At 70.8% G+C, this 461,373-nt stretch carries 380 protein-coding genes, 2 tRNA genes, 3 rRNA genes, 1 other RNA gene, 6 pseudogenes and 2 riboswitches (2 of these 394 cut by a window edge); of the genes and pseudogenes, 233 read left to right on the top strand and 159 right to left on the bottom strand.

What is annotated here, in order from left to right:
- Together OG595_RS16895 and OG595_RS16890 are read left to right on the top strand one after the other, a co-directional pair.
- Window positions 1-34, top strand: the 3' end of a protein-coding gene (locus tag OG595_RS16895) for a sensor histidine kinase (RefSeq protein WP_329272932.1). It extends 1,274 nt beyond the left edge of the window; the window shows 34 of its 1,308 coding nt (coding positions 1,275-1,308); its start codon lies off the left edge, out of view; the stop codon is at window positions 32-34.
- On the top strand, window positions 31-666 hold the full coding sequence (locus OG595_RS16890; protein WP_329282950.1) for a response regulator transcription factor: 636 nt from the start codon (window positions 31-33) through the stop codon (window positions 664-666). The genes OG595_RS16895 and OG595_RS16890 overlap by 4 nt, the downstream gene beginning before the upstream one ends.
- 102 nt (window positions 667-768) lie before the next feature.
- On the opposite strand, the gene OG595_RS16885 is transcribed toward OG595_RS16890, so the two are convergent.
- On the bottom strand, window positions 769-1,248 hold the full coding sequence (locus tag OG595_RS16885; protein ID WP_329272930.1) for a GNAT family N-acetyltransferase: 480 nt from the start codon (window positions 1,246-1,248) through the stop codon (window positions 769-771).
- Window positions 1,249-1,316: 68 nt separating this feature from the next.
- Between OG595_RS16885 and OG595_RS16880 the strand changes: the two genes are divergently transcribed.
- Window positions 1,317-2,120, top strand: a complete 804-nt coding sequence (locus OG595_RS16880) for an exodeoxyribonuclease III (RefSeq protein ID WP_329272929.1) — start codon at window positions 1,317-1,319, stop codon at window positions 2,118-2,120.
- Window positions 2,121-2,185: 65 nt separating this feature from the next.
- On the opposite strand, the gene OG595_RS16875 is transcribed toward OG595_RS16880, so the two are convergent.
- Complete coding sequence (locus tag OG595_RS16875) at window positions 2,186-2,824, bottom strand: MerR family transcriptional regulator (RefSeq protein WP_329282949.1); 639 nt, start codon at window positions 2,822-2,824, stop codon at window positions 2,186-2,188.
- Window positions 2,825-2,999: 175 nt separating this feature from the next.
- Between OG595_RS16875 and OG595_RS16870 the strand changes: the two genes are divergently transcribed.
- The 4 genes from OG595_RS16870 (at window position 3,000) to OG595_RS16855 (ending at window position 6,780) form a co-directional block, all read left to right on the top strand.
- Window positions 3,000-4,610 carry a flavin-containing monooxygenase gene (locus OG595_RS16870; protein WP_329272927.1) on the top strand — a complete coding sequence of 537 codons (1,611 nt, stop codon included), beginning with the start codon at window positions 3,000-3,002 and terminating at the stop codon, window positions 4,608-4,610.
- Window positions 4,607-5,602 carry an alpha/beta fold hydrolase gene (locus tag OG595_RS16865; protein ID WP_329272926.1) on the top strand — a complete coding sequence of 332 codons (996 nt, stop codon included), beginning with the start codon at window positions 4,607-4,609 and terminating at the stop codon, window positions 5,600-5,602. The genes OG595_RS16870 and OG595_RS16865 overlap by 4 nt, the downstream gene beginning before the upstream one ends.
- Window positions 5,599-6,492: an SDR family oxidoreductase gene (locus tag OG595_RS16860; protein ID WP_329272923.1), complete on the top strand. Its 894-nt coding sequence runs from the start codon at window positions 5,599-5,601 to the stop codon at window positions 6,490-6,492. Before OG595_RS16865 ends, OG595_RS16860 begins: the two co-directional genes overlap by 4 nt.
- A 78-nt stretch (window positions 6,493-6,570) precedes the next feature.
- Window positions 6,571-6,780: a hypothetical protein gene (locus OG595_RS16855; protein ID WP_329272921.1), complete on the top strand. Its 210-nt coding sequence runs from the start codon at window positions 6,571-6,573 to the stop codon at window positions 6,778-6,780.
- Between the two features lie 184 nt (window positions 6,781-6,964).
- Here the strand turns inward: OG595_RS16855 and OG595_RS16850 are convergent, their stop codons facing one another.
- A complete protein-coding gene (locus tag OG595_RS16850; RefSeq protein ID WP_329272918.1) occupies window positions 6,965-10,285 on the bottom strand; it encodes a S41 family peptidase in 3,321 nt (1,106 codons plus the stop codon).
- 198 nt (window positions 10,286-10,483) lie between these two features.
- On the opposite strand from OG595_RS16850, the gene OG595_RS16845 reads away from it, so the two are divergent.
- The 4 genes from OG595_RS16845 to OG595_RS16830 all read left to right on the top strand — a co-directional run bounded on the left by OG595_RS16845 (window position 10,484) and on the right by OG595_RS16830 (window position 15,031).
- Entirely contained in the window at window positions 10,484-11,089 is a 606-nt protein-coding gene (locus tag OG595_RS16845; protein WP_329272915.1) for a TetR/AcrR family transcriptional regulator, read from the top strand.
- A 153-nt stretch (window positions 11,090-11,242) separates the two neighbouring features.
- Window positions 11,243-13,522 carry an MMPL family transporter gene (locus OG595_RS16840; RefSeq protein WP_329282947.1) on the top strand — a complete coding sequence of 760 codons (2,280 nt, stop codon included), beginning with the start codon at window positions 11,243-11,245 and terminating at the stop codon, window positions 13,520-13,522.
- A 181-nt stretch (window positions 13,523-13,703) separates the two neighbouring features.
- Entirely contained in the window at window positions 13,704-14,189 is a 486-nt protein-coding gene (locus tag OG595_RS16835; RefSeq protein ID WP_329272913.1) for a YbaK/EbsC family protein, read from the top strand.
- Entirely contained in the window at window positions 14,186-15,031 is an 846-nt protein-coding gene (locus OG595_RS16830; RefSeq protein ID WP_329272910.1) for a DMT family transporter, read from the top strand. Before OG595_RS16835 ends, OG595_RS16830 begins: the two co-directional genes overlap by 4 nt.
- Before the next feature lie 23 nt (window positions 15,032-15,054).
- Here the strand turns inward: OG595_RS16830 and OG595_RS16825 are convergent, their stop codons facing one another.
- The 9 genes from OG595_RS16825 to OG595_RS16785 form a co-directional block, all read right to left on the bottom strand.
- Window positions 15,055-15,459: a RidA family protein gene (locus tag OG595_RS16825; protein ID WP_329272908.1), complete on the bottom strand. Its 405-nt coding sequence runs from the start codon at window positions 15,457-15,459 to the stop codon at window positions 15,055-15,057.
- 58 nt (window positions 15,460-15,517) lie between these two features.
- Window positions 15,518-15,967: a GNAT family N-acetyltransferase gene (locus tag OG595_RS16820; RefSeq protein ID WP_329282945.1), complete on the bottom strand. Its 450-nt coding sequence runs from the start codon at window positions 15,965-15,967 to the stop codon at window positions 15,518-15,520.
- A 77-nt stretch (window positions 15,968-16,044) separates the two neighbouring features.
- Window positions 16,045-17,514, bottom strand: a complete 1,470-nt coding sequence (locus OG595_RS16815; protein WP_329272906.1) for a metallophosphoesterase family protein — start codon at window positions 17,512-17,514, stop codon at window positions 16,045-16,047.
- Between the two features lie 192 nt (window positions 17,515-17,706).
- A complete protein-coding gene (locus tag OG595_RS16810; RefSeq protein ID WP_329272903.1) occupies window positions 17,707-18,933 on the bottom strand; it encodes a serine hydrolase domain-containing protein in 1,227 nt (408 codons plus the stop codon).
- A gap of 64 nt (window positions 18,934-18,997) precedes the next feature.
- Window positions 18,998-19,402 carry an organic hydroperoxide resistance protein gene (locus OG595_RS16805; protein WP_329282943.1) on the bottom strand — a complete coding sequence of 135 codons (405 nt, stop codon included), beginning with the start codon at window positions 19,400-19,402 and terminating at the stop codon, window positions 18,998-19,000.
- Window positions 19,403-19,618: 216 nt separating this feature from the next.
- Complete coding sequence (locus OG595_RS16800) at window positions 19,619-20,122, bottom strand: MarR family winged helix-turn-helix transcriptional regulator (RefSeq protein ID WP_443073055.1); 504 nt, start codon at window positions 20,120-20,122, stop codon at window positions 19,619-19,621.
- Between the two features lie 10 nt (window positions 20,123-20,132).
- Window positions 20,133-20,912 (bottom strand): energy-coupling factor ABC transporter ATP-binding protein, encoded by a 780-nt coding sequence (locus tag OG595_RS16795; RefSeq protein WP_329272899.1) that lies wholly within the window; start codon window positions 20,910-20,912, stop codon window positions 20,133-20,135.
- The gene (gene cbiQ / locus OG595_RS16790) at window positions 20,900-21,661 is read right to left on the bottom strand and encodes a cobalt ECF transporter T component CbiQ (protein ID WP_329272896.1); all 762 of its coding nucleotides are present in this window, start codon (window positions 21,659-21,661) and stop codon (window positions 20,900-20,902) included. Before cbiQ ends, OG595_RS16795 begins: the two co-directional genes overlap by 13 nt.
- 1 nt (window position 21,662) lies before the next feature.
- Window positions 21,663-22,733: an energy-coupling factor ABC transporter permease gene (locus OG595_RS16785; RefSeq protein WP_329272893.1), complete on the bottom strand. Its 1,071-nt coding sequence runs from the start codon at window positions 22,731-22,733 to the stop codon at window positions 21,663-21,665.
- Window positions 22,734-22,882: 149 nt separating this feature from the next.
- On the opposite strand from OG595_RS16785, the gene OG595_RS16780 reads away from it, so the two are divergent.
- Window positions 22,883-23,245, top strand: a complete 363-nt coding sequence (locus tag OG595_RS16780) for an SsgA family sporulation/cell division regulator (RefSeq protein ID WP_329272889.1) — start codon at window positions 22,883-22,885, stop codon at window positions 23,243-23,245.
- A gap of 252 nt (window positions 23,246-23,497) precedes the next feature.
- Here OG595_RS16780 and OG595_RS16775 read toward each other — a convergent pair whose 3' ends face one another.
- From OG595_RS16775 to OG595_RS16760, 4 genes are all read right to left on the bottom strand, one after another.
- Window positions 23,498-25,195 carry a penicillin-binding transpeptidase domain-containing protein gene (locus OG595_RS16775; protein WP_329272887.1) on the bottom strand — a complete coding sequence of 566 codons (1,698 nt, stop codon included), beginning with the start codon at window positions 25,193-25,195 and terminating at the stop codon, window positions 23,498-23,500.
- Window positions 25,196-25,294: 99 nt separating this feature from the next.
- On the bottom strand, window positions 25,295-26,926 hold the full coding sequence (locus OG595_RS16770) for a penicillin-binding transpeptidase domain-containing protein (protein WP_329272883.1): 1,632 nt from the start codon (window positions 26,924-26,926) through the stop codon (window positions 25,295-25,297).
- Between the two features lie 100 nt (window positions 26,927-27,026).
- Window positions 27,027-28,769, bottom strand: a complete 1,743-nt coding sequence (locus OG595_RS16765; protein ID WP_329272881.1) for a dolichyl-phosphate-mannose--protein mannosyltransferase — start codon at window positions 28,767-28,769, stop codon at window positions 27,027-27,029.
- A gap of 55 nt (window positions 28,770-28,824) precedes the next feature.
- A complete protein-coding gene (locus tag OG595_RS16760) occupies window positions 28,825-30,126 on the bottom strand; it encodes an RNA-guided endonuclease InsQ/TnpB family protein (protein WP_329272878.1) in 1,302 nt (433 codons plus the stop codon).
- 283 nt (window positions 30,127-30,409) lie between these two features.
- On the opposite strand from OG595_RS16760, the gene rsmI reads away from it, so the two are divergent.
- The 5 genes from rsmI (at window position 30,410) to OG595_RS16735 (ending at window position 34,558) form a co-directional block, all read left to right on the top strand.
- Window positions 30,410-31,303 (top strand): 16S rRNA (cytidine(1402)-2'-O)-methyltransferase, encoded by an 894-nt coding sequence (gene rsmI, locus OG595_RS16755; protein WP_329272877.1) that lies wholly within the window; start codon window positions 30,410-30,412, stop codon window positions 31,301-31,303.
- Between the two features lie 176 nt (window positions 31,304-31,479).
- Window positions 31,480-31,878, top strand: a complete 399-nt coding sequence (locus OG595_RS16750) for a hypothetical protein (protein WP_329272875.1) — start codon at window positions 31,480-31,482, stop codon at window positions 31,876-31,878.
- A gap of 67 nt (window positions 31,879-31,945) precedes the next feature.
- Window positions 31,946-32,824, top strand: a complete 879-nt coding sequence (locus tag OG595_RS16745) for a TatD family hydrolase (RefSeq protein WP_329272873.1) — start codon at window positions 31,946-31,948, stop codon at window positions 32,822-32,824.
- A 108-nt stretch (window positions 32,825-32,932) separates the two neighbouring features.
- Complete coding sequence (locus OG595_RS16740; protein ID WP_329272872.1) at window positions 32,933-34,300, top strand: ubiquitin-like domain-containing protein; 1,368 nt, start codon at window positions 32,933-32,935, stop codon at window positions 34,298-34,300.
- 36 nt (window positions 34,301-34,336) lie between these two features.
- Window positions 34,337-34,558, top strand: a complete 222-nt coding sequence (locus OG595_RS16735; protein ID WP_329272869.1) for a DUF397 domain-containing protein — start codon at window positions 34,337-34,339, stop codon at window positions 34,556-34,558.
- A 55-nt stretch (window positions 34,559-34,613) separates the two neighbouring features.
- Here the strand turns inward: OG595_RS16735 and OG595_RS16730 are convergent, their stop codons facing one another.
- The 3 genes from OG595_RS16730 to OG595_RS16720 all read right to left on the bottom strand — a co-directional run bounded on the left by OG595_RS16730 (window position 34,614) and on the right by OG595_RS16720 (window position 36,228).
- On the bottom strand, window positions 34,614-34,871 hold the full coding sequence (locus OG595_RS16730; RefSeq protein WP_329272867.1) for a hypothetical protein: 258 nt from the start codon (window positions 34,869-34,871) through the stop codon (window positions 34,614-34,616).
- Between the two features lie 225 nt (window positions 34,872-35,096).
- Entirely contained in the window at window positions 35,097-35,507 is a 411-nt protein-coding gene (locus tag OG595_RS16725) for a VOC family protein (protein WP_329272865.1), read from the bottom strand.
- A gap of 175 nt (window positions 35,508-35,682) precedes the next feature.
- On the bottom strand, window positions 35,683-36,228 hold the full coding sequence (locus OG595_RS16720; protein ID WP_329272862.1) for an RBBP9/YdeN family alpha/beta hydrolase: 546 nt from the start codon (window positions 36,226-36,228) through the stop codon (window positions 35,683-35,685).
- Between the two features lie 122 nt (window positions 36,229-36,350).
- Here OG595_RS16720 and OG595_RS16715 point away from each other — a divergent pair, with 122 nt between their 5' ends.
- From OG595_RS16715 to OG595_RS16700, 4 genes are all read left to right on the top strand, one after another.
- Complete coding sequence (locus OG595_RS16715) at window positions 36,351-36,827, top strand: Lrp/AsnC family transcriptional regulator (RefSeq protein WP_329272859.1); 477 nt, start codon at window positions 36,351-36,353, stop codon at window positions 36,825-36,827.
- Window positions 36,824-37,768, top strand: coding sequence for a 16S rRNA (adenine(1518)-N(6)/adenine(1519)-N(6))-dimethyltransferase RsmA (gene rsmA, locus OG595_RS16710; RefSeq protein ID WP_329272857.1), 945 nt, complete (start codon window positions 36,824-36,826; stop codon window positions 37,766-37,768). The genes OG595_RS16715 and rsmA overlap by 4 nt, the downstream gene beginning before the upstream one ends.
- The gene (locus OG595_RS16705) at window positions 37,765-38,658 is read left to right on the top strand and encodes a 4-(cytidine 5'-diphospho)-2-C-methyl-D-erythritol kinase (RefSeq protein ID WP_329272855.1); all 894 of its coding nucleotides are present in this window, start codon (window positions 37,765-37,767) and stop codon (window positions 38,656-38,658) included. Before rsmA ends, OG595_RS16705 begins: the two co-directional genes overlap by 4 nt.
- A gap of 319 nt (window positions 38,659-38,977) precedes the next feature.
- The gene (locus OG595_RS16700) at window positions 38,978-40,072 is read left to right on the top strand and encodes a peptidoglycan recognition protein family protein (protein ID WP_329272854.1); all 1,095 of its coding nucleotides are present in this window, start codon (window positions 38,978-38,980) and stop codon (window positions 40,070-40,072) included.
- 80 nt (window positions 40,073-40,152) lie between these two features.
- Here the strand turns inward: OG595_RS16700 and OG595_RS16695 are convergent, their stop codons facing one another.
- Both OG595_RS16695 and OG595_RS16690 read right to left on the bottom strand, forming a co-directional pair.
- A complete protein-coding gene (locus OG595_RS16695; protein ID WP_329282941.1) occupies window positions 40,153-41,769 on the bottom strand; it encodes a S8 family peptidase in 1,617 nt (538 codons plus the stop codon).
- 151 nt (window positions 41,770-41,920) lie between these two features.
- Window positions 41,921-42,394 carry a hypothetical protein gene (locus OG595_RS16690; protein WP_329272852.1) on the bottom strand — a complete coding sequence of 158 codons (474 nt, stop codon included), beginning with the start codon at window positions 42,392-42,394 and terminating at the stop codon, window positions 41,921-41,923.
- Between the two features lie 197 nt (window positions 42,395-42,591).
- Between OG595_RS16690 and OG595_RS16685 the strand changes: the two genes are divergently transcribed.
- From OG595_RS16685 to OG595_RS16650, 8 genes and pseudogenes are all read left to right on the top strand, one after another.
- Window positions 42,592-44,397, top strand: coding sequence for an ABC-F family ATP-binding cassette domain-containing protein (locus OG595_RS16685; protein WP_329272850.1), 1,806 nt, complete (start codon window positions 42,592-42,594; stop codon window positions 44,395-44,397).
- Window positions 44,398-44,670: 273 nt separating this feature from the next.
- The gene (locus OG595_RS16680; RefSeq protein ID WP_329272848.1) at window positions 44,671-46,482 is read left to right on the top strand and encodes an outer membrane protein assembly factor BamB family protein; all 1,812 of its coding nucleotides are present in this window, start codon (window positions 44,671-44,673) and stop codon (window positions 46,480-46,482) included.
- 83 nt (window positions 46,483-46,565) lie between these two features.
- A complete protein-coding gene (locus OG595_RS16675) occupies window positions 46,566-48,191 on the top strand; it encodes an outer membrane protein assembly factor BamB family protein (protein ID WP_329272846.1) in 1,626 nt (541 codons plus the stop codon).
- Window positions 48,192-48,453: 262 nt separating this feature from the next.
- Window positions 48,454-49,170, top strand: a complete 717-nt coding sequence (locus OG595_RS16670; RefSeq protein WP_329272845.1) for a helix-turn-helix transcriptional regulator — start codon at window positions 48,454-48,456, stop codon at window positions 49,168-49,170.
- Window positions 49,171-49,336: 166 nt separating this feature from the next.
- Window positions 49,337-50,422 (top strand): galactose-1-phosphate uridylyltransferase, encoded by a 1,086-nt coding sequence (gene galT / locus OG595_RS16665; protein WP_329272843.1) that lies wholly within the window; start codon window positions 49,337-49,339, stop codon window positions 50,420-50,422.
- Entirely contained in the window at window positions 50,419-51,381 is a 963-nt protein-coding gene (galE, locus tag OG595_RS16660) for a UDP-glucose 4-epimerase GalE (protein WP_329272840.1), read from the top strand. Before galT ends, galE (OG595_RS16660) begins: the two co-directional genes overlap by 4 nt.
- 91 nt (window positions 51,382-51,472) lie before the next feature.
- Complete coding sequence (gene galK, locus OG595_RS16655; RefSeq protein ID WP_329272838.1) at window positions 51,473-52,645, top strand: galactokinase; 1,173 nt, start codon at window positions 51,473-51,475, stop codon at window positions 52,643-52,645.
- 162 nt (window positions 52,646-52,807) lie between these two features.
- A pseudogene (locus tag OG595_RS16650) lies at window positions 52,808-53,263 on the top strand (LysR substrate-binding domain-containing protein); the annotation flags it as partial.
- Between the two features lie 120 nt (window positions 53,264-53,383).
- Here OG595_RS16650 and OG595_RS16645 read toward each other — a convergent pair.
- Window positions 53,384-54,295 (bottom strand): sulfotransferase family protein, encoded by a 912-nt coding sequence (locus OG595_RS16645; RefSeq protein WP_329272837.1) that lies wholly within the window; start codon window positions 54,293-54,295, stop codon window positions 53,384-53,386.
- A gap of 79 nt (window positions 54,296-54,374) precedes the next feature.
- The gene (locus OG595_RS16640) at window positions 54,375-54,842 is read right to left on the bottom strand and encodes a GNAT family N-acetyltransferase (protein WP_329282939.1); all 468 of its coding nucleotides are present in this window, start codon (window positions 54,840-54,842) and stop codon (window positions 54,375-54,377) included.
- A gap of 297 nt (window positions 54,843-55,139) precedes the next feature.
- Between OG595_RS16640 and OG595_RS16635 the strand changes: the two genes are divergently transcribed.
- Entirely contained in the window at window positions 55,140-55,913 is a 774-nt protein-coding gene (locus OG595_RS16635) for a response regulator transcription factor (RefSeq protein WP_329272835.1), read from the top strand.
- A gap of 58 nt (window positions 55,914-55,971) precedes the next feature.
- Here OG595_RS16635 and OG595_RS16630 read toward each other — a convergent pair whose 3' ends face one another.
- Window positions 55,972-56,469 carry a MarR family winged helix-turn-helix transcriptional regulator gene (locus tag OG595_RS16630; protein ID WP_164318744.1) on the bottom strand — a complete coding sequence of 166 codons (498 nt, stop codon included), beginning with the start codon at window positions 56,467-56,469 and terminating at the stop codon, window positions 55,972-55,974.
- Between the two features lie 126 nt (window positions 56,470-56,595).
- Here OG595_RS16630 and OG595_RS16625 point away from each other — a divergent pair, with 126 nt between their 5' ends.
- The 3 genes and pseudogenes from OG595_RS16625 to OG595_RS16615 all read left to right on the top strand — a co-directional run bounded on the left by OG595_RS16625 (window position 56,596) and on the right by OG595_RS16615 (window position 57,686).
- Window positions 56,596-57,435, top strand: coding sequence for a trans-aconitate 2-methyltransferase (locus OG595_RS16625; RefSeq protein WP_329272831.1), 840 nt, complete (start codon window positions 56,596-56,598; stop codon window positions 57,433-57,435).
- Between the two features lie 3 nt (window positions 57,436-57,438).
- A pseudogene (locus OG595_RS16620) lies at window positions 57,439-57,531 on the top strand (glyoxalase); the annotation flags it as partial.
- Window positions 57,532-57,557: 26 nt separating this feature from the next.
- Window positions 57,558-57,686: a hypothetical protein gene (locus OG595_RS16615; protein ID WP_329272830.1), complete on the top strand. Its 129-nt coding sequence runs from the start codon at window positions 57,558-57,560 to the stop codon at window positions 57,684-57,686.
- 40 nt (window positions 57,687-57,726) lie between these two features.
- Here the strand turns inward: OG595_RS16615 and OG595_RS16610 are convergent, their stop codons facing one another.
- Together OG595_RS16610 and OG595_RS16605 are read right to left on the bottom strand one after the other, a co-directional pair.
- Window positions 57,727-58,404, bottom strand: coding sequence for a TetR/AcrR family transcriptional regulator (locus OG595_RS16610; RefSeq protein WP_329272828.1), 678 nt, complete (start codon window positions 58,402-58,404; stop codon window positions 57,727-57,729).
- Window positions 58,401-59,414, bottom strand: a complete 1,014-nt coding sequence (locus tag OG595_RS16605) for an acyl-CoA desaturase (RefSeq protein ID WP_329272826.1) — start codon at window positions 59,412-59,414, stop codon at window positions 58,401-58,403. The genes OG595_RS16610 and OG595_RS16605 overlap by 4 nt, the downstream gene beginning before the upstream one ends.
- 322 nt (window positions 59,415-59,736) lie before the next feature.
- Here OG595_RS16605 and ppc point away from each other — a divergent pair, with 322 nt between their 5' ends.
- Window positions 59,737-62,487: a phosphoenolpyruvate carboxylase gene (ppc, locus tag OG595_RS16600; RefSeq protein WP_329272824.1), complete on the top strand. Its 2,751-nt coding sequence runs from the start codon at window positions 59,737-59,739 to the stop codon at window positions 62,485-62,487.
- Between the two features lie 127 nt (window positions 62,488-62,614).
- On the opposite strand, the gene OG595_RS16595 is transcribed toward ppc, so the two are convergent.
- From OG595_RS16595 to OG595_RS16565, 7 genes are all read right to left on the bottom strand, one after another.
- Window positions 62,615-63,139, bottom strand: coding sequence for a hypothetical protein (locus OG595_RS16595; protein ID WP_329272821.1), 525 nt, complete (start codon window positions 63,137-63,139; stop codon window positions 62,615-62,617).
- 100 nt (window positions 63,140-63,239) lie between these two features.
- Complete coding sequence (gene pth / locus OG595_RS16590) at window positions 63,240-63,842, bottom strand: aminoacyl-tRNA hydrolase (protein ID WP_329272819.1); 603 nt, start codon at window positions 63,840-63,842, stop codon at window positions 63,240-63,242.
- A gap of 94 nt (window positions 63,843-63,936) precedes the next feature.
- Entirely contained in the window at window positions 63,937-64,521 is a 585-nt protein-coding gene (locus OG595_RS16585) for a 50S ribosomal protein L25/general stress protein Ctc (RefSeq protein ID WP_329272816.1), read from the bottom strand.
- A 235-nt stretch (window positions 64,522-64,756) separates the two neighbouring features.
- Window positions 64,757-65,740 (bottom strand): ribose-phosphate diphosphokinase, encoded by a 984-nt coding sequence (locus OG595_RS16580; RefSeq protein ID WP_329272814.1) that lies wholly within the window; start codon window positions 65,738-65,740, stop codon window positions 64,757-64,759.
- A 116-nt stretch (window positions 65,741-65,856) separates the two neighbouring features.
- Window positions 65,857-67,305, bottom strand: a complete 1,449-nt coding sequence (gene glmU, locus OG595_RS16575; protein WP_329272812.1) for a bifunctional UDP-N-acetylglucosamine diphosphorylase/glucosamine-1-phosphate N-acetyltransferase GlmU — start codon at window positions 67,303-67,305, stop codon at window positions 65,857-65,859.
- Between the two features lie 115 nt (window positions 67,306-67,420).
- Window positions 67,421-67,495 (bottom strand) — tRNA-Gln (locus OG595_RS16570).
- Window positions 67,496-67,522: 27 nt separating this feature from the next.
- Window positions 67,523-68,380 carry a hypothetical protein gene (locus OG595_RS16565; RefSeq protein WP_329272810.1) on the bottom strand — a complete coding sequence of 286 codons (858 nt, stop codon included), beginning with the start codon at window positions 68,378-68,380 and terminating at the stop codon, window positions 67,523-67,525.
- A gap of 178 nt (window positions 68,381-68,558) precedes the next feature.
- Between OG595_RS16565 and OG595_RS16560 the strand changes: the two genes are divergently transcribed.
- Window positions 68,559-69,878, top strand: a complete 1,320-nt coding sequence (locus tag OG595_RS16560; RefSeq protein ID WP_329272809.1) for a sensor histidine kinase — start codon at window positions 68,559-68,561, stop codon at window positions 69,876-69,878.
- Window positions 69,879-69,992: 114 nt separating this feature from the next.
- Here OG595_RS16560 and OG595_RS16555 read toward each other — a convergent pair whose 3' ends face one another.
- On the bottom strand, window positions 69,993-70,487 hold the full coding sequence (locus OG595_RS16555) for an SUKH-3 domain-containing protein (protein WP_329282937.1): 495 nt from the start codon (window positions 70,485-70,487) through the stop codon (window positions 69,993-69,995).
- A 95-nt stretch (window positions 70,488-70,582) separates the two neighbouring features.
- Window positions 70,583-71,203: a YwqJ-related putative deaminase gene (locus tag OG595_RS16550; protein ID WP_329272807.1), complete on the bottom strand. Its 621-nt coding sequence runs from the start codon at window positions 71,201-71,203 to the stop codon at window positions 70,583-70,585.
- Window positions 71,204-71,546: 343 nt separating this feature from the next.
- Between OG595_RS16550 and OG595_RS16545 the strand changes: the two genes are divergently transcribed.
- From OG595_RS16545 to OG595_RS16535, 3 genes are all read left to right on the top strand, one after another.
- The gene (locus OG595_RS16545; protein WP_329272806.1) at window positions 71,547-72,563 is read left to right on the top strand and encodes an SMI1/KNR4 family protein; all 1,017 of its coding nucleotides are present in this window, start codon (window positions 71,547-71,549) and stop codon (window positions 72,561-72,563) included.
- A gap of 7 nt (window positions 72,564-72,570) precedes the next feature.
- Entirely contained in the window at window positions 72,571-75,546 is a 2,976-nt protein-coding gene (locus OG595_RS16540) for an SUKH-4 family immunity protein (RefSeq protein ID WP_329272803.1), read from the top strand.
- A 193-nt stretch (window positions 75,547-75,739) separates the two neighbouring features.
- Window positions 75,740-76,636 (top strand): cellulose-binding protein, encoded by an 897-nt coding sequence (locus OG595_RS16535; RefSeq protein ID WP_329272802.1) that lies wholly within the window; start codon window positions 75,740-75,742, stop codon window positions 76,634-76,636.
- A gap of 48 nt (window positions 76,637-76,684) precedes the next feature.
- Here OG595_RS16535 and OG595_RS16530 read toward each other — a convergent pair whose 3' ends face one another.
- On the bottom strand, window positions 76,685-78,226 hold the full coding sequence (locus OG595_RS16530; protein WP_443073053.1) for an MFS transporter: 1,542 nt from the start codon (window positions 78,224-78,226) through the stop codon (window positions 76,685-76,687).
- 402 nt (window positions 78,227-78,628) lie between these two features.
- Here OG595_RS16530 and OG595_RS16525 point away from each other — a divergent pair, with 402 nt between their 5' ends.
- The 4 genes from OG595_RS16525 to mfd all read left to right on the top strand — a co-directional run bounded on the left by OG595_RS16525 (window position 78,629) and on the right by mfd (window position 86,581).
- Complete coding sequence (locus OG595_RS16525) at window positions 78,629-79,417, top strand: ABC transporter ATP-binding protein (RefSeq protein WP_329272800.1); 789 nt, start codon at window positions 78,629-78,631, stop codon at window positions 79,415-79,417.
- Window positions 79,414-81,984, top strand: a complete 2,571-nt coding sequence (locus OG595_RS16520) for an ABC transporter permease (protein WP_329272798.1) — start codon at window positions 79,414-79,416, stop codon at window positions 81,982-81,984. Before OG595_RS16525 ends, OG595_RS16520 begins: the two co-directional genes overlap by 4 nt.
- A 217-nt stretch (window positions 81,985-82,201) precedes the next feature.
- Window positions 82,202-82,627, top strand: coding sequence for a RipA family octameric membrane protein (locus OG595_RS16515; RefSeq protein ID WP_329272796.1), 426 nt, complete (start codon window positions 82,202-82,204; stop codon window positions 82,625-82,627).
- Between the two features lie 399 nt (window positions 82,628-83,026).
- Window positions 83,027-86,581: a transcription-repair coupling factor gene (gene mfd, locus OG595_RS16510; RefSeq protein ID WP_329272794.1), complete on the top strand. Its 3,555-nt coding sequence runs from the start codon at window positions 83,027-83,029 to the stop codon at window positions 86,579-86,581.
- A 153-nt stretch (window positions 86,582-86,734) separates the two neighbouring features.
- Here mfd and OG595_RS16505 read toward each other — a convergent pair whose 3' ends face one another.
- Complete coding sequence (locus tag OG595_RS16505; protein ID WP_329272793.1) at window positions 86,735-86,923, bottom strand: Rv0909 family putative TA system antitoxin; 189 nt, start codon at window positions 86,921-86,923, stop codon at window positions 86,735-86,737.
- Between the two features lie 208 nt (window positions 86,924-87,131).
- Here OG595_RS16505 and OG595_RS16500 point away from each other — a divergent pair, with 208 nt between their 5' ends.
- Both OG595_RS16500 and OG595_RS16495 read left to right on the top strand, forming a co-directional pair.
- Complete coding sequence (locus OG595_RS16500) at window positions 87,132-87,878, top strand: HNH endonuclease family protein (RefSeq protein WP_329272791.1); 747 nt, start codon at window positions 87,132-87,134, stop codon at window positions 87,876-87,878.
- Between the two features lie 289 nt (window positions 87,879-88,167).
- The gene (locus tag OG595_RS16495; RefSeq protein WP_329272789.1) at window positions 88,168-88,926 is read left to right on the top strand and encodes an N-acetyltransferase; all 759 of its coding nucleotides are present in this window, start codon (window positions 88,168-88,170) and stop codon (window positions 88,924-88,926) included.
- A gap of 129 nt (window positions 88,927-89,055) precedes the next feature.
- On the opposite strand, the gene OG595_RS16490 is transcribed toward OG595_RS16495, so the two are convergent.
- Window positions 89,056-89,865, bottom strand: a complete 810-nt coding sequence (locus OG595_RS16490; RefSeq protein ID WP_329272787.1) for a hypothetical protein — start codon at window positions 89,863-89,865, stop codon at window positions 89,056-89,058.
- A gap of 463 nt (window positions 89,866-90,328) precedes the next feature.
- Between OG595_RS16490 and OG595_RS16485 the strand changes: the two genes are divergently transcribed.
- The 13 genes from OG595_RS16485 (at window position 90,329) to OG595_RS16425 (ending at window position 105,783) form a co-directional block, all read left to right on the top strand.
- A complete protein-coding gene (locus OG595_RS16485; RefSeq protein WP_329272784.1) occupies window positions 90,329-92,782 on the top strand; it encodes an N-6 DNA methylase in 2,454 nt (817 codons plus the stop codon).
- 164 nt (window positions 92,783-92,946) lie between these two features.
- A complete protein-coding gene (locus OG595_RS16480) occupies window positions 92,947-93,621 on the top strand; it encodes a hypothetical protein (protein ID WP_329272781.1) in 675 nt (224 codons plus the stop codon).
- Window positions 93,622-93,659: 38 nt separating this feature from the next.
- The gene (locus OG595_RS16475) at window positions 93,660-95,141 is read left to right on the top strand and encodes a protein kinase domain-containing protein (protein WP_329282935.1); all 1,482 of its coding nucleotides are present in this window, start codon (window positions 93,660-93,662) and stop codon (window positions 95,139-95,141) included.
- A gap of 121 nt (window positions 95,142-95,262) precedes the next feature.
- On the top strand, window positions 95,263-96,093 hold the full coding sequence (locus OG595_RS16470) for a glycoside hydrolase domain-containing protein (protein WP_329282934.1): 831 nt from the start codon (window positions 95,263-95,265) through the stop codon (window positions 96,091-96,093).
- Between the two features lie 202 nt (window positions 96,094-96,295).
- On the top strand, window positions 96,296-96,958 hold the full coding sequence (locus OG595_RS16465; RefSeq protein WP_329272778.1) for a SurA N-terminal domain-containing protein: 663 nt from the start codon (window positions 96,296-96,298) through the stop codon (window positions 96,956-96,958).
- A gap of 150 nt (window positions 96,959-97,108) precedes the next feature.
- The gene (locus OG595_RS16460) at window positions 97,109-98,164 is read left to right on the top strand and encodes a nucleoside triphosphate pyrophosphohydrolase (RefSeq protein WP_329272776.1); all 1,056 of its coding nucleotides are present in this window, start codon (window positions 97,109-97,111) and stop codon (window positions 98,162-98,164) included.
- Window positions 98,165-98,315: 151 nt separating this feature from the next.
- Window positions 98,316-99,623: a cytochrome P450 family protein gene (locus OG595_RS16455; protein WP_329272773.1), complete on the top strand. Its 1,308-nt coding sequence runs from the start codon at window positions 98,316-98,318 to the stop codon at window positions 99,621-99,623.
- 171 nt (window positions 99,624-99,794) lie between these two features.
- A complete protein-coding gene (locus OG595_RS16450) occupies window positions 99,795-100,799 on the top strand; it encodes a transglycosylase family protein (protein ID WP_329272771.1) in 1,005 nt (334 codons plus the stop codon).
- 184 nt (window positions 100,800-100,983) lie between these two features.
- Window positions 100,984-101,156: riboswitch (cyclic di-AMP (ydaO/yuaA leader) on the top strand.
- A 3-nt stretch (window positions 101,157-101,159) separates the two neighbouring features.
- Complete coding sequence (locus tag OG595_RS16445; protein WP_329272769.1) at window positions 101,160-101,879, top strand: transglycosylase family protein; 720 nt, start codon at window positions 101,160-101,162, stop codon at window positions 101,877-101,879.
- Between the two features lie 409 nt (window positions 101,880-102,288).
- Window positions 102,289-103,575: a phosphopyruvate hydratase gene (gene eno, locus OG595_RS16440; protein WP_053741659.1), complete on the top strand. Its 1,287-nt coding sequence runs from the start codon at window positions 102,289-102,291 to the stop codon at window positions 103,573-103,575.
- A gap of 100 nt (window positions 103,576-103,675) precedes the next feature.
- The gene (locus OG595_RS16435) at window positions 103,676-104,152 is read left to right on the top strand and encodes an FtsB family cell division protein (protein WP_329272767.1); all 477 of its coding nucleotides are present in this window, start codon (window positions 103,676-103,678) and stop codon (window positions 104,150-104,152) included.
- A 25-nt stretch (window positions 104,153-104,177) separates the two neighbouring features.
- Window positions 104,178-104,708, top strand: coding sequence for a DUF501 domain-containing protein (locus OG595_RS16430; protein WP_329272766.1), 531 nt, complete (start codon window positions 104,178-104,180; stop codon window positions 104,706-104,708).
- 133 nt (window positions 104,709-104,841) lie between these two features.
- The gene (locus OG595_RS16425) at window positions 104,842-105,783 is read left to right on the top strand and encodes a Ppx/GppA phosphatase family protein (protein WP_329272765.1); all 942 of its coding nucleotides are present in this window, start codon (window positions 104,842-104,844) and stop codon (window positions 105,781-105,783) included.
- 4 nt (window positions 105,784-105,787) lie between these two features.
- Here the strand turns inward: OG595_RS16425 and OG595_RS16420 are convergent, their stop codons facing one another.
- Both OG595_RS16420 and OG595_RS16415 read right to left on the bottom strand, forming a co-directional pair.
- Window positions 105,788-106,057 carry a type II toxin-antitoxin system RelE family toxin gene (locus OG595_RS16420; RefSeq protein WP_329272762.1) on the bottom strand — a complete coding sequence of 90 codons (270 nt, stop codon included), beginning with the start codon at window positions 106,055-106,057 and terminating at the stop codon, window positions 105,788-105,790.
- A complete protein-coding gene (locus tag OG595_RS16415; RefSeq protein WP_329272759.1) occupies window positions 106,054-106,326 on the bottom strand; it encodes a type II toxin-antitoxin system Phd/YefM family antitoxin in 273 nt (90 codons plus the stop codon). The genes OG595_RS16420 and OG595_RS16415 overlap by 4 nt, the downstream gene beginning before the upstream one ends.
- Before the next feature lie 359 nt (window positions 106,327-106,685).
- On the opposite strand from OG595_RS16415, the gene OG595_RS16410 reads away from it, so the two are divergent.
- The 3 genes from OG595_RS16410 to OG595_RS16400 all read left to right on the top strand — a co-directional run bounded on the left by OG595_RS16410 (window position 106,686) and on the right by OG595_RS16400 (window position 114,406).
- A complete protein-coding gene (locus OG595_RS16410; RefSeq protein ID WP_329272757.1) occupies window positions 106,686-110,573 on the top strand; it encodes an nSTAND1 domain-containing NTPase in 3,888 nt (1,295 codons plus the stop codon).
- 507 nt (window positions 110,574-111,080) lie between these two features.
- Window positions 111,081-112,481: an NAD(P)/FAD-dependent oxidoreductase gene (locus OG595_RS16405; RefSeq protein ID WP_329272756.1), complete on the top strand. Its 1,401-nt coding sequence runs from the start codon at window positions 111,081-111,083 to the stop codon at window positions 112,479-112,481.
- Window positions 112,482-113,083: 602 nt separating this feature from the next.
- The gene (locus tag OG595_RS16400) at window positions 113,084-114,406 is read left to right on the top strand and encodes a cyclopropane-fatty-acyl-phospholipid synthase family protein (RefSeq protein WP_329272754.1); all 1,323 of its coding nucleotides are present in this window, start codon (window positions 113,084-113,086) and stop codon (window positions 114,404-114,406) included.
- A 76-nt stretch (window positions 114,407-114,482) separates the two neighbouring features.
- Here the strand turns inward: OG595_RS16400 and OG595_RS16395 are convergent, their stop codons facing one another.
- Both OG595_RS16395 and OG595_RS16390 read right to left on the bottom strand, forming a co-directional pair.
- Entirely contained in the window at window positions 114,483-117,020 is a 2,538-nt protein-coding gene (locus tag OG595_RS16395; protein WP_329272751.1) for an ABC transporter permease, read from the bottom strand.
- Between the two features lie 68 nt (window positions 117,021-117,088).
- Window positions 117,089-117,865, bottom strand: coding sequence for an ABC transporter ATP-binding protein (locus OG595_RS16390; RefSeq protein ID WP_329272748.1), 777 nt, complete (start codon window positions 117,863-117,865; stop codon window positions 117,089-117,091).
- A 441-nt stretch (window positions 117,866-118,306) separates the two neighbouring features.
- Between OG595_RS16390 and OG595_RS16385 the strand changes: the two genes are divergently transcribed.
- The 3 genes from OG595_RS16385 to OG595_RS16375 all read left to right on the top strand — a co-directional run bounded on the left by OG595_RS16385 (window position 118,307) and on the right by OG595_RS16375 (window position 120,863).
- Window positions 118,307-118,390, top strand: a tRNA-Leu gene (locus OG595_RS16385).
- Between the two features lie 180 nt (window positions 118,391-118,570).
- Window positions 118,571-119,755, top strand: coding sequence for a 4-hydroxybenzoate 3-monooxygenase (locus OG595_RS16380; RefSeq protein WP_329272745.1), 1,185 nt, complete (start codon window positions 118,571-118,573; stop codon window positions 119,753-119,755).
- 199 nt (window positions 119,756-119,954) lie between these two features.
- Window positions 119,955-120,863, top strand: a complete 909-nt coding sequence (locus OG595_RS16375) for a Bax inhibitor-1/YccA family protein (RefSeq protein WP_329272744.1) — start codon at window positions 119,955-119,957, stop codon at window positions 120,861-120,863.
- Window positions 120,864-120,967: 104 nt separating this feature from the next.
- Here OG595_RS16375 and OG595_RS16370 read toward each other — a convergent pair whose 3' ends face one another.
- On the bottom strand, window positions 120,968-121,198 hold the full coding sequence (locus OG595_RS16370) for a DUF4287 domain-containing protein (protein WP_329272742.1): 231 nt from the start codon (window positions 121,196-121,198) through the stop codon (window positions 120,968-120,970).
- 104 nt (window positions 121,199-121,302) lie between these two features.
- On the opposite strand from OG595_RS16370, the gene OG595_RS16365 reads away from it, so the two are divergent.
- Window positions 121,303-121,614, top strand: a complete 312-nt coding sequence (locus tag OG595_RS16365) for a hypothetical protein (protein WP_329272740.1) — start codon at window positions 121,303-121,305, stop codon at window positions 121,612-121,614.
- Window positions 121,615-121,651: 37 nt separating this feature from the next.
- Here OG595_RS16365 and OG595_RS16360 read toward each other — a convergent pair whose 3' ends face one another.
- The 3 genes from OG595_RS16360 to OG595_RS16350 all read right to left on the bottom strand — a co-directional run bounded on the left by OG595_RS16360 (window position 121,652) and on the right by OG595_RS16350 (window position 125,113).
- On the bottom strand, window positions 121,652-122,449 hold the full coding sequence (locus tag OG595_RS16360; RefSeq protein ID WP_329272737.1) for a hypothetical protein: 798 nt from the start codon (window positions 122,447-122,449) through the stop codon (window positions 121,652-121,654).
- A gap of 322 nt (window positions 122,450-122,771) precedes the next feature.
- Complete coding sequence (locus OG595_RS16355; RefSeq protein ID WP_329272735.1) at window positions 122,772-123,992, bottom strand: acetyl-CoA C-acetyltransferase; 1,221 nt, start codon at window positions 123,990-123,992, stop codon at window positions 122,772-122,774.
- Window positions 123,993-124,132: 140 nt separating this feature from the next.
- Window positions 124,133-125,113: a LysR family transcriptional regulator gene (locus OG595_RS16350; RefSeq protein ID WP_329272732.1), complete on the bottom strand. Its 981-nt coding sequence runs from the start codon at window positions 125,111-125,113 to the stop codon at window positions 124,133-124,135.
- A 171-nt stretch (window positions 125,114-125,284) separates the two neighbouring features.
- On the opposite strand from OG595_RS16350, the gene OG595_RS16345 reads away from it, so the two are divergent.
- A complete protein-coding gene (locus tag OG595_RS16345; protein ID WP_329272730.1) occupies window positions 125,285-128,587 on the top strand; it encodes a S8 family serine peptidase in 3,303 nt (1,100 codons plus the stop codon).
- Between the two features lie 345 nt (window positions 128,588-128,932).
- On the opposite strand, the pseudogene OG595_RS16340 reads toward OG595_RS16345, so the two are convergent.
- A pseudogene (locus OG595_RS16340) lies at window positions 128,933-129,019 on the bottom strand (ATP-binding protein); the annotation flags it as partial.
- 6 nt (window positions 129,020-129,025) lie between these two features.
- Entirely contained in the window at window positions 129,026-130,069 is a 1,044-nt protein-coding gene (locus OG595_RS16335; RefSeq protein WP_329272727.1) for an SGNH/GDSL hydrolase family protein, read from the bottom strand.
- 150 nt (window positions 130,070-130,219) lie between these two features.
- Between OG595_RS16335 and OG595_RS16330 the strand changes: the two genes are divergently transcribed.
- Complete coding sequence (locus tag OG595_RS16330; protein ID WP_329272725.1) at window positions 130,220-131,611, top strand: cystathionine beta-synthase; 1,392 nt, start codon at window positions 130,220-130,222, stop codon at window positions 131,609-131,611.
- Window positions 131,612-132,035: 424 nt separating this feature from the next.
- Here the strand turns inward: OG595_RS16330 and OG595_RS16325 are convergent, their stop codons facing one another.
- The 5 genes and pseudogenes from OG595_RS16325 to OG595_RS16305 form a co-directional block, all read right to left on the bottom strand.
- On the bottom strand, window positions 132,036-132,482 hold the full coding sequence (locus OG595_RS16325) for a hypothetical protein (RefSeq protein ID WP_329272723.1): 447 nt from the start codon (window positions 132,480-132,482) through the stop codon (window positions 132,036-132,038).
- Between the two features lie 124 nt (window positions 132,483-132,606).
- On the bottom strand, window positions 132,607-133,548 hold the full coding sequence (locus OG595_RS16320) for an ABC transporter substrate-binding protein (protein ID WP_329282931.1): 942 nt from the start codon (window positions 133,546-133,548) through the stop codon (window positions 132,607-132,609).
- 37 nt (window positions 133,549-133,585) lie between these two features.
- Window positions 133,586-134,248 carry an ABC transporter permease gene (locus OG595_RS16315; RefSeq protein WP_329272720.1) on the bottom strand — a complete coding sequence of 221 codons (663 nt, stop codon included), beginning with the start codon at window positions 134,246-134,248 and terminating at the stop codon, window positions 133,586-133,588.
- Window position 134,249: 1 nt separating this feature from the next.
- Window positions 134,250-134,891 carry an ABC transporter permease gene (locus OG595_RS16310; protein ID WP_329272718.1) on the bottom strand — a complete coding sequence of 214 codons (642 nt, stop codon included), beginning with the start codon at window positions 134,889-134,891 and terminating at the stop codon, window positions 134,250-134,252.
- Window positions 134,888-136,005: pseudogene (locus tag OG595_RS16305) on the bottom strand (ABC transporter ATP-binding protein). Before OG595_RS16305 ends, OG595_RS16310 begins: the two are co-directional and overlap by 4 nt.
- 153 nt (window positions 136,006-136,158) lie before the next feature.
- On the opposite strand from OG595_RS16305, the gene OG595_RS16300 reads away from it, so the two are divergent.
- The 3 genes from OG595_RS16300 (at window position 136,159) to OG595_RS16290 (ending at window position 139,454) form a co-directional block, all read left to right on the top strand.
- Entirely contained in the window at window positions 136,159-137,754 is a 1,596-nt protein-coding gene (locus tag OG595_RS16300) for an aromatic amino acid ammonia-lyase (protein WP_443073052.1), read from the top strand.
- Entirely contained in the window at window positions 137,751-138,698 is a 948-nt protein-coding gene (locus OG595_RS16295) for a MurR/RpiR family transcriptional regulator (protein WP_329272713.1), read from the top strand. The genes OG595_RS16300 and OG595_RS16295 overlap by 4 nt, the downstream gene beginning before the upstream one ends.
- 162 nt (window positions 138,699-138,860) lie before the next feature.
- Complete coding sequence (locus OG595_RS16290; RefSeq protein ID WP_329272710.1) at window positions 138,861-139,454, top strand: hypothetical protein; 594 nt, start codon at window positions 138,861-138,863, stop codon at window positions 139,452-139,454.
- Window positions 139,455-139,467: 13 nt separating this feature from the next.
- Here OG595_RS16290 and OG595_RS16285 read toward each other — a convergent pair whose 3' ends face one another.
- From OG595_RS16285 to OG595_RS16265, 5 genes are all read right to left on the bottom strand, one after another.
- Window positions 139,468-139,842: a hypothetical protein gene (locus OG595_RS16285; protein ID WP_164318636.1), complete on the bottom strand. Its 375-nt coding sequence runs from the start codon at window positions 139,840-139,842 to the stop codon at window positions 139,468-139,470.
- Between the two features lie 26 nt (window positions 139,843-139,868).
- Window positions 139,869-140,396, bottom strand: a complete 528-nt coding sequence (locus OG595_RS16280; RefSeq protein WP_329272707.1) for a roadblock/LC7 domain-containing protein — start codon at window positions 140,394-140,396, stop codon at window positions 139,869-139,871.
- A gap of 37 nt (window positions 140,397-140,433) precedes the next feature.
- Window positions 140,434-141,369 carry a transcriptional regulator gene (locus OG595_RS16275; protein ID WP_329272705.1) on the bottom strand — a complete coding sequence of 312 codons (936 nt, stop codon included), beginning with the start codon at window positions 141,367-141,369 and terminating at the stop codon, window positions 140,434-140,436.
- The gene (locus OG595_RS16270) at window positions 141,366-141,794 is read right to left on the bottom strand and encodes a hypothetical protein (protein WP_329272703.1); all 429 of its coding nucleotides are present in this window, start codon (window positions 141,792-141,794) and stop codon (window positions 141,366-141,368) included. The genes OG595_RS16275 and OG595_RS16270 overlap by 4 nt, the downstream gene beginning before the upstream one ends.
- 241 nt (window positions 141,795-142,035) lie before the next feature.
- Window positions 142,036-143,469 carry a diaminopimelate decarboxylase gene (locus OG595_RS16265; protein WP_329272701.1) on the bottom strand — a complete coding sequence of 478 codons (1,434 nt, stop codon included), beginning with the start codon at window positions 143,467-143,469 and terminating at the stop codon, window positions 142,036-142,038.
- Window positions 143,470-143,653: 184 nt separating this feature from the next.
- Between OG595_RS16265 and hutU the strand changes: the two genes are divergently transcribed.
- From hutU to hutI, 4 genes are all read left to right on the top strand, one after another.
- Window positions 143,654-145,318, top strand: coding sequence for a urocanate hydratase (hutU, locus tag OG595_RS16260; RefSeq protein WP_329272698.1), 1,665 nt, complete (start codon window positions 143,654-143,656; stop codon window positions 145,316-145,318).
- 107 nt (window positions 145,319-145,425) lie between these two features.
- Window positions 145,426-146,637: an allantoate amidohydrolase gene (locus OG595_RS16255; protein ID WP_329282930.1), complete on the top strand. Its 1,212-nt coding sequence runs from the start codon at window positions 145,426-145,428 to the stop codon at window positions 146,635-146,637.
- On the top strand, window positions 146,634-147,995 hold the full coding sequence (locus OG595_RS16250) for a formimidoylglutamate deiminase (protein WP_329272696.1): 1,362 nt from the start codon (window positions 146,634-146,636) through the stop codon (window positions 147,993-147,995). The genes OG595_RS16255 and OG595_RS16250 overlap by 4 nt, the downstream gene beginning before the upstream one ends.
- Window positions 147,996-148,063: 68 nt before the next feature.
- Entirely contained in the window at window positions 148,064-149,320 is a 1,257-nt protein-coding gene (gene hutI / locus OG595_RS16245) for an imidazolonepropionase (protein ID WP_329272693.1), read from the top strand.
- Window positions 149,321-149,338: 18 nt separating this feature from the next.
- On the opposite strand, the gene OG595_RS16240 is transcribed toward hutI, so the two are convergent.
- From OG595_RS16240 to OG595_RS16230, 3 genes are all read right to left on the bottom strand, one after another.
- Complete coding sequence (locus OG595_RS16240) at window positions 149,339-150,217, bottom strand: hypothetical protein (protein WP_329272691.1); 879 nt, start codon at window positions 150,215-150,217, stop codon at window positions 149,339-149,341.
- A gap of 161 nt (window positions 150,218-150,378) precedes the next feature.
- Window positions 150,379-152,010 (bottom strand): RICIN domain-containing protein, encoded by a 1,632-nt coding sequence (locus tag OG595_RS16235; protein WP_329272689.1) that lies wholly within the window; start codon window positions 152,008-152,010, stop codon window positions 150,379-150,381.
- A gap of 189 nt (window positions 152,011-152,199) precedes the next feature.
- Window positions 152,200-153,159: an RNA polymerase sigma factor SigF gene (locus OG595_RS16230; RefSeq protein ID WP_329272687.1), complete on the bottom strand. Its 960-nt coding sequence runs from the start codon at window positions 153,157-153,159 to the stop codon at window positions 152,200-152,202.
- Between the two features lie 288 nt (window positions 153,160-153,447).
- On the opposite strand from OG595_RS16230, the gene OG595_RS16225 reads away from it, so the two are divergent.
- From OG595_RS16225 to OG595_RS16200, 6 genes are all read left to right on the top strand, one after another.
- Window positions 153,448-153,852, top strand: coding sequence for an STAS domain-containing protein (locus OG595_RS16225; protein WP_329272685.1), 405 nt, complete (start codon window positions 153,448-153,450; stop codon window positions 153,850-153,852).
- Window positions 153,853-154,034: 182 nt separating this feature from the next.
- On the top strand, window positions 154,035-154,532 hold the full coding sequence (locus OG595_RS16220; RefSeq protein WP_329272682.1) for an ATP-binding protein: 498 nt from the start codon (window positions 154,035-154,037) through the stop codon (window positions 154,530-154,532).
- 182 nt (window positions 154,533-154,714) lie between these two features.
- Entirely contained in the window at window positions 154,715-155,455 is a 741-nt protein-coding gene (locus OG595_RS16215; protein ID WP_329272680.1) for an LPXTG cell wall anchor domain-containing protein, read from the top strand.
- A 38-nt stretch (window positions 155,456-155,493) separates the two neighbouring features.
- Entirely contained in the window at window positions 155,494-156,399 is a 906-nt protein-coding gene (locus OG595_RS16210; protein WP_329282928.1) for a hypothetical protein, read from the top strand.
- Window positions 156,399-157,538, top strand: a complete 1,140-nt coding sequence (locus OG595_RS16205; RefSeq protein WP_329272677.1) for a hypothetical protein — start codon at window positions 156,399-156,401, stop codon at window positions 157,536-157,538. The genes OG595_RS16210 and OG595_RS16205 overlap by 1 nt, the downstream gene beginning before the upstream one ends.
- 20 nt (window positions 157,539-157,558) lie before the next feature.
- Entirely contained in the window at window positions 157,559-158,863 is a 1,305-nt protein-coding gene (locus tag OG595_RS16200) for a hypothetical protein (RefSeq protein ID WP_443073050.1), read from the top strand.
- A 108-nt stretch (window positions 158,864-158,971) separates the two neighbouring features.
- On the opposite strand, the gene OG595_RS16195 is transcribed toward OG595_RS16200, so the two are convergent.
- From OG595_RS16195 to OG595_RS16185, 3 genes are read right to left on the bottom strand one after another with little or no spacing between them, the layout of a single operon-like run.
- Window positions 158,972-159,172: a hypothetical protein gene (locus tag OG595_RS16195; protein ID WP_329272674.1), complete on the bottom strand. Its 201-nt coding sequence runs from the start codon at window positions 159,170-159,172 to the stop codon at window positions 158,972-158,974.
- On the bottom strand, window positions 159,169-159,342 hold the full coding sequence (locus OG595_RS16190) for a hypothetical protein (RefSeq protein ID WP_329272672.1): 174 nt from the start codon (window positions 159,340-159,342) through the stop codon (window positions 159,169-159,171). The genes OG595_RS16195 and OG595_RS16190 overlap by 4 nt, the downstream gene beginning before the upstream one ends.
- Window positions 159,339-159,497 (bottom strand): hypothetical protein, encoded by a 159-nt coding sequence (locus OG595_RS16185; RefSeq protein WP_329272670.1) that lies wholly within the window; start codon window positions 159,495-159,497, stop codon window positions 159,339-159,341. Before OG595_RS16185 ends, OG595_RS16190 begins: the two co-directional genes overlap by 4 nt.
- Before the next feature lie 201 nt (window positions 159,498-159,698).
- Here OG595_RS16185 and OG595_RS16180 point away from each other — a divergent pair, with 201 nt between their 5' ends.
- Both OG595_RS16180 and OG595_RS16175 read left to right on the top strand, forming a co-directional pair.
- Window positions 159,699-160,541 carry a helix-turn-helix domain-containing protein gene (locus OG595_RS16180; protein WP_329272668.1) on the top strand — a complete coding sequence of 281 codons (843 nt, stop codon included), beginning with the start codon at window positions 159,699-159,701 and terminating at the stop codon, window positions 160,539-160,541.
- Complete coding sequence (locus tag OG595_RS16175) at window positions 160,523-160,732, top strand: DUF397 domain-containing protein (RefSeq protein ID WP_329272664.1); 210 nt, start codon at window positions 160,523-160,525, stop codon at window positions 160,730-160,732. Before OG595_RS16180 ends, OG595_RS16175 begins: the two co-directional genes overlap by 19 nt.
- Window positions 160,733-160,828: 96 nt before the next feature.
- Here OG595_RS16175 and OG595_RS16170 read toward each other — a convergent pair whose 3' ends face one another.
- Entirely contained in the window at window positions 160,829-162,325 is a 1,497-nt protein-coding gene (locus OG595_RS16170) for an oligopeptide:H+ symporter (protein WP_329272662.1), read from the bottom strand.
- Between the two features lie 337 nt (window positions 162,326-162,662).
- Here OG595_RS16170 and OG595_RS16165 point away from each other — a divergent pair, with 337 nt between their 5' ends.
- A complete protein-coding gene (locus OG595_RS16165) occupies window positions 162,663-163,340 on the top strand; it encodes a response regulator transcription factor (protein WP_329272659.1) in 678 nt (225 codons plus the stop codon).
- 159 nt (window positions 163,341-163,499) lie between these two features.
- On the top strand, window positions 163,500-164,774 hold the full coding sequence (locus OG595_RS16160; protein ID WP_329272656.1) for an ATP-binding protein: 1,275 nt from the start codon (window positions 163,500-163,502) through the stop codon (window positions 164,772-164,774).
- A 23-nt stretch (window positions 164,775-164,797) separates the two neighbouring features.
- Here the strand turns inward: OG595_RS16160 and OG595_RS16155 are convergent, their stop codons facing one another.
- Complete coding sequence (locus tag OG595_RS16155) at window positions 164,798-165,382, bottom strand: GtrA family protein (RefSeq protein ID WP_329272653.1); 585 nt, start codon at window positions 165,380-165,382, stop codon at window positions 164,798-164,800.
- A 162-nt stretch (window positions 165,383-165,544) separates the two neighbouring features.
- Between OG595_RS16155 and OG595_RS16150 the strand changes: the two genes are divergently transcribed.
- The 4 genes from OG595_RS16150 (at window position 165,545) to OG595_RS16135 (ending at window position 169,895) form a co-directional block, all read left to right on the top strand.
- Window positions 165,545-166,705: a 5-(carboxyamino)imidazole ribonucleotide synthase gene (locus OG595_RS16150; protein ID WP_329272650.1), complete on the top strand. Its 1,161-nt coding sequence runs from the start codon at window positions 165,545-165,547 to the stop codon at window positions 166,703-166,705.
- Entirely contained in the window at window positions 166,702-167,259 is a 558-nt protein-coding gene (purE, locus tag OG595_RS16145) for a 5-(carboxyamino)imidazole ribonucleotide mutase (RefSeq protein ID WP_329272648.1), read from the top strand. Before OG595_RS16150 ends, purE begins: the two co-directional genes overlap by 4 nt.
- A gap of 5 nt (window positions 167,260-167,264) precedes the next feature.
- Complete coding sequence (locus OG595_RS16140) at window positions 167,265-168,443, top strand: dipeptidase (RefSeq protein ID WP_443073343.1); 1,179 nt, start codon at window positions 167,265-167,267, stop codon at window positions 168,441-168,443.
- Window positions 168,444-168,713: 270 nt separating this feature from the next.
- Window positions 168,714-169,895 carry a dipeptidase gene (locus OG595_RS16135; RefSeq protein ID WP_329272643.1) on the top strand — a complete coding sequence of 394 codons (1,182 nt, stop codon included), beginning with the start codon at window positions 168,714-168,716 and terminating at the stop codon, window positions 169,893-169,895.
- Between the two features lie 22 nt (window positions 169,896-169,917).
- Here the strand turns inward: OG595_RS16135 and OG595_RS16130 are convergent, their stop codons facing one another.
- Window positions 169,918-170,277 (bottom strand): VOC family protein, encoded by a 360-nt coding sequence (locus OG595_RS16130; RefSeq protein WP_329272641.1) that lies wholly within the window; start codon window positions 170,275-170,277, stop codon window positions 169,918-169,920.
- A gap of 115 nt (window positions 170,278-170,392) precedes the next feature.
- Between OG595_RS16130 and OG595_RS16125 the strand changes: the two genes are divergently transcribed.
- Complete coding sequence (locus OG595_RS16125; protein WP_329272639.1) at window positions 170,393-170,905, top strand: CGNR zinc finger domain-containing protein; 513 nt, start codon at window positions 170,393-170,395, stop codon at window positions 170,903-170,905.
- 154 nt (window positions 170,906-171,059) lie between these two features.
- Here OG595_RS16125 and OG595_RS16120 read toward each other — a convergent pair whose 3' ends face one another.
- Entirely contained in the window at window positions 171,060-172,403 is a 1,344-nt protein-coding gene (locus OG595_RS16120) for a UDP-glucose dehydrogenase family protein (protein WP_329272637.1), read from the bottom strand.
- 234 nt (window positions 172,404-172,637) lie between these two features.
- Here OG595_RS16120 and OG595_RS16115 point away from each other — a divergent pair, with 234 nt between their 5' ends.
- Window positions 172,638-173,810, top strand: coding sequence for an acyl-CoA dehydrogenase family protein (locus OG595_RS16115; protein ID WP_329272634.1), 1,173 nt, complete (start codon window positions 172,638-172,640; stop codon window positions 173,808-173,810).
- Window positions 173,811-173,896: 86 nt separating this feature from the next.
- On the opposite strand, the gene OG595_RS16110 is transcribed toward OG595_RS16115, so the two are convergent.
- Complete coding sequence (locus OG595_RS16110; protein ID WP_329272631.1) at window positions 173,897-175,219, bottom strand: LCP family protein; 1,323 nt, start codon at window positions 175,217-175,219, stop codon at window positions 173,897-173,899.
- Between the two features lie 119 nt (window positions 175,220-175,338).
- On the opposite strand from OG595_RS16110, the gene OG595_RS16105 reads away from it, so the two are divergent.
- Window positions 175,339-175,887: an acyl-CoA thioesterase gene (locus OG595_RS16105; RefSeq protein ID WP_329272629.1), complete on the top strand. Its 549-nt coding sequence runs from the start codon at window positions 175,339-175,341 to the stop codon at window positions 175,885-175,887.
- A gap of 71 nt (window positions 175,888-175,958) precedes the next feature.
- On the opposite strand, the gene OG595_RS16100 is transcribed toward OG595_RS16105, so the two are convergent.
- A complete protein-coding gene (locus OG595_RS16100) occupies window positions 175,959-177,434 on the bottom strand; it encodes an LCP family protein (protein ID WP_443073048.1) in 1,476 nt (491 codons plus the stop codon).
- Between the two features lie 151 nt (window positions 177,435-177,585).
- On the opposite strand from OG595_RS16100, the gene OG595_RS16095 reads away from it, so the two are divergent.
- A complete protein-coding gene (locus tag OG595_RS16095; protein WP_329272625.1) occupies window positions 177,586-178,635 on the top strand; it encodes a glycosyltransferase family 2 protein in 1,050 nt (349 codons plus the stop codon).
- A gap of 88 nt (window positions 178,636-178,723) precedes the next feature.
- Here OG595_RS16095 and OG595_RS16090 read toward each other — a convergent pair whose 3' ends face one another.
- The 4 genes and pseudogenes from OG595_RS16090 to OG595_RS16075 form a co-directional block, all read right to left on the bottom strand.
- Window positions 178,724-180,397: an LCP family protein gene (locus tag OG595_RS16090; RefSeq protein WP_329272623.1), complete on the bottom strand. Its 1,674-nt coding sequence runs from the start codon at window positions 180,395-180,397 to the stop codon at window positions 178,724-178,726.
- Window positions 180,398-180,532: 135 nt separating this feature from the next.
- Window positions 180,533-182,296 (bottom strand): LCP family protein, encoded by a 1,764-nt coding sequence (locus OG595_RS16085; RefSeq protein WP_329282924.1) that lies wholly within the window; start codon window positions 182,294-182,296, stop codon window positions 180,533-180,535.
- A gap of 225 nt (window positions 182,297-182,521) precedes the next feature.
- Window positions 182,522-182,945, bottom strand: a pseudogene (locus OG595_RS16080) (LCP family protein); the annotation flags it as partial.
- Window positions 182,933-183,691, bottom strand: coding sequence for a TIGR03089 family protein (locus OG595_RS16075; protein WP_329272620.1), 759 nt, complete (start codon window positions 183,689-183,691; stop codon window positions 182,933-182,935). The gene OG595_RS16075 and the pseudogene OG595_RS16080, both read right to left, overlap by 13 nt.
- Before the next feature lie 120 nt (window positions 183,692-183,811).
- Here OG595_RS16075 and OG595_RS16070 point away from each other — a divergent pair, with 120 nt between their 5' ends.
- Both OG595_RS16070 and OG595_RS16065 read left to right on the top strand, forming a co-directional pair.
- Window positions 183,812-185,224 (top strand): peptidoglycan recognition protein family protein, encoded by a 1,413-nt coding sequence (locus tag OG595_RS16070; RefSeq protein WP_443073047.1) that lies wholly within the window; start codon window positions 183,812-183,814, stop codon window positions 185,222-185,224.
- 58 nt (window positions 185,225-185,282) lie between these two features.
- Window positions 185,283-186,365: an NDP-sugar synthase gene (locus OG595_RS16065; RefSeq protein WP_329272614.1), complete on the top strand. Its 1,083-nt coding sequence runs from the start codon at window positions 185,283-185,285 to the stop codon at window positions 186,363-186,365.
- 79 nt (window positions 186,366-186,444) lie between these two features.
- Here the strand turns inward: OG595_RS16065 and OG595_RS16060 are convergent, their stop codons facing one another.
- The 4 genes from OG595_RS16060 to OG595_RS16045 all read right to left on the bottom strand — a co-directional run bounded on the left by OG595_RS16060 (window position 186,445) and on the right by OG595_RS16045 (window position 190,507).
- On the bottom strand, window positions 186,445-187,461 hold the full coding sequence (locus OG595_RS16060) for a DNA-3-methyladenine glycosylase family protein (RefSeq protein WP_329272612.1): 1,017 nt from the start codon (window positions 187,459-187,461) through the stop codon (window positions 186,445-186,447).
- A gap of 82 nt (window positions 187,462-187,543) precedes the next feature.
- Entirely contained in the window at window positions 187,544-188,917 is a 1,374-nt protein-coding gene (locus tag OG595_RS16055) for a coenzyme F420-0:L-glutamate ligase (protein WP_329272610.1), read from the bottom strand.
- A complete protein-coding gene (gene cofD, locus OG595_RS16050; RefSeq protein WP_329272607.1) occupies window positions 188,914-189,873 on the bottom strand; it encodes a 2-phospho-L-lactate transferase in 960 nt (319 codons plus the stop codon). The genes OG595_RS16055 and cofD overlap by 4 nt, the downstream gene beginning before the upstream one ends.
- Before the next feature lie 103 nt (window positions 189,874-189,976).
- Window positions 189,977-190,507: a cysteine dioxygenase gene (locus OG595_RS16045; RefSeq protein WP_329272604.1), complete on the bottom strand. Its 531-nt coding sequence runs from the start codon at window positions 190,505-190,507 to the stop codon at window positions 189,977-189,979.
- Between the two features lie 673 nt (window positions 190,508-191,180).
- Between OG595_RS16045 and OG595_RS16040 the strand changes: the two genes are divergently transcribed.
- The 3 genes from OG595_RS16040 (at window position 191,181) to OG595_RS16030 (ending at window position 196,805) form a co-directional block, all read left to right on the top strand.
- On the top strand, window positions 191,181-191,444 hold the full coding sequence (locus tag OG595_RS16040) for a WhiB family transcriptional regulator (protein ID WP_010034659.1): 264 nt from the start codon (window positions 191,181-191,183) through the stop codon (window positions 191,442-191,444).
- A 214-nt stretch (window positions 191,445-191,658) separates the two neighbouring features.
- A complete protein-coding gene (locus tag OG595_RS16035) occupies window positions 191,659-195,336 on the top strand; it encodes a glycosyltransferase family 2 protein (RefSeq protein WP_329272602.1) in 3,678 nt (1,225 codons plus the stop codon).
- Window positions 195,333-196,805 carry a DUF5719 family protein gene (locus OG595_RS16030; protein WP_329272600.1) on the top strand — a complete coding sequence of 491 codons (1,473 nt, stop codon included), beginning with the start codon at window positions 195,333-195,335 and terminating at the stop codon, window positions 196,803-196,805. The genes OG595_RS16035 and OG595_RS16030 overlap by 4 nt, the downstream gene beginning before the upstream one ends.
- A gap of 100 nt (window positions 196,806-196,905) precedes the next feature.
- Here the strand turns inward: OG595_RS16030 and OG595_RS16025 are convergent, their stop codons facing one another.
- Window positions 196,906-197,355, bottom strand: coding sequence for a metallopeptidase family protein (locus OG595_RS16025; RefSeq protein ID WP_329282923.1), 450 nt, complete (start codon window positions 197,353-197,355; stop codon window positions 196,906-196,908).
- Between the two features lie 315 nt (window positions 197,356-197,670).
- On the opposite strand from OG595_RS16025, the gene OG595_RS16020 reads away from it, so the two are divergent.
- From OG595_RS16020 to OG595_RS15985, 8 genes are all read left to right on the top strand, one after another.
- Window positions 197,671-198,090 (top strand): DUF3499 domain-containing protein, encoded by a 420-nt coding sequence (locus OG595_RS16020; protein WP_329272597.1) that lies wholly within the window; start codon window positions 197,671-197,673, stop codon window positions 198,088-198,090.
- A gap of 123 nt (window positions 198,091-198,213) precedes the next feature.
- Complete coding sequence (locus OG595_RS16015) at window positions 198,214-199,581, top strand: phosphomannomutase/phosphoglucomutase (protein WP_329272594.1); 1,368 nt, start codon at window positions 198,214-198,216, stop codon at window positions 199,579-199,581.
- A gap of 223 nt (window positions 199,582-199,804) precedes the next feature.
- On the top strand, window positions 199,805-199,975 hold the full coding sequence (locus OG595_RS16010; protein ID WP_133928598.1) for a Trm112 family protein: 171 nt from the start codon (window positions 199,805-199,807) through the stop codon (window positions 199,973-199,975).
- A 29-nt stretch (window positions 199,976-200,004) separates the two neighbouring features.
- The gene (locus tag OG595_RS16005) at window positions 200,005-201,144 is read left to right on the top strand and encodes an SIS domain-containing protein (protein WP_329272589.1); all 1,140 of its coding nucleotides are present in this window, start codon (window positions 200,005-200,007) and stop codon (window positions 201,142-201,144) included.
- 71 nt (window positions 201,145-201,215) lie between these two features.
- Window positions 201,216-202,367, top strand: coding sequence for a mannose-6-phosphate isomerase, class I (gene manA, locus OG595_RS16000; protein WP_329272587.1), 1,152 nt, complete (start codon window positions 201,216-201,218; stop codon window positions 202,365-202,367).
- Window positions 202,368-202,535: 168 nt separating this feature from the next.
- Window positions 202,536-203,513, top strand: a complete 978-nt coding sequence (locus OG595_RS15995) for a cation diffusion facilitator family transporter (protein ID WP_329272585.1) — start codon at window positions 202,536-202,538, stop codon at window positions 203,511-203,513.
- 271 nt (window positions 203,514-203,784) lie between these two features.
- A complete protein-coding gene (ahcY, locus tag OG595_RS15990) occupies window positions 203,785-205,242 on the top strand; it encodes an adenosylhomocysteinase (protein WP_329272582.1) in 1,458 nt (485 codons plus the stop codon).
- 174 nt (window positions 205,243-205,416) lie between these two features.
- A complete protein-coding gene (locus OG595_RS15985; protein ID WP_329272579.1) occupies window positions 205,417-206,034 on the top strand; it encodes a hypothetical protein in 618 nt (205 codons plus the stop codon).
- On the opposite strand, the gene OG595_RS15980 is transcribed toward OG595_RS15985, so the two are convergent.
- Entirely contained in the window at window positions 206,031-207,008 is a 978-nt protein-coding gene (locus OG595_RS15980) for an RDD family protein (RefSeq protein WP_329272577.1), read from the bottom strand. The two genes, OG595_RS15985 and OG595_RS15980, sit on opposite strands and share 4 nt — an antisense overlap.
- Window positions 207,009-207,138: 130 nt before the next feature.
- On the opposite strand from OG595_RS15980, the gene OG595_RS15975 reads away from it, so the two are divergent.
- The 4 genes from OG595_RS15975 (at window position 207,139) to rrf (ending at window position 213,940) form a co-directional block, all read left to right on the top strand.
- Entirely contained in the window at window positions 207,139-208,146 is a 1,008-nt protein-coding gene (locus tag OG595_RS15975) for a stage II sporulation protein M (protein WP_329272575.1), read from the top strand.
- 605 nt (window positions 208,147-208,751) lie between these two features.
- Window positions 208,752-210,280 (top strand): 16S ribosomal RNA (locus tag OG595_RS15970).
- 329 nt (window positions 210,281-210,609) lie between these two features.
- Window positions 210,610-213,732 (top strand): 23S ribosomal RNA (locus tag OG595_RS15965).
- 91 nt (window positions 213,733-213,823) lie between these two features.
- A 5S ribosomal RNA gene (gene rrf, locus OG595_RS15960) occupies window positions 213,824-213,940 on the top strand.
- The 16S, 23S and 5S rRNA genes sit together here, the layout of an rRNA operon.
- Before the next feature lie 111 nt (window positions 213,941-214,051).
- On the opposite strand, the gene OG595_RS15955 is transcribed toward rrf, so the two are convergent.
- The 5 genes from OG595_RS15955 to OG595_RS15935 are packed head-to-tail and all read right to left on the bottom strand — an operon-like array spanning window position 214,052 to window position 219,689.
- On the bottom strand, window positions 214,052-215,362 hold the full coding sequence (locus OG595_RS15955; protein ID WP_329272573.1) for a DUF58 domain-containing protein: 1,311 nt from the start codon (window positions 215,360-215,362) through the stop codon (window positions 214,052-214,054).
- Window positions 215,362-216,351 (bottom strand): AAA family ATPase, encoded by a 990-nt coding sequence (locus OG595_RS15950; protein WP_443073046.1) that lies wholly within the window; start codon window positions 216,349-216,351, stop codon window positions 215,362-215,364. The genes OG595_RS15955 and OG595_RS15950 overlap by 1 nt, the downstream gene beginning before the upstream one ends.
- Complete coding sequence (locus tag OG595_RS15945) at window positions 216,351-217,553, bottom strand: DUF4350 domain-containing protein (protein WP_329272569.1); 1,203 nt, start codon at window positions 217,551-217,553, stop codon at window positions 216,351-216,353. Before OG595_RS15945 ends, OG595_RS15950 begins: the two co-directional genes overlap by 1 nt.
- Window positions 217,550-218,335: a DUF4129 domain-containing protein gene (locus tag OG595_RS15940; RefSeq protein WP_443073045.1), complete on the bottom strand. Its 786-nt coding sequence runs from the start codon at window positions 218,333-218,335 to the stop codon at window positions 217,550-217,552. Before OG595_RS15940 ends, OG595_RS15945 begins: the two co-directional genes overlap by 4 nt.
- 4 nt (window positions 218,336-218,339) lie before the next feature.
- The gene (locus tag OG595_RS15935) at window positions 218,340-219,689 is read right to left on the bottom strand and encodes a hypothetical protein (protein WP_329272564.1); all 1,350 of its coding nucleotides are present in this window, start codon (window positions 219,687-219,689) and stop codon (window positions 218,340-218,342) included.
- Between the two features lie 137 nt (window positions 219,690-219,826).
- Between OG595_RS15935 and mtnA the strand changes: the two genes are divergently transcribed.
- The 7 genes from mtnA to OG595_RS15900 all read left to right on the top strand — a co-directional run bounded on the left by mtnA (window position 219,827) and on the right by OG595_RS15900 (window position 228,696).
- Complete coding sequence (gene mtnA / locus OG595_RS15930) at window positions 219,827-220,972, top strand: S-methyl-5-thioribose-1-phosphate isomerase (protein ID WP_329272561.1); 1,146 nt, start codon at window positions 219,827-219,829, stop codon at window positions 220,970-220,972.
- An 8-nt stretch (window positions 220,973-220,980) separates the two neighbouring features.
- Window positions 220,981-221,670, top strand: a complete 690-nt coding sequence (gene mtrA / locus OG595_RS15925; protein ID WP_189148219.1) for a two-component system response regulator MtrA — start codon at window positions 220,981-220,983, stop codon at window positions 221,668-221,670.
- A 1-nt stretch (window position 221,671) separates the two neighbouring features.
- Window positions 221,672-223,744 (top strand): MtrAB system histidine kinase MtrB, encoded by a 2,073-nt coding sequence (gene mtrB / locus OG595_RS15920; protein ID WP_329272558.1) that lies wholly within the window; start codon window positions 221,672-221,674, stop codon window positions 223,742-223,744.
- Window positions 223,734-225,635, top strand: a complete 1,902-nt coding sequence (locus OG595_RS15915; RefSeq protein WP_329272556.1) for an LpqB family beta-propeller domain-containing protein — start codon at window positions 223,734-223,736, stop codon at window positions 225,633-225,635. The genes mtrB and OG595_RS15915 overlap by 11 nt, the downstream gene beginning before the upstream one ends.
- Window positions 225,636-225,833: 198 nt before the next feature.
- Window positions 225,834-226,733 carry a ComF family protein gene (locus OG595_RS15910; RefSeq protein WP_329272553.1) on the top strand — a complete coding sequence of 300 codons (900 nt, stop codon included), beginning with the start codon at window positions 225,834-225,836 and terminating at the stop codon, window positions 226,731-226,733.
- Between the two features lie 315 nt (window positions 226,734-227,048).
- Window positions 227,049-227,744, top strand: a complete 696-nt coding sequence (gene hpf / locus OG595_RS15905; protein ID WP_443073043.1) for a ribosome hibernation-promoting factor, HPF/YfiA family — start codon at window positions 227,049-227,051, stop codon at window positions 227,742-227,744.
- A gap of 205 nt (window positions 227,745-227,949) precedes the next feature.
- Window positions 227,950-228,696 (top strand): response regulator transcription factor, encoded by a 747-nt coding sequence (locus tag OG595_RS15900; RefSeq protein WP_329282918.1) that lies wholly within the window; start codon window positions 227,950-227,952, stop codon window positions 228,694-228,696.
- 130 nt (window positions 228,697-228,826) lie between these two features.
- Here OG595_RS15900 and OG595_RS15895 read toward each other — a convergent pair whose 3' ends face one another.
- Window positions 228,827-230,026, bottom strand: coding sequence for a winged helix-turn-helix domain-containing protein (locus OG595_RS15895; protein WP_329272551.1), 1,200 nt, complete (start codon window positions 230,024-230,026; stop codon window positions 228,827-228,829).
- A 63-nt stretch (window positions 230,027-230,089) separates the two neighbouring features.
- Window positions 230,090-230,698 carry a GNAT family N-acetyltransferase gene (locus tag OG595_RS15890; RefSeq protein ID WP_329272548.1) on the bottom strand — a complete coding sequence of 203 codons (609 nt, stop codon included), beginning with the start codon at window positions 230,696-230,698 and terminating at the stop codon, window positions 230,090-230,092.
- A 245-nt stretch (window positions 230,699-230,943) separates the two neighbouring features.
- On the opposite strand from OG595_RS15890, the gene secA reads away from it, so the two are divergent.
- Window positions 230,944-233,766, top strand: a complete 2,823-nt coding sequence (gene secA / locus OG595_RS15885; protein WP_329272546.1) for a preprotein translocase subunit SecA — start codon at window positions 230,944-230,946, stop codon at window positions 233,764-233,766.
- 184 nt (window positions 233,767-233,950) lie between these two features.
- Here secA and OG595_RS15880 read toward each other — a convergent pair whose 3' ends face one another.
- Window positions 233,951-234,583, bottom strand: a complete 633-nt coding sequence (locus OG595_RS15880; protein WP_329272545.1) for an Rv3235 family protein — start codon at window positions 234,581-234,583, stop codon at window positions 233,951-233,953.
- Window positions 234,584-234,943: 360 nt separating this feature from the next.
- Between OG595_RS15880 and OG595_RS15875 the strand changes: the two genes are divergently transcribed.
- The 5 genes from OG595_RS15875 (at window position 234,944) to OG595_RS15855 (ending at window position 245,102) form a co-directional block, all read left to right on the top strand.
- Window positions 234,944-235,459: a DUF6912 family protein gene (locus tag OG595_RS15875; RefSeq protein WP_329272542.1), complete on the top strand. Its 516-nt coding sequence runs from the start codon at window positions 234,944-234,946 to the stop codon at window positions 235,457-235,459.
- A 204-nt stretch (window positions 235,460-235,663) separates the two neighbouring features.
- Window positions 235,664-236,329, top strand: coding sequence for an HAD family hydrolase (locus OG595_RS15870; RefSeq protein WP_329272539.1), 666 nt, complete (start codon window positions 235,664-235,666; stop codon window positions 236,327-236,329).
- 112 nt (window positions 236,330-236,441) lie between these two features.
- Window positions 236,442-238,793 carry a LuxR C-terminal-related transcriptional regulator gene (locus OG595_RS15865; RefSeq protein WP_329272536.1) on the top strand — a complete coding sequence of 784 codons (2,352 nt, stop codon included), beginning with the start codon at window positions 236,442-236,444 and terminating at the stop codon, window positions 238,791-238,793.
- 751 nt (window positions 238,794-239,544) lie between these two features.
- The gene (locus OG595_RS15860; protein WP_329272533.1) at window positions 239,545-244,518 is read left to right on the top strand and encodes an NAD-glutamate dehydrogenase; all 4,974 of its coding nucleotides are present in this window, start codon (window positions 239,545-239,547) and stop codon (window positions 244,516-244,518) included.
- A gap of 140 nt (window positions 244,519-244,658) precedes the next feature.
- Window positions 244,659-245,102 carry a GtrA family protein gene (locus OG595_RS15855; RefSeq protein ID WP_329272531.1) on the top strand — a complete coding sequence of 148 codons (444 nt, stop codon included), beginning with the start codon at window positions 244,659-244,661 and terminating at the stop codon, window positions 245,100-245,102.
- Window positions 245,103-245,175: 73 nt separating this feature from the next.
- Here OG595_RS15855 and OG595_RS15850 read toward each other — a convergent pair whose 3' ends face one another.
- Together OG595_RS15850 and OG595_RS15845 are read right to left on the bottom strand one after the other, a co-directional pair.
- Window positions 245,176-246,009: an ABC transporter ATP-binding protein gene (locus OG595_RS15850; protein WP_443073342.1), complete on the bottom strand. Its 834-nt coding sequence runs from the start codon at window positions 246,007-246,009 to the stop codon at window positions 245,176-245,178.
- A gap of 22 nt (window positions 246,010-246,031) precedes the next feature.
- The gene (locus OG595_RS15845; RefSeq protein WP_329272529.1) at window positions 246,032-246,964 is read right to left on the bottom strand and encodes an ABC transporter permease; all 933 of its coding nucleotides are present in this window, start codon (window positions 246,962-246,964) and stop codon (window positions 246,032-246,034) included.
- 199 nt (window positions 246,965-247,163) lie between these two features.
- Between OG595_RS15845 and OG595_RS15840 the strand changes: the two genes are divergently transcribed.
- On the top strand, window positions 247,164-247,799 hold the full coding sequence (locus OG595_RS15840) for a TetR/AcrR family transcriptional regulator (protein ID WP_443073042.1): 636 nt from the start codon (window positions 247,164-247,166) through the stop codon (window positions 247,797-247,799).
- Window positions 247,800-247,989: 190 nt separating this feature from the next.
- Here OG595_RS15840 and OG595_RS15835 read toward each other — a convergent pair whose 3' ends face one another.
- Window positions 247,990-248,178 (bottom strand): hypothetical protein, encoded by a 189-nt coding sequence (locus tag OG595_RS15835; RefSeq protein WP_329272523.1) that lies wholly within the window; start codon window positions 248,176-248,178, stop codon window positions 247,990-247,992.
- Window positions 248,179-248,380: 202 nt separating this feature from the next.
- On the opposite strand from OG595_RS15835, the gene OG595_RS15830 reads away from it, so the two are divergent.
- Entirely contained in the window at window positions 248,381-249,532 is a 1,152-nt protein-coding gene (locus OG595_RS15830) for a sensor histidine kinase (protein WP_329272521.1), read from the top strand.
- 52 nt (window positions 249,533-249,584) lie between these two features.
- Complete coding sequence (locus OG595_RS15825) at window positions 249,585-250,229, top strand: response regulator transcription factor (RefSeq protein WP_329272519.1); 645 nt, start codon at window positions 249,585-249,587, stop codon at window positions 250,227-250,229.
- A 78-nt stretch (window positions 250,230-250,307) separates the two neighbouring features.
- Here OG595_RS15825 and galE (OG595_RS15820) read toward each other — a convergent pair whose 3' ends face one another.
- Window positions 250,308-251,324, bottom strand: a complete 1,017-nt coding sequence (galE, locus tag OG595_RS15820) for a UDP-glucose 4-epimerase GalE (RefSeq protein ID WP_329272516.1) — start codon at window positions 251,322-251,324, stop codon at window positions 250,308-250,310.
- A gap of 62 nt (window positions 251,325-251,386) precedes the next feature.
- Window positions 251,387-252,646 carry a glycosyltransferase family 87 protein gene (locus tag OG595_RS15815; protein ID WP_329272514.1) on the bottom strand — a complete coding sequence of 420 codons (1,260 nt, stop codon included), beginning with the start codon at window positions 252,644-252,646 and terminating at the stop codon, window positions 251,387-251,389.
- 90 nt (window positions 252,647-252,736) lie between these two features.
- Between OG595_RS15815 and OG595_RS15810 the strand changes: the two genes are divergently transcribed.
- Complete coding sequence (locus OG595_RS15810; protein ID WP_329272511.1) at window positions 252,737-254,275, top strand: glycosyltransferase family 39 protein; 1,539 nt, start codon at window positions 252,737-252,739, stop codon at window positions 254,273-254,275.
- 55 nt (window positions 254,276-254,330) lie between these two features.
- On the opposite strand, the gene OG595_RS15805 is transcribed toward OG595_RS15810, so the two are convergent.
- Window positions 254,331-254,789 carry a MarR family winged helix-turn-helix transcriptional regulator gene (locus OG595_RS15805; RefSeq protein ID WP_329272508.1) on the bottom strand — a complete coding sequence of 153 codons (459 nt, stop codon included), beginning with the start codon at window positions 254,787-254,789 and terminating at the stop codon, window positions 254,331-254,333.
- Between the two features lie 121 nt (window positions 254,790-254,910).
- Between OG595_RS15805 and OG595_RS15800 the strand changes: the two genes are divergently transcribed.
- Entirely contained in the window at window positions 254,911-255,324 is a 414-nt protein-coding gene (locus OG595_RS15800) for an organic hydroperoxide resistance protein (RefSeq protein WP_329272506.1), read from the top strand.
- Here OG595_RS15800 and OG595_RS15795 read toward each other — a convergent pair.
- The 5 genes from OG595_RS15795 to OG595_RS15775 all read right to left on the bottom strand — a co-directional run bounded on the left by OG595_RS15795 (window position 255,314) and on the right by OG595_RS15775 (window position 265,436).
- The gene (locus OG595_RS15795) at window positions 255,314-257,590 is read right to left on the bottom strand and encodes a bifunctional glycosyltransferase/CDP-glycerol:glycerophosphate glycerophosphotransferase (protein WP_329272504.1); all 2,277 of its coding nucleotides are present in this window, start codon (window positions 257,588-257,590) and stop codon (window positions 255,314-255,316) included. The genes OG595_RS15800 and OG595_RS15795 overlap by 11 nt on opposite strands.
- 165 nt (window positions 257,591-257,755) lie before the next feature.
- Window positions 257,756-258,673, bottom strand: a complete 918-nt coding sequence (locus tag OG595_RS15790; RefSeq protein ID WP_443073041.1) for a carbohydrate ABC transporter permease — start codon at window positions 258,671-258,673, stop codon at window positions 257,756-257,758.
- Window positions 258,670-260,022 (bottom strand): carbohydrate ABC transporter permease, encoded by a 1,353-nt coding sequence (locus tag OG595_RS15785; protein WP_329272502.1) that lies wholly within the window; start codon window positions 260,020-260,022, stop codon window positions 258,670-258,672. The genes OG595_RS15790 and OG595_RS15785 overlap by 4 nt, the downstream gene beginning before the upstream one ends.
- A gap of 10 nt (window positions 260,023-260,032) precedes the next feature.
- On the bottom strand, window positions 260,033-261,403 hold the full coding sequence (locus OG595_RS15780; RefSeq protein ID WP_329272499.1) for an ABC transporter substrate-binding protein: 1,371 nt from the start codon (window positions 261,401-261,403) through the stop codon (window positions 260,033-260,035).
- Between the two features lie 325 nt (window positions 261,404-261,728).
- Window positions 261,729-265,436, bottom strand: coding sequence for an FHA domain-containing protein (locus tag OG595_RS15775; protein WP_329282913.1), 3,708 nt, complete (start codon window positions 265,434-265,436; stop codon window positions 261,729-261,731).
- A gap of 500 nt (window positions 265,437-265,936) precedes the next feature.
- Here OG595_RS15775 and OG595_RS15770 point away from each other — a divergent pair, with 500 nt between their 5' ends.
- The 4 genes from OG595_RS15770 (at window position 265,937) to OG595_RS15755 (ending at window position 271,518) form a co-directional block, all read left to right on the top strand.
- The gene (locus OG595_RS15770) at window positions 265,937-267,706 is read left to right on the top strand and encodes a serine/threonine-protein kinase (RefSeq protein ID WP_329272496.1); all 1,770 of its coding nucleotides are present in this window, start codon (window positions 265,937-265,939) and stop codon (window positions 267,704-267,706) included.
- Between the two features lie 280 nt (window positions 267,707-267,986).
- On the top strand, window positions 267,987-269,270 hold the full coding sequence (locus tag OG595_RS15765) for a serine/threonine-protein kinase (RefSeq protein WP_329272494.1): 1,284 nt from the start codon (window positions 267,987-267,989) through the stop codon (window positions 269,268-269,270).
- Window positions 269,271-269,496: 226 nt separating this feature from the next.
- Window positions 269,497-270,603: a peptide chain release factor 2 gene (gene prfB, locus OG595_RS15760; protein ID WP_329272492.1), complete on the top strand. Its 1,107-nt coding sequence runs from the start codon at window positions 269,497-269,499 to the stop codon at window positions 270,601-270,603.
- Between the two features lie 297 nt (window positions 270,604-270,900).
- Window positions 270,901-271,518: a hypothetical protein gene (locus OG595_RS15755; protein WP_329272490.1), complete on the top strand. Its 618-nt coding sequence runs from the start codon at window positions 270,901-270,903 to the stop codon at window positions 271,516-271,518.
- A gap of 150 nt (window positions 271,519-271,668) precedes the next feature.
- Here the strand turns inward: OG595_RS15755 and OG595_RS15750 are convergent, their stop codons facing one another.
- On the bottom strand, window positions 271,669-271,860 hold the full coding sequence (locus tag OG595_RS15750; protein ID WP_329272489.1) for a hypothetical protein: 192 nt from the start codon (window positions 271,858-271,860) through the stop codon (window positions 271,669-271,671).
- 284 nt (window positions 271,861-272,144) lie between these two features.
- On the opposite strand from OG595_RS15750, the gene ftsE reads away from it, so the two are divergent.
- From ftsE to ssrA, 5 genes are all read left to right on the top strand, one after another.
- The gene (ftsE, locus tag OG595_RS15745; RefSeq protein ID WP_053741518.1) at window positions 272,145-272,834 is read left to right on the top strand and encodes a cell division ATP-binding protein FtsE; all 690 of its coding nucleotides are present in this window, start codon (window positions 272,145-272,147) and stop codon (window positions 272,832-272,834) included.
- Window positions 272,835-272,923: 89 nt separating this feature from the next.
- Entirely contained in the window at window positions 272,924-273,844 is a 921-nt protein-coding gene (ftsX, locus tag OG595_RS15740; RefSeq protein WP_329272483.1) for a permease-like cell division protein FtsX, read from the top strand.
- A gap of 67 nt (window positions 273,845-273,911) precedes the next feature.
- Window positions 273,912-275,084 carry a S41 family peptidase gene (locus tag OG595_RS15735; RefSeq protein ID WP_329272481.1) on the top strand — a complete coding sequence of 391 codons (1,173 nt, stop codon included), beginning with the start codon at window positions 273,912-273,914 and terminating at the stop codon, window positions 275,082-275,084.
- 125 nt (window positions 275,085-275,209) lie between these two features.
- On the top strand, window positions 275,210-275,752 hold the full coding sequence (gene smpB, locus OG595_RS15730) for an SsrA-binding protein SmpB (protein ID WP_229695283.1): 543 nt from the start codon (window positions 275,210-275,212) through the stop codon (window positions 275,750-275,752).
- Between the two features lie 105 nt (window positions 275,753-275,857).
- Window positions 275,858-276,260, top strand: a transfer-messenger RNA (tmRNA) gene (gene ssrA, locus OG595_RS15725).
- A 79-nt stretch (window positions 276,261-276,339) separates the two neighbouring features.
- Here ssrA and OG595_RS15720 read toward each other — a convergent pair.
- Complete coding sequence (locus OG595_RS15720; protein WP_329272477.1) at window positions 276,340-276,552, bottom strand: DUF397 domain-containing protein; 213 nt, start codon at window positions 276,550-276,552, stop codon at window positions 276,340-276,342.
- 8 nt (window positions 276,553-276,560) lie between these two features.
- A complete protein-coding gene (locus OG595_RS15715) occupies window positions 276,561-277,409 on the bottom strand; it encodes a helix-turn-helix domain-containing protein (RefSeq protein WP_329272475.1) in 849 nt (282 codons plus the stop codon).
- A gap of 222 nt (window positions 277,410-277,631) precedes the next feature.
- Between OG595_RS15715 and OG595_RS15710 the strand changes: the two genes are divergently transcribed.
- The 9 genes from OG595_RS15710 (at window position 277,632) to OG595_RS15670 (ending at window position 284,839) form a co-directional block, all read left to right on the top strand.
- Window positions 277,632-278,072, top strand: a complete 441-nt coding sequence (locus OG595_RS15710) for an ATP-binding protein (protein WP_329272473.1) — start codon at window positions 277,632-277,634, stop codon at window positions 278,070-278,072.
- Window positions 278,045-278,515, top strand: coding sequence for a hypothetical protein (locus tag OG595_RS15705; protein ID WP_329272470.1), 471 nt, complete (start codon window positions 278,045-278,047; stop codon window positions 278,513-278,515). Before OG595_RS15710 ends, OG595_RS15705 begins: the two co-directional genes overlap by 28 nt.
- A 19-nt stretch (window positions 278,516-278,534) precedes the next feature.
- A complete protein-coding gene (locus OG595_RS15700; protein ID WP_329272468.1) occupies window positions 278,535-278,906 on the top strand; it encodes a holo-ACP synthase in 372 nt (123 codons plus the stop codon).
- A 63-nt stretch (window positions 278,907-278,969) separates the two neighbouring features.
- A complete protein-coding gene (locus tag OG595_RS15695; RefSeq protein ID WP_329272466.1) occupies window positions 278,970-280,415 on the top strand; it encodes an NAD(P)H-hydrate dehydratase in 1,446 nt (481 codons plus the stop codon).
- A 78-nt stretch (window positions 280,416-280,493) separates the two neighbouring features.
- Complete coding sequence (locus OG595_RS15690) at window positions 280,494-281,390, top strand: L,D-transpeptidase family protein (RefSeq protein ID WP_329272463.1); 897 nt, start codon at window positions 280,494-280,496, stop codon at window positions 281,388-281,390.
- Window positions 281,391-281,433: 43 nt separating this feature from the next.
- Window positions 281,434-282,627, top strand: coding sequence for an alanine racemase (gene alr / locus OG595_RS15685; protein WP_329272461.1), 1,194 nt, complete (start codon window positions 281,434-281,436; stop codon window positions 282,625-282,627).
- Window positions 282,628-282,760: 133 nt separating this feature from the next.
- A complete protein-coding gene (locus tag OG595_RS15680; RefSeq protein ID WP_329272459.1) occupies window positions 282,761-284,017 on the top strand; it encodes an alpha/beta fold hydrolase in 1,257 nt (418 codons plus the stop codon).
- Window positions 283,980-284,555 carry a tRNA (adenosine(37)-N6)-threonylcarbamoyltransferase complex ATPase subunit type 1 TsaE gene (gene tsaE / locus OG595_RS15675; protein WP_329272456.1) on the top strand — a complete coding sequence of 192 codons (576 nt, stop codon included), beginning with the start codon at window positions 283,980-283,982 and terminating at the stop codon, window positions 284,553-284,555. The genes OG595_RS15680 and tsaE overlap by 38 nt, the downstream gene beginning before the upstream one ends.
- A 131-nt stretch (window positions 284,556-284,686) precedes the next feature.
- Entirely contained in the window at window positions 284,687-284,839 is a 153-nt protein-coding gene (locus tag OG595_RS15670) for a hypothetical protein (protein ID WP_329272454.1), read from the top strand.
- Window positions 284,840-284,844: 5 nt separating this feature from the next.
- Here OG595_RS15670 and OG595_RS15665 read toward each other — a convergent pair whose 3' ends face one another.
- Window positions 284,845-285,399, bottom strand: coding sequence for a hypothetical protein (locus OG595_RS15665; RefSeq protein ID WP_329272451.1), 555 nt, complete (start codon window positions 285,397-285,399; stop codon window positions 284,845-284,847).
- 110 nt (window positions 285,400-285,509) lie between these two features.
- Between OG595_RS15665 and tsaB the strand changes: the two genes are divergently transcribed.
- From tsaB to OG595_RS15620, 9 genes are all read left to right on the top strand, one after another.
- The gene (tsaB, locus tag OG595_RS15660) at window positions 285,510-286,166 is read left to right on the top strand and encodes a tRNA (adenosine(37)-N6)-threonylcarbamoyltransferase complex dimerization subunit type 1 TsaB (RefSeq protein WP_329272447.1); all 657 of its coding nucleotides are present in this window, start codon (window positions 285,510-285,512) and stop codon (window positions 286,164-286,166) included.
- Complete coding sequence (rimI, locus tag OG595_RS15655) at window positions 286,163-286,810, top strand: ribosomal protein S18-alanine N-acetyltransferase (protein ID WP_443073040.1); 648 nt, start codon at window positions 286,163-286,165, stop codon at window positions 286,808-286,810. Before tsaB ends, rimI begins: the two co-directional genes overlap by 4 nt.
- Entirely contained in the window at window positions 286,803-287,921 is a 1,119-nt protein-coding gene (tsaD, locus tag OG595_RS15650) for a tRNA (adenosine(37)-N6)-threonylcarbamoyltransferase complex transferase subunit TsaD (RefSeq protein ID WP_329272444.1), read from the top strand. Before rimI ends, tsaD begins: the two co-directional genes overlap by 8 nt.
- A complete protein-coding gene (locus OG595_RS15645) occupies window positions 287,918-288,172 on the top strand; it encodes a hypothetical protein (protein WP_329272443.1) in 255 nt (84 codons plus the stop codon). The genes tsaD and OG595_RS15645 overlap by 4 nt, the downstream gene beginning before the upstream one ends.
- 299 nt (window positions 288,173-288,471) lie before the next feature.
- Window positions 288,472-294,519 carry a DNRLRE domain-containing protein gene (locus OG595_RS15640; protein WP_329272441.1) on the top strand — a complete coding sequence of 2,016 codons (6,048 nt, stop codon included), beginning with the start codon at window positions 288,472-288,474 and terminating at the stop codon, window positions 294,517-294,519.
- A gap of 32 nt (window positions 294,520-294,551) precedes the next feature.
- A complete protein-coding gene (locus tag OG595_RS15635) occupies window positions 294,552-294,728 on the top strand; it encodes a hypothetical protein (RefSeq protein WP_329272440.1) in 177 nt (58 codons plus the stop codon).
- 200 nt (window positions 294,729-294,928) lie between these two features.
- Window positions 294,929-295,216, top strand: a complete 288-nt coding sequence (locus OG595_RS15630) for a hypothetical protein (RefSeq protein ID WP_329272437.1) — start codon at window positions 294,929-294,931, stop codon at window positions 295,214-295,216.
- On the top strand, window positions 295,213-295,464 hold the full coding sequence (locus OG595_RS15625) for a hypothetical protein (protein ID WP_329272435.1): 252 nt from the start codon (window positions 295,213-295,215) through the stop codon (window positions 295,462-295,464). The genes OG595_RS15630 and OG595_RS15625 overlap by 4 nt, the downstream gene beginning before the upstream one ends.
- Complete coding sequence (locus OG595_RS15620) at window positions 295,454-295,693, top strand: hypothetical protein (RefSeq protein ID WP_329272433.1); 240 nt, start codon at window positions 295,454-295,456, stop codon at window positions 295,691-295,693. The genes OG595_RS15625 and OG595_RS15620 overlap by 11 nt, the downstream gene beginning before the upstream one ends.
- Here the strand turns inward: OG595_RS15620 and OG595_RS15615 are convergent.
- Window positions 295,638-296,501 (bottom strand): class I SAM-dependent methyltransferase, encoded by an 864-nt coding sequence (locus OG595_RS15615; protein WP_329272432.1) that lies wholly within the window; start codon window positions 296,499-296,501, stop codon window positions 295,638-295,640. The genes OG595_RS15620 and OG595_RS15615 overlap by 56 nt on opposite strands.
- A gap of 591 nt (window positions 296,502-297,092) precedes the next feature.
- On the opposite strand from OG595_RS15615, the gene OG595_RS15610 reads away from it, so the two are divergent.
- The 3 genes from OG595_RS15610 to OG595_RS15600 all read left to right on the top strand — a co-directional run bounded on the left by OG595_RS15610 (window position 297,093) and on the right by OG595_RS15600 (window position 299,567).
- Window positions 297,093-297,596: a SigE family RNA polymerase sigma factor gene (locus OG595_RS15610; RefSeq protein WP_327697153.1), complete on the top strand. Its 504-nt coding sequence runs from the start codon at window positions 297,093-297,095 to the stop codon at window positions 297,594-297,596.
- Window positions 297,597-297,630: 34 nt separating this feature from the next.
- A complete protein-coding gene (locus OG595_RS15605) occupies window positions 297,631-298,626 on the top strand; it encodes a hypothetical protein (RefSeq protein ID WP_329272428.1) in 996 nt (331 codons plus the stop codon).
- A 74-nt stretch (window positions 298,627-298,700) separates the two neighbouring features.
- Entirely contained in the window at window positions 298,701-299,567 is an 867-nt protein-coding gene (locus OG595_RS15600; protein WP_329272427.1) for a DUF3152 domain-containing protein, read from the top strand.
- Between the two features lie 45 nt (window positions 299,568-299,612).
- Here the strand turns inward: OG595_RS15600 and OG595_RS15595 are convergent, their stop codons facing one another.
- From OG595_RS15595 to OG595_RS15580, 4 genes are read right to left on the bottom strand one after another with little or no spacing between them, the layout of a single operon-like run.
- On the bottom strand, window positions 299,613-302,021 hold the full coding sequence (locus tag OG595_RS15595; RefSeq protein ID WP_329272425.1) for a glycoside hydrolase family 3 N-terminal domain-containing protein: 2,409 nt from the start codon (window positions 302,019-302,021) through the stop codon (window positions 299,613-299,615).
- A 59-nt stretch (window positions 302,022-302,080) separates the two neighbouring features.
- Window positions 302,081-302,989: a carbohydrate ABC transporter permease gene (locus tag OG595_RS15590; protein WP_329272424.1), complete on the bottom strand. Its 909-nt coding sequence runs from the start codon at window positions 302,987-302,989 to the stop codon at window positions 302,081-302,083.
- A 4-nt stretch (window positions 302,990-302,993) separates the two neighbouring features.
- Complete coding sequence (locus OG595_RS15585; protein WP_329272422.1) at window positions 302,994-303,884, bottom strand: carbohydrate ABC transporter permease; 891 nt, start codon at window positions 303,882-303,884, stop codon at window positions 302,994-302,996.
- Window positions 303,881-305,224, bottom strand: coding sequence for an ABC transporter substrate-binding protein (locus tag OG595_RS15580; RefSeq protein ID WP_329272420.1), 1,344 nt, complete (start codon window positions 305,222-305,224; stop codon window positions 303,881-303,883). The genes OG595_RS15585 and OG595_RS15580 overlap by 4 nt, the downstream gene beginning before the upstream one ends.
- A 141-nt stretch (window positions 305,225-305,365) precedes the next feature.
- Here OG595_RS15580 and OG595_RS15575 point away from each other — a divergent pair, with 141 nt between their 5' ends.
- From OG595_RS15575 to OG595_RS15555, 5 genes are all read left to right on the top strand, one after another.
- Complete coding sequence (locus OG595_RS15575) at window positions 305,366-306,418, top strand: LacI family DNA-binding transcriptional regulator (RefSeq protein ID WP_329272417.1); 1,053 nt, start codon at window positions 305,366-305,368, stop codon at window positions 306,416-306,418.
- 99 nt (window positions 306,419-306,517) lie between these two features.
- Entirely contained in the window at window positions 306,518-307,909 is a 1,392-nt protein-coding gene (locus tag OG595_RS15570) for an endo-1,4-beta-xylanase (RefSeq protein ID WP_329272415.1), read from the top strand.
- Between the two features lie 120 nt (window positions 307,910-308,029).
- The gene (locus OG595_RS15565; protein WP_329282906.1) at window positions 308,030-309,100 is read left to right on the top strand and encodes an LCP family protein; all 1,071 of its coding nucleotides are present in this window, start codon (window positions 308,030-308,032) and stop codon (window positions 309,098-309,100) included.
- 199 nt (window positions 309,101-309,299) lie between these two features.
- On the top strand, window positions 309,300-309,656 hold the full coding sequence (locus OG595_RS15560) for a YciI family protein (RefSeq protein ID WP_329272413.1): 357 nt from the start codon (window positions 309,300-309,302) through the stop codon (window positions 309,654-309,656).
- A 116-nt stretch (window positions 309,657-309,772) separates the two neighbouring features.
- Window positions 309,773-311,062, top strand: a complete 1,290-nt coding sequence (locus OG595_RS15555) for an RNA polymerase sigma factor (RefSeq protein ID WP_329272410.1) — start codon at window positions 309,773-309,775, stop codon at window positions 311,060-311,062.
- A 75-nt stretch (window positions 311,063-311,137) separates the two neighbouring features.
- On the opposite strand, the gene OG595_RS15550 is transcribed toward OG595_RS15555, so the two are convergent.
- On the bottom strand, window positions 311,138-312,322 hold the full coding sequence (locus tag OG595_RS15550; protein ID WP_329272408.1) for a THUMP-like domain-containing protein: 1,185 nt from the start codon (window positions 312,320-312,322) through the stop codon (window positions 311,138-311,140).
- 90 nt (window positions 312,323-312,412) lie between these two features.
- On the opposite strand from OG595_RS15550, the gene OG595_RS15545 reads away from it, so the two are divergent.
- On the top strand, window positions 312,413-313,399 hold the full coding sequence (locus OG595_RS15545; RefSeq protein ID WP_443073039.1) for a polysaccharide deacetylase family protein: 987 nt from the start codon (window positions 312,413-312,415) through the stop codon (window positions 313,397-313,399).
- Complete coding sequence (locus tag OG595_RS15540) at window positions 313,396-314,199, top strand: polysaccharide deacetylase family protein (RefSeq protein WP_329272403.1); 804 nt, start codon at window positions 313,396-313,398, stop codon at window positions 314,197-314,199. Before OG595_RS15545 ends, OG595_RS15540 begins: the two co-directional genes overlap by 4 nt.
- Here the strand turns inward: OG595_RS15540 and OG595_RS15535 are convergent.
- The gene (locus OG595_RS15535) at window positions 314,190-314,885 is read right to left on the bottom strand and encodes a uridine kinase family protein (RefSeq protein WP_329272401.1); all 696 of its coding nucleotides are present in this window, start codon (window positions 314,883-314,885) and stop codon (window positions 314,190-314,192) included. The two genes, OG595_RS15540 and OG595_RS15535, sit on opposite strands and share 10 nt — an antisense overlap.
- A gap of 230 nt (window positions 314,886-315,115) precedes the next feature.
- Here OG595_RS15535 and groES point away from each other — a divergent pair, with 230 nt between their 5' ends.
- Together groES and groL are read left to right on the top strand one after the other, a co-directional pair.
- Window positions 315,116-315,424: a co-chaperone GroES gene (groES, locus tag OG595_RS15530; RefSeq protein ID WP_006377800.1), complete on the top strand. Its 309-nt coding sequence runs from the start codon at window positions 315,116-315,118 to the stop codon at window positions 315,422-315,424.
- Window positions 315,425-315,545: 121 nt separating this feature from the next.
- A complete protein-coding gene (groL, locus tag OG595_RS15525) occupies window positions 315,546-317,171 on the top strand; it encodes a chaperonin GroEL (protein ID WP_329272396.1) in 1,626 nt (541 codons plus the stop codon).
- A gap of 141 nt (window positions 317,172-317,312) precedes the next feature.
- Here the strand turns inward: groL and OG595_RS15520 are convergent, their stop codons facing one another.
- From OG595_RS15520 to OG595_RS15510, 3 genes are all read right to left on the bottom strand, one after another.
- Complete coding sequence (locus OG595_RS15520; protein ID WP_329272395.1) at window positions 317,313-318,020, bottom strand: ester cyclase; 708 nt, start codon at window positions 318,018-318,020, stop codon at window positions 317,313-317,315.
- A 93-nt stretch (window positions 318,021-318,113) separates the two neighbouring features.
- Window positions 318,114-318,887 (bottom strand): SDR family NAD(P)-dependent oxidoreductase, encoded by a 774-nt coding sequence (locus OG595_RS15515; RefSeq protein ID WP_329272392.1) that lies wholly within the window; start codon window positions 318,885-318,887, stop codon window positions 318,114-318,116.
- A 122-nt stretch (window positions 318,888-319,009) separates the two neighbouring features.
- Complete coding sequence (locus OG595_RS15510; RefSeq protein WP_329272390.1) at window positions 319,010-319,672, bottom strand: MOSC domain-containing protein; 663 nt, start codon at window positions 319,670-319,672, stop codon at window positions 319,010-319,012.
- 129 nt (window positions 319,673-319,801) lie between these two features.
- Between OG595_RS15510 and OG595_RS15505 the strand changes: the two genes are divergently transcribed.
- Window positions 319,802-320,701, top strand: a complete 900-nt coding sequence (locus OG595_RS15505; protein WP_329272388.1) for a LysR family transcriptional regulator — start codon at window positions 319,802-319,804, stop codon at window positions 320,699-320,701.
- 58 nt (window positions 320,702-320,759) lie between these two features.
- On the opposite strand, the gene OG595_RS15500 is transcribed toward OG595_RS15505, so the two are convergent.
- Window positions 320,760-321,089 (bottom strand): WhiB family transcriptional regulator, encoded by a 330-nt coding sequence (locus OG595_RS15500; RefSeq protein ID WP_105972818.1) that lies wholly within the window; start codon window positions 321,087-321,089, stop codon window positions 320,760-320,762.
- Window positions 321,090-321,491: 402 nt separating this feature from the next.
- On the opposite strand from OG595_RS15500, the gene OG595_RS15495 reads away from it, so the two are divergent.
- From OG595_RS15495 to OG595_RS15480, 4 genes are all read left to right on the top strand, one after another.
- Window positions 321,492-322,103 carry a response regulator transcription factor gene (locus OG595_RS15495; protein WP_003948568.1) on the top strand — a complete coding sequence of 204 codons (612 nt, stop codon included), beginning with the start codon at window positions 321,492-321,494 and terminating at the stop codon, window positions 322,101-322,103.
- 256 nt (window positions 322,104-322,359) lie between these two features.
- Window positions 322,360-322,947 (top strand): sigma-70 family RNA polymerase sigma factor, encoded by a 588-nt coding sequence (locus OG595_RS15490; RefSeq protein WP_105972817.1) that lies wholly within the window; start codon window positions 322,360-322,362, stop codon window positions 322,945-322,947.
- A 202-nt stretch (window positions 322,948-323,149) separates the two neighbouring features.
- A complete protein-coding gene (gene guaB / locus OG595_RS15485) occupies window positions 323,150-324,652 on the top strand; it encodes an IMP dehydrogenase (RefSeq protein WP_329272382.1) in 1,503 nt (500 codons plus the stop codon).
- A gap of 116 nt (window positions 324,653-324,768) precedes the next feature.
- A complete protein-coding gene (locus OG595_RS15480) occupies window positions 324,769-325,893 on the top strand; it encodes a GuaB3 family IMP dehydrogenase-related protein (protein ID WP_329272380.1) in 1,125 nt (374 codons plus the stop codon).
- A 567-nt stretch (window positions 325,894-326,460) separates the two neighbouring features.
- Here OG595_RS15480 and OG595_RS15475 read toward each other — a convergent pair.
- Window positions 326,461-327,669, bottom strand: coding sequence for a nucleotide sugar dehydrogenase (locus OG595_RS15475; protein WP_329272378.1), 1,209 nt, complete (start codon window positions 327,667-327,669; stop codon window positions 326,461-326,463).
- A 295-nt stretch (window positions 327,670-327,964) separates the two neighbouring features.
- On the opposite strand from OG595_RS15475, the gene OG595_RS15470 reads away from it, so the two are divergent.
- Window positions 327,965-329,671 (top strand): glycerol-3-phosphate dehydrogenase/oxidase, encoded by a 1,707-nt coding sequence (locus OG595_RS15470; protein WP_329272376.1) that lies wholly within the window; start codon window positions 327,965-327,967, stop codon window positions 329,669-329,671.
- 132 nt (window positions 329,672-329,803) lie between these two features.
- On the opposite strand, the gene OG595_RS15465 is transcribed toward OG595_RS15470, so the two are convergent.
- On the bottom strand, window positions 329,804-329,935 hold the full coding sequence (locus OG595_RS15465) for a hypothetical protein (protein ID WP_329272374.1): 132 nt from the start codon (window positions 329,933-329,935) through the stop codon (window positions 329,804-329,806).
- A gap of 114 nt (window positions 329,936-330,049) precedes the next feature.
- Between OG595_RS15465 and OG595_RS15460 the strand changes: the two genes are divergently transcribed.
- The 4 genes from OG595_RS15460 (at window position 330,050) to OG595_RS15445 (ending at window position 338,926) form a co-directional block, all read left to right on the top strand.
- A complete protein-coding gene (locus tag OG595_RS15460) occupies window positions 330,050-332,251 on the top strand; it encodes a serine/threonine-protein kinase (protein WP_329282905.1) in 2,202 nt (733 codons plus the stop codon).
- A 152-nt stretch (window positions 332,252-332,403) separates the two neighbouring features.
- Entirely contained in the window at window positions 332,404-335,310 is a 2,907-nt protein-coding gene (locus OG595_RS15455) for a protein kinase domain-containing protein (protein ID WP_329272372.1), read from the top strand.
- Window positions 335,311-335,439: 129 nt separating this feature from the next.
- On the top strand, window positions 335,440-337,086 hold the full coding sequence (locus OG595_RS15450) for a serine/threonine-protein kinase (RefSeq protein ID WP_329282904.1): 1,647 nt from the start codon (window positions 335,440-335,442) through the stop codon (window positions 337,084-337,086).
- Between the two features lie 97 nt (window positions 337,087-337,183).
- Window positions 337,184-338,926: a serine/threonine-protein kinase gene (locus OG595_RS15445; RefSeq protein ID WP_329272371.1), complete on the top strand. Its 1,743-nt coding sequence runs from the start codon at window positions 337,184-337,186 to the stop codon at window positions 338,924-338,926.
- Between the two features lie 74 nt (window positions 338,927-339,000).
- Here OG595_RS15445 and OG595_RS15440 read toward each other — a convergent pair whose 3' ends face one another.
- Window positions 339,001-339,942 (bottom strand): hypothetical protein, encoded by a 942-nt coding sequence (locus OG595_RS15440; protein ID WP_329272369.1) that lies wholly within the window; start codon window positions 339,940-339,942, stop codon window positions 339,001-339,003.
- Window positions 339,943-340,161: 219 nt separating this feature from the next.
- On the opposite strand from OG595_RS15440, the gene OG595_RS15435 reads away from it, so the two are divergent.
- The 4 genes from OG595_RS15435 to OG595_RS15420 all read left to right on the top strand — a co-directional run bounded on the left by OG595_RS15435 (window position 340,162) and on the right by OG595_RS15420 (window position 347,227).
- A complete protein-coding gene (locus OG595_RS15435) occupies window positions 340,162-341,655 on the top strand; it encodes a diacylglycerol/lipid kinase family protein (RefSeq protein ID WP_443073038.1) in 1,494 nt (497 codons plus the stop codon).
- Entirely contained in the window at window positions 341,652-343,466 is a 1,815-nt protein-coding gene (locus OG595_RS15430; protein WP_443073037.1) for a serine/threonine-protein kinase, read from the top strand. The genes OG595_RS15435 and OG595_RS15430 overlap by 4 nt, the downstream gene beginning before the upstream one ends.
- 212 nt (window positions 343,467-343,678) lie before the next feature.
- Entirely contained in the window at window positions 343,679-345,310 is a 1,632-nt protein-coding gene (locus tag OG595_RS15425; RefSeq protein ID WP_329272367.1) for a succinic semialdehyde dehydrogenase, read from the top strand.
- Between the two features lie 78 nt (window positions 345,311-345,388).
- Window positions 345,389-347,227, top strand: a complete 1,839-nt coding sequence (locus OG595_RS15420) for a GMC family oxidoreductase (RefSeq protein WP_329272365.1) — start codon at window positions 345,389-345,391, stop codon at window positions 347,225-347,227.
- 123 nt (window positions 347,228-347,350) lie between these two features.
- On the opposite strand, the gene OG595_RS15415 is transcribed toward OG595_RS15420, so the two are convergent.
- On the bottom strand, window positions 347,351-348,382 hold the full coding sequence (locus OG595_RS15415) for an LAETG motif-containing sortase-dependent surface protein (RefSeq protein WP_329272363.1): 1,032 nt from the start codon (window positions 348,380-348,382) through the stop codon (window positions 347,351-347,353).
- 212 nt (window positions 348,383-348,594) lie between these two features.
- Between OG595_RS15415 and OG595_RS15410 the strand changes: the two genes are divergently transcribed.
- Window positions 348,595-349,752, top strand: a complete 1,158-nt coding sequence (locus OG595_RS15410) for a hypothetical protein (protein ID WP_329272360.1) — start codon at window positions 348,595-348,597, stop codon at window positions 349,750-349,752.
- Between the two features lie 544 nt (window positions 349,753-350,296).
- Here the strand turns inward: OG595_RS15410 and OG595_RS15405 are convergent.
- Window positions 350,297-350,626, bottom strand: coding sequence for a chorismate mutase (locus OG595_RS15405; protein ID WP_443073341.1), 330 nt, complete (start codon window positions 350,624-350,626; stop codon window positions 350,297-350,299).
- 404 nt (window positions 350,627-351,030) lie between these two features.
- Between OG595_RS15405 and guaA the strand changes: the two genes are divergently transcribed.
- Window positions 351,031-352,602, top strand: a complete 1,572-nt coding sequence (gene guaA / locus OG595_RS15400) for a glutamine-hydrolyzing GMP synthase (RefSeq protein ID WP_329272358.1) — start codon at window positions 351,031-351,033, stop codon at window positions 352,600-352,602.
- Window positions 352,603-352,620: 18 nt separating this feature from the next.
- On the opposite strand, the gene OG595_RS15395 is transcribed toward guaA, so the two are convergent.
- Window positions 352,621-353,088: a pyridoxamine 5'-phosphate oxidase family protein gene (locus OG595_RS15395; protein WP_329272357.1), complete on the bottom strand. Its 468-nt coding sequence runs from the start codon at window positions 353,086-353,088 to the stop codon at window positions 352,621-352,623.
- Window positions 353,089-353,284: 196 nt separating this feature from the next.
- On the opposite strand from OG595_RS15395, the gene OG595_RS15390 reads away from it, so the two are divergent.
- Window positions 353,285-354,079, top strand: a complete 795-nt coding sequence (locus OG595_RS15390; RefSeq protein WP_329272355.1) for a class II aldolase/adducin family protein — start codon at window positions 353,285-353,287, stop codon at window positions 354,077-354,079.
- Between the two features lie 68 nt (window positions 354,080-354,147).
- Here OG595_RS15390 and OG595_RS15385 read toward each other — a convergent pair whose 3' ends face one another.
- On the bottom strand, window positions 354,148-355,029 hold the full coding sequence (locus OG595_RS15385) for a DUF4429 domain-containing protein (protein WP_329272352.1): 882 nt from the start codon (window positions 355,027-355,029) through the stop codon (window positions 354,148-354,150).
- Between the two features lie 254 nt (window positions 355,030-355,283).
- Here OG595_RS15385 and OG595_RS15380 point away from each other — a divergent pair, with 254 nt between their 5' ends.
- Both OG595_RS15380 and OG595_RS15375 read left to right on the top strand, forming a co-directional pair.
- Complete coding sequence (locus OG595_RS15380) at window positions 355,284-356,561, top strand: hypothetical protein (RefSeq protein ID WP_329272350.1); 1,278 nt, start codon at window positions 355,284-355,286, stop codon at window positions 356,559-356,561.
- Between the two features lie 267 nt (window positions 356,562-356,828).
- Window positions 356,829-357,359 carry a DoxX family membrane protein gene (locus OG595_RS15375; RefSeq protein ID WP_329272348.1) on the top strand — a complete coding sequence of 177 codons (531 nt, stop codon included), beginning with the start codon at window positions 356,829-356,831 and terminating at the stop codon, window positions 357,357-357,359.
- Window positions 357,360-357,438: 79 nt separating this feature from the next.
- On the opposite strand, the gene OG595_RS15370 is transcribed toward OG595_RS15375, so the two are convergent.
- Together OG595_RS15370 and OG595_RS15365 are read right to left on the bottom strand one after the other, a co-directional pair.
- A complete protein-coding gene (locus OG595_RS15370; protein ID WP_329272346.1) occupies window positions 357,439-357,747 on the bottom strand; it encodes a hypothetical protein in 309 nt (102 codons plus the stop codon).
- Entirely contained in the window at window positions 357,734-359,299 is a 1,566-nt protein-coding gene (locus OG595_RS15365) for a PspC domain-containing protein (RefSeq protein WP_329272343.1), read from the bottom strand. The genes OG595_RS15370 and OG595_RS15365 overlap by 14 nt, the downstream gene beginning before the upstream one ends.
- A gap of 143 nt (window positions 359,300-359,442) precedes the next feature.
- Here OG595_RS15365 and OG595_RS15360 point away from each other — a divergent pair, with 143 nt between their 5' ends.
- Both OG595_RS15360 and OG595_RS15355 read left to right on the top strand, forming a co-directional pair.
- Window positions 359,443-360,771, top strand: coding sequence for an ATP-binding protein (locus OG595_RS15360; protein WP_443073035.1), 1,329 nt, complete (start codon window positions 359,443-359,445; stop codon window positions 360,769-360,771).
- Window positions 360,768-361,583: a response regulator transcription factor gene (locus OG595_RS15355; protein ID WP_329272337.1), complete on the top strand. Its 816-nt coding sequence runs from the start codon at window positions 360,768-360,770 to the stop codon at window positions 361,581-361,583. Before OG595_RS15360 ends, OG595_RS15355 begins: the two co-directional genes overlap by 4 nt.
- A 13-nt stretch (window positions 361,584-361,596) precedes the next feature.
- Here OG595_RS15355 and OG595_RS15350 read toward each other — a convergent pair whose 3' ends face one another.
- Window positions 361,597-362,724: a C40 family peptidase gene (locus OG595_RS15350; RefSeq protein ID WP_329272334.1), complete on the bottom strand. Its 1,128-nt coding sequence runs from the start codon at window positions 362,722-362,724 to the stop codon at window positions 361,597-361,599.
- A 476-nt stretch (window positions 362,725-363,200) separates the two neighbouring features.
- Here OG595_RS15350 and OG595_RS15345 point away from each other — a divergent pair, with 476 nt between their 5' ends.
- The gene (locus tag OG595_RS15345; RefSeq protein ID WP_329272332.1) at window positions 363,201-363,554 is read left to right on the top strand and encodes a hypothetical protein; all 354 of its coding nucleotides are present in this window, start codon (window positions 363,201-363,203) and stop codon (window positions 363,552-363,554) included.
- A gap of 27 nt (window positions 363,555-363,581) precedes the next feature.
- Here the strand turns inward: OG595_RS15345 and OG595_RS15340 are convergent, their stop codons facing one another.
- On the bottom strand, window positions 363,582-364,781 hold the full coding sequence (locus OG595_RS15340; protein WP_329272330.1) for a C40 family peptidase: 1,200 nt from the start codon (window positions 364,779-364,781) through the stop codon (window positions 363,582-363,584).
- 8 nt (window positions 364,782-364,789) lie between these two features.
- Window positions 364,790-364,964, bottom strand: a riboswitch (cyclic di-AMP (ydaO/yuaA leader).
- Between the two features lie 295 nt (window positions 364,965-365,259).
- Between OG595_RS15340 and pcrA the strand changes: the two genes are divergently transcribed.
- Window positions 365,260-367,791 (top strand): DNA helicase PcrA, encoded by a 2,532-nt coding sequence (gene pcrA, locus OG595_RS15335; RefSeq protein WP_329272327.1) that lies wholly within the window; start codon window positions 365,260-365,262, stop codon window positions 367,789-367,791.
- Window positions 367,792-367,900: 109 nt separating this feature from the next.
- Here pcrA and OG595_RS15330 read toward each other — a convergent pair whose 3' ends face one another.
- Both OG595_RS15330 and OG595_RS15325 read right to left on the bottom strand, forming a co-directional pair.
- A complete protein-coding gene (locus OG595_RS15330; RefSeq protein WP_329272324.1) occupies window positions 367,901-369,448 on the bottom strand; it encodes a M23 family metallopeptidase in 1,548 nt (515 codons plus the stop codon).
- Between the two features lie 231 nt (window positions 369,449-369,679).
- Entirely contained in the window at window positions 369,680-370,609 is a 930-nt protein-coding gene (locus tag OG595_RS15325; RefSeq protein WP_329272321.1) for an esterase/lipase family protein, read from the bottom strand.
- Between the two features lie 403 nt (window positions 370,610-371,012).
- On the opposite strand from OG595_RS15325, the gene OG595_RS15320 reads away from it, so the two are divergent.
- A complete protein-coding gene (locus OG595_RS15320; RefSeq protein WP_329282894.1) occupies window positions 371,013-371,375 on the top strand; it encodes a cobalamin-dependent protein in 363 nt (120 codons plus the stop codon).
- 55 nt (window positions 371,376-371,430) lie between these two features.
- Here the strand turns inward: OG595_RS15320 and OG595_RS15315 are convergent, their stop codons facing one another.
- Both OG595_RS15315 and OG595_RS15310 read right to left on the bottom strand, forming a co-directional pair.
- Window positions 371,431-373,131 carry a DUF5691 domain-containing protein gene (locus OG595_RS15315; RefSeq protein WP_329272319.1) on the bottom strand — a complete coding sequence of 567 codons (1,701 nt, stop codon included), beginning with the start codon at window positions 373,129-373,131 and terminating at the stop codon, window positions 371,431-371,433.
- A gap of 64 nt (window positions 373,132-373,195) precedes the next feature.
- Window positions 373,196-374,554 (bottom strand): SWIM zinc finger family protein, encoded by a 1,359-nt coding sequence (locus OG595_RS15310; protein ID WP_329272317.1) that lies wholly within the window; start codon window positions 374,552-374,554, stop codon window positions 373,196-373,198.
- A 167-nt stretch (window positions 374,555-374,721) separates the two neighbouring features.
- Here OG595_RS15310 and OG595_RS15305 point away from each other — a divergent pair, with 167 nt between their 5' ends.
- From OG595_RS15305 to sucD, 6 genes are all read left to right on the top strand, one after another.
- A complete protein-coding gene (locus OG595_RS15305; RefSeq protein ID WP_329272314.1) occupies window positions 374,722-375,867 on the top strand; it encodes an ATP-binding protein in 1,146 nt (381 codons plus the stop codon).
- A gap of 142 nt (window positions 375,868-376,009) precedes the next feature.
- Complete coding sequence (locus OG595_RS15300) at window positions 376,010-378,553, top strand: DUF5682 family protein (protein ID WP_329272311.1); 2,544 nt, start codon at window positions 376,010-376,012, stop codon at window positions 378,551-378,553.
- On the top strand, window positions 378,550-379,725 hold the full coding sequence (locus OG595_RS15295) for a VWA domain-containing protein (protein ID WP_329272310.1): 1,176 nt from the start codon (window positions 378,550-378,552) through the stop codon (window positions 379,723-379,725). The genes OG595_RS15300 and OG595_RS15295 overlap by 4 nt, the downstream gene beginning before the upstream one ends.
- Window positions 379,726-380,568: 843 nt before the next feature.
- Window positions 380,569-380,859: a hypothetical protein gene (locus OG595_RS15290; RefSeq protein ID WP_329272307.1), complete on the top strand. Its 291-nt coding sequence runs from the start codon at window positions 380,569-380,571 to the stop codon at window positions 380,857-380,859.
- Between the two features lie 610 nt (window positions 380,860-381,469).
- Entirely contained in the window at window positions 381,470-382,648 is a 1,179-nt protein-coding gene (gene sucC / locus OG595_RS15285; RefSeq protein ID WP_329272305.1) for an ADP-forming succinate--CoA ligase subunit beta, read from the top strand.
- Between the two features lie 21 nt (window positions 382,649-382,669).
- The gene (sucD, locus tag OG595_RS15280) at window positions 382,670-383,554 is read left to right on the top strand and encodes a succinate--CoA ligase subunit alpha (RefSeq protein WP_329272303.1); all 885 of its coding nucleotides are present in this window, start codon (window positions 382,670-382,672) and stop codon (window positions 383,552-383,554) included.
- Between the two features lie 118 nt (window positions 383,555-383,672).
- Here the strand turns inward: sucD and OG595_RS15275 are convergent, their stop codons facing one another.
- Window positions 383,673-384,755: a helix-turn-helix domain-containing protein gene (locus OG595_RS15275; protein ID WP_329272300.1), complete on the bottom strand. Its 1,083-nt coding sequence runs from the start codon at window positions 384,753-384,755 to the stop codon at window positions 383,673-383,675.
- Window positions 384,756-384,852: 97 nt separating this feature from the next.
- Here OG595_RS15275 and OG595_RS15270 point away from each other — a divergent pair, with 97 nt between their 5' ends.
- Complete coding sequence (locus tag OG595_RS15270; RefSeq protein WP_329272297.1) at window positions 384,853-386,535, top strand: cell division protein PerM; 1,683 nt, start codon at window positions 384,853-384,855, stop codon at window positions 386,533-386,535.
- Between the two features lie 28 nt (window positions 386,536-386,563).
- On the opposite strand, the gene OG595_RS15265 is transcribed toward OG595_RS15270, so the two are convergent.
- Entirely contained in the window at window positions 386,564-387,361 is a 798-nt protein-coding gene (locus OG595_RS15265; RefSeq protein WP_329272295.1) for a hypothetical protein, read from the bottom strand.
- A gap of 294 nt (window positions 387,362-387,655) precedes the next feature.
- On the opposite strand from OG595_RS15265, the gene purN reads away from it, so the two are divergent.
- Both purN and purH read left to right on the top strand, forming a co-directional pair.
- Window positions 387,656-388,285 carry a phosphoribosylglycinamide formyltransferase gene (gene purN / locus OG595_RS15260; protein WP_329272293.1) on the top strand — a complete coding sequence of 210 codons (630 nt, stop codon included), beginning with the start codon at window positions 387,656-387,658 and terminating at the stop codon, window positions 388,283-388,285.
- 8 nt (window positions 388,286-388,293) lie between these two features.
- Window positions 388,294-389,865 (top strand): bifunctional phosphoribosylaminoimidazolecarboxamide formyltransferase/IMP cyclohydrolase, encoded by a 1,572-nt coding sequence (gene purH / locus OG595_RS15255; protein ID WP_443073340.1) that lies wholly within the window; start codon window positions 388,294-388,296, stop codon window positions 389,863-389,865.
- 84 nt (window positions 389,866-389,949) lie between these two features.
- On the opposite strand, the gene OG595_RS15250 is transcribed toward purH, so the two are convergent.
- Entirely contained in the window at window positions 389,950-391,002 is a 1,053-nt protein-coding gene (locus OG595_RS15250; RefSeq protein ID WP_329272288.1) for a helix-turn-helix domain-containing protein, read from the bottom strand.
- 361 nt (window positions 391,003-391,363) lie between these two features.
- Window positions 391,364-392,002, bottom strand: coding sequence for a hypothetical protein (locus OG595_RS15245; RefSeq protein WP_329272286.1), 639 nt, complete (start codon window positions 392,000-392,002; stop codon window positions 391,364-391,366).
- Between the two features lie 320 nt (window positions 392,003-392,322).
- On the opposite strand from OG595_RS15245, the gene OG595_RS15240 reads away from it, so the two are divergent.
- The 9 genes from OG595_RS15240 (at window position 392,323) to OG595_RS15200 (ending at window position 402,172) form a co-directional block, all read left to right on the top strand.
- The gene (locus tag OG595_RS15240) at window positions 392,323-393,177 is read left to right on the top strand and encodes a bifunctional methylenetetrahydrofolate dehydrogenase/methenyltetrahydrofolate cyclohydrolase (RefSeq protein WP_329272284.1); all 855 of its coding nucleotides are present in this window, start codon (window positions 392,323-392,325) and stop codon (window positions 393,175-393,177) included.
- A 55-nt stretch (window positions 393,178-393,232) separates the two neighbouring features.
- Complete coding sequence (locus OG595_RS15235) at window positions 393,233-393,691, top strand: DUF3017 domain-containing protein (protein WP_329282892.1); 459 nt, start codon at window positions 393,233-393,235, stop codon at window positions 393,689-393,691.
- Between the two features lie 97 nt (window positions 393,692-393,788).
- Window positions 393,789-394,301 carry a helix-turn-helix domain-containing protein gene (locus OG595_RS15230; RefSeq protein ID WP_329272281.1) on the top strand — a complete coding sequence of 171 codons (513 nt, stop codon included), beginning with the start codon at window positions 393,789-393,791 and terminating at the stop codon, window positions 394,299-394,301.
- 401 nt (window positions 394,302-394,702) lie between these two features.
- Window positions 394,703-395,995 (top strand): XRE family transcriptional regulator, encoded by a 1,293-nt coding sequence (locus OG595_RS15225; protein ID WP_329272279.1) that lies wholly within the window; start codon window positions 394,703-394,705, stop codon window positions 395,993-395,995.
- A gap of 369 nt (window positions 395,996-396,364) precedes the next feature.
- Entirely contained in the window at window positions 396,365-397,354 is a 990-nt protein-coding gene (locus OG595_RS15220) for a malate dehydrogenase (RefSeq protein ID WP_329272276.1), read from the top strand.
- A gap of 234 nt (window positions 397,355-397,588) precedes the next feature.
- Window positions 397,589-399,349: a hypothetical protein gene (locus tag OG595_RS15215; protein ID WP_329272274.1), complete on the top strand. Its 1,761-nt coding sequence runs from the start codon at window positions 397,589-397,591 to the stop codon at window positions 399,347-399,349.
- Window positions 399,349-399,702 (top strand): hypothetical protein, encoded by a 354-nt coding sequence (locus tag OG595_RS15210; protein WP_329272272.1) that lies wholly within the window; start codon window positions 399,349-399,351, stop codon window positions 399,700-399,702. The genes OG595_RS15215 and OG595_RS15210 overlap by 1 nt, the downstream gene beginning before the upstream one ends.
- Window positions 399,703-399,746: 44 nt before the next feature.
- Complete coding sequence (locus tag OG595_RS15205; protein WP_329272271.1) at window positions 399,747-400,973, top strand: hypothetical protein; 1,227 nt, start codon at window positions 399,747-399,749, stop codon at window positions 400,971-400,973.
- 50 nt (window positions 400,974-401,023) lie between these two features.
- Window positions 401,024-402,172, top strand: coding sequence for a DUF5954 family protein (locus OG595_RS15200; RefSeq protein WP_329272268.1), 1,149 nt, complete (start codon window positions 401,024-401,026; stop codon window positions 402,170-402,172).
- A gap of 10 nt (window positions 402,173-402,182) precedes the next feature.
- On the opposite strand, the gene OG595_RS15195 is transcribed toward OG595_RS15200, so the two are convergent.
- Window positions 402,183-403,307 (bottom strand): hypothetical protein, encoded by a 1,125-nt coding sequence (locus OG595_RS15195; protein WP_329272266.1) that lies wholly within the window; start codon window positions 403,305-403,307, stop codon window positions 402,183-402,185.
- A gap of 307 nt (window positions 403,308-403,614) precedes the next feature.
- Between OG595_RS15195 and OG595_RS15190 the strand changes: the two genes are divergently transcribed.
- Entirely contained in the window at window positions 403,615-403,896 is a 282-nt protein-coding gene (locus OG595_RS15190) for a hypothetical protein (protein ID WP_329272264.1), read from the top strand.
- A gap of 63 nt (window positions 403,897-403,959) precedes the next feature.
- Here the strand turns inward: OG595_RS15190 and OG595_RS15185 are convergent, their stop codons facing one another.
- The 3 genes from OG595_RS15185 to OG595_RS15175 form a co-directional block, all read right to left on the bottom strand.
- Window positions 403,960-404,895 carry a helix-hairpin-helix domain-containing protein gene (locus OG595_RS15185; RefSeq protein ID WP_329272261.1) on the bottom strand — a complete coding sequence of 312 codons (936 nt, stop codon included), beginning with the start codon at window positions 404,893-404,895 and terminating at the stop codon, window positions 403,960-403,962.
- A 101-nt stretch (window positions 404,896-404,996) separates the two neighbouring features.
- A complete protein-coding gene (locus OG595_RS15180; RefSeq protein WP_329272258.1) occupies window positions 404,997-405,446 on the bottom strand; it encodes a hypothetical protein in 450 nt (149 codons plus the stop codon).
- 112 nt (window positions 405,447-405,558) lie between these two features.
- Window positions 405,559-408,219, bottom strand: coding sequence for an AfsR/SARP family transcriptional regulator (locus tag OG595_RS15175; protein ID WP_329272255.1), 2,661 nt, complete (start codon window positions 408,217-408,219; stop codon window positions 405,559-405,561).
- 180 nt (window positions 408,220-408,399) lie between these two features.
- On the opposite strand from OG595_RS15175, the gene OG595_RS15170 reads away from it, so the two are divergent.
- Window positions 408,400-408,891, top strand: coding sequence for a carboxymuconolactone decarboxylase family protein (locus OG595_RS15170; protein ID WP_329272253.1), 492 nt, complete (start codon window positions 408,400-408,402; stop codon window positions 408,889-408,891).
- 82 nt (window positions 408,892-408,973) lie between these two features.
- On the opposite strand, the gene OG595_RS15165 is transcribed toward OG595_RS15170, so the two are convergent.
- Genes OG595_RS15165 through OG595_RS15140 form a run of 6 tightly spaced genes read right to left on the bottom strand, consistent with a single transcriptional unit; the run spans window position 408,974 to window position 417,300 of the window.
- Window positions 408,974-409,801, bottom strand: coding sequence for an aminotransferase class IV (locus OG595_RS15165; protein WP_329272252.1), 828 nt, complete (start codon window positions 409,799-409,801; stop codon window positions 408,974-408,976).
- 41 nt (window positions 409,802-409,842) lie between these two features.
- Window positions 409,843-411,057 (bottom strand): FAD-dependent monooxygenase, encoded by a 1,215-nt coding sequence (locus OG595_RS15160; RefSeq protein WP_329272248.1) that lies wholly within the window; start codon window positions 411,055-411,057, stop codon window positions 409,843-409,845.
- Entirely contained in the window at window positions 411,054-412,640 is a 1,587-nt protein-coding gene (locus OG595_RS15155; protein WP_329272245.1) for a class I adenylate-forming enzyme family protein, read from the bottom strand. Before OG595_RS15155 ends, OG595_RS15160 begins: the two co-directional genes overlap by 4 nt.
- 53 nt (window positions 412,641-412,693) lie before the next feature.
- Window positions 412,694-414,358, bottom strand: a complete 1,665-nt coding sequence (locus OG595_RS15150) for a benzoate-CoA ligase family protein (protein WP_329272243.1) — start codon at window positions 414,356-414,358, stop codon at window positions 412,694-412,696.
- Window positions 414,355-416,637 carry an aminodeoxychorismate synthase component I gene (gene pabB / locus OG595_RS15145; RefSeq protein WP_329272241.1) on the bottom strand — a complete coding sequence of 761 codons (2,283 nt, stop codon included), beginning with the start codon at window positions 416,635-416,637 and terminating at the stop codon, window positions 414,355-414,357. Before pabB ends, OG595_RS15150 begins: the two co-directional genes overlap by 4 nt.
- 33 nt (window positions 416,638-416,670) lie before the next feature.
- Window positions 416,671-417,300: an antibiotic biosynthesis monooxygenase gene (locus OG595_RS15140; RefSeq protein ID WP_443073034.1), complete on the bottom strand. Its 630-nt coding sequence runs from the start codon at window positions 417,298-417,300 to the stop codon at window positions 416,671-416,673.
- 195 nt (window positions 417,301-417,495) lie between these two features.
- On the opposite strand from OG595_RS15140, the gene OG595_RS15135 reads away from it, so the two are divergent.
- Window positions 417,496-418,275 carry a DUF3050 domain-containing protein gene (locus OG595_RS15135; RefSeq protein WP_329272235.1) on the top strand — a complete coding sequence of 260 codons (780 nt, stop codon included), beginning with the start codon at window positions 417,496-417,498 and terminating at the stop codon, window positions 418,273-418,275.
- A gap of 130 nt (window positions 418,276-418,405) precedes the next feature.
- Here the strand turns inward: OG595_RS15135 and OG595_RS15130 are convergent, their stop codons facing one another.
- A complete protein-coding gene (locus OG595_RS15130; protein WP_329282890.1) occupies window positions 418,406-419,332 on the bottom strand; it encodes a hypothetical protein in 927 nt (308 codons plus the stop codon).
- Window positions 419,333-419,452: 120 nt separating this feature from the next.
- Between OG595_RS15130 and OG595_RS15125 the strand changes: the two genes are divergently transcribed.
- From OG595_RS15125 to OG595_RS15100, 6 genes are all read left to right on the top strand, one after another.
- Window positions 419,453-419,833 (top strand): hypothetical protein, encoded by a 381-nt coding sequence (locus OG595_RS15125; protein ID WP_329272233.1) that lies wholly within the window; start codon window positions 419,453-419,455, stop codon window positions 419,831-419,833.
- Window positions 419,834-419,840: 7 nt separating this feature from the next.
- A complete protein-coding gene (locus OG595_RS15120; protein WP_329272230.1) occupies window positions 419,841-421,076 on the top strand; it encodes a glutathionylspermidine synthase family protein in 1,236 nt (411 codons plus the stop codon).
- A gap of 229 nt (window positions 421,077-421,305) precedes the next feature.
- A complete protein-coding gene (locus OG595_RS15115; protein ID WP_329272228.1) occupies window positions 421,306-422,769 on the top strand; it encodes a glycine hydroxymethyltransferase in 1,464 nt (487 codons plus the stop codon).
- Between the two features lie 120 nt (window positions 422,770-422,889).
- On the top strand, window positions 422,890-423,903 hold the full coding sequence (trpS, locus tag OG595_RS15110) for a tryptophan--tRNA ligase (RefSeq protein ID WP_329272226.1): 1,014 nt from the start codon (window positions 422,890-422,892) through the stop codon (window positions 423,901-423,903).
- A gap of 217 nt (window positions 423,904-424,120) precedes the next feature.
- Window positions 424,121-424,699, top strand: a complete 579-nt coding sequence (locus OG595_RS15105; protein ID WP_329272223.1) for a 2'-5' RNA ligase family protein — start codon at window positions 424,121-424,123, stop codon at window positions 424,697-424,699.
- Between the two features lie 49 nt (window positions 424,700-424,748).
- Window positions 424,749-425,636 (top strand): YihY/virulence factor BrkB family protein, encoded by an 888-nt coding sequence (locus OG595_RS15100; protein WP_329272220.1) that lies wholly within the window; start codon window positions 424,749-424,751, stop codon window positions 425,634-425,636.
- 176 nt (window positions 425,637-425,812) lie between these two features.
- Here OG595_RS15100 and OG595_RS15095 read toward each other — a convergent pair whose 3' ends face one another.
- Complete coding sequence (locus OG595_RS15095; RefSeq protein ID WP_329272218.1) at window positions 425,813-427,117, bottom strand: D-alanyl-D-alanine carboxypeptidase family protein; 1,305 nt, start codon at window positions 427,115-427,117, stop codon at window positions 425,813-425,815.
- Window positions 427,118-427,322: 205 nt separating this feature from the next.
- Here OG595_RS15095 and OG595_RS15090 point away from each other — a divergent pair, with 205 nt between their 5' ends.
- The 6 genes from OG595_RS15090 (at window position 427,323) to OG595_RS15065 (ending at window position 438,289) form a co-directional block, all read left to right on the top strand.
- Window positions 427,323-427,565 carry an SCO4848 family membrane protein gene (locus tag OG595_RS15090; RefSeq protein WP_329272216.1) on the top strand — a complete coding sequence of 81 codons (243 nt, stop codon included), beginning with the start codon at window positions 427,323-427,325 and terminating at the stop codon, window positions 427,563-427,565.
- Window positions 427,566-427,581: 16 nt separating this feature from the next.
- Window positions 427,582-428,880 (top strand): metallophosphoesterase, encoded by a 1,299-nt coding sequence (locus tag OG595_RS15085; protein ID WP_329272213.1) that lies wholly within the window; start codon window positions 427,582-427,584, stop codon window positions 428,878-428,880.
- 323 nt (window positions 428,881-429,203) lie between these two features.
- A complete protein-coding gene (locus tag OG595_RS15080; protein ID WP_329272210.1) occupies window positions 429,204-435,377 on the top strand; it encodes a DNRLRE domain-containing protein in 6,174 nt (2,057 codons plus the stop codon).
- Window positions 435,378-435,518: 141 nt separating this feature from the next.
- The gene (locus OG595_RS15075) at window positions 435,519-436,127 is read left to right on the top strand and encodes a hypothetical protein (RefSeq protein WP_329272207.1); all 609 of its coding nucleotides are present in this window, start codon (window positions 435,519-435,521) and stop codon (window positions 436,125-436,127) included.
- A 125-nt stretch (window positions 436,128-436,252) separates the two neighbouring features.
- On the top strand, window positions 436,253-437,809 hold the full coding sequence (locus OG595_RS15070) for an ABC transporter substrate-binding protein (protein WP_329272204.1): 1,557 nt from the start codon (window positions 436,253-436,255) through the stop codon (window positions 437,807-437,809).
- A gap of 78 nt (window positions 437,810-437,887) precedes the next feature.
- The gene (locus tag OG595_RS15065; protein WP_329272202.1) at window positions 437,888-438,289 is read left to right on the top strand and encodes an ATP-binding protein; all 402 of its coding nucleotides are present in this window, start codon (window positions 437,888-437,890) and stop codon (window positions 438,287-438,289) included.
- 240 nt (window positions 438,290-438,529) lie between these two features.
- Here the strand turns inward: OG595_RS15065 and OG595_RS15060 are convergent, their stop codons facing one another.
- Both OG595_RS15060 and OG595_RS15055 read right to left on the bottom strand, forming a co-directional pair.
- The gene (locus OG595_RS15060; RefSeq protein WP_329272199.1) at window positions 438,530-440,170 is read right to left on the bottom strand and encodes a sensor histidine kinase; all 1,641 of its coding nucleotides are present in this window, start codon (window positions 440,168-440,170) and stop codon (window positions 438,530-438,532) included.
- Complete coding sequence (locus OG595_RS15055) at window positions 440,167-440,871, bottom strand: response regulator transcription factor (protein WP_329272197.1); 705 nt, start codon at window positions 440,869-440,871, stop codon at window positions 440,167-440,169. The genes OG595_RS15060 and OG595_RS15055 overlap by 4 nt, the downstream gene beginning before the upstream one ends.
- Window positions 440,872-441,049: 178 nt before the next feature.
- Here OG595_RS15055 and OG595_RS15050 point away from each other — a divergent pair, with 178 nt between their 5' ends.
- Window positions 441,050-443,491, top strand: a complete 2,442-nt coding sequence (locus OG595_RS15050) for an MMPL family transporter (RefSeq protein ID WP_329282887.1) — start codon at window positions 441,050-441,052, stop codon at window positions 443,489-443,491.
- A 17-nt stretch (window positions 443,492-443,508) separates the two neighbouring features.
- Here OG595_RS15050 and OG595_RS15045 read toward each other — a convergent pair whose 3' ends face one another.
- From OG595_RS15045 to OG595_RS15035, 3 genes are read right to left on the bottom strand one after another with little or no spacing between them, the layout of a single operon-like run.
- Window positions 443,509-444,360, bottom strand: coding sequence for a TetR family transcriptional regulator (locus tag OG595_RS15045; RefSeq protein WP_329272194.1), 852 nt, complete (start codon window positions 444,358-444,360; stop codon window positions 443,509-443,511).
- 9 nt (window positions 444,361-444,369) lie between these two features.
- Window positions 444,370-444,945, bottom strand: a complete 576-nt coding sequence (locus OG595_RS15040) for a thiol-disulfide oxidoreductase DCC family protein (protein ID WP_329272192.1) — start codon at window positions 444,943-444,945, stop codon at window positions 444,370-444,372.
- Between the two features lie 5 nt (window positions 444,946-444,950).
- A complete protein-coding gene (locus OG595_RS15035; protein WP_329272190.1) occupies window positions 444,951-445,358 on the bottom strand; it encodes a hypothetical protein in 408 nt (135 codons plus the stop codon).
- Between the two features lie 131 nt (window positions 445,359-445,489).
- Here OG595_RS15035 and OG595_RS15030 point away from each other — a divergent pair.
- Window positions 445,490-445,987, top strand: a pseudogene (locus OG595_RS15030) (Uma2 family endonuclease); the annotation flags it as partial.
- A gap of 36 nt (window positions 445,988-446,023) precedes the next feature.
- Here the strand turns inward: OG595_RS15030 and OG595_RS15025 are convergent.
- From OG595_RS15025 to OG595_RS14990, 8 genes are all read right to left on the bottom strand, one after another.
- Window positions 446,024-446,431 (bottom strand): VOC family protein, encoded by a 408-nt coding sequence (locus OG595_RS15025; protein WP_329282886.1) that lies wholly within the window; start codon window positions 446,429-446,431, stop codon window positions 446,024-446,026.
- 517 nt (window positions 446,432-446,948) lie between these two features.
- Window positions 446,949-447,734, bottom strand: a complete 786-nt coding sequence (locus tag OG595_RS15020; RefSeq protein WP_329272186.1) for a hypothetical protein — start codon at window positions 447,732-447,734, stop codon at window positions 446,949-446,951.
- A 131-nt stretch (window positions 447,735-447,865) separates the two neighbouring features.
- The gene (locus OG595_RS15015) at window positions 447,866-448,582 is read right to left on the bottom strand and encodes a hypothetical protein (protein ID WP_329272184.1); all 717 of its coding nucleotides are present in this window, start codon (window positions 448,580-448,582) and stop codon (window positions 447,866-447,868) included.
- 235 nt (window positions 448,583-448,817) lie between these two features.
- Window positions 448,818-449,597, bottom strand: coding sequence for a succinate dehydrogenase iron-sulfur subunit (locus OG595_RS15010; RefSeq protein ID WP_189148380.1), 780 nt, complete (start codon window positions 449,595-449,597; stop codon window positions 448,818-448,820).
- Window positions 449,597-451,351, bottom strand: coding sequence for a succinate dehydrogenase flavoprotein subunit (gene sdhA / locus OG595_RS15005; protein WP_329272179.1), 1,755 nt, complete (start codon window positions 451,349-451,351; stop codon window positions 449,597-449,599). The genes OG595_RS15010 and sdhA overlap by 1 nt, the downstream gene beginning before the upstream one ends.
- Before the next feature lie 31 nt (window positions 451,352-451,382).
- Complete coding sequence (locus tag OG595_RS15000; RefSeq protein ID WP_164322300.1) at window positions 451,383-451,874, bottom strand: succinate dehydrogenase hydrophobic membrane anchor subunit; 492 nt, start codon at window positions 451,872-451,874, stop codon at window positions 451,383-451,385.
- A gap of 5 nt (window positions 451,875-451,879) precedes the next feature.
- Window positions 451,880-452,260: a succinate dehydrogenase, cytochrome b556 subunit gene (gene sdhC / locus OG595_RS14995; RefSeq protein ID WP_329272174.1), complete on the bottom strand. Its 381-nt coding sequence runs from the start codon at window positions 452,258-452,260 to the stop codon at window positions 451,880-451,882.
- Window positions 452,261-452,455: 195 nt separating this feature from the next.
- Window positions 452,456-452,980 carry a 2-oxo-4-hydroxy-4-carboxy-5-ureidoimidazoline decarboxylase gene (locus tag OG595_RS14990; RefSeq protein ID WP_329272172.1) on the bottom strand — a complete coding sequence of 175 codons (525 nt, stop codon included), beginning with the start codon at window positions 452,978-452,980 and terminating at the stop codon, window positions 452,456-452,458.
- Between the two features lie 367 nt (window positions 452,981-453,347).
- Between OG595_RS14990 and OG595_RS14985 the strand changes: the two genes are divergently transcribed.
- The 9 genes from OG595_RS14985 (at window position 453,348) to OG595_RS14945 (ending at window position 460,767) form a co-directional block, all read left to right on the top strand.
- Window positions 453,348-455,000 (top strand): beta-N-acetylhexosaminidase, encoded by a 1,653-nt coding sequence (locus OG595_RS14985; protein ID WP_329272170.1) that lies wholly within the window; start codon window positions 453,348-453,350, stop codon window positions 454,998-455,000.
- Window positions 455,001-455,129: 129 nt separating this feature from the next.
- Entirely contained in the window at window positions 455,130-455,963 is an 834-nt protein-coding gene (locus OG595_RS14980) for a DUF4328 domain-containing protein (RefSeq protein WP_329272167.1), read from the top strand.
- Between the two features lie 94 nt (window positions 455,964-456,057).
- Window positions 456,058-456,594, top strand: coding sequence for a hypothetical protein (locus tag OG595_RS14975; protein WP_329282884.1), 537 nt, complete (start codon window positions 456,058-456,060; stop codon window positions 456,592-456,594).
- 86 nt (window positions 456,595-456,680) lie between these two features.
- Window positions 456,681-457,250 (top strand): hypothetical protein, encoded by a 570-nt coding sequence (locus OG595_RS14970; RefSeq protein ID WP_329272165.1) that lies wholly within the window; start codon window positions 456,681-456,683, stop codon window positions 457,248-457,250.
- A 133-nt stretch (window positions 457,251-457,383) separates the two neighbouring features.
- Window positions 457,384-457,794, top strand: a complete 411-nt coding sequence (locus OG595_RS14965) for a hypothetical protein (protein ID WP_329272162.1) — start codon at window positions 457,384-457,386, stop codon at window positions 457,792-457,794.
- A 108-nt stretch (window positions 457,795-457,902) separates the two neighbouring features.
- The gene (locus tag OG595_RS14960) at window positions 457,903-458,484 is read left to right on the top strand and encodes an RNA polymerase sigma factor (protein WP_329272160.1); all 582 of its coding nucleotides are present in this window, start codon (window positions 457,903-457,905) and stop codon (window positions 458,482-458,484) included.
- Window positions 458,481-458,678, top strand: a complete 198-nt coding sequence (locus OG595_RS14955; protein ID WP_329272158.1) for a hypothetical protein — start codon at window positions 458,481-458,483, stop codon at window positions 458,676-458,678. Before OG595_RS14960 ends, OG595_RS14955 begins: the two co-directional genes overlap by 4 nt.
- Before the next feature lie 269 nt (window positions 458,679-458,947).
- Complete coding sequence (locus OG595_RS14950; RefSeq protein ID WP_329272156.1) at window positions 458,948-459,610, top strand: RNA polymerase sigma factor; 663 nt, start codon at window positions 458,948-458,950, stop codon at window positions 459,608-459,610.
- Window positions 459,610-460,767, top strand: a complete 1,158-nt coding sequence (locus OG595_RS14945; protein ID WP_329272154.1) for an ATP synthase subunit C — start codon at window positions 459,610-459,612, stop codon at window positions 460,765-460,767. The genes OG595_RS14950 and OG595_RS14945 overlap by 1 nt, the downstream gene beginning before the upstream one ends.
- Window positions 460,768-461,075: 308 nt before the next feature.
- Here the strand turns inward: OG595_RS14945 and OG595_RS14940 are convergent, their stop codons facing one another.
- Window positions 461,076-461,373, bottom strand: partial view of a L,D-transpeptidase family protein gene (locus tag OG595_RS14940; RefSeq protein ID WP_443073032.1) — the final stretch only. Its footprint extends 536 nt past the window's final position; only the last 298 of its 834 coding nucleotides appear in the window; the start codon falls outside the window, past its right edge; the stop codon is at window positions 461,076-461,078.

The raw sequence follows: 461,373 nt of genomic DNA, 5'->3' as shown, positions 1-461,373 counted from the left end.
CCAGTCGACGGATCGCGCCCGTCGCTCCGCATAGTCCTCGCCGAGGACAGCGTGCTGCTGCGGGAGGGGCTGATCGGGCTGCTCACCCGGGTCGGCCACGAGGTCGTGGCGGCCGTCGGGGACGCGAACGCGCTGCTCGCGGCGGTCACCGAGCAGGAACCGGACATCGTGGTGACGGACGTCCGTATGCCGCCCGGTTTCCAGGACGAGGGGCTGCACGCGGCCGTGAAGCTGCGCGAGGCGCGGCCGGGGCTGCCCGTCCTAGTCCTCAGCCAGTACGTCCAGCGGACCTACGCCGCCGAACTGCTCGACTCCGGCGACGGCACGGGCGTCGGCTATCTGCTCAAGGACCGGGTGGGCCAGGTCGAGGAGTTCGTCGACGCGCTGCGCCGGGTCGCGGACGGGGGCACGGTCGTCGACCCCGAGGTCGTACGGCAGTTGCTGCGCCGGCGTCGCGATCCGCTGGCGCGGCTGACCCCGCGTGAGCGCGAGGTGCTGGCCCTGATGGCGGAGGGCCGGTCCAACGGTTCGATAGCCCGTGAGCTGGTGGTCTCCGAGGCGGCCGTCGGCAAGCACATCGGCGGCATTCTCACCAAGCTGGATCTGCCTCCGGCGGACGGGACACATCGCCGGGTGCTGGCGGTACTGGCGTTTCTGCGGGCCTGAGGCCTTACCGGCGGCGGCACCCGTGCACGAGTCCCTTCAGTCCGACCCGGCGCCCTCAGTCCTCCCAGCCTCCTCAGTCCCCTGTAGCCCTCTACCAGCCCTCTACAGGGGCTTGGCGAAGCAGAGGCTCGCCTCGTAGTGGCGGTAGTAGCCGAACTTGGCGGAGGGTTCGTAGCCGCTGGAGGTGTACAGGGCGATGGCCTCCGGCTGTCGGTCGCCCGTCTCCAGGACCATGCGGGTGCGGCCGGCGGCGCGGGCGTCCTCCTCCAGGGCGGCGAGTATGCGGCGGGCCAGACCGAGCCCGCGCGCCTCCTCGACGACGTACATCCGCTTCAGTTCGGCGTCGCCGGTCAGATAGCCTTCGTCGTTCGCGTTGTCGCGACCGCGCCAGCCGCCGGTGGCGACGGGCCGGTCCTGCTCGTCGTACGCGATCAGGTACAGGCCGGACGGCGGGTCGAACATCGCCGGGTCGAGGTGGGTGGCGTCGCCCTCGTCCTCGTAGCGGGCGGCGTACTCGGCCTGGACCTGGTCGTTGAGCTTGACGGCGTCGGGGTGGTCGAAGGAGACCCGGCGGATATTCATTCCATACACGGTACATGTATGCATGTCGGTGTCGCCACGTGTTTCCGCTGTCCGGGTATCGTGCCCGCGTGCTGACTGTGACCTCTGTGAATGTGAACGGACTCCGCGCCGCCGCCAAGAAGGGCTTCGTGGAGTGGCTCGCCGGAACCTCCGCCGACGTGCTGTGCCTCCAGGAGGTGCGCGCCGAACCGCAGCAGCTGCCGGAGGAGGTCCGCGCGCCCGAGGGCTGGTACGTCACCCACGCGCCCGCCGCCGCCAAGGGCCGCGCCGGGGTCTCCCTCTACACCCGCCGCGAGCCCGACCGTGTCCGGATCGGCTTCGGCTCCGCCGAGTTCGACGGCAGCGGCCGGTACGTCGAGGCCGACCTGCCCGGCGTCACCGTCGCCAGCCTGTACCTGCCGTCCGGCGAGGTCGGCACCGAGCGGCAGGACGAGAAGATCCGCTTCATGGACGAGTTCCTCGCCCACCTCAAGGACCTGCGCGAGCGGGCCGCCGCCGACGGGCGCGAGGTCGTCGTCTGCGGCGACTGGAACATCGCCCACCGGCCCGCCGACCTCAAGAACTGGCGCGCCAACCAGAAGAACTCCGGGTTCCTGCCGGAGGAGCGGGAGTGGCTCGGGCGGGTGCTGGACGAGGGGGACGGGGGGTTCGTGGATGTGGTCCGGGCGCTGCATCCGGATGTCGAGGGGCCGTACTCGTGGTGGTCGTACCGGGGGCGGGCCTTCGACAACGACTCGGGGTGGCGGATCGACTACGAGATCTCGACGCCGGGGCTCGCCGCCAAGGCGGTCAAGGGGTACGTCGAGCGCGCGGCGACGCATGAGGAGCGCTGGTCGGACCACGCACCCGTGACGGTCGTCTACGACCTCTGAGCCGTCTCGCCCCAGGAGCCCCAGGAGCCTCAGGGGACCTGTGAGCCCCAGGAGCCCCAGGGATCTCAAGAGCCTCCGGGTTCTCGGCCGTCCTGGCGCATCCGGCGGTCCAGCGCCAGTGAGAGCTCCGCCTCCACCACCCGTTGCGCCAGGGGGCGCAGACGTGCCGGGTCCGCCGCCGGGGCGTGGGTGAGGATCACGTCCGTGAAGATCTCGGCCAGGGCGTCCGCGTGGTCGCGTACCCGTTTGCCCGCCGCCAGGACGGCCGAGAGCGGGATGCCCTCCTGGACCAGCGCCGACGACGCGTCCAGGAGGCTGCGGCTGATGTGGACGATCTGGTCGCCGTCGGTGCCCAGGTAGCCGAGGTCCATCGAGGCCGCGAGGTTCTCGGGGGTGGCGTCCGGGCCGAAGCGGTCGGCGAGTTCCTCGGGGGTGAGGCGGACCGGGGTCTCCTCGGTGGGGGCGCCGAGGCCGAGCAGGTCGGCGACGTCGCGGCCGTTGTCGAAGGCCTCGGCCAGTTCCGCGATGCCGTTGAGGGTGTGCCCGCGTTCCAGCAGCGCCGAGATCGTGCGCAGGCGGCCCAGGTGATGGTCGTCGTACCAGGCGATGCGGCCCTCGCGGCGGGGTGGCGGGATCAGTTTGCGTTCGCGATAGAAGCGCAGGGTGCGGACGGTGATGCCGGCCAGCCCGGCCAGCTCCTCCATCCGGTACTCGCGCTCTTCTGCGGTCTCCGCTGCGTCTGCCACGTCGGAACCCTACGGCGTACCAGCGGTAACTTTCCTTCTTCCGGCCCCTACCCATCAGTACGAGCGTCCTCTACTGTCCCCATTGCGCCAGTGTTCACTGGCGGAGTCGCGGGTGAGGGTCGGAGGCATCGGCATGGCTGAACACGAAGCCGAACAGGAAGCCGAACACGAACATGTGCGGGTGGCGGTGATCGGGTCCGGGTTCGGAGGGCTCGGGGCTGCCGTGCGGCTGCGCCGCGAAGGCGTCACCGACTTCGTCGTCCTGGAGCGGGCCGGCAGCGTCGGCGGTACCTGGCGCGACAACAGCTATCCGGGATGCGCCTGTGACGTGCCGTCCCACCTCTACTCCTTCTCCTTCGCCCCGAATCCCGACTGGCCGCGCGCCTTCTCCGGGCAGGAGCACATCCGTGCCTATCTGGAGCACGTCACCGACGTCTTCGGACTGCGGCCCCATCTCCGCCTCGACTCCGAGGTGAAGAAGATGACCTGGGACGGTGGACGGTTGGCTTGGGTCATCGAGACCAGCAGCGGGACCCTGCTCGCCGATCTCGTCGTCTCCGCCACCGGGCCTCTCTCCGATCCCAAGGTGCCGGACGTCCCGGGGCTCGACACCTTCCCCGGCAAGGTCTTCCACTCCGCCCGCTGGGACCACGACTACGACCTGCGCGGCAAGCGGGTCGCGATGGTCGGGACCGGGGCCTCCGCCATCCAGATCGTGCCCGCGATCCAGCCCGACGTCTCCCGCCTCACCGTCTTCCAGCGCACCCCGCCCTGGGTGATGCCCCGCGTCGACCGGGCCATCGGCGACGCCGAGCGCGCCGTGCACCGCGCGCTGCCCTTCACCACCCGGCTGCGGCGCGGACTCCTCTGGGGCATGCGGGAGTTGCAGGTCCAGGCGTTCACCAAGCATCCGGGCGAGCTGGGGGCGGTGGAGGCGCTGGCCAGGCGCAACATGCGCCGCTCCGTCAAGGATCCGGCCCTGCGCGCCAAGCTCACCCCGGACTACCGCATCGGCTGCAAGCGCATCCTGCTGTCGAGCGCGTACTACCCGGCGCTCACCCGGCCCAACGTGGACGTCGTGGCGAGCGGACTGAGCGAGGTACGGGGCTCCACCGTCGTCGGCGCCGACGGGAGTACGGCCGAGGTCGACGCCATCGTCTTCGGTACGGGGTTCCACGTCACCGACATGCCCATCGCCGACCGGGTTGTCGGCGCCGACGGGCGTACGCTCGCCGAGGCCTGGGCGGACAGCGGGATGCGGGCGCTGCGCGGGGCGTCGGCCGCCGGGTTCCCCAACTGGATGACGATCATCGGGCCCAACACCGGCCTCGGGAACTCCTCCATGATCCTGATGATCGAGTCCCAGCTGAACTACATGGCCGACTACGTAAGGCAGTTGGGCGTGCTCGGAGGGCGGGTCGCGCTCGACGCCCGGCCCGCCGCCGTCGACGCCTGGAACGACCGGGTCCAGGAGCGGATGCGGCGCACGGTGTGGAGCACGGGCGGGTGCAGCAGCTGGTACCTCGACGCGAACGGGCGCAACACCACCGTCTGGCCCGGTACGACGTCCGAGTTCCGGCGGGCGACCCGGAGCGTGAATCTCGCCGAGTACGAGGTGCTGCGGGCGGCGGTCGGCAACAGCACCGGCGGGGGCAACAGCAGCAGCAACAACAGCAACAGCAACGGCGCCGGTGACCTCAGCGGCGCCGGTGACCTCAACTCGACCGTAGGGGTGGACGCGTGAGCCGGCTGATGTCCGTGTCGGGCGGCCCGTACGTCCCGCCGGTGCCCGTCCGTGAGCTGACCGTCGTTTCGGCGGACGGCGCCCGGCTGCACGCCGAGGTGCACGGCGTGGCCGACGGGCCCGTGGTCGTCCTCGCGCACGGCTGGACCTGCTCGACCGCCTTCTGGGCCGCCCAGATCCGTGAACTCGCCCCCGGTCACCGGGTCGTCGCCTACGACCAGCGCGGCCACGGACGCAGTCCGGCGAGCCCCGTCTGTAGTACCGACGTACTCGCCGACGACCTGGAGGCCGTCCTCGCGGCCACCCTCGCGCCCGGTGAGAAGGCCGTGGTCGTGGGGCACTCCATGGGCGGGATGACGGTGCTGGCGGCCTCCGCGCGGCCGGGGTTCCGGGAGCACGCGGCGGCCGTACTGCTGTGCAGCACCGGCAGTTCGCGGCTCGTCGCCGAATCGCTGGTCCTCCCGATGCGCGCCGGGCGGCTGCGCACCTGGCTCACCCGGCGGAGCCTCAGCTCGCGCGCCCCGATGGGTCCGGTCACTCCGGTCTCCCGGCGCATCCTCAAGTACGCGACGATGGGCGCCGGTTCGTCGCCCGCGATGGTCGAGGCGTGCGCCCGGATCGTGCACGCGTGCCCGCGCAAGGTGCGGTACGCCTGGGCTCGGGTCCTGGACGGGGTCCAACTCGACTCACAGGTAAGGGAGTTGACCGTTCCGGCTGCTGTCGTCGTCGGTACGGCCGACCGGATGACCCCGCCCGTTCACGCGCGGGCACTGGCCGCCGCGCTGCCCCGGTGTCACGGTGTGACCGAGCTGCCCGGCCTCGGGCACATGACGCCAGTCGAGGCGCCGGAGGCGGTGACCGGGGTGATCCGTGAACTCGTCGCGGTGTACGGGAAGTCGGGGGCGCGGGGCACCCGGGCCGGCGGCGACGGCACCCGGGCCGGCAGTGACGTACGTGTCGACGGCGGCGTACCTATCGAGGAGAGCGCATGAGCAAGGTCAGTCTGGACGGGCAGGTCGCTGTCGTCACGGGGGCCGCCCGGGGGGTCGGTGAGCTGCTCGCGCGCAAGCTCTCCGCTCGCGGGGCCAGGGTCGCGCTGGTCGGGCTGGAGGCCGACGAACTCAAGCAGGTCTCGGAACGGCTGCACACCGACAGCGCGTACTGGTATGCCGACGTCACCGATCACGAAGCGATGGCCCGGGTGGCGGGGGAGGTCAAGGAGCGGTTCGGGAAGGTCGACATCGTCGTCGCCAACGCGGGTGTCGCGAGCGGCGGGCCCTTCGTCGACTCCGATCCGGAGTCCTGGCGGCGGGTCATCGAGGTCAACCTGATCGGGTCGGCGGTCACCGCCCGGGCGTTTCTGCCGGTGCTGATGGAGAGCCGGGGTTATCTGCTCCAGATCGCGTCCCTGGCCGCCATCACCCCGGCGCCGATGATGACCGCGTACTGCGCGTCCAAGGCCGGCGTCGAGGCGTACGCGCACTGTCTGCGGGCCGAGGTCGGGTACAAGGGCGTCCGGGTGGGGGTCGCGTACCTGTCGTGGACCGACACCGACATGGTGCGCGGGGCCGACCAGGACGACGTCATGCGGGAGTTGCGGCAGCGGTTGCCGTGGCCGGCCAGCAAGACGTATCCGCTGGGGCCCGCCGTCGACCGGCTCGTGGCGGGGATCGAACGGCGGTCCAGCCATGTGTACGGGCAGGGCTGGCTGCGCGGGATGCAGGGGATACGGGGGTATCTGCCGGGGCTGATCGGTGCGGTGGGGCAGCGGGAGGTCGGGCGGTTCTCCGGACGGTTGCAGGGGATGGGTACCGGGCTCGTGGGCGCGGGTGGCGCGGCCGACGAGGAGGCGCGGGGGCGGTCGGTCACCGAACGTGACTGATCGAAATGCGTGGGTTGTCCTGGCGTGCAAATCTGGTCGAGCCCCCATCCCCTCACCCACTTACGGGAGTGAACCCACATGGGCATGAAGGACGAGATGCAGGACAAGGCGCGCCAGGCCAAGGAGAAGATGGAGCAGGCCCGGAAGGGTCAGCAGGGCCAGCGCGAGGAGGGCCGTCAGGACCGGCCGGGTCAGGAGACTCCGGAGCGGGGGCGTCCGCGTGACGAGGAGACGGAGCGGGCGATGCGGGAGGAAGCGGAGCGGATCGACCGGGACTACGACGCGTAGTCCTGCTTGAGCGAGCGGTTGGCGTGGGGTGCCCTCTGGTTTTCGAGGGCACCCTGCGCTTTTGTTCGGGGTGTTGGGGGTGCGTTGCCGGGTGGGGGTGGGTGGGGGCTGGTCGCTCGGTTCCCCGCGCCCCTGAGCGTGTGACCCCGGCGCCTCCTGTCAGGAACTCGGCCGGAGCCTTGGTTCACGACCGCGGCGGGAGTTGTGGTCTCGCTCTGTTGGGGACCTCGTCGTAGGTCGGCGGGGTTGCCGCGGGGTGGGTTTCCAGCAGGGCCAGGGCCAGTTTGATGGCGTCGTCCGTTTCGACGTGGCGGCCCTCCGCCCAGTCCAGCGGGGTGCGCAGGACCTCCAGGTCCGGGGCGACGCCCTGGTTCTCCACTGTCCAGCCGTAGGTGTCGAACCAGGCCGCGTTCATCGGGACCGTGATCACCGTGCCGTCGCCCAGGCGGTGGCGGCCGGTCATGCCGACCACTCCGCCCCAGGTCCGCTGGCCCACCACCGGGCCCAGACCGAGGAGTTTGAAGGCGGCCGTGATCATGTCGCCGTCGGAGGACGTCGCCTCGTCGGCGAGGGCGACCACCGGTCCCCGGGGGGCGTTCGAGGCGTACGAGACCGCCTGGGCGTTGCGTGTCAGGTCCCAGCCCAGGATCGTGCGCGTCAGTTTCTCCACCACCAGTTCGCTGATGTGGCCGCCGGCGTTGCCGCGCACGTCGACGATGAGGGCGGGCCTCGACACCTCCATGCGCAGGTCGCGGTTGAACTGGGCCCAGCCCGAGCCGCCCATGTCGGGGATGTGCAGGTAGCCGCACCGTCCGCCGCTCAACTCCCGTACCACTTCCCGGCGTTTGGCCACCCAGTCCTGGTACCGCAACGGCCGTTCGTCGACGAGCGGGACGACCGCGACCCTCCGCGCCCGGCCCGCGCCCGCGGCCGAAGCGGTGTCGGTGGAAGCGGCACCGGTCGAAGTGACGTCGGCCGCGGTGACGTCGGCCGCGGTGAACGTCAGCTCCACCGTCGTACCGCCCGCTCCCGCGAGCAGCGGGAACGGGCCCGTCACCGGGTCCACCGGGCGCCCGTCCACATGGGTGAGCAGCGCGCCCTCCCGGATTCCCGAACCGGCCAGCGGGGAGCGGGCCTTGGAGTCGGAGGAGTCGCCGGGGAGGATCCGGTCGAGCATCCAACCGCTTTCCCTGCGAACGAAGTTGGCACCCAACAGGCCCTGCCTGCGCTGGTAGTGGGGCGGGCCCTCGTTGCGGCGGGCGGGCGTGACGTACGCGTGGGACGTGCCCAGTTCGCCCAGGACCTCCCGGAGCAGGTCCGCGAACTCGTCGGGGGAGGCGACCCGTTCGACGAGCGGGCGGTACTGCTCCAGCACCGCGTCCCAGTCGATGCCGCACATCCGGGGTTCCCAGAAGTAGGCGCGGATCAGGCGGCCGGCCTCCTCGTACGACTGGCGCCATTCCGCCGGGGGGTCGACCTCGTGCAGGACCCGGCGCAGGTCGATCCAGACGGTCGTGTCGCCGTCGCCCGGGTCGGTGGAGGGCACCGCGCGCAGCTCGTCCTCGTCCACCACGACCAGCCGTGAGGCGTCGCCGCTCACCGCGAACCAGTCGAGGTGGTCGACGAGTTCGGACTTCTTGCCCTTGCTGATGTTGAAGTGTTCGAGTGTCGGCCGGCCGCTGGTGTCGTCCGGGTTCGCGAACGTCTCGCCGAGCGCGCCGGAGATCGGCCAGCGCAGCCACACCAGTCCGCCGCCCGCGACCGGATACAGCGCCGAGTACTTGGACGCGGCGACCGGGAAGGGCGTCACCCGGCTCTCCAGTCCCTCGGCCTCGACGGTCACCGTGCCGTCGGCGCCCTCGTCCGAGGCGGGGTCCAGGCCACCGGCGGCCGGCCGTCCGTCGGGGGAGAGGGCGAAGGGCGAGGGCGTGGCCGAGGAGAGCGGGACGAGGTAGGGGCGGCAGCCGAGCGGGAAGGAGAGGTCGCCGGTGTGGACGTCGTACACCGGGTCGAAGCCCCGCCAGGAGAGGAAGGCGAGATAGCGGCCGTCCCTGGTGAAGACCGGGTTCTCGTCCTCGAAGCGGCCGTTGGTGACGTCGACGATCAGACGGTCCTTGATGCGCGCCATCTTGATCTGGCGCAGGGAGCGGCCGATGCCCGGGTGGGACCAGGTGAGCCAGGCGCCGTCGGGGGAGAAGGCGAGGTCCGTGACCGGCCCGTTGAGGGAGCAGATCAGCTCGGTGACCTCCCCGTTCGACTCCTCCGAGGCGTCGATGAGGAGAAGGCGGCCGTCGTGGGCGGCGATGGCGAGGCGTTCGCCCGCCGGGTCGGAGACCAGTTCGAGCACCCGGCCCAGGCCGCCCGAGGCCAGCCGCCTCGGCTCCCGCTCCCCGCTGGCCCTCGGCAGATACGCGATCTCGACCGCGTCCTCGCCGTCGGCGTCCGTGACGTACGCGACCTGCCCGCCCGAGCCGAGCATCTCGGGGAGCCGGACCCGTACCCCGGGTGTGTCGGTGATGGTCCGGGCCGGGCCGTCCCGGTGCGTCAGCCAGTACAGGCTGCCGCGTACGACGACGGCGCTCGCGCGGCCCGTCTCGTCGACGGAGATGCCGTCGACGTGCTGCGCGGCGGGCACCTGGTACGTACGGCGGCCGGCGCGCGGGCCGCCGAGCCGTACGTCGAGGCGGCGGGGGACGGAGTCGGCGGCGAGGTGGTCGACGATCCACAGGGCGCCCGCGCACTGGTACACGACCCGGGTGCCGTCGCTGGAGGCGTGCCGGGCGTAGAAGGCGTCGTGGTCGGTGTGGCGGCGCAGGCCGGAACCGTCGTACGCGCACGAGTAGAGGTTGCCGACGCCCTCGTGGTCGGAGAGGAAGGCGATGCGGTCGCCGACGAACATGGGGGAGTGGAGATGGCCGTCGAGGTCGGCGAGCAGACGCTCGCCGTGCAGCCAGAGGCGGCCGGTCGCGCCGCCCCGGTAGCGCTTCCAGGCGGCCGGTTCGTGCGGCGGGGTGCCGGTGAGGAGGAGGGTCTTCCGCTCCCCGCCGATGTCCGTGACCTGGATGTCGGAGACCGGTCCCCAGGGGAGCCGGCCGCCGGGGCCGCCGCCCGCCGGGACGCTGTAGGCCCAGGTGAAGTAGGAGAAGGGCTGCCCGTGGGAGGCGACGGCGAGGATGTCGCCGTCCGGGGACCAGCCGCAGACCTGGGTGTCGGCGCTGCCCCAGTAGGTGAGCCGCTGCGCGGGGCCGCCGTCCACCGGCACCCGGTGGATCTCGGGCACGAGGCTGCGCCAGCTCGTGTACGCGATGTGCCGGCCGTCGGGCGAGAAGCGCGGGTGCCCGACCTTCGTACGGTCGACGGTGAGCCGCCAGGCGCGGCCGTCGGTGCCGGACGGCCCCGGTCCGGGGTGTCCTCCGTCTCCGTCGAGGCGGGCGAGCCAGAGATCGTCCTCGGCGACGAAGCACAGCAGGTCACCGCTGAGGTGGGGCAGGCGCAGATAGCTCACCTCCCCATGCTTTTCCGGGAATCGGGCCTGGGCAACTCGTGAAATGTCGGGAACATGGATACGAGTGGACGCGGCCCGTGAGTGAGGACACGTACGAAACGGTTTCGTTTCTATGAATCTCGGGGTATGTTCATTGACGTAGGGCGGAGCTGTACGAAACGGTGTCGTCCGAAACCGGAACAGGAAAGGGTGAGTGACATGACCGAGGTCGCAACGGCGCGTCGTAGTCGGATCACGCCCGAGCGAGAGGCCGAGTTGTACGGCGCCACGCTCGACCTGCTCCGGGAAGTCGGCTACGAGGCCCTCACCATGGACGCCGTCGCCGCCCGTACGAAGTCCAGCAAGGCCACGCTCTACCGCCAGTGGGGCGGCAAGGCCGAACTGGTCGTCAGGGCCATGCGGCACTTCAAGCCAGGTGGCGCCGCCGGCGCCGATATCGACACCGGTTCCCTGCGCGGCGACTTCCACGCCCTGCTGCTGCGCGAGGACGACTGCGCCATGGAACAGAACTCCGCGCTGATGCGAGCTCTGGGCATGGCGGTCCATGGCAACCCGGATCTCCTCCTGGCGTTCCGGGAACTGCTCGTCGAGCCGGAGATGCTGGAATTCCGCAAGGTGATCCAGCGTGCCATGGACCGTGGAGAGGTCCGCGCGGACAATCCGGCGGCCGACTATGTGCTGCACATGATGATCGGCGGCTTCGTGGCCCGCACGCTCGTCGACGAACGGCCACCGACCCAGGACTACTTGCGTGACTACATCGACGCCGTGGTGCTCCCCGCCCTCGGCGTGCAGGTCCCGTAGGGCAGTCTGTCCGTCTCCGAACCAGCCCTCGAACAACCCCACTTGTACCTGACGCGACCGCTCACGTCGTCGGGCTGATCACCCCTGCACCCCAACAGGCCGATCAACCCTGCCCTGTTGCTGTTCAACGACCTGACCGGGAGTACGCCCCTCGTGGCCACGTTCCTCTACAAACTCGGCCGGCTCGCCTTCAGGCGACGGCATTTCGTCGCCCTGATATGGGTGGCGCTGCTGACGCTCGCGGGAGTCGGCGCGGCCAGCGCGCCCGCCGCGGGCACCACCTCCTTCTCCATCCCGGGTACGGAGGCCCAGAAGGCCTTCGACCTGCTGGAACAGCGTTTCCCCGGCGCCAGCGCCGACGGAGCGACCGGGCGCATGGTCTTCAAGGCGCCCGAGGGCCAGAAGATGACGGACGCGGCCAACAAGGCGACCGTCGAGAAGACCGTCAGGCAACTGGGCGACGGCTCCGAAGTCGTCTCCGTCACCGACCCGTTCACGACGAACGCCGTGAGCAAGGACGGGACGGTCGCCTACACGTCGGTGAAGTACACGCTGCCCGGCATGGAGCTCGCGGACGCGACCAAGAACTCCCTGGAGAAGGCCGGCGACCAGGCCCGGGCCACCGGGCTGACGGTCGACGTCGGCGGTGACGCGTTGCAGGCGGAGTCCGAGCCGGGGGCGATCGGTGAGGCCGTCGGCATCGCCATCGCCGCGGTCGTCCTCGTCATCACGCTGGGCTCGCTGGTCGCGGCCGGACTGCCGCTGCTGACGGCGATCATCGGCGTCGGTATCGCCGGCGCCACCATCACCTCCCTCGCCAACGCGCTCGACCTCGGCGACAGCACGTCCACGCTCGCGCTGATGATCGGCCTCGCGGTCGGCATCGACTACGCGCTGTTCATCGTCTCCCGTTACCGCGGCGAGCTGGCCGACGGCCGCGACCGCGAGGAGGCGGCCGGCCGGGCCACCGGCACCGCAGGCTCGGCGGTGGTCTTCGCGGGCCTCACCGTCGTGATCGCCCTGGCGGGCCTCGCGGTCGTCAACGTGCCGATGCTCACCAAGATGGGCCTCGCGGCGTCCGGCACGGTGGTGGTCGCCGTACTCATCGCGCTGACCCTCATCCCGGCGCTGCTCGGATACGCGGGCCGGAAGGTCCAGCCGGCGGGCCAGAAGAAGAGCAAGAAGGCGAAGAAGAACGAGAACGAGAACAAGAACAAGGACGAGCGCGAGCGCGAGAGCGAGAGCCGGACGAACGGCCAGGTCAAGCCGGTCGCCGGGCCCAACATGGGCACCCGGTGGGCGCGCTTCGTCATCCGCCGCCCGGTCGCCGTACTGATGTTCAGCGTGCTCGGTCTCGGCGCGATCGCGCTCCCGGTCACCCAACTGGAACTGGGCCTGCCCGACGACGGCTCGCAGCCCACCTCCACGACCCAGCGCAGGGCGTACGACCTGCTGTCGGAGGGCTTCGGCCCCGGCTTCAACGGTCCCCTGATGGTCGTGTACGACGCCCAGGGCACCGCCGACCCCCAGGCCGGCGCGGACAAGCTGGCCGACAGCATCAAGGGTCTCAAGGACGTCGTCACGGTCACCCCGGCCGCGTTCAACAAGGCCGGCGACACCGCGACGATCACCGTGATCCCGGCTTCCAAGCCGTCCTCGGCACAGACCGAGAACCTGGTCCACGCGATCCGCGACCAGAGCGCCGACGTCAAGGCCGAGACGGGCGCGACGGTGCTGGTCACCGGCACCACCGCGATGAACATCGACTTCTCGCAGAAGCTCAACGACGCCCTCATCCCCTACCTGGGCCTGGTGGTGGGCCTCGCCTTCCTCCTCCTCATCCTGGTCTTCCGCTCCATCCTGGTCCCGCTCAAGGCGGCCCTGGGCTTCCTGCTCAGCGTCCTCGCCGCGCTCGGTGCCGTGGTCGCGGTCTTCCAGTGGGGCTGGCTGGGCGGTCTGCTCGGCGTCGAGGAGACCGGCCCGATCATGTCGATGGTCCCGATCTTCATGGTCGGCGTGGTCTTCGGTCTCGCCATGGACTACGAGGTGTTCCTCGTGACCCGGATGCGGGAGGCGTACGTCCACGGCGAGTCGCCGTCGAACGCCGTGGTGACCGGCTTCAAGCACAGTGCCCGGGTCGTGGTCGCCGCCGCGATCATCATGATGGCCGTCTTCGGCGGCTTCATCAGCTCCAGCGAGTCGATGATCAAACTCTTCGGCTTCGGCCTGGCGATCGCCGTCTTCTTCGACGCGTTCGTGGTCCGCATGGCGATCGTCCCGGCGGTACTGGCCCTGCTGGGCAAGCGGGCCTGGTGGCTCCCGAAGTGGCTGGACCGCGTCCTCCCCAACGTCGACGTCGAGGGCGAGGGACTGCGCACCCTGGACGACGACAGCCGCCCGAAGGACGAGGACCGGGAGCTGGTACGAGTCTGACGTACCGCGCCTGACGTACCGCGTCTGAGACAGGCCGGCCGGTGAGGGCCCCGTGGGGACGGGGAGCCCTCACCGGCTTCCGTCTCTCCGGGCCCGGGCCGGCGCTCCCCGCACCTCACCCCTGGTCCCGCCACCCGGAATTCGTTCGTGGCGCATCTGTCCGCCAGCTAACGTGCCGGGCATGACCACGTCTTCCCGTTTCGCCGAGGCCCTCGATGAGCTGGGCCTCGGAGAGCTCCACTCCCGTATCCGCCGGTTCCCCGACGAGACCCGTACCGCCGCCGAGGCCGCCGCCGCGATCGGGTGCGAGCTGAGCCAGATCTGCAAGTCGCTGATCTTCTCCGCCGACGGGGTCCCGGTCCTCGTCCTCATGGACGGCGCCTCCCGTGTCGACGTCGAGCTCGTCCGGCGCGAGCTCATGGCCGCGAAGGTCACCCGCGCCAAGGTCGACGTCGTACGGGAGACCACCGGGTACGCCATCGGGGGCGTGCCGCCCTTCGGGCACCGGACCAGGACCCGGGTCCTCGCGGACCGTTCGCTGCTGGAGCACGACATCGTCTGGGCCGCCGCCGGTACCCCGTACACCGTGTTCCCCATGGAGCCGAAGTCCCTGATCGCCCACGCCGGCGCGACCCTCGTGGACGTACGCGAGTCGGCGGCTCCGTGACCCCGGCCGTCACCGCCGCCGTACTGCTCGCCGCCGTCACGCACGCCTGCTGGAACGCGCTCGCGCACCGCATCACCGACAAGCTGGTCGGGTTCACGCTCATCGCGGGCGGCGGAATGCTGATCGGGCTGGTCGCGGTGCCGTTCCTGCCGGTCCCCGCTGCCGGGGCGTGGCCGTATCTCGTCGCGTCGGCCCTCATCCACATCGTGTACTACGTGCTGCTCATGCGGTCGTTCCGGCTCGGCGACTTCGGGCAGGCGTATCCGATCGCGCGCGGTACCGCGCCCCTCGTCGTCACCGTGCTCGCCGCCGTGTTCGCCCACGAGGTGCCGAACGGCTGGGCGGCGGCCGGAATCGCCGTGTCCTGTACGGGACTTACCGGGGTCGCGCTGTGGGGGATGCGCGGGCGGCGGCCCAACTGGGCGGCGATCGGGGCCGCGTTGGCGACCGGGCTGTCCATCGCCGCGTACACCGTCGTCGACGGTCTGGGCGTACGGGCCTCGGGCTCCGCGCTCGCCTACATCGCCTGGCTGATGGCCCTGGAGGGCATCGCCGTCCCCGCCTACGCGCTGTACCGCTGGCGGGGCCAATTCCTTGTGACGGTGCGGCCGTTCGCTGCCCTCGGGCTCCTCGGCGGCGCGCTGTCCGTGGCGGCGTACGGCCTCGTCCTGTGGGCGCAGACCCGGGCCGAACTCGCCCCCGTGGCCGCGCTGAGGGAGTCGTCGATCATCGTCGGGGCGGCGATCGGCGCCGTGTTCTTCAAGGAGCGGTTCGGTGCGCCGAGGGTCGCCGCCGCCGGGCTGCTCGTCATCGGGATCGGGCTGATGCTGCACGCCGGGTAGGCGGCGGCGTGGCACTCCAGCTCCTATGGGCGGACCGCCACCGCGTCCACCTCGAACAGCATTCCCGGCAGGGCCAGCGAGGCGACACCGCTGAGTGTCTGTGCCGGGAGCCGGGTGCCGAAGCGGGTGTGCAGCGCCTTGCCGAGGGTCTCCAGCTTGTCGGGGTCGTGGTCGACGACGAACGTGCCGAGCCGTACGACGTGTTCGTAGCCGAGGCCGACTCCTTCGAGTGCCGAGCGCAGCCGGTCGAAGGCCAGGTCCACCTGCGCCGCGAAGTCGCCGGGGACGGGGGAGCCGGTGGCGTCGGAGGCGTACTGGCCGCCGATGTACACGGGTTGGCCCGGGGCCGACACAGCGTGGCTGTAGCCGAACGGCGTCGGGTCGTGCAGGGCGGGCGGGTTGGTGATCGTGCGCTGGTCGGAGATCATGTCGGGGCCAACGCCCGCCGTGCGCCCACGATTCCGGCAGACGGTCGCACGCGCCTGCTCAGGGCGTCGGGGCCGCGTAGCAGCGGACCTTCACCCACTGGCCCGGCCCCCACTCCTGCGCCACCTCCGCCGCCAGCAGTGTCCAGCCCAGGCGCTCGTACAGGGCCGCCGCCGCGGTGTCCGTCGACGCCACGTCGAGTACGGGGTGCAGGGCGCGGGACTTCGCGTCCGCCACCGCCCGTTCCATCAGCGCCGCGCCGACTCCCCGGCCCCGGGCCGCCGGATCGACGTACAGGCGGTTGATCACGGCCGTCGGGCCCCGGTTCCACAGGGCCGCCGCCGCGTCGCCCTCCTCGCTGCGAGACAGGACGATGTGACCGACGATCCCCCCACCGTCGGCCTCTTCCGCCACCCACACCGCGAGGAGTGGGCGCGGGGTCAGCCAACCGGCCGGGTCCGTCGGCCAGTTGAGGGGATACGCGTTCCGCTCGTGGACCGTCGCCAGCACCCGTACGCACGCGTCGAGGTCGGCGTCCGTGCGGGGGCGGACATGGAAGGAGGCTGCCTTCGAGGCGCTGTTGTCCGTCACGCGCGCTGGTAGGCGCGGACGCCGGACAGGTCGTGGAGGCGCATGCTGTTGCGGTCGGTCACCGAGCGGCCGAGGGCGTGGTGGGGCCAGAGGCCGCCCGCCGTGAGGCGGCTGCGTTCGACCCAGGCGCGGGCCGGGACGCTGCTGTTCTTGTAGTAGTTGAGGGCGTAGCCGCCGGTGTGGACGCGCAGGAGGCAGAAGCCGCCCGGGTAGTCCTTGACCGCGCTGACCTCCTGCTGGGTGACGTGCGGCGCGCCGGTCAGGACCGTGCGCTTGTTGCGGTGGGTGTGGCCCGCGTGGTGGAGGAAGACGCCGGGGGAGGAGGCGTAGGCGTCGACGATCGAGCGGGCCTGGCCGCGGTCCAGGCGCTGTCCCCGGCCCATCGGGAACACCGAGTCCCGTGTGGTGAGCGGGTGATGGCCGAAGACGACGGTCGGCTGGTCCCGGTCGCGCCTCAAGTCGGTCTGGAGCCAAGCCAGTTGTTCGGCGCTCAGTCCGCCCGCGTCGCCGCCGTTGCCCTCCTTCTCATAGGTGTCCAGGCCGATGAGGCGCAGGCCGCCCAGGTCGCGCGCGAAGTAGCCGGGGCCGTCGGAGCCGCCCAGGAACCCGTCGCGGAAGGAGTCGTCGGGGTGCCTGGGGCGGTCGTGGTTGCCCCGTACGACGAAGTAGTCCCGTCCGTGGGTGCCGAAACCGTCCAGGATGCGGCGGGCCTCGGCCAGGTCCCGGGGTGCGCCGGCTGCCGAGATGTCCCCGGCGGCCAACAGGACGTCCGCGCCGCGCCGGTGGGCCTCCTCGACCATCGCCACGCTCATGATCTCCGGGTACGGGTCGAGGCCGGGCGGCTGCGAGACCCCGCGCAGCATCGGGACGCCCGCCACCCGGCCCGCCGTGGTCTCGCCGAGGTGCAGGTCGTTGCAGAGCGCGATGGAGAGGAGGTGGCGGCCGGGGGGCGGCTGGGGGGTCGTGAAGGAGTAGGGGCCGCCGTGCGAGCCCAGGCCGTGCAGCGAGGTGCCGACCGCGTTGCCGCGCACCAGGTGCAGGGGGGTCGGTGTGGCCGCCCGGCCGCGCGAACGGGCCTGGTAGTAGTACGTCCGGCCCGGTTCCAGGTCCGTCAGCTCGACGTGGTGGTGGGCGGTCGGCCGGTCCTCCGACGCCGTGCGGTCGAGGTGGGCGGGGTGGGTGCCGTACACGACCTCGCCCTCGGTGACGGCGGGGACCAGGTGGCCGAAACCGTCGTCGGTGCCGGGCACGACCGTGTACCAGGTGATGACGGCGCGGTCCTCGGTGAGCGTGACCAGCTCCAGGTGGAGGGCCGTCACGACATCGGTGCGCGTGACACGTTCCCGGCGCGCGGCGAGCGCGGACCGCAGGACGGCGGGCGTGAGCAGCGCGCCGGACCGGACGAGATCGCGGGGGGCGGGGAACGCCGCCAGGGCGGCGAGGGGAGCGGAGAGACAGCAGCGCATGATCGGAACGTGCCCGTGGCCCGTCAACGGCTGCCGTGGGGGCGGGTGCGGCCGGAGGCGTGGGGCACGACAACTCCTTGGCGTCGGTGCGGTCGGTGCGGGGGCTCTTGAAGCGTACGACCGGGGGTGGGCGCACATCCTTCGCCCGGGGGCGATCGCGACGAACGTCACACAACGGACGCTGCGCGCGCCCTACAGCTCCACCGCCTCGGCCACCCCCGGCACCGCCCGCACCGCCCGTACCAGTGCCTGTGCCCGTGCGTCCGCCGTCACGCTCTTGCGGAAGCCGTTGGTCACGTACCCGAACGCGATGCCCGAGCCGGGGTCGGCGAAGCCGAGGGCGCCGCCGCGCCCCGGGTGGCCGAAGGAGCCGGGGGTCAGGAGCGGCGAGGCGGTGCCGTGGAGCATGTAGCCGAGGCCGAAGCGGGTGCCGATGACCAGGACGCGGTCCGGGCCCGCCGACTGCTCGCGCCGGGCCAGTTCGGCTGTCGCCGGGGTGAACAGGCGGGTCCCGCCGTCGACCCGTCCGATCAGGGAGGCGTAGAAGCGGGCGAGGCCGTCGGCCGTGGCGATGCCGTTGGAGGCGGGGAGGGCGGCGGCCCGGTACGCGGGGTCGTTCTCGTCGGGCAGCGGGGTGATCGCGGCGAAGGCGCGGCTGGTGAGGGAGCCCGGGTCGGCGTAGGCGTCGGCGACGGACCGTTTGGGGCGTGTCCTGAGGCCCGGGCCCGCCGTCTCGGGTGTCCGGGCCCGGCCGACCCGGCCCGCGCGACCCGCCCGGGCCTCCGCGTCCGGCAGCCCGATCCACAGGTCGAGGCCGGCCGGTCCGGCGATCTCGGTGGCGACCCAGTCGCCGATCGGGCGCCCGCTGACCCGCCGTACGAGCTCGCCCGTCAGCCAGCTGTACGTCTGGGCGTGGTACCCGTGGTCCGTGCCCGGCTCCCAGGCCGGCGCCTGGGCCGCGACCGCCGCCGCGCCGAGGGCGGGATCGGCGGCCTGTGCCGGGGTGAGCGGCCGGTCGAGCACGGGGACGCCCGCGCGGTGCGAGAGCAGGTGCCGTACGAGGGTGCGTTCCTTGCCCGCGGCCTTGAACTCGGGCCAGTACTCGCCGACGGGAGCGTCCAGGTCCAGTTCGCCGCGCTCGGCCAGCATCAGGAGTGCGGCGGCGGCCACGCCCTTCGTCGCGGAGCGCACGATCTGCGCGGTGCCGTGCTCCCAGGGCGCCGGGCCGGACTCGGCGTCCGTGTCCCCGTCGAAGTCCCGTACGCCCGCCCACAGGTCGACGACCCGCTGCCCGTCCCGGTACACGGTGACGGCGGCGCCGCGTTCGCCGCCGGTCGCGAAGTTCCGTGCGAACGCGTCCCGGACCGGCTCGAAGCCCTCCGCCACCACGCCGTTCACGTCTGCGTTCAAGTCCACCATGTCCACGCGGGTGTAACACGCACGCACCCGCCCCCGATTCCTCGGCGCGGAGGGAACCGGCGGATCAGCCCAGGATGATCGTCACATCGATGTTGTCGCGGGTGGCGTTGGAGTACGGGCAGACCATGTGTGCCGCGTCCACCAGCTTGGCCGCGATGTCCTGGTCCAGGATCGGCAGCGAGACGCTCAGGGCGACCGCGAGGCCGTAGCCGCGCTGCCTGTTGGGGCCGATGCCGACCTTCGCGGCGACCGTGGAGCCGGTCAGGTCGTAGCCCTCGCGGCGGCCGACCAGGACCAGCGCGTTGTGGAAGCACGAGCTGTAGCCGGCCGCGAACAGCTGCTCCGGGTTGGTGCCGTTGCCGTCGCCGCCCATCTGCGGGGGCATCGCCACCTTCAGCGCGAGCTGGCCGTCCTGGCTGGTGACATCGCCGTCCCGGCCGCCGTGGGCGGTTGCCTCGGCGACGTACATGATCTTCGTCGGACGGGTGTCCGGACGAGCATCGGTACGGGCCTCGACGTCGATACCGGCGTCAGTCACGGCAGAACCTCCCCCAAAGCGGACAACAGGAACATGTGTAGATACTGCGAATACCGCAACTACATCGTGCACAAGGTACCGGCTGGTAGGGGTGTATTCGCTACCCGGGGGTAGAAACCGCCGGTAACCTGAGGTCAGCGGCCGGCCTCAGACCGGACGGGCCCGGTCGGCCGCCCCCTGCGCCCGAGCCGCCAGGTCCCACAGCTCGCCCCGCAGCCGCGCGACCTCGCCCCCGCTCAGCTCCGTCGCCGCGAGCAGCGCGCCCGGTACGCGCGCCGCGCGCTCCCGGAGCTCCGCGCCCCGCCCGGTGACGCCGACGGACACCGACCGCTCGTCCAGCACCGACCGTTCCCGGCGGACGAGCCCCGCCGCCTCCAGCCGCTTGAGCAGCGGCGAGACCGTGCCGTAGTCGAGGCACAGGGCGGTGCCCAGCTCCTTCACGGTCATCTCGCCGCGCTCCCACAGGGCCAGCAGCACGAGGTACTGGGGGTAGGTGAGGCCCAGTTCCTCCAGGAGCGGGCGGTAGGCGGCGGTCACCGCGCGCTGGGCCGCGTACAGCGCGAAGCACAACTGGTCGTCGAGGCGCGGCGACCCGGGATCGTACGTGCCGTTGTGCGCGTCCTCTTGTTCGATCACGCGCCCATTGTCCATGTGCCCGTCGTCATGCGGTGCGGGTGGCCGGGACCGAGCGCGGGTCGAAGCCGTAGGGCAGTTCCAGTCGGTGGGCGCGCATCAGGCCGTCGTCGCCGAGGAGGTCGCCGGTGCGTCCGTCGGCGGCTATGACGCCCTCGCTGAGGATCAGGGCGCGCGGGCACAGTTCCAGGGCGTACGGGAGGTCGTGCGTGACCATGAGGACGGTGACGTCCAACGACCGCAGGATGTCGGCCAGTTCGCGGCGCGAGGCGGGGTCGAGGTTGGAGGACGGCTCGTCGAGGACGAGGATCTCGGGCTCCATCGCGAGCACCGTCGCCACGGCCACCCGGCGCCGCTGCCCGAACGAGAGATGGTGCGGCGGGCGGCCGGCGAAGTCCGCCATGCCGACCAGGTCGAGGGCGGTACGGACGCGCCGCTCCAGCTCCTCGCCCTTCATTCCCGCGGCGGCGGGCCCGAACGCGACGTCCTCGCGGACGGTCGGCATGAAGAGCTGGTCGTCGGGGTCCTGGAACACGATCCCGACCTTGCGCCGGATTTCGGCCATGTGCCGTTTCCCGACGGGCATCCCCGCCACGGTGACCGTCCCCGCGCCCCCGGTGAGGATGCCGTTGAGGTGCAGCACGAGGGTCGTCTTGCCGGCCCCGTTGGGCCCGAGCAGTGCCACCCGCTCGCCGCGCCCGACGGAGAAGTCGACGCCGAAGAGGGCCTGGTGGCCGTCGGGGTAGGCGTAGGCCAGCCCGGCGACTTCGAGGGAGGGGGAGAGCGAGGGTGTTGTCACAGGGACCATCCCAGCAGACAGACGGCGAGCGCGGCGACGGGCAGGGCGAAGGCGTACGACCACTGCGCCCGGGACGCGGTCACCTCGTCGATGACGGGCATGGAACCGGTGTATCCCCGGCTCACCATGGCCAGATGTACGCGCTCGCCCCGCTCGTACGACCGGATGAACAGCGCCCCGGCGGACTTCGCCAGCACCCCCCAGTGCCGGACTCCGCTCGCCTCGAACCCGCGTGACTCCCGGGCGATCCGCATCCGCCGCATCTCGTCGGCGATGACGTCGCCGTACCGGATCATGAAGGAGGCGATCTGCACGAGCAGCGGCGGGAGTCCGAGGCGCTGGAGGCCGAGCAGGAGTTCGCGCAGTTCGGTGGTGGAGGCGAGGAGGACGGAGGTGGCGACGCCGAGGGTGCCCTTGGCGAGCACGTTCCAGGCGCCCCAGAGGCCGCCCACGCTGAGCGACATGCCCAGCACCTCCACCCGCTCGCCCTGTGCCACGAACGGCATGAGCACGGCGAAGGCGACGAAGGGGACCTCGATCAGCAGCCGCTTGAGCAGGAACACGGCGGGCACCTGGGCGGCGCGGGCCACCCCCGCCAGCAGTACGGCGTACACGGCGAAGGCCCACACCGCCTCCCGGGGGGTGGACACGACGACGATCACGAAGGCGAACGCGGCGGCGAGCTTGGTGTGCGGCGGCAGCGCGTGCACGGGGGAGTGCGCGTGCCGGTAGAGCCGGTGGGCGTGCCCGGCGCCCATCTCAGACGCTCGCGCGCGGGGTGACGGAGGCGGCCGGGGCGTCCCCGTCGCTACGGCGCCTGCGCACCGCCCAGAAGACGCCGGTCCCGGCGACGATCGTGGCGCCGACGCCGATCACACCGGCGAGGCCGCCGGAGAGCCGCCCGTCGGTGATGCCCTCGACGGAGTAGTCGGCGAGCGGGGAGTCGGCGGCGGCGTGGTCCTCGACCTTGGCGTCGATGCCCTTGTCGGCGGCGACCTTCTCCAGGCCGTCGGGGCTGGCGGAGGCGTAGAAGCTCACGCCCCCGGCGAGGACGAGGGACGCGGCGAGGCCGGTGAGCCAGACGTTGCGGGTGCGGTGGGAGGGGGCGAGGGCGGGGGACGCGGGCTGCGGCTCGGGCGCCGCGTCCACCAGTTCGCCGTTGACGCGCAGCTGGAGCTTCCGGGTCAGGCCGCGGGCGCCGTACACGAGGTCCGGTCGTACGGCGATGACGGCGCCGACCGTGAAGGCGGTGATCGCGGCCTCGCCGAGCCCGATCAGGACGTGCACGCCGACCATGGCGGTGAGGACCCGGCCGATCGGGACGTCCGTCGTGCCGCCGACGGCGTAGACGAGGGTGAAGGCGAGGGCGGCGGCCGGTACGGAGAGTCCGGCGGCGACGAAGGCGGAGACGGTGACGGACCGCCGCTTCCTGGGGAGCACCTTGACCAGTCCGCGGAAGACGGCGTAGGCGACGACGGTCGTCACGACGGCCATGACCGTGATGTTCACGCCGAGCGCGGTGAGGCCGCCGTCCGCGAAGAGGATGCCCTGCATGAGCAGGACGACGGACACGCACAGGACCCCTGTGCAGGGGCCCACGAGTATCGCGGCCAGTGCGCCGCCGAGCAGATGTCCGCTGGTCCCGGCCGCGACCGGGAAGTTCAGCATCTGCACGGCGAAGATGAACGCGGCCACCAGACCGGCGAGCGGCGCGATCCGTTCGTCCAGTTCGCGTCGGGCACCGCGCAGGCTCATGGCGACGGCGCCCGCGGCGACGACTCCGGCCGCTACGGAGACGGGGGCGTTGATGAATCCATCAGGCACATGCACCGTTCGATGATAGTGGCTTGTTGCGAACTCCTCGCAAGAGCGATCTGAAAGCAGTTTGCTGCGTATTTGGGAAAATATGCGACATTGGAGAGGAAGTGGAAGCGGATTCATAGCTTCTGCACAGGTCACGCAGCGTAAGGGGCCGTCCGATGTCCGTAGTCGAGCAGTACGCGCGAGCCCATATCGTCACGGCCACCCCGGACGACCACGACGACCGGGACGACCGCGACGCCGTCCCCGTCGTCCTGCGCTACGACCCGGACGCGGATCCGCGCGCCGTCCGCATCGGCCTGCCCGGTCCGCACGAGTGGACGTTCTCGCGGTCCCTCCTGGAGGAGGGGCTGCGGGCGCCGGTGGGATCGGGGGAGGTGCGGGTGTGGCCGTGCGGGCGCGTGCAGGCGGTGGTCGAGTTCCACTCGGCGGGTGGTGTGTCGGTGGTGCAGTTCGAGACGAAGGCTCTGACGAGGTTCTTGCGGCGTACGTATATGGCGGGGGCGCGGGTGAGTAGCTGACGTCGGGTTTTCTCGCCCCCGCCGCCCTTACCCGTCCCATCCCAGCCCCCAGTGGGGTCCCCTCTGGGGGCTGCGCCCCCAGACCCCCCTACGGCCCTGAACGGGCCTAGTCCTCAAGCGCCGGACGGGCTGGAGACGCGGGCCGGCGCTGGAGAGGTGCCGTCCGGTGGTGGAGACGCGGGCCGGCGCTGAAGGGCTACCGTCCGGTGGTGGAGATGTGGGTCGGTGCTGGGGAGGTGCCGTCCGGGCCGATCAGGAACCCGCCTTCAGCAGGGCCGCGACGATCGGGCCCGCCGTGCTTCCCCCGTGTCCGCCCTGCACGACCACGCCCGCGCCCGCCAGGTCTCCCCGGTACGCCGTGAACCAGCCGTTCGGCTTCTCCTGGCCGTCGACCTCGGCCGATCCCGTCTTCGCCCCGTAGTCCGGGCCCAGACCGGCCATCGCCTCCGCCGCCGTCCCGTACGCCGCCGTGTACTGCATCAGTTCACGCAGTTGCGACAGCGTCGACGACGACATCGTCCGGGACGCGGTGGCCAGCGTGCGGCCGTCCACCTCCGCCGAGACCAGGTACGGCTGCCGGAACACCCCGGACTCCACGGTCGCCGCCACCGACGCCATGTTCAGCGGGTTCATCCGCACCCCGCCCTGCCCGATCAGCGACGCCGCCATCTGCGCCTGCGACTGCACCGGCACCGAGCCGTCGAAGGTCGAGACGCCGACCGCCCAGTTGTCCATGCCGAGGCCGAACACCTGCTGCGCCTGCTTGGTCAGGCTGTCGTCGTCGAGTTCCTTCGCCTGGCTGATGAAGGCCGTGTTGCAGGAGCGCGCGAAGCTCGCCTTGAACGTGCCGCCCTTGATCTCGAACTCGTCGTCGTTCTGGAACTTCCAGCCGCCGTACGTCGAGTACTTCGGGCACGGGTGCGCCTTGTCCGGTGACGCCAGCCCCTTCTCGATGAGCAGCGACGACGTGACGACCTTCATCGTCGAACCCGGCGCCAACGAGCCCTGGAACGCGGTGTTGAAGCCGTGCGACTGGTTCGCCACCGCCAGGATCTCGCCCGTCGACGGACGCAGCAGCACCACCGACGACTTCGCCTTCTTCGCGACCTCTGCCTCCGCCGCCGCCTGAAGGGCCGGGCTCAGTGTCGTCTTCACGGTGCCCGGTGTGCCCTTGCTCAGCTCCAGCAGCGTCTTGTCCGCCGACTTCGCCGCCTTGGACGCCGTACCGCGCACGACCCGAAGCTCGATGCCCGCCTTGCCGCCGGCCTTCTTGCCGTACTTCTCCCGGAGGCTGTCCAGGACCGTGCCCAGCGACGGGTACTTGGCGAGCGTCAGCTCACCGCCGTCCCGGTCGACGGCCTTGATCGGCGGGGTGCCGGCCTCCCCGGTGAGGAGCCTGTCGCCGTCGGCCAGGTCGGGGTGGACGACGGACGCGTGCCAGTCGACCAGCGGTTTCCCGTCGGACGTACGACGGACCACGGTCAGGGCGCTCTTGTACGTGAGCGGCTTGCTCGTGCCGCCGTACGTCACCGTGCCCTTCACGGTGAAGGGGACCTTGGCGCCCGTCGCCGTGCCCGGGGTGATCGTGACGCCGGTGATGTGGGCGTCCTTGGTGTAGCCGGTGAGGAGGGTGGTGGCCGCCCTGGTCGTGTCGTTCGTCGCGGCTGCCGCCTGGGTGACCCGGCCCGTCTGCCAGGCCGTCAGGAACTGTGCGGCGACCGCCTTGACCTGCGTCGCGGACACTGGGCCGGTCGGCACCGACGGCTTCCGGTCGGCCGTCGTGGCCGTCGAGGAGCCGTCCTCGGCCGCCGCTCCGCCGCCGTACAGCGCGTAGACGCCGAGACCGGCGCCGCCGACGACCACGGCGATCATCCCGCCGATCACGGCGGGCCTGGTCCTCGGTGCACTCCGTCGCTCGGCGACGGCCTTCTTCTTGCCCCTCTTGCCCACAGCTCCCGATCCTCCGCGGTAATCCCCAGGGTCCCCGTTGCCCTCACCTACACCTCAACGACAACGACCACCCTAGAGTCCCGTACTGTGCGGGTGAGTTCAGCCACCTGTCCGTAGCACGGCTGCGACAATCGGCCCGGCCGCGTCGCCGCCGTGGCCGCCCTCCTGGGTCATGGCCGCCGCCGCGATGTCGCCCCGGAACCCGGTGAACCAGCTGTTGGACTTCGTCTGCCCGTCGACCTCGGCGGACCCCGTCTTCGCCCCGATGTCGCCGCTCAGCCCGGCCATGGCCTGCGCCGCGGTGCCCTGGGTCGCCGTCATCCGCATCATCTCCTTGAGCTGCGCGGATGTGCTCGCCGGCAGGCCCTTCGCCGTCGCCAGCTCACGGTTGTCCAGGTCGGGCGAGACGAGGTACGGCTGCCGGAACTCGCCCGTGATCGCCGTCGCCGTCACCGACGCCATGTTCAGCGGGCTCATCTGGACCTGGCCCTGCCCGATCGCGTTGGCCGCGCGGTCCGGACCGGGGGAGGCGGGGACGCTGCCGTCGAACGAGGTGATCCCGGTCTTCCAGTTGTCCTGCCCGAGCCCGAACCGTTCCTGGGCCTCGGTCGTCAGCGACTCGTCGGTGAGGGGGTTCGCCTTGGTGCCGTCGATCAGCTTGATGAAACCGGTGTTGCAGGAACGCATGAAGTCGTTGGCGAGGGTGGCGTTCTCGTTCGGTGCCATGCCCTTGAGGTTGCTGAAGGTCTGGCTCTGCCAGATGGCCGTCGATGTGCAGGGCGCCGGGCCGTTCATCGACGTGACGCCGTTGTCTATCAGCATCGCCGCCGTGACGATCTTCATCGTGGAGCCCGGCGCCAGCGTGCCCTCGAAGGCCGCGTTGAACTGGTCCCCGCGGTGGTTGGCGACCGCCAGCACCTCACCGGTGCTCGGCTGTACGGCGACCACGGACGACTCGGAGAACTTCAGCACCGCCTTCTCGGCGGCGGCCTGCGCGCTCGCGCTCAGCGTCGTCTCCAGCTTGCCCGGGGTGCCCTCGGCGAGGGTCAGCAGCGAGGTGTCGGCGATGTTGGTGTCGGCGTGCCGGACCATCAGCTCGATGCCCGGCGTACCGCCCGCCTTGTCGCCGTAGCGCGCCCGCAGGGTGTCCAGGATCGGCCCGAGGGACGGGTACTTCTCCTTCGTCAGGACCTTGCCGTCCCGGTCCACGGCCTCGATCGGCGGGCTCGCGGCCTCCCCGGTGACCAGCGCGTCCCCGACGGCCTTGAGGCCGGGATGCAGGACCGACGGCTTCCAGTCGACCAGCGCCCGCCCGGTCGTCGTACCCCGGACGATCGTCAGGCTGCTGGTGTAGGCGAGCGGCTTGCTCTTGCCCCGGAAGGACACCGTGGCCTTCACCGAGAACGGCACGGTGGCTCCGGTGGGCGTTCCGGGGGTGATCTTCACCCCGGTGATGTGCGCGGTCGCCTTGTAGTCGCTGATCAGCGTGGCGGCCGGCGCGGCGTTGTCGGTGAGGTCGGCGGCGGCCCGCGCCTGCCCCTTCTCCCAGGCCGCGAAGAACTTCTCGCTGGTCTCCGCTATCTCGTCCTTCGACGGCGGCCCGGTCTTCACGCTCTCCGCACCGCTGTCCTCGCTGAGCGCGGACACGACGTTGAACGCGCCGTAGCCGGCCCCGCCGACCATCACCGTGAACACGGTTCCGACGATGGCGGCCTTCGCTCCCTTACGCATGGGTGTTCCCCTCCCCGTTGGCCATTGCACTGTAAGTGGCCTGAGGGACTGCTGTGGGGGGTGTTTCCGTCTCTTGTCCCAACTCTTGTCCGAAGAGTGACTAGACCCAGGTGTCCAGCCACATACGTGAACGCCAGGAGTCGATGGGAATCGCCGTCCCCGTGTACAGGGGCCAGAAGTAGACGAAGTTCCAGGCGATCAGCAGCACCAGCACGCCCGCGCCCGCCGCCCCCGCGACCCGGCGGCGTTCGCTCGAACCCGGTGGGCCGACGATCGCGCCGATCATCATCGCCACGGCCAGGCAGAGGAAGGGCAGGAAGACGATCGCGTAGAAGAAGAAGATCGTGCGCTCCTGGTACATGAACCAGGGGGCGTAGCCCGCCGCGATCCCGCAGGCGATGGCGCCCGCCCGCCAGTCGCGCCGGAACAGCCAGCGGTACAGGACGTACAGGACCGCGAAGCAGGCCGCCCACCACAGGAGGGGCGTGCCGAGGGCCAGGACCTCGCGGGCGCACTGCTCGCCCGAGTTGGCGGGGCAGCCGCCCGTGCCGGGCTCGGGGGACTCGTAGAAGAACGAGACCGGGCGGCCCAGGACCAGCCAACTCCAGGGGTTCGACTGGTAGTTGTGCGGGGTGTGCAGGCCCACGTGGAACTCGTACACCGCGTGTTCGTAGTGCCAGAGGCTGCGCCACCAGTCGGGGAACAGCCAGGACCAGTCGCTGCCCTTGCCCTCGGTGGCCGCCCAGTTGCGGTAGTAGCCGCCGGTGCCGTCCGAGGGGGAGAGGATCCAGGCCGTCCAGGACAGGATGTACGTGAAGATCGCCACCGGGACCGTCGCCAGGAACGCCCAGCCCAGGTCGCGCTTGAGGACCGCCTCGTACGGGTGGCGGGCGCCGGCGACCTTGCGGGTGCCGACGTCCCACAGCACCGCCATCACACAGAACGCGATCAGGATGTAGAGGCCGTTCCACTTTGTGCCGATGGCCAGGCCCAGCATCAGGCCCGCGAGCCAGCGCCAGGGGCGGAAGCCGAAGCGCGTCGTCTCGGCGATGTGCGCGTCCGGCCGTACGACGCCGTCGGCGTCCGGTGGGAGCGCTGCCGCCAGTTGTTCGCGGGCCCTGTCGCGGTCGACGACCAGGCAGCCGAAGGCGGCGAGGACGAAGAACTGAAGGACGCCGTCGAGGAGCGAGGTGCGGCTCATCACGAAGGCCAGGCCGTCCACGGCCATCAGCGTGCCCGCCAGGCAGCCCAGGAAGGTGGAGCGGAAGATGCGCCGGCCGACGCGGCACAGGATCAGGATCGACAGCGTGCCCAGCAGTGCCGTCATGAAGCGCCAGCCGAACGGATTGAACCCGAACATCCATTCGCCGAGCCCGATGACGTACTTGCCGACGGGCGGATGCACGACATAGGCCGGGTCCGTCGGGATCGCCACATGCCCGTCGGTCTTCAGGATCAGGTTGTTGACGTCCTTGTCCCAGTTGACCTCGAAGCCGCGGTGGATGAGCCCCCACGCGTCCTTCGCGTAGTACGTCTCGTCGAACATCACCCGCTTCGGACTGCCCAGGTCCCAGAAGCGCAGCACGCCCGCGAGCAGCGTCACCAGCAGCGGGCCGCCCCAGCCGGACCAGCGCGTGATCCGGTCGGAGAGGGCCGGCGGCACCCCGAGGGTCGCCCACAGTCGGGGGCTCGGCTCGGTGTACGGCGGCACCAGCCGGTCCCGGACATCGCTTCTCGGCCTGGCCGTGTATCCGTATCGGCGCAGCCGCTGCTGCCACCCCGGGCGCTGCTCTGGCGAGGGGGCGCTTTGCCGGATGTCCGTGGAGGGCGCGGTACTGGTCACCGCGCCATCGTAGGGAACAGCTCTGTGTGAGTCCCTTGACATCCTCCCCCTCCTTTTAAAAGAGGGGGATTTCAACCGGTTTGGATTGAGGTTCACGGACGTTCTTCGACCGCGTGGGCGGTGTCGTCCCTCCGGCACCGGCTGTTCGCCGGGGGCGGGGGACCCCGCCCTGTCCTGCCGCGACGTTGGCTGCTGCGTTGGTGTCCGCGTTGCAGGTGAAACCGCAGGAGGAACGGACGAACTCGGCTTGGCTCTTGCGCGAGTTCTTGTCGATCCACCCGCAGGCACTGCACCGCAGACTTGTGTACGGGGCGGGCACGTCCTCGACCCGGCCGGGGGCCCTGTGTCCGGTGCGCTGCCGCAACAGGCCCCAGCCCTGGGCGAGGATGCCTCGGTTCAGCCCGGCCTTCTGCGCCACGTTCCTGCCGGGCTGCTCCACCGTGCCCTTCGCGGAACGGGTCATGTTCCTGATGTCCAGCTTTTCGAAGCGGATCAGGTCACCGGTGCGGGCGAGCAGGGCGCTGGTCTTCTCGCACCAGTCCTTGCGGCGGTTCGCCTCCCGTGCCTTGAGCTTCGCGGCCTTCCCGTACTCGGCTGTCTTCCGTTCACTGGCCTTGGTTGCGCGGGCGGCGCGCCGCTGGTGCTTGCGGAGCTGGGCGCGTTCCCGGGCGGTGAGCTGCGGGCAGTTCGGTTTCCGCCCATCGGAGAGGGCGACGGTTACGGTGATGCCGCGGTCGATGCCGATGACCGTGTCCGTGCCGGGCGCGGGCACCGGGTCGGGGACGACGGCGAATGCCGCATGCCACTGCCCGTTGCGGAAGGTCACCCTGAACGTCTTCGCGTCCGGCAGTTGCGCGCGCTTGCCGCTGATGCTGAGGCGAAAGCGGACCCAGCCGCAGCCGGGCACCTTGACCTGCGCCCAGCGCCGGTTCAGCTTCCGCACGACCACTGAGCGGCCCATGACCTGTCGGCCGGTCCTCGCGTTCAGCTTCGGCGTGCCGTCGTCGTGATGCTCGGGCGCATGGTCGGTGCCGATGACACGGAAACCCTCATGCGCGAACTTCTTGCGCCAGGTCGGTTCACCGAACCCGGACGTGAAACGAGCGCTCTTGGCCGTGGCGAAGTCCTTGAGCGCCTGCTGCTGCACGTCCGCGTTTCCCGCCGCCAACCACTCGCTCGCCCGCCGGGCCTCGGTGAGCTGACGGCACTGCTCGGCGAACGAGGGCGCGGACCCGCGGCCCGGCTTCCAGTGTGCATGCTGCTCGACGGCAAGGTTGTGGACGTACCGGGCGTGCGCGCAGTGCAGCAGCATCTGCTGCTCCTGCTCGCTCGTCGGGTACATCCGGAAACGTGCCATGTCGCGAAACGAAGACCACACGTTCCCCAGCCGTGCACCTCATCGACGACTGTCACCCGTGCGAGTGACCATCCCGCCGACCCGGCCACCGCTACCAGGTCTCTCGACTTCCCGCCACCACCCGCCCCGGGCATCCCGGACAGTGAAGCCGGATCGCTCTGGCAGCGATCCGGCTTCTCCTGTCCCTCTCCGCGGAAGTGGGCATTCACCCCGGCTGAAGGACCGGGCACTCTGCCCGAAAGCCAAGTGGAGGGCCCCTTGGAGGCCCTGCGAGGATGGAAACGTGACAGGAACCTTGGTTTTGGCAGGCACGCCCATCGGCGACATCACGGACGCGCCGCCCCGGCTCGCGGCGGAACTGGCGGGCGCGGACGTCATCGCGGCCGAGGACACCCGGCGGCTGCGCCGGCTCACCCAGGGGCTCGGTGTGCAGCCCAAGGGCCGGGTGGTGTCGTACTTCGAGGGCAACGAGGCAGCGCGCACACCCGAGTTGGTCGAGGCGCTGCTCGGCGGCTCGCGGGTGCTGCTGGTGACGGACGCGGGCATGCCGTCGGTGTCCGACCCCGGCTACCGGCTGGTCGCCGCGGCCGTGGAGAAGGACATCAGGGTGACGGCCGTACCCGGCCCGTCCGCCGTGCTCACCGCGCTCGCGCTGTCCGGGCTGCCCGTCGACCGCTTCTGCTTCGAGGGCTTCCTGCCGCGAAAGGCCGGCGAACGGCTGGCGAGGCTGAGGGAGGTGGCCGAGGAACGGCGCACACTCGTCTACTTCGAGGCCCCGCACCGCCTCGACGACACCCTCGCCGCCATGTCCGAGGTGTTCGGCACCGACCGGCGGGCCGCCGTCTGCCGGGAGCTGACGAAGACGTACGAGGAGGTCAGGCGCGGTCCGCTGGCCGAGCTGGCCGAGTGGGCCGCGGAGGGCGTACGGGGTGAGATCACCGTCGTCGTCGAGGGCGCCCCGGAGCGGGACGGCGGCGAGCTCGGCGCCGAGGAACTGGTGCGGCGGGTGCGGGTGCGCGAGGAGGCGGGGGAGCGGCGCAAGGAGGCCATCGCGGCGGTTGCCGCCGAGGCGGGCCTGCCGAAACGGGAGGTGTTCGACGCGGTGGTGGCCGCGAAGAACGCGGCGGGCGCGGCGGGCACGGGCGCCGCGGGAAGTGCGACGCCGGTCACGCCATAAGGGGGCAAAGCGGGAGGGCGGAAGGCAAAGTCCCGACCTCGGATCCGGGCTGTTCCCACAAGGAATGGCCAAGACGCCTTCAACAGTCGACAGGTCTGATGCCTTCACGTCGGCGGAGGCGTCCACTGGTTCACAGGACGCACCCGTCCTTTGTCCAGCGGACAAGAGGAGCTGGCATGAGCGAGATCACCGGCCACCGCAGCACGGCCACCGCCGTCGTTCACGAGTCGTATTCCTTCGCCTGCATGCGCTGCGGGCACGGCTGGGAACAGTCGTACGAGATCGAGCACCACACCGACACCGGGGGCGGCGAGATGGTGATGTACGTGGCGGACGGCCGCGTCGTCCCGTCCCCGCTGACCCGCCCCACCTGCCAGAACTGCGACGGCCATGTCGTACGCATCATGCGGGCGGGACAGGTGTCGTCGGTGCAGAACTCGATGCACCGGCAGCGCACGGCCCCCAAGGCGGTACCGGCGACGGATACCGCCGCCGCCGAGCCCGGGGCGCCGAAGGAAGACCACCACTGGCATCTCTCGGATCTCCTGCACCCCTTCCACCGCAAGGCGAGCTAGCTCCCCCGGTTCCCCCGGCGAGGCGGGCATGTCCCTTTCACAGGATCAGGTTTCGTAGGATCTGGACATGCCTGCCAAGTCCGGAGCCGCCTCCGCGCCACCGCTGCCCGAGCCCCTGCGGGTGGCGGTCGCCGACTCCCACACCCACCTCGACATGCAGTCCGGCACCGTCGCGGAGGGTCTCGCCAGGGCCGCGTCGGTCGGGGTGACGACGGTCGTCCAGGTCGGCTGCGACATCAAGGGCTCCCGCTGGGCGGCCGAGACCGCGGCCACGTACGAGAGCGTCCACGCGACCGTCGCCCTGCACCCGAACGAGGCCCCCCGCATCGTCCACGGCGACCCCGACGGCTGGTCCCGGCAGGGCGCGCGGGTCCCCGGCGGAGACGCGGCCCTCGACGAGGCGCTCGCGGAGATCGACCGGCTCGCCGGGCTCCCGCAGGTCAAGGGAGTGGGAGAGACAGGACTCGACTACTTCCGCACCGGCCCCGAGGGGAAGTCGGCTCAGGAACGCTCCTTCCGCGCCCACATCGAGATCGCCAAGCGGCACGGCAAGGCGCTGGTCATCCACGACCGGGACGCGCACGCCGACGTCCTGCGGGTCCTGAAGGAGGAGGGCGCCCCCGAGCGGACCGTCTTCCACTGCTACTCCGGCGACGCGGACATGGCCGAGGTCTGTGCCGCGAACGGCTACTTCATGTCCTTCGCCGGCAACATGACCTTCAAGAACGCCCAGCCGCTGCGCGACGCGCTCGCCGTGGCCCCCCTGGAGCTGGTCCTGGTCGAGACGGACGCGCCCTTCCTCACGCCGGCGCCGTACCGGGGCCGCCCCAACGCCCCTTACCTCATCCCGATCACCCTGCGGGCGATGGCCGACGTACGCGGCATCGACGAGGACAGTCTGGCGACGGCCATCGCGACGAACACAGCACGCGCCTTCGATTACTGACGCGCACTGACGTGCGTTGACGCTCCGTAGTCGCGTCGCTTTGGAGAGTGACGGCCGCTCCGCTAGGTTCTGGTGCTCGTCCGTCGCCGGAACCTGGAGCGTGTCGTCGTGAGCAGTTCGCCGTACGAGACGTACACCCCCGTCAGCGGGCCGCGGCCGCCGTCGCCCTACGGCGGGTACGACCCGCACACCGCCGAGACGGTGGCGTACGGGGTGCCGCGCGGTGTGCCGTACGAGGACACGTACAGGCCCGCCTACGAGCCCCCGGCGCCGCCCGCGTCCCCGGAGCCGCCGGTCCCGCCCACGTTGCCCAGGCAGCAGCGGGTGGCCCGCGGACGGGGCCAGGAGGGGCGGGCGGCCAGGCGCCGCAAGGGTGCCGAACGGCCCGACGCCATCCGCCGGCTGCTGCCGCAGGCACTCGTCGTGGCGTTCCTCGCGGGCGGTACGACGGCCTTCGTCGCCAAGGACAAGGCGATCGAACTCAACGTCGACGGCAAGCCGCGCACCCTGCACACCTTCGCCGACGACGTGACCGAACTGCTGGCCGACGAGGGGGTCGAGGTCGGCGCCCACGACGTCGTCGCCCCCGCGCCGGGCACCGCACTGGCCAGCGGCGACGAGGTGCGCGTCCACTACGGACGACCCGTACGGATCACTCTGGACGGTGAACGGCGTGAGGTGTGGACGACGGCACACACGGTCGAGGAAGCGCTCGCGGAGTTCGGGGTGCGCGCCGAGGGCGCGTACCTGTCGCTCGCGCGCTCCCAGAAGATCGGCCGGCAGGGCCTCACCATCGACGTCCGCACCGAGCGCACGGTGACGATCATGGCGGACGGCCGGGCCCGCACGATCCGTACGAACACGGCGACGGTCGGCGAGGCGGTGGAGGAGGCCGGGATCACGCTCCGGGGCGAGGACACCGTCTCGGTGCCCCCCGAGAGCTTCCCGCGCGACGGCCAGACGGTGACGGTACTGCGGGTGACGGGCTCCAAGGAGGTGCGCGAGGAGGCGATCCCCTTCGACATCCGGCGTACCCAGGACGCGTCCCTGTTCAAGGGCACGGAGGTGGTCGACCAGGCGGGCCGCCCGGGCCTGCGCCGGGTCACCTTCGCCATCCGCTCGGTCAACGGCGTCAAGCAGAAGCCGCGCCGGGTCCGTACGGAGGTCGTGCGCGAGCCCCGGGCCCAGCTGGTGAGGGTGGGCACGAAGCCCATGCCGACGTCGGTGCAGGGGGCGGACCATCTGGACTGGGGTTCACTGGCGGCCTGCGAGTCCGGGGGCCGCCCGAACGCCGTGGACCCGTCCGGGACTTACGGCGGCCTGTACCAGTTCGACACCCAGACCTGGCAGAGCCTGGGCGGCTCCGGCCGCCCCCAGGACGCGACGGCCACGGAGCAGACGTTCCGCGCGAAGAGGCTGTATGTGAAGCGGGGGGCGGGGCCTTGGCCGCATTGCGGGGCGCGGTTGCATGGCTGAGCCCGTCTTCCGATTCGATGGGCTGTCCCAACTCCTGTGGCGCCTGCGGTGGTTGGGGGTCGGCGTCCCAGGCCCCGGAGTGCGGCGGCTGACGGTGACGGCGACTCCTGCGTGGAAATGGCGGACCACCGCGCCCGAGTAGCCGTACGGGACTCCAAGGACCCCGCCCACGGCACCCTCAGTTTCCCGACGGGAGCCTTCACCCGCTTCGTCGGGTCCGTCAAGTCGCCCACCCGGAAGCCCACTTCCGCACCCTGAACTCGTGTGCCCCTCACGGCGACGCGGGGTGAGGGCCTCGAAGCGAGCGCCGGTGTCACATCGTCGATGTCCGGGACGAGACAGGAGTGCTTCCGGCCCATGGGGCTGCCACGCTCACCTGAAGAGAGTGGGGAGGTCGCTGCTCAGCCTCGGACGAGTCGCCGGTCAGCACCCAGATCGCGACCATGGCGAAGAAGCCGATGGCGAGAAGTGCCGGCAGCCCCAGGATGAGGGCGACCACCCACCACCTGGTCCGTCCCGCGGGGGCCTGGATGTCCTCGTGCGCCACCGGCGGGCCCTGTGTCGTTCCCATGGGACCGGCCTTCATCTGCTGCCTGTAGTCGTCGCCAAGCCATCCAACCAGGAGCCTCACTTCGTCCCGCACCCGGCGTCCTTCAACTCGACCTGCAATCAACCGGGTTGGCAACGCGACGGCGGTCCGTGCACTCCCCGGGGCGCTGAACCTCCTCGCGGAAGCGCCGGCCACGGCCGAGCGCGGCCAGATCACGTCAGGGCGAACGGGAGCGCCGAGGCCGGACTACGACGCTTCACCAGTCTGCTCGCGCAGCGCCAGCCACTCCTGGAGCTCGACCAGGTTCCCTTCCGGGTCCTGGAGGTACGCGACCCGGATCCGGTCGCCCATCGGGCCGGGGGCCCGGGTGAAGTCCGCGCCACGCGCGGTGAGTTCGGCGTGGGTGGCGTCCAGGTCGTCCACCCGCAGCACCACCAGCGCGCGGTGTCCGGCCGGCTCGGGGCCCAGGGGCTCCAGCACGCCGGCCAGTTGCGCGCGGTCCTGCAACGCGATCGCCGCGTGCCCGGTGTCGGGGCTGAGCTTGGCGTACGGGCCGTTCTCGGCCTCGAACTGCGGCTTGAGCCCGAGCACGTCCCGGTAGAAGCGGTAGACGGCGGGGAAGTCGGACACCAGCAGGCGTATCTGGGTGAGTTCCATACCGATCCTTCTAACCCGGTTCCGGCGCCGGTTCCGGCTCGATCGCGATCTTTTGAGCGAGCCTTTGAACGAGCCTCTGAGTGAGCCTTTCCGGAGTCCGGAGTCCGGAGTCCGGCGACGCGCACCCGGCCAGGGCACCGGACCTCGGCACCACGGGAAGGGCGGCCCGGTCGCGTCAACGGCCGACGAGCGTCTGAAGGAGTGCCCGGCCGGTCCGCCAGTCGCCGAGGCCGCTGTCGGAATTGAGGTGGCCCTGGCTTTCCGCGAGGTGTTTCTCCGCCCGCCACTCGTGTGCGAACGAGGCGGATGCCGTCGGGTCGCAGTAGGGGTCGTCGTCGCCGGCCACCATGAGGCTTCGGCACGGCAGCGGGCGGGCGGACAGGCCCAGGAACGTCGACGCGGTCCGGCGCGGGAACGCCGGTCCTCGGGGATCGGGCGGCGCGACCAGGAACGCCGCCACCCCGTCGGGTCGCGCCCGGTCCAGCCACTCGGCGGCGGCCCAGCAGCCGAGACTGTGGGCCACCAACGCCACCTGGCCGTCACGCCGGGAAGCGGTCTCGTGGGCGGCCTGGACCGCGGCCACCCAGTCCGCCAGATCCGGCGTGCTCCACGAAGCCGGTGCGATCCGGACCGCTGAGGCCCCCCAGCGCCTCTCCCACAGGCTCTGCCAGTGCCTTTCGTCCGAACCGTCGATCCCGGGGATGATGACGTACGCGACCATCGCCTACCGTCCTTCCATTCGTGTCCCTCACGCATCACGGGTGCGCCTGGGACGATTCTCGATGAACCAGCGGCGGCGACCGGGCCCGGCAAGTGATCTCAAGGAAAGTGGCGGCGACAACGATGGAATCACTCGACGAGATCGACCAGGCCATCCTGGAACTGCTCCAGAGGGACGGCCGACTCACCGGAGCCGAGGTCGGACGCCGGGTCGGGCTGTCCCAGCCGGCAGCCGGCGCCCGTATCCAGCGACTGGAGAAGAACGGGATCATCACCGGCTACCGTGCCGTCGTCGCCCCGGCCGCGGTGGGGCTGAACATCCATGCCGTCGTCCGGCTGCGCACCACCCACGCGCAGCTGTCCCGGGCACTCGCCCTCGCCGCCCGGACCTCCGAGATCGTCTCGACCCTCCGCGTGACCGGCGAGGACTGCCTGCTGTTCGACGTGCACTGTTCGCACGCCGAACGCCTGGAGCAGGTAGTGGACTCCCTCGCCCGCTACGGGCCGGTCACCACCTCCCTCGTCCTGCGCAGCTACCCGCCCAAGCCGCTGCCCAGCTGCACACCCCCGCCCCCCACCCCCCGTACCCTGGACCCGTGAGTACCAGCCCCGTCCCCGACGCCTCCCCCGATGCCCTGTTCGGCGCCGCCGACATCCGTGAGCTGGCCGACGTCCTCGGCGTCCGGCCCACCAAGCAGCGCGGGCAGAACTTCGTGATCGACGCCAACACCGTCCGCCGTATCGTGCGCACCGCCTGGGTGCGGCCCGACGACGTGGTCGTCGAGGTCGGGCCGGGGCTCGGGTCCCTCACGCTCGCGCTGCTGGAGGCCGCCGACCGGGTCGTGGCCGTCGAGATCGACGACGTGCTCGCGGGCGCGCTGCCCGCCACCGTCGCCGCCCGGACGCCCGGCCGCGTGGACCGGTTCTCGCTGGTGCACTCCGACGCCATGCGCGTCACCGAACTGCCGGGCCCCCCGCCCACCGCACTGGTCGCGAACCTGCCGTACAACGTCGCCGTGCCCGTGCTGCTGCACATGCTGGAGACGTTCCCGAGCATCGAGCGGACGCTCGTGATGGTGCAGGCGGAGGTCGCCGACCGGCTCGCCGCGCCGCCCGGCTCGAAGGTGTACGGCGTCCCGTCCGTGAAGGCCAACTGGTACGCCGAGGTCAAGCGCGCCGGGTCCATCGGCCGCAACGTCTTCTGGCCCGCGCCCAACGTCGACAGCGGGCTCGTCTCGCTCGTCCGGCGTGCCGAGCCGCTGAAGACGACCGCCGAGCGGCGCGAGGTGTTCGCCGTCGTCGACGCCGCCTTCGCCCAGCGCCGCAAGACCCTGCGCGCCGCGCTCGCCGGCTGGGCCGGGTCGGCCGCCGCCGCCGAGACCGCCCTCGTCGCCGCCGGGGTCTCCCCGCAGGCCCGCGGCGAGTCCCTGAGCGTCGAGGAGTTCGCCCGCATCGCGGAGAACAAGGTCCAGGAGAACGAGGTCCAGGAGAACAAGGTCCGGCAGCGGAACAGCGGCGACGAGGAGTCCGGGCAGCTGTGAGCGTCACCGTTCGGGTTCCCGCCAAGGTCAACGTCCAGCTCGCGGTGGGTGCCGCGCGCCCCGACGGCTTCCACGACCTCGCCAACGTCTTCCTCGCCGTCGGCCTCTTCGACGAGGTGACCGTCACCCCGGCAGCGGAACTCCGGATCACCTGTGACGGGCCCGACGCCGCCCAAGTGCCCCTCGACGGTACGAATCTCGCCGCCCGCGCCGCCGTCGCGCTCGCCGAGCGGTATGGACGTACGCCCGACGTGCACATCCACATCGCCAAGGACATCCCCGTCGCGGGCGGGATGGCGGGCGGCAGCGCGGACGGCGCCGGTGCGCTGCTCGCCTGCGACGCGCTGTGGGGGACCGGGGCCTCGCGTGTCGAACTCCTCGACATCTGCGCCGAGTTGGGCAGTGACGTGCCCTTCAGTCTGGTGGGCGGGGCCGCGCTCGGGATCGGGCGCGGGGAGAAGCTGACGGTCCTGGAGACCGGCGGCACCTTCCACTGGGTGTTCGCGATGGCGGAGCGCGGGCTGTCGACGCCGGCCGTGTTCCGGGAGTTCGACCGGCTGGTCGCCGACAGTGACGTTCCCGTGCCCGTCGCCTCGCCGGAACTGCTCGACGCGCTCGCCAAGGGCGACCCGGACGCGCTCGCCGCCACCGTCTCCAACGACCTCCAGCCCGCCGCCCTCTCCCTCTTCCCGGCCCTCGCCGACACCCTCGCCGCAGGCCGCGCTGCCGGTGCGCTGACCGCGCTGGTCTCGGGTTCCGGGCCGACGACGGCGTTCCTCGCCCGGGACGCGGAGGCCGCGCACCAGGTGGCGCGGGCGCTGGCGGAGTCCGGCACCTGCCGGGCCGTACGGGTGACCTCGGGGCCCGTACCGGGTGCCAGGGTGCTGTGACAGCGCGTACACGACGGCTGCCTCATTTGCCGGACGCGCACAGGGAATTCACCGTTCCTTGGCCTGGACCTGCGCGGGTGGAGCGGCCGTGACGAGTAGGGTTTCTTTCAACTTCAAGCACTCGCCGTCCGCCACAAGTCTTAGCTGAGGCCCGGGAGTTCACCGAATTCCGGAGTGCGTGCGCGGCGTGGGTCCCCCTTGGGTTGCCAACTCCCCCAGCACTTCGGAAGGCATCTCCGTGTCAGTACCTCCCCCTTCCTCGTCCTCTCCCTCCCCGGCCCCCTCCCATCGCCGGAAGGTCCCCCTCACCCGGCGCGGAGTGCTCGGCGCCGCGGGCGCCGTCGCCGTCGGCGGCGCGCTGACCCCGGTGGTCTTCGCGGCCACCAACGGCGAGGACTCCGCGTCCGGTACGACGGACAGCGCGTCGGGTACGTCCGGTACCGCGGGTACCGAGCCGCAGAAGTTCCCGGCCACCCGCACCGAGGCCGCCACCGGCACCGCCGAGGCCAGTGCCGCCTTCGCCATCTCGTACGTCGGTGTGCGCTGGAGCGGCGCGGCGGACGGTGCCGGGATCAGGTTCGCGGACGGTTCCTCCGCGCCCGGCACGTGGCAGGAGCTGAACGGCGGTTGCGCGACCGTCGAGGGCGGCGGCACGGCGCTGGTGGCGGCGGGGGACGCCACCGCGTACGAGCTGAGGCTGCCGGACGGGGCGAGCGCGAGCGGGGCGCGGTCGCTGGCGATCGACACGACCGGCGGGGCCGGGAAGACCTTCCGGGTGCCGACCGAGCCGACCCGGGTGCGCGGGGTGCAGTACCTGTCGCGGCCGGCGTGGGGCGCCGACGAGTCGAAGCGCTACAAGGACGGGAAGGTCAACTCGCCCGAGGTGTACTACCCGTTCCAGACGATCACCGTCCACCACACGGACACCCCGAACGCCGATCCCGACCCGGCGTCGACCGTGCGCGGCATCTACGAGTACCACGCGGTCACCCTCGACTGGGGCGACATCGGCTACCACTTCCTCATCGACGAGGCGGGCGACGTCTACGAGGGCCGCTACTCCGGCGACGACCTCGTCCCCGCCTTCGACAAGGACGGCAAGCTCGTCACCGCCTTCCACACCGGCGGCTTCAACTCCGGCAACCTCGGCATCGCCCTCATCGGCACGCTGGTCGACCAGCCGCCGACGGACGCCGCCAAGGCGTCGCTGATCCGCCTGATCAAGGTGATCGCCCGCTTCAAGGGCCTGGACCCGCAGGCCAAGTTGACCTACGTGAACCCGGTCAACGGGGTGACGAAGGATGTCGACGCGATCAGCGGCCACCGCGACTGGCTGGCGACCGACTGCCCCGGCCAGACGATGTACGACCTCCTCGGCGAGGTCCGGACGGCGGTCGCCGGCCGACCCGCGTGACCAACGGCCGTGCGCCCCGGGCGAGTTGCCTCCCGGGGCGCACGGCTTCCGGTACTCGGCTCAGCCGATGTGCGTGCCGGTCAGAAGGTGAGCTTCCAGCTGTTGATGTAGCCGGTGTCGGCGCTGTAGACGTCCTGGACCTTGAGCTGCCAGGTCCCGTTGACGGTGGTCTCGCTGGACGCGTCGACGGTGTAGGTGGCGTCGACGTTGTCGGTGGAGTCCGAGGAACTGCTGCTCTTCAGGCGGTAGGTGGAGCCGTCCGGTGCGACCAGGTCGATGACCAGGTCACCGCGGTAGGTGTGCACGATGTTGACGTACACGGACAGGTCGCTGGGCGCGCTGCCGGTGATACCGCTGACGGTGATCGGCGAGTAGACGGCCGACCCGGCGTCCGGGATGGACACGTCGGTCGTCGACTCGAAGGCCGTACCGGTGTCGCCGCCGTCGTCACCGTCACCGGCCGGGGTGACCTGGAGGAGCAGGTTGGGGCTGCCGGTGCCGACACTGGTGAGCGTGCCGCTGGACGCGGCCGAGGTCAGCGCGGTGGCGACCTGGGCGGGGGTGGCGCTGGGGTTCTCGCCCAGGTAGACGGCCGCCGCGCCGGCGACGTGCGGGGACGCCATCGACGTACCGGAGAGCGACGCGGTGGCGGTGTTCGACGTGTTGTACGTCGAGGTGATGCTGGAGCCCGGTGCGAAGATGTCCAGCGCCGAGCCGTAGTTGGAGTACGAGGCCCGCGCGTCGGCGCTCGTACTGGCGCCCACGGTGATCGCGGAGGCGACGCGGGCCGGGGAGTTCGAGGACGCCGTGGTGTTGTCGTTGCCGGCGGCCACGGCGTAAGTGACGCCCGAGGCGATGGAGTTGGCGACGGCCTCGTCGAGTACGGAGTCGGCGTCGCCGCCCAGCGACATGTTGGCGACGGCCGGGCTGACGTGGTTCGCGGTCACCCAGTCGATACCGGCGACGACCTGGTCGGTGGTCCCGGACCCCGAGTCGTCGAGCACGCGCACGGCGACGATCTTGGCGGCCTTGGCGACACCGTACGTGGCACTGGCGACGGTCCCGGCGACGTGCGTGCCGTGCCCGTTGCCGTCGTTCGCGCTGGTGTCGCCGTCGATGGCGTCGTAGCCGTAGGAGGCGCGTCCGCCGAAGTCGGTGTGGGTGATACGTACGCCGGTGTCGATGATGTAGGCGGTCACGCCGCTGCCCGCGCTGGACGGGTAGGTGTAGGAGGAGTCGAGCGGCAGATCGGCCTGGTCGATCCGGTCGAGGCCCCAGGTCGGGCTGGTCTGCGTGTCGTTGATGTGCAGGGTCTTGTTCTGCACGACCTTCGCGACGGCGGGGTCGGCGGCGAGCCGCCCGGCCTCCGCCTCGGTCATCTCGGTCGCGTACCCGTTGAGGGCGGACGTGTAGGTCCGCTCGACCTCGGCGCCGTACCGGGTCGCGAGCGCCCTGCCCTTGCTGGAGGCGGCCCGGAAACCGGCGCTGTCCTTGAGGGTGACGATGTAACTGTCCTTGATGGCTCCTTCGGCACCGGCGCCCTGGATCACCCCGACGGCCGGGGTGGCCGCGGCGGCGGACGGGACGGCGGCACCGGCGAGGGCGAGCACGGAGGCGACGGCGGCGAGAACGGCGAGAGTGCCGCGCCTGGGGGCGGAGCCGTGGTCGGAGCCGGGGGTGGGGCGCCCGGCGGACATGCCTGTGGGGGAGTGCGGTACGGACACGGGGTGGTTCCCCTCTTGTTCGATGTGCACGAGTCTTACGGGGACGTGTGGGGGGTGAGGGGGGTGGCGTCTCCGTGGGCACACCGTGACGGAATTGAAGGGATCACGTCAATGGGGGGAATCCCTACGTCCGGGTAACGGGCGAGTCGAGCGCGCCCACCGCCGCACGCACATGGGCCGGGCCCCGACGCGACGCCCCTCCCGGGCACCACCAGTACGGCTGTCCGTCCGTGAGCTGCCCGTCCGCGCCCCGCGCATGCATGCCCAGGCCGTGCTCGGGGCACACGGGCCACGCCTGCCACAGACGGTCCATGACGGTCTCCTGCGCGGCGTCGGCGACCTCTCCCAGCGCGGCGGCGGGGTCGTCCGCCGAGTCCGGGTCCAGACAGTCGCCGTGCCACTCGTCGTCGGCCAGGGCGACGTGGACGCTCTCCGGTTCGCTCGCGTCGCGGGGCGGGAGGGCCAGCAGCCGCAGGGGCTCCCGCGCGGGAAGCGTCACCGCCAGGTCCCGGTTGAGAAGGGCGAGAGCCCGGTCCCACAGGGGGTACTCGCCCGGCGCGACGCGACGGGGCTCGGGGCTGTCGAAAGGAGCGGCCATGGGCTCCATTTTCCGGCACGCGGGAACAGCCCGGGTCGCACACCGAGCGGCTGGTCGCGTCCGCCGGGAAGGCGCTGCCGGCCCCGGGTGCCCGGGCACTCGCGGTGCCGTTTCGCGACCCCGGGGAAACCGCCCGCCGAGTCCCCCGCCCCCGCCCACTACCCTGGAAGGTCGACCCACCCCACCTCAGGAGCAAAATGGCCGTCAACCTCGTCAATGTCGAGAACGTCAGCAAGGTGTACGGGACCCGTGCCCTGCTCGACGGGATCTCGCTCGGGGTGTCCGAGGGGGACCGGATCGGTGTCGTGGGTCGTAATGGCGACGGCAAGACCACCCTCATCCGGATGCTCGCCAAGCTGGAGGAGGCCGACACCGGGCGCGTCACCCACTCCGGCGGCCTGCGTCTCGGCGTACTCACCCAGCATGATTCCCTCGACCCCGCCGCGACCGTCCGCCACGAGGTCATCCGGGACATGGCGGACCACGAGTGGGCCGGGAACTCCAAGATCAGGGACGTCCTCACCGGGCTCTTCGGCGGACTCGACCTCCCCGGGTTCCCGCAGGGCCTCGACACCGTCATCGGGCCCCTCTCCGGTGGTGAGCGGCGCCGGATCGCGCTCGCCAAGCTGCTCATCGACGATCCCGACCTGATCGTTCTCGACGAGCCCACCAACCACCTCGACGTCGAGGGCATCTCCTGGCTCGCCCGGCATCTGCGCGAGCGCCGCTCCGCGCTCGTCTGCGTCACCCACGACCGGTGGTTCCTCGACCAGGTCTGCACCAGCATGTGGGACGTGCAGAAGGGCGCTGTGTACGAGTACGAGGGCGGCTACACCGACTACGTCTTCGCCCGCGCCGAACGCGAACGCATCGCCGCCACCGAGGAGGTCAAGCGGCAGAACCTCGTCCGCAAGGAGCTGGCCTGGCTGCGGCGCGGGGCGCCCGCCCGTACGTCGAAGCCGCGCTTCCGCGTCGAGGCCGCCAACGAGCTGATCGCCGACGTGCCGCCGCCCCGGGACAGCAGTGAGCTGATGAAGTTCGCCTCGACCCGGCTCGGCAAGACCGTGTTCGACCTTGAGGACGTGACAGTCCAGGCCGGGCCCAAGGTGCTGTTGAAGCACCTCACCTGGCAGCTGGGCCCCGGTGACCGCATCGGGCTCGTCGGGGTGAACGGCGCCGGCAAGACCTCCCTCCTGCGTGCCATGGCCGAGGCCGCCCGCAGCGGGGGCGAGACACAGCCCGTCGCCGGACGGGTCGCCGTCGGCAAGACCGTCAAGCTGGCCTATCTCTCCCAGGAGGTCGGCGAACTGGACCCGAACCTGCGGGTGCTGGAGGCCGTGCAGCAGATCCGGGACCGCGTCGACCTCGGCAAGGGGCGCGAGCTGACCGCCGGGCAGCTGTGCGAGACGTTCGGGTTCGGGAAGGAGAAGCAGTGGACCCCGGTCGGGGACCTGAGCGGTGGTGAGCGGCGGCGCCTTCAGATCCTGCGTCTCCTCATGGACGAGCCCAACGTCCTATTCCTCGACGAGCCCACCAACGACCTCGACATCGAGACCCTCACCCAGCTCGAAGACCTGCTGGACGGCTGGCCCGGCTCCATGGTCGTCATCTCCCACGACCGGTTCTTCATCGAGCGGACCACCGACCGCGTCTTCGCCCTCCTCGGCGACGCCACCCTCCGGATGCTGCCGCGCGGCATCGACGAGTACCTGGAGCGGCGCAAGCGGATGGAGGAGGTAGCCGCAGCCGCCGTACCGGTTCCCGCCGCCAAGGCCGTCACCGAGAAGAGCGCAGCCGACACCCGGGCCGCCAAGAAGGAACTCCAGAAGATCGAGCGGCAGTTGGACAAGATGTCCGAGCGGGAGAGCAAGCTGCACACCCAGATCGCCGACAACGCCACCGACTTCGAGAAGGTCGCCGAACTCGACGCCGAACTGCGCGAACTCGCCGGCGAACGCGACGACTTGGAGATGCGGTGGCTGGAACTCGCGGACGAGTCATAGCCGAAGGCCGGCGGGACCCGGACGGACGCGGGCACGGCGTGAAACTCGCAGACATGGCGTGAAGAGCGCGTGAACGCGCATAACGGCGGCATCACGGGCCGGTTCGCCCTTGGGAACAGAGGTGGCCAGGGGCGGACGCGGCCCGGTGCGGGGCGGCCACGGAGTGGTAGAAAGAGCCCTCTGAGAACTCCCCGAGTACTGTCCGCGTGCGTCCGCGCACCGTTCGCGTACCTCAGGGCGTGGCTAAAAATCAGCTGAAGGGGGAACGCGCTGATGACCCAGCCGCCCAGTCAACCGCCCCAGGGGCCGCCCCCGGGCGGCTTCGGCCCACCGCCGGAGACCCCGCAGGGAGTGCCACAGGGACCGCCGCAGGGTTCGCCGTACGGGGCTTCCCCGTACGGGACTTCGCCCTACGGGGATCCGCCGCCCCTGCCACCGGCCCCGCCCACGCCCCAGCCGGGGTACGGCTATCCGCAGCAGCCCGGCCCCTACGCCCAACCGGGCCCGTACGGCGCCCAGTCCGGCCCCTACGCCCAGCAGCCCGCGGCATACGGGGCGGCGCCCACCCCCGGCTACGGCTACCCCGACCGGCAGCCCCCGCAGTTCCCCGGCGCCCCCGTACCCCCGCCGCCCTCCCGCAGCCCCTTCAAGGGGCGGCCCGCGCTGATGCTCGGGGCGGCCGTCGCCGCGCTGCTCGTCATCGGGGGCACGGTGTACGCCGTGACCAGCGGCGGTGGCGACGACGACAAGCCCGTGGCCGGCGGCAGCGAGGCCGGCCCGGACCTCTCCGCGCCCGCCTCCGGCCCCGCCGACACCGGGAAGAGCGACGACGACGCCGGCGGCGGTGCCGCCGGCGCGGACTCCGACGACCTCAACAAGGGGCGCAAGGCCGGCGAGTCGAAGGTGCTGTGGTCCAAGGACGCGCCGGACGCGCCCGCGTCGGGCGCCGACGCCAACGGCATGTGGATCACCGACAAGGTGGCCGTCAAGGCGGCCTACAAGGAGGTGTTCGCGTTCGGCGTCGGGAACGGCGACGTGGCCTGGGGGCCGATCACCTTCCCGCAGAAGATCTGTGCCGTCACCCCGCAGAAGTCGGCCGACGACAAGATCGTGGTCGCCTACATGAGCGGCGCCAGCGAGCGGGCCAAGTGCAACAAGCTCCAGGTGCTCGACCTGAACACGGGTGCGAAGGGCTGGAGCGCCGAGGTCGCCGACGGGGCGCTGTTCGACAGCGCGCTCAGCGTCGAACTGACGCTCACCGGCACGACCCTGATGGTCGGACGCTCGCAGTCCGGCACGGCGTACGACCTGAACACCGGCGCCAAGCTGTTCGACAAGGTGAAGTACGGCGCCGCCTGCTTCCCCGCCGCCTTCGCGGGCGGCGCCAGGCTGATCGTCGTGTCGTCCTGCGGGGCGTCCACCTCCACGGAGCACGACGAGGTGCAGGAACTGGACCCGAGGACCGGTGCGGCCCGCTGGACCCGGCCCATTCCGAAGGGCTGGGCGGTCGGACGCACGTACTCCGTCGATCCGGTCGTCCTCTATCTCACCAACGAGGACAAGAAGTCGTGGAACATCTCCACGCTCAAGGACGACGGCAGCTTCCGTTCCGAGGTCTCCGTCGACGAGTCCTTCGCACCCGTGTGCGGCTGGGCGATCCTCGAACGGGACCTCCAGGGCTGCCAGGGCGTCGCCACCGACACCGACACCCTCTATCTGCCGACCAAGGCGACGAGCGGCGCGGGCGAGATCGTCGCGATCGACCTGGCCACGGGCAAGGCCAAGTGGCGCGTCAAGTCACCGGCAGAGGAATCGATGCTGCCGCTCAAGGTGGAGAGCGGCGCGCTCATCGCCTACGTCGAGCCGTCGTACGACGCGGGCGGCCAGGTCGTGTCGATCCCCGTCACCGGCAGCGGCCACACCCCGACGACGCTGCTGAAGAACCCGACGGCGGCAGCCGACGTCGAGAACGGCTTCTACTCCAAGGAGTACGACTGGGTCGACGGCCGCTTCTACCTCTCCACCACCCGGCTGAGCGGCAGGGACGACCAGAAGGAGAAGCTGATGCTCGCCTTCGGCAAGTAGACGCCCTCTTCCCCCTCTCCCTCTTCCCCTTCCCTTTTCCCCTTTCTCTTTTCTCCTCTCTCCGCTCCCGAGGTACCCACGCCATGACCCAGCCGCCGCCCCCGCCCAACCAGCCCCCGCAGCCTCCCCCCGGCTACGGCTATCCCCAGGGCGGCCCGAACCCGTACGCCCAGCAGCCCCCGTACGGTCCTCCCGGCTACGGCTACCCGCAGCAGCCGCAACCCGCGTATCCCACTCCGGTTCCGCCTCAACCCCCCACCCCCAAAGGGAAGTTGAACGCGCAGGCGGTCATCATCGTGTCGGCCGTCGCCGCGATCGCGCTGATCATCGGCGCCGGTGTCTGGTACTCCTCCTCGAAGGACGGCCAGGCCGACGCGAAGGGCGGCGACAGGAACAGCACCGCCGGCACCACGGAGGGAACCGGCGGCAGCGGCGGCAGCGGCGGTACGGACAAGGCGCCGGCGAACACCGCCTCCAAGGTCCTCTTCCAGCTCCCCGAGCCCGTCGTCGGCGCAGACGAGAACAGCACCACCGTCGTCGGGTCCTGGCTCACCGACGTGGTGTACGCCAAGAGCGGCCGGGCCGAGATCGTCGGATACGACCCCGCGAAGGGCACCAGGCTCTGGACGGTCCCGCTGCCCGGCCCGGTGTGCGCGGCCAGCCGCCACACCACCGCCGACCACCGCACGGCGATCGTGTACGAGCCCGCCATGCCGACCAAGGACAAGCCCTCGCACGGCTGTAGCCAGGTCGCGGCGATCGACCTCGACGCGGGCAAGAAGCTGTGGACCCGGACGGTCAAGTCCGGCGACCAGGTGATCAACCTCGACAACGTGACGATCAGTGCGAACACGGTCGCCGTCGGCAGCACCAGCGGCGGCGGCGCCTTCGACATCACCGGCAAGTCCCTGTGGGGCCCGAAGCCGACCGACTCCTGCTACGACGCGGGCTACGGCGGCGGCGAGAAGCTGGTCGCGGTCCGCAAGTGCGGCACGTACGGCGCCCGGCAGCTGAACATCCAGACCATCGACCCGGTCTCCGGCAAGGTGCTCTCCGAGTACGCGATGGCCAAGGGCATCGAGGACGCCAGCATCGTGTCGACGAACCCGCTCGTCGTGGCCTCCGACATCAACCGCTCCGCGGGCGACGGCAGCGGCATCTCGGACTTCTTCTCCATCGACAACAGGACCGGGCGGCTGCGTACGAAGATCTCGGCGCCCGGCGACCGGTACGCCGCCGAGTGCGAGGGCATCACCAGGATCGAGTACTGCAACAAGCTGGCCGTCGGCAACGACAGGCTGTACCTCCCGACCGAGGACCACGACGGCACCGGCGAGTACAGCAGGACCAACGAGATCGTCGCCTTCGACCTCGCCACCGGCAAGCAGGACGGACAGCGCGCCGAGGCGGGCGACGGCTACTCGATCTCGCCGCTGACCATGGACGACGGCAACGTGATCGCGTACAAGCGCCCGCCCTACGACAAGGGCGGCCAGATCGTCAGCATCGACGGCGGCTCCTTCGCGCAGACGAAGCTGATGGAGAACCCGGCGACGAAGGCGGTGCGGGAGGTCGAGGCCGGCATGCAGCCCGAGTACGCCGAACTCATCTACGCCGACGGCCGCCTCTACATGTCCCAGGTCTACGCCCGCAAGCCCTCCAGCACGGGGGAGACCAGGTACCTGGCGATCGCCTACGGCACGAAGTGAACACGATCGGCTGATCGCCGACCGCCGTGTTGACGGCCCCGTCCCTGCTCAGGGGCGGGGCCGTGCACGTACTACTCATCACCCTCGAATGAGAGGATTTTCCGCGATCCGGGGCACTTCTCTCCAGTAGGGGAAGCGCAACGTCGAACAAGCGTGTAGCTTCCGGGGTCATGAGAAGCGGGGGGAGCCGGGGGGCTCCCGGCCGTGGGGACCAATGGACATCCAGAAGGGACAACCATTGGGGGGACTGGGGGGTGGCTCGATGGGAGTGCGGCTGATGGTGGTCGACGACCACCGACTGCTCGCCGAGGCGCTTGCCTCGGCGCTGAAGCTGCGCGGACACCGCGTGCTCGCCGCGGCGGCGCCCGCCGCGGGCGCGGCGGAACTGGTCATCACACGCGCGCCGGAGGTGTGCCTGCTGGGCACGGCGACCCCGGCCGAGCCGGGCATGTTCGACCCGGTGGTGCGGATCAAGCGCGAGCGTCCGCAGGTGGCGGTCGTGGTCCTGGGCCCGGTGCCCAGCCCGCGCGGCATCGCCGCCGCCTTCGCCGCCGGCGCTTCCGGGTACGTACGTCACGACGAGCGCATAGAGGGCGTCGAGCGCGCCATCATGAAGGCCAGGGCGGGCGAGGCGGCGGTCGCTCCGGCGCTGCTCCAGGGCGCGTTCAGTGAACTGCTCAACCCCGCCGCCCAGCCCGACGACGAGGGCCAGCGCCTCCTCCAGATGCTCACGCCGAGAGAGGTCGAGGTCCTGGTCCGGGTCGCCGACGGCGAGGACACCCGGCTGATCGCGGCCGGCATGGGGATCGCGCCCAGTACGGCCCGTACGCATGTGCAGCGGGTGCTGATGAAGCTCGGGGTGGGGTCCAGGCTGGAGGCGGCGGCCCTGGCGGCCCGTACGGGTCTGCTGGACCGGGCGGGCCCGGTGCATCTGCACTCACCGCCCGCCCCGCTCCCACCCCCCGACGGGGACTTCTGACCCCACGAGGTACATCACTTTTCGGACTGCGGAGCCGGAGTTCCCGTGAACTCCGGCTCCGCTGACGTGTCACGGCTCGCCTGGCTATACCGATGGTTGTGGATTTATGATTTCATGTGTTCGGTTCTGTTTGAAGCTAGGTTTGGGTACGGATGGAGAATCCGGCGTGAAGAAGACCTCGACGAGGCTCGCCGACGGTCGTGAGCTCATCTACTACGACCTGCGCGACGACACAGTGCGCGACGCGGTGGACCGGCGCCCTCTGGAGCGCACGGTCACCACGTCGCAGGTACGCCGGGACCCGCTGCTCGGCGACGAGGTGGCGATCGCCTCGCACCGCCAGGGCCGCATCTACCACCCCCCGGCCGACGAGTGCCCCCTCTGCCCGACCGAGGGCGACCGGCTCAGCGAGATCCCGGACTCCTCCTACGACGTCGTCGTCTTCGAGAACCGTTTCCCCTCCCTGGCCGGCGACTCCGGACGCTGCGAGGTGGTCTGCTTCACCTCCGACCACAACTCGTCCTTCGCCGACCTCACCGAGGCACAGACGCGGCTGGTCCTGGACGCGTGGACCGACCGGACGTCGGAGCTGTCCCACCTCCCCGCCGTCCAGCAGGTGTTCTGCTTCGAGAACCGCGGCGCCGAGATCGGCGTCACCCTCGGCCATCCGCACGGCCAGATCTACGCGTACCCCTTCACCACCCCGCGCACGGCCCTGATGCTCCGCTCGGTGGCCGCGCACAAGGAGGCGACGGGCGGCGAGAACCTCTTCGACTCGATCGTGGAGAAGGAACTCGCGGGCGAGCGCCTCGTGCTGGCGACCGACCACTGGGTGGCCTTCGTCCCGTACGCCGCCCACTGGCCGTACGAGGTGCACCTGTACCCGCGCCACCGGGTGCCGGACCTGCTGGCGCTCGGCGAGGAGGCCCGCACAGAGTTCCCCAAGGTCTACCTGGAACTCTTGAGGCGCTTCGACCGGATCTTCGACGGGCCGGGTGGTGGGAAAGAAGGAGCGGGCGAGCCGCCCACGCCGTACATCGCGGCCTGGCACCAGGCGCCGTTCGGCACGCTGGAGGAGTTCGAGGGCGTCAACCGTGACGACTTCGGACTCCACCTGGAGCTTTTCACCATTCGACGTACTTCCGGCAAGCTGAAGTTCCTCGCGGGCTCCGAGTCGGGGATGAGCGTGTTCATCAACGACATCCAGCCGGAATCCGCGGCCCAGCGACTGCGAGAGGTAGCGAGTTCATGAGCGGTAAGTACCTGGTCACCGGTGGTGCGGGCTATGTCGGCGGGGTGGTCGCCCAGCATCTGCTGGAGGCCGGCCACGAGGTCGTCGTCCTCGACAACCTCTCGACGGGCTTCCGGGAGGGCGTCCCGGCAGGTGCCACGTTCGTGGAGGGCGACATCAAGGACGCCGCCAAGTGGCTCGACTCCTCCTTCGACGGGGTCCTCCACTTCGCGGCCTCCTCCCAGGTCGGCGAGTCGGTCGTGAAGCCCGAGAAGTACTGGGACAACAACGTCGGCGGCTCGATGGCCCTGCTCACGGCGATGCGCGAGGCGGGCGTCCGCAAACTGGTCTTCTCGTCCACGGCGGCGACGTACGGCGAGCCGGAGGAGACCCCGATCGTCGAGACGGCCCGTACGTCCCCGACGAACCCCTACGGCGCCTCGAAGCTGGCCGTCGACCACATGATCACCAGCGAGGCGACGGCCCACGGCCTCGCCGCGGTGTCGCTCCGCTACTTCAACGTGGCCGGCGCGTACGCCACCCAGGGCGAGCGCCACGACCCCGAGTCCCACCTGATCCCCCTCGTCCTCCAGGTCGCCCAGGGCAAGCGGGACGCGATCTCGGTCTACGGCGAGGACTACCCGACCCCCGACGGCACCTGCGTACGGGACTACATCCACGTCGCCGACCTGGCGGACGCTCACCTGCTGGCCCTCACGGCCGCGACAGCGGGCGAACACCTGATCTGCAACCTCGGCAACGGCGAGGGCTTCTCGGTCCGCGAGGTCGTCGAGACGGTACGCCGGGTCACCGGCCACCCGATCCCGGAGGTCGTGGCCCCGCGCAGGGGCGGCGACCCGGCGGTCCTGGTCGCCTCCGCCGACCGGGCCCGCACCCGCCTCGGCTGGAACCCGACCCGGTCAGATCTGGCCGGAATCGTCGCGGACGCCTGGGAGTTCGCGCAGCGGCACAGCAAGTAGCAGTAGCAGTAGCAGGCAGCGGTCATCAGGTATCAGGTAGCAGACCTGGCAGCCCTGGAACGTACGAAATGAAAGGTCAGAGGTAGAGGGCATGACGACTGTGGATGTCGCCGAGGCGTTCGAGGGTCTGTACGGGTCGGCGCCGGAGGGAGTGTGGGCGGCGCCGGGCCGCGTCAACCTGATCGGCGAACACACCGACTACAACGACGGTTTCGTCATGCCCTTCGCCCTCCCGCACACGGCGGTGGCAGCGGTCTCGCGCCGCACCGACGGCGTCGTACGCCTGCACTCGTCGGACGTCGAGGGCGGGGTCGTCGAACTGCGGACGGGGGAGCTGACGCCCGAGTCGGACAAGAACTGGACGGCGTACCCGGCGGGCGTGATCTGGGCTCTTCAGGACGCCGGCCACACGGCGGTGGGCGGAGGCGCGGACATCCACCTCACCTCGACCGTACCGACGGGCGCGGGCCTGTCGTCCTCGGCGGCCCTGGAGGTCGTGGTCGCCCTGGCCCTGAACGACCTGTACGAACTCGGCCTGGAACGCTGGCAGTTGGCCCGCCTGTGCCAGCGCGCCGAGAACGTGTACGTGGGCGCGCCCACAGGCATCATGGACCAGACAGCCTCGGCCTGCTGCACCCAGGGCCACGCCCTCTTCCTCGACACCCGGGACCTCTCCCAGGACCAGATCCCCTTCGACCTGGCGGCCGAGGGCATGACCCTGCTCGTGGTCGACACCCAGGTCAAGCACTCCCACAGCGAGGGCGAGTACGGCAAGCGCCGGGCGGGCTGCGAACGCGGCGCGCGACTGCTGGACGTGAACGCGCTGCGCGATGTGGCGTACGACGACCTCGACGCGGCGCTGGCCCGCCTGGCCGACGCGGGTGCGGACGAGGAAGTACGCCGCCTGGTACGCCACGTGGTGACGGAGGACCACCGCGTCGAACGGGTGGTCGCCCTCCTGAAGTCGGGCGGCGACACCCGCGCCATCGGCCCGATCCTCACCGAGGGCCACGCCTCCCTCCGCGACGACTTCCAGGTGTCGTGCCCGGAACTCGACCTGGTGGTCGAGGCGGCGGTCGACTCCGGCGCCCTGGGCGCCCGCATGACCGGCGGCGGCTTCGGCGGCTCGGCGATCGTCCTGGTCGAGGCGGAGGCCACGGACCGGGTCGGCAAGGCGGTGGAGGAGGCGTTCGCCGCCGCCGGATACACGGCCCCCCGGGTGTTCGCGGCGGTCCCTTCGGCGGGCGCGCGGCGGGTTCGGTGACGCATCGAGGCGCCCGGTTCGAGCGACCGGCTGAACCGACCAGTTGAACCGATCAGTTGAACCGGCTGCTCGAACCGACCGGTTCAAGCAGCCGGCTGAAGCAACTGGTCAGCGCGTGGCAGACGCGAACTCCGGCCGGTCGAGCAGACGCAGCCGGCTGCCGCCGACCTGGCCCTCATCGGTACCGCGAACGCCGCCCCCGACGGGCTGGACGCGTTGACGATCAGCAGTGAGCGGCTCGTCGTGGCGGTGCCGGCCGGGCATCCCCCGGCGGAACAGGGGCGGATCCGTCTGCTCGACCTGACCGCCCACCCCATCGTCTGCACGCCACCCGGTACCGGCCTGCGCGCGGTGTTCGACCGTGCCTGCGCCGCCCAGGGCATCCACCCCGACCTCGCGTTGCGGGCCGGCTCCGCGGATGCCATCGCCGGCCTCGCCGCCCGCGGGCTCGGCGTCGCCGTCCTCGGCGAATCGATGGCCGCGGACCACCGCGACCGCCTCACCGCCCGCACCGTCGACGACGTCGACGCACCGGCGCTGCTCGCCCTGACCCGGCGGCGAACGCCCGGCCCCGCCCCGCGCGAACTCCTCGTGCACAGCCGCCAGGCATGCGGCTGACCCAGGCCCCCATTGCCACTGCCCCCATGGCCCCTGATCTCACAGCCCCTGACCTGGCGGCCCCTGAACCACTCACCGCTCCTACGGAGACCCCCTCCAGGTATCTCCTGTAGGGGCTCTCTACAGGTACCCCCACGTCCGGCACATCCCCCGCAGCACCTCGGGTATCTCCTCGGCCGTCGGAGCCGGCCGGTCCGGCTGGACCCTGCCCGAGCGGATCTTGTCGTTCCAGTCGCCGAAGCCGCCGCCGAGGACCGCGCCCTCCAGGCTGCTGCCGTACTCCAGCATGCCGGGCTGCCAGTCCAGCTCCAGGAAGTCGCATAGGGCGCGGAGTTCGGTGGCGGGGTCGGCGGTGAGGTTCTCGTACGTGAGGATGTGGCCGCCGAGCTTCGCGTGGGCCTCCTCCATCGCCTCCATGTACTGGAGGACCCGGGTCGCCGCCTCCTCGCGGGTGCGGTCGGGGACCGCCTCGTGCCAGGAACGGGACACCGCGGCGGGGTGGCGGCGCAGGAAGACGAACCGGGCGTCGGGCCAGGTCTCGGCGATGCGCTGCCACTGGAAGGTGTTGCCCGGCGTCTTCTCCACGATGAACGGCTTGCCCGACTTGACCAGTTCCCGGTGCAGGGCGCGGTCCCAGAGCAGGCCCTCCAGGTCCTCGTAGCCGAGGCCGAGCGCCTCGAAGGAGCGCTCCGTGGGGCTGCCCGACTTGAAGTAGACCTCCAGGCCGGTCAGATGCAGCTCGTGCGAGGCGTGCAGCTCGGAGTGGGCGCCCAGCATCATGCGGAGCAGCGTCGAACCCGAGCGCACGGGGGCCAGCACGAAGACCGGCCGGTTCAGGAGACGGTCCACCGTCGGGTCCACGGGGTGCCGGGGCGCGGCCGGTGGCCGGGCGGGCCGCGGCGAACGCGGCTTCGGGACGGCGTCGAGGGTGCCGGGCTTCGCGGTCGCGCCGGGCTTGGGCGCGGGAACCCGGCGGACCTGGTAGCCGGTCGTCTCGGCAAGCTTGGAGTTCAGCTTCCGCAGGATGCTCATGGGGCGGGACGTTAGAGCTCTTACCTGAGACTTACCTTGGCCTTGTCTGAGACCGGGGTAAAGGCCCGTGGTGAGCGCCTCAGAGAGTCTGCGGCGCCAACCGCTTCGTCAGCGTGTACTCGGTGACCCCCGGGGGATAGTCCGGGATCACGCACACCACCTCGTACCCCTGCTTCCGGTAGAAGTCCGGTGCCTGGAAGTCCCAGGTCTCCAGGCGTGCGTGGGTGCACGCGCGCTCCTCGTGCGCCGTGCGCTCCGCTTCCGCGAGGAGGCGGGAGCCCAGGCCGCTGCCCCGGTGCGGGGTGTCGACCCAGAGGTACGCCACATGCAGCCAGGTCGTCCAGGTGTGGCCGACCAGACCGCCCGCCAGGCCTCCCACCTCGTCGAACGCCCAAACATGGAGCGGGAGTTCGCGCTCGGCCGGGGTGCCGCGCAGGGCACGCAGGACGGGTGAGGCGGCCGTGTTCGTGTCGCGCAACCGCGACCGGAGCACGGAGAGCCATTCCTTGTCGACTTCTGTCTCCATACGAAACATGCGGCACACCATAAACGCCCTGGCCAATCAGTTCTGCGAATTACCTTCCACTCCTGCCTCCCGGCCGTACCCTGATGAACAGCACCGGTGGGGGCCGGTGCTGATCAGGGGGCGAGACAGTCGGGTACGACGCCCGGAGTGGGGGTAGCAGTCATCGCACGGCGGCGGCCGTGCGCAGATGGCTGTGGCAGCCCCGTCCCAGGCCAGAAGCAACAGCCGGGGACTGTTCCGGGCGTCGTGTCCGCACGGGTTGTCCCCCCGACGATTGGGTGTCCCCAGCTCTTGAGGAGCTCGGGGAAGGGGGTTTCAGTGGTTCGCATCCGAGTCCTGGTCGTCGACGACCATCGCATCTTCGCCGAGTCGCTCGCCGCCGCACTGGCCGCGGAGCCCGACGTCGACGTCTCCGCCGCCGGCAGCGGTCCCGCCGCGCTGCGCAGTCTGGAGCGAGCGGTGGCCGAGGGCCGCCGGTTCGACGTCCTGCTCGTCGACTCCGACCTGGGCGGCAACGTGCCCGGGGCGCGTCCGGCGGTGCCCGTGCAGGAGGGCAACGCGGAGGGTCTCGTCGACGGCATCTCGCTGGTCGCGGGCGTCCGTTCGGGACACTCGCACGTACGGATCGTCGTCCTCGCCGAGAAGGACGACCCCCGCAGGGCCGCGCTCGCCCTCCAGGCGGGCGCCTCCGGGTGGGTCGCCAAGGACTGCTCGCTGTCGCGGCTGCTGACCGTCATACGGGGTGTGCTGCGCGACGAGACGCACCTCCCGCCGGCCCTCCTCACCGGTGTGCTGCGTGAGCTGACCGCCGCCCGCAAGCACCGCACCGAGAGCGAGCGGCTCGTCGAGTCGCTCACGCCGAGGGAGCGGGAAGTGCTGCGGTGCATGGTCGCCGGGCTGGGCCGCAAAGCCGTCGCCGAACGGCTGTTCCTCTCCCCGCACACCGTGCGCACCCACATGCAGAACGTGCTGGGCAAGCTCGGCGTCCACTCCACGCTCGCCGCCGTCGCCCTCGCCCGGCGGGCCGGGGTCGGCCCCGTCGACCTGGGCCACGGCGGACGCATCGGCGTGGAGGAGAGCAGCAGCGCCTGACCGCCAGCAGCGACTGACCGGCAGCGGTGCATGACCGACCGGTCGGCGTACGCCGGTGTCAGCCGGGGATGTTGTCGAACGGCGCCGTCAACTGGCGCAGCAGCCCGGCCAGTTCGCCCCGCTGTGCCCGTGACAGTTCTGCCAGGATCGCGCGCTCCTGGTCCAGCAGGCCCGCGAGTGCCTGATCGGCCCTGTCCTGGCCCTCGGGCGTGAGCCGGACGAGCACCCCCCGCCGGTCACTGGGGTCGGGGAGGCGCTCCACCAGGCCCTTCTTCGTCAGCCGGTCGATACGGTTCGTCATCGTGCCGGAGGTGACCAGGGTCTGGGTGAGGAGCTGCCCGGGGGAGAGCTGGTACGGGTTCCCGGCACGCCTCAGCGCGGTCAGGACGTCGAACTCCCAGGGCTCCAGTGCGTGCTCGGCGAACGCCAGCCTGCGCGCACGGTCCAGGTGCCGGGCCAGCCTGCTGACGCGGCTGAGCACTTCGAGCGGTTCCACGTCGAGGTCCGGGCGCTCCCGGCGCCACGCAGCGACCAGCCGATCGACCTCGTCCTCCATGGCGATCAGTGTAGTGGTTGTGTCGATGTGAAGTCTCTTGGCATCAAGTCTCTTGACGTCGAGAGACTTTCTCCGTCAGGGTGGAGCCGAAGACGGTGATCGCCCCCTGACCCCGGGAGTACCCCCATGCCTGCCACCACCCCCGCTCCTGCCCCTACATGGGACCCCGCCCAGTACCTCCGCCACGCCGACCACCGAGCCCGCCCCTTCACCGACCTCCTCGCCCGAGTCCCCGACCTCCCCGCCGAACCGTCCGCGGGGCCGCCCCGCATCGCCGACCTCGGCTGCGGCCCCGGCAACGTCACCGCCGTACTCGCCGACCGCTGGCCCACCGCGCACATCACCGGGTACGACAACTCCGCCCCCATGCTGGAACAGGCCGCCCGGTACGCGGGCCCCACGGCGGGCGGCGGACACCTCGACTTCGCCCACGCGGACGCCTCGGCATGGGCGCCCTCCGAGACGTACGACCTGATCGTCTCCAACGCCGCCCTCCAGTGGGTCGAAGGACACCTCGACGCGTTCCCGGCCTGGCTGGACGCCGTCGCCCCCGGCGGGACCTTCGCCTTCCAGGTGCCGAACAACCTCGACGCACCCCTGCACAGCCTGATGCGCCAGCTGGGCACCGGCGCCCGCTGGAAGAGCCGCCTCGGCGAGGTGCTGCGCCACGACGACTCCGTCCACGCACCCCTCGTCTACCTCGACCGGCTCGCCCGGCTCGGCTGCGAGGCGGACGTGTGGGAGACGACGTACCTGCACGTCCTACAGGGCGAGGACCCGGTGCTGGACTGGGTCAAGGGGACGGGACTGCGACCCGTCCTCACCGCCCTGGCGGACGACCCGGAGGCCCGGGACGCGTTCGTCACCGAGTACCGCGATCTGCTGCGCGCCGTCTACCCGACGGAGTCGTACGGCACGGTGCTGCCGTTCCAGCGACTGTTCGCCGTGGCGCGGAAGGCGGGCTGAGCGATGATCGCCGCCGTCGATCATGTACAGCTGGCCGCGCCGCCCGGCACGGAGGATGCCCTGCGGGCGTACTACGTCGGTGTCCTCGGCATGACTTCGACGAGGGCGGCGCTGTGTCGGTGTTGACCGAGCCCGATTACAAGAAGGCCGTCTACAAGGCGGAGCAGCGTGTCCCCTACGACGTGGACGTAGTCATCCCCGTCGGCCCCGCCAAAGGCTTCGTCATCGGCGAGGCGATCACCCGGGCCTGATGCCCGCGAGGGGCCAAACCCTCCCGAGCCCGGCAGGGACTCAGGCCTTCCGCCGCCCGATCAGCCGCGGCTTCGCCTCCAGACCGTCCAGCCCGTGCCACGCCAGGTTCACCAGATGTGCCGCCACCTCCGCCTTCCTCGGGCGTCGCACGTCCAGCCACCACTGGCCGGTGAGCGCGACCATGCCGACCAGGGCCTGGGCGTACAGCGGGGCCAGCTTGGGGTCGAAGCCGCGGCGTTTGAACTCGCGGCCCAGGATGTCCTCCACCTGGGTGGCGATGTCCGAGATCAGGGACGCGAAGGAACCCGTCGACTGCGGGATGGGGGAATCGCGGACGAGGATGCGGAAACCGTCCGTGTACTCCTCGATGTAGTCGAGGAGCGCGAAGGCGGCCTGTTCGCACAGTTCGCGGGGATGCCCTGCCGTCAGGGAACTCGTCACCATGTCCAGCAGGCGCCGCATCTCGCGGTCCACGACCACCGCGTACAGGCCCTCCTTGCCGCCGAAGTGCTCGTACACCACCGGCTTGGAGACGCCGGCCTTGGCCGCGATCTCCTCCACCGACGTCGCCTCGAAGCCCTTCGTGGCGAACAGCGTGCGGCCGATCTCCAGCAACTGGGCCCGGCGCTCGGCACCCGTCATCCGGGTGCGGCGGGGGCGCCGCGGTTTCTCATTGCTCTCGGTGCTGCTGGAGTCGGTCACCACGCCGTCAATCATGCCGCCTTCGCGGGCTCCTTCCGGCGCCGGGAGCCGTCCAGATCCGTGTTACGGCGTGAATCGATACGCGAGCGTGACGGCCAGCGCACGTCAGAGGCCCAGCCGAGCTTCTCGAACCAGCGGATCAGCCGCGCCGATGAGTCGATCTGCCCGCGCATCACACCGTGTCGCGCCGACGTCGGGTCGGCGTGGTGCAGGTTGTGCCAGGACTCGCCGCAGGAGAGGACGGCCAGCCACCACACGTTCCCCGAGCGGTCCCGCGACTTGAACGGGCGCTTGCCCACCGCGTGGCAGATCGAGTTGATCGACCAGGTGACGTGATGGAGCAGGCAGACACGGACGAGCGAGCCCCAGAAGAAGCCGGTGAAGGCACCCCACCAGGACATCGTCACCAGGCCGCCGATCAGCGCCGGCAGGGCCAGCGACAGCATCGCCCACCAGATGAACTGACGGGAGATCGCCCGGATGTCCGGGTCCTTGATCAGGTCGGGCGCGTACTTGTCCTGCGGCGTCTGCTCCTCGTCGAACATCCACTCGATGTGCGCCCACCACAGGCCCCGCATCAGCGCCGGGACCGTCTCCCCGAACCGCCACGGCGAATGCGGGTCGCCCTCCGCGTCGGAGAACTTGTGGTGCTTGCGATGGTCGGCCACCCAGCGCACCAGCGGACCCTCCACCGCCATCGACCCGGCGATGGCGAGCGCGATCCGCAGCGGCCGTTTGGCCTTGAAGGCACCGTGCGTGAAGTAGCGGTGGAAGCCGATGGTGATGCCGTGGCAGCCCAGGTAGTAGAAGAAGACGAGCAGGCCGAGGTCCAGCCAGCTCACCCCCCAGCCCCACGCCAGCGGCACCGCCGCCAGCACCGCGAGGAACGGGACGGTGATGAAGAGGAGAAGCGTGATCTGCTCGATCGAACGCTTCTTTTCGCCACCCAGCGTGGCCGAGGGCAGTGAGGTGTCGTCGGACGTCTTCCCGGCGTCTTCGATCGCACCGGAAGGTGAGGTGGTCATGCGCGTCCCCTGGGGGGTGGTGGGTCTAGGGAGATACCGGATACGGAATCCGAGGGCGCCCTTCGGATCCAGGCTCCCTACGGTTGCGTAACCTACGGCGTCGTAAGTATGTCAGCGCGTTGCCCGGCGGCAAGAGCCCGAAATTCTGCGCGTCCCCCTCGACACCTATCCTGGAGTCGGTCGGACAGCGCGGTCCGCTCTCTTTTCTTCCCGGATGCCCAGCCCCTATGCCGCCCGGCAACCGGTTCCGGCGCGGCCAGACCGCCCGGACACCGGCCGGGTACCCACCCGCCGAGCCTCCACACTGCAAGGAGCCGCACCTGTGAGCAGTGCCGACGACCGTGGCCAGACCGACATGGCCGCCACGACGACCAGCAGTGAACTGCGCGCCGACATCCGACGCCTGGGTGACCTGCTCGGCGAGACCCTCGTCCGCCAAGAGGGCCCTGAGCTGCTCGAACTCGTGGAGAAGGTCCGCCACCTGACCCGCGAGGACGGCGAGGCCGCCGCCGAACTGCTGCGCGGCACCGAGCTGGAGACCGCCGCCAAGCTCGTCCGCGCCTTCTCCACCTACTTCCACCTCGCCAACGTCACCGAGCAGGTCCACCGAGGCCGCGAACTGCGCGCCAAGCGCGCCGCCGAAGGCGGCCTCCTCGCCCGCACCGCCGACCGCCTCAAGGACGCCGACCCCGACCACCTGCGCGCCACGGTCAAGAACCTCAACGTTCGCCCGGTCTTCACGGCCCACCCCACGGAAGCGGCCAGGCGCTCGGTCCTCAACAAGCTGCGCCGCATCGCCGCACTGCTGGAGACCCCTGTCATCGAGGCGGACCGGCGCCGCTACGACACCCGTCTGGCCGAGAACATCGACCTCGTCTGGCAGACCGACGAACTGCGCGTCGTACGCCCCGAACCCGCCGACGAGGCCCGCAACGCCATCTACTACCTCGACGAACTGCACGCGGGTGCCGTCGGGGACGTACTCGAAGACCTCACCGCCGAACTCGAACGCGTCGGCGTCCGCCTCCCCGACGACACCCGCCCCCTCACCTTCGGCACCTGGATCGGCGGCGACCGCGACGGCAACCCCAACGTGACCCCGCAGGTCACCTGGGACGTCCTGATCCTCCAGCACGAGCACGGCATCAACGACGCCCTGGAACTGATCGACGAGCTGCGCGGCTTCCTCTCCAACTCGATCCGCTACACCGGCGCCACCGAGGAACTCCTGGAGTCCCTCCGCGCCGACATCGAACTCCTGCCCGAGATCAGCCCCCGCTACAAGCGCCTCAACGCCGAGGAGCCCTACCGGCTCAAGGCCACCTGCATCCGCCAGAAGCTCGAAAACACCAAGCAGCGCCTGGCCAGGGACACCCCGCACCAGCCCGGCCGCGACTACCTCGGCACCGGCCAGCTCCTCGCCGACCTCACCCTCATCCAGACCTCCCTGCGCGAACACCGCGGCGGCCTCTTCGCCGACGGCCGCATGGACCGCACCATCCGCACCCTCGCCGCCTTCGGCCTCCAGCTCGCCACCATGGACGTACGCGAACACGCCGACGCCCACCACCACACCCTCGGCCAGCTCTTCGACCGCCTCGGCGAGGAGTCCTGGCGGTACGAGGACATGCCCCGCGAGTACCGCAACAAGCTCCTCGCCAAGGAACTGCGGTCCCGCAGGCCCCTCGCGCCCACCCCGGCGCCCCTCGACGCCGCCGGCACCAAGACCCTCGGCGTGTTCGAAACCGTCAAGAAGGCCCTCGCCGTCTTCGGACCCGAGGTCATCGAGTCGTACATCATCTCGATGTGCCAGGGCTCCGACGACGTCTTCGCCGCCGCCGTACTCGCCCGCGAGGCCGGACTCATCGACCTGCACGCCGGCTGGGCCAGGATCGGCATCGTCCCCCTCCTGGAGACCACCGACGAACTCAAGGCCGCCGACACGATCCTCGAAGACATGCTCTCCGACCCCTCCTACCGCCGCCTGGTGGCACTCCGCGGGGACGTCCAGGAAGTCATGCTCGGGTACAGCGACTCCTCCAAGTTCGGCGGCATCACCACCAGCCAGTGGGAGATCCACCGCGCCCAGCGCCGCCTGCGCGACGTCGCCCACCGCTACGGCGTCCGGCTGCGCCTCTTCCACGGCCGCGGCGGCACCGTCGGCCGCGGCGGCGGCCCCTCCCACGACGCGATCCTCGCCCAGCCCTGGGGCACCCTGGAGGGCGAGATCAAGGTGACCGAACAGGGCGAGGTGATCTCCGACAAGTACCTGGTCCCCTCGCTCGCCCGCGAGAACCTCGAACTCACGGTCGCCGCCACCCTCCAGGCCTCCGCCCTGCACACCTCCCCCCGCCAGTCCGACGAATCCCTCGCCCGCTGGGACGCGGCCATGGATCTCGTCTCCGACGCCGCCCACGCGGCCTACCGCAGGCTCGTCGAGGACCCGGACCTGCCGACGTACTTCCTCGCGTCGACACCGGTGGACCAGCTCGCCGACCTGCACCTCGGCTCACGGCCCTCCCGCCGCCCCGGCTCAGGCGTCTCCCTCGACGGACTGCGCGCCATTCCATGGGTGTTCGGCTGGACCCAGTCACGGCAGATCGTGCCCGGCTGGTTCGGCGTCGGCTCCGGCCTGAAGGCCCTGCGCGAAGCCGGCCTGGACACGGTCCTGGACGAGATGCACGAGCAGTGGCACTTCTTCCGGAACTTCATCTCCAACGTCGAGATGACGCTCGCGAAGACCGACCTGCGCATCGCCCGGCACTACGTCGAGACCCTCGTTCCCGCCGAGCTCCAGCACGTCTTCGCCGACATCGAGGCCGAGCACGAGCTCACCGTCCGCGAGGTTCTGAAGATCACCGGCGAGAGCGAACTCCTCGACGCCAACCCGGTCCTCAAGCAGACCTTCACCATCCGCGACGCCTACCTGGACCCCATCTCCTACCTCCAGGTCACCCTGCTCAAGCGCCAGCGCGACGCCGCCGCAGCGGGCGCCGACCCCGACCCGCTCCTCGCCCGCGCCCTCCTCCTCACGGTCAACGGAGTGGCGGCGGGCCTGCGCAACACCGGCTGAGCCGGACGCGGACAGCGCGAAACAGCCGAGGGTGCCCTCGTACACGGACACACGGTCCACATGTACGAGGGCACCCTCACATCGTCACAGGGGCCGCGGGGCCACATCGCTCAGCAGGCCACGTCGGCTACAACGCCACCCAGGCCGCCGTCACCAGCGCCAGGCCGCTCCCGGCCAGTGCCCAGCCGGTCCGCGTCAGCCCCAGACCGCCCGCGACCACGACCGACGCGAGCAGCAGCGCACCGCCCAACGGCACCCACGCGTACAGGAAACCGGCCGGCCCCGACCGCACGACATCACTGCTGCCGGGCTTCACGACCACGGTGTACGTCTCGCCCTCGCTGACCCCGACCGACTGGTCGAGGACGACCCGGCTCCGCGCCGTCGACCCCACCGACACCGGCCGGTACGACCCCGTGCAGACGCCGTCCTCGCACCCCGACACCGTCATCGTGCCCTGCTCGCGCCCCTTGCTCAGCATCACGTGCTGGGCCGACCCCCACGACGCCCACACACCCGCGATCAGGATCAGCGCGGCGACCGTACCCATCACCACGAACTGCCCCAGCCGCCCGACACGCCCCAGCCGCAGTGCGGCTGGGGCGGGGGCGGACTTGCGCCGGTGGGCGGTGGCTGGCATGGCCGGGATCATTGGCCATGGTCGTGCGATCGGTCAACTCCTGCCCGACAAAGTCAGCAGTTGTACGCACGTATCCCGCACCCCACCAGAGGCCCTCCGGCGCCCCCCGGCCTCAGGAGTTGTACGCGGTCTGCGCCCGCTCCAGGCCCACCGTCAGCAGGGACTCCACCGCGTCCGCCGCCCGGTCCACGAAGTAGTCCAGCTCCTTGCGCTCCGCCGACGAGAAGTCCTTCAGCACGAAATCGGCGACCTGCATACGACCCGGCGGGCGCCCGATCCCGAACCGCACCCGGTGGTAGTCCGGGCCCATCGCCTTCGTCATCGACTTCAGACCGTTGTGACCGTTGTCACCGCCGCCCAGCTTCAGCCGCAGGACCCCGTAGTCGATGTCCAGCTCGTCGTGGACCGCCACGACACGGTCCAGCGGCACCTTGTAGAACTCGCGCAGCGCGTTGACCGGCCCGCCCGACAGGTTCATGTACGACGTCGGCTTCGCCAGAACCACCCGGCGGCTCGCCGGTCCCGGCGGCCCGACACGCCCCTCGACGACCTGTGCCTGCGCCTTCCCGGCCCGCTTGAACCTCCCGCCGATCCGACCCGCCAGCAGGTCGGCCACCATGAACCCCACGTTGTGCCGGTTCATCGCGTACTCCGGCCCGGGGTTGCCGAGCCCCACGATCAGCCAGGGGCCGCCCGCGTCGGTCGTCACGTCCATCTCTCCTCGATGCGTGCCTCGATACGTGCCTCGATACGCGCCGGCCGCCGCCCCTGGTGGGAGCGGCGGCCGGCGAAAGAGGACTCCGGGGAAATCAGGCCTCGGTGGTCGCCGCGTCGTCGTCGGCGGCGGCTTCCTCGGCCTGCGCGGCCAGGACCTGGAGGACGACCGCGTCCTCGTCGATCGCCAGCGTGGTGCCCTTGGGCAGCGGGATGTCCTTGGCGAGGATGGAGGCACCGGCCTCAAGGCCCGCGATGGACACGGTGACGGACTCGGGGATGTGCGTGGCCTCGGCCTCGACGGTCAGCGTGCTCAGCACGTGCTCAAGGAGGTAGGCGCCGGGGGCCAGGTCGCCCTCGGTGTGGACGTAGACCTCGACGGTGACCTTCTCGCCGCTCTTCACGGTGAGCAGGTCGACGTGCTCCAGGTAGCCCTTCAGCGGGTCACGCTGCACGGCCTTCGGGATCGCCAGCGCGGTGCGGCCCTCGATGTCCAGGGTGAGCAGCACGTTCGGGGTACGCAGGGCGAGCTGGAGCTCGTGGCCCGGCAGCGTGATGTGGACGGGCTCGGCACCGTGGCCGTAGACGACCGCGGGAACCTTGGCCTCGCGGCGGATGCGGCGGGCGGCGCCCTTGCCGAACTCGGTGCGGGTCTCGGCGGTGAGCTTTACGTCGGACATGCTTTTCACTCCTCGTACGGGTGAGAGAGGGACAGGTCACCCGGCCACGAACGGCCTGCTACGAAGAGCGCGTCGATAACGGATCACCGGCCCGCGAACCACACGGGTACGGCCTCCCTCGCCGAGCAACTCCAACAGAGTACTCGGCAGGGGAGGCCGCAGAAAAATTGATCTTGCAGAAGCGATTCAGCAGAGCCTGTGGGAAACAAACCCGCAGGCAGCAGACCCGGCGGACCTACTGCTCGTCGAACAGACTCGTCACCGAACCGTCCTCGAACACCTCACGCACCGCACTCGCGATGGTCGGCGCGATCGACAGCACCTTGATCTTGTCCAGGTCCGCACTCAGCTCACCCGGCGTCGGCAACGTGTTCGTGAAGATGAACTCACTCACCCGCGAGTTCTTCAGCCGGTCCGCCGCCGGACCCGACAGCACACCGTGCGTCGCCGTCACGATGACATCCTCCGCACCATGCGCGAACAGAGCGTCCGCAGCCGCACAGATCGTCCCACCGGTGTCGATCATGTCGTCGACGAGAACACACACACGACCCTTGACCTCACCCACGACCTCGTGGACGGTCACCTGGTTCGCCACGTCCTTGTCACGCCGCTTGTGCACGATCGCCAACGGCGCACCCAGCCGGTCGCACCAGCGGTCGGCCACCCGCACCCGGCCCGCATCCGGCGAAACCACCGTCAGCTTGCCCTTGTCCACCTTCTCGCCCACATAGTCCGCGAGCAACGGAAGCGCGAAGAGATGGTCGACCGGACCGTCGAAGAAACCCTGGATCTGATCCGTGTGCAGATCCACCGTCAGGATGCGGTCCGCACCCGCCGTCGCCATCAGGTCCGCCACCAGACGTGCCGAGATCGGTTCACGCCCACGGTGCTTCTTGTCCTGCCGCGCGTAACCGTAGAACGGCACGATCACCGTGATGGAACGAGCCGACGCACGCTTCAGCGCATCGATCATGATCAACTGCTCCATGATCCACTGATTGATCGGAGCCGTGTGGCTCTGGATCACAAAACAGTCCGCGCCACGCGCCGACTCCTCGTAACGGACGTAGATCTCACCGTTCGCGAAGTCGAAGGCCTTCGTCGGGACAACCCCGACCCCCAACTGCTGGGCGACCTCCTCGGCAAGCTCGGGGTGGGCGCGGCCGGAGAAGAACATCATCTTCTTCTTCCCACCGGTCGTCTTGGTCCCGGTCACAGCACTGTCTCCTCGGAGGTGTCTCAGCCGTGATCAGCCCTGGCAGGCCTGCTCAGCTGGGGGTGTGCGGGTGTGCATCTATCACGGTAGCCCGAGTCGGACCGGACTGTTTCCGGTCAGCTTTCGCCACCCGGCTCCCGAGAAGCCGCCTCGGCCGCCCTCGCCGACGCACTCCCCGGACGCTTACGAGCCACCCAACCCTCGATATTCCGCTGCTGGCCACGGGCCACGGCCAACGAACCGGGCGGCACATCCTTCGTGATCACCGACCCGGCCGCGGTGTAAGCACCGTCCCCGACCGTGACAGGCGCCACAAACATGTTGTCCGAACCCGTCTTGCAGTGCGACCCGACGACGGTGTGATGCTTGTCCTGCCCGTCGTAGTTCACGAACACACTCGCGGCACCGATGTTCGTGTACTCACCGATCGTCGCGTCCCCGACATACGACAGATGCGGCACCTTCGTCCCGTCACCGATAGACGTGTTCTTCGTCTCGACATACGTACCGATCTTCGACTTCACCCCGAGACGGGTCCCGGGACGCAGATACGCGTACGGCCCCACAGTCGCCCCCGCCCCCACCACAGCACCGTCCGCCACGGTGTTGTCCAGCCGCGCCCCCGCCCCCACCCGGGTGTCCTTCAACCGGGAGTTGGGCCCGACCTCGGCACCCTCCGCGAGATGCGTCGCACCCTGGAGCTGCGTGTTCGGATGGACGATCGAGTCCTGCTCGAACGTGACCGTCACATCGACCCACGTACTCGCCGGATCGATCACACTCACCCCGGCCAGCATGGCCTCGGTCAGCAACCGCTCGTTCAGGATCCGACGCGCCTCCGCCAACTGCACACGGTTGTTGATCCCGGCGATCTCACGATGATCCGCGGCCACGGACGCCCCCACCCGATGCCCCGCCTCACGCAGGATCCCGAGCACGTCGGTCAGATACTCCTCACCCTGACTGTTGTCCGTCCGCACCTTCCCCAGCGCGTCGGCCAGGAGCTGCCCGTCGAAGGCGAACACACCGGAATTGATCTCACGGATCGCCCGCTGCGAGTCGCTCGCGTCCTTGTGCTCGACGATGGCGGTGACCGCCCCGGAGGCCCCGTCCCGCACGATCCGCCCGTACCCGGTCGCGTCCGGCACCTCGGCGGTCAACACGGTCACGGCATTGCCGTCACCGGAGTGGGTCGCGGCGAGCGCACGCAGGGTCTCCCCGGTGAGCAGCGGGGTGTCGCCACAGACGACGACAACAGTCCCGTCGACGGTCCCGCCCAGCTCCTCCAGCCCCATGCGTACGGCATGACCGGTGCCGTTCTGCCGCGCCTGGAAGGCGGTACGGATACCGGCGCCGGCCTCCGTCAGATGGGCGGTGACCTTCTCGCGGGCGTGCCCCACGACGACGACCAGGTTCTCGGGGTCCAACTCGCCTGCGGCGGCGAGCACATGACCCACCAGCGAACGGCCACAGAGCTCGTGCAGGACCTTGGGTGTGGCCGACTTCATACGGGTGCCCTCACCCGCTGCGAGTACGACTACGGCGGCGGGGCGATTGGCGCTCACGGGTGGTGCCCTTCGGCTGCGGAGGGGGTGGGGTGGACATCCGCAGGATACCGGGGCGTTTCGTGGGGGACATGAGTAAGGGCCCTGACTGGATTGTCAGGACCCGAACCGAGTATGGCTCCCCTGCCAGGACTTGAACCCGGACATATGGCACCAAAAGCCACAGTGCTGCCAATTACACCACAGGGGAATAAATTCGACTAAACCGGACATTTGGTCAGGTCGTCGAATTGGCACCCACCACTATGCCGTACCAGGCACCCTCGATGCGACGGTACAGATCTGCTCCTTGTCGCACCCTGATACCGAGGCACCCTCGGTAGGAGTCTCCCGTGTTCTTGCGCACGGTCGAGGGATTGTGCTTCTTGAGGATCGTCCTGCCCAGGGTTGACGGGTCAATGCCGATGAGGCCGGCCCAGTGGTGTTCGGCGGCGGCGACGTCGGCGGACTCGTGAATCATGACGCGGCAGTGCAGTCGTTCCCGGCTTACCTCAAGCAGGTCGAGCCAGGCGAGGAAGACGCTGATCATTCCGGGGTCGCTGTTGACGAACTCCACGCACTCGCGGCGAGTGTGTGGCTTGTCCTTGGTCCCCTCGGCCCAGTAGAGGGCAACACCCGTAAGGAACAACTCGCGATCCGACAGTTCGCCGACGGCTGTCGCCGCCGCTTGCTTTGTAGCCTCGCGCTCCTGCTGTCGGGAGGCTTGTAGCCGAGCGAGTCCCGCATCCATCCGCTCCCGCTGTTCCGCCGGTGTGCACTTGGGCTCCTGATGCGGAAGATCCCGTACCCAGAGCGAGACTGAACTCTTCGAGCACCCCAGTTCCGCCTGGATCCGGTTGTAGGTCCAGCCCTGCTTCCGTAGTTCCCGCGCCCTCTCGCGGAGGTCGTCCTTCGCTCGCGGGCGCTTCGTCCATTCCGGGGGTGGCTCGCCCTTGACGAGGCGCTGCAGGACGTCCTTGTTGTGGACCTGGAGCTCGTCGCGGATCTGTCGAATGCTCAGGCCCTCCCGTCGCAACGCCAGCGCCCGCTCCCGTAGCCCCTCGAAATCCGTGTACTTGCCGCATGCATGTTCCATGGGCAAAGCCTCGGGGCGGAATCATTGCTTCCGGGGTCGAACGGTGCGCGATTCAGCAGTTCGAGGGATTCTGGTGGGTTTCGCTTCTGTTCGATTGTGGTGTCGGCGGCCCCTGTGGTGTAGGCCGGTCGTCGAAACTCGCCGGAAAAGCGGGGGGCGGCGCCCGTAGGCTGGGCTCATGACCACTACGGGGGAAGACCACGCCGCGGCCCTGACCGGGCCGTTGTGGTGGACCCGGTGGCGCAGTGCGGCGTTTGACGTGGGTCTCGCGGTGCTGTCTGCCGGGGAGTGTGCGGCGGAGGGGATTTCGTTCGCCAGGGACGCGGGGATCCCGTTGGCGGCGGGGATCGTGTTCGGGCTTGTGGCCGGGTCCGTGCTGGTGTTGCGGCGGCGGTGGCCGATTGCCGTCGTACTGGTGTCCATCGCTGTCGCGCCGGCCCAGATGGGCTATCTGATGGGCATCGTCGGGCTGTACACGCTCGCCGCTTCCGAGCTGCCCCGGCGGATCATCGGGGCGTTGGCCGGGATGGCGATGGTGGGGACGCTCATCGTGACGTTCGTGCGGTCGCATCAGGGGGTGGCGGACGGGGGGCTGAAGATCGGGGACTGGCTGGTTCCTGTCGTCGCCATCACCACCTCGCTGGGTGTCACCGCGCCGCCGTTGCTGCTCGGGTTGTACGTGGGTGCCCGGCGGCGGTTGATGGAGAGTCTTCGGGAGCGGGCCGACAGTCTGGAGCGGGAGCTTCAGTTGCTGGCGGAGCGGGCCGAGGAGCGGGCGGAGTGGGCGCGGAACGAGGAGCGGACGCGGATCGCCCGTGAGATGCATGACGTGGTGGCGCACCGGGTGAGTCTGATGGTGGTGCATGCGGCGGCGTTGCAGGCGGTCGCGCGGAAGGATCCTGAGAAGGCTGTGCGGAATGCCGCCCTGGTGGGGGACATGGGGCGGCAGGCGTTGACCGAGTTGCGGGAGATGCTCGGGGTGCTGCGGTCGGGGGACGGGCTGGAGCGGCGGGTGCAGGGTGTGCCGTTGGCGGCGGTGGGTGCGGCCGCGGCTGTGGCTGCTTCTCGTGCTGCTCGGGGCGAGGGTGATGAGGGTGCGGGGGACGGGCCCTGTCTGGCTGAGCTGGAGGAGTTGGTGGGGCAGTCGGCGGCTGCGGGGATGGTCGTGGCTCTGTCGGTCGAGGGGGAGGTGCGGTTGTACGGGGCGATGGTGGAGCAGACCGCGTACCGGGTGGTGCAGGAGGCGTTGACGAACGTGCACAAGCATGCGGCGGGGGCGAAGACGCATGTGCGGCTGGCTCATCGGGGTGATGAGATCGCGATGCAGGTGGAGAACGAGCCGCCGCCCGAGCCGTCGTCGGTCTCGTCGGTGCGGTTTCCGTCCGGTGGCAATGGTCTGCTCGGGATGAAGGAGCGGGTTGCCGCGCTGGGCGGGGTGTTCGTGTCCGGGCCGACGGAGGCCGGGGGGTTTCGGGTGTCGGCGGTCATTCCGACGTGACGTTCCGCTGGTTGTGCGGTTCTTTGCCTGCGGGCCCGGTGGGGGCTGGTCGCGCAGTTCCCCGCGCCCCTGTCGGGGCGCGTCGCGCACCCGACTTGGCCCAGCGGGTGTGGCTCAGGGAGGTGTCAGGCGGACCGGTTCCAGGCCGGTGACGAGGGTGGCGAGGGCCTGGTCGATGTCGGCGCCGAGGTACCAGTCGCCGGTGTGGTCGAGGGCGTAGACGCGGCCGGCTGTGTCGATGGCCAGCAGGGACTGGGTCTCGGGTTCTTCGCCGAGGGGGCAGACCTCGGTGTCGAGGGCGCGGCCGAGGTCGGCGAGGGTGCGGGCCATGTGGAGGCCGTGCAGGGGGTCGAGGTGGAGGGCGGTGGGGGCGACCTGGCGGCCGGTGCCGGGGGGTGTGAGGTGGAGGCCGCCGAATTCCGCCCAGGCTTCCACGGCGGCGGGGAAGACGGCGTGGCGGTGTCCGGCGGGGGAGGTGTGGCCGCGCAGGGTGTCGGCCCAGATCTCGGCCTGTTTTATGTCCCAGCGGCCGGGCTGCCAGCCGGCGGCGCGCAGTGCGGCGTCGACGGCCACGGGGAAGCGGGTGGAGGAGGTGCGGTCGGTGTGCATCTGCCCTTCGATCGTCGAGGTCATGGACCGGCGCGAGCGTGTGTCCGGTGCGGCGCCGTCTTGCGGTGGTGCCTGGGGGTGGGGTGAGGGGGGCGTCAGTCGGTGGGGGCCGACGAGTCGACTATGCGGACGCCGAAGTGGGCGCTGAGCGCCGTGCAGGAGCGGCAGGGTGCGGCGAAGCTGCCGTGGAGGGGGTCGCCGTCCTCGCGGATGCGGCGGGTGGTGAGTTTGGCTTGTTTGAGTGCTCTGCGGGCTTCGCCGTTGGTCATGGGTTTGCGGGCGGCGCGTCGGCTGCGGGCCTCGTCGGCGATGGTGATCTGGCGGGATATGAGGAGTGCTTCGGCGCAGCGGCCGGTGGAGCGGTCGCGTTGGGCGCTGGCGAGGGTGTCCAGGAAGTCCTGGACGAGTGGGTGCAGGGAGGGTGGTTGGTCGCCGCGTGCGGCGGTGCCGGTGAGGGTTGCGCCGCGTACGGAGAGGGCGGCGGCGACGGTGGGGAGTATGCCGTCGCGGCGGTGGCGGAGGGTGGGGACGCGGGGTGTGTCGTCGGAGCTCCAGCCGACTCGTGGGTCGCCGCCGGGTCTGCCGGTCGTACCGGGTGTTCCGGGTGTCGGTGTGCTCGTCGGGCTTTCTGTCGGTCGGCCTGTCGGTCGGCCTGTCGGTCGGCCTGTCGGCCTTCCTGTCGCTGTCCCCGTCTGTGTCGCGTTCATGGTCGTCATCCCCTCCGGTGCCTCCCCCGTGCATCCCCTCGGCGGACCCAGAGTGCCAAATGGCGTGGCTGGTGCGGTAGCTGGGGCGGTGTGACACGCCCGGGCTTCGTCGCACCGTCACGACAGGGTGACGGCAGGTCACGGAAGTGGGGGGCCGGTGGCTGGTGCCGGTGACCGGTGTCGGCGTACCGCATAGGCTGTCGGGCAGCCGCGATCCGCAGCGCCGTCCGGGTTGCTGTCCGCACTGATGTGCTGACAGGCGGGACGGGGTGATGTGTCGTGACGTGATGTGACAGACGTACGGGTCGTACTGATGTATGGGCCTTACAGGACGCCGCAGGGGGCAACCGCCATGACGACAGGTCGGCTCGGGCAGCGAGCCGTGCCGCCGAACGCGGCCTATGCCGGGCAGGTCGTGCACTTCCCGGATCCGGTACGGGCCACCCGGCATCCGAGAGGGGTGCGGGTCGACGAACACGGCTATCCGGACTTCTCGCTCTACGCGCGTGCGGCGGCGGAGATCGCCGAGCCGCCCGAGGGCTTCGGTGTCGACGAGTTGCGGCTGACGGACTACGTGTCGGCGAACGCGGCGCTCGCCGCGTCCGGGCACGAGTTGTGGGACACGGTTCCGGCGGTGGCGACCCCGCACGGCTGGACCTGGCACCACGTAGCCGGCGGGCGGCGTCTTGAGCTCGTCCCGGTCGAGGTGAAGGCGCTGCTGCGGCATCACGGTGGGATCGCGACTTCGGGCGTGGACCAGCACAAGCGCGGTACGCGGCCCCTGCAGGAGACGCGGCCGGCGCACTTCGCGCTGCCGAAGTCGGCGGTGGCGGTGACGGAGCCGCAGGTGCAGGGTGTCGAGGAGGATCTCGGCTACCGGCTGCCGGGGGCGTACCGGTCGTTCCTGAAGGCGGCGGGCGGGTGTGCGCCGGTGGGCGCGGCGCTCGACGCCGAGTTGGGGCTGCTGCTGGACCAGCCGTTCTTCACGGTGCGGGACGAGGCGGCGGTCAACGACCTCGTGTACGTCAACAAGTGTCTGCGGGACCATCTGACGAAGGACTATCTGTGCGTCGGCTTCGTGCAGGGTGGTCTGCTGGCCGTGAAGGTGAAGGGTGAGCGGCTCGGTTCGGTGTGGTTCAGCCCGTACGACGACGCGCGGGACGTCGATCCGACCTGGCCGCCGGCCGACCGGGTGCAGCGGCTGCTGCTGCCGTGCGGCGACGACTTCGACCAGTTCCTGTCCCGGCTCGCGGGCAGTCCGCCGGAGCTGGAGACGGTGGCGAACCTGATGGTGGACGGCGGCTTCGCGCGTGCGCTGCCGCTGTCCGCGGCGTCCGGGGCGTCTTCGGTGTCTTCGGTGGGGGAGTGACTGACCGATGGTGACTTTCGCGCAGGCGCAGGAGCGCGCCGAGGAATGGGTCAACGGGGATGTGCCGGCGTACCAGCACCGGGAGGTGCGGGTACGGGAGTTCGAGCTCGGGTTCGTGGTGTGGGCGGAGGATCGTGCGGAGGGTCCGCGGTCGGACGGTGGCGCCCAGCGGCTGGTCCTTGCCCGGGACAGCGGTGAGGCCACCCTGTGGCCCGCCCTGCCGGTGGGCGAGGTGATCCGGCGGTACGAGGAGCAGTACGGCCGTGCTGCCTCCGTCGAGGACGCGGTACCGGCGCCTCCGGCCCGGCTGGACCTGAACCAGACGTCGTTCCTGCTGACTCCGCCGGAGTGGTTGCAGGAGGCGGCGGACAAGCTGGGGCTTCCCGACCGGCGGGCGGATTCGGCGGCGCCGCCGTCCCCGTCGGTTTCCGTGGCCTCTTCGGGCGGGGCGCCGGTGGACGCGGTGCCGCCTGCGGGGGCCACGCCGTGGACCGGGACCGACACGACCGGCGTGGACGCGGGCGAGGACCGTTCCGTGCCGCTGCCGGCGACGGTGTTCGCGCCGCCGCTGGGTGACGAGGACCGCGACGACGTTCCGCGTTCCCGGGATGCCTTCAACGGCGGTCCGGGGGCTTCGGGGGCTCCGGGGTACGGGTATCCGCAGGGTGCGGGTGGGCCCTCGTACGGGTATCCGCAGGGTGTGCCCGGCGGGCCGGGCTCGCCGGAGCGTGCGCTCGCTCCCAACGCCGGCGAGATCGCCGACGCGGCGACCAGCAAGGCACCGCCGCCGCGCGGTGCCCGGGGCGCGAGCGCTCCGCCTCCACCGGGTACGCCGGGAACTCTGGGTGCCCGTCCGGGAGTTGGGCCTCCTCCGCCGCCGGGACCTGGTTCCGGCCCCGCGGGCGGATACGTGCCTACGCAGTTCGTGTCGGCGCTGGAGGCCGACGGTGGTGTCGGAGCCGACGGGGCGGCGGGGGTTGGTGCTCCAGGCTCCGGTGCTCCCCACCCGCCTGCGGGTGCGCGTCCTGAGGGCGTCCATCAGGCCGCGACGATGTTCTCCGGGCCCGCGGGACCCGGCGTGCCCCAGCCTCCGGCGGCCCCCGGGGTTCCGGGTGCGGGCCAGGGGCCGGGTGCCCCCGGTGCGCCGAGCAAGCCGGGTGCGCCGGGTACCCCGGGTGGGTCCGGCCGTCTCGGTGTGTCCAGTGCTCCTCAGCCTCCTGGTGCGGCGAATCCGCCCGGCGCTCCGCTGCCTCCGGGTCCGCCCGGCGCTCCGGGTGCCCTTGGCGGACCGCGTCCGCCCGGTGCTCCCAACCCGCCCGGGGGTACCCCTCCGGACGGCGTCCACCAGGCCGCGACCATGTTCGCCGACCCCCACCGGGGCGGCGCCCCCAACGCGCCCCGGCCGCCCGGCGCTCCGGGTGTCCCGGGTGCTCCCCAGCCTCCGGGTGCCCCCGGCGTACCCGGTGTGCACGGCATGCCCGGTGTGCACGGCATGCCCGGTGGGTCCGGTGGCCCAGGCGCACCGTCCGCTCCCGGTGCTCCCGGTGCTCCCGGTGCTCCCGGTGCTCCCGGTGCTCCCGGTGCTCCCGGTGTCCCTGGGGCCGTGCACCGCGCCGAGACCATGCTGGCCGGTCCTCCGGTCGGCGGCCCCGGCGTGCCCCCGCCGCCCCCGAACGCCGGTGTGCCCGGCCCTCCCGGCCCGCCTGGTGCCCCGGGCTTCCCCGGCGCTTCGGGCACTGCCGGCGGTCCCGGTGCCCACGGCGGTCCTGGCGCCCCGGGCGCGACGCCCCCGCCCCCCGGCGGTCGGCCGGTGCCCGGCATGCCCGCGCCGACCGGTCAGCCCGTGCCGGGTATGCCCGCGCCCGGCGGTCGGCCCGTACCCGGTTTGGCCGCTCCCGGCCCGGGGGCACATGTCCCCGGGTTTCCGCCGCCGCCCGCCCCCAGCCTCTCCGCGCCGCCTCCTCCGCCGGGCCCCCAGCAGCCCTCGTACGGCTATCCGCCGCCCGGTCAGCCCACGGTCGGGCCCGGTTATCAGGCCGTTCTTCGTTACCGGGCGCCCGACGGGTCCGAGCAGCAGGTGATCCGGCGGTCCGCGCCGGGGACGCCGCATCCGGAGTGGCAGATCTTCCATGAGCTGCGGGCGATGAGCATTCCGCCGGATCAGGTCCTCGAACTCCACACCGAGTTGGAGAGCTGTGAACTGCCGGGTGCCTACTGCGCCCGCATGATCCGCGAACAGTGGCCCAACGCCCGGATCACCAGCATCGCCCCCTACGGCACCGATCACGCCAGTCGTCAGCAGGGCATGGCTCAACTCCTCGCACATCAGGGTGAGTTGCACCAGGTGGCGGACGGTCCGGCGCGCCCGGGGCCGGTGCGTACGCCGCTGCCGCCCGTGCAGACCGCGCCGCCGATCCCCCCGGAGGGGGTCGCGCAGGAGATGGCCGCCGCGTTCGGGCCCGGGGTGTTCCGGTTCGACCAGGCGGCGGTGTCGCGGCAGGGGGTGCCGCCGGTCGTGGCGCACACGTTGGTCGTCGCCGGGCTGCCGGCCGACATGGGGCCGTTCTTCTGGGCGCAGGCCCAGCCGGGGCGGCCGGTGCCGACCCTCGCCGAGCTGGCGCAGGAGCGCGGGGTGCGGCCGGCGGCGGACGCCGGGTCGTACCTCGTGATGGGCAGTGACTTCGGCAAGGCGATCTGCGTGCAGTACGGGACGGCGAACATCGTCGCGGTGCCCGTGGAGGCGGGGCCCGGTGGGGCGCCCGTACCGCCGCAGTTCGTGAACACGGGGCTGCCCGAGTTCGCGCGCTGTCTCGCGCTGCTCGGCCGTATGTGGCGGCTGCGCTACGGGCTCAACCAGGAGCAGGCGGGCCGCTGGACGGTCGACTTCCAGGCCCAGCTCGCCTCCCTCGACCCGGCGGCGCTCGGCTCGCCGGAGAGCTGGTGGTCGGTGCTGCTGGAGGAGATGTGGGACGGGTTGCTCTGACCCGTTGAGGACAGCAGGGAGGGGGGCGGGTGGCCGTACGGCCACCCGCCCCCCTCCCTGCTGTGCCGATCCGCCGTACTGATCCCTCGTACCGGCCGTGACCCGGCCCGGAGTGTCGCGTTAGGCACATTTCACCTCAATCCATCAAGATGTGCGCGAAATCATTACTTCGTACGCGGAGAGGGGTTGCCGGATGAGCAGCGCAGCGACGTCGCACGGTTTCGTGGCCGGTTTCGGGGCCGGACGGGGGCGCGGTTACCGGCCCGATCAGGTCGACGCGTTCGCAGCCGTGCTCTCCGCGGAACGGGACTCCGCCTGGGAGCGGGCCGCACGGCTGACCGTGCTCGCCAGAGACATGGAGGCGGAGTCCGCGCGGCTGCGGGAGACCGTCGCGCGGCTCGCCCCGCAGACGTACGAGAGTCTCGGCGAGCGCGCCCGGCAGCTCTGGGAGTTGGGTGTCGAGGAGGCCGGCGCCGTGCGGGAGCGCGGGCGCAGCGAGGTGCGGCAGCTGATCGCGGCTGCCGAGGCCCGCGCGGACGCCCTGCGGGAGGCGGCGGAGGCTGCCGCCGAGACCGTGCGCGGTGAGGCCGAGGAGCGTGCCCGGCATCTGCTGCTCGCCGCCCGCGCGGAGGCCGACGAGATCCGGATCGGTGCCCGGCGGGAGGTCAAGGAGGGGCGGGGGGAGGCGCTGGCCGCACTGCGCGAGATGCGGCTGCGGACCTCCGGGCTGCTCGCCGAGCAGGAGAAGGAGTACGCCGAACGGTGGGCCGAGCAGGAACGGGTTGTCGCCGAGCGTGAAGTCGCCCTGGAGGCACGGCACATGGAGCAGGTGGCGGCGGCCGAGGCCGCGCTGTCCGAGGCGAAGAGGGCCCTCGCGGAGGCTGAGGAGTCGGTCCGGCGCAGCGACGACGACGCACGGGTTCGCGCCGCCGAACTCCTCGCCGGGGCTCGCCTCCAGGAGGACCGCATCGCCCGCGAGACGGAGCGCGTGCTGCGGGAGCACGGGGAGGAGTGGGACGACGTCCAGGCCCACATGGACCACGTACGGAGCAGCCTGACCACGCTGACGGGGCGGGCGGCGGCCGAATGAGAGCCGCTGCGGGTGCCCGCTGAGGGTGCCGGCTGAGGACTACGAGGACTACGGGGTGTCGAGGACCGGGAACCGCCGCGGCGCCAGTGCCAGCAGCGCCACGAAGGCCAGTGCCGCCGCGCCCGCCGCCCCGAAGTACACCGCGTGCACCGCCTCCGCGATGGCCCGGCGGGTCGCCTCCGGTGCGGCGCCCGTGCCCAGTGTCCGGGTCACCGAGTCCAGGTCGCTCGCGCCGCCCAGCCGGGACGCGAGGACGCCGTTGGCCACCGCGCCGAACAGGGCGGCGCCGATCGTCTGGCCGGTCTGACGGCAGAAGAGCACCGACGCCGTCGCCGTGCCGCGTTCCGACCAGCCGACCGTCGACTGGACGCCCACTATCAGGGGGAGTTGGAAGAGTCCCAGGGCGCCGCCGAGCAGCAGCATCAGGAGCGTGGGCTGCCAGGCGGAGCCCGGGTACGGGAGGAAGGGGAACGCCAGCAGGATCAGGGCCGCCGCGCCGATGCCTAGCATCGCCGTGTTCCGGAAGCCGATCCTGCGGTACACGTGCTGGCTCAGCGCCGCCGACACCGGCCAGCTCAACGTCCATACGGACAGCACGAATCCGGCCGCGATCGGGGCCAGGCCCAGCACCGACTGGGCGTACGTCGGCAGGAACACCGTCGGGGCCACCATCAGCAGGCCCAGGGCGCCCAGGGCCAGGTTGACCGCCGCGATCGTGGGGCGCCGCCACACCCATCCGGGGATGATCGGCTCCGCCGCCCGGCGTTCGATCGCGACCACGAGGAACACCAGGGCAAGTCCCGTACCGAAGAAGGCGGTTGAGGGCAGCGACAGCCAGGGCCAGGCCACGCCGCCCTGGACGAGGGCCGTCAGGAGTACGCCGCCGCACGCGAACACCGCCAGCGCGCCCGCCCAGTCGACGCGCGGGCGGGGGCCGGAGGTGTCGCGCTCGGGTTCGTGGAGGTGGCGGGCCAGGAGCCACATCGCCACCGCGCCGACGGGGAGGTTGACGAGGAAGATCCAGCGCCAGCCCGCGTAGGCCGCCAGCACCCCGCCCACCGCGGGGCCCGCCACTGCCGCGGTCGCCCATACGGTCGACAACTTGGCCTGGATCTTGGGGCGTTGTTCGAGCGGGTAGAGGTCGGCGGCCAGGGTCTGGACCGTGCCCTGGAGGGCGCCGCCGCCCAGGCCCTGGATGATCCGGAACGCGATCAGCGCGCCCATGTTCCAGGCCAGCGCGCAGAGCAGTGAGCCGAGGAGGAAGAGGGCCGCACCCGCTATCAGGACCGGTTTGCGGCCGAAGGTGTCGGAGAGCTTGCCGTACACCGGGAGGGTGACCGTGACGGCCAGCAGGTAGCCCGAGAACAGCCAGGAGAAGACGGAGAAGCCGCCGAGGTCGCCGACGATCTGCGGTACGGCGGTGGCCACGATGGTGGAGTCGAGCGCGGCCAGCGCCATCGCGAGCATCAGCGCGGCGACGACGGCTCCCCGCTTCCCGGTTCCGGTACGCCGCACCGCGCCGGGTGTCGCCGGTACCGCGGGTTCCGTACGGCGGCTGCTGCTGTCCACCGGGTTCCTTTCCCCCTGCATCTATCTTCCGGCGACCACTCTGCCACTTGACCCTCACCCGGCGGGAGGGTGGAGCGTGGCCGGGGCGAAGGGTGGAGGCGACCCCGAGACCCGCTCCACCGAGGGGTGGACAGCCCTTAGGGGTACCTCCTTACTACGGCTCGGGGAGGGTTCGTACCGACGGAGGACGAGACGGGGCATGGGTCGTCCTTAACCTGGCTTTACGCCGCTGGGGACGGCGTTCCTGAACTTCGGGGGTGGGGTTTTCCCCCGCAGAAGACTGCGCTGGGCACCAGAGACCGGGACCCCCTCCCACCAGCAGACTCATGGACATACCGCGGAGCAAGAGCGCGGAGCGACGCGGACCGACGTATCGCCAGGGTGTCAGTGCGCCCTAGCAGTGACCGACTTAGGAGACATACCGTGACATCGGCTGCAACCATCACCAGGCACGGGGGCACTGGAGGGCGTACGGCCGTTGCCGCTCGGGCGCGGCAGGTCGTGAAGGCGTACGGGTCCGGTGAGACCCGCGTCGTCGCCCTGGACGCCGTGGACGTGGACATCGCGCGGGGGCAGTTCACCGCGATCATGGGGCCCTCGGGCTCCGGCAAGTCCACCCTCATGCACTGCCTCGCCGGCCTCGACACCGTGACGTCCGGACAGATCTACCTCGACGACACCGAGATCACCGGGCTCAAGGACAAGAAGCTGACGCGACTGCGCCGGGACCGGATCGGGTTCATCTTCCAGGCGTTCAACCTGCTGCCGACGCTCAGCGCGCTGGAGAACATCACGCTGCCCATGGACATCGCGGGCCGTAAGCCGGACAAGGGCTGGCTGGCGCAGGTCGTCGAGACCGTCGGGCTCAAGGACCGGCTCAAGCACCGGCCCAACCAGCTCTCCGGCGGCCAGCAGCAACGCGTCGCCGTGGCAAGGGCGTTGGCCGCGCGGCCCGAGATCATCTTCGGCGACGAGCCGACCGGAAACCTCGACTCCCGTGCGGGTGCTGAGGTGTTGGGCTTCCTCCGGCGGTCCGTCGACGAGCTCGGCCAGACCATCGTGATGGTCACGCACGACCCGGTGGCCGCCTCGTACGCGGACCGCGTGCTGTACCTGGCCGACGGACGGATCGTCGACGAGATGTTCCGGCCGACCGCCGACAGCGTTCTCGACCGTATGAAGGACTTCGACGCGCGGGGGCGTACGTCATGACTGTGCTCAAGACCTCGATGCGCAACTTCTTCGCGCACAAGGGCCGGATGGCCCTGTCGGCGGTGGCCGTGCTGCTGTCGGTGGCGTTCGTGTGCGGGACTCTCGTCTTCACCGACACCATGAACACGACGTTCGACAAGCTCTTCTCGGTCACCTCCCCCGACGTCACGGTGTCGCCGAAGGCGGCCAAGAACGACGACACCCCACAGAACGGGGTGCCCGAGTCGCTGCCGGCCTCCGTACTGGCGAAGGCTCAGCAGGCCCAGGGCGTCAAGTCGGCCGAGGGCGCGGTCAGTTCGATGAACGTGACCGTCGTCGACAGCGAGAACGAGAACATGGGGTCCAGTACCGGGGCTCCGACCATCGCGGGCAACTGGACGCGCAACGACCTGCGTTCGATGGAGATCACCAGCGGCCACGCACCACGCGGGCCCACCGAGGTGATGGTCGACGCCGACACCGCCGACAAGCACCACCTGAAAATGGGTGACGAGCTTCGTACCATCACTCAGACCGGTGACATCTCCGCGCGGATCGTCGGCATCGCGACCTTCAAGGTGACCAACCCCGGCGCGGCCGTCGTCTACTTCGACACCGCCACCGCACAGCGTGAACTCCTGGGCGCCACCGGCCGGTTCACCCAGCTCAACGTCACGGCGGCCGACGGGGTCACCGACACGCGGCTCAAGCAGAACGTCACCCGGACCCTCGCGGACGGTGGCGCGTTCAAGGTGCAGACGCAGAAGGAGTTCTCCGACGAGAGCCGTGAAGGCGTCGGCGAGTTCATGAACGTCATCAAGTACGCCATGCTCGGCTTCGCCGGGATCGCGTTCCTGGTCGGCATCTTCCTGATCATCAACACCTTCTCGATGCTCGTCGCCCAGCGGACCCGCGAGATCGGCCTGATGCGGGCGATCGGCTCCTCCCGCAAGCAGGTCAACCGGTCGGTGCTGGTGGAGGCGCTGCTGCTCGGCTTCGTCGGATCGGTCCTCGGGGTCGGCGCGGGGGTCGGCATCGCGATCGGCCTCATGAAGCTGATGTCGATGGCCGGCATGAACCTCTCCACCGACGACCTCACCGTCAAGGCGACCACCCCGGTGATCGGCCTCGTCCTCGGCGTCGTCGTCACCGTCCTCGCCGCCTACCTCCCCGCCCGGCGCGCGGGCAAGGTCTCCCCGATGGCCGCACTCCGCGACGCCGGCACCCCGGCCGACGGCAGGGCGGGCCTCGTACGGGGTCTCATCGGCCTGCTGCTGACAGGCGCGGGCGGCTACGCCCTCTACCTGGCCGCCACCGCCGACAAGGCCAGCGACGGTTCACTGGTCCTCGGCGCGGGAGTTGTACTCACGCTCCTCGGGTTCGTCATCATCGGCCCGCTCCTCGCGGGCGCTGTCGTACGGATGCTCAGCGCCGTACTGCTGCGGGGCTTCGGCCCCGTCGGCCGCCTCGCCGAGCGCAACGCCCTGCGCAACCCGCGCCGGACCGGTGCCACCGGCGCCGCCCTGATGATCGGCCTGGCCCTGGTCGCCTGCCTCTCGGTGGTCGGCTCGTCGATGGTCGCCTCGGCGACGAGCGAGCTGGACGCGTCGGTCGGCGCGGACTTCATCGTCGAGGGCAACCAGCGGATCGTGCCGCAGGCGGAACAGGCGATGCGGCGCACGCCCGGCCTGACCCACGTCACCCGCTACAAGGAGGTCGAGGTCACCCTGACCCCGCCCGACGGCAGGGCCGAGAAGACCGAACTGACGGCCGCCGACCCGACGTACGCCTCCGACCTGCGGCGCACCACCATCTCGGGCACGCTGGGCGCCGCGTACGGCAAGGACGCGATGTCGGTGGGCTCCGGGTACGCCAAGGACCACGGGGTGAAGGTCGGCGACACGATGACCGTCGCCTTCAAGGGCGGCTCGACGGCGCGGCTCAGGGTCGCCGCGATCACGGACGACGACGTGGCCATCGACAAGGGCTCGCAGTACCTGTCCATCGCGACGACGGAGAAGTACCTGCCCGCCGACAAGGTTCCGCCGAGCAGCCTGATGTTCGCCTCGGCGAAGAAGGGCCAGGAGAAGGCGGCCTACGCGGCGCTGAAGAAGGCCTTCGACCCCTACCCGCAGTACCAGGTCCGCGACCAGACCGACTACAAGCAGGAGCTGAAGGACCAGATCGGTCAGCTCCTGAACATGGTCTACGGTCTGCTCGCCCTGGCGATCGTCGTGGCGGTCCTGGGCGTGGTCAACACGCTGGCGCTGTCGGTGGTGGAGCGGACGCGGGAGATCGGCCTGATGCGGGCGATCGGTCTGTCGCGGCGCCAGCTGCGCCGGATGATCCGGATGGAGTCCGTGGTGATCGCCCTCTTCGGCGCACTGCTCGGCCTCGGCCTGGGAATGGGCTGGGGCGCGACGGCCCAGCAGTTGCTGGCGCTGGAGGGCCTGAAGGTGCTGGAGATTCCGTGGGTGACGATCGGCGGCGTGTTCGTCGGCTCGGCGTTCGTGGGGTTGTTCGCGGCACTGGTGCCGGCGTTCCGGGCGGGGCGGATGAATGTGCTGAACGCTATAGCTACGGACTGACCGGCCCAGGGGACGGGGGAACGGGGGAACGGGGGTGGGCCCGGCGTCGGGGAGTCTGTGGGCTCCTTGGCGCCGGGCTTCGTGCCGGGGTGACTTGGCGGGAGTCAGGTTACGGCGGTCTTTCGCGGCCACTCGCATCAAATTTGCGTCGAGAAGAACCGGTCCCGCCGACCCACCGGAGGAGCATGTTCCATGCCGAGGTGGGCAAACCCGTCGTATGTCGACCCCGGAGGATGACGAGCAGCGTCGAGCCGAAGATGCCCGCTTGTGGGAACAAGTGATCTACGAAGGCGGGATGGTGTTCCAGATCGGCAATGTTTTCCTGCTTGCCGAGTCGCTCCTCATCGTCGCCTACACAGCCCTGTTGTCCTCAGGCAGCAACAACGGTCCCGACGACTACCTACCCGTACTGCGGGTGCTCGCCGCGTTCGGTCTCGTCACCTCGGGCTCCTGGTTCTATATGGCTCATCGGCAATTGCGATTCGCTCGACGAGTGGAACGCCGTGCTGAGGACCGGCTGCCCGATTACGCCGACACGGTCTCTTATGCGCGTGCATCGGGTATGGAATCCAAACTCCTGCTGGCGTACCTGATTCCGGTTGTCGCTGGGATCATGTGGACTCTGTTCATGGTGTTTGCATAGCTACTGCAATCGGCACGTGGATCGAACCACTGAGCCGCCGGTAATTTCCCTCTCCGAGCAGCTATTCGCCGGGACCGGCGAAGCCGAAGAGGACGACGAAACCGACGACGGCCTCGTACAGCACGTCGAGGTGTCCACGAGTGTCGAGGTGTCCACGAGTAGAGTCCCCGGTCCGCTGATGCGGGCCTGCGCTGCCGAAGCGGTGGGGACAGGTGGGCGGAAAACGGGTTTGCGGCGACCGGACCCCCCGGAGGGGCCGATGCGCCGTACGTTGCCCACAGGCGCCGCGCCTGTCCGTGCGGCGTCGTACGCTGGACACCCCCCCGGCCCGTCAGACGTGTCGGGCGGCTCGCGTTGCCCACCCCTCACGCCCTTCACGCTCCTCACGAAAGCCCCATCATGAGCCTGCACGGTCTGCTCGACGTCGTAGTCAAGGACGCCGCCCTCGCGGAAGCGATCAAGGCCGCCGGCGACGGCAACCGTATGCACGTCGACCTGGTCGGACCACCCGCCGCGCGCCCCTTCGCCGTGGCCGCGCTGGCCCGCGAGTCCGGGCGCCCGGTGCTGGCCGTCACCGCGACCGGGCGGGAGGCCGAGGATCTCGCCGCCGCCCTCAGATCGCTGCTGCCGCCGGACACGGTCGCCGAGTACCCGGCCTGGGAGACCCTCCCGCACGAGCGGCTGTCCCCCCGCAGCGACACCGTGGGCCGCCGCCTCGCCGTACTGCGCCGCCTCACGCACCCCCGCGCCGACGACCCGGAGACCGGCCCGGTGTCGGTCGTCGTGGCCCCCGTCCGCTCCGTACTCCAGCCGCAGGTCAAGGGGCTCGGAGAGCTGGAGCCGGTCGCGCTGCGCACCGGTCGGACCGCCGATCTGGGCACGGTCGTCGAGGCGCTGGCCGCCGCCGCGTACTCGCGCGTCGAGCTGGTCGAGAAGCGCGGCGAGTTCGCCGTACGCGGCGGCATCCTCGACGTGTTCCCGCCCACCGAGGAGCACCCCCTGCGGGTGGAGTTCTGGGGCGACGACATCGAGGAGATCCGCTACTTCAAGGTCGCCGACCAGCGCTCCCTCGAAGTCGCCGCGCACGGACTGTGGGCACCGCCCTGCCGCGAACTGCTGCTCACGGAGGAGGTGCGGGAGCGGGCCGCGGCGCTCGCCGAGGCTCATCCGGAGCTCGGTGAGCTGCTCGGCAAGATCGCCGAGGGGATCGCGGTCGAGGGCATGGAGTCCCTCGCCCCCGTGCTCGTCGACGACATGGAACTGCTGCTCGACGTCCTGCCCAAGGGGTCCATGGCCGTCGTGTGCGACCCGGAGCGGGTGCGGACGCGGGCCGCCGACCTGGTGGCGACCAGCCAGGAGTTCCTTCAGGCGTCCTGGGCGGCCACCGCGGGCGGCGGCGAGGCGCCCATCGACGTCGGCGCGGCCTCCCTGTGGTCCATCGCCGACGTCCGGGACCGGGCCCGCGAGCTGGACATGATGTGGTGGTCGGTGTCGCCGTTCGCCGCCGACGAGGAGCTGACGGATTCCTTCGCCGCCGACGCGACGGCGGACACGCTCAAGCTGGGCATGCACGCGCCCGAGACCTACCGCGGGGACACCGCGAAGGCGCTCGCCGACACCAAGGGCTGGCTCGCGGACGGCTGGCGCACGGTGTTCGTCACGGAGGCGCACGGCCCGGCCGCCCGTACGGTCGAGGTGCTGGGCGGCGAGGGCATCGCGGCCCGCCTGGAGGCGGACCTGACCTCGCTGACCCCCTCCGTCGTGCAGGTGGCGTGCGGCTCGATCGACTTCGGGTTCGTCGACACGAAACTGAAGCTCGCCGTACTGACCGAGACCGACCTCACCGGGCAGAAGGCCGCCGGCAAGGACGGCGCCCGCATGCCCGCCCGGCGCCGCAAGACCATCGACCCGCTCACCCTCGAAACCGGCGACTACATCGTGCACGAGCAGCACGGTGTGGGCCGGTACATCGAGATGGTCCAGCGGACCGTGCAGGGCGCGACCCGCGAGTACCTCGTGGTCGAGTACGCGCCCGCCAAGCGCGGCCAGCCCGGCGACCGCCTCTACATCCCCACCGACCAGCTCGAACAGATCACCAAGTACGTCGGCGGCGAGGCACCCACCCTCCACCGGCTCGGCGGCGCCGACTGGACGAAGACCAAGGCGCGCGCCAAGAAGGCCGTCAAGGAGATCGCCGCCGACCTCATCAAGCTGTACAGCGCCCGCATGGCGGCCCCCGGGCACGCCTTCGGGCCCGACACGCCCTGGCAGCGCGAGCTGGAGGACGCCTTCCCGTACGTGGAGACGCCCGACCAGCTGACCACGATCGCCGAGGTCAAGGACGACATGGAGAAGACGGTCCCGATGGACCGCCTGATCTGCGGCGACGTCGGCTACGGCAAGACGGAGATCGCCGTCCGCGCCGCCTTCAAGGCCGTCCAGGACGGCAAGCAGGTCGCCGTCCTCGTCCCCACGACTCTCCTCGTACAGCAGCACTTCGGCACCTTCGGCGAGCGCTACTCCCAATTCCCGGTCAACGTCAGGGCGTTGAGCCGCTTCCAGACGGAGACCGAGGCGAAGGCCACCCTGGAGGGCCTGCGCGAGGGCTCGGTGGACGTCGTCATCGGCACCCACCGCCTGTTCTCCTCCGAGACCAGGTTCAAGGACCTCGGGCTCGTCATCGTCGACGAGGAACAGCGGTTCGGCGTCGAGCACAAGGAACAGCTGAAGAAGCTGCGCGCCAACGTCGACGTGCTGACGATGTCCGCCACCCCCATCCCCCGTACGCTCGAAATGGCGGTCACCGGCATCCGCGAGATGTCGACGATCACCACCCCGCCGGAGGAACGCCACCCGGTGCTGACCTTCGTCGGACCGTACGAGGAGAAGCAGATCGGCGCCGCGATCCGCCGCGAACTCCTGCGCGAGGGCCAGGTCTTCTACATCCACAACCGTGTCGAGTCCATCGACCGCGCGGCGGCCCGGCTGCGGGAGATCGTCCCCGAGGCACGGATCGCGACCGCCCACGGCCAGATGTCCGAGCAGGCGCTGGAGCAGGTCGTCGTCGACTTCTGGGAGAAGCGGTACGACGTCCTCGTGTCGACGACGATCGTCGAGTCCGGCATCGACATCTCCAACGCCAACACCCTCATCGTGGAGCGCGGAGACAACTTCGGCCTGTCCCAACTCCACCAGCTGCGCGGGCGAGTCGGGCGCGGGCGGGAGCGCGGGTACGCGTACTTCCTGTACCCCCCGGAGAAGCCCCTGACCGAGACCGCCCACGAGCGGCTGGCGACCATCGCCCAGCACACGGAGATGGGCGCGGGCATGTACGTCGCCATGAAGGACCTCGAAATCCGCGGCGCCGGAAACCTCCTCGGCGGCGAACAGTCCGGGCACATCGCGGGAGTCGGCTTCGACCTCTACGTACGGATGGTCGGCGAGGCCGTCGCGGACTACCGGGCATCACTGGAGGGCGGGGTGGAGGAGGAGCCGCAGCTCGACGTCAAGATCGAGCTCCCGGTCGACGCCCACGTCCCGCACGACTACGCCCCCGGCGAGCGCCTGCGCCTCGCGGCCTACCGAGCCATCGCCTCCGCCAACACCGAGGCCGACATCAAGGCCGTACGGGAGGAACTCGTCGACCGCTACGGCAAGTTGCCCGAGCCGGTCGAGAACCTGCTGCTGGTGGCGGGGCTGCGGATGCTCGCGCGGGCCTGCGGGGTTGGTGACATCGTGCTCCAGGGCACCAACATCCGCTTCACGCCGGTGGAGTTGAGGGAGTCGCAGGAGCTGCGGCTCAAGCGCCTCTATCCGGGGACGGTCATCAAGGCGAACGCGCACCAGATCCTCGTACCGCGTCCCAAGACGGCGAAGGTGGGCGGAAAGCCGGTGGTCGGGCGGGAGTTGCTCGGCTGGACCGGGGAGTTCCTGACGTCGATCCTGGGATCGTGAGCGCGTAGGGGCGGGAAGTCGCAAGGTGCGGGAAGCGACAAGGGTCAGGAAGTGCCAAGTGGGAGCCGCCCGTGGCCCGTTGGGGGCTGTGGGCGGCTCCTTCTTCTTGTGCTGCTTCTGCCTTCTTGTCTCAGGCTTCAAGGGCCTCCGGGGCTATGGCTGTTCGGGCCTGTCGCGATCACGGTCCATGCCCATCGAGCCCTCGATCCGCTGCTGCGCGGCGTCGACCTGGCTCGTGTACTTGTTGCCCGTCTTCTCGTTGACCTTCTTTTCCGCGGCGTCGGAGACCTTCTGTCCCGTCTTGCCGCGCATCTGGTCCTTGAACTTGTCGAGGATGCCCATCCAGAGCTCCTTCCGGAGGTGAGTCAGCAATGACGATACGCCCGGTATGCGGAATACGCCCCTTGAGCGCCGTTGGGCGCCCCTGTGGTGGGGAGAGGCCGGCCGATAGCCTGTCGACCAGCTGAATACTGCGGGCGAGCGCGGGAACTGGCAGTAGCGGGCGGGGACGGGAACGGGCAGTGAACGGGCAGCAGGGGAGGGGCGCAACGTGGTGTGTCTGAGGGGTGGGGGCGTCGCCGCCGTCGTACTCGTGGTGGCGTTCGGCGTCGGCGGGTGCAAGGGCGAGAGCCTGGGGTCCGCAGGGCCCGAGGAGAGCGCGAGCGGTGCGGCGGGCGGGGGAGGCAGTGGCGGGGGAGCGGCGCTCGCGGCTGTCGACTCGCTGACCGTGAAGGGGCGGGCGCCCAAGACGGGATACGACCGGGACCGGTTCGGCACCGCGTGGGCGGACACCGACTCCAACAAGTGCGACACCCGCGACGACATCCTCAAACGGGACCTGGTCGACGTGCGGTTCCGCAGCGGCGGCTGCAAGGTGTCGGCGGGGAAACTCGATCCGGACCCCTACAGCGGCAAGGACGTGACGTTCACGCGGGGCCGCAGCGAGGTCGACATAGACCACATCGTCGCGCTCTCGGACGCCTGGCAGAAGGGCGCCAAGTACTGGGACGCCAGCAAGCGCATAGCGCTGGCCAACGACCCGCTCAACCTCCGTGCCGTCGACGCGAGCACCAACCGCAGCAAGGGCGACGGCGACACGGCGACCTGGCTGCCGCCGAACAAGGCGTACCGCTGCACGTATGTCGCCAACCAGGTCGCCGTGAAGAAGAAGTACGAACTGTGGGTCACGGAGGCGGAGAAGACCGCGATGAAGAAGGTGCTGTCGGGGTGCGCCGGGCAGGAGTTGCCGACCGGAGGCAACCCGACGGAGGCGCCCGCGCGGTTCCACGCGAGCTGAGGCTTGTTGCCGGGGGTGGTGAACCGGCGTCGGTGTGGGCGTCTGCTGAGGGCTGCCGCCCCCAGGCCCCCGCTTCGGCCTGAACGGCCTTGTCCTCAAGCGCCGGACGGGCTGAATGGTGCCGGACGGGCTTGAAAGGTGCCGGACGGCTGAATGGTGCGGCGTCGGGCTTGAATGGCGCGGCCCCCGGGCTCGAATGGCGCGGCCCCGGGCTGGAATGTGCCGCCCGGGGCTGGATGGTGCCGCCCGGGGCTGGGGCGTGACGCGGGATCCGGTTACCGTTTCGCCCATGGAGCTGAAGGTGTCGTCCCTCGCCGAGCGCCCCGAGATGTACCGGCAGGTCGTCGAAATGCCCGACACCTGGCCGGAGGTGATGCTGCACGACTTCACGGGCAACGCCCACTACGACCGGATCGCCACCGAACTCCCGGAACACGTCCTGTTCGCCGAGGACGAGCGGGGTGAGGTCGTCGCACACGCCTACAGCGTGCCCTTCGCGCTCGCCGTCGAGGGGCGGGGCGGCCGGAGCGGGGGCGAACTGCCCGCGCGTGGCTGGGACCAGGTCCTGGTGTGGGCGTTCCAGGACCTGCGCGCCGGTACCCGTCCGGACACGGTGAGCGCGATCTCGATCGTCGTCTCCCCGCACGCACAGGGCGCGGGACTGTCCGGACGCATGCTCGCGGCGATGCGGGACAACGCCGCCGCCCACGGATTCCGCGAGGTCGTCGCGCCGGTCCGGCCCAGTGCCAAGCACCTGGAACCACGGACACCGATCAGCGAGTACGCGTACCGGGTGCGCGAGGACGGGTTGCCCCACGACCCCTGGCTGCGTGTGCACGCCCGGGCCGGCGCCACGATCGTCGCCATCGCACCGGCGTCGATGTGCGTCGCGGCCTCGCTGGAGGAGTGGCGCGCCTGGACGGGCCTGCCCTTCGACCGCGACGGCGAGGTGGAGGTACCCGGGGCGCTGACACCGGTGCGGTGCGACGTGGGACACGGGTACGCGGTGTACGTGGAGCCCAACGTGTGGATGCGGCACACCTTGTGAGCGGTGGTCCGGTGGTCCGGTGGTCCGGTGGTCCGGTGGTCCGGTGGTCCGGTGGTCCGGTGGTCCGGTGGTTCAGTCGGTCAGCGGTTCAGTGGGTCAGTGGTCCGTCCGGTGTTCCGGCGGCGGGGCTCAGCCGTCCAGTGCGTCCAGGTCGAGGATCTCGCCGCTGGGCTTCCGGGCCGAGACGGGCTTGTCGTAGTCGCTGAAGACGATGGTCCCCGGGTCCTTCGCCGACTTGCTGTCGACCCGCAGGAGATAGGGCTTGCCCTCACTGGCGACGTACATCGTGTACGTGTCCTTGCCGTCCTTCTCCGTCACGACGGCGGCAGGCGCACCGCCGACGGTCGTCGCGGTACCGCGCGTCACGTTGGAGCCGGCTGCCGACCCGGCGTCCTTGAAGTCGGTGAGCGCGCTGTCCAGGTCGCAGAAGCCCGCGATGTCCTTGGCGTCTGAGCCGGTCGCGGACATCTTGGTCCATTTCCCGGCCAGCATGGCCACGACCCCGTCGGTCTCCTCCTTCGACGAACCCTCGCTCTGCGCCCGCAGGAACTTCTCGTCGTACTTCATGTAGAGGGTGGTGCCGGACTTCACGAGATCGGCCTTGCCCTCACCGTTCATGCTCATCGTCCCGGCACAGTCGCCCCGCTTGTCGAGGGCCATGTCGATCCGGATCGTCCCGCCGCTCTCGTCGTCCGGGACATCGCCCGTCATACGGAGCGACGAGGCGCCCGAGGTGGCCGCCAGCGCCCGATCGACTATCTCGCCGCCGGTCAGCCCGGCGAAGGGGTCCTTCGGTTCGGCGGTTGCGGTGGCAGCCGACTTGCCTGCTGTTTTGTCGGCCGTCTTGTCGGAAGCCTTGTTCTCGCCGCTCTGGCAGCCGGCGACCCCTGCGACGGTGGCGGCGGTGAGGCAGAGGGCGGCAAGTGTGTTTCGGCGCATGGGAGTTCCTCCGGGTTTTCGTGGTGGTGGCGATGGTGGGGACGAGCAGAGTTGAACTGGGCTGAAACGAGTGGAAATGAGATGGGCTGGGCTGAGAAGGGTGGGCGGCGGTGGCGTAGTCCCCGGCGCTTCGCCACCGCCGCCCGGCTGGGGACAGTGAAAGGAGGGACGGGTGGCCCGTAGGAGCTGGACCGGGTGAAGGCTGGAGCAGGAGGAAAGAGGGCGACCGCCTTCTTCCCGCGGGCCGCTCGTTCGCTGGGTCAATAACAGCAGAGCGTGTGAACCGAGTCAACACGATTCACGCGAAGTCTTGTGTACACGCCGTGAATGGGTAGATCTTGCGTACGTCGGTATGCTCGGCGTCACACTGAAGCGAGGGCTGCACGACCAGGGCTGTGTACGGGAAACGGAGCCGCACACGGGAACGCCGAGGGTCGTGCGCTGGACGAGGGGAGCGCGGCGCGTGCAGGACAACGCCACGGAAGTGACCGCCGCCGGAATCGCACGGCTCGCGGGCGTCGGCCGCGCCGCCGTCAGCAACTGGCGCCGCCGTCACGCCGACTTCCCGAAGCCTGTCGGCGGTACCGAGACCAGCCCCGCCTTCGCGCTCGCCGAGGTCGAGTCCTGGCTCCGCCACCAGGGAAAACTCGCCGAAGTGCCCCTCCGTGAACGCGTCTGGCAGCAACTCGTCGGCCACCCCGAGGGCCCGGCCACCGCCCTCGTCCACGCGGGCTGCGTCCTGCTGCTCATCCACGACCGCCCGACCGTCTGGCTGGAACTCGGCGCGGTCTCCGACGAACGCCTCGCCGCCCGCCTCCCCGCCTCGCTGGAACAGGTGATCGCCCCGCGTTTCGGCCTCGCGGGGAAGCGCGGGGTTCACACCTCGCCGGCCGTGCGGGCAGTTCACACGGCGCCGGCCGCACGAGGGGTTCACAGCCGGACTGATGTTCGGGGGGTTCACACTCCGCCGGGTGAGCGCGACGTGCCGAATGTGAACGGGCCGGGCGGTGTGAACAACTCGGCCACTGTGAACACCCCGCCCGGCGTACACGCCTCCCCTTCCGCGCCCGGCGTACACGCCTCCCCTTCCGCGTCCGGCGTGCACGCCTCCCCTCCGGCATCCGGCGTTCACACCACCCCCACCTCGCCCCGCGTACACAGCTCGCCCGCCGTACACAGCGACAGCATCGCCGACGCCCTCGCGGTCGCGCCCGCCGACGCACCGGCAGCGGCACCAACACCCGCACCCGCACCCGCCGTACACACGCCCACCGGCCCCGAACTCCTTCCCTCCGTCCCCCTTCTCCGCGGTGTCGCCGAGCTCGCCGCCGAGCTGGGGGCGCGGCAGGCCTACGAGTTCCTGGTCGGGCGGCATCTCGACGCCAACCCGCGGCAGTACACGCTCACCCCGGCCGAGCTGGCCCGGCTCATGGGGGACCTCGCCGGCCCGGCGCGCACCGTCCTCGACCCGGCCTGCGGCACCGGTGCGCTGCTGCGCGCCGTTCCCGCGCGGGGTGCGCGGGAGGTCGAACGGGACGATTCCGAGCGGGAGTTGTACGGCCAGGACAGTGCCCCTGAGCTGGCCGCGCTCACCGCCCTCCGGCTCGCACTCCAGGGCCGGAACGTGGTCGTCCGCACGGCCGCCGGGGACGCGCTTCGCGCGGACGCCTATCCCGGGCTCAGGGCAGACGCCGTCCTCTGTCATCCGCCGTTCAACGAGCGCAACTGGGGGCACGACGAACTCGCGTACGACGCCCGCTGGGAGTACGGGTTCCCGGCCCGCAACGAGTCCGAGCTGGCCTGGGTGCAGCACGCGCTCGCCCGGCTCAGGGACGGCGGCACCGCCGTACTGCTGATGCCGCCGGCCGCCGCGTCCCGGCGTTCGGGGCGTCGCATCCGCGCCGATCTGCTGCGGCGCGGGGCGCTGCGCGCGGTGATCGCGCTGCCGGTCGGCGCGGCACCCCCGTACAACATCCCGTTGCACCTGTGGGTGTTGCGGCGGCCCGGCAAGGCGTCCGCGCAGCCCGAGGTGCTGCTCGCCGACACGGGGACCGTCGCCGAGCACACCGGGCGCGACGGGCTCGACTGGGAGGCCGTGCGCACCGCCGTTCTCGGCGCCTGGCGGCCCTTCGAGCGGGCCGGTACGGCGGTCGAGCAGCCGGGCGTCGCACGGTCCGTGCCCGTCATCGAACTCCTCGACGACGATGTCGACCTCGCCCCGGCCCGTCACCTCCCGCCCGCCGCCGCGGGCGACGGCGAGCACCTGAGCGACGTACGGGACCGGCTCGGCGAGACCCTGCGGCTGACCGTGGACCTCACCCCGCCCGCCCCCGCCGGGCCCACCGGGGAGCAGCCCGGGCGCTGGCCGCTCATCACCATCGGCGAACTCGCGCGCGGGGGCGCCCTGGTGATGCGTACGGGCGGAAACGGCGGCCACGCGCGCGTGCCCGTGCTCACCGACCAGGACGTCCTCGCCGGAACCGCTCCCTCCGGCACTCTGCCCGAGAGCGACGAGGCGGCCGTGCGGGTGGCGGCCGGGGACGTCGTCGTGCCGGTCCTCGGCGGCGGGTCCGTCGCGCGCGTGGTGGACGACGCGACCGCGGGGGCCGTTCTCGGCCGCAGTCTCGTTCTCCTGCGGCCCGATCCGGCCGCCCTCGACCCGTGGTTCCTCGCCGGCTTCCTGCGCGGTACCGCCAACAACCGGCAGGCCAGCAGCTACGCGTCCACCGCGACCCGGCTCGACGTCCGCCGACTGCAACTGCCCCGGCTGTCGCTGGACGAACAGCGGCGCTACGGAGCGCGGTTCAGGGCGCTCGCCGAGTTCGAGGAGGCCCTGCGGCAGGCGGGCCGGCTCGGCGGACAGCTCGTGCGGGGCATGTACGACGGGCTGACGGACGGGACCGTCGCACCCGACTGACCTACTGACGCAGCCAGGACGACAGGACCGCGGGACGACAGGACGACAACGGTTCGGTACAACCCGGACCCGTTGTCGGCGTCGGCCTATACGCTCGAACTCCGACACCGAACCTGTCACTCGTACGCCCGTCCCCGTCGGCATCCCCCGGTCCAGGAGCAGTCATGTACGGCCCCGGCGCGCCGCCGCCCACCCGCAGCATGGGCACCGTCATCACCCTGCGCGTACTGATCGCCGCCGCCGGGTTCCTCTCGTGCGGCCTCATGGCGTGTCTGCCGCTGTTCCGCGTCGCCTTTCTGCGCGGCAGGTGGTTCAACTGGGCGGCGGCCTGGGTGAGTCTGCCGCTGTCCATCGTGTGCTTCGCGGTGGTCGGCACGGTGGAGGAGAACAACGTCAAAGGCGACATCGCCCTCGGCACCGTGTTGGTCCTGGGTGCCCTGGCCAGCACGTACTTCCTGGTCATGGACATACGGACGGACAACAGGCAGTACCGGTACGCCGGTTACGCGCCGGCCGGAGCCGCGGCCATGGCTCCCGGGTACGGCTACCCGCCCCCGTCCGTGTCGCCGTACGCGAACATGCAGACCGGGCCGCAGCAGCCCCCCATGCCCCACACGCCGATACCCCAGCCCCAGCCCCATACGCCGGCACCCCGGCCGCCCGTCGCCCAGGGCCCCGTACCGCCTCCGCCGCAGCAGCGCCCCGCGCCCGCGCGTATCGACCAGGTGCGCGCCGAACTCGACGAGCTCAGCGACTACCTGCGCAAGCACGACAGCAACGGCAACGGCAATAGCAGTGGCAGTGGCAACCACAACAACAGCCCTGAGGGCGGACGGTGAGTGTGGCGACGGGCCGAGTCATCGCCGACCGGTACGAACTGTCCACGCTCATCGGACAGGGCGGTATGGGCCAGGTGTGGACGGCGTACGACCAGCGGCTCGACCGGCGCGTGGCCGTGAAGCTGCTGCGGCCGGACAAGGTCGCAGGCCAGGAGGCCGACGAACTGCGCCGCCGTTTCGTGCGTGAGTGCCGGGTGACCGCGCAGGTCGACCACCCCGGGCTCGTCACCGTGCACGACGCGGGCAGCGAGGGCGAGGAACTGTTCCTCGTCATGCAGTACGTCGACGGCGCCGACCTCTCCGACCACCTCGCCGAACACGACCCCTACCCCTGGCAGTGGGCCGTCGCGGTGGCCGCGCAACTGTGCGCCGTGCTGAGCGCCGTGCACGCCGTGCCGATCGTTCACCGCGACCTCAAGCCGCGCAACGTGATGGTGAAGCAGGACGGCACGGTCACCGTCCTCGACCTGGGCGTCGCCTCCGTCATGGACACGGACACCACCCGCCTCACCCACACCGGTTCACCCATCGGCTCGCCCGCCTACATGGCCCCCGAGCAGGCGATGGGCGGCGCGGTCGGCCCGTACACCGACCTGTACGCACTCGGCGTACTCCTCCACGAACTCCTCAGCGGGGACGTGCCGTTCTCGGGTTCGACGGCCCTCGGGGTGCTCCACCGGCACCTGTACGAACCGCCGCTGCCCGTGCGCCGGCTCAGACCCGAGGTGCCCGAGTCGCTGGAGGCGCTCGTCCTGCGGCTGCTCGCCAAGGACCCCCAGCACCGGCCCGCCTCCGCGCAGGAGGTGTACGAACACCTGGCGCTGCTCCTCCCGGAGCGCGGGATGCCCACCGGGGCGCCCCTCGACCCCACACGCCCCTTCCTGCGCCCGCACGCCCCCTGGCCGGACCGCGCCCGCACCCCCGCGCCCCAGCCGACGGCAGCCCCGGCGGCCGAGCGGCCCGACGTCGCCGGAGCCGTCGACGAGGTCAAACGCCTCCTCGGTGAGGGCCGGATCACCCAGGCCGTCGACATCCTGGGCGGGATCCTGCCCGCCGCCGCCGAACAGCACGGCGAGCACTCCCCGGTCGTCCGCACCCTCCGCAAGCAGTACGCGGCCACCCTCATGGACGACGGCCAGTACCGTCGCGCCCTGCCCGAACTCCGCCGCCTCGCCGACGAACGCGCCGCCGAGGCCGGCCAGGCCGACCCCCAGGCGCTGCGCTTCCGCTACGAGGCCGCCCAGTGCCTCGAACAGCTCGGCGAACCCGCGGCGGCCCTCGCCGAGTACCGCGCCCTGCTGCCGTACTACGAGAACCAGTACGTCGCCGGCGACCCGGAACTCGCCCTCGACGTCCGCCGCCGCATCGGCCACCTCCTCCTCGCCCTCGGCGACCGCACCGCCGCCCGCGACACCCTCGCCCGCCTCCTCCACGACGTGGACCGACTGCGCGGCCCCGGACACCCGCTGGCGGCCGAGATCCGACGGACCCTGGAGTGGCTGGGGCAGGTGCGCGGCTAGGGTTTGCCGTGGCTTGAGGGAATCTTGTGGGCCTCTGGAGCCGGTTTTTCCCGAACACGGGAACGACGCCGGTTACGTTGCGACCTGCTTTCGTGTCACAGAACCAGGGGTGGGTTACGTGGTGTCCAGTCACCGGCAGTCCAAGAAGCGCCGATACGTCACCTGGGCGGTGGCCGGCGCGGCCGTCGTCGCCGGGGCCGGACTCGCCGCGCAGTCGTCGATGGCCGCCACCACCTGGCCCGCCCAACGCACCTACACCGGCCGCGCGTTCGACACCTGCACCGCACCCTCCCTCGCCGCGATGAAGGCCTGGCGCACCAACAACTTCTACGGCGCCGCGGCCGTCTACATAGGCGGCAAGAACCGCGGCTGCGCCCAGCCCAACCTCACCGCGTCCTGGGTGAAGTCGGTCAGCGCCCAGGGCTGGAAACTCATCCCCCTGTACGTCGGCGCCCAGCCCTCCTGCCAGACCGGCTCCAGCCCCGAGAAGATCACCGCCGCCACCGCGGCCTCCCTCGGCGCGGCGGACGCGGCGGACGCGGTGACCAAGGCATCGGTGCTCGGCATGAAGGCCGGCAGCCCGGTCTACCTCGACATGGAGTCGTACGACATCACGAACAAGGCGTGCAACGACGCCGTACTGACGTACGTGCGTGCCTTCGGCAAGGCGCTCCAGGCCAAGACGTACCGCACCGGCTACTACGGCTTCACCAGCTCCAGCGCGAAGGCGATAGCCCAGGCCACCGACCGCACCAACCTGCCGGGCAACATGTGGTACGCGCTGTGGGACAAGCAGAACACCACCACCGCGGACTGGCCCTTCGCCGCCACGCTGTGGACCAACCACAGCCGGGCCCACCAGTACATGGTCAACAGCAAGGAGACGCGCGGCGGTTACACGATCACCGTGGACCGCAACGCGTGGGACGCACCGGTGGCGATCACCGGCTGACACGGCCAGGGCGGACATGGCGGGATGGCGGTGCCCGAAGTCCCGGTGAATCGTTGGTCGAATGGCTTGGCCAGAGCCCGGCCACTGCCTAACATCGATCACCGCAAGACTTTGTGCGCCCGCCCGTCGCCCGACCGCCACCCCTCAACGAGGCGCTGCGCGCCGCACCTGCTGGTCTGCACAATCTCCTCAGGAGGCTTCCTTGCACCGCCGTCGTCGCACCGCGCTGTTCCTGTCCGCCGCGATCGTCGCGGCGGCACCGCTCCTCACCGCCTGCGGAAACGACGCGCATCCCGGCGCGGCGGCCGTCGTCGGCGGGCAGCGGATCACGGTCGCGCAGCTGGAGAGCAGGGTGAACGAGGTGCGCGCGGCGCAGCGGGCGGCCACCTCGGACGAGGCCCAGTACGCGCAGGCCGTCGCCAGAACCGGCAGCCTCACCCGGGACACCCTGCACACGATGGTCCTCGACCGCGTCCTGAACCAGGCCGCGAAGAACGCGGGCGTGACCGTGACCCGCAAGGACGTCCAGACCCTGCGGGCCTCCCTGGAACAGCAGGCGGGCAGCGCGAAGGCCCTGTCGGACGCGTGGCTCCAGCAGTACGGCGTCGCCCCGGCACGCCTCGACGACAGCCTGCACACCGAGATCGTGGCCCAGAAACTGGCCGCCGCGCTCGGCGCCGACATGAACTCGCCGGACGGCCAGGCCACGTTCTGGAAGGCGATGTCCGAGGCCTCGAAGACCCTCGACGTCGACCTCAACCCGCGCTACGGCAGCTGGGACGTCCAGAAGAGCAGCCGCGTCGACGCGAAGACACCCTGGGTACGGGAGATCACGGCGGCGCAGACGGCCGAGGAGACGGCGTAACGGCCATGAGGTAACGGCCACGGCGTAACGGTTGTCCGTACGGATGTGCGGATGCGTGCGTGTACGCGTGTGCGGGCGCCGGTGTGCACAGGGGTGGCAGGCCTGTGGACAACCGCTGGGGCTGTCGGCGGGGTGAGTTACGTTCGGAGGGTGAACGCAACCAGCGGCTTCGAGACCGCTCCGGAGACGGAGACCGACCCCGGTCGTGTCGTCCTGCTCACCACCAGCCACCGCGTCGCCCCCGGCCTGCTGTCCTGGCCCGCCTGGCAGACCCTGCACGCGGCCGACCGGGTGCTGTGCGCGGACGGTGCGCATCCGCAGCTGCCGTATCTGCGGGAGGCCGGCATAGCGGTCGAGGAGGCCTCCCCGACCGCCGAGGCGCTGATCGACGCCTGCGCGGGAGGCCGGACGTCCGTGGTCGTCACGACCGGCGAGGGCGACCCGGCCCTCACGGACGGCCTGGCCCGCCTCGCCGGCTCCGGCCGCGTCCGGATGCCGGACCTCGAACTCCTCCCCGCCTCCTACGACCTCCCCGGCGCCCGCCTCCTCGACCTCGTCCAGGTCATGGACCGCATCCGCCTGGAGTGCCCCTGGTCCTCCCGCCAGACCCACAGAGGCCTGGCGAAGTACGGCATCGAGGAGGCGTACGAACTCGTCGAGGCGATCGAGGAGGGCGACCGGGACGAACTGCGCGAGGAACTCGGGGACGTCCTGCTCCAGGTCGTCTTCCACGCCCGCATCGCCGAGGACGGCATCGAGGCGGGCAGTGCGGAGGACGGCGAGGAGGGCACGGCCCCGTTCTCGATCGACGACGTGGCGGCCGGCATCGTCACCAAGCTGATCCACCGCCACCCGCACGTCTTCGGCGACGAGACGGCGTCCACCCCGGAGGACGTCAAGGAGCACTGGCTGCGCACCAAGGCGGTCGAGAAGCAGCGGGAGTCGGTGACGGAGGGCATCCCCCTCGGCCAGCCCGCCCTGGCGCTGGCGGCGAAACTGGCGTCGCGGGTGCACACGGCGGCCCTGGACGTCCCGCTGCCCCAGGGCGAGGGCATCGGATACGAGCTGCTGGAGATGGCGGTACGGGCGGAGCGCGAGGGCGTGGACCCGGAGGCTGCACTGCGGGCCGCCGCGCGGGCCTATCGGGACGCGGTGCGGGTGAGGGAAGGGGTGGCCGGGGTCTCCGGAGCGGCTACGGGCGAGTGACGGTGCCCTGAGCCGGGCCCGCCCCTCACGGAACCGCTCCCCAGGGTCGATGCTGAGGCCTGGGCGGCACGGGAGGCGTGCCGGAAGTGTGGCCGTCCCGGAGCCGAGAGGGCCCCGCGGGAGCCGTCCGCCCTCCCGATACCGTCACCGGGTGACCAACCAGCCCCTCTCCACGCCTCCGACCCCCGCCCCCGAACTCTTCACCTGGGAGTTCGCGACGGACCCCTACCCCGCCTACGCCTGGCTCCGAGAGCACGCCCCCGTGCACCGGACGAGACTTCCCAGTGGCGTCGAGGCCTGGCTGGTCACCCGTTACGTCGACGCCAAGCAGGCCCTCGCCGACCCCCGGCTCTCCAAGAACCCGGCTCACCACGACGAGCCCGCGCACGCCAAGGGCAAGACCGGTATCCCCGGTGAGCGCAAGGCCGAGCTGATGACCCATCTGCTCAACATCGATCCGCCGGACCACACCAGGCTCCGTCGGTTCGTCGCCAAGGCGTTCACTCCGCGCCGTGTCGCCGAGTTCGCGCCCCGCGTCCAGGAACTCACCGATCACCTGATCGACCGGTTCGCGGCGAACGGCTCCGCCGATCTCATCCACGAGTTCGCCTTCCCGCTGCCCATCTACGCGATCTGCGACCTGCTGGGCGTACCCCGCGAGGACCAGGACGACTTCCGGGACTGGGCCGGGATGATGATCCGGCACGGGGGAGGGCCCCGGGGCGGGGTCGCCAGGTCCGTGAAGAAGATGCGGGGCTATCTCGCCGAGCTGATCCACCGCAAGCGCGAGGCGCTGACCGACGTGCCCGAACCCGGCGAGGACCTGATCTCCGGGCTCATCCGTGCCTCGGACGAGGGCGAGCACCTCACCGAGAACGAGGTCGCGGCCATGGCGTTCATCCTGCTCTTCGCCGGTTTTGAGACAACCGTGAATCTGATCGGCAACGGCGTCCACGCCCTCCTCACCCACCCCGAGCAGCGCGCCCGACTCCAGGCGTCCCTCGCCGTCGAGGACTCCTCCCTCCTCGAAACCGGCATCGAGGAACTCCTCCGCTACGACGGTCCCGTCGAGCTGGCCACCTGGCGCTTCGCCACCCGGCCGCTCAGCGTCGGCGGGCAGGACATCGCGGCCGGCGATCCCGTCCTCGTCGTCCTCGCCGCCGCCGACCGGGACCCGGCGCGGTTCGCCGACCCCGACACCCTCGACCTCGCCCGCCGGGACAACCAGCACCTCGGATACGGCCACGGCATCCACTACTGCCTCGGCGCCCCGCTTGCCCGTCTGGAGGGGCGCAGCGCGCTCGCCACCCTTCTCACCCGCCTCCCCGACCTGCAACTCGGCGCAGATCCAGCCGAGTTGAGGTGGCGGGGCGGACTCATCATGCGCGGACTGCGTACCCTGCCCGTCGAGTTCACGCCGGTTCGGGGAACCGGGCACGCGGCGTCGAAGGGGTCGTAGAGGATCGCGGGAAGGTGACACTCCCTCAACAATGTGATCTTCACGTGATCTGCGCGGCATTAACTTGTGACAAGTGATCGCCTGTCGATACGTTCGTGCACCAGTGCGATGCCTTGCATCACTCGCATCACCCGTCGCACCGCTCCTCGCTGTCTCGTGAAAGGCCATCGCATGCTCTCCGGGAACGGTCGTCACCGTCGCCCCCGTCAGGCCCCGGCCGCGCTCGTCGCGGCCGGTGTGGCAGGCTCCGCCATCGCGATCCCGCTGCTCGGTGCGACCGGCGCCAGCGCGGCCAGCGGTACCACCTGGGACCGGGTCGCGGAGTGCGAGAGCGGCGGCTCCTGGAGTGCCGACGCCGGCAACGGCCACTACGGCGGGCTCCAGTTGACCCAGGCGGACTGGGAGAAGTACGGCGGTCTCGCGTACGCCGGGAGCGCCGACCAGGCCAGCCGTTCGCAGCAGATCGCCATCGGCGAGAAGATACTCGCCGACCAGGGGGCGGGGGCCTGGGAGGCCTGCGCACTGCTGTCCGGGCTCGGCAAGGACACCGCCTCGGCCGACGTCGACACCGGCGTGGCCGGGGGTGGCGCCGACGATGCCGCGGACGGGACCTCGGGCCTGGGTCTGGCCTCGGGCTCGGACTCCACTCCCTCCTCCTCGACTTCGGCGTCACCCACCCCTTCGGGGTCGCCCTCTGTCGACCCCTCGGCCCCGACCGACGCCTCCGGCTCGTCGCCGTCCTCCGTGCCGTCCCTCGGGGCCACGACCGGCCCCGGCGACTCCGCCGGGTCGGCCATCTCCCTGTCGCCGTCCCCTTCCGCCCCGTCGCCGGGCGCGGGCGGCGAGGCGGAAGGGAGTGTTTCGCCCGTGGGCTCCGCAACGGGTGAAGAAGGGGGCAAATCCGGGCGCAGTGCGGGAAATCAGGTTGGTGAAGTCGGCGCCGAGGCGTCCGTCGGCGCCGAAACCCCCGCCGGTACCGGTCGTCACCGCGGCCAGGCCGAGGGCTCGTACGCCGGCAGTGTCGGGGGCGTCCTCTGGGGTGTCACCGACTCGCTCGATCTCGCGGGCGGACAGTCCGGGACCCCCGCCGGGACCGAGTCCTTCCTCGACGCGGACTCGGGCCTCGTCCTCCCCGGTCAGACCCTTGCGCTAGGTAGCGAACCCGGGCAAAACTAACCGGAGTTCACGTCATGGTTTGACGCTGAATGTCCGTTATCGATGCGGTGAGACAAAGGTCTCAGAAGCCCTGATCGTCTTTGTATTTCGGAGGATCAGCTGTTTACGGTCGTCATCGCCCGCCACAGTGGGCCCCGCCGGTCGTAACGCCGAATCCTGCCAACGGCCGTACGGGAACAGTCGTCGCTATCAAGCGCCGTAGGCAGGAGCGGGGGACCCAAGGTAAGTGCCGCACCGGGCAGTTGTCCCGGAGCGGCTTGGGGTGAAGCCGTACGCCGCCCGAGAGGGACGTACGGCCGGGCAACTCAACCGGCCCGAACCCGACAGCTCACCTCGCAGGCGTCGGTGAGGGGATCACGCATGCTGTTTACCGGTAAGGGCAAGCACCGCCGTCCGTCCAAGGCCACCCGGGTCGTCGCCATCGCCGGTGTCACCGGTGCCGCGGTCGCCGCTCCGCTCCTCGCGGCCGGCTCCGCCTCCGCCGCCACCTCCGCCGAGTGGGACACGGTCGCCCAGTGCGAGTCCGGTGGCAACTGGTCCATCAACACCGGCAACGGCTACTACGGCGGCCTCCAGTTCTCCGCCTCGACCTGGGCCGCGTACGGCGGCTCGGCGTACGCCTCCACCGCCGACCAGGCCTCCAAGTCCCAGCAGATAACCATCGCCGAGAAGGTCCTCGCGGGCCAGGGCAAGGGTGCCTGGCCGGTCTGCGGCACGGGCCTGTCCAGCGCCTCCTACAACGGCGGCGCGAGCAGCGGCACCGGCACGAGCGACAACAGCTCGTCCAGCAGCTCGAACAGCTCCAGCAACTCCGGCGAGACCTCCACCCGCTCCACCGACAACCAGCCGGCCTCGCGTTCGCAGGACCGGCCGGCCGCGAAGAAGACCGTCACCACCCCGACCGGCAAGAAGGTCAAGAAGGGCGACGGCGAGTACAAGGTCGTCAAGGGCGACAGCCTGAGCGCGATCGCCGAGGCGCACGACGTCAAGGGCGGCTGGCAGAAGCTCTTCCAGCTGAACAAGGACATCATCGACGACGCCGACTTCATCTTCCCGGGCCAGCAGCTGCACCTCAGCTGACGCGGCTGACGCGGCTGCACCTCGGCCGACGCCGCTGCGGCTCGGCCGAACCGCCGCCGACCCCGGCACCTGCGGGCCGGAACCCTCCCCGCATCCCGGCCGGTTCGTAGGTGAACCACAGGGCTCTCACATCCGTGCCTTCCATAGTGAGGGCCCGTGAGGGTCACCCCCGTCCCCCACGGGCTCCCCGCTTCGGTGCGTCTTCCCCCGTACGCACCGGAGCGGGGCTTTTTGTTCCCTGGGGGAACAATGTTTACCCTGGGTTCCGTTCATGTTCCGTCCATGGGGTGGTCGGACGGCTGGCCGATCCCCCGGAGCCGGTTAGGCTCATCAACGCGGAGCCGCTGCGGCCCCGTACCCGCGCGAGGCCCAGCAGCCCCGCGTACCCGCGTCACATCCCATGAAGGAGATGCTCGTGCCGTCCATCGACGTCGTCGTAGCCCGGGAAATCCTCGACTCGCGAGGCAACCCCACCGTCGAGGTCGAGGTCGGCCTCGATGACGGCAGCACCGGTCGTGCCGCCGTCCCGTCCGGCGCCTCCACGGGAGCCTTCGAGGCCATCGAGCTGCGCGACGGTGACCCCAACCGCTACCTCGGCAAGGGTGTCGAGAAGGCCGTCCTCGCCGTCATCGAGCAGATCGGCCCGGAGCTCGTCGGCTACGACGCCACCGAGCAGCGCCTCATCGACCAGGCCATGTTCGACCTGGACGCCACCGACAACAAGGGCTCCCTCGGCGCCAACGCCATCCTCGGCGTCTCCCTCGCCGTCGCCCACGCCGCCTCCGAGGCCAGCGACCTCCCCCTCTTCCGCTACCTCGGCGGCCCGAACGCGCACCTGCTGCCCGTCCCGATGATGAACATCCTCAACGGCGGCTCCCACGCGGACTCCAACGTCGACATCCAGGAGTTCATGATCGCCCCGATCGGCGCGGAGTCCTTCTCCGAGGCGCTGCGCTGGGGCGCGGAGATCTACCACACCCTCAAGAAGGTGCTGAAGACCAAGGGCCTGTCCACCGGTCTCGGCGACGAGGGCGGCTTCGCCCCGAACCTGGAGTCCAACCGCGCCGCCCTCGACCTCATCATCGAGGCCATCAAGCAGGCCGGTTACGTCCCCGGCGAGCAGATCGGCCTCGCGCTCGACGTCGCCGCGTCCGAGTTCTACAAGGACGGCAAGTACGAGTTCGAGGGCAAGTCCCGCACGGCCGCCGAGATGACCGAGTACTACGAGGAGCTCGTCTCCGCGTACCCGCTCATCTCCATCGAGGACCCGCTGTACGAGGACGACTGGGCCGGCTGGAAGACCATCACCGACAAGCTGGGCGACAAGGTCCAGATCGTCGGCGACGACCTCTTCGTCACCAACCCGGAGCGCCTCGCCCGCGGTATCGAGGAGGGCTCGGCCAACGCCCTGCTCGTCAAGGTCAACCAGATCGGCTCGCTGACCGAGACCCTGGACGCCGTCGAGCTGGCCCAGCGCAACGGCTTCAAGTGCATGATGTCCCACCGCTCCGGCGAGACCGAGGACGTCACCATCGCCGACCTCGCCGTCGCCGTGAACTGCGGCCAGATCAAGACCGGCGCCCCGGCCCGCTCGGACCGCGTCGCCAAGTACAACCAGCTCCTGCGCATCGAGGAGATCCTCGACGACGCGGCGGTGTACGCCGGCCGCAGCGCCTTCCCCCGCTTCAAGGGCTGACCAACCAGGGTTAAGGCATAGCCAGTCGTACGTACGTCCCCGTACCCGGTCCCGTACCGTGTGCGGGGACGTACGCGCGTGTGAAGGGGAGGCGGGGAACATGGCCGTGAAGGACCGGGACCGGTTCTCCACCGCGACCAGGATCAAGCTGCTCGGCGAGCAGACGGCGGCCCGCGTCTACCGCTCCCAGACCAAGCGCCAGGCCCGCCGCTCCCGCCTGACCGGCCGGGCGGCCCTGCTCGCCCTGGTCCTCTGCACGTTGATCGTGGCCCTCGCCTACCCGATAAGGCAGTACGTCTCCCAGCGCGCCGACATCGCCGACATGGAACGCGAGCGCGACCAGGCCAGCAGGCGGGTCGAGCAGCTCCGCGACCTGAAGGCACGCTGGCAGGACGACGCGTACGCGGAGCAGCAGATCCGGCAGCGGCTGCACTACGTGCTGCCCGGCGAGACCGGGTACATCGTGATCGACCCGGACGCGGCGAAGCAGTCGCGCGCCGACCTCGGCGCGGCCGACCGCCCCTGGTACGCGAACGTCTGGGACGGCGTGGACAAGGCCGACGCCGCCGACCAGTGAATTGAACGGAACAGAAAAGACAGGTATGGACACGCCCCCGCCTCCCACCCCGCGCACCGAGCCGACCGACGCGGACGTCGAGGCCTTCAAGCAGCAGCTGGGCCGCCCGCCGCGCGGGCTGCGCGCCATCGCGCACCGCTGCCCCTGCGGGCAGCCGGACGTCGTCGAGACGGCTCCGCGGCTGCCGGACGGTACGCCCTTCCCCACGACGTACTACCTGACGTGTCCGCGCGCCGCCTCGGCGATCGGCACGCTGGAGGCGAACGGCGTGATGAAGGAGATGACGGAACGTCTCTCGACGGACCCGGAGCTGGCCGCCGCCTACCGGGCCGCGCACGAGGACTACATCGCCCGCCGTGACGCCATCGAGGTCCTGGACGGCTTCCCGAGCGCGGGCGGCATGCCGGACCGCGTGAAGTGCCTGCACGTCCTCGTGGGCCACTCCCTGGCCGCCGGCCCCGGGGTGAACCCGCTGGGCGACGAGGCGATCGCGATGCTGCCGGAGTGGTGGGCGAAGGGCGCGTGCGTGGTGCCGGGCGGGTGCGGTACCGAGTGACTTACGCCCCTGCCCGTCCCTCCTCCCGCCGGGGACCCCGCCGGGATCCCCACCGGGGGCTGCGCCCCCAGGCCCCCCTTCGCGCTGAACGCGCTCGTCCCCGAACGCCGGACGGGCTGAAATGGACCTGCCCATGACCCGCGTCGCCGCCATCGACTGCGGTACGAACTCGATCCGCCTCCTCGTCGCCGACGCCGACCCCGACACGGGTGAACTCGTCGACCTGGACCGGCGGATGACCATCGTCCGGCTCGGCCAGGGCGTCGACCGGACGGGGCGGCTGGCTCCCGAGGCGCTGGAGCGGACCTTCGCGGCCTGCCGGGAGTACGCCGCGGTCATCAAGGAGCACGGAGCCGAGCGGCTGCGCTTCGTCGCGACGTCCGCCTCCCGGGACGCGGAGAACCGGGACGAGTTCGTACGGGGCGTACTGGACATCCTGGGTGTCGAGCCCGAGGTCATCTCGGGCGGGCAGGAGGCCGAGTTCTCCTTCACCGGCGCCACCAGGGAACTGACGGGCCGCGACGACCTCGCCAAGCCCTACCTCGTCGTGGACATCGGCGGCGGCTCGACCGAGTTCGTGGTCGGCGACGACCAGGTGCGCGGGGCACGCTCCGTGGACATCGGGTGCGTACGGATGACCGAGCGGCACCTGGTGCGGGACGGCGCCGTCACCGACCCGCCCACCGAGGAGCAGATCGCGTCGATCCGCTCGGACATCGAGGCGGCCCTGGACCTGGCGGCGGAGACGGTCCCGCTGAGCGAGGCCCGCACCCTGGTGGGCCTGGCGGGCTCGGTCACCACGGTGTCGGCGATCGCGCAGAACCTGACCGCGTACGACCCCGAGGCCATCCACCACTCCCGGGTCTCCTACGACCGCGTCCGCGAGATCACCGAGACCCTTCTGAGGTCCACCCACGCCGAGCGCGCGGCGATTCCCTCCATGCATCCGGGGCGCGTCGACGTCATCGGCGCGGGGGCGCTCGTACTGCTCTCGATCATGGAGCGGATCGGGGCGTCGGAGGTCGTGGTGAGCGAGCACGACATCCTCGACGGCATCGGATGGTCTTTGGTCTGACCGCCTACAGGTTGCGGTACACGTCCCGCCGGTCGCCCACCTTGACGACGAGGATGACGAGTTCGCCATCGTTGATCTGGTAGGCGACCCGGTAGCTTCCGACCCGCAGCCGGTAGAGCCCCGACGGGCCGGTGAGCTTCTTGATGTCGGCGTCCTCGCGATACGGGTCGTCACCGAGTGCGGTCAACGCGGTCAGGATGCGCATGGCGTCAAGCAGACTGATGGCCCGGAGCTGCCGCTGCGCCGCCGTGGTGAACCGGAACGCGTACTTCACGCGGCGCCTTCACCGCGCTCGGTGAACAGATCTGCCAGCAGCTCGGCCATGGTCACGGTGGGGCCGTTCTCGGCCAGGACCCCTTCGGCCTCTCGGGCCAACATGACGTCGGCCGCCTCTTCCAGGGCTTCGAAATCCGCGATCGGGACCACGGCCGCCACCGGAGTGCCGTTGCGAGTGATGACCGTCGGGGTGCCTTCCTCGGCCAGGTTGATGCGCTCCGCGAGATGGGCGCGGGCTTCCCGTATGGTCACGGTGTCCTCGGTCATGACGCCAGTGTACGCGTATGCGTGTACACGCGGTCGGGGTGAGCCGCGTTCGTGGGACATCCTCGACGGGATCGCCTGGAGCGTGGCGTAATGCGGCGGTAGGGGCAGGTTCCGTGAATTGATTGGTGGGCCGGGAACGGGCTGCCAATCAACCTCGCGACCAGTGGACTTGAGAAGCACAGGAGGTGGTGTCCCACGTTCCTCACAGGGGAGGGAACGTGGGACACCCGGGCGGGCTGACGGCATGGGTGCCACGGGTGCCGGTGCCGGGGACGGTGTCCGACGGGTGGGAGGCATCCTGTGGATCGGGCCGCTCGGCGAGTTCGGCGGCGTCGTCTTCGTAGGGGAGGGGAAGCCGAATGGGGCGCCCTGAGAGTCCGTTGGATCCGGAGGCCGGGCCGGTCGAACGGTTTGCCTCCGAGTTGCGTGAGCTGAGGCGTCAGTCCGGTGGGACGACCTACCGGGCCATGGCGGCGAGCGCCGGCTACACGGCGGCGACGCTGTCGGAGGCGGCGGCCGGGGAGCGGCTTCCGTCCCTGCCGGTGGCGCTGGCGTATGTGCGGGCCTGCGGCGGGGACGCCGACGACTGGGAGCGGCGCTGGCAGCGGGCCGCCGAGGACGAGGCCGGGCAGCCGCCCGAGGCCGACGGGAGCGCGGCGCCGTACCGGGGGCTGGCCCGGTTCGAGCCCGGGGACAGCGGCTTCTTCTTCGGCCGGGACCAGCTGGTGGCCGACCTGGCGGAACTGGTGCTGGACAGCCGGTTCGTGGCTGTCGTGGGCACCTCCGGGAGCGGGAAGTCGTCGCTGCTGCGGGCCGGGCTGATACCGGTGCTGCGCGGCGGTGACCGGCCGGGGGAGCGTCCGGCGGCCATCCGGATCCTCACCCCGGGCGCGCGCCCGGCGCACACGCACGCCCGCGCGCTGGCCCCCGTGGACGGCGCCGGGGACACCTGGGTCGTGGTGGACCAGTTCGAGGAGGTCTTCACCCTCTGCCGGGACCCCGCCGAGCGTGGCCGCTTCATCGAACTGCTGCTCGCCGCCGTCCGGCCGGACAGCCGGCTGCGCGTGGTGATCGCCGTGCGCGCGGACTTCTACGGCCGCTGCGGCGAACACCGTGAACTCGCCGCCGCCCTGCGCGGCGCCGGTCTGCTCGTCGGCCCGATGAGCGTGGACGAACTGCGGGAGGCCATCGTCAAGCCCGCCGCGGCCGAGGGGCTGGTCGTCGAGCGGGCCCTGACCGCGCGGATCATCGCGGACGTCGCCGACCAGCCCGGCGGGCTGCCGCTGATGTCCCACGCGTTGATGGAGACCTGGCGCCGCCGCCGCGGCGGGGCGCTGACCGTCAAGGGGTACGAGGCCGTCGGCGGTGTGCACGGCGCGATCGCCCGTACCGCGGAGGAGTGCTACAGCCGGCTCTCCGCGCACGAGGCGGTACTGGCCCGCCAGGTGATGCTGCGGCTGATCGCCCCGGGTGAGGGGACCGACGACACCAGCCGCCCCGCCCGCCGCGCCGAACTCGCCGCCGGCTCGGCCACCGACGCCGCCGCCGTGCTCGACCGGCTGGCCGGCGCCCGTCTGATCACCCTCGACGACGACACCGTCGACCTCGCCCACGAGGCGCTGATAACCGCCTGGCCCCGGCTGCGTGACTGGATCGAACGCGACCGCGACCTGCTGCGCCGGCACCGGCTCCTCACCGAGGCCGCCACCGCCTGGAACCAGTTCGACCGCGACACCGGCGTTCTGTACAGGGGAGCCCGGCTGACGGCAGCCGCCGAAGCCTTCCCCGCGCCGGCCGATCGCGGTCCTGATCCCGATCCGCTGACGCCGTTGGAGCGGTCCTTCCTCGCGGCGAGCCTCGACGCCCGCCGGCACGAACAGCACCAGGCCACCCGTAACAGCCGCCGCCTGCGTGCCCTGACCACGGCGCTGACGATCCTCGTCGCCCTCGCGACCGTCGCGGGCCTGACCGCCTGGAGCCAGAACACGACCAGCACCCGGCAGCATCTCCAGGCCGAGGCCCGCCGTATCGCCGCGATGGCGGACAGCATCCGTTCCTCCGACCCGAGGACGGCCATGCGGCTCAGCACGGCGGCCTACGGGCTCGCCGACCTGCCCGACAGCCGCGCGGCCCTCCTCGACTCGTTCGCCCAGACCGAGCAGGACCGGTTCGACCCCGGGCAGGGGTCGGCTTCCTCGACCGGCGAGGGCGACAGCGCGGAGGCCCGGTTGCTGAGCCGCGACGGACGCGTCCTGACCAAGGTCACGGAGAACCGTGTCGAACGCTGGAACACCTCCACAGGGCGGCGGACCGGCTCGTTCCCCGGCCCGGGACACCTGGAGTACCCCGGCGTCCAGGGCATCAGCCCCGACGGAAGCACCCTCATGATCTGGACGGAGGGCGGGCTGAGGCTGTGGGACATCGACGCCGGCCGGCGGGTAGGCGCCCGCATCGGCTCGGCCGACGACGCGGGCGACCGCACGGCCGGTTCGTTCGTCACCGGTACGCGCGTACTCCTCTCCCGCTCCGACCCCGCGCAGAATCGCGTCCGGTTCCGTGTCTGGGACACCGCGCTCGGCCGGACGGTCTTCGAGCACGACCTCAGGGGCGAGTCGAGCGCCGACAGCGTCGCCAGCCCCGACGGACGGCTGCTGGCGATCTGCCGGCGCCTCGAACCGGTGCAGGTGTGGGACACCGTCGAACGGCGGAGGCTGCCTGTTCCCTGGGCCGCCGCGAACCGGGATCTCTGCCCGACCCGCGCGTCCGAGCTCGGTCCGGCGGCCGGTGATCCCTACGAGGGCCGACTGCTGTTCACCCCGGACAGCCGGGCTCTCGCCGTCGTGGGCGACTTCCCGGACGGCTCCGGGGTGCGGGCCTGGGACCTGGCGTCGGGAAAGCAGCGGACGAGGATCGAACACTCCGTGCCGAGGGACGCCGGTGCCCGAATGACGTTCAGCGCGGACGGCGGGTTCGTCGCGCTGGCGAGCGGTGACGAGATCCTGCTGTGGCGCACCGCCGACCCGGACGTCCCCGTGTTCCGGCACTCGCCGAGCTCCACCGGCTCCTACGACCTGGAGGGGACCTCGGCACTCAGGGTGGACCTGGCCCAGCGCAGGCTCCGGTACCTGGAGGTGCGCGGATGGGAGCGCAGGACCGCGGTGGCGTCCCTCGCCCTCGACGAGGCACTGGACTCCGCCTACCCGGTCGGCCCGGTCCGGGCGGCCACCTACAGCCCGGACGGCCGGATCCTCGCCGCCGTACGGCGTCTTGACGGCGCGACCCGCTTCCAGCTCCTGGACGCGGCGACCGCCGAGGTCCTGGCCGACCTGCCCAACCCGCAGATGTTCTGCCTGCCGGACCCCAACTGCGAGAACCACACCGCGTTCAGCGCCGACGGAGGGACTTTCGCCTACGGCGCCAAACCGCCCGCCGGCCGCTATGCCCGGATCACCTTCTACGTCTGGGACACCCGCGCCCGGCGCCAGATCGCCTCGCTGGTCCTTCCGTCGGACGTCGAGGGCGTCGGGCTCAGCCCGGACGGGAAGACCCTGCTGGCTTCCAGGCCCCAGGCAAGCGGAACGATCGAACTGTGGGACGTCCGGAGCCGGACCAGGACCAGGGTGCTCCGCGGTGTGCGGGACGTCCCGGTCGTCAGGCCCGACGGACGCCTGCTGGCCACATCGGGCGGCGGCTATGTGGAGCTGCCCTCCGGCAGGGTGACCCACCGCAACGCCTCGGATCCGCTGTCCGCCGTCGTCTTCAGCTCCGACGGACGCTATCTCGCCGTGGGCGGCAGAGGCGGGGTCACGGTCTGGGACGGCGGTGCGCGACGGCGCCTGGCGAACCTGCCCGCCGTACCCGACGGTTCGGCACAGCCGTCGGGCAGCGACGGCGACGGGCTCGGTGACGCGCTCGACGGCGAACAGTTCGTCACGACGGTGGCCTTCTCACCGGACTCCCGGTATCTCGCCGTGGGCACCGCCGGCGGAACACTGCAGATCTGGCAGACGGAGGCTCCTCACCTCCAGGCCATGATGTTCCCCTCCCTGGGCGGTCGCGTGCAGTCCGTGGCCTTCAGCCCCGACGGCGGCACCCTGTACGCCGCGAGCACACACCGCCGCTCCCGTTCCTACGACCTCGGCCTCGGACACGTCGCCGCCACGGTGTGCGAACGGGCGGGTGGCGGACTGTCGCGCGCCGACTGGAAGAGCTATCTGCCCGACGTGCCCTACCGCGACGTGTGCTGACCCCCAGGACCGCGAACCGGCTCGCCGACGCGCTCTCCGGCAGTGCCCGGAACCCTGCCCGAACCCTGTCCGGGCACTGCCCGAACCCTGCCGCCAGAGCCTCTCCTGAGCAGGTCGGACAACGTATGAGCGCACCTGGGGGGCGGTTTGCGGCCCCCCGGGGATGCCCCCTCGGGAAACTTCGTGAAGTTCTTCACAAGGAATTCGGTCCTGTTGGGCGACGAACATGGCCCGGAGGGCCCTATCGGGGGCTCACCTGGGGCGGGAGCATGCTCGGGGGAGCGTTTCGGCGGTGTTTCCCGGGGGTGCGCCCGGAGGCTGGTCCAGTCACTCCGACGACCCGGAAGGGCAGTTCACGCGGCATTGACATCGGGGCGTACCGCCCGCTGGTACCTCTCCCGCGGCACGGCCCCGGCCAGACGGGGCGCGCAGTGTAGCAGAGGGGCCGCATAAGCTTGTGAAGGGGCGCACGAGCGACCCCCCTGGAGCGGGTGGATACTCGATGGCATGAGCACCACGGAGCGTCCCAGGATCCTCGTAGTAGGCGGTGGGTACGTAGGCCTGTACGCAGCTCGGCGCATTCTCAAGAAGATGCGCTACGGCGAGGCGACCGTCACGGTCGTCGACCCCCGGTCGTACATGACCTACCAGCCCTTCCTCCCCGAAACCGCCGCCGGCAGCATTTCGCCGCGCCACGTCGTCGTACCGCTGCGACGTGTGCTGCCCAAGGCGGAAGTTCTCACCGGTCGGGTCACCACCATCGACCAGGACCGCAAGGTCGCCACGATCGCCCCCCTCGTGGGTGAGGCGTACGAGCTGCCTTTCGACTACCTCGTCATCGCCATGGGCGCGGTCTCCCGCACCTTCCCGATCCCCGGCCTCGCCGAACAGGGCATCGGTATGAAGGGCATCGAGGAGGCCATCGGCCTGCGGAACCACGTCCTGGAGCAGCTGGACAAGGCTGAGTCCACGACCGACGAGGAGATCCGCCGCAAGGCGCTCACCTTCGTCTTCGTCGGCGGTGGCTTCGCGGGTGCGGAGACCATCGGCGAGGTCGAGGACATGGCGCGCGACGCGGCGAAGTACTACCCCAGCGTGTCCCGCGAGGACATGCGGTTCGTGCTCGTCGACGCCGCCGACAAGATCCTTCCCGAGGTCGGCCCGAAGCTGGGCCAGTACGGCAAGGAGCACCTGGAGAGCCGCGGGGTCGAGATCTACCTTTCGACGTCGATGGACTCGTGTGTGGACGGCCACGTCGTCCTGAAGAACGGCCTTGAGGTCGACTCCAACACCATCGTGTGGACCGCGGGAGTCAAGCCCAACCCGGTCCTGTCGCGGTTCGGCCTCCCGCTGGGCCCGCGCGGTCACGTCGACGCGCAGCCGACCCTCCAGGTCACGGGTACGGACTACATCTGGGCCGCGGGCGACAACGCCCAGGTGCCGGACGTGGCCGCCCGCAAGGCCGGCGTGGAGAACGCCTGGTGCCCGCCGAACGCGCAGCACGCGCTGCGGCAGGCGAAGGTGCTCGGCGACAACGTGGTCTCCGGTATGCGGGGCTTCCCGCAGAAGGAGTACGCGCACTCCAACAAGGGCGCTGTCGCGGGTCTCGGCCTGCACAAGGGCGTCGCGATGATCGTCATGGGCAAGCTCAAGATCACGCTCAAGGGTCGGCTGGCGTGGTACATGCACCGCGGCTACCACGGTCTGGCGATGCCGACGTGGAACCGGAAGATCCGGGTGTTCGCGGACTGGACGCTGGCGATGTTCCTGAAGCGTGAGGTTGTGGCGCTGGGGGCGTTGGAGACTCCTCGTGAGGAGTTCTACGAGGCTGCCAAGCCGGCGCCGGTCGCTGCCGCGAAGAAGGCGGAGGAGAAGGTCGAGGAGAAGACAGAGGCCAAGGCCTCCTGACCTCCTTCCTTAGACCTCCGGTCACTGAAACACCCCTGAAGGGGCCGCTCGCCATCCGTGGTGCGAGGGGCCCCTTCAGGCGTTTCCTCGCCCCCGCCGCCCCTACCCGTCCCGTCCTGTCCCTGGGGGCTGCGCCCCCAGACCCCCGCTGTCGGCCCTGAAGGGGCCTCGTCCTCAAGCGCCGGACGGGCTGGAGTGCCTGGGGTTGGGCTGGAGGAGTAGTGGGGCGGGTGGGAGGTGTGGCTCGGGCTGGACGGGCTTCGTTCTCGAACGTCGGACGGGTTGGAGTGCCTGGGGTTGGGTTGAAGGAGTAGTGGGGCGGGTGGGAGGTGTGGCTCGGGCTGGACGGGCTTCGTTCTCGAACGTCGGACGGGTTGGAGTGCCTGGGGTTGGGTTGAAGGAGTAGTGGGGCGGGTGGGAGGTGTGGCTCGGGCTGGACGGGCTTCGTTCTCGAACGTCGGACGGGCTGGAGTCGGGGTGGGTGGGTCGGTGGGGTGGGCTTTTGCTCAGTTGTGATCAACCCTGGGGACTGCGAGCCCTGGCTGTTGGTGTTTTCGTTGGTGTTGGACATTCCCGGTGATGTCGTCACGGAGGTGTGCGTCATGCCCGAAGCCGCGCCGCGGCTCCAGAACTTCGCCGAACAGTTGCTGGGGGCCCCGCTCCCGATGCGTATCCGCGCCTGGGACGGTTCGCAGGCCGGCCCGCCCGGTGCCCCCGCACTGGTCGTCCGCAACCGTCGCGCCCTGCGCCGGCTGCTGTGGAAACCCGGCGAACTGGGGCTCGCCCGGGCCTGGGTCGCGGGCGACCTGGACATCGAGGGGGACTTCTACGCCGCCCTCGATCACCTGTCCGGGCTGGTCTGGGACCGGGGCGAGGACGCCCGGAGTCTCACCGAGGCGCTGCGTGAACCCGAGGTGCGGGCCGCGGTGCGCGGGCTCGTACGGATGGCCGGGCTCCCCATCCCTCCCGCACCGCCCCGTGAAGAGGTCCCGCGCCGGCGTCGGCGCCTCCACACCAAGCGCACCGACAAGCGCGCCGTCAGCCACCACTACGACGTCGGCAACGACTTCTACGAGGTCGTCCTCGGCCCGTCCATGGTGTACTCCTGCGCCTACTGGGAAGAGCCCGGCGTGGCCCCCGGCGAAGCCCCGGGCGGCGCCACCGGTCTCGAAGGCGCCCAGCGCGACAAGCTGGAACTCGTCTGCCGAAAGCTCGCCCTGGCGCCGGGTCTGCGGCTTCTGGAAGTCGGCTGCGGCTGGGGCTCCCTCGCCATCCGCGCCGCCCGTGAGCACGGCGTGCAGGTCGTCGGCATCACCCTCTCGCAGGAGCAGGCCGCGTACGCCCGTAAGCGCGTCGCGGAGGAAGGGCTCGCGGACCGGGTCGAGATCCGGGTGCAGGACTACCGGGACGTCACCGACGGGCCCTTCGACGCCGTCTCCTCCGTGGGGATGGCCGAGCATGTGGGGAGCGAGCAGTATCTGGCGTACGCGCGCGATCTGTACGCCCTGCTCAAGCCGGGCGGCCGGCTGCTCAACCACCAGATCGCCCGTCGGCCGCACACCGACGAGAGCGCGTACAGCCTCGACGGGTTCATCGACGCCTACGTCTTCCCGGACGGCGAACTCGCGCCCGTCGGCACCACCGTCACCCAGCTCGAACGGGCCGGGTTCGAGGTGCGTGACGTCGAGTCGATCCGGGAGCACTACGCCCTCACCCTGAGGCAGTGGGTGGCCAACCTGGAGGCCGACTGGGCGCGCGCCCGGCAGCTCACCAGCCCGGGGCGGGCCCGCGTCTGGCGGCTGTACATGGCCGCCTCCGCCCTCGCCTTCGAACACAACCGGCTCGGCGTCAACCAGGTCCTCGCCGTGCGCACCTCCGGCTCCGGCGCATCCGGGATGCCCTTGCGGGCCCGTACCTGGAACTGAGGTCAGCGAGAAGGGAGTCGGGCTCCGCCGAAGTATCGGCGGAGCCCGACTCCCTGACGAATCGCGCCGTCGGCCGCTACTCCGACTTGATCGCCGCCAGCATGTTCAGGCCGGCCGCGCGGCGGGCCGGCCACAGGGCGGCCAGGACGCCCACCGTGGCGGCGAGGAGCAGGAACAGCGCCATCCTGGCCCAGGGCAGGACGAGTTCGTACGTCGGCATGCTCGTGCCCAGCAGTTCGCCGGCCGCCCAGCCGAAGAACACGCCCAGGCCGATGCCCAGGACACCGCCGAACAGGGAGATGACCAGGGACTCCAGGCGGACCATCCGCTTGATGCCCTTGCGGTCGAGGCCGATCGCGCGGAGCATGCCGATCTCCTGGGAGCGTTCGAAGACCGACATGGCCAGGGTGTTGATGACCCCGAGGACCGCGACCAGGACCGCCATGGCCAGTAGGCCGTAGAGCATGTTCAGGATCAGCGTGAACATCCGCGCGATCTCGTTGGAGAGGTCCTTCTTGTCCTGGATCTTGATGGCCGGGTTGGAGCCCAGGGCCTTCTCCAGCCCGTCCTTCGTCGCGCTCGTCGCACCGGCGGAGGTCTTCACCATGACCTGTCTGTCGGCGTGGTCGGCCGAGTCCGTCCGGTGCGGGGCCAGCAGTGCGTTGTCGAGCAGGACGCCGCTCATCACCTCGTTGCCCTCGTAGACGCCCGCCACGGTCAGCCGCTGCTTCCGCCCGTCCTCGTAGGCGACGGTGAAGGCCGAACCGGCCTTCCAGCCACGGGACTTGGCCGTCCGGTCGTCCACGACCACCTGGGTGCCGCCGACCTTGAACGTGCCGTCGTCCATCGTCAGCCTCGTCAGCCCGCCGATCGTGGCGCCGGTGACGCCGGTCATGTACTCCGTCGAGCCGTCGATGCTGACGGGGGCGTCGCTCAGGGGGCTGACGGCGGTCACGCCGGGCGTCCTCGTCAGCTTCTCGGCGACGTCGGGGGAGAGGCCGTTGCCGTTGGCCATCGAGACGATGTAGTCGGCCCTGATCGAGTCCGTGGCCATCTTGTCGATCGACTTCTGGAGGCTGCCCGCCATCACCGTCATGCCCGTGATGAGGGTGAGACCGATCATCAGCGCGGAGGCGGTGGCGGCCGTACGACGGGGGTTGCGGACCGAGTTCTGCCGGGCCAGCTTCCCGGAGACGCCGAACACGCGCATGAGCGGGGCGGCGGCGGCGATCAGCGGGCGGGAGAGAAGGGGCGTGAGGATGAAGACGCCGATGATGAGGAGGACCGCGCCGATGCCCATGGGGGCCTGGCCGTCCGAGCCGCTCATCGTCGTGGCCGCGAGGACCACGGCGACGCCGGCGCCCGAGAAGAGCGCGCCCAGCGTGTTGCGCAGCACCAGCGACTTGGTGGTCGCGGTCGCGTGGACGCTGCTCATGGCGGCCACCGGGGGGATCTTCGCGGCCCGGCGGCCGGGCAGCCACGCCGCCAGCATGGTGATGAGGATGCCGACCGCCAGGGCCGCGCCGACCGTGCCGGGTGTGACGATCAGCGGCCCGTCGGGCACGGTCGCGCCGAGCGTGCCCAGCAGTGCCTTCAGCCCGGCCCCGATGCCGATGCCCGTGACCAGCCCGGTCACCGCCGCCACCGCGCCGACCACGAACGCCTCGATCAGCACGGACCGCGTGACCTGCCGACGCGAGGCGCCGACCGCCCGCATCAGCGCCAGTTCCTTGGTGCGCTGGGCGACCAGCATGGTGAAGGTGTTGGCGATGATGAACGTACCGACGAACAGCGCGATGCCCGCGAAGACCAGCAGGCCCTGCTTCAGGCCGCTCATCCCGGAGGCGATGGTCCGCGCCTGGTCGTCGGCGAGCCGGGTGCGTGTCGTGGTCTCCACGGCGCCCTGCGGCAGGGCCTTGTCCAGCGCCGCCTTGAGCGTGGCCTGGCTCGTCCCGGCCGTCGCCCTGACGTCGATCTCGTCGTACGTGCCCGTCTTGCCGAACAGCCGCTGCGCGGTCGCCGTGTCGAAGAGGGCGAGGCTGCCGCCGGCCGCCACATTGCCGTCGTCCGTGGTGAAGATGCCGGAGACGGTGGGGGAGAGCACCGGGCCGTCCACCGACAGGCGCACGGTGTCGCCGACCTGGTATCCGGCCCGCTCGGCGGTCTTCGCGTCGAGGGCGACCTGGCCGGCGCCCTGGGGCGCGGCGCCGTCCGTCAGCGGGTACCGGGCGTCCTTGTCGCCCCAGTAGTTCCCGCCCTGTGACTGGAATCCTTCGCCGATGAGCTTGCCGTCCTTGTCGGCGATGGCCGTGAAACCGTTCACGACACCGATGACGGACGCGGCGCCCGGAACCCTCGCGCTCTCGTCGAGCAGGGCCTGCGTCAGCTCCGGGGGCTTGCCGACCGCGTCGCCCGCGGTGTCCCCGGCGCCCGGCCGCACGGCGACGTCGACCTGGTCGAAGCCCTTGGCGGAGCTGTTCTGGAGGGCGTTCGAGAGGGTGTTGGTGAAGACCAGGGTCCCGGACACGAAGGCGACGCCGAGCATCACGGCGAGCACGGTCATCAGGAGTCTGGCCTTGTGCGCGAGTACGTTGCGCAGGGCTGTACGGAACATGGGGTGTCGTCTCAGTCCGTCGTCGTGAGGCGTGGAGTCGGTTCAGGGAGGCGGGAGCCGGCGGAGCGTCAGCTGGTGCGGACGGTCCTGGTGTCGAGCCGCTTCATACGGTCGAGGACGCCGTCCGCCGTCGGGCCGTACAGCTCGTCCACGATCCTGCCGTCCGCGAGGAAGACCACCCGGTCCGCGTACGCCGCCGCCACCGGGTCGTGGGTGACCATCACGACCGTCTGCCCCAGCTCCCGTACGGAGTTGCGCAGGAAGCCCAGTACCTCGGCGCCGGCGCGGGAGTCGAGGTTCCCGGTCGGTTCGTCGCCGAAGATGATGTCGGGGCGGGAGGCCAGGGCGCGGGCCACGGCGACGCGCTGCTGCTGGCCGCCGGAGAGCTGGGACGGGCGGTGGCGGAGCCGGTCGGCGAGGCCGATCATCGAGATCACCGAATCCAGCCACTCCTTGTCCGGCCTGCGGCCCGCGATGTCCATCGGGAGGGTGATGTTCTCCAGGGCGGTCAGCGTCGGCAGCAGGTTGAACGCCTGGAAGATGAAGCCGATCTTGTCCCGGCGGAGCTTGGTGAGCTGCTTGTCCTTGAGCGAGCCCAGCTCGGTGTCGCCGATGCGCACGGAGCCGGACGAGAAGGAGTCCAGGCCCGCCACACAGTGCATCAGCGTGGACTTGCCGGAGCCGGACGGGCCCATGATCGCGGTGAACTCGGCCTGCCTGAAGTCGACGGAGACCCGGTCGAGGGCGACGACCTGTGTCTCTCCCTGTCCGTAGACCTTGGACAGTTCCGTGGCGCGGGCGGCCACCGCGGTGGTGGTCCGGTCGGCGAGGGGGGTGGTCGTCACGGGTGGGGCTCCTGTCGGGACAGCGGTGCGCGGCGATGGGCCAGAGATGTGCTGGACCGGGATTCGAGGTCAGAACCCCGTGAACCCATCGTCATGGCCCGAGGCCGCCGTGTAGTCAGCCGTTGTTCCGGTTCCGAAGGCAGACCCGGGACGGACCCGGGGCGCCCGTGTCATACCTGGGGATGACGGTCGTCCCCTGGGACCTCCGGACGCGGTCATGGCAAGAACAGGTGGAGCCCCCTTGTTCGAACGGTGAAATTCCGTCATTCCGCATGTGCGCCGGGCCGCCGCACGAAAGGCTATTGGCAAGTGCGGATGGCTCGTTCCAGGTGCTGATGCACCCTCAGAAGTCAATAAAATAAGACAACATCGGGGCCCTCACCCGCAGTTCGGGTGGGGCGTCCCGATAGGCTCGGAACCTCGATGCGGAGCCCAGGGCCTGCCCGGATGGTGGAATGCAGACACGGCGAGCTTAAACCTCGCTGCCCCTTCGCGGGCGTGCCGGTTCAAGTCCGGCTCCGGGCACTTCCGACTGTTGTATGCCGGATTTGTCGGTGCTGTGTTCATTGAGGACTTCATCGCGGAACCGTTGACAGCGGGCGTGCGTGGTCAGACACTTATCACAGGGATTTCGTGAAGAAAATTTCACCATGCGAACACGGCGTCGAGTGGCCGTACCGCCCGTATGTACGAAGGGAACGACCGATGCGCACCACCGTCGGCATCATCGGAGCCGGCCCCGCCGGGCTCCTGCTCGCCCGGCTGCTCCACAACGCCGGTATCGACTCGGTCGTCCTGGAGAGCCGCGACCGGGAGTACGTGGAGCGGCGGCAGCGGGCCGGGATCCTGGAGCAGGGCACCGTCGACGTGCTGCGCGCGGCCGGAGCCGGCGCCCGCATGGACCGCGAGGGCCTGCGCCACGACGGCATCGAGCTGCGCTACGACAGGAAGCGCCACCGCGTCGACTTCCCCGCCCTCACCGGCGGCCGGTCCGTGATGGTGTACGCGCAGACCGAGGTCTGCAAGGACCTCATCGCCCTCCAGCTGGCGGAGGGCGGCCCGCTGCTCTTCGAGGCGGAGGCGCTCGCCGTGGAGGGGGTCGAGGGGCCGGGTGGCGGCAGTCCGCGGGTGCGGTTCCGGCACGAGGGGCGCGAGGACGTACTGGAGTGCGAGTACGTCGTCGGGTGCGACGGCTCCTGGGGGGTGGCCCGTACCGCGATCCCCGCCGAACTCACCCGCGTATTCGAACGGTCCTACCCCTTCGGCTGGCTCGGCATCCTCGCCGACGTGGCGCCCTCGCACGACGAGCTGGTCTATGCCCGCCACGACCGCGGCTTCGCCCTCCTCTCCATGCGCTCCCCGTCCGTCTCCCGCCTCTACCTCCAGGTGCCGGACGGCACCGACGCCGACGAGTGGAGCGACGAGGAGATCTGGGACGAGCTGGAGCGGCGCTTCGAGACCGCCGACGGCTGGAAGCTCGCCCGGGGGCCCATCACCCAGAAGTCCGTGACACCGATGCGCAGCCACGTCCACGAGCCGATGCGGTACGGGCGGCTGTTCCTGGCCGGGGACGCCGCGCACATCGTGCCGCCCACCGGGGCCAAGGGGCTCAACCTCGCCGTCGGGGACGTCGTGACCTTCGCGCGCGCGCTGACGCACCAGAAGGAGACGGGGTCGGCCGAACTGCTCGACGCCTACTCCGAGACCTGTCTGCGCCGCGTCTGGCAGGCCGAGCGCTTCTCGTACGACATGACGACCCTCCTGCACCGGACCCCGGACGCCACCCCCTTCGAGGACCGGCTCCAGCTGGCCCGGCTGGAACGGATCGCGGGCGCCCGTTCGGCGGAGACCGATCTCGCCGAGGGGTACACCGGTTTCCCCCTTGAGTGACTCCGCCGGATCAGCGGGCGGTCTCGGGTCTGTACCGGGTTGGTCATGGTCCGGGGCCTCCGTAGCCGGGAATCAGGCGGGCGCGTAGCGTGTTCGCGACAGGACAAGGGAAAGATCCTCCCCAAGCACTAGGGTCAATCCTTTGCCCACCTATTACTCTTGAGCCCAAGGCCACGCAGTGTGGCCATGGAGGAGTGAAATGAGGAGCAGCAACCCGGTCTTCTCGCGACGGGGGTTCAGCCGCGACAACGGCTACGCGGGCTTCAACACCGCGCCGCAGGCCGGGGGCGCCGCTGTCGGCACGCAGTCGGGCAACCCGTATGCGGACCAGCAGGCCCAGCAGGGCGGCAACCCGTACGCGACCAACCCCTACGCCCAGCAGGACCTTCAGCACGGCGCACCGCCGCAGGCCCCGGTCACCACCGGCCGGATGACGATGGACGACGTCGTCATGCGGACGGCCACCACCCTCGGTGTGCTGGTAGTCACCGCGGCGCTCGCCTGGGCGCTCCTGCCGGTCGACGACGCGAACATCAGCCGGTCCTACGGCATCGCCATCGGCGCCGGTCTGGTCGCGATGGTCCTGGGCCTCGTCCAGTCCTTCAAGCGCAAGGCCTCGCCCGCGCTGATCGTGACGTACGCGGCGCTCGAGGGCGTCTTCCTCGGTGTCCTCTCCAGCGTCGTCGACAACCGCATCGCGAGCGGCGCGGCCATGCAGGCCGTGATCGGCACGATGGCGGTCTTCACCGCCGTACTCGTGGCGTACAAGGCGGGCTGGATCCGCGTCAACCGCCGCTTCTACGGCTTCGTGATGGCGGCGGCGCTCGGCTTCGTGCTGCTGATGGCCGTGAACCTGCTGTTCGCGGTGTTCGGCGGCGGTGACGGCCTCGGCTTCCGCAGCGGCGGCCTCGGCATCATGTTCGGCATCATCGGCATCCTGCTCGGTGCGTGCTTCCTCGCCCTCGACTTCAAGCAGGTCGAGGACGGCATCGCCTACGGCGCGCCGCGCGAGGAGGCCTGGCTCGCCGCCTTCGGCCTCACGATGACGCTGGTCTGGATCTACCTGGAGTTCCTGCGGCTGATCGCCATCCTGCAGGGCAACGACTAGTACGCCAGGCAGTAGAGCAGTAGGCAGTAGAAGGGCCCCGGGTTCGTCCCGGGGCCCTTCGTCGTGGTGTTGGTGCGTGCTCGGTCTCTCAGAGGGCCGTGGTCTCAGAGAAACTTGCGCGCGGCCCTCCTCAGGTCGTACTCGTGAATGATCGCCTTGGCGTGGCCGTACGCGAGATTGTGCTCGTGCCGGAGCCAGCTGACCTTCTCCTCGAAGCGGAAGAGGGAGGGGCCATCGTCGACGGTGCGCAACCAGTCGGAGACTTCACGACCGGTGCATTGGGGGATGCGGGCGAGCATGTTGCGGTGGGTCTCCTCGGAGAGGACGTGGGACATCGGCGCCTCCGGACGCAAAGGGGATGTAAGCCGGTCCTTCACGCCACGGTGCCTGAGGGTTGGGTTGTTGGCAACAGTCAGGTGGCGACGCGTAGTCTCGCGGCGTGCTGGATACCTCGCCTTTGACGCTTGCAGTGGATCACTTTGCCGACCGTTTGCGGGCGGCGCCGCAGAGTCGGTTGCAAAGAGGGGCCGCGGCGGAGGCGCTGGGGCTGGCCAGGGAGTTGGCACGGCGTGCCCAGCTGCTGGAGTCGCCCGGGAGCGAGCCTCGGGTCATGCCCGATGTGGGGATGTTCGCCGCCGCGGATCAGGTGACTGTCGCCGCGCACGATCTGGCGCTCGTTCTGAAAAGCGAAGCGGAGTTGGCCTCGGCGCTGACCTTGGTGGCGGAGGCCCAGCAGCGGGCGGCGGTGTGACGGGGGTTCGTCGCCGGCCCGCAGCTCATGACCCTGACTACAGGGACGCTATGACCCTGTCCGCCAGGACGTACACCGTTTCCTCGCCGCACTCGAAGGTCAGGGCGTAGGCGCCCGAGATGCCCGAGCCGCCCAGGAGGACGGGGGCCTCGCCGGTGCGCAGGGCCGCGGAGAGGCGTTCGGCGGTTTCGCGGTGGCCCGGGGTCATGCAGAGGGTCGTGCCGTCGGTGAAGACGTAGACGTCGAGGGTGCCCAGGGGGCCGGGGCGGACGTCGGCCAGGGCGGTGCGGGACTCGGCGAGGTCCTCCAGGCAGGCGACCGTGCGTTCGTGGTCGTTCACGATGGGGGACTGGGCCGGAACGAAGTCGGGGTGCGAGGGGTGCCGGCGACGGGCGGCGGCCAGTTCGGCGGACTCTCCCGCGAACTCGTCGGTGTCCGTGCTGGGCTCGGTCACCGGCTCCAGGGACTCCAGACCCGCGAAGTCCGCCGCGCGCGGCAGGAACAGCTCGCTGTCGGGGAGACCGAGCAGGGAGGGTGCGTCGGAGGCGTCACGGGCCTCCTGGGCGGCCCAGAAGGCACGCGCCTCGGCGAGCTCCCGCTCCCGCTCCTCGGCGAGCGCCTCGGCCACCGCGGCGCGTATCCGGTCGGTGTCGCCGGCGGTCCGGGCCTGCGGCACGAGACCGTGCGCGCCGACGGCGAGACTCTGGGCGGCGAGCTCGGCGTGCAGCGCCGCGATCTGTCGACGCAGCCCCAGCAGGGTGCGCAGAACGGCGACGCCCACAGCCGTGGTGACGGTGGCTGTGGCGAGCAGCAGAGCAAGAGGCGTAGCGCTCACTGACGTACTCCCGGTTCAAAGTCGACCCCCGACTTCCTACATCAGCTTGAAGGGTGGACTAACCACCTGTCAGTGCGTAACGTCACGAAACGGACAGGACTTTGGGCCCGGGGTTTGGTATCGCACCCATCTTGACCTGCGGAGATACCTCGCCGGAGCGAGATAGGTCACATCCTGGGGGAGATTGGATCACAAAACGGCCCAGAACCCCGGTGGTTACCGGGTTCCGGGCCGTATTCTCACTCACCGCATCCGATCGACTACCGAAACGATTCCGCCAGTTGGGGACAGCGGCGACCGTGCTCCGGGTCCTCGGGGTGGTTCAGCTCAGGCGCTCGATGACCATCGCCATGCCCTGGCCGCCGCCGACGCACATCGTCTCCAGGCCGAACTGCTTGTCGTGGAACTGGAGGGAGTTGATGAGCGTGCCGGTGATCCGGGCGCCCGTCATGCCGAAGGGGTGGCCGACGGCGATGGCGCCGCCGTTGACGTTCACCTTCTCCAGCGGGATGCCCAGGTCGCGGTAGGAGGGGATCACCTGGGCGGCGAACGCCTCGTTGATCTCGGCCAGGTCGATGTCGTCGACGGTGAGACCTGCGCGGCGCAGCGCCTGCCGGCTCGCCTCGACCGGGCCGAGGCCCATGATCTCGGGGGAGAGGCCGGAGACGCCGGTCGACACGATCCGGGCCAGCGGCGTGAGGCCCAGCTCGCGCGCCTTCGTGTCGCTCATGACGACGACTGCCGCGGCGCCGTCGTTCAGCGGGCAGCAGTTGCCGGCGGTGACCAGTCCGTCCGGACGGAACACCGGCTTGAGCCCCTGGGTGCCCTCCAGCGTGACGCCGGCGCGCGGGCCGTCGTCCTTGCTGACGACCGTGCCGTCGGGCAGCGTCACCGGGGTGATCTCGCGCTCCCAGAAGCCGTTCTTGATGGCTTCCTCGGCGAGGTTCTGCGAACGGACGCCGAACTCGTCCATGTCGAGCCGGGTCACACCCTTCACGCGGGCGAGGTTCTCGGCGGTCTGGCCCATCGAGATGTAGGCGTCCGGCACGAGACCGTCCTCGCGCGGGTCGTGCCACGAGGTGCCCTCCTGCTCCGCGACGGCGGCGGTACGGGCCTCGGCCTCCGCGAAGAGCGGGTTGCGCGTGTCGGGCAGCGAGTCCGAGTTGCCCTTCGTGAAGCGGGAGACCATCTCGATACCGGCCGAGATGAAGACGTCGCCCTCGCCCGCCTTGATGGCATGCAGTGCCATGCGGGACGTCTGGAGCGACGAGGAACAGTAACGGGTGATCGTGCAGCCCGGCAGGTAGTCCATGCCCATCTGTACGGCGACGATCCGCCCGAGGTTGTTGCCCTGCTCGCCGCCGGGCAGACCGCAGCCGAGCATCAGGTCGTCGATGTCCCGCGGGTCCAGCTCGGGGATCTTGGCCAGCGCGGCCTGGATGATCGTGGCGGTGAGATCGTCGGCGCGCAGCTCCTTGAGGGAGCCCTTGAAGGCGCGTCCGATGGGGGAGCGGGCGGTCGAGACGATGACGGCTTCCGGCATGACGGCTCCATTGGCGACGAGGTGTGAGGCGAGGTCCAGGACGAGGGTGCAAGCAGACCTGGTCTGGAAGTTACCCGTACGTATGGTCCGGGTCACGGGTGTGGCGGTGTGACTCGGGCCGCACTTTTCTAAGCGCTTGCTCACTCGGCGTCGGAGGGTCCGGCCACCGTGGGCAACCGTCCCTTCCCCTCCAGCCACTCCCAGTACACCCCCGCCCGCTGCGCCTCCGCCCAGTACGCCTTCGTGAGCGTGTCGTGCAGCGCGGGCGCGTGCTCGGCGAGGGGACTGGTGGCCGCCCACACCACCCGTTGCCGCACGGCCATCGGGTCCCCGGCCAGCGGTCGTACGACGACACCCTCGCGCTCGGTCACCAGCGGGTGCGCGAGGGCGACCCCGTGCCCCTGCCCGACCAGCGGGAACACCACGCTCCCGCTCAGCCGCTGCACCCGGCGCGGGGCGAACCCGGCCCGACGGCAGGCGGCCCGGAACTGCGCCCGCATCCGTACGTCCTTGTTCTCGCCGGCCAGCCAGGGCTCACCGGAGAGCGCGGAGAGGGGGATCTCGGGGCTGGCGGCGAGCGGATGCCGTTCCGAGATCAGCACGAAGACGGGGTCGACGGCGAGGAGGGCCTCGCCGAGCCCGGGACGCAACGTCAGCTCGTACTCCGGGTAGTCGACGACCAGCCCGAAGTCGAGCCGGCCGGTGGCGAGCAGTTCGAGCTGTTCCTCCTCCGTGTCGCAGGTGTGCAGGGTGATCTCCGCCCGGGGCAGCAGCTGTCGCGCGGTGGTCACCAGTACGGCGGTCAGCGGCCCGGGGACCGAGCCGAGCCGTACGGCGGTCAGGTCGGAGTCGTCGGGTCCCCGCTGCCGTACGTCACGCATGAGGTCGTCGTGGGCCGTGAGGATGCCGTGCCCGTGTGCCAGCACCATCGCGCCGAACGCCGTCGGCCGGGCGCCGCTTCCGTCCCGCACGAACAAGGCGCCGCCCAACGCCCTTTCTATGCGCTGGAGTTGGGCGGTGAGCGCGGGCTGGGTGAAGCCGAGGGCCGCTGCGGCACGGGTGATGGAGCCGGCGTCGGCGATGGCGTTCAGGACGCGTAGGTGGCGGATCTCCAGATCCATAGCGCGATGTTATGGGCGGTTGGGAGTACCCGAAAGATCGCACCGGGCGGGACAGTCGATCGCGACCAGAGCCACGACCGTCACCACCGCAGCAGTGGAGGCCGTATGTCCCGCATGTCCCGAAGGCTGAGCGGTGCGCTGGTAACCGCCTTGTTGGTACAGGGAGTTGCGGTGATCGCGCCGGCCGCCGCCGCGCCGGACACGACCGCCGTCCCCGCCTGGACCCACGGGACCGGACAGCGGGCCGGCACCACCCACCGGGTCACCCTCGTCACCGGCGACCGCGTGGACCTGTCGGATCCGTCGGACCCGTCGCACCTGTCGGGCGCCGCCGTGGCCGTCGAGCCCGGGGCGGGCCGCGAGGCGATGGGATTCCAGCAGTTCGAGCGCGACGGCCACCAGTACGTGGTCCCGAACGACGCCCTGCGCCTCGTCGCCGGCGGTCAGGTGGACCAGCGGCTGTTCGACGTGACGGGGCTGGTCGCGGCCGGGTACGACGACGCCCGTACGGCCGTACTGCCCACGATCGTGACGTACGCCGACGCGACGCTCGGCAGCCGCGGTCTGCGCGCCACGGACGGCGCCCGGGTGACCCGTGCCCTGCGCACCGTCGACGGCGCGGCGGTGGCCGTGGAGAAGAAGTCCGCGACCGCCTTCTGGGACGGCGTGACCGCCGGCACCGGCACGACCGGACTGCGCACGGCGAACGGCATCGCCAAGCTCTGGCTGGACGGCAAGCGGCAGATCAGCCTGGACCGGAGCGTGCCGCAGATCGGCGCGCCCGCCGCCTGGCAGGCGGGGTACGACGGGCAGGGCGTGACCGTCGCCGTCCTCGACACCGGCTACGACGCCACGCATCCCGACCTGGCCGGGCGGGTCAGGGAGGCCGTGAACTTCACGGACGCGCCCGACACGGACGACAACGTCGGCCACGGCACGCACGTGGCGTCGACGGTGGCGGGCGGTGGCGGGAAGTACAAGGGGGTCGCGCCGGGGGCCACACTGATCGTCGGGAAGGTGTGCGGCGACCGCAACTGCGCCGAGTCGTCGATCCTGGCCGGGATGGAGTGGGCCGCACCCCGCGCCCGGGTGGTCAACATGAGCCTGGGCGGGGACGACGAGCCGGGCCAGGACGTACTCGAAGAGGCCGTGAACACCCTGACGGCGAAGACCGGCGCCCTCTTCGTGCTCGCCGCGGGCAACGACGGCAGCGCGGACGGCTCGGTCGACTCCCCGTCCACCGCGGACGCCGCGCTCTCCGTGGGCGCCGTCGACAAGCAGGACGTGATGGCCTCCTTCTCCAGCCGGGGCCCGCGCGTGGACGGCGCGATCAAGCCGGAGATCACGGCGCCGGGCGTCGACATCGTCGCCGCGCGGGCCGTCCACGCGGGCAGCGACTACCTGGAGGTCGAGCCCGGCTACACCTCACTCTCCGGCACCTCCATGGCCACCCCGCATGTCGCCGGGGCGGCTGCCCTGCTCGCCGAACAGCACCCGGACTGGCGGGCGGCCGACCTGAAGGCGGCCCTGATGGCGTCGGCGACGCCGACCCCCGGCGCGAACGTCAACGCGCAGGGCGCGGGCCGGGTGGATGTGGCCCGCGCAGTCCACCAGTCCGTTCTCGCCACCCCCACGGCCCTGCCCCTGGGCACCCAGGCGGCACCGGCAGACGACGACATACCGGTGGTCAGGACGGTGACGTACCGGAACGAGGGCACCGACCCGGTGACCCTGGACTTCGCGGCGCGGGTGACCGGCCCGGACAGCTCGGCAGCGCCGGCCGGAATGTTCACGGTGAGTCCGGCGCGCGCGACCGTCCCGGCGGGCGGGACGACCACGGTGACGGTGACCGCCGACACGCGCGTGCAGAGCGGCACGGGCGTGTTCGAGGGCGCGCTGGTGGGCACGGACGCGACGACCGGGACCTCGGTCCGCGTACCGCTGACGATCACGAAGGCGACCCCTACCCACAGACTGACGGTCAAGGTCATCGACCGCGCGGGCAACCCGGCGGCGAACTACTGGACCGACATCATGAGCCTGGACGGCTCGGTCTACCGCTTCGTGTACGACCCGTCGGGCTCGGGCACGGTCGCCCTCCCGGAGGGCCGGTACACGATAGACGCGTCGGTCATCACATCATCGGACGGAAGTACGACACTCCTTGCCCGCCCCACCCTCACGGTGACCGGCGACAGCGAGATCGTCCTCGACGCCCGCGAGGCCACACCCGTCTCGGCGACCCTCCCCCGCAAGGACGCGAGCCTGCGCCTCGCCGCGGTCGGCTTCCGGCGCGAACTGACCAACGGGACGGGCTTCGGCATCCGGGCCACCGCCGACTCCTTCGGCAAGCTCTTCACGGCCGCGCTGGGCGACGACGTCGGTCCCGGTGAGGGCGCGCTGGTCGCGGACGTACGCGGCTTCTGGGCGAGGAAGGGTGCGGACGGCACGTACAACGATTCGCCGTACGAGTACGTGCTGGTGTGGTTCGAACGGGGCCACCTGCCGACGAACTTCAGCCGGGTGGTCAGGCAGAGCGAACTGGCGCAGGTGAAGCAGCGGTACTACTCGGTGACACCGGGGGCGCCCTCCCGCGCCTTCCAGCACAACTTCGGCTTTCCGCCGGAGGGCGGGAGCGCGCTGTCGGCGGGCGCCAGCTGGTTCGACAGCCCGGGCGAACGGACCCTGTACTACAAGGCCTCCGACACGATGTGGGAGACGCGCTACAACCAGTACGCGGCCGACGGCACCTTCCAGACCCAGTTCCTCACCGACTACGAGACGTACAAGCCCGGCAAGCGCTACACGGTGACCTGGCAGAAGGCGGTACCCGGCCCCCGCTTCTCCCGCACGACGTTCGTCACCCGCGAGGGCAACCGCCTCTCCTTCAACGTCCCGATGGCCGGCGACCGGGCGGGCCACACCGGCTACTCGCTGTACGACACGAGCAGGGTCGCCTTCTACCGCGGCGACCAGAAGATCGTGGAGCTGAACTACCCCTGGACCGACGCCTCGGGCCCGGTCCCGGCGGCCGAGGCGACCTACCGCCTGGAGTACTCCGCCGAACGCGGCGCGGCCAACGGAGGCTTCGACATCGGTACGAGCATCAGCGGCTCGTGGACCTTCCGCTCGGGCGAGGTCACCGGAAGTACGCCGGTGGGTCTGTCGGCGTTCGACTTCGCGCCGGTCGTGGACCAGACCAACACGGGGGGTTCGCGGGTCCTCCCGATGCGGTTGCTGCGGCAGCCGGGAGCGGCTTCCTCGGCGGTGCGGTCGGTGTCGGTGGAGGTGTCCTACGACGACGGGAAGAGCTGGCGGAAGTCACGGCTGGTGAAGACCGGACGGGACGCGTGGGCGGCGGCGCTGCCCGGACGGCCGGTGGCCGGGGGGTATGTGTCGGTGCGGGCGAGCGCGGGGTTCGCGGACGGGGGCGCGGTGGAGTACCGGGTGATTCGGGGGTACCGGGTGGGGTGAGGTGCCGAATCCCCAGTTGGGGGAGCGTCCCCGGCACCCGCACAGCCGTGCGTCCGGCGCCACCGCGCACAAGTTCGCGGCGCCGGACGCCCGTTGGCGTGATGGGCCCGATCGCGGGTCGGTTCGTGCGGGTCGCCCCCGATGCCGGGTGCGGAAGTTGGTGCTCGGGCCGCTGTCGAGGACATGGAGCGCAACCCCGCGCGCACCGCGACCGTCCACGTACAGCGGAAGATCGTGAAACGGACGCGCAAGCAGCCTCGGCGGGATCATCGGGTGCTCCGGACGTTCGACCTGCCATCGGACCCGGCCGCGACTCCCCGCGGCCGGGTCCGGTCGTGCCGGGCCTCAGTTCCTGACCGCCTCCGCGATCCGCAGGGCGGCCTGCGCGGGCGCGAGGTGTGGGGCGCCGACGACCTCCGCCTCGGTGTGCAGCAGGCCTCAGCCGCTCGACACTCCCCTCGGAGTCGTCGGCGCAGGGGCCGGGTCGGTTGCCGGTACCCGGCGCCTGCGCCTGCGCTTCATCAGGGCCCAGGGGCCCCGGGGCCCGGTGGGCATCGCCGCCGTGACCTCCGTGCCCGGCTCCGATGCCGCCTCCGCCGCCGCCCGTGCCACCGGCAGGAAGCCCTCGCGGCGGGACACGTCCGGGCGTTCCTCGTCCGCCGGCCACAGGCCCAGCGCCGCGCACACCGTCGGGAGGACCGCCATCGCCGCCGTCGCGTAGCCCTCCGCCGACGGGTGGTAGTTGTCCGGGCCGAACAGTTCGCGCGGGTTCGCCTCGAACTCGGGGCCGAGCAGGTCGCCCAGCGACACCGTGCGGCCCCCCTGCTCCACGACCCCGATCGTCTGTGCCGCCGCCAGCTGGCGGGACGCCCGCCGGGCCAGCCAGCGCAGCGGCTGCTGGACGTGCTCGACGGTGCCCAGGTCGGGACAGGTGCCCACGACCACCTCGGCACCCGCCGTACGGAGGCGTCGTACCGCCGAGGAGAGGTGGCGGACCGAGCGCGTCGGGGGCATCCGGTGGGTGACGTCGTTCGCGCCGACCATGATCACGCAGATGTCCGGGATCCAGTCGGGCGCCGAGACGGTCAGTCCCACCTGGCGGTCCAGGTCGTCGGACTGGGCACCGGCCAGCGCCACGTTGCGCAGCTCCACCGGGCGTTCCGCGAACGCCGACAGGCCGGACGCGAGCAGCGCTCCCGGGGTCTGGCGGGCCCGGTGGACGCCCTGCCCGGCCGCCGTCGAGTCGCCCAGCAGGACGAGTCGGAGCGGGGGCTCACCGGGGGTGGCGTACCCGCGTCCGTACAGGCCGTCCGCGCTCGGCGGGTGCGGACTGCGGCCGTTTCCCACCTGGCGTCTCGCCATCCGTACCTCGGCCAGCACCACTCCCACCGCCGCCGCGCTCATCAGGCCGATCCCGCCACCGCCGTACGCGGCGCCGGCCGCGATCCGCCGGGCCACCCTTGCCCTTGACATGCTCGTCATGCGTCGCCGCCACCTCCTCGTAGCCGTACACCCACTCCTTGCCCCGAACCGACGGTCCGCCAATCGTGACGTGAGGTGAATGCCGAGGCGGAGCCTTAGGCTGGCGGCACCAATGACAACCACATTTATGTGCGGCAACCGGAGACAACGGTGCAATTCCACGACTCGATGATCAGTCTCGTCGGCAACACCCCGCTGCTGAGGCTCAACAGTGTGACCGCGGGCATTCAGGCGACCGTCCTCGCGAAGGTCGAGTACTTCAACCCCGGCGGGTCCGTGAAGGACCGCATCGCCCTGCGCATGATCGAGGCTGCCGAGGAGAGCGGGGAGCTTCAGCCCGGCGGCACGATCGTCGAGCCGACCAGCGGAAACACCGGGGTCGGGCTGGCCATCGTGGCCCAGCAGAAGGGCTACAAGTGCATCTTCGTCTGCCCGGACAAGGTCTCCACCGACAAGATCAACGTGATGCGTGCCTACGGTGCCGACGTCGTGGTCTGCCCCACCGCCGTTGACCCCGAGCACCCGGACTCGTACTACAACGTGTCCGACCGGCTCGTGCGCGAGACGCCGGGCGCCTGGAAGCCCGACCAGTACTCCAACCCCCACAATCCCCTCTCGCACTATCACTCCACCGGCCCCGAGCTGTGGGAGCAGACCGAGGGGCGGATCACCCACTTCGTGGCGGGCGTCGGCACCGGCGGGACCATCTCCGGGACCGGGCGCTATCTGAAGGACGCCAGCGACGGACGCGTCCAGGTCATCGGGGCCGACCCCGAGGGGTCCGTGTACTCCGGGGGTTCCGGGCGGCCGTACCTGGTGGAGGGCGTGGGCGAGGACTTCTGGCCCACCGCCTACGACCGGACCGTCGCGGACGAGATCGTCGCCGTGTCCGACAAGGACTCCTTCCAGATGACCCGCCGGCTCGCCAAGGAGGAGGGTCTGCTGGTGGGCGGCTCCTGCGGGATGGCCGTCGTCGCCGCGCTGCGGGTCGCGGAGCGCCTCGGGCCGGACGACGTCGTCGTCGTGCTGCTGCCCGACAGCGGGCGCGGATACCTCAGCAAGATCTTCAACGACGAGTGGATGGCCGACTACGGCTTCCTGGAGGACACCGGCCCCTCCGCGCGCGTCGCCGACGTCCTCGACTACAAGGAGCACGGCCACATCCCCTCCCTCCTCCACATGCACCCGGACGAAACCGTCGGCCAGGCCATCGAGGTGCTCCGTGAGTACGGCGTCTCGCAGATGCCGATCGTGAAGCCCGGCGCCGGTCACCCCGACGTCATGGCGGCGGAGGTCATCGGGTCGGTCGTCGAACGCGAACTGCTCGACGCGCTGTTCACCCAGCGGGCCTCGCTCGACGACCCGCTGGAGAAGCACATGTCGGCGCCGCTGCCGCAGGTCGGCTCCGGTGAACCCGTCGGTGACCTGATGTCCGTACTGGGCGCCCACGACGCGGCGATCGTGCTGGTCGAGGGCAAGCCGACCGGCGTCGTCAGCCGACAGGACCTGCTGGCCTTCCTGGCCAAGGGCGGCAACCAGTAGCGAACGTCCGGTGAACGGGGCGTGTCGGAGGGGAAATTGCGGCTTCCGCCGTGATGTCCCGTTCCGCTTCCTTTCGGACGGAGACTTCGTGGAAGTGGTACGAGGGTGTCACGTCCGCGCAGCACACGCTTAACACGGGACAGGCAGAGTACTGGTTGTCGGCAAGGGCGGGAGCGGCTCCCCGCCCAGGCCGGCACCGAAACGGCGTCACGGACCTCCGGAGCGGCTCCCGGACCTCCACCGACGCCCAGGACGCGCCAGCCCGGCCCTGACCCGGCCCGCGTCCCTCGCGGGGACCGCCGTCGTCCCGCCCCCCGGCAACGGGGGTGCGGCGGTCCCCGCGAAAGCTTTTCCAGCGGCCTTCCGCGCCCTTTTCCCTAGCTGCGGTGACTCCCGGACATCAGTCGGCAGTCCCCGGCAGCCCTCAGTCCTTCCAGTCGTCGCCGTCCCGGCCGGACCTCTTGTGCCGGCCGAAGAGCCACGCCGCGTTGCCGGCGGACTGGAACGCGTTGACCCCCACGATGCCGCCCCAGGCGACCAGCAGACCGGGGAGGCCCGAGGTGCCGGCGCCGATGGCGGACAGGGGTATCGCCAGGACCAGCGAGACGATGGCGAACCCGAAGCGCTCACCGAAGGTGTCGGTGGATTTCGGCCCGCGCGAGTCGCGCGCCGCCACCATCTGCTGCTCGGCCAGCTGCCTCCGTACCCGGCGCTCCACCGAGCCGTCTATCCGCTGGTCGACCTTCTCCAGGAACGAGTCGACCAGCGCGGACTCGTACTCGTCGCCCAGTTCCCTGCGGGCCTGCAGGGTGGCGTTGAGTTCCTTCTTCAGGTCGGCGTCGTGTGCGCCCGTCGCGTCCATAGCGGTCATGCACACCACGGTAGGGAAACCGTGCCCGCCCGGCACTGGGGTTAGCCCCCCTGTTGACCCTGGGCCGGACCCTAGGGGCCCGGGGGCCGGTCCCCGGGGCGCGCAACCCGTCAGGTCTGCTTCGTCAGGACTGCTTCGTCAGGCCCTTCTCCTTCGCGTACGCGTTCGCCACGTCCTCCGGGTCCTTCTTGTCCTTGTCCACCTTGCGGTTGAGCTCGGTGAGGTCGGCCGTGGTGAGGACGTTGCCGAGTCCGGCGAGGGCCTTGCGGACCGTCGGGTCGGCCTTGCGGTCGGCGATCAGGGGGACGACGTGCTGGCCGGGGATCAGGTTCTTGGGGTCCGTCAGGACCACCCAGCCGTTGTCCAGGATGTCGGTGTCCGTGGTGAAGAGGTTCGCCACGTCGACGTCGCCCTTCTTCAGGGCACCCTTGACCAGCGGACCGGAGGAGTCGAGCGACTTGAACTCCTTGAACTCGACCCCGTACACCTCCTTGAGGCCCACCACGCCCACCTCGCGCGTCTTCACCTCGGCCGCCGCGCCCAGCGTCAGCCTCCCGTTCTGCTTCTTCAGGTCGGCCAGCGAGGTGAGGCCGTACTTCGCCGCCGTCTCGCGGGTCACGACGAAGGCGTCGGAGTCCTCAGCCATGCCGTACGGGAGGACCTGGAGGCCTGCCGGGAGGGCGATGGTGAGGGCGTTCTGCATCTCGCCCTCCTCCGTGGCCGTCGCCTTGGGGGCCAGGTAGTGGAGCAGGGCGCCCTGGTACTCGGGGAGGAGGTCGATGTCGCCGCCCTTCATCGCGGGGATGAGGATCTCGCGGCTGCCCAGGTTCGGGCGGACCTTCGTCCGCACGCCCGCCGCGTCGAGCACGGCCGCGTAGAGGTAGCCCAGCACCTGGTTCTCGGTGAAGTTCGCGGTGCCGATGGTGAGACCGCCGGCGCTGGAGCCGCTGCCTCCGCCCGAGCTGCCGCTGCCTTCGTCGAGAGAGGTGATACCGCCGCTGCACGCGGCGAGGACGGGGACGGAGGCGGCTGCGAAGAGGCCGCCGAGGAGGGCGCGTCGGTTCATCGGAAGGGCCATCGGAAGAACTCCTGGGCGGTTCGGGTTACGCGGGGCGGTGGCGGAAGAGGAAGCGCTGGACGCCGGAGAGGGTCAGGTCCAGGGCGATGGCGACCACGGCGACCAGCACCGCTCCGCCCATCACCTGGACCAGGTCGCGCTGGGCGAGGCCGTCGAAGACGTAGCGGCCCAGGCCGCCGAAGGAGACGTACGCGGCGATCGTGGCCGTGGCGACCACCTGGATCAGCGCCAGGCGCAGGCCGGTCATGATCAGGGGGAGTGCGAGCGGCAGTTCGACCTGGAAGAGGACCTGGTGCCAGCGCATGCCCTGGCCGCGTGCCGCGTCCTTCACGTCCGGGTCGACGGCCGTCATGCCGGCGTAGGTGTTCGTGACGATCGAGGGCACGGCGAGCGCGACCAGGGCGATGTACACCGGCCACATCGACAGCCCGCTGGCCAGGAACACGAGGACGACCAGGCCGACGGTCGGCAGGGCGCGGCCGAAGGAGGCGAGGTTGATCGCCACGAACGCGCCCCGGCCCGTGTGGCCGATGAGCAGGCCGAGCGGGAGGCCGATGACCGTCGCGATGAGGGTGGCGAGGAGTGAGTACTGGAGGTGTTCGGCGAGGCGGTGCGCGATGCCGTCGTAGCCCGACCACTGGTCGCCGCTGGTCAGCCAGGCGCCGAGGTCCTTGAAGAGTTCGTACATGTCAGGCTCGCCGCCTCGTCCACGGGGTGAGTACGTACTGGACGGCGACCAGCAGCGCGTCCGCGACCACCGCGAGCAGGAGGGTGAGGACCACTCCCGCGATCACCGGGGTCGGGAAGTCGCGCTGGAAGCCGTCCGTGAAGAGCTGGCCGAGGCCGCCGTCGCCGATGTAGGTCGCGACCGAGACGAGCGAGATCGACATGACCGTCGCGATACGGACGCCCGCCATGATCACCGGGAGGGCGAGCGGGAGTTCGACCGTGAGGAGGGTGCGCAGCGGGCGCGTGCCCATCGCCTTGGCCGCCTCCTTCGTCTTCACCGGCACCGAGTCCAGGCCCTCGACCGTGTTCCGCAGCAGCACGACCAGGGTGTAGACCGTCAGGCCGATCACGGTGGTCGTGCGGGTCAGACCGCTGACCGGGAGCAGCAGCACGAAGATCGCGATCGACGGGATCGTGAAGAGGACGTTGGACAGGCCGAGCAGGAAGCCGCGCAGGGGGCGGACCCGGTGTGCGACCACGGCCAGCGGGAGAGAGATCAGCAGTCCGAAGAAGACCGCCGAGAGGGCCGCCTGGAGGTGGGAGACCGTGAGGGTGGTGAGGTCGTCGGTGTGGTCGCCGATCCACGACCAGTCGATGGTCATGCCTCGACCTGGGTTTCTGTCCGGGTTTCTGTCCGGGATTCCGTGTGGGCTTCGGCGTGGGCGCGGCCCGCGTGCGTGTGGATGTCGTCGCGGGACGAGACGCCGGTGAGGGTGCCCGCCGCGTCGACGCGGGCCACGAGCCCGGTGGGGGAGGCGATCGACTCGGTGAGCGCCGCGAGGAGCGAGTCGTCGTCCGTCAGCGGTCGTACGGGGATGTCGGCGCCGCTCGTGCCCTGGTCGGCCGCGTGCCAGTGCAGCGGCCGGCGGGCCTCGTCGAGGACGAGCGTCCAGGCGCCGCCCTCGGGGGCCGGGCCCTGCGGGAGGGCCGCGAGGGTCTTCAGGGAGAGCAGCTTGAGGCCGCGCTCGGCGCCGAGGAAGTCGGCGACGAAGTCGTCGGCCGGGCGGGCGAGGAGTTCGGCGGGGGCCGCGCACTGGACCAGATGGCCGCCGGTGCGGAAGATCGCTATCTGGTCGCCGAGCCGGACGGCCTCGTCCACGTCGTGCGTGACGAAGACGATGGTCTTGTTCAACTCTTTCTGTAGACGCAGCAGTTCGTCCTGGAGCTGGGTGCGGACCACCGGGTCGACCGCGCCGAACGGTTCGTCCATGAGGAGGACGGGCGGGTCGGCCGCGAGGGCGCGGGCCACGCCGACGCTCCCCCAGTGCCTTGAAGGCCTGGGGGGACCCCCAGCTGCTGGCCGCCGGAGAGCTGGTGCGGGTATCGCTTGCCGGCGTCGGCGGCGAGGCCGACGGTCTCCAGCAGTTCGGCCGCGCGGGCGCGGGCCTTCCTCCGGCCCCAGCCCAGCAGCAGGGGCACGGTCGCGATGTTGTCGAGGACGGTGCGGTGCGGGAAGAGTCCGGACTGCTGGATGACGTATCCGATGGATCGGCGCAGGTCGGCGGCGTCCTGTTGGAGGATGTCCCTGCCGCCGACCTGGATCGTGCCGGAGGTCGGGTCGACCATCCGGTTGATCATTCGCAGGGTGGTCGTCTTGCCGCAGCCGGAGGATCCGACGAGAACGGTCACGCCGCCTTCCGGCATTCGGAGAGAGAGGTCGTGGACCGCTGTGGTGCCGTTCGGGAAGCGCTTGTGGACCGCGTCGAACTGGATCATGGGGTGTCCCTTGCCGGGCCTGTATAACGTCATGCAGAGTTCTCTGTGTCTGAATAGATTGTCAATGCCCTGGTGTTAATCCGAGGTAACGGCCGTCCAGCAAGCAAGATCGAGTGTCCGGTTTGCTTCCGGTTTGAGGGGAGTCTGCGCCTTATGTCGTCTCGAATCGTGGATACGTCGTCTTCGGTGCCACCTCCGATGCCGCCTCCCACGCCACCTCCGGTGTCCACCGGCATCGTCGTCCTGGACGGTGTCGGCCTCGGAGTCGAGGACGTCGTACGCCTCGCCGACGGGGCCGCGCGGCCGGTCCCCGGCACCGACGCGATGAAACGCGTCGAGGAGGTCTGGGACGTAGCCCGCCGCATCGCCGCGACCGGCCGCGTGTACGGCCGCTCCACCGGCGTGGGCGCCAACCGCAACGAGGCCGTCCCGACCGAGGCCGCCGCCGACCACGGACTGCGCCTGCTGCGCAGCCATGCCGGCGCCATCGGCGCGGAACTGCCGGCCCGGCAGGTGCGGGCGATGCTCGCCGTCCGCGCCAACCAGCTCCTCGCGGGGGGCGCCGGACTCCGCCCCGGGGTGGTCACCGCCCTGTGCGAGGCGCTGGAGAACGGGGCCCATCCCGTGATCAACGAGTTCGGGTCGGTGGGCACCGGGGACATCGCGGCACTGGCGCAGATGGGGCTCGCGCTGGCCGGGGAACACGAGTGGATCGGGCCCGTGACGGCGGCGGCAGCGGGGGGACCGGCTCCCCGGGGGTGGAGCGTCGCCGGAGCCCCCGAGCCCCAGGCCCTCGACAACAACGACGCCCTCGCCCTGATCAGCAGCAACGCCCTCACCCTCGGGCAGGCCGCGCTCGCCCTGCACGAGCTGCGCGGGCTCATCGCCGCCACCCAGGTCGTCGCCGCGCTCTCGCTGCACGCCGTCGACGGTTCCCACGAGGCGTACGCCGCGCCCGTGCACGCCGCCCGTCCGCACCGGGGGTCGGTCGAGGTCGCGCGCCGGATGCGGGAGCTGATCGGTTCCGCGGCCCGGCCCACCCCTCCCCTCGGGCGCATCCAGGACCCGTACGGCTTCCGGTGCCTGCCGCAGATCCACGGGCCCGCGCACGACGCGGCGGATGCGCTGGAGGGGGTGCTCGGCATCGAGATCAACGCCGCGGCCGAGAACCCGCTCATCTCCCCCGAGGACTTCACCGCCTACCACCACGGTGGCTTCTACCAGGCCCAACTGGCCCTTGCCCTGGACCACTTCAGACTGGCCGTCACCCAGGTGGCACGGCTTTCCACCTCGCGCCTGTCCACCCTCAACGAGCCCGCCTTCACCCGCCTGCGCCCCTTCCTCGCCGACCACGAGCCCGCCGCCTCCGGGGTGATGATCCTGGAGTACGCCGCCGGCGCGGCCCTCGGTGACCTGCGGGCCTTCTCCGCGCCCGCCTCCCTCGGACACGCTGTACTCTCCCGGGGCGTCGAGGAACAGGCCAGCTTCGCCTCGCTCGCCGCCCGCCAGACACTGCGCGCCTGCGACGCGTACCGTCTCGTCGTCGGCTGCGAACTGGTCGCCGCCGTACGGGCGCTGCGCCAGCGCGACCTGCGGCCGGACCCGGAACTGCCGGCCGGACGGGCGCTGGAGCTGGCCGAGTCGGTCCTCGACGCCGAATCGGCCGACCGGCCGCTCACGGACGACGTGACAGCGGCGGCGGCACTGCTGGACCGGTTCACGGAGATCTGGAGGGGGAGCGGGGCATGAGTACGCCGAGTGCGGACGGAAGCATGGGCGCCGGTACGGGTACGGGTACGGGTGCGGACACGGGTACGGGTCCGGGAGAGGAGGGGGAGACGGGCGCGGGCGGGCATCTGCCCGACAGCCCCGCCGCGCGGCTCCAGGCCCTCTTCGAAGGGCACCGGCTCACCCCGACCCAGCGGCGCATCGCGCACAGCATGGTGCGCCGGGCCTCCGAGGTGCCCTTCCTCTCCAGCGTCGAGCTGGCCGAACTGGCCGGTGTCAGCCAGCCGTCCGTCACCCGCTTCGCCGTGGCCCTCGGCTTCGACGGCTACCCGGCGCTGCGCAAACACCTGCGCGAGGTCGCCCCCACCGAACCGAGCGCCGAGCCGGGCTCGTACAACGAGTACCAGCAGGCCGTCGAGGCCGAGATCGAGAACCTCAGGCACCTGGCCGAGGTGCTCGCCGACCCGCGCCCGGTGCGGCGGGCGGGCCGGCTGCTCGCCGCGTCCCGCCCCCTGCCCGTCCTCGGGCTGCGCGCCGCCGCCTCCCAGGCGTACGGCTTCGCGTACTTCGCCGCCAAGGTCCACCCGGACGTACGGCTGCTCCACGAGGGCGGCACGATGATCCACGACCGGATCGACGCCGCCGTACGGGCGGGTGCCACGACCCTGCTGTGCTTCGCGCTGCCCCGGCATCCGCGCGAGGTCGTCGACACCCTCGCCTACGCCAGGTCGGCGGGGCTGACCGTCGTCACCGTCGCCGACTCGGCGTTCGCACCGGTCGCCAAGGTCTCCGACCTGCTGCTGCCGGCCGCCGTCGGCACCGGGCTCGCCTTCGACACCGCCTGCGCGCCGATGCTGCTGGGCCGGGTCCTGCTGGAGGCCATGTGCGACGACCTGCCGGACGCCCAGGCCCGCCTGGAGGAGTTCGACGCGCGGGCGGCGAGCCGCGGACTGTTCGTCGAGTAGCCACCGGCCGGACGGGCACCCTGTCCGGGTCGTGTCAGGGCTCTTTCCGGGGACTGTCCGGGTTCTGTCCGGCCTCTCAGACTCGTCTCACGTTCGCTCGCTACTCTCCCGCTCCGACAGAACTGTCAGGACAGTGCCGGATGAACGAACCGGGAGGCGGACGTGGCACGCGGAGTTCACGGAGGGCAGGGCCTCGCTCGGGTGGCCGTGGTCGTACGGGCCGGAGCGGCGCCCCTGTGGTGGTTCGGAGTGTTCGCGGCGGGCATCGGCGTACTGGCGCCGGGGATCACCGGCCGCCGGATCGGAGTCATGGCGGGGGCCGCCCTGTTCATCGTCGCGGCCGGTGTCGTGGCGTACCTGCGGCGCGGGCGCTACACCGCGCTCGCGGCCGGTGCGGCGCGGGCCGGCAGACACGATGTGCTCCAGGACCGCGCGGTGACCGTGCGCAACTGGCGCCGTGGCCACCGATGGTGGCTGCTGCTCGCCTTCGCCGCCGCGCTGGGCAGCTCCCTCGCGGTGCCCGCGGCGGGCGGAATGCTGCTCGCCGGGGCAGGTACCGGGCTGCGGCTGAAGGCCGCCTGGCTGGGCCGCCGCGAGCGCGCCGCCGACGTACTGCTGTGGGTGCGCGTGGACTGGCTCGGTCCGCGCTCCGGCGCCCCGGCGGGCAAGCCGGTCAAGGCCTACCGCGCCACGGGAATCGCCGCGGGCGACGCGACCCCGGGCGGGGCGCGCCGCCGCGGCGACGTACTGGTCTAGCCCGGCGGACCGCTCAGACCTCGATCTCCGCCTCGATCCGCTTGAGCTGGTGGCGGGCCATCGCCAGGTTGGAACGGTTGATGTCGAGCACCAGGTAGAGGAAGAGGCCGTTGCCGCCGCGCCCCTTCATCATGCGGATCAGGTGGTACTGGCTGGAGAGCGTGATCAGGATGTCCTCGATCTCGCCCTTCAGCCCCAGGTGCTCCATGGTGCGCATCTTGGCGCGTACGACGTCGGTGTTCCCGGCGGCGGCGACGTTCAGGTCGAACGTCTTGCTGCCGCCCATCGTGCCCAGGGCCATACCGCTGGTGTAGTCGACGAGTGCGACTCCGGTGGCGCCCTCGATGGAGGTCAGCGCCTCTTTCAACGCGGTCTCTGTGGTGGCCATGACGGTGTTCCTCTCGTGCTTCCGGTTCAGTTTTCCGTGGTGGTGCGCGCGTTGGGCGTGCTTGTCGGTGTGCGTGGCGCGCGCGGGGTTCTGGTTCGGGTGGGCATGGGTTCGGGTGCGGCTGTGGGCAGGGGGCCGGTGGCGGCAGCCGGTCCGGTCGCCGCGCGTGCCTGTTCCGTCTCGGCCGCCGCGTCCACCAGCTCCCCGATACGGAGGCCGGCCCGGCGGCCCTCCAGGTGCAGCCGGCCCACGTTGACGCGGTCCTGGGCGAGCAGCGTCAGGACGGCGGTCCGGCCAGCCGCGTACGTCGCCACATAGCCGTACACCCCCCGGATCAGCAGCTCGCGGAAGTCGCCCTGGCCGGTCGCGTCCGCCATGCGGACGGCCACGCTGAGCGCGGTGGCGGTGAGCGCCGCGACCGTCTCCGGTTCGACACCCGGGGTGTCCTGGACGAGGACGAGACCGTCGACGCTGGCCGCGAGTGCGCCGGTGAGCTGGGGGACGCGGGCCCGCAACCGGCGCAGTTCGTCCATGACTTCGGCCTCGGCTGCCATGAGTTGTTGTCTCCTCTCGGCACGCGGGCGCTGCTTCTCAAAGGGCCTCCAGCGCATCCCTGAGCCTCTTCAGCAGCGTGATGTTGGGGTCGGCGAACGACGGCGGCAGCGTCCCGGGGGGAGCCGGGGGCGCCGAGGACACGGACGCGGACACGGACGTGGACACGGACGCGGACGTGGACACGGACGCGGACGGTGGTGGATGGACGGGGGCCGGTGCCGGGGTCGGGTCCGGTATCGGCGTGGCCTCCGGGGCTATGACCCCCGCGGCTGCGAGCCGGCGTACGTCCACGAGGGTGTGGAAGGCCGGGCGGCCCAGCGACAGGGCGATGTCCGCCGCCGTGCGGACACCGTTCACCAGGGCCAGTACGGCGTGCTGGCGGGTGGTGACCGTCGGCGCGGCCGGGCTGCCCGAGAGGAGCAGTGGGGCGTTGTCGGGGGCCGGGTCGGGCCAGATGCGGTGCAGCAGGGCGCGCCTGCGCAGCGTCTCGTGCTCGACCGCCGCCACCGGCACCGGGCGCACCGGGCCGAGCCAGTGCGTGTCCCCGTACCTGAAGTGTCCCGGCGTGCCGCTGGGCGCGAGGGCGAAGTACGCCGCGTCGTAAAGCGTCCCCAGGTGGCACACCTCCAGGGCGCCCGCGCCGATCCGGCCGCTCTCGACCAGGAACCGCCCGACCCGGTGCAGTTCGCCGGCCGCGCCGACCGCGTCCCGCCAGCCGTCCGCGTCCAGTGTGCCGCGCGCGGTGAGCAGCACGTCGAGGCCCGGTACGGCCGGGCTCTCGGCGTGCACGACCTGGCCGTCGGCGAGATAGAGCGAGCCGCGCTCGCGGACCAGGACGCCGGTGGCCCGCTCGGAGGCGAGCCGGCCGAGCATCGGCGAGACCCCGCCCCACGCCCGCTGCCGGGCCGCCGCCTTGTCCCGCACCGGCAGGCGTGGCGGCGGGGTCGTCAGATTCGTGCGCAGAGTCGTCATCCCAGCACCAGCCGTCCGGCCATCTCGCCGAGCCGGATGCGGGCCAGCGCCAGATTGCCGTCCGCGCGGGCCAGCCACAGATGCAGGAACACACTGCTGTCGAAGCTCGTGGTGACGAACCGCAGGAGGTGGTAGCTGTCGCGGTTGCTGATGATCAGGTCCTCGACCGGCGGGTCCTGCCCCGGCCCACCACCGGTGAACTCGTCGGTGTCGGCGTCGTAGTCCTCCTCCTCCGGGGCGAACGCCCGGTGTTCGACGGCCAGCCGGGCCAGCTCGGCCGCCTCGGCGGCCATCGTCTCCGGGTCACCGCCCGGGGACTCCCCGACGGTGCCCAGTGCCAGCCCGCTGGTCCAGTCGACCAGCGCGGCGCCCCGGGCACCGGGCAGCCGCATGGCTTCCAGTAAGCACTCGTCGATTCCGGGCACCCTTGGCCCCTCCCACCTGTCCCGCTCGCGTCTGTCCGGCCGGTCCTCGGCCGCCCCACCTGGCGTTCGGCCGACGGATGTTCGGCCGACCGGCGTTCGGCTGAGTGACGCAGACGCTACGCAACGTGTGCGCGAGGAGTGAGAGATCTGGCATTTTCCGGTGGAACATGCGGCGGATGACTAAGGTAGGTCGACTGAGCCCGTTTTCAGGCCAGTTGACCTGCATGTTCCCCGAAGTCCGTCAAGGGCGTGCGGAGGGGGAGCTGGTGGCAGTGAGGGTGGTGAGCGCGGAGGCGTGCGCCCCTCCGGATTCGGCCACGATCTCGGCGACGGTCTGCGGCTCCCGTACGACGGCGAAGGCGACACCACTGCCTCCGTCGATGCCTCCGGCCGTGTCTCCGCCGGCGCGTCCGCCCGTGTCCCCGCCCGCGTCACCGCTCGGCGCGAAGCCGTAGATCCCGGGCCGGGCAAGGGAGTTGTACCCGTAGTGGTGCGCGAAGTAGTACGCGCCCGTGTCCAGCGCCGCCGCGTAGTCGCCCTGTTCGAGCAGGGGCAGCGCGCGTCCCTCGGCGAGCAGGTCGCCCGAGAAGCAGGCGGGTCCGGCCACGTCCTGCACCACGTCCGCCCCGGACTTGGGGCGCCCCTTCCCGTCGTACGCGGCGATCCTGAGCGGCCACGACTCCGGCGCGTACACCGTCCGGGTCGCGACCTGCACGCCCGCGTGGGTGACCGCGACGGGCCGGCCGCCGGCGCTCTTCGCGTACTCGACGCGCGCCACGACCGTGCCGTGCTTGGCCAGCAGCGACCGCCCGAATTCGGTCACCAGGCCGTACCGGCCCCCGAACAGCCCCGGCACCGCGTCGCTCAGCAGTCGCGCGTACTGGGCGTACGTCGGGCTCGTCGCGTCCGACGCGAAGTTGACCGGCAGCCCGCCGCCGATGTCGATGGTGTCGATCTGGCGCCACCCGACCCGCCGGTTGATCTCCTCGGCGAGCGCGTACGTCTCCGCCACGCCCCGCACCATCAGGGACAGCGGGATGCCCTGAGACCCGGTGTGCGCGTGCAGCCTGGTCAGCCACGGGCGCCCGGCGTACGCCCCCACAATCCACTCACGCGCCCCCTCGTCCTGCAGTGCGACCCCGAACTTGGAGGTCGCCGTCGCGGTGGACGTGGCCCCGATCGCCCCTCCGCCGATCTGCGGATTCACCCGGATCCCGACCGGGGACCGGCTGGCGGCGGACCGCATCAGCGCGTCGAGCCGGTCCAGCTCCTGCGGGTTGTCGGCGTTCACGGCGATGCCCAGCGCCAGCGCCTCGCGCAGCTCGGTGGGCGTCTTGGCGGGCGAGTCGAGCACGGTCCGGTTCGGCGGCACCCCCGCCGCCCGCGCCAGGGCCAGCTCCCCGGGGCTCGCCACCTCGGCGCCGATCCCGTGCCCGTGCAGCAGTCGCAGCACGGGCACCAGAGGGGTCGCCTTCACCGCGAAGGCGTGCAGGACGGGCGTGCCGGGCGCCACGACCGCGTCGAAGGCGGCCCGCAGCTCGGCGGCGGACTCGCGGATGCCGATGACGTCGAGAAGTCCGACGATGGGTGCGTCGGCGCGGAGCAGCCCCTGCTCCACGGCGGCGCGTACGGCTTCGTCCCGGCGGCCCGTGCGATCGGAACCGTTGTTCTCCATTGCGTCCCCCGTGCTGTCGAGCTCTGTCGATGCGTGTCGGTGCGTGTCGATGGGGCAAGCCAAACATCCGCGGCCCGCGCGTGCTGGCGCAAGAATGTATTGACTAGTTCTATTCAGTGGTTCAGGATGTGAATATCCACTGCAACGGTCAACAGTCCGCTATCAGTCCGCTGGGAGGCAGACCATGTCAGGACCCCGCCCCGTACGAGCCCCGCGCGGTACGGAACTGAGTGCCCTGGGATGGCAGCAGGAGGCCGCCCTGCGGATGCTGCAGAACAACCTGGACCCCGAGGTCGCCGAGCACCCCGACAAGCTCGTCGTGTACGGCGGCACCGGCAAGGCCGCCCGTGACTGGCGCTCCTTCGACGCGATGGTCCGCACTCTGCGGACCCTGAAGCAGGACGAGACGATGCTCGTCCAGTCGGGCCGTCCGGTCGGTGTCATGCAGACCCACGAGTGGGCCCCGCGGGTCCTGATCGCCAACTCCAACCTGGTCGGCGACTGGGCCAACTGGGAGGAGTTCCGCCGTCTGGAGGCCCTGGGCCTGACCATGTACGGGCAGATGACGGCCGGCTCCTGGATCTACATCGGCACGCAGGGCATCCTCCAGGGCACCTACGAGACCTTCGCCGCCGTCGCCGCGAAGAAGTTCGGCGGCACCCTCGCCGGGACGATCACCCTCACCGCCGGTCTCGGCGGCATGGGCGGCGCGCAGCCGCTCGCCGTGACGATGAACGACGGCGTCGCGATCTGTATCGACGTCGACCCGCGCGCCATCGAGCGCCGCATCGAGCACCGCTACCTCGACGTGAGGGCCGACTCCCTGGAGCACGCCCTCCAGCTCGCGGTGGAGGCGCGTGACGCCCGCCGCCCGCTCTCCATCGGCCTGCTGGGCAACGCGGCCGAACTGCTCCCGCGCATGCTCGCCGAGAGCGCCCCCATCGACATCGTGACCGACCAGACCTCGGCCCACGACCCGCTGTCCTACCTGCCGGTCGGCGTCGACTTCGACGACCTGGCGTCCTACGCGGCGAAGGACCCGGCCGGCTTCACGACCCGGGCGCGCGAGTCCATGGCCCGGCACGTGGAGGCGATGGTCGGCTTCATGGACGCCGGCGCCGAGGTCTTCGACTACGGCAACTCGATCCGCGGCGAGGCCCAACTCGCCGGATATGAGCGGGCGTTCGCCTTCCCCGGCTTCGTGCCCGCCTACATCCGCCCGCTCTTCTGCGAGGGCAAGGGCCCCTTCCGCTGGGCGGCCCTGTCGGGTGAGGCGTCCGACATCCACAAGACCGACAAGGCGATGCTGGAGCTGTTCCCGGAGAACGAGTCCCTGCACCGCTGGATCAAGATGGCCGGGGAGCGGGTCCACTTCCAGGGCCTGCCCGCCCGGATCTGCTGGCTCGGCTACGGCGAGCGGGACAAGGCGGGCGAGCGCTTCAACGACATGGTGGCGAGCGGTGAGCTGGCCGCGCCGCTGGTGATCGGCCGCGACCACCTGGACAGCGGCTCCGTCGCGTCCCCCTACCGGGAGACGGAGGCGATGCTCGACGGTTCCGACGCGATCGCCGACTGGCCGCTGCTGAACGCGATGGTGAACGTGGCCTCCGGGGCGTCGTGGGTCTCCATCCACCACGGCGGCGGTGTCGGCATGGGGCGGTCCATCCACGCCGGCCAGGTCTCGGTGGCCGACGGCACGAAGCTGGCGGGCGAGAAGATCCGCCGGGTGCTCACCAACGACCCCGGGATGGGTGTGATCCGGCACGTGGACGCCGGCTACGACATCGCGGAGACGGTCGCGGACGAGCGGGGCGTGCGGGTGCCCATGCGCGAAGGAGACGACGCGTGAGGCGTCTTTCCGGCGGGCGGGACGGCGACGCTTCGGTGGGGGCCGGTTCCGCCCTGCGGAACGACTGCCCACAGCCTGGCGGGCAGGTGGGTGCCTCCTTTCACCAGATGTGGCGCGAGCTCGCCCCCATCGGGCGCCACCCCGACTCGCGCGGCTACCGCCGTTACGCCTGGACAGGCATCGATCTCGAATGCCGGGCCTGGTTCAAGGAGCAGGCCGAGAGCCGGGGACTGTCCTACGAGGTCGACCGGAACGGGAATCAGTGGGCCTGGCTCGGTGACCCCGCCGCCGGGGACGCTGTTGTCACCGGGTCGCATCTCGACTCCGTGCCCGACGGCGGGGCCTTCGACGGGCCCCTCGGTGTCGTCTCCTCCTTCGCCGCGCTTGACGAACTCCGGCGCCGGGGCGCGCGGTTCGGCAAGCCGCTGGCCATCGTCAACTTCGGGGACGAGGAAGGTGCCCGGTTCGGGCTCGCCTGTGTCGGGTCGCGGCTCACCGCCGGGGCCGTCACCGTCGAGCAGGCCAGGCTGCTGACCGACGGGGACGGGGTCACCCTGCCGCGGGCCATGGAGGCCGCCGGGTACGACCCGGACACCATCGGGCCCGACCCCGAGCGGCTCGCCCGTATCGGCGCGTTCGTCGAGCTGCACGTCGAGCAGGGCCGGGCGCTCGACCTGAGCGGCGACCGCGTCGGCATCGCCAGCGCCATCTGGCCGCACGGGCGGTGGCGGTTCGACTTCCGCGGCGAGGCCAACCACGCCGGTACGACCCGCCTCGTCGACCGGCGCGACCCCATGCTGTCGTACGCCGAGACGGTCCTCGCCGCCCGGCGCGAGGCGCAACTCGCCGGTGCCGTCGCCACCTTCGGGAAGATCAGCGTCGAGCCCAACGGGGTCAACGCCATCCCCTCCCTCGTGCGCGGCTGGCTCGACTCCCGCGCCGCCGACCAGCACGCCCTCGACACCGTCGTCTCCGGCGTCGAGAAGGCGGCCCGCGAGTACGCCGAGGCGCACGGCGTCGATCTCGACGTCGTCCGGGAGTCGTTCACCCCCGTCGTCGAGTTCGACCACGCCCTGCGCGACGAACTCGCCCGACTGCTGGGCCAGGACGCAAAGGACACCGGACTCGCCGTCCCCGTCCTCGGCACCGGCGCCGGACACGACGCCGGGATTCTCTCCGGGAGCATCCCGACCGCCATGCTGTTCGTGCGCAACCCCACGGGCGTCTCGCACTCCCCGGCGGAGTACGCCGCCGAGGACGACTGCGTGGCCGGGGTGACCGCACTCGCCGACGTACTGGAAGGGCTGGCCTGCACGTGACCCACCCCCAAGCACGGACGTACTGGCTGGAGCACGCCTGGCTCGACACCAACGTCGAGCCGGGCGTCGCCCTCGATGTGCGGGACGGCCGGATCTCCGCCGTCCGCACCGGAGTCGACGCCCCGCCGCCCGGCGCCGAGATCCTGCGCGGACTCACCCTTCCCGGCCTCGCCAACGCCCACAGCCACGTCTTCCACCGTGCCCTGCGCGGCACCGTCCAGGTGGGCTCCGGCACCTTCTGGACCTGGCGCGAGGTCATGTACTCCGTCGCCGACAGGCTCACCCCGGACAGCTACCACGCCCTCGCCCGTGCCGTGTACGCCGAGATGGCCCTCGCCGGCATCACCGCCGTGGGGGAGTTCCACTACGTCCACCACGCCCCCGGCGGCACCCCCTACGCCGACCCGAACGCGATGGGCGAGGCCCTCGTCGAGGCCGCCGCCGACGCCGGGATCCGCATCACCCTCCTCGACACCGCCTACCTCTCCGCCGGCATCCTGAACAAGCACCGGGGACAGCCCCCGAACAGCCACCAGCTGCGCTTCTCCGACGGCACGGCCGATGCCTGGGCGGAACGCTGTTCACTTCTCAAGGAACGGGATCACGCGCGGATCGGCGCCGCCATCCACTCCGTACGGGCCGTGCCCGCCGGTCAGTTGGCGACCGTGTCCCGCTGGGCCGAGGAACGACGGGCCCCCCTTCATGTCCATCTGTCCGAGCAGACGGCCGAGAACGACGCCTGCCTCGCCGCCCATGGATGCACGCCCGCTCAGCTCCTCGCCGACCACGGGGTCCTCGGCCCCCGCACCACCGGCGTCCACAGCACCCACCTCACCGCCGAGGACATCGCGCTCCTCGGCGGCAGCGGCACCGGTACCTGTATGTGCCCCACCACCGAGCGCGACCTCGCCGACGGCATCGGTCCCGCCGTCGCCCTCCAGCGGGCGGGCTCACCGCTCAGCCTCGGCTCCGACAGCCACGCCGTCATCGACCTGCTCGAAGAGGCACGCGTCATGGAGCTGAACGAGCGCCTGCGCACCCGCACCCGGGGTCACTGGACGGCGGCGGCACTGCTCCGGGCAGCCTCCGCCGACGGCCACGCGGCCCTGGGCTGGGACGACGCGGGCATCCTGGAGGCGGGTGCGCTCGCCGACTTCACGACGATCGCGCTCGACTCGGTCAGAACCGCGGGGCCGTTGCCTCGGCTGGGAGCGGAGACCGCGGTATTCGCAGCGTCGGCAGCGGATGTGCGTCATACGGTCGTGGCCGGCCGGCACGTCGTGCGCGACGGGGCGCACACCCTCGTCCCCGAGGTGCCGCAGGCGCTTGCGGCCGCTGTCGAAGCCCTGCGCGGCTGACCCCCGTACGCACGCCCGTACGCACACCGGTACGTCCCCCCGCCCGGCCCGCCACCCACGAGGACGCCATGAACAGCACCAGTACGCCGAGCAGTCCGGGCAGCCCGAACCGGACGAACAGCGCTATCGGCAGCACGACCGACACCACCACCGGCACGACGACCGTCATCACGAACATCGGCAGCCTGGTCACCAACGACCCCTCTCTCGGCGACGGATCACCTCTTGGGCTGGTCCTGGACGCGGCCGTCGTCATAGAGGGCGACCGCGTCGTCTGGACCGGTGAATCCAGCAAAGCACCAGCCACTGACAATCGGGTCGACGCAGGTGGCCGGGCCGTCCTCCCGGGCTTCGTCGACTCCCACTCCCACCTCGTCTTCGCGGGCGACCGGACCCAGGAGTTCAACGCCCGCATGTCCGGGCGCGGCTACACGGCAGGGGGTATCCGCACCACGGTCGCCGCCACCCGCGCCGCCACGGACGCGGAACTGGAGGCCAACCTCACCCGTTACCTCCGCGAGGCCCTCCACCAGGGCACGACGACTTTCGAGACCAAGTCGGGGTACGGCCTGACCGTCGAGGACGAGGCCCGCGCCCTGCGCATCGCCGCCGCCCACACCGACGAGGTCACCTACCTCGGCGCCCACATCGTGTCCCCGGACTACGCCGACGACCCGGCCGCCTATGTCGCCCTGGTCACCGGCGAGATGCTCGACGCCTGTGCCCCGTACGCCCGTTGGGTCGACGTCTTCTGCGAGAAGGGCGCCTTCGACGGCGACCAGGCGCGCGCGATCCTCACGGCGGGCAGGGCGAAGGGGCTGCATCCGCGCGTCCACGCCAACCAGCTCTCGTACGGCCCCGGAGTGCAGCTGGCCGTCGAGCTGGACGCCGCCAGCGCCGACCACTGCACCCACCTCACCGACGCCGACGTGGACGCCCTCGCGAACGGCGACACGGTCGCGACCCTGCTGCCCGGCGCCGAGTTCTCCACCCGGGCCCAGTGGCCGGACGCCCGCCGGCTCCTCGACGCGGGCGTCACGGTCGCGCTGTCCACGGACTGCAACCCGGGGTCGTCCTTCACCTCCTCCGTGCCCTTCTGCGTCGCACTGGCGGTACGGGACATGGGCATGACCCCGGACGAGGCGGTCTGGTCGGCCACGGCGGGGGGCGCGCGGGCCCTCCGCCGCACCGACATCGGCCGCCTCACGCCAGGGGCGTACGCCGACCTGACACTCCTGGACGCCCCGAGCCACGTACACCTGGCCTACCGGCCGGGCGTTCCGCTGGTCAGCGGGGTGTGGCGGCGGGGCGTACAGGTGCGGTGACCTGAAGGAACCGGCTGGTCAGAGGCCGTACCTGTTCTTCAGGTGGCGCCAGAAGTCACGGAACATCCACTTGTCGAACTCCGTGATCTGCGTGGCGCTGCCCGCGTTCATGACGAAGCAGCACTGACCGGTCGGGGTCCAGTCGTAGAAGTCGTCGAGCCCGAAGGTGTGGCCGACCTCGTGCAGATAGATGTGGATGTTCTCCTGGTCGAGCGTGCTGGTGAAGTACTCCTGGCCGACCCGCTGGCCCCAGTCGCCGCCGGCGCCGCCCTGGAAGCCCTTCGTCAGCCACAGCGACTGGTCGTAGTGACGGGACGCGCCGCCCGGGCAGCGTGAGTAGTTGCCGTCCTGGTGGAAGAAGCGCCCGCAGTCCGGAGCGCACTGGGGGGCGCCGCCGCCGTCGAGGTTCCCGGCGTAGATGTCGACGGAGTTGTCCGTCCACTGGAGGGTCGAGCGGTTCTTCACCGCCCAGCCGACGATGTTGACGGGCACGCTGGTGTACGGCCAGGCGTTGTGACCCTTGCCGTTGTCGACCATGGCCGCCATCCACTTGCCGAACTGCTTCTTCAGCGCGGTGTGGATCCGGTCGCGCAGGGCGGTGCTCACGGGTGCGTCCGACTCCCAGCGGACGCAGTAGTTGACGCTTCCCCGGTTGGCCATGACCTGGTCCCAGCCGTAGTTGCGGAAGCCGTAGAGGTCCGGGTAGGTCGACGAGACGTGGTTCCATACCTCGTTCAGGGGCTGTACAAGGTTCGCGGGCGGGTTCCAGTCCTCGGCGGCCCGCGCCTGCGCCGCCGTCACGGCGGGAGCGGCGAACGCCGCCGGCAGACCGGGGGCGGCGATCAGCGCGGCCAGCGCCGCGAGGATCGCCAACAGCCGTGCGATGTGCTTGCGCATCGGTGAACTCCCTTTGTGGGGAACGGGATTCACCTTCGGGTCGTCACCGGCCGCGCGCGGGGTTGCCGAAGCGCCCGCGGCGGCATTTCACTCCCTCCCGGTCCTGTCCGGTCCGGCGGAGTGAAACGCGCCCTTGTCGCGGGAGGTTGGCGGATGCGGACTTATCGGCTACCGCCCGCGCGCCACCGCTGCCCCGCCCCGCCCGTCAGCGGTTCGAGGGTCAGGCCGCCGTCGTCGGCCGGGGTGAGTGCTGTCGCGATGGCGATCGCCGGGCGGATCACACCGTCGTCGTCCACGGTGAAGCGCAGGTTGTCGCCGTTGTCGTTGTCGTTCACCGACGCGCACTCCCAGATGCCCACGCCCTTGTCCACGTCACCCCGGCTGTCCAGGCACAGGTCGGTGTCGGCGGACGAGCGCAGCAGCCCCGCGTCGGCGTCCACCGACCAGCGTTGGGTCGCGGCCGACGCGGAGCAGGGCGCTGTGACGACGTCCGTGCCCTTCTCCAGGTCACCGCCCCGGATGTCGAGGCAGCGTCCCGAGGCGACGTTCACCACCTGGGCGAACGAGGCACCCGGCGCCCGGAACGCGGGCGTGGGCCTGGGCGTGGGCGTCGGCTTGGGAGTCGGCGACGGCGACGGGGTCGGAGTGGCCGGCGGTCGTGAAGTCGGCGCCGGGGAAGGGGAGTCGGCGGCAGCCGGTGCCGAGGGGAGCGTCGCCTCGGGGACGCTCGGCACCGAGGTGACCGGGAGCGTGCCCGCCGCGCCCTGCGGGTCCGGCGAGTTGCCGCCCCGCGAGAACAGCACGATCAGCAGCGGGACCAGCGTCACGCCCAGCACCGCCGAGGCCAGCACGAACCGCCGACGGGACGGCCGGGCCGGAGTCCAGGGCCAGCTGCCTTCCTGCGGGGAGATGTTGGCGCGTGTGACGGTCGGCGCGTCCCTCGCGTACGCCCTGCCGCTCCACGGCAGCAGGCCCTCTCCCAGCGCCGTGCGCGGGTTGTCGCGCAGGTCGGAGAGTTCCTCGTAGGCCACCGAGCAGTGCGGGCAGATGACCATGTGGGAGTTCAGGTCCGTGCTGTGGCGTGGGTTGACGGGCCGGACCGACTCCTCGATCAGCCGGCGGAAGTCCTGGCAGCGCGGGTCGTCGGAGACGGCCAGCCGGAACCGCAGACAGGCCTGGGCCAGGGCCTGGAGGGCCGAATCCGTCTCGTGCGTCACGTCCTCGCGCGTCAGCCCGAGGAGAGCGGCGGTCCGGTCCTCGGGTTCGCGTTCCACGATGCCGTACCAGATGAGGCCCTGGGTGCGGGACGGCAGGGACTGGAACGGGCCCAGCATGGGCGGGGGCGGGATCAGACCGACTCCGCCCGCCGCGCTCTGCGCGTTCTGTGTGTTCGGCGCGTACTGGGTGTTCCGCGCGTTCAACGGGGCGAGTGTGTTCAGGACGAGGAGCAGGCTCGGGTCGAGGCCGGCCGCGCGTTCGTCCGTCGCCCAGGTGGCCGCCAGGTCGGCGGTCAGCAGCAGGAGCTGGTGGCGCCACGGGACGCTCGGCTCGGTACCGCGTGCCGTGTCCCGGGCCGCCGCCGTGAACGCCTGGGCCGCCAGCTGCCCCGCCGTGGAGTCGCTCGTCGTGCACAGCCGGGCGTAGGCGAGGACGGACGCGCGGTGGCGGGTACGGAGTTCCTGCAACGCCGGATACGCGGTGGGGGAGTTGGTGCGCAGCAACTCGGTGAGGTGTGCGTCGGACGCGCCGACGTACACCCCGTCCACCCCGCCGTGGTCGGTGTCCTGGGACATCCGTCCGCCTCCTCGTACCCCGACTCCGTCCCCCGTCCTGACGTACCAGCCAGTCTGGGGGTGGTCCGGGTGACGCAGAGGGCCTTTGGGAAAAGAGGGGAGAGGTTTCCGTAGGTAACCGGAAATCCCCTCCCGATGGACGCCGGGCCCGAAGCCCCGACGGCCTGAGCCCGACGGCCTGGCCGACCGTCACTCCTCGACGGTCAGGCCCTTGCGCAGTCGCTGCAACGTCCGTGACAGCAGTCGTGACACGTGCATCTGGGAGATGCCCAGCTCTTCGCCGATCTCCGACTGGGTCAGGTTGGCGACGAACCGCAGGGAGAGGATCTGCCGGTCCCGGGGCGGGAGTCCGGCGATCAGCGGTTTCAAGGACTCGATGTACTCGATTCCCTCGATGCCGTGGTCCTCGTAACCGATGCGGTCCGCGAGCGCGCCCTCGGAGTCGTCCTCGTCGGCCTGCGCGTCGAGTGAGCTGGCGGTGTAGGCGTTCGAGGCCGCCATGCCCTCGACGACCTCGTCCTTCGAGAGGTCGAGGCGCTCGGCGAGCTCGGCCACGGTGGGGGCGCGGTCGAGCTGCTGGGCCAGTTCGTCGCCGGCCCGTGCCAGGTCAAGCCGGAGCTCCTGGAGCCGGCGCGGTACGCGGACGGACCACGACGTGTCACGGAAGAAGCGCTTGATCTCGCCGACGATCGTCGGCATGGCGAACGTCGGGAACTCGACGCCGCGGCTCAGCTCGAAGCGGTCGATCGCCTTGATCAGGCCGATCGTGCCGACCTGGATGATGTCCTCCATGGGTTCGCTGCGCGAACGGAAGCGGGAGGCGGCGAACTTGACCAGCGCGAGGTTGAGCTCGACGAGGGTGTTGCGGACGTACGAGTAGTCGTGGGTGCCTTCTTCGAGGGACTCCAGTCGCGCGAAGAGGGTCTTGGACAGGGCCCGGGCGTCGACCGCCCCGACCTCGTCGAACGGCGGGATCTCGGGAAGCCCTTCCAGGGCGTCCGGAACCCGCGTACCCGGAAGGTGCCGGTCCGGTTGCCGGGAGGGGGAGTCCGTGTGCCGGTGGTGGGAGTCCGTGTGTTCCGGAGGGGGTGTCGACGTCGCCCTCTGGGTATGCGATGCGTCGAGCCGGGGTGACATGGTGTCCTCCATGGTTCTCGGCATGAGGCTGCCGAAGCCGGTGCGTGCGGTGCGGTGTGCGGCGCCTCCAATGCCGGCCGTGTCGGGTGCTTGTCTCGGGCCGGCTCGCTGCAGGAACTGGCGCACTACTAGCCCTACCCGCTTCCCCGAGCCCACCGCAAGTGCATTGTATTCCCGTATGTCCATATATGGGCATTAGTTCAGGTGGTCGGAGAGTGTGATGAAGGCGTAGTGTTCGTGGACGTCAGTTGGGCGCGAGAGAGCGCCGGTAGGCAGACACGAGCTCGGGAGAGAGACGGCATGGACCGCGAGACGGTCGGCAGCGCACAGAATGGCCGGCTTCTGGTGGAGGTGCGGCACGAGGGCTCCAGCGCCGTCGTGACGCCCGCGGGTGAGTTGGATCACCACACCGCCGACCTGTTGCGTGAACCGCTTGAGGACTGCCTCGCGAAGGGCATCGCGCGGCTTGTCGTCGACTGCGCGCGGCTGGAGTTCTGTGACTCCACGGGCCTCAATGTGCTGCTCGGCGCCCGCCTGAAGGCGGAGGAGGCGGGTGGCGGGGTGCATCTCGCCGCGATGCAGCCGGTTGTCGCTCGGGTGTTCGAGATCACGGGTGCGGACGCCGTTTTCAGCATCCACGAGACGCTTGCCGACGCCCTGGCCGACGTGCCTCCGGAGTCCCCTGGGGCCCTTGAATCCTCCTAGCCTGTCCGGCCGGGTCTCCTTGTCCGGCCGGGGCGGGTTCTTGAGCGCGCTCTTTTTGGGGGTGTTCTGTCGGTTCCGCCGGGCAGGAGACATCCTGAATACGCACACAATGACGTGCGTAAGGAACTGTGGTGAATGAAGACCGTGTACGTGAACTGGTGAATCGGTGAGGTGAAGCGCTGATGAGCACCACCCGGCCCGACTCGCCGGGCTCCCCGGAGTCCTCGGCGGGCTCCCCGGAGCCCTCCGAGTCCGGCGGCGCTTCCAGGGGGCGTCAGACCCGCAGTCTGCGTCTCGCCGGCGAGAGCGGTGTCGTTCCGCTCGCCCGCGACTTCGCCCGCCAGGCGCTGTACGCGTGGGGCTGGCTGCCCGCCGAGAGCGCGGACCGGCGGGCCGCCGCCGAGGACGTACTGCTCGTCGTCTCGGAGCTCGTCACCAACGCCTGTCTGCACGCCGAGGGCCCGGACGAGATGTGGATCACCTGCGACAACAAGGTGATCCGTGTCGAGGTCTCCGACGGCGGCACGGGCCAGCCTGCTCCGCGCACCCCGCACCGGGCCGGACGCCCCGGCGGCCACGGAATGTTCATCGTGCAGCGGCTGTGCCTGGACTGGGGGGTCGTACGGACCCCCGGCGTCGCGGGCAAGAAGGTGTGGGCGGAGCTCGGCGCTCCGGCGTAGTTCCCGCCGTTCCGGCGCGTGGGCACCACTCGAATCGGGCCGAAGTCCCGGCGATCCGGTGTGTGCTGTGTCTTCCAAGTGTTGGTCCCCCGGCGTACCTTGACGGCCGATCCGCGATCTGATGTGCCGTCAGAAACGCAGCCAGGGCCGCCAGGAACGACCGCCAGGAATGGGGGACGACGATGTCGTACCACCGGACATGCCGCCGAACGCACCCGAAACGAGGCGCCGCGCTCGCGTCCGCCGCGGCCCTGGCCGGATCGGCGGTGCTGCTGGCCGCCCCCACTGCCCGGGCCGAGGTCGTGGATGTCAACTACCGGTGCGACACGCCGATCGGCGTCAAGAGCGCCCTCTCGTCCATCGACATCAAGGCGGTCGGGAGCGGCGGTTCCTACACGGTCACGATGTCCTGGCAGAAGGGCGTCTCGTCCAGCCCGGTCGAGCTGGGCAAGGGCGCGATGAGCCCGAGCGCCACGATCAAGCTCGGCGGCGCGGACAGTGGAACCCTCAACGTCAGCGGGCCCGCGAACCAGGCGGCGCTCCCGGCCAACACCCCCATCAAGATCAACGACCTGAGCGGCACGTACAAGCCGTCGAAGAACGGCAAGGTCACCTTCACGGCCGGCGTCCTGACGATCAAGGCCGCCGGTACGACGACCACGTGCACGCCCACCAACAGCCCCGAGCCGTCCCTGACGCTCGACGTCACGGGCGCCTCGGGCGGCGGTACCACCGGCGGCACGAGCAGCACCGGCGGCAGCGGCGACACCGGTGCCGACCTCCCGCAGACCGGCCCCGAGGACTCCTTCGTCGCGCTGGGCACGCTCGGCGGCACGGTGCTCCTCGTGGGAGCGGCGGGCACGCTGTGGCTGACGCGCAGGAACCGGACGGAGACGGTACGACGGCAGCCGACGGGCCGCTGAGGACCGTACGAGACCCGTACGACTTCCGGGAGCCGCCGATGCGTGTCCTCTGCCCCAGCCTCAGTCCCCCCAGTTCCCTCAGCCACCGCCGTCCCCTCCGGCCTCTCCGCCTTCTCGGGCTCGTCGCCCTGCTGTCCGCGGGGACACCGGCCGTGGCCGACGAGGGCTGGTCCGTCACGCCCCTGGGCACCGGACGGCCGTACTTCTACGCCGAGGGCACCCCGGGAACGGTCCTCCAGGACACACTGTCCGTCCGCAATCCGACGGCCCGGAACCTGAACGTACGGCTGACCGGCGGCAGTTGGCTCACCCTGGCCGAGCCCGAGGTCGACGTCCCCGCCCGCACACGCGCCGACGTGCCCTTCACCGTGCGCATCCCGGAGGGCACGCCACCCGGCGACCGCACCGCCACGATCACCGCCCGCGCCTCGGGCCGGAGCGCGACGGCGCACGTCCGACTGCGGGTCGGGGGCCCCCGGTTGGCCGCGCTGACCGTCGAGCACGTGACGGTACGCGGCGACCGCATCGCCTACGAGCTGGTCAACCGCGGCACCACCGACCTGACCCCGACACTCGCCGTCCACGCGGACGGAGTCCTCGGCCCGGTCCTCGACCGGGCCCCGCGCACCCTCCCCGTACACCTGCCCCCGGGCCGGCGCCTCGCCCTCACCGAACCCTGGCCCGGACGCCCCGGGTTCGACGCGGTCGACGTACGCCTGACGGTCACGGCGGCGGACGGGACGGTACGCGACGAGGCGGGCACGTCGGTGCGGTTCGTGCCGTGGGCCGCGGTGACCGGGGTGGCGGGGGTCGCCGGGGTGCTGTCGGCGGGCGCGGCCCTCGTGGCCGTACGACGGGTCAGGCGCCGCAGGCGTGATGAACGGCCGGACAGACGCCCGGAGCTGGCGGCGAAGTCGGACGAGCTGACGGGGGCGATGACGTGATGCGGCGGATTCCTGCACTGGTCGCGGTGCTGGCGATCGCTCTCCTGATGGTGCCCGTGACCACCGCGGCAGCCGCCGCCGGGCCGACCGTCAAGGTCTCCAAGCCCCAGGCGGGGACCGGCGATTCGATCATCGTGACGGGCGCCGGCTGGCAGCCGAGGACGCTGCTGATGATGCTGATCTGCGGTCGGTCCACACCGGGCCGGGGAGTGATCGGCGGCACCAACTCCTGTGCCAACGCGGACGCGAGAGCCGTCACCACGGACACGCTGGGGGGCTTCAGCAAGAGCCTGCCGGTGGTCGAACCGCCGGTGCCGTGCCCATGCGTGGTGCATGTGGCGACGGTGACAGGAGGGTCGCAGGCGGCGGCCGACGCGGTGTTCCAGGTGGCGGGACACCCGGTCGAGCCGCTGCCCGCACAGACCGGCACGGGCCGCCTCTCGGTCCTCACGGACCCGCGGCTCGACGGTTCGAGCGGGCTGCTGACCTGGTTCGGGGCGCCGCCCACCCGGACCATGGTGGTCACCGTCGGCAACCTCGGTACGGCGGCGGTCAAGGACCCGGTCTTCCAGGTCGGCACCTCCCACGGGGTGTTCGCCCCGCAGTGGGACGAGCAGCAGTGGCGCGGCACGATCAGGCCGGGCGGGAAGGCACGCGTCGAGCTGCCGGTCGGTCTGGTGAGCGGGGCGCACGGCGACTACACGGTCTCGCTGCGGTACGACGGCAAGGTGCTCGCGGAGCAGCCGTGGGGCGTGGGCCGGCCGTGGGGCGTGACCCTGTTCTGGGTCCTGGCCGGTGTCGTCGTACCGGCGGCGGTGTTCCGCGTCGGGATGGCTGTGGTGGACCGGGTGCGTCCACGCGGACCGGGCGGAGCTGCCCGGCGTCCGTCGGCGGGCCGTGGCAGCGCGCTGCGGATGCCCGAACTGACCCTGCGCATGCCGAGGGTGGGCGCGCGGGAGGACCGCGAACGGCCCCGGCCGGCCACCGCTTCCACCACCCTTCCGTGGTTCACCCCCGACGCCGACCCGGGAGCGGGAGCAGGCATGGGACCGGTATCGGGATCTGGCGTGGACACGGGCATCGACACCGGCGCGGGCACTCCGACGACCAACACGACGAAGACGAAGGGGAACACGTGAGAACGCAACGGAGACGGAGCGTGGGTGCGGCAGGGGCCCTGTTGCTGCTCGGCGGAGCGGGCGGTGTCCTGCTGGGCATGGCCGCGGCGGGGCCCGCCCAGGCCGCCGAGGTGTCGTACGCGACCAAGTGCGTGCCGCCCGCGGCCTCCGGCCTGGACCCGGTCAACGGCACGACCAAGGTGGAGATCACCGCGCCCGCGACGGCGAAGGTCGGCGACGAGGTGGACGTGGTCTGGAAGTTCACGCAGGCCGCGTCGAAGAACCCGGACCTGATCGACCTCCCGGCCGACTCGGTCCAGCCGAGCGGGGTGTTGAAGGCGGCCGGGGCGCAGACCGCCGACATCGCGATGGTCGGCCCGCGCGAGAACCCGGCGATCCCCAAGGGCGGGGCGATGGTCCTGTCCGACATGAAGGGCAAGGTGAAACTGACGGCGGCGGGGGACGTGACCCTGACGCCGGACGCCTACACGATCAACGTGTACGGGACGGACACGAAGTGCGCGCCGACCGGGACGGTGCCGTCGGCGGCCACGATCAAGGTGACCGCGGGGGACGGCGGTTCATCGTCGACCTCGGCAACACCCCCCACGTCGACCTCGCCCACACCGACGGATTCCGAGTCCGGGTCCGCGACCCCCACCCCGACCGGGTCGGACGACGAGAGCGAGTCGCCGAGCAGCACACCGAGTGCGACGGACAGCGGCCAGACGGACTTCACCGGGAAACTCGTGCAGGTCCCGTACAAGTGCGTGACGCCCATCGGCGACAAGGACGTGACGTCCCCCATCCAGATCAACGCCACGAAGAACGGCGGTAGTTACGACATCACGGTCCAGTTCAAGGGCTCCGTGATGAACAGTCCCGCCGATCTCCCGGCGGGCGTGGTGAAGCCGTCCATGGAGGTTGTCCTGGGCGGGTCCGACACGGGCACGGTCCATGTCGAGGGGCCTGGCAACGCGGAGGCCATCAAGACGGGCGACGCGATGACGATCTCCGACATGACCGGCACGTACAAGCCGGGCGCGACCGGTGAATCGACCCTGTCACCGGGCGTGTTGACGGTCAGTGCCCTCGGCACGACGACCACCTGCACCCCGACCGAGTCGATGGTCTCCCTGACCCTGGACACGGAGGAACAGGCGAGCGGAGCGTCGGGCGGCTCGTCGACCACGACCTCCGGCGGTACGTCGACCACCGGCGGCCTCGCCAACACGGGCGCCGAGAACGACGGCGCCCTGAAGGCGCTGGGGCTGGTGTCCGGAACGGTGATCCTGGCGGGCGTGGCGGTGTTCACGTTCATGCCGGGCCGGCGGCGCCTGCGCTGACCGCTGACCGCGGACGTCAGGACCCCGCCCCGGAGCATGTCGCCGCGGGCGGGGTCGGGCGTTCTCCGCTGCTTCGAACGTGCCGCTCGCGTGCTGCTCACGCGCGGCTCACATGCTGCTGTGGACGTCCAGCAGATGGGCCCGGAGCCGTACGTTCGCGTCGCTGACCGCGCTGTAGTCGAAGGCTGCCTGCGCGGCGCTCCGGCGTGCGGCGAGTTCCTGACAGGCCTCGCAGCCGTCCACCGGCGCGGGTGGGCGGTACTCCTCGTAGGAGGGGTAGAGCGGAGGGCGCGGTGGGCGCGATGTCATGGCGCACACCCCTGTCCGTGTCTGCCGTGCTCCCCCAACTCCCGCTCACAGTCGCTGACTTCGCCGGTACGGCCGGCCTCCAGGGCCGCGTCCCGCTGTGCGGTCAGCGCCTCGCACACGTCACAGGGCGGCGCCTTGGACGCCGTGGGTGGCGTGGCGGCCGTGTTCACACCGACCACCGTGCGAGCGCCGCTTCCAGGGAGCGCAGAACCTCGGGGGTCGGCGCGGCCCAGGGGCCGGACGGGGTCCAGGTGGGGGCGGGGACGATGCGGTGCGCGGTGGTGCGGGGGCGGCGGGGGAGACGGGGGAGGGAGGTCGTCGTCATGCGGGTCACTCCTCGGGTGGAGGTTCCGACGTAAGCCTGTGCTGCATGCGGTCGCCGGATTACGGTGCGTGTTCAGGTACGACGAGCATGCCGCCTAAATACGGCGGAAACGTCGTGGACAGGGCCGGATGCCCACGTTCGGCGGGGGCTATTTCCACTACGTCCAACGGCAACCCACAGTCACCGCAGGAGGGGAACGAGATGTCGCAACGACGCACCGTGACGAGCCTCAGCCAGCAGCCGCGCGCGCGGTTCGCCGAGGAACTGAAGGCGTTGCGGGAGGCGAACGGGGACAGCCTGCGGCAGCTGGGCGAGAAGGTCGGCTGGGACTTCTCGCTGTTCGGGAAGATGGAGAACGGCCACACACTGGGCAGCGCGGATGTCGTGCAGGCGCTCGACCAGTACTTCGGTACCGGCAAGCTCCTGGTGACGTTGTGGGAGCTGGCGCTCGGGGACAAGGCCGAGTTCAAGGAGCAGTACCGCGAGTACATGGGACTGGAGGCCGAGGCGCTCAGCCTGTGGCACTTCGGGTTGAGCAGCATCCCCGGTGTCCTGCAAACACGTGGATACGCGACCGAGGTCCTCGCGGCCGGTGGCATCAAGGGGGAGGAGCTGACCCGGCAGGTCGAGGCACGCTTCAACCGTGGTGAGATGCTCGCTGCGGAGGATGCGCCGCGATTCCGCACGATGCTGTACGAGTCGGTGCTGCGGTTGGTACTACGCGATCCGAAGGCGTGGCGGGAACAGCTGGAGCATCTGGTGGGGATGTCCGAGCGACCCAACGTGACCGTGCAGGTGCTGCCGTTCAGTGCCGGACCGTTCGGGCTGATGAACACCGACGCGATGTTCCTGGGGCTCTCCGACGGCCGTGTTGTGGCTTACACGGAGAACGACCTCCATGGTGAACTCATCGAAGGAGGAGGCCAGATCGAGCGTCTGCAATCTGCGTACGATGCGATGCGCGACCTGGCGTTGTCCCCCGCCCAGTCGCGGAAGTTCATCGGGGAGATGCTGGAGGAGGCACGATGCGAACCATCGACCTGAGTGCAGTCACTTGGCGCAAGAGCAGTTACAGCAACACCGACGGCGGCCAGTGTCTCGAAGTCGCCGACAACCTCTTCGCCGTCCCCGTCCGCGACTCCAAGACCCCTGACGCCCCCGCCCTCATACTCCGGCCGACCGCCTGGACCTCCTTCGTCACCGCCGTACGCCGCGACGAACTCCCCACCGACTGACGGACGTACGCCCGTCAGGGGCCCCCTTCGCGGCCGGCGGGACCGCCGAGCCGAGCGGCCTCACCGGCGGCTCGGCGACCCGGTCTGCGGGAACCGTCAGTTCACGCTTCCCATCAGTGCCTTCACCCTGCCCCGGTACGCCCACACCGCGGCGCCCGCCAGCACCGCGAGCACCGCCTCCAGTGCCACCACGCCCATCCGGTCGAGGTTGACACCCGCGACGGAGAGCAGTCCCGTCGTCGCGTCGCCCGCGGTGACCGCGAGGAACCAGACGCCCATCATCTGGGAGGCGTACTTCGCCGGCGCCATCTTGGTCGTGACCGACAGGCCGACCGGCGAGAGGGTCAGTTCGCCTACCGTCTGGACGAAGTAGATCGCCACGATCCACATCGCCGCCGCCTTGTGGCCGTCCCCGGCGATCGACAGCGGGGCCAGGAAGAGGAAGAACGAGATGCCGACCAGCACCAGGCCCGACGAGAACTTCACGATCGTGCTCGGCTCCTTGCCGCGCCGGTTCAGCGCCAGCCAGACCCAGGCGAACACCGGGGCCAGCGCCATGATCAGCACCGGGTTCACCGACTGGTACCAGGAGACCGGGAACTCCCAGCCGAGGACGGTGTTCTCGGCGTTCCGGTCGGCGAAGATCGACAGGGTCGTGGCGCCCTGGTCGTAGATCATCCAGAAGACGGCGGCGGCCACGAAGAACCAGACGTACGCCGACATCGACCGCTGCTCGGAGTCGTCGAGGTCCTTGTCGCGCTTGATCCGCGCCAGCACGACCACCGGGACGACCAGGCCGAGCAGAGTCAGCGGAACCATCACCCAGTTCAGGGTGTAGTGGCCCGAGAAGCCGACGAGCGCGTAGAAGACGGCCGCGACGCCCGCCCAGACTGCCGCCCTGCGCAGTGTCGTGGACCGCTCGGCGGCGGACAGCGGGGTCGGGACGATGCTCGAACGCGCGTCCAGGTGTCGGCTGCCCAGCAGGAACTGGGCGAGACCGAGGGCCATGCCGAGTGCGGCGAGGGCGAAGCCGAGGTGCCAGTTCACCTTCTCGCCGATCGTGCCGATCACCAGCGGCGCGGCGAACGCGCCGAGGTTGATGCCCATGTAGAAGACGGTGAAGCCGCCGTCACGGCGCGGGTCGTCCGGGCCGTCGTACAGGTGGCCGACCATGGTGGAGATGTTGGCTTTCAGCAGGCCCGAGCCGATCGCGACGAGTCCGAGGCCGGCGTAGAAGGTGCCCGCGGTCGGCAGGGCCAGGGTGAGGTGGCCGAGCATGATGACGCCGCCGGCCACGGCGACGGTCCTGCGGGGACCCCAGACGCGGTCGCCGAACCAGCCGCCCGGCAGGGCGAGCAGGTACACGAGGGAGACGTAGACGGAGCCGATCGCGGTCGCGGCCGGCACGCTCAGGTGCAGACCGTTCGGTGCGATCAGGTACAGCGGGAGCAGGGCCCGCATGCCGTAGTACGAGAACCTCTCCCACATCTCGGTCATGAAGAGGGTGGCCAGTCCGCGGGGGTGGCCGAAGAAGGACCGGGAGGAACCGGGGGTGTCCGGTGTCAGGGATTCCTTCGTCAGGCTGGACGCCATGGATCGTTCCTTGCTGGTCGGGACGCACAAAAAAGACCTTCAGCAGAAAAATCGCCAAAGGTCCACGGGTGCCACTAAGAGCTTGCTTTCACCATACGACAGTTCACAGTCGTAAATGGAAGGACTTGAGACGTGAATCACAGGTGATGGGCACGCGTCAGTCACTCATTCCAAGGTAAGAGACGGAAATTCACCGCATAGGCGCAGGTTCTGGTGGTGGGGTGCGGCGGGTAGCGGCCCCGCCGCACCGAGCGCTCTCGTCCCAGCGTCCGAAGGTAAGAATCAAGAACGCCTGGTCACACCCCAGACGGTGTCCAGGGCGGTCTACCATCAGCTCATGACCCGTGTACTGCTCGCTGAGGACGACGCGTCCATCTCGGAGCCACTGGCCCGCGCACTGCGCCGGGAAGGTTACGAGGTCGAGGTGCGCGAGGACGGCCCGACCGCGCTCGACGCAGGCATCCAGGGCGGTATCGACCTGGTCGTCCTGGACCTGGGACTGCCCGGCATGGACGGCCTCGAAGTGGCCCGTCGGCTGCGTGCCGAGGGACTGGCCGTCCCGATCCTGATCCTGACCGCGCGCGCCGACGAGGTGGACACCGTCGTCGGCCTCGACGCGGGCGCCGACGACTACGTCACCAAGCCCTTCCGGCTCGCCGAACTGCTCGCCCGTGTCCGGGCCCTGCTCCGGCGCGGCGCGTCCGAGCCGCAGCAGCCGCCCGCCACGCACGGCGTGCGCATCGACGTCGAGTCGCACCGCGCGTGGATGGGTGACGAGGAACTCCAGCTCACCGCCAAGGAGTTCGACCTGCTGCGGGTGCTCGTGCGCGACGCGGGCCGGGTCGTGACCCGCGACCAGCTGATGCGCGAGGTGTGGGACACGACCTGGTGGTCGTCGACCAAGACGCTCGACATGCACATCTCGTGGCTGCGGAAGAAGCTGGGCGACGACGCGGCGAACCCCCGTTACATCGCCACTGTGCGGGGTGTGGGTTTCCGGTTCGAAAAGAGTTAGTCGACTACGCGCGTAACCCTCCGGGGGCTGTGCGTGGTGTGCGGCTGCGGGCCGGTGGGGGCTGGTCGCGCAGTTCCCCGCGCCCCCGGGGCGGGGAACTGCGCGCCACCACCCCAGGGCACACTCGTCGTGTTGGAGCCATTGCCCGGAGGGCACACCGTGCGTCGTCGTCTCATCCAGTCCACGCTTGCCGTCGTGCTCGTGGTGATCGCCGTGTTCGGTGTGTCGCTCGTCATCGTCGAGACGCGGACGATCAGTTCGAGTGCCCAGGACCGGGTGGACTCCGAGGCCGTACGGCTGGCCAGCATCGTGGACAGCCGCATCCTCGGGGACGAGCAGATCAACTCCAAGGTCCTCCGCGGCCTCGTCACCGGCGACCGGTACGCCGTGGTGCGCATCCCCGGCCGGGCGCCGATCGAGGTCGGGGACCAGCCCGTCGGTGACGTCATCTCCGCCGAGGAGGACGGCGAGGAGGGCGAGACCGTCCGGGTCGAGGAACCCCGTTCCTCCGTGACCCGCGAGGTCGGCCGCACCCTCCTGATCATCGGCGCCGTCGCGCTGCTCGCCGTCGTCGCCGCCGTCCTGCTCGCCGTACGGCAGGCGAACCGGCTCGCATCGCCGCTCACCGACCTCGCCGAGACCGCCGAACGCCTCGGCTCGGGCGACCCGCGCCCCCGGCACAAGCGCTACGGCGTCCCGGAGCTCGACCGGGTCGCCGACGTGCTGGACAGCTCGGCGGAACGCATCGCCCGGATGCTCACCGCCGAACGCCGGCTCGCGGCGGACGCCTCGCACCAGCTGCGTACACCGCTCACCGCCCTGTCCATGCGCCTTGAGGAGATCACCCTCACCGACGACCCGGACACCGTGAAGGAGGAGGCCACGATCGCGCTCACGCAGGTCGAACGCCTCACGGACGTCGTCGAACGGCTCCTCACCAACGCCCGCGACCCGCGCACCGGCTCCGCCGTCTCCTTCGACCTCGACGAGGTCATCCAGCAGCAGCTCGCCGAGTGGCGCCCCGCCTACCGCAGCGAGGGCCGCGCCATAGTCAGCTCCGGCAAGCGGCATCTGCAGGCCGTCGGCACGCCCGGCGCGGTCGCCCAGGTACTGGCCGCCCTGATCGAGAACTCCCTCATGCACGGCGGCGGCACGGTCGCCCTGCGCACCCGCGTCATCGGCAACCAGGCCGTGATCGAGGTCACGGACGAGGGACCCGGCGTCCCGGCCGACCTCGGCGCCCGGATCTTCGAGCGCGCGATCAGCGGCCGCAACTCCACGGGCATCGGCCTCGCCGTCGCCCGCGACCTCGCGGAGGCCGACGCGGGCCGGCTGGAGCTGCTCCAGGCCCAGCCGCCCGTCTTCGGCCTCTTCCTGTCCCGGACCCCGCTGAAGAAGCCGTCGGCGGGCGAGGAGGAGCGGACGGTCCGGTAGGGCCGGTGCGGGTTCCGGGGGTGTCAGCCGACGTGCTGGCGGTGGGACCGGCGCTCGGGAATCGCGCGTCCCCCCGGGAGGGACACCGGGTCCGTCTCTTCGAGGAACGCCTCCGCGCTGGCCACAGCCTCGCGCGCCGGAAGCGTACGGAACACCCACGTACGGTACGACCAGAAGCGGAACAGGGTCGCGACGCCGATCCCGACGAACTTGAAGACGTTGCTCTGCAGCGGGCTGTCCAGGCCGAAGCCGTACGTCGCCGCGTAGAGCACGCCGTTCTCGATGACCAGTCCGACCGCGCTGAACAGCAGGAACAGCGTCAGTTCCTTCGTACGGCCGCTCTTGTCGCGGTCCCGGTACGTGAAGTAGCGGAAGCCGATGTAGTTCGAGCAGATCGCGACGACCGTGGCGGTCACACTGGCGCGGACCACCGGGAGGTCGGTCGTGCCACGCACCAGGTTGAACACCAGCAGGTTGACGAGAAGCCCCGCCGTGCCCACCGCCCCGAACTTCGCCACCTCGGCCGCGAACTGGTCGAATCGTCGGCGCACGGCGCTCCGGGGCGTCGTATGAAGCCCGTCGGAACCACCTTCGGAACCACGTTCCATGGTCTGTCGGCCCCCGTCTGTGGGTCGCGGTGTGGGATTTCGTCAACCCAGCCATGCTAACCACCCCCTCTGGGGCTTGCCTGTGAGCGTCGGGTCACAGGCGTGTAATGCGTTAAATCAGGCCGGGATGGCCGGAGCGGTACGCGCCGATACTCTTGGAGGGTGACGTTCCCGGTAGTCGGCATGGTCGGCGGGGGGCAGCTCGCTCGTATGACACACGAGGCGGGCATCCCGCTCGGCATCAGGTTCAAGCTCCTCAGTGACACCCCGCAGGAATCCGCGGCGCAGGTCGTCGGTGATGTCGTCATCGGCGACTACCGCGACCTGGAGACGCTGCGCGCCTTCGCGCAGGGGTGCGATGTGATCACTTTCGATCACGAGCACGTCCCGACCGAGCATCTTCGGGCCCTGGAGGCGGACGGCATCCCCGTCCGCCCCGGCCCCGACGCGCTCGTGCACGCCCAGGACAAGGGCGTGATGCGGGCGAGGCTCGACGAGATCGGGGTGCCGTGCCCGCGCCATCGCATCGTCCGCGATGTCGCGGACGTGGTGGCCTTCGCGGCCGAGGGCCTGTCGGAAGGTTCCGAGGGGGACGGCTTCCCGGTCGTCCTCAAGACGGTCCGCGGCGGGTACGACGGCAAGGGCGTGTGGGTCGTCCGGTCCGCGGCGGACGCCGCCGACCCCTTCCGGGCCGGCGTGCCGGTCCTGGCCGAGGAGAAGGTCGACTTCGTACGGGAACTGGCGGCGAACGTCGTCCGCTCCCCGCACGGCCAGGCCGTCGCGTACCCGGTCGTCGAGTCGCAGCAGGTCGACGGCGTGTGCGACACCGTCATCGCCCCGGCGCCCGGCATGGCGGAGGAGCTGGCCCTCCAGGCCACGGAACTGGCCCTGCGCATCGCCAAGGAACTCGGCGTGGTCGGCCACCTGGCCGTCGAACTGTTCGAGACCCGGGACGGTCGCATCCTCGTCAACGAACTGGCGATGCGCCCGCACAACTCGGGCCACTGGACCCAGGACGGCGCGATCACCAGCCAGTTCGCCAACCACGTACGCGCCGTCCTCGACCTCCCGCTCGGCGACCCGCGCCCGCGCGCGAAGTGGACGGTCATGGCGAACGTCCTCGGCGGCGACTTCCCCGACATGTACTCCGCGTACCTGCACTGCATGGCCCGCGACCCCCAGCTCAAGATCCACATGTACGGCAAGGACGTGAAGCCCGGCCGCAAGGTCGGCCACGTCAACACCTACGGCGACGACCTGGACGACGTGCTGGAGCGCGCCCGTCACGCAGCCGGCTATCTGAGAGGCACGATCACCGAATGAGCCCCGTTGCAGAACCCGGTGCAGGCCCCCTCGTGGGCATCGTCATGGGTTCCGACTCCGACTGGCCCGTCATGGAGGCCGCCGCCCAGGCCCTGGACGAGTTCGAGATCGCGTACGAGGTCGACGTCGTCTCCGCGCACCGCATGCCGCACGAGATGATCGCGTACGGCGAGCACGCCGCCGAGCGCGGACTGAAGGCGATCATCGCGGGCGCGGGCGGCGCGGCCCATCTGCCCGGCATGCTGGCGTCGGTGACCCCGCTCCCGGTGATCGGCGTCCCGGTCCCCCTCAAGTACCTCGACGGCATGGACTCGCTGCTGTCGATCGTGCAGATGCCGGCCGGTGTGCCGGTCGCCACGGTCTCGGTCGGCGGCGCGCGCAACGCGGGCCTGCTGGCGGCCCGCATCCTCGCCTCGCACGACGCGGAACTCCTCGGCCGGATGCGGGAGTTCCAGCAGGAGCTGAACGACCAGGCCACCGAGAAGGGCAAGCGGCTGCGCGCCAAGGTCGACAGCGGCGCGGGCGGCGGCAGCGGCTTCGGCTTCGGGAAGTGACGTCGGTGAGCTCCCTGGAGCGGGCCCGGGAACTCCTGCGCGAGTTCCCGGTCGTCGACGGCCACAACGACCTCCCGTGGGCACTGCGCGAACAGGTCCGCTACGACCTCGACGCCCGCGACATCGCCACCGCCCAGCACGCCCACCTGCACACCGACATCCCGCGTCTGCGCGAGGGCGGGGTCGGCGCGCAGTACTGGTCGGTGTACGTCCGCTCGGACCTGCCCGACGCGGTGCCCGCGACCCTCGAACAGATCGACTGCGTACGTCAGTTGATCGCGCGGTACGGAAGCGAGCTGCGGCCCGCCCGCACGGCCGCCGACATGGAGGCGGGCCGGCGTGAAGGCCGTATCGCCTCCCTCATGGGGGCCGAGGGCGGTCACTCGATCGCCAACTCCCTCGGCACACTGCGGGGGTTGTACGAGCTGGGCGTGCGCTACCTGACCCTCACCCACAACGACAACGTGGCGTGGGCGGACTCGGCGACGGACGAGCCGGGCGTCGGCGGGCTGTCGGAGTTCGGCCGCGAGGTGGTCCGGGAGATGAACCGCCTCGGCATGCTCGTCGACCTCTCGCACGTCGCCGCGACGACGATGCGGCACGCGCTGGACACGTCCGTCGCGCCGGTGATCTTCTCCCACTCCTCCTCGCGCGCGGTGTGCGACCACCCGCGCAACATCCCCGACGACGTGCTGGAACGCCTGCCCGCCAACGGCGGCATGGCCATGGTGACGTTCGTGCCGAAGTTCGTCCTCCAGGCAGCCGTCGACTGGACGGCCGCCGCGGACGACAACATGCGCGCCCACGGCTTCCACCACCTCGCCACGACCCCCGAGGCGATGAAGGTGCACCGCGCCTTCGAGGAGACGAACCCGCGCCCGGTCGCCACGGTCTCGACCGTCGCCGACCACCTGGACCACATGCGCGAGGTCGCCGGCATCGACCACCTGGGCATCGGCGGCGACTACGACGGCACGGCGTTCACCCCGGACGGCCTGAACGACGTGTCCGGCTACCCCAACCTCATCGCGGAACTCCTCGACCGGGACTGGTCGAAGGCCGACCTCGCCAAGCTGACCTGGGGAAACGCGGTACGGGTGCTGGGGGCGGCGGAGGACGTGGCACGGGAGGAGCAGAGCAGGCGAGGGCCCTCCAACGCCACGCTGGAGGAACTGGACGGCTGAGGGAGCCGCCGATGTCCCGGGGCCACGGCAGGGCTCGGGATCTGCCGTGCCCCCGGGCCGCCCCGCTCGCCCCGATCCCGACGGCGTCGGGGTGCCTTCGGGGCCGTGCACGCCGTACCGGCGGGCACCGCGCGCGGATCCATGGCGGACGGCGACCGCTCCGGGCCCTGCGTACCCCCGAACGCCCCACCCACCAGGAAGCCCCCTCGCCCCCGTGCGACGGTGACCGTACTGCGATCACGAGGTAGATCACGACGTACGGAGCCCGCCATGGCCGACCTGCAGGACGAACTGCACACCACAGCCGAGGTCGGGGAACTCGACCCGCCGCTGCCCCCGCCCGTCTCCTTCCCGGAGCCCGACGGCCACCTCCACGACGACCGGGCGCCGGAACTCGACTTCTCCGCCCTCTCCGACCTGGACACCGCCACCCCCCTGGACACCGCCACCCCCCTGGACCGCGCCCACGCCCTGCTCGCCGAGCACCCCGTCGCCGACGGCTACAGCGGGCTGCCCTGGGCGCTGCGGCACCTCTCCTGGTACGACCTGGAACTCGGTGAGAGCACCGTCGACACCGATGTGCCCCGGATGCGACGCGGCCACGTGGGCGCGCTGTTCTGGGCGCTGCACCTGCCGGAGGGGCTCGTCGGGGACCGGGCCGTCGGCGCCACCCTGGAGCAGCTCGACCTGGTCAAGACGGTGGCCCGCAGCCACCCCGAGGGGCTGCGCCTCGCGGACACCGCCGGGCAGGTCACCGACGCCCGCAACTGCGGACGGGTCGCCGTCGTCCTCGGGCCGGCCGCCGCGGCAGCGCTCGACGACTCGATCGGCATTCTGCGTGTCCTGCACTCCCTGGGCCTGCGCGTCCTCACCCTCGCCGGTACGTCCTGGGCGAGCGAGGCGGGGCTCACCCGGTTCGGCGAGGAGGTCGTCCGCGAGATGAACCGGCTCGGCGTGCTGGCCGACCTCTCGGGCGCCTCCCCGGCCACCATCAGCCGCGCCGTCACGATCTCCAAGGCACCGGTCCTGTGCACCCGCTCCGCGGCCCGCGCCCTGCGCCCCCACCCCGCCAACCTCCCCGACGGGACGCTCGCCGAGCTGGGCGCGGCCAAGGGCCTGTGCCTGGTGCCGCTGACGGCCGAGCAGACCGGGCCGTCCGTCCGGGACGTCGCCGACCATCTCGACCACGTCCGCGCGGTCGCGGGCCCGGAGTGCGTCGGCCTGTCCGGTACGTACGACTCCGGCAGCGCCCACCCCCAGGAACTCGGCGACGCCTCCTGCTACCCGAACCTGATCGCCGAACTCCTGCGCCGCGGCTGGACCGAGCCCGACATCGGTCTCCTCACCTGGGGAAACGTCCAACGCGTCCTGCGCAGCGCCGACTTCACGGCCAAGGCGGCCCAGCAGCGCCGGGAGCCGTCCACGGCACGCATCGCGGAGCTGGACGGCTGAACCGGACGGCTGAACCGCCTGTTCAGCCCGCGCAGAGGCAGAACGGGTGCCCTGCCGGGTCCGCGTAGACCCTGAAGGAGCGGGCCCGGTCCTCCGCGTCCAGCGGCTTCGCGCCCAGCGCGAGGACCTCCCGCTCGGCGGCGTCCAGGTCGGCCACGGTCACGTCCAGATGGAACTGCTGCGAGGCCTCGGGCGACGGCCACTTCGGCGGTACATGGCCGGGGGCGGCCTGGAAGGCGAGCTTCGGCCCGTCCGGGATCCGCAGGTCGATCCAGTCCTCCTCGGCCTCGGGCGTGCCGCCCAGCAGCCCGGCGTAGAAGGCGGCGAGCACGCCGGGGTCGGGACAGTCCAGGACGACGGTGTCGAACTTGGCGATGGCCATGGCTTCCTCCGTTGGTGTCACTTGCTGCGACCGTTACCCGTTGACGGGGTTCATACGGTAACGGTTACCTGATGCCCGTGCATAGGAGGTAACGCGAAGAGGTACCGTCGGCGGTATGAGCGAGAACGGGTCCGCGCCCGGAGGGCTGGCCCTCGTGGAGGCCCTGGTGAACACCAGGGACCTCGAATCGGGCCGGGACACGCTGGACACCGCCGAGGGGCGTGCCGCGTTCGGCATCGCGGAGACCGCCGACCGGGACCTGGCGGCCGTGAAGGAGCTGCGGGAGTCCCTGCGGGCCGTCTGCCTCGCCCACGCCGGACATCCACCGCACGACGACACCGTCACACCGCTGGGCCGGCTGCTGTCCCGCGCCCCGCTGCTGGTGACCGTCGACGAACGGGACGGCTCGGCCCGCCTGGCCGCCGCCGAGGACGGCCCGCTGCTCTCCCGCGTCGCGGCGGCCGTCGCCGAGGCGCTCACCGACGGCACCTGGCTGCGCCTCAAGGCCTGTGAGCTGCCCGGATGCCACTGGGCGTACTACGACCGCAGCCCCGCCGGACGCCGCCGCTGGTGCTCCATGTCGGTGTGCGGGGCACGCGCCAAGATGCGGCGCTACCGCGCGAAGTAGGGGGTCCGGGCGCGGTCGCCGCCCGGGATGTGGGATGCGCCTCCCGGAGGGCGGCCCGGGTGTGGAGAATGGGGCGGGCGCCGGTCCGGCCGACTGAGCCTCGGCCGGACCGGCGTCCTTTCCCGGGCCGGACCGCGTCAGCGGGGAGCGGCTGTCAGGCGGTGGGCCGTCCCATCGCCCGGTAGGTCCAGCCGGCCTTCCGCCACACCTGCGGGTCGAGGGCGTTGCGCCCGTCCAGGACGAGCCGGTGGGCCACCGCCTCACCCAGCACCGCCGGGTCCAGCTCGCGGAACTCCCGCCACTCGGTCAGGTGCAGTACGGCATCGGCGCCCCGCACCGCCTCCAGGGCCGTGTCGGCGTACGCGAGCGTCGGGAAGAGCCTGCGGGCGTTGGTCATGCCCTTCGGGTCGTACACCGTCACCTGGCCGCCCTGGAGGTGGATCTGCCCGGCGACGTTGAGGGCCGGGGAGTCGCGGACGTCGTCCGAGTCGGGCTTGAAGGTGGCGCCGAGCACCGCGACCCGCTTCCCGAGGAACGGACCGCCGCCCAGCGCCTGCCGGGCCAGCTCCACCATCTGGCCGCGCTGGCGCATGTTGATCGAGTCGATCTCGCGCAGGAAGGTCAGCGCCTGGTCGGCGCCCAGTTCACCGGCGCGCGCCATGAACGCCCGGATGTCCTTGGGCAGACAGCCGCCGCCGAAGCCGATCCCGGCCCGCAGGAACTTCGCGCCGATCCGGTCGTCGTACCCGATCGCCTCGGCGAGCTTCGCCACGTCCCCGTCGGCGGCCTCGCAGACCTCCGCCATGGCGTTGATGAACGAGATCTTGGTGGCCAGGAAGGAGTTCGCGGAGGTCTTCACCAGCTCGGCGGTCGGGAAGTCGGTGACGACGAACGGTGTCCCCTCCCCGATCGGCGTGGCGTACACCTCGCGCAGCAGCTTCTCGGCCCGCTCGCTCCGGACGCCCACCACGAGCCGGTCGGGGTGCAGCGTGTCTTGGACGGCCAGGCCCTCGCGCAGGAACTCCGGGTTCCAGGCCAGCTCGGCGTCCGCGCCGGCGGGCGCCAGCGCGGCGATGGTCCGGGCCAGCCGGTCCGCCGAGCCGACGGGCACGGTCGACTTGCCGACGACGAGCGTGGGGGCGGTGAGGTGCGGGGCGAGGGATTCGATCGCGGAGTCGACGTACGACATGTCGGAGGCGTACTCGCCGTGCTTCTGCGGGGTGTTCACACAGACGAAGTGGATGTCCCCGAAGGCGGCGACCTCGGCCCAGTCCATGGTGAAGCGCAGCCGCCCGGTGGACCCCTCGATCCCCGCGACATGCCTGCGCAGCAGATCGTCGAGCCCGGGCTCGTACATGGGGGCCTGCCCGCGCCGCAGCAGGTCGATCTTCTCCTCGACCACGTCCAGCGCCAGCACCTCGAATCCGAGCTCGGCCATGGCGGCGGCGTGGGTGGCTCCGAGGTATCCGGTGCCGATCACGGTGATCTTGAGAGCCATGGGTGCTCCTGGAGGTGTGGCGTGGGGGCGGTCGTGCGTGCGATGGCGAGCATAGTCGCGGGCCTGCCGAGGGCTGTCGTGGCCCTTCACCGGGCAGAATCCCACCCGGAATCCACCCTGTCGCCAAGCTCACGTATCACTCGGGTTGGCAGGCCCTTAAAATTTGGATTACCTACTGGGTTACTTAACGGTAGTTAGCGTCAGTCATACAGCGTCTTTGGAGCGTGAGAGACCTTGGCCGGATCGGCTGATTTCGACCTGTACCGCCCGTCCGAGGAGCACGACATGCTCCGTGACGCGATCCGCTCCCTGGCCGAGGCGAAGATCTTGCCCTACGCCGCGGCGGTGGACGAGGAAGCCCGCTTCCCCCAGGAGGCCCATGACGCGCTGGTGGCCAACGACCTGCACGCGGTGCACGTACCGGAGTCGTACGGCGGCGCGGGCGCGGACGCGCTGGCGACCGTGATCGTGATCGAGGAGGTCGCGCGGGTGTGCGCCTCCTCGTCCCTGATCCCGGCGGTGAACAAGCTCGGCTCCCTGCCCGTGATCCTCTCCGGCTCGGAGGAGCTGAAGAAGAGGTACATGACACCGCTCGCCAAGGGCGAGGGCATGTTCTCGTACTGCCTCTCGGAGCCCGACGCCGGCTCCGACGCGGCCGGCATGAAGACGAGGGCGGTCCGCGACGGCGACTTCTACGTCCTCAACGGCGTGAAGCGCTGGATCACCAACGCGGGCGAGTCCGAGTACTACACGGTGATGGCCGTGACCGACCCGACGAAGCGCAGCAAGGGCATTTCGGCCTTCGTGGTCGAGAAGTCCGACGAGGGCGTCTCCTTCGGCGCCCCGGAGAAGAAGCTCGGCATCAAGGGCAGCCCGACCCGCGAGGTCTACCTCGACAACGTCCGCATCCCGGCCGACCGCATGATCGGCGACGAGGGCACCGGCTTCGCCACCGCGATGAAGACGCTGGACCACACCCGCATCACGATCGCCGCGCAGGCCCTGGGCATCGCGCAGGGCGCCCTCGACTACGCCAAGGGGTACGTCAAGGAGCGCAAGCAGTTCGGCAAGCCGATCGCCGACTTCCAGGGCATCCAGTTCATGCTCGCCGACATGGCCATGAAGATCGAGGCGGCCCGGCAGCTGACGTACGCGGCGGCGGCGAAGTCGGAGCGCGTCGCCGCCGGAGGTGGAGAAAGAGGCCTCACCTTCCAGGGCGCGGCGGCGAAGTGCTTCGCGTCGGACGTGGCCATGGAGGTCACCACGGACGCGGTCCAGCTCCTCGGCGGCTACGGCTACACCCGCGACTACCCGGTGGAGCGGATGATGCGCGACGCGAAGATCACCCAGATCTACGAGGGCACCAACCAGGTCCAGCGGATCGTGATGGCCCGCAACCTGCCGTAACCCGGCGCGCCGGAAACGCCCGTTCGCCCCTGCCCGGTCCATCGGGCAGGGGCGAACGGTTTCGCGGGGCGGACCGGCCGCTGTGCTCAGTTGCCGGTGACGGTGACCTTGTCGTCGTTCTTCAGCTCGTTCACCAGCGTCTTCACCTTCGTCTTGTCCCAGACGAGGTTGCCGCCGGTCGAGCCCGAGATCGGCATGTTCATCGACTTGCCGTCGCCGCCCGTGACGCCTTTCATCGCCCAGAACATGTCGGCCAGGTCGAACAGGCCCATGTCCTTGTCGACGATCAGGGTGTCGAGGCCCGCGCTCATCGTCGGGTACAGCTTGAAGGGGTTGAGGATCGTGCCCGGCGTCGCGGTCTGGCTCGCCAGCGCCGCGAGGAACTTCTGCTGGTTCTTCGTACGGTCGAGGTCGCTGCCCGCGAGGGCGTACCGGGTACGGACGAAGGCCAGGGCCTGCTCGCCGTTGAGGGTCTGCTTGCCCGCCGAGAAGTTGGCGCCGGACTTCGTGTCCTTCATCCCGCCCTTGGGGATGGTCAGCTCCACGCCGCCGACCGCGTCCACGATGTTCGCGAAGCCGGCGAAGCCGATCTCCACATAGTGGTCGATGCGCAGTCCGGTGTTGAACTCGACGGTACGGACGAGCAGTTCGGGCCCGTCCGTCGCGTACGCCGCGTTCAGCTTCGTGTGCTTGCCGGTGCCCTTGTAGGTCTTGCCGGACTCGGAGCCCACGAACGTCGGGATCTCCACGTCCGAGTCACGGGGGAGGGAGATGAGCGTCGGGCCGTTGTCGCCGGTGTGCAGGATCATCATCGAGTCGGTGCGCTTGCCCTCGGCGGACCCGGTGTGGAGCGCCTTCTTCTCCTCGCCCGACATGCCCTCACGGCTGTCGGAGCCGACGATCAGATAGTTGGTGCCCTTGCCCTCGTCCGGCCGGTCGATGACCTTCGACAGGTCGACCTGGCGGTTCAGTTTCCCGTCGGCCCAGAAGTACGTGCCGACGGACACCACGACGAGGAGTGTGACCACCGTGATCGCGGTCCACTTGATCCGCTTGCGCCAGTTCGGGGCGGAGCGGGGGCCGTGACCGCCGCTCCCCATGGCGCCGGGCCCGCCCGGCCCGCCGCCCTGGCCGCCGGCGTGCGGTGCGCCGCCGTAGACCTGGCCGGTGTTGTACCCGCTGTCGTAGCCGTTGCCGTAGGGGTCCTGGCCCTGGTCACCGGCGTACGGCTGCTGCTGCGGCACCCCGCCGCCGTACGGCGGGGCGGCCGGGTTCTGGCCGCCCGGGCCACCCTGGCCGCGCTGGACCTGCCGCATCACGCGCGCACCCTCGGGCTGTGCGTTCGCGCTGCCGCGTCCGTAGCGGTTGTTGCGGTTGTCGTCGGACCACGCGTCGGGCCAATCGTTCATGCGGACCAGTGTGCAGTGCCGGGCTGTGCCCGATACAAGGGTCGCAGGAATTTAGGAACAGGCCTGTTGCCAAGCTGACACAAATCGCCCAGGTGTACGTCCCGCATAGGGTGGACGCCATGACAGACCAGGCCACCGGGCCACAAGCGGCGCCCCCGGGCAAGCCGACCTCCGCCTCCCGGACCACCCTCAGCCACATCATGACGAACGCCGACACCAACCTCCTGGGTACGGTGCACGGCGGTGTGATCATGAAACTGGTCGACGACGCGGCGGGCGCCGTGGCCGGCCGGCACAGCGGCGGGCCCGCCGTCACGGCGTCGATGGACGAGATGGCGTTCCTGGAGCCGGTGCGGGTGGGTGACCTCGTCCATGTGAAAGCCCAGGTCAACTGGACCGGCCGGACCTCGATGGAGGTCGGCGTACGGGTCCTCGCCGAGCGCTGGAACGAGTCGACGCCGGCGACACAGGTCGGCTCGGCGTACCTGGTCTTCGCGGCGGTCGACGCCGAGGGCAAGCCGCGCCGCGTCCCGCCGGTCCTCCCGGAGACGGAACGCGACGAACGCCGCTACCAGGAGGCCCAGATCCGCCGCACGCACCGGCTGGCGCGGCGGCGGGCGATCATGGAGCTGAGGGAACGGAGAGCGGCGGAGGGCCTGGACGACTGATCACGGAGCGGAAACGGGTGGGCGGGTGGAAACCCGGCCCGGACCTCACCGGCCGCACCGGCCTCGCAGACTCACCGACACCCCACCTCGTCCCCCGTGGTCACCCCGAACTCCCCGACCCGGACCTTCCGCACGCCCTGATAGTCCGTCCCGACAGTCACCTTCAGCACCGCTCCCTGCCCCCGCACCACCCGCAGCGAACTCCCCGGCAACGCCGCCGCCAGCGACCTCGCCGAACGATCCCACCGGGGGTCGTACGCGATCACCGTCCGTACCCTCGCCCCGCGCTCCCGCGCGTTCACCGGCACCCGGGTCGTCCGGAACCCCGTCGCGGCCAGCGCCCGGTCCACCTTGCGCCCCAGGCCCACCGTGCGCGTCCCGTTCTCGACCTGCACACGGATCTGCTGCGGCGCCACCTCCACCCGCACCGGCGCCCCGCTCCGACCGCCGCGACCGCCCTTCCGTACCGCCAGCGGCTCGTCCTCCCGCAGCGCCCGGAACAGCCGCCCGGCCTTCGCGTCGTCCCACTTCAACGTCGAACCGATGCCCTTGACGGCGTACCCCATCCGCCCGATCGGCACGGTCGTGAACTCGGACGACGACGGGGAGAAGTTCCGCATGGCCCGCCCGAGGTCCAGCAGCTCACCCGTACCGAACTCCTTGTCCGCGCGCACCGACCCGAGCACCGCCCGGGTGATGTCCCGGAACTTCATCGGGTTCAGCAGCACCCCCGACGACGTGGACTGTGCGATCAGCGATCCCATGAAGCGTTGCTGGCGCTGCATCCGCCCCAGGTCGGAGGACCCGTCGGCATGCCGTGAGCGCACGTACTGCAAGGCCTCCCCGCCGTTGAGCTCATGCGCTCCGGCCGTCAGGTCGAGCCCGGTGTACGAGTCCTTCAGCGGCTTCGGCGTGCAGATCTCGACCCCGCCCAGCACATCGACCGTCTTCATGAAGCTGGTGAAGTCGATCTCCAGGTAGTGGTCGATCTTCACGTGCGTCATGTGCTCCACCGTCCGCACGGTGAGGTTCGGACCGCCTTCCGCGTACGCCGCGTTCAGCTTGATGACGTGGCCGCCGTGCCGGTGCCCGGTGGTCCGGTCGGTGTGCGGGGGCGTCACCGCGTACGAGTCGCGCGGCAGGCTGACCACACTCGCGCGCTCCCGGTCCTCCGAGATGTGCACGATCATCATCGTGTCGGTGCAGTGGCAGGGAGCCCCGCCGAGCCGGTACTTGCGCCGCTCGGCCTCGCTGATCTTCTCCCGGCTGTCCGTGCCGACCAGCAGCACGTTCATGCCGTGACCGGCCCGCGGACGGTTCTTCATGTCCTTGAAGGGGTCGACGCGGGCGATGTCGGCGTCGAGGCTGGTGACCACCGCGTGCCCGATCCCGGCCGCGGCGAGCACCACGACGGACAGCGTCGTCACCGCCCGCATGGCCCAACAGGGCTTCTTACGCCGTACGGGGGGACGCGGACGCCCTGACGACGGCCGTGGCCGGCGCTGCGGGGAACCGGGGGAGTGGGGGGATGCGGGGGACGCGGGCATGGGGGAACACCTCCGCGAAGGCAGGCCGGGGGAGGGGGAGTGGGCCGAACGTGGGATCCGTGAGCACCGTAGGCCCATACGATCTGCGGCCCGGGTCAGGGAGCGGGCGGCGCGCGTCGGTGTCCCCCGTTCGCGGTAACGTGAGCCCCCTATGAACGCCAAGCCCGACGTGCAGCTGCCCGCCGTGTCCGTGATCATGCCCGTCCTCAACGAGGAGCGGCATCTGCGCGGAGCCGTCCAAGCGATCCTCGCCCAGGAGTACGCGGGCGAGATGGAGGTCGTCATCGCCCTCGGTCCGTCCACGGACCGCACGGACGAGATCGCCGCCGAGCTCGTACGCGAAACGGCCGGTACGAGCAAACGCGTCCACACGGTCCCCAACCCGACCGGCCGCACGCCCGCCGCGCTGAACGCCGCGATCAAGGCCTCCCGCCACCCCGTCGTCGTACGCGTCGACGGGCACGGCATGCTCTCGCCCGACTACATCTCGACCGCCGTACGTCTCCTCGACGAGACCGGCGCGCAGAACGTCGGCGGGATCATGCACGCCGAGGGCGAGAACGCCTGGGAGCACGCGGTGGCCGCCGCGATGACCTCGAAGATCGGGGTCGGCAACGCCGCCTTCCACACGGGAGGCACGGCCGGCCCCGCCGAGACCGTGTACCTGGGTGTCTTCCGGCGCGCGGCCCTGGAGCAACAGGGCGGCTACAACGTGGAGTTCATCCGCGCCCAGGACTGGGAGCTGAACTTCCGGATCCGGGAGGCGGGCGGCCTCATCTGGTTCTCGCCCGAACTGCGGGTGTCGTACCGGCCGAGGCCCTCCGTGCGCGCGCTGGCCAAGCAGTACAAGGACTACGGCCGCTGGCGCCACGTCGTGGCCCGCTACCACGAGGGTTCCATCAACCTGCGCTACCTCGCCCCGCCCACCGCCGTGGTCGCGATAGCGGCGGGCGTGGTGCTGGGCGCCGCACTGACGCCGTGGGCGCTTCTGGTGCCCGGCGGCTACCTCGCGGCGATCGTGGCAGGCTCGGTCCCGGCCGGCAAGGGACTCTCCCTGAAGGCCCGGCTGCAGATCCCCGTAGCCCTCGCCACCATGCACATGTGCTGGGGCTGGGGCTTCCTGACAAGCCCGAAGTCGCTTGCCCGCAAGGTGATCGCGGCCCGTCGCCCGGCCGTGCTGGACGGCGCCAACGCGGCCTGAACACATACGAGTCGGGGCCTGCCGTCAGTCACTGACGGCAGGCCCCGACTCGTTTCCCCGCAACCGCTGTCGCAGCCCCTGTCGCCGTCTACCAGCGATAGGGCGAGTAGACCTCCATGCATGCGCCGGTGTCCGAACCGACCACCTTGTCCGCGGTGGCGGGCAGTTGGCCGGCCTTCGGCGCCGTCTGCTTCGGATACGCCTTGCCCTCACGCCAGTCGGCGCCCACGGTCACCGTCACACCGGAGACGTCCGTCGACTTCTTCACCGAACTCGCCGGGATTCCGAGGGACTTGGCGACGAGCTGGGCGTCGCCCGCCAGATCGGCGCTCGGGTAGTGCACGACCGTCTTCTCCACGGACAGCGAACCGGACGTGTCCGCCGCCGCGTTCGTGAAGCCCTTGCCCGACAGGATCTGACTGATCGCGGTCGCCCGGCCGCCGACCGCGGCGAGCGTGGCCGTCCGGGTGCCGTTCTGCACGAGCACACCGATCTGCCCGGGATCGGCCGCCGGGTCCGTCGAGGCCGTCGCCGAGGCCGCGGCCGTCGGAGCCTTCGTCGCGGTGGCGCCGCCCTTGTCGTCGAAGGCGATGTCGTCGCGGAGCATCGTCCACATCGTCTCGGCGTCCGCGTCGGCCGCCACCAGGTGGTTGGCGTTCTGGGGGTCCACGACGGTCGGCATCGTCGTCATCGTGATGCGGTCGGTCGGCACCGACTTGAGCTGCATGCCCAGGTCGTACAGCTCCTTGACCGTGCCCAACTCCTCGGACACCGTCAGGGACTTGGTGGCCGCCTCGGCCAGCGAGGTCAGCCGCGGGGCGTCCGTGAAGACGTTCTGCGACTTCAGCGTGCGGATCATCGAGTTCATGTACATGTGCTGGGCCTTGGCACGCCCCAGGTCGCTGTAGAAGGCATGCCGGGTACGCAGCCACTGCAGCGCCTGCTTGCCCTGGACCTTGTGCTTGCCTGCCGTGAGCTTGAGCCCGGAGCCGCCGGACACGTTGGGCAGCGGGCGGTCCCACACGTTCTGGTTCACGCAGACCTCGACGCCACCGATGGCGTCGGCCATCTTCACCACGCCCGCGAAGTCGATCGTCATCCAGTGGTCGATGTAGACCCCGGTCAGGTTCTGCCAGGTGGCCAGCGTGCAGCCGGCGCCGCCCCGGGCCAGCGAGGTGTTGATGATGTCGTTGGTCGCCGCGAACTGCTCACCGGTGTCAGGGTCCGTGCACTTCGGTATGTCGACCCGGGTGTCGCGCGGAATGCTCACGACGGCCGCGCTCTTGCGGTCCGCGGAGACGTGCATCAGCATCTGGACGTCGCCCAGCGGCGGGTTGTCGCGGTTGGCCTTGCCGCCGCCCAGGGACACGTTGGCGTCGGAACTGCGGCTGTCCGAGCCGATCAGCAGGATGTTCAGCGGAGTCTGCCCGGCCGCGTTCGGCTCGGTCTTCTCCGCCTTCGAGTCGCCGCTGCTGCGCTTGCCCTTCTGGATGTTGCTGTTCAGGTGCTCGTAGTACAGGTATCCGACCCCGGCGGTGGCGAGTATCAGCAGCGAGAGGGTCGCCGCCGACCAGCGCAGCACCTTGCGCTTGCCGGGCCGCCGCTGTCTCCCCGCCGGACCACCACCGCTACCGCTGCCGACACCGCTGTCGCCGTCGCCGGAGTCGCCCTCCTGCTCGTGCGCGCCGTCTCTCTGCCCCGGAACCCGAGCAGGCCGGACGCCCGGTCGCGTCCCCTCCCCGTGCACACTGCTCTGCGTCATTCCCCTGCCTCCCCACCCTTGCGCCGCCGTCGAACAGGCCTGCCTCGCGTCCTGTGAGACGCAAGGCAGGCCTGTCAGGTCAACCGGCGCACCAAAAACATCTGGCGCAGATGCCCATTAATCAATTCGGAGTGCTCAGCTGGCGCACTGCACCTTGTTCGCCGTGGACTGTCCCTCCACGGTCGGTGCCTTCGCCGGCGCGGTGAGCGAGACCCCGGCCCCCTTGAAGTCCTTGCCCAGGGTCAGCGTCATGGTGGGCAGCCCCTGGGAGTTCGTCACACTCTTTCCGGGCTTCATGGCCGAACCGGACAGCCCCATGATGGCGGCCAGCCGCCGGGCCTGGTCGGCCTGGTCGGGCGCGTACTCCAGCGTCGTCTTCGCGAGCTCCGCCGAGGCGTTGCCCGCGTTCTCGGACTTCGTCACGCCCTCATCATTCTGCAGGTAGTTAAGAGTCTCCTGTGCGGAGCCGGCGGCGGCACCGCCGTTCAGGATCTGCACCCGCACCTCGGAGGCGGCGGACTTGGTGCCCTTGAGGCGGGCGGCGACGGCAGCCGCCTCCTTCGCCTTCTGCTGCTTGACGGCCGTGAACGACACGTCGTTCGCGATCGCGTTGAACACCTCGGGAGCCGTCGGACCGACGACGACCGTCGCCCGGACCTTCTCCGCGGGGTTGTCCACCACCGGGACGGTCATGAAGGTGATGTTCTTCGTCGGCACCTTCTTGAGCTCCAGGGCGACATCCTTGAGCGTGGAGACCTTGCCGAGGCCGGTGTCCACGGTCAGCGCCTTGGTGGCCGCCTCCGCGAGCTTCAGCAGCTTGGCGGGGTTGGTCAGGGTGTCGCTGGAGGCCATCTTGCGCATCAGCGAGCTGAGGAACTGCTGCTGCACCTTGATCCGGTCCAGGTCGCCCTGGTTGCCGAAGCTGTGCCGCGTACGGACGAAGGCGAGCGCCTGCTCGCCCTCGACCGTCGACTTGCCGGCGGGCAGCTTCAGCTTCGACTCCTTGTCGTTGACGGCCTTGGTCACGCAGACCTCGACCCCGCCCACCGCGGTCGTCAGCGTCTTCACCGCGTTGAAGTCGGCCATCATGAAGTGGTCCGGCGAGATGCCCGTGACCTCCTTCACCGTGCGCATGGTGCAGCCGGGGTCGCGCCCGTCCTGCCCGAGGCTGGTGTTGAAGCGGACGCCCTGGGTGCCGGCGATGATCTTCTCGGACCCGTCCTCCTGCACGGTCGGACAGTCCGGGACGTCGACGATGAGGTCGCGCGGAATGCTCAGCGCGGTCGCGTTGGTCCGGTCCTTGGAGACGTGCAGCAGGATCGTCGTGTCCGCGTGCCCGACGCTGCCCGCGTCGCCGTAGGCCTCGTTGCCCGCACCGGTGCGCTTGTCCGTGCCGATGATGAGGATGTTGAAGGCCTCGTCCTTGCTGAAGCCGGACTTGGCCGCCGTACCGACGTCCGTGGTCTGGACGTTGCCCTCAAGGTGCTTGAGGTACCAGTAACCGCCCGCGGTGGCGGCTACCAGGACGAAGGCCATGGTGCCGCCCGTCCAGAGCAGCACCTTCTTGGCCTTCGACTTCTTCTTCTCCGGGGCCCGCGAGCGGCGCCGCCCGGGCAGCGGTTCCTCGGGCGCACCGCGACGCCGTCTCGGCGGCGGTACCTGCCCGGGGGAGCCGGGCACCCCGTAGGTCTCCCGCTCCTGCTCGCGCTCCCGCTCCGGTGCCGCCGAACGCCCGCGTCCCGCACCCGCGTTGGCAGGCGTGGCTCGACGAGGTCCCGGGACCGCTGATTGCGGTGCGGAGGGAGTCAGTCGCAGTTCGTATTCGCCGGTGCTCGGGTTGAGCACCCACTGGTCTGCGGGGTCGATGTCGTCCGCCCGCCCACGGCCTTGCGCGTCCACGGTTGTCTGCATCCTCCGTCGGGGCCACGCGGCGCCTTTCCCCCTCCAAGGCGCTCGGGTCTCTCGGTCTGCCGGTGTGCACACGACACGTGTCCTGACGCACCGGATCGCTCACACTATCCGTCCAGTTGGGCGTCAAGCGACGACGGTGACAAATTCCACGTCCCTACACCTGGGCAATCCACCCATTTTCTTGAACTAAAGCCCGCCGACTTGGCAAGCGCTTTACCCGCGGACGTCCCGAGCGGCCGTGTCGCCGCGAAAAATGGGTACGGGAACGGGTTCGGCGGGCGGGGTGAAGGAATCACCCTGAACCGGCAATTCCGCCGTGCCGGCGACCGGCTCGCCAAGCCGGTCGCGATGTGCGTCGTAGGCGTACGAATCCCGTGGAACAGTCGGGAACCGCACACGTTCGGCGGGAATGTCACGCATTCCGCGCACCAGTTCGCACAAACCGCGCAGACCGGCCAGGACGGGATCCGCGGTGGGCGAGGAAGTCATCGTTCCGCACCTTGTTGACGAGCGCCCCGAGTGCCCCGAGAAAACGCTGCCGCCGGTCCGTCCGGGCAGTGTCACTCCCCTTGCCGAAGGACTGCCGCGCCCGCACGCAGCCGAGTGCCTGCTCACCGTCGCGCGTCACCCGCGGCGCGTAGCCGTAACCCGCTCGTCCTCGACCCGCTTCGCCACCACGTCCTCACTCGCCCGCTCAAGATGCCGGCACAGCACCACGGACCCGCCGGTGGCGAGCGGTGAGTACAGCCCCGCGCTGACCCCGTCCCACGTGTCGTACCCCAGCCCCGACAGCAGTCGGGACCCCGGCCCCGTGAGCCCGAACCCCACCGCGTCCGCCGCGGCCCGCTCCACCACCTCCGCCGCCGTGAACTCCGCACCGGCCACGATCAGCGCCGCCGCCTCCGGATCGACGGGCGCGTACGGAGCGAAACGGTCCCCCTGCCCCGGCACCTCCACCGCGTAGTCGGCGAAGCCGGCCGGCGCCTGCGGGAACCGCCCTCCCAACGGCCGCAGCGCGAGCGCGATCCGCTCGCCGGAACACGCGCGCGCCGCGTCCAGCGTGTCGGGTCCGCTGACGACGATGTCGGCCGCACCGGGCTCGCCCGCCATGTCCGCGACGACACCCACCGACGAACACGCCAGCAGCCACACCGCTGTCTGCCAGTGCGCGGGCAGCAGCAGTGCGACCCGGTCGCCGGGTTCGGCGGACAGCTCGCCCTGGAGGAGATTCGCGGTCTTGGCCACCCAATTGGCGAAGGTGGCCACGGACAATTCCACGCGTTCGCCCGTGGCGTCGTCGTAGAAGGTCACCAGAGGGCGCGCGGGGTCTGCGGCGAGCGCGGAACTCAGCAGGTCGGCAGGGGTGCGGTCGGTGGCGTTCACCCGCTCAAGAGTACGCAGGGGCACGAGCGGCGGTGGCCGCGGGCCGACCGTCGGAGCCACCGGTTCGGGTGAACGCGCCAGATGGTCCGTCAGTTCATCGTTGGACAGATATGTATGACTATGTCCAGGATCAGGGGCATGCGTGGATATCTTTCTTCTTCCATCGGCGTCGCATGTGCAACAGCCCTGGCGCTCCCGTTGACCCTGCCCACGACCCCGGCCTCGGCCTCGGCGGGACCCGCCGAGGCGAGACCGGCACAGGTGGCCCCGGCGGCCCCCGCCGCTTCCGCCGTCCCCGGCAGCACCCAGTCGCTCCCGCTCGCCCCCCGCCCCGGCGACCGCACCCTCGGCCCGGCCGCCGAACAGGGCCTGTACCGTCCGGACGTACGGCACTTCTCGCTGGTCGGCGTCGTCTGGGACAACCCGGACACCGAACTGTTCGGCAAGGTCCAGGTCCGTACCCGGGAGGCCGCCGGCGGTCACTGGTCGGGCTGGCAGGACGTCGAGACGCACAACCACGAGCACGCGGCCGACCCCGACACCGCCGAACGCGTCTCGGGCCGGGTCCGCGGCTCCACGGCACCGCTGTGGGTGGGCGACTCGGACGGTGTGGAGGTGCGCGTACGGGCGGACGGCGCGGGAGAGGCGCCGGGCACCCGTTCGCCCCTCCCCGCGGGCATGCGCCTCGAACTGGTGGACCCGGGTACGTCACCCGCCGCAACCGTGCGGCAGCGCACCCGCGCCATGGGGGAGGCGGAGACCGGGCCCGCCCCCGCGTTCACGGAGTCGGCCGCGGCCAACGCGGACCTCGCCCCGCTCGGCGCCACCGAGATCCCGGCGCTGGACAGACGGCAGACGGAAGAAGAGGCGCTGACGCTGACACTGCGGAGCCAGGAGGCGGGGGCGCGGGAGCGACAGGTGAGGCCGTACATCGGCCCGCGCCCGCGGATCGTCACGCGTCGCGGCTGGGGCGCGGACGAGACGCTGCGCGAACCCGGTTTCGTCTTCACGAAGAAGGTGAAGGCGGCGTTCGTGCACCACACGGCCTCCGGCAACAAGTACTGGTGCTCGGACGTCCCGTCCCTCGTCCGAGGCATCTACCGCTACCACGTGGAGAGCAGTGGCTGGCGGGACATCGGCTACAACTTCCTCGTCGACCGGTGCGGAAACATCTACGAGGGACGTGCCGGCGGCCTGGCGAAGCCCGTCATGGGCGCGCACACGCTCGGATTCAACACCGACAGCATGGGGATCGCCGTTCTCGGAACTTTCGGCAGCTCCAAGCCGTCCAAAGCGGCAGTGGGCGCGATCGCCCGGCTGACCGCCTGGAAGCTGGGCCTGTACGGGGTCAATCCGAACGGAAAGACATACCTGAAGTCGGGTGGTGGCAATCTCTACCCAAAGGGAAAGAACGTACGACTGAACGCGATCTCCGGCCACCGGGACGGCTTCGCCACCGAGTGCCCGGGCCGGCTGCTCTACGGAAAGCTCGGCTCGGCGCGCAAGTCGGCGGCCAAATACCAGGGGCGCTGAGGACTTCGGCCGACCGGACGGCGTTCCGGTCGGTCCCGGCAGGAAGCAGGGACGACAGGTGACAGAAGCGATCCTCCTGGTCGGCGGCAAGGGCACCCGGCTGCGTCCGCTCACCGTGCACACCCCGAAGCCGATGGTCCCGGCGGCCGGCGTCCCCTTCCTCACCCACCAGTTGGCGAGAGCGAGAGCGGCGGGGGTGGAGCACATCGTCCTGGCGACCTCCTATCTGGCCGAGGTCTTCGAACCGCACTTCGGTGACGGCTCGTCGCTCGGCCTCCATCTGGAGTACGTCACCGAGGACGAACCCCTCGGCACCGGCGGCGCGATCCGCAACGTGGCCCCGCGTCTGCACTCCGCCCCCGACGACCCGGTCCTCGTCTTCAACGGCGACATCCTGACGGGACTGGACATCAGGGCCCTCGTCCGCACCCACGAGTCGACGCGGGCGGACGTCTCGCTCCACCTGACCCGCGTCACGGACCCGAGGGCCTACGGCCTGGTCCCCACGGACGAAACAGGCCGGGTGACAGCGTTCCTGGAGAAGCCGCAAACCCCTGAGGAGATCGTCACCGACCAGATCAACGCGGGGGCGTACGTCTTCCGCCGTTCGGTCATCGACACGATCCCGGCAGGCCGCCCGGTATCGGTGGAGAGGGAGACCTTCCCGGAACTCCTCTCCATCGGCGCCCACCTGCAAGGCCTGGTCGACTCCACGTACTGGCTCGACCTGGGCACTCCGGCGGCCTTCGTACGAGGCTCGGCGGACCTGGTCCTGGGCCGCGCCCCGTCCCCGGCGGTCCCCGGCCGCTGCGGCGACCGTCTGATCCTCCCCTCCGCCCGGGTGGCCCCCGACGCCAAGGTGACCGGCGGCACTGTCGTGGGCGAGGGCGCGTTCGTGGCGGAGGGGGCACGCGTCTCGGGCAGCACGATCCTGGCGGGAGCGGTGGTCGAACCGGGCGCGGTCATCACCAACTCCCTGATCGGCACGAGGGCCCGCGTGGGCGAACGCTCGGTCCTCACGGGCACGGTGATCGGCGACGGCGCGGTCATCGGCGCCGACAACGAACTGAGGGAGGGCGTACGGGTGTGGTGCGACGCAAGAATCCCAGCGGGCGCGCTCCGCTTCTCGTCGGACCAGTAGACATCGCCCACCCATCCCCCCACCCATCCACCCGCCCCCACCACTCCTGCGGCCCAGGCCGTTCAAGGCCGGAGGGGACTCAGAGCCGCCCGATGTCCCCCTTGGGCATCCGCGGCCCCCGCCTCCCCGGCGTACGCCCACTCAGCAGGATCAACCGAGCCGCCCGGTGCCGCTGCCCCGCATACGGCTCCAGCAACGACAACATCACCTCGTCGTCCGCATCCCGATCCCCCGCCAACGCGAACCCGACGATCCCCGGCAGATGCAGATCCCCCACGGTCACCGCATCCGCCGCCCCGTGACTCCGCTGCACGACCTCCGCCGAGGTCCACGGCCCCACCCCGGGAACCAGCTCCAGCCGGGCCCGCGCCCGCTCCGGATCCAGCGCCACGGCCTCCTCAAGCCGCCCCGCGACCCGAACCGCCCGCAGAATCGTCGACGCCCGCTTGTCGTCGACCCCGGCCCGATGCCACTCCCAGGACGGAATCAGAGCCCAGTCCCGGGCCGCCGGCACCACGAACAACCCTGGGGGCAGGCCTTCGGGCCCAGGCGCAGGCTCTCCGAACTTCCGTACGAGCAACCGCCAGGCCCGATAGGCCTCATCGGTCGTGACCTTCTGCTCCAGCACGGACGGGATCAGCGACTCCATGACCAGTCCGGTCCGCGTCAGCCGCAGCCCCGGCCGCCGGTGCCGCGCGAGCGCGACAATCTTGTGCCGAGGCGCGAACGCCTCGGGATCGTCGGCCGCCCCCAGCAACTCGGGCAGCCGCTCCAGCAGCCACTCGGCCCCGGGCCCCCATGCCTCCCCCCGGACCACCCCGTCCCGCAGCGCGACCCGCAACGTCCCGGCCCCGGCGGGCGTACGGCTGGCCCGCCACACGGACCCGTCCGGCGCCACCCGGAACGTGGGGTCGCCCGGCCCCCGCCGCAACGGCCCCAGAACCAGCCCGAGGTCGAGCGGCACACCGGGCACCCAGGTCCGTGTCCGCGCCGGCCCGTCAGCCTGCCGGGGCACCCCACCGGGCACGACGACATGCCCACCCCGCACGGTCGTACGAGTGGGCCGGGAAGGCCGAGAAGCGAACCGTCCTGCCACGAACCGTTCCTAGCACGCGAAGAACCCAGAAGAAACGAACCCTGCGCAGGGGGACGCCCGCCGTCCCCCACCCCACGACACCTCACCGCACCTCGATGAACGCCCCCGCATCCCGATCCACCCGAGCCTGCGGTGCCTGAGCCGGATGCCCGACCGCGACCGCCCCCATCGGATCCCACCCCGCAGGCAGCCCCAGTACCTCCCGGACCACATCCCGGCAGAACATCGTCGACGACACCCACGCGGACCCGAGCCGCTCACCGGCGAGCGCGACAAGGAAGTTCTGCACCCCGGCACCGGCCGCGACGACGAACATCTCCCGCTCGGCCCCGTCCCGCCGGGCGTCCCCGTACGTGTGCGACCCGTCCATCACCAGGCAGGGCACCACCAGATATGGCGCCGCCCGCAGCACATCCCCCCGCCGCACCCGCTTCTCGACGGACGCCTCGCTCTTCCCGTCCCGCCGCAGGTCCGCGATCCAGGCGTCCCGCATCGCGTCGAGCAGTTCGGTCCGCGAGCGCTGCGACTCCAGCAGTACGAAGCGCCAGGGCGTCGTGTGATGAGGAGCGGGCGCGGTCACCGCCGCGGCGACCGCCCGGCGTACCGCCCCGGGGTCGACGGGCTCGTCCGTGAAGGCCCGCACCGTACGCCGCTGGGTCACCGCCTCCCGTACGGCCTCCGACGTACCGAGCCGGAACATGTCGTCGCGGGCGTCACGCACCAGGGCCCGGGCACCCGCGCCCTCACCGTCGTCATCGCCCTCGAACACCACATGCGGCAGCCCGCGCACGACGGCGACGGGCAGCCCCGAGGCCTTGCCCTTGACCAGATCCCCGGCTGCGGCCAGCTCATCGGCGGTCGCCACGACCGTCGCGGAGAGCGGATTGCCGTACGCGTCGGTGCCCCCGCGCAGATCGTCGAGCACCCGCACACCCGCGGCGCCGATCGCCACGTCGGTGAGCCCCGCGCGCCAGGGTCGCCCGAAGGTGTCGGTCACGACGACCCCGACGTTGACGCCCAGCGCGTCTCTCAGCCCGTCCCGGACCGCACGCGCGGACGCGTCGGGGTCCTCGGGCAGCAGCAGCACTGTCCCGGAAGGCGTGTTGGAGGCGTCGACACCGGCCGCGGCCATCACCAGCCCCTGCCGGTTCTCCACGATCCGCAGCGGCCCGCGCCGGGCGACGACCCGCACGGTCTCGGCGTCGATGGCGGCCTCCCGGTCCGCCGCCTCGACGACACGTCCCTCGGCCTTGGACACGATCTTCGAGGTGACGAGCAGTACGTCCCCGTCGAGCAGCCCGGGCTCGGCGGCGGCGACGAGCTTCGCGAGATCGTCCCCGGGCTGAACCTCGGGCAGCCCACCCACGGCCCAGACCCGATATCCCTCACCACTGCCACTGCCACTGCCACTGCCACCGGTGCCGGTGGCACTCCCACCGGAAAGCTCGCTGCTCAAGCGCCCCGCACCTCCTCCGCCAGCGCGAGCGCCTCGCGCGCCATCTGCGCCGACGCCTCCACGTCCGTCATCATCAGCGGCACGGCACGGCAGCGGATGCCCGCCGTCTCCACCCGCTCCACCGCGCCCGCGTCGACCGTGTCGACGAGCCAGCCGTCCAGCAGCCCCGAGCCGTAGTGCTCGGCGACCGCCGCCGCGGTGGCCTCCACGCCCACCGCCGCGAGCACCTTGTCGGCCATCCCGCGCACGGGCGCGTCCCCGACGATGGGGGAGAGGCCCACCACGGGCACGCCTGCCTCGGCGATCGCCTCACGGATGCCGGGCACCGCCAGGATCGTGCCGACGGACACCACCGGGTTGGAGGGCGGGAAGAGGATCACGTCCGCGTCGGCGATCGCCTCCAGGACTCCCGGTGCCGGCTTCGCCTGCTCCGCGCCGACCGGCACGATGGCCTCGGCCGGTACGGAGGCCCGCAGCCGCACCCAGTACTCCTGGAAGTGGACGGCCTTGCGCTCGCCGTCCACCTCGACGGCGACATGCGTCTCCACGCGGTCGTCGGACATCGGGATGAGCCGCACCCCGGGCTTCCACCGGTCGCACAGCGCCTCGGTGACGGCGCTCAGCGGATAGCCCGCGCCGAGCATCTGCGTCCGCACGATGTGCGTGGCGAAGTCCCGGTCGCCGAGACCGAACCACTCCGGCCCGACGCCGTACGCCGCGAGCTCCTCCTTCAGACGGAAGGTCTCGTCGGTCCTGCCCCAGCCCTGCTCCTCGTTGATACCGCCGCCGAGGGTGTACATCACCGTGTCGAGATCGGGGCAGACCTTCAGCCCGAACAGGTGAATGTCGTCCCCGGTGTTGCCGATGACGGTGATGTCCGCGTCCGGCACGGCCCGCTGAAGACCGCGCAGGAACCGGGCACCGCCGATGCCGCCTGCCAGAACCACAATGCGCATGCGGACAAGTCTTGCAGGCGGGTACGACAACGCGTCGACCGGTCGCCGGGCCCGGTCAGAAGACCCGCGGTCAGCCCTTCTGCTCAGTCCCTCTCGGTCCCTCTCAGCCGGTCACGGCCGCCGACGGCGCGCAGCGCGCCGAGTGCATCGGCATCTCCGTCAGGCCCGGGTAGTAGACGTGCAGGCTCACGGCCGGTTCGAGGCTGTCGTTGACCACCTCGTGGACGTATCCCGGAGCGAACACCCTCCCCCACTCTCGGCTTCGCTCGACCGGGGGGACCCCCACCGCCCCCGCCCCCAACGCGCGCGTGCCACGCTCCGTCCGTTCGGTGAGCCGGCCGTCCAGGACCGTCAGGACGCCCGAGGAACCGCCGTGGTCGTGCAGCCCGCTGCCCTGCCCGGGGACCCACGACAGCAGCCACACCTCGTAGCCGGGGCCGGTGCGCAGCCGGTGGTACCAGCGTGAGGTCGCGTCGTACTGGACGAGGTGGGCCCACTGGGAGCGGTCCGCGGCGATGGTGCGGGCCAGGCCGACGAAGTCGGCGACGGTCGCGGGGTGCTCGCGCGGCGCCCGGAGGAGGTGCGGTACTTCGAGGATGTCGCCGGCGATCTGGAGGTCGCTGTCGCTGTTCATGGAGTGCGGAGGTCCTCGGCGGGAGAAGTGTGGGGGTTGGCTGGGTGTCGCGTACCGTCCGCCCGGGTCACGGGCGGGAAAGGCCTCGCCCTGGTGTGGGCTTCGGGGAAAACAGCAGCCGAGTCGCGGTGGACTCAAAGGCAGCCGGAGCGCGTTGGGCTCAACAGCTGGAACAGCAACAACAGCTACAGCGAACAAGGTCAGCACCGAGGGACCGCGCGGGGCGGGTCGAGGTGGGTACCGAGTTCGCGAGCATGCCCACAAGGACATCGGTTCACACCTTCACTGTCAACTCGACGCCCGGTATGTGGGACATGTTTCACCACATCCGGTTCATCTCCCAGGTGAAAGGTTTGTTCGCCCGGCTTCAGGGACACATGGCGCACAACCAGGCGCACGAAGCTCGGAACGCGATCGAACTTCTGGGCGTCCTCTCCCGTACAGGCGCTGTGCGGGGGTAGTCGTCCCCCGGGGCCTCCTCTGCCTGTCAAGGTTTATGCCGATTTGAACACTTTCCGCATGGCCTTGGTTCCGCAGAGTGAATAAGAGGCCCAATAGCAGATCTCGGCTTGACTCGCCCGGAGCAGCACACTTGTAATTTCACTCGTGTCGTTCGGCCGATAACGGTCAACGGCAACCTCACGGGGACGCGAAAGACAGACGAGGGGCGCACATGACCGAGACGGTGCAGCAACTGCTGGTCGACGACGCGGACGAGGAACTCGGCTGGCAGGAGCGCGCGCTGTGCGCCCAGACCGACCCCGAGTCCTTCTTCCCCGAGAAGGGCGGCTCGACCCGCGAGGCCAAGAAGGTCTGCCTCGCGTGCGAGGTCCGCTCCGAGTGCCTTGAGTACGCCCTCGCGAACGACGAACGCTTCGGCATCTGGGGCGGCCTGTCCGAGCGGGAGCGCCGCCGTCTCAAGAAGGCCGCGGTCTGAGGCGTACGGCACCGGGCACCACGTAACGCAGCACACGGCAACGCGGTACACGGCAACACAGCACAACGAACGGCCCGTCGCGGGTGGGGTTGTCCACAGGCGGCGGGCCGCCGTGCTGCCCAGCCGATAGTGTGGCTGTTCGTCCGAGACGCCCCGCCGCTCACAGAGGGCACAGGCGTCCACCACAGTCCACCGAACCGGGGCCCGTACCTCGATGTCCGCGCACAGCCACACGGCAGCCGACTACGGCACAGCCACCACGCCCGAGTTCCCGCGTCACGTGGTGACCGCGGTACTCGTCTCCCACGACGGCGCCCGCTGGCTGCCCGAGGTGCTCGCCGGGCTGCTCGGGCAGGAGCGCCCGGTGCAGAACGTCATGGCGGCAGACACCGGCAGCGCGGACGACTCCGCCCAGCTGGTCACCGAAGCCCTCGGCGCCGACCGCGTCCTGCACCTCGCCCGCCGCACCGGCTTCGGCCAGGCCGTCGAGGAGGCCAACCGCACCGCGCCCGTCCTCACGCCGGACGAGCTGACGTACCTGAAGCGCCCCAGCGGCTGGGACCCCGTCACCCGCAGCTGGCGCGACGACGCGTACGACATGCCCGAGCTGCCCCACGGGGAGCCGGTGCAGTGGCTCTGGCTCCTGCACGACGACTGCGCCCCCGACCCGGACGCCCTGGCCCAGCTGCTGCGGGTCGTGGAGCACGAGCACGAGTTGGGCCGCGGCGACGACATCGCGGTCGTCGGCCCCAAGCTGCGCGGCTGGTACGACCGCAGACAGCTCCTCGAAGTCGGCGTCACCATCGCCAACTCCGGCCGCCGCTGGACCGGCCTGGACCGCCGCGAGCAGGACCAGGGCCAGCACGACCACGTCCGCCCGGTGCTGTCCGTGTCCACCGCGGGCATGCTCGTACGGCGCGACGTCTTCGACGAACTCGGCGGCTTCGACCGCCGGCTGCCCCTGATGCGCGACGACGTCGACCTGTGCTGGCGCGCCACCGCCGCCGGCCACCGGGTCCTCGTCGCCCCCGAGGCGGTCGTACGGCATGCCGAGGCGTCCTCCCGCGAGCGCCGCACCGTCGACTGCGTGGGCCGCACCTCCGCGTCCCCGCACAAGGTCGACAAGGCCGGCGCCGTCTACACCCTGCTGGTCAACAGCCGTACGGCACAGCTGCCCTGGGTGCTGCTGCGCGTGATCCTCGGCACGCTGGTGCGCACGGTGGCGTATCTGGTCGGCAAGGCCCCCGGACAGGCCGTCGACGAGATCCGCGGCCTCCTGGGCACCCTGCTGCGGCCCGAGCGGATCATCGCCGGGCGCCGCCGACGCGGTGCCGCCCAGATCGACAAGGGCGAGCTGCGGGCCCTGTTCCCGCCGCCCGGCGCCACCGTGCGGGCCACCATCGAACAGGTCGCCGGCGACTTCGGCGGCCGGTCCGACCCCGAGGTCACCTCCGGCGCGGGCCGGCACGGCGGCGCGGTCGAGTCCGGGCCCGGCGGTGACGACGCCGACTTCCTGGAGGTCGAGCAGTTCGTCCGCCTCAAGCGCATCGCCCGCAAGCCCGGCCCGGTGCTCTTCCTCGTCCTCCTGCTCGTCTCGCTCGTCGCCTGCCGTGAACTGCTCGGCGGCGGTGCCCTCGTGGGTGGCGCGCTGCTGCCCGCGCCGGCCGACTCCGCCGAACTCTGGGCGCGCTATCTGGACGCCTGGCATCCGGTGGGCGCGGGCGACACCTCGTCGGCGCCGCCCTATCTGGCGCTCGTCGCGATGCTCGCCTCCACCCTGTTCGGCTCGGCGGGCCTCGCGGTCACCGTCCTTTTGATCGCCTCGGTGCCGCTGGCCGGCTTCACCGCGTACTTCGCCTCCCGCCCGCTCGTCGAATCGCGGCTCCTGCGCGCGTGGGCGGCAGTCGTCTACGCCTTCCTGCCCGCCACCACCGGCGCCCTGGCGGGCGGCCGGATCGGCACCGCCGTACTCGCCGTCCTCCTGCCGCTGATGGCCCGCGCGGGCATCGCGGCCAGCGGTCTGGCGCATGCGTCGGGAGCACGCGGCAGCTGGCGCGCAACCTGGGCGTTCACGCTGCTGCTGACGATCACCACCGCCTTCACACCGATCGTGTGGCCCATCGCCCTGCTGCTCGGTCTCGCGCTCCTCGTCGTGCGACGGGCCGAGATCACCGCCTACGGCCCGCGCTTCCTGGCCCAGTTCGGCGTGCCCCTGCTGGTGCTGGCCCCCTGGTCGCTGTCCCTGCTCCCGTTCGGCTTCTTCCAGGAAGCCGGCCTGGAGTACGGCTCCGGATCCGCGGGCGCCCTGGACCTTCTCAGCGCCAGTCCGGGCGGCCCCGGCACGGTCAGCGGGCTGATGCTCATCGGCGTCGTGCTGGCCGCGCTTGCCGCCCTGCTGCGCACCGAGCGCCAGTTCGGCATCTGGACCGCCTGGACGGTCGCCCTGCTGGCGCTCGTCTTCGCGGTCCTCTCGAACAGCTCGACGTGGGCCGGACCCGCCACCCTCGTCTACGGCCTCGCCCTGCTGGCCGCCGCAGCGCTCGGCGCCGACGGGGCACGCTCGCGCGTGGCCGAGCAGAGCTTCGGCTGGCGTCAGCCGGTCGCCGCGCTGATCGCGTTCGCCGCCGCGGCCGGCCCACTGCTCCTCGCCGCCGGCTGGATGATCGGCGGCGCCGACGGACCCCTGGAACGGCGCGACCCCGTCCAGGTGCCCGCGTTCGTCGCCGAGGAGAGCGGCACCCGCGACCAGGCCCGCACCCTGGTCCTGGCCGGCGACTCCACCGCCCGCATCGGCTACACCCTCGTCCGCGGCTCCGGCGCCCGGCTCGGCGACGGCGAACTCGCCGCCGAGAGCGGCGAGAACGAACTCCTCGACAAGGTCGTCGCCAACCTCGTCGCGGGCTCCGGTGCCGACCAGGCCGACGAACTCGGCGGCTTCGCCGTCCGCTACGTCCTCGTCCACAAGGGCGCGCCCCGCCAGGTCGGCCGTGTCCTCGACGCCACGCCCGGCCTGAGCAGGCTCAGCCAGAAGGACGGCGGCGCCCTGTGGCGGGTCGACCAGCAGGTCTCGCGCGCGACCATCGTCCCGGCGTCCGGTTCCGGCGCCCCGCTGCCCGTCGCCGCCGGACCCGTCGACATCCACACCACGATCCCGGCCGGCTCCGGCAGCCGCGTCCTGCGCCTCGCCGACTCCGCCGACGAGGCCTGGACGGCCACCCTCGACGGCAGGCCCCTCACCCCCACCACCCTCGACGGCTGGGCCCAGGGCTTCGAACTTCCCTCCTCCGGAGGGAAGCTGGACGTCACCTTCGACACCCCGATCGGCCACACCGCCTGGCTGTGGACGCAGGGCTCGCTCGCCGTCGTCCTGGTCGTCATGGCCCTGCCGGGCCGCCGCCGGGACGTCGACGACGACCTCCCCGAGGAGGAGCGCGCGATCCCCGCCCAGGCCACCACGGGCGAGGGCCGCCGCGCCCGCCGCCTGCGCGCCCAGGCGGAGGCCGACCAGCCCGAACAGGCCGACGACCAGGCCGAGTTCCCCTCCACCACCCCTCCTCCTCCGGAGGAGGCCCCGGCCGCGATCCCGCAGCAGCAGCCGTACGGCGACGAGTGGAACACCGCGGCCTACGCGGGCACCCAGTACGACGGCTACAGCGCCGACCAGTACCAGGCCGCCCAGCAGTACCCGCCGGGCACCTACGACCCGGCGTACCAGGGGGATCCGTACCAGAGCGGCCAGTACGACCCGTACGCGTACGGCGGTTCGCCGCAGACGACGGCGTACGACCAGACGTACACCCAGGGTTACGACCCCGCGTACGACCCGGCGCAGCCGCAACAGCCACAACAGCCGCACCCCCAGGGTGAGCACCCCGACGGGAGCCAGCAGTGAACCGCACCACCATCTCCCTGCTCGCCGGAACGACCGCGCTCGCCGCCGTCACCGGCTTCGCCTCCCTCAGCACACCGGACGCGTCCGACGCGGGCACGGCCAAGGCCGCCGCCCAGCTGCCCGTGGAGCGCACGAGCCTGCTCTGCCCGGCCCCGAGCACCTCCGACCTCGCGGAGACGGCGTACACGTCCTTCACGCCCGTCACGGAGGGCACCGGGACCGACGGCAAGGCCGAACTGGCCGCCGCCACCGGCGCGAAGGGCGGGGCGAAGGCCGGCAAGCCCGTGCTCACCCCCAAGGAGCCCGGCAAGCCCGTCACCGGTGACACCTCGGGCGGAGACACGCCCGCGTTCGTCGGCACCGCCGAGGGGAAGTTCGCACCGGGCTGGACCGTCCAGGAGACCACCGAGGTCGCCGCGGGCACCGGACGCGGCCTGCTCGGCGTCAACTGCACCGTCCCGGACACCGAGTTCTGGTTCCCGGGCGCCAGCACCGCCGCCGACCGCACGGACTACGTGCACCTGACCAACCCGGACGACTCCGCCGCGGTCGTCGACATCGAGCTGTACGGCAAGGACGGCGTCCTCAAGTCCGAGGTGGGCGAGGGCATCACGGTCCCGCCGCGCGGCAGCGAGCCGATCCTGCTGTCCACGCTCACCGACGGACCGCAGGCCGACCTCACCGTCCACGTGAGCGTGCGCAGCGGCCGGGTCGGCGCGGCCGTCCAGGCACTGGACGCCAAGACCGGCGGCGACTGGCTGACGGCGTCCACCGAACCGGCGGGCAGCCTGGTCCTGCCGGGCATCCCCAAGGACGCCACCTCCGTGCGCCTGGTCGCCTTCACACCCAGCGACAGCGACGCCGACCTGAAGGTGCGCCTCGCCTCCCCGACCGGCCTGATCACCCCGGTCGGCAACGAGACGCTGCACATCAAGGCGAGCATGACGGCCGCCGTCGACCTCGGTGACATCACGCGCGGCGAGGCGGGCTCCCTGGTGCTCACCCCGACCGGCACATCGGTGCCGTTCGTGGCCGCCCTGGAGGTCGTACGCGGCAAGGGCGCCAAGCAGGAGACCGCGTTCATCCCGGCCACGGGCCCGGTCTCCGCGCGCGCGACGGTCGTCGACAACACCGCCAAGGGCACCACGCTCTCCCTCACCGCCCCGGGCGGCGCCGCCCGGGTCAAGGTCACGGCGTCCGCGGGCAGCGAGGGCGGTACGGCGGCCACGAAGACGTACACGATCAAGGGCGGCACCACCCAGGACGTCGAACTCCCCGTCCCGGCCGGGCTGAAGGGCACGTACGCCCTGACGGTCGAGCGGGTCTCCGGGGGATCCGTCTACGCGTCCCGGACCCTCGCGGCCCCGGCGGACGGCATCCCGGCGTTCACGATCCAGACGCTGCCGGACGACCGGGGCACGGTGGCGGTACCGGACGCGGAGCAGGACCTGTCGGTCCTGCAGAAGTGACCGGCGACGGACCTGGGAAACCGGGAAACCGGGGAAAACGATCGCCGGGGGAGGGGCGACAAGGGGCGCCGGCTGAGGACGTCGGTGCCGGCCCCGGCTGTCAGTCCTCGCCGTACCGCGGATCCACGGTGTCCGGGGTGAGCCCCAGCAGCTCGGCGACCTGCTCGACGACGACCTCGTGGACAAGGGCGGCGCGTTCGTCGCGGCCCTTGGTGCGGATCTCGACCGGGCGCCGATAGACCACCACGCGCGCGGGGTGACCCTCGCGGGCGGCGATCGTGCCCCCCAGGGGGACTGTCTCGTCGGCCCAGGCCTCCGGGGACCCTTCGAGCTGCGGTACTTCGAGGACGAGGAAGTCGAAGTCCGAGAGCTGCGGCCACCGCCGCTCCAGCCGCTCCACGGAGTCCTGCACCAGATCCGCGAACGCCTCGGCGCGGCTCGCGGAGAGCGGAACCTGCGGGGGCGCCACGGGGCCGCGCATGCCACGGCCGTGGCGATCACGGCGGCGGGGCCCGGGGCCTGCGGCGCGGGGCGGTACGGGGTTGTCCATCACTGACGAAGCGTAGTCCCCGCGACCGCCGCACGGGCGCCGGGCACGCGGCGCCCGTGGGCATCGGCCGGGGCCGGACGGCCCGTCGACGACATGTCGCAGGATGACCATTCCAGCCAAGGTTGGGCTCGATTTCGTATGCCTGCTTGACCGCCGACAACCGTCGGCTTCACGGCAATTGACATTGTTTATGCCAAGTGTTGATCGGAACCAGGATTGTTCGGTATCTCGTAACCCACCGTCCCCCCAGGTCAACGAGGTGTCCCAGAAGACCCGTGTGGGCGGTTTCACACCACGACACGGGAGAGTGGCCTGGTGGGGAGTCGTCGCGGCCCGCTCAAGAGTGCGGTACCGTCCAACGTCGTGAGCCCTGTACGTCGCTGTTCGCGCACCGCTTGCGGCCGGCCCGCCGTCGCGACGCTGACGTACGTCTACGCCGACTCGACCGCGGTCCTCGGCCCCCTCGCCACCTACGCCGAACCCCACTGCTACGACCTGTGCGCCGAGCACTCCGAGCGCCTCACCGCGCCGCGTGGCTGGGAGGTCGTCCGGCTCCTGGACAGCTCCGCTCCCGCGCGGCCCAGCGGAGACGATCTGGAAGCGCTTGCCAACGCGGTCCGCGAAGCGGCCCGCCCTCCGGGGCGGACGGCCGAGCCCGGCGGAGCCCGCACGGCGGACCCGCGCGAGGTCGCGCGACGCGGACACCTGAGGGTCCTGCGCTCCCCCGACAACTGAGCTGCGGATTCACCCGCGCCGCCGCTGGTTCCGGCAGGTTTCCGCACGGCGGGCCGCCAGCGAGGACTGTCAGTGCGGGCGGGTAGTTTGGGACGACCGATGGGACTTTCCGAAGGGTTGGCCGTGCCTGCAGATCTGTCACAGCTCGTGAAGGCGTACGACGTACGTGGTGTGGTCCCGGACCAGTGGGACGAGCCGTTGGCGGAACTGTTCGGCGCCGCCTTCATCCAGGTGACCGGGGCGGACGCGATCGTGGTCGGACACGACATGCGGCCCTCGTCGCCCGGCCTGTCGCGGGCCTTCGCGCGCGGGGCCGCGGCACGCGGTGTCGACGTGACCGAGATCGGGCTGTGCTCCACGGACCAGCTCTACTACGCGTCGGGCGCCTTGGACCTGCCCGGCGCCATGTTCACCGCCTCGCACAACCCGGCCCGGTACAACGGCATCAAGATGTGCCGGGCGGGCGCCGCACCGGTCGGTCAGGACACGGGCCTGACCGAGATCCGTGAACTGGTCGAATCCTGGCTGGACTCGGGCGCACCGGACCGGGAGTCCGTGACCCTGGGCACGATCACGCAACGGGACACGTTGAAGGACTACGCGGCACACCTCCGCTCGCTCGTCGACCTGACCTCCATCCGCCCCCTGAAGGTCGTCGTCGACGCGGGCAACGGCATGGGCGGCCACACGGTCCCGACCGTCCTCGCCGGCCTGCCACTCACCCTCGTCCCCCTGTACTTCGAGCTGGACGGCACGTTCCCGAACCACGAGGCCAACCCGCTCGATCCGGCCAACCTCGTGGACCTCCAGAAGCGTGCCCGCGAGGAGAACGCCGACCTCGGCATCGCCTTCGACGGCGACGCGGACCGCTGCTTCGTGGTCGACGAACACGGCGACCCGGTCTCGCCGTCGGTGATCACCGCCCTGGTGGCCTCCCGCGAGCTGGCCCGCAACGGCGGTTCCGGCACGGTCATCCACAACCTGATCACCTCCTGGTCGGTCCCGGAGGTCGTCCGCGAACAGGGCGGCACACCGGTACGCACGCGCGTGGGCCACTCCTTCATCAAGGCCGAGATGGCACGCACGGGAGCGATCTTCGGCGGCGAGCACTCCGCGCACTACTACTTCAAGGACTTCTGGAACGCGGACACGGGCATGCTGGCCGCCCTGCACGTCCTCGCCGCGCTCGGCGGCCAGGACGGCCCCCTGTCGGCCCTCGTCGCCCAGTACGACCGGTATGCCGGCTCCGGCGAGATCAACTCCACGGTGGACGACCAGACAGGCCGCCTGGCCGCGATCAAGACGGCGTACGAGGGCCAGGAGGGCGTCGAACTCGACGAACTGGACGGTCTGACCGTCGCCGCGACGGACTGGTGGTTCAACGTCCGCCCGTCCAACACGGAACCCCTGCTGCGCCTGAACGCGGAGGCGCGCGACGAGGCGACGATGGCGAAGATCAGGGACGAGGTCCTGGCCCTCATCCGAAGCTGACCTTGTTCAGCGCCGGTCGGCACCATCCAGCCTGTCAGGCGTTCGAGGACGCGCGCTTTCGGCGCGATGGGGGGGCTGGGGGCCCAGCCCCCAGGTACGGGATGGGACGGGTAGGGGCGGCGGGGGCGATACAACCCCACCCACCCCCTCCACGCCCGACACCCCACCCCCCACGGCGGTACCCTGACCAGGCCACATCAGCGCACCCCCGAAGGGACACCACATGCCGCTCGAAGCCGGCCTCCTGGAGATCCTCGCCTGCCCGGCCTGTCACGCTCCCCTCAAGGAGCAGGAGACCGAGCTGATCTGCACCGGCCAGGACTGCGGCCTGGCGTACCCCGTCCGGGACGGAATCCCCGTACTGCTCGTCGACGAGGCCCGCCGCCCCGCGTAAGCCCGCCCCGGCGATCGGAGGTGCCACCCATGCTCGACGAATCGCTGCTCGACGCCCCCGAGGCGTTGGCGGACGCAGACCGCCGCGGCCTCCTGCGCGGCGCGGCCGAAGCAGGTGCCCGCGTCCGCACCGCCGCCCGCCACGCGGCGGAGGCGGGCATCAACGACCTGAAACCGGACGGCCGCCCTCGCGCGGTCCTGATCGCGGGCCCCGGCGCCGCCGCGACCTGCGTCGCCGACCTCCTCGGCACCCTCGCCGGCGCGACCAGTCCCGTCGTCCGGCTGGCCCCCACGGGCGTCGCCCCCGCGGCGGGCGCCCTGCGCTGGGAGCTGCCGGGCTGGGCCGGCTCCGTGGACCTGCTCCTGATCGCCACCCCCGACGGCACCGAACCGGGCCTGTCCCTGCTCGCCGAGCAGGCCTACCGCCGCGGCTGCACGGTCGTCGCCGTCGCCCCCGCCGACACCCCGATCACCGAGACGGTGCAGGGCGCGGCCCATGGCCTGTACGTACGCATGGCGACAGCCCCGTACGAACAGGAGGAGACGGGCCGGCCGCTCGCCGCGTCCGCCCCCGGCGTCCTGTGGGCGCTGCTCACCCCGCTGCTCGCCCTCCTCGACCGCACCGGCCTGGTCACCGCCCCGCCGGACATGCTGGAGAAGGTCGCCGACCGCCTCGACCACATCGCCGAACGATGCGGCCCGGCCATCTCGACGTACAGCAATCCGGCCAAGACCCTCGCCGCCGAACTCGCGGACACGCTCCCGGTGATCTGGACGGAGGGCACGTCGGCCGGGCCCGCGGGACGCCGGTTCGCCGCCGCCCTCGCCGAACTCGCCGGCCGCCCCGCGCTCGCCGCCGAACTCCCCGAGGCGCTCGCCGCGCACGGCGCCCTGCTCGCGAGCCGGTTCGCCGCGGGCGCCGACCCCGACGACTTCTTCCGCGACCGGGTGAGCGAGGCGCCCGCCCTGCACGCGCGCGTGGTCCTGCTCCGCGACCGCCCGACCGGCGGCCTCAGCGCGGCCCCCGCCGCCCGCGAACTCGCCCTCGGCCGCGACACGGCGATCAGCGAGCTCGAACCGGAGGACGGCGCCGAACTGGAGACCCTGGCGGAACTGATCGCCACCACGGACTTCGCAGCGGTGTACCTGGCGCTGACCGCCGGAACCTGACCCGACCGGCAGAGAACCTCACCGCACCTGATCCCCACCACGTCCTCCAACCTGCACGCAGAAAGACCGGTATGGACCGCCTCGACAACACCATCCGCCCCTACGCCTGGGGTTCCACCACCGCCATCGCGGCGCTCCTCGGCACCGAGCCGACCGGTGAACCGCAGGCGGAGATGTGGATGGGCGCCCACCCCGGCGCCCCCTCGCGCACCGGACGAGGCACGCTCGTCGAGGTCATCGACGCGGACCCGCAGGGCGAACTCGGCGCGGCGGCCGTCGCCAAATTCGGCCCCCGCCTGCCCTTCCTCCTCAAGATCCTCGCGGCCGGCGCCCCCCTCTCCCTCCAGGTGCACCCCAACCTCGCCCAGGCGAAGGAGGGTTACGCGGACGAGGAGAACCGCGGGATCCCGGTGGACGCCGGGCACCGCAACTACAAGGACGCCAACCACAAGCCCGAACTGATCTGCGCCCTCACCGAGTTCGACGGCCTGTGCGGCTTCCGCGACCCCTCGCAGACCGCCGACCTCCTCGCCGGCCTGGACGTCGACTCCCTCAAGCCGTACGTCGACCTGCTGCGCGCCCACCCCGAGGAGGCGGCGCTGCGCGAGGTCCTGACGGCCGTACTCGGCGCGGACCGCGAGGACATGGCCCGCACGGTCACCGAGGCCGCGACCGCCTGCGCCCGCCTCGGCGGCGACTACGCCCCCTACGCGGACATCGCCCGGCACTACCCCGGCGACCCGGGCGTCATCGCCGCCATGCTCCTCAACCACGTCCGACTCCAGCCTGGCGAGGCCCTGTTCCTCGGCGCGGGCATCCCGCACGCCTACCTCAACGGCCTCGGCGTCGAGATCATGGCCAACTCCGACAACGTCCTGCGCTGCGGCCTGACCCCCAAGCACGTCGACGTCCCCGAACTCCTGCGCGTCGTCCGCTTCGAGGCGAGCGACCCCGGCGTACTGCGCCCGGAGGCCTCCGCCGACGGCGAGGAGGTCTACGACACCCCGATCGACGAGTTCCGCCTCTCCCGGTACGTCCTCCCGGAGAGCGGCCCCGTCCGCGACCTCACCCTCCCGACCCCGCAGATCCTGCTCTGCACGGCGGGCTCGGTCCGTACCGGAGACATCGAACTCGCCCCCGGCCAGTCGGTCTTCGTACCCGCTGACGAAAAGGCCGAGGTGTCCGGCCCCGGCACGGTCTTCCGGGCGACGGTCGTCGTCTGATCCGCGCGGGGACCGCCGGAGACTGTTCGGGCACATCCCGGGCACCGGTTGCCAGGGCCTGTGTGACAGCCTGGCGGGTCGTTGCCGGAGCGGGCTGCAACAATGACCCACCGGCAAAGGGCGGGCAAAGCCCGGGACAGCGAACGTACGAAGGGACAACGCGAACACATGAGCGCGTCAGGCGGCACCAGGGCGATCGTGGCGGCACTCGGCGCCAACCTCGCGATCGCGGCAGCGAAGTTCGTGGCGTTCCTCTTCAGCGGTTCGTCGTCGATGCTCGCGGAATCCGTGCACTCGCTCGCCGACTCCGGCAACCAGGGCCTGCTCCTCCTCGGCGGCAAGAAGGCCCAGCGCGAGGCGACCCCGCAACACCCCTTCGGCTACGGCCGCGAGCGGTACATCTACGCCTTCCTCGTCTCCATCGTGCTCTTCTCGGTCGGCGGCATGTTCGCGATCTACGAGGGCTTCGAGAAGATCAAGCACCCGCACGAGATCGAGCACTGGTACTGGCCGGTGGGCGTCCTCGTCTTCGCGATCATCGCCGAGGGCTTCTCCTTCCGTACGGCCATCAAGGAGTCCAACCCGCTGCGCGGCAAGGAGTCCTGGAAGGACTTCGTCCGCCACGCCAAGGCCCCCGAACTGCCCGTCGTCCTCCTGGAGGACCTCGGCGCGCTCGTCGGCCTGGTCCTGGCCCTCGGCGGCGTCGGCATCGCCCTCGCCACGGGCGACGGCGTCTGGGACGGCATCGGCACCCTCTGCATCGGCATCCTGCTCATCCTGATCGCCCTGGTACTGGCCGTCGAGACCAAGTCCCTGCTGCTGGGCGAGGCCGCGGGCCCGGAGGCGGTCGTACGGATCGAGAAGGCCATCGTCGACGGCGACACCGTCACCGGCATCATCCACATGCGCACACTCCACCTCGGCCCCGAGGAACTCCTGGTCGCCGCCAAGATCGCCGTCCAGCACGACGACACCGCCGCCGAGGTGGCCGCCGCGATCAACGCCGCCGAGTCCCGCATCCGTGCCGCCGTCCCGATCGCCCGCGTCATCTACCTGGAACCGGACATCTACAGCGAGAAGGACGCAGCCAAGGGTCCCGACCGCGAGGCCACCCCGGGCGGCCCGGCCCAGCCCGCCGCCCACTGAGTTCCCCTCCACTCGGTCTTGGTCTGTCCTGATCTGTCCGTAGGCGGACTGGGGACGCCCGGGCCGACAGGTGTAGCTTGGGACGGAGCCAGACGTCGCTGCTGATGGCGGTCGGGCGGTCCCACTGCGGACCGACCGAGGGAGAGAGGGCCTCCGACGGACTGTGCTGCGCGTACCAGGGCATGCCTGTGCCCTCTTCGGGCACACCTGTGTCCGGCGCCGCGCAGACCAGCCGTATCCACCTCGCCCCAACCTTGAGGAGCAGCCCGTAATGACGACTGTCGACGCCCGACAGGACTTCAAGGTCGCAGATCTCTCCCTGGCCGAGTTCGGCCGCAAGGAGATCACCCTTGCCGAGCACGAGATGCCCGGCCTGATGTCCATCCGCAGGGAGTTCGCCGCCGCCCAGCCGCTGGCCGGCGCCCGGATCATGGGCTCGCTGCACATGACCGTGCAGACCGCCGTCCTCATCGAGACCCTGGTCGCCCTGGGCGCCGAGGTCCGCTGGGTGTCCTGCAACATCTTCTCCACCCAGGACCACGCCGCCGCCGCCATCGCGGTCGGCCCGAACGGTACGCCCGAGAACCCGCAGGGCGTCCCGGTCTTCGCCTGGAAGGGCGAGACGCTGGAAGAGTACTGGTGGTGCACGGAGCAGGCCCTGACCTGGCCGAACACCCCCTCCGGTGGCCCGAACATGATCCTGGACGACGGCGGCGACGCCACCATGCTCGTCCACAAGGGCGTCGAGTACGAGAAGGCCGGCAAGGTCCCCTCCGCCGACACCGCCGAGTCCGACGAGCACCGCGTCGTCCTCGAACTCCTCGGCCGCACCATCACCGACGGCTCGCAGAAGTGGACCCAGCTCGCCTCGGAGATCCGCGGCGTGACCGAGGAGACCACCACCGGCGTCCACCGCCTGTACGAGATGCAGCGCGACGGCGCCCTCCTGTTCCCGGCGATCAACGTCAACGACGCCGTCACCAAGTCGAAGTTCGACAACAAGTACGGCTGCCGCCACTCCCTGATCGACGGCATCAACCGCGCAACCGACGTCCTCATCGGCGGCAAGACCGCGGTCGTCTTCGGCTACGGCGACGTGGGCAAGGGCTGCGCGGAGTCCCTGCGCGGACAGGGCGCCCGCGTCATCGTCACCGAGATCGACCCGATCTGCGCCCTCCAGGCGGCGATGGACGGCTACCAGGTCGCGACCCTGGACGACGTCGTCGACAAGGCCGACATCTTCATCACCACGACCGGCAACAAGGACATCATCATGGCCTCGGACATGGCCAAGATGAAGCACCAGGCGATCGTCGGCAACATCGGCCACTTCGACAACGAGATCGACATGGCCGGCCTCGCCAAGATCCCGGGCATCGTCAAGGACGAGGTCAAGCCGCAGGTCCACACCTGGAAGTTCCCCGACGGCAAGGTCCTCATCGTGCTGTCGGAGGGCCGCCTGCTGAACCTGGGCAACGCCACCGGCCACCCGTCGTTCGTGATGTCCAACTCCTTCGCGGACCAGACCCTGGCCCAGATCGAGCTGTTCACCAAGCCCGACGAGTACCCGACCGACGTCTACGTGCTGCCCAAGCACCTCGACGAGAAGGTCGCCCGCCTCCACCTCGACGCGCTCGGCGTGAGGCTGACGACGCTCCGCCCGGAGCAGGCCTCGTACATCGGTGTCGAGGTCGAGGGCCCGTACAAGCCGGACCACTACCGCTACTGAGCCGGCACCCAGCCAGTGGTGAGCACGCCCGTGCACTGACGCGCTCACCACCAGCAGGTCCTCCGAGGCAGGCCCCCGCACCCCCGTGCCGGGGGCCTGCCCCTTTCGTGAGGCTCAGAGGCCCGAAAGCTCAAGCGACAGTGCCAGTGACAGTCCGAAGAACCCAGGACACCCATGCCCCGCGGCCGCTATTCGCTCCACGATCCGCACGATCACACCCCTCTCGCAGAAGAACACTTCCACTGCGCCCCCGGCCCCTCCGGCTGGCGTTACGTCTCCCAGCTGACCAGCCCCGCGGGCGACCACAGCGGCTCCGTCGACCTCACCCTCGACGACCTGGGCCGTCCGATCCGCCTCGAACTCCACGCGGCGAGCTGGCAGGTCCGGGGCGCCGCACTCGACGGCGTCACCTGGGTGCGCACCGATCCCACCGGCACTCATGCCACTGAAGGCAACGTCCGAGCTCACGCCTTCACCGGCACATCCCCCGCGTTCCTGGTCGCCACCGCCCGCCTGCTGCGCCTCACCCCCTCCGCCGCCGGGACCCGCGTACGCCTCGTCGCCCTCACCGATCCGGTCCTCGCGCCCCGCACCGTGGACCAGTCCTGGGCCTTGGTGAAAAGAGAAGCACACGCCACTGACAACGGCCCCCTGACAGTGGACGAATACCAGGTCACAGCCCTGGACACAGGCGAACAGCACGCCGTGCACATCGCCGGCGACGTGGTCCTCGCCGCACCGGGCATCGAGCTGGAACACCTGGAGTCCCCGCCGTCCGCGTTCGCCGATTAGGCGGGCGGCGCGAACCCACCGGAGGAGCGGCGATCACCGGCCTGGTCCTGCGGCGCGGCTTCGACGACCGGGACGGGCGCAGGGGCCCCGGCGACCGCGGGATAGGGACTGCCGACAGGCGGGCGAGGAACCGCAGCCGACGCCTGCGGCACCGGAGCCCCGAACGACTGAGACACCCCAGACACCCCCGGAACCCCAGTCACCCCGGGTCCGTGGGCCGCCGCCCCGCTCCCGAACGCCCGCCGAGCCTCTCGTACCTGCCGCTCCTGCACGACGGCTGCCAGATAGGCCCCCGGCGGAACATCGTGCGGCGCCGCAGTCCCCGTACACGCCGCCAGGTCCGAGGCGAGCCGCTCGGCCATGGCCCAGCCCACCTGCGGATCAAGTTGCCGCATACGCGTCAGATACTGACGTACGGCCAGCCACAACCCGTCGGGCACGCCCGACAGATCGAGTTCCGCGAACCGTCCGGACAACCAGGGCGGCGGAGGAGGAACGAACGCGGTCTGGCCGACGGGCACCCGCTCCCGCACGACGAGCGTGCCCGCGACGACATCACCGAGCCGCCGTCCCCGCGCCGAGACGAGCGAGGCGATACAGGCCACGACTCCGAACGTCATCAGAATCTCGACCACACCGACCGCACCCCGTACCAGCGCATGCCGGAATCGGATCGGCCCGCCGTCGTCCCGCACCACCCGCAGACCGCACGCCATCTTGCCGAGCGAACGACCGTGGCTGAGTGTCTCCACCGCGATCGGCGCCCCCACCAGAACCAGGATGAACGCCGCGATGGAGACAGCGACCCGTGCCGCCTCGTCCAACGAGGCGGTGGATATGACCAGAACAATGGCGACAACGGTGTAGACCAACCCGACCACAACAAGGTCGAGCAACACGGCAAGCGCCCTGCTGGGCAGTTTCGCGGGGCGCAACTCCAGCGCCACCGCCTCGCCCGTAACCAGCTCACTCACGCCTGCCGTCCTTCCCCTGACCTGCCCCTGGAACCGCCAGTCTGCCAAGCTGAAGGGGCATCGTGCCGCAGTACGACAAGCAGACACCCACGACGTGCAGTCGATGAACAGCCGAGGAGCAGGCCAAACGATGGACCTCGACGTCTTCGTCTCCGCCCACCGCGCCGAGTGGAACCGCTTGGACGCACTCCTGCGCCGCCAGCGCCGTCTCACCGGCACGGAGGTGGACGAACTCGTGACCCTCTACCAACGTACGGCCACCCACCTCTCGCTGATCCAGTCGAGCGCCCCGGACCCCCAGCTGACCGGTCGGCTCAGCCAACTCGTGGCACGCGCGCGCAGTGCCGTGACAGGAACCCGCCGTGCCTCCTGGCGCGATGTCACACGCTTCCTCACCCACGGGTTCCCCGCGGCGGTCTACCGATCACGCCATTGGTGGGTCCCCACCGCGCTCATCTCCACGGCGGTGGCGGTTCTCCTGGGATGGTGGATAGGCACGCATCCCGAGGTGCAGTCCTCCATCGCGGCGCCCGACGAGCTGAGCGCTCTCACTCGCCCCGGTGGCGAGTACGAGACGTACTACTCAAGCCACCCCGCCGCCTCCTTCGCCGCTCAGGTGTGGACGAACAACGCCCAGGCCGCCGCGATGTGCCTGGTCCTGGGGGTCTTCCTCTGCTTCCCGGTCATCTGGATCCTCTTCCAGAACATGCTCAACGTGGGCGTCGGCCTCGGCCTGATGTCCTCGGCAGGCCGGCTCGACACCTTCCTCGGCCTGATCCTGCCCCACGGCCTCCTGGAACTGACCGCGGTCTTCGTAGCCGCCGGTACAGGCCTGCGCCTCGGCTGGACAGTCATAGACCCGGGCCCGCGTTCCCGCCGCACGGCTTTGGCGGAGGAAGGACGAGCAGCCCTGGGCATGGCGATAGGCCTTGCCCTGGTCCTCTTCGTCTCGGGCGCGATCGAAGGCTTCGTCACCCCGTCCGGCCTGCCCACATGGGCACGCATCGCGATCGGAGTCATCGCCGAACTGGCCTTCCTCGCGTACGTCTATGTCCTGGGCGGTCGCGCGGTCCGCGCCGGCGAGACGGGTGACCTTGAGGAGGTCGAGCGCAGCGCCGCCGTCCCCACGGCTGCCTGATGTGCGGACACACCTGCCGGACTGCTAGTCTCCTCTTCGCCCTACAAGAGCCGTTGACGCGGAGCGAGTGGGGAGGTAGGTTGGAGCAGTTGCCTAGAACCAGACAGGTTCGACGGAGGCAGTGAAAATCTACTGGTTGCTCGAGGACTTGGATCCTTGAGGACCACATCTCGATGAATCTCAGAAATGAGCGGCCGGTCAGTCCGGCCAAAATCTTCTGATAAAGTCGGAGTCGCCGGAAAGGGAAACGCGAAAGCGGGAACCTGGAAAGCACCGAGGAAATCGGATACGGAAACGGTCTGGTAGAGTTGGAAACGCAAGACAGCAGGACAGTACAACAGCAGGAATAGTAGGACCGAAGGGAAACTGCCCGGAGGAAAGCCTGAGAGTGTTCTTGGGTGAGTACGAAGGAAGCGTCCGTTCCTTGAGAACTCAACAGCGTGCCAAAAATCAACGCCAAGTTTGTTGATACCCCGGCTCACAGGCTTTTGTCTGTGGGTTGAGGTTCCTTTGAAGTAGTAAACACAGCGAGGACGCTGTGAACGGTCGGGCTTATTCCGCCTGACTGTTCCGCTCTCGTGGTGTGACCCGATTACGGGTTGACATTCACGGAGAGTTTGATCCTGGCTCAGGACGAACGCTGGCGGCGTGCTTAACACATGCAAGTCGAACGATGAACCCGCTTCGGTGGGGGATTAGTGGCGAACGGGTGAGTAACACGTGGGCAATCTGCCCTTCACTCTGGGACAAGCCCTGGAAACGGGGTCTAATACCGGATAATACTCCCGCAGGCATCTGTGGGGGTTAAAAGCTCCGGCGGTGAAGGATGAGCCCGCGGCCTATCAGCTTGTTGGTGAGGTAGTGGCTCACCAAGGCGACGACGGGTAGCCGGCCTGAGAGGGCGACCGGCCACACTGGGACTGAGACACGGCCCAGACTCCTACGGGAGGCAGCAGTGGGGAATATTGCACAATGGGCGAAAGCCTGATGCAGCGACGCCGCGTGAGGGATGACGGCCTTCGGGTTGTAAACCTCTTTCAGCAGGGAAGAAGCGCAAGTGACGGTACCTGCAGAAGAAGCGCCGGCTAACTACGTGCCAGCAGCCGCGGTAATACGTAGGGCGCAAGCGTTGTCCGGAATTATTGGGCGTAAAGAGCTCGTAGGCGGTCTGTCGCGTCGGATGTGAAAGCCCGGGGCTTAACCCCGGGTCTGCATTCGATACGGGCAGACTAGAGTGTGGTAGGGGAGATCGGAATTCCTGGTGTAGCGGTGAAATGCGCAGATATCAGGAGGAACACCGGTGGCGAAGGCGGATCTCTGGGCCATTACTGACGCTGAGGAGCGAAAGCGTGGGGAGCGAACAGGATTAGATACCCTGGTAGTCCACGCCGTAAACGGTGGGAACTAGGTGTTGGCGACATTCCACGTCGTCGGTGCCGCAGCTAACGCATTAAGTTCCCCGCCTGGGGAGTACGGCCGCAAGGCTAAAACTCAAAGGAATTGACGGGGGCCCGCACAAGCAGCGGAGCATGTGGCTTAATTCGACGCAACGCGAAGAACCTTACCAAGGCTTGACATACACCGGAAAGCATCAGAGATGGTGCCCCCCTTGTGGTCGGTGTACAGGTGGTGCATGGCTGTCGTCAGCTCGTGTCGTGAGATGTTGGGTTAAGTCCCGCAACGAGCGCAACCCTTGTTCTGTGTTGCCAGCATGCCCTTCGGGGTGATGGGGACTCACAGGAGACTGCCGGGGTCAACTCGGAGGAAGGTGGGGACGACGTCAAGTCATCATGCCCCTTATGTCTTGGGCTGCACACGTGCTACAATGGCCGGTACAATGAGCTGCGATGCCGTGAGGCGGAGCGAATCTCAAAAAGCCGGTCTCAGTTCGGATTGGGGTCTGCAACTCGACCCCATGAAGTCGGAGTTGCTAGTAATCGCAGATCAGCATTGCTGCGGTGAATACGTTCCCGGGCCTTGTACACACCGCCCGTCACGTCACGAAAGTCGGTAACACCCGAAGCCGGTGGCCCAACCCCTCACGGGGAGGGAGCTGTCGAAGGTGGGACTGGCGATTGGGACGAAGTCGTAACAAGGTAGCCGTACCGGAAGGTGCGGCTGGATCACCTCCTTTCTAAGGAGCATTTCTTACCGGGGCCTTTCGGGGTTCCGGTCAGAGGCCAGTACATCGGCGGATGTCCGATGCTGGTTGCTCATGGGTGGAACGTTGATTATTCGGCCGGTTTCACGGGTCGGAGGCTTGCAAGTACTGCTCTCGCAAGAGGGCGTGGAAAGCATGATCTCCGGGCGGGGACGGGTCGGGCGCGCTGTTGGGTGTCTGAGGGTACGGCCGGCTTGTCTGGTCGCCTTCAGTGCCGGCCCCAGTGAACTCGCCCGTTTGTGGGTGGGGTGGTGGGTGGTTGGTCGTTGTTTGAGAACTGCACAGTGGACGCGAGCATCTGTGGCCAAGTTTTTAAGGGCGCACGGTGGATGCCTTGGCACCAGGAACCGATGAAGGACGTGGGAGGCCACGATAGTCCCCGGGGAGTCGTCAACCAGGCTTTGATCCGGGGGTTTCCGAATGGGGAAACCCGGCAGTCGTCATGGGCTGTCACCCACATCTGAACACATAGGGTGTGTGGAGGGAACGCGGGGAAGTGAAACATCTCAGTACCCGCAGGAAGAGAAAACAACCGTGATTCCGGGAGTAGTGGCGAGCGAAACCGGATGAGGCCAAACCGTATGCGTGTGAGACCCGGCAGGGGTTGCGTATACGGGGTTGTGGGATCTCTCTTTCATGGTCTGCCGGCCGTGAGACGAGTCAGAAACCGTTGGTGTAGGCGAAGGACATGCGAAAGGTCCGGCGTAGAGGGTAAGACCCCCGTAGTCGAAACATCAACGGCTCGTTTGAGAGACACCCAAGTAGCACGGGGCCCGAGAAATCCCGTGTGAATCTGGCGGGACCACCCGTTAAGCCTAAATATTCCCTGGTGACCGATAGCGGATAGTACCGTGAGGGAATGGTGAAAAGTACCGCGGGAGCGGAGTGAAATAGTACCTGAAACCGTGTGCCTACAAGCCGTGGGAGCGTCGCTGTATGTGCTTGCACATACAGTCGTGACTGCGTGCCTTTTGAAGAATGAGCCTGCGAGTTTGCGGTGTGTTGCGAGGTTAACCCGTGTGGGGAAGCCGTAGCGAAAGCGAGTCCGAATAGGGCGTTTTAGTAGCGCGCTCAAGACCCGAAGCGGAGTGATCTAGCCATGGGCAGGTTGAAGCGGAGGTAAGACTTCGTGGAGGACCGAACCCACCAGGGTTGAAAACCTGGGGGATGACCTGTGGTTAGGGGTGAAAGGCCAATCAAACTCCGTGATAGCTGGTTCTCCCCGAAATGCATTTAGGTGCAGCGTCGTGTGTTTCTTGCCGGAGGTAGAGCACTGGATAGGCGATGGGCCCTACCGGGTTACTGACCTTAGCCAAACTCCGAATGCCGGTAAGTGAGAGCACGGCAGTGAGACTGTGGGGGATAAGCTCCATGGTCGAGAGGGAAACAGCCCAGAGCATCGACTAAGGCCCCTAAGCGTACGCTAAGTGGGAAAGGATGTGGAGTCGCACAGACAACCAGGAGGTTGGCTTAGAAGCAGCCACCCTTGAAAGAGTGCGTAATAGCTCACTGGTCTAGTGATTCCGCGCCGACAATGTAGCGGGGCTCAAGCGTACCGCCGAAGTCGTGTCATTCCAGCTTTAGGGCCAACGCCTGCTGGGATGGGTAGGGGAGCGTCGTGTGCCGGGTGAAGCTGCAGCGGAAGCTAGTGGTGGACGGTTCACGAGTGAGAATGCAGGCATGAGTAGCGATACACACGTGGGAAACGTGTGCGCCGATTGACTAAGGGTTCCTGGGTCAAGCTGATCTGCCCAGGGTAAGTCGGGACCTAAGGCGAGGCCGACAGGCGTAGTCGATGGATAACCGGTTGATATTCCGGTACCCGCTGTGAAGCGTCAAACAGTGAACCAGGCGATGCTAAGTCCGTGAAGCCGCCCCGGAGCCTTCGGGCAAGGGGGAGTGGTGGAGCCGACGGACCAGACCTGTAGTAGGTGAGTGATGGGGTGACGCAGGAAGGTAGTCCATCCCGGGCGGTGGTTGTCCCGGGGTAAGGGTGTAGGACGTCAGGTAGGTAAATCCGCCTGGCACATAGTCTGAGACCTGATGCCGAGCCGATTGTGGTGAAGTGGATGATCCTATGCTGTCGAGAAAAGCCTCTAGCGAGTTTCATGGCGGCCCGTACCCTAAACCGACTCAGGTGGTCAGGTAGAGAATACCGAGGCGTTCGGGTGAACTATGGTTAAGGAACTCGGCAAAATGCCCCCGTAACTTCGGGAGAAGGGGGGCCATCACTGGTGAGGAGACGTGCTCTCCGAGCTGGGGGTGGCCGCAGAGACCAGCGAGAAGCGACTGTTTACTAAAAACACAGGTCCGTGCGAAGCCGTAAGGCGATGTATACGGACTGACGCCTGCCCGGTGCTGGAACGTTAAGGGGACCGGTTAGTCACATTTCGGTGTGGCGAAGCTGAGAACTTAAGCGCCAGTAAACGGCGGTGGTAACTATAACCATCCTAAGGTAGCGAAATTCCTTGTCGGGTAAGTTCCGACCTGCACGAATGGCGTAACGACTTCTCGACTGTCTCAACCATAGGCCCGGTGAAATTGCACTACGAGTAAAGATGCTCGTTTCGCGCAGCAGGACGGAAAGACCCCGGGACCTTTACTATAGTTTGATATTGGTGTTCGGTTCGGCTTGTGTAGGATAGCTGGGAGACTGTGAAGCCTGGACGCCAGTTCGGGTGGAGTCGTCGTTGAAATACCAGTCTGGTCGTGCTGGATGTCTAACCTGGGTCCGTGATCCGGATCAGGGACAGTGTCTGATGGGTAGTTTAACTGGGGCGGTTGCCTCCTAAAGAGTAACGGAGGCGCCCAAAGGTTCCCTCAGCCTGGTTGGCAATCAGGTGTTGAGTGTAAGTGCACAAGGGAGCTTGACTGTGAGACCGACGGGTCGAGCAGGGACGAAAGTCGGGACTAGTGATCCGGCGGTGGCTTGTGGAAGCGCCGTCGCTCAACGGATAAAAGGTACCCCGGGGATAACAGGCTGATCTTCCCCAAGAGTCCATATCGACGGGATGGTTTGGCACCTCGATGTCGGCTCGTCGCATCCTGGGGCTGGAGTCGGTCCCAAGGGTTGGGCTGTTCGCCCATTAAAGCGGTACGCGAGCTGGGTTTAGAACGTCGTGAGACAGTTCGGTCCCTATCCGCTGCGCGCGCAGGAACATTGAGAAGGGCTGTCCCTAGTACGAGAGGACCGGGACGGACGAACCTCTGGTGTGCCAGTTGTCCTGCCAAGGGCATGGCTGGTTGGCTACGTTCGGGAGGGATAACCGCTGAAAGCATCTAAGCGGGAAGCCTGCTTCGAGATGAGTGTTCCCACCCACTAGATGGGGTAAGGCTCCCAGTAGACGACTGGGTTGATAGGCCAGATCTGGAAGCCCGGTAACGGGTGGAGGTGACTGGTACTAATAGGCCGAGGGCTTGTCCTCAGTTGCTCGCGTCCACTGTGTTGGTTCTGAAACCACGAACAACCCCGCCCAGGGCCACTGGGTGGTGCGGTTGATATGTGTTTCACCGTGTTTCGGTGGTCATAGCGTGAGGGAAACGCCCGGTTACATTCCGAACCCGGAAGCTAAGCCTCACAGCGCCGATGGTACTGCAGGGGGGACCCTGTGGGAGAGTAGGACACCGCCGAACAATTATTGCGAGAAGCCCTGTACCGGGTTCACCGGTACAGGGCTTTTCTGCGTTTACGGCCAATTGAAATTGAAATGGTGGCTCTCTCCTCTTTCACGAGAGAGCCACCATTCAGAGGCGTCCTGCGGCTTTCAGGGCCAGATATGCGTCTGCCAGCGCCGGCGCCAGGTCGTCCGGAGTCGCGTCCACGACGGTGACGCCGTGGCGGCGGAGTTGTTCAGCGGTCCGATGACGTTCCGTCTGCGCTTGGGCGGCGGCTGCGGCCTCGTACACCGCTTCTGTGTTTCCTCGGGCTGCTGTCATGGCTGCGATGTGAGGGTCTGCCACTGAGGCCAGCAGGACTGTGTGTCGCTGGGTCAGCTGAGGGAGGACAGGAAGCAGGCCTTCTTCGATGGGGGCTGCGTCCAGGCTGGTGAGCAGGACGATCAGGGAGCGTCTGGGAGCCGTACGGAGTGCGGTGGCCGTGAGACCCCGGGCGTCCGTTTCGATCAGTTCGGGTTCCAGGCCGGCCATCGCGTTGACCAGGGACGGAAGGACGTCGGCTGCGGCGCGGCCCTGGACCAGGGCACGTACCCGGCGGTCGTACGCGAGGAGGTCCACGCGGTCGCCCGCGCGGGACGCCAGGGCTGCGAGGAGGAGGGCCGCGTCCATGGAGGCGTCCAGGCGGGGGACGTCGCCCACGCGGCCCGCTGACGTGCGGCCGGTGTCGAGGACCAGGAGGATGTGGCGGTCGCGTTCGGGGCGCCAGGTGCGTACGGCGACCGTGGACTGGCGGGCTGTGGCGCGCCAGTCGATGGAACGGGTGTCGTCGCCGGGGACGTACTCGCGCAGGCTGTCGAATTCGGTGCCTTCGCCGCGGGTCAGGACGCTGGTACGGCCGTCGAGTTCGCGCAGGCGGGCGAGCTTCGAGGGGAGGTGCTTGCGGCTGGTGAACGGAGGGAGGACCCGTACCGTCCAGGGGACGTGGTGGCCGCCCTGGCGGGCGAAGAGGCCCAGGGGGCCGTACGAGCGGATCGTCACGCGGTCGGCCCTGCGGTCGCCCCGGCGGGTGGGGCGTAGACGGGTGGTGACGCGGCGGCGCTCGCCGGCGGGGACCGTCAGGCGGTGGCGGGAAGCCTCCACCTCGGTGCCGGACGGCCAGCTGCTGGGGGGCCAGGCGTCGCGCAGGCGGGCGCGGAGTGGGCGGTTGGAGGGGTTGGTGACCGTCAGGGTGACATCCGCCGGTTCGCCCAGGCGGGCGGAGGTGTCGCCGGAGCGGGTGAGGCCGAGGCGGCGTACGGGGGCTGCCAGGGCGTAGTCGCAGGCGCACGCGACGGCCAGGGGGGCGTTCACGGCGAGGATGCCTGTCCAGCCGGGGTCCCAGATGCCGATGGGGATCGAGCCAAGGGCCGCCAGGAGGGCGGCGCGGCCGGTGAGTGCCATCAGCGGGGGACGGGGACGTGGGCGAGGATCGCGTTGATGACCGAGTCGGCCGTCACGCCCTCCATCTCGGCCTCCGGGCGGAGTTGCACGCGGTGGCGGAGGGTGGGGAGGGCCAGGGCTTTGACGTCGTCGGGGATGACGTAGTCACGGCCGGTCAGCCAGGCCCAGGCGCGGGATGTCGCCAGGAGGGCCGTGGCGCCTCGGGGGGAGACGCCGAGCGTGAAGGACGGGGATTCGCGGGTGGCGCGGCAGATGTCCACGACGTAGGCGGTGATCTCGGGGGAGATTGTTGTTTTTGCGACGGCCGCGCGGGCCGCTTCCAGGTCCGCCGGGCCTGCCGCGGGGCGTACGCCGGCGGCGCGGAGGTCGCGCGGGTTGAAGCCCTCGGCGTGGCGGGTGAGGACGTCGATCTCGTCCTCGCGGGAGGGGAGGGGGATCGTGAGCTTGAGGAGGAAACGGTCCAGCTGGGCTTCGGGAAGGGGGTACGTGCCCTCGTACTCGACCGGGTTCTGGGTCGCCGCGACCATGAACGGGTCGGGGAGGGGGCGGGGGGTGCCGTCGACGGTGACCTGGCGTTCCTCCATGGCTTCCAGGAGGGATGACTGGGTCTTCGGGGGTGTGCGGTTGATCTCGTCCGCGAGGAGGAGGTTGGTGAAGACGGGGCCCGGCTGGAAGGAGAACTCCGCGCTGCGCGTGTCGTAGACGAGGGAGCCGGTGATGTCGCTGGGCATCAGGTCCGGAGTGAACTGGACGCGCTTGGTGTCGAGTTCGAGTGCGGAGGCGAGTGCCCGGACGAGCAGTGTCTTGGCTACTCCGGGGACGCCTTCGAGGAGAACGTGTCCGCGGCAGAGAAGGGCGACGACGAGGCCGGTCACGGCGGGGTCCTGGCCGACCACGGCTTTGGCGATCTCGGCGCGCAGGGCTACCAGGGAGGCCCGGGCGGCGTCCGGGTTCCCGGCGATCCCGGCGTTGTCAGTGGTCGGGTCCATCATGGACGGCGTACCTCTCTTTCGAGGGCGTCGAGTTGGTCGGCGAGGGAGATGAGGGCGGCGTCGTCGCCGGGCGGCGGGCCGAAGAGGAGGGCATGCAGGGACTGTCCGTCTCCGTGGTCGTGGAGGTGGGCGGACAGAGCGGGGAGCAGGGCCTCGGGCGCGTGTGCCTGGGGCACGGGGACGCCTACGAGGGGGGCGAGGCGAGTGCGGGTGGTGGAGCGAAGAGCGACTGCCGCGCGGTCGCGGGCGTTCGTCTTGCGGTAGAGACGGGCGCGGCCTTCGACGGTTTCGGAGGCGCGGATCGCCACCGGGAGACGTTCGGGTACGAGGGGGCCGAATCGGCGTGCCCTCCAGAAGGCGGCCAGAACCGCGGCGAAGAAGAGCTGGAGGGTGCCCCAGAGCCAGCCCGAAGGGATCAGGTCGAAGAAGCTGCGCTCGCCGGAGTCGCTGAGCGAGTCGTCGGAGAGCGAGGGGAGGTACCAGACCAGATGGGGCCGGGAACCGAGCAGTTGAAGGGCGAGCGAGGCGTTGCCGTGCTCGTCGAGACGGTCGTTGTAGAGGATGTCGGGTGCCCCGAGCACGACGGTGTCGCCGTTCCCCGTAACCGCGGGGACACGTACGAGGGTGGGGAGGCCGTCGCTGGGGTAGCACGTGTCGGCGTCGGTGGCGCTGGTGTCGTAGCGGAAACCACCCGTGTCGGCGGTGCCCGCGCGCCGGGCGGCGGGCAGGCCGCAGTCGGGGGAGAGCTTCGAGTGGAAGCTGATCGCGGGGTCGGCGGTGACACCGGGGGCGAGTGTCCCGACGGACGGGCTGCCGGGGGCGACCAGGACCGTACGGCCGCCGGAGCCCTCGGCCGCCGTGTGCAGTTGCCTCTGTTGACGGTCGGTCAGCAGGTCGGGGACCGCGATCAGAAGGGTCGTGTCGGCGTCGGCCGCGGCGCTCGCCTCGGCGAGGGTGGTGACCACGCGCGTGGACACGCCCCGCTCGGCGAGGAGCGTTGCGACGGCGCGGCTGCCACGGGGGTCTGCGGAACGAGGGTCGAGGCCGCCGCGCCGGGTACCGGAGTTGATCACGGCGATCGTGACGGCGCCCACGAGGAGGATGACGACGCCGAGTACGACACCTCGCGCGCGGGTCCACACCTGGCGGGCGCTGGGCGAGGTGGAGGTGGGGGTGGGGAGCGTGGCGGCGGTGGTCATTTCGCGGCTCCCTGGCGGGCGTCGGGGGCCGCGCTGGGGCTGCTGCTGTTGCTGTTCGTGAGTACCGGTTTCGTGCGTTCCAGGTCGCCGTCGAGTTCGGTGAGCCGGCGGTACACCTGCGGGGTCGCCGCGCGTCCGCCGTACGTCACCTCGTCGAAGTCGCGGGCCGCGCTGCGCAGGCGGTCGGTGTGCGCGGGCAGGGTGCGGCCCGCTTCCGCGGCTGCCTCGTCGGCGGTGCGGCCGGGGCGGGCATCGAGGAGGGCGCGTTCCTCCAGGGAGCGGACGACGGCACGCATGCGTTCCTGGACGGCCTGGCTCCAGTGGCCCAGGGCGGCGTGTGCCTCGGCGGCGGCGCGGTGTTCGGCCGCGCTGCGGGGGCGGTCGTCGAAGAGTGCGGCGGCGGAGGTGGGGCCGGTGCGCGGGGTGCCGAGGCGCCACCACAGGGCGCCGATCACGGCGACGACGGCCAGGAGGACGACCACCAGGCCGACGACTCCGCCGGGGGTCGCGGTCGAGGCCGCGTTGAAGACCTTGTCGAGCCAGTCCCAGAAGGCGTCCATGGCCCGATCCAACGGGCTCGGGTCGTTCTGGTGGTACATGCGCTTGGACAGCTCGCGCCGGGCTGCCTCCCGGGCGGGATCACGCGGGATCGTCACCGGCGGGTCGTCGGCCGCCAGCGACAGTACGGCGGTGTCGCCGGCGCGCAGCAGGGCTCGTACGGCCGCTTCGGCGGTGGGCGATGGTGCCGACACCGTTATGAGAAATCCCCCCGTCAGGCTCACCGCATCAGCTTCCCGGGGTGGCGCCCGGGGTGCCGGAGCCGGAGCTCTGGACGCCGGCGGCGCGGGCCAGGTCGAGGTCGAGGGCCTCGCGGCGGATGCGCTGGTCGATGTAGAGGAGCACGGTCACGCCCGCGGTGATGGGGAAGGTGATCATGGAGCCGATCACCGAGCCGATGCCGCTGACGACGAGGAACGTCCAGCCGAAGCTGCCCGTGCCGTCGAGGAGGCCGCTGATGCCGTCTCCGGTCAGGGCGCTGGCGACGAAGGTGAACGGGAGGACGACGATGGACGAGACGACCATGGCGATGATCGAGGCGAGCAGCTGAATGCCGAGGACCCGCCACCAGGAGCCGCGGACGAGCTTCGCGGAGCGGCTGATCGACTTCAGGATGCTCTGCTTCTCCAGCATCAGCGCCGGCGAGGCCAGGGAGAAGCTGATCATCAGCCACAGCGCGACGAGGCTCGCGCCGAAGCCGCCCAGGACGGCCAGTGCCGCTCCGCCGCCCTCCGAACCCGCGAGGGCCACGAGGACGCCCGGTGCGATGCCGACGGCGACGATCGCGACGACGGTGAGCAGCAGCAGGAAAATGAGACCGAACAGCTTCGGGATCTGCGGGCGGGCGTCCCGCCAGGCTTCGCCGATGGTCACCGGCTTGCCGAGTACCGCGCGGCTGGTCACTGTCGTGAGCAGGGCGGTCGCGATGACGGTGCCGATCATGGAGATCACGAAGAGGACGCCGGAGCTGAGCAGGGCGTCGCCCATGGCCCGGCTCAGCTCCTCGAAGCTGGCGCTCGTGCTGTCGAGGCCGTTGACGCTCGCGTTGTCGTCCAGGACCAGTCCCTGGAGGAGGATGGCGACGATCTCCGTGACGACCGCGACGGTGAGCGAGATGCCCAGCACGGTGCGCCAGTGGGCGCGCATGGTGGAGACGGCGCCGTCGAGGATCTCGCCGACGCCGAGCGGGCGCAGCGGGATCACGCCGGGCTTGGCGGCGGGCGGGGGGCCGCCCCAGTTGCCGCCCCAGCCGGGGTGGCCGCCGTGCGGGCCGTATCCGCCGTACCCTCCGGGGCCGTTGTAGCCGCCCGGGGTGCCGGGGTGGTTGCCGCCCCAGCCCGGGCCGGGGGGCGGTGGTGGGGGCGGTGCCTGGCCGGGGGCCCGGGGGCCCGTGGGGGCGGACCACTGGGCGGGTGGCGGCTGTTCCTGGGACCACTTCGGGCCGGAGCCGGTCGTGTCGGGGCGCGGCTGGTCCGCGGGCTCCGCGGGGCCGGGCTGGTCGGCGGGGGCGGACGCGCCGGGCTGCTGCCCTTCGGAGGGGGCAGATCCGGGCGAGGCCCAGCCCGGAGTGTCGTTCATCGTCGCTCCTTCACGGTGCCTGTCCGCGTTCGCGGCAGGTTGGCAGCCATCGTGTCATGGGGAGTGCGCGGGCGGATCAGCCCCTGCGGGGCCTTGACACCTTCAATTGTCCGACGGGCAGGGGGCAGACTGGGCGGATGGCTGATCAGTACGCGCAATCCCGCGAGGACAACCGGCCCACCGAGATACCGGCGATCCGCTGGGAGGAACCTCCGGAGGGGCCGGTGCTGGTCCTTCTCGACCAGACGAGACTGCCCGCCGAGGAGGTCGAGCTGGTCTGTACGGACGCGCCCGCGCTGGTGGCGGCGATCCGGTCGCTGGCCGTGCGCGGGGCGCCGTTGCTCGGCATCGCGGGGGCGTACGGGGTCGCGCTCGCCGCCGTACGCGGCTTCGACGTGGACGAGGCCGCCGTCGCGCTGGCGCAGGCCCGGCCCACCGCCGTGAACCTCGCTGTCGGGGTGCGCAGGGCGCGGGAGGCGTACGGGGCGGAGCTCGCCAGGAGCGGTGACCGGGAGCAGGCGGCCGGGGCGGCGCTGGTCGCGGCGCGGGTGCTGCACCGGGAGGACGCCGAGGCCAGCGCGCGGATGGCCGTGCACGGGCTGGCGCTGCTGGACGAGTTGCTGCCCGGCGGCGGGCACCGGGTGCTCACGCACTGCAACACCGGATCGCTGGTGTCGGGCGGTGAGGGAACGGCGTTCGCGGTGGCGCTGGCGGCGCACCGGGCGGGGCGGCTGCGCAGGCTCTGGGTGGACGAAACGCGCCCGTTGCTGCAAGGTGCTCGCCTGACGGCGTATGAGGCGGCGCGCAGCGGAATGGCGTACACCTTGCTCACGGACAACGCGGCGGGCTCTCTGTTCGCCGCCGGGGAGGTGGACGCGGTACTGATCGGCGCGGACCGGATCGCGGCCGACGGTTCGGTGGCGAACAAGGTGGGGAGCTATCCGCTCGCCGTGCTGGCCAGGTACCACCATGTGCCGTTCATCGTGGTGGCGCCGGTGACGACGGTGGATCCGGACACCCCCGACGGGGCGTCCATAGAGGTGGAACAGCGTGCCGGACATGAGGTGACGGAGATCGCCGCGCCGCAGGTGCCGGTGGCGGGAGCGGAAGCGGGAGGCGGAATTCCGGTGGCACCCTTGGGGACCCAGGCGTACAACCCGGCGTTCGATGTGACGCCTCCCGAGTTGGTGACGGCGATCGTCACCGAAGCGGGCGTTGTGTCGCCTGTGACGGCTGCGGCGCTGGCAGAGCTGTGTGACAGGTCACGACAGGTAACGATTTAGTTAATGGGATGATGTCGTTTATGAAGGGACGAGTCCTTGTCGTCGATGACGACACCGCACTGGCCGAGATGCTCGGCATTGTGTTGCGTGGTGAAGGTTTTGAGCCGTCTTTCGTAGCTGACGGCGACAAGGCGCTGGCCGCTTTCCGTGAGTCCAAGCCCGATCTGGTGCTCCTGGACCTGATGCTTCCCGGCCGGGACGGCATTGAGGTGTGCCGCCTGATCAGGGCGGAGTCCGGGGTGCCGATCGTGATGCTCACGGCCAAGAGCGACACCGTCGACGTCGTCGTGGGCCTGGAGTCAGGTGCCGATGACTACATCGTGAAGCCGTTCAAGCCGAAGGAGCTGGTCGCCCGGATCCGGGCGCGGCTGCGGAGGTCGGAGGAGCCGGCGCCCGAGCAGTTGGCCATAGGCGACCTCCTCATCGATGTCGCCGGTCACTCTGTGAAGCGGGACGGGCAGTCGATCGCGCTGACGCCTCTGGAGTTCGATCTGCTGGTCGCGCTCGCGCGCAAGCCGTGGCAGGTGTTCACGCGTGAGGTGCTCCTGGAACAGGTCTGGGGGTACCGCCACGCGGCGGACACCCGTCTGGTCAACGTCCATGTGCAGCGGCTGCGCTCCAAGGTCGAGAAGGACCCGGAGCGGCCGGAGATCGTGGTGACCGTCCGTGGCGTCGGTTACAAGGCAGGACCGAGCTGACATGTCCGGGGACAGTGCCGCTTCGCCCCCCGGGCGTTCCGGGGGGCGTGCGGAGCGGCCTGTCGGGCGGCAGAAGGTGAGCAGGGCCGGCTCCGGCTGGCGGCAGTTCTTCGAGGGCGGGTTGCTCCAGGGCGGTGTCCAGGGCAGCCCGGTCCTTCGGCTGTTCATGCGCTGGGTGCGCCGGCCGCTGCTGCCCGTCATGCGGCTCTGGCGGCGCAACATCCAGCTCAAGGTCGTCGCGACGACGTTGCTGATGTCGCTCGGTGTCGTCCTGCTGCTCGGTTTCGTCGTCATCGGGCAGGTGCGCAACGGCCTGCTCGACGCCAAGGTGAAGGCCTCGCAGAGCCAGGCCGCGGGTGGATTCGCGGCGGCCAAACTGAGGGCGGACACGGCGGCGAGCGCCAGTGGGGACGATGGTTCCGGCGCCGGCGGCCGTCCGTCGCAGAACGTCATCCAGTGGATGAGCGACCTGGTGGAGTCCCTCTCCAGCGGTGGGCAGGGCGCTTTCGACGTCGTGACCCTCCCGAGCGGTCCCACGGGCGACGACAGCAGCGGCGGGCGCGGGCCGCGTGCCTCCGGCGGGGTGGACCCGACGGCGAGCGTTCCCGAGGCACTGCGCGCGCGGGCCGACGGCAGCATGCTGATGGCGCAGAGCTACACCCGTATCACGTACACCAACGGCAGCGAGTCGCAGCCCGCGCTGATCATCGGCAAGCAGATCGACGACCCGAACGGCGACCCGTACCAGCTGTACTACCTCTTCCCGCTCACCCAGGAGGAGAAGTCGCTGAGCCTCGTCAAGGGGACGCTGGCGACGGCCGGGCTGTTCGTCGTCGTGCTCCTGGGGGCCATCGCCTGGCTTGTGGTGCGGCAGGTCGTGACGCCCGTGCGGATGGCGGCCGGGATCGCCGAGCGGCTGTCCGCCGGGCGGTTGCAGGAGCGGATGAAGGTCACCGGCGAGGACGACATCGCGCGGCTCGGCGAGGCCTTCAACAAGATGGCGCAGAATCTCCAGCTGAAGATTCAGCAGCTGGAGGAGCTGTCGCGGATGCAGCGGCGGTTCGTGTCCGACGTGTCGCACGAACTGCGGACGCCCCTGACGACCGTACGGATGGCCGCCGATGTCATCCATGACGCGCGCGTGGACTTCGATCCGGTGACCGCGCGGTCGGCCGAACTGCTCGCCGATCAGCTCGACCGGTTCGAGACACTGCTCGCTGACCTGCTGGAGATCAGCCGGTTCGACGCGGGCGCGGCTGCGCTGGAGGCCGAGCCGATCGACCTCAGGCAGGTCGTACGGCGTGTGGTGAGCGGTGCCGAGCCGCTGGCCGAGCGCAAGGGGACGACAGTACGGGTCGTCGGCGACCAGCAGCCCGTCGTGGCCGAGGCCGACGCGCGGCGCGTGGAGCGGGTGCTGCGCAACCTCGTCGTCAACGCCGTGGAGCACGGCGAGGGCAAGGACGTCATCGTGAAGCTGGCCGCCGCGGGCGGTGCGGTCGCGGTGGCCGTGCGCGACTACGGGGTGGGGCTCAAGCCGGGTGAGGCGACCCGGGTCTTCAGCCGCTTCTGGCGGGCCGACCCGGCACGCGCGCGTACCACCGGCGGTACGGGTCTCGGCCTGTCCATCGCGCTGGAGGATGCCCGGCTGCACGGCGGCTGGCTGCAGGCGTGGGGCGAGCCGGGCGGCGGTTCGCAGTTCCGGCTGACGCTGCCGCGCACCGCCGACGAGCATCTGCGGGGTTCGCCCATACCGCTGGAACCCAGGGACTCGCGGCGTCACCGGGAACTCAATGACGCGGGTCTGCCGTACGCCGGCGGCGACAAGCTGGCCACGGTGCCGATACAGACGGCGGCCACGGAACAGCGGCCGATAGCGCCGCGGCTCGCCGGCCCGACCCCGACCGCGGATCCCACGGCGCTGCCCGGCAACGGCGCTCGTGTGGTGCCGCGCCCGGCCGGCGTCGCGCGGCGGGACGGCATGTCCGGTACGGAGGCGCAGCTCACGGACGGCGTGTCCTCGGATGCCGGGACAGAGCGTGTGGACGAGCAAGGGGAGGCATTTCGTGGGCCCTGACCGCGAGCGGGACGGTCGGCGGCGGGAAACGGTCCGCGCGGTGGTGTACGTGGCCTGTGGGGCCGTACTGCTGGCCGGATGCGCCTCGATGCCCGACAGCGGGGATCTGCGCGGAGTCGAGTCCACGCCCCGGCAGGACGCCCAGGTACGGGTCTTCGCCCTGCCGCCCCACGACAACGCCCCGCCGGGACAGATCGTCCAGGGCTTCCTGGAGGCGCTGACCAGTGATGATCCGCACTACGAGACCGCGCTCAAGTACCTGACGGCGCGTGCCGCGAAGCAGTGGCGGCCCGACGCGTCGACCACGGTGCTGGACGGTGGGCCCACCGCCGATCCCGTGCACGCGGGCAGCCGGGACGACCCGGACGACTACGCGGCCACACTGACCGGCGGCAGGTTCGCCACGCTGGACTCCCAGCAGTCGTACAAACCCGCCGACGGGCAGTACCGGGAGACGCTGCACCTCACGCGGGAGAAGAAGAGCGGGCAGTGGCGCATCGACGACCTGCCGCAGGGCATCGTCATGGGCAAGTCGGACTTCCTGCGCAACTACACGTCCGTCAACAAGTACTACTTCGCGTCGAACACGCCGACGGAGTCGGACGGGCAGCCCGTGTCCGTCGCCGATCCGGTGTACGTCCGTAAGAAGGTCGACCCGATGACGCAGACGGTGAGTTCGCTGCTGGAGGGGCCCTCGCGCTGGCTGGGACCGGTCGTCAGGTCGAGTTTCCCCACGGGTACGGCGCTCAAGAAGGGCGTCACCTCGCTGACCCCCGACGACCAGAACCGGCTGACGGTGCCGCTCAACGACAAGGCGAGCCGGGTCGGGTCCGCCAAGTGCACCGAGATGGCCGCCCAGCTCCTCTACACGCTCCAGGACCTGACCCCCACGGGGGTCGACGAGGTCGCGCTGCAACGCGCCAACGGCACCCAGCTGTGCGTCCTCGGCAAGGAACAGGCCGAGATCGTCGCCGCGCGCGGTGTGGTGGAGCACCCCGAGTTCCAGTACTTCATCGACGGCAAGCACCGCCTCGTACGCGTGGCCGGCGACAGCCTCGAAGCCGCCGCCGACGTCACCCCGGTGCCCGGCGCGCTCGGCGAGGGGGAGAAGCAGCTTCGGTCCGCGGCGGTCTCGCGGGACGAGGACAGCGCGGCCGGGGTCTCGGCGGACGGGAGCATGCTCTACGTCGGGTCGCTGGTGTCCGGCGGATCGCTCGGCGAGCCCGTGGTGACCAGCCAGGGCGCCACCAAGGCCGACCGGCTGACCACACCGAGCTGGGACGGCGACGGTGACCTGTGGGTGGCCGACCGCAACCCGGAGAAGCCCCGGCTGCTGCTCCTGGAGAAGGGCGCGGGCGACCCGCTGGAAGTGCGGACCCCAGGGCTCGACGGGCGCATAGAAGCGGTACGGGTGGCCGCTGACGGGGTGCGGATCGCGCTCATCGTGGAGAAGGACGGCCTGCGGTCCCTGTACGTCGGGCGGATCGAGCGGGACGAGCGGTCGGCGGCATCGGGCGGGGCGTCCCGGGAGAAGACGGCGGCGGGGCAGCGGACCGGGGAGCGCTCGGTTGTGTCGGTCCTCGAACTGCACTCCGTGACACCGCAGTTGGAGGAGGTCACCGCCATGTCGTGGGCCGGGGACAGCCGGCTCGTGGTGGTCGGGAGGGAGCAGGACGGCGTGCAGCAGATGGGATACGTGCAGGTCGACGGCTCGACGCCGGTCGGGTCGGCGCCGGCCGCGCTGACCGGTGTGAAGGGCATCGCGGCTTCCGAGGACGAGAGGCTGCCGCTGGTGGCCTACTCGGAGGAGGACGGGATCGTGCGGCTGCTGTCCGGGTCCAAGTGGCAGAAGCTGGTCAAGGACGGGTCGGCTCCGGTCTATCCGGGGTGAGCGGCCCCTCCGGTCGTACGGCTGTCCGCTTCTCCGGGGCGGCACGTGGACGCGGGTGGAAGTGACGTGTGACGGCCCGTCGGATGCCCGGCGGGCCGTCGGCGTTTCCGGATGCTGGTCGTGGGGCGTGCGGAGTTGTCCACAGGGTGTTTTCCACAGGGGTGGCAGGGCGGCGCCGGTGTTGGCACAGTGGTGGGCATGCGGGGGTGGTGGCAGGATCTCGGCGACCTGGTGCTGCCGGCCGAGTGCGGAGGCTGCGGAAGGCCTCGCACGGTGCTCTGCCCGGAGTGCCGTGCCGCTCTGAACGGGGCCGCACCGAGCCGGGTGCGCCCCGTGCCGGAGCCCCTCGGGCTGCCGGTCGTGCAGGCGGCGGCCCGGTACGAGGACGAGGTGCGTGCGGTACTCCTCGCGCACAAGGAAAGGGGTGCGTTGGCCCTCGCGGGACCACTCGGGACGGCGCTGGCGGGAGCTGTGCGAGCGGCACTCGACGGGACTCCGAGCGACGGTACGGGCGTACTGCTCGTTCCTGTGCCGTCCGCGCGTCGGGCCGTGCGGGCCCGGGGGCACGATCCGGCTCGGCGTATCGCGCTCGCCGCGGCGGGTGAGCTGCGCGGGTCCGGTACGCCGGCCCGGGTGCTGGCGGTGCTGCGGCAGCGGCGTGCCGTGGCCGATCAGGCGGGACTCAACTCCCGTCAGCGGCTGGACAACCTCGCGGGTGCGCTGGGAGTGGCCGCCGGGGCCGGACGGTTGCTGGCCGGGGCGGGTGCGGTCGTCCTGGTCGACGATCTGATGACGACCGGGGCCTCACTGGCCGAGGCCGCGCGTGCCGTGCGGAAGGCGGTCCGGCCTGCGGAGACGAGCGGGGCGCACGGGGTGGAACGGCCGGGAGAGGTGGGAAACGTGAGAGAAGCGAGAAACCCCGTGTACTCGGAAGCGGGGCGGGAAGGCAGAGGGCAGCGGTGCGCGGTAGCCACGTCCGTGAGTGCGGAGCGGAGGCCGGGAGTGTCGGGAATGGTGACACCGGGTGCCTTCGAACGCATGATCTGCGCGGCTGTGGTCGCGGCGACACCTGATTCTTTCGAAATAAACCGGAACTGAGCGCGAACTTGCATCGTTGCAGGTAGTGAGAGGACTAATTCACTTGAACGGAGGTACGCGCCAGTAGAGGGTGACGACATCCGTCCGGGCGAGATATGTTCGGTTGTGAGGGAAAGCCGCAGGCCACACCTCGAAAATCCGAATGCCGTGCTGCGGGTTTTGCTTAATCACCCCAGTCGGCCGCGTGGGGATCTTGCCCATGGGGGAGGAGGAGGTGGAAGTCACCGAGTCCGCGGTTCCGGAGTACACCGGAGCCTGGTGCAAAAGGGAGACGCTTCGCCACTGAAGCGGAGCGATCCGGGAACGGAGTTCTGCGTGGACATCGTCGTCAAGGGACGCAAGACCGAGGTGCCCGAGCGGTTCCGGAAGCACGTTGCCGAGAAGTTGAGGCTGGACAGGATCCAGAAGCTCGACGGCAAGGTGATCAGCCTCGATGTCGAGGTGTCCAAGGAGCCCAACCCCCGGCAGGCCGACCGCTCCGACCGAGTGGAGATCACACTTCACTCCCGCGGTCCGGTCATCCGGGCGGAAGCAGCGGCAAGCGACCCGTACGCGGCACTCGACCTCGCGGCGGACAAGCTCGAGGCCCGGCTGCGCAAGCAGCACGACAAGCGTTACACCCGCCGGGGCGCCGGCCGGCTGACGGCCGCCGAGGTCGCCGACCACGTCCCGGACGCGGCAACGCTGAACGGCAATGGTCACCCCGTCCATGAGGAAGACGCGGACGGCGTGCCCGTCAAGAGGATCGGCTCGCTGGAAGTGAAGGGCGAAGGCCCCCTCATCGTCCGGGAGAAGAGCCACGTCGCCTCCCCGATGACGCTCGACCAGGCTCTCTACGAGATGGAACTGGTCGGGCACGACTTCTACCTGTTCGTCGACTCCGAGACCAAGGAACCGAGTGTCGTCTACCGGCGGCACGCCTACGACTACGGTGTGATCCACCTCAACACGGACCCGATGGTCGCCCACCAGACGCACGCCCCCGAGGCGGGTGGCACGCTGGGCGGCTGACTGCCCCCGGTGACAGCCGAGCGGGTGCCCCTGGAGCGCGTGTGCGCCCCCAGGGGCACCCGTGCGCGACCCCTCCGGGACCCGCACTGTCACCGCACCGACGCCCGGGCATGGAATCATGGCCGCAACGGCTCAACCGGTGGGTCGTTGCCTTGGGTTGGCGATGGCACAGAACCACAGGCCAAAGCCTTCAGGGGGAGGAACGATGGCGGACAGCTTCGGACCGATGCAGGTTGGGAATGCCGACGACGGCGTCACCGGCATGGGCCCGGACGCGGGCACCTCGCGCAAGGAGCCGATCAGAGTCCTTGTCGTGGACGACCACGCGCTCTTCCGTCGCGGGCTGGAGATCGTGCTCGCGGCCGAGGAGGACATCCAGGTCGTCGGCGAGGCGGGGGACGGTGCGGAGGCCGTCGACAAGGCCGCAGATCTGCTGCCCGACATCGTCCTGATGGACGTACGGATGCCGAAGCGCGGGGGGATCGAGGCGTGCACCTCCATCAAGGAGGTCGCGCCCAGCGCCAAGATCATCATGCTGACGATCAGCGATGAGGAAGCCGATCTGTACGAGGCGATCAAGGCCGGCGCGACCGGTTATCTCCTCAAGGAGATCTCCACGGACGAGGTGGCCACGGCCATTCGTGCGGTGGCCGACGGACAGTCGCAGATCAGCCCCTCGATGGCGTCGAAACTGCTCACCGAATTCAAGTCGATGATCCAGCGGACGGACGAGCGGCGGCTGGTACCCGCGCCGCGGCTCACCGAGCGCGAACTGGAAGTTCTCAAGCTGGTCGCCACCGGGATGAACAACCGCGATATCGCGAAGGAGTTGTTCATCTCCGAGAACACCGTGAAGAACCATGTGCGCAACATCCTGGAGAAGCTGCAACTGCACTCCAGGATGGAAGCGGTGGTTTACGCGATGCGGGAGAAGATCCTCGAGATTCGGTAGGGCGACCCGGAGACCGGGAGATCCAGAGATCGGGCGGTTGAGCTGCCGGGTGTGGAGTTGTCGGTGCCGCGTGCCGCGTGCCGCGTGCCGCGTGCCGCGTGCCGCGTGCCGCGTGCCGCGTGCGGGTGGGTCAGGTGAGGGCCCGGGTCAGTTCTCCTTCCAGGGGGGCGCGTAGGCCCGGGGCGTCGACCCGCTCCACTCGGACGTTTGTGCAGTTCACCCAGCCTGCCGCCTCCAGCAGGGCCTGGGCCACCGCCGGGACCGCCTTCGGGCCGTTCAGGGTGACCTGTCTGGCGACCAGGGTGTTGCCCTCCCGGGCGGGGTCCACCCTGCCGACGAGGTGGCCGCCGGCGAGGACCGGCATCGCGAAGTAGCCGTGCACACGCTTCGGCTTGGGGACGTAGGCCTCCAGGCGGTGGGTGAAGCCGAAGATCCGTTCCGTGCGGGCCCGTTCCCAGATCAGGGAGTCGAAGGGGGAGAGCAGGGTCGTGCGGTGGCGGCCTCGGGCGGGGGTCTCCAGGGCCGCCGGGTCGGCCCAGGCCGACTTGCCCCAGCCTTCGACCGTGACGGGGACCAGACCCGAGTCCGCGATCACCGCGTCGACCTGTTCCGCCTTGAGACGGTGGTAGTCGGCGATGTCCGTACGGGTGCCGACGCCCAGGGACTGGCCCGCGAGGCGGACCAGGCGGCGCAGGCATTCGGCGTCGTCCAGCTCGTCGTGCAGCAGCGCGTCCGGGATGGCGCGCTCGGCCAGGTCGTACACCCGCTTCCAGCCTCGGCGCTCCACGCACACCACCTCGCCGTACATCAGGGCGCGTTCGACGGCGACCTTCGTGCCGGACCAGTCCCACCAGTCACTGGTGCGTTTCGCGCCGCCCAACTCCGTTGCGGTGAGGGGGCCTTGTGTGCGGAGTTGCTTGATGACCTGCTCGTAGACGTCGGGCGGGAGGTCGTGGTTCCAGTGGGGGCGGGAGCGGTAGGCGCGGCGGCGGAAGGCGAAGTGGGGCCACTCCTCCACGGGGAGGATGCAGGCGGCGTGCGACCAGTACTCGAAGGCGTGGGGGCTCGTGGACGCCGGGTTCCAGTAGGCGTCCTCGATCTTCTTGCGGGGTATGGCGCCGAGGCGGGCGTACGGGATGAGTTCGTGGGAGCGGGCCAGTACCGAGATCGTGTCGAGCTGGACCGCGCCCAGGTGGCGGAGGATGCCGCGGACGCCTGCCTTGCGGTCGGGGGCGCCGAGGAAGCCCTGGGCGCGCAGGGCGATACGGCGGGCCTCGTCGGCGGAGAGCTCGGTGTGGGGGGTGGTGGGCTGGGGCAGGCTGCTCGTCATGCCTCCGCACGATAGGGGGTGGGACTGACAGTGGGGGTGAGCTGGGGGTAAGGGGTCTCGTCCTCAAGCGCCGGACGGGCCGGCACTGCCGGCCGGTGCCGGAGGCGTGGGCGGGAGGTACGGGGCCGTGGAGGGGAGGCCGACGTCCGACGGGAGGAGGGAGGCGACCCAGCAGTCGCGGCGTACTCCCTTGTTGTTGATGGCCGAGCGCAGGGTGCCCTCCATGGTGAAGCCGGCCTTCTGCGCCGCTGCTCGGGATGCCGCGTTGCCCACCTCCGCCCGCCACTCCACGCGGTCCACCGACAGGTGGGTGAACGCCCAGCGGGAGGCGGTGATCGTGGCCTCGGTGATGTAGCCGTTGCCGCGGTGGGCCTTGGTGGCCCAGAAGCCGACTTCGGTCACTCCCAGGGAACGCATGGTGAGGGCGAGCATTCCCACCAGCTCCTCCCCTTCGGGGAGGAAGACGCCGAACGTGAACATCGAGCCGTCCGCCCAGCCGTCGGGCACCAGCTGGGAGGTGAAGCCGTGTGCGTGCTCGGGGAGGTACGGCGAGGGGATCGTCGTCCAGCGCTGGATGTCGGCGTCCTGCACCGCCGCGTACACGGCGTCGGTGTCGTGCGGGCCGACCGTGCGCAGGAGAAGGCGGGCCGTGGTGAGAGTGACGGGGTCCATCGGCCGATTCTGGTCGGGGGAGGATCGGGGCGCCAACCTTTTTGCCGCGCGTGAGCCCGTGATCACAATTCGCGCAATTCGTGGGCGGGGCGCGGCACCATCCGTGACTCCCGGCCGTTCTCCTTATGGCTGTCCTACCGGCAGGCCTCCCGGCTGGGCGGGGTCCTCGCATACGATGGCCGTCGCTCAGTTAAGACAATGGAAACCGACCGTCCTAGGCCCGACCGGCAAGGAGACCAACCCCCGTGTCCGTCCTCTCAAAGATCATGCGTGCAGGCGAAGGCAAAATCCTGCGCAAGCTGCACCGCATCGCGGACCAGGTCAACTCCATCGAAGAGGACTTTGTCGACCTCTCCGACGCCGAGCTGCGGGCCCTCACCGATGAGTACAAGCAGCGGTACGCCGACGGTGAGAGTCTGGACGACCTGTTGCCCGAGGCCTTCGCCACCGTGCGCGAGGCGGCCAAGCGCGCCCTCGGCCAGCGTCACTACGACGTGCAGATCATGGGCGGCGCGGCGCTCCACCTCGGCTATGTCGCCGAGATGAAGACCGGTGAGGGCAAGACCCTGGTCGGCACCCTGCCCACGTATCTGAACGCCCTCTCCGGAGACGGTGTCCACCTCATCACGGTCAACGACTACCTGGCCGAGCGCGACTCCGAGATGATGGGTCGCGTACACAAGTTCCTGGGGCTGAGCGTCGGCTGCATCCTCGCCAACATGACGCCTGCCCAGCGCCGCGAGCAGTACGCCTGCGACATCACGTACGGCACGAACAACGAGTTCGGCTTCGACTACCTGCGCGACAACATGGCGTGGTCGAAGGACGAACTCGTCCAGCGCGGCCACAACTTCGCCGTCGTCGACGAGGTCGACTCGATCCTCATCGACGAGGCCCGTACGCCGCTGATCATCTCCGGCCCGGCCGACCAGGCCACCAAGTGGTACGGAGACTTCGCGAAGCTGGTCACGCGCCTCAAGCGCGGCGAGGCCGGCAACGCCCTCAAGGGCCTTGAGGAGACCGGCGACTACGACGTCGACGAGAAGAAGCGCACGGTCGCCATCCACGAGTCGGGTGTCGCCAAGGTCGAGGACTGGCTGGGCATCGACAACCTGTACGAGTCGGTGAACACGCCGCTGGTGGGCTACCTGAACAACGCCATCAAGGCCAAGGAGCTCTTCAAGAACGACAAGGACTACGTCGTCATCGACGGCGAGGTCATGATCGTCGACGAGCACACCGGCCGTATCCTCGCCGGCCGCCGCTACAACGAGGGCATGCACCAGGCGATCGAGGCGAAGGAAGGGGTGGACATCAAGGACGAGAACCAGACCCTGGCGACCATCACCCTCCAGAACTTCTTCCGCCTCTACTCCAAGCTCTCCGGTATGACCGGTACGGCCATGACCGAGGCCGCGGAGTTCCACCAGATCTACAAGCTCGGTGTCGTCCCGATCCCGACCAACCGTGACATGGTCCGCAAGGACCAGTCCGACCTCATCTACCGCACCGAGGTCGCGAAGTTCGAGGCGGTCGTCGACGACATCGCCGAGAAGCACGAGAAGGGTCAGCCGATCCTCGTCGGCACGACCTCGGTGGAGAAGTCCGAGTACCTGTCGCAGCAGCTCTCCAAGCGCGGCATCCAGCACGAGGTGCTGAACGCCAAGCAGCACGACCGGGAGGCGACCATCGTCGCCCAGGCCGGCCGCAAGGGCGCCGTCACGGTCGCCACCAACATGGCCGGCCGTGGTACGGACATCAAGCTCGGCGGCAACCCCGACGACCTCGCCGAGGCGGAGCTGCGCCAGCGCGGCCTCGACCCCGAGGAGCACATCGAGGAGTGGGCCGCGGCCCTGCCGACCGCCCTGGAGCGGGCCGAGAAGGCCGTCAAGGCCGAGTTCGAGGAGGTCAAGGACCTCGGCGGGCTCTACGTCCTCGGCACCGAGCGGCACGAGTCCCGGCGGATCGACAACCAGCTGCGCGGTCGTTCCGGACGTCAGGGCGACCCCGGTGAGTCGCGGTTCTACCTCTCTCTCGGTGACGACCTCATGCGGCTGTTCAAGGCCCAGATGGTCGAGCGCGTCATGTCGATGGCGAACGTGCCGGACGACGTGCCGATCGAGAACAAGATGGTCACCCGGGCCATCGCCTCCGCCCAGTCGCAGGTCGAGACGCAGAACTTCGAGACCCGCAAGAACGTCCTCAAGTACGACGAGGTCCTCAACCGGCAGCGCGAGGTCATCTACGGCGAGCGCCGCCGCGTCCTGGAGGGCGAGGACCTGCACGAGCAGATCCAGCACTTCATGGACGACACCATCGACGCGTACATCGCCGCGGAGACCGCCGAAGGCTTCGCCGAGGAATGGGACGTGGACCGGCTGTGGGGCGCCTTCAAGCAGCTCTACCCGGTGAAGGTCACCGTTGAGGAGCTGGAGGAGGCGGCCGGTGACCGTGCCGGGCTGACCGCCGAGTTCATCTCCGAGTCGATCAAGGACGACATCCACGACCAGTACGCGTCGCGCGAGGAGCAGCTCGGCTCCGAGATCATGCGTGAGCTGGAGCGCCGGGTCGTGCTGTCGGTCCTCGACCGCAAGTGGCGCGAGCACCTCTACGAGATGGACTACCTCCAGGAGGGCATCGGTCTGCGCGCCATGGCGCAGAAGGACCCGCTGGTCGAGTACCAGCGCGAGGGCTTCGACATGTTCACCGCCATGATGGAGGGCATCAAGGAGGAGTCCGTCGGCTACCTGTTCAACCTGGAGGTCCAGGTCGAGCAGCAGGTCGAGGAGCTCCCGGTCGCGGACGCCAAGCCGTCGCTGGACAAGGGCACCGAGGACTCGGTGCCGGCGCAGGCGAGCGCCGGTTCCCGGCCCGAGATCCGCGCCAAGGGGCTCGACGCCCCGCAGCGTCCGGACCGGCTGCACTTCTCCGCCCCGACCGTGGACGGCGAGGGCGGCATCGTCGAGGGCGACTTCGTCGGGGACGACGACGAGGTGCGGTCCGAGGCGGACGGTCTCACGCGCGCGGAGCGGCGCAAGCAGCGTAGCGGCCGGCGGCGTAAGAAGTGAGCCGCAGGAATTGAGCAGGCAGGTACAGGTCGGGCAGGTACAGGTAGTGGGCAGTAGGCGGCGGGCTGTGGGCGAGTGAGTTCGCGCTAGTCGCTGTGCGTGGAGGGCCGGGCATCCTGTGAGGGTGGCCCGGCCCTTCTGCGTGTGCGGGTGGTGGCCGGGGGCCTGCCGTCCGCGGTGGTGCCTAGTCGTCCGCCGTGTGGGGCCTTCGGGGGCCGCCCAGTTCCACCGCCGTGCAGCGCCAGCGGAAGTCCTGGCCCAGTTCCAGGCGGAAGGCCATCGCGCGGAGCTGGTCGCCCGCGCCGATGCGGGCGAAGGCCTCCAGGGCGCCTTGGCTGGGCTCGTAGTAGCCGACGTCGCGGACGACGGGGCGGGTGCCGCGGGTGCGCAGGGGGCCGCGTTCCGCGAGCCGGGCCAGTTCGTCGTAGGCGCGGCCCACGGTGTGTCGGAGCATGCTGTGGACGGGGCGTTCGCCGCTCAGGACGGCCAGGAGGCGGTCGGCGAAGAGGTCGGTGGGCCGTGGCTGCGGGGGAGGAGTGCGGCGCGGCTGGGAGGGCTTCTGGAGGGGGTGCGGGGGTGTCCTGCGCTGGTCCGGGTGCTGTCCCTGGGCGGGGACTCGGGGTTCGGGGCCGGCTACGGGACGGGCTTCGGCGAAGGGGGAAGCCTGGGCGAGAGGCGTGGCTCGGGAGAGGGGCGCGCGGGGGGTGCCTCCGCCCGGGGTGGTGCGGTGCGGGGTGCTGCCGGGGCGGCGGGTGTCCCTGCGTACCGGCGGGCGGGACGGGGTGCGGTGGACCGTCCTCGTCATCACCTTGTTCATGGAATGTCCCCGTTCGTCAGGCCCGGTTGAGTACCGGACGGTAACTTTCTGTTGGGGATCTTGTACGGGGAGTGATCGGCCGGGTGCAAGGAGGAGCGGGGTGTGGTTGGGGTGGTCCGGAGGTTCACTTATCCGGGTGGTCCGGGGAGGGGAAAGGCCTGGTGGGGGTGGGGTACGGGGGTGAATTTCGAGGCGCCCGGTGGACGCCCGGAGAGGCCTGGGCGGGGACTCGAAAGGGGACGCCCCGACGTATCCTGAGGGTCTTCCCGGGGCTGCCCGGGTCTTCCGGGGCATCCCTGGTTGCGCCGGAGGGCTTGCCGGTTCCGGTCATGGAAACGCCTACTACGAAAGCGGTCAGCCATGCGCGTCTACGTCCCCCTGACCCTCCCGGGCCTTGCCGAGGCGTACAAGACGGGCGAGTTGGGGGCGGGGCCGTTCGTCGCGTACGCCGTCACGCCCGCGTTGCGTGAGTGGTATCTGTCCGACGACATCGAGGAACTGGAGTACGCGGCGCTGAACCGGGCCGCGCTGGCGTCCCTGCGGCTGCTCGCGATGGAACCCGGGGCGCTGCGTCGGCGGGTGGTCGTCGCCGTCGAGGTCGCGGACGGGGTGGCGGTCGCCGACCCCGACCGGGGGCTTGATCCGGGTGCGTTGGGCGAGGTGCGGGTGGGCGGGGCCGTGTCGTTGGGGAAGGCCGCGGCTGTGCATGTCGACTCCGGGGACGCGGAGGTGGATGTCGCGGCGGCTGCGGCGGCGCTGGGGGCTGCCGACCGGGGGGACGACGAAGCGCAGTTCACGGTGGACGGGGCCGAGGATCATGAGCTGCTCTGGTATGCCACGCAGGAGATTCCGGGGCTGGTGGGGTTGTTGGGGTGATCGGTGATCGGTGACGGGTGGCAGGTGAGGGGGCGGGTGTCGGGGTATTTCGCCCCCGCCGCCCTTGCCCGTCCCGTCCCGTTCCCGGGGGCTGTGCCCCCGGCCCCCCTTTTCTTTCGCGCTGGACGCGCTCGTCCTCAAGCGCCGGACGGGCTGGAGAAGGGGCCGGGGGTGGGCCGGGGGTGCGGGGGGTATTTTCTTGGTATGGGGAAGTACGGAGTGGCGCACATCGTGTGGGACTGGAACGGGACGTTGTTCCATGACACCGATGCCGTCATAGGGGCGACGAACGCCGCGTTCGCCGAGCTGGGGCTGGCGCCCATCACGCTGGAGCAGTACAGGGAGCTCTACTGCGTGCCGGTGCCGCGGTTCTACGAGCGGCTGCTCGGGCGGCTGCCCACGGATGCCGAGTGGGCTGTCATGGACGACATCTTCCACCAGTACTACACGGAGCACCGGGTCGCGTGTGAGCTGGCCGAGGGTGCGCGGGATCTGCTGGCCGGGTGGCAGTCCGCGGGGCGCAGTCAGTCCATTCTGAGCATGTACGGGCACGCCGACCTCGTCCCGCTGGTCCGGGGATTCGGGATCGAGCCCCACTTCGTTCGTGTCGACGGGCGGACCGGGCCCTCCGGGGGGAGCAAGGCCGAGCACATGGTGCGTCACCTCGGTGCGCTCACCGGCGTCGAGGCCGCGCGCACGGTGGTCATCGGGGACGCGGCCGACGATGCGATCGCCGCCCTGCATGTGGGCGCGCGGGCCGTGCTCTACACCGGGGGCTCCCACGGCCGGGCCAGCCTCGAAGAGGTGGGTGTGCCCGTCGTGGACAGCCTGGAGGAGGCTGTCGCCGAGGCCGAGCGGCTGGCCGCGTAGCCGTAGCCGTACTCATGGCCGTGGCCGGGTTCCGTTCCGCGGCTCGGTTCACTCTCCGCGTTCGTCCGCGTACCCTGTGCCATGGGTGGTGGGCGGGAGCAGGGGGCGGGGAATGGTGTTCGGGTTCGGGCAGCGGCGGGGTGGGCAACTGCCCGTCGAGCTGACCAGTTTTGTCGGACGTACCGAGGAACTCGCGCTGGTGCGGGGCGCGTTCGAGCAGGCTCGGCTCGTCACGCTCGTCGGGCCGGGGGGTGTCGGCAAGAGCCGTACCGCCCTGCGGGCCGCCGCCGGGCTCGGGGAGCTCTTCCCCGACGGGGTGTGGCTGGCCGAGCTGTCCGGGCTGCGCGACCCGGAACTCGTGCCCGCGACGCTCGCGGCCGTGCTCGAACTGCCCGAGCAGCCCGGGATGGCGCCGGTCGACGCCGTGGTCGCCCATCTTCAGGGGCGGCGCCTGCTGATCGTGCTCGACACCTGTGAGCATCTCGTCGACGCCTGCGCCATGCTGTCCGACATCCTGTTGCGGGAGGCCGAGGGCGTCAGCGTGCTGGCCACCAGCCGGCAGCCCCTCGACGTGCCCGGTGAGCACTGTGTGCAGCTGGCTCCGCTAGCCGCCGACGAGGCGCTGGAGCTGTTCCTGGAGCGGGCGCGTGCCGCCGTGCCCGGGTTCCGCTTACCCGGCGCTGTCCCTGTCGGCCAGGAGGGCGGGTCGGGGGATCGGGAGCGGCTGCTCGCGCTCGTTCGGCGGCTCGACGGGATTCCGCTCGCGCTGGAGCTGGCCGCGGTGCGGTTGCGGGCCGTGCCGTTGGGGGAGCTGGTGGCGCGGCTCGACCATCGTTTCGAGGTGCTGACCGGCGGTCGGCGCACGGCGCTCGCGCGGCACCAGACACTCCGTACGGCCATCGGGTGGTCGCACGAGTTGTGCACGCCCGAGGAGCGGCTGCTGTGGGCCCGGTTGTCCGTCTTCGCGGGGCCGTTCCGGCTGGCCGTTGCCGAACAGGTCTGCGGGGAAGGGGAGCTGGCCGGTGGGCGGGTGCTGGAGGCGCTCATCGGGCTCGTCGACAAGTCGGTGGTTCAGCGAGTGGGGGAGGACGGCGGGCGCTACCGGCTGCTGGACACCATCCGGGAGTACGGCGCCGACTGGCTCGACGAGTCGGGGGACGCGCCCGCCGTGCGGGAGCGGCACCTCGCCTACTACGAGGACCTCGCCCAGCGGTTCTGGGGCGGGTTCCTCACCTCCGCGCAGGTCGCGCTGCACCGGGAGGTGCGCGACGAGGTCGCCGACGTACGGGCCGCTCTGCGGTACGCCTACGAGGGCGGGGCGGAGAGGGCGGAGCGCGGGGTGTGGGTGGCCACCCTGCTCGGGCCCTACTGGCGGGCCGTGGGCACCCTGTCCGAGGGGCGGTACTGGATCGACAAGGGGCTCGGGCCGGCCGTCGGCGACTCGGCGGCGCGGGCCTGGGGGCTGCTGATGACCGGTGTCTTCGCCGTGTGGACGGCTGACCTCGACACCGCGCTGGCACGCTTCCCGGAGGCGCAGGAGGTCGCCCGGAGGGTGGGCGAGGAGCGGGTCGTGCTGTTCACCGAGGCGTATCTCGGCGGGCTCGCCGCGCTCTGCGGGGATGTCGAGAACGGGCTCGCCGCGCTGGAGCGGGCCCGGCTGCTGATGGTCGAGACGGACGACGGGCTCGGCATCGGTGTCGTCCACTACGAGGGGGCCCTCGTACGGGCCGTGCTCGGGGACACCGCCGGCGCGCTGGAACTGTGCGCCACCGGGCTGGCGTATCTGGAGGGCACCGGGGAGCGGCAGTTGTACGGGTCGACGCTCATGGTGCAGGGCGTCATCCGCTGGCTCTCGGGGGAGCGGGCGGAGAGCGCCGCCTCCCTGCGGCGGGCCCTCGACGCGGCGGGCGAACTCGGTGAGGTGCTGGTCTTCGCGATGTGCGCCCTGGTGCTCGGCTGGCACGCGGCGCACGAGGGGCGGCCGGTACGGGCGGCCTGGCTGCTCGGGTACGCCGAGCACGCGCGCCGGACGGGCGGTGACCCCGTCGACCTGCTGCCGTCGCTGCTGGAGGAGCAGAGGGCCGTACGGGAGTCCGTGCGCGAGGCGCTCGGGGACGCGGAGTTCGAGCGGTGGCGCGGGGTCGGGGCCAGACTGTCCGGGCAGGACGTGCTGGACGCGGTGGGGGCCGACGCCGAGGTACCGGGAGCACGGCGGAAGGTGCCCGGCCCGCGGGGCGTCGACGCGCTGACCCGGCGTGAGCGGGAGGTCGCCGCGCTGGTCGCGCAGGGGCTGTCCAACCGGGAGATCGCCGAGCGGCTGGTCATCTCCAAGCGGACCGCCGACGCCCACGTCGAACACATCCTCGCCAAGCTGGGCGTCACCTCACGCGGCGAGATTCCGACCCTGCCCGCCGTCCCGGCCGTCCCGGTGCTTCCGGTCGTTCCGGCCACGCCGGAGGCATGACGGCGCGGTGTGTACGTATCGCTGTCGTCCGTATACCTATGGGCGCGTCCTGTCGTGTCCCCGCGTGCCGTTCCGCCGAATCGGTATGCCGATCTCCGCCGGAATGGAGCCCCCGGGTGTCTGTCGTGCCCGATGCTCGTAGTGCGTCGCCCGGGGGCATCCCGCTGAGCGGCCGGGTGTCGGCAACGCTGGTCAGAATCCCCACGGCCCGTGGCTGTCATGGCAGGCACCCCGCCGTTCGCCCCGGGCGACGCGGAGGTCCGGCGGCTGTCTTCGTCGGTGGGGCAGCCGTCGCCGTTCCGGTGTTTCGGGCCTCCCGTTTTCTCCACTGTGCAGAACGGCAAACTTCCCGACCCGTTTTTGTACACAAATGGCGCATGACGTGGCCCCCGTGATGAGCGATAGCCTGGTGGCGTGATCAGCGCGATACGTCGCGGGGGCGTCATGGCCCCTGCCCTGCGCCCGGAACGCACGGACCACATCCGTGCCCGGGTGGTGATCGCTGGTCGGCGCGGGCGGGACGGAACCCCGAGGGTTCCCAGGACGCCGTACGCATCCCACGGACCGGCGTTGCCGAGAGCAGCGTCACACTCCGCCGGGATGCCGAGAATGGCTGATAACCCCCCGCTCTTCCCACCCTGCGGCATAGCGTCGGAACAGACCGGAGACCCCGCGTCGAGGCGTTGTGCCGGAAGAGGGACCGCACTTCCTTCTACGTCACGCAACGGCGCGCGACAGGAGCCAGAGGACAATGCAGACCAAGCTGGACGAAGCCAAGGCCGAGCTGCTCGAAAGGGCCGCCCGGGTAGCTGAGAACAGCCCGGTCGGGGAGTACCTACCGACCGGGACGACACGTGCAACCGCGCCCGGCGGAGACCCCGGAACCCCGGACCACGACACCGTGCTCGCGTTCCTCCAGCGCTACTACCTGCACACCGCCCCGGAGGACCTCGCGGGCCGAGACCCGGAGGACGTCTTCGGAGCAGCCTTCTCGCACTACCGGCTGGGCGCGATCCGCCCGCAGGGTACGGCGAGCGTGCGGGTGCACACCCCGACCGTCGAGCAGAACGCCTGGACTTCAAGCCACTCCGTCGTCGAGGTCGTCACCGACGACATGCCCTTCCTCGTCGACTCGGTCACCAACGAACTGTCCCGGCAGAACCGCGGCATCCATCTCGTCGTCCATCCGCAGTTCGTCGTACGCCGGGACCTGACGGGCCGGCTCATCGAGGTGCTGCCCGACCAGGCCACCGGGAGCGCGGCCGTCGGGGGCGCCGACCTGCCGCACGACGCGCACGTCGAGTCGTGGATCCACGTCGAGATCGACCGCGAGACCGACCGCGCCGATCTGAAGCAGATCACCAGCGACCTGCTGCGCGTCCTGTCCGACACCCGTGAGGCCGTCGAGGACTGGGACAAGATGCGCGACGCGGCGCTGCGCATCGCCGAGGAACTGCCCAAGGAGCCGACCGCCGACGACCTGCGCGACCAGGACGTCGAGGAGGCGCGCGAACTGCTGCGCTGGCTCGCGCAGGACCACTTCACCTTCCTCGGCTACCGCGAGTACGAGCTGCGCGGAGACGACTCGCTGGCCGCCGTGCCCGGCACCGGGCTGGGCATCCTGCGTGCCGACCCGCACCACTCCGAGGACGAGGGCCATCCGGTCAGCCCGTCCTTCGAGCGGCTGCCCGCCGACGCCCGGGCCAAGGCCCGCGAGCACAAGCTCCTCGTGCTGACGAAGGCCAACAGCCGCGCCACCGTGCACCGTCCCTCCTACCTCGACTACGTCGGGGTCAAGAAGTTCGACGAGAACGGCGAGGTCGTCGGCGAGCGGCGCTTCCTCGGGCTGTTCTCCTCGGCCGCCTACACCGAGTCCGTGCGCCGGGTGCCCGTCGTCCGCCGCAAGGTCGAAGAGGTGCTGCGGGGCGCCGGGTTCTCGCCCAACAGCCATGACGGGCGCGATCTGCTCCAGATCATGGAGACCTACCCGCGCGACGAGATCTTCCAGACGCCGCCCGACGAACTCCGGGCGATCGTCACCTCGGTGCTCTACCTCCAGGAGCGGCGCCGGCTGCGGCTCTACCTCCGCCAGGACGAGTACGGGCGCTACTACTCCGCCCTCGTCTACCTGCCCCGCGACCGGTACACCACCGGCGTACGGCTGCGGATCATCGACATCCTCAAGGAGGAACTCGGCGGTATCAGCGTCGACTTCACCGCCTGGAACACCGAATCCATCCTGTCGCGGCTGCACTTCGTCGTCCGCGTCCCGCAGGGCACCGAACTGCCGCAGCTGTCCGACCAGGACAAGGAGCGCATCGAGGCCCGGCTCGTCGAGGCCGCCCGGTCCTGGGCCGACGGCTTCGGCGAGGCACTCAACGCCGAGTGCGGCGAGGAGCGCGCCGCCGAACTGCTGCGCCGCTACGGGAACGCCTTCCCCGAGGGCTACAAGGCCGACCACACTCCGCGTGCCGCCGTCGCCGACCTCGTCCACCTCGAAAAGCTGGGCGTCGGCACGAACTTCGCACTGAGCCTGTACGAGCCGGTGGGCGCCGCGCCCGGTGAGCGCCGCTTCAAGATCTACCGCACCGGCGAGTCCGTCTCGCTGTCCTCCGTGCTCCCCGTCCTCAACCGGCTCGGTGTCGAGGTGGTCGACGAGCGGCCGTACGAGCTGCGCTGCTCGGACCGGACCACCGCCTGGATCTACGACTTCGGGCTCCGGCTGCCCAAGTCGCTGAGCGGCGGCGGGGATTATCTCGGGGACGACGGCCGCGAGCGTTTCCAGGAGGCTTTCTCGGCCACCTGGACCGGGCAGGCCGAGAACGACGGTTTCAACGCGCTGGTGCTGAGCGCGGGCCTCGACTGGCGGCAGGCGCTGGTGCTGCGCGCGTACGCCAAGTACCTGCGGCAGGCCGGTTCCACGTTCAGCCAGGACTACATGGAGGACACCCTCCGCAACAACGTCCACACCACCCGGCTGCTGGTGTCGCTGTTCGAGGCGCGGATGTCGCCGGACCGGCAGCGGGCGGGCGTCGAGCTGACGGACGCCCTCCTGGAGGAGCTGGACGCGGCCCTCGACCAGGTGGCCTCCCTCGACGAGGACCGCATCCTGCGGTCCTTCCTCACCGTCATCAAGGCGACCCTGCGGACGAACTTCTACCAGGAGGGCGCGGGCGGCAGGCCGCACGACTACGTCTCCATGAAGTTCGACCCGCAGGCCATCCCGGACCTGCCCGCGCCGCGTCCGGCGTACGAGATCTGGGTCTACTCGCCGAAGGTGGAAGGCGTCCACCTGCGGTTCGGGAAGGTCGCGCGCGGCGGGCTGCGCTGGTCCGACCGGCGGGAGGACTTCCGTACCGAGATCCTCGGGCTGGTCAAGGCGCAGATGGTGAAGAACACCGTCATCGTGCCGGTCGGCGCCAAGGGCGGGTTCGTCGCCAAGCAGCTGCCGGATCCGGCCGTGGACCGGGACGCGTGGCTCGCCGAGGGGGTCAGGAGCTACAAGACGTTCATCTCGGCGCTCCTCGACATCACCGACAACCTGGTGGCCGGCGAGGTCGTGCCGCCCGCCGACGTCGTACGGCACGACGAGGACGACACCTATCTCGTCGTCGCCGCCGACAAGGGCACGGCGACCTTCTCGGACATCGCCAACGAGGTCGCCCAGGCCTACAACTTCTGGCTCGGCGACGCCTTCGCGTCGGGCGGCTCGGCCGGGTACGACCACAAGGGCATGGGCATCACCGCGCGCGGCGCCTGGGAGTCCGTCAAGCGGCACTTCCGCGAGCTGGGCGTCGACACCCAGAGCGAGGACTTCACCGTCGTCGGTGTCGGTGACATGAGCGGTGACGTGTTCGGCAACGGCATGCTGCTGAGCGAGCACATCCGGCTGGTCGCCGCCTTCGACCACCGGCACATCTTCATCGACCCGAACCCGGACGCGGCCACCTCCTACGCGGAGCGGCGGCGCCTGTTCGAGCTGCCGAGGTCCAGCTGGGCGGACTACGACAGCCGGTTGATCTCGGCCGGGGGCGGTGTCTTCCCCCGTTCCGCCAAGGCCATCGCGGTCAACGCGCACATCCGCGAGGCGCTCGGCATCGAGGCCAAGGTCGCCAAGATGACACCGGCCGACCTGATGAAGGCGATCCTCCAGGCGCCGGTCGACCTGCTGTGGAACGGCGGCATCGGCACGTACGTCAAGGCGAGTACGGAGTCGCACGCCGACGTCGGTGACAAGGCCAACGACGCCATCCGCGTCGACGGCGCCGACCTGCGCGTCAGGGTCGTCGGCGAGGGCGGCAACCTCGGGCTCACCCAGCTCGGGCGGATCGAGTTCGCGCAGATCGGCGGGAAGATCAACACCGACGCCATCGACAACAGCGCGGGCGTGGACACCTCCGACCACGAGGTGAACATCAAGATCCTGCTCAACTCCCTTGTCGTGGAAGGCGACATGACGGTCAAGCAGCGCAACAAGCTGCTCGCCCAGATGACCGACGAGGTCGGCGTCCTCGTCCTGCGCAACAACTACGCGCAGAACACGGCCATCGCCAACGCCCTCGCCCAGTCCAAGGACATGCTCCACGCCCAGCAGCGCTTCATGCGCCACCTGGTCCGGGAAGGGCATCTGGACCGGGCGCTGGAGTTCCTCCCGACCGACCGCCAGATCCGTGAACGCCTCAGCGGCGGCCAGGGGTTGACCGGTCCGGAGACGGCCGTGCTCCTCGCCTACACGAAGATCACGGTCGCCGACGAGCTGTTGAAGACCTCACTGCCGGAAGACCCCTACCTGCGCCGCCTGTTGGACGCCTACTTCCCGAGCGCGCTGCGCAAGAAGTTCCCCGAGCAGATCGAGGGGCACGCGCTGCGCCGCGAGATCATCACGACGGTCCTCGTCAACGACACGGTCAACGCGGGCGGTACGAGCTTCCTGCACCGGCTGCGTGAGGAGACCGGCGCCTCGCTGGAGGAGGTGGTGCGGGCGCAGACCGCGGCTCGCGCGATCTTCGACTCCGCCTCGGTGTGGGACGCGGTCGAGGCGCTCGACAACAAGGTCGAGGCCGCCGTCCAGACCCGGATCCGCCTCCATTCGCGGCGACTTGTCGAGCGCGGCACGCGCTGGCTGCTCAACAACCGGCCGCAGCCGGTGCAACTCACGGAGACCGTCGAGTTCTTCGGCGAGCGGGTCGGACAGGTCTGGTCCCAGCTGGCCAGGCTGCTGAGCGGCGCGGATCTGGAGTGGTACCAGAAGATCTACGACGAGCTGACGGGCGCCGGCGTCCCCGACGAACTCGCCACCCGGGTCGCGGGCTTCTCGTCCGCCTTCCCGACGCTGGACATCGTCTCGGTCGCCGACCGGATGGGCCGCGACCCGATGGACGTCGCCGAGGTCTACTACGACCTCGCCGACCGCCTCCACATCACCCAGCTCATGGACCGCATCATCGAGCTGCCGCGCGCCGACCGCTGGCAGTCCATGGCCCGCGCCTCCATCCGCGAGGACCTGTACGCGGCCCACGCGTCCCTCACGGCTGACGTCCTCGCGGTCGGCAACGGCTCGTCGACGCCCGAGCAGCGCTTCAAGGCGTGGGAGCAGAAGAACACCGCGCTCCTGGGCCGGGCGCGCACGACCCTGGACGAGATCCAGAGCTCGGACGCCTTCGACCTGGCGAACCTGTCGGTCGCGATGCGGACGATGCGGACGCTGCTGCGGAGTCATTCGTAGGCTGTACGCGCCCGAGTGCGGGGGTGCCCCGAGCCGTGACGGCTCGGGGCACCCCTGTTTTTCTTGACAACTGTTAGAGAAAAGCAGACGGGGAATTTACCCTTTCCTGCTAGGCGGGACGCCTCGGATAAAGTCGCGGCGTGAGTGTGAATGTCTCCGAGGATCGGCTGTCCGTTCCGGCCCGGTCGGTGCGGCAGGTAATCCTCGAAGCGGTGAAATTCGGGGCCGTCGGCGGCAGTGGCGTGCTCGTGAACTTCCTGGTCTTCAATCTGCTGCTGCACGGCCTCGGTTGGCGGGCGATGACGGCCACGGTCCTCGCCAGCCTCATCGCCATGGGTACGAACTATCTGGGCTTCCGCTATTTCACGTACCGGGACAGGGCCTCACGTACCAGGCAGCAGATCGCGCTGTTCTTCGTGTTCAGCGCGATCGGCATCGCGATGGAAAGCGGGCTGTTCTACATCGGATATCACGGTCTGGGATTGCACGGGCCCGTCGAGTCGAATGAGGTGAAGGGCGTCTCGATCGTGCTCGCGTCCGCGTTCCGGTTCCTCGTGTACCGGACCTGGGTGTTCCGGCACTGAACGCTCCGCGGCGCGGCCGCAGCTCGACGCAGCCCGCTCCCCTTTCGGGGCGCGGTGGCACGCCCGGCAGGCCCTATGCGGCGCGGGCGGGCCTGGCCGGGCGGTTGGTGAAGGCCTCGTACTCCTTCAGTACGTCGTCCGTCGGGCCGTCCATGCGCAGTTCGCCGCGTTCCAGCCACAGGACGCGGTCGCAGGTGTCGCGGATCGACTTGTTGTTGTGGCTGACCAGGAACACCGTGCCCGCGTGCTGGCGCAGCTCGCGGATGCGTTCCTCGGAGCGCTGCTGGAACGAGCGGTCGCCGGTGGCCAGCGCCTCGTCGATCAGCAGCACGTCGTGGTCCTTGGCGGCGGCGATGGAGAAGCGCAGGCGGGCGCCCATGCCGGAGGAGTACGTCCGCATGGGGAGGGTGATGAAGTCGCCCTTCTCGTTGATCCCCGAGAAGTCGACGATGCCCTGGTAGCGCTCCTTGATCTGCTCCCGGGACATGCCCATCGCGAGCCCGCCGAGATGGACGTTCCGCTCGCCCGTCAGGTCACCCATCAGGGCCGCGTTGACGCCGAGGAGGGAGGGCTGGCCGTCCGTGTAGATGTGGCCGTTCTCCACCGGCAGCAGTCCGGCGACCGCCTTGAGCAGCGTGGACTTGCCGGAGCCGTTGGTGCCGATCAGACCGATGGCCTCACCGCGGTAGGCGACGAAGGAGACGTTCTTGACGGCGTGCACCTTGCGCACGCCGGCCGCCTTCTCGGACTGCTTGCGCCGCATCATGCGGTTCAGGGCGGCGGTCGCGGTGCCGCGGCCGGCGCCCGTGCCGTTGACCCGGTAGACGATGTCGACGCCGTTGGCGACGACGGTGGGAATCTGCTCGCCCTGGTCACTCAGGCTGTTCGGGTTGTTCGCGGTGTTCACGTTGCTCGGGTTGCTCGGGTTCTCAGCCACGGCCGTACGTCTCCTCAGCCTTCCAGAAGTAGATGAAGCCGCCGATGCCAACGAGCAGCGCCCAGCCGGCCGCGATCGGCCAGACGTGCGCCGGCAGCTGGCTGGAGTGGTAGCTGTCGATCAGGGCGAAGCGCATCAGGTCGATGTAGATCGCCGCCGGGTTGGTCTCCAGCAGCACCGACACCACATGCGGCAGGTGGTCCTTCGTGGTCAGCTTGTCGATGCTCCACATGACCCCGGACACGTACATCCAGGTGCGCAGGATGAACGGCATCAGCTGGGCGATGTCCGGAGTCGACGCGCCCATCCGCGCCATGATCATCGAGACGCCCGCGTTGAACACGAACTGGAGTGCCAGGGCGGGGATGACCAGCAGCCAGGACGCGGTGACGGGGATGCCGAAGCAGAGCAGGATCACGATCAGCGCGGCCATCGAGAACAGCAGTTGCTGGAGCTGCTGGATGCAGAAGGAGATCGGCAGGGCCGCGCGCGGGAAGTGCAGGGCCCGGACGAGGCCGAGGTTGCCGGCGATCGCGCGGGTGCCCGCCATGATCGAGCTCTGGGTGAACGTCCAGATGAACACGCCCGTGACCAGGAACGGGATGTAGTCCGGCACCCCGTGCTTGGTGCCCAGCAGGACGCCGAAGATGAAGTAGTAGACCGCCGCGTTGAGCAGTGGGGTCATCACCTGCCAGATCTGGCCGAGCTTCGCCTGGCTGTACTGGGCGGTGAGCTTGGCGGTGGCGAACGCGGTGATGAAGTGACGCCGGGCCCACAGCTGGCTGACGTACGTCCGCAGGCTGGGGCGGGCGCCGCTGACCGAGAGGCCGTACCGGACGGCGAGCGCCGTGAGGTCGTCGCCTGCCTGCGTGACCTGCGAGGGGGATGGCGTGGACTGGGGCGGTGTGTCGAGGGCCTGGCTCACATCCGCTGCTTTCGCTCGGGGGGAAGTGGGTGCGCGACCGGTTCCCGTTTCAGGCGTCCCCCGCCGGTTCCTTGGGTTCCTTACGCGATTCTTGCCATACTCTTACGTCGGGACGGGACCGTATCGTCGTAACGGGAGCGTAATCCGATTCGGCGTCGGAACGCAACCGTTTCGTCGTCACGCCCCTATGCTGGTCCGTATGACGACGAACACCGACGAGCCCGGGACCGCGCCGGCACGGACCCGCCGCCGGGCCCCCGCCGGAGCCGCCGTACTGCGGGAGGACGTGACGGAGGCCATCCGGGCGGCCGTGTTCGAGGAGCTGGCGGCCGTCGGGTATGCCCGGATGTCCATCGAGGGCATCGCGCGCAGGGCGGGCGTCGGCAAGACGGCGGTGTACCGGCGCTGGCGTTCGAAACTGCACCTGGTGCTGGACCTGGTCTCGGCGATCGCGGTGCAGGGTCTGCCGGCGCCGGACACGGGCACGCTGGAGGGCGACCTGCGGCTGCTGTACGAGCTGACCTCCCGCGCGCTGCGCCACCCGGTGGCCTCACAGGTCATCCCCGACCTCCAGGCGGAGGCCGCCCGCAACCCCGAGATCGCCGACGCCATGCAGAAGGCGCTGCGGGAGGGGCAGGAAGGCGTCGCGAGCGGGATCGTCGCGGCGGCGGAGGCGCGGGGGGAGGTCCGCCCGGGCATCGACCCCGACCTGGCCCTCGACCTGATCTCGGGGCCGCTCTACTGGCGCTCGGTCGTGATCCGGAACCCGAAGCTGCCGAAGGGGTACCTGGCGGCGCTGGCCCGCGCGACCACGGCGGCGCTGCAGGCGCTGTGACGGCGCGGTCGCGCGGCGGAATGGCTGTGCCACGGGACGGTTGCGCGTCGAGACGGTCGTACGACGGGACTGCCGTACGAAGAGCCGGTCGTGCGGCGGAACGGGGGCGGGCGGTGACCGTGATGGTCACCGCCCGCCCCCGTCATATCCCGCCCTGTCCTGCCCCGGGGTTTCTCCGCCCGGGGTTCGCTCAGGCCTGCTGTCCCTGGCGGCGGCCCTTCAGCAGGGCCGTCCCGGCGCCCAGCGACACGACTCCCATGCCCGCGCTGGTCGCGAGGCCCTGTGCGCCGTCCACCGCGAAGGGCGCGACCGCCGCGACGGTGAGGTTGAACAGGAACAGGAACCAGAGGACCGGGCGGGACGAGAGGAGCGCCTTCATGGGATTTTCCTTCCGAGGTGGGTAGCTCCTGCCGACCGTGGAGCCGAGTTGGGGAGCCGTGGACTTCCGAGGTCAACGATCCCGGCAGCCGCCCGCCGCCACGAGGGAGTGCGCTCCCGAACCGATGGTGTAGCGGGCTACACCCCCGTCCGGGAGCTGGGTCTCCCGCGCACCCGGTGACCCGTCCCCTAGCCTGATGACCATGTGGACGACACTGCGGCAAGCGGCGCGGGCCACGGTCCAGCTGGTCGCGGGAGCGATCCTGGCCTTCGGCTCGTACATATTCATCACGGTCCTGCTGATCACGGCCACCGTCTCGGTCGCGGTCGTCGGCATCGCGATGCTCCCCGAGACGGTCCTGCTCATCCGCCGGTTCGCGGGCACCAAGCGGCGGATGGCGACCGAGTGGTCCGGCGTGGAGATCCCCGAGGCGTATCTGCCCATCGAGGGCAGGCTGAAGGAGAAGCTGCGCACGGTCGTCCGCGACCCGGGTACGCGCACCGACCTGCGCTGGATGTTCGCCCACTACGTGTACGGCGCCCTGCCCCTGCTGATGATCCCGCTCTGGCCCGTCGGCCTCGTCGTCGACGGTGTCTGGTGCGGACTGCTGGGCCGCGAGGCCGTCGTCCTCCCCCTCATCAGCAGGCTCGCCGACCTCGACGCCTCCTGGTCGGCCGCCCTGCTCAAGCCCTCGCCCAAGGCGCAGCTCGTCGAGCGCGTCGAGCAGCTGAAGGCGACCCGGGCCGACGCGGTCGCCGCGCACGGGGCCGAACTCCGGCGCATCGAACGGGACCTGCACGACGGCGCCCAGGCCCGCCTGGTCTCCCTGTCCATGCGGATCGGCCTCGCGAAACGGGCCTACGACCGTGACCCGGACGCCGCCCGCAAACTGCTGGAGGACGCCCAGGACCAGGCCGAGGAGGCGCTGACCGAGCTGCGCAACGTGGTGCGCGGCATCCATCCGCCGATCCTCACGGACCGGGGCCTCGTGGGTGCCGTACGCGCCCTGGCGTCGAGCAGCGGCCTGGAGGTCGGCGTGGTCGACGACGGGGTCGAGGACGGCGTACGGGCGCCCGCGGCGGTGGAGGCCGCCGCCTACTTCGTGGTCGCCGAGGCGCTGACGAACGCGGCGAAGTACAGCGGCTCGCCGACCGCCTGGGTCGAACTCGCCCGCGTACCAAGGGGGCTGAAGGTCCGGGTGGGCGACCACGGCAAGGGCGGCGCCGACGAGAAGGGCGGCACCGGACTGCTCGGGATGCGCCGCCGGGTGGCCGCGCTGGACGGGAACGTGGACGTGTCGAGCCCGGTGGGGGGACCGACCGTGATCGAGGTGGAACTGCCCTGCGTATGGTGAGCGCGACCGTCGCTTGGCCGGCGGGCCGGACCGGATCGAGAACAGGACCGTCATGCGCGTAGTGATCGCCGAGGACAACGCCCTCCTGAGACAAGGGCTCGTCCTGCTGCTGACGTCGGTCGGGCACGAGGTCCTGGCCGAAGTGGGCAGCGGCCCCGAGGTGCTGCCGGCCATCCTCGAACACCGCCCGGACGTAGCCGTACTGGACGTCCGGATGCCCCCCGGCTTCCGCGACGAGGGCCTGCGGGCTGCGCTGGAGGCGAGGGAGCAGATCCCCGGCCTCCCGGTGCTGGTCCTCTCCCAGTACGTGGAGGAGTCGTACGCGGCGGAGCTGCTCGGCGGCGGTGCGAGCGGCGTCGGCTACCTCCTGAAGGACCGCGTGGGCAGGGTCGACGAGTTCCTCGACGCCCTGGACCGCGTCGCCGCGGGCGGTACGGCCCTCGACCCCGAGGTCGTCGCCGAACTCCTCATCCGCCGCCGCGACTCCCCCCTCGACTCCCTCACCCCGCGCGAGCGCGAGGTCCTGAAGCTGATGGCGGAGGGCCACGACAACACGATGATCGCCAAGACCCTCGTGGTCACGGAACGCGCGGTCAGCAAACACATCGGCAACGTGTTCCTGAAGCTGGGCCTGCCCCCGAGCGACAGCGGACACCGCCGGGTGCTGGCGGTACTGGCGTATCTGAACAACCAGTAACAGTCAGTGACGGGCAGTGTCACGCAGGGGCAACCGGTCATGGCCGGTGACACGGAGGCCGTCGTACCCGTGGTGCGGCTAGGGCGCCGTCGTTCCTGTTCCTGTCTCTGGCTCCGTCTCTGTGCTCGTCTCCGGATGCAGTCGGAGCCAGCCCTCCCACGACGAGGTGATCATGTCCTGGACGTCGTGCTTGGCCTTCCAGCCCAGTTCTGTGGCGATGCGGTCGGCCGAGGCCACGACCCTCGCCGGGTCTCCCGGGCGGCGCGGGGCGATGACCGGGGGGAGGGTGTGGCCCGTCGCCGCGTTCACGCGGTCGATCATCTCGCGGACCGAAACGCCCTCCCCCCGGCCGATGTTGAGGGTGAGTTCACGGCCCGGGGTCGCCTCCAGTGCCCGGGCCGTCGCCACATGGGCCTCCGCCAGGTCCATCACGTGGATGTAGTCCCGTACGCAGGTGCCGTCCGGGGTCGGGTAGTCGTCGCCGAAGACGCGCGGGGGTTCATGGGCCGTCAGGCGTTCGAAGATCATGGGGATGATGTTGAAGACGCCCACGTCCGCCAGTTCCGGGGCCGCCGCGCCCGCCACGTTGAAGTAGCGGAGGGAGGCGGTGGAAAGGCCCGTCGCCCGGCCCGTCGAGCGGACCAGCCACTCGCCCGCCAGCTTCGTCTCGCCGTACGGGCTCATCGGCGCGCACGGCGTGTCCTCCGTCACCAGGTCGACTTCCGGCATGCCGTACACCGCCGCCGAGGACGAGAACACGAAGGACGGGACCCGGGCCGCCGTGACGGCGTCCAGCAGGACGCGCAGCCCCTCCACGTTCTCCCGGTAGTAGTGCAGGGGGCGGTCCACCGACTCGCCCACCTGCTTCTTCGCCGCCAGATGGACCACACCCGTCACCTCGTGGTCCCGCAGGGCACGCGCCACCCGTTCCCCGTCCAGGGTCGAACCGACCACCAGTGGTACGCCGTCCGGCACGCGCTCGGCGATTCCGGTGGACAGGTCGTCGTACACCACAGTCCGTTCGCCCGCTTCGGTCATCGCGCGCACGACGTGCGCCCCGATGTAGCCGGCGCCGCCGGTGATCAGCCAGGTCATGTGCGGCCGTCCCCTCGTGTGGTCGGGTGGTCTGTCGGTCGAACTTTGTCAGTTAACTCCCGTTAAGACGCACTAAGTTCCCGCTCGGGGAGTGGACGGGCGAGGGAAGGGGACGGGAGCGGAACCACGGCCGGGCGGGCGGCGCGCCACAGCCGTACGAAGGACAGGACCGCCGCCGCGGCCAGCAGACCGTTGCGTACGACCATGACCGTCACGCCCGTCCAGGTGCACTGGATGACCTCGGCGTACATGACCGGGTAGTCGACACTGCTCACCGCGGCCGCCGCCAGCAGCAGCCACGCCACCGGGCGCTGACTGGTGTACCGCGAGGTCAGGCACACCGCGGCCAGCCCGAGCAGCCAGACCAGGTACTGCGGGCTGATGACCCGGCTGGTGACCGTGAAGAGGAGTACGGCGGTCAGTGCCGCGTCGAACGGCGTCGCCTCCGTCCAGTGCCGGGCCCGCACCCGCCACAGCAGCAGAAGCCCGAACGCCACGGCCGTCAGGGCGAGGGAGAGGGCCGCCACGGCCGAGACGTACGGGCCCACGAACTCCATCGCGCCGTACTGGTAGCGCACGCGCCCCTCCCACCCGGCGCGGGTGGCGAGGGAGAGCGCGGTACCGCCGAACGACTCGATCTGCACGCCCCGCCCGCCCTGCTGGCGCAGGAAGGAGAACGGGTTGCTGAAGGCCACCGCCAGGAGTGCCAGCGCGGCCGTCGCCGTGACCGTCGCGGACGTCCACGCCGACCGGGTCGTACGGCCCTTCGGCATGCCCAGCAGCACCAGCGCGGGCCAGACCTTCACCAGGGCGCCCAGTGCCGCGAACGCGCCGCACGCGCGCGGGGAACGCGACAACGTCAACAGGGAGATGACGGCGAACGCCGTGACCTGCACGTCGTAGCGCGCGAGCGGTACCTGGAGGAGAAGCGGCAGGCCGGCCGTCCAGTACACGGAGCCGCGCAGGGAACGGCCCGGACGGCAGCCCGCGCGCGTGAGGGCCAGCAGGACCAGGACGTCGGTGGCGAGCGTGAGCGCCACGAACGCCTCGAAATAGGTCAGCGTCGGCAGCAGCGCGGGCGACAGCAGCACCGGACCCGCGCCCGGCGGGTACTGCCACAGCGTGTCGTCCGCCGGGAACGTGCCCTGCGTCAGGACGCCGTACCAGCGGAAGTACAGCCGCTGCACCTCACGCGCGACCCCGCCGCCGCCGAGCAGCGGGATGTCGTCGTGGACCAGCAGCCACAGCATCAGGGCCCGGGAGGCGGCCCAGCCGACGGCGAGGGTGAGGAGGCGGGCGGAGGGGGTGGAGGGTCTCGTCACGGCGGGATCGTAAGCCGCACGAATGCCATATTCACGTCAATTCACCGCTGAAAAGCAACAAAGGTTGTCTAATCGCACAAAATCAGGCCCGTGATCAACCGGCCGATGAACAAGGAGATGAACAAGAAGACAGCCGCCGTCGCGGTCCCCGTGATCCCCATGGCCGTCATGCTGGTGATCGGCTCCTGGGGGCTCGACCGGGGCGGCATATGGCGTGACGAGGCGGCCACCTTCCAGGTCGCGCGACGCACGGTGCCGCAGATCTGGCGGCTGCTGCACCACGTCGACGCCGTGCACGGCCTGTACTACCTGCTCATGCGGCCCGTCCTCGCCGTCCACCCCGGCGAGGTCCTCCTGCGGCTCCCGTCCGTCCTCGCCGCAGCCGTCACCGCCGGCCTCGTCGCGGCCCTCGGCGCCCGGCTGGCCCGCCCGCGCGTCGGCCTCTGGGCCGGTCTGCTGTACGCGATCAACCCGATGGCCGGCCACTACGCCCAGGAGGGCCGGTCGTACGCCATGGTCGCGGCCGGTGCTGCCGGCGCGACACTGCTGCTGGTGCGGGCGGTCGGTGGCCGTTCCTGGGTGCCGTACGGAGTGGTCGTCGCCGTCACCTGTCTCCTCCATGAGTTCGCCGTACTGCTGCTGCTCGCGCACGCCGTGACCCTCGCGCTCGCCCGCGTCCCCCGGCGGGTGTGGGCGGGCTGGCTGTGCACGGCCGGCGCAGTGGCACCGGCGCTGCTCCCGCTGGCACTGCTCTCGCACGCCCAGTCGGCACAGGTGTCGTGGCTGCGGCCACCCGGACAGGGCAGCGTCGACCACCTCGTACGCCAGTTCGCCGGCCCGACGGACGAGGTCCTCGCCCCCTGCCTGATCCTCATGTACCTGGCGCTGTGCCGCCCCTGGTCCGAGCGCACCGGCCGTGGCCTGCCCCTCCCGGCCGTCGCCCTCCCCCTGCTCGTCGTACCGCCCGCGATCCTCATGACCGTCTCCCAGTGGTCACCGCTCTACGACGCCCGTTACGTCCTGTACTCCCTGGCCGGCGCCCCCCTGCTCGCCGCCGCCGGGGCCGACCGCGTCGCGCGGGCCGTGACGCGTCCGCCCCGCGCGGCCGTCACCGCGGCCGGGGCGCTCGCCGTGGCCCTCGTCTGCGCGCATCAACTGCCGCTGCTGCGGCAGGACCGTTCCATGGCCCAGCGCGGCGGCGACAACCTCGCCGTCGCCTCCGCGCTCGCGGCCCGTGAACTGCGCCCGGGCGACCCGGTGCTGTTCCTGCCGGCCATCGGACGGCGCTCGGCGCTGGCGTACCCGAAGGGGTTCCACGGCACCCGGGACGTGGCGCTCGCCGAGTCCGCGCGCACATCCGGCACGCTCTACGGCGTCGAGGCGGACCCGGCCGCGCTACGGCGGCAGCTGGCGGGACTCGACCACGTCTGGCTGGTCGCGGAACCGTACGCCCTGCGCCCGTCCTGGCGTCCGGCCGACCCGACCGAACGGACCAAGCTGACGGTGGTGGGGGAGCAGTTCGAGCCGAGACGGGAGTTCAGGGGCAGTGGCGTGACCCTGCGCCTCTACGAACGCAGGCCAACAACAGCGCCCCGACAGGGGCGAGGCGAACTGCGCGACCAGCCATGACGACGTAGCACCCGACCGACACACCTCACCGCCTCACCGCGCACAGGCACAGCGCCTACGCGTTGCGCGCCGCCGCGTCCAGGGCGACGGTGAGCTCGTCGAGACGGGCCCGCAACGCCCGGATCTCGTCCACGTCGAAGCTGGTCGCCGCGACGATCCGGCGCGGCACCTGAAGCGCCCGCTCGCGCAGCGCGAGGCCCTCCTCGGTCGCCCGCACCTCCACCGACCGCTCGTCCCGGGAGCTGCGCTCGCGCCGGACCAGACCGGCCGTCTCCAGCCGCTTGAGCAGCGGTGACAGTGTGCCGGAGTCGAGGCGCAGGTGTTCGCCGACCTTCTTCACGGGCAGCTGTCCGTGCTCCCACAGCACGAGCATCACCAGGTACTGGGGGTAGGTGAGCCCGAGGTCCTTGAGGACCACGCGATAGACGCCGTTGAAGGCGCGGGACGCCGCGTTCAGGGAGAAGCAGATCTGCTGGTCGAGACGGAGGAAGTCCTCGGCGGAGGTTGCTGACATGCCTCCACGATACCTCTTTGCCTGCCATTCAGTTGTGCACAATTGAATTGTGTGCTTAAGTTATCTCCACAAGGAACCCCGCAAGGGGCTCCAGGGAAGCTTGATGAGAGGGACGGGTTCCATGGACGCCATCTACACCGCAGTCGCCACCGCCACGCACGGCCGCGAGGGCCGCGCCGTCAGCTCCGACGGCAAGGTCGACCTCCCGCTGGCCCTGCCGGTCGAGATGGGCGGCAACGGCGCCGGAACCAACCCCGAGCAGCTCTTCGCCGCCGGTTACGCCGCCTGCTTCGGCAGCGCGCTGGGCCTGGTCGGCCGCGGCGCCAAGGTCGACGTCAGCGACGCCGCCGTGACCGCCGAGGTCGGCATAGGCAAGCAGGGCGAGGGCTTCGGCCTCAAGGTCACCCTCCGCGTCGAGCTGCCCGACACCGTGGACGCGGAGACCGGCCGCAAGCTCGTCGAGCAGGCCCACCAGGTCTGCCCGTACTCCAACGCGACGCGCGGCAACATCGAGGTCGACCTCGTCATCGAGTAGTACGCGCACCCTCGGCGCCGGACTGCGGCTGCGGCACGCTCGCGAGCGGAGCGCTCGTGAACGTGGCCGCCGCCGAGGGCACCGGGTGACGCTCGGCGGGCGAGGTGACCGGCAACTGTCCGGCCGTCTCGCCCAGCACCAGCCGCCGGACGACCCGTTCGGCGGCCCGCCCGTCGTCGTAGGGACAGAACCGCTCGCGGAACGCCGACCGCAGCTGCGCGGAGCGCGAACCGCGCCAGTGGCCCGTCGCGAAGATGTCGATCAGCTCGTCCTCGCTGCGCGCGACCGCGCCCGGCGGGAAGGCGCGCAGGTCGAAGTAGGTGCCACGGGCCGCCTCGTACGCCTCCCAGTCGTCCGAGTGGATCACGATCGGCCGGTCCAGGTTGGCGTAGTCGAACATCAGCGACGAGTAGTCGGTGACCAGCGCGTCCGAGGCGAGGCACAACGACTCGATGCTCGGATGATCGGTCACGTCGATGAGCCGGCCGCCGGACGCGGGCGTCAGCGGAGCGTCGTAGAGGTGATGCGCGCGGGCCAGCAGCACGTAGCGCGGGCCGAGTTGGCGCAGGACGCGTTCCAGGTCGAGGGTGTGGCGGGGGCCGCGCAGATAGTCGCGGTGGGTGGGCGCGTACAGGATGGCGACCGAGCCCTCCGGGATGCCCAGCGACTCGCGCAGCCGGGTCACGTCCGCCGAAGTCGCCTGCTGGAACACGTCGTTGCGGGGCTGCCCCGTTTCGAGGGTGGCGTAACCGCCGGGGAAGACCCGCTCCCATACGAGGGTCGAGTGGCGGTTGGCCGACAGACAGTGGTCCCAGGTGTCGACGTCCGCGAGGAGCGCGCCGAAGTCGGTGTCACGGGCGGCGGCCGGCCGGTCCTGGAGGTCGAGGCCCATGCGCTTCAGCGGCGTCCCGGCCTGCGTCCGGATCACCACCTGCCCGGCCCGCTTCACGAACCTCTCGTCCCAACTCGCGTTGCTCACCAGATACTTGGAGCGGGCCAGCGCCGTCCAGTAGGCGGCGGTGCCCGGTCGCACCCGGGCGGTCGCCGTCGGGAGCGTGTGGTGGAACTCGGGGCGGGCGACCCACGCCGTCCGCATGCCCGGCACGAAGGAACGGAACGCGGCCTCCAGGGCCCCCGGGTTGCAGCCGTACCCGCGCCCGGAGTGACTGGTGAAGACGGCCCGGTCGGCGCGCAGCGGCAGCCGCCGCTGAACTCCGTAGTGCAGCCGCAGGGCGGCCGAACGGACGCTGCGCGCAAGGGACTTGGCTAGGCGGGTGGTGTGCTTGCGCAGAGCCGACGCCAGCCGCACCAGCCGATACGTGCGGTAGCTGCCCGTCCGGACGAGGAGGTGCCGCAGCCGCGCGTGCAGCGGTACGGCGGCGCCCGGGGTGCGGTAACGGCGGTAGTGGGCCCGGGACCTGCGCAGGAACTCGGCGCGGGCGGTGCGCGGCAGCCGGTCCGGACGGGCCAGCACCGCCATCAGCTGGTCGACCATCCGGCGGAACAACACCGGCCGCCAGTGCGCGAGTTCGGGGCGCGCGTCGACGAACGCGAAGACCCGGTCGTACTGGTCGTGGATGTCGAAGTGCCCGTGATCGCCTTGATCGGCGGGGGCGTTGGTGATCTGCCGCGGCCGGCGGTGCCGGACACACACCCGGTCCAGGGTCGCGACCGACTCGGCGGCCAGCAGCGCCGGGACCGTCCACGAGGTGTCCGTGTGGGCGCCGGGCGCGAAGGTGAGGCCCTCGCTCTCGACGAACTCCCGCCGGTACGCCTTGTTCCAGGCCACCAGCGGCAGCTTGAGCAGCAACGGCCGGTCGTCCAGCCGGAAGGGGACGGGACCCTGCTCGGTGAGCTGGTGGAGGAACGGGCTGCGGACGGTCTCGCCGGTCCACAGGACGTGCGCGTGGTCGTAGACGACGACGTCCGGGTCGCCCGCCTCCTTGATCCGGTCGGCGATGGACCGCAGCGCGTCCGGGGCGAGGGTGTCGTCGCCGTCGACGAAGACGAGATAGTCCCCGGTCGCGTGCTCGATGCCCGCGTTGCGCGCCCCGCCCACCCCGCCGTTCTCCGGCAGATGGACGGCGCGCACACGGGCGTCGCGGGCCGCGAACTCGTCGACGAGCGCACCGCATGCGTCGGGCGAGCTGTCGTCGACGGCGATCACTTCGAGATCCGGATACGACTGGCCGAGCACCGATTCCAGGCAGTCCTGCAGATACGCCTGAACCTTGTACGCGGGGACGATGACACTGAACCTGGGCAAGGCACATCCATGGGTCGGCGGGTCGGCGCGGGCCTACTGCCCGGGAACGGCCGATGGAGTGACTTGGTTACGCCGATTGCGGCATGTGGGGGACATGGGCGTTTGAACCCGTAACCCCACAAGTGGGATGCTTATCCGCTTACTTGACCGCGCGACTTGATCGTCCTACTTGACCGCGCCCGCCATCACCCCCGACACGAACTGCCGCTGGAACGCGAAGAACACGACCAGGGGAATGGCCATCGAGATGAACGCGCCCGGCGCCAGTACCTCGATGTTGCTGCCGAACTGCCGTACCTGCTGCTGAAGTGCGACCGTCAGCGGCTGCGACTGGGAGTCGGAGAACACCAGCGCGACCAGCATGTCGTTCCACACCCACAGGAACTGGAAGATCCCCAGGGACGCGATGGCGGGCGCGGCGAGCGGCATGACGACGGTCGCGAACAGCCTGATCTCGCCCGCGCCGTCCAGCCGGGCCGCCTCCAGCAGCTCGCGCGGGATCTCCGCGAAGAAGTTCCGCAGCAGGAAGATCGCGAACGGCAGCCCGAACCCCACGTGGAACAGCACCACCCCGATGATGTCGCCGAAGATCCCGATCTTCCCGAAGAGGTCGGAGAGCGGGATCAGCGCCACCTGCACGGGCACGACGAGCAGCGCGACGACGACCAGGAACCACCAGTCGCGCCCCTTGAAGTCCATCCAGGCGAAGGCGTATCCGGCCATCGCGCCGATCATGACGACCAGGAGCGTCGCCGGGACCGTGATCCAGACGGTGTTGAGGAGGGAACTGGTGATCGCGTCGTTCTCCAGCAGCGTCCGGTAGCTCTTGGCGGTGAGCTGCCCGGGAGCCGTGAACACCTTCCACCACCCGGAGGTGGAGATGTCCGTCGGGTCGCGGAACGACGACATGAGCAGCCCGAACGTCGGCACCATCCAGACGAGCGCGACCAGGATGAGGAAGAACCGCATCACGCCGCCCGCGGCCCCGGCGGCCACGCGGGCGGCCAGGGACCGCTTGGCGCGCACGGGCCGGTCGACGGGGGGACCGAGGGGCGGGTCGAGGGTCGGGTCGAGAGCCGTCACCGCTGACGCTCCTTCCTGAGCCGACGCAGATTGACGAACATCACCGGCAGCACGAGCAACAGCAGAATGACGCCGATGGCGCTGCCGACGCCGTAGTTGCCGCCCCCGCCGAACGACGACAGGAACAGCTGGAGCGCGAGGACGTTGGCGTCGTCCTGACTCGGCTGCGGGGCGATGATGTAGACGAGGTCGAACACCTTCATCACGTTGATCATCAGGGTGACGAGCACGACGACCAGCACGGGTGCCAGGAGCGGCACGGTGACCCGCCGGAAGACCTGCCACTCGTTGGCGCCGTCGACACGCGCCGCCTCCAGCAGATTCCGGTCCACGCCCGAGAGCCCGGCGGCGATGAGCACCATCGCGAACCCGGCCCACATCCAGGTGTAGCTGCCGATGATCGCCGGGGTGACCAGGGTGGGCCCGAGCCAGTCGATGCCGCTGTAGGCGGCGGCGAAGTTCGAGCCGGGCAGGCGCAGTTGAGCCCCGTCCGCGTCGGCGGGCAGACTGAAGGTCCCGTCGGCGCCGCTGGTCGCCGAGGCGACGACCTTGCCGTCCTTCACGGCCTCGACCTTGACCCCCTCCAGCGCCTTCTCACCCGGGTCGACCTGCCCCTTCGTACCGCCGCCGCCGAGCTTGAAGTCCAGCCAGACGGTGCCGCTGATCCCGGAGCCGGAGGCGCCGGCCGCCTTCGCGTCCTCGGGCGTGCCGGGGAGCTTGTTGGGCGCGATGCCCACGAGGGGCAGCAGTGCCGGGGTGCCCGGGCTGACGGTTCCGGTCGACGTGAACGAGCCGCCGCCGGACGCCTTGAGATCGCTGGCCTGGGCGTTCGGACGGGCCTTCGGATAGACGGAGGCGTCCACGAAGGCGTCGTGCACGGACGTCACGATCGCGTTGGCGACACCCTGGTCCGGGTCCGCCTCGTAGACGAGGCGGAAGATGATGCCCGCGGCGAGCATCGAGATCGCCATCGGCATGAAGACGATCAGCTTGAACGCCGTACCCCAGCGCACCCGTTCGGTCAGCACCGCGAAGATCAGACCGAGCGCGGTGACGAGGGCGGGCGCGACCGCCACCCAGATCGCCGTGTTGCGTACGGCGGTCAGCGTGGCGTCGTTCGTGAAGATGTCGCCGTAGTTCTCCAGGCCGACGAAGGCCGAGCCGTCGGCGTCGTACAGGCTGCGCCAGATCGAGTAGCCGATGGGGTAGACGACGAGCGAGCCCAGCAGGACCAGGGCGGGCAGCAGGAACAGGCCTGCCACCCACCAGCGGGTGCCGGTGACGCTCTTGGTCTTTTCTCTCTGCGTCTGATGGGCCGTCGTGCCGACTGTGTCCGTCTTCGACTCCATGCCGGGGCCGTCAGCCGTTCTTGTACGCCTTGGCGGCGTCGGCCTCTAGTTTCCGCTGGGTGCCCGCGATGTCCTTCGGGTTCTTCAGGAAGTCCTGGAGGTCCTTCCACTCGCCGACGCCCTGGGTACCGCCGAAGGCGGCCGGAGCCTGGTCGGACATGTCGAAGCGGAAGTCGTCGCCGGCCGCGATGAGGGCCTTGGCGATGTCCCGGGTGACGTCGTCCTTGTACGCCGACTGGTCCATCGCCTTGCTGGGCGAGAGGAAACCGCCCTGCGCCGCCCAGATCTCGGCGGCGTCGGTCGAGCCGAGGAACGTCAGCAGGGCCTGCGCGCCCGCGCCGTCCTTCAGCGCCACGGCGACATCGCCGCCGCTGACGACGGGTGCCTGGTCGCCGACCGCCGGGAACGGGAAGACCTTCGCGTCCGTGCCGATCTTGGCCTTCGTGTCCGCGTTGATGCTGGCGGCCACGAAGTCGCCCTCGAAGACCATCGCCGCCGGGGTGTCACCCGTGAAGGTCTGGGTGACCGACTTCGGGAACTCCGTCGCCAGCGCGCCGGAGCGACCGCCCGCGAGGAGGTCGTCCTTGCCCCAGAGTTCGGCGAGGGTGGTCAGGGCGTCCTTGACGGAAGAGTCGGTCCACTTGATCTCGTGCTGGGCGAGCTGGTCGTACTTCTCCGGGCCCGCCTGCGAGAGATAGACGTTCTCGAACCAGTCGGTGAGGGTCCAACCGTCGGCGCCGCCGACGGAGACGGCCGGGGAGCCCGCGTCGGACAGGGTCTGGGCCGTGGCGACGAAGTCCTTCCAGGTGGTGGGGGCTTCGGTGAGGCCCGCGGCCTCGAACGCGGCGGTGTTGTACCAGACCAGGGACTTGTTGGCGGCCTTCACATAGATGCCGTACTGCTTGCCCTCGAAGGCGCCGAGCTCCTTCCAGCCGGTGTCGAAGTTCTTGTCCAGCTGGGCCTGGGCATCCGCGCCGAGCGGCTTGAGCCAGCCCTTCTCGGCGAACTGGTGCAGCACGCCGACCTGCGGCAGGAACGCGACGTCCGGGGGCTTGCCGCCCTGGATCTTCGTACCGAGGAACGTGGACGTGTTGTTGCCGGTCGGCACGAAGTTGACCTTCGCGCCGGTGCGCTTCTCGAACTCCTTCAGAACCTTGGTGAAGTTCTCCTGCTCGGGTCCCGTCCAGACGGCGGCCACTTCCAGTGTCTGGCCGTCGAGCTTGGGCAGCTTCACGGAGGCGGAGGTGTCGCCGCCGGTGCCCGTGCCGGTCTCGGTGCCCTTGTCGCCCGGCTCGTCGTCGGAGCCGCAGGAGGTGAGGGCGAGAGCGAGGGCTGTGGCGGAGAGGGCGGTCAGGGTGCGTGTACGTAGCATGCTGCGCATGTGTGCCCCGTTCGTCGTTCGGCGTTGAACGTGCTCGGCGCTGTCCCGTGGGCTCCGGTCTACGCCCGGTCGTGGGGGTCGGCAAGTACGCCTGCGGTGTCAAGCGACTGATCGTGACCGCGTCGTGTCCTTCGCTTCCCACCAGCCCACCCGTCTCGGTCTGTTCACCGGGTGCCCCCGAAACGCTCTCCTACCCGCCCGGCACCATCCAGCCCGTCCGGCGTTTGAGGACGAGCGCGTTCAGCGCGAACGGGGGTCTGGGGGCACAGCCCCCAGAAACGGGATGGGACGGGTAAGGGCGGCGGGGGCGAGAAACGCCCCCGGGTCACAGCAGCGACGGCACCTCTGTAGCCGACACCGACCGCGCCGCCCGCTCCAACGCACTCGCCAGCAGCGCCAAGTCCGTCGGCCCATTGCCCAGTTCACGCACCGGCCGCCGCGTCGGCGGATCCCCCATCCGCTGCCAGTCCAGCGCGGCGACAGTCGGCCGCAGCGTCGCCGTACGAGGGATGCGCCCCGTCACCCGCCCGCCCTGGAACGGGATCCCCCTCCCGTCAGCCCCGCTCAACCGCCCCCGCCCGGCCGCGGGTTCGTCCGGCCCCGGCGCCGGCGCGTCCAGCACGACCCGCAGCGCGGCCCCCCGGGCCAGCTCCGTCTCCGCCGTACGCCCGCCCACGCCCGCCGCGGCCACCAGATGCACTCCGAGCCGCTCGCCCTCCCGGGCCACCGCCTCCAACGCCCGCACCACGGACCCCGCCGACGGCCGCCCCGGTGATCCCAGCGCCGGTGACACCAGCGCGTCCAGATCGTCCACGACCACCACGAGACGGGCCAGGGGCGGTGTCTCCGTACGCTGACGGCTCGCCGCCGGTCGCAACCGCATCGTCGAACTGGGCGGCGAATCGAGATCCCCGGCGCCCTCTCCTGCCCCCGCGCCCACCGAACCGTGAATGGCCGACTTGGACCCTGCCCCGGACCCTGATCCCGACCGCTGCGGACCGATCCGGGCGGACAGTTCGCGCCCGCTGTGCCACTCGGCGAACCCGACCCGCCCGAGCAACTCGGACCGCCGCTTCAGCTCGGCGCTCAGCGACTGGGCGAACTCCCGCATCCGGACCGGGTCGTTGGCCGTGAGGTGAGTGGTGACATGCGGAAGGTCGGTGCACACCCGAAGCCCTTCCCCGTGCGGCGTCCCGCCACCACCGCCACCGCTCCCGCCGGTGCCGTCCCTGCCGTCCATCAGCACGATGCCCAGCCGGTCGGGCCGCTCGGCGGCGGCCAGCGACGCGACGACCGCCCGCAGCAACTCCGTACGACCGCTGCCGGGCGGCCCCTCGATCAGCAGGTGCGGACCCTCGGCCGCGAGGTCCACGCCGACGGGCCCGCGCGGACCGGCGCCGAGGACGGCCCAGGCCCGGCCGCCGAGCGTGTCCTTGTCGTCGGCGGCGTCCGCCCAACGGGCCATCAGGGACGCCGGGGTGGCCCGGGCGAGCCCCAACTCGTCGAGCAGCCGCGCCGCTTGGGGCAAGGGTGCGGAGACGCGCTGCTGGCGTCCACCGGCCGCACCGTCGGTGCGCAGCGGAGCCAGCGCCCGCGCGAACCGCTCGGCCCAGGCCAGGGACACGGCGTCCACGGCGGCGACGGAGCCCTGCCCGACCGGCCCGGCGCTCCCGGCGGCCGTCCGGCCCGCCGTGTCGTCGGTGCCGGTGCCGGTGCCGCTGTCGGGGGAGCCGGTGCGCCCAGGCGCGGTCGCCCCCGCCCGCGCCACCCGCATCACATGCAGAGCCGTGGCCACGTCACCGCCGAGCAGCGCCACCGCCCCGCACTCACGGAACGGCGGCGAGGCCGCGCACGCCGCCTCGTACGTCTCCGTCACCGGTGACGCGGGCGACGCCGCCTCCGTCTCCGCGAGGCACACGACGTGGATCCCGGCCCGCGGTCCTTCCTGTGCCAGCCGCGCGACGGCCTCCCGGACGGCGGCACCGCCCGGGTCGCCGTCCACGACGAGCACGGTGTACGGCCCCGCGAAACCGTCCGCCGGCCCGTCGGCGTCGTCGTCCCGGGCCCAGGAGGGCCGCCGGTCCGCTCCACGGTCGCCCTGGGCACTCCGGGCCGGTTCTCCGCCACCGGCGGCGGGGCCTTTCGCCGCCACCTCCGTGTCGTGGTCCTCCAGGCGCCGCAGGAGTTCGTCGGCGCGGGCCGTGGCCTGTTCACGGTCGTAGGCGAGGAGGAGGCGGCAGTCCTGGCCGTGCCCGGGGCGCAGATGCGGGAGCCAGCCGAGCCAGGACCACTCGGCGGCGCGCTCCTCGGAGGTACGCGAGCGGTCCGTGCTGATCAGGACGATTTCCAGGACCTCGGGGGAGTGCAGCGCCGTCAGCTGGGCCACCACCGCGCGGGCCAGACCCGCGAGCCGCGCGCGGGGCCCCGCCAGCCCCAGTGCCCCGACCTCGCGCAGCCCGGCGGTCACCGGTACGGCGGGCAGCAGCCCCGAGCCGTCGGGGGCCGCGCGGTCGGCCGTGCCGAGCCGGACCGTGAGCGCCTCCGGGTGTCCGGGGCCGCGCTCCCAGAGCCGGGGGCCGGGGCCCAGGGCCGTGAGCAGCAGCGTCGCCGGGTCGGGCCAGCTCTCCGGTGCCTGCGGCGGGGCGTCCGCGAACTCCGGGGCCGCCGGGTCGGACACCGGGCCCTCGTCGTACGCCTCGCCGTCGGCTGTCTCGTCCTCCGAGCGCCCGCCGGTCAGCCGGCGCGCCCACTTGGAGAGCCCGCCGCGCCTGCGCACGCCCTGCGGGACGTCCGTCCCCCGGAGGGGTGTCCCCTTGCGTCCGCCGCCCGCGGAGGCCTCCGGGTCCGCCTCGTCGTGAGCGCGTGCCGGGGGTACCGCGGCACCCCCGGACACCCGTCCGGCGACGGAGATCCCGGCACCGTGGGTGTCCCCGCCGCCGCCCGATGCCCGGCCCGTCCCCGCCGGGCCCGTGGTTCCCCGGCTCTCGATCCGTGGTGCCCGGCCCTGCCCCGGGACGAGCGGCTGCGCCGTCTCCGCCTCCGCCCCGGCCGAACTCCGCGCGCCCCGTGATCCGGGTGCGCCTCCTGCCGCCCCCCAGCTCGCCGAACCGTAGGCGTGATGGGTCTCCCCGGAGGGCGGTTTCGCCATGCCGCCGGGCTGCACGCGCGCGGAAGGCACCCGGGACGGACCGGACGCGGGGGAGGGACGCCGACTGTGAGCGCTCGCGGCGCTTTCGGTGCTCCCGGTGTTCCGGGTGTCCTCGTCCCTGTTCCCGGTCCTGTTCTCGTTCCTGTGCGACTCGTCCGCCGAGCGCCCCGAGGCCTTCGGGTGCCCCTCGTCGACGCTCACGCGCACGTGCCCCTCGCCGTCCGGGGTCGTGCCCACGCGTGCGCCCGCGTCCCCGGGGGGCGTCAGCCGCAGGGCCGACTCGCCGATGCGCAGCAGCGCGCCCGGTGCGAGGCGGACCGGGCGGGTGTCGAGGCGGGTGCCGGACAGCGTCGTGCCGTTCGTGGAGCCGAGGTCGGCTACCGCTATGCGGCCGTCCTCCGAGACCGTGACCGCGCAGTGCAGCCGGGAGACGTCCGGGTCGTCCAGCGGGACGTCGGCGTCGGCGGAGCGGCCGATGGTGATCTGGCCGCCGTGCAGGAGATGGACCCCGCCCGCGTCCGGGCCCGCGACCACGTGCAGCTGGGCGGCCACCTCGTCCGCCTCGGGGTGCGGCTCGGGATCGGCGGGGGTGCCGAGGGCGAGCACCGCGCCGTCCACCAACGGAGGCTCGCCGAGCGTGCAGCGCTGGGTGTCGAGGCGCTGGTCGCCCGCGTACAGCACCACCGGGCCGCCGCTCTCGCGCTCCCGGCCGCGCTCGGGCAGTGACGAACCCCCGTCACCCGCGACCGCCGACGCCAGGGCCGAGGCGACCGCGGCGAGCGCCGTGCCGGCGGGAGCGGTGACCAGTACGTCGCAGCTCGCGGCGCGCGCCCACGGCTCCGAGGGCGGCCCCAGCGGGTCTACGACGGTCAGCCGGATCTGCATCGCCGTCAGCGGTCCCTTCTGCACGGACACCCGGAAAGGAGGACGAAGCCACGCCACGGGTCCCACCACCGCGGACTTCTCCCACCGCACACGAGCACGTAGGCCAGTACTGGAGGCATCCTCGCACCTGCCACTGACAACGCGCCCGCCCCCCACCCATAAGTGATCTTGAATGGTCGCCTCTGCCCGCAAAAGTGCCTGACCAGTGACTGGCGACTGTCCGTTTGAGATCGATTTGGTAACCGATTTGAGATCGGTCACGTTCGGGATTCGGCAACCGAAGGCACCGATCGAGACGTCTTCCCGTCGACTTTCCGATTTCCGAAGACTCTCCGACGACTTTCCGTCGACTTTTTCGACGCCTTTCGTCGAACGCGCGAAGGAGGCCGTACGTAGCCGTCTGTGGACGGCGGTCGTCGCCCGGGGTGTCCTGGGGGCGCGGCACTACAGTGGGTCGGAAACACCGTGTACGGGATGTACGTACGTAAGGGAGCCATGACGTGCGGCCGGTAGGGAGCAAGTACCTCCTTGAGGAGCCGCTGGGACGCGGCGCCACAGGCACCGTCTGGCGCGCCCGCCAGCGGGAGACCGCGGGGGCCGAGGCGGCCGTGCCCGGCCAGCCCGGCGAGACCGTGGCGATCAAGGTCCTCAAGGAGGAACTCGCCAACGACGCGGACATCGTGATGCGCTTCCTGCGCGAGCGGTCCGTACTGCTGCGGCTGACCCACCCGAACATCGTCCGGGTACGGGACCTGGTCGTCGAGGGCGATCTGCTGGCGCTGGTCATGGACCTCATCGACGGGCCCGACCTGCACCGCTACCTCCGGGAGAACGGCCCGTTCACACCGGTCGCCGCCGCCCTTCTCACCGCCCAGATCGCCGACGCGCTGGCCGTCAGCCACGCCGACGGTGTCGTGCACCGGGACCTGAAGCCGGCCAACGTCCTGCTCATGCAGGACAACGGGCGGATGCACCCGATGCTCACCGACTTCGGCATCGCCCGCCTCGCCGACTCCCCGGGCCTCACCCGCACCCACGAGTTCGTCGGCACGCCCGCGTACGTCGCCCCGGAGTCCGCCGAAGGCCGTCCGCAGACCTCCGCCGTCGACATCTACGGCGCCGGCATCCTGATGTACGAGCTGGTCACCGGCCGTCCGCCGTTCGGCGGCGGGTCCGCCCTCGAAGTGCTGCACCAGCACCTCACCGCCGAGCCGCGCCGCCCCTCGACCGTGCCCGAACCGCTGTGGACGGTCATCGAGCGCTGCCTGCGCAAGAACCCGGACGAACGGCCCAGCGCCGAGAACCTCGCGCGCGGGCTGCGTGTCGTCGCCGAGGGCATCGGCGTCCACGCCAACTCGATGCAGATCGCGGCGGCCGAAGGGGTCGTCCACCTGCTCGCACCTGATCCGGCGCCGACCGCGGTGCCCGGTTCGGGCGACCCGACGCAGGTGCTGCCGTACGGTGCGGGCGCCGCGGGAGCGTACGACCCGAACGGCGCCACCAGCGTGCTGCCGCACACCGGGGGGCCCGGTTCCGTGGGTGCGATGGGCGCCGTGGGTGCCGCGGACCCCACGGCCGTCCTGCCGTCCATGCCGCAGAACCAGCCCGGCGGCCCCGGCGGCTCCGGAGGGCCCGAGGAGCCGCACCCCTGGCAGAACCAGCTGCGCGCCGCCCGGGACCGCAACGAGCAGACGCAGGTCCAGTACCTCGACCCCGGCGAGGACCCCCTGCGCCGCCGGCCCCAGCGGCAGCCGGGCCGGCCACCGCAGCAACAGCCCCAGCAGCAGCCGTACCAGCAGCAGCCCCCGCCCTCGCGTCAGCAGCAGCGCGGTCAGCAGCCCCAGCCCGGTTACGGCTATCCGCAGGGACCGGGTCAGGGTCCGGGGCAGGGCAGGCAGCCCCAGCACCAGCAGTACGCGCCGCCGCAGCAACAGCCCCAGCATCAACAGCAGCCTCAGCGGTACGCGCCGCCCGCTCCCGCGCCGCAGCGCCCTCAGCAGCCCGAGAGCCGGCCGCCGCGTGAGCCGAGGGAACCCCGGCAGCGCAGCGCCAACCCGATGAAGATCCCGGGGCTCGGCTGCCTCAAGGGGTGCCTCTTCACGGTCATCATCCTGTTCGTCGCCGCGTGGCTCATCTGGGAACTGAGCCCGTTGCAGGAGTGGATCGGGTCGACGAAGGGGTTCTTCGAGCAGATCGGCGACTGGATCGACACCGTCAGCGGGTGGGTGGAGGGTCTGGGCGGAGGTTCCGGGGGTTCCGGAAAGCCGTAGGGCCGGTGGATCGACAGTTCCCCGGTTGCGGGGGGACCGTCCGCACAATCAGGTCGCAGCCGGGGCATTTATGGATCTTCCGGGCACTGCTCCGGTCGTGATTCCGGTGCGACTCTGGGGATTTGTCGACACCTGGCGGGTGATTTCCGTCCCGGCGGTGAAGGTTGCGCCTCCGGACGCGTAGCTTTGTCGGCTGAGGTCGAGGTCTTGTCGGGTGAGGGTCCCGAGGGAGCCCCCCGGATCGGCGCAGCGTCGGCAACACGCGTCTGTAGGAGCAGTCTTGGCACGGAAGATCGGCAGCCGGTACACCGCCAACCAGATCCTGGGGCGGGGCAGCGCCGGCACGGTGTGGCTGGGCGAGGGACCCGAGGGTCCCGTCGCCGTCAAGCTGTTGCGCGAGGACCTGGCGTCGGACCAGGAGCTCGTCGGACGCTTCGTGCAGGAGCGGACCGCCCTGCTCGGGCTCGAACATCCGAACATCGTGTCCGTACGGGACCTGGTGGTCGACGGGAACGACCTCGCGCTCGTCATGGACCTGGTGCGGGGTACGGACCTGCGCACCCGGCTCGACCGCGAGCGCCGGCTCGCACCCGAGGCCGCGGTCGCGATAGTCGCCGACATCGCGGACGGCCTGGCCGCCGCGCACGCCGCCGGGGTGGTGCACCGCGACGTGAAGCCGGAGAACGTCCTGCTGGACATGCAGGGCCCCCTGGGCCCCGGCGGTGCGCACCCCGCCCTGCTGACCGACTTCGGTGTCGCGAAACTCATCGACTCACCGCGGCGGACCCGGGCCACGAAGATAATCGGCACGCCCGACTATCTGGCGCCGGAGATCGTCGAGGGCCTGCCCCCGCGCGCGGCGGTCGACATCTACGCGCTGGCGACGGTCCTCTACGAGCTGCTGGCGGGCTTCACGCCCTTCGGTGGCGGCCACCCGGGCGCGGTGCTGCGCCGGCACGTGACGGAGACGGTGGTCCCTCTCCCCGGTATCCCCGAGGAACTGTGGCAGCTGCTCGTGCAGTGCCTGGCGAAGGCGCCGGCGTCGCGGCTGCGGGCGTCGGAGCTGGGGGCGCGGCTGCGGGAGCAGCTGCCCCTGCTGGTGGGGATGCCGCCGCTGGACGTCGACGAGCCGGATGCGGAGGACGAGGCGCAGTCCGGGCAGGACCACGGCCATGGCCAGGTCCCGGGGCAGGGCTCGCGGGACGAGGCGTACGACGAGGTGGGCGTGCCCGCCGGGGAACGGGTACGGCGGGGCGCCGTGCCCCTCGTGCGGGGCGCGAAGCCGGACTCCAACCGGGACACGCACACGTCGATGCGGGTACCCGGGCCGGACGAGCTGGCGGGCGGGGCGCTGGGCACGGCCCGCGTGCCGCGTCCCGTGGGTGCCCCGCGACCCGGCTCCGCCCGGCACCGGGCCTCGGCGCGGCGGCGCAGGGCCACGTTGGGGGCGGCGGCGGTGGCGCTGGTGGCGGCGGTGGGGGTCGGCACGTGGGTGGCCATGTCGGGCGACGACGCGGGGGCGACACCCCAGGAGACGAGTACCTCGTCACCGGCGTCACCGTGAGTGGGGGTTTCGCCCCCGCCGCCCCTACCCGTCCCGTCCTGTTCCTGGGGGCTGCGCCCCCAGACCCCCGCTGTCGGCCCTGAACGGGCCTCGTCCTCGAGCGCCGGACGGGCTGAGTGCTGCCGGACGGGCCGGGTCGTGAGGGCCCGGGCTGCACCGGCCTCGCCCGTTTCGCTCCGGGCGAGACCGAAATCCCGCCGCTCGGCGGAGCCGTTACGCTGGTGTCGTGGCAGTCGTCGATGTATCCGAAGAGCTCAAGTCCCTCTCCTCGACCATGGAGTCGATCGAGGCCGTCCTGGACCTCGACAAGCTGAGGGCAGATGTCGCCGTGCTCGAGGAGCAGGCGGCAGCGCCGTCCCTGTGGGACGACCCGGAGGAAGCGCAGAAGATCACCAGCAAGCTCTCCCACCTCCAGGCGGAGGTGAGGAAGGCCGAGGCGCTGCGCGGCCGGATCGACGATCTGAGCGTGCTCTTCGAGATGGCCGAGGAGGAGGACGACCCGGACACCCGCGCCGAGGCCGAGACGGAGCTGACCTCCGTCAGGAAGGCCCTCGACGAGATGGAGGTCCGTACCCTCCTCTCCGGCGAGTACGACGCCCGTGAGGCCCTCGTCAACATCCGCGCGGAGGCCGGTGGCGTGGACGCCGCCGACTTCGCCGAGAAGCTGCAGCGCATGTACCTGCGGTGGGCCGAGCAGAAGGGCTACAAGACCGAGGTCTACGAGACGTCGTACGCCGAGGAGGCCGGCATCAAGTCGACCACCTTCGCCGTCCAGGTCCCGTACGCCTACGGGACGCTCTCCGTCGAGCAGGGCACGCACCGCCTGGTACGCATCTCGCCCTTCGACAACCAGGGGCGCCGCCAGACCTCGTTCGCCGGGGTGGAGATCCTGCCCGTCGTGGAGACGACCGATCACATCGAGATCGACGAGTCCGAACTGCGGGTGGACGTCTACCGGTCGTCCGGTCCCGGCGGCCAGGGCGTCAACACCACCGACTCCGCGGTACGCCTGACGCACCTTCCCACCGGCATCGTCGTCTCCTGCCAGAACGAGCGTTCGCAGATCCAGAACAAGGCGAGCGCGATGAACGTCCTCCAGGCCAAGCTGCTCGACCGGCGCCGTCAGGAGGAGCAGGCCAAGATGAACGCCCTCAAGGGCGACGGCGGCAACTCCTGGGGAAACCAGATGCGTTCGTACGTCCTGCACCCCTACCAGATGGTCAAGGATCTGCGTACGGAGTTCGAAGTCGGCAACCCCGAGGCCGTGTTCAACGGTGAGATCGACGGATTCCTCGAAGCCGGAATTCGCTGGCGCAAGCAGCAGGAGAAGTAGAACCCCGCAGGACGCCTTGTCGACAAAGCAACCGCCGCCCACTGGGCGGCGGTTGCTTTGCGTTGGAGATGCCTGGGTTTTACATCACACTCACAGGGTCTGATGTGCGGCAAGCGAGGAGCAAGGGGACATTGCGCGCGCAACGACCTTGACGTGCTCTTGGAAAATCGGAAAGGTAAAGCGCGGCATGCGAATCTCTGGGGCGCATGTGAACCGGAGGTGCTCTCTGACACCTCTGTCGATCACGGCCCCGAGCGCGGCTCCACCGATGATTCAGCTACTGGGGGTAGCAGCCATATGACGAACAAGACGCGGATCCGGGTCGCGCGGATCGCGGCCGGAGCGGTGATCGCCGCCGGTGCGTCCTTCACCGCCGCGGGCATAGCCTCCGCCACGGACGACGACGATTGCGTGATCGAGATCTGCGCCGGTACGCCGAGCCCGGACCCGGCCGAGACCGAGACCGAGATCCCGACCAGCCCCGAACCCAGCCTGCCGGACCCGGCGCCCACCACGGCCGACCCGGCGCCCACCACGGCCGAACCGGAGCCCTCGGAGCCGGCGGAGCCCTCCACGGAGCCGAGCGAGCCCGCCGAGGAGGACCCGACCACGACCCCGTCCGACGACTCGACGGACGACGGCAGCGGAACGGGCACCGGCGACGACACCGACGGCGGCAACAGCAACACCGACCCCGACGGCGGCTCCAACACCTCCGTCCAGGAGGAGGGCTCCTCGGCCCTCACCGACACGGGCTCGGACACCTCGGCCCAGGGCTCGGGCGACGAGCTCGCCGAGACCGGTGCCGCCGAGACGGGCTTCCTGATCATCGGTGCCGCCACGATGATCGCCGGCGGAATCGCCTTCCGTGTCCTCCCGCGCCTCGTGGGCGGCCGTGGCGGCGCCGCGGCCTAGTGGCGCCCGTAGTGCCCGGCAGTGAGTAGTGGTACGCGGTGACAGTGCGCACGCGTGAGGGCCCGGAGCTTCGTGCTCCGGGCCCTCACGCGTGTTACCAGGTCTGCTCGGCAGGTCTGAGTCTGTTCACCAGGTCCGTGTTCGGCCGGGCTACGCGGTCTGGTGCGCCACCAGCGCCAGTGCCGCGATCAGCACCGCCAGCAGCGCGATCAGCGCCATCGGGTTGAGTCCGCCGAACTGGCCGTCCTCCTGCAACCGCTGACGGCTGGCCCGGCAGACGCGACAGCGTCCCTCGTTCACGGGCGCCGCGCAGTTCGCGCATACCAATCGGTCGTACGTCATGCGCCTTGCCCTCCTTGCGCCGCTTCTACGTCCACAACGCTTCCGGGGACGCAACCGTTCCCCACTCCACGCTCCACTGTGCCAGGTTCCGCGGATTTCGGCGCGGCTCGCCTTATCCTGCCCAGCGCTTCCCGGGGTTAGGCGAGGTCGCGCGCGTGTGTGAGGCCGCTCACTACCGGCACAAAAGGGCACAACCCTTGTGCAAAGCCCTCCCGTGCCTGCGCTCCCGTGCTCGGTTCGCGTATGGTCACGGTCACCTGCCCCCGATGGTCCGTGGTGTATCCGTGATCCGATTCGACAGCGTCTCCAAGGTCTACCCCAAGCAGAACCACCCCGCCCTCAGGGATGTCACCCTGGAGGTCGAGAAGGGTGAGTTCATCTTCCTCGTCGGGTCCTCCGGCTCCGGAAAGTCCACTTTCCTGCGACTGATCCTCCGCGAGGAGCGCGCCAGTCACGGCCAGGTGCACGTCCTGGGCAAGGACCTCGCGCGCCTCTCCAACTGGAAGGTGCCGCAGATGCGGCGTCAGCTGGGGACGGTGTTCCAGGACTTCCGGCTGCTGCCGAACAAGACGGTCGCCGAGAACGTCGCCTTCGCGCAGGAGGTCATCGGCAAGTCGAAGGGCGAGATCCGCAAGTCCGTCCCCCAGGTGCTCGACCTCGTCGGCCTGGGCGGCAAGGAGGAGCGGATGCCCGGTGAGCTGTCCGGTGGTGAGCAGCAGCGAGTCGCCATCGCGCGGGCCTTCGTGAACCGGCCCAAACTGCTGATCGCCGACGAGCCGACCGGCAACCTCGACCCGCAGACGTCCGTCGGCATCATGAAGCTGCTCGACCGGATCAACCGGACGGGCACGACCGTGGTGATGGCGACGCACGACCAGAACATCGTCGACCAGATGCGCAAGCGCGTCATCGAGCTGGAGAAGGGCCGTCTCGTCCGCGACCAGGCGCGCGGCGTCTACGGCTACCAGCACTGACGGTCACCGTCACTGTCACCGTCACCGGCGGCCACTGGTGTCAGTGACGCCGACGGTCCTCGGAGTTCCCGGAAAGGCTTGAGCCCGCCATGCGTGCCCAGTTCGTACTGTCGGAGATCGGTGTCGGTCTCCGTCGCAATCTGACGATGACGTTCGCCGTCATCGTCTCCGTAGCCCTGTCGCTCGCCCTGTTCGGCGGGTCGCTCCTGATGAGCGACCAGGTCAGCTCGATGAAGGGCTACTGGTACGACAAGGTCAACGTCTCGGTGTTCCTCTGCAACAAGAGCGACGCCGAGTCAGACCCGAACTGTGCCAAGGGCGCGGTGACGAGCGACCAGAAGAAGCAGATCCTCGCCGACCTGGAGAAGATGGACTCGGTCGTCGAGAAGGTCACGTACGAGTCCGCGGACGAGGCCTACAAGCACTACAAGGAGCAGTTCGGCGACTCCCCGCTGGCCAGTTCGCTCACCCCGGACCAGATGCAGGAGTCGTACCGGATCAAGCTCAAGGACCCGGAGAAGTACCAGGTCATCGCGACCGCCTTCGACGGGCGCGACGGGGTGCAGTCCGTGCAGGACCAGAAGGGCATCCTCGACAACCTCTTCGAGCTGCTGAACCTGATGAACCGGGCGGCGCTCGGGGTGATGGCCCTGATGCTGATCGTCGCCCTCCTGCTGATCGTCAACACGGTGCGCGTCTCGGCGTTCAGCCGTCGGCGTGAGACCGGGATCATGCGGCTCGTCGGCGCGTCCGGCTTCTACATCCAGGCGCCGTTCATCATGGAGGCCGCCGTCGCCGGCGCGATCGGCGGTGGGCTGGCCTGTGTCTTCCTGGTCGTCGGCCGGTACTTCACCATCGACCACGGCATGGCCCTGTCCACGAAGCTCAACCTGATCACCTTCCTGGGCTGGGACGCCGTACTGACGAAGCTGCCGCTGATCCTCGCCGCGAGCGTGCTGATGCCCGCGCTGGCCGCGTTCTTCGCGTTGCGCAAGTACCTGAAGGTGTGACGCATGCCAAGGGGGCCGTTCGGACATCCGACCGTACGGCCCTTCGGCTTGTCCTAGACTCACCGGCATGTCGGGCCGCGACCTGTTCACACAGCCCCGCCGTGCAGGCCGCGGGGCGGCTCTGACGTTGCTCTTCGCCAGCGTCCTCGTCGCCGGCGCGGCCACCGGCTCGCTCCCCGAGCCCACCGAACGCAAGTCCTCCCTCCCGGACACGCCCCGCTCCGCCGCCCCCGCCGGGCGCCACGAGGACGTCGCCGCGGCGGCAGCCGAGGCCATGGCCGACGGCAAGTCCCCCATGGAGGCCGCCGAGCGTGCCGTCAGCCGCAGCGGCGACCGCTGGGGAGCGGTGTACTCCCCGGGGGACTACGAGGAGCTGGAGGAGGCCCTCGACGGCCGGTACACGGGCGTCGGGCTGTGGGCGCGGCGTGAGCGGGACGGCCGTATCGAGGTCACCAAGGTGCGGTCGGGCTCGCCCGCGGCCGTCGCCGGGATCCGTAGCGGCGACCGGTTGCGCAGCGTGGACGGCAAGGCGGTCGACGGGCGGCCGGTCACCGAGGTCGTCTCCTTGCTCCGCGGCGACGCACAGGACGCCGCCGCCGGCACGACCGTCCGGCTCGGGCTGGAGCGCGGCACGCGCGCGTGGAGCGAGACCGTACGCCGGGCACAGCTCTCCACGGACCCCGCGACCGTCCGGCAGGTCGCCGCGAGCAAGGTCACCGTCATCCGGGTCGCCGCCTTCACCAAGGGCGTCGGCGACGTGGTGCGCGGCGCGGTCCGGGCGGCCCCGGCCGGCGCCGGGATCATCCTCGACCTGCGCGGCAACTCCGGCGGGCTGGTCACCGAGGCCGTCACCGCCGCCTCCGCATTCCTCGACGGCGGCCTCGTCGCCACGTACGACGTCAACGGCGAGCAGCGCGCCCTGCACGCCGAGCCGGGCGGCGACACCACCAGACCGCTGGTCGCGCTCGTCGACGGCGGCACGATGAGCGCGGCCGAACTGCTCACCGGAGCCCTCCAGGACCGCGGCCGGGCGGTCGTCGTCGGCTCCAGGACCTTCGGGAAGGGCTCCGTGCAGATGCCGAGCCGGCTGCCCGACGGCTCCGTCGCCGAGCTGACCGTCGGTCACTACCGCACCCCCTCGGGGCGCGGCGTCGACGGCAGCGGCATCACGCCCGACCTGGAGGCGGACGAGGACGCCCTGCCGCGGGCCGAGACGGTGCTCAGCGGCCTCGGGCAGTAGCTGCCGCCGCCGGTTCGCGTGCTCCTGCCGGCCCCCCTCGCGGTCCCGTGGTCGCCGCTCCCGTTAATCGGCTTCCCGTGGACCCCCCGCGTAGTGCGAAAATGGGTGGCACTATGAGCAAGGGAATGTACGTACCGAAGGAGTCCCAGCCCAAGCAGGGCGGGACGGCCGCCAAGGGCCGGGACGGCGAGAAGGGCGGCAAGCGCAAGATCGTCGCCCAGAACAAGAAGGCCCGGCACGACTACGCGATCATCGACACCTACGAGGCCGGGCTGGTTCTCATGGGTACCGAGGTCAAGTCGCTGCGCGAGGGCCGCACCTCGCTGGCCGACGGCTTCGTCCAGATCGACCGGGGTGAGGCGTGGCTGCACAACGCGCACATCCCCGAGTACCACCAGGGCAGCTGGACCAACCACTCCGCCCGCCGCAAGCGGAAGCTGCTGCTGCACCGCGAGGAGATCGACAAGCTGGAGTCCAAGGCACAGGAGACCGGCCACACGATCATCCCCCTCGCGCTGTACTTCAAGGACGGCCGGGCGAAGGCGGAGATCGCTCTCGCGCGGGGCAAGAAGGAGTACGACAAGCGGCAGACACTGCGGGAACAGCAGGACCGGCGGGAGTCGGACCGCGCGATCGCGGCGGCGAAGCGGAAGCAGCGCGACGCGTAGCCACCGGGAATACGGTGGCACGCGCTCGCGTTGGTCACGTACGATGGCACTGCACCTCACAGCGGGTGCGCAGGTCCTCCTCGGGGGACATTGAAAAAACAACATGGGGATGATCGGTTTCGACAGCGGATGTCGAAGCAGGGGAAGCGTGTCGAGGAAGCGGCCACGATCTCGTAAACCACAGGCCGAAAAAAATAATCGCCAATTCCAACAGCGATTCTCCCGCGCAGCAGTTCTCTCTCGCCGCCTGATTTCAGGTAGCGACGAGCCTGCTCCGCACTAATGGGAGTGTCAGCCCGGGGGTGTTCCCGACCCGGATCCTGGCATCAGCTAGGGGACTAAACCTTGATCCCGGTCACGGGGTGAAGAGGGAAATCTAACAGTGACTGGGCCCGTCGGCGACTTGTTCGCGTGATTGCCGGGGCCGAGAAAAGCACAGCGAACTGCACACGGAGAAGCCCTGATTCCGCACCGTTGGACGCGGGTTCGATTCCCGCCATCTCCACAATTCCCATGTTATGCAGTACCTTGCAGTGCCAAAGGCCCTGTCGCTTTCGAGCGGCGGGGCCTTTGGCGTGCCTGGGTGCCTACGACGAGCTGGGTGCGCTGCCGTGTACGGACGACTTGAGGGAGTCGATGAAGGCGGTGTAGGCGGAGGCTGGGAAGGTGAGGGTGCGGGTGGCCGGGGTTTTGGAGTCGCGGATGGCTGTGTGGGTGGGGGTGGTGGCGATCTCTACGCAGTCGTCACCTTCGCCGTCGCCAGAGTAGGACGACTTCCGCCACATGCCGGGGGTGGTCATAAGGTGCCTCACAATTCCTTCGCCAGCCGGTGGATGAAGTCACGCGATCGTTCCCGTTCGAGGGACATGGCCTTCGTTTTCTCGAAGCGAGCCTGGTAGGTGGCGAGTTCGGCTTCCGAGTCGACGTAGAGCGCACCGTGGGGTGCGTCGCGGATCACGGTATCCAGTCTGGGCACACCGCCGCCCACGTAAGTCATCGGGCTACTGCCGGTGGAGAACTCCAAATCGAAGGGGATGACTCGTACGCTGATGTGGTTCGCTTCGGACTGCTCCAGGATATGGGTGAGTTGGGCTCGTGCCGCGGCCCGGTCGCTGACCATGATGCGTAGAGCCGCTTCATGGATCACTGCGTCGAAGGGGACGGGCGAGGTGCGTTCGATGATCACGCGGCGCGCGATGCGGTGGCGCACACGCAACTCGATCTGTTCTTCAGCGAGTTCGGGGACCCTGGTCGAATACGCGGCACGGGCGTACTCCGCCGTCTGCAAGAGACCTGGCACGAACAGGAAGCCTGCGTTGCGCTGAAACCGAGCATGGTGATCCAACTCGGACAGGTCCAGGAATGGTGTCGGCAGCACGCCCCGGTACTCCTCCCACCAGCCCCGCGTCCGGTCTGTGGCCATCGCGACCAAGGCGTCGATGAACTCCTCGTCCGTGCAGGCGTAGTGGGATGCGAGGCGGCGGAGTCGTTGCTCGCTCACGCCCGCGAGTCCGGTTTCGATGTGGCTCATCTGGACGCGATTCGCCCCGAGCAGCGCTGCTGCCTCGACGGCGGTGAGTCCCGCCGCCTCGCGGAGTCTGCGCAACTCGATTCCCAGGCGCAGCTGACGCGCCGTGGGTTCGCGCCTCAGGACCATCCATAGCTCCTTGCTCAACGTGCCTGCCGGTGCCGCTCGTTCGGGGTCAGATTACGTGATCGGCTTGCTCGGGATTACACATTAGACGTACCTTCGGTGACGCGACGCACACTCTGCGGAACGCCGGGACCCCGGAAGCGCACCACTCCGTCCTGCCACGGCGGCTGCGGCATGCCACCGCCCACCGACCGCAACCCCTGACCATCGAAAGGGAGTTGACGCATGCCCGAAACCGAGACAGAGACCAGCACCGAGCCCGCGCCCGAGTCCTGGGAGTACTCCCTCCACATCCCCAACGACCTCCGCGCCGTCACCGTCAGCCGCCGCACCCTCCGCCTCATCCTCACCATGCACGGACTGATCGGCCTCGTCGACGTCGCCGAACTGCTCGCCGCCGAGCTGGTGTCCAACGCCGTACTGCACACCAAGGGCCCCGCAGCCCTCCGCGTCCGCTGGACCGCCGGCGTCCTGCGGATCGGGGCCTGGGACGCCGACCCCCGGCCGCCGGAGCCTCCCCAGGAGTTGGGACAGCTCGTCGAGGCGGAGGACGGGCGCGGGCTCGGGATGGTGCGGGCCTGCGCCGACCTGTGGGGGTGGCAGCCGCTGTCCCGGTTCGGGAATCGGGGGAAATTCGTGTGGTGCGAGCTGCGGGCCGCCGCGTGATGCGCCCGGAACCGGAAGAGGAAGTCTCCGGCATCGCCACCGGGCTTCTCGCGGCCATGGCTCTGGTGGGCCTCTCGCCCGAGAGGGCCCTGGCCGGACTCCACCGCGGTCTCAAGGAGATCCCCAAGCGGGAGGGACTGTCGCCCGGAGATATCGCGTATCCGTGGGGAAAGATCGAGAATTGGCCGCCGGGATACGCCGAGCGGTGGGCCATCGGCTACGCGGACGGCCTGGCGAGGGGGACGGCCAAGTCGCTTCCAGCCGTGCTGGAAGTAAGGCGGCTCCCCGTCTTCGACGACCTCCGCGACCGTGTCGCCATCTGCGCCGACCTTGCCCGCCTCGACGACTGGCTCGACCGCGTCGGTACTGCGGAGTGCGCGCGCGGAGGAGCTGTTCGCCGGGGACCTGGAGATTGCGCGGGTGCTGCTCCTGAACAGGGCTGACGGATCGTAGAGTGCCTGGATGAGCATCATCGGAGTCGGGATCGACGTCGCCGAGATCGAGCGGTTCCGGGCCTCGCTGGAGCGGACGCCCGGGCTGGCCCAACGGCTGTTCCTGGAGAGCGAGTTGCTGCTGCCCAGCGGTGAGCGGCGGGGTGTCGCGTCCCTTGCCGCCCGGTTCGCCGCGAAGGAGGCGCTCGCCAAGGCGCTGGGTGCTCCGGCCGGTCTGCTCTGGACGGACGCCGAGGTCTGTGTCGAGGACAGCGGGCGGCCCTGGCTGCGGGTGACGGGGACGGTGGCCGCGCGTGCGGCGGAGCTCGGGGTGCGGTCGTGGCATGTGTCGCTCAGCCATGACGCGGGGGTGGCCTCGGCTGTGGTGATCGCCGAGGGGTAGGGCGCTCCGGAATCACCGGCGGCTCGGCGGGCCCGCCGGCGGGCCGTGCGGGAGACTCGGTGCATGCGAACTGCGTACGGCGTGGAGACGGTACGGGCGGCTGAGCGTGAGCTGATGGCGCGGTTGCCGGAAGGTGCGCTCATGCAGCGTGCGGCGGCCGGACTGGCCGTCGCCTGCGGCCAGTTGATGGGGCGGGTGTACGGCAGCCGGGTTGTTCTGCTCGTGGGTAGTGGTGACAACGGCGGCGACGCACTGTACGCCGGGGCCCGGCTCGCCCGGCGCGGAGCCGGTGTCACGGCGGTGCTGCTGGCGCCGGAGCGCACGCACGCCGGAGGGCTCGCGGCGCTGCGGGGAGCCGGCGGGACGGTGAGGGGTGCCCAGGGTGACGGCGTCGAGAGGGCGATCCGGCGTGCCGACCTCGTCGTCGACGGCATCGTCGGGATCGGGGGGCGGGGTGGCCTGCGGGCCGACGCCCTGGCGTTGGCCGAGCTGGTCCGGGAGGCGGGGGCCGCGGTGGTCGCCGTCGATCTGCCCAGCGGGGTCGACGCCGACAGCGGAGAGGTGCGGGGGGCGGCGATCCGGGCCGATCTGACCGTGACCTTCGGGACCCACAAGCCGGGGCTGCTCATCGATCCCGCACGCGAGTACGCCGGGACGGTGCGGCTCGTCGACATCGGGCTCGGGGAGGTGCTTCCCGAGCCGGCCGAGCTGGAGGCGTTGCAACACGCCGACGTCGCGCGGCTGTTGCCGGTCCCCGGTGTCGAGAGCGACAAGTACCGGCGGGGCGTCGTCGGGATCGCGGCGGGGTCGGCGCGGTATCCGGGAGCCGCTGTGCTGGCTGTCGCGGGCGCGCTGCGGGGCGGGGCCGGGGCCGTGCGGTACGTGGGGCCCGCTGCCGACGCGGTGATCGCCCGCTTTCCCGAGGTGCTCGTGTCCGACCAGGGGCCGCACAGGGCGGGGCGCGTCCAGGCGTGGGTCGTGGGGCCCGGGGCCGGGGACGACGCCGCGACGGTCGCCGAGGTGCTGGAGGCGGACGTACCCGTGCTGATCGACGCGGACGGGCTGCGGCTGGCGGAGAAGGAGGCGGTGCGGGGGCGTACCGCGCCGACGCTGATGACTCCGCACGCCGGGGAGGCCGCCGCGCTGCTCGGTGTGGGGCGTGCGGAGGTGGAGGGGGCCCGGCTGAGGGCGGTGCGGGAACTCGCCGCCCGCTACGGGGCGACCGCCCTGCTCAAGGGCTCGACCACGCTGGTCGCCGACCCGGCCGGGGGTGCCGTACGGGTCAACGCGACCGGAACGGGGTGGCTCGCCACGGCCGGGAGCGGTGACGTGCTGTCGGGGCTGGGCGGGTCGTTGCTGGCGGCGGGGCTCTCGGCGCTGGACGCCGGGAGCGCGGGGGCGTATCTGCACGGGCTGGCCGGGCGGCTGGCCGCGGAGGGCGCGCCGGTGGGGGCGCACGACGTGGCCGAGGCGGTGCGGAGGGCCTGGCGGGATGTGCAGGACGTATGAGGCGTTTGAGACGCACGGTCGGGTGACCCGGCCGCGCGGCTGAGCCGGGCGGCGGCAACCGCGCGTTCTCCTGATCGCATGATCAGTCGACCGTTCCTGTTCCGTGGTCTCACCGCACTGCTGGTCGCGGTGGCCGTGCTGCCGCCCGTCGGCCCTGCCTTCGCGGACCCCGTGCCGCCCGCCCCCGCCGCCGGACCCGAGGGGGTCCTCGTGCCCGGTGTGCCTCCCGCCCCCTCCCAGCCCTGGACCTTCGACACCCCGGACCAGGTGCTCGCGCCGCAGGTGTACACGCCGACGAGGCAGGAGGACGCCGTCGAGCCGGCGGAGGCCGCGCGGGGGACGTACGACCTCATCGAGTACGTACCGCTGGGTGACGCCGCCCGGAAGGTGGCCTGCTCCAAGCTGGCCGGGCCCTATCAGCGGCAGGTGGAGTTCTGGCTGAGACTGAAGGTGGACGGGAAGCAGTCCGCCGCCGACTGCCGGGCCATCCGCGCCTTTCAGCGCACGTACAGGATCAAGCCGGACAGCGGATTCGCCGGGCCCGTCACCTGGTCCCGGATGCAGTTGCTGTCCGCCAGGAAGAACCCGAACGCCGCCGGCAGGTGTCCCGTGCGGACCTACCGGGTCGCCTGTGTCGATCTCGGGCGGCAGCTGACCTGGGTGCAGAAGGGGAAGAAGGTCGTCTACGGACCCGTGCCCGTGCGGAGCGGACGGACGGCCTATCCGACGCGCGGCGGGTGGCACAAGGTGTACTGGAAGCACAAGAACCACCACTCGACCCTCTACGACACCCCCATGCCCTACGCCCAGTTCTTCAGCGGCGGCCAGGCCTTCCACGCCGTCTACGGCAGCATCCACACCACCGTCGGCTCCATGGGCTGCGTCAATATGCGGCTCGCCGACGCCCGTACGCTCTGGGGCGTTCTGAAGACGGGCGACCGGGTGTACGTGTGGGGACGACGGGCCGCGGGGTAGCCGCGAGTGTGCTCGACGGTCCCTCTGAGACACTGGGGGCGCCATGAGTGAGACAGCAGCCCCGCCGGCCGCCGCCCTGCGAGCCCGCGCCGAGATCGACCTGGCCGCCCTGCGGGCCAACGTGCGGACCCTGCGCGCCCGCGCGCGCGGCGCGGCCCTGATGGCCGTCGTCAAGTCCGACGCGTACGGCCACGGGGCGCTCCGGTGTGCTCGGGCAGCCGTCGAGGCGGGTGCCGAGTGGCTCGGCACCGCCACCCCCGAGGAGGCACTCGCCCTGCGGCAGCCGGACTCGGGGATTCCGCGTCACGTACGGGTCATGTGCTGGCTCTGGACCCCGGGCGGGCCCTGGCAGGCCGCCGTCGAGGCCGACATCGACGTGTCGGTGGGCGGGATGTGGGCCCTGCGGGAGGTCGTCGGGGCCGCGACCGCCGCCCGGCGGCCCGCGCGCGTCCAGCTCAAGGCCGACACCGGGCTCGGGCGCGGCGGCTGTCAGCCGGGGGACGACTGGTGCGCGCTCGTCGCCGCCGCGCTGCGCGCCGAGCACGACGGGCTGATCCGCGTCACCGGGCTCTGGTCCCACCTCGCCTGCGCCGACGAACCCGAACACCCGTCCGTCGACGCCCAGCTCACCCGCTTCCACGAGATGGTCGCGTACGCCGAACGGCACGGACTGCGGCCCGACGTACGGCACCTCGCCAACTCGCCCGCCGTGCTCAGCCGTCCGGACACGCACTTCGACCTCGTACGGACCGGGGTGGCCGTCTACGGCATCTCGCCGAGTCCGGAGATCGGCACCTCCGCCGACCTGGGCCTTCGCCCGGTGATGACGCTGGCCGCCTCGCTCGCGCTGGTCAAGCACGTACCGGGCGGGCACGGCGTCAGTTACGGGCACCACTACGTCACCCCCGGCGCCACCACCCTCGGCCTCGTCCCCGTCGGCTACGCGGACGGCATCCCGCGCCACGCCTCCGGCACCGGGCCCGTCCTGATCGGCGGGAAGTGGCGGACCGTGGCCGGGCGGGTCGCCATGGACCAGTTCGTCGTCGACCTGGGCGGCGACGAGCCCGAAGCGGGCGCGGAGGTCCTGCTCTTCGGGCCCGGTGACCGCGGTGAGCCCACCGCCGAGGACTGGGCACAGGCGGCCGGGACGATCGCGTACGAAATCGTCACCCGCATCGGAACCCGCGTCCCCCGCGTCTACGTGAATGTGAATGAGGAAGAAGAACACGAGGGGTAGGCGCCCGCGGGGTTCTTCGGCCGGGCGGCACGAGTAACCCCGGCAACGCCGGTCATCCTTCCTGGGCCGGCAGGCGCACCGACTTTTCAGCAGGCCCGGCAACTTCAGTGGTAATTCCAGCAAGGAGCGGTACGTGAGCGAGAGCACTGCGGAGGTCGTCGCGAGCGCCGCCACGGCCGTGGCCTCCGCCGCGGGGGCGACGGGCGGGGGATGGCGCCGGGCGACCGGTATCGCGGGCGTCGCCATAGGAGTGGTGGCGGCCGGCGCCGCCGCGGGGGTCGCCGTCGAGCGGCTCACCGTGGGGCGCGGCATGCGCCAGCGGGCGCGGCTCGCGCTCGACTCGACGGGCCCGTACGGCGCGCTGCGCGGCACCCCGGGCAAGGCGTACGCCGACGACGGCACCGAGCTGTACTACGAGGTCGACGACGTCGACCCGGAGGCAGCGCCCGCCCTCACCCCGCGCCGGCGGCGGCTCTTCGGCCGCAAGGCCCCGGCGCCCGTCACCGTCGTCTTCAGCCACGGCTACTGCCTCAGCCAGGACTCCTGGCACTTCCAGCGGGCCGCCCTGCGCGGTGTCGTCCGCAGCGTCTACTGGGACCAGCGCAGCCACGGGCGGTCCGGGCGCGGGGTCGCCCAGCACGAGGGGGTGGCGCTCTCCATCGACCAGCTCGGCCAGGACCTGAAAGCCGTCCTCGACGCCGCCGTGCCCGAGGGGCCGATCGTGCTCGTCGGGCACTCGATGGGCGGGATGACCGTCATGGCCTTCGCCGACCAGTACCCGGACGTGGTCCGGGAGCGGGTCGTCGCGGTCGCCTTCGTCGGTACGTCGTCCGGGCGGCTCGGAGAGGTCAACTTCGGGCTGCCCGTCGCGGGCGTGAACGCGGTCCGGCGGGTGCTGCCCGGCGTACTGAAGGCGCTGGGACAGCAGGCCGAGTGGGTGGAGCGGGGGCGGCGGGTCACCACCGATCTCTTCGCCGGCATCATCAAGCGGTACTCGTTCTCGTCGCGGGACGTCGATCCCGCCGTCGCCCGGTTCGCCGAGCGGATGATCGAGAGCACCCCCATCGACGTCGTCGCCGAGTTCTACCCGGCCTTCACCGAGCACGACAAGACCGAGGCCCTCGGACACTTCAAGGACCTGCCCGTGCTGGTGCTGGCCGGGGTCGGCGACCTCGTCACCCCCAGCGAGCACAGCGAGGCCATCGCCGACCTGCTGCCGGACGCCGAACTGGTCCTCGTGCCGGACGCCGGGCACCTGGTGATGCTGGAGCACCCGGAGGCGGTCACCGACCGGCTCGCCGACCTGCTCACCCGCGCGGGTGCCGTGCCGGCAGGGGCTACCGTTTCCGGTTATGGAAGCACCAGCAGCAGCGCACGACGCCCCGGCTGAGTCCCCCGCGGGCCCGGCGCCCGCGTCGTCCCCCTCGGCCTCCTTGTCCTCCCCGGCCGCCTCGTCCTTCGAGGTGACCGTCAACTCACCCGACGAGATGCGGGAGTTGGGCCGCCGGCTCGCCGAACGGCTGCGGGCCGGCGACCTGGTGATGCTCACCGGTGAGCTGGGTGCGGGCAAGACGACGCTGACGCGCGGGCTCGGCGAGGGGCTCGGGGTCCGGGGTGCGGTCACCTCGCCCACCTTCGTGATCGCCCGCGTCCACCCCTCCCTCGGCGACGGCCCGCCGCTCGTCCACGTCGACGCCTACCGGCTGGGCGGCGGTCTCGACGACATGGAGGACCTCGACCTCGACGTCTCGCTGCCCGAGTCCGTCGTCGTCGTGGAGTGGGGTGAGGGCAAGGTCGAGGAGCTGACCGACGACCGGCTCCATCTCCTCATCCACCGTGCCGTCGGCGACACCACCGACGAGGTGCGGCACGTCACCCTCACGGGGGTGGGGGAGCGGTGGGTGACGGTTGACCTGAGCGTCCTGTGAACGTTTGCGTGAATGTTCCGACAATCCGTCGGCAAGATGTTGCGTCGGGTGTCCCGCGCGTGGTCACATGGTACCCAGTCTGTAGTTAGGCTTACCTAACTACGTCCGCCCCCGAACTCCAGGAGGCGTCCATGTCCACCACAGAGGGAACCGGTACGCCCAAGCCGTACGCGGTGCGCGGGGTGTCCATGCGTGAACTGCTGGCGGCGGGCGCCGCCGCCCGCGCGGTCTCCACGCCCCCGCGCGTGCCCGACGCACCCGTCGAACGGCCCAAGGCCGCGTAGCGCGTTCAGCGGATCACGACGACCTTCTCGCCGATCGTCGCGAACTCCCACATCGCGTCCCCGTCCGGCCGGGTCTCCCGGATGCCGCCCGTGCGCGCCTCCGGGTCCTGCCGCGGGGCCGAACCGTCCACCGCCGCGCTGAAGCCGATGCCCACGCCGTCCACGCCGGTGAACCGCACGACGTGCTCGATCGGGGTGCCGTCCGTCCCCGTGATCGAGTTCGAGCGGGACGTGACCAGATAACTGCCCGGCGCCGGGTCGACCGTCCCCGGCGCGACGGGGAACGAACGGCGCGCCCTGCCGTTGTCGCCGACCAGCCACACCCGGTCGTCGTCCAGGGAGTACACGACCCGCCTGCCCGCCCCGGACCCGGCCGGCAGCGCGTCCGGGTGCCGGGTGTCCCGGGGGACCTTCGAGGCCGTCACCGGCACCGAGGGGGACACGTGCTCCGCGCCCGGGCGCAGCGGGGCGTTCGCCGAGGCCTGGTAGGCGAGGACACCGACCGTGACGAGGGCCGCCGCGGTGAGCCCGGCCACGAATCCCGAGCTGCTCCTGGTCACCGGCGCCCACCTCTTCGTCTCGTACGTCCCGTTTTGTGGCGACGGTAGCAGCAGCCGTACCGCCTGCCGGAGCGGCCGTGCGCGGGGCGCGGGCGCCGTAGGCTGTTCGCGTGCTCTTGCTCGCTCTGGATACCGCCACCCCGGCCGTCACGGTCGCCCTGCACGACGGGACGGCCGTCGTCGCCGCGTCGAGCCAGGTCGACGCGCGCCGGCACGGGGAACTGCTGCTGCCCGCCGTCGACCGGATCCTCGCCGAGGCGGGCACGGGCCTCGACGCCGTCACCGGCGTCGTCGTCGGCATCGGCCCCGGCCCCTACACCGGGCTGCGCGTCGGCCTGATGACCGCCGACACCTTCGGATTCGCGCTCGGCGTCCCCGTGCACGGCGTCTGCACGCTGGACGGCCTCGCGTACGCCGCCGACGTCGAGGACGGCCCCTTCGTCGTGGCGACCGACGCCCGCCGCAAGGAGGTCTACTGGGCGCGCTACAGCGACTCCCGCACGAGGGTGTCGGAGCCGTCCGTCGACCGGCCCGCGGACATCGCCGACCAGGTCGCGGGCCTGCCTGCCGTCGGCGCGGGCGCCCTGCTCTACCCGGACGTCTTCCCGGTCGCGCACGGCCCCGAGCACGTCTCCGCGGCGGCCCTCGCCTCCCTGGCCGCCGAACGACTGGCCGCGGGCGTCGAACTCCCGGCCCCCCGGCCGCTCTACCTGCGCCGGCCCGACGCCCAGGTCCCCAAGAACTACAAGGTGGTCACCCCCCAGTGACGACTGCCGTGCTGCGCGAGATGCGCTGGTGGGACATCGAGCCCGTACTGGAACTGGAGAAGGACCTCTTCCCCGAGGACGCCTGGTCCCGGGGCATGTTCTGGTCCGACCTGGCCCACGCGCGGGGTCCGCAGGCGACCCGGCGGTACTTCGTCGCCGAGGACGAGGGGGCCGAGGGGGGTGGCAGACGCATCATCGGGTACGGGGGGCTCGCCGTCGCCGGTACCGAATCCGACAGCGGCTCCGCCACGGGGGCCGACGTGCAGACGATCGCCGTCGCCCGCGAGTGCTGGGGCACCGGCCTGGGCGCCGTGCTGCTGACCGAACTGCTCCGGGCGGCGACCGCGTTCGAGTGCACCGAGGTCATGCTGGAGTGCCGGGTGGACAACGTGCGCGCGCAGAAGCTGTACGAGAGGTTCGGCTTCGAGCCCATCGGGTTCCGGCGCGGCTACTACCAGCCGGGGAACGTCGACGCCCTGGTGATGCGCCTGCGCGACCCGTCGGCATCGGTACCGGCGCGAGAGACCGACGAGCGGGACGACCCGCAGGAAGTCCCGCAGGAAGTCCCGCAGGAAGACCGGCGGGAACTCCCGCAGACAGACGTACGGCAAACCGACGCACAAGGAACCGAGAGCAATGGCTGACTCCAGGGACGTGCCGCTCGTCCTCGGCATCGAGACCTCCTGCGACGAGACCGGAGTCGGTGTCGTCCGGGGGACCACGCTCCTCGCGGACGCCATCGCGTCCAGCGTCGACGAGCACGCCCGGTTCGGGGGTGTCGTGCCCGAGGTGGCCTCGCGCGCCCACCTGGAGGCGATGGTGCCGACCATCGAGCGGGCGCTGAAGGAAGCCGGGGTGAGCCCGAAGGACCTCGACGGCATCGCCGTCACCGCCGGTCCCGGGCTCGCGGGCGCCCTGCTGGTCGGGGTCTCGGCGGCGAAGGCCTACGCCTACGCGCTGGGCAAGCCGCTGTACGGCGTGAACCATCTCGCCTCCCACATCTGCGTCGACCAGCTGGAGCACGGCCCGCTGCCCGAGCCGACGATGGCCCTGCTGGTCAGCGGCGGCCACTCCTCGCTCCTGCTGGCCTCGGACATCACCTCCGACGTCCGGCCCCTGGGCGCGACCATCGACGACGCGGCCGGCGAGGCCTTCGACAAGATCGCCCGGGTGCTGAACCTGGGCTTCCCCGGCGGTCCGGTCATCGACCGGTACGCGCGCGAGGGCGACCCGAAGGCCATCGCGTTCCCGCGCGGACTGACCGGGCCGCGCGACCCGGCGTACGACTTCTCCTTCTCCGGGCTCAAGACGGCCGTGGCCCGCTGGATCGAGGCGAAGCGGGCGGCGGGGGAGGACGTGCCGGTGCGTGATGTGTCGGCCTCCTTCCAGGAGGCGGTGGTGGACGTGCTGACCCGGAAGGCGGTTCGCGCCTGCAAGGACGAGGGCGTCGACCACCTGATGATCGGCGGGGGTGTCGCCGCCAACTCGCGGCTGCGGGCGCTCGCTCAGGAGCGGTGCGAGGCGGCCGGTATCCAACTCCGGGTGCCCCGGCCGAAGTTGTGCACGGACAACGGTGCGATGGTGGCCGCGCTGGGCGCCGAGATGGTCGCCCGCAACCGGGCCCCCTCCGACTGGGACCTGTCGGCCGACTCCTCGCTGCCGGTGACCGACCCGCACGTACCGGGACACAGCCACGACCACACGCGTTCGCATGACCATGTGCATGAGGTCAGCAAGGGAAACCTGTACACATGACCGTCGCGCTGATGTGGGAGGCACGGGCCGTCGACGGACGCGGGGACGAACTCCTCGCCTGGGCAAGGGCGCAGGAGCTGACGGAGACTCCGGTGCGCCGGGAGACGCTCCGGGCTCCGCAGGACCGCGTGCTCGTCATCACCTGGTGGGACGCGGAGTTCGACGCCGTTTTGCCCGAACTTCCGGAGCCGGGCGCGGAGTTGGTGGCGAGAGCCGTACACAGGTGGCGGTTCGAGACGGTTGGCGAGTGATGTCCCCATCTCCCGTCAAGGAATGGGCAATCCTGGCTTTGCCCGAGTGAGGGGCAGCGGGCTGGACGAAGCGGGTGAATGGGGCGACCCGATCATTCCGCTTCCTCTGTCCGGCCGGTGTCTTTAAATCTTCTTTATGTTTCCTGGGGGCGCCGTTGAGGCGGCCTCCGCCGGTTCCCGCGCCGCCACGGATGATCAAGCCGCTTTGCCTGTGTGACCGCACACGGGCAAGAAGGGGGCTGATCATGCATCAGGGACAGAGACACAGAAGCAGACAGAGAAATGCGCGCCGTACGGCCGTGGCCGTGCTGCTGGCGCTCGCCACCCAGGTCGCGCTCGTGGAGCAGGGCAGCGGGCTGGTGTTCGCCGCGGACACGGGTGCACGAGCGAAACCCGCCACCACGAAGGCGACGGGGCCTGCCGAGGCCGGGGACGAGGCGTCGGCGGTGTTGATGGCTCGTCTTCAGCATCGCAGGATCGAGGTGTTGTCGGCCCGGACGGCGGATTCGTCGACGTACGCGCTGCCCGGTGGGCAGTTCCAGACGCAGGCCTATGCCGGTCCCGTGCGGACGAAGGTCGACGGTGTCTGGAAGGACATCGACACCTCGCTCTCCGACACCGGCGCCGATCTCACGCCCGCCGCCGTACCCGCCGATGTGGCCGTCTCCGACGGCGGTGACACCCGTCTGGCGTCGGTGACCCGGGGCAAGCAGTCCTTCGGGCTCGGCTGGGACGCCAGGCTGCCGGCCCCGTCCGTGAAGGCCAACACCGCCTCCTACGCCCTCGGCAGTGGTCAGACCCTGTCGGTGAGCGCGCTCGCGCAGGGTTTCTCCGAGAACATCCGGCTGGCGCGGAAGCCCGCCGACGGTACGGTCTCCTACCGTATTCCGCTGGACCTGGCCGGGCTGAAACTGTCCAGGGCCGCTTCCGGGCACCTGCTGTTGAAGGACACCGGGGGCAAGCTGGTCGCCGAGGCGCCCGCGCCGATGATGTGGGACGCCAGCCTGGACAAGGCTTCCGGGGAGTCAGCGCACCAGGAGCAGGTGGCGACGGAGATCGAGACCGCCGCCGACGGCGCGCAGACCCTCGTACTGACTCCCGACGCGTCCTTCCTGGCCACCGCCGCCTACCCGGTGACCGTCGACCCCACCACCACCCTCGCCGTCACCACCGACACGTGGGTGCAGAACCCCGACTACCCCGACTCGCAGATCAGCTCGGAGGAGCTGAAGTCGGGGACGTACGACGGCGGGACGGACACCGCGCGGTCGTACCTGAAGTTCGACGTGTCGAAGTTCGCCGGCAAGCACATCACCGCGGCGACGCTGTCGCTGTACAACTACTACTCGGCGACCTGTGCGACCTCCGGTCCGGCCACCCTCGCCAAGCGGGTCACCTCCACCTGGACCTCCTCGTCGATCACGTGGGGCGCGCAGCCGACCACGACGACGACGGGTGACGCCTCCAACACCGGGCACTGGGGTCACGACTCCACCTGCGCGGCGAACTGGTCGAACTGGAACCTCCAGGCCATCACCCAGGCATGGGCGGACGGTTCGACGAACCAGGGCGTCCAGATCGCGGGTGCCTCGGAGACCGACTCCACCACCTGGCGGCGCTTCCGCTCCGCGAACTACGCGACCGCCGGGTACGCGCCGAAGCTGTCGGTGACCTACAACTCCTACCCGTCGAAGCCGACGGGTACGGCGATCGCCCCGGCGCAGGTCAACGCGTACAACGGCAAGCGGTACGTCACCTCGCTCACCCCGACCCTGTCGGCGGCCGTCGCGGACCCGGACGGGTCGGCCACCAAGGCCCAGTTCGAGGTGACGGCGGATCCGGCGTACGCGGACACCACCTACTCGTACACGGGGACATCCGCCTCCGTGGCGTCCGGGGCGACCGCCAAGCTGACGATCGCCTCGGCGAACGCCTTCCCGGCCGGCTCGCATCTGCGGTACCGGGTGCGGGCGTACGACGGCACCGACTACGGGGCGTGGACCGGCTACACCACGTTCGTGCTGAACACGGCCAAGCCGAACGCGCCGACGGTCACCTGTGACACGTACACCCAGAACGGGTGGACGGCGAAGGCCGCCGCCGCGGTGTCCTGCACGCTCGACACGGACTCCACGGACGGCGCCGGCTACTACTGGGGTCTCGACGACTCCTCGGTGCCGAGCAAGAAGCTGGACACGACCAACGGCACCGGCGGCGACGCCCAGACGATCTCGATCGACCCGGCGAACGGCTGGCACACCCTGTACGCGCGGACGGTCGACTCCGGCGGCAACCTGTCGACCGCCACGACGGCCTACAGCTTCGGCGTGGGCGCGGACGGCGCGGCGATCCTGTCCCCGCAGAACGGTGACACCACGGCCCGCCGGCTGACCCTGTCCGCCAAGGGGCTCTCCACCTACACGGGTGTGACCTGGCAGTACCGGCGTGGTGAGACGGACTCCTGGCACACCGTGCCCGTGGGCGACGTGACCGCATCCGGCTCCGCCGTGTCCGCCTGGCCGGTCGCCGTCAGCGGCGGCACCGCCACCAAGCTCGTCTGGAACACCGTCTCGACGCTGACCGAGGACGGAGTGATCGAGCTGCGAGCCGCCTTCACCGACGGCACCACCACCGGGAACTCGCAGACCGTCGACGTGACGCTGGACCGCGACGCGGGTACGGCTCCCGCCGCCCAGGTGGGTCCGGGCCAGGTCAACGAACTCACCGGCGACTACACGCTGTCGGCCACGGACGCCTCGGCGTTCGACGCGAGCGTGGAGCGGACGTTCTCCTCGCGGGCCAACAGCACCGCCACCGAGGGCCAGGCGAAGATCTTCGGCCCCGGCTGGACCTCGTCCGTCACGGGGCAGGCGAGCGACTACACCCAGGTGCGGAAGACGTCCGGCACCTCGGTCGAGGTGGTGTCCGCCGACGGCGGCACGGTCGCGTTCACCGCGACCAGCGCGGGCGGCTGGGAGCCGCAGACCGGCTCCGAGTCCCTCACCCTGACAGGCACGCTCACCGGAACGGCCTTCACGCTGACCGACACGGACGCCGACACCACGGTCTTCAAGAAGGCGGCCACCGGCGCGACGACCTGGACGCTGTCCTCGTACGCCTCGGCGGTCGACGACTCGACCGTGACCACGGTCTCCGAGACGGTCACGTCCGGCAGCACGACCCTGGCCCGCCCGAAGTACGTGATCTCGCCGACGAGCGGAGTCACCGAGGCCACCTGCCAGGCCACCCCGGCCACGAAGGGCTGCCGGGTCCTGGAGTTCGTGTACGCGACCTCCACGACCGCGACCTCCGGTGCGCTGGGCGACTTCACGGGCCAGGTCCAGGCGGTCAAGCTCTGGGCGACCACCCCGGGCGGCTCGGCGGCCACCGCCGAGACCGTCGAGTCGTACGCCTACGACACCTCCGGCGACCTGCGCCAGGCGTGGGACCCGCGGATCAGCCCCGCGCTGAAGACGCAGTACACCTACGACGCGAACGGCCGTGTGGCCACGTACACCGAACCGGGTGAACTGCCCTGGACGTTCACGTACGGGCAGGCCGGCTCGGCGCTGACGGCCGGTGCGGGCATGCTGCTGAGGGCATCGCGTCCGCAGCTCGCCGAGGGCTCGACCAGCACCACGTCCGGTACGGCGACCACCACCGTCGTGTACGACGTGCCGTTGTCCGGCAGTACGGCCCCGTACCAGCTGGACGCCGCCACGGTGGCGACCTGGGCGCAGGACGAGGCGCCGACGGACGCGACCGCCGTGTTCCCGGCCGACTCGGTCCCGTCCTCCAGCACGGGCGGTGACCTGGCGGCGACCTCGTACGGCCGTGCGACGGTCACGTACATCAACGCCGACGGCGAGCGGACCGACACCGCTGCCCCCGGCGGCGCGATCAGCACCGCCCAGTACGACGAGTTCGGCAACACCGTCTCCGAACTCACCGCGGCCAACCGCGCGTTGGCGCTCAGCGGCAGCGACGACCGGCTCGCCGAACTCGGCCTGTCCGATCTGTCGACCGCCGACCGGGCCCGGCTGCTGTCCACCGTCTCCGTGTACTCGGCCGACGGCACCCGGGTCACCGACACCTACAGCCCGCTGTACCAGGTCACCCTCACCCAGGAGGTCGCCGGCTCCACCGCCGACACCACGCTCCCGGTGGGGACGGTGATCCCGGCCCGTGCCCATGTCGCGTCCACCTACGACGAGAACCGTCCCGGTGACGCGGCGGTCTCAGGCCTGGTCACCTCGACGGTGACCGGCGCGTCCATCCCGGGCTACGCGGCCGACGTGGACACCCGCACCGTCACCACCACCTACGACTGGTCCACGGGCCAGGAGAAGGCGACGACGGGCGGGCAGAGCACCGACACCGTGACGACGTACGACAGCGACGGGCAGGTGGCCACCACCCGTACCGCCGGATCGTCCGGCTCGGACGCTGACACGCTGGCGTACACCTACTACACGGCGGGCGCCTCCGGCACCTGCGGTTCCGTGGAATGGGCCGGGCTGCTGTGCAGGACGGCTCCCGCGGCGGCCGTCACGGGCGGCGGGAGCAATCCCGCCCAGGCGGTCACCACCGTCTACACCTACGACCGCTGGGGCCGGATCGCCACCAAGACCGAGACCGCGAACGGCACCACCCGCACCACCACGAACACCGTGGACGGCGCGGGCCGACCGACCCGGGTCGAGGTGACCGGCGGCACCGGCACGGGCACGCCCGTCTCCACGCTCACGTACGACCAGAGCAACGGCCGCCTCGCCACCCAGACGACGAACGGGCAGACCGTCGCCGTCACCTACGACGCCCTGGGCCGTCAGGCCACGTACGACGACGGGGCGGGCAACACCAGCACCACGTCCTACGACGGTCTGGACCGGCCGGTGAAGACGACCGACTCGGTGCCGTCCACCGTCACCTACGCCTACGGCACCACCGGCGACGTCAGCACGCTGACGGACTCGGTCGCGGGCACCTTCACCGCCTCCTACGACGCGGACGGCACCCTCACCTCCGAGACCCTGCCCGGTTCGTACACCCTGGACGTCGCCACCGACACGGTGGGCCGGCCGACGGGACGCACCTACACGGCCTCGGACGGCACCACGGTCGCCTCCGACACCGCCGGATACACCGACACCGGGCTCCAGTCGGGGCACACGCAGACCGCGGGATCCACCACGCGGTCCGACTACACCTACGACAGCGCGGGGCGCCTCACCCAGGCTGCCGACACCACCGCGAGCGGCTGCACCACCCGCGCCTACACCTTCGACGCGAGCAGCAACCGCACGGGTCTGAGCACGTCCACGGACGACTGCGACAGCAGCACCGCGGACACCACGACCACGACCGTGACCAGCACCTACGACTCGGCCGACCGGCTGGTCGACGCCGCTCACGTGTACGACGCCTTCGGCCGCACCACCACCAACGGTTCGGCCACGCTCTCCTACTACACCAACGACCTGGTGCGCTCGGAGACCGTGGGCACCGGCCGCAGCACCTGGAGCCTCGACGGGGCGGGCCGGCTCGCCGTCCTGACCTCCGAGCCCCAGGCCACGGACGGCACATGGAGTACCGGCTCCACCACGACCAACCACTACGGCTGCGGCTGCGACAGCCCGACCTGGAGCATCAGCGGCTCGACGGTCAGCCGTGACGTGGCGGACCTCACCGGCGTCCTGGCCGCGAACACGACGGCCACCGGCGACACCGTCCTGCAACTCACCGACATCCACGGCGATGTGACGGTCCAGCAGCCACTGGACACGACCCTGGCCCCGGTGGTCCAGCAGTACGACGAGTTCGGCAACGCGCTGGACGCCACCGTGTCCACGACGTACGGCTGGCTCGGCGGCAGGCAGCGGGCCGAGGCGCCCCTGTCGGGGCTCACAGTGATGGGCGTACGGCTGTACGACCCGACCGCCGGCCGGTTCCTGTCCGTGGACCCGGTGCTGGGCGGCGGCGCGAACGCGTACGACTACGCCGGGCAGGACCCCGTCAACGCGTACGACTACGCGGGCACCTTCCGGGTCTACCGCTGGAAGTGGGGCCAGTGGCACTACGTCCAGGTGTACATGAGCAGCACCTTCCAGCGTGACATCGCGCAGGGTGCGATCTGGGGGCTGGCCGGCGGGATCGCCTCGTTCTGCGGCGGCTTCGGCTGCTACTTCATCGTCGGGGTCATCGCCGGAGTCATCAGCAACCATGTCTCCGACTCGTGGCACCCGCGGGCCAAGTGGCTGCTGTTCGCCTGGAAGTGGCCCGGCAGCCACCACTGGTGGACCGTCTACCGTATCCGGGCGACCTTCGTGGGCTGGTGGTACGCATGACAGGACCGACCCCGAACCCCGGGAGACCTTTCGTGAGACGTGTGGCTTACGCGCTCGTGTTCGCCGCGGCCGGCATGACCGCCGCGACCTTGGGCGCCGGTGACGGGCTTCCGTCCTGGGCGGCGATCGTGACGTTCCTGGTGACCGCCTTCCTGGTGATCGGACTGATCTCGCTGGTGAGACTGGGCTGGAGGAGGGCGCGCAGGTAGCAGAACCCGCCGTCTCGACGGTCCTGACTGTCTCGAAGTGAGGGATCAGGGGCGGTACCGGGGTCCCGGTACCGCCCCTGACGAACAGCCCGCCCGCACGTTCGGCGTCATGCGGGGGAAGCACACGGTCAGGAGAGGGAGAAGGAACGGCGTCGAGGGTCCGGACGGCCGGGGTGACCCAGCGAGGAGTTGGAAAACCTGTGGAAGTCATCGCGCACCTGACGGGGTTCGCCGTCGCCGCGGTTCTCGTCGGGGGAGGCGTGCTCCAACTCCTGGGACGACGCATGCCGGCAGGTCTGCCGGAGAGCCGACGCAGGAGGGGCGCGTGGTCGAACATCCTGTTCGGTGTCGGGATCGCCCTCGGCAGCACGGCGCGCATCCCTCGCAGCCACCGACTCCTGTGGGACGACGTGCTCCTCGGCCCGGCGTTCGTCTGCGTCCTGGTCGCGGCCCTGGTGTACGCCGGGCCCTGGCGGACCGACCGGTGACCGGCCCGGTGTTCCGCGGAGGCAGGGCCATCTCCGCGCGTCGCGACCGAGTCGTCCTGATCGCCACCCTGATCGTCTTCGGCGCGCTCTCGGCCTGGCTGCTGCCCGACGGCTGGCGACCGGCCTCCCTGCCCCCGGCCCTGATCTGCGCGACGATCGCCCGGCGGTACGTGGCCGGCCGCACGGCACGGAAGCACGGCGGGGACGACGGCAGCCATGACCAGCAATGGACCAGCCATGACCATTGACCCGAACTCCGTCCGGGGGCGCGTCCTCTACGCGTCCCCCGCCAACTCCTGGGCGCTGCTGTCGTTCCGGCTGGTCTGCTGGAGCGCGGCGTCGACCCTGTCGGCGCTCACCCCCGCCTACAACAGGGGTGCCCCGGTGTGGATCTGGCCGCCGTCCCTGGTCGCCTGTCTCCTCATGGCCGGGCAGACCGTGGGTGCGATGCGGCGGCGGTCGTCCGGGACGCCGTGATCGCCACCGTTGTGTAGCGCACCGTGAACTCGCCGCCCAGCGCGTCGATCGCGGCGCCGGTGGCGGTGAGCAGCTCCGTCAGCCGTGCGGGTGGGAGCCCGCTGGTGCGGCCGTGGGTGGGGAGCAGGTCCAGCCACTCGTCGCGGGTGTACGAGTGCTGCCACTCGTACCGCCACTCCTCCGTCTCGCCGAACGCGCCGCCCGCCTGCCGTATCCCGTCGACAGCCTCGGCGAACAGGGGCGCGTAGGTGTCGAGGGCAGGCTTCGTCCAGAGGTTGGGGGAGTCCGGCAGGACGCGGTCGTGGACCTCGATGAAGGCCTCGGTGACCTCGGGCGGGGGCTGGAACACGTTCCAGAACAGGGCGAGTCGGCCACCGGGCCGCAGTACCTCGGCCGCCTTCGCGGCGCCGGCGACCGGGTCCACCCAGTGCCAGGCCTGCGCGGAGACCACCGCGTCGAAGGCCCGCCCGGCGGGCTCCCACTCCTCGAACGACGCCACCTCCGTCCCGACCCCGCTCAGCCGTGCCAAATCGGCCATCCGCGCGTCGACCTCCACCCCGAGCACCCGGCATCCGGCCGCCCCGAACTGCCGGGCGACGATGCCGGTACCGGTCCCGACGTCCAGGAGGTCGGGGCCTGGGGCCGTGCTGACGATCCGGTGCACCAGGGCGTCGGGGTAGCGGGGGCGGACCCGGTCGTAGCGGGTGGCTTCGGCGCCGAACGACCTTGCGGTGGAGTGGAGTTGGCCGGGGGCGGGGTGGGGCTCGCGTGTGGGGGAGGTGGTCGGCTCCGACGGTGACGGGGACATGCGGCCACCGTAAGGGATGGGCCGGCCCCTCATCCCGGAACAGCCGTTCCCCGTCCCTGACATCGTCGGGCCCGTCTCCACAGCAGGCCCACCAGGTTGACATGGCTCGCTCGCGAGATGTCCACATATGACCAGTTCGGGCTTCAGGATCCGGCCATCGGTTCTCCTCGCGCGGTGACTTCGGTGCCTTCGGCGCCGTGTGGGGGAGTCGCTTCCGTTTCTCGAGGGGCGTACGTGGTTTCCACGCGGGTGGGTTCCGGCAGACCGGAGTCCGACGGACCTGCGCCTCGGCGGTTGTCCGCCGCCCGGGGGTTCGGCGACCGGGCCTTCCGGAACCGGTTGACGGCCACCGGGGTCGTGGTCCTCGCTCGTGAGCATGGCCTGATGGCGGCGGGCCGCTTCGGCTGAGCCCACGAGAAGACACCGGAGAAATTTCCGAACCCCTTTCAACCTTTCCGCCCCGAGCACGCTCAAGAACAGGTGAGACAGAGACCTGTGAGGCGTGCGAGGGGCGTGATGCGTATCAGGCACGTGTGCCTTTACGGCATGTGAGCTCAACAGCCATACGCAGAACGGGAAACGGGAGGGTGGATGTCGGCGACGGTCCGGCAGCGGGACTTCGAGGAGTACGCGCGGGCGGGCCGGCAACGGCTGTACCGGACGGCGTATCTGCTCTGCGGCGACCGCGAACACGCCCGTGACCTGGTCCAGTCCACGCTGGCCCGGCTCTTCCAGCACTGGCACCGGGCGAGCCGTGCCGAGCACCTCGACGCCTACGCCCGTACCGTCCTGACCCGGCTGTTCCTGCACGAGCGCCGACGCCGGCTGCGCGACCTGCTCGCCCACGCCCGCCCCGACCCGGCGCCCGCCGCGCCCAGACCCGAGCTGCGCGTCACGCTCATGGCCGCACTCGGTGAACTCCCGCCCAGGGCAAGGGCGATGGTCGTCCTGCGCTACTGGGAGGACCTCAGCGTGTCGGAGGTGGCCGCGCAGTTGCGGTGCAGCGAGTCCACCGTCAAGAGCCAGTGCTCCCGCTCCCTGACCCGGCTGCGGGCGGTGCTGGGCGAAGCCCATGTGTACACCGCCGAGTACTGAACCCCGTACGCCTCCAGCGCTGAAAGGAACATCCGTGCACGACACGCCACCCGGAAGCCCGCACGCGCCCGAGCCGGACGCCGGGCCCGACGACGCGCTCGCCGGGGAGCTGCGGGAACTGATGGAGCGGGCCGCCGCCGGGCTCGCCCCGCTGCCCGACCTGACGCAGGAGGCGGTACGCCTCGGCAGGCGCCGCCGGGTCCGGGCGCGGGCCGCCGTGGCAGGCGCCGTGACCGGGGTGATCGCGATCGGGGGCATCGGCTCGGCCGTGCTCGGCGGTGCGTCGACCGGGGGCGGAGGCCTGGGCGATCCCGCGTCCCGGCCCGCCGCCTCGGCGGTCGCACCGCCTGCCACCACTTCCGGGACGCCGTCGCCGGCATCGGTCCCGCCGGTGCCCGAGGCGACCCCCGACGCCACCGGCCCGGTGCGGAAGGCCAAGGTGCTGACCCGGGCGCTGGGCGACCTGATCGGGACCGTCTCCCCGGCCGGCACGGATCTCTTCGCCGGCCGGATCGACGGACACACCTTCCCGGTGACGTTCCAGGTCAGGCCCGGGGTGGACACCCTCGTCGGATGCCCGGACCCGCCGGACACGGCCGTGGTCTGCCGTACGGCGTGGCTGCCCGGCCGGATCGAGGCGCGGGTCGTCGTGACGGGCGGCGATCTGCGGGGCGGCCGGTCCGTCAGCGTCAGCTTCCTCTACGCGGACAGCACCGTGGTGCTGACCGTCGGCCCGGACACCGACGCCAGGGTCTCCCCACCCGTCAGCGCCGACCAACTGCTGGCGGCGGCGGGCACTTCGGCCCTGCTGTCCGAGGCGAAGGCCGAGGTGGAGGCCGAGGTGCAGGCGGCGATGGACGAAGCGGAGAAGGCGGCAGGAGACGGTACGGACTCCACGGGCGAGGCATCCCTCGCCCCGCCCGCGCTGTCCGGACCCACCCCGACCGAGTACTCCAGCGCCGAGCCCTCCTCGGTGACTGGTTCGAGCAGTGCCAACAGTACGAACGAGACAGGCGGTTCCCCCCGATGAGTGAGAAACGACGTGCAGCGAACGGTTCGCGCCGACTGAGCGCGTTACGGCGGCGGCGCAGGCGCCGGACCCGTATGGGGGCGATCGGCGCCACGGTCTGTCTCGCCGCGCTCGGTACGGCGGCGGTGCCGGTGCTCCTGCCCCGCCTGCTGCCGGACACCGCGTCGCAGGCCCGCGCCCCGGAGGCGGTCCTGACACCGGCCGAGCGCACCCCGGTCGCCGGCACGGGCGGTACGAGTCCGCCCGCCGACGACTCCACCGCGGACGACTCCATCGCCGACGACTCCGCTTCCGCCGGGTCTCCCGAGACATCCGGGTCACCCAAGTCCCCTGACGACGGCCGTACTTCCGGGTCCGGGAAGGGCTCCTCCACGCAGCCCACCATCCCCGAGTCCGGCCCCGGCACCTTCGCCACGGCCCCGCTCACCGTCACCGGGCCGGCCTCCGGAACCCCTTTCCGCGTCCAGGTCGAGGACGGCGCGGGCGTCGACCCGGCGGACGCCGCCCGCCAGATCGCCGCCATCCTCGACGACCGGCGGGGCTGGCGTCAGGCGGGCGCCCGCTTCCGCCAAGTCACCGGCCCGGAAGCGGAGTTGACCTTCCGTGTCGCCACCGCGAAAACCACGGACAAGCTCTGCAACGTGCGGCAGGCGGACCACCTCGGGGAGGTCAACTGCCGTACGGGCGCCGACGTGGTGATCAACCTGAAGCGCTGGCAGCTGGGTTCCCCCGAGTTCGACGGACCGCCGGTCGAGTACCGCGCCCTCATCGTCAACCACGAGGTCGGCCACTGGCTGGGCCGCGGCCATGAGACGTGCCCGGGACCGGGACGCCCCGCGCCCGCGATGATGCAGCAGATCGACGGACTCAAGGGCTGCGTGTCGAACGCCTGGCCGTACGACACACAGGGCCACTACCTGTCCGGCCCCGCCGTGCCCTGAGTCGGCGGGGCCGAGTCCGCGCTGCTGACCTGCTGACCTGCTGACCTACGGACCTGCTGGCCAACGGACCTGACGGTTCGCTGGACCGCTGGTCCAGTGGTCTACGGAACCGACCTCCGTCCCGCACCGCAGCCGCCGATCCGCGCCCAGCTCCCTGACCGCGCCCACCAGTCGCACCCGCGCCGCATACCGAACGTCCGCACTCGACGCCCCCAACCGCAGCTCCAGCGCGCCCGGTTCGACGATCCGGCGCCCCGAGCGGTCCGTGAACGCCGAGAGGTCCGCGTGGAAGCGGAACGTCACCCGGCTCGCCGCCCCCGGCGCCAACTCCAGCCGCTCGTAACCGATCAGGCGGACGTCCGGCCGGGTCACCGAGGCCACCGGGTCGTGCAGATACAGCTGCACGACCTCCGCCCCGGCCCGCGCACCCGTGTTGCGAACGGTCACCGACACCTCGTACGAACCGGCCGTCCCGATCTCAGCAGTTCGGGTCTCCGCAGTTCGGGTCTCCGCGGTCCCGGTATCCGCCGGGCCGCCCTCCGCGAAGTCCTCCCAGGTGAAAGAGGTGTAGGAGAGCCCGTGTCCGAACGGGTACAGCGGTGTCGGGTCCAGGCTGCTCACCTCGCCCGCCAGTCCCAGTGGCGGCTGGAGGTACGTCCACGGCTGGCCCCCGCGCTCCCTCGGCACGCTCACCGGCAGCCGGCCCGACGGGGTGACCCGGCCCGACAGCACGCCCGCGACCGCGGGGCCGCCCTCCTCCCCGGGGAAGAACGCCTGCACGGAGGCCGCCAGGCGCCCGTGCCAACGCCCCAGCGCGTACGGGCGGCCGGTGAGCAGGACGAGCACCACAGGCACCCCCGTCGACACCAGCGCGTCCAGCAACTCGGCCTGTACGCCCGGCAGTTGCAGCTCCGCCACATCGCAGCCCTCGCCCGACGTACCCCCGCCGAACAGGCCCGCCCGGTCACCCAGTACCGCCACGCACACATCCGCCTCGGCGGTCCGGGCCACCGCCTCCTCGAAGCCCGACGTGTCCGGCTCCGAGGTGGCGCAGCCCTCCGCGAACGTCACCTTGGCGTCCGGGAGTTCGGCGCGCAGGGAGTCCAGGAGCGTGGGGATGTCCACGCCCACCGGAGTCTCCGGATGGCTCGGCAGGACATGCGACGGGAACGAGTAGCAGCCCAGCATCGCCAGCGCGTCCGCCGCCCGCGGCCCGACGACCGCGATCCGGGTGTCGGGGGCGAGGGGGAGCAGCCCGTCCGGGTTGTCCAGCAGCACCACCGACTCCTCCGCCAGCCGGCGCGCCAGCGCCCGGTTTCCGGCCGAGTCCAGGTCGATCGGGGAGCCGTCCGGCTCCGGCCGCCAGTCCTCGTCCAGCAGTCCCAGCTCGCACTTCTGTGTCAGCACCCGGCGGGCCGCCCGGTCCACCAGCGACTCCGGTACGTCTCCCGCCCGTACCGCCGTCACCAGTGCGTCGCCGTAGCTCCGGATCGTCGGCAGCTCGACATCGATGCCGGCCGCCAGGGCGAGGTGCGCCGCCTCGGCCGGAGTGCCCGCGACGCGGTGCAGGGTCTCCAGGAAGCCGATGCCGAAGTAGTCCGACACCACCGTTCCCGTGAACCCCCAGTCCTCGCGCAGGAGTCGGGTCAGGAGATGCGGGTCGGCCGAGGCCGGGACCCCGTCCGTCTCGTTGTAGGCCGCCATCACCGAACGCGCCCCGCCCTCGCGCAGCGCCATCTCGAACGGGGGCAGGGTCACGTCCCCGAACTCCCGCACCCCCGCCCGGACAGGAGCGAGATTGCGGGCGCCGACCGAGGACGCGTACCCCGCGAAGTGCTTCAGCGTGGCGATGATCCCCGCCGACTCCAGGCCCCGCACGTACGCCGACCCGATCGTCCCCACCAGGTACGGGTCCTCGCCGATCGTCTCCTCCACCCGGCCCCAGCGCGGATCGCGTACGACGTCCAGGACCGGGGCGAGGCCCTGGTGCACGCCGACCGAGGCGAGGTCGTGGCCGATGCGGGCGGCCATCTCCTCCACCAGCCCGGGGTGGAAGGTGGCGCCCCAGGCCAGCGGGACCGGGTACGCCGTCGCACGCCAGGCCGTGAAGCCCGCCAGGCACTCCTCGTGGGCCAGCGCCGGGATGCCGAAGCGGCCCGCCCCGGCGATACGACGCTGGGCGCGGGCCAGCGCCTGCGCGCCCAGCGTCGGGTCCACGGGGGCCGTACCGAAGGGGCGGGTGAGCTGGCCGAGGCCCCGGGTGATCAGCTCGTCCCACTCGTAGTCGCCGGTCATGTCGTGCTGGTGCGGGGCGACCCCGTGGCCGTCCGTCGAGGCGCCCACCCACACGCCGTACAACTGGGCGGTCTTCTCCTCCAGGGTCATCCGGGAGAGCAGGTCGCCGACGCGGGCGTCGGCGGACAGGGCGCGGTCGCGCCAGGGAGCCGAGGTCATGAAACTCCTGTCAGGGAAGGTGAGTTCACCGGCGTCTGGTTCCGCCGGTTCCCGCCGGGTCATTTGCCGCCCACGCCCATCAGGCCGCCGATCAGTGCGCGCCGGGCCACCAGGTAGACGGCGAAGATCGGGATGCCGGAGAGGACGACCGACGCGAGCAGGGCGGGGATGTTCACGCCGAACTGGCTCACGTAGTTGAAGAGGCCGAGGGTGAGGACCCGGGGTTCGTCGGACTGGGTGAAGATCAGCGGGAAGAGGAAGCCGTTCCAGGCCTGTAGGGCCGCGTAGATCACGACGGTGCTGATCCCGCCCTTGGCCAGGGGGATCGTCAGCTGGAACAGCATGCGCATCGGGGAGGCGCCGTCGAGGGCCATCGCCTCGTACAGGTCCTCCGAGATGTCCCGCAGGGTGCCGGTGAGGACCAGCACCGAGACCGGCATCGCGAAGGCCGCCGTCGGCAGGATCACCGCCAACAGGCTGTCGTACAGGTCGAGTTTGGCGATGAGGAGGTACAGCGGGACCACGACCGCCTGGGCCGGGATCGCCACCCCGAGCAGGAACAGCCGGAAGGCCGCGCCCGACCAGCGGGTGCGGGTGCGCACGGCCACGTACGCGAGCGGGACGCACAGGACGAGGACGATGCCCACGACCGTGACCGCGACGATCACCGTGTTGCTCAGCAGATGCCAGAAGCCCGAGTTGAGGACGGTGTTGTAGTTGTCGAGGGTCGGATCGGTGGGCGGCTTCAGGGGGTTGCCGGTGAGAGCCTTGTCGGGGCCGGTGAGCGACGCCGACAGCATGGCGTAGATCGGGACGAGGACGATCACCAGCCAGACGATCGAACCCAGGCCGGCCAGCGGGTTGGCCCGTCGGCTCCAGTGCCTGCGACGACGGCCGGACGGCCGCCGCCCCGGTTGTTCCGGGCGCTTGTCGGCGGTCGTGGGACGAGGAAGCGTGTCGTGTGACACTCCGTCACATCCCTTCACGCGTACTGCGCATGCCGCCGAAGCCGGTCAGCCGGATGAGGACCAGGGACAGGCCGGTCGCGGCCAGCACGAGGGCCGAGGCGATGGCGCTCGCGTAGCCGAAGTCGTACGTCTTGAAGCCCGCCTCGTACATCAGGTAGGGCAGGATCGCCGTGTCCGTGCCGGGTCCGCCCTTCGTCAGGATCAGCACCGTCTCGAAGTAGGTGAGCGACCCGACGACGATCAGTACGGTCGACGTGGTGATGGTGTGGCGCAGCTGGGGCAGCGTGATCGAGAAGAACTGGCGGTAGCGGCCCGCCCCGTCGATTGCCGCGGCCTGGTAGAGAACTTGGGGAATCTGACGGGCGCCGCCCTGGTAGATCAGCGTGTGGAAGGGGATGAACTGCCAGCCGCCGACGAACACGATCGCGAGGAACGCGCCGCTGGACGAGCCCAGCGTGTCCTTCTGGATGATGCCGAAGTTCGGGTCGAGCAGGGCGTAGAAGAGGACCGAGATGGCGGTCGAGGAGAGCAGGAACGGCACGAAGAAGATCGCCGAGAGGACGGCCCGGTTGCGTTGCCGGCCCGCCGCCCAGACCCCGAGCAGCAGTGCCACGACGGTCTGGAACGCCCAACTGGCCGCGGTGAGAAGGACGGTGAGTGTGAGCGACTGCGTCAGCCGTGGATCGTCCAGCAGTTTCTGCCAGTTGGCGAGCCCCACCGGCTTCGGGTCGCCGAGGCCGTCCCACTTGGTGAAGGAGAGGTAGAAGGCCAGAGCCATCGGGACGACCGCGAAGAAGGTGAAGAAGAGCACCGCGGGGAGCGCCCAGACGGCACCCGGCCGCCCGGCCCGCACCTTGCCCCTCCCGGATGCCACGGTCTGGTCCGTGACGCTCACTTCAGCCCCTTGCAGGCCGACACGAACTCACTGGGCGACGACTTGCCGGTGAACAGCTTCCCGATCTCCGTGTGCATCTTCGTGCCCAGCTCGTCGCCGAGCGCCTGGTCCCAGGAGAGCGTGAACGCGGGTGCCTGCTGGACCAGGTCGTACTGGAACTTCGCGTACTCGGGGTTGGGCGCGGAGGACAGCAGCGCCGCCGCGTTCGAGGTGGTCGGCACGTCTCCGAGGGCGACCAGGTCCTTCGCGTACGCCTCGGACGCGCAGTCCTTGAGGAACGCGATCGCCGCGTCCTTGTTCTGCGTACGGGGGTTGATGGACCAGTAGTTGGTGGGGTTGCCGACGACGTTGCGGACGTCGCCGACGCCGTCCTCGATCTTCGGGAAGGCCGCCCAGCCCAGGTTGGACTTGGCGAAGTCGGGGAACTTGCCGAGCTGCGTCGAGTACTCCCACGAGCCCATCAGATGCATCGCCGCCTTGCCCTTGGCGAAGACGGCCGGGGCACCGCCGTTGACGTACGAGACGGAGGTGAATTTCGACCCGAAGGCACCGTCGTCGATGAGTTCCTTCACCATCTCGGCGGCCTCCAGGACCGCCGGGTCGCCCCAGCCCTCCGCGTCGCCGTCCTGGATGCGCCGGAAGACCTCGGGACCGCCGATCCGGTCCACCAGGTACTCCAGCCACATCAGTTCGGGCCAGACGTCGGAGCCGCCGAGGGCGAACGGGGTGATGCCCGCCTTCTTCAGCTTGGTGTTGACGTCGAGCAACTGGTCCCAGGTGGTGGGGGGTTGGATCTTCTGCTCGGCGAAGACGGTCTTGTTGTAGAAGAGGATCACCGGCTGCATACCGCGCATCGGTATGCCGTAGTGGCGGCCCTTGAGATCACCGGCGGCGAGTACGGAGGGCAGGAAGCCGTTCTTCAGCACCGGGTCGTTCTCGATGACGTCGGTCAGGTCGACGATCTTGCCGGCCTCCTGGTACGCCTTGATGGAGCCGCCGCCCCAGTTGAAGAAGACGTCCGGGGCGCTGGGCGACCCCATCGCCGTACGCAGCTTGGGCAGGTAGTCCGAGCCCGGGATCTTCTCCAGCTTGACCTTGCCCTTGGCCGTCTTGCTGGCGGCCGACTTGTTGAACCGCGCGACCGCGGCGGCCTGGACCTTCACGGCGTCGTCCCCGTACACGAACGCGGTGATCGTGTCCCCGCCACCGCCCGAACCCTCACCCGAGCCGCAGGCGCTGAGGCCGGTGGTGAGCAGGGCGGAGGCGCCGGCACCGAGCACCCAGCGCCTGCTGAACGCCGTACCGGTGGACCCTGTGGACCGCCCTCTGTTCGACTCCATGACTGCACCTCTCGCGAATGTTCTGAACGAAACCTGAACGAGTCTCTGTACGAATCTTTCGGGTGGTACGTCGAATGTTCCGGAAATTTATGGGGGGACAGGGTCTTCGTCAAGAGGTCGCGCAGGGATACGATCGCGGCCATGAGACCCTCGAAACCCGTTGAAACGCAGACACCGTCGCAGTCCACCCAGACCGCGACGCTCGCCGAGATCGCCCGCGAGGCAGGCGTCTCCGCTCCGACTGTTTCGAAGGTGCTCAACGGCCGCGCCGATGTCGCCCCCGGGACCCGGACCCGTGTCGAGGACCTGCTGCGGGCGTACGGCTACCGGCGCCGCCGCGCCGAGGCGACCCGCTCCCCGCTGATCGACCTGGTCTTCCACGAGCTGGAGAGCGCGTGGGCGATGGAGGTCATCCGGGGTGTGGAGAACGCGGCGCGCGAGGAGGGGCTGAGCGTCGTCCTCTCCGAGAGCGCGGGCCGCCTCACCCCGGGCCGCACCTGGGCCGACCAGGTCGCCGCCCGTCGCCCGCACGGCGTGATCCTCGTCCTGTCCGGCCTCGACGAGTCCCAGCGGGCGTTGCTGACCAGCCGCTCCATCCCGTTCGTGGTGATGGACCCGGCGGGCGACCCCGGTGACAACGTGCCCTCGGTCGGCGCCACCAACTGGCAGGGCGGCCTGGCGGCCACCCGTCACCTCGTCGAACTGGGCCACACCCGCATCGCGTCGATCAGCGGCCCCTCCCGGATGATGTGCAGCCGCGCCCGCGTCGACGGCTACCGCGCCGCGCTGGAGACGGCCGGCCTCCCGGTCGACCCCGCCCTGCTCAAGGTGGGCGACTTCCACCACGAGACGGGCTACCGCGCCGGCCTGGAACTCCTGCGCTCCCCGGACCGCCCGACCGCCGTCTTCGCCGGCAACGACCTCCAGGCCCTCGGCCTGTACGAGGCCGCCCGCGAACTCGGCCTGCGCATCCCGGAGGACCTGAGCGTCGTCGGCTTCGACGACCTGCCGATCGCCCGCCTGGTCGGCCCCCCGCTGACGACCGTCCGCCAGCCCCTGATGGAGATGGCTGAAACGGCCGCAAAACTGGTCCTGGACCTGGGCCGGGGAGACGGCACATCAGGGGCGACCAGGGTCGAACTGGCGACAAGTCTGGTGGTGCGCAACAGCACGGCGGCGCCTCCGGCGGTTTAGCGAATCCTGTGGTGCAGCTGTATTGACGGGTGTCGTGCGGCGCTCCACACTGCTCCGAAGTCAATCGGTTGAACGTCCGAAACTTTCGGAGGCACCCGCATGAGCACCTCCCGAACAGCAGAAACGGCAGTACGAACGTTCAGACCGGCGTTGCGCTCACGTCTCGCCGCCCTTCTCGCCACCGCCGCCACCGCCGCCGCACTGCTCGTGGCGGGCACCGCGACCTCGGCCCACGCCGCAGATCCCCCGCTGCGCGACCTCGCCACCGCCAAGGGCAAGGTCATAGGTACAGCCGTCACCGGATCCAAGCTCACCGGAACGTACGGCGACCTGGCCGGCGCCCAGTTCAACTCGCTCACTCCCGGCAACGCCATGAAGTGGGAGTCCGTGGAGCCCAGCCGGGGCACCTACAACTGGACCGAGGCCGACCAGATCGTCGCCTTCGCCCAGGCCCACAACCAGCAGGTGCGCGGCCACACCCTGGTCTGGCACAGCCAGAACCCGGGCTGGCTGACGAACGGCACCTGGACACCGGCCCAGCTCAGCACGATCCTCCAGGACCACATCACCACCGAAGTCACCCGCTACAAGGGCAAGTTGGCGGCCTGGGACGTGGTGAACGAGCCCTTCAACGAGGACGGCACCTACCGCTCCACGCTCTGGTCGAACAACCTCGGCACGGACTACATCGCGCAGGCCCTCACCTGGGCGCGCGCGGCCGACCCGGCGGCGAAGCTCTACATCAACGACTACAACGTGGAGGGCGTCAACGCGAAGAGCACGGCCCTCTACAACCTGGTCAAGTCCCTGAAGGAGCGCGGGATCCCGGTCGACGGAGTGGGTCTACAGGCACACCTGATCCTCGGCCAGTACCCCGCGACCCTCCAGCAGAACATCCAGCGGTTCGCCGATCTGGGCGTCGACGTGGCGATCACGGAACTGGACATCCGTATGCAACTGCCCGCCACCGAAGCCAAGTTGACCCAGCAGGCGGCCGACTACAAGTCGGTCATGAACGCCTGCGTGGCCGTGACCAGGTGTGTCGGTGTGACGGTCTGGGGCTTCACCGACTCCGACTCATGGATCCCGGACGTGTTCGACGGATACGGCGCGGCGACCCCGTACACGGAGAGTTTCACCCCGAAACCGGCGTACTACGCGATCGCCCAGGCGCTCGGCGGCACCCCGTCGACGGAGGGCTGCACGGCGACGTACAGCGTCCCGAACCAGTGGAACTCCGGGTTCACCGGGCAGGTGACGATCGCCTGCTCCGCCGGCCGTTCACTGTCGTCGTGGCGGGTGACCTGGACGTACGGCGCCGGCCAGCAGGTAGCGCAGGCCTGGAACGCCACCTGCACCCAGTCGGGAGCGGCGGTGACCTGCGTGAACGCCTCGTACAACGGCACGGTGCCGAGCGGCGGCTCGGTGAGCTTCGGGTTCAACGGGACGTGGAGCGGAAGCAACCCGGTGCCGACGGTGACGCTGGGGTGATCTCTGTCCGATCTCTGTCCGATCCCTGGCTGATCCTGGCCTGAGAAGCGTGAGATTTTCCGAAGAATCCCGGGTAGGGGCCCCTGCGCGTAATATTTCGGACGTACGTTCCTCTCCGTGATGGGAGACGAGGAACAGACGTCGGATGACGACGGGGGCGCGGAAAGACAGGTGGGCCGACGGTCGTCGCGCTGGATGAAGGCCGTCGGTCTCACGCTGGCCGGCACCCTGGTGATCGCGGCCGGAGGCGCGGGCTACGCCTACTGGCATCTGAACCGCAACATCAAGAGCGTCGACATCAACAGCGCGCTCGGCGACAACCGCCCGGCGAAGACGCAGTCACTGCCCTCGGCAGGCGCGTCCGCCTCGGCGACACCGCTGCCGAGCGAGGCGCTGAACATCCTGGTCCTGGGGTCGGACTCGCGCAGCGGCAAACGGAACCAGGCACTCGGCGGCGGCAGCAGCGAGGGCGCCCGGTCCGACACGGCGATGGTCGTCCACCTGGACGCGGGCCGCAAGAAGGCGACGATCGTGAGCATCCCGCGCGACACGCTCGTCACGCGCCCGTCCTGCCCGCTGGCCGACGGCGGTTCGACGGCGGTGGCGTACGGCGTCATGTTCAACACGGCGTACTCGGTCGGCGGCCCGGTCTGCGCGGTCAAGACGGTGGAGTCGATGACGAACGTCCGCATGGACCACTACCTGGAGGTCGACTTCGCCGGCTTCGCGGACCTGGTGGACGCGCTGGGCGGCGTAACGGTCACCACGGAGGAGGACATCCACGACGACGACAGCCACCTCGACCTGGAGGCGGGCGAACACCACCTCGACGGCACCAAGGCCCTCGCCCTCGCCCGCACCCGGCACGGCATCGGCGACGGCAGCGACCTGGGCCGAATAGGCCTCCAGCAGACACTGGTCAAGGCCCTCCTCCGGCAGATCTCCTCAACGAACCTGCTGACCAGCCCGGCCAAGTTGTACAAGGTCGCCGACGTGGCCACGGCCAGCCTGACCACGGACACCGGCCTGAACTCGCTCAGCGAGCTGATGGGCCTGGGCCAGAGCCTCCAGGGCCTGTCGGCGGACGAGCTGAAGACGGTGACGATGCCGGTGGTGACGGCGCCGTCCGACGCCAACCGGGTGGTCGCCCAGGAACCGGAGGCGGCGGAACTGTGGGCGACCCTGCGGTGACGGCTGCGCGGTGATGGCCTCGCGGTGACGACTTTGCGGTGACGGCTCTAAGGTGATGGGTGAGCCTCTGAGCTGCGGAGACGCCTCCCGGGAGAAATTCCCGAAGAAATTTCCGCAGCCGTGTCGATCCGGGCCCTTCCCGTTCGACGCACTGGTGAGAGCCCGGAAAGGAACCGGGCCACGCCCAAGGAGGAACCCCATGCCCCGCTATCTCTCCCTCGTGCAGATCGACGAAGCCACCGCCCCCGCCGAAGGCCCCAGCCCCGAGCTGATGCAGCGCATGGGCGAGCTGATCGAGGAGATCACCAAGGCCGGGGTGATGCTCGACACCGCGGGCCTCACCCCCACCGCGCAGGGCACCCGCGTGCACTGGCAGGACGGCAGGATCTCCGTCACCGACGGTCCCTTCACCGAGTCCAAGGAGATCGTCGGCGGCTACGCGATCATGCAGTGCAAGGACAAGGCCGAGGCACTGGAGTGGACCAAGCGCTTCCTGAAGGTCCACGAGGAGCACTGGACGGTGACCTGCGAGGTACGGGAGATCGCGGAAGGCTGAGCGACCCGCTCGCCGCTTCCCCTTCCCCGTACCTCCCGTACCTCCCGTACCTCCCGTACCTCCCGGCCCCCCGGCTTCCTTGGCCGATCGCCGCTGACGGTGTCTGATGGTGGGCTGTGACCCGACAGCCCACCTCCGGCACCGCTACCGAACAGGCACTCACGCAGACCGTCGAGACGGTGTTCCGCCTGGAATCCCCCCGGATCATCGCGGCCGTGACCCGCATCGTCCGGGACATAGGCATCGCCGAGGAGCTGGCCCAGGACGCCCTGGTCGCCGCCCTCGAACAGTGGCCCCGCGACGGCGTCCCCGACAACCCGGGCGCCTGGCTCATGACCACCGCCAAGCACCGCGCCGTCGACCTGATCCGCCGCCGCGAGACATACGCCGGCAAGTTGGCGGAGATCGGCCGAACCCTGGAGACGACCACCCCGCCGGTCGAGCCGTCCGCCCCCGACGACATCGACGACGATCTGCTCCGCCTCGTCTTCACCGCCTGCCACCCGGTGCTGTCCGCCGAGGCCCGCATCGCCCTCACCCTCCGCCTCCTCGGCGGCCTCACCACCCCCGAGATCGCCCGCGCCTTCCTGGTCCCCGAGGCGACGGTCGCCCAGCGCATCGTCCGCGCCAAACGAACCCTCGCGACGAAGAACGTCGCCTTCGAGGTCCCGTACGGCCCCGAGCGCGAGGCCCGCCTCGGCTCGGTCCTGGAGGTCATCTACCTGATCTTCAACGAGGGGTACGCGGCCACAGCCGGCGACGACCTGCTGCGCCCCGCCCTCTGCGAGGACGCCCTGCGGCTGGCCCGCGTGCTGTCGGGCCTGATGCCCAAGGAACCCGAAGTGCACGCGCTGACAGCCCTGTTGGAGCTCCAGGCGTCCCGTTCGGCGGCCCGCACGGGCCCGACCGGCGAACCGGTGCTCCTCAAGGACCAGAACCGTTCCCGCTGGAACCGCCTGCTGATCGCCCGCGGCTTCACCGCCCTGGCCAGGGCGGAAGCGGCGGGCGCCACGACAACGACATCAGGCCCTGGCCCGTACGCCCTCCAGGCCGCCATCGCCGCCTGCCACGCCCACGCCCACTCCTACGACGACACGGACTGGCCCCGCATCGCCGCGCTGTACGCGGCCCTCGCCGTCCGATCCCCGTCCCCGGTGGTCGAGTTGAACCGCGCGGTGGCCGTCTCGATGGCCGAGGGCCCGGCCCCCGCCCTCCAGATCATCGACACCCTCACCACCGAACCGGCCCTGCGCGACTACCACTTGCTCCCCAGCGTCCGAGCCGACCTGCTGCTGCGCCTGGGCCGCAGGAAGGAGGCGGGAGCGGAATTCCTCCGAGCGGCCGAACTGACCCGGAACGAACGAGAACGGGACCTGCTGCGAGCCCGGGCGCAGGAGTGCGGTTGAGTTCTCAGGGGCGCGGGGAACCGCGCGACAAGCCCCCACGGACCGGCAGTGAACGAACCCCCGAACCGGCGGAGCTCAACGCACGGGATGCCCGACAAGCATCGCCGGCGTCCCCGCCACCCGGGTAAGGAAAACCGTCGCCGAGTTGGGCCCCTGCGGCTTGACCATCTTCCGCAGCTCCTCCGGCTCGACAGCCGACCCCCGCTTCTTCACGGTCAGTACCCCGACTCCCCGCTCCCGCAGCAACGCCTTCAACTTCTTCACCCCGAACGGCAGTTGATCGGTGATCTCGTAGGCGGAGGCATACCGCGTGGCCCGCGGCTCATCCGCCGTCACATAGGCGATCGTCTCGTCGACGAGCCCCCCGCCGACCTCCTCGGCGACCTCCGCCACCAGATGCGCCCGGATGACGGCGCCGTCGGGTTCGTACAAGTACCGCCCCACCGGACGCACTTGAGGGTCCGGCAGCCCCCGCCCGACCAGAACGCGCGGCCCTGGCAGCAGGGTTGCCCGAACGGTCCCGGGCTCGGCCCCGAACCACAGCACGGCCTCCTTCACATCACCGCCGTCCGAGATCCACTCTGCTCCGGCGTCGGCGGGAATCGCCTCGTGCGGCACACCGGGGGCGATCTTCAGTGCGGCCAGCGGCGCCTTCCGCGCCGCCCCCACGGCCCACGACAAGGGTGGCGAGTACGCCTCGGGATCGAAGATCCTCCCGCGCCCCCCACGGCGTGCCGGATCGACGAACACCGCGCCGTACGCCGTCGTGTCGACGTCGGTGACATCGGCCTCCCGCACCTCCACCAGATCCCCGATGCCCAGCGCCTCGACGTTCGCTCGCGCGACGGCGGCCGTGAGCGGATCCCGGTCCACGGCCAGGACACGGATCCCGGCCCGGGCGAGCGCGAGGGCGTCGCCCCCGATCCCGCAGCACAGGTCGGCGACGGAGGTCACGCCCAACTCCCTGAACCGTCCGGCCCGGTACGCGGCCACGCTCGCCCGCGTCGACTGCTCGACCCCGTTCGGCGTGAAGAACATCCGCCCGGCGTCCCCGGCGCCGAACTTCGCCACCGCCCGCTGCCGCAACCGCTCCTGTCCGAGCGCCGCCGAGACCAGTCCGGCGGGGTGCGCGCGGCGCAGCCGGGTGGCGACGGCCAGTTCGCGGGCCGGCTCGGTACCGCGTACTTCGTCGAGGAGGGCGCGGCCCTCGGGGGTGAGGAGGGCGGCGAAGGCGGAGAGGGGTGCGGCGAGGTCGTTCACCGGGACATTGTGGGCCAGCCGGTGGACGGCGTGCTTCCGGCGGCGGTGTCGGCAGCCTTCCGCGGTCCCGTCCTGGGAAGATCCGGCACCATGCGATCAGTAGGACAAAAATACAAAAACCGGTCAGTGATCCGTGCGGGGATCACCGCTCTCACCGTGGCCGCTCTCGCCTCCCCCCTCATCTCCGGCTGCGCGGAAGGCGGCTCGGAGGGCCGTACGGAACGCCGCACGGAACGCCGCACGGCAGCCACCGCCCCGCCGAAGAACGTCCGCCCCGCCCCCGGCCAGGAACTGCGCCTCCACGCACCCCCGGCGCGCGCCCTCGACGCCTACGCCCAGAAGCTGCGCCGTTCCTACGCGGCCCGCGCGGCCACGGCCAAGCGCTGGGGCCTGACCGCACCCCCGCTCACCGCACCCCCGCCCCCGGCCCGCAAACCCCACCTCGCCACCCGCAAGGGCTTCGAGGTGGACGACCACGAGGAACGCGGCCTGCCGCCCGTCTTCACCACGATCCCGACCCGCGACAAGATCGTCTTCCTCACGATCGACGACGGCGCCGAGAAGGACCCGGCGTTCCTGCGGATGATGAGCGAACTCAAGATCCCGTACACCGCCTTCCTCAGCGACTACCTGGTCAAGGAGGACTACGGCTACTTCAGGAAGATGCGCGACCGGGGTGTCGTACTCAACAACCACACCCTCCACCACCGTTACCTGCCCGCCCTCTCCTACGAACGCCAGAAGACCGAGATCTGCGGCATGCAGGACGTGATCAAGAAGCGGTACGGCACCCGCCCGGCCCTCTTCCGCCCGCCCTACGGCAACTACAACGAGGACAGCCTGCGCGCCGCGAAGTCGTGCGGCGTGAAGCACGTACCCCTCTGGAACGAGGAGGTCTTCGCCGACCACTGGGACTACCGCGAGTGGGACCGGGACATCCACCCCGGAGACATCGTCCTCAGCCACTTCCGCGGCAAGGACGACGGGAAGGGCACGATGCCCGACATGGTCCGCCGCTTCATGAAACTCGTCACCGCCAAGGGGTACGCGGTCGCCCGCCTGGAGGACTACCTGTGACCGCGCGCCCACTGGTCGCCGCCGCACTCGCCGCCGCGCTCCTGGGGGCGGCCGTCACCGGCTGCGCCCAGTCCGTGGACCCCATCGAACGCCTCGGCAGAAAGGCGGCCCACGCGGCCCGGCAGGCCGCCCGTACGCCGCCCTCCCGGGCCGACGACCCGCACGCCTACCGCCGCTGGGGCCTGCCGTCCCGTGTGCCCCTGGCCCCGCCCCCGTCGCCCCGCCCCCCGATCCGTGCGGCGGGCCCCGGCCTGCCCCCGGTCGTCGACCGCGTCCCGACCCACGACAAGGTCGTCTTCCTCACCTACGACGACGGCGCCGAACGCGACCCCCGGTTCGTCGACCTGGTCCGCGAACTGCGCCTCCCGGTCAGCATGTTCCTCACGGACAGTGTCGTGGGCCCGGGCTACGCCCACTTCGCCCGACTGCGCGAGGTCGGCGCGAACGTCCAGAACCACACCCTGGACCACCAGTCCCTGCGAGGCCTGCCGTACGCCGGCCAGCGCGCCGAGATCTGCGGCCAGCAGGACAAACTCCGCGAACGCTTCGGCCTCCGCCCGCGCCTCTTCCGCCCGCCCTACGGCACCTACGACACGACCACCCTGAGAGCCGCCGCGGACTGCGGGGTCTCGGCGGTGGTCCGGTGGACCGAGGGGGAGCACCTCCGGGCGGGCGACATCCTCCTCGTGGGCCCCGACGACGACCTGGACGGCCCTCCACTGGTCGAGCGGACGGTGAGGCTGCTCCGCGAGGTCCAGGAGAAGGGACTGAGCGTGGGCCGCCTGGAGGACTACCTCTGACGCCCTCGGCCGAGCCGGCCCAGGGGCGCCCGGGAGCCGACCGGCGGGGCGACGACCAGCTCGGTGTCCGGGTCGTGGTCGTGGCCGGTCGGCGGAGGACCGGCCACGACCATGGTCGCTCGGGCCCACGGCTGTTCGCGCAGCATGAACGGCAGCTCCTCCAGCAGCCAGTTCGCCACGTGCTCCCGCTGCGCGGGGGAGTCGCCGTCGCGGACGGTCAGCAGACGCTCCTGCTCGTCGAGGTCGCCCTGCATCCACACCGAGGCGTCCAGCCACGGGGCCAGCTCCTCGCGGATGACGCCCGTGCCCTCGACCCAGACGAAACCGGCACCCGCGGGCACGGTGACCGACCCGGGCCTGCCGTGGGCGATCCAGGCGTCAGGACGGAAGTCCACCGCCTCGCCCCGGTGCAGGGGGCGCAGGACGTTCTCGACGAGCGCGGTACCCCAGTCGAAGCAGGCGTGGTTCCAGGCGATGTCGTCGGTGTGCACGACGGCGGAGCCGGGCGCCGCCTCGCGCAGCCGCTCGGCCAGGGTCGTCTTGCCGGCACCGCCCCGGCCGTCGATCGCGATCACCCGAGGACGTCCGGTGACGTCGGGCGCCGCCTCGCGCAACAGCCGGACGGCGTCGAGCACGGCCACCACCCGCAGGCCGACGGCCTCGGTCTCACCCGGACGCAGACGCATCGACACCCTCCTCAGCGCACCCCGCGACCGCCGGAAACCCCGCGCCACCCACGACGGAATTGGCACTCCGCTTGACCGAGTGCTAATCGCGGTCATAGTCTCAGGTCTGGCACTCCCCACTGGAGAGTGCCAACAGCGACGGGCAGGTCCGGCACCCGCGACGACGGATCCACCTGGTCGCCACCTCAGACAGTTAACCCCGTGAGATCTCCGAAGGGGGAGGTCGGATCGTGACGACCACCAGCTCCAAGGTTGCCATCAAGCCGCTCGAGGACCGCATTGTGGTCCAGCCGCTCGAAGCCGAGCAGACCACGGCTTCTGGCCTGGTCATTCCGGACACTGCCAAGGAGAAGCCCCAGGAGGGCGTCGTCCTGGCCGTGGGCCCGGGCCGCTTCGAGAACGGCGAGCGGCTTCCGCTCGACGTGAAGACCGGCGACATCGTGCTGTACAGCAAGTACGGCGGCACCGAGGTGAAGTACAACGGCGAGGAGTACCTCGTCCTCTCGGCTCGCGACGTGCTCGCGATCGTAGAGAAGTAATTCACCCGGTATTACCAGCATTGCAGTGAACTGCGCCCCTGGCCCCCGCGACTCTCAACAAGCCGGGTGCTGGGGGCGCGGTTCGTTCACCCAAGTTTTCCGAGAGGGCTGAACCGCTCCTATGGCGAAGATCCTGAAGTTCGACGAGGACGCCCGTCGCGCCCTTGAGCGCGGCGTCAACAAGCTTGCCGACACTGTCAAGGTGACGATCGGCCCCAAGGGCCGCAACGTCGTCATCGACAAGAAGTTCGGCGCTCCCACCATCACCAACGACGGCGTCACCATCGCCCGCGAGGTCGAGCTCGACGACCCGTACGAGAACCTCGGCGCCCAGCTGGTGAAGGAGGTGGCGACCAAGACCAACGACATCGCGGGTGACGGTACGACCACCGCCACCGTGCTGGCCCAGGCGCTCGTCCGCGAGGGCCTGAAGAACGTCGCCGCCGGCGCCTCCCCGGCCGCCCTGAAGAAGGGCATCGACGCGGCGGTCAAGGCTGTGTCCGAGGAACTCCTCGCGACCGCCCGCCCGATCGAGGAGAAGTCCGACATCGCCGCCGTGGCCGCGCTCTCCGCGCAGGACACGCAGGTCGGCGAGCTCATCGCCGAGGCGATGGACAAGGTCGGCAAGGACGGTGTCATCACCGTCGAGGAGTCCAACACCTTCGGCCTGGAGCTCGACTTCACCGAGGGCATGGCCTTCGACAAGGGCTACCTCTCCCCGTACATGGTGTCCGACCAGGAGCGTATGGAGGCCGTCCTCGACGACCCGTACATCCTGATCCACCAGGGCAAGATCGCCTCCATCCAGGACCTGCTGCCGCTGCTGGAGAAGGTCATCCAGACCAACTCCTCCAAGCCGCTGCTGATCATCGCCGAGGACGTCGAGGGCGAGGCCCTGTCGACCCTGGTCGTGAACAAGATCCGCGGCACCTTCAACGCGGTCGCGGTCAAGGCCCCCGGCTTCGGCGACCGCCGCAAGGCGATGCTCGGCGACATGGCCGCGCTCACCGGCGCCGAGGTCATCGCCGAGGAGGTAGGCCTCAAGCTCGACCAGGTCGGCCTCGACGTGCTGGGCACCGCCCGCCGCGTCACCATCTCCAAGGACGACACGGTCATCGTCGACGGCGGTGGCGACAAGGGCGCGGTGGCCGGCCGCGTCAACCAGATCAAGGCCGAGATCGAGAACACGGACTCCGACTGGGACCGCGAGAAGCTCCAGGAGCGCCTCGCGAAGCTGGCCGGCGGCGTGTGCGTGATCAAGGTCGGCGCCGCCACCGAGGTGGAGCTGAAGGAGAAGAAGCACCGTCTCGAGGACGCCATCTCCGCGACCCGCGCCGCGGTCGAGGAGGGCATCGTCTCCGGCGGTGGCTCCGCGCTCGTCCACGCCGTGAAGGTCCTTGAGGGCAACCTCGGCAAGACCGGCGACGAGGCGACGGGTGTCGCGGTCGTCCGCAAGGCCGCCGTCGAGCCGCTCCGCTGGATCGCCGAGAACGCCGGCCTGGAGGGTTACGTCATCACCTCCAAGGTCGCCGAGCTCGACAAGGGCCAGGGCTTCAACGCCGCGACCGGCGAGTACGGCGACCTGGTCAAGCAGGGCGTCATCGACCCGGTCAAGGTCACCCGCTCCGCCCTGGAGAACGCTGCCTCGATCGCCTCCCTCCTCCTCACGACCGAGACCCTGGTCGTCGAGAAGAAGGAAGAGGAAGAGTCGGCCGCCGGAGGCCACGGCCACGGCCACTCCCACTGAGCCAACAGCTCACGCGGCACGAAGAAACCCCCCGTTCCTGGCTGGAACGGGGGGTTTCTCCCTTCGCGGGCGGTCAGACGATCCCCGTACGCACACACCCCGAGTGCTCCACTCCTGCGCTGCCCCTGCTCTCCACCGCTCCTACCGCTCCAACGAGTCCAGCGCCCCGAGCTGCCCCATCAGCCCCAGCCGGTCGTACTCCCACCAGCCCTCGACGATCTTCCCGTCCGAGTCGAACCGGTGGATGGTCGTGCCGGTCATCGACGCCTTCCGGCCGGTGCCGGCAATCCCCATGAAGTCGCCGCGCTGAGTCCCGTTCCACGTCCAGCGGGTGCAGACCCTGTCGCCCTGGGCGATCTGCTCGTGCACGGTGAACACGAAGTCGAAGCCCTCGCGCCACATCTGCATCTCGCGCCGGGCCGCGTCCAGCCCGATGACGTCCTGCTCGTTGGACGGGTCGTGGTCGTGGTAGCTCTCCACGAACAGGTCGTCGAGTGGAGGCAGTTCACCGTGGACGGCGATCACCTCGAAGAACCGCCGCGCGGTGTCGGCGCACAACTGCTCGTCCCGCACCACGTCCAGATCCGTGAACGTCGGCATCTCGTCGCACAGGGCGACCATCTCCCGGAAGATCCTGTCCGTCTCCGGAAGGTTCGAGTTCCGCATCGCCTCCTCGTACGACGGGAACTCCACGATCTCGACGAAGTGCGACGAGTCCGAGAGATCCTTGCCGATCAGCGTGTGCGTCGCGGTCCGCTTCCCTCTGGTCTGTTCGACCCAGGTGTCCATCAGCCGGTTCATCTCGTCGAACCGACTGGTCTTGCAGTCAATCAGCTGTACGAATGTCATGGCGCCGCCTCCGGCCCCCCTGGGTCCGGTACCTCTCTCCATACTCCCACCGGAGCCGCGCCACCACCTCTTCCACCAAGTCCGGCGCAGATGTCACTGCGGCCCGTACTTCCGCCCCGTCTTCGACGAGATCCCGCCCAGCAGCGCCCTGGGCGTCACCTTCACCACGCCCATCAGCGCCTTGTACCGCGGGTCCGGAATCGACAGGGACTTGCCCCGGGCCAGATCGGCGAGCGCCGCCGCGACCAGCTTGTCCGCGTCCAGCCACATCCAGTTCGGAATGTTGTCCGTCCCCATCCCGGCCCGCTCATGGAACTCCGTACGCACGAAACCGGGAGCCAGCGCCATCAGCCGCACCCCGCTCCCCGCCAGGTCCTTCGCCGCGCCCTGCGTGAACTGCACGACCCACGCCTTCGACGCCCCGTACGTACCCCGCGGCACGAAGGCGGCGACTGACGCCACATTGACGACACCCCCGCGGCCCCGCTCCCGCATGGCCTCGGCCGCCGCACTGGTCAGTCGCAGCACCGCCTCGCAGTGCACCTTGAGCATCCTCAGTTCGTCCGCCATCGACACGTCGAGATAGCGGCCCTTGTTGCCGAAGCCGGCGTTGTTGACCAGCAGGTCGACGGGGTTCCTGCGGTCGCCGAGGCGATCGGCCACCGCCTCGATGCCGGTGTCCGTCGCGAGGTCGGCGCTCAGCACCTCCGCCTCGATGCCGTGCCGGTCGTGCAGTTCCGTCGCCTGCTCGCCGAGCCGCTCGGTGTCGCGCGCCACCAGGACGAGGTTGTGGCCGTCGGCCGCCAGCCGCCGCGCGAACGCGGCGCCGATTCCCGCGGTCGATCCCGTAATCAGAGCCGTTGTCATGGCGCAAGATTAGTGACCCCGACTGTGCCCGTCCGCCCCCCTGCACGCTCCCTCCCGATCGTGAAGTCCCCGCGTGGGGCCTTCGCGTAGGTCCTTGTCAGCAGCCGTGCCGCCGCCGAGCGTCAGCCGTACTTCCTCACATGCTCGTGAACCGCCGCCGTCGCCCCGGAATGCAGCGCCGCACCGGCTGTGAGCAGCCGTGGCAGCAGGGTCCGCTCGGTCGTCAGCGCCCGGAAGTACAGGGCGACCGTCACGTCGTGGTCCGGGCGGTGCACGATGTCCACCGGGTCGCCCGCCCGTATCTCACCCGGCTCGATCACTCGCAGATAGGCGCCGGGCGCACCTCGCTGCGTGAACCGCTTCGCCCACCGTTTCTCACCCAGATGGCCCTGGAACGTCGCACAGGGGATGCGCCCGCTGGTCACCTCCAGGACCACCTCGGACCCGATCCGCCAGCGCTCGCCGATCAGCGCACCGGACACGTCCAGCCCCTGGGTGGTGAGGTTCTCGCCGAACATCCCGTCGCGCAGCGGGCGGCCCAACTCGCTTTCCCACTCGTCGAGATCCTCGCGCGCGACCGCGTACACCGCCTGTTCGTCGCCGCCGTGGTGCTCCTTCGAGCACACCGTGTCCCCGGCCAGACCGCTGCCGCCGATCCCCCTGGGGCCGGGCGCCGCCACCCGCACCGGCCCGTCCACCGGCCGCTTGTCGATACCCGTGCCCTGCGGATGATCCGTGTACGGCACGGACTGCGCACGACCCACGTTCACGGACAACACCTTCATCAGCCACTCGCCCCCGTACTCGTCATTCCGACACCGCATCGATGACCACGACCACACGCTAAGTCACTCGTGCCCAAAGTGTCGACGCGTTATTCGTCAGCATCCCCAAGGTTCACTTATGCTCGAAAAATGATCGAAGCCCGTCATCTCCGTGTCCTGCGTGCCGTGGCCGCCACCGGCTCCTTCTCGGCGGCGGGCCGCGAACTGGGCTGCACCCAGCCGGCCGTGAGCCAGCAGATGAAAGCGCTGGAGGCCTCGGTCGGCACCCCGCTGCTCATCCGCAGCGGGCGCGAGATGCGCCTGACCCAGGCGGGCGAGGCCCTGGTGCGACACGCGGCGGGCATCCTCTCGGGGCTCACGGCGGCGGAGGAGGAGGTCGCCGCGATCGCCGGCCTGCGGGCGGGGCGGGTCCGGCTGGTGTCCTTCCCCAGCGGCAGTTCCACCCTCGTCCCGACGGCCCTCGCCGCCCTGCGCGCCGCCCACCCCGGCACCCGGGTCTCCCTGGAGGAGGCCGAACCCCCGCACTCCGTCGAACTGTTGCGCGAGGGCGACTGCGACGTGGCCCTGGCCTTCCGGTACGAGGGCGCGGCCGGGGCCGGCGAGTGGGACGACCTGGTGGTCCGCCCCCTTCTCACCGACCGGCTCGTCGGCCTCGTACCCGAAGGTCACCGGCTGTCCCGCGCCGAGTCGGTCGCCCTCGGCGAACTCGCCGCCGAGTCGTGGATCGCCGGCTGCCCGCGCTGCCGGGGCCAACTGGTCGAGGCCTGCGAGAGCGCGGGCTTCACCCCGCGCATCGACTTCGCGACCGACGACTACCCCGCGGTGATCGGCCTGGTGGGCGCGGGTCTGGGCGTCGCCGTCCTGCCCCAGCTCGCCATCGAGTCCGTACGGCCGCGGGGTGCGCGCACGGTGACGCTGGAACCGGCGGTGCGGCGGGAGATCGTCGCGCTGACCCTGCCCGACCTGGCGCAGGTGCCGGCGGTGGCGGCGACGCTGGACCAGCTGGCGCGGGCGGCGGGCCGGGTCTGACGCGCGCCCGGGCCCAGGGCCGGCCCGCGGCGGGCCCGGCTTTGGAAGAAACGTTCCTTCAATTGTTCGAACCGAGGTCGCCGCCACCGGCCGACGCCGACACCAGCCGGTTGCGTGCCCGCCCCATCAGCTCTTCGCGTTCGTCCTCGGTCAGCCCGCCCCACACGCCGTAGGGCTCACGCACCGCCAGTGCGTGCGCCGCGCACTGCGCGCGGACCGGGCATCTCATGCAGACCTCCTTGGCCGAGTTCTCGCGAGCGCTCCGTGCCGCACCGCGCTCTCCCTCCGGGTGGAAGAAGAGCGAGCTGTCGACCCCGCGGCAGGCCGCGAGGAGCTGCCAGTCCCAGAGGTCCGCGTTCGGACCGGGAAGGCGGGAGAAATCTGCCATTGCGTGTCCCCTTGTTGCCGTTCTGGGCTGACTTGGTGCCCCTGACCGTATAACTACGATCTAAGGAGATGAAAATATGACTCATTGTGAATCTAGCCTTAGACACCAATAAAAGGGAAGAAAAACGGCTAAATGGGGCATAGGTTGTGTTGAAACGTTGAGGGTCTGTTGAGCATGTCTGCACCGTGTGCGTGCCCTCACGTAGAGTGCCGAAGACGACACACGGCCCCGTAACTCTTTCGAGTGACCATCGTTGAGAGTGCGAGGCGGTTGGAGGGACAAGCGCTCGAACGGGCGGCAGTACCCACTGCCGGGAAATTCGGTCGAGCGTCAACCGCACAGGTGACGATAAGTACCAGCCTGGAGGCTCAAGGTGACGCGCATCAGCTGCGGAGGGCGGCCATGACATCCGTCCTCGTCTGCGACGACTCCCCGCTTGCCCGAGAGGCGCTCCGCCGCGCGGTCGCGACCGTGCCCGGTGTCGAGCGCGTGACCACGGCGGCCAACGGCGAGGAAGTTCTCCGCCGCTGGGGTGCCGACCGTTCGGACCTCATTCTGATGGACGTACGCATGCCCGGTCTGGGCGGCGTCGAGACGGTCCGGCGGCTGCTGTCCGCCGACCCCGGAGCACGCATCATCATGCTCACCGTCGCCGAGGACCTGGACGGCGTGGCGCTCGCCGTCGCCGCCGGTGCCCGCGGCTATCTGCACAAGGACGCCTCGCGCGCCGAACTGCGGGCCACGGTGACGCAGGCGCTGGCCGACCCGACCTGGCGGCTCGCGCCGCGCCGGCTGCGCTCGGCCGAGATGGGCGCCGCGCCCACGCTCACCGCGCGCGAGATCCAGGTCCTGGAAGGCATGAGCCACGGCCGGTCCAACGCGGAGATCGGACGCGAACTGTTCCTCTCCGAGGACACCGTGAAAACGCACGCCAGGCGCCTGTTCAAGAAGCTCGGCGCCTCGGACCGCGCGCACGCGGTGGCGCTCGGTTTCCGGTGGGGTCTGGTCCGTTAGGTGGACCTCGCCGGGGGTGGAGAAGTCCCCGCCTGCCGCAAGGTGGGCGGGGGTCGCAGAACGGCCCGCCGGATGCCCGCTGCTCGTTTCGGCGCGGATGCCGCATCCTTGAGGTGTGGAGTTCCTCGGGGACAAGTCGGTCGAGCGGAAGGGGAGGGCGCAGGAGATGAGTTCCGGCGCACCTGCTCATAACGCTTCGGTGCACAACAACGGACGCGGTGCCACGGAGAGAGCGACGCCAAGGCACCATGGTCCGATGCGTGACGACGAGGCGGCTTATGCCCATGGGGTGATTGGTGGTCTCGTCCACCGCGCCGTCGACGGGGACGAGCAGGCGACGCACGACCTGCTCGCCCATGTGCACCCCCTCGCGCTGCGCTACTGCCGCACCCGGCTGTCCCGACTGCCGGGCGACGCGCGGCACTTCGTGGAGGACCTGGCGCAGGAGGTCTGCGTCGCCGTACTCCTCGCCCTGCCGCGCTACCGCGACACCGGACGCCCGTTCGAGGCGTTCGTCTTCGCGATCGCCGCGCACAAGGTCGCCGACCTCCAGCGTGCCGCGATGCGCCACCCGGGCTCGACGGCGGTCCCCTCCGACGAGATGCCGGAACGCCCCGACGACTCCCTGGGCCCGGAGGAACGCGCCCTCCTCAGCAGCGACGCCGAATGGGCCAAGAAACTCATGGCCAACCTCCCCGAGAACCAGCGCGAACTGCTTCTGCTGCGCATCGCGGTGGGCCTCACGGCGGAGGAGACGGGTCAGATGTTGGGAATGTCACCCGGCGCGGTGCGAGTGGCCCAGCACCGTGCGTTGAGCCGGCTCCGGGCTCTGGCGGAACAGTAGGAACCCGCAGTGACGGGCCCCCTTTTCCCGGCCCTGGGTGAACGGCCGACGCACCGACTCCGTACGAACAGACGACTCCGTACGAACAGACGACTCCGTACGAACATACGAAGCCCCGGGGCAGCTCGCACCGTGGAATTCGGGACCCGTGCTTCCCGTTAGCATGGACATCCGCACCGATCAAGGCTTTGGGGAAGGTGTCATGACTGCGAACGTCGACGGAGTGCCCGCCAAATTCGCGACACTCGGGCTGACCTACGACGACGTGCTGCTGCTGCCGGGCGCATCGGAAGTGCTGCCCAACGCTGTCGACACCTCGTCCCGCATCTCCCGCAACGTCCGCGTCAACATCCCGCTGCTCTCCGCGGCGATGGACAAGGTGACCGAGTCGCGCATGGCGATCGCCATGGCCCGGCAGGGCGGCGTCGGCGTACTGCACCGCAACCTGTCCATCGAGGACCAGGTCAACCAGGTCGACCTCGTGAAGCGTTCCGAGTCCGGCATGGTCACCGACCCGATCACGGTGAACCCGGACGCGACGCTCGGCGAGGCCGACGCGCTCTGTGCCAAGTTCCGCATCAGCGGCGTCCCGGTGACGGACGGCAACGGCAAGCTCCTGGGCATCGTCACCAACCGCGACATGGCCTTCGAGACCGACCGCTCGCGTCAGGTCCGTGAGGTCATGACGCCGATGCCGCTGGTCACGGGCAGGGTCGGTATCTCCGGGACCGATGCCATGGAGCTGCTGCGCCGCCACAAGATCGAGAAGCTTCCCCTGGTCGACGAATCCGGTCTCCTCAAGGGCCTGATCACGGTCAAGGACTTCGTGAAGGCCGAGAAGTACCCGAGTGCCGCCAAGGACTCCGAGGGCCGGCTGCTGGTCGGCGCGGCCGTCGGTGCCAGCCCCGAGGCACTGGAGCGCGCCCAGGGCCTCGCCGAGGCGGGCGTGGACTTCCTGGTCGTCGACACCTCGCACGGGCACAACAGCAACGCCCTGAGCTGGATGTCGAAGATCAAGTCGAGCGTCCACGTCGACGTGATCGGCGGCAACGTGGCCACGCGTGACGGCGCCCAGGCCCTGATCGACGCGGGCGTCGACGGCATCAAGGTGGGCGTCGGCCCCGGCTCCATCTGCACCACCCGCGTGGTCGCCGGCATCGGCGTACCGCAGGTCACGGCCATCTACGAGGCTGCCCTCGCGGCGCGCGTCGCCGGTATCCCGGTGATCGGCGACGGTGGCCTGCAGTACTCCGGCGACATCGGCAAGGCGCTCGCCGCCGGTGCCGACTCCGTGATGCTGGGCAGCCTGCTGGCCGGCTGCGAGGAGTCCCCGGGCGAGCTGCAGTTCATCAACGGCAAGCAGTTCAAGTCGTACCGGGGCATGGGCTCGCTGGGCGCCATGCAGTCGCGCGGCCAGGCGAAGTCGTACTCGAAGGACCGCTACTTCCAGGCCGACGTCGGTTCCGACGACAAGCTCGTCCCCGAGGGCATCGAGGGTCAGGTGCCCTACCGGGGTCCGCTGGCCAACGTCCTGCACCAGCTCGTCGGCGGTCTGCGCCAGACGATGGGGTACGTGGGCGCGGCCACCGTCGGTGAGATGGAGACCAAGGGCCGTTTCGTCCGCATCACGTCGGCGGGTCTCAAGGAGAGCCACCCGCACGACATCCAGATGACGGTCGAGGCGCCCAACTACAGCCGCAAGTAGGCGCGAGCAGTAGCCGGACGTGCGCGAGGCGGTCCCGGAGGTACTCCGGGACCGCCTTCGTCGTGCCCGTCGGGGATACTGGGAGGCGCAGAACCAAGGATGGAAAGGCCACACACGTGACTGAGATCGAGATCGGGCGCGGCAAGCGCGGCCGTAGGGCGTACGCCTTCGACGACATCGCCGTCGTCCCCAGCCGTCGTACGCGCGACCCGAAGGAGGTCTCGATCGCCTGGCAGATCGACGCCTACCGCTTCGAGCTGCCCTTCCTGGCGGCCCCCATGGACTCGGTCGTCTCCCCGGCCACCGCGATCCGCATCGGCGAGCTGGGCGGCCTCGGCGTCCTGAACCTCGAAGGCCTCTGGACGCGGTACGAGGACCCGCAGCCCCTGCTCGACGAGATCGCCGACCTGGACGCGGACACCGCGACCCGCCGCCTCCAGGAGATCTACGCTGCCCCCATCAAGGAGGAGCTGATCGGCGCGCGCATCAAGGAGGTGCGCGACTCGGGCGTGGTCACCGCGGCGGCGCTCTCCCCGCAGCGCACGGCCCAGTTCTCCAAGGCCGTCGTCGACGCGGGCGTGGACATCTTCGTCATCCGCGGTACGACGGTCTCCGCGGAGCACGTCTCCGGCGCCGCCGAACCGCTGAACCTGAAGCAGTTCATCTACGAGCTGGACGTCCCGGTGATCGTCGGCGGCTGCGCCACGTACACCGCGGCCCTGCACCTGATGCGCACCGGCGCGGCCGGCGTGCTCGTCGGCTTCGGCGGCGGCGCCGCGCACACCACGCGCAACGTGCTGGGCATCCGGGTCCCGATGGCCACCTCGGTCGCCGACGTGGCCGCCGCCCGCCGCGACTACATGGACGAGTCCGGCGGCCGGTACGTGCACGTGATCGCCGACGGCGGTGTCGGCTGGTCCGGCGACCTCCCCAAGGCGATCGCCTGCGGAGCCGACGCCGTGATGATGGGCTCCCCGCTGGCCCGCGCCACCGACGCGCCCGGCAAGGGCCACCACTGGGGCATGGAGGCCGTCAACGAGGAACTGCCGCGCGGCAAGAAGGTCGACCTCGGCACGGTCGGCACGATCGAGGAGGTCCTCATGGGCCCCTCGCACATCCCCGACGGGTCGATGAACTTCTTCGGCGCCCTGCGCCGCGCGATGGCCACCACCGGCTACAGCGACCTCAAGGAGTTCCAGCGGGTCGAGGTGACGGTGGCGGACTCGACGCATATGCGTTGATGTGAGATGACGCTGCGCTTGGCTTGAGCGAGGTCGAAGGGGCCCGGTTACCCGTGTGGTGACCGGGCCCCTTCGTGTGTACAAGTGGCGCTGGTGGGGCGCGTTTTGCGGGTGGGGGCGCACGGTTGCGTTCGGGGCGAATGCGTGCCGAAGGGGTGCGTCGGGGCGATAACGTCTGTTCCGGCGACCCCAAGTTCTCTGGGGCGCCCCCTTCCAAGGATGACGATCCGGACCCCGGCCCTCGGGGCCCGGCCCGAACTCCAATGGACCGTCCACCGGGCTGACTGGGCGGCGTCATGGAAGGGGGCGCACCCATGGGGCGTCACCGCAAGCCCACCCGCTGGGACCGGATCCGTCTTCGGGCGGTCAAGTTCCGGAGGAGGTGCATCTTGTGGACCTACGGATGGTGAGCGGCCGCCCCTATAAGAACTAGGGGCGGACACCCGTGAACCATCCAGGAGCCTGCCGCAGTAGCCGCTGCGGTGGGCTCCACCTGTTTCCACGGTACCGGCGCGGGGAGCCGCTTGCCACCGTCCCTGGAGCCCGCCGTGCCCCACGCGCCCCCGTTCACAACCGATGCGCCGCCCCCGTAGGCGTGGCCCCCCGTGTGTCCAGCAGTAGCTGAGCCTTCACCGACAGGCCCTGGAGGTCGTACGTGCGGTGCTGCTGGAGCAGGATCGTCAGGTCGGCGTCGGCCGCCGCCTCGTAGAGGGAGTCCGCGCGCGGGAGGGGGCGGTCCAGGACGCTCCAGGACGGGACGTGGGGGTCGTGGTAGCTGACGGAGGCGCCCAGTTCCATCAGGCGGATCGCGATCTCCTGGGCGGGGGAGCCCTGTTGGTCGGCGAGGTCGGGCTTGTAGGTGACGCCCAGGAGCAGTACGCGGGCGCCCCGGGCCGACTTGCCGTGCTCGTTGAGGAGCGTGGCCGCGCGCTGGATGACGTACTGGGGCATGTGGTTGTTGACCTGTTGGGCGAGTTCCACCATGCGCAGGGTGCGGCCGGTGTGGCCCCGCAGGTCCTGGGGGGTGGCGTGGCCGCCGACGCCGGGGCCCGGACGGAAGGCCTGGAAGCCGAACGGCTTGGTCTCGGCGCAGCGGATGACGTCCCACAGGTCGACGCCGAGGTCGTGGCAGAGGACGGCCATCTCGTTGACGAGGGCGATGTTGACGTGTCGGAAGTTGTTCTCCAGGAGTTGCACGGTTTCCGCTTCCCGGGGTCCACGCGCGCGTACCACCTTGTCGGTGAGCCGGCCGTAGAAGGCGGCGGCCGACTCGGTGCAGGCGGGGGTGAGGCCGCCGATGACCTTGGGGGTGTTGGCGGGGGTGAAGTCGCGGTTGCCGGGGTCGACACGGCTGGGGGAGTAGGCGAGGTGGAAGTCGCGGCCCGCCCGCAGCCCGGAACCCTCTTCGAGGAGGGGGCGCAGGAACTCCTCCGTCGTGCCCGGCTGCACGGGCGACTCCAGGATGACGGTGGTGTGCGGACGCAGGCGGGCGGCCAGGGTGCGGGCCGCCGCCTCCACCTGACCGAGGTCGAGTGCGCCGTCGGCGCCGCGCGGGGTGGGGGCGCAGATGACGGCGGTGCGTACGCGGCCGAGCTCGGCGGGGCCGGCGGCTGTCCGGAAGCCCCCCGAGAGCATCCGGCGCAGTTCGGCGGCCGTCAGGGAACCGGCCTCCGGGCCGGTCTTGTACCCGAGGGTGGGGATGCCGGCGGCGACGGCGGCCTGGGCCAGCGGCAGGCCGAGATGTCCGAGTCCGATGACGGCGAGATCTGCGGGCATGCGTGGGCCGTCCTTCCCAGTAGCCGAAGCGGGACAGGTGCGCAAGCCCTGTGGACAGAACGAGCGGGCGCAATGTCAGACTAGGAGTAAATATGACCGATATGCGTGATTGGGTGGGCGAGTTTCCACAGGTGTTTCTGTGTGGGTTGTCCACAGGCTGGGGGCGGGTGGTGGCCGAAGCCGGGCAACCCGGTCAGAATTCGGGCAGGGGATTCGGGCAGGCGTAGCCGTACGGCGGGACACAGTCAGCCGGCCGTACGGAAGCGGCCGGCGTGACCGACAGCAGGAGGCAGCGATGAGGACAGCGGCACTGGGACCGGCGCAGCGTGCCGAGTCACTGGCAGCAATGGCCGAGCGTGAGCTGGACGTGCTGGTGGTGGGCGCGGGCGTGGTCGGTGCGGGCACCGCGCTCGACTCCGTGACCCGCGGCCTGTCCACAGGTCTGGTGGAGGCCCGTGACTGGGCGTCGGGCACGTCGAGCAGGTCCAGCAAGCTCATCCACGGCGGCCTGCGCTATCTCGAGATGCTCGACTTCGCCCTCGTACGGGAGGCGTTGAAGGAGCGCGGACTGCTGCTGGAGCGGCTCGCACCGCACCTGGTGAAGCCGGTGGCGTTCCTGTATCCCCTTCAGCACCAGGGCTGGGAACGGCTGTACGCCGGTGCGGGCGTCGCGCTCTACGACGCCATGTCGATGGCCCGCGGGCATGGGCGGGGTCTGCCGGGGCACCGCCACCTGAGCCGCCGTCACGCCCTGCGTGTCGCGCCCGCCCTGAAGAAGGACTCCCTGGTCGGAGCGTTGCAGTACTACGACGCGCAGATGGACGACGCCCGCTTTGTGGCCACCCTGGTGCGCACGGCGGCGGCGTACGGCGCGAAGGTCGCCAACCGCGCGCGGGTGACCGGCTTCCTGCGTGAGGGTGAGCGGGTCGTGGGCGCCCGGGTGCGGGATGTCGAGGGCGGCGGGGAGTACGAGATCCGCGCCCGCCAGATCGTCAACGCCACCGGGGTGTGGACCGACGACACTCAGGGGATGGTCGGCGAGCGCGGCCAGTTCCACGTCCGGGCGTCCAAGGGCATCCATCTGGTCGTCCCCAAGGACCGGATCCACTCGACGACCGGGCTGATCCTGCGCACCGAGAAGTCCGTGCTGTTCGTGATCCCGTGGGGCCGGCACTGGATCGTCGGGACGACGGACACCGACTGGGACCTCGACAAGGCCCACCCGGCGGCCTCCAGCGCCGATATCGACTATCTGCTGGAGCGCGTGAACTCGGTGCTCGCGGTGCCGCTGACGAGGGACGACGTCCAGGGCGTGTACGCGGGCCTGCGGCCTCTGCTCGCCGGTGAGTCCGACGCGACCAGCAAGCTGTCGCGCGAGCACACCGTGGCGCATCCGGTGCCGGGCCTGGTGGTCGTGGCGGGCGGCAAGTACACGACGTACCGGGTGATGGCGAAGGACGCGGTCGACGCGGCGGTGCACGGGCTCGACCAACGGGTCGCCGAGTGCGTCACGGAGGACGTGCCGCTGCTGGGCGCCGAGGGCTACCGCGCGCTGTGGAACGCCCGGGCGCGGACGGCCGCGCGCACCGGCCTCCATGTGGTGCGCGTGGAGCACCTGCTGAACCGGTACGGCTCACTGGCCCAGGAGGTCCTCGACCTGATCGCCGCCGACTCCTCGCTCGGCGAGCCGTTGCAGTCGGCGGAGGACTATCTGCGGGCGGAGGTCGTCTACGCGGCCTCGCACGAGGGGGCGCGGCACCTGGACGACGTGCTGACGCGGCGGACCCGGATCTCCATCGAGACGTTCGACCGGGGGACACGCAGTTCCCGGGAGGCCGCGGAGCTGATGGCGCCCGTCCTCGGCTGGGACAAGGACCAGATCGAGCGTGAGGTCGAGCACTACGACAAGCGGGTGGAGGCGGAGCGCGAGTCGCAGCGGCAGCCCGACGACCTGACGGCGGACGCCGCGCGGCTGGGTGCGCCGGACATCGTGCCGCTCTGACGCCTCCGCAACTTCCGGTCACCCAGGGCGGGTTTCGGACTTCCGGGGGCCTCCTGGCCTTTTCTCTCGAACTCCCGATCGTCACTCGAACGAGTGTCGTGAGCTGGGATCTTTGCCCGGCAGCCGTCCGTTCTACGGGGTGCGGGGGCAGAACTCGGCGGCGAGCCGGGCCGGTTCGAGGCCGGGGCCCGCGCTCGCGTCCGCGTTCAACCGGGAGGGGGGAAGACAGTGACAGCAGGTGAGACGGCGGATCGCTCGCTTCACGCGGTCCCCCTTCTCGCGGGCCGCCGTCCGTCCCCAGGGGCACCCGGGGCATCGGCCGGTTGTCGGGTGAGGGACAATGGAGGCTCTGTCAGGGCGGGTTGCATGAGGGGACGCATGTCGGAGGCGGAGCGGGCGGGAGCATCCCGTGAGGACAGGAGTGAGCGTCTCCTCGCCGGGCGGTACCGGCTGGGAGGAGTCCTCGGCCGCGGCGGCATGGGCACCGTCTGGCGGGCGGAGGACGAGACCCTCGGCCGGACGGTCGCCGTCAAGGAGCTGCGGTTTCCGGGGAGCATCGACGAGGAGGAGAAGCGGCGCCTGATCACGCGGACGCTGCGCGAGGCCAAGGCGATCGCGCGGATCCGCAACAACAGCGCCGTGACCGTCTTCGACGTGGTCGAGGAGGACGACCGCCCGTGGATCGTGATGGAACTCGTCGAGGGCAAGTCGCTCGCCGAGGTCATCCGTGAGGACGGGCTGCTGGAGCCGCGCCGCGCCGCCGAGGTGGGCCTCGCGATTCTCGACGTGCTCAGGGCCGCGCACCGCGAGGGCATCCTGCACCGCGACGTGAAGCCGTCGAACGTGCTGATGTCCGAGGACGGCCGGGTCGTCCTCACCGACTTCGGTATCGCGCAGGTGGAGGGCGACCCGTCGATCACCTCGACCGGCATGCTCGTCGGCGCTCCCTCCTACATTTCGCCGGAGCGGGCCCGAGGCCACAAGCCCGGCCCGGCTGCCGACCTCTGGTCGCTCGGCGGTTTGTTGTACGCGTCGGTCGAGGGTGTGCCGCCCTACGACAAGGGTTCCGCGATCGCGACGCTGACCGCCGTGATGACGGAGCAGATGGAGGAGCCGAAGAACGCGGGTCCGCTGAAGGACGTGATCTACGGGCTGCTGACCAAGGATCCCGCCAAGCGGCTCGACGACGCCGGTGCGCGCACGATGCTCAACGCGGTGATCCACGCGCCCCAGCGCGAGCAGGCCGAGCCGGAGCCGGTGGACACGACGAAGGTCGTGCCGTTGCCGCCCGTCCCCGGCAGGAACAAGCGGGCGGACAAGGGCGCGGAGAGCGGCAGTTCGGCCGACACCGGCTCCGGGGGCAAGCGGGCTGAGGACGCCGGCGAGCGGTTCCGGGGGGCGTTCCGCTCGGTGAAGAAGGCGGCCGTCGCGGCTGGTGCCGGGGCGGGGGCGGTGGTGCGGACGAAGTCCGCCGACTCCGCTGCGGCTGCCGGTGCTTCCGCGGGCGGAGGAGCGGCCGGGGCCGGAGCGGGTGCGGGTGCCACGGCCTCCGAGACCGCGGTCTCCGGGAGTGTGGCTTCCTCCGGCGCGGGTTCCTCCGGTGCGCTGGACGAGGCTGCGAAGAGCGACGGTGCGAGGGAATCCGGGAAGTCGGCCGGAGGCGCTGCTCAGGGGGCCGTTGTTCCCCGCGCGCGGGACGGTCAGGGCCGGGACAGCGGTGCTCAGGCGGGTAACCCCGTTACCGGCGGGCGGAGTTCGGGGTGGCCTGTGGTGCCGCCGCCCGATCTGCCGCCCCGGTCCGTGCCCAGGGCGCCGCTCACCGATGTGGTGCCGAGGCGCACGCTGGTGATCATCGGTGTGGTCGTCGCGGTCATCGTGCTCGGCGTGGTGCTGGCCCTCGTGCTCGGGGGCGACGACTCCACGGACAGTTCCGCCGGCGGGGCGAAGAGCGGCGGGGACAAGGTGACGTCCACGTCCTCCGCCTCCGCCGAGACCAAGGAGGACAAGGACGAGGGCACCCGTGTGGACGGCGGGCAGAGCGCCGACGCCACGAAGAGCGCGGAGGCGGGCACCGGCTCGGGCGCGGGAACCGATCCGGGAAACTCGCCCAGTGCGTCGGCGAGCGCGTCGGGTGGGTCGGGTGGGTCCACGGGTGTGTCCACGCACACGAACGAGCAGGGGTTCTCCATCGGACTGCCCGCCGGGTGGAAGTACGAGTCCACGGGAGCCGCGGGGGCCCGTTTCGCGGGGCCCGACGGGCAGAAGCTGCTCGTCGGGTGGACCACCACGCCCAAGAGCGATCCCGTGGCCGACTGGAAGAACCAAGAGCAGTACATGACGCGCTCGCAGTACGACCGGATCCGAATAGCGAAGGTGGACTACCGCGGCTGGAACACGGCCGACTGGGAGTTCACCTACACGGAGGGCGGGACGAAGTACCGGTCGGTGGACCGGGGGTTCGTCGTCACCGAACAACTCGGATATGGGCTGATGTACACGGCGAAAGCGTCCAATTGGGGCAGTGAGCTGCGCAAGGAGACATGGCGGACCTTCGCGGAGACGTTCGAACCGAAATCGTGATGCCCGCGCTTCCGAGTTGAGGCCGTGAGATCTCGAATCCCCTCTTTGCAGGTTGCCTCCGGCACGTATCGTGAGTGGTTGCGGACCGTACGCATGCAGAACGGGACGTATGGCGAACGGAATTGAGCAGCCGGACGGTCGGGGGAGGCATCGTGGAGGAATATGCGGGGCGGGTACTCGCCGACCGCTACCGCCTGCCGCTGCCGCCGACCGATGAGTTCGAACAGTCCGAGACCCGGGCCTTCGACACGTACAGCGGGCAGGAAGTCCTGGTCAGGCAGGTGCCGTTGCCCGAGGTCGTCGAGGCCGAGGTGCTCGACGCGGACGGTCTGCCGGACGGTTTCGTGGCGCGGGAGGGGCGCCGGACGCGAGGTGCTGCCACCCGGTCCGCGGCAACCCGCCGACCCAGCGATCCGACCGTACGGCGTGCCATAGAGGCCGCGCAGGCCGCCGCGTCCATCCCCGACCACCCACGGCTCGACCAGGTCTTCGACGTGTTCGCGCAGGGCGGCTCACTGTGGATAGTGAGTGAACTGGTGCCGGCCAGGTCACTTGAGTCGCTCCTCGCCGAGAAGCCGCTGACGCCGTACCGCGCGGCCGAGGTCGCCGCCGACGTCCTCATGGCCCTGCGGGTGCTGCACGCCCACGGCTGGGTGCACCGCAACATCACCGAGCGCACGGTGCTCGTCTGCGACGACGGGCGCGTGATGCTCACCGGGCTGGCGGCCGGGGCGGCGGAAGAGGCGCTGTGCGGGTACGACCCGGTACCCGGCCGGGACACACCGGGATCGGCCGGGGCCCCGGAGGACGCGCAGCCCACGGGGGGCGCGAGCACGGCGGTCGGCGCCCAGAGGGCCGGTGCCGGTGCGGGGGCTCCCGGTGGGGGGTACGGGGTTGCCGGGGGGACGTTCGCCGGGGATCCCGAGGCTGCCCGGCGTGCCGCCATCGAGGCGCGGACCGGTGCGGGTTCGGCGGGCGGGCGTGGCGGGGGCGGTGGGTACGGGCAGCCGCCGGCCTCGTCGGCAGATGTGCCGGGCGTGGTGCGGCCCCAGGGTTTGACCGGCGGTGGTGGTGGCGGTGCGGGGCATCCCGGTGGGGGTTACGGGCCTGCCGGGGGCACGTTTGCCGGGGATTCCGGAGGGGATCCCGAGGCTGCGCGGCGTGCCGCCATCGAGGCGCGGACCGGTGGAGGGGTGCCCGGGACCGGGGTCGAGCGGCGTGACTCGGGTTCCGCCGGCGGTGAACGGCGGGCGTTGGAGACCGGTGGGGACATTAGGGCGGCGCGGGCCGGGGCGATCGCCGCGTATCGGGCGGGAGCGCGGGCCGCGGCCCGGGTTCAGGAGGCCGGGCAGAGCGGGCGTACCGCCCTGCCCGGCGCCCGGCCTTCGGCCGGGGCGCCCGGTGACACCGGTGGCGGCGCCTACGGCACCGGCGTGGAGAGGGGTCCGGCCACTCCGCCTCCTGGGCAGATCGCCGACCCCTACGGCGTGCGCAGCACGACCGCCTGGAACGGCGCCGCCGCCCCCGCGACCGGGGTTGCCGGACAGGCGGCACGCACCGCTCTGTCCGCCGGAGGGAGCGGTGCCGCGACGGGCGGGGTGGCCGACAGCATTCCTCAGCAGCAGCACCACCAGCAGCCCCGCCCGCTCACCCATGGTCACGCCCACACCCACCCCCACGCCCAGGACCAGCCGCCGCCGGCCGACCGTGTTCCCGGCCGGGCCTCGGGCTGGGACGAGATGGCCGTCGCCGATGCCCCCAGGCGTGGGCCCGCCACCGCGCTGGCCGCCGAGCGGGCGCGGCAGGCCCGGATGTCCGTCGTCGGGGCGGTGACCGAGCGCTGGGCACCCGAACAGGCCGGGCCCGTGCACGAGAACTGGCAGCTGGCCCCGCCCATCGGTCCCGCGACCGACCTGTGGGCGCTCGGCGCGCTGCTCTTCAGGGCCGTACAGGGGCATGCGCCCTACCCCGAGGAGTCGACGGCCGAGCTGGTGCAGCTGGTGTGTGCCGAGCCGCCCGCCTTCGCGGAGGAGTGCGGGCCGCTGAGGCCCGTCGTGGAGTCGCTGCTGCGCCAGGACCCCACCGAGCGCCTCGACTTCGAGGAGCTGAACGGCTGGCTGCGCTCCCTGGTCCGGTCGGCGCCCGAGCCGGAGGCCGGTGCGCACGTCGTCGCCGCGCCGCCCACCGATCCGCGCCGGCTGCCGATCGTGCGGCGCCGGGGCGAGCTGGTGCGCAGGCGCCGGGCAGGTCTGCCCGCGAACAGTCCGCACGGCCGGCACAAGCGGGCCAGGCAGGAACAGCGGGCGCCGCGCAGACTGGGCCGCAACCTGCTCCTCCTGATACTGCTCGTACTGGCCGCGGCGATCGCGTACGCCCTGTACTTCATGCCGAAGGCCGGCAGCGACGGAGCGCAGGACGGGGAGCGGACCGGTTCCGCAGGCGAGGTGAGCTCGGCGCCGCAGCAGTCGGCCGACACCCCGGACGCGAGCAGCGAACCGCGGCCCGAGCAGACCTCGCCCGGCGACGGGAAGGGCAACAGCGCCTCCCCGTCGGCCGGTTCGTCCGCGTCTGCGTCCGAGACGGCGCCGGACGCCGGGCCCGATGCCGCAGCCGGCTTCACCGTGCGTACCGACCCCGCGGGCTTCCGCGTCGCCGTGGCCAACGGCTGGGACCGGACGGGCAAGAACGGACGCGGCCAAGTCGTGTACTCGCACGGCGCGTTCCAGCTCATCGTCGTACCGGGCCGGGACACCACCAAGGAGTACGGCGCCGATCCGATGGCCTACCAGCGGGAGCGGGAGTACGAGTTGCAGCCGTTCCGCGACTCGACCTGGGCCACGTCCAGCGGGATGCGGACCATCGAGGTGGGCGGACGGACCATGGCCGAGGGACAGTTCACCTGGCAGAGCAGCTCCGGCAGTGAGGTGTTCGTACGCAATCTCGCGATAGTCGTCGACGGCCGGTACCACGTGGTTCAGGTGCGCGGGCCGGAGGCCGAGCGGGACGAGGTGACCCGGCTGTACGAGCAGGCGGCGGCGACCTATCAGCCCACCGGCTGACCTTGAGGTCCTGCCGGACGGGCAGAACCGTCACAGTGCTGTCCCCGTAGGGCCCCCTGCGGTTCCCTCCGGCGAGAGGGCTCCTTAGTCTTGCCCCTGACAAGACCATTGCGGGGAAACGTGAATCAGATGCAGGGTCAGCTCCTCGCGGGCCGCTACCGGCTCGTCGACGTCATCGGCAGCGGTGGCATGGGGCGGGTGTGGCGTGCGCACGACGAGCTGCTGCACCGTGCCGTCGCCATCAAGGAGTTGACGGCCGCGCTGTACGTGTCCGAGAGCGAGCAGGCCGTCCTGCTCGCCCGTACCCGGGCCGAGGCCCGCGCGGCGGCTCGGATCAACCACTCCGCCGTCGTCACCCTGCACGACGTGCTCGACCACGACGGCCGGCCGTGGATCGTGATGGAACTCGTCGAGGGCAACTCGCTGGCCGACGAGGTCAAGGAGGCCGGACGCGTCGAGCCGCGCGAGGCAGCGAGGGTCGGCCTGTGGGTGCTGCGCGCGCTGACCGCCGCGCACGCCGCCGGGGTCCTGCACCGCGACGTCAAGCCCGGAAACGTCCTTCTCTCCCAGGACGGCCGTGTCCTGCTCACCGACTTCGGCATCGCCCAGGTCGAGGGGGACACGACCATCACCCGTACCGGAGAGATCGTCGGATCGGTCGACTACCTCGCCCCGGAACGGCTGCGCGGCGAGGACCCCGGACCGTCCTCCGACCTGTGGGCGCTCGGCGCCACGCTGTACACGGCCGTCGAGGGCCGGTCCCCGTTCCGCCGCACCTCCCCGCTGACCACCATGCAGGCGGTCGTCGAGGACGAGCCCGCCGAGCCGCGGTACGCCGGTCCGCTCGGGCCCGTCATCACGGCGCTGCTCCTCAAGGATCCCGCCGTACGGCCCGGAGCGGCCGAGGCCGAGCAGATGCTCGCGGAGGCGGCGGAGGGGCGGCGGCCCCGCGCGGCCCAGCAGTTCGTGCCGACGCAGCACGTCGGGTCGGTGCGGGCACCCGCGGAGGGAGAGGTCGGCACCTTCCGGATAGGCGGGGTGACAGCGGCAGCGCCAGCGGCAGTCGGCTCCGCCACGGCGCAGCAGAGCGCCGTCGTCGCTCCTCCCGGCCCGGTCCGGCCGCGCCGCCGGGGTCGCACGGTCGCCCTCGTCGTCCTGCTGGTCGTGCTCGTCGGCGGGGGCGGAGCGTTCGCGCTGCACCAGTGGAATCAGGGGTCGCGGACGGTCGGAACCGCCTCCCAGGCCGCTCCCTCCGCGTCTGCCTCAACCCCTGCGGCTCCCGCTGCCTCGGCCACTCCTCCGGCTGTTGCCCCCTCGGTGCCGAAGGGCTGGGTGCGGGTCGACGATCCGGCCGGTTTCAGCCTTCCGCTGCCCCAGGGATGGACGCGGAAGGAGGCGAACGGGCAGATCGACTACTCGCCCGACGGAGGCGAGCACTTCCTGCGTATCGCCATCGACGAGTCCCCGGACTTCGACGACCCCTACCAGCACCAACTCGATCTGGAACAGCAGCTCAAGCGGCTCAGCGCGTACCAAAGGGTGAGCCTGGGGGCGAACGTCTACCGCGACCGCAAGGGCGCGCTCTGGGACTTCACCTGGACGGCCCTGGCCAAGGACTCGGAGTTCCCGGGGCCGCGGCGGGCCATCGAGCAGGCCTATCTCGGCCGGGACGGAGCCGAGTACGTGATCTACATGTCCGCCCCGGCGGCCGACTGGGCTACCGCGAGCGAGCAGTTCACGGCGGTGCTGCGGGGGTGGCGGCCGAAGTCCGGCTGACCGCGCCCGCTGCCTCACCGGCCTGGTAGGGCGGTTGTCGGTCATCCGCCGGTCACCGTCCCGGAGTCCCGTCGTCCGGTGCGGCATGATGAGGCGCATGGGGACAGAGGGGGAGAGCTTCCGACTGATCGCCGGGCGGTACCGCCTGGAGGCGAGGCTCGGCCGGGGCGGGATGGGCGTCGTCTGGCGGGCGACCGATCAGCTGCTCGAACGGCGGGTCGCGGTCAAGGAGTTGACGCCCGACACCTCCCTCACGACGGACGAGGCCCGGCTGCGGCGCGACCGCACCCTGCGCGAGGCCCGCGCGGTCGCCCAGCTGCACCACCCGCACATCATCGTCGTGCACGACGTCGTCGAGGACGACGAACGCCCCTACATCGTCATGGAGTTGGTCGACGGCGGCTCACTCGCCGACCGGATCTCACGGAGCGGCCCGGTCGACGCCGACGAGGCCGCCCGGATCGGTATCGCCCTGCTCGGCGCCCTGAGCACGGCCCATGCCGCCGGGGTCCTGCACCGGGACGTCAAGCCCGCGAACGTACTCCTTGAGGACGGCAGCGACCGGATCGTCCTCACCGACTTCGGTATCGCCCAGGTCGCCGGAGCGACCACGCTCACCGAGAGCGGCTCCTTCGTCGGCTCGCCCGAGTACACCGCGCCCGAGCGGATGTCCGGGGTCAGGACCGGGCCGGAGTCCGACCTGTGGTCGCTCGGCGCGCTGCTCTGTACGGCCCTGAGCGGCGAATCACCGTTCCGGCGCGACTCGTTGGGCGGCATCCTGCACGCCGTCGTGATCGACGAGGTACGGCCACCGGCGCAGGCCGCGCCGCTCCTGCCCGTCGTACGGGGCCTTCTGGAACGTGATCCCGAGCGGCGCCTCGACGCGGCGGAGGCGGAACGGATGCTGCGGGCGTTCCGGGCGACCGGCCGTACGCCGAAACTGTCGGCCGCGTACACGCCGGGCCGGCAGCAGACCCAGCGGCGCGAGGAACCCGGCGGCCGGGAGACGACACCGACGGTCTCTCTCCGCAAGGCCGCCTACCGCAAGACTGCTCCCCGCAAGGACGTCTCCCGTACGGCGGACCAGCCGCCGCGGCCCTCGGGGCGGGCCGTACTCATCGCGGCGGTGCTGGTCGCGGCGCTGGCCGGGGCCGGGGTGTCCGCGGCGGCGCTGCTGATGAACTCGGGGGACGGCGGGGGCGGCACACCGAAGGACACGGCGACAGCGACGGTGTCGGGGGCGACGGGGGTGTCGCCCAGCAGGACGGGGACGGCGCCCGGCACGGCGGAGGGGTCCCCGGGCACGGCGGAGGGGTCCCCCGGTGCGTCGACGGTGTCGCCCGGTGCGACGGAGGGATCGCCGGGCACGGCCGGGCCGTCGCCTTCCTCCCCGACCGCTCCCTCCGGCTACCGTCTCGCCCACGACCCGCGCGGGTTCTCGCTCGCCGTGCCGGACGGCTTCACGCGTTCCGAGCAGAAGGAGCGCGTCTTCTATCTGTCGCCGGGGGAGACCTTCCGCCTCGGGATCAAGATCGTCGACCCCCAGCCGGGCGGCCCGCTCGCGGTGATGAAGCAGGCGGACGCCAACGGGGCCTCCGCCAACCCGGGTTACCGCGACGGGCGGGTCACCGAGACCGTGCACGCCCGACAGACCGCCGCGCTCTGGGAGTTCACGTGGGACGGCTTCAGCGCGGCCGAAGGGCCGCGGCACACCTACGACCTGTGCTGGGAGGAGGGCGGGCGGATGTACGACGTGTGGGTGTCGGCGCCCGTCGGCAAGGTGCGGGAGGCGAAGGAGTATTTCGATGTCGCCCTGGACACCTTCGGCACAGGCGGCTGACCGGAAAGCGATGTAAAGCCATGTATAGCGATGGAAAGCCGTGAAAAGCCGCGGAAAGCCGCGGGGCGGTGATTTCAGAAACGGACAGCCGCTCTGACAAGTCCCCTTTTCCCGGTTCTGCCCACCCGTAGAGCGAACCCGTCGCCGGGACGGGAAACCGCCTTTGCGTGCCAAAGGCCGCTCCGACGCCACCACTTGGCCGCCCCCAGTCCCTTCGGCGGTTGCGGCAGGGGCAATACCCGCTCCCCGAGCCGGAGTTCGCCGGTCCACACGCCCGGCCCGAGCTCGGCCACGGGTATGTGCACGGTGAACTGCTCGCCGTGCGGGGGCCGTACGGCGGTGAAGGCCGCCGTGGCGCCCGGCTCCTCCTCGTTGCTCAGGTGCACGGTCAGCGCTCCGCGCGGGCACGCGCCGAGTGTGCAGCGGCCGGTGATCAGCAGCTCGGTGGGCCGGCCCGCATGCCAGCGGATGCCTCCGAACGTGATCCGCTTCAGCACCGGGTGCTTCCGCTCGCCGAGGTCGAGCGTGTAGTTGCCGTACGGGACGGTGGTGTAGAGGGTGGCGGCGCGCTGACCGCGTACGGTCTCCGTGATCCGTACGTCGGGGCGGCCCGGCAGCCGGTCGGCCCGGTTGCTGCCGATGCGCACCTCGCGGGTCAGCCCCTGGGCCCCGACGGCCAGGGAGATGTCCCACAGCCCGTCGTCGAGGGGCGATCCGCCGGCGGCCGAGTCGATGTCGAAGGCGGCCTCGAAACCGGCCTTGTCGTACGAGTACCGCCCCGCGTCCTCCTCGGCGCCGATGTGCGGGGACGCGGTGTGGGTGACGGGCAGCCGGTACTCCGTTCCCGACTCCCGCTCACGCAGGACGAGTTCGGTGGTGACGTCGCGTGTCTCCACGCGGTGCAGATACGCATACCCGGACAACCGCACCCGGGTGCCCCGCAGTTCGGCGCGCGAGACGTGATGCCGTATCTCTGTTTCCTGCTGTCGCAGAGAATTCGTCTCGGGCACGGTCATCGTCACGTTCTCCAAACAGTGCGAAGTGTGAAGTGCGAATGCGCGCGCCGATATCGGGTATGTGTGGCGACTGGGTCGTGAAGATACCGTGACCCGATCGTGTCTTCAAGGTAAGAGCGCCGTGATCATCCTGCTCAGCGGGGTGAGCCGGGTCACCCTTGAATGCCGCTTTGTTCCACCTGTGAGCAGGCTGAATACGAACTCTGCTAAAACGTCGACATGGACATGGGTACCGGCGTGGGCAACGAGCTGTTCGGGCGTGCGCACGCCCGGCAGCGCTGGGCGGCGCGCGGTGCGCTCGGAGCCGCCGGGCTGGCGGTGCTGCTGCCGGTCGGCTACGCGGGCATGGGCAGCCTGCTGCTCGGCGTGGTCGGTGTGGGCGGAGCCGTGCTCACGGCCTCCGGCCTGTGGTGGGCGCTCGCCCGGCGCGGCCTCGTGCGGGGCGCGGGGGCGGTGCTCGCCGTCGCCACCCCCATCGCTGTCGTCGCCCTCTTCGCCGCCGCCAACCTGCTGGGGCCCGCCATCGGGTCCCTCGCCCTGTGGGGCGCCGCCGTATGGGCCGGGAAGTTCGCGCTGAGCAGCACGAGGTCCCACGTCCTGCCGGTCCGCGAGTACGAGTCGCCCGCGCCACTGCGGCCCTTCCTCCTCATGAACCCGCGTTCCGGTGACGGAAAGGTCGAGCGTTTCCGGCTGCGCGAGAAGGCGGAGCGGCTCGGCGCCCGCGTCCACCTGATCGACCCCGGCAAACCCGAGCCCGAGGATGTCGTCGCCCTGGCCCGGGAGGCGGTCGCGGCGGGCGCTGATCTCCTCGGTGTGGCCGGCGGCGACGGCACCCAGGCCCTCGTCGCGGGCGTCGCCGCCGAACACGGACTGCCCTTCCTGGTCGTGTCCGCCGGTACGCGCAACCACTTCGCCATGGACCTCGGCCTCGACCGCGACGACCCGGCGACCTGCCTCGACGCCCTCACGGACGCGGGCGGGGTGGAGCTGAAGGTGGACCTGGGCTACCTGGACAGCGGCGCCGACAGCGCGGACGGCGGCGGTACGGCGGACAGCCGCCCCTTCGTCAACAACGCCTCCTTCGGCGCGTACGCCTCGATCGTGCAGAGCCCCGCCTACCGTGACGACAAGGTCGGCACCACCCTGGGGCTGCTGCCCGAGCTGCTCACGTTCGAGCGCGGCCCGACGCTGACCGCCCGGGCGTATCCGTACGGGCGGACGCAGCCGGGGGAGACGGTCATCCACGCGCCGCAGGCCGTGCTGGTCAGCAACAACCGGTACCGCATGGACGACCTCGTCGGCCTCGGCCGTCGCGAACGCCTGGACGCCGGTGTCCTCGGCGTGCTCGGCATCAAGGTCGAGGACGCGGCCCAGGCCGCCGAACTGCTGCTCGGCCGGTACGCCACCGGCATGACCGTCGTCACCGCCCACGAGGTCGTCGTGGACGCCGACCTGCCCGAGATCGAGGTCGGTCTCGACGGCGAGGCCCTCGTCCTGCCCACCCCCGTCCGCTGCCGTGTCGAAGCGGGCGCCCTGCGCGTCCGGGTCCCCCGCGACCGGCCCGGTGTGCCCGCCCCGACGCCCCCCATGGACTGGCGGCGGCTGCGCAAACTGGCGGCGACGGTCGGACGTACGGCACTGCCCCGCCGTACGACGGACGCCCTGAACCGGCGTCGACAAGCGTCGGGCCCGCAGGGTAGGGATGGGACATGAGCAACGGCGGGGACGGCGGCGCGCACCGGGGAGGGGCGAGCCGGAACGGGGGCGGCACAGGTGACGAGGGGCGGCTGGTCGGTGGCCGGTACCGGCTGACCGAGCGCATCGGCTCCGGCGGCATGGGCACCGTGTGGCGGGCCCAGGACGAACTCGTCGAACGCGAGGTCGCCGTCAAGCAGCCGAGGCTGCCCGGGGACCCGCAGGACGCCGCCCACCAGCGGATCGCCCACCGCCTCCACCGGGAGGCACGGGCCGCCGCGCGCGTCGACCATCCCTCGGCCGTCTCCGTCCACGATGTCGTCGTCGAGGACGGACTCCCCTGGATCGTCATGGAGTTGGTGCGCGGCGAGTCCCTCCACGAGGTGCTCCAGCGCGGTGCCCTCAAGCCCGCCGAGTCCGCGCGCATCGGTCTCGCGGTGGTCGGCGCGCTGCGCGCCGCGCACTCCGTCGGGATCGTCCACCGGGACGTGAAGCCCGCCAACGTGCTCCTCGGGCAGCACGGCCGGGTCGTCCTCACCGACTTCGGCATCGCCCACATCATGGGCGAGGAATCCCTCACGATGAGCGGGGAGTTCGTCGGTTCCCTCGAATTCATCGCGCCCGAGCGGATGTCCGGCCGGGGTGCCGGACCGCCCTCCGACCTGTGGTCGCTCGGCGTACTCCTGTACGCGGCCGTCGAGGGCTGGTCCCCCTTCCGCCGGACGACCCTGGAGTCCACGCTCGCCGCGATTCTCGCCGCCGAGCCGGTCGAGCCCCAACAGGCTGGCCCGCTCGGCCCTTTGCTCGTACGGATGCTGGTGAAGGACCCCGCCGAGCGTCCCGACGCGGACGAGGTCACCGCGGCCCTGGAGGCGGTCGCCAAGGGCTGGCCGCTGCCGCAGGCGCCGGATCGCGCCGAGTTGACGAAGGCTCAGGAGCCGTCCGGGATAAGGGAGTTCGCGGACGACGCGGGGACCCTACGACTGAAGGGCGAGGCCGAGCCACCCAAGTCCGCGCCGGTCTCCGCCTCCGCCTCGGGCTCCGGCTCGGGCTCCGGCTCTGGTTCCAGTTCCGGTTCCGCCTCCGGTTCCGAGACCGCCGTACCCGGTGCGTCGGTACCCGAGGTCCCCGTCCCCGTGCCCGAGCCCTCGCCCGAAACCCGTGCCGTCGCGCTGCCCGCCTCGAAGCCACCGCGTCGCCGCCGCCCTCTGCGCCTGGTCCTCGCGGTCCTGGCCGCTGCCGTCGTGCTCGTGGTCGTGGGCATGGTGTTCGAGGGGGCGGTCGTCGAGACCGGCGGTGAGGACGCGGCCGTCGCGGAGGTGGAGCAGCGCGCCACCCCGGGCGTCGTACCGACGGAGGTCGCCCCCACCCTCGACAACTGGCTGGCCCACGACGAGAAGGACCTGAGGGCGGTCCTCGCCCTGCCGCGCCAGTACGTCCGTTTCCACCAGCAGGGCGACGCCGTCGACCAGCCCCGGATGGCGATCTACGACAACGACGAGGTCATCCAGGTCCGCCTCACCCTGTGGGACAAGGCACCCCGCTCACCCCTGGGCCAGGCGAGGGAGGCCGCCGACATCTGGTCGGGATACGGCGAGTCGACCACCCGCTACACCGACACGACCGTCAACGGCTACGAGGCCGTCCAGGCCGACACCGCGTACGAGACCGAGGGCAGGCTCGTCCGGGTCATGCAGGTGGAGATCCTGACCGACGACGGCAGGCTGTACGAGCTGCGCGTCGACATGCCCAAGGGGACGCCGGACGAGAAGCGGGGGACGGACGTCTTCAAGGGGGCGCGGGACCGGCTCGAAATCGACAGGAACTGACTCCCGGTCGGCTGCCGGCCGGAAAAAGTGACGCAACCCGCTGTCCGGGGCTGTTCCCGGCCGGGCGCGCGACGGCCAACGCCCTGATCAGCGGATTCGTTGCCAGTACTCACTGGCGGCTTACCGTTGAGGGCCGACAGCATGTGCGTACTCGGTGAATCCGGGTTACCCATGGGTACCCAAAGCCTCCGAGCCGTCATACCCTGCGGCTCATGACGGACTCGCAGGCCCCGGTAAAGCCCGGCACCGACGCCCCCACCGGTACGAACCCCCTGGCACCCGCGCCCACAGGCGCCCGCACCGCCGCCGACGTGGTCACCCCCGAGCTGGTCGCCCAGCTCACCAAGGGTGTCGTCGGCTCCGGTCGCACCGCCAACCACACCCCGTTCACCGGCGAGAAGCTGGCCGACCTGCCCGAGTCCACCCCCGAGGACGTGGAGAAGGCGTACGAGCGCGCCCGCGTGGCCCAGGCCGTCTGGGAGCAGACCCCGGTACGGCAGCGCGCCGCGGTGCTGCTCCGCTTCCACGACCTGGTGCTGGACCGGCAGGCCGAGGTCCTCGACCTCATCCAGCTGGAGACCGGCAAGGCCCGCCTGCACGCCCACGAGGAGGTCCAGGCCGTCGCCGTGGCCGCCCGCCACTACGGCCGCATGGCCCCCAAGTACCTGAAGCCGAAGCGGCACGCGGGCGCGATGCCCACCCTCACCAAGGTCACCGAACTGCGCCACCCGCGCGGGGTGGTCGGCCAGATCGCCCCCTGGAACTACCCGCTGGAACTGTCGGTCGGCGACGCGATCCCCGCCTTCGTCGCGGGCAACGCGGTCGTGATGAAGCCGGACACGGAGACCTGTCTGACGGCCCTGTGGGCCCGGGACCTGCTCATCGAGGCCGGTCTGCCCGCCGATGTCTTCCAGGTCGTCCTCGGCGAGGGTCCGGTCATCGGCCCCGAGGTCGTCCGGCACGCCGACTACGTCTCCTTCACCGGCTCCACCCGCACCGGCCGCGAGGTCGCGCAGGGCGCCGCCGCGCGTCTGGTCGGGGTGTCCCTCGAACTCGGCGGCAAGAACGCCATGCTGGTCCTGGAGGACGCCGACATAGAGAAGGCGGCGGCGGGCGCGGTCCGGGCCTGCTTCTCCTCCGCCGGCCAACTCTGCATCTCCATCGAGCGGTTGTACGTCCACGAGTCGATCGCGGACACGTTCGTCGAGCGCTTCGCGGCCCGTACGAAGGCGATGCGGCTCGGCAAGTCCCTCGCGTACGGCGCCGACATGGGCTCGCTGGTCGGCGAACGCCAGCTGGAGACGGTCACGAAGCACGTCGACGAGGCGGTCGCGAAGGGTGCGAAGGTCCTCGCGGGCGGCACGGCCCGCCCGGACATCGGCCCCTACTTCTACGAGCCGACCATCCTCGACGGTGTCGAGACCCCGATGGCCGTCTGCTCGGAGGAGACCTTCGGCCCGGTCGTCGCGATCTACCGCTTCAGGACCGACGACGAGGCGGTGACCCTCGCCAACTCGACGCCGTACGGCCTGAACGCCTCGGTCTGGACGAAGAGCGCCGCCCGTGGCCGCGCCGTCGCCGCCCGTGTGCGCTGCGGCACGGTCAACGTCAACGAGGGCTACGCGGCCGCGTACGGCAGCGTCCAGTCGCCCATGGGCGGTATGAAGGAATCCGGCCTCGGCCGCCGCCACGGCTCCGAGGGCATCCTCAAGTACACCGAGGCCCAGACGATCGCCCAGCAGCGTCTGCTGCCGCTGGCCCCGGCCCTGGGCATGGACGACGAGAAGTACGCGGAGTTCATGAGCCGGAGCCTCAAGGTGATGAAGGCACTGCGGCTGCGGTAGGTCCCATCCGCGTCAACGGCCGGACCGCGTCAACGGCTGGGCGCCGAGGAAGAGTTCTGTTCTCAACGAGGAGAGCAAGTGTCGTACGACAGCGATCACGGCTACGCCCATGACTACGACTATGACGTCGTCGTCGTCGGCTCCGGCTTCGGCGGTTCCGTCACCGCCCTGCGCCTGACCGAGAAGGGGTACCGGGTCGGCGTACTGGAGGCGGGCCGCCGCTTCACGCGCGACACGCTCCCCAGGAACTCCTGGGACCTCAAGAACTACCTCTGGGCGCCCAGACTCGGTATGTACGGCATCCAGCGCATCCATCTGCTGGGCAACGTGATGGTGTTGGCGGGCGCGGGCGTCGGCGGCGGTTCGCTGAACTACGCCAACACCCTCTACGTACCGCCGAAGCCGTTCTTCGACGACCCCCAGTGGCGTGACATCACGGACTGGCAGGGGGAGTTGAGCCCGTACTACGACCAGGCCCGGCGGATGCTCGGCGTACGGCTCAACCCGACGATGACCCCGTCCGACGTCCATCTGAAGGCGGCGGCCGAGCGGATGGGCGTCGGGGACACCTTCCATATGGCGCCGGTGGGCGTCTTCTTCGGAGACGGCGCGGACGGAGAGGGAGGGGAGAGCGGGACGGGCGGCGTGAAGGCGGCGCCGGGGGAGCAGGCCCCGGACCCCTACTTCGGCGGTGCCGGGCCCGCGCGCAGGGCGTGCACCGAGTGCGGGGAGTGCATGACGGGCTGCCGGCACGGCGCGAAGAACACCCTCAACGAGAACTATCTCTACCTGGCCGAGAAGGCGGGCGCGGTCGTCCACCCCCTGACGACGGTCGTGTCCGTCACGGACGACTCACGCGGCGGCTACGCGGTCGCCACGCTCCCCACCGACGAGAAGAAGAGCGGGGGCCGCACCTTCACGGCCCGCCGCGTGGTCCTCGCAGCCGGTACGTACGGCACCCAGACCCTGCTGCACCGGATGAAGGCGGGCGGCCAACTCCCGCACCTCTCCGACCGGTTGGGCGAGCTGACCCGCACCAACTCGGAGGCGCTGGTCGGCGCCCAGACCGACGACCGCCGCTACCGCAGGGCGACCGGCGAGGCGAAGGTGGACTTCACGCGCGGAGTCGCCATCACGTCCTCGATCCACCCCGACGAGAACACCCACGTCGAACCCGTCCGCTACGGCAAGGGCTCGAACTCGATGGGCGGCCTGTCGATCCTCCAGGTCCCTTACGCGGAAGGGTCGTCGAGGGCCCTGGGCTGGCTGGCGAACGCCGCCCGCCACCCCCTCCTGGTCCTCCGCTCGATCTCCAACCGCCACTGGTCGGAACGCACCATCATCGGCCTGGTGATGCAGTCCCTGGACAACTCCCTGACCACCTACCTGAAGCCGAAGGGCGCGGGCAAAGGGCTGTTGACGGCACGTCAGGGGCACGGCTCCCCCAACCCCAAGCAGATCAGGGCGGCGACGGAGAGCGCGTCGGCCATCGCCGCGGAGATCAACGGCTTCGCCGGCAGCAACGTGGGCGAACTGATGGGCATGCCGCTGACCGCCCACTTCCTCGGCGGCTGTCCGATCGGCGGCTCACGGGAGACAGGCGTGATCGACCCGTACCACCGCCTGTACGGTCACCCCGGCATCTCGGTGGTCGACGGCGCCGCGGTCTCCGCGAACCTGGGTGTCAACCCGTCCCTCACGATCACCGCCCAGGCCGAACGCGCGATGTCGTACTGGCCGAACAAGGGCGAGGCCGACCCGCGTCCGGCCCAGGGTGCCGCGTACGAGCGCCTTCAGCCGGTCGAGCCGAAGGCGCCCGCGGTCCCGGCGGAGGCGTTCGGCGCGCTGCGACTGCCCTTCCTGGGGATGCCGACGGTGCGGCCCACGAGTGAGAGCGCGAGTGAAGAGCACGAGTGAAGTGCGCCCGTGAAAGCCGCCCGTGAAAGCCGGGCGTGAACGTCCCGAGTGAAGCGGGAGAATAAAGGGAAGGACCCGCGCCCCCCTCCGAGCGCAGGTCCTTCCCTTGTCCTTGCCGGAGGCCTACGCCTCCGTGCCCGACTTCCGGCGGCGCATCGCGAACACGGCACCCGCACCGGCGACGACGGCGACACCGCCGACCAGGCCGATCATCGGCAGGGCCGAACTGGAGCCGGTGTCGGCGAGGTTGCCGCTCGGCAGGTCGGACACGTTGCCCTGGGGCTTGTGCACCGGGTCCTTGGAGCCGCTGTCGCTCGGGCTGGCCGTACCCGGGTCGGTGTTCGAGGAGCCGGCCTTCAGGACCTCGAAGTCGTACTGGGCCCAGCCCTCGGCGATGCAGTCCTGGCCGTCGACGTTGTCGATGTAGGCGCCGGAACCGAAGGAGTAGGCGTCACCCGCGGGGGCCTTCGCGTCGATGCTCACGCGCAGGTCGACGGACTTGCTCGCCCCGGCCTTCAGCTTGTCGACGTAGAAGAAGTAGTCGCCGGCCCAGTCGTCGTTGCCGATCCGGTCCCAGCTGCCGGTCTCCGGGTTCTTGAACTCCAGGTCGACGTACGGGCTCAGGAACTTCGCCTCGTCGAACTCGTAGTTCTCGATCTCGGCGTAGAAGGCGACACCCGTGACGTCGGCCTTCGAGTCGTTGGTGACGACCAGCTCGAAACCGTGGAAGCCGTCGCCCGCGACGATCTTGCCCGGCAGGCCCTTGATGTCGGCGGACACCTTGGCGTCGCTGTAGTCCTCGTCGAGGTCCTCGCAGAACGGGACGTCCGGGTCCGTCGGCTCCTCGCTCGGCTCGGCGGAGACCGAGGGGGAGGCGGACAGCGACGGGGAGTCCGACGGGGAGGGCGAGGCGGAGTCGCTCGTGCTCGCGCTCGGTGAGGCGCTGGTCGACGAAACGTCGGACGGCAGGCCGGTGTCGGACGGTGTCGACGGCGCGGTGTCGCTCGGAGTCTGCGAGGTGGTCTCGGTGACGGTCGTCTCGGTCGGGCCGGCCGAGGGCGACTCGTCGGCGAACGCGATGGGCGCGGACAGCAAAGCCAGCGGGGCTATGACAGCTGTCGCCGCTGCTGCGGCCATGGCACGGCGAAGCTTCATGAAGACCTCAAGACCTCGGTACACCAGGTACGGGGCACGGGCGTGCCCCCTGGTTCTGAACATGTGACATGCGGCGCCTGTGAATGGTTGCTCTTCGCTCACAGAAAATTTATGTGTGCTGGGTCACATGCGATATCCGCGTATGGACCGGGTCGAGGTTTTCCCGGGGACTGGTTGTGGTTCTGCTTTCCGATCACCTAGAACTGTCCCTCGTGTCTGACAATCAGCCCGGCGGCAAGCCGGCCGAAGAGCCTGAGTCGTCGGTACCCGACGACATATGGGAGCAGTTCACCCGCGACACCGAGCGGGACATCAAGGCCTCGGCCCCGAAAGAACCGTCCGCCCGGGCACGGGCGGTCAGCGAGCGCCTGCGCCGCCAGGAGGCGCGCGGCGAACTGCCCGAGGGGTGGCGCACCGGCCCCGCCTGGCAGGAGATGAACGGCCGGGCGACCAGGCGCCGGCGCCTGTGGGCGGTCGTCGGCGTGCCGCTGGCGATCGCCGTGGCCCTGGTGGCGGTGAGGCCGTCGCTGATCCCGGGTGATCCCTTCGGTGCCGCCCGCTCGGACGGGGACTCCGCCGCCGACACCACCCCGCTGCCCGAGGAGACGGCCGCGCCGTCCGCGCCGCCGACGGAGGTGGACCCGAACACCCCGACGCTCGCCAGGCCCTTCGCCGGATCGCCCGCCGAGCGGTACGCGGACGGCGCGGCCGGGATCGTCCCGCCCCCGGCGAAGGCGGTCGGGGCCTTCTCGAAGGCCCAGGTGGAACGGGTGCTGCGGCAGACCAGGCAGTTCCTGGTCGACGCGAACCTCGACCCGGCCACCCTGCGCGGCGCGCGTCCCACGGCCGCGCTCAAGGTGCTCGACCCCAAACAGAAGGACCTGCTCGTCCTGCTGAACTCGTCCCTGCGCCGGCCGGACGCGAAGCACGACCCGCTGTGGATGTTCAGCCGGTTCAACCCTGCCGAGCTGCGCCCGGCCGGTGACGTGATCAAGACCCGCGGACGGATGACGTTCGAGGCGGACGAGGGCTCGTCCGTCGTCGTGCACACCGACTACACCTTCGTCTACCCGCTGGTCCGCGCCCAGGGGAACACGACCGAGGTGACCCGCACCATCGTGCGCCGGGTCATCGACATCGAGCTCTACGACCCCGTCAAGTTCGACGTCACACCGGGGAAGATCAGCATCCTGAAGTACAACACCCAGATGGGCAACACGGCCTGCGATGTGTACGACGGCTATCTGCACCCGCAGTTCGACTCGGACGCCGCCCTGACGGAGGCCACCCCCACCGGTCCCACCGTCGACCCCTACGACCGCAGCGGCGACGTGGACGACGAGGCCTGCGCGACCGTCACACGTTCCTGATTCCCGGGCGCCGGGCGGAGCGAAGGGCCCCGCGGGGCGGAGCCGCGGGGCCCTTCTCCGTCAGCACCGGCGTCAGGGCAGCGCCGGTGCCTGGGGAAGCGGCGCCGGGGGGTTGCGCCGCGTTGTTGGTCTGTACCCACGGTCGGTTCTCCGGTGTACGGGGACGCACACCGGGTCTGGACCAATGGCGGTCAGGTCTCGCAGGTCAATGCGGTTGCCCGCTGCGGAACTTGGGGTGGTTCCTGCATCGTGCTGGAAGGCCGTCGAGTACGCAACCTTTTGACCCGGGCTTGTACTTTTTGGCCCTTGCGCTGTGCCGGCCGTGTTCTGCCGGCCGGCCCCGGGCGTCCCCGGAGCCGGCCGTTCTCGGGGTGACCGGGCTGCTGTCCCCTGCCGTCCGGTCACAACCCTGGAGCCACGCGTGGTTTGTGCGGGCCCGCCCCTGGCTGGCACGGACACCGGTACCAACGAAAGGTGCGTACGGCGGTCACGCGCCGGACGGGTGAGACGGCGCCCGAACTCAGATACGACCCCGGACCCGGTCTCAGATCCGCCCCCGGCACAGCTCCAGCAACGTCATCGCGAGGGAGGTGCCGGGCCTGCCGAGCGCCTCCCGGTAGTGGCTGAGGACCTCCAGCTCGCGGGACAGGTTCACGCGCCGCCCGCCGGAGGCGATACGCGTCTCCTGGACCACGGCGGACACGGCCATCCGCTCCTGGACGAGACCGATGATCCGGTCGTCGAGGGCGTCGATGCGTTCACGTGCGCCGGCGATCATCTGGGTCGCGTCGGGGGTGGCGTCGGTGGTGGTCATGCGGGGCTCCTTGTCGGACGGGGCGGTGTGCCCCGGATCGGCAGGACCCGGAAACGGCAGGCGCCCCGGGCCTTGTCGGCCCGGGGCGCCTGGGAAGTCGCTTGTCAGTTGCTCAAGCAGCACGACCATGGCAGCCGGTGGGCCGGTTGCCATAGGTAAAGAGGAAGGTCGGGTGCGTGAGCATGGGGCAAGTATGCACGGGGGCGGGAGCCTTTCCAAGACGCGGTTTCCGGGGGTGCCAGCTTCTGCGGGGTGGTGGCTGTGCCCGAGTGGCGGCCTTTCGCCGGCGGCCGCCGTTCAGTGCCGGTCCAGGCAATTTCAGCCCGTCCGGCGCCTGAGGGCGAGGCCGTTCAGGCCGAAGCGGGGGTCTGGGGGCGGCAGCCCCCAGTAGACGGCGCGGTGTCCGACGACCACCCCGGTAGAATCGCCCGCACAGACCCCCGCCCAACCGCCGGAAGGCCCCCGTGTCAGCAGCGACCCCCGCCCCCGACACCGTCCTGGTCGTCGACTTCGGTGCGCAGTACGCCCAGCTCATCGCCCGCCGAGTCCGCGAGGCCCGGGTCTACAGCGAGATCGTGCCGAGCACCATGCCGGTCGAGGAGATGCTCGCCATGAACCCGGCGGCGATCATCCTCTCGGGCGGCCCTTCGTCCGTGTACGCGGAGGGCGCCCCGACCGTCGACCGCGCCCTCTTCGAGGCGGGCGTCCCCGTCTTCGGCATGTGCTACGGCTTCCAGCTGATGGCGACCACCCTCGGCGGCACGGTCGACAACACCGGAGCCCGCGAGTACGGCCGTACGCAGCTCGCCGTCACCAAGCCGTCGTCCACCCTCTTCGAGGGCACCCCGGCCGGCCAGTCGGTGTGGATGTCCCACGGCGACGCCTGCTCCGCCGCCCCCGAGGGCTTCTCGGTCACCGCGTCCACGGACGTCGTACCGGTCGCCGCCTTCGAGAACGACGAGAAGAAGCTGTACGGGGTCCAGTACCACCCCGAGGTCATGCACTCCACGCACGGCCAGCAGGTCCTCGAACACTTCCTCTACCGGGGTGCGGGCCTGACCCCGTCCTGGACCACCGGCAACGTCATCGAAGAGCAGGTGGCGCTCATCCGCGAGCAGGTCGGCGACAAGCGCGCCGTCTGCGGCCTCTCCGGCGGCGTGGACTCGGCGGTCGCCGCGGCCCTCGTACAGAAGGCCATCGGCTCCCAGCTGACCTGCGTGTACGTCGACCACGGCCTGATGCGCAAGGGCGAGACCGAGCAGGTCGAGAAGGACTTCGTCGCCTCGACCGGCGTCACGCTGAAGGTCGTCGACGCCGAGGAGCGCTTCCTGAACGCGCTCGCCGGGGTCTCCGACCCCGAGGAGAAGCGGAAGATCATCGGGCGCGAGTTCATCCGCGTCTTCGAACAGGCGCAGGCCGAGATCATCGCGGACGAGGGTCCCGAGGTCGCCTTCCTGGTGCAGGGCACCCTCTACCCGGACGTGGTCGAGTCCGGTGGCGGTACCGGCACCGCCAACATCAAGTCCCACCACAACGTGGGCGGACTGCCCGAGGACCTCGAGTTCGAGCTGATCGAGCCGCTGCGCCGGCTCTTCAAGGACGAGGTCCGGATGGTCGGCCAGGAACTGGGCCTGCCGGAGGAGATCGTCCAGCGCCAGCCCTTCCCCGGCCCCGGCCTCGGCATCCGGATCGTCGGCGAGGTCACCAAGGAGCGCCTCGACCTCCTCCGCGACGCCGACGCCATCGCCCGCGAGGAACTGACGGCCGCCGGCCTCGACCGCGACATCTGGCAGTGCCCGGTGGTCCTCCTCGCGGACGTGCGCAGCGTCGGCGTCCAGGGCGACGGCCGTACGTACGGCCACCCGATCGTCCTGCGCCCGGTCTCCTCCGAGGACGCGATGACCGCCGACTGGTCCCGCCTCCCGTACGAGGTCCTGGCGAAGATCTCCACGCGCATCACCAACGAGGTCGCGGACGTCAACCGTGTCGTCCTCGACGTGACGAGCAAGCCGCCAGGCACCATCGAGTGGGAGTAGTCCCGCGGGCCGTGCAGGTCATGTCCGTCTGAGGGTCCGTACCGGCTCTCCGGGCTGCCAGACCTGTACGACCAGGTACTTCTCGTCCTCGACGTACGTCCGCACGACCTCCGTCAGCTCGGTACGGAAGAGGTGGAACGGCTCCGGCGGTTCCACCTCTTCCACGTACCCGGCCCTGGCGGCCGGATCCTCGGTCTCGTACGCCCGGCCGCTGATCCGCACATCGCCGCCACCCATGTCCGTACCCGGGCCCTGGTTCGCCTGGAGGGCGAAGCGGGGGTCGCGGCGCAGGTCCAGCGCCTTCAGCGAGTCCGGCATCATGGCCAGCCACAACTCGCCGTTCAGGAAGCGGACTTCGAGGCCCGAGGTACGCGGGGAGCCGTCCTTGCGGAGGGTGGCGAGGGTGTGGTGCGTGAAGGCGCGGAAACGCTCTTCGACGATTGTGGCCAGGTCGGGTGCCGCGGTGGTGAATACTGCCCATTTCATGGAACCGAGTCTGACGCGGATACCCGACATCCTGTGACGTGTATTCGCCGCCGCCTGGCTCCCCCTCGCCGGCGTCTCGTCGGTGTCCCGGGTCCTGGCTCAGGTATCTGTTTCATCTCTTCGTAAACATCCCTGTTCTCCTGTGCGGACCGACGGTAACTTCCGCTCCGTAAAGGAACCCAGTGCTGGAGGACCTATGCACGGGCCCACTCCGCCCCTGCCGTTGCCCACCGACCAGCTGCAGTTCGCGATGCCCCCGATGTACGAGTCGCTCGACGACGAGCGCAGGCACCGCAAGGAACGGCTGGCCGGAGCGATCAGACTGTTCGGACGGTTCGGCTTCGAGGACGGTGTCTCGGGGCACATCACGGCACGCGACCCCGAGTACAGCAACTGTTTCTGGGTGAACCCGTTCGGGATCCCCTTCAAACAGGTCACGGTGAGCGACCTCGTCATGGCCAACCAGGACGGCCAGGTCATCGAGGGCCGCTATCACATCAACCAGGCAGCCTTCACCGTGCACGCCCAGGTGCACGCCGCCCGCCCGGACGTCGTCGCCGTGGCCCACTGCCACTCGGTGCACGGCCGTGCCCTGTCCGCCCTCGGCGACCTCCTCGACCCGATCACCCAGGAGAGCTGCGCCTTCTACGAGGACCACGCGCTGTACGACGCCTACACGGGCGTCGCCGTGGACGCCGACGAGGGGCGTCGGATCGCGTCCGCGCTGGGCTCCCGCAAGGCCCTCGTGCTGCGCAACCACGGGCTGCTCACGGTGGGCGACTCGGTGGACGCGGCGGCCTGGTGGTTCCTGTCGATGGAACGGTCGAGTCAGGTCCAGCTGACGGCACGGGCGGCGGGCCGGCCCATCCTGATCGACCACAAGCAGGCGGTCTCGACCCGGGAACAGCTCGGCGGCGACCTCGTCGCGTGGATCAACTACCAGCCCCTGTGGCGGGACATCAGCAGGAGCGAGCCGGACCTGCTGAGCTAGCGGCCCTGGGGGAACCGGAAACCCCGGGTGCGCCGGAAACCCCTGTCGCACCGGAGACCCCGAGTGGGTCAGAAGCCGCGTAGGACGGCGGCCTTGGTGGTCGCGAACTCCTCGTCCGTGAGCACACCCTCGCGGTGCAGCTCGCCCAACTCCCGGAGCCTGCGCAGGAGTACGTCGTGATGGTCGGACTGGGGCGGGACGGCGGGCATGGGCCGGGGCCGCACCACGTAGTCGACCGCTCGGGTGGAGGGGTGTGGCAGGCGGGCGGTCACCGCGGTCGCCACGAGTGCCGTTAGCAGGTCGCGGCGGGTGCTGCCCCACAGGTCGAGGGCGTACGGGTCCTTCTCGGGCGGCAGCTTGGAGAACACCGTCCCGCGGGTCACGAAGCGCATGAAGCCGTCCTCGTAGCCGGAGTTGGGCAGCCAGTCGACCTGGACGAGATCGTGGGTGGAGATGATGCGGGGCCCGGTGGCCCGCTTGACCCGGTCCGAGGTGTCGGCCCAGTCGATGCGGACCTGCGTACCGTCGAACGACACCAGTCCGTCGCTGGACCGCACCGACACCGGCACGGGCGGTCCCGGGAGCAGATACGCCTTGGCCGGTTCCTCGGGCACCTGGTCGAGGAGCAGGGCGTGCCGGATCTCCTCGGCGACGTACTCGGCGACTCCGGACCGGTCGATGTCCACGATCAGCCGGTACGGGTCCGCGGCCTCCGGCAGCCGTCCGCCGGTCGCCTGGAGCAGCGGGTCGGCACCCTCGCGGAGCCGCAGCCGCAGCCGGCCACGCTTGCGGTCGGGTTCGTAGACGATGCCCGAGACGGCCTCCAGGGGCACGGCGACCTCGCCGTACGTCTGCCGGAACAGTGGCACGGAACGGTGGAGCCCCGGCGTGATCCTGACCGTGCTGCCGTCGAAGGCCCAGGTTCCGTCGCGCTGGATGATCTCGGCCATACGCGAATTCTCGCAGCCGGGTCAACACGGGGGTCGTGGTTTCACTCGCCTTTTCCGCTGCCGGGGCGGACCTGCCGCACACGACGGGTGTTAGGTAGGGCACAATTCGCTCTCGTCGTGGGGGAGTTGCGCGAGCCAGGTTTCGGGCTCCAGAAGTCCGGGTGTGTGCCGGTTTGTTCCGGCGGATCCTCCGGTGTGTTGATGTCCTGGTTCGTGATGTGTCGTGTCGGGTGCGGGGAAGGCGGGCGGCGGGCGTGGCGTTGCAGGAGGCGAGACAAGGTGTGCTGCCCGGGGAACACGGGGGCGGCTGCACCTGCGGGGACTGCCCGCACGGGGCGCGCGCGGGACACCGGCGCGCGGTCGCCGAGTTCCTGCTCATGCGGGACGGGTTCGCGGCCGGGCAGGGGCTGCCGGCCGCGGTGGCCCACTCGGCCTCGGCCTCCCGCCAGTGGGTCTCGGACGAGCTGACCCAGTCCGCGGCGATCGTCGCCGAGCGCGGCCGGGCCGAGGGCGAGGTGTGGCTCGCCCGGCTGTGGCGCCGCACGGCGTTCACCGTGTGGGCGCTCATCTGCGTCCTGCTGCTCGTCCAGGCGCTCACCGCGATCGGGGCGGGCTGGACCGCCGCCCGGACGGCCGGACTGGTGGCCGCCGTGCTGGTCGGCGGCGCGCTGACCGCCGCGTCCTGGTTCCACCGGGCGCGGGGCGGGGCGCTGGCGCCCCTGATCGGTGAGGACAACCGCCTGTCGACCTCCCGTGTGGTGGCGGCGAGCTGGGTGCTTTTCCTGGCGTACGCCGTGCTCGTGCTGGTGGGCCGGCTGGCTGCCGCCTCCGGCCACGAGGAGCGCGACGCGCTGATCGCCGGCCTCGACCTCGCCCGGGGCGCGGGCGTCGTGACCGTCCTCGCGGTGGTGTGCGCCATCGCGGTGCTCGTGCGCAGGGTGGTCGGCCTGCGCGTCCTCGGCCAGCGCCTGCAGAAGGTACGCGCGGACCGCCCCCGCGCGGCCGACCTCCTGACGGACGACGCGGGCCGCGGCACCTTCGCGGACATCCAGTACGTGATGATCTGCACGGTCGCTCTCCTGTTCGCGGTCGTACGGCTGGCCCGGCGCCCGGATCAGCTGCCGGACCTGCCGTGGGGGCTGGCGGTGGTGGTGCTGGTGTCTGCGGCGACCTATGTGGCCGGCAAGTACTCGGAGGGCGGTCGGCCGGTCATCCTGTCGGTCGTCCGGTCCCGGGAGGCGGGCGACCTGGACGGCCCGATCCGCACCGGCGACGACATCGAGATCCGCGGCGCCGGCTTCGTGCCCCCGGGCGCGGGCACCGCCGACCGGCTGTCCCGCATGGTCGTCCGCATCGGCCCGGTCCATGTCCACGTCCCCCTGGTTCCGGTACCCGGCGGCTTCAGCAACCCCCGCGACGAGGTACTGACGGTGCCGGTTCCGGCGGACGTGGAGCCCGGCCGGGTCGAGGTGCAGGTGGTGACCGCGGCGGGCCTGGAGACGAACCGCTGCGTGATCGATGTGACGGACTGAGGGGTCGCTCACCGAGCGCCGGCACCCGCCGGTGGGGTTCGCGTTGCCCGCCGTGCCCTCCTGAGGCCGTTGCCGCGCCGGACACGTCCCCTGCCGTCGTACGACGGCTGCGGCAGCGCGGTCACCAGGACCTCCCGGCGTGCCCGGCCACCACCGCTTCCCGGATGCAAGCGGAAAAATGCCGTGCCGGAGGTGAGCGAGGTCACGTCGTCGTGCGTATCGTCTGTTGAGAGGTCAACGTTGGCAGGCGAGAGGCGGCTAAGGCCGATGGCTCACAGCGCTCGAACGGACACGCACTCTCCTTATCTCGACGGCGATCGGGACTGGCGGGACACCGCCACTCGTTACGCCCTGCTGCCTCTGCGCGTCTTCCTGGGTGTCACCTTCATCTACGCAGGCCTGGACAAACTCACCGACAGCTCCTTCTTCGCCAGCTCCGGATCAGGTTCCGTCGGTGATCTGATGCGCACGGTCCGTGACTCCTCCGCGATCCCGGCCCTGGTGGACCTCGCCCTCAAGAACCCGTCGGGCTTCGGCTACGCCATCGCCTTCGGCGAACTGGCCGTCGGCATCGGGACGCTGCTGGGGCTGCTGGCCCGGCTGGCGGCGGTCGGCGGTGCGCTGATCTCGCTCAGTCTCTGGCTGACCGTGAGTTGGGCCTCCGATCCCTATTACTACGGCAACGATCTCCCCTACCTGATGGCCTGGCTCCCTCTGGTCCTCGCCGGCGCGTCCGTCTTCTCCGTGGACGCCGCTCTGCGGGCCCGACGGCGACAGCGTTCCGGGGACTATCGGTAGCGGTGGTTGGGGGTCGGTGCGCGCGAGCGTGACGACAACGGGCGTCCGCGGCGGACGTCGTCAGCGGGCGCCGGGACGGTCAGTTCGGTATCTCCGGTGGCCTTGACGGTCCTGCGGCCTCAGCCGTCTCCCCGCTCGCCCTCCGCGCTGCTCCGTCCGGTGTGCTGTCGGTGGGTGCTGCCGCGCGGCGAGCCCTTGTGCGGCGGCGTATCGCCCCGGTCATCAGGGCCACCGCGCCTGCCAGGGTCAGGCCGAACACCAGGAGGGGGATCACCGCGAACCAGGGTGTCTCCCAGGCGTCGCCCGCGTCGCCCACGTAGGTGACGCCGGCGATGGTGACGAAGAGGCCGGCGATCAGCTTTCCGGGCTGGAACTCATGACGTAGCACGGGTCACCTCCGCCTGTCCCAGGCCGACTCCGAGGTCGATGTCGACCGTGCCGGTGCTGGTGCCGCCGCTCGTCGGCGACAGAGTGACCTGCTTGTGCTTGCCCGGTGCCACGTCCACGTCCTGTTTGTCGTCCCCGGGCAACTGGATGTCACCTACGCCCACCTCGATGTCCGCCTTCACTGTGACGCCCTTCGGCACGATCACCTCGATCCGGCCCACGCCCACCTCGACCGCCGTCGTCACCGTCTGCCCCTTGGTGAGGCGCAGCCCGGTCAGGTCCAGTGTGGCGACGCCCGTACCGAGGTCGTACCTCGGCAGAACCTCTGCCACCGCGGTCGGCGTCCATTCCGTGCGCACCCAGTGGGTGCTGACGTCCTTGGGCAACGCGGCCGAGCCGGCCAGCAGCGCCGCCGTGACGATCGCCAGGAAGATCGAGCCCGCTCCGGTTCGGCCGAGGAACGCGCTGACCGCGATGCCCACGCCGAACACCGTGAGTGCGCAGGCCAGGCCGGTCTGCAAACTGGTGGCGAGTGCCTCCTCGTCCCATTTCGCCGCTGTCCCGAGGAAACCGGCGAGGAGCGCGAGCAGGAGGATCCAGCCTCCGATCCAGCGCGGGCCGCGTGGCTTCGGCCGGCCGGGCCAGGGGGTCCGTATGCCCGGATGGAGTCCGCCGTAGTTGCCATAGTTGCCGTAGGTGATGTTGACCGCCGCCGAGATGTCCCGGTCGCGGGTGTCGTGGGGGCCCCACAGATAGCCCGTACCGCCGACGTGTGTGCCGTCCTTGACGATGGGGTCGCGCCACCAGGAGGGGTAGGCGGAGGGGACGGGGGGCGCCTGGGCCTCCGGTGGGGCGTCGGCGACGGCCTGGGCGGCCAGCGGGTCGGGGTCGGGGGCGCCGCGGTTGCGCGACCAGTAGCCGGCGCCCGCGAGGAGGATGGACAGTATGACGGCGAAGGAGAGGACCCCGCCGTTCTTCAGCATCGTCAGGAACACACCGCAGCCGACCAGAGCGAAGAGCACGGCCGTCAGCGCCTGGCCGTCCACGCGGCCGGTGAGCAGCTTGCGGACCTCGTTCTCCTCATCGTCGTCGTACGGCACGAACAGCCAGGCGAAGCCGTAGAAGATGAGGCCGATGCCGCCGGTGGCGGAGAGCACCGCGAGGGTGATCCGGAAGATCACCGGGTCCATGTCGCACGTCCGCCCGAGCCCCGCGCACACCCCGCCCAGTATCTTCTGCCGGCGGTCGCGCCGGAACCTGGCCGGCAACTGCTCGTCGGCTGTGGCGGCTCTGTCCGATGCTTCGGAGGTGAGGGAACTCGCGTGTGCGCCCGCTCCCGCTCCCGCGCCCGCACCTGAATCCGTACCAGTACCAGTACCAGTACCCGTATCCGCTTGTGCGCCTGTGTCCGCGTGCTCGGGCGCGCGCGGTTCCCCTTTCTTCGTGGGCGGGGTCGCCGCGGCGGGTGCGGCATCCTGCGGCCCGGCGCCCGGGTCGGGGCGCGGGCCGGAGCCGGGTCCCGGACCCGTCGCGGCGTGTGCGTGATCTGTCATGCGTCCATGGTGGCGCTTGCGGCGGCCCGGCGGCAGTCGGAATGACCCTGGGCGAACCCTGATATCGGCCCTGAGACGGGGCGGGGGAAACGTTCGACGGCAGGCCGGCCCGAAGATCAGGGGAGTCTCGGGGGCCGACCCTGATGCCCGGGCCCGCCGGGCGTGTGAACATCGATGGCATGCCGGAAGCCGCAGCGTTGCCACTCGTCGAACCGCGGCCCTCGCGCAAGCTCTACCGCAGCAGCGACGGACGCTGGCTCGGAGGCGTGGCGCGAGGGCTCGCCGGGCATCTCGGGCTGCCCGTGATCTGGCTGCGCCTCATGTTCGTCGGCCTGTTCATGGCGGACGGCCTCGGTGCCCTGCTGTACGCGGCCTTCTGGTTCTTCGTCCCTCTGGGTGTCGGCGGCGTCGAGGCCCAGCGGCCCCCGTCCCTCGTCGGCACCGAGTCCTCACCCGACGGCCGTCGCAGACTCGTCGCCCGTAAGCCGGACAAGGGCCAGATCGTCGCGCTGCTCCTCATGGTCGTCGTGGCCATGGTCTTCGTCGGCAATGTGAATCTCGGCGGAGGCGCCAAGGCTTATCTGTTCCCGATCGTGCTCGTCGCCGCCGGCGTCGCCCTGGTCTGGCGGCAGGCGGACAACGCACGGCGGGCCCGCTGGATGGAGGTCGGCAGCCGACGGCGCACGCTCACCCTCGTCCGGGCCGCAGCCGGCGTCCTGCTGGTGACGGCGGGCGTGTCCGGCGTCTTCGTCCTGCAGGGCTCCGCCGCGCACCTCGGCTCGGTCCTCCAGGCCGCGCTCGCGGTGCTGGTCGGGATAGCTCTGCTGGCCGGTCCGTATCTCGTCCGTATGACCCAGGATCTCTCCGAGGAGCGCCTGATGCGCATTCGCGCCCAGGAGCGTGCTGAGGTCGCCGCCCATGTGCACGACTCGGTGCTGCACACCCTGACCCTGATCCAGCGCAACGCGGAGAGCGCGAACGAGGTGCGCCGCCTTGCCCGCGCCCAGGAGCGTGAACTGCGCAACTGGCTCTACAAACCGGAGGGCACCGGAAAGGAAGAGGCCGACGAGCCCAGCACTCTCGCCGAGGCGGTGCGGCGCAGCGCGGCCGAGGTGGAGGACAAGCACGGTGTCCCCATAGAGGTGGTGGTTGTCGGTGACTGCCCGCTCGACGACAGAACCGGCGCGCAGATGCAGGCCGCGAGGGAAGCGATGGTGAACGCCGCCAAGTACGGTGGCGAGGGCGGCGCGGTACAGGTCTACGCCGAGGTCGAGGGCAGGACGGTCTTCGTGTCCGTCCGGGACCGCGGGCCCGGCTTCGACCTCGACTCCATACCCGCCGACCGCATGGGCGTCAGAGAATCGATCATCGGCCGCATGGAGCGCCACGGCGGTACGGCGCGACTGCGCGCGGTACCGAGCGGCGGCACGGAGGTCGAGCTGGAGATGGAGAGGGCGGAGAGCACGTCATGAGCGAGGCGCACGGGGACAACAGGCAGACCGGGTCGGCCGGTTCGGAGGATGCGGGCGAGTCGACAGCACCTGCCGAGCCGACGGAAGCCGACGCGGCCGGACAGGCCGGGGAGTCCGCCGCCGAGGGCAGCCGCAGTGGTGAGGCGGGCGGGCGGCGGGTGCGTGTGGTGCTCGTCGACGACCACCGTATGTTCCGTACGGGTGTCCAGGCCGAGATCGGGCAGACCGAGCGGACCGGTGTCGAGGTGATCGGCGAGGCCGCCGATGTCGACCAGGCGGTCACCGTCATCACCGCGACCCGGCCCGAGGTGGTCCTCCTCGATGTCCATCTGCCGGGCGGTGGCGGTGTCGAAGTCCTGCGCCGCTGCGCCCCGTTGATGGCCGACGCGACGCGGCCGGTCCGCTTCCTGGCACTGTCCGTCTCGGACGCCGCGGAGGACGTCATCGGCGTGATTCGCGGCGGTGCGCGCGGATACGTCACGAAGACGATCACCGGCGCGGACCTCGTCGACTCCGTCTTCCGGGTCCAGGACGGCGACGCGGTGTTCTCGCCGCGCCTCGCGGGTTTCGTCCTGGACGCGTTCGCCTCCACGGACGCCCCGCCGGTGGACGAGGACCTCGACCGTCTCACGCAGCGCGAGCGAGAGGTACTGCGGCTGATCGCCAGGGGGTATGCGTACAAGGAGATCGCCAAGCAGCTCTTCATCTCGGTGAAGACGGTGGAGTCGCATGTGTCGGCCGTGCTCAGGAAGCTCCAGCTGTCGAACCGGCACGAGCTGACGCGGTGGGCCACGGCACGGCGCCTCGTCTAGGCGAGCCCCCGCCTCACACCACCCTCGTGGCCCCGGCGAAGGGCATCTCGTCCAGAGGTGCCACCCGTACCGGAGCCGACGGGTTCGGGGCGTGGATCATCTGGCCGCGGCCCACGTACATGCCGACATGGCTGATGCCCGAGTAGAAGAACACCAGGTCGCCGGGGAGGAGTTCGGACCGTGAGACACGCCGGCCAACGTTGATCTGGGCGTAGGTGGTGCGGGGGAGGGAGATGCCCGCGGAGTTGTACGCGGCCTGCATGAGGCCCGAGCAGTCGAAGGCGTTCGGGCCGGTGGCGCCCCACACATAGGGGCTGCCGAGCTTCTGGTAGGCGTAGGCGACGGCCGCTGCCGCTCGGGAGTTGGGCGCTTCGGCCGCTCCGGAGGTCCCGGACGCGCCGGGCGCCCCGGGGACTCCAGGTGTTCCCGGAGTCCCCAGGCCTTCCCGCGCGCTCCCGGACGACCGTGAAGCATGCCCTCCGTCCCAGCCGCCGCCGTCACTGCCGCCCTGCGCCGCGATCCGGGCGCGTTCCTCCGCGGTGAGACGGGACAGCAGCCTGCGGGCCTCGCCCAGCTTGCCCGTCACGGTCTTCTTGTGGCGGTTCAGCTCGGTCTGACGGGACTTGAGGGAGGTCAGTTCGACGTGGGCGGCCCCGCGCAGCTGCTCGATCTCCCGCAGTTGCTCGCGTACCCGGGCCACGTTCGCCGCCTGTCTGCTGCCCGCCCGTTCGGCGAACGCGGCGCCGTCCAGATAGCCGTCGGGGTCCTCGGACAGGGCGAGTTGCAGCGCGGGATCGAGCCCGCCGGACCGGTACTGTGCAGCGGCCATCGAACCCAGCGCCTCCCGCGCCGAGTTGAGCCGGTCCTCCTTGCGTGCCGCCTCGTCCCGCAGAGTGCCCAGCCGCCGCTCCGCCTGCTCGGCCTTCTCCTTCGAGCCGTTGTACTTCTCGGTGGCGACCTCCGCCTCCTCGTACAGCTTGTGCACCTTGGCCTCGACCTGCGCGGGGGTCAGTTGTGGCTCGGCGTACCCGATGCCGTCGAAGCCCGTCGCCGTCGCCGCGCCCGCGAGGGCGATCGTCGCGGCGGTGCGGGCCGTATTGCCGTTGAGCGAGCGCTGTCGGGGCTTGCGGTGCGCTGCCACCGGGGTGTCACGTCCTTTCGTACGACCGCCACTGCGACGACCGCCGGACGACTGCCTGGGAAGCGGACCCAGGAGGGCGGTTGCGCGTCCGGCGGCGGCTCGCACAGGGGGAGCGGTCCGCCGCCGGACTTTCTCGGCGGTGGTGTCCGACTGCCGCCCCTGGCCCGGGCGGCGGTGGGGAGCCGGGCACCTGGTGGAGGACGCTAAACCTGAGTGGGGCGTGGGGGTAACGCCATGTACGGAACTGGCGTGAGCCGACCGCCGGGTGACCGCATGAGACCGTGATCGAGTTCCGGCGCCGCCGACTTCGCACTGACGGCTGACCGATGCGGAGGTTCACGGGGCACGTGGTGGCGACACGGTGCTATGGGGTGCATATATGCGCGGTCCCGGGGTGCCGCGTGCACGCCTCGCGGACGCTGTACGCCCGGCCCGGTGTCGTACGGCGCGGGCGCCGCTGGCTAGGCTCCGGGACCATGGACGTACTCATCCATCTCTTCGTCGGCCTGCACATCATCGGCATCGCCTCGCTCCTGGGCGGGTTTCTCACCCAGCTGAAGGCGATGGGGCAGGGGACGGCGCGCTTCGTGCCCGCGATGCTGCACGGCGCGTTCACCATGCTGGTCACCGGCGCCGTCCTGGTGGGCCTCAACCAGGCCGACGACCAGCCGGTCGACAACATCAAGATCGGTGTGAAGCTGGCCCTGCTGATCGTGATCCTCGGCCTCGTCTACGTGAAGCGGGACGACGAGACCGTGGACAAGCGACTGTTCGGCCTGGTGGGCCTGTTCACCACGGCGAACATCTTCATCGCCGTGCTCTGGACCTGACCCGGCCGGACCTCCGTCCACGGCGCGTCAGGCCGGGCGCACCACGCTGTGGATCGTCGACTCGCCGTCGTAGAAGATCGATTCCTCCCGGACGTACGCACCCGGTTTCGGGGCGTGGATCATCATGCCGTTGCCGATGTACAGGCCGACGTGGCTGATGTCGTCGTAGAAGAACACCAGGTCACCGGGGCGGATGTCGGAGAGGGGAACCGTCTTGCCCGCGTTCACCTGGTCGTAGGTGGTGCGCGGGAGGGTGACTCCGGCGGCCCTCCAGGCGGCCTGGGTGAGGCTTGAGCAGTCGTAGGAGTCCGGGCCCGTCGCACCCCAGACGTACGGTTTGCCGACCTGTGCGCGTGCGAAGGTCAGGGCCTTCTCGGCCTTGGTGGCGTACGAGGAGTCGGGGACCGAAGCCGTCGACGTGTCCGAGGCGCTGGTGCCCGTCGGCTGCCGCGCCGCCGCCGCGGCTTCCTGCCGCTGCTGCTCCGCCGCCTGTTGCTGCTGGGCGAGTTCCTGTGCCTGGCGGCGGGCCTCCGCCTGCTTCTCCCGTTCGATCGCCGCGAGCCGCAGCTTCTCCTCGGCGGTGAGTCGGGAGAGCAGCCGACGGGCCTGTACGAGCTTCGTCTGGACGGCGGTCTTGGTTCTCTGCAACTCGTCCTGTGACTCCGTGAGCGCCTCCAGGCCCGCGGTGGCCTCCTGGCGCTTCCGCGACGTCTCGGCCTGCTGCCCGGTGTAGTCGTCGACAGCGTCCTTCTGGCGGGCGGTCAGGCGGTCCATCAGCTGGTTCTGGTCGAAGTAGTCCTGCGGGTCGTCCGCGAGCAGGAACGTCGTGGTCGTGTCGGGGGTGGCGGATCCGGTGCGGTACTGGGCCGCGGCGAAGGAACCCAGCTCCTCGCGCGCGTCGTTGAGTTTCTGGGTGCGCCGGGCCACGTCGTCCATCAGGGCGTCGACGCGCCCCCGCTGCTCGGAGGTCTTCTCCCTGGCGGCGTTGTACTTGTCGGTGGCCGTCTCGGCCTGGCGGTACAGGTCGCCGACCTTCGCCTCGACATCCTCCACGCTCGGCTTGTCGTCGGAGGAGGGCGCCGGAGGCGCGGCGGGTGAGTTCGGCGCGGCGTTGGCGGTCTGGGACAGCAGGGCGACGGAGGTCAGGGCCGCCGTGGCGAAGGCGGGGGTCCGTATGCCTGCTACGCGCGTTCCCGTAGGACGCGACTTGCGGTGCGACGACGCCAAGGGAGGCGACTCCTTCCACGTTCCGCCTACCGGGTTAGCTGTCGGGTTCGGGCGGGTCATTCGGAAGGATTGCCCTACGGTCCTTGCCCTGGACGGCAGTCGGACCGATTCACCCCAGGATTTCGGTGGGTCCCCGGCTCCTGCCGCGAGGGGCGGCACGATCGGACTCGGCGGAGGCCGCACGGCCCGGCGATGTTCGCCGGTGGAGGTCGAGCGGCCTTACGGCACGCTAACCAACAGGTGTGGCTCCTGTGAAGGTTGGTGACCGCTATGCCCGATACGTTTTTGTGACCTCGGCCGTAAACATCGCTTTGTGTGATCAGTCGGAAATTTTCCGTCGCACTGGTCGGTGAATTCCGTGAGTGCGCGCTTTTTGTGCCCCTTGTTCGGACAGGTCGGATCGTCCGGTGCGGATGACGGGGGGATGTTTTCGGGGTGGCGGCGGGTTGTCAGTGGGGGCGCCTAGACTCGGAGAGCGATGAGCAGCCTCTTTGACGACAGCTTCCTGGCGGACCTCCAGGGTCCTCGGGCCCGCGAGGAGGAACCCCCGCCGCCGCCCGAGGACGAGCATGCGCCGGAGCCCGTTCCGGACGACCTGTTCGGCGGGAAGTTCGACGCGCCGCCGGACCGGGACGCGTACTACCGCGACGGCGCCCCGCGCCCGGTGGTGGACCCGGCCGCGCTCCTGGACGGGCTGAACGAGAACCAGCGCGCGGCCGTCGTGCACGCCGACACCCCCCTGCTCATCGTGGCGGGCGCCGGCTCCGGCAAGACGCGTGTGCTCACGCACCGCATCGCGTATCTGCTCGGCGAGCGGGGCGTCCACCCCGGCCAGATCCTCGCGATCACCTTCACCAACAAGGCCGCCGGCGAGATGAAGGAACGCGTCGAGCACCTCGTCGGCCCGCGCGCGAACGCGATGTGGGTGATGACGTTCCACAGCGCGTGCGTGCGGATCCTCCGGCGGGAGAGCAAGAGGCTCGGCTTCACATCCTCCTTCTCGATCTACGACGCCGCCGACAGCAAGCGGCTGATGGCGCTCGTCTGCCGCGATCTGGACCTGGACCCCAAGCGTTTCCCGCCCAAGTCCTTCAGCGCGAAGATCTCCAACCTGAAGAACGAGCTGATCGACGAGGAGGACTTCGCCGCCCAGGCGAACGACGGTTTCGAGAAGACCCTCGCCCAGGCGTACGCGATGTACCAGTCGCGACTGCGTGAGGCCAACGCGCTCGACTTCGACGACCTGATCATGACGACGGTCAACCTGCTGCGCGCCTTCCCGGACGTCGCCGAGCACTACCGCCGCCGCTTCCGGCACGTCCTCGTCGACGAGTACCAGGACACCAACCACGCCCAGTACGCGCTCGTACGGGAACTCGTCGGCACCGCCGAGCACACCGGTGACGCCGCCGACGTACCGCCCGCCGAACTGTGTGTCGTGGGCGACGCCGACCAGTCGATCTACGCCTTCCGGGGCGCGACGATCCGCAACATCCTCCAGTTCGAGGAGGACTACGCGGATGCGACGACGATCCTGCTCGAACAGAACTACCGCTCCACGCAGACGATCCTGAGCGCCGCCAACGCGGTCATCGAGCGCAACGAGTCCCGGCGCCCCAAGAACCTGTGGACCAACGCGGGCGCGGGTGCTCAGATCACCGGCTATGTCGCCGACACGGAGCACGACGAGGCACAGTTCGTCGCCGAGGAGATAGACCGGCTGACGGACGCGGGCGACGCGAAGGCGGGCGACGTCGCCGTCTTCTACCGGACGAACGCCCAGTCCCGTGTCTTCGAGGAGATCTTCATCCGCGTCGGCCTGCCCTACAAGGTCGTCGGCGGCGTCCGCTTCTACGAGCGCAAGGAGGTCCGGGACGTCCTGGCCTACCTGCGCGTCCTGGCCAATCCGGAGGACTCGGTGCCGCTGCGCCGCATCCTCAACGTCCCCAAGCGCGGCATCGGCGACCGCGCGGAGGCGATGATCGACGCCCTGTCCCAGCGCGAGAAGATCAGCTTCCCGCAGGCACTGAAGCGCGTGGACGAGGCGTACGGGATGGCTTCACGGTCGACCAACGCCGTCAAGCGGTTCAACACGCTGATGGAGGACCTGAGGACGATCGTGGAGTCGGGCGCGGGCCCGGCCACCGTCCTCGAAGCGGTCCTCGAACGCACCGGCTATCTGGCCGAGTTGCAGGCGTCGACCGACCCGCAGGACGAGACCCGGATCGAGAACCTCCAGGAACTCGCCGCGGTGGCCCTGGAGTTCGAGCAGGAATCGGCCGCGGCCGGGGAAGCGGCCGAGGCCGACCAGCCCGCCGAGGGCGAGCCGCCGGCCCCGGCCGGGCTCGCCGCGTTCCTGGAGCGGGTCGCCCTGGTCGCGGACTCCGACCAGATCCCCGACGAGGACGACGACGGCTCCGGCGTCATCACCCTGATGACCCTGCACACCGCCAAGGGCCTTGAGTTTCCCGTGGTGTTCCTGACCGGCATGGAGGACGGCGTCTTCCCGCACATGCGTGCCCTCGGCCAGGCCAAGGAACTGGAGGAGGAGCGGCGGCTCGCGTACGTCGGCATCACGCGCGCGCGTGAACGGCTGTACCTGACGCGCTCGTCGCTGCGCAGTGCGTGGGGGCAGCCGTCGTACAACCCGCCCTCGCGTTTCCTGGAGGAGATCCCGGCGGCCCATCTGGAGTGGAAGCGCACGGGCGCCATGGCTCCGGCGACATCCTCGGGCCCGGCCTCCGGGGTGGCGTCGTCGTTCTCGTCGTTGGCGTCCTCGCGGTCGCGCTCCGCGGCCTCGGGCGCGTCCGGCTTCGCCACGCGCCGCGGCGGTGTCGAGAAGCCGGTCGTCGCGCTGGCGGTGGGGGACAGGGTGACGCACGACCAGTTCGGGCTGGGCACCGTGGTGGGTGTCAACGGCACGGGCTCGAACGCCGAGGCGACGGTCGACTTCGGCGAGGACAAGCCGAAGCGGCTGCTGCTGCGCTACGCGCCGGTGGAAAAGCTTTAGCGCTCCGCTGGATGCTCGGTGCGGAACCTGCGGGTTCGCTGTGGCTTGTCGCGCAGTTCCCCACGCCCCCTTAGTGCCCCTATCGGGGCATCGGGGGCGCTGCGGCCGATTACGTCGGGTCGAGGCCGTGGCTGCGCAGCCACGGGAGCGGGTCGATCGCCGAGCCGCCGGCGGGCCGTACCTCGAAGTGCAGGTGCGGGCCGGTCGAGTTCCCGGAGTTCCCGGAGTACGCGATGGGGTCGCCGGCCTTGACCGTCGTACCGGACGGGACCTGGTAGGTGGAGAGGTGGCAGTACCACGTCTCCGTGCCGTCCTTGTCCGTCACGATCATCATGTTGCCGTAGGCACTGTTCCACTGCGTCCGGACGGTGCCGTCGGTCGCGGCCATCACCGTCGTGCCGTACGAGACGGGGAAGTCGATCCCGGTGTGTACGGACATCCAGTTGATGCCGGCCTGGCCGAAGTAGGCGCTGAGGCCGCGCTGTTCGACCGGAAGGGCGTACTTCGGGCGCAGTCGCTCCTTGCGGGCGGCTTCCGCCGCCGCAGCCTTCTTCTCCGCGACCTGCTGGGCCTTGAGGTCGATACGTTCCTGCGTCCGGCTGGCCCGGTCGGCGAAGTCGTCGGCGCCCGCGGAGAGGCTTTCCAGCTGGGAGTCCAGCTTGTTGTTCGCGGTGGACGGCTTCACGGCGACACCGTCCGCCGCCGACGTCGTCGTGTTCTGCTCGCTGTCCCCGTTCATCCCGCCCACGGAGGCGGCGGCGATCCCCGCGACCCCCATCACACAGGCGGACGGAACAGCGATGGTCAGCAGGGCGGAACGTTTGGCCGGGGTACGGCGCCGGGACCGGCCCGCGTTGCGCGCCGCCGTACGGGAAGCCGCGCGCCCGGGTCCGGGCATCGCGCCCGGGGCGACCTCTTCCTGGCCGTCGAGCAGCGGGGCCTCGGCGGGCAGCTCGCCGTCGGTGAAGGGGTCCGACTCGTCGTGGGCGAGGGCGTGCTGGTCGTACTCCGCAGCGTCCGTGATCTGCTCGAACAGTGCGGTCGCCTGCTGGTCGTACTCGTGCTCGTGCGTGTGCTCGTACTCGGTGGACGGGGCGGGCGTGCTGTCCGGGCCGCTGTCCGAGTTCCACTGGGTGGCGTCGTACACGCCCGTGTCGAAGGCCTGCGTGCCCCATTCCCACTGCTGGGTCTGGTTGGCCGGGCCGGCCTGCTCGGGCTGGAGCCAGGCGTTCGCATCCCACTGGCCGCTGTTGTCACCGCCCGGAGGCGGCGTCTGCGCGGGGATCCCGGCGAGCTGCTGGTATCCCGGCGCCCAGGCGGTGGTGTCGTAAGCCCCGGTGTCGTAGGCGGCGTGGTGCTGGGCCGCGTACGGGTCGTAGTTCAGGGTCTGGTGACTGCCGGTGGACCACTGGGAGTTGTCGTAGGAACCGGTGGTGTCCTCGCCCGGCATGTCGCCGAAGAGCGGGTCGGTTTCGAAATTTCCGGTGCCGTTACCCGTGCCCATGCCCGTGTCGAAACCGTTGGCGAAGGTGGGGTCGTGCGTGGTGAAGTCACCGAAAGGGACTTCCTGCGTGCCGTACGACGCGTAATGGGCCGTCGCGGCATCGGAAGCCGGAGCCGGGGGGGTCATGGTCCCCGACGGGTGACGTTCGTTCACCAACTTCTCTTTCGCCTCGACAACAGGGGCTGGCAGAGCAGTGCGGCGACTGTACCCGGCGGTACGCGGGCGCGACAATCTTCCGCAGGTTTCGTGCCTGAGGGAAACGGGCATTCGGCCGTGTTTCGGGGGACTGCGGGCACGGGTTTGGCCTGGCGTTCGAAGATTGTTCGAATCTTGGGGGCTGTTCGGCGGCCCTGGCCCGCCCGCGGGCGGCGCTCGGGGCCGGGTTCACGCCACGGTCAGTCCGCCGGCTCGGGCCTTGTCCGTCTGCGACACGGCGGTGAGGGAGTGGTCGCTCTCGTCCAGTGCCTGCCGTATCCCGGTCGCGACGGCGGGGTGTACGGGGAGGGCGAGGTGGCCGACGCCGCTGACCTGCACGTTCTCCGCCAGCAGGTCCGGGTGGTCGACACGGGCCGTCTCCGGCGGGTCCATCAGGTGGTCCAGATCGCTCCAGAAGCTGACGAAGCGCGTACGGCAGTCCGGCGCGGGCAGGCGCAGTTCCTCGATCACTGCCGAGCCGGGGCGCATCTGGCGGACGATCGGGTGCGCGTCGGCCAGCGGGACGACGCGGGTGCCGGAGTGCGGGGTGCCGAGGGTGACGAGCGTACGGACGCGGAGGTCACCGCCGAGGCGCTGCACGTAGTAGCGCGCGATCAGGCCGCCCAGGCTGTGCCCGACGATGTCCACCCGTGGGTGGCCCGTGCGCTCGCATATCTCCTCTACGTGCCGGCCGAGCAGCTCGGCCGCGGTACGGATGTCGCAGGTCAGCGGGGAGTAGTTGAGCGACTCGATCTGCTGCCGGCCGTGCTGGGCGAGGGATCGGCGCAGCAGGACGAAGACGGAGCGGTTGTCGATGAAGCCGTGGAGGAGGACGACCGGGGGCTTCGGCTGCGTCGGCAGGTGGGTGGGGGCGGCGGCGGTGTTGAGGGCTCCCGGGAGCGCCGAGGGGTCGGAGGGGTCACAGAGGGGGGAGGGGCCACAGGGCGTGGGGCGGCGTTCCTGGACGATGCCCGACGGATAGAGGAGCAGATGTCCCGCCAGGATCGCGATCTCCAGGGCGGTCGCCTTCAGCAGTGCGACGGAGAGCCCCGTCAGCCTGCTCGGCAGGACGCGCTGACAGAACGGAAGCAGGGGCAGTGCTGCCCGGATGACCTTCATGGCCGACCTCCTGTCGGCACACGGTGGACTTCTCTGTCCCTCGTGTGCCCTCGTGGGGGGTCGCGACGAGGGCGGCCGGTGGTGGCGTCGGCGGTGGTGGTGCACGAGTGAGGCGTGCGGCGTGCGTGACGCCAAGGGGCGGTGAAGCTCCTTGCCGGACGGCGACGAAGCTCCCCGCTGTCGTGCCCTTACTGCCCTTCGTGCCATCTCCGACGCACCGCACCCCCACGGCGCGCGGCTCGCGACGCGGTGGTGCGACGACCTCGATGCGGCTCCCCTTGCGCCGGTCCCACCGGTGCGCGGCGAACGTGTCCCACCGTGTGATTTCCCCCTCGGAATCCGTCGCGAAACTGCCGGTTGCGGGATGCTTGACATAACGTTCGTTCACTTCATGGAGGCAAAGATGGGTGTCGCGGCCGGTCCGATCCGTGTGGTGGTGGCGAAGCCGGGGCCGGACGGTCACGACCGCGAAGCCGAGGTGATGGCGCGGGCGTTGCGTGACGCCGGTATGGAGGTCATCTACACCGGACTTCACCAGACCCCCGAGCAGATCGTCGGCACCGCGATCCAGGAGGACGCCGACGCGATCTGGCTCTCCGTCCCCTCCGGCGCCCACAGCACGCTCTTCGCGGCTGTGGGCGACCTCCTGCGGGAGCAGGACGCGGCGGACATCAAGGTGTTCGGCGAGGAGACCGTCCCCGGGGCGACCACGGGTTCTGCCGTGGAGTGGGTGCGGGCGCACGTACGGGAGTCGGCGGGGGCGTAGGGCGTGCGGGCTGCGGGCGTGGGGCCTCGGGGTGCGGGTGGGTCCCGGTGGCGGCTCAGGCTTCTCCCACCCGCCCGCCCGCTGTCAGTTCCTCCTCCATCGTCGCGCGCAGACGCAACGTGCCTACGAGGCGCTGGAAGGCCTCCGCCCAGTAGCTGCCCGCGCCCGGTGAGGCGTCCTTCCCCTCGTCGGGTATCGCCAGCAGGCCGTCGAGGCGGCCGGCCTCGGAGGGGTCGAGGCAGCGTTCCGCGAGCCCCATCACCCCGCTGAAGCTCCATGGGTAACTCCCGGCGTCCCGAGCGATGTTGAGTGCGTCGACCACTGCCCGCCCGAGCGGTGGCGCCCACGGCACCGCGCACACCCCGAGCAGCTGGAAGGCCTCGGACAGTCCGTGCGTCGCGATGAACCCCGCCACCCAGTCGGCCCGTTCGGCGGAGGCCAGCGTGGCGAGCAGCTTCGCCCGCTCCGCCAGGGACACCGCCCCGGGGCCGCCGGCTCCGGGTGTCGAGGGCGCGCCGAGGAGCGCCCTCGACCAGTCGGCGTTCCGCTGCCGCACCGCAGCCCGGCACCACGCGGCGTGCAGCTCGCCCTGCCAGTCGTCGGCCACCGGCAGCGCCACGATCTCCTCGGGCGTACGTCCGCCGAGCCGCCCCGACCACGATCCGAGCGGCGCTGCCTCCACCAACTGGCCGAGCCACCAGGACCGTTCACCACGCCCCGCCGGGGCCTTGGCCACGACGCCGTCGCGCTCCATGCCCGCGTCGCACTCGTGCGGTGCCTCGACGACCAGCGCCGTCCCGCCCCTCGTACCGCCCGTAACGCTTGCGTCGTCCGCGCTGCTCGTGTGGTCGAGGGCCACGCACGCTCCCGCGCGGACCGCCATCCGTGCGGCGAGTGCCGAATCGGGCAGCGCGGACAGCAACTCCGCAGCTGTCGCCCGGACGTTGCGGCTGCGGTCGGCCAACGCCCGCTCCAGGAACGGCTCGTCCTCGGCGCGCAGTCCCGTGCGGAGCGAGTCGAGGAACATCAGCCGGTCCTCGGCCCGCTCTGTCGCCCAGGTCGTCTCCAGCAGCTCCCGGGCGGCGGCGGGCTCCCGCGCGCGTATCGCCGCGAGGAGGGAGACGCGTTCGGCGAACAGGCCCTCCTGCCAGAGCCGCTGGATCTGTTCCGCCTCCTCGACGCCCGGCAGGGACGCGCCCCCTCCCGGCGTCGAGCGCAGGGCGAACCGCCAGTCCGGGTTCAGCCGGGCGAGCCACAGCGCGCGCGGGCCCGCGAACGCGAGCGCCGCCGGACGCAGATCCGTACGCCCCCTGGCCGCGTCGAGCAGTGCGGGCAGCGCCTGTGGAGGCGCCGCGAAACCGTGCGTGTTCGCCGCCGCGAGCCACTGGGGCAGCAGCTCCATCAGGTCCGGCGCCGTGCCCCGGCGACCGCTGCCGCCCGGGGTGCCGGGCCGGTCGGCCAGCAGCAGCGACAGCCGGCGGGCCGCCGCGGGCGGCAGCGGCGGTCGTGGGTCCGCCGCTGCGGGCTCCGGCCGCGTCGCCGCCCTGGCCGGTCGCAGCCCCGCACGCCGCCGTACGGTCTCCACGGCCGCCGCGTCGAGCAGCGCGACCGGCGCCTGCCTGCCCGGCGGGCAGCCCGGGGGCGTACGCCGCTCCGTGCCGAGGAGCGCCGCGGTGACCAGCTCCTCCCAGGCGTCCGCCGAGGGCGAGATCACGGAAGGCGAGTCCACGGGGGTGGAGGCCCTGCTGCCGTTCATGAGATTCCCCTTCGTCGGGAGCGGTGGAGTCGGGGAGCCGTGAGTCGTGTTGTGCCGGGTCGCCTCAGCACAGCGGGACCGCCTGTCCCGCCGCCTCCTCCGGCCAGGCCGTCAGAGGAGTGAAACCGCGGTGGCCGCACTCGCCGAAGACCGTCACGGGAGCCCCGCCCGAGAGCGCGACGAGGCGCCACAGGCCGGGGTGAGCGACGGCGGAGGGGGCCAGGGGCAGCGCCAAGTCGGAGTCGGCATCCGCCAGTTGCCAGGAGCCGCCGTCCGGGACGGGTATCACCCGGTCCAGCGTCACGGGGAAGGAGTCCAGCCAGGGATCGTCCCGGAGGGCGTCACCGTAGAGCTCCGCCGCGCGCGTGGTCGTCGTCCCCGGCGGCCGTGTCCCCGTCGGCGCGGGTGGTGCGAACCGCTCTCCCAGGGCCGCCCGCAACTGCCCGGCGCCGGGATACGCGGACACCTCCGCCTCGAACGCCAGGCCGACCGGCAGTGCCAGTTCGGGGGCCCGGCCGGCCGCCCCGTACGAGAGGAGCAGGGCGGTACGGCCCGACTCCGCGCCGTGCAGCCAGATCCTGCGGGTCGTCAGGCGGGCGTCCGCCGTCTCGTACTGGGCGAGGACCAGCCACTGGTCGCGCACCGGCGGGCCGTCCGCCGAGCCGGGCAGGCCGATCCGCGACCGGACCGTCGCCGCCAGACCGTCCGGCAGCTCGTCCCGGCGCAGCCAGCCCCGGTCGAGGAGATGCAGCAGCGCGCACTCCTCCAGCAGCCGCACCGGCCAGCCCGGGCCGGACGCCGGGATCGCCCCCAACTCCCTTACCCGCGCCGCCAGTCCGGGGGCCTGGGCGTCGACCATGCGGGCCGCCGTCTCCTCCCACAGCCCGTACCCCGCCTGCTCCGCCGTGGCCAGGCCGCCGCGCAGCAGGTCGGCGAGGCGCTGCTCCAGCTCCGTCGCCCCCGCCGTGATCCGCTCGGCCCGGCGCTCCGCCCTGCGTCGAGCGGCCTCCGGATCACCGGAACCGGACGGGGAACCGGCCGCGCCCGCCGTCCGTTTCTCCTCCGCCCGCTTCCGCCGCCCCGCCAGCCACTCCTCCGCCCAGCCCGGCGCCTCCCCTCGCGGCACCGCGCCGTCCCCGCCCGCCCAGAGCAGCAGCAGCCCGAGCGCGTGCTTGCACGGGAACTTCCGGCTGGGACAACTGCACTTGTACGCGGGCCCGGTGGCGTCCGCGATGTCGACGACCGTCTGATACGGCTTGCTGCCACTGCCCTTGCACAGTCCCCACACCGTCCCCTCGTCGGAACTGCCGGCCTCCGACCACGGCCCGGCCGCACCGAGTTTGCTTCCCGCTTTGCGTGACGAGACGTCAGGCGCCAGTGCCAGCACCTGATCCGCTGTCCAGCGCACCCCCTGCTGAGTCATGACATCGAAGGTAGATCCCGGCACTGACAATCGGCCCCCGCGACGATCTCCACTCGGCTCCAGAAATGGTATTTCCGCAGCTCAGAGCGCATTGTCAGTGGCGTGGTGCAGTGTGGACACCAGATCCGAACGGGCCAAGACCGGCCGAGCTGGAGGGGGACCGAGCCATGTCTGTTTCCACTGAACCGACATCCGTCGAACCGCGTCAGGAGCAGTCCGCGCACGCGAACGGCACGGAGGAACTGCGCCCGCACGCCGAGGACGCCTTCGCCGCCGAACTCGCCGCGCTGGCCGCGCAGGACGACCGCCCGCGCCCGGCCCGCTGGAAACTGTCGCCGTGGGCCGTCGCGACCTACCTGCAGGGCGGCACCCTCCCCGACGGCACGGTGATCACCCCGAAGTACGTGGGCCCGCGCCGCATCGTCGAGGTCGCCGTCACGACCCTGGCGACCGACCGCGCCCTGCTGCTCCTCGGCGTCCCCGGCACGGCGAAGACCTGGGTGTCCGAGCACCTGGCGGCAGCGGTCAGCGGCGACTCGACGCTGCTGGTCCAGGGCACGGCCGGCACGCCGGAGGAGGCGATCCGGTACGGCTGGAACTACGCGCGGCTGCTCGCGCACGGCCCGAGCCGTGAGGCCCTCGTGCCCAGCCCCGTCATGCGGGCGATGGCGGAGGGGATGACGGCCCGTGTCGAGGAACTGACCCGTATTCCGGCCGACGTACAGGACACGCTGATCACGATCCTGTCGGAGAAGAACCTGCCGATACCGGAGTTGGGCCAGGAGGTGCAGGCGGTACGCGGGTTCAACCTGATCGCGACGGCCAACGACCGCGACCGCGGGGTCAACGAGCTGTCCAGCGCCCTGCGGCGCCGCTTCAACACGGTCGTGCTGCCGCTGCCGGAGAGCGCCGACGCCGAGGTGGACATCGTCTCGCGCCGGGTCGACCAGATCGGCCGCTCGCTCGACCTGCCGGCCGTGCCGGACGGTGTCGACGAGATCCGTCGCGTCGTGACCGTCTTCCGTGAACTGCGCGACGGGATCACGTCGGACGGCCGGACGAAGCTGAAGTCGCCCAGCGGCACGCTGTCCACCGCCGAGGCGATCTCGGTGGTCACCAGCGGCCTGGCCCTGGCCGCCCACTTCGGCGACGGCGTCCTGCGGGCCTCCGACGTCGCCGCGGGCATCCTCGGCGCCGTCGTCCGCGATCCGGCGGCCGACCGGGTCGTCTGGCAGGAGTACCTGGAGGCGGTGGTCCGCGAACGCGACGGCTGGAAGGACTTCTACCGGGCCTGCCGTGAGGCGAGCGCATGAGCCGTGCCGTGGGTGGGGGCGCGGATGGACGGGGACGGGGGTACGGGATGTCGGCGGGAGGCGGTTCGGTGTCCGTGTGGGGCGGTGGCGTGAGTGAAGCGGTCGATGACGACGACTCGACGTGGGTAAGGAAGGGGGCATCGTGACCGAGGCCGGGCGGAGCACCGGGCCGTTGCTGCTCGGTGTGCGGCATCACGGGCCCGGTTCGGCGCGGGCGGTGCGGGCCGCGTTGGCGGCGGCGCGGCCGGCGGTCGTCCTGATCGAGGGGCCGCCCGAGGCCGACGCCCTGGTCCCGCTCGCCGCCGACGAGGACATGCGGCCACCGGTCGCCCTGCTGGCCCACGCCGTGGACGAACCCGGCCGCTCGGCGTTCTGGCCGCTGGCCGAGTTCTCCCCGGAGTGGGTGGCGATCCGCTGGGCCCTCGAACACGGGGTCCCCGTCCGCTTCATCGACCTCCCCGCCACGCACACACTCGCCTGGGAGCACGAGACGGCGGAGGTGGCGGAGGACGGGGAGCCGGAGGGCGAGGGGGACGGAACCGATGGTCCGGCGTCCGGCACGGACACGGTCACGGACGTCGATCTGCGGGTCGATCCGCTCGCCGTGCTCGCGAGGACCGGTGGTTACGACGATCCGGAGCGCTGGTGGGAGGACGTCGTCGAGCACCGGGGGACGGGGGAGGGGGACGCGTTCGCTCCCTTCGAGGCGCTCGAAGAGGCCATGGGCGCGCTGCGTGAGGTGTACGGGACCGGGGGCCACGACCGGGATCCCGTGCGGGAGGCGTACATGCGGCTCCAGATGCGGGCGGCACAGAGGGAGTTCGGGGACGCGGCGGTGGCCGTGGTGTGCGGCGCCTGGCATGTGCCCGCGTTGCGGCGGAAGACCGCCGTCGCCGCCGACCGGGCGCTGCTGAAGGGGCTGGCCAAGGTCAAGGTGGACGTGACCTGGGTGCCGTGGACGCACCGCAGGCTCGCGCGGTCCAGCGGGTACGGGGCGGGCATCGACTCGCCCGGCTGGTACGGGCACCTGTTCGGCGCGCGGGACCGGCCGGTCGAGCGGTGGATGACCAAGGTGGCCGGGCTGCTGCGCGACGAGGACAGGATGGTCTCCTCGGCGCACGTCATCGAGGCGGTGCGGCTGGCGGAGACGCTCGCGGCGATGCGGGGGCGCCCGCTGCCGGGACTCACCGAGACGACCGACGCCGTGCGGGCGGTGATGTGCGAGGGCTCGGACGTCCCGCTGGCCCTGGTGCAGGACCGGCTCGTCGTCGGAGACGTGCTGGGCGAGGTACCGGAGTCGGCGCCCACGGTGCCCCTGCAACGGGACCTGACGCGCCTTCAGCGTCGGCTGCGGCTCAAACCGGAGGCGCTGGAAAGGGAGCTGGAGCTCGATCTGCGCAAGGAGACCGACGCCGCGCGCAGCCGGCTGCTGCACCGCCTGCGGCTGCTCGGGATCGGCTGGGGCGAGCCCGCGGCGTCGCGTGGCAGCACCGGTACCTTCCGGGAGACGTGGCGCCTGAGGTGGGAGCCGGAGCTGGCGGTACGGGTCGCCGAGGCCGGTGTGTGGGGGACGACCGTGCTCTCGGCGGCGACCGCCAGGGCGGAGGCCGACGCCGTCGGCGCGGGCTCACTGGCCGACGTGACCGGACTCGCCGAGCGCTGTCTGCTCGCCGAACTGGCCGACGCGCTCCCCGTGGTGATGCGGGTCCTCGCCGACCGCGCGGCCCTCGACGCCGACGTGGGCCACCTGGCCCAGGCACTTCCGGCGCTGGTCCGGTCCCTGCGCTACGGCGATGTACGCGGCACGGACACCCGGGCGCTGGCCGAGGTCGCGGCGGGTCTCGCCGAGCGCGTCTTCGTCGGCCTGCCCCCGGCCTGCGCCGCGCTCGACACGGAGGCCGCCGAGGAAATGCGGCGCCATGTGGACGCGGTGCACGGGGCGGTGGGGCTGCTCGGCGAGGCCGCCGGCACGAACACGGCTCCGGCTCCGGCTGGTGGCGCTGCCGCGGGGGCCTCTCCGGGCGGTGTCTCCGCGGGCCCCGCCGCGGAGGTCCCCGTGAGGGACTCCGAGCCCGAGGACACTCCCGCGAGCGCCGCCGAGGATGTCCCCGCGCCGGGACGGCACAGCGAGCTGCGGCACCGCTGGCACTCCGTGCTCCGGGTGTTGTGCGCGCGGGACAGTGTGGCCGGGGTCGTGCGCGGGCGGGCCGTGCGGCTGCTGCTGGACGACGGGGAGCTGGCGCAGGACGAGGCGGCGGTCCTCGTGGGGCTCGTGCTGTCGCCGGGGACGGCGCCGGGGGACGCGGCGGCGTGGATCGAGGGGTTCGTCGGGGGCGGCTCCGGGGGCGGGATGCTCCTGGTGCACGACGAGCGGCTGCTCGGGCTGGTAGACGCCTGGCTGACCGGCGTGTCCGCGGAGGCGTTCACCGATGTGCTGCCCCTGCTGAGGCGCACGTTCTCGGTGTACGAGCCGGGGGTGCGCAGAACGCTGGGGGAACTGGTCCGGCGCGGCCCGGGGAAAGGGGGAAGTGCGGTGACCGGCGCCGCCGGTGTGCCGGGGTTCGCACCCGGCCTCGACGCCCGGCGGGCGGATGCCGTGTTGCCGGTGCTGCGGCTGCTGCTGGGGCCGTCGGACGCGGGTGACGGGGGCGTCGACGACAACAACCTTGTGGGGGTGGGGACATGACGACGGCGACCGAGTCGGCGGATCCGGCACAGGAGCGGTTGCGGCGGTGGCGCCTCGTGCTCGGGGGCGACGCGGCGGACGGTACCGGGTGTGCGCTCTCCGGACAGGACGCCGCGATGGACGGCGCGCTCGCCGCGCTCTACGGGAGGGACGACGGGGGCCGGGGCCGGCCGGGGCGGGACCGTTCGGCGGGGCTCGGGGCGTCCGCGCCGTCGGTCGCACGATGGCTCGGTGACATCCGGACGTACTTCCCGTCGTCCGTCGTCCAGGTCATGCAGCGGGACGCCATCGACCGGCTCGGTCTCTCCGCGCTCCTGCTGGAGCCCGAGATGCTGGAGGCGGTCGAGGCGGACGTCCACCTCGTCGGCACGCTGCTCTCCCTCAACAAGGCGATGCCGGAGACGACGAAGGAGACGGCGAGAGCGGTCGTACGCAAGGTCGTCGAGGATCTCGAGAAGCGGCTCGCCGGCCGGACCCGGGCCACGCTCACCGGTGCGCTGGACCGCAGTGCCCGTATCAGCAGGCCGCGCCATCACGACATCGACTGGAACCGTACGATCTCGGCCAACCTCAAGCACTACCTCCCGGAGTACCGCACGATCGTGCCGGAGCGGCTCATCGGGTACGGGCGCGCCTCCCAGTCGGTGAAGAAGGAGGTCGTCCTCTGCATCGACCAGTCGGGATCGATGGCGGCATCGGTGGTGTACGCGTCGGTGTTCGGGGCGGTGCTGGCGTCCATGCGGTCGATCGACACCCGGCTCGTCGTCTTCGACACGGCGGTCGTCGACCTCACCGACCAGCTCGACGATCCGGTGGACGTGCTGTTCGGTACGCAGCTCGGCGGTGGCACGGACATCAACAGGGCGCTCGCGTACTGCCAGTCGCAGATCACCCGGCCCGCCGAGACCGTCGTCGTGCTGATCAGCGACCTCTACGAAGGAGGCATACGCGACGAGATGCTGAAGCGGGTCGCCGCGATGAAGGCGTCCGGGGTGCAGTTCGTGACGCTGCTCGCGCTCTCGGACGAGGGGGCGCCGGCGTACGACAGGGAGCACGCGGCGGCACTCGCGGCGTTGGGAGCACCGGCGTTCGCCTGCACTCCCGACCTGTTCCCGGACATCATGGCCGCGGCCATCGAGAAGCGCCCGCTGCCGATACCCGACACCGAGTGACCCGAGTGACCCGAGTGCGCTGAGTGAACCGAGTGGCGTGAGGGCGGCTTCCGGTCGGCAAAAGGGACATGAGTGCGCATCGGGAACGGGGGACTTGCGCGACCTCGGGAGGGCCGTGCAGGATCGGCGCCGCCTTGTCCTGCTCCTCGTTGTTCCTCGACACTCGTGGTTCCTTGACGCCCGTCGTCGTAACGCCGCCCGGGAAAGTCCTCCTTCTTGAACTGGCCAGTCGCCCTGTCCGTTGCCGTAGTGCGTGTGACGCGTACGGCGGCGGGGCGGCGCGCGCTGCGGGTGGCGGTGCTGGTCGGCGGCCTGTTCGTGTTCGGGTTCCTCTGCGGGGAGCGGGCGCATGCCGCGGAGGGCCCGCCACCGGTGCGGGTCGACGTGGTTCGGCCGACGGCCGAGAGGGTCGGGCCTCCGGTCGGTGGCCCGGTGGCGGCCGTGACCGAGGAGTTGGCGGAGGTCGTGGCGCAGGCGCCGACGTTGCCTGCCCCGCCGACGCTTCCCGCGGTTCCCGCGTTACCCGAACTTCCGGGACTCCCCGCGTTACCGGCACTTCCGGCACTTCCCGAGTTGCCGGCACTTCCGGTGCTTCCGGAGATCCCTGAGCCGCCCGTGCTTCCGGGCGTGCCCTCGTTGCCTACCGCACCCTCTTCTCCTCACTCTCCGGTCCCTGCTTCTCCGGACTCTCCCTCCCTCCCCTCCCTTCCCCCTCTTTCCACTTCCCCCTCGTCCCCGGCCGCCCCCTCGCTGCCGAAGAAGACCCTGCCGACGCCCGCTGCCGGGGCGCATCAGGACGGAGTGCCCTACGGCCCTCGGTTCCTCGGTCGTGCGGGTGGGGCCGTGGACGTCCGTGGAGTGGTGGCGGCCGGTGACCGGGATGGCGTGGACGTCTCCGGGGCGGCTGTGCGTCGGGTGCCCGGGGGCATGCCGGACAACGGGGTGTCTCATGGGGCGCTCGGTGACCGGGCGGTCGTCGACGCCGGTGGTCCCCGGCACGGAGGGCACGGCGACGGACATGCCGTCGCGCTGAACCAGCGGGCGCCGGTGTGCCTCGTACCGGGGGTCGCCCCGGTCGCCGCCGGTGCCGAGGCCGGGAACAGGTACCGGGACATTCCCGTAAGCCCCGCCTAGGCAGGGCGTCCGCTCCGTTCCGTCGCCGTGCGCGAAACCGTCCGTCGGGCCGGAACGGCACGCGACGACTGCACGGAGTGCCAGCCGGAATCTCGGCCTCCGCACATCCTGGCCCAGCTCCGCGCACCCGACCTCCGCACGCCTGACGTGCGGATCTTCCGGACTCCGCCGGGAAAGCCCCTGTACGGCCGAATGCCATCGGTCCGGTCGGGGCGTGCCCGGCGGGCAGCGGCGAGCGGCTCCCCCAGGGGTGGGGAACCGTCGCCGGAGGACCGTCAAAGCCGTTGGCGGGCCTTCCAGGGGCCTCACCGGGCCCACCCCAGCCCGGTGAGGCCTCACCTTTGCGCCCCTATGCATTCGTAACGCGTCTTTGCGCCCCTCTCGCGGGCCGAATATCGGCCGTGAATGGCACTCTGTGACAGGTATCACCGCTCAGGTGTGATTCCTGATTTAGGGACCTGCGGGGTGCGGCGATAACCTGCGAGACGGACATGCCGCGCACTCGGACATCGTGTGCGCCACCCTTGTGACACGGCGGACGTCACGTTGCCCTTCGCGGCACGCCCACGCATCCAACGAACCGCGAGATCACTGATAGGGACGGACGCGCGTGGACCTGTTCGAGTACCAGGCGAGGGACCTCTTCGCCAAGCACGGTGTACCGGTGCTGGCCGGTGAAGTCATCGACACGCCTGAGGCGGCGCGCGCTGCGACTGAGCGTCTGGGCGGCAAGTCGGTCGTCAAGGCGCAGGTGAAGGTCGGTGGGCGTGGAAAGGCCGGCGGCGTGAAGCTCGCCGCCACCCCGGACGAGGCCGTCGCCCGCGCGACGGACATCCTCGGCATGGACATCAAGGGCCACACGGTCCACAAGGTGATGATCGCCGAGACCGCGCCCGAGATCGTCGAGGAGTACTACGTCTCGTACCTCCTCGACCGCACCAACCGCACGTTCCTCGCCATGGCGTCCGTCCAGGGCGGCGTGGAGATCGAGGTCGTCGCGGAGGAGAACCCGGAGGCCCTCGCGAAGGTCCCGGTCGACGCCAACGAGGGCGTGAGCATCGAGAAGGCCCGCGAGATCGTCGCCCAGGCGAAGTTCCCGGCCGAGGTCGCCGAGCAGGTCGCCGAGATCCTCGTGACCCTGTGGGACACCTTCATCAAGGAGGACGCCCTCCTCGTCGAGGTCAACCCCCTCGCCAAGGTCGCCTCCGGCAAGGTCATCGCCCTAGACGGCAAGGTGTCCCTGGACGAGAACGCCGAGTTCCGCCAGCCGGACCACGAGGCCCTTGAGGACAAGGACGCGGCCAACCCGCTTGAGGCCGCCGCGAAGGCCAAGAACCTCAACTACGTCAAGCTCGACGGTGAGGTCGGCATCATCGGCAACGGCGCGGGTCTCGTCATGAGCACCCTCGACGTCGTCGCGTACGCCGGTGAGGCGCACGGTGGGGTCAAGCCCGCCAACTTCCTCGACATCGGCGGCGGCGCGTCCGCGGCCGTGATGGCGAACGGCCTGGAGATCATCCTGGGCGACCCCGACGTCAAGTCGGTCTTCGTCAACGTCTTCGGCGGCATCACCGCGTGCGACGAGGTCGCCAACGGCATCGTGCAGGCGCTGCAGCTGCTCGCGGACAGGGGCGAGGAAGTCACCAAGCCCCTCGTCGTCCGCCTCGACGGCAACAACGCCGAGCTGGGGCGCAAGATCCTCACCGACGCCAACCACCCGCTGGTCCAGCGCGTGGACACCATGGACGGCGCGGCCGACAAGGCCGCCGAGCTCGCGGCTGCGAAGTAAGGGAAGAGGGACAGAACAGCCATGGCTATCTTCCTGAACAAGGACAGCAAGATCATCGTCCAGGGCATGACCGGTGCCACGGGCATGAAGCACACCAAGCTCATGCTGGCGGACGGCTCGAACATCGTCGGTGGCGTGAACCCGCGCAAGGCGGGCACCTCCGTCGACATCGACGGCACCGAGATCCCGGTCTTCGGCACGGTCGCCGAGGCGATGGAGAAGACTGGCGCGAACGTATCGGTCCTCTTCGTACCGCCGGCCTTCTCCAAGGCCGCCGTGGTCGAGGCGATCGACGCGGAGATCCCCCTCGCGGTCGTCATCACCGAGGGCATCGCCGTCCACGACTCCGCCGCCTTCTGGGCGTACGCGCAGTCGAAGGGCAACAAGACCCGGATCGTCGGCCCGAACTGCCCCGGTCTCATCACTCCGGGCCAGTCGAACGCCGGCATCATCCCGGGCGACATCAGCAAGCCGGGCCGTATCGGTCTGGTCTCGAAGTCCGGCACGCTGACGTACCAGATGATGTACGAGCTGCGGGACATCGGCTTCTCGTCGGCCGTCGGCATCGGTGGCGACCCGGTCATCGGCACGACGCACATCGACGCGCTGGCCGCGTTCGAGGCGGACCCCGACACCGACCTGATCGTGATGATCGGTGAGATCGGTGGTGACGCGGAGGAGCGTGCCGCGGACTTCATCGCGAAGAACGTGACCAAGCCGGTCGTCGGTTACGTCGCCGGGTTCACCGCGCCCGAGGGCAAGACGATGGGCCACGCCGGTGCCATCGTCTCCGGCTCCTCCGGCACGGCTGCCGCGAAGAAGGAGGCCCTTGAGGCCGCCGGTGTCAAGGTCGGCAAGACGCCCACCGAGACGGCGAAGCTGGCGCGTGAGATCCTCGCCGGCTGACGTTTCCTGACGTCTTCCGGTGGTCCTGAGCCGGACCCATGTGGGCCCGTTCCCTTTGTCGGGGCGGGCCCACAGTCATGCGCAGCCCGCAGCCCGCAGCCCGCAGCCCGCACGCAGCTCACCTCGGCTCCGGCAGGGTTCTCTCCGGGCCGCTCGGCGTCGTGTCCCGGAGTTTCTTGCGGAGGTTTCGTTCCGTCCGTGACAACGGCCCCGGGGCCGCCTGTGGTGGCACCCCCTGCACTGTCGTCCCCGGGGCCACCGGTGGCTCGTAGTGCGTCGGGGCCGTTTGGAGGGTGAACGTGGTGGCGCCGATCAGGGCGACGGTGAAGGCGATCGCCGCCTGGGTCCAGTTCCGGGCGCGGCGTTCGCTGCCCGCGCGGACGGACGAGGGGCGGGCGGCGCGCAGCCGGGCGTGGGTGGCCAGGCCCGCCAGGCGGGGTGCGAGGCGGGCCGGGTCCGTGAGGTCCGGCAGGCGGGTCGCCATCGTCTCGCGGGCGTGGCGGAGGCGGCCCGCCGCCGCCCTGGTGCTCGCCTCCGTCTCCGCCGCCGTCTCGGGCAGGCCGAGCCCCAGACCGTCGTGGAGGACCAGGGTGCGGCGGTACGGCGGGGGGAGTGTCAGGAGCGCGGACAACAGCGCGCGGTCGTCCGGGTCGGCTGGCGGGGCCTCCGGGTGGCGGTGGCGGGCACGGAAGCGGTGCCAGGGGGAGAGGGCGCACTCGTACGCCGTCGCCCGTACCCACCCCGCCGGGTCCGGGTCCACGGCCACCTCGGGCCAGCGGTGCCAGGCCAGCTGGAACGCCCGTTCGACCGACTCGCGCGCCAACTCCCGCCGCCCGGTGAGGAGATAGGTCTGCCGTACGAGGGCGGGCGCGCAGAACGCGTAGAGCGCGTCGAAGGCCTGAGCGGGCGTCAGGGGGGTGATGGGGGCGTCGCCCGTCCCCTTTTCCGCCACGACTGCCGGTGCCGGTGCCGACGTGGGTGCGGGTGTGGTGGGTGCCGACGTCGGGGCCGATGCCAGCAGGCTCGCGTACTTCTGCGCCTTGCGTCCGCGCGGTGTCGTACGGCCGGTCTCCCACGCGCGTACCGTCTCGCGGCTGACGCCCACCCGTTCGGCGACCTGAGCCCGCGTCAGTGACTGGGACTCGCGCAGGCGTCGGCGTTCGGCGGGCGGGGGCAGCGGGATGGCGGGGCTTTGCGTCACCGGGGGCCCCTTCGCACAGAAAAGTACATAAAACGTATATTGAGTGACACGTCGTAAGTTCGCCTGTTACGACGGGAAAGCGCGTGTCGTTGGGAGCATGGCGTCCGTGACACAGACGACCGACCGCCGGCTCTCCTTCCTGCCCCCGCGTACCCGGGTCCGCTCCCGGGTCCGCTCCCGGGTTCGCTCCCGGTTGCGCGACCGGCTCCGCGACCGTCTGCGCGACCGTTCCCCCGGACTGGGCGCGGGCCTGCTCGGCGGCGCGGTCGCGGCCGGGCTCGGGCTCGGTTCGTTCGCCGTGCTCGTCATGGTGCTCTGGATCAGCTCGCCGTACCCGGACAGCGGACCCGACGGCGCCCTGCACGTCGCCGCCGCCCTCTGGCTGCTCGCTCACGGGGCCGAACTCGTGCGCGTGGACAGCCTGTCCGGCGCCCCCGCCCCCGTCGGCGTGACCCCCCTGCTGCTGCTCGCGCTCCCGGCCTGGCTGCTGCACCGAGCCGCCCGCGACGCGACGGAGGGCCCGGAGCGGGAAGGCGCGGCGGAGGACGCGCCCCCTCTTCCCGCCCGTACCGTCTGGCTCGGCGTGGTCGCCGGGTATCTGGCCGTCGGCGGGGGTGTCGCGCTGTACGCGGCCGGGGGCGGGCTGCGTCCCGACTGGGCGTGGACGGCCGTATGCGTGCCGCTGTTCGCCATGACGGCGGCGGGCGCAGGGGTGTGGACGGCGTACGGTCGGCCGTGCGCGCCCCTCTCGCCGCGGGTGCTGTATCCGCTGCCCAGGTGGGTGCGCCGACGCGCGCTGGACGCGGATGCCCGTGGCCGGGGACTGGCCGTCGGGCGGGCGGCCGGGGCCGGCACCGCCGTGGTCGTCGGGGGCGGGGCGCTGCTCGTCGCGGTGTCGCTGGTCGGGCACGGCGGCGCCGCCCGGGACTCCTTCCTCCAGCTGACGGAGGCGTGGTCGGGCCGGATCGCCGTCCTGCTGCTCTGCCTGGCCCTGATCCCCAACGCGGCACTGTGGGGCGCGGCCTACGCGCTCGGCCCGGGGTTCGCGCTCGGCGCGGGCCACGCCACCGGGCCACTGGTCTCGGACCCGGCGCCGCTGCTGCCGCCGTTCCCGCTGCTGGCGGCCCTGCCGGACGCCGGCCCGGGCACCCCGCTGACCTGGGCGGTCACCGCGGTGCCGGTGGCGGCCGGGCTGACGGTGGCCTGGTTCACGGCGCGGGCGGCGGGGCCGGGCGAGGGGAAGGTGCCCTGGTCGGGCGGGCGTACCGCCGCCAACGCGGGTCTTGCCGCAGCTCTGTGCGCGGGCGCGCTGGCGGTGCTGGCGGCGCTGTCGGGCGGGCCGCTCGGGAGCGGCGCCCTCGCCCATGTCGGACCGGTGTGGTGGCAGACGGGCGCGGCCACACTGGTGTGGACGGCCGCGGTCGCCGTACCGACGGCCCTGGGGCTGCGCGCGTGGCGGCTGCGGAAGCGGCCGAAGGGCACCGGAGCGGACACCGGCGCCGACACCGGCACGCTGAAGCTGACGACCCCGGCGGTGCCCGACGGGACGCGGAAACCGCGCGGGACTGCGGCCGACGACGCCTACGGGGCGAGCGACCCCTACGAGTTGGAGGCCGTCTACGACTTCCTCCCCGCCGATCTGCCGTCACCGTCGACGCCACCCGCGCCCTGGTACGACGACGCCGCGTCCCGCGAGGCCCGCTGGGCCGCGCTCAAGGCGGCGTCGTCGGCGGCGCCGCCGGAAGAGGCTCGGCCGGAGCCGGAGGAGACCCAGCCGTAGCCGGGGGACAGTTGTTCCCGGACCGGATCTAGCTGTTCGTGCCGAACACTTCCCGGAGCTGCTTCGGGAGCAGGTCGTTGCAGGCCTTCTCGGCGGTGGTCGTGAGGGCGTCGTTCGCGCACGTGTAGTAGTCGCGGTACATGAACTGGAGGCTGAACGTCGCGGCGACCATGACGAGTGCCAGGGACGCCGTGACCAGGCCGCTGATCGCGGCCGTCCGCTGCTGCCGGCTCCCGGCGCCCGCGCCGCCGGTGCCCTGCGGGGGCGCCGGGGTGTCCGGGTTCGGGGTGCGTGGTTTGGCGCGCAGGGCGCCGATGCCCCAGTTCAGGGCGAGCGCGCCGAGCAGCAGTGCCACGTACGGCCAGCTGAAGAGGGCGAAGAAGAAGGCCCACATGCCGGACAGCAGTGCGTACCGCGCCTGGCGCTGGGCCGGGTCCGTCGGGTCCCAGCGCGGGTTGGTGCCCTGTCCGTCGCCCTGTCCCTCGGGGCCGCCCTGTCCGCCGGACCGGCCGGAGCGGTCGCCGAAGACGCCCGGGGAGCGGCCGGGCTGCCGGTCGCTCCACTGACTGCCCCATGGGGAGCTGCCGCCGTCGCCGGAGGCGTCGTCGCCCGCCGGATGCCGGGGCTGCCAGGGCCTGTCCGGTGTGCCCTCGGGCGGCGGGGCGAACGGGTTGTCGTCCTGGGCCGCGCTTCCCTGACCGTCGCCGTTCGTGCCGGTGTCGACGTTCTTCTTGCCCGAGGGCGCGTCGGGGGGCGACGCGGGGTGCTCCCGCAGCAGCACAGACTGCGGGGTGAGCGTGAGGAGTCGCAGGCTGCGGTCCGACATCAAGTGAGCGTCTTCCCCTTGTTGATCACGGCCGTTGGTTCACGGCTGTCGATACGGCTGTCGATTACGGCTGTTCGGCATGAGCCGCCACTCCGTGAACGCACCGCGTGACCACCGCGTTCCCGGACCGGCTCCTCCCAGACGCTACCTTCCGGCCACGCCCCCGTCCCGTGGGGGCTGTCCGGAGTGCCGGTATCGTTGCTGGCGGTCGGCCGCTTCGTAGACTTCCCCGTATCCCCGGGCGCGAAGCATTCGTACGACCATACAAACGCTCCCCCGAGAAAGGGCCCCGCCGTGGCCGAGTCCCAGGCCGCCAAGCGTCTTGTCGTGCTGGTCTCCGGATCCGGTACCAACCTGCAGGCGCTCCTCGACACCGTCGCGGCCACCGGCACCGAGGCCTACGGGGCCGAGATCGTCGCGGTCGGCGCCGACCGCGACGGCATCGAGGGGCTCGCCCGCGCGGAGCGGGCCGGGCTGCCGACGTTCGTGTGCCGGGTGCAGGACCACGGCACCCGGGCGGAGTGGGACGCGGCGCTCGCCGGGGCGGTGGCCGCGTACGAACCCGATCTGGTCGTCTCCGCCGGGTTCATGAAGATCGTGGGCAAGGAGTTCCTGGCCCTGTTCGGCGGGCGGTTCGTCAACACGCATCCCGCCCTGCTGCCCAGTTTTCCGGGGGCCCACGGCGTTCGCGACGCGCTCGCGTACGGCGCGAGGGTCACCGGCTGCACCGTCCACTTCGTCGACGACGGCGTCGACACCGGACCGATCATCGCTCAGGGCGTGGTGGAGATCCGGGACGAGGACGACGAGAGCGCTCTGCACGAGCGCATCAAGGAAGTCGAGCGAAGGCTGCTCGTCGATGTCGTGGGGCGGCTCGCCCGCAACGGCTATCGCATTGAGGGACGAAAGGTAGTTATCCAGTGACCGCCGACATCACTGTCACGGCCGAGAGCAACAAGCGGGCCCTTCGCAGGGCGCTCGTCAGCGTCTACGACAAGACCGGTCTGGAAGAGCTGGCCCGTGGCCTGCACGAGGCCGGCGTGGAACTCGTCTCCACGGGATCGACGGCGGGCCGGATCGCCGCCGCTGGCGTCCCCGTCACCAAGGTCGAGGAGCTCACCGGCTTCCCCGAGTGCCTGGACGGCAGGGTCAAGACCCTGCACCCCAAGGTGCACGCGGGCATCCTCGCCGACCTGCGTCTGGAGGACCACCGCGCCCAGCTCGCCGAGCTGGGCGTCGAGCCCTTCGACCTGGTCGTCGTCAACCTCTACCCGTTCCGCGAGACGGTCGCCTCCGGCGCCTCGCCCGACGAGTGCGTGGAGCAGATCGACATCGGCGGCCCTTCGATGGTCCGCGCCGCCGCCAAGAACCACCCGTCCGTGGCCGTGGTCACCAGCCCGGCGCGGTACGCCGACGTGCTGAGCGCCGTACAGACCGGCGGCTTCGACCTCACCACCCGCAAGCGGCTCGCCGCGGAGGCCTTCCAGCACACCGCCGCGTACGACGTGGCGGTGGCCTCCTGGTTCGCGTCGTCGTACGCCCCGGTGGACGAGTCGCAGTTCCCTGACTTCCTCGGCGCCACCTGGGAGCGCGAGAACACCCTCCGCTACGGCGAGAACCCGCACCAGCCCGCCGCCCTGTACGTGGACGGGACGGGTGGCGGCCTGGCCAGGGCCGAGCAGCTGCACGGCAAGGAGATGTCGTACAACAACTACACGGACACGGACGCCGCCCGCCGTGCCGCGTACGACCACGACGAGCCCTGCGTCGCGATCATCAAGCACGCCAATCCCTGCGGTATCGCGATCGGCGCGGACGTCGCCGAGGCGCACCGCAAGGCGCACGCGTGCGACCCGCTGTCGGCGTTCGGTGGTGTGATCGCCGTCAACCGCCCGGTCAGCAAGGAGATGGCGGAGCAGGTCGCGGAGATCTTCACCGAGGTCATCGTCGCGCCCGACTACGAGGAGGGGGCGCTGGAGGCCCTCGCCAAGAAGAAGAACATCCGGGTGCTCAAGGCCGCCGGCGCGCCCGCCAACCCGGTCGAGGTCAAGCCCGTCGACGGCGGTGTGCTGCTCCAGGTGACGGACCGGCTCCAGGCCGACGGCGACGACCCGGCCAACTGGACCCTTGCGACGGGCGACGCGCTGTCCGCGTCCGAGCTCGCGGAACTCGCCTTCGCCTGGAAGGCGTGCCGGGCCGTCAAGTCCAACGCCATCCTGCTGGCCAAGGGCGGCGCCTCGGTCGGCGTCGGCATGGGCCAGGTCAACCGCGTCGACTCGGCGAAGCTGGCGGTCGAGCGGGCGGGGGAGGAGCGGGCACGCGGTGCGTACGCGGCCTCGGACGCGTTCTTCCCGTTCCCCGACGGGCTGGAGATCCTGACGGCGGCCGGCGTCAAGGCCGTGGTGCAGCCCGGCGGTTCGATGCGGGACGAGCTGGTCGTGGAGGCGGCGCAGAAGGCGGGCGTCACCATGTACTTCACGGGGACGCGGCACTTCTTCCACTGAGGCCGAGCCCGAGGCCGAGTGACGAGTGACGAGTAGGGCCGCGGCTCACCGGAATCCCGGTTCCGGTGAGCCGCGGCCGTGTGCTCAGGGGCGTTTTGTGGGCGATGGCGAGGCATCGGCGGCTCGTTCGCAGTTCGGCCAGTCGTGGAAGTCGTGGTCCACGCTCCACAGGCGCTCGGCCGCCGTGATGTTCCACGCCGGGTCCAGCGCCTGCCGCGGGGTGCCGCCCAGCTCGCGCAGCCGGGCGTCGGAGATCTGGAACACGCCCCAGTTACGGGTGCCGTTGGTGTTGGGGAGGATGTGCAACGGGTCCAGGAAGGACTGGCAGTCCGCGATGGCGACGGCCTTGTCCGGCGCCTCCTTGAACACCGCGCGGATGCGCTGCCGCACCTTCTCCGGCGACCACACGTTCATGCGCACCTTCGGCGAGGAGTACAGCGCCTTCTTCGTCGCGTCGTCCACGACACCGTTGGGCGGGAGGCCGGCGAACACCTGGAACGCGGTGACCCGGCGCAGGGTCTGCGGCCCGAAGTCCGAGTCGACGCCGATGTCCGCGCCCTTGTCGTGCAGCAGCTGCTGCACCTCGTGTACGCAGGTGTCGTGCTGGCCCATGGCCACCACCTCGCGGCAGCCGGCCGAGAACAGCACGCGGCCGTCGGTGCCGGGGCCGTTGGCGGAGGACGCCTCCTCCGTCGACAGAACCCAGGCCGAGACCCCGACCGTCAGAACCGCCGCCACCGCGGCGACGACGACGGGGTAGCGGGTCCGACGGGCCGGGACGGGTTCCGGCGTCGCCGGTTCCTCGGCGGCCGGGTCCTGCACCGCATCTGCGGCCTCCCCGCTCCCGGCCGCGTTCCCTGCGGCGTTCTCCGCCCCGTTCTCCTTGAGCCGGGCCGTGTCCGCGAGCGCCCACAGCCGGTGCAGTGACCGGAGTTCGTCGGGTGACGCGCCGCAGACCGTGCCGATGCGGTGGACGCTTCCGTAGTCCTGAGGCACCGAGGTGCCCTTGCAGTAGCGGTGCAGGGTGGAGCCGGCGATGTCGGTCCGCTTGGCGAGTGCTTCGTAACTCAGTCCTGATCTGTTCTTCAACGCACGCAACATCGCGGCGAGTTGTTCGGATTCCGGGTGTGCGGGCATGGTTTCCCCCCATGGCACGTTGGTCAGACGCTCCAGTAGCCGGGCCACTGTGCCACGCACGCCGTCCCATGGCCGTTCCAACGATCTCGGAACGTGCCGCGTGAACTCCGTCCCGTCGTCCCGGCATCCCGCTGGGACGGATTTCCTTGCCCGGTGGACGCGCGCTTCGTCGGCGTCGGGCCGTCCGAACACAGGTCGACACAGGCTCCGTTCCCACAAGTGGATCTTCGGCATTGCGGCTGAGCCCGGGGAGCGGTGCCCGGCGGACAGGGCGCGACGCACCAGGGCCGTGTCCTCCCCTCGGGCGGGGTGGGACACGGCCCTTGACGGTGGACGCTGCGGACTCGCCGGCAGCCGCTGCCTACTGGTGGACCCCGGGGTACTTCGCCCGGTTGAACCAGGCCGCGCCCTCGGACTTGCCGACGAACACCGCGACGAGGATCGCGAGCACGGTGTGGATCAGGCCGACGACGATGAAGGGGTAGATACCGAGGACGGCGGTGATGATCGCGAACACCATGGTGGTGACGCGGACGCCGCTGCCGCCGCTGCCGAACTTCGCACCCAGGACGATCGCGAAGACGCCCCAGGCGAGGGCCAGCGCGGTGACGGCCCACAGGGCGCCGGACGAGTAGTCGGCGAGCTGCTGGAAGTCGACGTCGTCCTTGAGCTGCTGGTCGTTCTTCGCGGCGTTGATCGCGACCGCGGACAGCGCGATGAGGATGGCGCCGATCACCTGGAGGCCCGCGATGACGAAGAGCATCACGCGCGCGGCCCTCACGTTGCCCGGCATCGTGAGCGGGCCGCCCGGGTAGCCGCCGTAGCCCTGCTGTCCGTAGCCCGGCTGTCCGTACCCCTGCTGGCCGAGCGGCGGTGCCGACGGGTAGCCGTAGCCGGGCTGCTGGGGCGGGGTCTGCTGGGGGTAGCCGTAACCGGGCGCCGGCTGCTGGGGCTGCTGCGGGGGCGGGCCGTACGGGTTGTTCGGGTCGCCGAAACTCATGGCGGGTCTTCCTCCGTCTGCGTCAAGTGCGGGGACGACGCGAGGCACCGAACGGAGGAAGGTGATGTACGTATGCGGTCCGCCCCCCGGCCCTGCCCGCGGCACTGTGCTGCTTGTCGTTTTATCGTTCTTTAGTTCACTTGTGCTTGTCCAGCCGCATAGTGCATGTGTTGTGCAAGTGCAACATCCTCGATCATGCCCGTACGGCGGTGGCGCAACCGGATCCGAACCCGGAACCGAACCCGGATCGGAACCCTGATCCCAACCCGGAACCGAACCCGGATTGGAACCCGGAGGTGGTCATCCGCGAGGATGGGGGCATGACCGCCCAGATTCTCGATGGCAAGGCCACCGCAGCCGCGATCAAGTCCGATCTGACCGCCCGCGTGGCGGCGCTGAAGGAGAAGGGCGTCACGCCCGGCCTCGGCACGATCCTCGTCGGGGAGGACCCCGGCAGCCAGAAGTACGTCGCCGGCAAGCACCGCGACTGCGCACAGGTGGGCATCGCCTCCATCCAGCGCGAACTGCCCGCCACGGCCACCCAGGAGGAGATCGAGGCGGCCGTACGCGAGCTGAACGAGGACCCCGCCTGCACCGGCTACATCGTCCAGCTGCCCCTCCCCAAGGGCATCGACGAGAACCGCATCCTCGAACTGATGAACCCCGACAAGGACGCTGACGGCCTCCACCCGATGAACCTCGGCCGCCTCGTCCTGAACGAGCCGGCTCCGCTGCCCTGCACCCCCAACGGCATCCTCACCCTGCTGCGCCGCCACGGCGTCGAGATCAAGGGCGCGGAGGTCGTGGTCGTCGGCCGCGGTGTCACCATCGGCCGCCCCATGCCGCTGCTGCTCACCCGGCGCAGCGAGAACGCGACGGTGACGCAGTGCCACACGGGTACGCGTGACCTCGCCTCCCACCTCCGCCGCGCCGACATCATCGTCGCCGCCGCGGGCTCGGCCCACCTGGTCCGCCCCGAGGACGTGAAGCCGGGCGCCGCCGTTCTCGACGTCGGTGTCTCGCGCAACGCCGAGGGCAAGATCGTGGGCGACGTCCACCCGGGCGTCGCCGAGGTGGCCGCCTGGATCTCCCCGAACCCCGGCGGAGTCGGCCCGATGACCCGTGCCCAGCTGCTCGTCAACGTGGTCGAGGCGGCGGAGCGCAGTGTCGGCTGAGGCGGAGGACAGGCGGGCGGAGCCCGCGTCGGCGTCCGCGCCGGCATCCGGTGAGTTGCCCGAACCCACTGCCGTCGACCCCGTCAGCGCGCCGGACGCCGCGGGGCGTCCCCGGCGTACGACGCGTCGCTTCCCCCTCTTCACGCGGGACACCGCGCGACCCGAGGGCGGCGGCCGGGCGGCTCCGGGGGACGCGCCGGCGCCCGTTCGGCAGTGGCCGATCCTCGTCGTGCTGGGCACGGTAGGGGCCGGGCTCCTGATGACGGCGCTCGACGTGTTCCGGTACGGGCTGCTGCTGATCGGGGCCGCGATGCTGGCCGGCGCGGTGCTGCGCTGGGTGGTGCCGGACGTCGGGATGCTCGCCGTACGGTCCCGGTTCACGGACATGGTCACGTACACGGTGCTGGGTACGGCCATCGTGCTGCTGGCGATGATGGCGCAGCCGAGGCCGTGGCTGACGATCCCGTTCCTGGACGACACGCTGCACTACACGATCAGCAGTCAGGGCAGGTAGGAACCGTGGGCCGTACTTCGCCCCGGCGGGAACCGTTGCCCCCTCTGACGTCGTCAAATGCCTGGGACCGGCCGACGAACGCCTAGGAGGACGCGCGATGAGCGCCTGGCAGCCGCTGCCCGACGACCTGCCGCCGGAAGTGCGGCACTTCGTCGAGCAGGTGCGGCTCCTCAAGGACCGCACCGGGCTCAGCCTGGCCGCGCTCGGCGCGCGCACCGCGTACAGCAAGTCCTCCTGGCAGCGGTACCTCAACGCGACCCAGCCGCCGCCCCGGCAGGCGATAGCCGCCCTGTGCCGGGTCGCGGGCCTCGCCCCTGTGGACGCCGAGCGCTTCGGCGTCCGCTGGGAACTGGCGGTCCAGGCCTGGCCCCGGCCACCGGCCCCGGAGCCCGGGAAACCGGAGCGGCAGGACGGGGTGTACGAGGAGGAGGTGCCCACCCTCCCGTGGTGGGTGGAGTCCGGGACCGGGTCGGGGTCCGGTTCGGGCTCGGGGTCCGGAAAGGATTCCGGGGTTTCGGCGGACCCGTCCCGGCGGGTGCTGCTCGTCGCCGTGGTCCTCGTACTGGTGCTCGTGCTTGTCGCGGTGGTCGGCGCTGTCGTTTTTGGTTGAGGGCGTTGAGGGAATGTGACATCCGCGCGTCCGGTGTGACCTTTCTTGTGCTTTCTGTGTGGCGATGTGTCGATAAGTTCGAGGAATCGCAACCGGGGCGCAACGCGACAGGGTTAATGTGGGCAATCGGGACGGTCCGGGGGGTCCCGTACGTAATCCAGGGGTTCGGCCGGCCGGGAGGGCAGTCGGTGGAACACTGGACCGTAGGTCGGGGGCGTGCAACGGTGCACCTCCGGGCCTGACAATGCTCCCGTGCGCCCCCACCCCGGGAACCGAGATCCTGACTGGGCGCATCCGTGTGGGTAGCCAAGACAGTCAAGAAAAGGATTCGGCCAAAGGGATCCACGGCACCACGCACGGGAGAACAGCCAGCACGACCGGGGGGAATGAGGGGGGAAGCAATGCCTCGTTGGAGGGCCTTGCCGGATGAACTGGATCCGCAGGTCAGGGAGTTCGCGAGCCAGCTGCGCAGGCTCGTGGACCGCAGTGGCCTGAGCATCGCGGCGGTGGCCGACCGCACGGGCTACAGCAAGACGTCGTGGGAGCGTTATCTCAACGGTCGGCTTCTCGCGCCCAAGGGCGCGATCGTCGCCCTGGCCGAGGTCACGGGGACCAATCCCGTGCACCTGACCACGATGTGGGAGCTGGCCGAGCGCGCCTGGAGCCGCTCGGAGATGCGCCACGACATGACCATGGAGGCGATCCGGATCTCCCAGGCGCGCGCCGCGCTGGGTGAGTTCGGGGCGCCTGCCGCGGAGACGAAGAACGGGAGCGGCAAGAACGGGCGGGGCGGCCGGACCGCGACGGTCACTCCGGGGATCGCCGGACCCGCGGGCGTCTCACCGACCGTGCCGCCGCAGCCGAAGGCCACGGAGGCCCGGGACTCGGCGACCGACGTACGTACGGGCGCGGCACGCGGCGGTGCTGCCGGCGGCTCGGTGAGTTCCGCGAGTTCGGCCGGTTCCGGCTCGGCCGAGAGCAACTCGTGGGGCATGGCCGGGTACCAGGGACCGGCGGCGAGAGGTGGCGCCGGGGGGCGCGCGGCCTCGCCCTCGGGACCGGCCGGACCGTCCGGGCCGTCGGAGACGCCCGGACATCAGGGCGCGGCACCCTGGACCCCAGGTACGCCCGCAGTGGCACCCGGCGGTCCGCCGCAGGACGCCCGGCCGGGCGGCAGCGGCGGGTCCGGCGGTTCGCGGCGCAAGCGGCGGCTCACGATGTTCCTCGCGGGCGTCGTGGGGGCGTCGGTGGTGGTCGCGGCGGCCTGGGCCTTCACCGACCGGGGCGAAGACACCCCGGAGGCGAGCAAGCCGAGTGCGTCGCCGACGACCTCGGCCGGCACGAATCCCGACCTGCCGGTCGGTGTGGAGTGCAGCGGCGCCACGTGCACCGGCCAGGACCCGGAGAACATGGGCTGCGGCGGCGAGCTGGCGCAGACCGCCAACAGCGTCACCGTCGGCACCACGCTCGTCGAGGTCCGCTACAGCAAGACCTGCCAGGCGGCGTGGGCGCGCATCACCCAGGCCGCCCCGGGCGACCAGGTCGACGTCACCGCCTCCGGGTCGGCGAAGCAGACCGGTGCGGTCGACACGGACACCGACGCGTACACGCCGATGGTGGCCGTGAAGGACGCGGGCGACGCGACGGCGTGCGTCACGCTCAAGGCGACCGGGCAGAAGGGCTGCACCCAGTAGGGGCGCACCCGGTAGGGCCGCGGCACCCGGCAGCGTGTGCGGGCGCCACGGCAGCCTCCCCTCGTACGAATCGCCGTACGAGGGGAATGCCCGGCCCGGTTCGGGGCAGGCGAGGAAGTATCCCCACGGGAGTCCGGCGAAGTCGGTTCCCCGGGCGACGGCCGCTCGTCACTCCCCTCTCCCGGACGGGCGGCCGTCGCTGCCCGTGGCACGGTGAACGCGACTCTGTGGGGTGGGCCACACGGGACCCGGACGTCCGGGATCCCGGATGCGCGATAGCCTGACGGCGGATCTCTCTTGACGCCAAGAGATCGATCATCCGAACCGGGGCAGCGACGCCCCACCGCCAGCTGTCCTACGGAGAACGCCATGACCCGCACTCCCGTGAACGTCACCGTCACCGGCGCGGCCGGCCAGATCGGTTACGCCCTGCTCTTCCGCATCGCCTCCGGCCAGCTGCTCGGCGCGGACGTGCCGGTCAGGCTCCGCCTCCTGGAGATCACCCCGGCGCTCAAGGCCGCCGAGGGCACCGCGATGGAACTGGACGACTGCGCCTTCCCGCTGCTCCAGGGCATCGACATCACGGACGACGCGAACGTAGCCTTCGACGGCGCCAACGTCGCTCTCCTGGTGGGCGCCCGCCCGCGTACCAAGGGCATGGAGCGCGGTGACCTCCTCTCGGCCAACGGCGGCATCTTCAAGCCCCAGGGCAAGGCCATCAACGACAACGCCGCGGACGACATCAAGGTCCTCGTCGTCGGCAACCCGGCCAACACCAACGCGCTGATCGCGCAGGCCGCCGCTCCGGACGTACCGGCCGAGCGCTTCACCGCGATGACCCGCCTGGACCACAACCGCGCGCTCACGCAGCTCGCGAAGAAGACCGGCTCGACGGTCGCCGACATCAAGCGCCTGACGATCTGGGGCAACCACTCGGCCACCCAGTACCCCGACATCTTCCACGCCACGATCGCCGGCAAGAACGCCGCCGAGGTCGTCAGCGACGAGAAGTGGCTCGCCGAGGACTTCATCCCGACCGTCGCCAAGCGCGGCGCCGCGATCATCGAGGCCCGTGGCGCGTCCTCGGCCGCCTCCGCCGCCAACGCCGCCATCGACCACATCCACACCTGGGTCAACGGCACGGCCGACGGCGACTGGGCCTCCATGGGCATCCCGTCCGACGGCTCCTACGGCGTCCCGGAGGGCCTCATCTCCTCCTTCCCGGTCACCACGAAGGACGGCGTGTACGAGATCGTCCAGGGCCTGGACATCAACGAGTTCTCCCGCGCCCGCATCGACGCCTCGGTGCAGGAGCTGGCGGAGGAGCGCGACGCGGTCCGCGCCCTCGGCCTCATCTGAGCCCCAACCGCTCTTCCTTCGGGCCCCGTTCAGGCTTCGGCCGGACGGGGCCCGGGTGTGTCCGGCGCCGCCCCGCCGTCCGCTTGCCGCGCCGCCGTCCGCTCGCCGCCTCCTCCGTGCGCACGACCCGTGGGCCGTGACAATCCACTGTCCCGCGGCCCCTCCGTCCCTCTATGCTGATGGGCTGTCAACTGGCCCTCTGGCAAGGGTCGTTACACGCATCGGGGGAGCCGCGTGAGTACCGCACACGTGCCACAGCAGCCGCAGTCGACACCAGACACACCGCCCGCACCGCCCGTGCCGGCGCCCACGCCACCGCACGCCAGTGAGGCCACCCGGCTGCTGTGCGCGGGCACCTACCTGGACTCCGGATACCGCGACCGGGTCATCGAGGAACTCCATCTCAACGAACAGCGGATCGTGGCGCCCTCACTCGGCTTCGACGCGGCCCGCGTCCTCGCGCACGCCCTGCGGGCCAGAAACCGGGAACTGCTGTGGGCCGGGGCGATCCTGGGCCTGTGGGTGGTCGGCTCGGCGCTGACCCGCGGTTGGCTGGCCCTCTTCGTTCTCCCCGTTCTGGCCCTCGCGGTCGCGTCCTGGATCCGGGGCCGCGCCGAGTACCCGCCCCTGTACCGGCGGGTGCCCGCCTTTCTGCTCCGCTGGTGGGGCCGGGTCCTGTTCGGGGTCCTGCTGGTCATCACGGTGGTCGTCGCGTTCAACGGCCTGGACGACGGCTCGTCGAGCGGCTCGTCCTCCGGCTCGTACGGCACCGGTTCCTCCGAGCTGACCGGGGCGACCGACGTACTGGTGCCGTACGGGGACGGCGCAGACGTCGCGATCGAGCGCTGGCAGGCCTGGGTCACGTTCGCGTTGTTCGCCCTGATCGCGCTGTGCGTGGCCGCGCAGCGCGGCCAGTTCGCCCGGGCGATGGCCGCGGAACTGTCCCCGCAGCGCTTCCCGGACGCCGCCTCCGACCCGGCCGAGCAGGCCGAGGGGCCGCGGTTCCAGCGGCTCAAGGACCGTATCCGGCTCGAACAGCACGCGCCGTTGATCATGTACAACGAGGCGCGGCCCTTCCTGGGAGCGGGCGAGGCCTACCAGACCTGGGTCCTCGCGGTGGAGCTGCGGCCCGACGAGATGAAGAAGCAGCAGCCGCTGGGCAACCGCGTCGTACTGGAGAAGATCCGGCCGTTGATCGAACAGCTGCGGCTGCCCGCCGAGTACGCCGGTCAGTTCGGGCGCGACCGGCTGCGCCGGCTGGAGATCGACGAGTGCGTGTTCCTGCCCGCCGAGGGGATCCTGCGGCGCGAGGAGGCGCCGTACCATCCGCAGGCCTTCGAGGAGCACCGGGCCCGCGCTGTCGAGGAGGGTGCCGAGAAGAGACGGCACTTCCTGCGCATCCGTGTCGGCGGCTGGGAGGAGGAACTGGTCGTCACGGTCTTCGTGCGCATCCACACCCAGGGCCGCATGCTCACCCTGGAGGTCGCCCCGCACGTGCTGACGCCGGTGCGCGAGGACTTCAAGAACGCCGACCGTGTCGCCCACCGCTTCCGCAACAACCACGGGCTCGGCAAGGCGGCCTGGGCCGTCGCCCAGGTTCCCGGCTCCGTGGCCCGCTCACTGATCACCCTGGGCAAGGGCCTGGTGTACGTCTGGCGGATGCTGACCGGCGGGTACGCCGGTGCGCTGCCCGACGGGCCCGCCCTCTCCGTGCGCGAGCTGGGCTCGGTGCCCACCGGGTCCCACTTCCAGGAGATGGACGTCCTGCGCTATCTGAAGAACGTGCAGGACCGGGTGGCGAACGGGGTTCGGGTCGCACTGGCCGAATCCGGTTACCGGACCGGCGAGTTCATGCAGAAGATCACCACCATCAACAACAACGGCGACGTGACGAACATCGCCCGCGTCGACAACAGCACCTTCGCTGTCGGCAGTCACGCCACCGCCTCCTCCACGACCGGCGGCACTGCGCCGCAGACGGGATCCGGTAACTGATGACCACCGATGAACCGAACGTCAGTATCGGCGATGTCTCGCACAGCACCTTCGCCATCGGCAGCCACGCGCGTGCCGTCACCAACCACGGCACGGCTCCGCAGCGCGACGAGGCCACCGAGGAACTGCTGAAGGCGGTACGCGAGTTGCGCGCCGACCTGACCCGGGTGCGGGCCGGCGAGGAGACGGACGCACTGCGCACGGCCCTGGAGGAGACGGAGGAGGAGATCACCCGCACCGGCCGGGCGGCTCCTTCGCGCCGGGAACGACTGCGGGAGCTGCTCACCGACTCCCAGGCACTGCTGAACGTGCTCGCCTCGGCGGGGGCCGTGGCGGCCCTCCTGGGGCTGTGAGGGGATCGCGATGAGCGGGGGACCACGATGAGACGGGGATCGCGATGAGCGGCGGATCGCGGTACTGGGACGAGGAGACACAGCGCTGGGAGGACGCCGGGAGCCCCAGCGCCGCTCCGGCCACTCCGCCGCCACCGGCCAGGCCGCACTTCCCGCCCGCCGGGTGGCCGGGGACGCCGGCCACCGATCCGGCCGGTGCGGAGGCGCTGCCACTCGTATCGGGGCCGCCGGAGGCGCCTGCGGTGCCCCCGCCCGCCGGGTGGCCGGGAGCGGCCGGGACGGGCACCTCGGGCACGTCTGCCGCTGGTCCGGCCGGTGGGGGTGAGTGGCCGCCCGTGGCCGAGGCGCCCACGGTGTCCGCGCCCGCCGGGTGGCCGGGCGCCGCGGGGCAGGGAGTGTGGCCGCTGCCGGGCGCCGAAGGGGCCGCGACGGACGATGCCGGTCGCCCCTTCGCCGACTGGCCGAACACGTCCTGGCCGCCCGCCGGTCTGCCTGCCACGCCTGCCGCCACCGGCGGGACGAGACGGCGGCTCGTGTGGTCCGTGCTGATCGGGGCCGTCGGCGCCGCTGTCGCCGTGGCTCTGGTGCTGACCTTCGTGGTCGACGGGAACGACGGCAAGGACGGGGACCGGGCGGCCGTGCCCGGCAGGTCCACGACGCCCGTGACGTCAGAGCCGCCGGAGGTGACGTCGGCGTCGACGGAGGTGAGCGAGTCGCCCACCGAGACCACGGCCCCGCCCTCCGCGCAGGTCTCCGCACCGCCCTCCGGCTACGAGCTGCGCCAGGACACGGAGGGCTTCCGGATCGCGGTCCCCGAGGGGTGGACCCGCGCCACGGTGGACTCCTTGTACGGCATGAGCGTGGTCAACTACCGCAGTTCGGACCGCACCCACCGGATCCAGGTGTACCAGGTGGCGGAGCCGTCGCCGAAGGCCTCGTTCGAGCTGTTCCTGTCGGAACGGACCGCGAAGCCGGTCGGCTTCACGGAGATCGGCCTGGACCACCTCGACGACGGCACGTTCACGGGATCCCGGCTGGAGTATCTGGCCGACTCGATACGGGGCGAACCCGACCCCGGCACCTGGCACGTATACGACGAGCGTTTCGTGGCCTCGGACGGCAAGATCTACGCGATCGCCGCGTACGGCCCGGACTCGGACGGCCGCGACGACGAACTGGAGCTTCTCACCACGGCGTTGGACTGGTTCTGCCCGCCCCTCGGTGTCTGTGACGAGGGGATTCCACAGGATTCCACACCTGGGGCCCCCTGAATTCGGTGAAATCGGGTGTCCGGCAGGACCGTTGTGTGCACGCTCAGTGCATGAGCGACTACAGGGACGATGTTCCGGCGTATCTGACGATCCGGGTCACCGCCCAGGAGGGTCCGATCGCGGCCTTCGCGGAGCAGGAGGCCGGGGAGGCCGCGCGGCGGTATCCCGACCTGATGGGAGTGGGCATCCCGGAGTTCTTCCACGCCAGGGAGTGCGAGACGGGCGGCTGGGAGCTCTACGGCTACGGCAGTGACACCCCGCAGGGCTCCCGGGACTCGCTCGGCTCGGTGTTCCGGCTGCGCGCCGGCGAGGCCGAGGAGGCCGGGGACGAGGCCGCCCGGCGCAAGTGGATGGCGGCGGCCGTGCGCATGGACCGGGAGGTCGTGAACGACGTACGGGTGCGCGGCGAGCGCTTCCGGATCGTGCGCGCCTCCCGCTTCGTCCGGATGGGGCCGAACGGGCCCGAGCCGCCCCGCCCCTCCGACCCCGACCCTGCGGAGGTCGGCGAGGCGTACCGGGTGGGACCGCGCACCAAGGGCTTCGTGGTCGACCCCGTCACCGGCACCGGGCTGTCCGACGGCATCCTCAAACTGGACCTCATCCAGTTCGTCGGCATCGCGCCCGGCGCACCGCAGGCGGTCCGGGACGAGGCGCGACGGGCACTCCACACGCACCCGGGCGGGGTTCTCCTGCCCGCCGTATACATGATCTCCGAGCGGGTGGACGGGAGTTGGCGGGCGCACAACCCCGGCTCCGCCGACTCCACACCCCAGGGCGCGCGGGACTCCCTCGCCTACTGGCTGCGCGTGATGGCCCCCTTCACCCTCCGGCTGAGCGAGGAGAAGGCCGCCGAGTACGCCCTGATCGCCGACCGTGTCGACGAGAAGCGCTCCAACGTCGCGACCGTCGACGGCATCCGCTACCGCGTCACCCGGGTCGAACGCCTCATCAGGGTCGGCCCCGACGGCCCCGAGGGCCCACGCCCCTCCGACTTCGACCCCGAACCGCCCGTCGACGTGCAGACACGCCGTCTCAAGGAACAGGGCCTGTGGCGGGAGGAGGACGACGAGCCGGTCCAACTCAGCGAGCGCAGCCTGGAGTTGAAGCGCCGGTGGGATGCGGAGGAGGAGCGTCGGCGGGCGGTGCGCGAGAGCAGGAAGAAGGCGAGACGAGGGGACGGCGGCTGGGGGAGCGAGTAGGGAGGCCCGGCTACTGCGGGTACAGGCGCGCCAACAAGGGGGCCGGTGGTCCGAGTTCGGCCACCGTGGACTCGCCGGCCCGCTCCGCGACCGCGTGCCAGTGGGCGGCTCCGGTGCTGTCGCCGCGGTCCTCGCACAACTGGGCCACCCTGCGGGCCGCGTAGTCGTCGCCGCCCCGCGCGGCGTGTTCCCACAGCTCTTCGGCGGACAGGGTCTCGCCGCGCCCCGCGAGCAGTGAACCCAGTGAGCACGTCGCCGCCACGCTGCCCTGCCGGGCCGCGGCGAGCAGGAACCGCTCGGCCTCTTCGTGGTTGCCGCCGCGGAGCAGTCGTTGCCCCACCGAGGCCTGGGCCCGGAACTCCCCGGCCTCGGCCGCCCGGACCAGCCACACGTCGGCCATGGCCTGCTCGCCCCGCTGCTCATGAAGGATCGCCATGTTGTACACCGCGGCGGTGAGGCCACGCTGGGCAGCGAGCCGCCAGAGCGGTTCGGCATACGCGAGGTTCCCCGCCTGCTGGTAGAACAGCCCCAGGTTGAAGGCGGCTTCGGCGTCCCCCTCCATCGCCGCCTGACGGAAGAGCGACTCGGCGAGGTCCGCATCGCCCGCCTGCAACCGGGCGAGGAGTGCCTCCTCCGTCAACTCGCCCTGTTCCCAGCCCTGTTCCTCCTCCCGCTCCGCTTCCCCGGCCCTGAGCTCGCCGCGTACGACGTCGAGGTGGCGGGCGGCCTCCGCGTCACCGTCGCCCGCTGCCAGAGCCAGCCACCTCTCGGCCTCGGCCGGGTCGCCGCGATGGTAGGAGCGGACCCCCACACCCAGCGCACCCTCCCGCTCTCCCTGTTCGGCCGCCCTGCGCCACCACTTCTCGGCCTCGACCATGTCGTCGCGCTGCTCCGCCTCGGCTGCGAGGTTGGTGGACGCCCTGCCCGCGCCCGCTTCGGACGCCCGGCGCCACAGCTCGCGGGCGGCCTCGGCATCCCCACTCTCCATCCGGAGGTTCCCGATGTCGGTCATCGCCTTCGGATGCCCGAGGCTCGCGGCCAACTCCAGCTGCCGCAGCCCTTCTTGCGCATCGCGGCGCGCAAGCGCCTCCTGGCAGGCGCGGTACGCCTTCTCGGCGCGGCGGGATCTGAACACGCGCCCATCCTGCTGGGCCACCCGACCCGAACACCAGAGCGCCTCCCGGCGAGAGCGCGACGGCCCTCGCCGCTGGGCAGGGGGCGATCAACGGAGCAGGCACACGCGGGACATCCGGCACAGCCGCTGCCGGCGTACGTTCGCGGACCGCGCGGTCATGGAGCCCCAGGATTCCGCCGGGCTTCCCGCCGGGCCCGCGTGCCGCGCGGTTTAGGCGGGTGCGACACGGAAACACAAGGTGGCATGGCGGAACAACCGCTCCGCCATGCCGGCGGGGGCGGATATGGGGGTGGAGGAGGACGGTACGGTGCCTGGGACACATGAGATGGTTCTGACCGGGACGGTCGAGTCCGGAGCTGAGGAGTGGAGCTGCCTCAGTTGCGAGCGGCGCATGCTGTTGCGCTGGCCGCCCCACTACGAAAAGCTCGTCCTCGAACTGGGCGACGAGAACGCCACTCACGTCGGTGGCAAGGGCGGAGTCCGGTTGGGCGCCGTCGATGTGGAGCCGGCGGCCCGGCCGGTGGCCGAGCACGACATACGGTGGCTCCAGGACAACGGCATCGACTGGGACAACGACGCTTCGGCGTGAACTGCCCTGCCGGTTGGGCCAGTTCCTCCCGCTGTTCCAGTCCCGCCGGTTGTGTCGGTGCGGTCAGCTCGCCGGTATCTCCAGCGTCAGGAACTCGGCCGTCGCGGCCAGGCCTTCCGGGTGCACTGCCCCCGGTTCGCGCAGGCTGACGGCCGCTTCCAGGCGGTAGGTGCCGACGGGCAGCCCCTGGGCCTCCAGCCGGATGGCGGGCGCGCTCACCGGGACCAGCCCGTCCGCCGACGCGACCGTGTAGCGGGTCTTCGTTCCCAACTGCCGTGCCACCACGATGGCGTGGTAGGCGAGACGGTCGGCCCGCAGATCCGCCGCGGTGAGGTCGAGGGTGATCGTCATGTTGAACCTGGCGTCGGCGTGGATGCGTTGCCGGCCCGGCAGATCCAGAGTGAGCCCGGGCGCGATGCCGGTCCGGTGCACGGCGGTTCCGCCCGGCTGCGGCACTCCGGCCGACTCCGGAACCCCGTCCGCCGCTTCGGGCTCGGCCGACTCGACGGGGGGTTCCGGCGCGGGCTCGTCCCGTACCCGGGGCTCCTGTTCCGGCGGTGTCGTGAGACCGATCCGGCTCTCGACGAAGTCCAGCAGGGCCTCGCGGTCCCATGCCGCCCAGCGCTCCTGCTCCGTGCTCCGCACATGCTGCACCGTCGTACTGCGGATCGAGCCGCTCTCGTCCAGCAGCACGCGGACGAGGAAGCTCTCGTAGGGCCGGCTGTCGGCCGGCGGCTCGGCGTCCGCCGCCCTCTCCTGCGTGCCGGCCATCTCCCGTGCGCGGGCGCACCAGTGCTCCACCTTGGTCCGCGACAGGCTGATGTCCGACAGCAGCTTGATGATCTCGTCGACGGGACGTTCGGCGAGATCCGCGAAGGTCAGCACTCCCGAGGCGGCGAGCCGGGACGCGATCTTGGGGCCGATGCCCTCGATCCGTGTCAGGTCGTGCGCACGGGGAGTGCCGACCTCCCCGCCCTTGATGTCGTTACGGCGCTCCACGGTCGCTGCTCCTTCGTCACCTGTGTCCGCGGGTCGTGGCGTCGCCGGACGGCTGGTCCTCCTGTGTCGCAGTCGCGGAGGACCAGCTGGGTCCAGGCGTGTTACGGCGCTATCTCGATGGCCCGTCCTTCGACGAAGGCGTTCAGCGGGTACGGGGTCTGGGGCGCCCCGCTGCCGGGGCAGCGCACCTTGAACGTGACCATTGCCGCGAGCCGGTAGACGCCCGGAGGGAGGGTGTTGCCCGGAACGGTGAGGGTGGTCGTCGCCCCCGCGGGCGTGGTGGCGTTGTACGTGGACTGGCCGGCGACGGTGTTCCTCGTGAAGGAGCCGAGTACTTTCTCGGGACCCGGGCCGAGGCTCTCGGCGAAGTACTTGACCTCGAAGGCCAGCGCGCACAGGACCGCCTTGGCGGCCGCGGCGAGCACCTCGAACTCGATCGCCACCTGGAACGGATCGCCCTTCCTGATGATCAGGCTGGAGGGGATGCCGTTCGGGTCGAGTACCTGAAGACGCTCGACGACCCGGAGGTCCGTGCTCGGTTCGGTTGGCATGGTGCGGTGCCCCTTTCGTTCGGCGGTGTCTGCCCAACGGCCTACCGCCGCTCGCTTAATCACCGCTCCCGCCCGCGCTTAGGCACGTCCCGTTCCGCATTTAAGCCGGGGGTCAAATGCTGTCATGCCGGGCTATACGGTCACGCAGGTCGACCGTGGCCGGGCCGGGCCTGACCCCCAGCTCCTCCTGGAGCAACTGGGCGCAGGCGCGGTACTGCAACAGCGCCAGGTGCGGCTGGCCCTGGCGGCAGTAGCAGCGCATCAGACGGCGGTGGGCGTCCTCGCGGCACGGGTCGAGTTCGATGACGCGTCGGCACAGCGCCGCGCAGGGCGCGTACCGGCCGAAGGCGAAGGAGAGGCCGCCGAGCCGGTCGAGTACGTCGAGATGGGCGAGCCGCAGCCGTTCGCGGTCGAGCACCGGCCAGTCCTCGTACGGGTCGTCGGCGAGGAGATCACCCCGGTACAGGCCCGCCGCGCACTCGTACTCGGACATCGCGCCGCCGAGCCGGCCGGCCGCCTCCAGCTTTCGGCCCCGTTCCGCCCGTCGCTCGAACTCCTCGACGTCCAGCCACAGCCGGACGTCGTCGGCGAGCCGGTAGGCGCCGTCGGCGTACACGATCACCGGATCGGCGGTGACCGTGCGCAGGGTGCGGCGCAGTCCGTGGATCGCGACGTTCAGGCTGTTGCGGGCGGCCACCGGGGGTGAGCCCGGCCAGAAGAGCTCCATCAGGGCCTCACGGCGTGGCCAGGGATCGCGATGCGTGAGCAGATAGGCGAAGAGCGAACGGGCGCGACTGCTGGTGAACTTGTCCGCCGGGGTGTCCTCGACGGTGACGACCTGGGTGCCCAGCAGATGCACGGCGAGCAGCCGGGACGGCGCGTCCGGTGTCCCCGGCGCGGGCGCCGCGTCCGGGGTGTCGGCCCGGGCCGGTGCCCGCGCCGGGGAGACCGGTTCCCGGGGCCCGCCCTTGAACGTGCGCCACAGCTCCGCCCACAGCCGGTCGCCCCGGTCGCCCCGGTCGCCCCGGGCGGTCGGCGCCGTCACGCCCAGCAGTTTCAACGGGACCGGTGTGCGCGACCAGCCGCACCTGCCCATCACCTGACCGAGCCGGTCCGCGGACGGGTGCGCGCTCCGTGTGATCTGGTCGAGGACGCCGTGCTCCGTGTCCTCCAGCACGGTCAGGGACTCGCGGTGCAGGGCCTGTTCGTGGCGCAGCCCCTGTACCTGTCGGGCCAGGTGCCGGGCCGTGAGCGCGGGCTCACCGGCCGGGGCGGCGGCGATCCCGGCGAAGTGCGAGAGCGCGCCCTCCGTGTCGTCGGCGAGGAGCGCCAGTCGGCCCTGCTGCCAGCCGGCCCAACTCCGATGCGCGGGAAGGCCGTCGGTGTCGGCGAGGGCGTACGCCGCGTGGGCCCGGTCGGTGGCCGTCGCCAGATCTCCGGTGCCGGCCGCCACGACGCTCGCGGCCAGCAGGCTCCGGCAGGCACCGTCGGAGTCGGCGCGGTCGCCGAACCGGGAGGCCGCGAGGTCGAACCAGTGCCGGGCCCGCGCGGCGGCCCCGCAGGCGGCGGCCATCTCGGCCCGGATGTAGAGGAGTTGGGGGTGCGCTTCGAGCACCCCGGCGGGCAGCCGCGCGATCCACCCGTCGAGCAGCTCCCACTGGCCGTCGTCCATCAGACCGTCGGAGCGTTCCGTGATCAGTCGGGCCGCGGACTCCCCGTCGCCGAGGTCGAGATACAGGCGTACGGCGTGTTCCACCGCGTCCAGCGCCACCAACTGCTCGGCCGCACAGCGCAGTTCCTCGCGTGGGGGAGAGCCGCACCGGTCGAGTGCGGCACGCAGCGGAGTACGCCACACCGTGCGCACCCGCGTCCAGCCGTCCTCCAGCCCCTGCAGCCAGGGACCGGACGGCAGCAGACCGCTCCCCATCAGCGTCGGATGGGCGTACTCCAGCCGCACCGCCCGGCCCAGGGCGCGCTGCCCGGCCCCGTCGGAGCTGTGGAGGAGTGTCCCGGCCAGCCGGGTGAGCAGGTCGTCCACACCGGTGGCGCCGTCGAGGGCGCGCTCCACCTCCCGGGCACCGGACAGGACCAGGGTGGTGCGTACCGCGTCGACCACGGCGGCCCGGCCGCCGCACAGGCCGCGCAGCCGTCGTCGCAGCCGCCTGGCCACCGGGGCGCCGCCGTCCAGCAACTGTTCCAGCGCACCCGGCGGAACCCTCAACTCGGGCCCGAAACAGCGGACTTCACCGTCGCTGAGCAACCGCGGAGGCACCTGTCGATGGCCCACGAGGACGCACGGGACGTCCGCCGCGACGAGGGCCGGCAGCAGATGGGCGATGACCAGGGACAGGGTCCGCGACGGGGCCGACGCGTGATGCACGTTCTCCAGCACCAGCGCCCCCCGGTCCCGCAGCAGGGGGACGAGATCGGACGCGAGCCGCTCGAACAGCGGAGGCCAGCCGGAGACGGGACCCGGCCGGGCCCGCAGCAGCTCCCGGGTGGCACGGCAGGCGCCCGGCCGCTGACGGCACGCTGCGGCCGACAGCGAGATCAGGAAGGTCGCCGGGTCGCCGTCCTCGACATCGAGCCGCAGCCACAGCGGATGCCTGCCCGCACCTGTCAGCGCGGTGGCCAGTCCCTCCCCGAGGACGTAGCCCGGCGGCGCGTGCAGGACGGTGAGGCCGCCCCGCGCCGCCTCCGTGAACGTCGGCGGCACCGGTGGTACCGAGATCTCCTCGGCGCACGGTGCGAGAGCCTTCGCGATGAGCGGCATCGATCCCCCCGATGCGGGACATCGTCACCGCTCCGACGAAGGCCTCGTGGCAACGGTGCGGTGAGACGACTGTCCGGCGTCGCGACTCTAGCAGCGCACCGTGCATACGACAGATAATTACCTCGATTTTGCTGTCCGGTTGGCGATCCTGAGGCTCTTCGCAGCAGTTACAGTATTCCCATGACCACCACTGAACCCATATCCCGCGTCGCCCTCAAGAAAATCACCCCCGAGGTCTCCGCCTCGATGGGCGCCCTGCACGGCGCCGCCGTTTCCGCAGCGCAGGACGCCAAGGTGGAACCCGAACTCCTGGAACTGATCCGGATTCGCGCCTCCCAGCTCAACGGCTGCGCGTTCTGCCTCGACATGCACACCAAGGACGCCCGCGCGCAGGGTGAGACCGAGCAGCGGATCTACGCCCTGAACGCCTGGCGGGAGACCCCCTTCTTCTCCGAACGGGAGCGCGCCGCACTGGCGTTGACCGAGGCGGTGACCTTGGTGCACGAGGGGCGCGTCCCCGACGACGTCTACGCCGAGGCCGCCGCCGTCTTCGACGAGGCGCAGGTCGCCGCGCTTATCTGGGCGGCCACCGTCATCAACGCGTACAACCGGATCGCCATCGCGACACGGATGGTTCCCGGCGCTTATCAGCCGGTTCAGAAGAGCAGCTGAATTCACATTCAGACATGAAGGGGTAGGGGGAGGGTGAATTCAATTCACCCTCCCCCTACCCCTTCTTTGCCTCAGCCCTCGGTTATTGCAGCGGCTCCGGCAAGTCCTCCATCCATTGCCGCCATTCGGCCGCCCGTACCGCGCGCCCGGCCCGCATGAGTGGTTCCGTTCCGCCCGTCCATTCCGTCACCGGGCGAATTCCGTGCAGGGCGTTCACGAGCCACACCTCGCGGCCGTCCAGGTCGGCGAGGGTGCGTTCGCGGTGGGCGACGCGGATGCCGGTGCGCTGGGCGCGTTCCTGGATGAGGGCGACGGTGACTCCGGCCAGGACGGGGAGCTGTGGCGAGGGCAGGCACAGGGTGTCGTCCTCCCACCACAGGACGCTGGAGTGGATGCCCTCCAGGACCACGCCCGAGGGGGCGACCAGTACCGCCTCGTCCGCGCCCTCGGCGACCGCCCGTTGCCGGAGCCGGGCCAGGACGTCCAGGTCGGGGCCCTTGCGGCGGGGGACGGTACGCGGGTCGGACTGGCCCGCTGCCCAGACCCGCACGCTGCTGCCGAGCGGTGGAGCGTGGCGGAGAAGGAGCCTCAACTCCCTTGATTCGGCGCCCAGTTCGACCCGGGGGAACCACTCCCCGGTGCGTGGCAGCGCGGCGGTCATGTCCCGCCAGAAGTCCACCAGTTGGCGCAGGGAGGGCCCGCCCGATTCGCCGCAGGCGCCCAGGAAGCGCTCCCGGTGGCGGACGAGGCCGCGTACCCGGCCGTCGCGCAGCAGCCAGGAGTCGGCGACCGCCAGTCGCTCGCCGACCGTCGGCACGTGGTCGTGCGCGTCCGGTCCGGTCAGGCCCCGGCGCGGCGACCACGCCAACAGCCCTTCCGCGACTGCCGCTTGTGTTGCTGAGTGCGTCATCAAGTGCTCTTTCTTGCTTACTTGCCTTCTTGATACCTGGGTCAGTACTTGCGGCCCGCCACCGCCGGCGCCCCGTTCCGGGGTCCGTACGGCGCGTGCTCCAGCCACGATCCGCACCACGGCAGGACCGGCGCGAGGGCAGCCGCCGCGCGCTGCTTGGCCCGGACGAGCCGGCGCCGGGGGCGGAGGTGGTCCAGCGCGTTGCCGGCGGCCGCGCTGTTGAACACGGCCGCCGCGTGCCGGACTTCGGCGAACTCCGCGACCGCTCCCACCAGCCCGGTCCTGATCACCGCCGCGATGGCCTCCGCCGCGGCTGCCGCGTCCGCGATACCGCTGTTCATCCCGCGCGCCCCGAACGGCGGGAACAGGTGCGCCGCCTCCCCGACGAGCAGCACCCGCCGGTGCCGGTCGGTGAACGCGTCGGCGACCTTGCGCAGGAAGCGGTACGTCGACACCCACAGGATCTGCGACCCGTACCCGGGTGCCTCCAGGACCGATGGCAGCCACTCCCGTACGGCCTCCTCCGTGCCGTACGCCTCCTGCTGGTCGTCGTCGCGGCACTGGAGGTCGATCTGGAAGCCGCCGGTGAAGGGCACCCGCATCACGCTCCGGCCGCCCACGCCCGGGTGTTCGTAGTGGAAGACGCGCTCCAGGGGGAGTTCGGCGCCGGGGATGTCGGCGACGTCCACGACCACGTGGAACCCCTCCGAACGCGTGCCGTCCATGGTGATCCCCAACTCCGCCCGCACGGCCGAGCGGGCGCCGTCGGCGGCCACGACATGCGTACCGTGCCAGACGCCGCCGTCGGAGTCGGTGAGCGTGACCCCGGTCGGCGAGGACCGCACGCCCGTCACCCGTACGCCCCACGCGAACTCCACGCCCGCGTCCCGGCAGGCGGCGCGCAGCAGGCGCTCGGTGTCGACCTGGCGCAGGCTGGTGAAGGGCGGGGTCGTCGCGGGCGTCCTCGGCTGCTCGGGGAAGGTGCGGGAGTAGACTTCGCGGCCCCGGTACAGCGTGCGCCGGGTGTGCCATGTCCGCCCGTAGGAAGCGAACTCGGCGGCCAGGCCCGGGCGCATCCCGTCCAGCAGCCGCAGGGTCTCGCGGTGCACGAACAGGGCGCGGCTGCCCGGGCGTTCACGGTCCTCGGGGTCCGCCTCCAGGACGACGACGGCCAGCCCGTGGGCGCGCAGCCCGAGGGCGGCGGACAGGCCGACGGGACCTGCCCCGACGACCAGTACCTGCTCCGGGGAGTTCACGTGCGTGCGCCCTCGGCGAGCATGCGGGTGATCTCGACCCGTTTCACCTTCCATGTCGCCGTCATCGGCAGCTCCTCGAACCGCCACTGCCTGGGCTCGGCCATCGTCGGCAGATCGGCGGTCGCCCGACGCCAGCGGTCCGGGTCCAGCGGCATCTCGTCCCGTACGCAGACCACCGGCACCGGTTCACGGTCGGCGCCCGGCACGATGACGACCTCGCGCAGTTCCTCCAGCCGGTCCATCAGCGTGTCCTCGACCTCCAGGTTGCTGTGCACGGAGTCGATCCGGTCGATCTCGCGGTCGATGAGGTACAGCGCGCCGAGCCTGCTCCGGTACCCCATGTCGCCCATCTGCCACCATCCGCCGCCGTCGAGCTGGCGGTCGTACTGCTCGCGCGCGCCGAGGTAGGTGAGGATGCGCCCGCGCGTACGGGCCTCGATGCGGCCCGGCTTGCCGGGGGCCGCGGGCCGGCCGTCGTCGTCCGTGACCCGGACCCGGGTGAAGCCGGGTATCCCGATCCCGACCCGGCGGCCGTCCGCCTTCGCGACGCTGCGCCGGGTGAACCACTGGAAGGCGACGGGACCGGTCTCGCTCTGCCCGTACAGCTGGATCAGCCAGGCGCTACGGCGCTTCGAGGCGCCCAGCAGCCGCCGTACGGTACGCGGGTGGATCGCGTCGAACGTCGACCCGTACGACCGTACGCGCGACAGGGGCTGACCCGGCGCGTCCGCCAACTCCTCCCACAGGACGAAGGTGTTGGGGTGGGTCTCAACGATGCCCGGGCGATGGCGGGCGAGCAGCGGGCCCACCGCGGCCGGGGCCGGGTCGGTGATCAGGAGCAGCGGGCTGCCGAAGTGCAGGAGAACACCGAGGAGATGGTAGAAGCGCGAGTGCACGAACGACATGTGCAGCGCGGCCGTCTCACCGCGTGTGGGCCAGCCCATCGCCTGCTGCGGTACGAGCCGGTTCCACATGGTGTTCGCGCAGTGCACGGCGAGCTTGGGGACGCCGGTGGTGCCCGAACTGTGGGTGATCAGGGCGGGCTCGCGGGGGTGGAGACGGACGGCGGCGACGGGCTCGGCACCCGCGTACATCGCCAGCGGTTCGGCGCCGGGCGCGTCGGTGTCGGCGTCGGCATTCACGCAGAGGGTTCGGCGGACCAGCGGCGAGAGGTCCAACTCCGTCAGCGGGCCGGTGAGTTTGGCGCTGTCGGTGAGCAGCCAGGGGCGTTGCAGCCGGGCCAGCAGCCGGCCGACGACCGGTCCGGCGAGGCCGGGGGACAGCAGCACGGGGACCGCGCCGATACGGGAGACGGCACAGGTCAGCAGGACGATGTCGACGTTGTCCGTCTTGTGGACGACCACCTGCTCGGACGGCCGCACCCCGGCCGCCCACAGCCGGGCCGACAACTCCTCGACCAGATCGGCCAGTCGGGAGTAGCTGAGGTCGACCCCGAGGCCGGGAGCGACGTCCAGCGGCCGGTCCAGGGTGACGAAGACGGCTCCGTGGCGGTCGGCGGCCCGCCGGAAGACCGGGCCCAGATAGAAACCGCGGTCGGTGAGCAGGGGCTGCGGCTGTGGCATGCGCCCGTTCCCTTCTGAAGTACTGCTGCGAGGGGTCGCAGTGGCTGCGGGGGTCACCAGGCGCCCTGGCGGACCAGATGGCGGCGGAGTTTCCCGGTCGAGGTGCGGGGCAGCGTCGGGACGAAGCTGACACTCCGGGGAACCTTGAAGGCGGCGAGCCGGGCCTGGGCCAGCTCGATGAGTTCGGTCTCCAGGCCCGTCCGGGGCGGACCGGCGGGGACGACGAAGGCGCGCAGCCTGCTGAAGCCCCGCTCGTCGGTGAGAGCGGCCACGGCGACCTCCTTCACCGCCGGGTGGGTACGCAGTACGGCCTCCACCTCCAGCGGCGAGACCGTGATGCCGCCGACCATCTCCATGTCGTCGGCACGGCCCAGATGCCGGTAGGTGCCGTCCGGTTCACGCACCGCCCGGTCCCGGGTGGCCAGCCACCCGCCGACCAGTGAACGGGCGGTCTCCTCGGGCCGGTTGAGGTAGCCGCTCGTCACCGTGGGCCCCCGCACCCAGAGTTCGCCCTCGGCACCTTCGTCGGCACCGGACAACGGAAGCCCGGCGCGGTCGCGCAGTTCGACCTCGAAACCGGGGACGGGGCGGCCGACCGTACCGGGGTGGTTGTGGTCGAGGCTGTTGGCGCAGAAGGCGTGCCCGGCCTCCGTCGAGCCGATCTGCTCCAGCACCGGCGCGCCGAGCAGCTCGCCGACCTGCTGCCCGAGCCCGTCCGGCAGCCCCTCGCCGGCCGACACGGCGGCCCGTACGGAGGCGAAGCAGGCCTGGTGACCGGTGCCGCGGTCGGCGACCAGGGCGGCGTACGCGGACGGCACGGAGTAGAGGAGCGTCACCCGGTGCCGGGCGACGAGTTCGTCGACGGCGGCCGGGGCCGGACGCCGGTCGACCAGGACGGCCGACGAGCCGGAGAAGAGCGGGAAGACGAAGGCGTTGCCGAACCCGTAGGCGAAGTACAGCTTCGAGACGGAGAGCGTGACGTCGTCCTGGGTGATCCGCAGCAGGCGGCGCCCGATGAGGTCGTGATAGGTCTTCGGGTCGCCGTGGCAGTGCACAACTCCCTTGGGGCGCCCGGTGGTTCCGGAGGTGTACTGCACGTACAGAGGCGTGTGCGCGTCCACCGGGTGGGCGGTGGTGGCCGGTTCGGCGGTGGGGGCGAGGGCGGCGAGCTGGTCGGCGCCGAGGAGGGGCCGCCCCGCGAAACGACCGCCTCGTACCGCTTCCCCTCGTAATCCTCCCGCCCCTCCCTCTCGTACCCCTGTCTCCCGCTCGCCCTCCTCCAGGCCCGGGCCGGTCACGCACAGCACGGCCTCGGCGTCCTCGGTCATGAACGCGTGGTCGGCGGGCGGGAGTTCGGGGTTGACCAGGACGGCCACGGCACCGAGGCGGGCGGTGGCCAGGAAGACGGTCACCCAGGTGATCCCGTCGGGCAGCGCGAGGATCACCCGGTCGCCGGGTCCCACGCCGTGCCGGGCGAGCACCGTCGCCGTACGGGCGGCCAGCTCGTGCACCTCGCCGTGGGTCCAGGAACGGTGCCCCTGATGGCTCTGGTGGAAGGCGGCCCGGTCGCTCCAGCCGCGCCGCTCGGCGAGCGCGGCGAGATGGGCGGCGAGGTTGCCCGGTGCGTCGGCATCGGCGGCGGAGGCGGCGGGAACACGAGCGGCAGCTGGAGCCGGGGCAGGAACCGGGGGAGCGGTGGCGGACGGGTGGGCCGTCATCGCGCGACCTCCTCGGCGGCGGCCGACAGGGAGGAGGACCGCGGGTACTCGGGGTACTCCGGGCGCGCCCGGCCGCCGTACTCCCGGTCGCGCCGGTACTGCTCCTGGTAATGGTCCCGGTACTGCTTCTCGTACTGCTGGTGGGCCCGCATCTGCGCGGCTGTCTTCAGCAGCATCTCGTCGTACTCCGCGACCGGGTCCGAGGCGAGGACGATCGCGCCGCCCGCGCCCAGCTGCATCTCGCCGTCGGCGATCACGGCGGTCCGGATGACGATGCTGAGATCCGCGCCGCCGCTGCACCCGAGGTAGCCGAGGGCCCCGGAGTACACGCCCCGGGCCTCGGTCTCCAGCGAGTCGATGATCTCCATCGTGCGGAGCTTGGGCGCGCCGGTCATGGAACCGCCGGGGAAGCAGGCGCGGACCGCGTCCACCGAGTCGGTGCCCTCGCGCAGCCGCCCCTCGACGTAGGAGACGAGCTGGTGCACGGTCGCGTACGTCTCGGCGACCATGAGCCGGGAGACGCGTACCGTGCCGGTGCGGCAGACCTGGCCCAGGTCGTTGCGGAGCAGGTCGACGATCATCAGGTTCTCGGCGCGTGTCTTGTCGTCCGCGGCGAGCGAGTCGCGGAGCCGGTCGTCCTCCGCCGGGTCGTCGGCGCGCGGGGCGGTGCCCTTGATGGGCCTGGCCTCGGCCATGCCGTCCCGGGTGATCCGCAGGAACCGCTCGGGGGAGGAGCCGGCCACCTCCAGGTCCCCGAACCGCAGGAAGGCCGCGTACGGCGCCGGGTTGACGCGGCGCAGGACCCGGTAGTAGTCGTACGCGTCGGTCGGGGCGGGCAGCCGGGCCGCGTTGGTCAGACAGACCTCGTAGCTCGTGCCGGCCGCCAGCTCCCGTCGGCAGGCCGCGATGTCGGCGAGATAGGTGGCCCGGTCGCGCACCAGCCAGGGTTCCGCCGAGCCGGGGTCCGGCTCGGCGGCCGGTACGGGAGGCGGCGGCTGCTGACCGGACACGAAGGAGAGCTGGGCCAGCGCGCTGTCGAGCCAGTCGGCGGCCTCCAGCGTGGCCTGCGGACTGTCCTCGGCGACACAGACGGCGTACGTGTAGCCCTCCTGGTGGTCCACCGCGATCAGCCGGTCGGCGAACAGCCAGCAGGCGTCCGGGGTCTGGGCCCGGTGGACGTTGGGCGAGGCTCCGCAGTCGGCCTTCGTCTCGTACCCGAAGTAGCCGACGTATCCGCCGGTGAAGTCGAAGGGCAGCCCGGTGGCGTCGACATGACGGTTCGTCAACTGCCTTTTCAGGTAGTCGAAGACGCTCGCCCTCACCTTGCGCGTAGGCCGCCCGGCCCGCTCGATCTCACAGACACCGCTCGTGACGTCGTACCGCACGAACTCGGCGAGCGGACCGGACCCGTCCCCGAAGAACGAGAACCGCGATCGCCCCTTCTCTACCTGCGAACTGTCCAGCCAGAACGCGCGCGGCGAGCCCGCGTACATCCGGCCGAAGGCGGCCTCCGTGTCCACGGCGGTGGCGATCCGCCGGGTGTGGAGGCGGTGGGTGTGGCGCTGATGCTGCGGCGAGCGGCGCTGCGCGGGGATGCGGGCGGTGCGGGGGACGAGCGTCGGGGTGGGGGGTTCGGGCATCGCCGCGGCGGTGCAGGTGACGGCGGTGTTCTTCGTACGGAGCTTGCGGGCGCGTTCCGCCGTGAGGTTGCGGAAGTTCATGAGCATGCGGCGCCCGTACTCGGTGAGGACCGACTCCGGGTGGAACTGCACTCCCCACAGGGGGCGCGTGCGGTGCCGCAGCCCCATCAGGACGCCGTCCTCGGCCCAGGCGGTGGCCTCAAGGGTGTCGGGCAGCGGCTCGCGCACGGAGAGGGAGTGGTAGCGCACGGCGGTGAAGTTCTGCGGGAGTCCCTTGAAGAGGTCCCGCTCGTCGTGCCGGATCGTGGAGAGGTGCCCGTGACGGGGCTCGGGGGCGGGCGCGATCCGGCCGCTCTCGCCGAGCGCGATGCCCTGGTGGCCGAGGCAGACGCCGAGTACGGGTATCCGGGACTCGGCGAGTACACGTGCGCTGATCCCGAAGTCGCGGGCGGCGGCGGGGTGCCCGGGCCCGGGGGAGACGACCACGTTCTCGAACTTGTCGAATTCCAGCAGACTGTCGACTCTGCTGGTCAGCGTGTCGTTGCGGATCACCGTCGGCTCTTCGCCGTTGACCTCCGCGATCAGCTGGAACAGGTTGTACGTGTACGAGTCATAATTGTCGATGAGCAGGGTCTTCACCCGCCCACCTCCCTTGCATCGTTCATGCCGCCGTCATGCGGTTCGCCTTTTGTGCCGTCCACGAAGTGCCTGGAGCGGCGGGTAGAGCCATTTCTTGAAGAAGCGCTGGAGGCGCGGCATGAGAATCCAGGTGACGAGCGCCGTCACGGCCAGACACAGCAGTAGAGTGCGAATGAGCGCGTTTACCCCGCCGAGGAACGGGAGAACGGTCAGATTGAATATGAGCACAGGCGGAAAAACCGCGCTCATATTCACGAACCACAGCTTCCATTTGTCCGGCGGGCGCGGCGGAGCGGCCGGTGCCGGGGCGCCGGCCGGTGAGTCCTTCTGGGCGTCGAACCACACCTTGGAGCCCTGGACGGTCCGGCGGCCGGTCTCCTGGGCGAGCCCCTGGGCCCTGGCCGCCCACTGTGCCCAGCTGGCAGAGTTCTCCCAGGCCAGGGCCGTATCCTCGCTGTCGAAGCGGTAGACCACATGCCACTCCGCCTCTCCGTCGACAAGCACGCCACCCCCCAGGAAACCCGGCTCGCGCGCCCTCGCACGCAGCACGGCCCACCCCCAGGAGTGGAACTCGGTCTCGCGGCCCGGGATCACTTGATACGCCACCGTGATGGTGACGGGATTCCTGGTCACCCCGTCGTATACGCAGCAGGAAGCGGTCACGCTCAAATCTTCAATGAAGATTTTCAAAACCTCCTCCGGGATGTCCGGAAGGTTACTTTTTATCGGCTTTTAGGGCCGATTTGACGGTTCTTTCCAGTGATACTCGCGGTAACTTTTCCGGAATTCAGGAAAGGGCTTGCCCGGGGGAGTGGGAAAGCTGCACGATCGCCATTCGACCGACGCGAGGGAGATTTCATGTCCAGGTACGACTGGGATATGACCCACGAAGGGATCGAGCGGGCCCGGTCCGTGATCGAACCCGTGCGAAAAGAAGTGACCGCCCACCCGATTTACCAGCGGATAAACACCAGGGAACGCATGGCGACGTTCATGGAACACCATGTTTTCGCGGTATGGGATTTCATGTCCCTGCTCAAGTCGCTGCAACGGGAGCTGACCTGTGTCGACGTCCCCTGGGTGCCGCGCGGGCCGGAGGTGAGCCGGCGCCTCATCAACGACATCGTGCTCGTGGAGGAGAGCGACGAGCTGAACGGGGGCTTCACCAGCCACTTCGAGCTGTACCGGGCCGGCATGGGCGAGGCGGAGGCGAACACGTCACGTATCGACACGTTCGTCGCTCTGGTGGGAGAGGGGCACGACGTGGGCTCGGCGCTGCGGGTCGCCCAAGTACCCGGTCCCGCCGCCGAGTTCGTCCGCACCACGTTCGAGATCATCAACGACCGGCCGCTGCACTGCCGGGCCGCGGCCTTCGCCTTCTCCCGCGAGGACCTCATCCCGGACATGTTCGACCAGGTCATCAGCGAAGAGGGCACCGACCGCTTCCCCCTGTTCCGCGACTACCTGTCCCGCCACATCGAGGTCGACGGCGAGGAGCACACGCCCATGGCGATGCAGATGGTCGCCGACCTGTGCGGGGCGGACGACATGCGATGGGCGGAGGCGGCGGAGACCGCGACCGACGCGCTGGAGGCGCGGGTGCGGCTGTGGGACGGGGTGGTGGAGGGGATGGGCTGACCGCCTCCAGCCCGTCTGGGGGTCCCCTCTGGGTGAGCTTGAGGACGCGAGGCCCGTTCAGGACCGTAGGGGGGCGGAGGCGCGGCCCCCAGGAACAGGACGGGACGGGTGGGGGCGGCGGGGACGAGACCTATTCCGGGACCTGATCCGGGGCCAGTTCCCGGGTCTGTTCCAGGATCTGTTCCGGGGCCTCGCCGAACCGGGCCAGTGCCAGCGCGCCCACCACGGCGACCCCGAACCCCGCGACCGCCAGCCACTCCAGCCCGTCCCGGGTTCGGTCCCCCAGCCACACCACCCCGATCAGCGCCGGCCCGATCGTCTCCCCGATCACCATCCCCGCCGTCGGCACGGTCACCGCCCCCCGCTGCAACGCCGACGTCAGCGCGATGAACGCCGCACCGCCCCCCAGCACCAGCGCGTACACCGCCGCGTTCGTCACCAGCGCCCCCACCGACACCTCGTCGACGAGCCGCACCGACACCTCGACCACCCCGAACCCGAACCCCGCCCCCAGCCCGAGCACCAGCCCCCGCGCCCGCTCCGGCAACCGCCCGCCCAGCAACCCCAGCACCAGCACACCCACGGCGGTCGCGAGCATCGCGTACCGCAGCGCGTCCGACCCGGTCCGCTCGCCCTCCGTCCCGGACGCCAGCCCCAGCATCCCCAGCCCGGCACACACCACCGCCACCGCTGCCCACTCCACGCCGCTCAGACGCACCCGCAGCAGCCGGGCGGCGACCACCGCGGTGACGGCGAGACTCGCGGCCAACGCGGCGCCGACGGCGTAGATCGGAAGGGACCGCAGCGCGGCGATCTGGAAGACGAACCCGAGCCCGTCCAGGGCCAGCCCGGCGAGGTACCGCCACTGCCGCAACGCCCGCAACAGCAGCGCCGCTGCGCCGCCCGGCCCCCCACCGGGACCGCTGCCCGGAACCCCACCGGAACCCCTGCCGGGACCGCCACCCGGACCGGCGACACCGGCCGCCGCCCGTGCGGCCATCGCCTGCAACACCGTCGCCGTACCGAAGCAGACCGCCGCGCCGAGCGCGCACACCATTCCAAAGAGCACAAAGTGACTCTAGGTGCGCGGGAGGCGGCCGGGAGGGGCGGGAGTCGTGTGTGTACCGTCCTGGGACGATCTTTAAGCTGGGCCGGACACCAACGGGGAGACGTGAACATGGCTGACGCACGCAGACAACCGGGCAGAAGGCTCCGCTCGGGCACCGTCGTACTCGGCGGGATGGGCCTCCTCGCCGCCGCCCTCACCGCCTGCTCCTCCGACGACCCCGACAAGCGCTGCGTCGACCGGGACAGTTACAACGCCGCCAAGGGCTACAAGGTCGTCGCCGAGAAGAACTGCAAGTCCACCACGACCGTCAACGCCGCCCACTACTACGGCGGCAAGAAGAAGTCCGGCTGGGTGAAGGGCGGTTCCTTCACCCAGTCCGGCAAGTCCGGCACGGGCAGCGGCAGTTCGGGCAGCGGTGACGACGACAGCAGCAAAACCGGGGTCTCCCGCGGCGGCCTCGGCGGCGGCGACAGCAGCTCGGGCGGCTGAGCCCGCCATGCAGCGCCGCACGATCGAGCCCCGCCCCGGCTGGCAGCAGACGGTCGAGGCGCAGGGGCTCATCTACCCGCTCACCCGCCACCCCGACGGCACCCTGCGCCCCTACTGGGACGAGAGCGCGTACTACGTCTTCTCGCTCCCGGAGGTCGAGGCGCTGGAGGACGTCGTGGAGGAACTCCACGGAATGTGCCTCGCCGCGGCCGACCACATCGTCACCGCGAACCGTTTCGCAGACCTCGGCATCACCGACCCGCGCATCGCGGCAGCGGTCGCCGAGGCCTGGCACCGCCGCGCCGAACTCCCTTCCGTCTATGGCCGTTTCGACCTCCGCTACGACGGCACCGGCCCCGCGAAGCTCATCGAGTACAACGCCGACACCCCCACCTCCCTCGTGGAGGCGGCCTCATCCCAGTGGTTCTGGATGGAGGACCGCTTCCCCGGTGCCGACCAGTGGAACTCCCTCCACGAACGCCTGATCGCCGCCTGGCGGAAGCAGGCCGCTCTCCTCCCGCCCGGCAGCCCCCTCCACTTCGCGCACTCCGCCGCCGACGAGATCGGCGAGGACCTGATGACCGTCGCGTACCTGAAGGAGACGGCGGAGCAGGCGGGTCTCGACACCGACTGGATCTCCGTCGAGGAGATCGGCTGGGACCCGCTCTCCGGGCGCTTCGTCGACAACCGACTCCGGTTCATCCGCAGCTGCTTCAAGCTCTACCCGTGGGAATGGCTCACCACCGACGAGTTCGCGGACCACGTCCTCGACACCCTGGACAACGGCGGCGGCACGGGCAGCACCCTGTGGATCGAACCGGCCTGGAAGATGCTCCTCAGCAACAAGGCCCTCCTCGCCGTCCTCTGGGAGCTCTACCCGGACCACCCGAACCTCCTCCCCGCCTACCTGGACGGCCCCCGGGAACTGGCGCACACGACCGGCTACGTCGCCAAGCCGCTGCTCGGCCGGGAGGGCGCCGGAGTGACGGTCCACGAACCGGACACCGCACCCGGTGCCCCCACCGCATCCGGCACACCCACCGCGTCCACCGTCCGCACCGCGCGCGACGACGAAAACCCCTGCTGCTATCAGGAGCTGGCCCCACTCCCCGCCTTCGACGGCAACCACGTCGTCCTCGGCGCCTGGGTCGTCGAGAACGAGTCGGCGGGGCTCGGCATCCGCGAGTCCACCGGCCTGATCACCGACGAGTACGCCCGCTTCCTGCCCCACGTGATCCTCTGACGCCCGCCGGACCCCCGCGGGCGGGCGTCGCTCGCATGGTGGACAGGGCGGCTCGGCCCTCCGGCCTGCCCGGTAGGCTGGCCGACGGGCCGTGACTGGCGCGCTGGGATGGGACCGACCATCGGGAAGCGGCCCCAGGACCCGTCGCAACCCGTTGCCGGGGTCCGTGAGTGAGTGCCGTGCGCCTGGGCCGAGCCGTGAACGCCGAACGCCACGTCCGGAGGTCCCGATGTCAGCCGAGCCCCTCTCCACCGAGCAGCTCTCCACCGAATCCACCGCCTTCCGCAGCGCCCTCGACGTGATCCGCGCCGTCGAGCCGCGCGTCGCCGACGCCATCGGCCAGGAGGTCGCCGACCAGCGCGAGATGCTCAAGCTGATCGCCTCCGAGAACTACGCCTCCCCGGCCACCCTGCTGGCCATGGGCAACTGGTTCAGCGACAAGTACGCCGAGGGCACGGTCGGCCGCCGCTTCTACGCCGGCTGCCGCAACGTCGACACCGTCGAGTCGCTCGCCGCCGAGCACGCCCGCGAACTCTTCGGCGCCCGGCACGCCTACGTCCAGCCGCACTCCGGCATCGACGCCAACCTCGTCGCCTTCTGGTCCGTCCTCGCCGACCGCGTCGAGGTCCCGTTCCTGGAGAAGACCGGCGCCCGCCAGGTCAACGACCTCTCCGACGCCGACTGGGCCGAGCTGCGCCAGGCCTTCGGCAACCAGCGGATGCTCGGCATGTCCCTGGACGCCGGCGGCCACCTCACCCACGGCTTCCGCCCGAACATCTCCGGCAAGATGTTCGACCAGCGCTCCTACGGCACCGACCCGGCGACCGGCCTGATCGACTACGAGGCGCTGCGCACGTCGGCCCGTGACTTCAAGCCGCTGATCATCGTCGCGGGCTACTCCGCGTACCCCCGTCTGGTGAACTTCCGGATCATGCGCGAGATCGCCGACGAGGTCGGCGCGACCCTCATGGTCGACATGGCCCACTTCGCGGGACTGGTCGCCGGCAAGGTCCTGACCGGCGACTTCGACCCGGTCCCGCACGCCCAGATCGTCACCACGACCACCCACAAGTCCCTGCGCGGCCCGCGCGGCGGCATGGTCCTGTGCGACGACTCCCTCAAGGACCAGGTCGACCGCGGCTGCCCGATGGTCCTCGGCGGCCCCCTCCCGCACGTCATGGCAGCCAAGGCCGTCGCCCTCGCCGAGGCCCGGCAGCCCGCCTTCCAGGACTACGCCCAGCGCATCGTCGACAACGCCCGCGCCCTCGCCGAAGGCCTGATGAGCCGCGGCGCCACCCTCGTCACCGGCGGCACCGACAACCACCTCAACCTGATCGACGTCGCCTCCTCCTACGGCCTCACCGGCCGCCAGGCCGAGACCGCGCTCCTCGACTCGGGCATCGTCACCAACCGCAACGCCATCCCGGCCGACCCGAACGGCGCCTGGTACACGTCGGGCATCCGCATCGGCACACCCGCGCTGACCACGCGTGGCCTCGGCACGGCGGAGATGGACGAGGTGGCGTCCTTGATGGACCGAGTCCTGACGGAGGCGGAACCGGGCACGACGAAGTCGGGCGCCGCGTCGAAGGCATCCCACGTCCTGGACGAGAAGGTGGCACAGGAGATCTCCCGCAGGGCGACGGACCTGGTGGCGGGCTTCCCCCTGTATCCGGAGATCGACCTGGGCTGAGGATCTCAGGGGGCGGGGCCGCATCTGTCTGCGGCTCCGCCGCGGGGCGTGAACGGCCCCCACCGGCCCGCGGCTCCCCGCGTACCGAAACCACCCCGCACCTCTGAGACAATAAAAAGCATGGCCTCTGACCGTCCCCGCGTGCTCTCCGGAATCCAGCCCACCGCAGGCTCGTTCCACCTCGGCAACTACCTCGGCGCCGTACGCCAGTGGGTTGCCCTCCAGGAGACCCACGACGCGTTCTACATGGTCGTCGACCTGCACGCGATCACGGTCCCGCAGGACCCGAAGGAGCTCACGGCCAACACCCGGCTGGCCGCCGCCCAGCTCCTCGCGGCCGGGCTCGACCCCGACCGCTGCACGCTGTTCGTCCAGAGCCATGTCCCCGAGCACGCCCAGCTCGCCTGGATCATGAACTGCCTCACCGGTTTCGGCGAGGCGTCCCGTATGACCCAGTTCAAGGACAAGTCCGCCAAGCAGGGTGCCGACCGGGCGAGCGTCGGGCTGTTCACGTACCCGATCCTCCAGGTCGCCGACATCCTGCTCTACCAGGCGCACGAGGTACCGGTCGGCGAGGACCAGCGCCAGCACATCGAGCTGACCCGGGACCTCGCCGAGCGCTTCAACGGCCGCTTCGGCGAGACCTTCACCATCCCGAAGCCGTACATCCTGAAGGAGACGGCGAAGATCTACGACCTTCAGGACCCGTCGATCAAGATGAGCAAGTCGGCGTCCACGCCCAAGGGCCTCATCAACCTCCTCGACGACCCGAAGGTCACCGCCAAGAAGGTCAGGAGCGCGGTCACGGACACGGACACCGTGATCCGCTTCGACCCGCAGGAGAAGCCCGGCATCAGCAACCTGCTCGGCATCTACTCGACCCTCACCGGCACGGATGTCGCCGAACTTGAGCGGACTTACGACGGTAAGGGCTACGGTGCGCTGAAGGTGGACCTCGCCGACGTCGTGGTCGACTTCGTGACGCCGTTCCGGGAGCGCACCCAGCAGTATCTGGACGACCCGGAGACGCTCGACTCGATCCTGGCCAAGGGTGCGGAGAAGGCACGGGCCGTGGCCGCGGAGACGCTCGCCCAGACGTACGAGCGAGTCGGTTTCCTGCCCGCGAAGCACTGAACCGTCGTCGCACGGGTACCAGTACCACCGCACGGCGCACGACGCGGTATCAGAGCGCTGCACATCACTATGGTTGCGCCTGCCCGCAGACCCGACGTGGCCGTACAGTCGATAGCCGACCGGTACGAGCAACAGCCCATATGAGCAACACGGGCACGAGCAACACCGCACACGCGACACCGCAAGAGCAACACCGGGACGACGAACAGGAGACGACGTGGGGACCGTAACGATCGGTGTGTCGATCTCGGTCCCGGAGCCACACGGCAGCCTGCTCCAGGAGCGGCGTGCGGGCTTCGGCGACGCCGCCGCACACGGTATCCCCACCCATGTCACCCTGCTGCCCCCCACGGAAGTCGACTCCGAGGCGCTGCCCGCCATCGAGGCACACCTCGTCGAGGTGGCCGCCGCGGGCCGCCCGTTCCCGATGCGGCTCTCCGGGACGGGCACCTTCCGGCCGTTGTCGCCCGTCGTGTTCGTCAAGATCGTCGAGGGCGCGGAGGCCTGCACCTGGCTGCAGAAGCAGGTCCGGGACGCCTCCGGCCCGGTGGCGCGCGAGCTTCAGTTCCCGTACCACCCGCATGTGACGGTCGCGCACAGCATCGCCGAGGAGGCGATGGACCGCGCCTTCGCGGAACTCGCCGACTACGAGGCCGACTGGCCCTGCACCGGCTTCGCGCTCTACGAGCGGGGGCCCGACGAGGTGTGGCGCAAGCTGCGCGAGTACACCTTCGGCGCGGCCGTCGTGCCGCCGCAGGCGGCCCACGTGGAGCGCGGCCCCCTTCCGGCCAGGTAGAACCCCCGAGAACCACAACTGACAGGCGCTTCCGGGGTACAAGGTCATCATGGACTGGCTGAAGAAGCTCCCCGGCGTCGGACCGATCGTCGTCCGCCTGATGACCACGCACGTGTGGCGGTCGTACGAGCGTCTCGACCGGGTGAAGTGGTCGCGGCTCGCGGCGGCGATGACCTTCATCAGCTTCGTGGCACTGTTCCCGCTGCTCACCGTGGCCGCCGCGATCGCCGCCGCCACGCTCAGCACCGGGCGGCAGCAGGAGCTCCAGGAGAAGATCGCCGAGCAGGTGCCCGGTATCTCCGAGCAACTGGACATCAACGGTCTGGTCGAGAACGCGGGCGCGATCGGGGTGATCGCCGGCGCCGTGCTGCTGTTCACCGGCATCGGGTGGGTGGGCTCGATGCGGGAGTGTCTGCGGGCGGTGTGGGAGGTGCCCGAGGACGAGGGGAACCCCGTCCTGCGCAAGGTCAAGGACACCGGTGTGCTGGTCGGGCTCGGCGGCGCAGTCCTCGTCACGATCGCCGCGTCCACCGTCGCGTCGGCGGCGGTCGGCTGGACGGCGCGGGGGCTCGGTATCGACGAGGCGGGCTGGGGCGCGGTCCTGCTCCGCCTCGCCGCGTTCGCCGTCGCGGTCCTCGCCGACTTCCTGCTGCTCCTGTACGTCCTCACCCTGCTGCCCGGCGTGGAACCGACCCGGCGTCGTCTGTTCGTCGCCGCGCTGATCGGCGCCGCCGGCTTCGAGCTGCTGAAGCTGCTGCTCAGCGGCTATATGCAGGGGGTGGCGGCGAAGAGCATGTACGGCGCGTTCGGCGTCCCCGTGGCCCTGTTGCTGTGGATCAACTTCACGTCGAAACTCGTCCTGTTCTGCGCGTCCTGGACGGCGACGCCGAGCGAGGACGTGTCCGACGGTGCCGGTGGCGGTGCCGCTGCGGAGTGATGGGGCGAGACCGGGTTCTCGCCCCCGCCGCCCCTACCCTTCCCGTCCTCGGGGGCGCTGCTCCCGAACCCCCGCTCCTCAAACGCCGGAGGGGCTGGGAAGTCCGACAGCGGGGGTCTGGGGGAGGCAGCCCCCAGGGACGGGACGGGTAAGGGCGGCGGGGGCGCAATCAGCGGTCAGCGTCGGCGCAGTGGCCACCGCCGGTTGATCAGGAACGCGCCCCCCGCCAGCACCACCACGACCCCACCGGCGATTCCGAGCGCGATGCCCATCCCGCCCTCGTCCGCCGTGGACCCGGCGGTCGTGTTCGCGACCGGGGACGCGGAGGAGTCACCCTTGCCGGACCCGTCGCCACCCCCCGCCTCCCCCGAGTCGGAACCGGAGTCCGCGCCGTCGGTCGAGCCCGGCTGCGCGCTCGACCCCTCCGCCCCCTTGGGCGCGACCAGCTCACCCACCGGCTGCACCTTCCCGGCGGCCTTGAAGCCCCAGTCGAGCAGCCGGGCGGTCTCCTTGTAGACCTCGTTGTGCTCGTTCTTCTCCGGGTGCATCACCGTGACCAGCAGCACCTTGCCGCCCCGCTCGGCGACCCCCGTGAAGGTCGCGCCCGCGTTGGTGGTGTTGCCGTTCTTGACGCCCGCGATGCCCTGGTACACGGGGATGTCCGAGTCGCCGGCGAGCAGCCGGTTGGTGTTCTGGATCTCGAAGGACCCGCGGACCAGCTTGCCCTTCTTGTCCTTTTTCGTCTCGCCCGGGAACTTGGCCGAAACGGTCGAGCAGTACTCGCGGAAGTCCTTCTTCTGCAGCCCGGAGCGGGCGAACAGCGTCAGGTCGTACGCCGACGACACCTGCCCCCGCTCGTCGTAGCCGTCGGGGCTCACCACGTTCGTGTCGAGTGCCTGGAGCTCCTCGGCGTGCTCGTTCATCTCCTTGACCGTGGCTCCGACGCCACCGTTCATGTGGGAGAGCACGTGCACCGCGTCGTTCCCGGACCGCAGGAAGACGCCGAGCCACAGGTCGTGGACCGTGTACGTCTCCTTCTCCTTTATGCCGACCATGCTGGAACCGGCGCCGACGTCCGCCAGCTCGGCGGTCGTGACCTTGTGCTTCAGCGTCCTCGGGAACTTGGGCAGCACCGTGTCGGCGAACAGCATCTTCAGGGTGCTCGCCGGGGCCAGCCGCCAGTGCGCGTTGTGGGCGGCGAGCACATCGCCGGACTCGGCGTCCGAGACGATCCACGAGCGGGCGGTGATGTCCTTTGGGATCACCGGCACCCCGTCGGAGAGGTTCACCTGAGTCCCGGCCTGTCCGAGCCGCTCACCGCCCACGGTCGACATCTTCGCCGGGGGAGTCACCGACGGCGAGGCACTCGGCGTCGGCTTGGGGGCCGCGAACGCCGGTACGGGCGCGGTCAGCGCGGCGGACAGCAGGGTGGCGGAGGTGACCAGCAAGGTTCGCTTGGCGGTCTTTTTCGAGGCGGGCACGACGGAGAACGTACATGTACCGGCCCATGAAGTCGCACCGCCCCCGGAACGGACCCGCCAACCCCCCTCCCCACCCCGGCCACGGGCCCGGGCGCCGAGCGGCGATACTGAACCCACGCTGTGCTCATCCGGGGGACAACCCCCGGACCCCTGTCCGGCCGGGCCGGACCGAGTTGCCCGGTTCAGTGATGAAAGGCCCTTTCTTGTGAAACTCAGCCGCCCCGTCTCCTGGTTCCTGCTCGCCTTCGGGGTGTGGAGCTGGGTCATCTGGGTCACTTTCATCAAGAATCTGGTCAAGGACAGCAGCGGGCTCGCGTTCGACGACGCGGGCACTCCGACGGCGTACTTCTGGGTGCATCTGGTGCTCGCGGTCGTCTCCTTCGTATTGGGGACGATCGTCGGGGGCATCGGGTTGCGCGGACTGCGCGCTTTGCGCCAGACCTCATAACGGGGGACACACCCGCATGGTCATCGTTTTCCTGCTCGTCGCGGTAGCCGCTCTGGTGGGGCTGCACTGGTACGTCTGGCGCCGCCTGGTGCGCGACACGACCGCCGGGCCCGGCCTCGCCCGCCGCGTCGGCACGGTGGTGTTCGTCGCCCTGCCCGTCATGATGGTCGCGGCCCTGGCCGCCGAGCGCGGCGGCGCGCCCTTCTGGCTCCAGCGCACGCTGGCCTGGCCGGGCTTCCTCTGGCTGGCCCTGTTCGTGTACCTGGGGCTGGCCCTGATCGCGGGCGAACTCGTACGGCCACTGCTGCGGCGGTTCCTGGAGCGGCGCGGGCCGGCCGAGGCACCCGTGTCGGAGCCCGTACCGCTCCGGAGGGCGGAGACCGTCCCGGCAGGCGCCCCCGAAAGCCCGCAAGCCGCGTCGGGGGCTTCCGGCACCCCGGACCGGCCGGACACCTCCGGCACCCCGGATTCCCCCCGTCTCCTCGCCGCGCCCTCCCGGCGCCTCTTCGTCTCCCGTGTCGTGGCCGGCGCCGCGGCCGTGACCGCCGCGGGGACCGTCGGATACGGCACGTACGGCGTCGTACGCGGCCCCCGTGTGCGGCGCGTCACCGTGCCGCTGGCCAAACTCCCGCGCGGCGCCCACGGGTTCAGGATCGCCGTCGTCAGCGACATCCACCTCGGGCCGGTCCTCGGCCGGGGTTTCGCGCAGAAGGTCGTCGACACGATCAACTCCACCCAGCCCGATCTGATCGCGGTCGTCGGCGACCTGGTCGACGGCAGCGTCAAGGACCTCGGTCCGGCGGCGGCACCCCTCGCCCAACTCCGGGCACGGCACGGGGCGTTCTTCGTGACGGGCAACCACGAGTACTTCTCCGGCGCCGAACAGTGGGTCGAGGAGGTGCGGCGGCTCGGTCTGCGCCCACTGGAGAACGCGCGCGTCGAACTGCCCGCCTTCGACCTCGCCGGGGTCAACGACATCGCCGGTGAGAGCGAGGGCCAGGGCCCCGACTTCGCCAAGGCGCTCGGCGACCGGGACACCTCACGGGCGAGCGTGCTGCTGGCCCACCAGCCGGTGCAGATCCACGACGCCGTCGAGCACGGCGTCGACCTCCAGCTCTCCGGCCACACCCACGGCGGCCAGTTGTGGCCCGGCAACTTCGTCGCCGACCTCGCCAACCCCACCCTCGCCGGCCTGGAGCGCTACGGGGACACTCAGTTGTACGTCTCCCGGGGCGCGGGCGCCTGGGGTCCGCCCACGCGGGTGGGGGCGCCGTCGGACATCACCGTGGTGGAACTGGCGTCCCGGCGGGCCTGATCACAACCAGTGATGATCACGGGTCGATAAAGGTTCGCGGCCGAGGAGCCCGCAGTGTGTCCTGTCGATCCGCTGAGTGTCTGTCGATGGCGGGCCCGAGATGCCCTATTCGCCGAAGCCGGCCCACAGGAAGCGCTCAGTGGAAGCGCATCTTCCGGTGGCCGAAACGTGTTGACCGAATTCACGTCAAGACTATTGAGGAGGATCTGAGGGTCACGGTGGGCAACAAGCAGTGAAAGCGTGGAGAACTCCTCACACAGGCCTGCTTTGATCAGGCCCGCTCAGGACGCAACAAGTGTCGTGGCGTGATCACAGGAGTGCGCATGGGACTCAAGGGAAGACGTGTCTTCCCTGCCTCACGGGGGCGGGACAGAACAACGGGCGCATCGCTGCGCCGGACCGCGCTTGCGGTCGCGGCTGTACTGGCGGCGGAGACGGCACTGGTGTCGCTGGGCTCCGGACAGGCCTTCGCGGCTGTCGATTCCGGCAGCGCGAAGGCGTCGTCGGCTGCGGCTGTGGAGTCGGTGTCGTCGTCGGCGGATTCGACGGCTTCGGCGTTGCTGATGGCCCGTCTTGAGGGCCGCAGGATCGAGGTGCTGTCGCAGCGGGCGGCGGATTCGACGACGTACGCGTTGCCGTCGGGCGAGTTGCAGACGGAGACGTTCGCCGGCCCGGTCCGCGTGCGGCAGGACGGGGTGTGGAAGGACATCGACACGTCGCTGTCGGACACCGGGGCCGGTCTGACCCCGCAGGCCACGGCCGCCGACATCACCGTGTCGGACGGCGGGGACACGGCGCTGGCGTCGGTGTCGAAGGGGGAGACGTCCTTCGGAATGGGCTGGCAGGACAAACTGCCCACCCCGACGGTCACCGACAACACCGCCTCCTACGACCTGGGCGACGGCCAGACCCTGACGGTCAGCGCTCTCGCACAGGGCTTCTCCCAGAACGTCATCCTCGACCAGGCGCCGGACAGCCCGGTCTCCTACCGCATCCCGCTGCACCTGGACGGACTGACGCTGTCCCAGGCCGACTCCGGGCACCTGCTGCTGAAGGACTCCGCGGGCAGGCTGGTGGCCGAGGCCCCGGCCCCGATGATGTGGGACTCCAGCAGGAACGAATCCTCGGGTGAACCGGACCACCAGGCCCGGGTGACCACCAAGGTCGAGACCGCCGACGACGGCGCACAGACCCTGGTCCTGACCCCCGACGCGGACTTCCTCGCCGACTCCGATCTCACCTATCCGGTGACGGTGGACCCGACGTCCACCCTCGCGGTGACCACGGACACCTGGATCCAGACCCCGGACTACCCCGACTCCCAGGTCTCCTCGCAGGAGCTGAAGTCGGGCACCTACGACGCCGGCGCCGACAAGGCCCGCTCGTACCTGAAGTTCGACGTGTCGAAGTTCGCCGGCAAGCACATCACCGACACCAACTTCGCCCTCTACAGCTACTGGTCCTCGACCTGTTCCCGGGAGGGAGCGGGCACCACGGTCCGCCGTATCACCTCCGCCTGGTCCTCGACGTCCCTGACCTGGGACACCCGGCCCTCGTCCACCGGCACCGGCGCCGTCAACAACCTGGTGCCGCGCGGCTACTCCTCGGACTGCTCGGCCGCCTGGTCCAACTGGGACATCGACACCATCGTCCAGGCCTGGGCCGACGGCGCCACCAACTACGGCCTCATGGTCTATGGCACCGACGAGACCGACTCCACCACCTGGCGCCGCTTCCGCTCCGCGAACTACACGACCAGCGGCTACGCGCCGGCACTCACCGTCACCTACAACTCCTACCCCGCGAAGCCGAGTTCGGCGGCGATCGCGCCCTCGCAGGTCAACGCCTACAACGGCTACCGCTACGTCACCTCGCTCACCCCGACCCTCTCGGCGAAGGTCACCGACCCGGACGGCTCCGCCACCAAGGGCCAGTTCGAGATCACGGCGGACCCGGCGTACGCGGACACCACGTACTCCTACACCGCGACCAGCTCGTCGGTGTCCTCCGGCTCGGCGGCCAAGCTGACGATTCCGTCGGCGAGCGCATTCCCGTCCGGCGCCCACCTGCGCTACCGCGTCCGCGCCTACGACGGCACCGATTACGGCTCCTGGACCGGCTACACCACGTTCGTCATGAACACCGGCCTGCCCGCCGCACCGACCCTCACCTGTGACACGTACACGGAGAACGGCTGGACCGCGAAGGCCGACGACGCCGTGTCCTGCACCCTCGACACCGCCTCCACCGACGGCGCCGGATACTCCTGGGGCCTGGACGACACGTCCCTGCCGAACAGGAAGCTGGACACCACCAACGGCACCGGCGGTGACGCGCAGACCGTCAGCATCAACCCGGCCAACGGCTGGCACACGCTGTACGCGCGCACGGTCGACTCCGGCGGCAACCTCTCGACGGCAACCACCGCCTACACCTTCGGTGTCGGCGCCGACGGGGCCGCGATCCTCTCCCCGGCCGACGGTGACACCACCGCCCGCCGCCTGACCCTGTCCGCCAAGGGCCTCACCTCTTACACCGGGGTGACCTGGCAGTACCGGCGCGGTGAGACCGACTCCTGGCACACCGTGCCGGCCGTCGACGTCACCGCCTCCGGCGCGGCCGTCTCCGCCTGGCCGGTCGCCGTCACCAGCGGCACCGCCACCAAACTGGTCTGGAACACCGTCAACTCGCTGTCCGAGGACGGCGTGATCCAGCTGCGGGCCGCCTTCACCGACGGCACCACCACCGGCTACTCGCAGACCACCGAGGTCACCCTCGACCGCGACGCCGGGAACGCGCCGGGTGCCCAGGTCGGCCCGGGTGAGGTCAACCAGCTCACCGGTGACTACACCCTGTCCGCCACCGACGCCTCCGCCTTCGCCGCGAGCGTGGACCGGACGTACTCCTCGCGTGCCAACAGCACCAACACCGAGGGCCAGGCGCAGATCTTCGGCCCCGGCTGGGCCTCCTCGGTCGACGCCGTCGGCACCGACTTCACCCAGCTCCGCAAGACCTCCGCCACCTCGGTGGAACTGCTGTCCGCGGACGGCAGCTCGGTCGCCTTCACCGCCACCAGCAGCGGCTGGCAGCCCGAGACCGGCGCCGGGCTCCTGACCCTGACGGGCACCCTGTCCGGGACGTCCTTCACCCTCACCGACACCGACGCCAACACCACGGTGTTCACCAAGGCGGCGACCGACGCGGTCACCTGGACGCTCGCCTCCTCGGCGACGGCGGTCGACGACACAGCCGTCACCATCGCCTCGGAGACCGTCACGGTCGGCAACAACACGCTGGCCCGCCCGAAGTACGTGATCTCCCCCACCGGCGCGGTCACCGCGGCCACCTGCCAGGCCACCCCGGCCACCAAGGGCTGCCGCGTCCTGGAATACATCTACGCGACGGCCACCACCGCCACCTCCAGCACCCTCGGCGACTACGCGGGCCAGGTCACGTCGGTCAAACTGTGGGCCACCACCCCCGACGCCTCCGCCTCGACCGCCGAGACGATCGCCTCGTACACGTACAACACCGCCGGCCAGCTGCGCCAGGTGTGGGACCCCCGGATCAGCCCCGCGCTGAAGACGGAGTACACCTACGGCACCGACGGCCGCGTCGCCACCCTCACCGAACCCGGTGAACTCCCCTGGACGTTCACCTACGGCACGGCCGGCTCCGCCCTGACCTCGGGCACCGGCATGCTCCTCAAGGCGTCCCGTCCGGCACTCGCCGAAGGCACCGCGAGCACCACCTCCGGTACGGCGGCCACCACCGTCGTCTACGACGTCCCGCTCTCCGGCACCACCGCCCCCTACCAGATGGACGCCACCACTGTCGCAACCTGGGCCCAGGACGAGGCACCCACCGACGCCACCGCCGTCTTCCCGGCCGACAGCGTCCCCGCCTCCAACACCGGCAGCGACCTGACCGCCACCTCTTACGACCGCGCGAGCATCACCTACATCAACGCGGACGGCACGGAAACCAACCGGGCCGGACCCGGCGGCGCCATCACCACCACCGAGTACGACGACTACGGCAACACCGTCACCGAACTGACAGCCGCCAACCGGGAGTTGGCGCTCGGAACGTCCTCCGGCGCCGCCGACGAACTGGCCTCACTCGGCCTGACCGACCTGTCCACCGCCGACCGCGCCCAACTCCTGTCCAGCGTCTCGGGGTACTCGACGGACGGCGAACGCCTCACCGACGAGTACGGCCCCCTGCACGAGATCACCCTCACCGAGGAACTCACCGGCACCACCGCCGACTCCACCCTGGCCGCGGGCACAGCGATCCCGGCCCACGCCCACACGGCGTACACCTACGACGAGAACAAGCCCACCGACGCCGCCGTCTCCAACCTGGTCACCTCGGCCGTGACCGGCGCGGCTATCCCCGGCTACGCCACCGACGCCGAGACGCACACGGTCACCACCACGTACGACTGGTCCACCGGCCAGGAGCTGAAGACCGTGGGTGGCGACACCACGGACATCGTGGCGACGTACGACGGCGCCGGTCGCGTGGCCACCACCCGTACCGCGGGTTCCACCGGTTCGGACGCTGCGGCGCTCAACTACAGCTACTACAGTGCGAGTTCGACCGGCACCTGCGCGTCCATCGAGTGGGACGGGCTGCTCTGCAGGACCGCTCCTGCGGCCACGATCACCGGCGGTGGCAGCAACCCGGCCAACGCGGTCACCACGGTCTACACCTACGACCGCTGGGGCCGGCCTGCCGTCAAGACGGAGACCTCGGGCTCTGTGACCCGCACGACCACCAACACCGTGGACAGCACGAGCCGCACGACCAACACGGCGGTCACCGGAGGCATCGGCACGGACACGCCGGCCACCACGTACACGTACAACACGTCCAACGGGCAGCTCGCCTCACTGACCTCCAACGGTCAGACCGTCACCTACACCTACGACAGCCTCGGGCGCCGGATCGGCTACAGCGACGGCGCGGGCAACACCAGCACCACGGCGCACGATGTCCTCGACCGGAAGGTGAAGACCACCGATTCCGCGCCGTCGACCGTCACCTACGCCTACGCCACCACCGGTGACCTCAAGACGGTCACTGACTCGGTCGCGGGCACCTTCACCGGCACGTACAACGCAGACGGCGCACTCATCTCCGAGACCCTGCCCGGCAGTTACACCCTGACCGTCGCCACCGACCCGGCCGGCCAGGAGACCGACCGCGCCTACACGGCCGCGGACGGCACCACGCTCCTCGCCGACTCGGCCACGTACACGGTCACGGGCCAGCAGGCCGGCCACACCCAGACCGACGGCTCTACCACACGCTCCGACTACACCTACGACAGTGCAGGCCGCCTTACCCAGGCGAGCGACACCACGTCTACCGGCTGCACCACCCGCGCCTATACCTTCGACGTGAGTAGCAACCGCACTGCCCTGACAGCCACGTCGGACGACTGCGACACCACCACGACCGACGACGACACCACGGCCACCACGTCGTACACCCACGACAGCGCCAACCGCCTGGTGAACTCCGGCTACGCCTACGACGCGTTCGGCCGGACCACCACCGCCGGTACCCGGAGCCTGACGTACTTCACCAACGATCTGGTGCGTACGGAGACCGTCGGGACCGACCGCGGCACCTGGGCCCTCGACGCGGCCGGTCGCCTCGCCGTCCGGTCCGCCCAGACCCAGGCCACGGACGGCACCTGGAGCACGACCGATACCATCACCAACCACTACGGCGACGATGGTGACCGGCCGGTCTGGACCTCCGCCGATGGCACCGTCGGTCGCAGCGTCCAGGATCTCTCGGGTAGCCTCGCCGCCCAGACCACGGCCAGTGGCGGAACGGTCCTGCAACTCGCCAACATCCACGGCGACGTGATCGTCCAGCAGTCGCTGGACGCCAACGAGGCCAGCACGGTCCAGCACTACGACGAGTACGGGCAGCAACTCGACGCCACCACGGCGGCCACCTACGGGTACCTGGGCGCCTATGCCCGGTCCACCTCAGGTGTGAGCGGTCTCAGCTACCTGGGTGCCCGCGCTTACGACCCGACCCTCGGCCGGTTCCTCCAGACCGACCCGGTCTACGGCGCGAACGCCAACTCCTATGTCTACCCCGGCGACCCGGTCGGCTCGTACGACCTGGACGGCCGGAAGAAGGCGAGGAGCTGTGGCTTCTGGTGCAGCCTCGGCGTGACGCTCGTCGGGTCGCTCGCCGCGGCGGCGTGCGCGCCGTTTGCCGGACCCATCATCTGCGGCGCGGTCGGCGGCGGTATCACCGGCTTCGCCCGCTACTGGTGGACCCACCACGGCGGCCACGGCTACACCATCAAGGGCGCCATCAAGGCCACCCTCATCGGTGCCGCCATCGGCGGCTTCGGCGGGGCGGCCGGAAAGCTCATCAAGAAGATAGGCGGCAAGGTCTTCAAGGGCTGGGGCGACCGGCAGGCCATCAAGGACTGGGACAAGTTCAAGAAGGCCCTCGGCTAGGTGAACATCAGCTCGACGAGCAGTGGTTGGACCACTGGTCGGGTCGACACGCCGGCCGGCCTTCGCGAGGGGATACCTTCCGGGGGCCGGCCGGCCCGGCCGTCTCCCCTGCCGTTTCCCTGAACGAACGGAAGTATGAAAGTGCAGTCGACGATCACGTATTGGCTGGCGGTGGTCCGCCGCGTCGCGCCCGCCGCCGGGCTGATCGCCCTGGTGGCCGGCGGTGCCATGCTCGCGGTGCTGCTCGTGGGCGACGGGGTACCCGTCGCGTCCGCGCTCGGCCAGAGCGCGCTCGCAGGGCTGATCTGCGGTGTCGCCTTCCTGCTGGTCGTACCCGTGCCAGACACGGTCACCGCTGTCCGTACGGCTTCCCACTACGGGCTGCTGTTGGAGTCGGCGGCGGCGCGGCTGCCCGCCGTCCGCCGGGTCACGGCCGACACTTCGGGCGCCACGGCGTTCCAGTTGGCCGACAGCATCCTGCACACCATCAAGAAGGCGCAGACCCCGGTGATCGCAGAGGTGCTGGAGCTGGGGCACGGAAAGGTCTCCCTGATCTGCAAGACGCCGTACGGGCCTCAGATCCAGGTGTCCGTAGACATCGCCGTCGCCGAAGGCAGGGCCGTCGCGGTTATCACCTGCCGACCCACGACCAGCTGGAAACGCCTTGACGGCGGAGCGAGTTGGGCGATTGCAGGCACCATGGAGCGTCATGCGCGGGCGGCTCTGAGCGAGTCGGAAACCGGTCGGTAACAAGCCGTCGGTAACGTCTTTCCCATCTCGCAAGAGGCCCCTTCCCCGACGTGAAACACCTGTGGTTAGGTGATCAACGCCACAGGGGGAGTCACCTGTGCAGGGGGCCTGGGGAGGGCACACCGATGCGCTCGGTACGCATGCGGATTCTCGCGGCGCTGCTCATTGTGTCGGCCGCGGGGGCGGTCGGCTGGCAGCTGATGCCGACGGGAGCCGACCACGGCAGGACGATCACCGTCGGCACCACCGACGCCGTGACCGCCCTCGACCCGGCCGGTGCCTACGACGCCGGCTCCTGGGCCCTGTTCAGCAACGTCTTCCAGTCACTGCTTACCTACCGGCCCGACGGCGCGAGCCCCGTCCCCGACGCGGCGAAGACCTGTGGCTTCAAGGGCTCCGGCCTGCGCACCTACGTCTGTGTCCTGCGCGACGACCTCGACTTCCCGAGCGGCCGTCAGATGACCGCCGAGGACGTCAAGTTCTCCTTCGAGCGCGTCAAGCGCATCAACTCCGACGTCGGCCCGGCGTCCCTGCTCGGCACCCTCGCCTCGGTCGACGCCAAGGACCTGACGGTCACCTTCCACCTCAACTCGCCGGATGCCACCTTCCCGTTCAAGGTGGCCACCGGAGCCGGTGCGATCGTCGACCGCGAGCGCTATCCGAAGAACGGCCTGCGCACCGACACCGGCGCCGACGGCACCGGACCGTACGTCCTGAAGACGTATACGAAGGAGAAGCAGGCGCTCCTCGAACCCAACGAGCACTACAAGGGCGCCGTGAAGAGCACCGGCCGCCCCATCCGCCTGCGCTACTACGCCGATCCGCAGGCCCTCGACAAGGCGTGGAAGGCCAAGCAGATCGACGTCGCCACCCGTCAGCTGCCGCCCGCGGTCCTCGCCGGTCTCTCGCCCAGCGACCCCGGACAGCAGCTCATCGAGGCCGACAGCGCCGAGACCCGCAACCTCGTCCTCAACGTCCGCGAGGGCTCCCCCCTCCACGACCCGCTCGTCCGCCGCGCCCTTGCCTGGCTGGTCAACCGGGAGGAACTCGCCGCCACGGTGTACGAGGGGACGGCCACGCCCCTCTACTCACTGATCCCGGCGGGCCTCACCGGCCACACCACGTCGTTCTTCGACGACTACCCCAAACCCAGTGTCACGCAGGCCCGCGCCCTGCTCACCGAGGCCGGCGTCGAACTCCCCGTCAGCTTCACCTACGGCTACGCCAAGGGGCGCGGCGCCGCCGCCGAGGAGGCGGCCCTGCTCAAGCGGCAGCTGGAGAAGGGCGGCCTGTTCAAGGTCACCGTCAAGGGCTACGAGTGGACCGACTACCAGAAGCGGTACGCGGCAGGGAAGCTGGACGCCTACGCCGTCGGCTGGGTCGCCGACTTTCCCGACCCGGACACCTTCACCGGACCGCTCGTCGGCACCGGCAACAGCATGAAGAACGGATACGGCAGCAAGAAGGTGGACCGGCTGATCCTGGACAGCCGCCAGTACGCCGACCGCGCCCGCGCCGCCCAGGACTTCCGCGCACTCCAGCAACTGATCGCCCAGGACGTGCCCGTCATCCCGCTGTGGCAGCGCAAGGAGTACGTCGTCAGCAGTGTGGACGTCGGCGGCGGCCAGTACCTCTCGGACGGCACCGGGGTCTACCGGCTCTGGACCCTCGACTGGATCTGACGCGGAATAGGTAACGCTGGGAGGGTACCCAACGCAGCATCAGGTATGGCGATGGTGTGGGCGGGGTGAGGAGCAGACGTGTTGAGGCGCTACTCCTTCAGGCTTCCCCGGCACCCGGCGTCCGTCGAGCTGGCCCGGCGCCGGGTGCACGACCATCTGGCCGACTGGGGGCACAGCACCGACGGCCCGGCGCTCGCGGACACCGTCCTGCTCGTCTCCGAGCTGGCGACCAACGTCGTACGCCACGGCCCCCTCCTGGAGCCGGATTTCGAGGTCGCCGTGACCGCACTCGCCGACGGCTCCTGCCTCATAGAGGTCTCCGACGAGGGAACGACGGAACCCCGTCTCCGCCCGGTGGCGGACTGGGAGGAACACGGCCGGGGCCTCCACCTGGTCGAGGACATCGCGGAGGCGTGGGGGGTGTGGAGCAGAGGCCGCCACGGGAAGACGGTCTGGGCGCTGGTCACAGCGCCCCTTTAGGGACGCGGGCAGCAACCGCGCGACCAGCCACCCCGTGCCCGCGCCAACCACCCGCCGACTCACGGACAGGCCAGCCGCCGACTCACGGACAGGCCAGCCACCGACTCACGGACAGACCCGCGCCGACTCACGGACAGGCCAGCCGCCGACTCACGGACAGACCCGCGCCGACTCACGGACAGGCCAGCCGCCGACTCACGGACAGACCCGCGCCGACTCACGGACAGGCCAGCCGCCGACTCACGGACAGACCACCCGCTCCGGCAGACTGACCGTCACCGCCAAACCCTCGCCGGAGGCGGTCCGCACACTCACCTCGCCACCGTGCGCCCGCACAACCTCCTGCACGATCGCCAGCCCCAGCCCGCTCCCCGCCCCACCCCCCGCCCGGAAGAACCGGTCGAACATACGCGCAGCGTCCTCCCGTGCCAGCCCGGGCCCCATGTCCGCGACACACAGCCGTACGACACCGTCCGCGCGCTCCACGCCGAGCCGCACCGGCACATCGGCGGGCGTGTGCGTGCGGACGTTGCCCACCAGGTTGCCCAGCACCTGCCTGAGCCCCGACTCGTCGGCCCGCACCAGGATCGCCCCGTCGGCGGCCACGCTGATCGGCCGGTCCGGTTCCTGGATCCGCAGATCCTCCGCCGCGTCCCGCACAAGGCGGCTCAAGTCGACGTTTCTCAGCCGAAGTTCGGGCTGCTGGTCGAGACGGGCCAGCGTCAGCAGTTCGTCCACCAGACGCCCCATGCGGTCGGCCTCGCCGTTCATCCGGTCCCAGGCGCGCCGGCGTTCCCGCGGGTCGGTCAGCATGCCCTTGTCGTACAACTGGAGATAGCCGCGGATCGCGGACAGCGGGGTGCGCAGTTCGTGCGAGGCGTCGGCGACGAAGCGGCGCAGCTGGGCCGCGCTGCGCTCGCGGGTGCGGTACGCCGACTCCACCTGGTGGAGCATGGTGTTGAGGGCGACCCGCAGCTGTTCGACCTCCAGGGTGGCCTCGCGGCTGGAGGGGACACGCCGGGTGAGGTCGCCCTCGGCGATGGCCGTCGACGTCTCGACCATGTCCTCCAGGGGTGCCATACGGCGGCTCACGCTGAACATGGTGAGGACGGCGAGCAGTGCGAGCAGCAGTGTCCCGACGGCGAGGTCGAGCTTCAGGGCCTTGCCGAGGACGTCGTGCAGGGCGTCCGTCGAGGTGGCCAGGAGCACGGTCTTGCCGTCGGCGAGGTGGGCTGCGGTGACCCGGTAGGGGGCGTCCCGTACCCGGATGTCGTGGGGTTCGTCGTCGCGGGCGAGGTCCGCCGGGTCGGCGACGGCGGCGGCGAGGGCGCGCTGGGCGGCGGTGGCCTCGAACCCGGCGACGGGCATGGCCTGCCCCTTCTCGCCGACGACCACGAAGATGCCGTCGGACACGAGGGAGTCGGCGTTCGAGAAGCCGGTGGTCGTGGACCCGCTGGTCGTGGGACCAGCCGTCGTGGGACCAGTGGTCGTGGGGCCGGTGTCGCTGGAGTCGGACCCCGCTGAACTGCCTCCGCTGCCAACGGTGTTGCCATTGCCGTTGCTTTCACCGGAGGCGTGCCGGTACCTGTCCGTCAGGGCGGCGAACGCGGTCAGCGAGTCGATCTGCTCCAGGGTGACCCGGGAGCCGCTGATCGAGTCCCGGGTGCCCATCAGCTGGGTGTCGACGCTGTCCAGCAGATACAGCCGCATGCCCATCACGCTCACGGCGGTCGCCACGACGATGCCGAGGGCGAGCAGCACCACGTTGGCCAGCGTCAGCTTGACGCGCAGGGAGTGGATACCGCGCTTGCAGTGGAAGGTGCGTCCCCATCCCGCCCCGAAGGCGCGCCCCCAGCCCAGTCCGATCGCGAGGAGACTCATGCCAGCCCGTATCCGACACCGCGCCGGGTGGTGATCACGGGCGGCCCGAGCGCGTCGAGCTTGCGCCGGAGATAGCTGATGTACGTCTCGACGACGGTCGATTCGGGCGGTGTGTGCTCGTACTGCCAGACGTGCCGCAGGAGTTGCTCCTTGGGCACGATCCGGCCGCCGTTGCGCACCAGGAACCGCAGCAGCGCGTACTCCGTGGGGGTCAGCTCGACGGTGCCGCCCGAGCGGTGCACGCTGTACGTCGACTCGTCCAGCTCCAGGTCGCCGTAGCGCAGCGGGGGCCGTTGGGGCAGCACGTCGGCGGGCCGGGTCCGGCGCAGCACGGCGGTGATGCGGGCGACGACCTCGTCGATGTTGAACGGCTTGGTGATGTAGTCGTCGCCGAACCCGAGGGCGCCGACTATCTCCCCCGGCGCGTCCCGTGCGGTCAGGAAGACGAGGGCCAACTCGGGCCTGCGGTCCCGGAGTTCACGCCCGAGGGCGCGGCCGTCGCCGTCCGGGAGCATGATGTCGAGCAGGGCTACATCCGGGCGGGTGCGCCCGGCGAGTGCGAGCGCCTCGCGGACGGTGCCCGCGACCATCACCTCGAAGCGGTGGTAGCGCAGGGCGATGGCCAGGACGTCCGCGATGCTCGGTTCGTCCTCCACCACCAGCACGGTGCCTGTGCCTGTCCCTGCGCCTGAAGCCGTCATGCCCCCAGTATCGGCGGGGCCACCGACAGCCGGACCCGGTTCGCGCTTTGGAGTTCCTTGAGAGTCATGGCCGCCAGGTGTCCGCGCCCGCGCGTCACCGCCAATCCTGTTCCCCAGGACCTGGGGGACCAACCGAATCAACCAACCTGATGAACAAGGGGTGTTCAGCGTGGCGGCATTGGCGCGGTGGTGCTATCGGCACCGGCTGGTGGTCCTGTTGATATGGGTGGGGGCCGTGTTCGGACTGGGCTTCGCGGGCTCCGCCGCGGGTACGGACTACGCGAACACCTTCTCCCTCCCCAACACGGACTCCACGCGTGCGTACGACCTGATGGAGAAGGCCTTCCCGCAGAGCGCGGGCGACACCGACACGGTCGTGTGGAAGGTCGACGAGGGCTCGGTACGCGACGAGTCGGTACGGTCCCGGATCGAGCCGAAGCTGGCGGAGATCGGGAAGATGGCGGGCGTCGGCGAGGTCACCGACCCGTACGCCGACGGCGCCGCCGGCGCGGCCCAGATCAGCGAGAACGGGCGGATCGCCTACGCCCAGATCACCTTCACCGAGCAGGCGAACGGCGTACCCAAGAAGACGGTCGAGGACGTCGTCGACACGGCCCAGTCCGCCGAACGCGACGGTCTCCAGGTCGAGTTGGGCGGTCAGGCGATCACCAGGACGCAGGAACCGCCCACCGGCATCGCCGAGATGGTCGGCATCCTCGCCGCGGCGGTCGTCCTGTTCCTCGCCTTCGGCTCCCTCTTCGCGATGCTGCTGCCGCTGGTCGTCGCGATCGCGGCCCTGGGCACCGGCCTGATGACCACCTCCCTCCTCAGCCATGTCACCGACGTTCCCGAAGTCGCCCCGCTGCTCGGTTCGTTGATCGGCCTGGGCGTCGGCATCGACTACGCGCTGTTCATCGTCACCAGGCACCGCCGGGGCATCCTGCGCGGTATGAAGCCCGAGGACTCGGCGGTGACGGCGCTCAACACCTCCGGCCGAGCAGTGCTGTTCGCCGGCGGCACGGTATGCATCGCCCTTGCCGGGATGCTCGTGATGAACATGCGCTTCCTGGACGGCGTGGTCATCGCGACCTCCCTCACGGTCGTCCTGAGCGTCCTCGCCGCGACGACCCTCCTCCCGGCGCTCCTCGGTCTCCTCGGCATGCGCGTCCTCAGCCGCAGGCAGCGCCGCCGACTGGCCGTGACAGGACCGGAGTCGGCCGAGGCGAGCGGGCTCGCGGCGCGCTGGTCGTCGTACGTCGAAAGGCGCCCGCGCTCCACCGCCGCGATGGCCCTGCTGGCGATGCTGATCCTCGCGCTCCCCGTCCTGTCCATCCGGCTCGGCGCGACCGACCAGGGCAACCACCAGGAGTCGACGACCACCCGCCAGGCGTACGACCTGCTCGCGGAGGGCTTCGGCCCGGGCTTCAACGGCCCGCTCCAGGTGGTGGTGGCCAAGGGCGACGCGAACGCGCTGGTCGCGACGATCCGTACGACGGAGGGCGTGGCGCAGGCAGCGGCGGCGCCCCCGGCCCAGGGCATCACGGTGATCCAGGTGGTCCCGACGACGTCACCCCAGTCGAAGGCCACGGACCAGCTGATCGACCGCCTGCGCGACGAGGTCATCCCGGCCTCCGGGGCGGAGGCCCACGTCGGCGGGGTGACGGCGATCTTCAAGGACTTCGCGGCGGTGACGGGCGACCGCCTGCCGTACTTCGTGGCGGCGATCATCTCGCTGGGCTTCCTGCTCCTGATGGTGGCGTTCCGCTCCCTGATCGTCCCCCTCACCGCCGCGCTGATGAACCTGATCGCGGCGGCGGCCTCCTTCGGCGTCCTGGTCGCGATCTTCCAGTGGGGCTGGGGCACGGAGCTGCTCGGCATCGGCAAGGAGGGCCCGATCACGGCGTTCCTGCCGGTCATCATGCTCTCCCTCCTCTTCGGCCTCTCGATGGACTACCAGGTGTTCCTGGTGAGCCGCATGCACGAGGAATGGGTCCACACGAAGGACAACGCACGGGCCGTCCGCGTCGGCCTCGCGGAGACCAGCAGGGTCATCAACTGCGCGGCCCTGATCATGATCTGCGTCTTCTCGGCCTTCGTCCTGAGCGGCGACATGGAGGGCGCGATGGCGGGCATCGGCCTCGCCGCGGCGGTCGCGCTGGACGCGTTCATCCTCCGTACGGCCCTGGTGCCGGCCGCGATGCACCTGCTCGGCAACTCCAACTGGTGGCTGCCGGCGGGCCTGGAGAAGCGCCTGCCGCATCTCGCGGTGGAACCGAAGGAGGAGCCGGAGGCAGCGGAACCCGACCGGCCGGCGGGCAGCACCTCGGTGGTCCACGGCTACGTACGTGACGCCGAGGGCGCGCCGGTCGAGGGCGCCACGGTGACCCTCCGCTCGAAGGGCGGACGCCAACTGGACCGGGTCACCTCGCTGGCGGACGGCTCGTACATCCTCTCCGTCCCGGCCCCGGGCGCGTACCTGCTGGCGGCGACAGCGGTCTCGTACGGCTCCCGGGCCCGACAGGTGACGGTGGAGGACGGCCCGCTGGTGTACGACGTGGAGCTGACGGAGTCCTCGGGGTCGTCGGAGTCCTCGGAGGAGGAAGCGGACGCGGTGAACTGACTGGCCTTCCGCGCCGCCTACTCGGCCCGCTCGCCCGTCCCGGGATCTCCGTCCTTCCCTGGACCTGCGCCCTTCCCGGGTTCCTCGGGAAGGGCATTGGTCATCCCCGGCAGGAAGTCGCTGAACAGGTCGTGGACCTCGCGGACGAGCGGACGCAGTACACGGAAGCGGGCCAGGGACACACCACGGGCGGTGAGCCGGGCACCGCGCGCGGCGAGCCGGTAGGTGCGCTCACGGCCCTCCGTACGGTCGTAGATCCAGTACAGGACCATGCCCATCTGGGACAGCCACATCAACTCGGGCAGCACGTCCCGGAGTTCCTCCGGAACCTTGGCCTTCGACCCGGCGAGCACTTCCCTGTGCACGTCGATGGCCTGCGTGCGCGCGTGCTCCGACTCGGGGGAGAAGGGGCTGAGGGGACTGTTCGGGTCGGCGGCGGTCTTGAAGAACTGCACGGCGAACTCGTGGTAGGAAGCGGACACATCGAGCCAGGCGCGGTACACCCCGGCCAGCCGCGCCTCCAACTCCGTCTCCCGGTCCAGGACTTCCCGCGCGGCCACCTGGTACTCACGGGCGAGCTGGTCGTAGAAGCCCTGGATCAGGTGCTCCTTGCCGCCGAAGTAGTAGTACGCGTTGCCGACGGAGACCCCGGCCTCCTGAGCGATGGCCCGCATGGTCGTCCTGTCGTACCCCCGCTCCTTGAACAGCCGCATGGCCGTCTCCAGGATCAGCGCACGCGTCTGCTCGCTCTTGGCGGGAGCATGAGCGGCGGCCGCCGGGGACTCGGACCCGGACGACCCAGCCGACTCGGACGACGCAGATGGCTCGGAGGGCTCAGGGGACTCGGGGCTGTCTTTCGCTGCTGACACGGAAGGAGCCTAACCAGTGGAGCAGGTGCCGCTGCCACAGCCGGGCGGGGCGCCGGGCGGGTTGCTGAGTGGGCTGCCCGGTGGATGGTGGACCCACCCGAAGCGGGGATCGTACGACCACCCGTCGGGCCGCCGGTACACACGGCGGCCACTCCCGGCGGTACCCCACTGACTCCCGCGCCACTTGGCGGCGGCGAGAACGGCACCCTTGGCGAGCCGGGCCCCGGCCGGGGTGGTGAACCGGTGCGCGAGCGGCCGGTACTCACGCAACGCCCACAGCACGACGACCCAGGCGCCGGCGCCGCGATAGACCTGACCGGAGTCCCCGACGACGGTGATGTCGTCGAGGGTGGCGGCGTGATCGAGGCCGGGAAAGAGCGCCCGCGCCTGCCCGGACCCCGCCGGCACCATCTCCAGCGGCACCAGCTGCGACTGCCGTACGAGCCAGCCGCGCACGAAGGTGCACAGCTCGCACTCGGCGTCGTACAGGACGGTGAGCCGGCGGACCGGAACGCCCCCCGTGGCGTCCCGGTCCGCGCGGGCGGTGGTGTTGTCCCCCGACCCCACCGCTTCGATGTGGCTCATTCCGGTCACGCCCCGGCCGCGGGAGCGACCCAGCCCTGCGGCGCGACGGGCGGCACCTGCTCCCGCTCCATGACACTCCGCCGCCGGATCCTGCTGAGGACGAACACGTTGGCGAGGTGCATGACACCCAGCACGAGCAGCACGACACCGAGCTTGGTGGAGAGCGCCTCGAAGACCTCCCGGGTGCTGGCGATGTCCCCGTCCCCGCTCAGATAGAGGGCCACGAACCCGAGGTTGACGAGATAGAACCCGACCACGAGCAGATGGTTGACGGCCTCGGCGAGCTTCTCGTTCCCCCGCAGCACATCGGAGAGGAAAATCCGCCCGTTGCTGCTGAGCGTCCGCGCGACCCAGACGGTCAGCGCAATGCTGACCAGCAGGTATATGACGTATGCGACGACTGTGAGGTCCATGTGTTCGTCCTTGTCCCCGAGCTCCCTGAACGACTTGAACGCGTTCAAAAGTTCTTACGGGGGAGACTGTAGACCTGTTTTTGAACACGTTCAAGTAGTGACCGGGGTTGGCTGGTGACGTTAGGACAGCTATGAGCGCCGCACGCGAAGAAGAGCGGGAGGGACGGGGGGAGCGGGAGGAGTGGTTCGACCCCGAACCGCCGTACCGCTGGCCGATCGCGCCCCCGGAGGGCTGGACCGCCGACGACCTCGACGTCCTGTCGCGCATGACCGTCAAGCTGGACGCCAGGAACCGCCCCGAACCGGACGTCATCGTCTTCCCGGAGGCAGTGAACACCGGCCCGGACCAGACCTGGTACGAGCCGGGGGACATTCTCCTGGCGGTGGAGGTGACCGCCGCCGACACCCGGGACCGCGACCGCGAGGTCAAGCCCCGCAAGTACGCGGCGGCCGGGGTACGGCACTTCTGGCGGGTCGAGCAGGACGACGACAAGGGGCTCCCCGTCGTCTACGTCTACGAACTCGACCCCGCCACCAAGTCCTACGCCCTCACCGGCATCTTCCACGACCGCCTCAAACCGGCCGTGCCCTTCGAGATCGACATCGACCTGACGGCGATCAATCGCCGCCCGGGTTCAAGACCACCCGTCTCAAGACCACCCGTCTCAGGACCGCGCGAGTTCCGGCCGCTTCGTGTAGTCCGTGAAGCCGATGACGTTGCCCCAGGGATCGGCGATCTCGACGGTCCAGCCCGTGGCCACGGAGAGCGGGGCGTCGAGCGGGGTGATGCCGGCCGTGGCCAGAGCGCGGGCCGCAGCCTTGGCGTCCGGCACCTCCAGCCAGATCCGGGGGGAGGCCCACGGCGGCGCCCGGTGCCCGAGAGCCTCCTCGACCCGCAGCAGCAGCCCCGGGGTCTCGGCACCGACCCTCAGCACGGCGATCCCGGCCTCGTCGACCCGAGCGGTGACACCGAACCCGGCACGCTCGTAGAAGGCGACCGCCTCGGCGAGCTCACCGACAGGCAGCAGCACGTTGTCGAAACCGAGCAGTTCGTACGACTCGTCATCTGACATGGCGTCAGGGTAAGGGGATGGTCGGCGGAATCCCGGGAGGCTGGAGCGGGCAGACGGGCGCTGTGACGTGCGTGATCAGGGAGTCTGCTTCGACTGCCCGGCATCGAGGTCGCAGCCACGTCAAGGGTGACCTTGGCGCCGCTGGAGTCGGTGAGGGCGACGAGTTCGCCCGGGGCGTGGACGCGGTGACGGCCGTGGTCGTTCTCGGCCGCGGACATCGGTGCGCCGCACACTGACGCAACGGCACGGCGAGAAGCTGCTGGCGACGATGAACACGGACGCGTGCTTCGGCCACCATGCGCCGGGCCCCTGCCGAAATCTCGTCGAGGTCCTCCGAGTACGTGCTGCTGATCCGCACCGTACGCCGACGGACGCGGAGACAGCCGTCCTCGGTGACCTCGCCGCGAAGCTCCCCCTCCCCCCTCCCCCTCGTCCTCGGCTGAGGACTGAAGGGCAAGGCAGGCCACCGCCCGCCTCACCCTTCACCCTCCGCCCCTCATCGTGGGTCAGAGCGGCCTCAACACCCGCCCACGCGCCCCGAACCCACCACCACGTCGTCCATCCGCACGTCGTAGGAAGGCGGAGTCGGGTCGCCCTGGTACAACTGCCAGCCCAGCTTCAGCTTGTCGAACGTCGGGAAGGCGAAGTCGGAGTCCTGGGCGCCGCCGTGGCTCTGGGCGGAGACCGTCAGGTCCGACTGCTCGACCCCGTCGAAGTACACCGTGACCCGGCTGTCCGCAGCGTCCAGATGGAATTCCACGCACTGCCACCCGTCCGCCACCGCCGGTGCCGACGTCTTCCACGACGTCCAGTCGCCCGTCGGGCCAAGGTCGGAGCCGACGCCCCAGAAGTTGCCCTTGTCCGTGGGGGCGTACTGACCGCCCAACGGACGTACGAGGGTGGGGGAGTCGGCGCCGGAGGCCTCCGCGATCGTCCAGTGGGCCCAGTCGGGGGCCGTGGGGAACGCGTCCACGCGCAGGCGCAGGCGGGCCCAGTAGCTGTTGCCGGGTGCGGCGAGGTCGGGGAAGACGACGAACGCGCGGCCGTTGCCCTGCGTACGGATGCGGAGTTCGCGGCCCTTGCCGGTCGAGCTCGGGGTGACGGTCAGGGTGCCGTTGGAGGTGTCCGTCGTCCAGCCGCGGCCGGCGGTGACCGGGCCGAGGGGAAGCCGGTCGAAGTTCTCCCGCGCAAACGTCTTGTGCGGGGCGGGAGTCGCCGAGGCGGTGGGGGGTATCGCGAGCAGTGTGGCCGCCGTGGCCGCGGCTGCCGACAGTGCTGCGATCGATTTCCTCAGGATGGTCATGTGCCCAGTCTGTAACGGGAGTTGACCAAGTTCCTAGTGGTACTGGCGGGTATTGAGAGGCATGCGAGCCCGGTGTCCTGCGAACCCGGCGTCCCCTTGGCCGGCTGATGCCCGTGGCTCACGCCCGTGACTCACACCCGCACGATGCCCACCGCACCGCAAACCCCCAGCACCTGGATCGTGAACCCCTTCGCGGGACCGGTCGGACCGCTCGAATCAGTCGGACCAGTCGGACCAGCCGGGTCGGCCCCGGTCTCCTTTACGTGCGCGAGCACCGCCCCCGAGGTGTCCACCCGCACCGCCCGGTCCTTCGGAACCGTCACCTGCACATGGCCCGCGATCACCGTGAGGCGCACGCACGTCTCGTCGTCGGCCGGTGCCTGGGTCAGATCGGCGCGCAGGTCGCCCAGTACGGCACGGACAGTGACCGTCCTGTAGGCACCCTTGGGCATGACGACCCGGCCCGTCGTCAGGATCCGGGTCCAGCTGGTCGTCCGGGCGTCGTGCGAGGCCGCCAGCGCGAGCCCGGCGCCGGCCACCACGAGTACGCCGGGCAGGGCGACGTCCGCCACCTCGTGGCGGCTGACGTTGTCGGACATCGCCAGCCCTGTCAGGGCCACGGCACACAGGACGAGCGGGCCGATGTACGAACCCGAGGGAATCGCGGACCTGAGGAGGTTGAGCACGGCCACCGTCAGGAGGATCCACGGCCACCAGCGCGCGCCGAACAACAGCGCCTGGCCGACCCGCCGGGCGGCGTCCCCGGCGACGAAGCAGCCCACCGCGAGCAGGACGATCCCGACCCACACCCGGAACCGTGACGCCCGGTTCTCGACGCCGTTCACCATCGCCCGTCCACTCCCGCTCCCATTCCCACTCCCGCCGCAATGGGGGAGGAGGCGGCGCGTGGCGTCATCGTAGTGATCGGATATGCAGATTCTGTGGGCAGGGCCCGAACGCCCGGTGGCCGTGCCTCTGTCGATGCAGAGGCACGGCCACCGGAGGTCATCGGGCAGACCCGAAAGGTCAGAGTCGACCCGAGAGAACGGAGTGGATCCGGGAGAAGGGAATGGATCCCGTGGATCAGAACCGCCGAGTGATCAGCGCCCTCTTCACTTCCTGGATCGCCTTCGTGACCTCGATGCCACGCGGGCACGCGTCCGTGCAGTTGAAGGTCGTGCGGCAACGCCACACGCCGTCCCGGTCGTTCAGGATCTCCAGGCGCTGCTCGCCCGCCTCGTCACGCGAGTCGAAGATGAAGCGGTGAGCGTTCACGATCGCGGCCGGGCCGAAGTACTGGCCGTCGTTCCAGAACACCGGGCACGACGACGTGCACGCCGCGCACAGGATGCACTTGGTCGTGTCGTCGAACCGTTCCCGGTCCTCCGCCGTCTGGAGACGCTCGCGCGTCGGCTCGTTGGTGTCCTTCGTGATGAGGAAGGGCATCACGTCGCGGTACGCCTGGAAGAACGGGTCCATGTCGACGATCAGGTCCTTCAGGACCGTCAGGCCCTTGATGGGCTCGACCGTGATCGGCTTGGCGGGGTTGATGTCCTTGATCAGGGTCTTGCAGGCAAGGCGGTTCTTGCCGTTGATCCGCATGGCGTCCGAGCCGCAGATGCCGTGCGCGCAGGAACGACGGAACGTCAGCGAACCGTCCTGGTCCCACTTGATCTTGTGGAGGGCGTCGAGGACGCGCTCCTTCGGGTCGATCTCCAGCTTGAAGTCTTCCCAGACCGCCTCGGCCGCCAGCTCCGGGTTGAAGCGGCGGATGCGGAAGGTGACCGTGATGTACGGGGAGTCGGCGAAGCCGGGCTCGGGCTCGCCGGCCGCGTCCGCCTTGTCCAGAACAGGGGTTGCCATCAGTACTTACGCTCCATCGGCTGGTAGCGGGTCTGGACGACCGGCTTGTAGTCGAGACGGATGGACTCGGTGCCGTCGTCGCCCACCTCGCGGTACGCCATGGTGTGGCGCATGAAGTTGACGTCGTCGCGGGTCGGGTAGTCCTCGCGGTAGTGACCGCCGCGCGACTCCTTGCGGGCCAGCGCGGAGACCGCCATGACCTCGGCCAGGTCGAGCAGGTTGCCCAGCTCGATGGCCTCCAGAAGGTCGGTGTTGAACCGCTTGCCCTTGTCCTGGATCGAGACGTTCCGGTAGCGCTCGCGGAGTTCCGCGATCTTCGCCACCGCCGTCTTGATCGTCTGCTCCGTACGGAACACCATGACGTTCGCGTCCATGGTCTCCTGGAGCTCCAGGCGCAGCGCGGCGACCCGCTCCGTGCCCGTGGACTCGCGCAGGTGCTCCACCTGGGAGATCACCAACTCCGCCGGGTTCTCGGGGAGTTCGACGAAGTCGGCCTGCTGGCTGTACTCCGCCGCCGCGATACCGGCCCGCTTCCCGAACACGTTGATGTCCAGGAGGCTGTTCGTGCCGAGGCGGTTGGCGCCGTGCACCGACACACACGCGACCTCGCCGGCCGCGTACAGTCCGGGCACCACCGTCGTGTTGTCGCGGAGCACCTCACCCTCGACGTTCGTCGGGATGCCGCCCATCGCGTAGTGCGCGGTGGGCTGGATCGGGATCGGGTCCGTGTACGGCTCGATGCCCAGGTAGGTGCGCGCGAACTCGGTGATGTCGGGCAGCTTGGCGTCCAGCTGCTCCGGCGGGAGGTGGGTGAGGTCGAGGTAGACGTGGTCGCCCTCGGGGCCGCAGCCGCGACCCTCACGGATCTCCGTGTAGATGGAACGGGACACGACGTCGCGCGACGCCAGGTCCTTCATCACCGGCGCGTACTTCTCCATGAAGCGCTCGCCGTCCTTGTTGCGGAGGATGCCGCCCTCACCGCGGGCGCCCTCCGTCAGCAGGATGCCCATGCGCCAGATGCCGGTCGGGTGGAACTGGAAGAACTCCATGTCCTCCAGCGGCAGCCCGCGACGGTAGACCGCCGCCTGGCCGTCACCCGTCAAGGTGTGCGCGTTCGACGTCACCTTGAAGAACTTGCCGCAGCCGCCGGACGCGTAGATCACGGCCTTCGCCTGGAAGACGTGGATCTCACCGGTGGCGAGTTCGTACGCGACGACGCCCGCGGACCGCTTCACGCCGTCGACCTCGACGATCAGCTGGTCGAGGACGTAGAACTCGTTGAAGAACTCCACGCCCTCCTTCACGCAGTTCTGGTACAGCGTCTGGAGGATCATGTGACCGGTGCGGTCGGCCGCGTAGCAGGAGCGGCGGACCGGGGCCTCGCCGTGGTTGCGGGAGTGGCCGCCGAAGCGCCGCTGGTCGATCGTCCCGTCGGGCGTGCGGTTGAACGGCAGGCCCATCTTCTCCAGGTCGAGGACCGAGTCGATGGCCTCCTTCGCCAGGATCTCGGCGGCGTCCTGGTCGACCAGGTAGTCACCGCCCTTGACCGTGTCGAAGGTGTGCCACTCCCAGTTGTCCTCCTCTACGTTGGCGAGCGCGGCGGCCATACCGCCCTGCGCGGCGCCCGTGTGGGACCTGGTCGGGTAGAGCTTCGTCAGTACGGCGGTACGGCTGCGCTTCGTCGACTCGATCGCGGCGCGCATGCCAGCGCCGCCCGCGCCGACGATGACGGTGTCGTACTTGTGGATCTTCATCAGGATTTCCTCAGTCCCTCAGCACCGTGGCCTAGCGGATGTTCGGGTCGAAGGTGAAGATCACCAGCGTGCCCAGCAGGATCGTGAACACCGTGGCGGTGTAGAGCAGGCCCTTGAGCCACAGTCGGGTGTTCGCGCGCTCCGCGTAGTCGTTGATGACGGTGCGCAGGCCGTTGGCACCGTGCAGCATCGCCAGCCACAGCATCAGCAGGTCCCAGACCTGCCAGAACGGCGAGGCCCAGCGGCCGGCCACGAAGGCGAAGCCGATCTTGGAGACACCGCCGTCCAGCACCAGCTGGATGAGGAGGTGGCCCAGGACCAGCACGACCAGGACGATGCCGGACAGCCGCATGAACAGCCAGCCGTACATCTCGAAGTTGCCCCGGGTGGACTTGGGGGTCTTCTTCGTGCGCTTGCGCGGGGCCTCGATCAGGGGTGCCGGGTTGTCGGCGTCGTACCCCGCGAACGTGCCCGCGCCCTCGACGGGGCCGATGCCCGAGGCGGTGGATTCAGTCGTCGCCATGTGCGTCAGCTCCCGAACAGTTCACGAGCGGCGTGGCCGAGGACGGGGTAGACGGCCCCGATCATCAGTACGACCCACAGGCCGACGACGGTCCAGAGCATCTGCTTCTGGAAGCGAGGGCCCTTCGACCAGAAGTCGACGGCGATGACGCGCAGGCCGTTCAGCGCGTGGAAGAGGATGGCGGCGACGAGGCCGTACTCCAGCACGGCGACGATCGGCGTCTTGTACGTGGCCACAACCTTGTCGTAGGCCTCGGGAGAGACACGGACGAGAGCGGTGTCCAGGACGTGTACGAACAGGAAGAAGAAGATGAGGACGCCGGTGACTCGATGAGCCACCCAGGACCACATTCCTTCCCGGCCGCGGTACAGCGTTCCAGCCGGCACGGAAAACCCTCCGGGAGCGGGGATCGGGGCCGCGCCGGCTCGGTGTGTCGGACGGGCCCGGCCGGGTACGGTCCACCGGCCCTGGCCATCGTAGCGACGTGTTGTCGGAACGCTTACAGCGGGCCTACCGATGTGATCAAACAGGCTCGTACGGGCTACTGGGGAGGGGGCGCGGTTCGTCTGCCGGGTGACGGGTCAGATGTGGCTGGTCGCGCAGTTCCCCGCGCCCCTCAGGGCGTTTCCCAGCCGTTCCCTCGCCAGGCGCCGGAGTTCCTCCGCCGCCACGACCCGCTCCTCCTCCGGATCGTTCGTCAACCGTGACCGGATGGCGGTCAGGATCGTGTTCAGGACCTCTGTCGGAGGTGTGCCGTCCAGACAGATGACGAAGACATGCCCGAACCTGGCCTCGTACGCCGCGTGCGCTGCCCCCAGGGCCGTGTGCGCCGCCGAGTACACGCCGTCGGGCAGGGCGGGCAGCGCCTCCGCGGCCAGCGCCTCGGAGAGGTCCCCCGGGGTCAGGTCGTACGCAGCCTCGTCCGCCGCCGCGAGCAGGGAGTCCAGGTCGGGGTAGGGGCGGTGGTCGGTGAGACGGCGGGCCCAGCGGAGGCTGCGGAGGCACCCGAGAAGTGCGCGCTCGATGTCCTCGGCGGGCTCGGTGTTGAACCGGGCCAGGCTCCGCGGCGTAGGAGAGGGGGACTCGGCGCGCGTCTGTGCCGGCATGGCGAGTTGGCCGGAGAATTGGGGAAGACGGTGCGCGGGCAGCGTGAGTCCTCGGAGGTCTGGGTCGGAGTGTGAGATGCGCGTCGAGAGGGGAGAGGCGCCGCTCACATTATCGATAGTGGTCAGGAGCTGTCCGACGGGGATCTGAAATTCACCCGAACGGGATAGTTTCGGAACATACGGTGGACGATCCCGGTGAGATGGGGTCGTTGGGGTCAAGGGTGGAGGCGATCCAGGAGGTGCGTGGCATGCGGGCGATACATGAGGTTCTGGCAGGCGGGAACCGGTGACCGGCCGGAGGCGACGGGCTCCTGCGCGGAAGCGGAAACGGGGTCTGAGCGGGAAGACGTACGGACAGGGGTCCGGGTTGCTTCTCGGGGCCGGTGTTCTCGTCGCCGCCGGTGCGGTGGGGGTGACCGTCGTCCTCTGGCCGGTCGGCGACACGGGCACCGGAACCGACCCGGGCAGCGACATCGCGTCGATCGGCGCGGCGCGCTCCGCGGACTCGGACGGAACGTCCGGCTCGGCGCCCGCCGCGTCCCGCGCCCCTGCCCCCGCCGTCCCCTCTCCGTCTCCGGCCCGCGTCTACCCCCTCTCCAAGACCCCCCGCACCATCCCCGCCGTACGCGAGCACGTGCCCGCCCGGGGTCCGGGCTGGCGCCCCGCCGCGACCGCCCGGGTGGTCGTCACCGCCGGTTCCCTCGCCGACGAGGGGAAGCTGCTCGCCGGTGAGCTGCGGATGGTGTACGGCGGGAGTGCCGCCCCCCGGGCCGGGGACGTCCAGCTCAAGCTGGACCCGGGGCAGGCGGCGAAGGGCCCCGAGTCCTACACCCTCACCGTCAGGAACAGCCGCGTCACCGTCGCCGCCCCCGCCGAGGCCGGAGTCTTCTACGGCACCCGCACCCTCAAGCAGGAGGTGGCCGCCGGGACCACCGCCTCCGAGGGCGTCGTGCGCGACCGGCCCGCCAAGCCCCAGCGCGGGTTCATGCTGGACATCGCCCGCAAGCACTTCACGGCGGCCTGGATCGAGGCCCGCGTCCGTGAGCTGGGCGACCTCAAGTTCAACGAGCTGGGCCTGCACTTCTCCGACGACCAGGGCTTCCGGATCGCCTCCGACACCCACCCCGAGGTCGTGTCCGAGGACCACCTCACCAAGGACGAGGTCCGCCGCATCCTCGCCCTGGCAGCCGGCCGTCACATCACCGTCGTGCCCGAGATCGACTCCCCGGGCCACCTGGGCGCGGTTCTCGCCGCCCACCCCGACCTCCAGCTGAAGAACGCGCAGGGCACGGCGGCACGCGGGGCGATCGACATCTCCAAGCCCGGGGCCGCGAAGATCGTCGACGAGCTGCTGGGCGAGTACGCCGACCTCTTCCCGGGCGCGTCCTGGCACCTGGGTGGCGACGAGTACCGGGCCCTGGCCGTGTCCAACCCGGCTGCCTCCTACCCCCAGCTCGCCGCCGCGGCCACCGAGAAGTACGGCGCCGGCGCCGGTGTCTCCGACCTCGCGACGGGCTGGCTCAACGACCGCGCCGCCACCGTCCGCGCCCACAACCGGACGAACGTGCGCGCCTGGAACGACGGTTTCTACAAGTCGAGCTCGGTCCAGCCGGCCAAGAACATCCAGGTCGCCTACTGGACCGGCAAGGAGATCGGCGCCCGGCAGCCGACCGCCTACCTGAGCGCTGGCCGCAAGGTCGTCAACTACAACGACGAGTACCTCTACTACGTGCTCGGGCAGCCGAACACCTTCGTCTATCCGACCGGCGAGCGGATCTACAAGCAGTGGACCCCGCGGGTGCTGCGCGGCAGCACGGCCGTCTCCGCGTCGTACGACGGGCAGATCCTCGGCGGGGCCTTCGCCGTCTGGTGCGACCTCGCCGGATCACAGACCCAGAACCAGGTGGCCGCCGGAATCCGGCTGCCGCTGCGGGCGACCGTCCAGAAACTGTGGGACCCCCGGGCCCAGCCACCCCTGTCCTGGACCGCGTTCAAGAAACTGGCGGGCACGCTGGGCTGAAACCGGCTGGACGTGCGGGCCGGTGAAACGTAGGTTCCGCACAAGTAGTACACGTATTCGTGCGTGTTCGTGTGTCGGGCGTGTCCCTGGGGAGGGGACGCGCCCCTCTTCTTGTCCCGGGGGATCCGCATGTCCTGCAAGCACTGCAAGCTGTCCACGGCCGCTACTCCCGAAGGCCTGTGCTGGGACTGCGCCGACGCGGCCGACGATCCCGGATCCGGGCGCGCGTTCGCGGCCCGGCCCGTGCTCCCGGCGCCGTCCGCACCCACCGGCCCCGTCGTCCAGCCGCACGGACCGGCCTGGCTGCGTTCGCCGGTCGGACTCGGCAGGGCCGTCGCCGTACTGCTCGGCGTGGTCACCGCCGTCGACCTCTTCGCCGTCTACGCCGGCATCACCATGTACGACGTGATGGGCTCCCTCGCGGACGACGGCCTCGGCTATGGCGGCTACAACGCCCTCATGCGCCGCGCCGACCACGCGGACACGCTCTACGCCGCCGCCGGTGTCGCGCAGACGGTGACCTTCGTCGCGACGGTCGTCTTCTACCTGGTCTGGTTCCTGCGGGTGCGGGTCAACGCCGAGGTGTTCGACCCGTTCGGGCACAGCAAGAAGCGCGCCTGGGCGGGCTGGGGCTGGTTCGTGCCGGTCGTCAGCCTGTGGTTCCCGCGCCGGATCATGCTGGACATCTGGGACGCGAGCAGCCCCGCCGCCACCCGTGCCTCGCACGCGCTCGTCAACGCCTGGTGGACGCTGTGGCTCATCGCGCTCTTCACCAACAGGCTCGGGACCAGCGCGTACAGCCGCGCCGACACGGCGGAGGAGATCCAGTACGCCACCGGCCAGGTGCTCTTCTCCGACGCCGTCGACATCGGAGCGGCCGTCCTCGCGATCCTCGTGGTGCTCCGGCTGACCCGCATGCAGCACGAGAAGGCCCTGCACGGCCCCGCCCCCGTGGGCGTCTGACGTCCGATTGTCGGATCCCTGGCCAACTCGCTTGTGTCTGTGGTGTATTCGGCACGGGCAGAGCGAGCAGAACCGAAACGCCAGGGGGATGGCATTGGGTTACTGGGGCTACTTGATCGTGGGCAGGAGCGAGCGGCCGCTCGCCGAGACCGATGCCCTGCGTGCGGTGCGCGACGGGCTGACCTCGCGTGAACTGCGGGACGACGGCTGGCAGGTGTGGGAGTACCCGAGCGGCGACGGCGACGTCGGCAGCATGAACACGCTCGCCGTGGAGACCGGCGCGCCCGCGCTCTTCGGGTACGTCATGGACAGCCACTGTGTGGTGCTGGAGGCGGCGGCGCCCGCGAGCGGGGCGTGGACCACCTGTCTGGCGCGTGACGCCATGGCCGGGTACCTGGGCGCCGGTCAGGGCGAAGGGGAGGCCGACGGCGAGGAGGGCGCCGCGCTCACGCTCGACGACTACTTCCTGGAACCCGGCGACGCCGCCGAACGCGCGGTCGACTGGGCCGCCGAGGCCGGCCACACGGTGAACGCCGCGCCGCTCCTCGACGTACTGACTTCGGAACCCGACCCGTTGGCCGAAAACCTGTTCTTCCGGTTCCTCGACCGCCTTGGTGTTCTGCCCCTGTGACGCTCCGGGTACGTTGCACGCAGCAGAGGAAAGTACGGGCTCCGTAAGGGATGGCGCCCCTGGAGCCGGAGAGCCGGGAGGCGCGCATGAGCCTGGTGGAACTGATCGCCGAGGCCGACGAACTCGGCCTGACAGTCAGCGGACTGGCTTGTTTGGATCGGTGCGTGTCCCTTCTCGGCGGCGACGACGAGATCCTGCGTCCCCTGTGGACCAGCCTCGCCGACGGCAGCGACGCGGAGGAATGGGCGAGCCGTCTGGAACAGGCCCGGGTCAAGCTCGGCCCCGCCGACGCGGCCGACGCCGCCGACGAGGGCGAGACCGTCCTCCTCGCCCGGCGGATGCTCGCCGCGGCCCCCGGCACCCGGTCCGCCGCCGACGTGCGCGAATGGGCCGACGACTGCTCCGTCGCCGCCCTCCGCATCCACGAGCTGCTGGACGCCTCCGCGGGCGGCCCCTCCTCGGTCGACGCCCACCGCGAAGGCCGTACGGAGGGCATCTCGCCCCTCGTCGCGGCCGAACTGCGGCGCCAGATCACCGTCCTGGAACTGCTCGCCGCGAACGGCTCCGGCGGACTGCGGCAGGCGCTCGCGGTGTCGACGGAGGGGCGGCGCGTCCTGCGGGCGGTGGTGTCGCGGCGGGCACGCGGACGGGCCTGAGCTCCCGGGCAGGGGCGGATCTTGTGGCTTTCCTGTGGTCGTCCCGGGGTGGACCTGGGGTGGTCCCGCACCGATCCCGGGCAGTCGCCGGTATGGGGTGACGCGCGCCGCCGCCTGCGCGCTTTCCTGGACTGTGACAGCACACCGAGCACCAGAAAGAGCCGCCCGCGCGACCCGTCCGCAGGCCGCCGCGAAGCCCGTACGGTGGGCCGCCGACACCGTCGCGACGATGCGCGAGGGCGCGCGGCTGCGCCTCGACTACTCGACCCAGAGTCTGTGGCGCGCCGACCGGATGATCGAGGAACTCCGCCGCGAGCAGACGCCGTACCCCGCCGTGGAGTCGGTGCTGCGCGGCTTCGGGGCGTACACGGGCGAGGTGATCGTGCGGCGGACCGGAGGGGCCGCCGAGTGGCTGGAGTCGGGCGGCGGGCACTGGGTCCGTACGGCCGACGGCCGGCTGTGGGACCCGGTCGACGAGGCCCGCCGCTGTTTCGCCGGCCATGGTTCGCTGCGGCTGCTGTGCCGGGACGCGACCGCGGTCTGAACCGGCGCGAGCAGTGACGTTTCCGCGCTGAGCGACGCAGATGCCCATGGGGACGGGGAGTCGAACCCGTACTCGCACTCGGTGCGCCGGTACGGACGGGGACAGCGCTTGGGCCAGCAACGACGGGAACCCCGCCGGGTACAGGCGTACGACGCGGAGCTGGGCGACGCCGTCGCGCGGGCCCAGGACGGGGACGAGGCGGCCTTCGCGGTCGCGTACCGGCTCGTGCAGCCCGGACTCCTCGGCTATCTGCGCGGGCTCGTCGGCGACGAGGCGGAGGACGTGGCGTCCGACGCCTGGCTGGAGATCTCCCGCGACCTGGGCCGCTTCAAGGGCGACGGCGCCGGTTTCCGCGGCTGGACGGCGACCATCGCCCGCAACCGCGCCCTCGACCTGCTGCGCCGCAGACGGACCCGGCCCCAGGGGGCGCCGCTCGAACAGGACGTACTGGACCTGCCCGGCCCGTACAGCACCCCCGACCAGGCGCTGGAGATCCTCTCCACGGAGTACGCCCTCGGGCTCATCGCCGGACTTCCGCGCGACCAGGCCGAGGCGGTCCTGCTCCGCGTCGTCGTCGGTCTCGACGCCCCCGCCGCCGCCCGTGTCCTCGGCAAACGCCCCGGCGCGGTACGCACGGCCGCGCACAGGGGCCTGAAACGCCTCGCCCGGCAACTGGGAGAAGTCACATGAACGGCGACGACAGGACAGGCGGCCGGCCGCCATGGCGCCTGGCCGGGCTGCTCGCGGCAGCCCTGCGCGAAGGCCCACGGGACGACGGCACCACCGGCGAAGGGGAGAGGAAGGCGGTCGCCGCCTTTGTCGTGGCCCGGGACTCCGGCGCGCACAAGGTGGCACGCACCCGGCGCCGGGACGACTGGCGATGACGGAGGGCCCCGCTGGGCGCCGATGGCAACGACCGGGGCCGCCACCCCCCACAGGAGAGGCCCCGGCCGTCGCGCGGCACGGGCCGCGCGGCGGCCCGTATCTCCTACAGCGCCGCGCGTGCGTTTTCTGTCACACCGTCACCGCGTCACGAGTTAGTTGCACGTTGTACGGACATGGACGAGGAGCACTTTCACGCCGTAACGTGCCTTTCGCTACAGGCTGCGGACGACAGGCAAACTGCATCCACTGAAATCTTGAGGTGTGCGCGGTGCAGGGGGACGACGCGGAGCTGACCACCGCGGTGCTTGCGGCACAGGCCGGGGACGAGACCGCGTTCCGGACTGTGTACCGCGCGGTGCACCCACGGCTGCTCGGGTACGTGCGGACGCTGGTCGGCGACCCGGACGCCGAGGACGTGACGTCCGAGGCCTGGCTCCAGATCGCCCGTGACCTGGACCGCTTCAGCGGGGACGCGGACCGCTTCCGGGGCTGGGCCGCCCGGATCGCCCGCAACCGTGCCCTCGATCACATACGGATGCGCGGGCGCCGCCCCGCCATAGGCGGCGACGAGACCGAACTGTCCGGCCGGGCCGCCGACTCCGACACGGCGGGCGAGGCCATGGAGTCGCTGGCCACCGACAGCACCCTCGCCCTCATCGCCCAGCTGCCCCAGGACCAGGCCGAGGCCGTCGTCCTGCGGGTGGTCGTCGGCCTCGACGCCAAGACCGCCGCCGAGACCCTCGGCAAGCGCCCCGGAGCAGTCCGCACGGCGGCGCACCGAGGTCTGAGACGGCTCGCGGAGCTGCTGGGGGCGGACCCGGACGCGACCGCCGCACTCGACGCGCTGCCGCCCCCACGGGAACCGCACGGACGTGCGGTGTCGTCGGCCGGTGTGACGCATACGCGTTCGCGGACGCAGAAGGACATGTGATGGCCGACGACGACCCGTACAGGTGGCTGGACCGCGCTGCGGCGGAGCGTTTGCTGAGCGGGGAGCCGCTGGAGACCTCACTGGAGTCCGCCGGCCCCGAAGCCCGCGACCGGGCCGAGCTGCTCGCCAAGACCCTGGGCGCGCTCTCCGTGGAGACCCCGCCCGGCAACGCCGAACTCCCGGGCGAGGCAGCCGCGTTGGCCGCTTTCCGCAAGGCCCGCCCGGCCCCGGACCTCAGCACCGCCGCTCCCGCGACCGCCATCCTGCCCGCCTCGGACCCGGACTCGGACATGGGCCTCGTACGGGTGGGAGGCTTCGGGCGTTTCGGTGCCGCGCCCCGGAGCGGTGCCCGTAAGGCCCGCTGGGGCCGTCCCCTGCGGCTGGGGCTCGGTGCCGCGCTGGCCGTCGGCATGGTCGGCTCGGCCGCGATGGCCGCCGGTGTCGCCGTCCTGCCGAACCTGTTCGGCGGCGACGAGCCCGGCCGCCCCGCCGCCACCGTGTCGGCCGGTGAGTCACGCGACCCCATGCGGGCCTCGCCGTCGCCGGACGCCACCCGGGGCAAGGGCGTCCCGTCCCTCCGGCCCGGCAGCACGGCCGGGGGTTCCTTCGACAAGGGCGCCGCCGGTGGTGACGAGCCCGGGAGCAGCCCGACCGGCGAGGGACAGGAGTCCCGCTCCGACCCGGCCCTGCCCGGTGACTGGCGCAGCGCGCTCGCCCTGTCCTGCCGTGACATGCGCAGCGGCAAGAAGCTGGAGGCGGAGCGCAGACGGGCCCTGGAGAAGGCGGCCAAGGGTGCCGAGCAGGTGCCGCAGTACTGCGAGGACACCCTCAGGGACGAACCGGCCGTCCGCTCGAACGTCGACACGGGCACCGGCACCGGGGCGGGCGGCGCGGCCACCGGCCCCGAGGACGGGCAGAACGGCGCCGGGGACACCGGCGGCAAGGGCAACGGCGTGAGTGGTGGCAACGGCGGCGGCGACGGCGGTGGAAGCGGCCACGGGAGCGGCGACGGCGGGGGCCGCGGCGGCCGTGCCGCGGCGAAGCCGACGCCCACACCGACGTCCTTCACCGCGCTCAGGGCGGACGAGCCCCAGAACGAACCGGCCCCGGACCCCGACCCGTCGTACGGCGTCCTGCCGATGCCGACGGCCACCTGAGCCCCGTAGGCCGCGTAGGACCCGGTCACGCCTCTCCGCGCGAGCCGCACCGCACGGCGCCGGGATCGACCGTTGCGCACCGCGCCGACCTGCACGGACGCGCGCCGGCGAAGTTCCCGCGTGCCGGGTGTGACACTTTCGGCGGCGCCGACGCAGTAGGAAGTGAGCCGACTGGTCATCGGTTCCTCGCACAGAGCCGGGGGTTCCCCCCGTACCTTCGGCTCGTGCACCTGGCGCGGGCGGGACACGTTCCCCCGGTCCCGTCCGCGCCCCAAACTCTCCCTGCTGCCCCCTTCACCGCCGCGGGCTCACCAGTAGATGACGACCTTGTCGCCGGTGCTCACCTCGGCGAAGATCGCGGCGATCGCCGTCTCGTCCCGGATGTTCACGCAGCCGTGCGAGGCGCCGCCGTAACCGCGGGCCGCGAAGTCGGCGGAGTAGTGGACGGCCTGGCCGCCGCTGAAGAACATCGCGTAGGGCATGGGGGAGTCGTAGAGCGTCGACACGTGGTGCCGTGACTTCCAGTAGACGCTGAAGACGCCTTCCCGGGTCGGCGTGTACTGGCTGCCGAACCGCACGGCCACCGTCGAGACGGTCCGGCCGTCG

Origin of the sequence: Streptomyces sp. NBC_01451, assembly GCF_036227485.1 — a bacterium.
Lineage (GTDB): Bacteria > Actinomycetota > Actinomycetes > Streptomycetales > Streptomycetaceae > Streptomyces.
The sequence above is the reverse complement of the archived record's forward strand: the minus strand, read 5'-3'. Positions and strand labels throughout refer to the sequence as shown.

Coding starts and splice junctions, on each gene's coding strand:
- OG595_RS16885 (WP_329272930.1), bottom strand. CDS start 1,248: ATGAATATCCGCCGGGTCTCCTTCGACCACCCCGACGCCGTCAAGCTC.
- OG595_RS16875 (WP_329282949.1), bottom strand. CDS start 2,824: ATGGAGGAGCTGGCCGGGCTGGCCGGCATCACCGTCCGCACCCTGCGC.
- OG595_RS16870 (WP_329272927.1), top strand. CDS start 3,000: ATGGCTGAACACGAAGCCGAACAGGAAGCCGAACACGAACATGTGCGG.
- OG595_RS16860 (WP_329272923.1), top strand. CDS start 5,599: ATGAGCAAGGTCAGTCTGGACGGGCAGGTCGCTGTCGTCACGGGGGCC.
- OG595_RS16855 (WP_329272921.1), top strand. CDS start 6,571: ATGGGCATGAAGGACGAGATGCAGGACAAGGCGCGCCAGGCCAAGGAG.
- OG595_RS16845 (WP_329272915.1), top strand. CDS start 10,484: ATGACCGAGGTCGCAACGGCGCGTCGTAGTCGGATCACGCCCGAGCGA.
- OG595_RS16835 (WP_329272913.1), top strand. CDS start 13,704: ATGACCACGTCTTCCCGTTTCGCCGAGGCCCTCGATGAGCTGGGCCTC.
- OG595_RS16825 (WP_329272908.1), bottom strand. CDS start 15,459: ATGATCTCCGACCAGCGCACGATCACCAACCCGCCCGCCCTGCACGAC.
- OG595_RS16815 (WP_329272906.1), bottom strand. CDS start 17,514: ATGCGCTGCTGTCTCTCCGCTCCCCTCGCCGCCCTGGCGGCGTTCCCC.
- OG595_RS16810 (WP_329272903.1), bottom strand. CDS start 18,933: ATGGTGGACTTGAACGCAGACGTGAACGGCGTGGTGGCGGAGGGCTTC.
- OG595_RS16805 (WP_329282943.1), bottom strand. CDS start 19,402: ATGTACGTCGCCGAGGCAACCGCCCACGGCGGCCGGGACGGCGATGTC.
- OG595_RS16800 (WP_443073055.1), bottom strand. CDS start 20,122: ATGGACAATGGGCGCGTGATCGAACAAGAGGACGCGCACAACGGCACG.
- OG595_RS16795 (WP_329272899.1), bottom strand. CDS start 20,912: ATGGTCCCTGTGACAACACCCTCGCTCTCCCCCTCCCTCGAAGTCGCC.
- cbiQ (WP_329272896.1), bottom strand. CDS start 21,661: ATGGGCGCCGGGCACGCCCACCGGCTCTACCGGCACGCGCACTCCCCC.
- OG595_RS16780 (WP_329272889.1), top strand. CDS start 22,883: ATGTCCGTAGTCGAGCAGTACGCGCGAGCCCATATCGTCACGGCCACC.
- OG595_RS16770 (WP_329272883.1), bottom strand. CDS start 26,926: ATGCGTAAGGGAGCGAAGGCCGCCATCGTCGGAACCGTGTTCACGGTG.
- OG595_RS16760 (WP_329272878.1), bottom strand. CDS start 30,126: ATGGCACGTTTCCGGATGTACCCGACGAGCGAGCAGGAGCAGCAGATG.
- OG595_RS16750 (WP_329272875.1), top strand. CDS start 31,480: ATGAGCGAGATCACCGGCCACCGCAGCACGGCCACCGCCGTCGTTCAC.
- OG595_RS16745 (WP_329272873.1), top strand. CDS start 31,946: ATGCCTGCCAAGTCCGGAGCCGCCTCCGCGCCACCGCTGCCCGAGCCC.
- OG595_RS16730 (WP_329272867.1), bottom strand. CDS start 34,871: ATGGGAACGACACAGGGCCCGCCGGTGGCGCACGAGGACATCCAGGCC.
- OG595_RS16725 (WP_329272865.1), bottom strand. CDS start 35,507: ATGGAACTCACCCAGATACGCCTGCTGGTGTCCGACTTCCCCGCCGTC.
- OG595_RS16720 (WP_329272862.1), bottom strand. CDS start 36,228: ATGGTCGCGTACGTCATCATCCCCGGGATCGACGGTTCGGACGAAAGG.
- OG595_RS16715 (WP_329272859.1), top strand. CDS start 36,351: ATGGAATCACTCGACGAGATCGACCAGGCCATCCTGGAACTGCTCCAG.
- OG595_RS16695 (WP_329282941.1), bottom strand. CDS start 41,769: ATGTCCGCCGGGCGCCCCACCCCCGGCTCCGACCACGGCTCCGCCCCC.
- OG595_RS16690 (WP_329272852.1), bottom strand. CDS start 42,394: ATGGCCGCTCCTTTCGACAGCCCCGAGCCCCGTCGCGTCGCGCCGGGC.
- OG595_RS16685 (WP_329272850.1), top strand. CDS start 42,592: ATGGCCGTCAACCTCGTCAATGTCGAGAACGTCAGCAAGGTGTACGGG.
- OG595_RS16680 (WP_329272848.1), top strand. CDS start 44,671: ATGACCCAGCCGCCCAGTCAACCGCCCCAGGGGCCGCCCCCGGGCGGC.
- OG595_RS16675 (WP_329272846.1), top strand. CDS start 46,566: ATGACCCAGCCGCCGCCCCCGCCCAACCAGCCCCCGCAGCCTCCCCCC.
- OG595_RS16670 (WP_329272845.1), top strand. CDS start 48,454: ATGGGAGTGCGGCTGATGGTGGTCGACGACCACCGACTGCTCGCCGAG.
- galE (WP_329272840.1), top strand. CDS start 50,419: ATGAGCGGTAAGTACCTGGTCACCGGTGGTGCGGGCTATGTCGGCGGG.
- galK (WP_329272838.1), top strand. CDS start 51,473: ATGACGACTGTGGATGTCGCCGAGGCGTTCGAGGGTCTGTACGGGTCG.
- OG595_RS16645 (WP_329272837.1), bottom strand. CDS start 54,295: ATGAGCATCCTGCGGAAGCTGAACTCCAAGCTTGCCGAGACGACCGGC.
- OG595_RS16640 (WP_329282939.1), bottom strand. CDS start 54,842: ATGGTGTGCCGCATGTTTCGTATGGAGACAGAAGTCGACAAGGAATGG.
- OG595_RS16630 (WP_164318744.1), bottom strand. CDS start 56,469: ATGGAGGACGAGGTCGATCGGCTGGTCGCTGCGTGGCGCCGGGAGCGC.
- OG595_RS16625 (WP_329272831.1), top strand. CDS start 56,596: ATGCCTGCCACCACCCCCGCTCCTGCCCCTACATGGGACCCCGCCCAG.
- OG595_RS16610 (WP_329272828.1), bottom strand. CDS start 58,404: ATGATTGACGGCGTGGTGACCGACTCCAGCAGCACCGAGAGCAATGAG.
- OG595_RS16605 (WP_329272826.1), bottom strand. CDS start 59,414: ATGACCACCTCACCTTCCGGTGCGATCGAAGACGCCGGGAAGACGTCC.
- OG595_RS16595 (WP_329272821.1), bottom strand. CDS start 63,139: ATGATCCCGGCCATGCCAGCCACCGCCCACCGGCGCAAGTCCGCCCCC.
- pth (WP_329272819.1), bottom strand. CDS start 63,842: ATGGACGTGACGACCGACGCGGGCGGCCCCTGGCTGATCGTGGGGCTC.
- OG595_RS16585 (WP_329272816.1), bottom strand. CDS start 64,521: ATGTCCGACGTAAAGCTCACCGCCGAGACCCGCACCGAGTTCGGCAAG.
- OG595_RS16565 (WP_329272810.1), bottom strand. CDS start 68,380: ATGGAACATGCATGCGGCAAGTACACGGATTTCGAGGGGCTACGGGAG.
- OG595_RS16560 (WP_329272809.1), top strand. CDS start 68,559: ATGACCACTACGGGGGAAGACCACGCCGCGGCCCTGACCGGGCCGTTG.
- OG595_RS16555 (WP_329282937.1), bottom strand. CDS start 70,487: ATGCACACCGACCGCACCTCCTCCACCCGCTTCCCCGTGGCCGTCGAC.
- OG595_RS16550 (WP_329272807.1), bottom strand. CDS start 71,203: ATGACGACCATGAACGCGACACAGACGGGGACAGCGACAGGAAGGCCG.
- OG595_RS16545 (WP_329272806.1), top strand. CDS start 71,547: ATGACGACAGGTCGGCTCGGGCAGCGAGCCGTGCCGCCGAACGCGGCC.
- OG595_RS16540 (WP_329272803.1), top strand. CDS start 72,571: ATGGTGACTTTCGCGCAGGCGCAGGAGCGCGCCGAGGAATGGGTCAAC.
- OG595_RS16535 (WP_329272802.1), top strand. CDS start 75,740: ATGAGCAGCGCAGCGACGTCGCACGGTTTCGTGGCCGGTTTCGGGGCC.
- OG595_RS16530 (WP_443073053.1), bottom strand. CDS start 78,226: ATGCAGGGGGAAAGGAACCCGGTGGACAGCAGCAGCCGCCGTACGGAA.
- OG595_RS16520 (WP_329272798.1), top strand. CDS start 79,414: ATGACTGTGCTCAAGACCTCGATGCGCAACTTCTTCGCGCACAAGGGC.
- OG595_RS16515 (WP_329272796.1), top strand. CDS start 82,202: ATGTCGACCCCGGAGGATGACGAGCAGCGTCGAGCCGAAGATGCCCGC.
- mfd (WP_329272794.1), top strand. CDS start 83,027: ATGAGCCTGCACGGTCTGCTCGACGTCGTAGTCAAGGACGCCGCCCTC.
- OG595_RS16505 (WP_329272793.1), bottom strand. CDS start 86,923: ATGGGCATCCTCGACAAGTTCAAGGACCAGATGCGCGGCAAGACGGGA.
- OG595_RS16495 (WP_329272789.1), top strand. CDS start 88,168: ATGGAGCTGAAGGTGTCGTCCCTCGCCGAGCGCCCCGAGATGTACCGG.
- OG595_RS16490 (WP_329272787.1), bottom strand. CDS start 89,865: ATGCGCCGAAACACACTTGCCGCCCTCTGCCTCACCGCCGCCACCGTC.
- OG595_RS16480 (WP_329272781.1), top strand. CDS start 92,947: ATGTACGGCCCCGGCGCGCCGCCGCCCACCCGCAGCATGGGCACCGTC.
- OG595_RS16450 (WP_329272771.1), top strand. CDS start 99,795: ATGCTCTCCGGGAACGGTCGTCACCGTCGCCCCCGTCAGGCCCCGGCC.
- OG595_RS16445 (WP_329272769.1), top strand. CDS start 101,160: ATGCTGTTTACCGGTAAGGGCAAGCACCGCCGTCCGTCCAAGGCCACC.
- eno (WP_053741659.1), top strand. CDS start 102,289: ATGCTCGTGCCGTCCATCGACGTCGTCGTAGCCCGGGAAATCCTCGAC.
- OG595_RS16435 (WP_329272767.1), top strand. CDS start 103,676: ATGGCCGTGAAGGACCGGGACCGGTTCTCCACCGCGACCAGGATCAAG.
- OG595_RS16430 (WP_329272766.1), top strand. CDS start 104,178: ATGGACACGCCCCCGCCTCCCACCCCGCGCACCGAGCCGACCGACGCG.
- OG595_RS16425 (WP_329272765.1), top strand. CDS start 104,842: ATGACCCGCGTCGCCGCCATCGACTGCGGTACGAACTCGATCCGCCTC.
- OG595_RS16415 (WP_329272759.1), bottom strand. CDS start 106,326: ATGACCGAGGACACCGTGACCATACGGGAAGCCCGCGCCCATCTCGCG.
- OG595_RS16410 (WP_329272757.1), top strand. CDS start 106,686: ATGGGGCGCCCTGAGAGTCCGTTGGATCCGGAGGCCGGGCCGGTCGAA.
- OG595_RS16405 (WP_329272756.1), top strand. CDS start 111,081: ATGAGCACCACGGAGCGTCCCAGGATCCTCGTAGTAGGCGGTGGGTAC.
- OG595_RS16400 (WP_329272754.1), top strand. CDS start 113,084: ATGCCCGAAGCCGCGCCGCGGCTCCAGAACTTCGCCGAACAGTTGCTG.
- OG595_RS16395 (WP_329272751.1), bottom strand. CDS start 117,020: ATGTTCCGTACAGCCCTGCGCAACGTACTCGCGCACAAGGCCAGACTC.
- OG595_RS16380 (WP_329272745.1), top strand. CDS start 118,571: ATGCGCACCACCGTCGGCATCATCGGAGCCGGCCCCGCCGGGCTCCTG.
- OG595_RS16375 (WP_329272744.1), top strand. CDS start 119,955: ATGAGGAGCAGCAACCCGGTCTTCTCGCGACGGGGGTTCAGCCGCGAC.
- OG595_RS16370 (WP_329272742.1), bottom strand. CDS start 121,198: ATGTCCCACGTCCTCTCCGAGGAGACCCACCGCAACATGCTCGCCCGC.
- OG595_RS16355 (WP_329272735.1), bottom strand. CDS start 123,992: ATGCCGGAAGCCGTCATCGTCTCGACCGCCCGCTCCCCCATCGGACGC.
- OG595_RS16350 (WP_329272732.1), bottom strand. CDS start 125,113: ATGGATCTGGAGATCCGCCACCTACGCGTCCTGAACGCCATCGCCGAC.
- OG595_RS16335 (WP_329272727.1), bottom strand. CDS start 130,069: ATGACGAGCATGTCAAGGGCAAGGGTGGCCCGGCGGATCGCGGCCGGC.
- OG595_RS16325 (WP_329272723.1), bottom strand. CDS start 132,482: ATGACCGCTATGGACGCGACGGGCGCACACGACGCCGACCTGAAGAAG.
- OG595_RS16320 (WP_329282931.1), bottom strand. CDS start 133,548: ATGAACCGACGCGCCCTCCTCGGCGGCCTCTTCGCAGCCGCCTCCGTC.
- OG595_RS16315 (WP_329272720.1), bottom strand. CDS start 134,248: ATGTACGAACTCTTCAAGGACCTCGGCGCCTGGCTGACCAGCGGCGAC.
- OG595_RS16310 (WP_329272718.1), bottom strand. CDS start 134,891: ATGACCATCGACTGGTCGTGGATCGGCGACCACACCGACGACCTCACC.
- OG595_RS16300 (WP_443073052.1), top strand. CDS start 136,159: ATGTCGTCTCGAATCGTGGATACGTCGTCTTCGGTGCCACCTCCGATG.
- OG595_RS16295 (WP_329272713.1), top strand. CDS start 137,751: ATGAGTACGCCGAGTGCGGACGGAAGCATGGGCGCCGGTACGGGTACG.
- OG595_RS16285 (WP_164318636.1), bottom strand. CDS start 139,842: ATGGCCACCACAGAGACCGCGTTGAAAGAGGCGCTGACCTCCATCGAG.
- OG595_RS16280 (WP_329272707.1), bottom strand. CDS start 140,396: ATGGCAGCCGAGGCCGAAGTCATGGACGAACTGCGCCGGTTGCGGGCC.
- OG595_RS16275 (WP_329272705.1), bottom strand. CDS start 141,369: ATGACGACTCTGCGCACGAATCTGACGACCCCGCCGCCACGCCTGCCG.
- OG595_RS16265 (WP_329272701.1), bottom strand. CDS start 143,469: ATGGAGAACAACGGTTCCGATCGCACGGGCCGCCGGGACGAAGCCGTA.
- hutU (WP_329272698.1), top strand. CDS start 143,654: ATGTCAGGACCCCGCCCCGTACGAGCCCCGCGCGGTACGGAACTGAGT.
- OG595_RS16255 (WP_329282930.1), top strand. CDS start 145,426: ATGTGGCGCGAGCTCGCCCCCATCGGGCGCCACCCCGACTCGCGCGGC.
- hutI (WP_329272693.1), top strand. CDS start 148,064: ATGAACAGCACCAGTACGCCGAGCAGTCCGGGCAGCCCGAACCGGACG.
- OG595_RS16240 (WP_329272691.1), bottom strand. CDS start 150,217: ATGCGCAAGCACATCGCACGGCTGTTGGCGATCCTCGCGGCGCTGGCC.
- OG595_RS16235 (WP_329272689.1), bottom strand. CDS start 152,010: ATGTCCCAGGACACCGACCACGGCGGGGTGGACGGGGTGTACGTCGGC.
- OG595_RS16230 (WP_329272687.1), bottom strand. CDS start 153,159: ATGGAGGACACCATGTCACCCCGGCTCGACGCATCGCATACCCAGAGG.
- OG595_RS16225 (WP_329272685.1), top strand. CDS start 153,448: ATGGACCGCGAGACGGTCGGCAGCGCACAGAATGGCCGGCTTCTGGTG.
- OG595_RS16220 (WP_329272682.1), top strand. CDS start 154,035: ATGAGCACCACCCGGCCCGACTCGCCGGGCTCCCCGGAGTCCTCGGCG.
- OG595_RS16215 (WP_329272680.1), top strand. CDS start 154,715: ATGTCGTACCACCGGACATGCCGCCGAACGCACCCGAAACGAGGCGCC.
- OG595_RS16210 (WP_329282928.1), top strand. CDS start 155,494: ATGCGTGTCCTCTGCCCCAGCCTCAGTCCCCCCAGTTCCCTCAGCCAC.
- OG595_RS16205 (WP_329272677.1), top strand. CDS start 156,399: ATGCGGCGGATTCCTGCACTGGTCGCGGTGCTGGCGATCGCTCTCCTG.
- OG595_RS16195 (WP_329272674.1), bottom strand. CDS start 159,172: ATGACATCGCGCCCACCGCGCCCTCCGCTCTACCCCTCCTACGAGGAG.
- OG595_RS16185 (WP_329272670.1), bottom strand. CDS start 159,497: ATGACGACGACCTCCCTCCCCCGTCTCCCCCGCCGCCCCCGCACCACC.
- OG595_RS16180 (WP_329272668.1), top strand. CDS start 159,699: ATGTCGCAACGACGCACCGTGACGAGCCTCAGCCAGCAGCCGCGCGCG.
- OG595_RS16175 (WP_329272664.1), top strand. CDS start 160,523: ATGCGAACCATCGACCTGAGTGCAGTCACTTGGCGCAAGAGCAGTTAC.
- OG595_RS16170 (WP_329272662.1), bottom strand. CDS start 162,325: ATGGCGTCCAGCCTGACGAAGGAATCCCTGACACCGGACACCCCCGGT.
- OG595_RS16165 (WP_329272659.1), top strand. CDS start 162,663: ATGACCCGTGTACTGCTCGCTGAGGACGACGCGTCCATCTCGGAGCCA.
- OG595_RS16155 (WP_329272653.1), bottom strand. CDS start 165,382: ATGGAACGTGGTTCCGAAGGTGGTTCCGACGGGCTTCATACGACGCCC.
- purE (WP_329272648.1), top strand. CDS start 166,702: ATGAGCCCCGTTGCAGAACCCGGTGCAGGCCCCCTCGTGGGCATCGTC.
- OG595_RS16135 (WP_329272643.1), top strand. CDS start 168,714: ATGGCCGACCTGCAGGACGAACTGCACACCACAGCCGAGGTCGGGGAA.
- OG595_RS16130 (WP_329272641.1), bottom strand. CDS start 170,277: ATGGCCATCGCCAAGTTCGACACCGTCGTCCTGGACTGTCCCGACCCC.
- OG595_RS16125 (WP_329272639.1), top strand. CDS start 170,393: ATGAGCGAGAACGGGTCCGCGCCCGGAGGGCTGGCCCTCGTGGAGGCC.
- OG595_RS16120 (WP_329272637.1), bottom strand. CDS start 172,403: ATGGCTCTCAAGATCACCGTGATCGGCACCGGATACCTCGGAGCCACC.
- OG595_RS16110 (WP_329272631.1), bottom strand. CDS start 175,219: ATGAACGATTGGCCCGACGCGTGGTCCGACGACAACCGCAACAACCGC.
- OG595_RS16105 (WP_329272629.1), top strand. CDS start 175,339: ATGACAGACCAGGCCACCGGGCCACAAGCGGCGCCCCCGGGCAAGCCG.
- OG595_RS16100 (WP_443073048.1), bottom strand. CDS start 177,434: ATGCCCGCGTCCCCCGCATCCCCCCACTCCCCCGGTTCCCCGCAGCGC.
- OG595_RS16095 (WP_329272625.1), top strand. CDS start 177,586: ATGAACGCCAAGCCCGACGTGCAGCTGCCCGCCGTGTCCGTGATCATG.
- OG595_RS16090 (WP_329272623.1), bottom strand. CDS start 180,397: ATGACGCAGAGCAGTGTGCACGGGGAGGGGACGCGACCGGGCGTCCGG.
- OG595_RS16070 (WP_443073047.1), top strand. CDS start 183,812: ATGTCCAGGATCAGGGGCATGCGTGGATATCTTTCTTCTTCCATCGGC.
- cofD (WP_329272607.1), bottom strand. CDS start 189,873: ATGCGCATTGTGGTTCTGGCAGGCGGCATCGGCGGTGCCCGGTTCCTG.
- OG595_RS16045 (WP_329272604.1), bottom strand. CDS start 190,507: ATGAACAGCGACAGCGACCTCCAGATCGCCGGCGACATCCTCGAAGTA.
- OG595_RS16040 (WP_010034659.1), top strand. CDS start 191,181: ATGACCGAGACGGTGCAGCAACTGCTGGTCGACGACGCGGACGAGGAA.
- OG595_RS16035 (WP_329272602.1), top strand. CDS start 191,659: ATGTCCGCGCACAGCCACACGGCAGCCGACTACGGCACAGCCACCACG.
- OG595_RS16025 (WP_329282923.1), bottom strand. CDS start 197,355: ATGGACAACCCCGTACCGCCCCGCGCCGCAGGCCCCGGGCCCCGCCGC.
- OG595_RS16010 (WP_133928598.1), top strand. CDS start 199,805: ATGCCGCTCGAAGCCGGCCTCCTGGAGATCCTCGCCTGCCCGGCCTGT.
- OG595_RS16005 (WP_329272589.1), top strand. CDS start 200,005: ATGCTCGACGAATCGCTGCTCGACGCCCCCGAGGCGTTGGCGGACGCA.
- manA (WP_329272587.1), top strand. CDS start 201,216: ATGGACCGCCTCGACAACACCATCCGCCCCTACGCCTGGGGTTCCACC.
- OG595_RS15995 (WP_329272585.1), top strand. CDS start 202,536: ATGAGCGCGTCAGGCGGCACCAGGGCGATCGTGGCGGCACTCGGCGCC.
- ahcY (WP_329272582.1), top strand. CDS start 203,785: ATGACGACTGTCGACGCCCGACAGGACTTCAAGGTCGCAGATCTCTCC.
- OG595_RS15985 (WP_329272579.1), top strand. CDS start 205,417: ATGCCCCGCGGCCGCTATTCGCTCCACGATCCGCACGATCACACCCCT.
- OG595_RS15975 (WP_329272575.1), top strand. CDS start 207,139: ATGGACCTCGACGTCTTCGTCTCCGCCCACCGCGCCGAGTGGAACCGC.
- OG595_RS15955 (WP_329272573.1), bottom strand. CDS start 215,362: ATGGCACTCACCGGCCGCGCCGCCCTCCTGGCGGCCCTTGGCTCGATC.
- OG595_RS15950 (WP_443073046.1), bottom strand. CDS start 216,351: ATGGACCCGACCACTGACAACGCCGGGATCGCCGGGAACCCGGACGCC.
- OG595_RS15945 (WP_329272569.1), bottom strand. CDS start 217,553: ATGACCACCGCCGCCACGCTCCCCACCCCCACCTCCACCTCGCCCAGC.
- OG595_RS15935 (WP_329272564.1), bottom strand. CDS start 219,689: ATGAACGACACTCCGGGCTGGGCCTCGCCCGGATCTGCCCCCTCCGAA.
- mtnA (WP_329272561.1), top strand. CDS start 219,827: ATGGCTGATCAGTACGCGCAATCCCGCGAGGACAACCGGCCCACCGAG.
- mtrA (WP_189148219.1), top strand. CDS start 220,981: ATGATGTCGTTTATGAAGGGACGAGTCCTTGTCGTCGATGACGACACC.
- mtrB (WP_329272558.1), top strand. CDS start 221,672: ATGTCCGGGGACAGTGCCGCTTCGCCCCCCGGGCGTTCCGGGGGGCGT.
- OG595_RS15910 (WP_329272553.1), top strand. CDS start 225,834: ATGCGGGGGTGGTGGCAGGATCTCGGCGACCTGGTGCTGCCGGCCGAG.
- OG595_RS15900 (WP_329282918.1), top strand. CDS start 227,950: ATGGCGGACAGCTTCGGACCGATGCAGGTTGGGAATGCCGACGACGGC.
- OG595_RS15895 (WP_329272551.1), bottom strand. CDS start 230,026: ATGACGAGCAGCCTGCCCCAGCCCACCACCCCCCACACCGAGCTCTCC.
- OG595_RS15890 (WP_329272548.1), bottom strand. CDS start 230,698: ATGGACCCCGTCACTCTCACCACGGCCCGCCTTCTCCTGCGCACGGTC.
- OG595_RS15880 (WP_329272545.1), bottom strand. CDS start 234,583: ATGAACAAGGTGATGACGAGGACGGTCCACCGCACCCCGTCCCGCCCG.
- OG595_RS15875 (WP_329272542.1), top strand. CDS start 234,944: ATGCGCGTCTACGTCCCCCTGACCCTCCCGGGCCTTGCCGAGGCGTAC.
- OG595_RS15870 (WP_329272539.1), top strand. CDS start 235,664: ATGGGGAAGTACGGAGTGGCGCACATCGTGTGGGACTGGAACGGGACG.
- OG595_RS15865 (WP_329272536.1), top strand. CDS start 236,442: ATGGTGTTCGGGTTCGGGCAGCGGCGGGGTGGGCAACTGCCCGTCGAG.
- OG595_RS15860 (WP_329272533.1), top strand. CDS start 239,545: ATGCAGACCAAGCTGGACGAAGCCAAGGCCGAGCTGCTCGAAAGGGCC.
- OG595_RS15840 (WP_443073042.1), top strand. CDS start 247,164: ATGACGACGAACACCGACGAGCCCGGGACCGCGCCGGCACGGACCCGC.
- OG595_RS15835 (WP_329272523.1), bottom strand. CDS start 248,178: ATGAAGGCGCTCCTCTCGTCCCGCCCGGTCCTCTGGTTCCTGTTCCTG.
- OG595_RS15830 (WP_329272521.1), top strand. CDS start 248,381: ATGTGGACGACACTGCGGCAAGCGGCGCGGGCCACGGTCCAGCTGGTC.
- OG595_RS15825 (WP_329272519.1), top strand. CDS start 249,585: ATGCGCGTAGTGATCGCCGAGGACAACGCCCTCCTGAGACAAGGGCTC.
- galE (WP_329272516.1), bottom strand. CDS start 251,324: ATGACCTGGCTGATCACCGGCGGCGCCGGCTACATCGGGGCGCACGTC.
- OG595_RS15805 (WP_329272508.1), bottom strand. CDS start 254,789: ATGTCAGCAACCTCCGCCGAGGACTTCCTCCGTCTCGACCAGCAGATC.
- OG595_RS15800 (WP_329272506.1), top strand. CDS start 254,911: ATGGACGCCATCTACACCGCAGTCGCCACCGCCACGCACGGCCGCGAG.
- OG595_RS15785 (WP_329272502.1), bottom strand. CDS start 260,022: ATGGAGTCGAAGACGGACACAGTCGGCACGACGGCCCATCAGACGCAG.
- OG595_RS15780 (WP_329272499.1), bottom strand. CDS start 261,403: ATGCGCAGCATGCTACGTACACGCACCCTGACCGCCCTCTCCGCCACA.
- OG595_RS15775 (WP_329282913.1), bottom strand. CDS start 265,436: ATGCAGATCCGGCTGACCGTCGTAGACCCGCTGGGGCCGCCCTCGGAG.
- OG595_RS15755 (WP_329272490.1), top strand. CDS start 270,901: ATGACGAACAAGACGCGGATCCGGGTCGCGCGGATCGCGGCCGGAGCG.
- OG595_RS15750 (WP_329272489.1), bottom strand. CDS start 271,860: ATGACGTACGACCGATTGGTATGCGCGAACTGCGCGGCGCCCGTGAAC.
- ftsX (WP_329272483.1), top strand. CDS start 272,924: ATGCGTGCCCAGTTCGTACTGTCGGAGATCGGTGTCGGTCTCCGTCGC.
- OG595_RS15735 (WP_329272481.1), top strand. CDS start 273,912: ATGTCGGGCCGCGACCTGTTCACACAGCCCCGCCGTGCAGGCCGCGGG.
- smpB (WP_229695283.1), top strand. CDS start 275,210: ATGTACGTACCGAAGGAGTCCCAGCCCAAGCAGGGCGGGACGGCCGCC.
- OG595_RS15720 (WP_329272477.1), bottom strand. CDS start 276,552: ATGACCACCCCCGGCATGTGGCGGAAGTCGTCCTACTCTGGCGACGGC.
- OG595_RS15715 (WP_329272475.1), bottom strand. CDS start 277,409: ATGGTCCTGAGGCGCGAACCCACGGCGCGTCAGCTGCGCCTGGGAATC.
- OG595_RS15710 (WP_329272473.1), top strand. CDS start 277,632: ATGCCCGAAACCGAGACAGAGACCAGCACCGAGCCCGCGCCCGAGTCC.
- OG595_RS15700 (WP_329272468.1), top strand. CDS start 278,535: ATGAGCATCATCGGAGTCGGGATCGACGTCGCCGAGATCGAGCGGTTC.
- OG595_RS15695 (WP_329272466.1), top strand. CDS start 278,970: ATGCGAACTGCGTACGGCGTGGAGACGGTACGGGCGGCTGAGCGTGAG.
- OG595_RS15690 (WP_329272463.1), top strand. CDS start 280,494: ATGATCAGTCGACCGTTCCTGTTCCGTGGTCTCACCGCACTGCTGGTC.
- alr (WP_329272461.1), top strand. CDS start 281,434: ATGAGTGAGACAGCAGCCCCGCCGGCCGCCGCCCTGCGAGCCCGCGCC.
- tsaE (WP_329272456.1), top strand. CDS start 283,980: ATGGAAGCACCAGCAGCAGCGCACGACGCCCCGGCTGAGTCCCCCGCG.
- OG595_RS15670 (WP_329272454.1), top strand. CDS start 284,687: ATGTCCACCACAGAGGGAACCGGTACGCCCAAGCCGTACGCGGTGCGC.
- tsaD (WP_329272444.1), top strand. CDS start 286,803: ATGGCTGACTCCAGGGACGTGCCGCTCGTCCTCGGCATCGAGACCTCC.
- OG595_RS15645 (WP_329272443.1), top strand. CDS start 287,918: ATGACCGTCGCGCTGATGTGGGAGGCACGGGCCGTCGACGGACGCGGG.
- OG595_RS15620 (WP_329272433.1), top strand. CDS start 295,454: ATGACCATTGACCCGAACTCCGTCCGGGGGCGCGTCCTCTACGCGTCC.
- OG595_RS15615 (WP_329272432.1), bottom strand. CDS start 296,501: ATGTCCCCGTCACCGTCGGAGCCGACCACCTCCCCCACACGCGAGCCC.
- OG595_RS15610 (WP_327697153.1), top strand. CDS start 297,093: ATGTCGGCGACGGTCCGGCAGCGGGACTTCGAGGAGTACGCGCGGGCG.
- OG595_RS15600 (WP_329272427.1), top strand. CDS start 298,701: ATGGGGGCGATCGGCGCCACGGTCTGTCTCGCCGCGCTCGGTACGGCG.
- OG595_RS15595 (WP_329272425.1), bottom strand. CDS start 302,021: ATGACCTCGGCTCCCTGGCGCGACCGCGCCCTGTCCGCCGACGCCCGC.
- OG595_RS15580 (WP_329272420.1), bottom strand. CDS start 305,224: ATGGAGTCGAACAGAGGGCGGTCCACAGGGTCCACCGGTACGGCGTTC.
- OG595_RS15575 (WP_329272417.1), top strand. CDS start 305,366: ATGAGACCCTCGAAACCCGTTGAAACGCAGACACCGTCGCAGTCCACC.
- OG595_RS15570 (WP_329272415.1), top strand. CDS start 306,518: ATGAGCACCTCCCGAACAGCAGAAACGGCAGTACGAACGTTCAGACCG.
- OG595_RS15565 (WP_329282906.1), top strand. CDS start 308,030: ATGGGAGACGAGGAACAGACGTCGGATGACGACGGGGGCGCGGAAAGA.
- OG595_RS15560 (WP_329272413.1), top strand. CDS start 309,300: ATGCCCCGCTATCTCTCCCTCGTGCAGATCGACGAAGCCACCGCCCCC.
- OG595_RS15545 (WP_443073039.1), top strand. CDS start 312,413: ATGCGATCAGTAGGACAAAAATACAAAAACCGGTCAGTGATCCGTGCG.
- OG595_RS15535 (WP_329272401.1), bottom strand. CDS start 314,885: ATGCGTCTGCGTCCGGGTGAGACCGAGGCCGTCGGCCTGCGGGTGGTG.
- groL (WP_329272396.1), top strand. CDS start 315,546: ATGGCGAAGATCCTGAAGTTCGACGAGGACGCCCGTCGCGCCCTTGAG.
- OG595_RS15520 (WP_329272395.1), bottom strand. CDS start 318,020: ATGACATTCGTACAGCTGATTGACTGCAAGACCAGTCGGTTCGACGAG.
- OG595_RS15515 (WP_329272392.1), bottom strand. CDS start 318,887: ATGACAACGGCTCTGATTACGGGATCGACCGCGGGAATCGGCGCCGCG.
- OG595_RS15510 (WP_329272390.1), bottom strand. CDS start 319,672: ATGAAGGTGTTGTCCGTGAACGTGGGTCGTGCGCAGTCCGTGCCGTAC.
- OG595_RS15505 (WP_329272388.1), top strand. CDS start 319,802: ATGATCGAAGCCCGTCATCTCCGTGTCCTGCGTGCCGTGGCCGCCACC.
- OG595_RS15500 (WP_105972818.1), bottom strand. CDS start 321,089: ATGGCAGATTTCTCCCGCCTTCCCGGTCCGAACGCGGACCTCTGGGAC.
- OG595_RS15495 (WP_003948568.1), top strand. CDS start 321,492: ATGACATCCGTCCTCGTCTGCGACGACTCCCCGCTTGCCCGAGAGGCG.
- OG595_RS15490 (WP_105972817.1), top strand. CDS start 322,360: ATGCGTGACGACGAGGCGGCTTATGCCCATGGGGTGATTGGTGGTCTC.
- guaB (WP_329272382.1), top strand. CDS start 323,150: ATGACTGCGAACGTCGACGGAGTGCCCGCCAAATTCGCGACACTCGGG.
- OG595_RS15475 (WP_329272378.1), bottom strand. CDS start 327,669: ATGCCCGCAGATCTCGCCGTCATCGGACTCGGACATCTCGGCCTGCCG.
- OG595_RS15470 (WP_329272376.1), top strand. CDS start 327,965: ATGAGGACAGCGGCACTGGGACCGGCGCAGCGTGCCGAGTCACTGGCA.
- OG595_RS15460 (WP_329282905.1), top strand. CDS start 330,050: ATGTCGGAGGCGGAGCGGGCGGGAGCATCCCGTGAGGACAGGAGTGAG.
- OG595_RS15450 (WP_329282904.1), top strand. CDS start 335,440: ATGCAGGGTCAGCTCCTCGCGGGCCGCTACCGGCTCGTCGACGTCATC.
- OG595_RS15445 (WP_329272371.1), top strand. CDS start 337,184: ATGGGGACAGAGGGGGAGAGCTTCCGACTGATCGCCGGGCGGTACCGC.
- OG595_RS15440 (WP_329272369.1), bottom strand. CDS start 339,942: ATGACCGTGCCCGAGACGAATTCTCTGCGACAGCAGGAAACAGAGATA.
- OG595_RS15435 (WP_443073038.1), top strand. CDS start 340,162: ATGGACATGGGTACCGGCGTGGGCAACGAGCTGTTCGGGCGTGCGCAC.
- OG595_RS15430 (WP_443073037.1), top strand. CDS start 341,652: ATGAGCAACGGCGGGGACGGCGGCGCGCACCGGGGAGGGGCGAGCCGG.
- OG595_RS15425 (WP_329272367.1), top strand. CDS start 343,679: ATGACGGACTCGCAGGCCCCGGTAAAGCCCGGCACCGACGCCCCCACC.
- OG595_RS15415 (WP_329272363.1), bottom strand. CDS start 348,382: ATGAAGCTTCGCCGTGCCATGGCCGCAGCAGCGGCGACAGCTGTCATA.
- OG595_RS15395 (WP_329272357.1), bottom strand. CDS start 353,088: ATGAAATGGGCAGTATTCACCACCGCGGCACCCGACCTGGCCACAATC.
- OG595_RS15390 (WP_329272355.1), top strand. CDS start 353,285: ATGCACGGGCCCACTCCGCCCCTGCCGTTGCCCACCGACCAGCTGCAG.
- OG595_RS15385 (WP_329272352.1), bottom strand. CDS start 355,029: ATGGCCGAGATCATCCAGCGCGACGGAACCTGGGCCTTCGACGGCAGC.
- OG595_RS15375 (WP_329272348.1), top strand. CDS start 356,829: ATGGCTCACAGCGCTCGAACGGACACGCACTCTCCTTATCTCGACGGC.
- OG595_RS15365 (WP_329272343.1), bottom strand. CDS start 359,299: ATGACAGATCACGCACACGCCGCGACGGGTCCGGGACCCGGCTCCGGC.
- OG595_RS15360 (WP_443073035.1), top strand. CDS start 359,443: ATGCCCGGGCCCGCCGGGCGTGTGAACATCGATGGCATGCCGGAAGCC.
- OG595_RS15355 (WP_329272337.1), top strand. CDS start 360,768: ATGAGCGAGGCGCACGGGGACAACAGGCAGACCGGGTCGGCCGGTTCG.
- OG595_RS15345 (WP_329272332.1), top strand. CDS start 363,201: ATGGACGTACTCATCCATCTCTTCGTCGGCCTGCACATCATCGGCATC.
- pcrA (WP_329272327.1), top strand. CDS start 365,260: ATGAGCAGCCTCTTTGACGACAGCTTCCTGGCGGACCTCCAGGGTCCT.
- OG595_RS15325 (WP_329272321.1), bottom strand. CDS start 370,609: ATGAAGGTCATCCGGGCAGCACTGCCCCTGCTTCCGTTCTGTCAGCGC.
- OG595_RS15320 (WP_329282894.1), top strand. CDS start 371,013: ATGGGTGTCGCGGCCGGTCCGATCCGTGTGGTGGTGGCGAAGCCGGGG.
- OG595_RS15315 (WP_329272319.1), bottom strand. CDS start 373,131: ATGAACGGCAGCAGGGCCTCCACCCCCGTGGACTCGCCTTCCGTGATC.
- OG595_RS15310 (WP_329272317.1), bottom strand. CDS start 374,554: ATGACTCAGCAGGGGGTGCGCTGGACAGCGGATCAGGTGCTGGCACTG.
- OG595_RS15305 (WP_329272314.1), top strand. CDS start 374,722: ATGTCTGTTTCCACTGAACCGACATCCGTCGAACCGCGTCAGGAGCAG.
- OG595_RS15295 (WP_329272310.1), top strand. CDS start 378,550: ATGACGACGGCGACCGAGTCGGCGGATCCGGCACAGGAGCGGTTGCGG.
- sucD (WP_329272303.1), top strand. CDS start 382,670: ATGGCTATCTTCCTGAACAAGGACAGCAAGATCATCGTCCAGGGCATG.
- OG595_RS15270 (WP_329272297.1), top strand. CDS start 384,853: ATGGCGTCCGTGACACAGACGACCGACCGCCGGCTCTCCTTCCTGCCC.
- OG595_RS15265 (WP_329272295.1), bottom strand. CDS start 387,361: ATGTCGGACCGCAGCCTGCGACTCCTCACGCTCACCCCGCAGTCTGTG.
- OG595_RS15250 (WP_329272288.1), bottom strand. CDS start 391,002: ATGCCCGCACACCCGGAATCCGAACAACTCGCCGCGATGTTGCGTGCG.
- OG595_RS15245 (WP_329272286.1), bottom strand. CDS start 392,002: ATGAGTTTCGGCGACCCGAACAACCCGTACGGCCCGCCCCCGCAGCAG.
- OG595_RS15240 (WP_329272284.1), top strand. CDS start 392,323: ATGACCGCCCAGATTCTCGATGGCAAGGCCACCGCAGCCGCGATCAAG.
- OG595_RS15230 (WP_329272281.1), top strand. CDS start 393,789: ATGAGCGCCTGGCAGCCGCTGCCCGACGACCTGCCGCCGGAAGTGCGG.
- OG595_RS15225 (WP_329272279.1), top strand. CDS start 394,703: ATGCCTCGTTGGAGGGCCTTGCCGGATGAACTGGATCCGCAGGTCAGG.
- OG595_RS15220 (WP_329272276.1), top strand. CDS start 396,365: ATGACCCGCACTCCCGTGAACGTCACCGTCACCGGCGCGGCCGGCCAG.
- OG595_RS15210 (WP_329272272.1), top strand. CDS start 399,349: ATGACCACCGATGAACCGAACGTCAGTATCGGCGATGTCTCGCACAGC.
- OG595_RS15205 (WP_329272271.1), top strand. CDS start 399,747: ATGAGCGGCGGATCGCGGTACTGGGACGAGGAGACACAGCGCTGGGAG.
- OG595_RS15200 (WP_329272268.1), top strand. CDS start 401,024: ATGAGCGACTACAGGGACGATGTTCCGGCGTATCTGACGATCCGGGTC.
- OG595_RS15180 (WP_329272258.1), bottom strand. CDS start 405,446: ATGCCAACCGAACCGAGCACGGACCTCCGGGTCGTCGAGCGTCTTCAG.
- OG595_RS15175 (WP_329272255.1), bottom strand. CDS start 408,219: ATGCCGCTCATCGCGAAGGCTCTCGCACCGTGCGCCGAGGAGATCTCG.
- OG595_RS15170 (WP_329272253.1), top strand. CDS start 408,400: ATGACCACCACTGAACCCATATCCCGCGTCGCCCTCAAGAAAATCACC.
- OG595_RS15165 (WP_329272252.1), bottom strand. CDS start 409,801: ATGACGCACTCAGCAACACAAGCGGCAGTCGCGGAAGGGCTGTTGGCG.
- OG595_RS15155 (WP_329272245.1), bottom strand. CDS start 412,640: ATGCCACAGCCGCAGCCCCTGCTCACCGACCGCGGTTTCTATCTGGGC.
- OG595_RS15150 (WP_329272243.1), bottom strand. CDS start 414,358: ATGACGGCCCACCCGTCCGCCACCGCTCCCCCGGTTCCTGCCCCGGCT.
- OG595_RS15135 (WP_329272235.1), top strand. CDS start 417,496: ATGTCCAGGTACGACTGGGATATGACCCACGAAGGGATCGAGCGGGCC.
- OG595_RS15130 (WP_329282890.1), bottom strand. CDS start 419,332: ATGGTGTGCGCGCTCGGCGCGGCGGTCTGCTTCGGTACGGCGACGGTG.
- OG595_RS15125 (WP_329272233.1), top strand. CDS start 419,453: ATGGCTGACGCACGCAGACAACCGGGCAGAAGGCTCCGCTCGGGCACC.
- OG595_RS15120 (WP_329272230.1), top strand. CDS start 419,841: ATGCAGCGCCGCACGATCGAGCCCCGCCCCGGCTGGCAGCAGACGGTC.
- OG595_RS15115 (WP_329272228.1), top strand. CDS start 421,306: ATGTCAGCCGAGCCCCTCTCCACCGAGCAGCTCTCCACCGAATCCACC.
- trpS (WP_329272226.1), top strand. CDS start 422,890: ATGGCCTCTGACCGTCCCCGCGTGCTCTCCGGAATCCAGCCCACCGCA.
- OG595_RS15100 (WP_329272220.1), top strand. CDS start 424,749: ATGGACTGGCTGAAGAAGCTCCCCGGCGTCGGACCGATCGTCGTCCGC.
- OG595_RS15085 (WP_329272213.1), top strand. CDS start 427,582: ATGGTCATCGTTTTCCTGCTCGTCGCGGTAGCCGCTCTGGTGGGGCTG.
- OG595_RS15080 (WP_329272210.1), top strand. CDS start 429,204: ATGGGACTCAAGGGAAGACGTGTCTTCCCTGCCTCACGGGGGCGGGAC.
- OG595_RS15070 (WP_329272204.1), top strand. CDS start 436,253: ATGCGCTCGGTACGCATGCGGATTCTCGCGGCGCTGCTCATTGTGTCG.
- OG595_RS15060 (WP_329272199.1), bottom strand. CDS start 440,170: ATGAGTCTCCTCGCGATCGGACTGGGCTGGGGGCGCGCCTTCGGGGCG.
- OG595_RS15055 (WP_329272197.1), bottom strand. CDS start 440,871: ATGACGGCTTCAGGCGCAGGGACAGGCACAGGCACCGTGCTGGTGGTG.
- OG595_RS15040 (WP_329272192.1), bottom strand. CDS start 444,945: ATGAGCCACATCGAAGCGGTGGGGTCGGGGGACAACACCACCGCCCGC.
- OG595_RS15035 (WP_329272190.1), bottom strand. CDS start 445,358: ATGGACCTCACAGTCGTCGCATACGTCATATACCTGCTGGTCAGCATT.
- OG595_RS15025 (WP_329282886.1), bottom strand. CDS start 446,431: ATGTCAGATGACGAGTCGTACGAACTGCTCGGTTTCGACAACGTGCTG.
- OG595_RS15020 (WP_329272186.1), bottom strand. CDS start 447,734: ATGACCATCCTGAGGAAATCGATCGCAGCACTGTCGGCAGCCGCGGCC.
- OG595_RS15015 (WP_329272184.1), bottom strand. CDS start 448,582: ATGGTGAACGGCGTCGAGAACCGGGCGTCACGGTTCCGGGTGTGGGTC.
- OG595_RS15010 (WP_189148380.1), bottom strand. CDS start 449,597: ATGGCAACCCCTGTTCTGGACAAGGCGGACGCGGCCGGCGAGCCCGAG.
- sdhA (WP_329272179.1), bottom strand. CDS start 451,351: ATGAAGATCCACAAGTACGACACCGTCATCGTCGGCGCGGGCGGCGCT.
- OG595_RS15000 (WP_164322300.1), bottom strand. CDS start 451,874: ATGGCGACGACTGAATCCACCGCCTCGGGCATCGGCCCCGTCGAGGGC.
- OG595_RS14990 (WP_329272172.1), bottom strand. CDS start 452,980: ATGCCGGCACAGACGCGCGCCGAGTCCCCCTCTCCTACGCCGCGGAGC.
- OG595_RS14980 (WP_329272167.1), top strand. CDS start 455,130: ATGTCCTGCAAGCACTGCAAGCTGTCCACGGCCGCTACTCCCGAAGGC.
- OG595_RS14970 (WP_329272165.1), top strand. CDS start 456,681: ATGAGCCTGGTGGAACTGATCGCCGAGGCCGACGAACTCGGCCTGACA.
- OG595_RS14955 (WP_329272158.1), top strand. CDS start 458,481: ATGAACGGCGACGACAGGACAGGCGGCCGGCCGCCATGGCGCCTGGCC.
- OG595_RS14945 (WP_329272154.1), top strand. CDS start 459,610: ATGGCCGACGACGACCCGTACAGGTGGCTGGACCGCGCTGCGGCGGAG.